Source organism: Micromonospora sp. NPDC005298, from assembly GCF_040607375.1.
In the GTDB taxonomy this organism is placed as follows: Bacteria; Actinomycetota; Actinomycetes; order Mycobacteriales; family Micromonosporaceae; genus Micromonospora.
Genome location: NZ_JBEXGP010000001.1, coordinates 1 through 453,879 on the forward strand (window position 1 = coordinate 1; position 453,879 = coordinate 453,879).

The 453,879-nt window shown below is 71.4% G+C and carries 430 protein-coding genes, 11 tRNA genes, 3 pseudogenes and 1 riboswitch (1 of these 445 only partly in view); of the genes and pseudogenes, 244 read left to right on the forward strand and 200 right to left on the reverse strand.

The window, feature by feature from the left end; translation table 11 throughout:
- Positions 1-373 precede the first annotated feature (373 nt).
- The 3 genes from ABZS77_RS00005 to ABZS77_RS00015 all read left to right on the forward strand — a co-directional run bounded on the left by ABZS77_RS00005 (position 374) and on the right by ABZS77_RS00015 (position 3,469).
- Positions 374-1,606 carry a GH25 family lysozyme gene (locus ABZS77_RS00005; protein ID WP_354814664.1) on the forward strand — a complete coding sequence of 411 codons (1,233 nt, stop codon included), beginning with the start codon at positions 374-376 and terminating at the stop codon, positions 1,604-1,606.
- A gap of 238 nt (positions 1,607-1,844) precedes the next feature.
- Positions 1,845-2,957 carry a ricin-type beta-trefoil lectin domain protein gene (locus tag ABZS77_RS00010; protein WP_354814667.1) on the forward strand — a complete coding sequence of 371 codons (1,113 nt, stop codon included), beginning with the start codon at positions 1,845-1,847 and terminating at the stop codon, positions 2,955-2,957.
- A gap of 146 nt (positions 2,958-3,103) precedes the next feature.
- Positions 3,104-3,469, forward strand: a complete 366-nt coding sequence (locus ABZS77_RS00015; RefSeq protein ID WP_354814669.1) for a nuclear transport factor 2 family protein — start codon at positions 3,104-3,106, stop codon at positions 3,467-3,469.
- Positions 3,470-3,687: 218 nt separating this feature from the next.
- On the opposite strand, the gene ABZS77_RS00020 is transcribed toward ABZS77_RS00015, so the two are convergent.
- Positions 3,688-4,137 (reverse strand): helix-turn-helix domain-containing protein, encoded by a 450-nt coding sequence (locus ABZS77_RS00020; protein WP_354814672.1) that lies wholly within the window; start codon positions 4,135-4,137, stop codon positions 3,688-3,690.
- Positions 4,138-4,231: 94 nt separating this feature from the next.
- Between ABZS77_RS00020 and ABZS77_RS00025 the strand changes: the two genes are divergently transcribed.
- Positions 4,232-4,897, forward strand: a complete 666-nt coding sequence (locus ABZS77_RS00025; RefSeq protein WP_354814675.1) for a DUF899 domain-containing protein — start codon at positions 4,232-4,234, stop codon at positions 4,895-4,897.
- Positions 4,894-5,415, forward strand: coding sequence for a pyridoxamine 5'-phosphate oxidase family protein (locus ABZS77_RS00030; RefSeq protein ID WP_354814678.1), 522 nt, complete (start codon positions 4,894-4,896; stop codon positions 5,413-5,415). Before ABZS77_RS00025 ends, ABZS77_RS00030 begins: the two co-directional genes overlap by 4 nt.
- A gap of 329 nt (positions 5,416-5,744) precedes the next feature.
- Here ABZS77_RS00030 and ABZS77_RS00035 read toward each other — a convergent pair whose 3' ends face one another.
- Complete coding sequence (locus ABZS77_RS00035) at positions 5,745-6,506, reverse strand: hypothetical protein (RefSeq protein ID WP_354814681.1); 762 nt, start codon at positions 6,504-6,506, stop codon at positions 5,745-5,747.
- A 1,185-nt stretch (positions 6,507-7,691) separates the two neighbouring features.
- Between ABZS77_RS00035 and ABZS77_RS00040 the strand changes: the two genes are divergently transcribed.
- Both ABZS77_RS00040 and ABZS77_RS00045 read left to right on the forward strand, forming a co-directional pair.
- Entirely contained in the window at positions 7,692-8,033 is a 342-nt protein-coding gene (locus tag ABZS77_RS00040) for a hypothetical protein (RefSeq protein ID WP_354814684.1), read from the forward strand.
- Between the two features lie 127 nt (positions 8,034-8,160).
- Complete coding sequence (locus tag ABZS77_RS00045; RefSeq protein WP_354814687.1) at positions 8,161-8,394, forward strand: hypothetical protein; 234 nt, start codon at positions 8,161-8,163, stop codon at positions 8,392-8,394.
- Positions 8,395-8,467: 73 nt separating this feature from the next.
- Here ABZS77_RS00045 and ABZS77_RS00050 read toward each other — a convergent pair.
- Together ABZS77_RS00050 and ABZS77_RS00055 are read right to left on the reverse strand one after the other, a co-directional pair.
- A tRNA-Arg gene (locus tag ABZS77_RS00050) sits at positions 8,468-8,540 on the reverse strand.
- Between the two features lie 35 nt (positions 8,541-8,575).
- Positions 8,576-8,666, reverse strand: a tRNA-Ser gene (locus ABZS77_RS00055).
- Between the two features lie 145 nt (positions 8,667-8,811).
- On the opposite strand from ABZS77_RS00055, the gene ABZS77_RS00060 reads away from it, so the two are divergent.
- Positions 8,812-10,203 (forward strand): hypothetical protein, encoded by a 1,392-nt coding sequence (locus ABZS77_RS00060; RefSeq protein WP_354814690.1) that lies wholly within the window; start codon positions 8,812-8,814, stop codon positions 10,201-10,203.
- Here ABZS77_RS00060 and ABZS77_RS00065 read toward each other — a convergent pair.
- Positions 10,164-10,934, reverse strand: coding sequence for a CPBP family intramembrane glutamic endopeptidase (locus tag ABZS77_RS00065; RefSeq protein ID WP_354814693.1), 771 nt, complete (start codon positions 10,932-10,934; stop codon positions 10,164-10,166). The genes ABZS77_RS00060 and ABZS77_RS00065 overlap by 40 nt on opposite strands.
- A 146-nt stretch (positions 10,935-11,080) precedes the next feature.
- Between ABZS77_RS00065 and ABZS77_RS00070 the strand changes: the two genes are divergently transcribed.
- Positions 11,081-12,196 (forward strand): globin domain-containing protein, encoded by a 1,116-nt coding sequence (locus ABZS77_RS00070; protein ID WP_354814696.1) that lies wholly within the window; start codon positions 11,081-11,083, stop codon positions 12,194-12,196.
- A 69-nt stretch (positions 12,197-12,265) separates the two neighbouring features.
- On the opposite strand, the gene ABZS77_RS00075 is transcribed toward ABZS77_RS00070, so the two are convergent.
- On the reverse strand, positions 12,266-13,795 hold the full coding sequence (locus ABZS77_RS00075) for a peptide deformylase (protein ID WP_354814699.1): 1,530 nt from the start codon (positions 13,793-13,795) through the stop codon (positions 12,266-12,268).
- A gap of 315 nt (positions 13,796-14,110) precedes the next feature.
- Between ABZS77_RS00075 and ABZS77_RS00080 the strand changes: the two genes are divergently transcribed.
- Complete coding sequence (locus tag ABZS77_RS00080; protein WP_354817023.1) at positions 14,111-14,893, forward strand: IucA/IucC family C-terminal-domain containing protein; 783 nt, start codon at positions 14,111-14,113, stop codon at positions 14,891-14,893.
- A gap of 9 nt (positions 14,894-14,902) precedes the next feature.
- Here ABZS77_RS00080 and ABZS77_RS00085 read toward each other — a convergent pair whose 3' ends face one another.
- Positions 14,903-16,738, reverse strand: a complete 1,836-nt coding sequence (locus tag ABZS77_RS00085) for a hypothetical protein (RefSeq protein WP_354814702.1) — start codon at positions 16,736-16,738, stop codon at positions 14,903-14,905.
- A gap of 212 nt (positions 16,739-16,950) precedes the next feature.
- On the opposite strand from ABZS77_RS00085, the gene ABZS77_RS00090 reads away from it, so the two are divergent.
- Positions 16,951-17,661, forward strand: a complete 711-nt coding sequence (locus ABZS77_RS00090; RefSeq protein WP_354814705.1) for a class I SAM-dependent methyltransferase — start codon at positions 16,951-16,953, stop codon at positions 17,659-17,661.
- A 92-nt stretch (positions 17,662-17,753) separates the two neighbouring features.
- On the opposite strand, the gene ABZS77_RS00095 is transcribed toward ABZS77_RS00090, so the two are convergent.
- On the reverse strand, positions 17,754-18,296 hold the full coding sequence (locus tag ABZS77_RS00095; protein WP_354814708.1) for a YbhB/YbcL family Raf kinase inhibitor-like protein: 543 nt from the start codon (positions 18,294-18,296) through the stop codon (positions 17,754-17,756).
- A 143-nt stretch (positions 18,297-18,439) separates the two neighbouring features.
- Here ABZS77_RS00095 and ABZS77_RS00100 point away from each other — a divergent pair, with 143 nt between their 5' ends.
- Positions 18,440-18,589: a hypothetical protein gene (locus ABZS77_RS00100; RefSeq protein ID WP_354814711.1), complete on the forward strand. Its 150-nt coding sequence runs from the start codon at positions 18,440-18,442 to the stop codon at positions 18,587-18,589.
- 1 nt (position 18,590) lies between these two features.
- Here the strand turns inward: ABZS77_RS00100 and ABZS77_RS00105 are convergent, their stop codons facing one another.
- Positions 18,591-19,247, reverse strand: coding sequence for an HAD family hydrolase (locus ABZS77_RS00105; protein ID WP_354814714.1), 657 nt, complete (start codon positions 19,245-19,247; stop codon positions 18,591-18,593).
- A gap of 19 nt (positions 19,248-19,266) precedes the next feature.
- Positions 19,267-19,343 (reverse strand) — tRNA-Ser (locus tag ABZS77_RS00110).
- Between the two features lie 281 nt (positions 19,344-19,624).
- Here ABZS77_RS00110 and ABZS77_RS00115 point away from each other — a divergent pair.
- On the forward strand, positions 19,625-22,408 hold the full coding sequence (locus ABZS77_RS00115; RefSeq protein ID WP_354817026.1) for a DNA methyltransferase: 2,784 nt from the start codon (positions 19,625-19,627) through the stop codon (positions 22,406-22,408).
- Positions 22,409-22,441: 33 nt separating this feature from the next.
- Here ABZS77_RS00115 and ABZS77_RS00120 read toward each other — a convergent pair whose 3' ends face one another.
- Positions 22,442-23,137 (reverse strand): HAD family phosphatase, encoded by a 696-nt coding sequence (locus ABZS77_RS00120; protein ID WP_354814717.1) that lies wholly within the window; start codon positions 23,135-23,137, stop codon positions 22,442-22,444.
- Positions 23,134-24,000: a GntR family transcriptional regulator gene (locus tag ABZS77_RS00125; RefSeq protein WP_354814720.1), complete on the reverse strand. Its 867-nt coding sequence runs from the start codon at positions 23,998-24,000 to the stop codon at positions 23,134-23,136. Before ABZS77_RS00125 ends, ABZS77_RS00120 begins: the two co-directional genes overlap by 4 nt.
- A gap of 398 nt (positions 24,001-24,398) precedes the next feature.
- On the opposite strand from ABZS77_RS00125, the gene ABZS77_RS00130 reads away from it, so the two are divergent.
- The 14 genes from ABZS77_RS00130 to ABZS77_RS00195 all read left to right on the forward strand — a co-directional run bounded on the left by ABZS77_RS00130 (position 24,399) and on the right by ABZS77_RS00195 (position 34,793).
- Positions 24,399-24,644 carry a DUF6284 family protein gene (locus ABZS77_RS00130; RefSeq protein ID WP_354814723.1) on the forward strand — a complete coding sequence of 82 codons (246 nt, stop codon included), beginning with the start codon at positions 24,399-24,401 and terminating at the stop codon, positions 24,642-24,644.
- Positions 24,644-25,018 carry an RRQRL motif-containing zinc-binding protein gene (locus ABZS77_RS00135; protein WP_354814726.1) on the forward strand — a complete coding sequence of 125 codons (375 nt, stop codon included), beginning with the start codon at positions 24,644-24,646 and terminating at the stop codon, positions 25,016-25,018. Before ABZS77_RS00130 ends, ABZS77_RS00135 begins: the two co-directional genes overlap by 1 nt.
- On the forward strand, positions 25,015-25,806 hold the full coding sequence (locus ABZS77_RS00140) for an ABC transporter permease (RefSeq protein ID WP_354814729.1): 792 nt from the start codon (positions 25,015-25,017) through the stop codon (positions 25,804-25,806). The genes ABZS77_RS00135 and ABZS77_RS00140 overlap by 4 nt, the downstream gene beginning before the upstream one ends.
- A 92-nt stretch (positions 25,807-25,898) precedes the next feature.
- Positions 25,899-26,228, forward strand: a complete 330-nt coding sequence (locus ABZS77_RS00145) for a hypothetical protein (RefSeq protein ID WP_354814732.1) — start codon at positions 25,899-25,901, stop codon at positions 26,226-26,228.
- The gene (locus ABZS77_RS00150) at positions 26,225-28,450 is read left to right on the forward strand and encodes a cell division protein FtsK (protein WP_354814735.1); all 2,226 of its coding nucleotides are present in this window, start codon (positions 26,225-26,227) and stop codon (positions 28,448-28,450) included. The genes ABZS77_RS00145 and ABZS77_RS00150 overlap by 4 nt, the downstream gene beginning before the upstream one ends.
- A 142-nt stretch (positions 28,451-28,592) precedes the next feature.
- Entirely contained in the window at positions 28,593-28,841 is a 249-nt protein-coding gene (locus tag ABZS77_RS00155) for a hypothetical protein (protein WP_354814738.1), read from the forward strand.
- Positions 28,838-29,134 (forward strand): hypothetical protein, encoded by a 297-nt coding sequence (locus ABZS77_RS00160; RefSeq protein WP_354814741.1) that lies wholly within the window; start codon positions 28,838-28,840, stop codon positions 29,132-29,134. Before ABZS77_RS00155 ends, ABZS77_RS00160 begins: the two co-directional genes overlap by 4 nt.
- Entirely contained in the window at positions 29,134-29,373 is a 240-nt protein-coding gene (locus ABZS77_RS00165; RefSeq protein ID WP_354814744.1) for a hypothetical protein, read from the forward strand. Before ABZS77_RS00160 ends, ABZS77_RS00165 begins: the two co-directional genes overlap by 1 nt.
- Before the next feature lie 14 nt (positions 29,374-29,387).
- Positions 29,388-30,290, forward strand: coding sequence for a bifunctional DNA primase/polymerase (locus tag ABZS77_RS00170; RefSeq protein WP_354814747.1), 903 nt, complete (start codon positions 29,388-29,390; stop codon positions 30,288-30,290).
- Positions 30,287-31,060 (forward strand): DUF6884 domain-containing protein, encoded by a 774-nt coding sequence (locus ABZS77_RS00175; protein ID WP_354814750.1) that lies wholly within the window; start codon positions 30,287-30,289, stop codon positions 31,058-31,060. Before ABZS77_RS00170 ends, ABZS77_RS00175 begins: the two co-directional genes overlap by 4 nt.
- Complete coding sequence (locus tag ABZS77_RS00180; protein ID WP_354814753.1) at positions 31,057-32,655, forward strand: YfjI family protein; 1,599 nt, start codon at positions 31,057-31,059, stop codon at positions 32,653-32,655. Before ABZS77_RS00175 ends, ABZS77_RS00180 begins: the two co-directional genes overlap by 4 nt.
- A gap of 367 nt (positions 32,656-33,022) precedes the next feature.
- Positions 33,023-33,190: a hypothetical protein gene (locus tag ABZS77_RS00185; protein ID WP_354814756.1), complete on the forward strand. Its 168-nt coding sequence runs from the start codon at positions 33,023-33,025 to the stop codon at positions 33,188-33,190.
- Positions 33,187-33,387 carry a helix-turn-helix domain-containing protein gene (locus ABZS77_RS00190; RefSeq protein ID WP_354814759.1) on the forward strand — a complete coding sequence of 67 codons (201 nt, stop codon included), beginning with the start codon at positions 33,187-33,189 and terminating at the stop codon, positions 33,385-33,387. Before ABZS77_RS00185 ends, ABZS77_RS00190 begins: the two co-directional genes overlap by 4 nt.
- Positions 33,384-34,793, forward strand: a complete 1,410-nt coding sequence (locus tag ABZS77_RS00195; protein ID WP_354814762.1) for a tyrosine-type recombinase/integrase — start codon at positions 33,384-33,386, stop codon at positions 34,791-34,793. Before ABZS77_RS00190 ends, ABZS77_RS00195 begins: the two co-directional genes overlap by 4 nt.
- Before the next feature lie 124 nt (positions 34,794-34,917).
- Here the strand turns inward: ABZS77_RS00195 and ABZS77_RS00200 are convergent.
- Positions 34,918-35,004: transfer RNA gene (locus ABZS77_RS00200), tRNA-Ser, on the reverse strand.
- Between the two features lie 161 nt (positions 35,005-35,165).
- On the opposite strand from ABZS77_RS00200, the gene ABZS77_RS00205 reads away from it, so the two are divergent.
- Positions 35,166-36,143: an NAD(P)H-quinone oxidoreductase gene (locus tag ABZS77_RS00205; protein ID WP_354814765.1), complete on the forward strand. Its 978-nt coding sequence runs from the start codon at positions 35,166-35,168 to the stop codon at positions 36,141-36,143.
- Here ABZS77_RS00205 and soxR read toward each other — a convergent pair.
- Complete coding sequence (gene soxR, locus ABZS77_RS00210; protein WP_354814769.1) at positions 36,126-36,584, reverse strand: redox-sensitive transcriptional activator SoxR; 459 nt, start codon at positions 36,582-36,584, stop codon at positions 36,126-36,128. The genes ABZS77_RS00205 and soxR overlap by 18 nt on opposite strands.
- A gap of 47 nt (positions 36,585-36,631) precedes the next feature.
- On the opposite strand from soxR, the gene ABZS77_RS00215 reads away from it, so the two are divergent.
- Positions 36,632-37,327: a transketolase gene (locus ABZS77_RS00215; protein ID WP_354814772.1), complete on the forward strand. Its 696-nt coding sequence runs from the start codon at positions 36,632-36,634 to the stop codon at positions 37,325-37,327.
- 5 nt (positions 37,328-37,332) lie between these two features.
- Positions 37,333-38,226 carry a transketolase gene (locus ABZS77_RS00220; RefSeq protein ID WP_354814775.1) on the forward strand — a complete coding sequence of 298 codons (894 nt, stop codon included), beginning with the start codon at positions 37,333-37,335 and terminating at the stop codon, positions 38,224-38,226.
- Here ABZS77_RS00220 and ABZS77_RS00225 read toward each other — a convergent pair.
- Positions 38,212-38,919 carry a glycosyltransferase family 2 protein gene (locus tag ABZS77_RS00225; protein ID WP_354814778.1) on the reverse strand — a complete coding sequence of 236 codons (708 nt, stop codon included), beginning with the start codon at positions 38,917-38,919 and terminating at the stop codon, positions 38,212-38,214. The two genes, ABZS77_RS00220 and ABZS77_RS00225, sit on opposite strands and share 15 nt — an antisense overlap.
- A gap of 124 nt (positions 38,920-39,043) precedes the next feature.
- On the opposite strand from ABZS77_RS00225, the gene ABZS77_RS00230 reads away from it, so the two are divergent.
- On the forward strand, positions 39,044-41,203 hold the full coding sequence (locus tag ABZS77_RS00230) for a glycosyltransferase family 39 protein (protein WP_354814781.1): 2,160 nt from the start codon (positions 39,044-39,046) through the stop codon (positions 41,201-41,203).
- 163 nt (positions 41,204-41,366) lie between these two features.
- The gene (locus tag ABZS77_RS00235; RefSeq protein ID WP_354814784.1) at positions 41,367-42,968 is read left to right on the forward strand and encodes a ricin-type beta-trefoil lectin domain protein; all 1,602 of its coding nucleotides are present in this window, start codon (positions 41,367-41,369) and stop codon (positions 42,966-42,968) included.
- Between the two features lie 44 nt (positions 42,969-43,012).
- Here the strand turns inward: ABZS77_RS00235 and ABZS77_RS00240 are convergent, their stop codons facing one another.
- From ABZS77_RS00240 to ABZS77_RS00265, 6 genes are all read right to left on the reverse strand, one after another.
- Positions 43,013-43,612 (reverse strand): hypothetical protein, encoded by a 600-nt coding sequence (locus ABZS77_RS00240; RefSeq protein ID WP_354814787.1) that lies wholly within the window; start codon positions 43,610-43,612, stop codon positions 43,013-43,015.
- 56 nt (positions 43,613-43,668) lie between these two features.
- On the reverse strand, positions 43,669-45,135 hold the full coding sequence (locus ABZS77_RS00245) for a HAMP domain-containing sensor histidine kinase (protein WP_354814790.1): 1,467 nt from the start codon (positions 45,133-45,135) through the stop codon (positions 43,669-43,671).
- Positions 45,128-45,820: a response regulator transcription factor gene (locus tag ABZS77_RS00250; RefSeq protein ID WP_354814793.1), complete on the reverse strand. Its 693-nt coding sequence runs from the start codon at positions 45,818-45,820 to the stop codon at positions 45,128-45,130. Before ABZS77_RS00250 ends, ABZS77_RS00245 begins: the two co-directional genes overlap by 8 nt.
- A gap of 78 nt (positions 45,821-45,898) precedes the next feature.
- A complete protein-coding gene (locus ABZS77_RS00255) occupies positions 45,899-46,411 on the reverse strand; it encodes a hypothetical protein (protein WP_354814796.1) in 513 nt (170 codons plus the stop codon).
- A 111-nt stretch (positions 46,412-46,522) separates the two neighbouring features.
- Positions 46,523-47,530 (reverse strand): aminoglycoside phosphotransferase family protein, encoded by a 1,008-nt coding sequence (locus ABZS77_RS00260; RefSeq protein WP_354814799.1) that lies wholly within the window; start codon positions 47,528-47,530, stop codon positions 46,523-46,525.
- A gap of 46 nt (positions 47,531-47,576) precedes the next feature.
- Positions 47,577-48,749, reverse strand: coding sequence for an acetyl-CoA C-acyltransferase (locus ABZS77_RS00265; protein WP_354814802.1), 1,173 nt, complete (start codon positions 48,747-48,749; stop codon positions 47,577-47,579).
- Positions 48,750-48,846: 97 nt separating this feature from the next.
- Between ABZS77_RS00265 and ABZS77_RS00270 the strand changes: the two genes are divergently transcribed.
- A complete protein-coding gene (locus ABZS77_RS00270; protein ID WP_354814805.1) occupies positions 48,847-49,281 on the forward strand; it encodes a PH domain-containing protein in 435 nt (144 codons plus the stop codon).
- Here ABZS77_RS00270 and ABZS77_RS00275 read toward each other — a convergent pair.
- Both ABZS77_RS00275 and ABZS77_RS00280 read right to left on the reverse strand, forming a co-directional pair.
- On the reverse strand, positions 49,278-50,189 hold the full coding sequence (locus tag ABZS77_RS00275; RefSeq protein ID WP_354814808.1) for a rhomboid family intramembrane serine protease: 912 nt from the start codon (positions 50,187-50,189) through the stop codon (positions 49,278-49,280). The genes ABZS77_RS00270 and ABZS77_RS00275 overlap by 4 nt on opposite strands.
- Positions 50,190-50,283: 94 nt before the next feature.
- Positions 50,284-50,814, reverse strand: coding sequence for a peptidylprolyl isomerase (locus tag ABZS77_RS00280; RefSeq protein WP_354814811.1), 531 nt, complete (start codon positions 50,812-50,814; stop codon positions 50,284-50,286).
- An 84-nt stretch (positions 50,815-50,898) separates the two neighbouring features.
- Here ABZS77_RS00280 and ABZS77_RS00285 point away from each other — a divergent pair, with 84 nt between their 5' ends.
- Positions 50,899-51,684 (forward strand): hypothetical protein, encoded by a 786-nt coding sequence (locus ABZS77_RS00285; protein ID WP_354814814.1) that lies wholly within the window; start codon positions 50,899-50,901, stop codon positions 51,682-51,684.
- A gap of 64 nt (positions 51,685-51,748) precedes the next feature.
- Here ABZS77_RS00285 and corA read toward each other — a convergent pair whose 3' ends face one another.
- The 4 genes from corA to ABZS77_RS00305 all read right to left on the reverse strand — a co-directional run bounded on the left by corA (position 51,749) and on the right by ABZS77_RS00305 (position 55,345).
- Positions 51,749-52,897: a magnesium/cobalt transporter CorA gene (gene corA / locus ABZS77_RS00290; RefSeq protein ID WP_354814817.1), complete on the reverse strand. Its 1,149-nt coding sequence runs from the start codon at positions 52,895-52,897 to the stop codon at positions 51,749-51,751.
- A 312-nt stretch (positions 52,898-53,209) separates the two neighbouring features.
- Positions 53,210-54,304 carry a PLP-dependent aminotransferase family protein gene (locus tag ABZS77_RS00295; protein ID WP_354814820.1) on the reverse strand — a complete coding sequence of 365 codons (1,095 nt, stop codon included), beginning with the start codon at positions 54,302-54,304 and terminating at the stop codon, positions 53,210-53,212.
- 106 nt (positions 54,305-54,410) lie between these two features.
- Complete coding sequence (locus ABZS77_RS00300) at positions 54,411-54,869, reverse strand: ester cyclase (protein WP_354814823.1); 459 nt, start codon at positions 54,867-54,869, stop codon at positions 54,411-54,413.
- Between the two features lie 83 nt (positions 54,870-54,952).
- Entirely contained in the window at positions 54,953-55,345 is a 393-nt protein-coding gene (locus tag ABZS77_RS00305) for a CBS domain-containing protein (protein WP_354814826.1), read from the reverse strand.
- Between the two features lie 112 nt (positions 55,346-55,457).
- Here ABZS77_RS00305 and ABZS77_RS00310 point away from each other — a divergent pair, with 112 nt between their 5' ends.
- The 5 genes from ABZS77_RS00310 (at position 55,458) to ABZS77_RS00330 (ending at position 59,236) form a co-directional block, all read left to right on the forward strand.
- The gene (locus tag ABZS77_RS00310) at positions 55,458-55,910 is read left to right on the forward strand and encodes an NUDIX domain-containing protein (protein ID WP_354814829.1); all 453 of its coding nucleotides are present in this window, start codon (positions 55,458-55,460) and stop codon (positions 55,908-55,910) included.
- A complete protein-coding gene (locus ABZS77_RS00315) occupies positions 55,907-56,674 on the forward strand; it encodes a hypothetical protein (protein WP_354814832.1) in 768 nt (255 codons plus the stop codon). Before ABZS77_RS00310 ends, ABZS77_RS00315 begins: the two co-directional genes overlap by 4 nt.
- 78 nt (positions 56,675-56,752) lie before the next feature.
- Positions 56,753-57,484 carry a phosphocholine cytidylyltransferase family protein gene (locus ABZS77_RS00320; RefSeq protein ID WP_354814835.1) on the forward strand — a complete coding sequence of 244 codons (732 nt, stop codon included), beginning with the start codon at positions 56,753-56,755 and terminating at the stop codon, positions 57,482-57,484.
- Positions 57,472-58,539, forward strand: coding sequence for an iron-containing alcohol dehydrogenase family protein (locus tag ABZS77_RS00325; RefSeq protein WP_354814838.1), 1,068 nt, complete (start codon positions 57,472-57,474; stop codon positions 58,537-58,539). The genes ABZS77_RS00320 and ABZS77_RS00325 overlap by 13 nt, the downstream gene beginning before the upstream one ends.
- Positions 58,514-59,236, forward strand: a complete 723-nt coding sequence (locus ABZS77_RS00330; protein WP_354814841.1) for a CDP-alcohol phosphatidyltransferase family protein — start codon at positions 58,514-58,516, stop codon at positions 59,234-59,236. Before ABZS77_RS00325 ends, ABZS77_RS00330 begins: the two co-directional genes overlap by 26 nt.
- Positions 59,237-59,404: 168 nt before the next feature.
- On the opposite strand, the gene ABZS77_RS00335 is transcribed toward ABZS77_RS00330, so the two are convergent.
- Complete coding sequence (locus ABZS77_RS00335; RefSeq protein ID WP_354814844.1) at positions 59,405-60,757, reverse strand: glycosyltransferase; 1,353 nt, start codon at positions 60,755-60,757, stop codon at positions 59,405-59,407.
- A gap of 101 nt (positions 60,758-60,858) precedes the next feature.
- Here ABZS77_RS00335 and ABZS77_RS00340 point away from each other — a divergent pair, with 101 nt between their 5' ends.
- The 6 genes from ABZS77_RS00340 to ABZS77_RS00365 all read left to right on the forward strand — a co-directional run bounded on the left by ABZS77_RS00340 (position 60,859) and on the right by ABZS77_RS00365 (position 68,614).
- Positions 60,859-61,719, forward strand: coding sequence for a DNA-formamidopyrimidine glycosylase family protein (locus tag ABZS77_RS00340; RefSeq protein ID WP_354814847.1), 861 nt, complete (start codon positions 60,859-60,861; stop codon positions 61,717-61,719).
- A gap of 264 nt (positions 61,720-61,983) precedes the next feature.
- Positions 61,984-63,555: a sugar transferase gene (locus tag ABZS77_RS00345; protein WP_354817029.1), complete on the forward strand. Its 1,572-nt coding sequence runs from the start codon at positions 61,984-61,986 to the stop codon at positions 63,553-63,555.
- A gap of 38 nt (positions 63,556-63,593) precedes the next feature.
- Positions 63,594-64,820 (forward strand): histidine kinase, encoded by a 1,227-nt coding sequence (locus ABZS77_RS00350; protein WP_354814850.1) that lies wholly within the window; start codon positions 63,594-63,596, stop codon positions 64,818-64,820.
- A complete protein-coding gene (locus tag ABZS77_RS00355; RefSeq protein WP_354814853.1) occupies positions 64,817-65,575 on the forward strand; it encodes a LytTR family DNA-binding domain-containing protein in 759 nt (252 codons plus the stop codon). The genes ABZS77_RS00350 and ABZS77_RS00355 overlap by 4 nt, the downstream gene beginning before the upstream one ends.
- Positions 65,576-65,640: 65 nt before the next feature.
- Positions 65,641-66,303: a DUF5701 family protein gene (locus ABZS77_RS00360; RefSeq protein WP_354814856.1), complete on the forward strand. Its 663-nt coding sequence runs from the start codon at positions 65,641-65,643 to the stop codon at positions 66,301-66,303.
- A gap of 238 nt (positions 66,304-66,541) precedes the next feature.
- Positions 66,542-68,614, forward strand: coding sequence for a carboxypeptidase-like regulatory domain-containing protein (locus tag ABZS77_RS00365; protein WP_354814859.1), 2,073 nt, complete (start codon positions 66,542-66,544; stop codon positions 68,612-68,614).
- A gap of 56 nt (positions 68,615-68,670) precedes the next feature.
- Here the strand turns inward: ABZS77_RS00365 and ABZS77_RS00370 are convergent, their stop codons facing one another.
- Both ABZS77_RS00370 and ABZS77_RS00375 read right to left on the reverse strand, forming a co-directional pair.
- Positions 68,671-69,927 (reverse strand): hypothetical protein, encoded by a 1,257-nt coding sequence (locus ABZS77_RS00370; RefSeq protein WP_354814862.1) that lies wholly within the window; start codon positions 69,925-69,927, stop codon positions 68,671-68,673.
- On the reverse strand, positions 69,914-70,435 hold the full coding sequence (locus tag ABZS77_RS00375; protein ID WP_354814865.1) for a SigE family RNA polymerase sigma factor: 522 nt from the start codon (positions 70,433-70,435) through the stop codon (positions 69,914-69,916). The genes ABZS77_RS00370 and ABZS77_RS00375 overlap by 14 nt, the downstream gene beginning before the upstream one ends.
- A 184-nt stretch (positions 70,436-70,619) precedes the next feature.
- On the opposite strand from ABZS77_RS00375, the gene ABZS77_RS00380 reads away from it, so the two are divergent.
- From ABZS77_RS00380 to ABZS77_RS00410, 7 genes are all read left to right on the forward strand, one after another.
- The gene (locus ABZS77_RS00380; protein WP_354814868.1) at positions 70,620-71,297 is read left to right on the forward strand and encodes a response regulator transcription factor; all 678 of its coding nucleotides are present in this window, start codon (positions 70,620-70,622) and stop codon (positions 71,295-71,297) included.
- A 68-nt stretch (positions 71,298-71,365) separates the two neighbouring features.
- Positions 71,366-72,367, forward strand: a complete 1,002-nt coding sequence (locus ABZS77_RS00385) for a HAMP domain-containing sensor histidine kinase (protein WP_354817032.1) — start codon at positions 71,366-71,368, stop codon at positions 72,365-72,367.
- A complete protein-coding gene (locus ABZS77_RS00390; RefSeq protein WP_354814871.1) occupies positions 72,364-74,043 on the forward strand; it encodes a DUF4173 domain-containing protein in 1,680 nt (559 codons plus the stop codon). The genes ABZS77_RS00385 and ABZS77_RS00390 overlap by 4 nt, the downstream gene beginning before the upstream one ends.
- Before the next feature lie 50 nt (positions 74,044-74,093).
- Entirely contained in the window at positions 74,094-74,501 is a 408-nt protein-coding gene (locus ABZS77_RS00395; protein ID WP_354817035.1) for a hypothetical protein, read from the forward strand.
- Position 74,502: 1 nt separating this feature from the next.
- On the forward strand, positions 74,503-76,146 hold the full coding sequence (locus tag ABZS77_RS00400; protein WP_354814874.1) for a cation acetate symporter: 1,644 nt from the start codon (positions 74,503-74,505) through the stop codon (positions 76,144-76,146).
- Positions 76,147-76,315: 169 nt separating this feature from the next.
- Positions 76,316-77,080 carry an ABC transporter ATP-binding protein gene (locus tag ABZS77_RS00405; protein ID WP_354814877.1) on the forward strand — a complete coding sequence of 255 codons (765 nt, stop codon included), beginning with the start codon at positions 76,316-76,318 and terminating at the stop codon, positions 77,078-77,080.
- Positions 77,065-78,747 carry an ABC transporter permease gene (locus ABZS77_RS00410; protein ID WP_354814880.1) on the forward strand — a complete coding sequence of 561 codons (1,683 nt, stop codon included), beginning with the start codon at positions 77,065-77,067 and terminating at the stop codon, positions 78,745-78,747. Before ABZS77_RS00405 ends, ABZS77_RS00410 begins: the two co-directional genes overlap by 16 nt.
- Here ABZS77_RS00410 and ABZS77_RS00415 read toward each other — a convergent pair.
- Positions 78,744-78,950, reverse strand: a complete 207-nt coding sequence (locus ABZS77_RS00415; RefSeq protein ID WP_354814883.1) for a DUF397 domain-containing protein — start codon at positions 78,948-78,950, stop codon at positions 78,744-78,746. The genes ABZS77_RS00410 and ABZS77_RS00415 overlap by 4 nt on opposite strands.
- The gene (locus ABZS77_RS00420) at positions 78,947-79,732 is read right to left on the reverse strand and encodes a helix-turn-helix transcriptional regulator (protein ID WP_354814886.1); all 786 of its coding nucleotides are present in this window, start codon (positions 79,730-79,732) and stop codon (positions 78,947-78,949) included. The genes ABZS77_RS00415 and ABZS77_RS00420 overlap by 4 nt, the downstream gene beginning before the upstream one ends.
- Positions 79,733-79,928: 196 nt before the next feature.
- On the opposite strand from ABZS77_RS00420, the gene ABZS77_RS00425 reads away from it, so the two are divergent.
- The 13 genes from ABZS77_RS00425 to ABZS77_RS00485 all read left to right on the forward strand — a co-directional run bounded on the left by ABZS77_RS00425 (position 79,929) and on the right by ABZS77_RS00485 (position 92,299).
- Positions 79,929-80,147 carry a hypothetical protein gene (locus ABZS77_RS00425; RefSeq protein ID WP_354814889.1) on the forward strand — a complete coding sequence of 73 codons (219 nt, stop codon included), beginning with the start codon at positions 79,929-79,931 and terminating at the stop codon, positions 80,145-80,147.
- A 154-nt stretch (positions 80,148-80,301) separates the two neighbouring features.
- Positions 80,302-81,054 (forward strand): flavin reductase family protein, encoded by a 753-nt coding sequence (locus ABZS77_RS00430; RefSeq protein ID WP_354817038.1) that lies wholly within the window; start codon positions 80,302-80,304, stop codon positions 81,052-81,054.
- 172 nt (positions 81,055-81,226) lie between these two features.
- Positions 81,227-81,592, forward strand: coding sequence for a DUF485 domain-containing protein (locus ABZS77_RS00435; RefSeq protein ID WP_354814891.1), 366 nt, complete (start codon positions 81,227-81,229; stop codon positions 81,590-81,592).
- Positions 81,570-83,258 (forward strand): cation acetate symporter, encoded by a 1,689-nt coding sequence (locus ABZS77_RS00440; RefSeq protein ID WP_354814894.1) that lies wholly within the window; start codon positions 81,570-81,572, stop codon positions 83,256-83,258. The genes ABZS77_RS00435 and ABZS77_RS00440 overlap by 23 nt, the downstream gene beginning before the upstream one ends.
- An 88-nt stretch (positions 83,259-83,346) precedes the next feature.
- Positions 83,347-84,324 carry an NAD-dependent epimerase/dehydratase family protein gene (locus tag ABZS77_RS00445; RefSeq protein WP_354814897.1) on the forward strand — a complete coding sequence of 326 codons (978 nt, stop codon included), beginning with the start codon at positions 83,347-83,349 and terminating at the stop codon, positions 84,322-84,324.
- A gap of 66 nt (positions 84,325-84,390) precedes the next feature.
- Entirely contained in the window at positions 84,391-85,617 is a 1,227-nt protein-coding gene (locus ABZS77_RS00450; protein ID WP_354814900.1) for an LCP family protein, read from the forward strand.
- 364 nt (positions 85,618-85,981) lie between these two features.
- Complete coding sequence (locus ABZS77_RS00455; RefSeq protein WP_354814903.1) at positions 85,982-87,034, forward strand: LCP family protein; 1,053 nt, start codon at positions 85,982-85,984, stop codon at positions 87,032-87,034.
- Positions 87,035-87,257: 223 nt separating this feature from the next.
- A complete protein-coding gene (locus ABZS77_RS00460) occupies positions 87,258-88,175 on the forward strand; it encodes an LCP family protein (protein WP_354814906.1) in 918 nt (305 codons plus the stop codon).
- Between the two features lie 58 nt (positions 88,176-88,233).
- Positions 88,234-88,569 (forward strand): rhodanese-like domain-containing protein, encoded by a 336-nt coding sequence (locus ABZS77_RS00465; RefSeq protein WP_354814909.1) that lies wholly within the window; start codon positions 88,234-88,236, stop codon positions 88,567-88,569.
- Positions 88,570-88,579: 10 nt separating this feature from the next.
- On the forward strand, positions 88,580-89,368 hold the full coding sequence (locus tag ABZS77_RS00470; RefSeq protein WP_354814912.1) for a glycerophosphodiester phosphodiesterase family protein: 789 nt from the start codon (positions 88,580-88,582) through the stop codon (positions 89,366-89,368).
- A 55-nt stretch (positions 89,369-89,423) separates the two neighbouring features.
- On the forward strand, positions 89,424-90,878 hold the full coding sequence (locus ABZS77_RS00475) for an ATP-binding protein (protein ID WP_354814915.1): 1,455 nt from the start codon (positions 89,424-89,426) through the stop codon (positions 90,876-90,878).
- Positions 90,879-90,939: 61 nt separating this feature from the next.
- A complete protein-coding gene (locus ABZS77_RS00480) occupies positions 90,940-91,356 on the forward strand; it encodes an ATP-binding protein (protein WP_354817041.1) in 417 nt (138 codons plus the stop codon).
- A 61-nt stretch (positions 91,357-91,417) separates the two neighbouring features.
- A complete protein-coding gene (locus tag ABZS77_RS00485; protein WP_354814918.1) occupies positions 91,418-92,299 on the forward strand; it encodes a DUF5926 family protein in 882 nt (293 codons plus the stop codon).
- A 15-nt stretch (positions 92,300-92,314) separates the two neighbouring features.
- On the opposite strand, the gene ABZS77_RS00490 is transcribed toward ABZS77_RS00485, so the two are convergent.
- On the reverse strand, positions 92,315-93,532 hold the full coding sequence (locus ABZS77_RS00490; protein WP_354814921.1) for an arginine deiminase: 1,218 nt from the start codon (positions 93,530-93,532) through the stop codon (positions 92,315-92,317).
- A gap of 167 nt (positions 93,533-93,699) precedes the next feature.
- Here ABZS77_RS00490 and ABZS77_RS00495 point away from each other — a divergent pair, with 167 nt between their 5' ends.
- From ABZS77_RS00495 to pheA, 5 genes are all read left to right on the forward strand, one after another.
- Positions 93,700-94,440: a hypothetical protein gene (locus ABZS77_RS00495; RefSeq protein WP_354814924.1), complete on the forward strand. Its 741-nt coding sequence runs from the start codon at positions 93,700-93,702 to the stop codon at positions 94,438-94,440.
- A gap of 166 nt (positions 94,441-94,606) precedes the next feature.
- Positions 94,607-95,065 carry a hypothetical protein gene (locus ABZS77_RS00500; RefSeq protein WP_354814927.1) on the forward strand — a complete coding sequence of 153 codons (459 nt, stop codon included), beginning with the start codon at positions 94,607-94,609 and terminating at the stop codon, positions 95,063-95,065.
- A 75-nt stretch (positions 95,066-95,140) separates the two neighbouring features.
- The gene (locus ABZS77_RS00505) at positions 95,141-95,530 is read left to right on the forward strand and encodes an ACT domain-containing protein (protein WP_354814930.1); all 390 of its coding nucleotides are present in this window, start codon (positions 95,141-95,143) and stop codon (positions 95,528-95,530) included.
- Positions 95,531-95,663: 133 nt separating this feature from the next.
- Positions 95,664-96,191, forward strand: coding sequence for a hypothetical protein (locus ABZS77_RS00510; RefSeq protein WP_354814933.1), 528 nt, complete (start codon positions 95,664-95,666; stop codon positions 96,189-96,191).
- A 10-nt stretch (positions 96,192-96,201) separates the two neighbouring features.
- Entirely contained in the window at positions 96,202-97,158 is a 957-nt protein-coding gene (pheA, locus tag ABZS77_RS00515) for a prephenate dehydratase (protein WP_354814936.1), read from the forward strand.
- A 55-nt stretch (positions 97,159-97,213) separates the two neighbouring features.
- On the opposite strand, the gene ABZS77_RS00520 is transcribed toward pheA, so the two are convergent.
- From ABZS77_RS00520 to ABZS77_RS00530, 3 genes are all read right to left on the reverse strand, one after another.
- Positions 97,214-97,936: an AIM24 family protein gene (locus ABZS77_RS00520; RefSeq protein WP_196920294.1), complete on the reverse strand. Its 723-nt coding sequence runs from the start codon at positions 97,934-97,936 to the stop codon at positions 97,214-97,216.
- Between the two features lie 96 nt (positions 97,937-98,032).
- Positions 98,033-98,380, reverse strand: a complete 348-nt coding sequence (locus ABZS77_RS00525) for a metallopeptidase family protein (protein WP_354817044.1) — start codon at positions 98,378-98,380, stop codon at positions 98,033-98,035.
- Positions 98,381-98,534: 154 nt separating this feature from the next.
- The gene (locus tag ABZS77_RS00530) at positions 98,535-98,966 is read right to left on the reverse strand and encodes an OsmC family protein (RefSeq protein ID WP_354814939.1); all 432 of its coding nucleotides are present in this window, start codon (positions 98,964-98,966) and stop codon (positions 98,535-98,537) included.
- 131 nt (positions 98,967-99,097) lie between these two features.
- Here ABZS77_RS00530 and ABZS77_RS00535 point away from each other — a divergent pair, with 131 nt between their 5' ends.
- The 3 genes from ABZS77_RS00535 to ABZS77_RS00545 all read left to right on the forward strand — a co-directional run bounded on the left by ABZS77_RS00535 (position 99,098) and on the right by ABZS77_RS00545 (position 101,589).
- The gene (locus ABZS77_RS00535) at positions 99,098-99,817 is read left to right on the forward strand and encodes a hypothetical protein (protein WP_354814942.1); all 720 of its coding nucleotides are present in this window, start codon (positions 99,098-99,100) and stop codon (positions 99,815-99,817) included.
- A 138-nt stretch (positions 99,818-99,955) separates the two neighbouring features.
- Positions 99,956-100,777, forward strand: a complete 822-nt coding sequence (locus tag ABZS77_RS00540; protein WP_354814945.1) for an HAD family hydrolase — start codon at positions 99,956-99,958, stop codon at positions 100,775-100,777.
- Positions 100,777-101,589, forward strand: a complete 813-nt coding sequence (locus ABZS77_RS00545) for an HAD family hydrolase (protein WP_354814948.1) — start codon at positions 100,777-100,779, stop codon at positions 101,587-101,589. The genes ABZS77_RS00540 and ABZS77_RS00545 overlap by 1 nt, the downstream gene beginning before the upstream one ends.
- Before the next feature lie 2 nt (positions 101,590-101,591).
- Here ABZS77_RS00545 and ABZS77_RS00550 read toward each other — a convergent pair whose 3' ends face one another.
- A complete protein-coding gene (locus ABZS77_RS00550; protein ID WP_354814951.1) occupies positions 101,592-102,194 on the reverse strand; it encodes a bacterial proteasome activator family protein in 603 nt (200 codons plus the stop codon).
- 83 nt (positions 102,195-102,277) lie between these two features.
- Here ABZS77_RS00550 and ABZS77_RS00555 point away from each other — a divergent pair, with 83 nt between their 5' ends.
- Both ABZS77_RS00555 and ABZS77_RS00560 read left to right on the forward strand, forming a co-directional pair.
- Positions 102,278-103,075, forward strand: coding sequence for an alpha/beta hydrolase (locus ABZS77_RS00555; RefSeq protein ID WP_354814954.1), 798 nt, complete (start codon positions 102,278-102,280; stop codon positions 103,073-103,075).
- An 82-nt stretch (positions 103,076-103,157) separates the two neighbouring features.
- Entirely contained in the window at positions 103,158-104,345 is a 1,188-nt protein-coding gene (locus ABZS77_RS00560) for an ABC transporter substrate-binding protein (RefSeq protein WP_354814957.1), read from the forward strand.
- A gap of 75 nt (positions 104,346-104,420) precedes the next feature.
- On the opposite strand, the gene ddaH is transcribed toward ABZS77_RS00560, so the two are convergent.
- Positions 104,421-105,293: a dimethylargininase gene (gene ddaH / locus ABZS77_RS00565; protein WP_354814960.1), complete on the reverse strand. Its 873-nt coding sequence runs from the start codon at positions 105,291-105,293 to the stop codon at positions 104,421-104,423.
- Between the two features lie 20 nt (positions 105,294-105,313).
- On the opposite strand from ddaH, the gene ABZS77_RS00570 reads away from it, so the two are divergent.
- Together ABZS77_RS00570 and ABZS77_RS00575 are read left to right on the forward strand one after the other, a co-directional pair.
- Complete coding sequence (locus ABZS77_RS00570) at positions 105,314-105,775, forward strand: Lrp/AsnC family transcriptional regulator (RefSeq protein ID WP_354814963.1); 462 nt, start codon at positions 105,314-105,316, stop codon at positions 105,773-105,775.
- A 60-nt stretch (positions 105,776-105,835) separates the two neighbouring features.
- Positions 105,836-106,792, forward strand: a complete 957-nt coding sequence (locus ABZS77_RS00575) for a zinc-binding dehydrogenase (RefSeq protein ID WP_354814966.1) — start codon at positions 105,836-105,838, stop codon at positions 106,790-106,792.
- Here ABZS77_RS00575 and ABZS77_RS00580 read toward each other — a convergent pair.
- From ABZS77_RS00580 to ABZS77_RS00590, 3 genes are read right to left on the reverse strand one after another with little or no spacing between them, the layout of a single operon-like run.
- Positions 106,789-107,886, reverse strand: a complete 1,098-nt coding sequence (locus tag ABZS77_RS00580) for a hypothetical protein (protein WP_354814969.1) — start codon at positions 107,884-107,886, stop codon at positions 106,789-106,791. The genes ABZS77_RS00575 and ABZS77_RS00580 overlap by 4 nt on opposite strands.
- 51 nt (positions 107,887-107,937) lie before the next feature.
- Positions 107,938-108,222 carry a DUF6457 domain-containing protein gene (locus ABZS77_RS00585; protein ID WP_354814972.1) on the reverse strand — a complete coding sequence of 95 codons (285 nt, stop codon included), beginning with the start codon at positions 108,220-108,222 and terminating at the stop codon, positions 107,938-107,940.
- Complete coding sequence (locus tag ABZS77_RS00590; protein WP_354814975.1) at positions 108,219-108,821, reverse strand: NTP transferase domain-containing protein; 603 nt, start codon at positions 108,819-108,821, stop codon at positions 108,219-108,221. The genes ABZS77_RS00585 and ABZS77_RS00590 overlap by 4 nt, the downstream gene beginning before the upstream one ends.
- An 86-nt stretch (positions 108,822-108,907) precedes the next feature.
- Here ABZS77_RS00590 and fdhD point away from each other — a divergent pair, with 86 nt between their 5' ends.
- Entirely contained in the window at positions 108,908-109,762 is an 855-nt protein-coding gene (gene fdhD / locus ABZS77_RS00595; protein ID WP_354814978.1) for a formate dehydrogenase accessory sulfurtransferase FdhD, read from the forward strand.
- Here fdhD and ABZS77_RS00600 read toward each other — a convergent pair.
- Complete coding sequence (locus ABZS77_RS00600; RefSeq protein WP_354814981.1) at positions 109,752-110,465, reverse strand: GAP family protein; 714 nt, start codon at positions 110,463-110,465, stop codon at positions 109,752-109,754. The two genes, fdhD and ABZS77_RS00600, sit on opposite strands and share 11 nt — an antisense overlap.
- A gap of 238 nt (positions 110,466-110,703) precedes the next feature.
- Positions 110,704-111,750, reverse strand: a complete 1,047-nt coding sequence (locus ABZS77_RS00605) for a DUF4192 domain-containing protein (protein WP_354814984.1) — start codon at positions 111,748-111,750, stop codon at positions 110,704-110,706.
- Between the two features lie 152 nt (positions 111,751-111,902).
- On the opposite strand from ABZS77_RS00605, the gene ABZS77_RS00610 reads away from it, so the two are divergent.
- The 5 genes from ABZS77_RS00610 to ABZS77_RS00630 all read left to right on the forward strand — a co-directional run bounded on the left by ABZS77_RS00610 (position 111,903) and on the right by ABZS77_RS00630 (position 118,584).
- Positions 111,903-112,817, forward strand: a complete 915-nt coding sequence (locus tag ABZS77_RS00610) for a fructosamine kinase family protein (protein WP_354814987.1) — start codon at positions 111,903-111,905, stop codon at positions 112,815-112,817.
- Positions 112,814-113,827, forward strand: a complete 1,014-nt coding sequence (moaA, locus tag ABZS77_RS00615; RefSeq protein ID WP_354814990.1) for a GTP 3',8-cyclase MoaA — start codon at positions 112,814-112,816, stop codon at positions 113,825-113,827. The genes ABZS77_RS00610 and moaA overlap by 4 nt, the downstream gene beginning before the upstream one ends.
- A 3-nt stretch (positions 113,828-113,830) precedes the next feature.
- A complete protein-coding gene (locus ABZS77_RS00620) occupies positions 113,831-114,085 on the forward strand; it encodes a MoaD/ThiS family protein (RefSeq protein WP_354814993.1) in 255 nt (84 codons plus the stop codon).
- A gap of 13 nt (positions 114,086-114,098) precedes the next feature.
- Positions 114,099-115,343, forward strand: coding sequence for a metallophosphoesterase (locus ABZS77_RS00625; RefSeq protein ID WP_354814996.1), 1,245 nt, complete (start codon positions 114,099-114,101; stop codon positions 115,341-115,343).
- Positions 115,344-115,404: 61 nt separating this feature from the next.
- Entirely contained in the window at positions 115,405-118,584 is a 3,180-nt protein-coding gene (locus ABZS77_RS00630; protein ID WP_354814999.1) for a UvrD-helicase domain-containing protein, read from the forward strand.
- 91 nt (positions 118,585-118,675) lie between these two features.
- On the opposite strand, the gene ABZS77_RS00635 is transcribed toward ABZS77_RS00630, so the two are convergent.
- Together ABZS77_RS00635 and ABZS77_RS00640 are read right to left on the reverse strand one after the other, a co-directional pair.
- The gene (locus ABZS77_RS00635) at positions 118,676-119,305 is read right to left on the reverse strand and encodes a prepilin peptidase (RefSeq protein WP_354815002.1); all 630 of its coding nucleotides are present in this window, start codon (positions 119,303-119,305) and stop codon (positions 118,676-118,678) included.
- 10 nt (positions 119,306-119,315) lie between these two features.
- Positions 119,316-120,308: an EamA family transporter gene (locus tag ABZS77_RS00640; RefSeq protein ID WP_354815005.1), complete on the reverse strand. Its 993-nt coding sequence runs from the start codon at positions 120,306-120,308 to the stop codon at positions 119,316-119,318.
- A 312-nt stretch (positions 120,309-120,620) separates the two neighbouring features.
- On the opposite strand from ABZS77_RS00640, the gene ABZS77_RS00645 reads away from it, so the two are divergent.
- The 3 genes from ABZS77_RS00645 to ABZS77_RS00655 all read left to right on the forward strand — a co-directional run bounded on the left by ABZS77_RS00645 (position 120,621) and on the right by ABZS77_RS00655 (position 123,405).
- Positions 120,621-121,148 carry a hypothetical protein gene (locus ABZS77_RS00645; protein ID WP_354817047.1) on the forward strand — a complete coding sequence of 176 codons (528 nt, stop codon included), beginning with the start codon at positions 120,621-120,623 and terminating at the stop codon, positions 121,146-121,148.
- 470 nt (positions 121,149-121,618) lie between these two features.
- On the forward strand, positions 121,619-122,029 hold the full coding sequence (locus ABZS77_RS00650; protein WP_354817050.1) for a hypothetical protein: 411 nt from the start codon (positions 121,619-121,621) through the stop codon (positions 122,027-122,029).
- A gap of 134 nt (positions 122,030-122,163) precedes the next feature.
- Positions 122,164-123,405, forward strand: coding sequence for an ATP-binding protein (locus tag ABZS77_RS00655; RefSeq protein WP_354815008.1), 1,242 nt, complete (start codon positions 122,164-122,166; stop codon positions 123,403-123,405).
- A 10-nt stretch (positions 123,406-123,415) separates the two neighbouring features.
- Here ABZS77_RS00655 and ABZS77_RS00660 read toward each other — a convergent pair whose 3' ends face one another.
- Positions 123,416-123,964 (reverse strand): N-acetyltransferase, encoded by a 549-nt coding sequence (locus ABZS77_RS00660; protein WP_354817053.1) that lies wholly within the window; start codon positions 123,962-123,964, stop codon positions 123,416-123,418.
- Between the two features lie 133 nt (positions 123,965-124,097).
- On the opposite strand from ABZS77_RS00660, the gene ABZS77_RS00665 reads away from it, so the two are divergent.
- Positions 124,098-124,646, forward strand: coding sequence for a DoxX family protein (locus ABZS77_RS00665; protein WP_354815011.1), 549 nt, complete (start codon positions 124,098-124,100; stop codon positions 124,644-124,646).
- A 215-nt stretch (positions 124,647-124,861) separates the two neighbouring features.
- Complete coding sequence (locus ABZS77_RS00670; protein ID WP_354815014.1) at positions 124,862-126,307, forward strand: glycosyltransferase 87 family protein; 1,446 nt, start codon at positions 124,862-124,864, stop codon at positions 126,305-126,307.
- Between the two features lie 4 nt (positions 126,308-126,311).
- Here ABZS77_RS00670 and ABZS77_RS00675 read toward each other — a convergent pair whose 3' ends face one another.
- The 5 genes from ABZS77_RS00675 to ABZS77_RS00695 form a co-directional block, all read right to left on the reverse strand.
- Positions 126,312-126,740, reverse strand: a complete 429-nt coding sequence (locus ABZS77_RS00675; protein ID WP_354815017.1) for a molybdenum cofactor biosynthesis protein MoaE — start codon at positions 126,738-126,740, stop codon at positions 126,312-126,314.
- Positions 126,737-127,993, reverse strand: a complete 1,257-nt coding sequence (locus ABZS77_RS00680; RefSeq protein ID WP_354815020.1) for a molybdopterin molybdotransferase MoeA — start codon at positions 127,991-127,993, stop codon at positions 126,737-126,739. Before ABZS77_RS00680 ends, ABZS77_RS00675 begins: the two co-directional genes overlap by 4 nt.
- Before the next feature lie 53 nt (positions 127,994-128,046).
- On the reverse strand, positions 128,047-128,517 hold the full coding sequence (locus ABZS77_RS00685) for a MogA/MoaB family molybdenum cofactor biosynthesis protein (protein WP_354815023.1): 471 nt from the start codon (positions 128,515-128,517) through the stop codon (positions 128,047-128,049).
- Positions 128,514-129,005, reverse strand: a complete 492-nt coding sequence (gene moaC / locus ABZS77_RS00690; RefSeq protein WP_354815026.1) for a cyclic pyranopterin monophosphate synthase MoaC — start codon at positions 129,003-129,005, stop codon at positions 128,514-128,516. Before moaC ends, ABZS77_RS00685 begins: the two co-directional genes overlap by 4 nt.
- Before the next feature lie 275 nt (positions 129,006-129,280).
- Positions 129,281-132,373: a BTAD domain-containing putative transcriptional regulator gene (locus ABZS77_RS00695; protein WP_354815029.1), complete on the reverse strand. Its 3,093-nt coding sequence runs from the start codon at positions 132,371-132,373 to the stop codon at positions 129,281-129,283.
- A 673-nt stretch (positions 132,374-133,046) separates the two neighbouring features.
- On the opposite strand from ABZS77_RS00695, the gene ABZS77_RS00700 reads away from it, so the two are divergent.
- The 5 genes from ABZS77_RS00700 to ABZS77_RS00720 all read left to right on the forward strand — a co-directional run bounded on the left by ABZS77_RS00700 (position 133,047) and on the right by ABZS77_RS00720 (position 138,739).
- Entirely contained in the window at positions 133,047-135,494 is a 2,448-nt protein-coding gene (locus ABZS77_RS00700; protein ID WP_354815032.1) for a bifunctional diguanylate cyclase/phosphodiesterase, read from the forward strand.
- 58 nt (positions 135,495-135,552) lie between these two features.
- Positions 135,553-136,890, forward strand: coding sequence for a glycosyltransferase family 87 protein (locus ABZS77_RS00705; RefSeq protein WP_354815035.1), 1,338 nt, complete (start codon positions 135,553-135,555; stop codon positions 136,888-136,890).
- Positions 136,891-136,931: 41 nt separating this feature from the next.
- Positions 136,932-137,564, forward strand: a complete 633-nt coding sequence (locus ABZS77_RS00710; RefSeq protein ID WP_354815038.1) for a phosphoribosyltransferase family protein — start codon at positions 136,932-136,934, stop codon at positions 137,562-137,564.
- A 19-nt stretch (positions 137,565-137,583) separates the two neighbouring features.
- Complete coding sequence (locus tag ABZS77_RS00715; protein WP_354815041.1) at positions 137,584-137,958, forward strand: zf-TFIIB domain-containing protein; 375 nt, start codon at positions 137,584-137,586, stop codon at positions 137,956-137,958.
- A 103-nt stretch (positions 137,959-138,061) separates the two neighbouring features.
- Positions 138,062-138,739, forward strand: coding sequence for a maleylpyruvate isomerase N-terminal domain-containing protein (locus ABZS77_RS00720; protein WP_354815044.1), 678 nt, complete (start codon positions 138,062-138,064; stop codon positions 138,737-138,739).
- Between the two features lie 18 nt (positions 138,740-138,757).
- Here the strand turns inward: ABZS77_RS00720 and dnaB are convergent, their stop codons facing one another.
- Positions 138,758-141,298, reverse strand: coding sequence for a replicative DNA helicase (dnaB, locus tag ABZS77_RS00725; protein ID WP_354815047.1), 2,541 nt, complete (start codon positions 141,296-141,298; stop codon positions 138,758-138,760).
- A gap of 381 nt (positions 141,299-141,679) precedes the next feature.
- Between dnaB and ABZS77_RS00730 the strand changes: the two genes are divergently transcribed.
- On the forward strand, positions 141,680-143,230 hold the full coding sequence (locus ABZS77_RS00730; protein WP_354815050.1) for a hypothetical protein: 1,551 nt from the start codon (positions 141,680-141,682) through the stop codon (positions 143,228-143,230).
- An 81-nt stretch (positions 143,231-143,311) separates the two neighbouring features.
- Here the strand turns inward: ABZS77_RS00730 and rplI are convergent, their stop codons facing one another.
- The 4 genes from rplI to rpsF form a co-directional block, all read right to left on the reverse strand.
- Positions 143,312-143,758, reverse strand: coding sequence for a 50S ribosomal protein L9 (gene rplI, locus ABZS77_RS00735; protein WP_151487665.1), 447 nt, complete (start codon positions 143,756-143,758; stop codon positions 143,312-143,314).
- Positions 143,759-143,772: 14 nt separating this feature from the next.
- On the reverse strand, positions 143,773-144,054 hold the full coding sequence (rpsR, locus tag ABZS77_RS00740) for a 30S ribosomal protein S18 (protein WP_051723758.1): 282 nt from the start codon (positions 144,052-144,054) through the stop codon (positions 143,773-143,775).
- Entirely contained in the window at positions 144,054-144,590 is a 537-nt protein-coding gene (locus ABZS77_RS00745) for a single-stranded DNA-binding protein (RefSeq protein WP_354815052.1), read from the reverse strand. The genes rpsR and ABZS77_RS00745 overlap by 1 nt, the downstream gene beginning before the upstream one ends.
- A gap of 80 nt (positions 144,591-144,670) precedes the next feature.
- Positions 144,671-144,961: a 30S ribosomal protein S6 gene (gene rpsF / locus ABZS77_RS00750; protein ID WP_074315517.1), complete on the reverse strand. Its 291-nt coding sequence runs from the start codon at positions 144,959-144,961 to the stop codon at positions 144,671-144,673.
- 643 nt (positions 144,962-145,604) lie between these two features.
- Here rpsF and ABZS77_RS00755 point away from each other — a divergent pair.
- Both ABZS77_RS00755 and ABZS77_RS00760 read left to right on the forward strand, forming a co-directional pair.
- Positions 145,605-146,396 (forward strand): deoxyribonuclease IV, encoded by a 792-nt coding sequence (locus ABZS77_RS00755; RefSeq protein ID WP_354815055.1) that lies wholly within the window; start codon positions 145,605-145,607, stop codon positions 146,394-146,396.
- Positions 146,393-148,594, forward strand: coding sequence for a hypothetical protein (locus ABZS77_RS00760; RefSeq protein WP_354815058.1), 2,202 nt, complete (start codon positions 146,393-146,395; stop codon positions 148,592-148,594). Before ABZS77_RS00755 ends, ABZS77_RS00760 begins: the two co-directional genes overlap by 4 nt.
- Before the next feature lie 87 nt (positions 148,595-148,681).
- Here ABZS77_RS00760 and ABZS77_RS00765 read toward each other — a convergent pair whose 3' ends face one another.
- Together ABZS77_RS00765 and ABZS77_RS00770 are read right to left on the reverse strand one after the other, a co-directional pair.
- A complete protein-coding gene (locus ABZS77_RS00765; RefSeq protein WP_354815062.1) occupies positions 148,682-150,184 on the reverse strand; it encodes a glycosyltransferase 87 family protein in 1,503 nt (500 codons plus the stop codon).
- 127 nt (positions 150,185-150,311) lie between these two features.
- On the reverse strand, positions 150,312-152,546 hold the full coding sequence (locus ABZS77_RS00770; RefSeq protein ID WP_354815065.1) for a transglycosylase domain-containing protein: 2,235 nt from the start codon (positions 152,544-152,546) through the stop codon (positions 150,312-150,314).
- Between the two features lie 220 nt (positions 152,547-152,766).
- On the opposite strand from ABZS77_RS00770, the gene ABZS77_RS00775 reads away from it, so the two are divergent.
- Complete coding sequence (locus tag ABZS77_RS00775) at positions 152,767-153,237, forward strand: hypothetical protein (protein WP_354815068.1); 471 nt, start codon at positions 152,767-152,769, stop codon at positions 153,235-153,237.
- A 139-nt stretch (positions 153,238-153,376) separates the two neighbouring features.
- On the opposite strand, the gene ABZS77_RS00780 is transcribed toward ABZS77_RS00775, so the two are convergent.
- Positions 153,377-153,826 (reverse strand): DUF5318 domain-containing protein, encoded by a 450-nt coding sequence (locus tag ABZS77_RS00780; RefSeq protein WP_354815071.1) that lies wholly within the window; start codon positions 153,824-153,826, stop codon positions 153,377-153,379.
- A gap of 175 nt (positions 153,827-154,001) precedes the next feature.
- Between ABZS77_RS00780 and ABZS77_RS00785 the strand changes: the two genes are divergently transcribed.
- Positions 154,002-154,640, forward strand: a complete 639-nt coding sequence (locus tag ABZS77_RS00785) for a PadR family transcriptional regulator (protein ID WP_139588080.1) — start codon at positions 154,002-154,004, stop codon at positions 154,638-154,640.
- A gap of 23 nt (positions 154,641-154,663) precedes the next feature.
- Positions 154,664-155,743: an inositol-3-phosphate synthase gene (locus tag ABZS77_RS00790; protein ID WP_007453851.1), complete on the forward strand. Its 1,080-nt coding sequence runs from the start codon at positions 154,664-154,666 to the stop codon at positions 155,741-155,743.
- A 60-nt stretch (positions 155,744-155,803) separates the two neighbouring features.
- On the opposite strand, the gene ABZS77_RS00795 is transcribed toward ABZS77_RS00790, so the two are convergent.
- Both ABZS77_RS00795 and ABZS77_RS00800 read right to left on the reverse strand, forming a co-directional pair.
- Positions 155,804-156,289 carry a methylated-DNA--[protein]-cysteine S-methyltransferase gene (locus ABZS77_RS00795; RefSeq protein ID WP_354815074.1) on the reverse strand — a complete coding sequence of 162 codons (486 nt, stop codon included), beginning with the start codon at positions 156,287-156,289 and terminating at the stop codon, positions 155,804-155,806.
- Positions 156,290-156,432: 143 nt separating this feature from the next.
- Positions 156,433-158,517 carry a S8 family serine peptidase gene (locus ABZS77_RS00800; protein ID WP_354815077.1) on the reverse strand — a complete coding sequence of 695 codons (2,085 nt, stop codon included), beginning with the start codon at positions 158,515-158,517 and terminating at the stop codon, positions 156,433-156,435.
- Positions 158,518-158,702: 185 nt separating this feature from the next.
- On the opposite strand from ABZS77_RS00800, the gene ABZS77_RS00805 reads away from it, so the two are divergent.
- Together ABZS77_RS00805 and ABZS77_RS00810 are read left to right on the forward strand one after the other, a co-directional pair.
- Positions 158,703-159,260: a hypothetical protein gene (locus tag ABZS77_RS00805; RefSeq protein ID WP_354815080.1), complete on the forward strand. Its 558-nt coding sequence runs from the start codon at positions 158,703-158,705 to the stop codon at positions 159,258-159,260.
- A gap of 28 nt (positions 159,261-159,288) precedes the next feature.
- On the forward strand, positions 159,289-160,806 hold the full coding sequence (locus ABZS77_RS00810) for an SPFH domain-containing protein (RefSeq protein ID WP_354815083.1): 1,518 nt from the start codon (positions 159,289-159,291) through the stop codon (positions 160,804-160,806).
- A 101-nt stretch (positions 160,807-160,907) separates the two neighbouring features.
- On the opposite strand, the gene ABZS77_RS00815 is transcribed toward ABZS77_RS00810, so the two are convergent.
- On the reverse strand, positions 160,908-162,368 hold the full coding sequence (locus tag ABZS77_RS00815; protein WP_354815086.1) for a CCA tRNA nucleotidyltransferase: 1,461 nt from the start codon (positions 162,366-162,368) through the stop codon (positions 160,908-160,910).
- A gap of 127 nt (positions 162,369-162,495) precedes the next feature.
- On the opposite strand from ABZS77_RS00815, the gene murJ reads away from it, so the two are divergent.
- The 7 genes from murJ (at position 162,496) to ABZS77_RS00850 (ending at position 170,830) form a co-directional block, all read left to right on the forward strand.
- Positions 162,496-164,253: a murein biosynthesis integral membrane protein MurJ gene (gene murJ / locus ABZS77_RS00820; protein WP_354817056.1), complete on the forward strand. Its 1,758-nt coding sequence runs from the start codon at positions 162,496-162,498 to the stop codon at positions 164,251-164,253.
- A gap of 445 nt (positions 164,254-164,698) precedes the next feature.
- A complete protein-coding gene (locus ABZS77_RS00825) occupies positions 164,699-166,309 on the forward strand; it encodes a protein kinase family protein (protein ID WP_354815089.1) in 1,611 nt (536 codons plus the stop codon).
- Positions 166,310-166,352: 43 nt separating this feature from the next.
- The gene (gene sigM / locus ABZS77_RS00830) at positions 166,353-167,048 is read left to right on the forward strand and encodes an RNA polymerase sigma factor SigM (protein WP_354815092.1); all 696 of its coding nucleotides are present in this window, start codon (positions 166,353-166,355) and stop codon (positions 167,046-167,048) included.
- Positions 167,045-168,004, forward strand: a complete 960-nt coding sequence (locus ABZS77_RS00835; RefSeq protein WP_354815095.1) for a hypothetical protein — start codon at positions 167,045-167,047, stop codon at positions 168,002-168,004. The genes sigM and ABZS77_RS00835 overlap by 4 nt, the downstream gene beginning before the upstream one ends.
- 180 nt (positions 168,005-168,184) lie before the next feature.
- Positions 168,185-169,135: a thioredoxin-disulfide reductase gene (trxB, locus tag ABZS77_RS00840; RefSeq protein ID WP_354815098.1), complete on the forward strand. Its 951-nt coding sequence runs from the start codon at positions 168,185-168,187 to the stop codon at positions 169,133-169,135.
- Between the two features lie 31 nt (positions 169,136-169,166).
- Positions 169,167-169,490 (forward strand): thioredoxin, encoded by a 324-nt coding sequence (trxA, locus tag ABZS77_RS00845; RefSeq protein WP_053651673.1) that lies wholly within the window; start codon positions 169,167-169,169, stop codon positions 169,488-169,490.
- A gap of 173 nt (positions 169,491-169,663) precedes the next feature.
- The gene (locus tag ABZS77_RS00850; protein WP_354815101.1) at positions 169,664-170,830 is read left to right on the forward strand and encodes an N-acetylmuramoyl-L-alanine amidase; all 1,167 of its coding nucleotides are present in this window, start codon (positions 169,664-169,666) and stop codon (positions 170,828-170,830) included.
- A 21-nt stretch (positions 170,831-170,851) separates the two neighbouring features.
- Here ABZS77_RS00850 and ABZS77_RS00855 read toward each other — a convergent pair whose 3' ends face one another.
- The gene (locus ABZS77_RS00855) at positions 170,852-171,517 is read right to left on the reverse strand and encodes a GNAT family N-acetyltransferase (RefSeq protein ID WP_074315552.1); all 666 of its coding nucleotides are present in this window, start codon (positions 171,515-171,517) and stop codon (positions 170,852-170,854) included.
- A gap of 284 nt (positions 171,518-171,801) precedes the next feature.
- Here ABZS77_RS00855 and ABZS77_RS00860 point away from each other — a divergent pair, with 284 nt between their 5' ends.
- Both ABZS77_RS00860 and ABZS77_RS00865 read left to right on the forward strand, forming a co-directional pair.
- On the forward strand, positions 171,802-173,118 hold the full coding sequence (locus ABZS77_RS00860; RefSeq protein ID WP_354815104.1) for a PLP-dependent aminotransferase family protein: 1,317 nt from the start codon (positions 171,802-171,804) through the stop codon (positions 173,116-173,118).
- A gap of 7 nt (positions 173,119-173,125) precedes the next feature.
- Positions 173,126-174,124, forward strand: a complete 999-nt coding sequence (locus ABZS77_RS00865; RefSeq protein WP_354815107.1) for a D-alanine--D-alanine ligase — start codon at positions 173,126-173,128, stop codon at positions 174,122-174,124.
- A 64-nt stretch (positions 174,125-174,188) separates the two neighbouring features.
- Here the strand turns inward: ABZS77_RS00865 and ABZS77_RS00870 are convergent, their stop codons facing one another.
- The 9 genes from ABZS77_RS00870 to rpmH form a co-directional block, all read right to left on the reverse strand.
- The gene (locus ABZS77_RS00870) at positions 174,189-175,166 is read right to left on the reverse strand and encodes a hypothetical protein (RefSeq protein WP_354815110.1); all 978 of its coding nucleotides are present in this window, start codon (positions 175,164-175,166) and stop codon (positions 174,189-174,191) included.
- Between the two features lie 1,431 nt (positions 175,167-176,597).
- Positions 176,598-177,611, reverse strand: coding sequence for a ParB/RepB/Spo0J family partition protein (locus ABZS77_RS00875; protein ID WP_354815113.1), 1,014 nt, complete (start codon positions 177,609-177,611; stop codon positions 176,598-176,600).
- Between the two features lie 27 nt (positions 177,612-177,638).
- Complete coding sequence (locus tag ABZS77_RS00880; protein WP_354815116.1) at positions 177,639-178,958, reverse strand: AAA family ATPase; 1,320 nt, start codon at positions 178,956-178,958, stop codon at positions 177,639-177,641.
- A 258-nt stretch (positions 178,959-179,216) separates the two neighbouring features.
- On the reverse strand, positions 179,217-180,044 hold the full coding sequence (rsmG, locus tag ABZS77_RS00885) for a 16S rRNA (guanine(527)-N(7))-methyltransferase RsmG (protein WP_354815119.1): 828 nt from the start codon (positions 180,042-180,044) through the stop codon (positions 179,217-179,219).
- A 4-nt stretch (positions 180,045-180,048) separates the two neighbouring features.
- Complete coding sequence (locus ABZS77_RS00890; protein ID WP_354815122.1) at positions 180,049-180,678, reverse strand: R3H domain-containing nucleic acid-binding protein; 630 nt, start codon at positions 180,676-180,678, stop codon at positions 180,049-180,051.
- A gap of 212 nt (positions 180,679-180,890) precedes the next feature.
- Positions 180,891-181,877: a membrane protein insertase YidC gene (gene yidC, locus ABZS77_RS00895; RefSeq protein ID WP_354817059.1), complete on the reverse strand. Its 987-nt coding sequence runs from the start codon at positions 181,875-181,877 to the stop codon at positions 180,891-180,893.
- Between the two features lie 2 nt (positions 181,878-181,879).
- Positions 181,880-182,167, reverse strand: a complete 288-nt coding sequence (gene yidD / locus ABZS77_RS00900; protein WP_354815125.1) for a membrane protein insertion efficiency factor YidD — start codon at positions 182,165-182,167, stop codon at positions 181,880-181,882.
- A complete protein-coding gene (gene rnpA / locus ABZS77_RS00905; protein WP_354815128.1) occupies positions 182,164-182,580 on the reverse strand; it encodes a ribonuclease P protein component in 417 nt (138 codons plus the stop codon). Before rnpA ends, yidD begins: the two co-directional genes overlap by 4 nt.
- Before the next feature lie 34 nt (positions 182,581-182,614).
- Complete coding sequence (gene rpmH, locus ABZS77_RS00910; protein ID WP_007453904.1) at positions 182,615-182,752, reverse strand: 50S ribosomal protein L34; 138 nt, start codon at positions 182,750-182,752, stop codon at positions 182,615-182,617.
- A gap of 640 nt (positions 182,753-183,392) precedes the next feature.
- Between rpmH and dnaA the strand changes: the two genes are divergently transcribed.
- The 6 genes from dnaA (at position 183,393) to ABZS77_RS00940 (ending at position 189,814) form a co-directional block, all read left to right on the forward strand.
- Complete coding sequence (dnaA, locus tag ABZS77_RS00915; RefSeq protein WP_354815131.1) at positions 183,393-185,213, forward strand: chromosomal replication initiator protein DnaA; 1,821 nt, start codon at positions 183,393-183,395, stop codon at positions 185,211-185,213.
- Between the two features lie 303 nt (positions 185,214-185,516).
- The gene (locus ABZS77_RS00920; protein WP_354815134.1) at positions 185,517-185,789 is read left to right on the forward strand and encodes a hypothetical protein; all 273 of its coding nucleotides are present in this window, start codon (positions 185,517-185,519) and stop codon (positions 185,787-185,789) included.
- A 212-nt stretch (positions 185,790-186,001) separates the two neighbouring features.
- On the forward strand, positions 186,002-187,135 hold the full coding sequence (dnaN, locus tag ABZS77_RS00925; protein WP_354815137.1) for a DNA polymerase III subunit beta: 1,134 nt from the start codon (positions 186,002-186,004) through the stop codon (positions 187,133-187,135).
- Between the two features lie 40 nt (positions 187,136-187,175).
- The gene (gnd, locus tag ABZS77_RS00930; protein ID WP_354815140.1) at positions 187,176-188,048 is read left to right on the forward strand and encodes a phosphogluconate dehydrogenase (NAD(+)-dependent, decarboxylating); all 873 of its coding nucleotides are present in this window, start codon (positions 187,176-187,178) and stop codon (positions 188,046-188,048) included.
- Between the two features lie 16 nt (positions 188,049-188,064).
- A complete protein-coding gene (gene recF, locus ABZS77_RS00935; protein ID WP_354815143.1) occupies positions 188,065-189,198 on the forward strand; it encodes a DNA replication/repair protein RecF in 1,134 nt (377 codons plus the stop codon).
- A complete protein-coding gene (locus ABZS77_RS00940; protein ID WP_354815145.1) occupies positions 189,188-189,814 on the forward strand; it encodes a DciA family protein in 627 nt (208 codons plus the stop codon). Before recF ends, ABZS77_RS00940 begins: the two co-directional genes overlap by 11 nt.
- 8 nt (positions 189,815-189,822) lie before the next feature.
- Here the strand turns inward: ABZS77_RS00940 and ABZS77_RS00945 are convergent, their stop codons facing one another.
- Positions 189,823-190,038, reverse strand: coding sequence for a hypothetical protein (locus ABZS77_RS00945; RefSeq protein WP_354815148.1), 216 nt, complete (start codon positions 190,036-190,038; stop codon positions 189,823-189,825).
- A gap of 96 nt (positions 190,039-190,134) precedes the next feature.
- Here ABZS77_RS00945 and ABZS77_RS00950 point away from each other — a divergent pair, with 96 nt between their 5' ends.
- A complete protein-coding gene (locus tag ABZS77_RS00950) occupies positions 190,135-190,626 on the forward strand; it encodes a MarR family transcriptional regulator (protein WP_354815151.1) in 492 nt (163 codons plus the stop codon).
- A 23-nt stretch (positions 190,627-190,649) separates the two neighbouring features.
- Here ABZS77_RS00950 and ABZS77_RS00955 read toward each other — a convergent pair whose 3' ends face one another.
- Positions 190,650-191,204, reverse strand: coding sequence for a hypothetical protein (locus tag ABZS77_RS00955; RefSeq protein WP_354815154.1), 555 nt, complete (start codon positions 191,202-191,204; stop codon positions 190,650-190,652).
- A 521-nt stretch (positions 191,205-191,725) separates the two neighbouring features.
- Between ABZS77_RS00955 and gyrB the strand changes: the two genes are divergently transcribed.
- The 6 genes from gyrB (at position 191,726) to ABZS77_RS00985 (ending at position 197,737) form a co-directional block, all read left to right on the forward strand.
- On the forward strand, positions 191,726-193,672 hold the full coding sequence (gene gyrB, locus ABZS77_RS00960; RefSeq protein WP_354815157.1) for a DNA topoisomerase (ATP-hydrolyzing) subunit B: 1,947 nt from the start codon (positions 191,726-191,728) through the stop codon (positions 193,670-193,672).
- A gap of 130 nt (positions 193,673-193,802) precedes the next feature.
- Positions 193,803-196,325 (forward strand): DNA gyrase subunit A, encoded by a 2,523-nt coding sequence (gyrA, locus tag ABZS77_RS00965; RefSeq protein ID WP_354815160.1) that lies wholly within the window; start codon positions 193,803-193,805, stop codon positions 196,323-196,325.
- 4 nt (positions 196,326-196,329) lie between these two features.
- A complete protein-coding gene (locus ABZS77_RS00970) occupies positions 196,330-197,226 on the forward strand; it encodes a DUF3566 domain-containing protein (protein WP_354815163.1) in 897 nt (298 codons plus the stop codon).
- A gap of 150 nt (positions 197,227-197,376) precedes the next feature.
- Positions 197,377-197,450: transfer RNA gene (locus ABZS77_RS00975), tRNA-Ile, on the forward strand.
- Between the two features lie 42 nt (positions 197,451-197,492).
- Entirely contained in the window at positions 197,493-197,621 is a 129-nt protein-coding gene (locus ABZS77_RS00980; RefSeq protein WP_354815166.1) for a DLW-39 family protein, read from the forward strand.
- A gap of 40 nt (positions 197,622-197,661) precedes the next feature.
- A tRNA-Ala gene (locus ABZS77_RS00985) sits at positions 197,662-197,737 on the forward strand.
- Positions 197,738-197,915: 178 nt separating this feature from the next.
- Here ABZS77_RS00985 and ABZS77_RS00990 read toward each other — a convergent pair.
- Positions 197,916-198,482, reverse strand: a pseudogene (locus ABZS77_RS00990) (site-specific integrase); the annotation flags it as partial.
- A gap of 470 nt (positions 198,483-198,952) precedes the next feature.
- Here ABZS77_RS00990 and ABZS77_RS00995 point away from each other — a divergent pair.
- The gene (locus ABZS77_RS00995) at positions 198,953-199,456 is read left to right on the forward strand and encodes a hypothetical protein (RefSeq protein ID WP_354815169.1); all 504 of its coding nucleotides are present in this window, start codon (positions 198,953-198,955) and stop codon (positions 199,454-199,456) included.
- 119 nt (positions 199,457-199,575) lie between these two features.
- Here the strand turns inward: ABZS77_RS00995 and ABZS77_RS01000 are convergent, their stop codons facing one another.
- On the reverse strand, positions 199,576-200,079 hold the full coding sequence (locus ABZS77_RS01000; protein WP_354815172.1) for a hypothetical protein: 504 nt from the start codon (positions 200,077-200,079) through the stop codon (positions 199,576-199,578).
- 1,267 nt (positions 200,080-201,346) lie between these two features.
- Between ABZS77_RS01000 and ABZS77_RS01005 the strand changes: the two genes are divergently transcribed.
- Positions 201,347-201,907 carry a peroxidase-related enzyme gene (locus ABZS77_RS01005; protein WP_354815175.1) on the forward strand — a complete coding sequence of 187 codons (561 nt, stop codon included), beginning with the start codon at positions 201,347-201,349 and terminating at the stop codon, positions 201,905-201,907.
- A 6-nt stretch (positions 201,908-201,913) separates the two neighbouring features.
- Here ABZS77_RS01005 and ABZS77_RS01010 read toward each other — a convergent pair whose 3' ends face one another.
- Positions 201,914-202,375, reverse strand: coding sequence for a hypothetical protein (locus ABZS77_RS01010; RefSeq protein ID WP_354815178.1), 462 nt, complete (start codon positions 202,373-202,375; stop codon positions 201,914-201,916).
- Positions 202,376-202,472: 97 nt separating this feature from the next.
- Here ABZS77_RS01010 and ABZS77_RS01015 point away from each other — a divergent pair, with 97 nt between their 5' ends.
- Positions 202,473-202,766 (forward strand): hypothetical protein, encoded by a 294-nt coding sequence (locus tag ABZS77_RS01015; protein ID WP_354815181.1) that lies wholly within the window; start codon positions 202,473-202,475, stop codon positions 202,764-202,766.
- Between the two features lie 79 nt (positions 202,767-202,845).
- Here the strand turns inward: ABZS77_RS01015 and ABZS77_RS01020 are convergent, their stop codons facing one another.
- Complete coding sequence (locus ABZS77_RS01020; protein WP_354815184.1) at positions 202,846-203,646, reverse strand: MBL fold metallo-hydrolase; 801 nt, start codon at positions 203,644-203,646, stop codon at positions 202,846-202,848.
- Positions 203,647-203,707: 61 nt separating this feature from the next.
- Entirely contained in the window at positions 203,708-208,141 is a 4,434-nt protein-coding gene (locus ABZS77_RS01025) for a cation-translocating P-type ATPase (RefSeq protein WP_354815187.1), read from the reverse strand.
- A 162-nt stretch (positions 208,142-208,303) separates the two neighbouring features.
- Here ABZS77_RS01025 and ABZS77_RS01030 point away from each other — a divergent pair.
- The 5 genes and pseudogenes from ABZS77_RS01030 to ABZS77_RS01050 all read left to right on the forward strand — a co-directional run bounded on the left by ABZS77_RS01030 (position 208,304) and on the right by ABZS77_RS01050 (position 211,673).
- Positions 208,304-208,620, forward strand: a pseudogene (locus ABZS77_RS01030) (hypothetical protein).
- 58 nt (positions 208,621-208,678) lie between these two features.
- Entirely contained in the window at positions 208,679-210,055 is a 1,377-nt protein-coding gene (locus ABZS77_RS01035) for an MFS transporter (RefSeq protein WP_354815190.1), read from the forward strand.
- A gap of 63 nt (positions 210,056-210,118) precedes the next feature.
- On the forward strand, positions 210,119-210,772 hold the full coding sequence (locus ABZS77_RS01040; protein ID WP_354815193.1) for a GAP family protein: 654 nt from the start codon (positions 210,119-210,121) through the stop codon (positions 210,770-210,772).
- Positions 210,773-210,846: 74 nt separating this feature from the next.
- Positions 210,847-211,041, forward strand: a complete 195-nt coding sequence (locus tag ABZS77_RS01045; RefSeq protein ID WP_354815195.1) for a hypothetical protein — start codon at positions 210,847-210,849, stop codon at positions 211,039-211,041.
- 83 nt (positions 211,042-211,124) lie between these two features.
- Positions 211,125-211,673 (forward strand): YbaK/EbsC family protein, encoded by a 549-nt coding sequence (locus ABZS77_RS01050; RefSeq protein WP_354817062.1) that lies wholly within the window; start codon positions 211,125-211,127, stop codon positions 211,671-211,673.
- 54 nt (positions 211,674-211,727) lie between these two features.
- Here the strand turns inward: ABZS77_RS01050 and ABZS77_RS01055 are convergent, their stop codons facing one another.
- The 4 genes from ABZS77_RS01055 to ABZS77_RS01070 are packed head-to-tail and all read right to left on the reverse strand — an operon-like array spanning position 211,728 to position 215,090.
- Complete coding sequence (locus tag ABZS77_RS01055; RefSeq protein ID WP_354815198.1) at positions 211,728-212,363, reverse strand: DsbA family oxidoreductase; 636 nt, start codon at positions 212,361-212,363, stop codon at positions 211,728-211,730.
- A 20-nt stretch (positions 212,364-212,383) separates the two neighbouring features.
- Complete coding sequence (locus ABZS77_RS01060; RefSeq protein ID WP_354815202.1) at positions 212,384-212,812, reverse strand: SufE family protein; 429 nt, start codon at positions 212,810-212,812, stop codon at positions 212,384-212,386.
- 26 nt (positions 212,813-212,838) lie between these two features.
- Positions 212,839-213,264, reverse strand: a complete 426-nt coding sequence (locus tag ABZS77_RS01065; RefSeq protein ID WP_354815205.1) for a CBS domain-containing protein — start codon at positions 213,262-213,264, stop codon at positions 212,839-212,841.
- 56 nt (positions 213,265-213,320) lie between these two features.
- Entirely contained in the window at positions 213,321-215,090 is a 1,770-nt protein-coding gene (locus ABZS77_RS01070; protein WP_354815208.1) for a proline--tRNA ligase, read from the reverse strand.
- 134 nt (positions 215,091-215,224) lie between these two features.
- Between ABZS77_RS01070 and ABZS77_RS01075 the strand changes: the two genes are divergently transcribed.
- From ABZS77_RS01075 to ABZS77_RS01085, 3 genes are all read left to right on the forward strand, one after another.
- Complete coding sequence (locus tag ABZS77_RS01075; RefSeq protein WP_354815211.1) at positions 215,225-215,755, forward strand: SigE family RNA polymerase sigma factor; 531 nt, start codon at positions 215,225-215,227, stop codon at positions 215,753-215,755.
- Complete coding sequence (locus ABZS77_RS01080) at positions 215,752-216,918, forward strand: hypothetical protein (RefSeq protein WP_354815214.1); 1,167 nt, start codon at positions 215,752-215,754, stop codon at positions 216,916-216,918. Before ABZS77_RS01075 ends, ABZS77_RS01080 begins: the two co-directional genes overlap by 4 nt.
- Before the next feature lie 229 nt (positions 216,919-217,147).
- Entirely contained in the window at positions 217,148-218,302 is a 1,155-nt protein-coding gene (locus ABZS77_RS01085; RefSeq protein WP_354815217.1) for a hypothetical protein, read from the forward strand.
- Positions 218,303-218,360: 58 nt separating this feature from the next.
- Here ABZS77_RS01085 and ABZS77_RS01090 read toward each other — a convergent pair whose 3' ends face one another.
- Positions 218,361-219,404, reverse strand: a complete 1,044-nt coding sequence (locus ABZS77_RS01090) for a hypothetical protein (RefSeq protein WP_354815220.1) — start codon at positions 219,402-219,404, stop codon at positions 218,361-218,363.
- A complete protein-coding gene (locus ABZS77_RS01095) occupies positions 219,368-220,414 on the reverse strand; it encodes a transporter substrate-binding domain-containing protein (RefSeq protein ID WP_354815223.1) in 1,047 nt (348 codons plus the stop codon). Before ABZS77_RS01095 ends, ABZS77_RS01090 begins: the two co-directional genes overlap by 37 nt.
- A 329-nt stretch (positions 220,415-220,743) precedes the next feature.
- Here ABZS77_RS01095 and ABZS77_RS01100 point away from each other — a divergent pair, with 329 nt between their 5' ends.
- From ABZS77_RS01100 to ABZS77_RS01110, 3 genes are all read left to right on the forward strand, one after another.
- Positions 220,744-221,511: an SGNH/GDSL hydrolase family protein gene (locus tag ABZS77_RS01100; protein WP_354815226.1), complete on the forward strand. Its 768-nt coding sequence runs from the start codon at positions 220,744-220,746 to the stop codon at positions 221,509-221,511.
- A gap of 2 nt (positions 221,512-221,513) precedes the next feature.
- Positions 221,514-221,960 carry a hypothetical protein gene (locus ABZS77_RS01105; protein ID WP_354815229.1) on the forward strand — a complete coding sequence of 149 codons (447 nt, stop codon included), beginning with the start codon at positions 221,514-221,516 and terminating at the stop codon, positions 221,958-221,960.
- A gap of 72 nt (positions 221,961-222,032) precedes the next feature.
- On the forward strand, positions 222,033-222,935 hold the full coding sequence (locus ABZS77_RS01110; protein ID WP_354815232.1) for a sulfurtransferase: 903 nt from the start codon (positions 222,033-222,035) through the stop codon (positions 222,933-222,935).
- Positions 222,936-222,985: 50 nt separating this feature from the next.
- Here the strand turns inward: ABZS77_RS01110 and ABZS77_RS01115 are convergent, their stop codons facing one another.
- From ABZS77_RS01115 to ABZS77_RS01125, 3 genes are all read right to left on the reverse strand, one after another.
- Entirely contained in the window at positions 222,986-224,173 is a 1,188-nt protein-coding gene (locus ABZS77_RS01115; protein WP_354815235.1) for a hypothetical protein, read from the reverse strand.
- A complete protein-coding gene (locus ABZS77_RS01120; protein ID WP_354815238.1) occupies positions 224,170-224,712 on the reverse strand; it encodes a SigE family RNA polymerase sigma factor in 543 nt (180 codons plus the stop codon). The genes ABZS77_RS01115 and ABZS77_RS01120 overlap by 4 nt, the downstream gene beginning before the upstream one ends.
- Positions 224,713-224,780: 68 nt before the next feature.
- Positions 224,781-225,353: a TetR family transcriptional regulator gene (locus ABZS77_RS01125; RefSeq protein WP_354815241.1), complete on the reverse strand. Its 573-nt coding sequence runs from the start codon at positions 225,351-225,353 to the stop codon at positions 224,781-224,783.
- A gap of 107 nt (positions 225,354-225,460) precedes the next feature.
- Here ABZS77_RS01125 and ABZS77_RS01130 point away from each other — a divergent pair, with 107 nt between their 5' ends.
- Complete coding sequence (locus ABZS77_RS01130) at positions 225,461-226,618, forward strand: FAD-dependent oxidoreductase (RefSeq protein WP_354815243.1); 1,158 nt, start codon at positions 225,461-225,463, stop codon at positions 226,616-226,618.
- Here ABZS77_RS01130 and ABZS77_RS01135 read toward each other — a convergent pair.
- Positions 226,615-227,823 carry an MFS transporter gene (locus ABZS77_RS01135; RefSeq protein ID WP_354815246.1) on the reverse strand — a complete coding sequence of 403 codons (1,209 nt, stop codon included), beginning with the start codon at positions 227,821-227,823 and terminating at the stop codon, positions 226,615-226,617. The two genes, ABZS77_RS01130 and ABZS77_RS01135, sit on opposite strands and share 4 nt — an antisense overlap.
- Before the next feature lie 123 nt (positions 227,824-227,946).
- Between ABZS77_RS01135 and ABZS77_RS01140 the strand changes: the two genes are divergently transcribed.
- From ABZS77_RS01140 to ABZS77_RS01160, 5 genes are all read left to right on the forward strand, one after another.
- Positions 227,947-229,734: an HSP90 family protein gene (locus tag ABZS77_RS01140; RefSeq protein ID WP_354817065.1), complete on the forward strand. Its 1,788-nt coding sequence runs from the start codon at positions 227,947-227,949 to the stop codon at positions 229,732-229,734.
- A gap of 2 nt (positions 229,735-229,736) precedes the next feature.
- Positions 229,737-232,610, forward strand: a complete 2,874-nt coding sequence (locus ABZS77_RS01145) for a hypothetical protein (protein ID WP_354815249.1) — start codon at positions 229,737-229,739, stop codon at positions 232,608-232,610.
- A gap of 73 nt (positions 232,611-232,683) precedes the next feature.
- The gene (locus ABZS77_RS01150) at positions 232,684-233,283 is read left to right on the forward strand and encodes a TetR/AcrR family transcriptional regulator (protein ID WP_203173488.1); all 600 of its coding nucleotides are present in this window, start codon (positions 232,684-232,686) and stop codon (positions 233,281-233,283) included.
- 72 nt (positions 233,284-233,355) lie between these two features.
- Positions 233,356-234,693 carry a biotin carboxylase N-terminal domain-containing protein gene (locus tag ABZS77_RS01155; protein ID WP_354815252.1) on the forward strand — a complete coding sequence of 446 codons (1,338 nt, stop codon included), beginning with the start codon at positions 233,356-233,358 and terminating at the stop codon, positions 234,691-234,693.
- Positions 234,694-234,838: 145 nt separating this feature from the next.
- A complete protein-coding gene (locus tag ABZS77_RS01160) occupies positions 234,839-235,759 on the forward strand; it encodes a hydroxymethylglutaryl-CoA lyase (protein WP_354815255.1) in 921 nt (306 codons plus the stop codon).
- A 61-nt stretch (positions 235,760-235,820) separates the two neighbouring features.
- On the opposite strand, the gene ABZS77_RS01165 is transcribed toward ABZS77_RS01160, so the two are convergent.
- Entirely contained in the window at positions 235,821-236,381 is a 561-nt protein-coding gene (locus ABZS77_RS01165) for a snapalysin family zinc-dependent metalloprotease (protein ID WP_354815258.1), read from the reverse strand.
- Positions 236,382-236,529: 148 nt separating this feature from the next.
- On the opposite strand from ABZS77_RS01165, the gene ABZS77_RS01170 reads away from it, so the two are divergent.
- From ABZS77_RS01170 to ABZS77_RS01180, 3 genes are all read left to right on the forward strand, one after another.
- Positions 236,530-238,062, forward strand: coding sequence for an acyl-CoA carboxylase subunit beta (locus ABZS77_RS01170; RefSeq protein ID WP_354815261.1), 1,533 nt, complete (start codon positions 236,530-236,532; stop codon positions 238,060-238,062).
- Positions 238,063-238,139: 77 nt separating this feature from the next.
- Complete coding sequence (locus ABZS77_RS01175; protein WP_354815264.1) at positions 238,140-239,288, forward strand: acyl-CoA dehydrogenase family protein; 1,149 nt, start codon at positions 238,140-238,142, stop codon at positions 239,286-239,288.
- Between the two features lie 167 nt (positions 239,289-239,455).
- Positions 239,456-242,110, forward strand: coding sequence for a helix-turn-helix domain-containing protein (locus ABZS77_RS01180; RefSeq protein ID WP_354815267.1), 2,655 nt, complete (start codon positions 239,456-239,458; stop codon positions 242,108-242,110).
- A 241-nt stretch (positions 242,111-242,351) separates the two neighbouring features.
- On the opposite strand, the gene ABZS77_RS01185 is transcribed toward ABZS77_RS01180, so the two are convergent.
- Positions 242,352-242,855, reverse strand: a complete 504-nt coding sequence (locus ABZS77_RS01185; RefSeq protein ID WP_354815270.1) for a MarR family transcriptional regulator — start codon at positions 242,853-242,855, stop codon at positions 242,352-242,354.
- 101 nt (positions 242,856-242,956) lie between these two features.
- Here ABZS77_RS01185 and ABZS77_RS01190 point away from each other — a divergent pair, with 101 nt between their 5' ends.
- On the forward strand, positions 242,957-243,538 hold the full coding sequence (locus tag ABZS77_RS01190; RefSeq protein WP_354815273.1) for a YceI family protein: 582 nt from the start codon (positions 242,957-242,959) through the stop codon (positions 243,536-243,538).
- A gap of 286 nt (positions 243,539-243,824) precedes the next feature.
- Positions 243,825-245,303, forward strand: a complete 1,479-nt coding sequence (locus ABZS77_RS01195; RefSeq protein WP_354815276.1) for a glutamate--cysteine ligase — start codon at positions 243,825-243,827, stop codon at positions 245,301-245,303.
- A gap of 116 nt (positions 245,304-245,419) precedes the next feature.
- On the opposite strand, the gene ABZS77_RS01200 is transcribed toward ABZS77_RS01195, so the two are convergent.
- A complete protein-coding gene (locus tag ABZS77_RS01200) occupies positions 245,420-246,913 on the reverse strand; it encodes a hypothetical protein (RefSeq protein ID WP_354815279.1) in 1,494 nt (497 codons plus the stop codon).
- 114 nt (positions 246,914-247,027) lie between these two features.
- Here ABZS77_RS01200 and ABZS77_RS01205 point away from each other — a divergent pair, with 114 nt between their 5' ends.
- Both ABZS77_RS01205 and ABZS77_RS01210 read left to right on the forward strand, forming a co-directional pair.
- Positions 247,028-247,723 carry a PASTA domain-containing protein gene (locus tag ABZS77_RS01205; RefSeq protein ID WP_354815282.1) on the forward strand — a complete coding sequence of 232 codons (696 nt, stop codon included), beginning with the start codon at positions 247,028-247,030 and terminating at the stop codon, positions 247,721-247,723.
- A 125-nt stretch (positions 247,724-247,848) separates the two neighbouring features.
- A complete protein-coding gene (locus ABZS77_RS01210; protein ID WP_354815285.1) occupies positions 247,849-248,778 on the forward strand; it encodes a PASTA domain-containing protein in 930 nt (309 codons plus the stop codon).
- Between the two features lie 7 nt (positions 248,779-248,785).
- Here ABZS77_RS01210 and ABZS77_RS01215 read toward each other — a convergent pair whose 3' ends face one another.
- Both ABZS77_RS01215 and ABZS77_RS01220 read right to left on the reverse strand, forming a co-directional pair.
- Positions 248,786-249,223: a hypothetical protein gene (locus tag ABZS77_RS01215; RefSeq protein WP_354815288.1), complete on the reverse strand. Its 438-nt coding sequence runs from the start codon at positions 249,221-249,223 to the stop codon at positions 248,786-248,788.
- 103 nt (positions 249,224-249,326) lie between these two features.
- Complete coding sequence (locus tag ABZS77_RS01220; protein ID WP_139586807.1) at positions 249,327-249,611, reverse strand: hypothetical protein; 285 nt, start codon at positions 249,609-249,611, stop codon at positions 249,327-249,329.
- Between the two features lie 632 nt (positions 249,612-250,243).
- Here ABZS77_RS01220 and ABZS77_RS01225 point away from each other — a divergent pair.
- The 3 genes from ABZS77_RS01225 (at position 250,244) to ABZS77_RS01235 (ending at position 251,919) form a co-directional block, all read left to right on the forward strand.
- Positions 250,244-251,125, forward strand: coding sequence for a helix-turn-helix transcriptional regulator (locus ABZS77_RS01225; protein ID WP_030487606.1), 882 nt, complete (start codon positions 250,244-250,246; stop codon positions 251,123-251,125).
- Positions 251,095-251,316, forward strand: a complete 222-nt coding sequence (locus ABZS77_RS01230) for a DUF397 domain-containing protein (RefSeq protein WP_121656330.1) — start codon at positions 251,095-251,097, stop codon at positions 251,314-251,316. The genes ABZS77_RS01225 and ABZS77_RS01230 overlap by 31 nt, the downstream gene beginning before the upstream one ends.
- A gap of 216 nt (positions 251,317-251,532) precedes the next feature.
- The gene (locus ABZS77_RS01235) at positions 251,533-251,919 is read left to right on the forward strand and encodes a hypothetical protein (RefSeq protein WP_354815291.1); all 387 of its coding nucleotides are present in this window, start codon (positions 251,533-251,535) and stop codon (positions 251,917-251,919) included.
- On the opposite strand, the gene ABZS77_RS01240 is transcribed toward ABZS77_RS01235, so the two are convergent.
- A complete protein-coding gene (locus ABZS77_RS01240) occupies positions 251,902-252,486 on the reverse strand; it encodes a hypothetical protein (protein WP_354815294.1) in 585 nt (194 codons plus the stop codon). The two genes, ABZS77_RS01235 and ABZS77_RS01240, sit on opposite strands and share 18 nt — an antisense overlap.
- Positions 252,487-252,704: 218 nt before the next feature.
- On the opposite strand from ABZS77_RS01240, the gene ABZS77_RS01245 reads away from it, so the two are divergent.
- Positions 252,705-254,264, forward strand: a complete 1,560-nt coding sequence (locus ABZS77_RS01245) for a S8 family serine peptidase (RefSeq protein WP_354815297.1) — start codon at positions 252,705-252,707, stop codon at positions 254,262-254,264.
- Positions 254,265-254,336: 72 nt separating this feature from the next.
- Here the strand turns inward: ABZS77_RS01245 and ABZS77_RS01250 are convergent, their stop codons facing one another.
- From ABZS77_RS01250 to ABZS77_RS01260, 3 genes are all read right to left on the reverse strand, one after another.
- A complete protein-coding gene (locus tag ABZS77_RS01250) occupies positions 254,337-255,143 on the reverse strand; it encodes a WecB/TagA/CpsF family glycosyltransferase (protein ID WP_354815300.1) in 807 nt (268 codons plus the stop codon).
- Complete coding sequence (locus ABZS77_RS01255; RefSeq protein ID WP_354815303.1) at positions 255,140-256,255, reverse strand: NAD-dependent epimerase/dehydratase family protein; 1,116 nt, start codon at positions 256,253-256,255, stop codon at positions 255,140-255,142. The genes ABZS77_RS01250 and ABZS77_RS01255 overlap by 4 nt, the downstream gene beginning before the upstream one ends.
- 64 nt (positions 256,256-256,319) lie before the next feature.
- Positions 256,320-256,405, reverse strand: a tRNA-Leu gene (locus tag ABZS77_RS01260).
- A gap of 207 nt (positions 256,406-256,612) precedes the next feature.
- On the opposite strand from ABZS77_RS01260, the gene ABZS77_RS01265 reads away from it, so the two are divergent.
- From ABZS77_RS01265 to ABZS77_RS01300, 8 genes are all read left to right on the forward strand, one after another.
- On the forward strand, positions 256,613-257,401 hold the full coding sequence (locus tag ABZS77_RS01265) for a DUF3662 and FHA domain-containing protein (protein ID WP_354815306.1): 789 nt from the start codon (positions 256,613-256,615) through the stop codon (positions 257,399-257,401).
- A gap of 6 nt (positions 257,402-257,407) precedes the next feature.
- Positions 257,408-257,893 (forward strand): FHA domain-containing protein, encoded by a 486-nt coding sequence (locus ABZS77_RS01270; RefSeq protein WP_074315675.1) that lies wholly within the window; start codon positions 257,408-257,410, stop codon positions 257,891-257,893.
- Positions 257,890-259,344 carry a protein phosphatase 2C domain-containing protein gene (locus ABZS77_RS01275; RefSeq protein ID WP_354815309.1) on the forward strand — a complete coding sequence of 485 codons (1,455 nt, stop codon included), beginning with the start codon at positions 257,890-257,892 and terminating at the stop codon, positions 259,342-259,344. Before ABZS77_RS01270 ends, ABZS77_RS01275 begins: the two co-directional genes overlap by 4 nt.
- A 30-nt stretch (positions 259,345-259,374) precedes the next feature.
- Complete coding sequence (locus tag ABZS77_RS01280; RefSeq protein WP_354815312.1) at positions 259,375-260,865, forward strand: FtsW/RodA/SpoVE family cell cycle protein; 1,491 nt, start codon at positions 259,375-259,377, stop codon at positions 260,863-260,865.
- Positions 260,862-262,367 carry a penicillin-binding protein 2 gene (locus tag ABZS77_RS01285; protein ID WP_354815315.1) on the forward strand — a complete coding sequence of 502 codons (1,506 nt, stop codon included), beginning with the start codon at positions 260,862-260,864 and terminating at the stop codon, positions 262,365-262,367. Before ABZS77_RS01280 ends, ABZS77_RS01285 begins: the two co-directional genes overlap by 4 nt.
- Before the next feature lies 1 nt (position 262,368).
- The gene (locus ABZS77_RS01290) at positions 262,369-263,784 is read left to right on the forward strand and encodes a protein kinase (RefSeq protein ID WP_354815318.1); all 1,416 of its coding nucleotides are present in this window, start codon (positions 262,369-262,371) and stop codon (positions 263,782-263,784) included.
- The gene (gene pknB / locus ABZS77_RS01295) at positions 263,781-265,598 is read left to right on the forward strand and encodes a Stk1 family PASTA domain-containing Ser/Thr kinase (RefSeq protein ID WP_354815321.1); all 1,818 of its coding nucleotides are present in this window, start codon (positions 263,781-263,783) and stop codon (positions 265,596-265,598) included. The genes ABZS77_RS01290 and pknB overlap by 4 nt, the downstream gene beginning before the upstream one ends.
- 99 nt (positions 265,599-265,697) lie before the next feature.
- Entirely contained in the window at positions 265,698-266,312 is a 615-nt protein-coding gene (locus ABZS77_RS01300; RefSeq protein WP_354815324.1) for an ElyC/SanA/YdcF family protein, read from the forward strand.
- A 3-nt stretch (positions 266,313-266,315) separates the two neighbouring features.
- Here ABZS77_RS01300 and ABZS77_RS01305 read toward each other — a convergent pair whose 3' ends face one another.
- The 4 genes from ABZS77_RS01305 to ABZS77_RS01320 are packed head-to-tail and all read right to left on the reverse strand — an operon-like array spanning position 266,316 to position 269,719.
- Complete coding sequence (locus ABZS77_RS01305; protein ID WP_354815327.1) at positions 266,316-266,966, reverse strand: aminodeoxychorismate/anthranilate synthase component II; 651 nt, start codon at positions 266,964-266,966, stop codon at positions 266,316-266,318.
- Positions 266,967-266,968: 2 nt separating this feature from the next.
- Positions 266,969-267,253: a hypothetical protein gene (locus ABZS77_RS01310; RefSeq protein WP_354815330.1), complete on the reverse strand. Its 285-nt coding sequence runs from the start codon at positions 267,251-267,253 to the stop codon at positions 266,969-266,971.
- A gap of 4 nt (positions 267,254-267,257) precedes the next feature.
- A complete protein-coding gene (locus ABZS77_RS01315; RefSeq protein WP_354815333.1) occupies positions 267,258-268,919 on the reverse strand; it encodes a class E sortase in 1,662 nt (553 codons plus the stop codon).
- On the reverse strand, positions 268,916-269,719 hold the full coding sequence (locus ABZS77_RS01320; protein ID WP_354815336.1) for a DUF881 domain-containing protein: 804 nt from the start codon (positions 269,717-269,719) through the stop codon (positions 268,916-268,918). The genes ABZS77_RS01315 and ABZS77_RS01320 overlap by 4 nt, the downstream gene beginning before the upstream one ends.
- A 222-nt stretch (positions 269,720-269,941) precedes the next feature.
- Here ABZS77_RS01320 and ABZS77_RS01325 point away from each other — a divergent pair, with 222 nt between their 5' ends.
- From ABZS77_RS01325 to ABZS77_RS01345, 5 genes are all read left to right on the forward strand, one after another.
- Entirely contained in the window at positions 269,942-270,205 is a 264-nt protein-coding gene (locus ABZS77_RS01325) for a cell division protein CrgA (protein ID WP_354815339.1), read from the forward strand.
- Between the two features lie 290 nt (positions 270,206-270,495).
- On the forward strand, positions 270,496-272,682 hold the full coding sequence (locus ABZS77_RS01330; protein ID WP_354815342.1) for a (Fe-S)-binding protein: 2,187 nt from the start codon (positions 270,496-270,498) through the stop codon (positions 272,680-272,682).
- 116 nt (positions 272,683-272,798) lie between these two features.
- A complete protein-coding gene (locus ABZS77_RS01335; RefSeq protein WP_354815345.1) occupies positions 272,799-274,112 on the forward strand; it encodes a hemolysin family protein in 1,314 nt (437 codons plus the stop codon).
- Positions 274,105-275,106, forward strand: coding sequence for a hemolysin family protein (locus tag ABZS77_RS01340; protein WP_354815348.1), 1,002 nt, complete (start codon positions 274,105-274,107; stop codon positions 275,104-275,106). The genes ABZS77_RS01335 and ABZS77_RS01340 overlap by 8 nt, the downstream gene beginning before the upstream one ends.
- A gap of 167 nt (positions 275,107-275,273) precedes the next feature.
- Complete coding sequence (locus ABZS77_RS01345; protein ID WP_354815351.1) at positions 275,274-276,287, forward strand: NlpC/P60 family protein; 1,014 nt, start codon at positions 275,274-275,276, stop codon at positions 276,285-276,287.
- A 68-nt stretch (positions 276,288-276,355) separates the two neighbouring features.
- Here ABZS77_RS01345 and ABZS77_RS01350 read toward each other — a convergent pair whose 3' ends face one another.
- Positions 276,356-278,335, reverse strand: coding sequence for a peptidoglycan recognition family protein (locus tag ABZS77_RS01350; RefSeq protein ID WP_354815354.1), 1,980 nt, complete (start codon positions 278,333-278,335; stop codon positions 276,356-276,358).
- A gap of 234 nt (positions 278,336-278,569) precedes the next feature.
- Positions 278,570-278,705, forward strand: a riboswitch (cyclic di-AMP (ydaO/yuaA leader).
- A 76-nt stretch (positions 278,706-278,781) separates the two neighbouring features.
- Here ABZS77_RS01350 and ABZS77_RS01355 point away from each other — a divergent pair.
- On the forward strand, positions 278,782-279,759 hold the full coding sequence (locus ABZS77_RS01355; RefSeq protein ID WP_354815357.1) for an NlpC/P60 family protein: 978 nt from the start codon (positions 278,782-278,784) through the stop codon (positions 279,757-279,759).
- 63 nt (positions 279,760-279,822) lie between these two features.
- Here ABZS77_RS01355 and dcd read toward each other — a convergent pair whose 3' ends face one another.
- Positions 279,823-280,401 carry a dCTP deaminase gene (dcd, locus tag ABZS77_RS01360; protein WP_354815360.1) on the reverse strand — a complete coding sequence of 193 codons (579 nt, stop codon included), beginning with the start codon at positions 280,399-280,401 and terminating at the stop codon, positions 279,823-279,825.
- A 99-nt stretch (positions 280,402-280,500) separates the two neighbouring features.
- Here dcd and ABZS77_RS01365 point away from each other — a divergent pair, with 99 nt between their 5' ends.
- On the forward strand, positions 280,501-281,058 hold the full coding sequence (locus ABZS77_RS01365) for a pyridoxamine 5'-phosphate oxidase family protein (protein ID WP_354815363.1): 558 nt from the start codon (positions 280,501-280,503) through the stop codon (positions 281,056-281,058).
- A 70-nt stretch (positions 281,059-281,128) separates the two neighbouring features.
- Here the strand turns inward: ABZS77_RS01365 and ABZS77_RS01370 are convergent, their stop codons facing one another.
- Positions 281,129-282,112, reverse strand: a complete 984-nt coding sequence (locus tag ABZS77_RS01370) for a zinc metalloprotease (RefSeq protein ID WP_354815366.1) — start codon at positions 282,110-282,112, stop codon at positions 281,129-281,131.
- 203 nt (positions 282,113-282,315) lie between these two features.
- Here ABZS77_RS01370 and ABZS77_RS01375 point away from each other — a divergent pair.
- A tRNA-Gly gene (locus ABZS77_RS01375) sits at positions 282,316-282,389 on the forward strand.
- 90 nt (positions 282,390-282,479) lie between these two features.
- Here the strand turns inward: ABZS77_RS01375 and ABZS77_RS01380 are convergent.
- The 11 genes from ABZS77_RS01380 to ABZS77_RS01430 all read right to left on the reverse strand — a co-directional run bounded on the left by ABZS77_RS01380 (position 282,480) and on the right by ABZS77_RS01430 (position 291,265).
- Positions 282,480-283,667 carry a tyrosine-type recombinase/integrase gene (locus tag ABZS77_RS01380; RefSeq protein WP_354815369.1) on the reverse strand — a complete coding sequence of 396 codons (1,188 nt, stop codon included), beginning with the start codon at positions 283,665-283,667 and terminating at the stop codon, positions 282,480-282,482.
- Between the two features lie 2 nt (positions 283,668-283,669).
- Positions 283,670-283,927, reverse strand: a complete 258-nt coding sequence (locus tag ABZS77_RS01385; protein ID WP_354815372.1) for an excisionase family DNA-binding protein — start codon at positions 283,925-283,927, stop codon at positions 283,670-283,672.
- 242 nt (positions 283,928-284,169) lie between these two features.
- Positions 284,170-285,279, reverse strand: coding sequence for an AAA family ATPase (locus tag ABZS77_RS01390; protein ID WP_354815375.1), 1,110 nt, complete (start codon positions 285,277-285,279; stop codon positions 284,170-284,172).
- Positions 285,276-286,451: a bifunctional DNA primase/polymerase gene (locus tag ABZS77_RS01395; protein ID WP_354815378.1), complete on the reverse strand. Its 1,176-nt coding sequence runs from the start codon at positions 286,449-286,451 to the stop codon at positions 285,276-285,278. Before ABZS77_RS01395 ends, ABZS77_RS01390 begins: the two co-directional genes overlap by 4 nt.
- On the reverse strand, positions 286,448-286,819 hold the full coding sequence (locus tag ABZS77_RS01400) for an RRQRL motif-containing zinc-binding protein (RefSeq protein WP_354815381.1): 372 nt from the start codon (positions 286,817-286,819) through the stop codon (positions 286,448-286,450). The genes ABZS77_RS01395 and ABZS77_RS01400 overlap by 4 nt, the downstream gene beginning before the upstream one ends.
- The gene (locus ABZS77_RS01405; RefSeq protein ID WP_354815384.1) at positions 286,819-287,163 is read right to left on the reverse strand and encodes a hypothetical protein; all 345 of its coding nucleotides are present in this window, start codon (positions 287,161-287,163) and stop codon (positions 286,819-286,821) included. Before ABZS77_RS01405 ends, ABZS77_RS01400 begins: the two co-directional genes overlap by 1 nt.
- A complete protein-coding gene (locus ABZS77_RS01410; RefSeq protein WP_354815387.1) occupies positions 287,163-287,435 on the reverse strand; it encodes a hypothetical protein in 273 nt (90 codons plus the stop codon). The genes ABZS77_RS01405 and ABZS77_RS01410 overlap by 1 nt, the downstream gene beginning before the upstream one ends.
- Before the next feature lie 135 nt (positions 287,436-287,570).
- On the reverse strand, positions 287,571-289,706 hold the full coding sequence (locus ABZS77_RS01415) for a cell division protein FtsK (RefSeq protein WP_354815390.1): 2,136 nt from the start codon (positions 289,704-289,706) through the stop codon (positions 287,571-287,573).
- Positions 289,707-289,723: 17 nt separating this feature from the next.
- On the reverse strand, positions 289,724-290,167 hold the full coding sequence (locus tag ABZS77_RS01420; protein WP_354815393.1) for a DUF3307 domain-containing protein: 444 nt from the start codon (positions 290,165-290,167) through the stop codon (positions 289,724-289,726).
- A gap of 91 nt (positions 290,168-290,258) precedes the next feature.
- Positions 290,259-291,020: a DUF2637 domain-containing protein gene (locus ABZS77_RS01425; RefSeq protein WP_354817068.1), complete on the reverse strand. Its 762-nt coding sequence runs from the start codon at positions 291,018-291,020 to the stop codon at positions 290,259-290,261.
- Entirely contained in the window at positions 291,020-291,265 is a 246-nt protein-coding gene (locus ABZS77_RS01430) for a DUF6284 family protein (protein WP_354815396.1), read from the reverse strand. Before ABZS77_RS01430 ends, ABZS77_RS01425 begins: the two co-directional genes overlap by 1 nt.
- 219 nt (positions 291,266-291,484) lie before the next feature.
- Here ABZS77_RS01430 and ABZS77_RS01435 point away from each other — a divergent pair, with 219 nt between their 5' ends.
- On the forward strand, positions 291,485-292,339 hold the full coding sequence (locus tag ABZS77_RS01435; protein ID WP_354815399.1) for a GntR family transcriptional regulator: 855 nt from the start codon (positions 291,485-291,487) through the stop codon (positions 292,337-292,339).
- Positions 292,336-292,914 (forward strand): kinase, encoded by a 579-nt coding sequence (locus tag ABZS77_RS01440; protein WP_354815402.1) that lies wholly within the window; start codon positions 292,336-292,338, stop codon positions 292,912-292,914. The genes ABZS77_RS01435 and ABZS77_RS01440 overlap by 4 nt, the downstream gene beginning before the upstream one ends.
- Before the next feature lie 69 nt (positions 292,915-292,983).
- Here the strand turns inward: ABZS77_RS01440 and ABZS77_RS01445 are convergent, their stop codons facing one another.
- From ABZS77_RS01445 to ABZS77_RS01460, 4 genes are all read right to left on the reverse strand, one after another.
- Positions 292,984-293,340, reverse strand: coding sequence for a hypothetical protein (locus tag ABZS77_RS01445; protein ID WP_354815405.1), 357 nt, complete (start codon positions 293,338-293,340; stop codon positions 292,984-292,986).
- A gap of 167 nt (positions 293,341-293,507) precedes the next feature.
- Entirely contained in the window at positions 293,508-294,164 is a 657-nt protein-coding gene (locus ABZS77_RS01450; RefSeq protein ID WP_354815408.1) for a hypothetical protein, read from the reverse strand.
- Between the two features lie 368 nt (positions 294,165-294,532).
- On the reverse strand, positions 294,533-295,345 hold the full coding sequence (locus ABZS77_RS01455) for a hypothetical protein (RefSeq protein WP_354815411.1): 813 nt from the start codon (positions 295,343-295,345) through the stop codon (positions 294,533-294,535).
- Positions 295,346-295,713: 368 nt separating this feature from the next.
- Positions 295,714-296,205, reverse strand: coding sequence for a hypothetical protein (locus tag ABZS77_RS01460; protein WP_354815413.1), 492 nt, complete (start codon positions 296,203-296,205; stop codon positions 295,714-295,716).
- A gap of 146 nt (positions 296,206-296,351) precedes the next feature.
- On the opposite strand from ABZS77_RS01460, the gene ABZS77_RS01465 reads away from it, so the two are divergent.
- Positions 296,352-297,023 (forward strand): HAD-IA family hydrolase, encoded by a 672-nt coding sequence (locus ABZS77_RS01465; RefSeq protein ID WP_354815415.1) that lies wholly within the window; start codon positions 296,352-296,354, stop codon positions 297,021-297,023.
- Between the two features lie 19 nt (positions 297,024-297,042).
- On the opposite strand, the gene ABZS77_RS01470 is transcribed toward ABZS77_RS01465, so the two are convergent.
- The 5 genes from ABZS77_RS01470 to ABZS77_RS01490 form a co-directional block, all read right to left on the reverse strand.
- Positions 297,043-297,624, reverse strand: a complete 582-nt coding sequence (locus ABZS77_RS01470; protein ID WP_354815418.1) for a dihydrofolate reductase family protein — start codon at positions 297,622-297,624, stop codon at positions 297,043-297,045.
- A gap of 65 nt (positions 297,625-297,689) precedes the next feature.
- The gene (locus tag ABZS77_RS01475) at positions 297,690-298,529 is read right to left on the reverse strand and encodes a helix-turn-helix domain-containing protein (protein ID WP_354815421.1); all 840 of its coding nucleotides are present in this window, start codon (positions 298,527-298,529) and stop codon (positions 297,690-297,692) included.
- Positions 298,530-298,556: 27 nt separating this feature from the next.
- Positions 298,557-299,108, reverse strand: a complete 552-nt coding sequence (locus ABZS77_RS01480; protein WP_354815424.1) for a DUF6886 family protein — start codon at positions 299,106-299,108, stop codon at positions 298,557-298,559.
- 344 nt (positions 299,109-299,452) lie between these two features.
- Positions 299,453-300,157, reverse strand: coding sequence for a dihydrofolate reductase family protein (locus tag ABZS77_RS01485; protein WP_354815427.1), 705 nt, complete (start codon positions 300,155-300,157; stop codon positions 299,453-299,455).
- Positions 300,158-300,259: 102 nt separating this feature from the next.
- Positions 300,260-300,463, reverse strand: a complete 204-nt coding sequence (locus ABZS77_RS01490) for a hypothetical protein (RefSeq protein WP_354817071.1) — start codon at positions 300,461-300,463, stop codon at positions 300,260-300,262.
- A gap of 101 nt (positions 300,464-300,564) precedes the next feature.
- On the opposite strand from ABZS77_RS01490, the gene ABZS77_RS01495 reads away from it, so the two are divergent.
- Entirely contained in the window at positions 300,565-301,443 is an 879-nt protein-coding gene (locus tag ABZS77_RS01495) for an LLM class flavin-dependent oxidoreductase (protein ID WP_354815430.1), read from the forward strand.
- A gap of 10 nt (positions 301,444-301,453) precedes the next feature.
- Here the strand turns inward: ABZS77_RS01495 and ABZS77_RS01500 are convergent, their stop codons facing one another.
- The 3 genes from ABZS77_RS01500 to ABZS77_RS01510 are packed head-to-tail and all read right to left on the reverse strand — an operon-like array spanning position 301,454 to position 303,560.
- The gene (locus tag ABZS77_RS01500) at positions 301,454-301,885 is read right to left on the reverse strand and encodes an ASCH domain-containing protein (RefSeq protein ID WP_354815434.1); all 432 of its coding nucleotides are present in this window, start codon (positions 301,883-301,885) and stop codon (positions 301,454-301,456) included.
- Between the two features lie 49 nt (positions 301,886-301,934).
- Positions 301,935-302,975, reverse strand: coding sequence for a hypothetical protein (locus tag ABZS77_RS01505; RefSeq protein WP_354815437.1), 1,041 nt, complete (start codon positions 302,973-302,975; stop codon positions 301,935-301,937).
- 33 nt (positions 302,976-303,008) lie between these two features.
- Positions 303,009-303,560 carry a phosphoribosyltransferase family protein gene (locus tag ABZS77_RS01510; RefSeq protein WP_354815440.1) on the reverse strand — a complete coding sequence of 184 codons (552 nt, stop codon included), beginning with the start codon at positions 303,558-303,560 and terminating at the stop codon, positions 303,009-303,011.
- A 185-nt stretch (positions 303,561-303,745) separates the two neighbouring features.
- On the opposite strand from ABZS77_RS01510, the gene ABZS77_RS01515 reads away from it, so the two are divergent.
- The 4 genes from ABZS77_RS01515 to ABZS77_RS01530 all read left to right on the forward strand — a co-directional run bounded on the left by ABZS77_RS01515 (position 303,746) and on the right by ABZS77_RS01530 (position 308,140).
- On the forward strand, positions 303,746-304,378 hold the full coding sequence (locus ABZS77_RS01515; RefSeq protein WP_354815443.1) for a septal ring lytic transglycosylase RlpA family protein: 633 nt from the start codon (positions 303,746-303,748) through the stop codon (positions 304,376-304,378).
- 101 nt (positions 304,379-304,479) lie between these two features.
- Positions 304,480-305,607, forward strand: coding sequence for a PP2C family protein-serine/threonine phosphatase (locus ABZS77_RS01520; RefSeq protein WP_354815446.1), 1,128 nt, complete (start codon positions 304,480-304,482; stop codon positions 305,605-305,607).
- Between the two features lie 127 nt (positions 305,608-305,734).
- On the forward strand, positions 305,735-307,591 hold the full coding sequence (locus tag ABZS77_RS01525) for an acyl-CoA dehydrogenase (RefSeq protein ID WP_354815449.1): 1,857 nt from the start codon (positions 305,735-305,737) through the stop codon (positions 307,589-307,591).
- A gap of 279 nt (positions 307,592-307,870) precedes the next feature.
- Positions 307,871-308,140: a DUF6458 family protein gene (locus ABZS77_RS01530; protein WP_030332052.1), complete on the forward strand. Its 270-nt coding sequence runs from the start codon at positions 307,871-307,873 to the stop codon at positions 308,138-308,140.
- A gap of 42 nt (positions 308,141-308,182) precedes the next feature.
- Here ABZS77_RS01530 and ABZS77_RS01535 read toward each other — a convergent pair whose 3' ends face one another.
- Positions 308,183-308,722, reverse strand: coding sequence for a histidine phosphatase family protein (locus tag ABZS77_RS01535; protein WP_354815452.1), 540 nt, complete (start codon positions 308,720-308,722; stop codon positions 308,183-308,185).
- A gap of 112 nt (positions 308,723-308,834) precedes the next feature.
- Here ABZS77_RS01535 and ABZS77_RS01540 point away from each other — a divergent pair, with 112 nt between their 5' ends.
- Positions 308,835-309,119 carry a DUF6458 family protein gene (locus ABZS77_RS01540; protein ID WP_354815455.1) on the forward strand — a complete coding sequence of 95 codons (285 nt, stop codon included), beginning with the start codon at positions 308,835-308,837 and terminating at the stop codon, positions 309,117-309,119.
- Positions 309,120-309,183: 64 nt separating this feature from the next.
- Here the strand turns inward: ABZS77_RS01540 and ABZS77_RS01545 are convergent, their stop codons facing one another.
- The gene (locus ABZS77_RS01545; RefSeq protein ID WP_354815458.1) at positions 309,184-309,861 is read right to left on the reverse strand and encodes a hemolysin III family protein; all 678 of its coding nucleotides are present in this window, start codon (positions 309,859-309,861) and stop codon (positions 309,184-309,186) included.
- 211 nt (positions 309,862-310,072) lie between these two features.
- Between ABZS77_RS01545 and ABZS77_RS01550 the strand changes: the two genes are divergently transcribed.
- Genes ABZS77_RS01550 through ABZS77_RS01560 form a run of 3 tightly spaced genes read left to right on the forward strand, consistent with a single transcriptional unit; the run spans position 310,073 to position 312,418 of the window.
- Positions 310,073-310,825: an allophanate hydrolase subunit 1 gene (locus tag ABZS77_RS01550; RefSeq protein WP_354815461.1), complete on the forward strand. Its 753-nt coding sequence runs from the start codon at positions 310,073-310,075 to the stop codon at positions 310,823-310,825.
- On the forward strand, positions 310,822-311,685 hold the full coding sequence (locus ABZS77_RS01555; RefSeq protein WP_354815464.1) for a biotin-dependent carboxyltransferase family protein: 864 nt from the start codon (positions 310,822-310,824) through the stop codon (positions 311,683-311,685). The genes ABZS77_RS01550 and ABZS77_RS01555 overlap by 4 nt, the downstream gene beginning before the upstream one ends.
- Complete coding sequence (locus ABZS77_RS01560) at positions 311,669-312,418, forward strand: 5-oxoprolinase subunit PxpA (protein ID WP_354815467.1); 750 nt, start codon at positions 311,669-311,671, stop codon at positions 312,416-312,418. The genes ABZS77_RS01555 and ABZS77_RS01560 overlap by 17 nt, the downstream gene beginning before the upstream one ends.
- A gap of 54 nt (positions 312,419-312,472) precedes the next feature.
- Here ABZS77_RS01560 and ABZS77_RS01565 read toward each other — a convergent pair whose 3' ends face one another.
- The 7 genes from ABZS77_RS01565 to ABZS77_RS01595 form a co-directional block, all read right to left on the reverse strand.
- Positions 312,473-314,311 (reverse strand): NHL domain-containing thioredoxin family protein, encoded by a 1,839-nt coding sequence (locus tag ABZS77_RS01565; protein ID WP_354815470.1) that lies wholly within the window; start codon positions 314,309-314,311, stop codon positions 312,473-312,475.
- 123 nt (positions 314,312-314,434) lie between these two features.
- Complete coding sequence (locus ABZS77_RS01570; protein WP_354815473.1) at positions 314,435-317,068, reverse strand: hypothetical protein; 2,634 nt, start codon at positions 317,066-317,068, stop codon at positions 314,435-314,437.
- A gap of 333 nt (positions 317,069-317,401) precedes the next feature.
- Positions 317,402-317,539 carry a hypothetical protein gene (locus ABZS77_RS01575; RefSeq protein ID WP_354815476.1) on the reverse strand — a complete coding sequence of 46 codons (138 nt, stop codon included), beginning with the start codon at positions 317,537-317,539 and terminating at the stop codon, positions 317,402-317,404.
- Positions 317,540-317,758: 219 nt separating this feature from the next.
- The gene (locus tag ABZS77_RS01580; RefSeq protein ID WP_354817074.1) at positions 317,759-319,231 is read right to left on the reverse strand and encodes a dihydrolipoamide acetyltransferase family protein; all 1,473 of its coding nucleotides are present in this window, start codon (positions 319,229-319,231) and stop codon (positions 317,759-317,761) included.
- 5 nt (positions 319,232-319,236) lie between these two features.
- The gene (locus tag ABZS77_RS01585) at positions 319,237-320,226 is read right to left on the reverse strand and encodes an alpha-ketoacid dehydrogenase subunit beta (protein ID WP_354815479.1); all 990 of its coding nucleotides are present in this window, start codon (positions 320,224-320,226) and stop codon (positions 319,237-319,239) included.
- Positions 320,226-321,401 (reverse strand): pyruvate dehydrogenase (acetyl-transferring) E1 component subunit alpha, encoded by a 1,176-nt coding sequence (gene pdhA / locus ABZS77_RS01590; protein ID WP_354815482.1) that lies wholly within the window; start codon positions 321,399-321,401, stop codon positions 320,226-320,228. Before pdhA ends, ABZS77_RS01585 begins: the two co-directional genes overlap by 1 nt.
- A gap of 646 nt (positions 321,402-322,047) precedes the next feature.
- Complete coding sequence (locus tag ABZS77_RS01595; RefSeq protein ID WP_354815485.1) at positions 322,048-322,716, reverse strand: hypothetical protein; 669 nt, start codon at positions 322,714-322,716, stop codon at positions 322,048-322,050.
- An 87-nt stretch (positions 322,717-322,803) separates the two neighbouring features.
- On the opposite strand from ABZS77_RS01595, the gene ABZS77_RS01600 reads away from it, so the two are divergent.
- Complete coding sequence (locus ABZS77_RS01600; protein ID WP_354815488.1) at positions 322,804-323,424, forward strand: phosphatase PAP2 family protein; 621 nt, start codon at positions 322,804-322,806, stop codon at positions 323,422-323,424.
- A gap of 57 nt (positions 323,425-323,481) precedes the next feature.
- On the opposite strand, the gene ABZS77_RS01605 is transcribed toward ABZS77_RS01600, so the two are convergent.
- The 3 genes from ABZS77_RS01605 to ABZS77_RS01615 are packed head-to-tail and all read right to left on the reverse strand — an operon-like array spanning position 323,482 to position 328,264.
- Positions 323,482-324,705, reverse strand: a complete 1,224-nt coding sequence (locus tag ABZS77_RS01605) for a hypothetical protein (protein ID WP_354815491.1) — start codon at positions 324,703-324,705, stop codon at positions 323,482-323,484.
- A 56-nt stretch (positions 324,706-324,761) separates the two neighbouring features.
- Positions 324,762-326,450, reverse strand: a complete 1,689-nt coding sequence (locus ABZS77_RS01610; RefSeq protein ID WP_354815494.1) for a GTPase — start codon at positions 326,448-326,450, stop codon at positions 324,762-324,764.
- Positions 326,447-328,264: an ABC transporter gene (locus ABZS77_RS01615; protein ID WP_354815497.1), complete on the reverse strand. Its 1,818-nt coding sequence runs from the start codon at positions 328,262-328,264 to the stop codon at positions 326,447-326,449. The genes ABZS77_RS01610 and ABZS77_RS01615 overlap by 4 nt, the downstream gene beginning before the upstream one ends.
- A gap of 219 nt (positions 328,265-328,483) precedes the next feature.
- Between ABZS77_RS01615 and dnaK the strand changes: the two genes are divergently transcribed.
- The 5 genes from dnaK to ABZS77_RS01640 all read left to right on the forward strand — a co-directional run bounded on the left by dnaK (position 328,484) and on the right by ABZS77_RS01640 (position 333,225).
- Positions 328,484-330,352: a molecular chaperone DnaK gene (dnaK, locus tag ABZS77_RS01620; protein WP_354815500.1), complete on the forward strand. Its 1,869-nt coding sequence runs from the start codon at positions 328,484-328,486 to the stop codon at positions 330,350-330,352.
- A gap of 47 nt (positions 330,353-330,399) precedes the next feature.
- Positions 330,400-331,158: a nucleotide exchange factor GrpE gene (gene grpE, locus ABZS77_RS01625; protein WP_354815503.1), complete on the forward strand. Its 759-nt coding sequence runs from the start codon at positions 330,400-330,402 to the stop codon at positions 331,156-331,158.
- A gap of 85 nt (positions 331,159-331,243) precedes the next feature.
- On the forward strand, positions 331,244-332,431 hold the full coding sequence (gene dnaJ, locus ABZS77_RS01630) for a molecular chaperone DnaJ (RefSeq protein ID WP_354815506.1): 1,188 nt from the start codon (positions 331,244-331,246) through the stop codon (positions 332,429-332,431).
- A 30-nt stretch (positions 332,432-332,461) separates the two neighbouring features.
- Positions 332,462-332,902: a helix-turn-helix transcriptional regulator gene (locus ABZS77_RS01635; protein WP_030332087.1), complete on the forward strand. Its 441-nt coding sequence runs from the start codon at positions 332,462-332,464 to the stop codon at positions 332,900-332,902.
- 128 nt (positions 332,903-333,030) lie between these two features.
- A complete protein-coding gene (locus ABZS77_RS01640) occupies positions 333,031-333,225 on the forward strand; it encodes a hypothetical protein (RefSeq protein ID WP_354815509.1) in 195 nt (64 codons plus the stop codon).
- 92 nt (positions 333,226-333,317) lie between these two features.
- On the opposite strand, the gene ABZS77_RS01645 is transcribed toward ABZS77_RS01640, so the two are convergent.
- The 4 genes from ABZS77_RS01645 to ABZS77_RS01660 form a co-directional block, all read right to left on the reverse strand.
- A complete protein-coding gene (locus ABZS77_RS01645) occupies positions 333,318-333,749 on the reverse strand; it encodes a hypothetical protein (RefSeq protein WP_354815512.1) in 432 nt (143 codons plus the stop codon).
- A 143-nt stretch (positions 333,750-333,892) separates the two neighbouring features.
- On the reverse strand, positions 333,893-335,104 hold the full coding sequence (locus ABZS77_RS01650) for a cation:proton antiporter (protein WP_354815515.1): 1,212 nt from the start codon (positions 335,102-335,104) through the stop codon (positions 333,893-333,895).
- A 5-nt stretch (positions 335,105-335,109) separates the two neighbouring features.
- Positions 335,110-335,610, reverse strand: a complete 501-nt coding sequence (locus ABZS77_RS01655) for a TrkA C-terminal domain-containing protein (protein WP_354815518.1) — start codon at positions 335,608-335,610, stop codon at positions 335,110-335,112.
- 53 nt (positions 335,611-335,663) lie between these two features.
- Entirely contained in the window at positions 335,664-336,800 is a 1,137-nt protein-coding gene (locus ABZS77_RS01660; protein WP_354815521.1) for an epoxide hydrolase family protein, read from the reverse strand.
- An 85-nt stretch (positions 336,801-336,885) separates the two neighbouring features.
- Between ABZS77_RS01660 and ABZS77_RS01665 the strand changes: the two genes are divergently transcribed.
- The 10 genes from ABZS77_RS01665 (at position 336,886) to ABZS77_RS01710 (ending at position 345,831) form a co-directional block, all read left to right on the forward strand.
- Complete coding sequence (locus ABZS77_RS01665; protein WP_354815524.1) at positions 336,886-337,530, forward strand: helix-turn-helix domain-containing protein; 645 nt, start codon at positions 336,886-336,888, stop codon at positions 337,528-337,530.
- Between the two features lie 85 nt (positions 337,531-337,615).
- A complete protein-coding gene (gene clpB / locus ABZS77_RS01670) occupies positions 337,616-340,207 on the forward strand; it encodes an ATP-dependent chaperone ClpB (protein ID WP_354815527.1) in 2,592 nt (863 codons plus the stop codon).
- A 107-nt stretch (positions 340,208-340,314) separates the two neighbouring features.
- Positions 340,315-340,695 (forward strand): hypothetical protein, encoded by a 381-nt coding sequence (locus tag ABZS77_RS01675; protein ID WP_354815530.1) that lies wholly within the window; start codon positions 340,315-340,317, stop codon positions 340,693-340,695.
- A gap of 69 nt (positions 340,696-340,764) precedes the next feature.
- Positions 340,765-341,613: a hypothetical protein gene (locus ABZS77_RS01680; RefSeq protein ID WP_354815533.1), complete on the forward strand. Its 849-nt coding sequence runs from the start codon at positions 340,765-340,767 to the stop codon at positions 341,611-341,613.
- Positions 341,614-341,755: 142 nt separating this feature from the next.
- Complete coding sequence (locus ABZS77_RS01685; protein WP_354817077.1) at positions 341,756-342,277, forward strand: DUF4178 domain-containing protein; 522 nt, start codon at positions 341,756-341,758, stop codon at positions 342,275-342,277.
- Positions 342,278-342,415: 138 nt separating this feature from the next.
- Positions 342,416-343,147 carry a hypothetical protein gene (locus ABZS77_RS01690; protein WP_354815536.1) on the forward strand — a complete coding sequence of 244 codons (732 nt, stop codon included), beginning with the start codon at positions 342,416-342,418 and terminating at the stop codon, positions 343,145-343,147.
- Between the two features lie 72 nt (positions 343,148-343,219).
- A complete protein-coding gene (locus tag ABZS77_RS01695) occupies positions 343,220-343,870 on the forward strand; it encodes a hypothetical protein (protein ID WP_354815539.1) in 651 nt (216 codons plus the stop codon).
- A 9-nt stretch (positions 343,871-343,879) separates the two neighbouring features.
- Entirely contained in the window at positions 343,880-344,689 is an 810-nt protein-coding gene (locus ABZS77_RS01700) for an SDR family oxidoreductase (RefSeq protein WP_354815541.1), read from the forward strand.
- 167 nt (positions 344,690-344,856) lie between these two features.
- Entirely contained in the window at positions 344,857-345,396 is a 540-nt protein-coding gene (gene pyrE, locus ABZS77_RS01705; protein ID WP_354815544.1) for an orotate phosphoribosyltransferase, read from the forward strand.
- A gap of 57 nt (positions 345,397-345,453) precedes the next feature.
- Positions 345,454-345,831 carry a metalloregulator ArsR/SmtB family transcription factor gene (locus ABZS77_RS01710; protein ID WP_030332125.1) on the forward strand — a complete coding sequence of 126 codons (378 nt, stop codon included), beginning with the start codon at positions 345,454-345,456 and terminating at the stop codon, positions 345,829-345,831.
- A gap of 168 nt (positions 345,832-345,999) precedes the next feature.
- On the opposite strand, the gene ABZS77_RS01715 is transcribed toward ABZS77_RS01710, so the two are convergent.
- Positions 346,000-346,779: a DedA family protein gene (locus tag ABZS77_RS01715; protein WP_354817080.1), complete on the reverse strand. Its 780-nt coding sequence runs from the start codon at positions 346,777-346,779 to the stop codon at positions 346,000-346,002.
- Between the two features lie 164 nt (positions 346,780-346,943).
- Positions 346,944-348,506, reverse strand: a complete 1,563-nt coding sequence (locus tag ABZS77_RS01720; protein ID WP_354815547.1) for an LPXTG cell wall anchor domain-containing protein — start codon at positions 348,504-348,506, stop codon at positions 346,944-346,946.
- Positions 348,507-348,686: 180 nt separating this feature from the next.
- On the opposite strand from ABZS77_RS01720, the gene ABZS77_RS01725 reads away from it, so the two are divergent.
- Positions 348,687-349,172, forward strand: a complete 486-nt coding sequence (locus tag ABZS77_RS01725) for a SigE family RNA polymerase sigma factor (protein ID WP_354815550.1) — start codon at positions 348,687-348,689, stop codon at positions 349,170-349,172.
- Complete coding sequence (locus ABZS77_RS01730; protein WP_354815553.1) at positions 349,169-350,230, forward strand: LCP family protein; 1,062 nt, start codon at positions 349,169-349,171, stop codon at positions 350,228-350,230. Before ABZS77_RS01725 ends, ABZS77_RS01730 begins: the two co-directional genes overlap by 4 nt.
- Before the next feature lie 112 nt (positions 350,231-350,342).
- On the opposite strand, the gene ABZS77_RS01735 is transcribed toward ABZS77_RS01730, so the two are convergent.
- A complete protein-coding gene (locus tag ABZS77_RS01735; protein ID WP_354815556.1) occupies positions 350,343-351,935 on the reverse strand; it encodes an LPXTG cell wall anchor domain-containing protein in 1,593 nt (530 codons plus the stop codon).
- Positions 351,936-352,077: 142 nt separating this feature from the next.
- A complete protein-coding gene (locus ABZS77_RS01740; RefSeq protein WP_354815559.1) occupies positions 352,078-352,290 on the reverse strand; it encodes a hypothetical protein in 213 nt (70 codons plus the stop codon).
- Positions 352,291-352,414: 124 nt separating this feature from the next.
- Between ABZS77_RS01740 and ABZS77_RS01745 the strand changes: the two genes are divergently transcribed.
- Both ABZS77_RS01745 and fbaA read left to right on the forward strand, forming a co-directional pair.
- A complete protein-coding gene (locus ABZS77_RS01745; protein WP_354815562.1) occupies positions 352,415-352,798 on the forward strand; it encodes a phage holin family protein in 384 nt (127 codons plus the stop codon).
- Positions 352,799-352,933: 135 nt separating this feature from the next.
- Complete coding sequence (fbaA, locus tag ABZS77_RS01750) at positions 352,934-353,959, forward strand: class II fructose-bisphosphate aldolase (protein ID WP_354815565.1); 1,026 nt, start codon at positions 352,934-352,936, stop codon at positions 353,957-353,959.
- A gap of 50 nt (positions 353,960-354,009) precedes the next feature.
- Here fbaA and ABZS77_RS01755 read toward each other — a convergent pair whose 3' ends face one another.
- Positions 354,010-355,203 carry a hypothetical protein gene (locus ABZS77_RS01755; RefSeq protein WP_354815568.1) on the reverse strand — a complete coding sequence of 398 codons (1,194 nt, stop codon included), beginning with the start codon at positions 355,201-355,203 and terminating at the stop codon, positions 354,010-354,012.
- 249 nt (positions 355,204-355,452) lie between these two features.
- Between ABZS77_RS01755 and ABZS77_RS01760 the strand changes: the two genes are divergently transcribed.
- The gene (locus tag ABZS77_RS01760) at positions 355,453-355,881 is read left to right on the forward strand and encodes a DUF3151 domain-containing protein (RefSeq protein ID WP_354815571.1); all 429 of its coding nucleotides are present in this window, start codon (positions 355,453-355,455) and stop codon (positions 355,879-355,881) included.
- A gap of 43 nt (positions 355,882-355,924) precedes the next feature.
- Here ABZS77_RS01760 and ABZS77_RS01765 read toward each other — a convergent pair whose 3' ends face one another.
- Both ABZS77_RS01765 and ABZS77_RS01770 read right to left on the reverse strand, forming a co-directional pair.
- On the reverse strand, positions 355,925-357,640 hold the full coding sequence (locus ABZS77_RS01765) for a chromosome partitioning protein (RefSeq protein ID WP_354817083.1): 1,716 nt from the start codon (positions 357,638-357,640) through the stop codon (positions 355,925-355,927).
- A 758-nt stretch (positions 357,641-358,398) separates the two neighbouring features.
- A complete protein-coding gene (locus ABZS77_RS01770; protein ID WP_354815574.1) occupies positions 358,399-359,409 on the reverse strand; it encodes a hypothetical protein in 1,011 nt (336 codons plus the stop codon).
- Between the two features lie 124 nt (positions 359,410-359,533).
- Between ABZS77_RS01770 and ABZS77_RS01775 the strand changes: the two genes are divergently transcribed.
- The 5 genes from ABZS77_RS01775 (at position 359,534) to ABZS77_RS01795 (ending at position 364,694) form a co-directional block, all read left to right on the forward strand.
- Positions 359,534-360,823: an adenylosuccinate synthase gene (locus tag ABZS77_RS01775; protein WP_354815577.1), complete on the forward strand. Its 1,290-nt coding sequence runs from the start codon at positions 359,534-359,536 to the stop codon at positions 360,821-360,823.
- 190 nt (positions 360,824-361,013) lie between these two features.
- Positions 361,014-361,949 (forward strand): type IV toxin-antitoxin system AbiEi family antitoxin domain-containing protein, encoded by a 936-nt coding sequence (locus tag ABZS77_RS01780; RefSeq protein WP_354815580.1) that lies wholly within the window; start codon positions 361,014-361,016, stop codon positions 361,947-361,949.
- A gap of 85 nt (positions 361,950-362,034) precedes the next feature.
- On the forward strand, positions 362,035-363,285 hold the full coding sequence (gene purD, locus ABZS77_RS01785) for a phosphoribosylamine--glycine ligase (RefSeq protein ID WP_354815583.1): 1,251 nt from the start codon (positions 362,035-362,037) through the stop codon (positions 363,283-363,285).
- Positions 363,286-363,346: 61 nt separating this feature from the next.
- On the forward strand, positions 363,347-363,868 hold the full coding sequence (locus tag ABZS77_RS01790) for a SigE family RNA polymerase sigma factor (protein WP_354815586.1): 522 nt from the start codon (positions 363,347-363,349) through the stop codon (positions 363,866-363,868).
- The gene (locus tag ABZS77_RS01795; protein ID WP_354815589.1) at positions 363,861-364,694 is read left to right on the forward strand and encodes a hypothetical protein; all 834 of its coding nucleotides are present in this window, start codon (positions 363,861-363,863) and stop codon (positions 364,692-364,694) included. Before ABZS77_RS01790 ends, ABZS77_RS01795 begins: the two co-directional genes overlap by 8 nt.
- A 7-nt stretch (positions 364,695-364,701) precedes the next feature.
- On the opposite strand, the gene ABZS77_RS01800 is transcribed toward ABZS77_RS01795, so the two are convergent.
- From ABZS77_RS01800 to ABZS77_RS01810, 3 genes are all read right to left on the reverse strand, one after another.
- Entirely contained in the window at positions 364,702-366,264 is a 1,563-nt protein-coding gene (locus tag ABZS77_RS01800) for an AMP-binding protein (protein WP_354815592.1), read from the reverse strand.
- A gap of 194 nt (positions 366,265-366,458) precedes the next feature.
- Positions 366,459-367,673, reverse strand: a complete 1,215-nt coding sequence (locus ABZS77_RS01805) for an acyl-CoA dehydrogenase family protein (RefSeq protein WP_354815595.1) — start codon at positions 367,671-367,673, stop codon at positions 366,459-366,461.
- 1 nt (position 367,674) lies between these two features.
- The gene (locus ABZS77_RS01810; RefSeq protein ID WP_354815598.1) at positions 367,675-368,127 is read right to left on the reverse strand and encodes an SCP2 sterol-binding domain-containing protein; all 453 of its coding nucleotides are present in this window, start codon (positions 368,125-368,127) and stop codon (positions 367,675-367,677) included.
- A gap of 68 nt (positions 368,128-368,195) precedes the next feature.
- On the opposite strand from ABZS77_RS01810, the gene ABZS77_RS01815 reads away from it, so the two are divergent.
- The gene (locus tag ABZS77_RS01815) at positions 368,196-368,834 is read left to right on the forward strand and encodes a TetR/AcrR family transcriptional regulator (RefSeq protein WP_354815601.1); all 639 of its coding nucleotides are present in this window, start codon (positions 368,196-368,198) and stop codon (positions 368,832-368,834) included.
- Here the strand turns inward: ABZS77_RS01815 and ABZS77_RS01820 are convergent.
- Positions 368,809-369,465, reverse strand: coding sequence for a DedA family protein (locus ABZS77_RS01820; RefSeq protein ID WP_354817086.1), 657 nt, complete (start codon positions 369,463-369,465; stop codon positions 368,809-368,811). The two genes, ABZS77_RS01815 and ABZS77_RS01820, sit on opposite strands and share 26 nt — an antisense overlap.
- A gap of 168 nt (positions 369,466-369,633) precedes the next feature.
- Here ABZS77_RS01820 and ABZS77_RS01825 point away from each other — a divergent pair, with 168 nt between their 5' ends.
- Both ABZS77_RS01825 and ABZS77_RS01830 read left to right on the forward strand, forming a co-directional pair.
- Positions 369,634-370,785, forward strand: a complete 1,152-nt coding sequence (locus tag ABZS77_RS01825) for a histidine kinase (RefSeq protein WP_354815604.1) — start codon at positions 369,634-369,636, stop codon at positions 370,783-370,785.
- Positions 370,782-371,423: a response regulator transcription factor gene (locus ABZS77_RS01830; protein ID WP_354815607.1), complete on the forward strand. Its 642-nt coding sequence runs from the start codon at positions 370,782-370,784 to the stop codon at positions 371,421-371,423. The genes ABZS77_RS01825 and ABZS77_RS01830 overlap by 4 nt, the downstream gene beginning before the upstream one ends.
- Positions 371,424-371,435: 12 nt before the next feature.
- On the opposite strand, the gene ABZS77_RS01835 is transcribed toward ABZS77_RS01830, so the two are convergent.
- The 3 genes from ABZS77_RS01835 to ABZS77_RS01845 form a co-directional block, all read right to left on the reverse strand.
- Complete coding sequence (locus ABZS77_RS01835; protein ID WP_354815610.1) at positions 371,436-372,056, reverse strand: DedA family protein; 621 nt, start codon at positions 372,054-372,056, stop codon at positions 371,436-371,438.
- A 77-nt stretch (positions 372,057-372,133) separates the two neighbouring features.
- Positions 372,134-373,018, reverse strand: coding sequence for an ammonia-dependent NAD(+) synthetase (nadE, locus tag ABZS77_RS01840; protein ID WP_354815613.1), 885 nt, complete (start codon positions 373,016-373,018; stop codon positions 372,134-372,136).
- Complete coding sequence (locus tag ABZS77_RS01845; RefSeq protein ID WP_354815616.1) at positions 373,015-373,944, reverse strand: SMP-30/gluconolactonase/LRE family protein; 930 nt, start codon at positions 373,942-373,944, stop codon at positions 373,015-373,017. The genes nadE and ABZS77_RS01845 overlap by 4 nt, the downstream gene beginning before the upstream one ends.
- Before the next feature lie 102 nt (positions 373,945-374,046).
- On the opposite strand from ABZS77_RS01845, the gene ABZS77_RS01850 reads away from it, so the two are divergent.
- Positions 374,047-374,541: an Lrp/AsnC family transcriptional regulator gene (locus ABZS77_RS01850; protein ID WP_354815619.1), complete on the forward strand. Its 495-nt coding sequence runs from the start codon at positions 374,047-374,049 to the stop codon at positions 374,539-374,541.
- A gap of 12 nt (positions 374,542-374,553) precedes the next feature.
- Here the strand turns inward: ABZS77_RS01850 and ABZS77_RS01855 are convergent, their stop codons facing one another.
- The 6 genes from ABZS77_RS01855 to ABZS77_RS01880 all read right to left on the reverse strand — a co-directional run bounded on the left by ABZS77_RS01855 (position 374,554) and on the right by ABZS77_RS01880 (position 380,816).
- A complete protein-coding gene (locus ABZS77_RS01855; RefSeq protein ID WP_354815622.1) occupies positions 374,554-375,819 on the reverse strand; it encodes an adenylosuccinate synthetase in 1,266 nt (421 codons plus the stop codon).
- On the reverse strand, positions 375,816-376,775 hold the full coding sequence (locus ABZS77_RS01860) for a hypothetical protein (RefSeq protein WP_354815625.1): 960 nt from the start codon (positions 376,773-376,775) through the stop codon (positions 375,816-375,818). The genes ABZS77_RS01855 and ABZS77_RS01860 overlap by 4 nt, the downstream gene beginning before the upstream one ends.
- Positions 376,776-376,784: 9 nt before the next feature.
- Positions 376,785-377,756: a serine/threonine protein kinase gene (locus tag ABZS77_RS01865; RefSeq protein ID WP_354815628.1), complete on the reverse strand. Its 972-nt coding sequence runs from the start codon at positions 377,754-377,756 to the stop codon at positions 376,785-376,787.
- Positions 377,753-378,508: an NUDIX domain-containing protein gene (locus ABZS77_RS01870; protein ID WP_354815630.1), complete on the reverse strand. Its 756-nt coding sequence runs from the start codon at positions 378,506-378,508 to the stop codon at positions 377,753-377,755. The genes ABZS77_RS01865 and ABZS77_RS01870 overlap by 4 nt, the downstream gene beginning before the upstream one ends.
- Positions 378,509-378,600: 92 nt before the next feature.
- Positions 378,601-379,449 carry a MaoC/PaaZ C-terminal domain-containing protein gene (locus tag ABZS77_RS01875; protein WP_354815633.1) on the reverse strand — a complete coding sequence of 283 codons (849 nt, stop codon included), beginning with the start codon at positions 379,447-379,449 and terminating at the stop codon, positions 378,601-378,603.
- Positions 379,449-380,816: a 3-oxoacyl-ACP reductase gene (locus tag ABZS77_RS01880; protein ID WP_354815636.1), complete on the reverse strand. Its 1,368-nt coding sequence runs from the start codon at positions 380,814-380,816 to the stop codon at positions 379,449-379,451. The genes ABZS77_RS01875 and ABZS77_RS01880 overlap by 1 nt, the downstream gene beginning before the upstream one ends.
- A 56-nt stretch (positions 380,817-380,872) precedes the next feature.
- Between ABZS77_RS01880 and ABZS77_RS01885 the strand changes: the two genes are divergently transcribed.
- Positions 380,873-382,165 carry an acetyl-CoA C-acetyltransferase gene (locus ABZS77_RS01885; RefSeq protein ID WP_354815639.1) on the forward strand — a complete coding sequence of 431 codons (1,293 nt, stop codon included), beginning with the start codon at positions 380,873-380,875 and terminating at the stop codon, positions 382,163-382,165.
- Between the two features lie 67 nt (positions 382,166-382,232).
- Here ABZS77_RS01885 and ABZS77_RS01890 read toward each other — a convergent pair whose 3' ends face one another.
- A complete protein-coding gene (locus ABZS77_RS01890) occupies positions 382,233-384,536 on the reverse strand; it encodes a PKD domain-containing protein (RefSeq protein WP_354815642.1) in 2,304 nt (767 codons plus the stop codon).
- A gap of 306 nt (positions 384,537-384,842) precedes the next feature.
- Between ABZS77_RS01890 and ABZS77_RS01895 the strand changes: the two genes are divergently transcribed.
- The gene (locus tag ABZS77_RS01895) at positions 384,843-385,814 is read left to right on the forward strand and encodes a glycosyltransferase family 2 protein (RefSeq protein WP_354817089.1); all 972 of its coding nucleotides are present in this window, start codon (positions 384,843-384,845) and stop codon (positions 385,812-385,814) included.
- A complete protein-coding gene (locus tag ABZS77_RS01900) occupies positions 385,807-388,152 on the forward strand; it encodes a hypothetical protein (RefSeq protein ID WP_354815645.1) in 2,346 nt (781 codons plus the stop codon). Before ABZS77_RS01895 ends, ABZS77_RS01900 begins: the two co-directional genes overlap by 8 nt.
- Before the next feature lie 63 nt (positions 388,153-388,215).
- On the opposite strand, the gene ABZS77_RS01905 is transcribed toward ABZS77_RS01900, so the two are convergent.
- Positions 388,216-390,525 carry a PKD domain-containing protein gene (locus ABZS77_RS01905; protein ID WP_354815648.1) on the reverse strand — a complete coding sequence of 770 codons (2,310 nt, stop codon included), beginning with the start codon at positions 390,523-390,525 and terminating at the stop codon, positions 388,216-388,218.
- A gap of 163 nt (positions 390,526-390,688) precedes the next feature.
- Here ABZS77_RS01905 and purB point away from each other — a divergent pair, with 163 nt between their 5' ends.
- Positions 390,689-392,113, forward strand: a complete 1,425-nt coding sequence (gene purB, locus ABZS77_RS01910; protein ID WP_354815651.1) for an adenylosuccinate lyase — start codon at positions 390,689-390,691, stop codon at positions 392,111-392,113.
- 14 nt (positions 392,114-392,127) lie between these two features.
- Here purB and ABZS77_RS01915 read toward each other — a convergent pair whose 3' ends face one another.
- Together ABZS77_RS01915 and ABZS77_RS01920 are read right to left on the reverse strand one after the other, a co-directional pair.
- Entirely contained in the window at positions 392,128-392,691 is a 564-nt protein-coding gene (locus ABZS77_RS01915; RefSeq protein ID WP_354815654.1) for a YbjQ family protein, read from the reverse strand.
- Positions 392,692-392,715: 24 nt separating this feature from the next.
- The gene (locus tag ABZS77_RS01920; protein WP_354815657.1) at positions 392,716-393,399 is read right to left on the reverse strand and encodes a trypsin-like serine protease; all 684 of its coding nucleotides are present in this window, start codon (positions 393,397-393,399) and stop codon (positions 392,716-392,718) included.
- A 356-nt stretch (positions 393,400-393,755) separates the two neighbouring features.
- Between ABZS77_RS01920 and purS the strand changes: the two genes are divergently transcribed.
- The 4 genes from purS (at position 393,756) to ABZS77_RS01940 (ending at position 398,187) form a co-directional block, all read left to right on the forward strand.
- Entirely contained in the window at positions 393,756-394,019 is a 264-nt protein-coding gene (gene purS / locus ABZS77_RS01925; protein ID WP_091315782.1) for a phosphoribosylformylglycinamidine synthase subunit PurS, read from the forward strand.
- Positions 394,016-394,699: a phosphoribosylformylglycinamidine synthase subunit PurQ gene (purQ, locus tag ABZS77_RS01930; protein ID WP_354815660.1), complete on the forward strand. Its 684-nt coding sequence runs from the start codon at positions 394,016-394,018 to the stop codon at positions 394,697-394,699. Before purS ends, purQ begins: the two co-directional genes overlap by 4 nt.
- A 70-nt stretch (positions 394,700-394,769) precedes the next feature.
- The gene (gene purL, locus ABZS77_RS01935; protein WP_354815663.1) at positions 394,770-397,427 is read left to right on the forward strand and encodes a phosphoribosylformylglycinamidine synthase subunit PurL; all 2,658 of its coding nucleotides are present in this window, start codon (positions 394,770-394,772) and stop codon (positions 397,425-397,427) included.
- Between the two features lie 4 nt (positions 397,428-397,431).
- Positions 397,432-398,187, forward strand: a complete 756-nt coding sequence (locus ABZS77_RS01940; protein WP_354817092.1) for a 2-phosphosulfolactate phosphatase — start codon at positions 397,432-397,434, stop codon at positions 398,185-398,187.
- A gap of 76 nt (positions 398,188-398,263) precedes the next feature.
- On the opposite strand, the gene ABZS77_RS01945 is transcribed toward ABZS77_RS01940, so the two are convergent.
- Positions 398,264-400,324, reverse strand: a complete 2,061-nt coding sequence (locus ABZS77_RS01945; RefSeq protein ID WP_354815666.1) for a hypothetical protein — start codon at positions 400,322-400,324, stop codon at positions 398,264-398,266.
- A 102-nt stretch (positions 400,325-400,426) separates the two neighbouring features.
- Between ABZS77_RS01945 and ABZS77_RS01950 the strand changes: the two genes are divergently transcribed.
- The 5 genes from ABZS77_RS01950 to amcA all read left to right on the forward strand — a co-directional run bounded on the left by ABZS77_RS01950 (position 400,427) and on the right by amcA (position 405,185).
- A complete protein-coding gene (locus ABZS77_RS01950; RefSeq protein ID WP_354815669.1) occupies positions 400,427-400,780 on the forward strand; it encodes a sterol carrier family protein in 354 nt (117 codons plus the stop codon).
- Positions 400,781-400,947: 167 nt separating this feature from the next.
- Complete coding sequence (gene purF, locus ABZS77_RS01955) at positions 400,948-402,486, forward strand: amidophosphoribosyltransferase (RefSeq protein ID WP_354815672.1); 1,539 nt, start codon at positions 400,948-400,950, stop codon at positions 402,484-402,486.
- A gap of 61 nt (positions 402,487-402,547) precedes the next feature.
- Positions 402,548-403,702, forward strand: coding sequence for a phosphoribosylformylglycinamidine cyclo-ligase (purM, locus tag ABZS77_RS01960; protein WP_139586136.1), 1,155 nt, complete (start codon positions 402,548-402,550; stop codon positions 403,700-403,702).
- 174 nt (positions 403,703-403,876) lie between these two features.
- Positions 403,877-404,980: a cyclophane-forming radical SAM peptide maturase AmcB gene (gene amcB, locus ABZS77_RS01965; protein ID WP_354817095.1), complete on the forward strand. Its 1,104-nt coding sequence runs from the start codon at positions 403,877-403,879 to the stop codon at positions 404,978-404,980.
- Complete coding sequence (amcA, locus tag ABZS77_RS01970; protein WP_354815675.1) at positions 404,949-405,185, forward strand: multiple cyclophane-containing RiPP AmcA; 237 nt, start codon at positions 404,949-404,951, stop codon at positions 405,183-405,185. The genes amcB and amcA overlap by 32 nt, the downstream gene beginning before the upstream one ends.
- A 144-nt stretch (positions 405,186-405,329) precedes the next feature.
- Here amcA and ABZS77_RS01975 read toward each other — a convergent pair whose 3' ends face one another.
- Entirely contained in the window at positions 405,330-405,545 is a 216-nt protein-coding gene (locus ABZS77_RS01975; RefSeq protein WP_007454329.1) for a DUF3073 domain-containing protein, read from the reverse strand.
- 301 nt (positions 405,546-405,846) lie between these two features.
- A complete protein-coding gene (locus ABZS77_RS01980; protein ID WP_354815678.1) occupies positions 405,847-406,929 on the reverse strand; it encodes a Glu/Leu/Phe/Val dehydrogenase dimerization domain-containing protein in 1,083 nt (360 codons plus the stop codon).
- Positions 406,930-407,122: 193 nt separating this feature from the next.
- Here ABZS77_RS01980 and ABZS77_RS01985 point away from each other — a divergent pair, with 193 nt between their 5' ends.
- Together ABZS77_RS01985 and ABZS77_RS01990 are read left to right on the forward strand one after the other, a co-directional pair.
- Entirely contained in the window at positions 407,123-407,962 is an 840-nt protein-coding gene (locus ABZS77_RS01985; protein WP_354815681.1) for a hypothetical protein, read from the forward strand.
- A gap of 250 nt (positions 407,963-408,212) precedes the next feature.
- Entirely contained in the window at positions 408,213-408,422 is a 210-nt protein-coding gene (locus tag ABZS77_RS01990; protein ID WP_007073996.1) for a BldC family transcriptional regulator, read from the forward strand.
- Positions 408,423-408,489: 67 nt separating this feature from the next.
- Here the strand turns inward: ABZS77_RS01990 and ABZS77_RS01995 are convergent, their stop codons facing one another.
- On the reverse strand, positions 408,490-408,876 hold the full coding sequence (locus ABZS77_RS01995; protein WP_354815684.1) for a PPOX class F420-dependent oxidoreductase: 387 nt from the start codon (positions 408,874-408,876) through the stop codon (positions 408,490-408,492).
- Positions 408,877-408,930: 54 nt separating this feature from the next.
- Here ABZS77_RS01995 and ABZS77_RS02000 point away from each other — a divergent pair, with 54 nt between their 5' ends.
- Positions 408,931-409,710, forward strand: a complete 780-nt coding sequence (locus ABZS77_RS02000; protein ID WP_354815687.1) for a class I SAM-dependent methyltransferase — start codon at positions 408,931-408,933, stop codon at positions 409,708-409,710.
- Positions 409,711-409,762: 52 nt separating this feature from the next.
- Here the strand turns inward: ABZS77_RS02000 and ABZS77_RS02005 are convergent, their stop codons facing one another.
- Positions 409,763-410,050: a hypothetical protein gene (locus ABZS77_RS02005; protein ID WP_354815690.1), complete on the reverse strand. Its 288-nt coding sequence runs from the start codon at positions 410,048-410,050 to the stop codon at positions 409,763-409,765.
- Between the two features lie 177 nt (positions 410,051-410,227).
- On the opposite strand from ABZS77_RS02005, the gene ABZS77_RS02010 reads away from it, so the two are divergent.
- Positions 410,228-411,085 (forward strand): 3-hydroxyacyl-CoA dehydrogenase family protein, encoded by an 858-nt coding sequence (locus ABZS77_RS02010; RefSeq protein WP_354815693.1) that lies wholly within the window; start codon positions 410,228-410,230, stop codon positions 411,083-411,085.
- A gap of 52 nt (positions 411,086-411,137) precedes the next feature.
- Positions 411,138-411,881 carry an enoyl-CoA hydratase/isomerase family protein gene (locus tag ABZS77_RS02015; RefSeq protein ID WP_354815695.1) on the forward strand — a complete coding sequence of 248 codons (744 nt, stop codon included), beginning with the start codon at positions 411,138-411,140 and terminating at the stop codon, positions 411,879-411,881.
- Between the two features lie 62 nt (positions 411,882-411,943).
- Here the strand turns inward: ABZS77_RS02015 and ABZS77_RS02020 are convergent, their stop codons facing one another.
- Entirely contained in the window at positions 411,944-413,287 is a 1,344-nt protein-coding gene (locus tag ABZS77_RS02020) for an ABC transporter substrate-binding protein (protein ID WP_354815697.1), read from the reverse strand.
- A gap of 155 nt (positions 413,288-413,442) precedes the next feature.
- Between ABZS77_RS02020 and ABZS77_RS02025 the strand changes: the two genes are divergently transcribed.
- Positions 413,443-413,832 (forward strand): hypothetical protein, encoded by a 390-nt coding sequence (locus ABZS77_RS02025; protein WP_354815700.1) that lies wholly within the window; start codon positions 413,443-413,445, stop codon positions 413,830-413,832.
- Positions 413,833-413,893: 61 nt separating this feature from the next.
- On the opposite strand, the gene ABZS77_RS02030 is transcribed toward ABZS77_RS02025, so the two are convergent.
- Complete coding sequence (locus ABZS77_RS02030) at positions 413,894-414,334, reverse strand: hypothetical protein (RefSeq protein ID WP_354815703.1); 441 nt, start codon at positions 414,332-414,334, stop codon at positions 413,894-413,896.
- Positions 414,335-414,460: 126 nt separating this feature from the next.
- Between ABZS77_RS02030 and ABZS77_RS02035 the strand changes: the two genes are divergently transcribed.
- Entirely contained in the window at positions 414,461-415,168 is a 708-nt protein-coding gene (locus ABZS77_RS02035) for a DUF2786 domain-containing protein (protein ID WP_354815706.1), read from the forward strand.
- 6 nt (positions 415,169-415,174) lie between these two features.
- Here the strand turns inward: ABZS77_RS02035 and ABZS77_RS02040 are convergent, their stop codons facing one another.
- Positions 415,175-415,702, reverse strand: coding sequence for an SRPBCC family protein (locus ABZS77_RS02040; protein WP_354815709.1), 528 nt, complete (start codon positions 415,700-415,702; stop codon positions 415,175-415,177).
- A gap of 164 nt (positions 415,703-415,866) precedes the next feature.
- Between ABZS77_RS02040 and ABZS77_RS02045 the strand changes: the two genes are divergently transcribed.
- Entirely contained in the window at positions 415,867-416,916 is a 1,050-nt protein-coding gene (locus tag ABZS77_RS02045; RefSeq protein WP_354815712.1) for a hypothetical protein, read from the forward strand.
- Positions 416,917-416,973: 57 nt separating this feature from the next.
- Here ABZS77_RS02045 and ABZS77_RS02050 read toward each other — a convergent pair whose 3' ends face one another.
- The 11 genes from ABZS77_RS02050 to ABZS77_RS02100 all read right to left on the reverse strand — a co-directional run bounded on the left by ABZS77_RS02050 (position 416,974) and on the right by ABZS77_RS02100 (position 425,165).
- On the reverse strand, positions 416,974-417,510 hold the full coding sequence (locus ABZS77_RS02050; protein ID WP_354815715.1) for a hypothetical protein: 537 nt from the start codon (positions 417,508-417,510) through the stop codon (positions 416,974-416,976).
- Positions 417,507-418,244: a hypothetical protein gene (locus ABZS77_RS02055; RefSeq protein ID WP_354815718.1), complete on the reverse strand. Its 738-nt coding sequence runs from the start codon at positions 418,242-418,244 to the stop codon at positions 417,507-417,509. Before ABZS77_RS02055 ends, ABZS77_RS02050 begins: the two co-directional genes overlap by 4 nt.
- A 92-nt stretch (positions 418,245-418,336) precedes the next feature.
- The gene (locus tag ABZS77_RS02060) at positions 418,337-419,041 is read right to left on the reverse strand and encodes a hypothetical protein (protein WP_354815721.1); all 705 of its coding nucleotides are present in this window, start codon (positions 419,039-419,041) and stop codon (positions 418,337-418,339) included.
- Positions 419,042-419,592: 551 nt separating this feature from the next.
- Positions 419,593-419,666: transfer RNA gene (locus tag ABZS77_RS02065), tRNA-Phe, on the reverse strand.
- Positions 419,667-419,765: 99 nt separating this feature from the next.
- Positions 419,766-419,839, reverse strand: a tRNA-Asp gene (locus ABZS77_RS02070).
- A 31-nt stretch (positions 419,840-419,870) separates the two neighbouring features.
- Positions 419,871-419,943: transfer RNA gene (locus tag ABZS77_RS02075), tRNA-Glu, on the reverse strand.
- A 153-nt stretch (positions 419,944-420,096) separates the two neighbouring features.
- Positions 420,097-420,885, reverse strand: a complete 789-nt coding sequence (locus ABZS77_RS02080) for a polysaccharide deacetylase family protein (RefSeq protein WP_354815724.1) — start codon at positions 420,883-420,885, stop codon at positions 420,097-420,099.
- 76 nt (positions 420,886-420,961) lie between these two features.
- Complete coding sequence (locus tag ABZS77_RS02085; RefSeq protein WP_354817098.1) at positions 420,962-421,906, reverse strand: MerR family transcriptional regulator; 945 nt, start codon at positions 421,904-421,906, stop codon at positions 420,962-420,964.
- Complete coding sequence (idi, locus tag ABZS77_RS02090) at positions 421,896-422,516, reverse strand: isopentenyl-diphosphate Delta-isomerase (protein ID WP_354815727.1); 621 nt, start codon at positions 422,514-422,516, stop codon at positions 421,896-421,898. Before idi ends, ABZS77_RS02085 begins: the two co-directional genes overlap by 11 nt.
- Positions 422,513-423,994, reverse strand: a complete 1,482-nt coding sequence (gene crtI, locus ABZS77_RS02095) for a phytoene desaturase family protein (protein WP_354815730.1) — start codon at positions 423,992-423,994, stop codon at positions 422,513-422,515. Before crtI ends, idi begins: the two co-directional genes overlap by 4 nt.
- Before the next feature lie 28 nt (positions 423,995-424,022).
- A complete protein-coding gene (locus ABZS77_RS02100; RefSeq protein ID WP_354815733.1) occupies positions 424,023-425,165 on the reverse strand; it encodes a polyprenyl synthetase family protein in 1,143 nt (380 codons plus the stop codon).
- Between the two features lie 65 nt (positions 425,166-425,230).
- On the opposite strand from ABZS77_RS02100, the gene ABZS77_RS02105 reads away from it, so the two are divergent.
- Together ABZS77_RS02105 and ABZS77_RS02110 are read left to right on the forward strand one after the other, a co-directional pair.
- Positions 425,231-426,154 (forward strand): phytoene/squalene synthase family protein, encoded by a 924-nt coding sequence (locus ABZS77_RS02105; protein WP_354815736.1) that lies wholly within the window; start codon positions 425,231-425,233, stop codon positions 426,152-426,154.
- Complete coding sequence (locus ABZS77_RS02110; RefSeq protein WP_354815740.1) at positions 426,151-427,476, forward strand: deoxyribodipyrimidine photo-lyase; 1,326 nt, start codon at positions 426,151-426,153, stop codon at positions 427,474-427,476. The genes ABZS77_RS02105 and ABZS77_RS02110 overlap by 4 nt, the downstream gene beginning before the upstream one ends.
- Here the strand turns inward: ABZS77_RS02110 and ABZS77_RS02115 are convergent, their stop codons facing one another.
- The gene (locus ABZS77_RS02115; RefSeq protein WP_354815743.1) at positions 427,477-428,547 is read right to left on the reverse strand and encodes a serine hydrolase domain-containing protein; all 1,071 of its coding nucleotides are present in this window, start codon (positions 428,545-428,547) and stop codon (positions 427,477-427,479) included.
- Positions 428,548-428,615: 68 nt separating this feature from the next.
- On the opposite strand from ABZS77_RS02115, the gene ABZS77_RS02120 reads away from it, so the two are divergent.
- The 8 genes from ABZS77_RS02120 (at position 428,616) to ABZS77_RS02155 (ending at position 443,425) form a co-directional block, all read left to right on the forward strand.
- A complete protein-coding gene (locus tag ABZS77_RS02120) occupies positions 428,616-430,115 on the forward strand; it encodes an NAD(P)/FAD-dependent oxidoreductase (protein WP_354815746.1) in 1,500 nt (499 codons plus the stop codon).
- 91 nt (positions 430,116-430,206) lie between these two features.
- A complete protein-coding gene (locus ABZS77_RS02125) occupies positions 430,207-431,211 on the forward strand; it encodes a LacI family DNA-binding transcriptional regulator (protein WP_354815749.1) in 1,005 nt (334 codons plus the stop codon).
- A 282-nt stretch (positions 431,212-431,493) separates the two neighbouring features.
- Entirely contained in the window at positions 431,494-432,873 is a 1,380-nt protein-coding gene (locus ABZS77_RS02130) for an extracellular solute-binding protein (RefSeq protein WP_354815752.1), read from the forward strand.
- Positions 432,874-432,959: 86 nt separating this feature from the next.
- The gene (locus ABZS77_RS02135; RefSeq protein ID WP_354815755.1) at positions 432,960-433,916 is read left to right on the forward strand and encodes a sugar ABC transporter permease; all 957 of its coding nucleotides are present in this window, start codon (positions 432,960-432,962) and stop codon (positions 433,914-433,916) included.
- 11 nt (positions 433,917-433,927) lie between these two features.
- Positions 433,928-434,815 carry a carbohydrate ABC transporter permease gene (locus ABZS77_RS02140; RefSeq protein WP_354815758.1) on the forward strand — a complete coding sequence of 296 codons (888 nt, stop codon included), beginning with the start codon at positions 433,928-433,930 and terminating at the stop codon, positions 434,813-434,815.
- Positions 434,816-434,913: 98 nt separating this feature from the next.
- Entirely contained in the window at positions 434,914-436,566 is a 1,653-nt protein-coding gene (locus tag ABZS77_RS02145; RefSeq protein ID WP_354815761.1) for an alpha-amylase family glycosyl hydrolase, read from the forward strand.
- A gap of 141 nt (positions 436,567-436,707) precedes the next feature.
- Positions 436,708-439,563, forward strand: a complete 2,856-nt coding sequence (locus ABZS77_RS02150) for a discoidin domain-containing protein (protein WP_354815764.1) — start codon at positions 436,708-436,710, stop codon at positions 439,561-439,563.
- 190 nt (positions 439,564-439,753) lie between these two features.
- Positions 439,754-443,425 carry a discoidin domain-containing protein gene (locus tag ABZS77_RS02155; protein WP_354815767.1) on the forward strand — a complete coding sequence of 1,224 codons (3,672 nt, stop codon included), beginning with the start codon at positions 439,754-439,756 and terminating at the stop codon, positions 443,423-443,425.
- 1 nt (position 443,426) lies between these two features.
- On the opposite strand, the gene ABZS77_RS02160 is transcribed toward ABZS77_RS02155, so the two are convergent.
- Positions 443,427-444,227: a crotonase/enoyl-CoA hydratase family protein gene (locus ABZS77_RS02160; protein WP_354815770.1), complete on the reverse strand. Its 801-nt coding sequence runs from the start codon at positions 444,225-444,227 to the stop codon at positions 443,427-443,429.
- A gap of 183 nt (positions 444,228-444,410) precedes the next feature.
- Here ABZS77_RS02160 and ABZS77_RS02165 point away from each other — a divergent pair, with 183 nt between their 5' ends.
- Positions 444,411-445,262, forward strand: coding sequence for a Rieske 2Fe-2S domain-containing protein (locus tag ABZS77_RS02165; protein WP_354815773.1), 852 nt, complete (start codon positions 444,411-444,413; stop codon positions 445,260-445,262).
- A 377-nt stretch (positions 445,263-445,639) separates the two neighbouring features.
- Here ABZS77_RS02165 and ABZS77_RS02170 read toward each other — a convergent pair.
- The 11 genes and pseudogenes from ABZS77_RS02170 to ABZS77_RS02220 all read right to left on the reverse strand — a co-directional run.
- A pseudogene (locus tag ABZS77_RS02170) lies at positions 445,640-446,590 on the reverse strand (LysM domain-containing protein); the annotation flags it as partial.
- A 16-nt stretch (positions 446,591-446,606) separates the two neighbouring features.
- Positions 446,607-446,978, reverse strand: a complete 372-nt coding sequence (locus ABZS77_RS02175; protein ID WP_354817101.1) for a hypothetical protein — start codon at positions 446,976-446,978, stop codon at positions 446,607-446,609.
- Between the two features lie 53 nt (positions 446,979-447,031).
- Complete coding sequence (locus ABZS77_RS02180; RefSeq protein WP_354815776.1) at positions 447,032-447,499, reverse strand: TadE/TadG family type IV pilus assembly protein; 468 nt, start codon at positions 447,497-447,499, stop codon at positions 447,032-447,034.
- Positions 447,496-447,945, reverse strand: a complete 450-nt coding sequence (locus tag ABZS77_RS02185; protein WP_354815779.1) for a TadE/TadG family type IV pilus assembly protein — start codon at positions 447,943-447,945, stop codon at positions 447,496-447,498. Before ABZS77_RS02185 ends, ABZS77_RS02180 begins: the two co-directional genes overlap by 4 nt.
- Before the next feature lie 10 nt (positions 447,946-447,955).
- A complete protein-coding gene (locus ABZS77_RS02190; RefSeq protein ID WP_354815782.1) occupies positions 447,956-448,165 on the reverse strand; it encodes a hypothetical protein in 210 nt (69 codons plus the stop codon).
- A gap of 26 nt (positions 448,166-448,191) precedes the next feature.
- Positions 448,192-449,061, reverse strand: a complete 870-nt coding sequence (locus ABZS77_RS02195) for a type II secretion system F family protein (protein WP_354815785.1) — start codon at positions 449,059-449,061, stop codon at positions 448,192-448,194.
- Positions 449,062-449,116: 55 nt separating this feature from the next.
- A complete protein-coding gene (locus ABZS77_RS02200) occupies positions 449,117-450,019 on the reverse strand; it encodes a type II secretion system F family protein (protein WP_354815788.1) in 903 nt (300 codons plus the stop codon).
- Between the two features lie 4 nt (positions 450,020-450,023).
- On the reverse strand, positions 450,024-451,571 hold the full coding sequence (locus tag ABZS77_RS02205) for an ATPase, T2SS/T4P/T4SS family (RefSeq protein ID WP_354815791.1): 1,548 nt from the start codon (positions 451,569-451,571) through the stop codon (positions 450,024-450,026).
- On the reverse strand, positions 451,561-452,361 hold the full coding sequence (locus ABZS77_RS02210; protein WP_354815794.1) for a ParA family protein: 801 nt from the start codon (positions 452,359-452,361) through the stop codon (positions 451,561-451,563). Before ABZS77_RS02210 ends, ABZS77_RS02205 begins: the two co-directional genes overlap by 11 nt.
- A gap of 2 nt (positions 452,362-452,363) precedes the next feature.
- Complete coding sequence (locus tag ABZS77_RS02215) at positions 452,364-453,023, reverse strand: SAF domain-containing protein (protein ID WP_354815797.1); 660 nt, start codon at positions 453,021-453,023, stop codon at positions 452,364-452,366.
- A protein-coding gene (locus ABZS77_RS02220; protein WP_354817104.1) for a hypothetical protein crosses the window boundary here: on the reverse strand, positions 453,020-453,879 show its 3' portion. It continues 16 nt past the right edge of the window; only the last 860 of its 876 coding nucleotides appear in the window; its start codon lies off the right edge, out of view — the gene reads right to left on this strand; its stop codon occupies positions 453,020-453,022. Before ABZS77_RS02220 ends, ABZS77_RS02215 begins: the two co-directional genes overlap by 4 nt.

Here is a 453,879-nt window from a genome sequence, read left to right on the forward strand (position 1 = left end):
AGACTACGGCCTCCTGCCCTACCGACCCGGCCTGCTCACCCTGCAACGCTGACCACACCACAAACGGCGGGCACGACCTTCGGGTCGTGCCCGCCGCCGCGTCCCCTCCGACAGTGGATCCCGGTCGAGAACAGACCCGCGCGGCGGCGACGGTCACCGGCTCGACGCGGAACGGCACGTCCCTGGACCTCCTCGGCTCTCCGCACTGCCATCGGACGGGGTAGCGCGCCTTTCCATCGACAAGGGATACTCCGCGAGCCCGCTTCGACGGAGCCGTCCCGCCGCGCCGCACCGGTGCCGGGCACAGGCGTCGCGGTCCCATAGCTGCGCCGACGGTCACCTCGCCTTCCGAGCAAGGAGAACTCACCTCACCATGCCAAGAAGATTGCTCTTTGCGCTGGCCTCCGCCGGGCTCGCGGTCGGTACGGCCCTCGGCGTGCCACAACCGGCGCATGCCGCGGATCCGGCCGTCGACGGTGGTGGCCGGGCCCACGCCGGCGTCGCCCCTGGCGCGCGCACCACCGCCGCCTCCCCGAACGCCGCCACCATCCCGGTTGGCTACACGGTCCGTGGCATCGACGTCTCCAGCCACGACCACAACCTCGGCCCGATCAACTGGCCGCAGGTGGCGGCCGACGGCGCGAAGTTCGCGTACGTCAAGGCGACCGAGGGCCGGACGTACCTCAACCCGTACTTCGCCGAGGACTACGCGGCGGCCAAGGCGGCCGGTCTGCTCGTCGGCGCCTACCACTTCGCCCGGCCGGACAAGCGAGACCCGATCACCGAGGCGGACTACTTCATCGACAACGCACAGTTCGCCACGGACAGCCAGACGCTCGTGCCGATGGTGGACATCGAGTGGCCCTACTGGGACGGGGCGCCGACCTGCTACGGGCTCACCCCGACCGAGATGTCGGGTTGGATCCGGGCCTTCGCCGACCAGGTCAAGGCACGCATCGGCCGACCCGTGATGATCTACACCAACACGAACTACTGGAACCCGTGCACCGGCAACGACGCGTCCTTCGGTGCCAACCCGCTGGACATCGCCGGCTACACGACCACCCGCCCGCCGCTGCCGTCCGGCTGGACGACGGAGACCATCTGGCAGTACGCCGCCGGTAACCCGAGCAACCCCGGCGACTACAGCCAGAACGTGTTCAACGGGACGTACGCGGACCTCACCCGACTCACCGGCGCCCCGGTCCCGTCGCCCGCACTCGCCCTCCGCTCGTGGACCAACAGCAAGTACGTCTCGGCGGACGGCCGGGGCACCCTGCCGCTGATCGCCAACGGGCCGACCATCGGTACGTGGGAGAAGTTCACCCTCGTCAGCAACGCGGACGGCAGCGTCAGCCTGCGCGCCGACATCAACGGCAAGTACGTCTCGGCGGACGGCCGTGGCACCCTGCCGCTGATCGCCAACGGGCCGGCGATCGGCACGTGGGAGAAGTTCACGCTCATCAACAACGCGGACGGCAGCGTGAGCCTCCGCGCGAACATCAACGGCAAGTACGTCACCGCGGCCGGCAAGGGCACCCTGCCCCTGATCGCCAGCGCGCCGACGATCAGCACCTGGGAGAAGTTCGACCGGTTCGCCGGCTGACATGGCGCTGCTGCCCGGCACACCCCCGCGCCGGGCAGCAGCGCACCGGGACGTGGGTCCGTCGATCACCCGCACCAGCACCGATCAGGGCTGGGTCGAGGTAGACCAGGACAGCGCGAGGAATCTACACTCATCTGTGTTAACGCTCACACTCGTCCCAGTGCTGAGGCAGTACCGCCGTGGCGGTCACCAAACGGCCCGTGCCCTCGGCCAGCTCGACCAACCCAGGGGAGAAAGCATGCGAACGAGGGCACGATGGCTCGCGACACTCGCCGCGCTCGGAGTCGTGGTTGCCGGGGTGGTGACACCGACCGGCCCGGCCAACGCGGAGTCCAACGGCGGGGTACGCGTGATGCCGCTCGGCGACTCCATCACCGAGGGCACCCAGGTGCCCGGTGGATACCGCATCGGGCTCTGGCAGCGCCTCGCCGCCGGCCGGTACACGGTTGACTTCGTCGGATCGCAGTTCAACGGGCCGGCGAGCCTCGGCGACCACGACCACCAGGGGCATCCCGGCTGGCGCATCGACCAGATCGACGCCAACATTGTGGGCTGGTTGAACACCCAACGACCGCAGACCGTCCTGCTGCACATCGGCACCAACGACATCCTGCAGAACTACAACGTGAGCAGCGCACCCAACCGGCTCTCCACGCTGATCGACCGCATCACCACCACCGCGCCCACCGCCGAGGTCTTCGTGGCGCAGCTCATCCCGCTCGCCAACAGCAACCAGGAGAACGCGGTCCGCACCTTCAACGCGGCCATCCCCGGCATCGTGCAGAGCAAAGTCAACGCCGGCAAGCGGGTACGCCTGGTCGACATGCACAGCGCACTCACCACCGCCGACCTGATCGACGGCGTCCATCCCACGGCCACCGGCTACGACAAGATGGCCGCCCGCTGGTACAGCGCCCTGCAGTCGGTCCCCGGCAGCATCGGCAACCCCGGCAGCGGCGGCGGACAGACCGCGGCCATCGTGGGCGCCCTGTCCAGCAGGTGCGTCGACGTCCCCGGCTACTCCACCACCAACGGCACCCAGGTCCAGCTGTGGGACTGCCACGGCGGCACGAACCAGCAGTGGACCTACACGTCCGGCAAGGCACTGACCGTGTACGGCAACAAGTGTCTCGACGCCGCCGGCTACGGCACCACACCGGGCACCCAGGTCACCATCTACGACTGCCACGGCGGCACCAACCAGCAGTGGAACGTCAACGCGAACGGCACCATCACCGGCGTTCAGTCCGGCCTCTGCCTGGACCCCGTCAACCAGGGCACCGGCAACGGCACGAAGCTCGTCCTCTGGACCTGCACCGGTCAGACGAACCAGCAGTGGAGCCGCCGGTAACCCACGGGACGGCACGCAGCGTACGGGCCTCGTCGATCGACGGAGAGGCGAGGCCCGCACGCGTACACCCCTTCCCGTGACGGGTGGCGTCGGAGCAATTCATCGATAAGATTGCATCTCGCGCTCAGGCCGACGGGGGGTCGACGATGATCGGACAACGCCGCGGGGTGGACGAGGTACTGCGGTACTACGCCCTGGTCGACGCGGGTGACATCGAGTCGCTCGTGTCGCTGTTCAGCCATGACGCCGAGTACGCGCGGCCCGGGCACAGGCTGCTCTGCGGCCGGGCGGCACTCGAGTCGTTCTACCGTGACACCCGGGTGATCGCCGACGGCGAGCACCAGATCGACACGATCCTGGCCGAGGGAAATCAGGTCGCCGTGCACGGATCGTTCCGGGGTCACCTGCGGTCCGGCGACGAGGTGGCCGTACGGTTCGCGGACTTCTTCGTCCTCACCCTGGACAACCTCTTCGCGCGCCGCGACACGTTCTTCTTCGAACCGTCGGTATGAGCGCGTGCCGCCCAAAGGTCCGCCCAACGGTGACCCAGACGAAAGCAGGGAATACAGCTGATCGGCTGTATTCCCTGCTCAAGTGGTGCGCCCGAAGGGACTCGAACCCCTAACCTTCTGATCCGTAGACGTCCTCTGTGGACAGCGGTCTTGACCTGGCGGACGTCGGGCTCCGCAATGTCCTGCCTGGGCAGGGGTCAGGCGGTGGCCGGCTCGCTCTATGCTCCCGGGCCGGGCAGCACGTCGATGTCGGTGGCGTGCATCGGCCGGCCGCACACCGAGCAGCGCAGTTCCACGTGGCTGATCTGGCCGCAGGCGTGGTGCCGGTAGAGCACTGGAGGACCGGATTCACCGGCGGTCCACCGGTCGCCCCAACGCACCATCACCAGCAGCAGATCACACAGCTCCTGACCCTTGGTAGTGAGGGTGTATTCGTGGCGCGGCGGCCGGTCGGAGTATTTCTGTCGTTGCAGTACGCCGTTGTGGGCCAGCCAGTTGAGCCGTTCGCTGAGGACTTTGCGGGAGATGCCCAGGCTCTGCTGGAGTTGCTCGAAGCGGGTGATGCCGACGTAGACGTTGCGCAGGATCAGCGGGGACCACGGCTCGCCGATGACGTCCAGTGTGCGGGCGATCGAGCAGGCCATGTCTGCGAACCGGGTTCGCTGCATGACTCGCAGTCTAGCCCGAGAGGGTTCCCTCAGGGAATGGACTCCGTTACCGTGAGGCGGGTCCATTCCCTTAAGGAACTATCTGGGGTAAATCATGAACCGACCCACGGTCGTATCAACGCAGCAGTGGCAGGCCGCACGGGACAAACTGCTGACGGCGGAGAAGGAACTCACTCACGCGTCGGACGCCTTGGCCGCCCAACGCCGCCGGATGCCCATGGTTCGCATCGACAAGGAATACACGTTCCAGAGCTCGGCCGGGCCGGCGAGCCTGCTCGACCTGTTCGACGGGCGCCGCCAGCTCATCGTCTACACCTTCATGTGGCATGGTGCCGACCACTTCTGCCCCGGATGCTCGATGTTCACCGACAATATCGGGCACCTGGCCCATCTGCACGCCCGCGACACCTCCATGGCGTTGGTCTCCCGCGGCCCACTGGCTGAGATCACCGCGTTCAAGCAGCGCATGGGCTGGACGGTTCCGTGGTTCTCATCCCTGGGCAACGACTTCAACGACGACATCGGAGCCGGTGACGGGTTCGCACTGAACGTATTCCTCCGTGACGGCGCCGAGGTCTATCGCACCTACTCCACCACCGCGCGCGGTGTCGACCGGCTCCTGAGCACCTGGACCCTCCTCGACCTGACTCCGTACGGCCGGCAGGAGACCTGGGAGGACTCGCCCGATGGCTGGCCGCAGACCCAGCCCTACAAGTGGTGGCGGCTGCACGACGAATACCGCGAAGAAGCTTCGAAGTGAGCGGTACGGTGCCCGTCGCCGAGCTGCTGTTCAGCGAGGCGGACGCAACGCCCATGAGCACCGAGGAGACGACGGTGAAATCGTGGGAGCACGCGCGGGCATGCCTACGGGCGGCGCCGAAGAGCTGGCTGTCGACGGTGCGACCGGATGGCCGCCCGCACGTCATGCCAGTGATGCCGGTCTGGGTGGACGACGCGCCCTGGTTCGCCACTCGCCCGACGTCCCGCAAGGGCCGCAACCTCGCCCACAGCACCCGGTGCGCCATCACCGTCGCCAGTGCGGAACTCGACCTCGTAGTCGAAGGCGACGCCATCCGAACATGCGACGGCGCCACGCTCCACCGCGTCGCCGCCGCGTTCGAGACGAAGTACGGGTGGCAGTTCACGGTCCGCGATGGGAGCGTCTATGACCACAGCCTTCCCGGCTCGCCCGAGTACGGCTTCTACCGAGTAGGGCCCACCCGCGCCTTCGGCTACGGCACCGACGGCCTGACCGCGACGCGCTGGCGGTTCGGATAACACGGACCGGTACGACCGCCCGCGTCGCCGTGCAAGATCCAGACCCAGTCGGGTGGGGATGAGCGATGGTCCCCCGCGGCGTCCGGCCGGCAGAGGTCTCCAGGGCAACCAGTCCGGCCCCTGATCCGGACGATACCCGCGAGGGTTGAATATAGGCGCTTGAATGCGACGGCTGCGTCACGGCGAGCAGGATAGATCAACCCCGCTACGCCAGTCGGGCTGGACCGCTGGGTCGCGAGGATTACCCAGCGCAGACCCGTGAGGCGCTCAGGTTTCTAACTGACACCAGGTGCTGCCGTTCGCGGCACGGTGGCCCTCCCTTCCTCTCGTCAGCCGCCCTCACCGCAGTCGCCTGCGGCCTCGCGTGTGCCGGGCACCTCGGTCGCGCGCAGCTCGACGCCTTCGGGCGGTATGCCGGCGCGGTACCTGAACCACTCCCGCCACTGTTCGGAGATCTCCGGGTACGATCCGTCCGTCTCCGAGAACTCCTCGTCCCGCTCCTGACGAGGCCTTCCGTCCAGCCGCACTGGCGCACGTACAGCGCCGAAGTCAGGAGCCTCCATCGCCTCCAAGTGCCACCAGCCAATCGTGTCGAGGAACTGCATGCCCGCCACCATCAGGTTCACCGGCGGAGGGTGGTGCACGCCCTTGGCGAACGTGGACAGACGCAGGGTGAGGACCGAGCATGGCGGAGCCGTAACGCTCCCGCCGTAGTAGAAGGGACCGATCGGCCTGCCGGCCAGGTCTCCTTTCATGAGGAACTGGATCCGCATGACTGGGACCGGGGACCGATTCTGAACCTTGAACGCCGGGAGCCTTCCAGAATCCTCCGTGGCCTCCCAGTAGGTGACGCGAGCCGCGTACCGGGCGTCGTACCGCTCACGGTCGATGCGGGTCGACTCCAGCTGCGCCTCCGTCGACCGCAGCTGCGCCTCGGTGACTCGGAGCTGGTCGCGGTAGGTGAACACGGCAACCACGAGCGCCGGCACCGCGAAGAGCACCGCGGCCAGCGCGGCCGCGGCCTGCAGCCAGTCGGTGAGCTTCGGGCGCTCCCTCCGCGGAGGCGCCGACGCCGACTCTCGCTCGCGCACCGGCTCAGCGTCTGGGCGCGGCGCGGGCCTTTCCTGAGGCACTGGCGTGGAGGGCGACTTCCGCCGACGCTGCGGCATCACCCGTTGACGCACAGCTCGTCGTGCCACGATTACCCTCCCTCGATCCCCGCCCGAGTTCTCCATCGTGGCTTGCGGTGTCCAGTGACTGCCTCCACCTCGGGACTGTGTCGCCGCCGTTGATCAGGCGGCAGAGCAGCTACGCGGGTGTGAGCCACCACCTGACGCCGCCATATGTCGGCCGGTTTGGCCTTACACCTTCTTCGATCGGGTTCATCGCATGACTTCCTCGCGCTAGGCGGCTGCGCTCGGCGCGTTGGCCGGAGCGGCGAGTGGACTGCCAGGTCCCGCCAAGCACACGTCTGCACCACGGTCGCCGGGTCGATCACCAGCTCATTGCTGATCCGGTGGCCGACCTCGTCGAACCGCGTCATGATCAGTCGATGTCGCCGGCATCGGGCTCGGCAGGCTGAAGAACGGCTGGCAGCTGTTGAGGAGTGGCAGGATCGCGGACTGATCTTTCCGAGCGAGGTCGGCACACCGCTGGATCGGGACAACTCCTCCCACGGGCTCTCCGCGCTATGCAAACGGCACCCGCACGACTTCCGCCATTCCGGGCCTCGTTGATGCTGGCTCAGGGCGCCTCGTTGCACGTGGCTTCGGAAGTTCTCGGGTACGCGTCAATTGGCGATCACGAAGACGTGTACGGGCACCTGATGGAGACGACCGCCGTTCGGCTGCGGAGGCCATGTCCCGTGCGCTGTTCGGGCAATGAGAAGGCCAGCGGCTCCCACAGCCGCATGGATTCCGCCGAGAACGGACACGAGAAGCCCTCGACCTCGCCGTTTCCGGCTGGTCGAGGGCTTCTCCCGCTATGTGCGCCCGAAGGGACTCGACCCCTAACCTTCTGATCCGTAGCCTCGGCTGGGCTGTCCGGCTCGGTCCAGATGGGTCGGCAACCACTGGTATTAGCGCTCTACTCGTCCGCTGCAGCGTCTGTCCGTCCAGCGCCGTTGCTGTCAGTCGTTGCTGTCACCCTGCTCGACGGCAGCCCCTCTCGGCAACCAACTACTCGTAGGGACTGCACCAGGGCGAGCGGTCCGGCACGCCTTGGGACTGCTGATGATTGGCCGTCTGCCGTTAGGTGCCGTTGCTAGCCTTCTCGGCGTGGGCGTAGACGTTGAGCTGATCAGGGTCGAGCAGCTGGGCACGAGCCCGCGCCGCCGGCGGGATTTTGAAGTAGCTGTAGTAGGTGACCCGCACTTCCGGTTCGCTGCCGTGTTGGAGCGCTCGCAGCACAACGGTAGGACTCCGATGTTGGCCCGCATCGATCCCTACGGGCTACTGGAACTCACGCCCGCCGAGATGGCTCAGTTCCTCGGCGAATTGGATGTTCTCGTTGGGAACGTCCAGAACGTCGGCGAGCGCCAGGTGCTCGACGCCATTCGTGGGCTTGCCGGGCGATGCCTCGTCGATTCAGACCTGCGTCTCCGGTTCGTCGGCGACTAGGCTGTTCAGCGCCGGACCCTGCTGGGACTGCGACACACGGTGTAGGAAGTGTGGATACGGGCGGAAGCCGTTCGGCAGTGACCTGGCTTGGCCTGCTACCCATGCCGGCAACCACGCCCAGGAGCTGGTGCAGTCCGAGTGCTCGGCGGCCGGGCTGCCGGCGATCCGGCTGCATGACCTGTGGCATGGCTGCGTCTCGGTGCTGCTCGCCCTGGGCGTGCCGCCCCGGACGGTGATGGACATCGTGCGACACAGCACGTTGGAAATGACCACGACGGTGTACGGGCATGTGAGTCTGGACGACAAGCGGGCGGCCCTGGATCAGCTGGGCGGCCTGCTGGATGAGGAGCCCGGGGAATGACGTTGCTGTCACCGGTTGCTGTCAGGGCCGGTCGCAAGCGACCGGCCCTGTGCATTCTTGCTGTTCAGCTGTGTGCGCCCGAAGGGACTCGAACCCCTAACCTTCTGATCCGTAGTCAGATGCTCTATCCATTGAGCTACGGGCGCTCGTGCTCAGCCAGTGTACACACCCGGCTTTCGCGCGGAGACTCCGGGATTCGAACCCGGGAGGGGCTTTAAGACCCCAACCGCATTAGCAGTGCGGCGCCATAGACCAGACTAGGCGAAGTCTCCCTGGTGGCCCGCAGACCACCGCGCCCGAGGATACAGGTCGTCACCCACCGGGGGCAAAACGACTTCCGGGGTACGCCGACCGAGGTGGCGGGCCGCTGGGTTTCACGGCTGTGCGGGGGCGTGATCGGGACTACGATCCATCGATATGCAGGAGCAGCCGCCCAGCGAGCCGACCCGTCGAGAGCCTGCTGAGCGGGCGCGTCGGCGCCCGGCGCGGGCCACCTTCACGCCGCCGGCGGCCGAGCAGCCCGCCGAGGAGGCGTCACCGCCGGCGGCTCCGGCGAGCCCGCGTCCGCGCCGGGCCAAGGCCGCTCCGGCGGTGCTGTTCCAGCCGCCGGAGCCGGACCGTCTCCTGCCCCGCCAGCCGGACAGCACTCCGACCGGCACGAACGGCACGATCGCCGGGCAGCCCGACCGCGCGAGGTCCGGCGGCAGCGGTACTGAGGCCGCGCCGTCCGGAGGCGGCGGCGCGGAGTTCGACCCGGCCGGTGAGGTACCGCCGGCAGCGGAGAGCGCGGCACCCGCCCGCGCGGAGACGGAACCGGCAGCCCGGCCACCGAGGGCGCGGGCTCCCCGGGTCCGCAGGACCACCGCCGGCGCGGCGGCCGACACGGCACCGCCACCGCCACCGCCACCGGATGCGACCCCGCTCACACCGGAGCCGGCCCAGAGCCCACCCGCCCCGCGCAAGCGCGCCGCAACCCCCCGCAAGGCCACCACACCCAAGGCCACCACACCCAAGACCACACCCAGGGCCACCACGCCGAGGACGCGCGCGCCCCAAACCGCGCCAGCACCGAGCCCGGAAGCGACGCCACCAACTGCTGCCGAGCCGGCTTCGGCGCGTACCCCCGGGGCGCTTGCACCGCGTACCCCGGATTCTGACCTGCGTGCGGTGATCGCGCGCGTGCTCGACCACCCGGGGTTCGCTCCGGAGCTGCTGGCGTTGTCGGCGGTGGAGTCGCTCGGCCCGGCGGCGGCCGACTGGGCCGGGTGGCTGCGGACCCGCTACCCGGACGCCTCGGCGGACGGCCTGGCCCGGCTGGCGACCCGCCGGTTCGTGCGGTCGGCGGGCGTGGGTGGGGCGGCGGCCGCGCTGGCCGGGTTGTTCGCTCCGTTGGCCGAGTTGGCCTCGGTGCTCTGGACCCACTCGAATCTGGTGCTGCACCTGGCGGCGGCGTACGGGAGGGATCCGGCGCACCCTGACCGGGCCGTGGACCTGCTGGTCCTCACCCAGGTGCACCCCGATCCGGAGACCGCGCGTGCCGCGTTGGCCACTGCCCGGGCGGCCGACGACCCGGTCGAGGGGGCGTGGCCGCGAGCCGCGGAGGCCGCGTGGCGACTGGCGGTGCCTCTCACCGCGCAGGCCGGCGGTTGGGTGGCGTTGCGGCTCGCGGCCCGGTTGGTGCCGGGTGCGGCGGTGGTGGCGGCGGCCCTGGGCGACGCGGCGGCGGCGGACCGTCTCGCCGCCCGGACGGTGGCCGCCTACCGGCCGCGTCAGAGCCAGTCGAACCATTCACGGGGCAGCAGCGCGTAGCCGACGAAGGCCACCACGTCGAGCAGGGTGTGGGCGATGACCAGCGGCATGACCCGCCGGGTGCGCAGGTAGAAGAGGCTGAAGACCACCCCCATCACCGCGTTGCCGACGAACGCGCCGAAGCCCTGGTACAGGTGGTACGAGCCGCGCAGCAGCGCGCTGGCGGCGATGATCGTGACCAGTCGCCAGTGCAGCTGACGCAGGCGGGTGACCAGGTAGCCGACCACGATCACCTCCTCCAGCACGGCGTTCTGCACGGCTGCGAGGATCAGCACGGGCACCGCCCACCAGACCTGCGGCAGCGCGGCCGGCACGAGCGTCGCGTTGAGGCCGAGCTGAGCCGCGACGAAGAACAGCGCCAGGCCGGGGAGGCCGATCAGCGCGGCGAGGCCGGCACCCCGGGCCAGGTCCTGGCCGGGTCGCCGGGCGTCCAGGCCGAGGGTCCGCGCCGGGTCGCCGGGGTCACGACTGAGCAGGTGTACGGCGAGCAGCACCGGCAGCAGCGCGAACACGATGCCGAGGAGCTGGTACGTCAGGTCCAGCCAGGGGCGGGCCGACGCCGACGTGTTCAGTGCGGCGGTCTGCCTGGAGAGCGGCCCCTCGGCGGTCAACTTGGCGATGATCGAGACGACCGCGTAGACGGCGGACTGGCCGAGGGACAGGCCGAGGACCAGCAGCGTCTCGGTCCCCAGGAGCCGGCGGGACACCGGGCGGGTCAGCTCAACGGTCACCGCACCACTCTGCCCGACGGGATGCCCCGCTGGCAGGACCGACCGGCCGGCGTGAACCGATCGCACATTCTGTGCGACCGGTCGGCACTCTCCGTGGACATTCTGTGGGCGCCCGATCCGCTGCCGTCTGGAGAAGGAGCACCCCCGTGGATGACGTCGCGCGGCTGCTGAAGGAGAGCTGGACCCTGGTCGAGGACGACCGGGACCGGCTGAGTGGGCACTTCTACGCCCGCCTGTTCCTGCTCGACCCCGCCCTGCGTCAGCTCTTTCCGGTGCAGATGTCCGGCCAGGGCGACCGCCTGCTGGAAGCGATCATCACGGCCATCCACACCGTGGACGACCCGGAGAGCTTCGACGAGTTCCTCCGGGCGCTGGGCCGTGACCACCGCAAGTACCACGTCGACGACCGGCACTACGCGACGATGGGCGTCGCGCTGCTGGACGCGCTGCGCAGCACCGCCGGCGACGGCTGGAACCTGGAGTACGACCAGGCGTGGCGGGACGCGTACGCGGCGATCTCGGCGAAGATGATGGCCGGCGCGGCGGCGGACGACAACCCGCCGTTCTGGCACGCCGAGGTGCTGACCCACGAGCGGTACGGCCCGGACACGGCCGTGCTGACCTGCCGGGCGTTGCAGCATCCGCTGCGTTGGCAGGCCGGCCAGTACGTCAGCGTCGAGGTGCCGCGGCACCACCCCCGGGTGTGGCGGACGTACTCGGTGGCGAACGCCCCGAACGACGACAACGTCCTGGAGTTCCACGTACGGACTCCGGGCGCGGGTTGGGTGTCCGGTGCGCTGGTCCGCCGGGTGCAGCCGGGTGACCTGCTGCGGCTGGCCGCGCCGATGGGGTCGATGACCCTGGACCGGTCGTCGGAACGGGACATTCTCTGCGTGGCCGGCGGGGTCGGGCTCGCGCCGATCAAGGCGCTGGTGGAGGAGCTGGCCACCTACAACCGGACCCGGTGGGTGCATGTCTTCTACGGCGCCCGGCAGGCGGCGGACCTGTACGGCCTGGCCGGGTTGCAGGAGTTGGTGGCCGTACACCCGTGGTTGTCGGTGACGGCGGCGTGCAGCGAGGACGCGGACTACGACGGCGAGGTGGGTGACATCCCGGACGTGGTGGCCCGGTACGGCCCGTGGACCACCCACGACTGTTATGTCTCCGGCTCGGCCCGGATGGTCCGCTCCACGCTGCGGGTGCTGGCCGCGGACGACGTGCCGCCGCCGCACATCCGCTACGACACGTTCGGCGACCTCTAGACGTTCCTCCCCCCACACCGGGGCGCGTGCCCCTGCCCCCTGGGGCGCGCGCCCCGGTCCCCTCGTCTGTCAGTACCGCCAGGGACGCCCGGTCTCCCGGTACTCCTCAACCGGCACGAGCGGTACGCCCGGTGCCATCCGGTCGACGTAGAGCCGGCCCTCCAGGTGGTCGATCTCGTGCGCGACGAGTCGGGCCATGCCGAACTCGAACGAGGTGATGATCCGGCTGCCGTCCCACTGGGCGTGTTCCACGTCGAGGCGCAGCGGGCGGGGCACCAGACCCCGGTGGTCGAAGAAGGAGAGGCAGCCCTCGTACTGCTCGTCGGTGTCCGGGTCGGCGTCGACCACCCGGGGGTTGAGCAGCACGACCGGTTCGGCCGACCGGTCCGGGGGCCGCACCACGGACACCGCCCGGTCGACGCCGAGCTGCGGGGCGGCGACACCCACACCCTTGCTGAACGGGTGCAGCTCGTCGAGTCGGACCAGCACCGCGGTGAGCCGGTCGACGACCTCCCGGGCCGCCTGCTCCTCGCTCGGCAGGTCGAACGGGCGGGCCCGGTGGCGGAGCAGGTCGGCGCCGCGCTGGACGATGCCGATGCCGCGCATCCGGTCGCTGGGCCGGACCCGTACGCCAGCGGTGTCGACGTCCGGGTCGGCGTCCGGTCGGGCGCGGAAACGCCACTGCATCCGGTAGCGGGCGTTCAGCGGAGGCTCGTCGGTCTGCCAGTCGAAGATCGCCCGGTCGCCGTCGTCGTGTCGCTGCGGGGCCGTCCGCAGCGGGCCCTCCTCCGCCGAGAGCGAGGTCTCCACGCCCCAGACCTGTGGGTCGAACGCCGCCGGCAGGTCCAGGCGTACGGCGAGGTGCCGGGTGGGCAGGCGGACGGCCCGCTGGAACCAGGGACCCCACTTCTCCTGCCCGACGCTGTACGCGTACTCGATGGTGGCCCGGTCGCCGGGGTAGAGCGGGAAGCGTCGCTCACCGTTCTCGAAGAGCAGCCAGATCTCCTTGAACGCGTCCCGGTCGTGTTTGGCCCGCCAGTGCATCGGCTCCGGGTCACCGCCGCCGTCGTCGCGCCTGGCCTGTAGTTGCAGCTCGGCGAAGGTGAGGGGGTGTTCCCGGTGGTGCCGGTTGGAGCGGCCCGGGTCGTTCGGGTAGCGGTCGACGGCAACGCGGACCAGGTAGCGGGTGACGGGTTCGGTGCCGGCGTTGTACAGCTCGCGGCGGATGACGCACCGGTAGCTGTCGTCGGTGTGGGTGAGGGTGGCCGTCTCCCGTTCCACGACGAGGCCGGTGCCGGGCGGCAGCCACTGGCCGGGGAGGTGCGACTCGCGCGGAGGCTGGCCGGTGCGGGCGTGCCGGACGTCGTCGTACTCCCGGAAGCGCTGCCAGATCGCGCCGCCGGCCTCCAGGACGGCCTCGGCGCGGCGGGCGAAGTCCTCGGTGGGGCGGTGCCGGCGCCCTTCGACGTGACTCACGTAGGACGGGTCGAACCCCATCAGGATCGCCAGTTGCTTCTTGGACAGCCCTCGCCCGGTCCGCTGTCGGGCGAGCTCGGCCGCGAAGGAGTCGGCAGCCCGATCGAGGGGGGAGATCGTCATCGGCGTCCTCGTGGCCGGGAGTATCAGTTTCACGTTCCGTGGCGAAACGCACACGCAAGTGGCACTTTGCCGACACACCGCTTGACAATCCACCGAGGCATGTCGATGCTCGCGGCGTTTTTCCGGGCCGGTGAGGGGTAGTACGCCGTGGCGGCAGGTCAGGAACGTGGCCTGCGCCTCCCGATCCGACCGAGGTGAGGCTTCCCTTAGACCGGCGGGCATGGTTAGGCTAGCCTTAGCTCAGGACGACGCTCTGGTCGTCCGCCGGGGCACTCCCTCGGCCACTCGGACGGGGGACGACTGGTGACAGCGGTGATGCCGAGGCGGGACGTGATCGCCACGCCCCTCGCCCCCGTCACCGCGGCGCTGCGCTCGATGTTCGGCACCGACGACCTTCCCGGGCTGGCCCGGGGCCTGCTGGTCGACGACGAGTTCGGCTGGACGCCCGCCACCACCCTGATCGACGGCACCCGACTGCCGGAGCTGCTGCGCGCCGCCGCCGTCCGCTGGGGTGGCACCCCGCACGCGTGCGCGGCGCTGGCCTGGAAGTCGTACAGCTACTGGACGGCGCTTCCGGTCGTGCTCGGCTGGGCCTCGGCCCGCCGGGTGCCGCTGCTCGACCCCTCCGACGTGCTGATCCACTTCGAGGACCACCGCCCGCTGCTCACCCTGGGTCTGCGCCGCAGCACCGTCGTGGCGGTCCTGCCGAACGACCCGTTGGCGCTCGCCGGCCTGCCCGAGGTCCACGTCGTCGCGGACGAGGCGGAGCTGCTGGCCGCGTTGCGGGCCTCCCTGCTCGACGCCCACCTGGCCCCGCTGATCACGGCGATCCAGGCAGAGGTGCGGGTGGGCACCCGGACACTGCTCGGATCGGTGGCCTCCGGCATCGCGCACGGCATCCTGCGTGCCGCGGACGGGCTGCCCGGCTCGACGGTGCAGAGCATCGACACCCTGCTCGGCGCGCTCGACCTGGCCGACCTGGTCGAGCTGGTGCCGGGGCCGGCCGGTGAGCCGAGCGTGCAGCGACGCACCTGCTGCCTCGCGTTCACGCTGCCCAGCCCCAAGGTGTGCCAGGGCTGCTGCGTCCGTCAGGGCTGACCCTCGCGGTCAGTCGGTCAACTGCCGCACGTCCCACACCCACACGCCGCCGGTGAAGACCGGCTGGATCCCGGTCAGCTCGGTCATCCCCCGACGCAGCGCCTCCTCGTGCTCGTGCGGCCCGAGGATGACCACCCCGGCCCGCCAGTAACGCAGGTCGTCGACGGCGTCGACCCGGCTCTGCGGAGTGATCGGCGGCACCGCCCCGGTGCGCCTGATGGTGGCGAAGAAGCTGCTCGTGGGGCGGGGCGGCGCCCCGAACAGCGCGACCTTCGGCGTCTCCGCGTTCGGTCGGGTGTCCGGGCCGAGGAAGTACCCCCGGGCCAACGGCATGTCCTGCCGGGTCACCGCCGACCAGCGCAGCGGCTCGGCGTAGTTGGTGTCCGGCAGTGGAAGCGTCACCACACTGCGCCCACCGGCCAGGTAGGGCCGCCACGCCCCACTGGTCACGAACCCGGGGACCGGGTCGAGGTCCACCACGGGCAGTGGGGTGGGCAGGATCGGCAGCAGGGCCATGGTGAGCACGGTGGCGGTGGCGAAGCGGATCTGCGGCCGGGCAGCCGGATGCGCGCGGGCCAGCTCACGGGCGCGCTCGGCGCCGTACGCGAGCAGCACCCCGACGATCGGGGTGATCGCCAACGCCCACCGGGTCGGCACCACCGAGTGCAGGATCGGCAGGTTCTCCAGCGCCGCCCAGGGAGCCGGCACGCCGGTGCCCCGACCGTCGAAGCGGACCTCCCGGCCCAGGGACAGCACCGTGAAGAGCAGCCCGAGCGCGCCCAGCGCGAGCACCACGATCGACCGGCGCATCCACCAGACCAGGGCGATCACCAGCACCACCAGCGACCAGCCGAAGAAGCTGTTCTCCTCGGTGGGGTTCTTGGCCAGCCCGGCCGCCGTACGCGGACTGCCGGCGAGGGACTCCCGGGAGTACGCGACGAACGAGGCGAGGTCGCTGGAGTAGCCGCGGATCAGGCGGGACAGCCCGGAGTACGCGCCCGGCCCGAAGAACTGCACGTACAGCGGGTACGCCAGCAGCGCACCCGCGACCACGGCGGCGACGGCCAGGCCGGCGAGGAACGGTCGGGTCCGGGACCGCAGGGCCGGGCGGCCGAGGGCGAGGACGCCGACGACCACGCCGATGCCGATCGCGGTCATCAGCAGGATCTCGAGGTTGAGGAACGCCTGCCAGACGACCACCAGGGCGAGCAGGACGCCGTTGCGGAGCCAGCGGCCCGGCTCACCGAGACGCAGCGTCCGCCAAATGATCAAGGGGACGACGAACTGGGACACGATGTTCGGATGCCCATTGGCGTGCGACACCATCGCCGGCGCGAACGCGCAGAAGCCGGCACCCAGCCAGGCCGGCCCGCGGGCACCGATCACGACCCGGGACAGCAGGAAGTACCAGGCAGTGGCGGTGGCAATCATTCCGAGGGTGAGAAAGGCCAGGAAACTCGCTCGCGGCCCGATCAGCAGGGTGACCGGCGTCATTGGCAATGAAATGGATAATACGGACGTATTAGCCATCAGGTTGACGCCGTCCGGCACGTTCATCCGGTCCGAATGGAACGGGTACGCGAAATGCGTAACGACCCGCGCACCGTGCGCCATCATCCATTCGAACTGCGACTGGTCGGAGCGGTTGTCCCGCACCCCGCTGCCCGGGTCCAGCCAGAGCCGCCCGGTCACCCAGAAGCCGAGCGCCACGAAGCTCAGCACCGCGAGCACGTCGGTCCGCTTCCCGTTGCGGCGCAACGAGGTGTCGCCGTCGCCGGGCGCGTCCGGACCCCCACCGGGCACGGCCGGGCCGTTGCCGGGCGCGTCCGGTTCAGGAGTAGTCATGACAATTCGTAGGGTAGTCAGCGTATGGCGCTGCCGTGACATGTTTCGAGGTACTGCCGTACTATGTGCCGGGTTCGCCGACCGCCGATCACGTGCCCACCCCCCGACCACAATTCGGCTACCCCGATGCCCCGATTCTTCTGCCGTCCCAGTGGATGATTCACTCTGTCGGTCCAGGCACGGGTCGAGTTCATATCGTGAGGAATCGACGCATGGCAGAAATCACTGGGGATCAGCGCGTCCAGTCCGAGGTGCTGGAGGGCCTGGCGACAGCTGTCAACCACCGTCGCTGGTTCGTCGAACTGGCGGTGCCGTACCTCGGCGACGACCCGATCGAGATCGGCAGCGGTCTCGGTGACTACGCGCTGGAATGGTCACAGCGGCTGCCCCGGTTCACCGCCACCGAGGCCGACCCGGACCGACTGGTGCAGCTCAAGGAACGCCTCGCCGACCAGCCGAGCATCGACGTCCGCCAGATGCTGCTGCCGCACGACGCCGGGGGCAACTACAGCGCCGCGGTCTCGTACAACGTGCTGGAGCACATCGAGGACCACGTGGGCGCGCTGCGCAGCATGCGCGACCTGGTCCGCCCCGGCGGCGCCGTGGTCATCATCGTGCCAGCGTTCGAGTTCGCGATGAGCCCGGCCGACATCGCCACCGGGCACGTCCGGCGGTACACCAAGAAGACCCTCCATGCCGCGATGACCGAGGCCGGCCTGACGGTGGAGAAGATCCACTACGCGAACGCCCTGGGCCTGATCGGCTACTTCATGGCCACCAAGGTCTTCCGGCTGATGCCGAAGGAGGGCCCGATGGTCAAGGTGTACGACACCCTCGTCCTGCCCGCCACCAAGGCCGCCGAACAGGTGGTCCGCCCCCCGTTCGGCCAGTCCGTCTTCGCCGTGGCCCGGGTCCCCGCCTGACCCCCACCCCGGGCGATCTTGCACTTTCTGCCTCGACGTCTCGTGACACACGAGACACAGGGGCGACCGAAAGTGCAAGATCGCCGGAGGGGTTACTCCTTGATCTGGTACGTGGGGCGGATCACCGCTCTGGCCAGGGTGTGGAAGGTCAGGTTGAAGCCGACGTAGGCGGGGCTCGCGTCGGGGGTCAGGTCCAGGCGGTCCACGTCCAGTGCGTGCACCGCGAAGACGTACCGGTGCGGGCGGTCACCGGGCGGCGGGGCCGCGCCACCGTAGCCCTGCTCGCCGTAGTCGTTGCGGACCGAGAAGGCCCCGCCGAGGTCGGTGCCCGCCGCGCCGCCCGCGCCGCTGGGCAGCTGGGTGACGCCCACCGGCACGTTCACCAGCACCCAGTGCCAGAAGCCGCTGCCGGTCGGCGCGTCGGGGTCGTAGCAGGTGATCGTGAAGCTCTTGGTCTCGGCCGGGAAGTCGGACCAGGTCAACTGCGGGGAGACGTTCTCACCACCGGTGCTGCCGTGCGCGTGCCGGGCGTCCATCGGCTCGCCGTTCTGCACGTCGTCACTTGTCAGTGTGAACGAGGGCACCGTCGGCAGCAGCTCGTACGGGTCCGGGGCAATGGGTCGTTCCAGGGTCATCGGTACGCGTCCTTCCGGTGTGCGGAGATACCAGCCCCTTCATACCCGCTTCGCGGGCGATGAGAGACCGGAAGCTCGGGGTGTCCGGAGTCACGCCAGGAGCGCTATCGTTGTCACCCTGCAACGTTCCACGGGGGGAATTCTTGGCACGGATCTGGCGGGATTTCCTGGTCGCCGTCTTCAGCGCGCTGCGAAAGCCCGACGAGCAGGCGCTCGCCGAGGAGCGCCGGCGCGCGGTCGAACGCCTGGCCGACAAGACGATCCGCGAGAACCGGCGGGACGAGACGGACTGAGCTAGCGGCCGGCCGCGTTGTGCTGCGCGACCAGGCCCGGCAGTTCGTCCAGCGAACCGACACGGAACAGGCACCGCTCCGACACGTCCGGCATGTCGAGGATGTGACCCCACGGACCACGCCGGATCAGGCACGCCTTCATGCCGGCCCCCATGGCCGGACGCGCGTCGTTGTCGGGCCGGTCGCCGACGTACAGGATCGACGACGCGTCGCCACCGCTCTCTCGGACGACCCGCTCGAAGAAGGCCGGTGCCGGCTTCGCCACGCCCCAGCCGTCCGACGTCCCGATCATGTCCACGGGGAGGTCGAGGTCGCGCAGGATGCCCTCGGCACGAGCGGGCTGGTTGCCGGCCAGGCCGACGAACAGGCCCTGGCCCTTCAGGGCGGTCAGGCACGCTCGCGCGTCCGGGTAGAGGTCCTCCTCGCCGAACAACTCGGGCTGGCCGGCGGCCGCCCGGCGCTCAAGCTCGGCCGGCAGGTCGAAATCGGGCCGGAAGGCCCGGAACGTCTCCCGATAGTCCAGACCCCGGGCGATCACGGCCCCGAAGACCGCCGAGAACGTGTGTCGTGGGACGCCGAGCCAGTCCGCCCAGGTCGCGAACTCGCGGGACTCGTCCAGGATCGTCCCGCCCACATCGAAGAGCACCGCTTTGATCATGTGCGGATCATAGGGGCGGAGGGTGTGGGATTCGAACCCACGAAGACATCGCTGCCTTACCGGTTTTCAAGACCACGAAGCTCACGGCGTTGAGCTGCTGATATGCGCGCCATCGCCCACCCGGCGACACGCCTGCGACACACGAACTGCTCAGGTCAGATCCTGACCACCCCAAGCCGGCTCCCCTCAGGCCGCCGGACCTTCCCGACGCTGGGCGACCTCCATCCGCTCCTCGGGTTACTGGCCCGTGGGTGGGCCCAACCCGCCGCCCACGGCCTGGGGCGGGGCGATGTCCCGGAGATTCACGGTCGGCCGCGAGTACACACAGGCGGTACGCTCCCCCCGCAACGGAGTGGCAAGGGGAGCTGACTGTGGCAATGACGTCCGGCGAGTTCGCCATAAAGTGGGCGGGAAGCACCCGAAACGAGCGGGCTGCGGCTCAAGAACATTTCATCGACCTCTGCCGGATGCTAGGCGTCCCGACGCCCAACGAGGCGGACCCTACGGGTCAGCACTACGCCTTTGAGAAGGGTGTTGAGAAGGTAGGCGGTGGTGATGGCTTCGCGGACGTATGGAAGCGCGGCCATTTTGCCTGGGAATATAAGGGCAAGCGCAAGAACATGAAAGCGGCCTACCAGCAGCTACTGCAATATCGGGAAGCTCTGGAAAACCCGCCGATCCTGATCGTCTGCGACTTGGACCGCTTCGAGATCCACACCAACTTTACGAACACGCCGGCTACGGTGCACACGTTTACGCTGAGGGATTTGCTCGACAAGCCGGAAGAGCCGTTACGTATTCTGCGGGCCGTAATGAAGGATCCGGAAGCGCTGCGGCCGGGAAAAACGCGAGAGGAGCTGACGGCAGAGGCGGCTAAAGAATTTGCTTCTCTGGCCTTCGCCCTACGCGACCGCGATCATGAGCCACACGAAGTCGCTCACTTTCTAAATAAGCTGTTGTTCTGCATGTTCGCACAAGATGCAGGACTTCTTCCGGCCGGCCTCCTTGAGCGCCTGATTGACGGCTCGCGCGATAACGTTCAAATCTTCACCTCCGGCCTTAGTGACCTGTTCTCGAAGATGTCGAACGGTGGCGGGCTGTTCGGTACCGAGCCAATCGACTGGTTCAACGGTGGCCTGTTCTCGGGAGGCGATGCACTGCCCTTAACCCGCCAAGAGGTGGCCATCGTGCGGCGTGCCTCCCTCTTGGACTGGTCACAGGTTGAACCGGCTATTTTCGGAACTCTCTTCGAGCGCGGATTGGACCCGGACAAGAGATCTCAGCTCGGCGCTCACTATACCGACCGGGACTCGATCATGCGTGTGATCGAGCCAGTATTGATAGAGCCACTGAGGCGTGACTTCGACTCACTGAAAGACAAGGTCGCGGCGCTCCTATCCGAAGGCCGTCGCGTAACCACCCGGACCCCGATCGAGCGCAACCCTACAGCGCTTTACAACGCATTCCTCATGAAGCTGCGGCGAGTGCGGGTTCTCGACCCCGCCTGCGGCTCGGGGAATTTCCTATACCTCGCGCTTCAAGCACTAAAGGACTTTGAGCGAGAAGTCACCCTCTGGGCGTCGCTCACCTTCCAAGTGCCTATCGAGATCCCTCAGGTGGGGCCTAGCGCAGTCCTCGGTATCGAGCTGAATAGCTACGCGGCCGAGCTAGCACGTGTGGTGATCTGGATTGGCGAAATCCAGTGGATGATTGCAAACGGCTTTTCCTATCAACGTGATCCCATCCTGCGCCCGTTGAACAACATCGAATGCCGAGACGCCGTAGTCGATCTTAGCGACCCGGCAAACCCGCAGGAGCCGACGTGGCCGACTGTTGATGTGATCGTTGGTAATCCGCCATTCGTCGGCGGAAAGCTCCTGCGAACCTACCTTGGCAACGACTACGTCGACACCTTGTTCAAAATGTACAAGGGCCGCGTTCCGGCAGAAGCCGATCTGGTGTGCTACTGGCATGAAAAGGCTCGGGCAATGATTGCGGACGGCGTCGTATCGCGCGCTGGCCTTCTGGCGACACAGGGAATCCGAGGCGGCGCTAACCGCCGCGTCCTCCAGAAGATTCGCGAGACGGGCGATATCTTCATGGCGTGGTCGGATGAGCCTTGGGTTGTTGAGGGCGCCCACGTACACGTGTCGATTGTTGGATTCGACAACGGGTCGGAAACCAAGCGATTTCTCGATGGCCGAGCTGTGCCCTTCATCAACGCGGACCTAACTGCTGACCTCGATGTGACGAAGCTTCCCGTCATTCGAAAGAATCTCGGCATTGCTTTCATGGGTGACACCAAGGGTGGCCCCTTCGACATTGCAGAAGACCTGGCGCTCGAAATGCTTGCCAGTCCGAACGCCGACGGTCGCAACAATGCGGACGTCGTGCGCCCTTGGGCTAATGGCTTTGATGTCACTCGACGGTCGAGACGGAAGTGGATTATCGACTTCGGCGAAGACATGTCGCTTGAGGAGGCGGCTCTCTACGAGAAGCCATTCGAATATGTCAAGGCTCATGTGTTCCCGAAGCGCGCTGACAACAGGCGAGAAGCTTACGCTCAGCGTTGGTGGATTCATGCAGAGTCTCGGCCGGCAATGAGGCGATCTTTTGGGTCGCTGGCTCGATACCTTGCCACCCCTCGGGTAGCGAAGTACCGCCTGTTCGCATGGCTGCCGACCACCACCCTCCCGGACAGTCAGTTGATTGTTTTCGCAAGAGACGACGACTACTTCTTTGGCGTGCTGCACTCTCGCCCTCATGAGGTATGGGGACTGCGCCTCGGCACGCAGCTCGAAACTCGTCCTAGGTACACGCCGACAACCACTTTCGAAAAGTTCCCCATGCCGCAACCCACGGCTGCTGTCGCCAAGGAGATCGCTGCCGCCGGCCAGGAGCTCAATCGGCTACGGGAAGGGTGGCTTAACCCCCCAGGGGCTGAGGACGCCATCCTTCGGCGGCGTACTCTGACCAACTTGTACAACGAGCGCCCGACGTGGCTCGATCAGGCACACGCCCGACTTGATGCCGCTGTATATGCCGCTTATGAGTGGCCGTATCCCCTGAGCGAGGATGAAATCTTGAGCAGGCTAGTCGATCTGAATCTCAGCGGACAGGTTGATTCGACTTCGACAAGCATAGGAGGCGACTCGGCCTAGCATTGTCGGACGCATAACCTGTCGGGCAGTCATTCAGCCCCCGATACGCTCTATCAGCACGCCGGCAAGCTGGCCCATGCTCGTGATCACCACATCCGCCCCGGCGGCCTGGAACGCCTCGACTTTGGCCGGCCGATTCGCGTAGCCGATCACCCTTGCTCCGCCCGCCCGCGCCCCAACGATGTCGGAAAGCGAGTCACCGACCAGAACGCATCGGCTCGGTAGCTCGCCGAGGGCACGTACGGCTTGCAGGATCGGTTCAGGGTTGGGCTTCATGCGGTCCGGGTCGGCGTATGCCCGGCCGATTACCGGCGAGACGTACCCGGCGAGCCGGTGCGCTGCCAGGTAGGCGGCCACTGCGCCGGCCGAGTTGTTGCTGACCGCCGCGACCGGCATCCCGGCTTGCTGGGCAGCCACGATGACCTCACGGCCGTACGGCGTCGGCTCGGCAGTCTCGACGGCCCTGCGCTCGGCCGCGCAGAGCGCATCCTCCACCGCCCGCGTGATGCCGTGGTCGCCGGCCGCGCCGGTGCGGCGTAGCACCTCAAGCGGGTCCGGCTCGCTGGCGAGGTCCGGCGGCACATCGACGCCATGTTGCCGCAGCACGTCGACCAGCTCGGCGGCAACCAGCGGCGCCGGGTAACCGGCGAAGATGCTGCACACCGGTCCGTCGAAGTCGAGCAACACCGCGCCGACCTCGCCGAGCAGCCGACCGAGGTCGGCGTTCATCCGTCGTACCTGTAGGCGATGGTCGACCACACGGAGTCGAACCACTGGCGGGACGCCTCCACGAACTGCGTTCCGTGCGAGGCATCGTCGTCGGTCACCGCGTAGTGGAACAGCGGCACGTCCTTGCCCATGAGGTCGTAGATCGCCATCGGCTCGCCCTTGATCGAGACGGTGCGCTCAACAACCGGATAGAAGCCATAGAAGACCTCTTCGCCGTTCAGGATGTAGAGCTTGAACAGCGGCGACGCCCGATGCATCCGCACATCAACGGTGGCCGACCGGATAAGCCCGAGGTCGCCCAGTTCGCCGACCTGATCGATGATTCCGTCTGCGGCCCGGCGCGTGATCCGTTCCGCGCGTTCGCGTACTGCTGGGTCGTCTGCCTGTGTCTCGGCCCGCGACGGCAGCGCCATGGGTACGGCCATGTCCGAGATCAGGACCCGCACCGCGATCGTCTCCGGCGCGAGCCGGCCGACACGCACCTTGTCGAGCGCTTCGGCGAGCGCATCGCGCAACGTCTCACCGGAGAACCCGGCGAAGTCGATGGTGACGTGAGGTCGGTCGAACGAGGCTTCGATGTGTGGCCGCAGCTCAACCGCTCGCTGTGTCTGTGCGCGGACGAATGCGCCGCTGCCCTGCCGGGACACGATCAGCCGCTCTGCCCGGAGCAGGTCCAAGGCCCGCTTGACGGTCTCTCGTGCGACGCCGTACCGGGTGGCTAGCTCGGGCTGCGACGGCAGCTTGTCACCGGGCGCGAGTCGACGCGTGAGGATGGCCGCCCGCAGCTTGTTCGCGATCTGCTGCGAGGCCTGTTTGGGGTCGTCGGGATCCAGTTCGCCGAGGAAGTCAAGGTTCTCGCTCACCCGCCTACGGTAGCGCTGACTAGCCAAGTCAGGAAAGTTCGCCGCGCCCTCTTGACCTGACTAGCCAAGCCGACCTACGTTCATCTCGTTGGACCTGGCTAGCCAGGCACGACAAGCCGAGCGGAAGCCGGGGAAGGTAGCGCTTTGCGCTGCACGCTCACGGGCCGGTCGTGCGGTCGTTCATTGAGAACTTCACAGCAGAAGCGCCGCGTAGATCCGTCTGCGGCATCCCCGCCTTGAGCCACACGGTGGCCGACCCCGGTAGATCCCGGGTGAGCGGGGCGAGCGGGCCGGATCTGGCGCGCGGTTGCTTCTGCCTCTCATGCCCGTCCGGGGTGCGGCCGATCTGGTCGCACCCGGGCTTTCCCCCACTTCATCGACTCACCGGAGGTTCCCCCGTGCGCACGCACCTTGCCCCCGTCACCACCGCACCGACTACCGCCGACCTGGCCGCGATCGACGCGGAGTGGCCGCTGATCGCGGCCGAACTGGACCTGCTGGACGCCGAGATCACGCTGCTCTACGCCGAGGACCACGGCGGACCGACCGAGCTGGACTGGCGTCGGTTGCGCCGGGCCGAGGCCCGCGTTACCCGCGCCGCCACCGACCTGACCGCCCGTACCGACCCGCGCCGCGCGGCCTGATGGCCCGCATCCGCGCTGCCTACTTCGATCCGGACGGGGCGCGGTACGGCATCCCTTCCTACTGGTGGAAGGGTGCCCCGCCCGGCTACGCCACCCGCCGCCAACTGACCGCCGCCGGCCTGCGCCCCGGCGGTCAGCCCGTCGCCGCTCAGGTGCTCTGGCGTGGCATTGGCGGCACCCGTACCGCCTACCTCTACCGGGTCGACCTGGCCGCGCCGAAGCGCACCGCGACCCCCGCGCAGCGCGCCGCCATCGGCAAGGCACTCACGGCCCGCCGCACCTGCCGCACCTGCCACCAGGTGCGGCCGTACTTCATCCCGCGCTCGCTGGGCGAATGCCTCGCGTGCGCCTTCCCCCAGGAGGACGCAGCATGACCGCCCCCACCATCAACGGCACCCGCTACCCCCAACCGATCGAAGACCTGCTGTCCGCCGCCCGGGACCTGGACCTGCCAGACGGGGAGGTGTTCCCGTCGCGGAACCGGCTCATGCGGGAGTTCCGCATCGGAGCGCCGAAGGCCGGCGAACTGCTGGCGCTGCTCAAGACCACGCCCGACGCGCCGCCGGTCGACACCATCGACCCGGCCACCACGGACCCGGCACCCGCCCCGGCCGCACCCGAGCCCGTGCTGCCGGTCGTACCGGACCCGACGCCCGCGCCGCAGATCACCCCGCCGGAGCCGGTCGAGCAGGTCGCGCCGGTCAGTCGCCCGGACACGCCCGCCCCGCCCGCGCCGGCCCGGTCGGCGGTGGTGTGGCCGGTGGTGCTGCTGGCCCTGCCCGCGTTCGTCGCCATCTGGTCCGGGTGGGTCGGGTTGGGCGGACTCACCGGGTTCGGCATCGTGCACCCGCTACCCGGGATCTGGGACAGCTTCTCCATCAACAGCGCGATCACCCTCCCCATCGGGGTGGAGACGTACGGCGCGTACGCGCTCTACGTATGGCTGTCCGGGCGGGTGCCCGAGCGGGCACGCCGGTTCGCCAAGTGGTCCGCCCTCGGTTCCCTCGCCATCGGCGCACTCGGCCAGGTCGCCTACCACCTGTTGGAGGCCGCCGGGGTCACCTCGGCCCCGTGGTGGATCACCACCGCCGTGGCCTGCCTCCCGGTCGCGGTGCTCGGCATGGGCGCCGCACTCGCGCACCTGGTTCGCACGCACGACTAGTTCCGCCCGGCGGCACGGCCATCCGGCTTCCCAACCTGCGCCGTGCCGCCGGCCCTCCCATCCGGCACCTAGACCTTCAGGAGAGAGCACTGATGTTGTCACCCCTGCGAGCGCTGCGGAAAGCAGCGACCCGCCTGCGGCCCCGCCGCCCGATCTGGCTCGGCACGCCGCTGCGCGCCACGATCACCGCCGCCGCGAGCGGCGGATACACCCTGCTCATCGACTACAACCAGGGCACCGAGTGGGTTGACCTGCCGATCCGCATGCAGGAGTACGACCGGCCCGATGAGCGGGAGTTCACCGCCGTGGCCGCCGCCCTCGCCGCGCGCGGTCTGATCCGCACCACCGCGTGGCAGATCGACGCCTACGGCCGTCTGTGCGCCCCGATCGCTGTTATCCGCACCGGGAAGGAGTCCCGATGAGCGCCCCGAACAACGAGTCCGGCGACCGTTTCGACTGGCAGGCCGCCGAGAACGACCTGACCGACCCGACCACCGGCCCGGATGCCGAGGTGGTCGACCTGGACGACGCCCGCGCCCGCCGGGTGCCGCGCCCCCGCCCGCCGGCCGACGACGCCGCCGAGGACGACGGCACCGCCGAGGACGCCGAGACGATCGACGACGGCCCGGAGCGCCTCGGTGGGCTGGTCGACGCGGCCGAGGACATCCCGGCGGAGGTGTTGGCCCGGCAGCGGGAGCGCCGGCCGATCCTGGCCGAGTGGGCGCGTTCGTGGCGCGGCCTGCGCGCGGCGGCCCGGCATCAGAGCAAGGATGCCGGCTACGTGACCGCCTACCACGCGGTGCGGCTGCCGAAGTACGCGGCGAAAACCGCTGTGTGGGCACCGGTTGGGCTGTTCCGCGGGCTCGGTCGGGCGTTGCACTGGGCCAGCGCGGAAGAGGGCAACTGGCACCTGCGGCAGGCCGCCGCGACCCGTGGTGAGGCGGACGTGTGGCTCAAGCTCGACGCCCGCCGGCAGCGCCAAAGCGTGTGGCGGTGGTGGGTGCTCGCGGCCGGAGCCGGCGCGACCGTCGCCGGGGCGATCGTCCTCACGGTCGGCCCGCCGTGGTGGCGCTACCTGGCGTTGGCGGTGGTGGTGCCGCTGCTGGCCACGCTCGGCCGACCGGCGGACAAGCCGCTCACCGACCGGGTCACCGAAAGCACCCGGTACCGCAAGCTGACCGCCGACCTCGTGCGGCGGGCGTTGACCTCGTTGCAGATGGCCGCGATCAACAGCGCGGTTGCCAAGGACCCGAAGGCGATCAGCTTCCCGGTGGACATCCACCGCGACGGCCCCGGACACCTGGCCGTGGTCGACCTCCCGTACGGGGTGGAGGCCGCCGAGGTGGTCGCCCGGCGCGGCCGGCTTGCCTCGGCGATGCGGCTGCCGCTGGATCAGGTTTGGCCCGAACCGGCACCCGGTCACACCGGGCGGCTGGCGTTGTGGGTCGGGTATGAGCCGGCGTCGCAGATGACCCAGCCGCCCTGGCCGCTGCTCTCGGCCGGCGCGAAGGTGGACCTGTTCAAGGCGTTCCCGTTCGCCACCACCCCGCGCCTGGACGTGCTCGACGCCGAGCTGATGTTCCGCAACTGGCTGTTCGGTGGTCAGCCTGGCTCGGGCAAGACGTTCGCGCTGCGCACGCTGCTGCTGGCCGCGTCGCTGGACCCGCGCGCCGAGATCCGGGGCTACGAGTTGAAGGGCGTCGGTGACTTCGCCGTCCTTGAGCAGGTCATGGCCGAGTACGGCAACGGCTTCGATGACGACACCCTCGCCCGTTGCTTCGCGTTCATCGAGTGGCTGTACGAGGAGTGCCGCCGCCGGTCCAAGCGCATCGAGCACTACGCGAGGTTGGGCAAGGCACCCGAGAACAAGGTCACCCCGGAACTGGCGTCGCTCAAGGGGTCCGGGCTTCACCCGCTGGTGGCTTGGTTCGATGAGCTGCAAGAGCTGATGACCAGCAAGTACGCCAAGGAATCCGGCGAAATCCTGGAAAAGGTCATCAAGCTCGGGCGGGCGCTGGGCGTGATCATCCTGATCGGTACGCAGATCCCCGACAAGGACAGCTTGCCGACCGGCATCACCCGCAACGTCAACAGCCGGTTCTGCCTCTCCGTGGCTGATCAGACGGCTAACGACATGATCCTCGGGACGTCGGCGTACAAGCAGGGCTACCGGGCGACGGTGTTCGTGCCGGTCGATGAGGCCGGGTGGGGCATCCTGCGCGGCTTCGGACCGAAGCCTTCGGCGGTGAAGTCCTACTACGTCAACACCACCGAGGCGGCTCGCATCGTGACCCGCGCCGTCGCGCTGCGCCAGGCCGCCGGCACCCTGCCCAAACCCGACGAGCAGACCCGCGAGATGGCCCCGGTCGCGGACGTGCTCGGCGACCTGGCGCGAATCTGGCCGGGCGACGACAAGGCCGTGTGGAACGAGACACTGTGCGCGCTGCTGACCGAGCTGCGGCCCGACGTGTACGGCGGGTGGGAAGCCGCGCAGCTCACCACCGCGCTCAAGCCGCACCCGCTGGTGAAGGTCGGCGACGTCGGGCGGCGCATCGACGGCAAGGCCACCACCCGACGTGGCATCAAGCACCCCGACCTGCTCGCCGCGATTGCGGAGCGTGACCGGAAGCGGTCCGCCGGCTAACCCGCCGCGAGGGTGCTAGCGCTAGCGGCCCGACCTGCTAGCGCTAGCACCCTCGCTAGCACCCCATCCGAATCATGAGCTGCGACCTAGCAGATAGCAGCTCACGGCCCCGTGCACCCAAAAAACGGCCCGGGAGGCACCTGTGAACCCCCACCTGACCGCCGCTATCGCCCTCGCCACGATCCCCGCCCTGATCACGCTCGGTTACGCCGGGCTGTGCTGGGTCAAGCCCGTCAAACCCTGCCAGCGGTGCGCCGGCACCGGCCGCATCACCACCCGCGTTCTCCACCGCCCGCGTGCCTGCCGCCGCTGCGACCGAGGCCACCGGCTGCGCACCGGCCGCCGCGTCTACAACCACTTCCACCGGCTGCGCGCCGAGGCCAACCGATGAACCGCCGGCCCCGCGACGGGCACACCGAGTGGTGCGGCAAGGACCACCGCTGCGGCCTCGGCGAACACCGCTCCGACGAAATCGTGGTCGACGTCGCCGGCCGCTCCCGCGCGGTGCTCGTGCGGGTGCGCACCGCCGCCGGCCGTGAACACGCCGAAGTGCGCGTCAGGGTCGCGCTCGCCCCGTCCGAGCTGGCCGCGCGCCGGCAGTTGGTCGGGTTGCTCGGCGACCTGCGGCACGCCGTCACCCGCGCCGCGATCACCGCCCGGCCGCGACCGAGGCGGGCCGGCTGATGGAGGTGTGGCTCAGCGGCACCCGCGCCGAGCTGGACGCCGCCACCACCGCCGTTGCTGCCCTCGGGCACGTCATCCAACAGGGCCAGCGGTGGCCGATGGGCGGAGTCGACGCCGGCCGCTACCGCCTCTACCTGCGACTCGCCGTCACCGTCGCCGGCCGGCACCGCCCGGCACCCGACGCCGGGGGCGAGCTGATCGACCTCACCGCCGCCCGCGCTCTGCGTCGCCCCGCCTGAACAGGAGCACCGTCATGTCTGACCTGCTTACCGCCGCGCTCGCGCACGCCGAACGTGGCTGGCACGTCTTCCCGCTACGCCCCGACGACAAGCGACCCGCGTTCCCCGACCACACCGCCGACGACTGCGCCGGAGGCGACCCGCGCTGCCGCGCCGCCGGTCACCACCTCGGGTGGGAGGCACGGGCCACCACCGATCCCGACCGCATCCGCCGAGCGTGGACGGCCCGCTCGTACGGGATCGGGTTGGCCTGCGGCCCATCGCGGCTGGTCGTGGTCGACCTCGACACCCCGAAGGACGACACCGCCGGCCCGACCGGGCTGGACACCCTCGCCGAGCTGGCCGCCGCGCACGCCGCCCTTGTCGACGCTACGTACACCGTGACCACCGGGCGGGGCGGCACGCACCTCTACTACCGCCACCCCGAAGACGGGCCGGACCTGCGAAACACCGCCGGCAGCCTCGGCCCGCTGGTCGACACCCGGGCGCACGGCGGCTACGTCGTCGCCGCCGGGTCGACGGTCAACGGACGGCCGTACCGGGTCGACCTCGACACCGACCCCGCCCCGCTGCCCGGGTGGCTGGCCGCGCGGTTGGCCCCGGCGCCGCTCCCGCCGCAACGGCCGGTGGTGGTGTCGCTGCCGACCGACCGCAGCAGCGCGTATGTGCGGGCCGCGATCACCCGCGAGGTCGAGCGGGTTACCACTGCCGCGAGCGGGGAGCGCAACCGGGCGCTCTACATCGCGGCGGTGGCGCTCGGGCAGCTCGTGGCGGGCGGAGCGCTCGCCGAGGACGACGCGCAGAGCGTGCTGGAACAGGCGGGTGTGACGGCCGGGCTGAGCTGCGCCGAGGCGTACCGCACGGTCCGATCCGGGCTGGCCGCTGGCAGCAAGCGACCTCGGCGGGTGGCCGCGTGACCCGGCCTGGCGACAACCGCAGTTGTCACCGCGCGCCCCAGCTCCACCCGGCAGCCGGCTATGTGGCCGACCACGCCGCCGAGCTGGCCGCCGCCCGGACGCCATCGGACATCCTCGCCGCGCTGGCCGCGATGGAGGCCGCCTGCCGGGAAGCCCGAGAGTGGGTCGCGGTGGACCTTGTGCTCAACGACGGGTGGTCGTATGCCGAGGTAGGCCGGGCTACGGGTACCACCCGGCAAGCGGCCAGCAAGGCATACGCCGACGCGGTGAACGCGCGGATGCGCCGCAGCGTGATGGGCCGTGATGACGCGGTGGTGATTGTGGGATGCGGTAGCGCGAAGCTCGACCGACCCGCGCCGGCTGGGCAGATGTACACCGGCAGCTACCACCGGGCATGTCGGAAAGCGGCTGACGGCCTCGGTGGGCGGCTGGTCATCCTGTCCGCCCGCCATGGGCTGCTCACTCCGGACACCGTGATCGAGCCGTACGAGCTGCGCATGGGCCAATCCGGTGCCGTCACCGTGCCGACCCTGTACGCGCAAGCACGCCGCCTCGGCATCGACGTGGCCGGCACCGTGACCGTGCTCGCCGGCCGCGACTACGCCGACCCCGTAACGGCGGTGTGGCCGCACGCCCGCCGGCCGCTCGACGGCACGCGCGGGATGCCCGAACAGATGGCCGTGCTCGCCGAGCTGGCGCACACGGCGACAACCCCGGTTGTCACCAATCCCGACTTCCCCGCATCCACACCGGAAGGACGTGCCGCATGACGCCCGCCCGCCTTCACCTCGTCACCGACGACCCACACGACACCGACCCGCCCCCGACCACCGGCCCGCTGTGGGATGTTCCAGTGCCCCTGACCGGGCCGAGCACCGCGCCGCCACCGTTCCCGGTCGACGTGTTCCCCCGCTGGCTCGGCGACATGGTGACCGGCGTCGCCCGCTTCACCCAGACCGACCCCGCGATGGCCGGCACCCTCGCCGTCGCCGTGCTCTCCGCCTGCGCGGGTGGCCGCTTGGAGGTCGAGCCGGTCGGCGGGTGGCGCGAGCCGGTGAACATCTTCGCCGCCGTCATCGCCGGCCCCGGCGAACGCAAGAGCCCCGTGCACCGGGCGATGACCGCGCCGCTGTTCGCCGCGCAATCGACCCTCGGGGAGGCGATGCGGCCGAGGATCGCGGAAGCGGCGGCGCTGCGGGACATCGCCGACCGGCACGCCGAACAGGCCAAGGCCCAAGCGGCGAAGGCCGCCGACCCCGGCAAGCGGGACGAGGCCGCCGCCGAGGCGGTGGCCGCCGCCATCGCGGCCGAGGCGATCACCATTCCCGGGCTGCCCCGCCTGATCGTGGACGACGCCACCCCCGAAGTCCTCATCAACCTGATGGCCGCCAACGGCGGACGGATGGCGATCATCTCGGATGAGGGCGGGATTTTCGACACCCTTGCCGGCCGGTACTCCGGAGCGCCCAACCTCGACCCGTATCTCAAGGGTCACGCGGGGCAGCCGATGAGCAACGAGCGGATCACCCGCGAGGGTGTCTCGGTCGACAAACCGGCGCTGACCGTGTGCGTGATGGCCCAACCGAGCGTGTTGCGCAAGTTCGGCGGTAACGCCGACCTCGCCGGGCGTGGCCTGCCGGCCCGGTTCCTGTTCGCGCTGCCCCGGTCGCTGGCCGGGTATCGGGCGGTGGACACGTCGCCGATCGCCGAGCAGGTCACCGCCGGCTACCGGCACCGGGTTCACGACCTGGCCGCCACGTTCGCCGAGTGGGAAGACCCCGCCGTCGTCGTGCTCACCGAGGACGCCGCCACGGTCCGCCGCGCCGCCGCCGAGGCCGTGGAGGCCGAGCTACGGCCCGGCGGGAGCCTGTACGACATGCGGGAGTGGGGCAACAAGCTCTCCGGCGCGACGCTGCGCCTGGCCGGGCTGTTGCACGTCGCCCACCACCCTGCCGACGCCTGGCGACGCCCCATCGACGCCGACCGCATGGCCGACGCTGTACGGCTGGCCGAGTTCTTCGCCGCGCACTACCGGGCCGCGCTGACCACCATCGGCAGTGACACCGCGATCGAGAACGCCCGGTACGTGCTCGGGGTGCTCACCACCAAGGGCATGAGCACCTTCACCCGCCGGGAGGCGCACCGCCGGGTAGCCCGCCGGCTACCGAAGTCCGAAGAGGTCACCGCCGTTCTGAACGAGTTGATCGCACTCGGGTGGGTCCGCAACGGGCCGGACGGCCGCTACGAGCTGCATCCCCGCGCCGCCGGGGAGGACCCCGGAAGCGCTGACACGCTGACAATCGCCACGACCGGCGACGTTTCCGCAGTTCAGAGCACCCGGGAAGGTGTCAGCGGCCCGTGCTGACAGGCGCTGACAGGTGCTGACAACCCCGCCGACGCCCGTGAGGTGTCAGCGCTGTCAGCGCCTGTCAGCGCACCCCGCTGACAGCTTCACACCCCCACTGAACTGCGGAAACGTCACTAGCGAGCCCTGCTGTCAGCGTGTCAGCGCTTCCCGACCTCCCGCCACGGCCGGCCGGCACCGACCGCCGGCCGACAACCCCCGGAAACGGCCCTCTGAGAGCGCCTGAGAGCGCCAGGCCCTACGCCTTACACCAGGACACCCCGGATCTTGCCTCTACGGCGCTCTCAGCGGGCCGCCCTACGCCCTTCTGCCGCATCGCCTAGCCGACCCTCCACACGCGACCCACGCCGACCGGAAGGCCCTCACCGTGCGAATCAGGCTGCACGGCACCCCCACTGAAACAGCCGCAGCGCTCGCCGCCATCGCCCAAGTGCTGCACATCCAGCAGGTCAGCCGGCCCTACCCCGACCGCCGATCCCCGCTGTTGCAGCGCATCTACCTCCACGCCACCCCGAGGGAGGACACCCGCCCATGACCAGCCGCCGAACCCCCACCGGGAACCTGCTCACCCTCGCCGAAGTCCTGGACGAACTGCGCGTACCCCGGTCGACCTTCTTCCGCTGGAAGGCCACCGGCCGCGCCCCCCGAACGATCAAGTACCCAAACGGCAGCCTGTACGTCCGCCGCCGCGACCTGGACAACTGGCTCAACGACCACGAAGAGGCAGCATGAGTAGCTACGACGTACGCATTCACGCGATCTTGACCAACGAACTATCGGGCAAGAAGAAGTCGTACACGGTCCGATGGAAGGTCGCCGGCAAGCCGTTCCGGAATACGTACGTTACTCGGGCGCTCGCCGAAGGCTTCCGATCGAAGCTGGTTGTAGCACAGCGCGAGGGAACGGCCTTCGAGGAGAAATCCGGCCTGCCGGAACCGATGGCCCGGGAGTTGAACAGCCGAAATTGGTACGACCTCGCCGTTGCGTTCGTAGACATGAAGTGGCCGCGTGCCGCAGCAACGCAGCGCAAGAGCATTGCAGACGCGCTCACCACGGTCACACTTGCCCTGCTGGCCACGTCGCGCGGCGCGCCGGACGATGCCGAGATTCGGCACGCCCTCTATACGTGGACCTTCAATAAGTTGCAGCGTGATCGGGACAACGGTCTACCGCCAGAGAACCTTGCGCCGGCTGTCAGATGGCTCACCGCGAACACGCTGCCGTTGTCGGGCGTAAAGAACCCGGCCACCATCCGGAAGGCGCTCGACGCGCTCACGGTCCGGATTGACGGCATCCCCGCCGCAGCGAACACCGTCGCAAGGAAACGGGCCGTCTTCTACAGCGCCTTGAAGTACGCCGTTGAACTTTGCTATCTCGACGCCCACCCGATGGACTCCATCCAGTGGCGGGCGCCGAAGAACACCGATCAGATTGACCGGAAAGTGGTCGTGAATCCTGAACAGGCCCGCGCCCTACTCTCGGCAGTGCAGAAGCGCGATCCACGTTTAGAAGGCTTCTTCGCCTGCATGTACTTCGCCGCGCTCCGCCCGTCCGAGGTGATCCATCTACGCGCCGACGAATGCGAGCTACCCGAAACCGGGTGGGGATGGCTTCACCTCAGCGGCTCAACGCAACAGGTTGGCGAGGATTGGAGCGACAGCGGCAAATCGCTGGAAGACCGGGAGTTGAAGCACCGGGCGAAAAAGGCGACCCGCGACGTGCCGGCCTGCCCGGAACTGGTCCGCATCCTGCGGCATCACGTCCGGGAGCACTGCCGAGACGCCAACGGGCGGATGTTCAATGCGGCCGGCGCTCGAACGGCCCCGGTGTCCAAGAGCACCTATCTCCGAGCCTGGCGGCAGGCACGCGCAGCAGCGCTGACACCCGCTCAGCAGCGCTCACCGCTGGCACACCGGCCATACGACCTGCGGCACGCTGCCGTGTCGCTCTGGCTCAACGCCGGAGTGCCGGCTACCCAGGTCGCCCAATGGGCCGGACACAGCGTGCACGTGCTGCTCAAGGTCTACGCCTCGTGCATCGACGGACAGGACGAAGTCGCTCGAAAGCGGATTGAGGGAGCGCTAGGCACCGAGGACGGCACCAAGCCGGCCGAAGGGCCGGAGAGCGCCGACACGTAGACGACACGACCAGTGAGACGCGGCGGCATCGAGCGAGACAAAGTGAGACTGATTCACCAACAATGAACACGCCCCCTGACTGGCGTTCGCGCTGGTCAGGGGGCATTTTTGCTGTCCAAGTGGGCGGAGGGTGTGGGATTCGAACCCACGAAGACATCGCTGCCTTACCGGTTTTCAAGACCAGCGCCATCGGCCACTAGGCGAACCCTCCTGGGCCGTCACCCGTAGGTGTACGACCACGCATAGTCTGCCACGGCTCACTCCGGACGGCCCGGCGTCCCTCCCCGCTGCGCAGACCAGGCGGTCCGTCCCGTCCACAGTGGGCTCGACGGCGCGCCTGCGACAGCCCACCGGATCGGGGAGACTGGGCCCATGCGAGCCATCACGATTCCCGAGGCCGGTGGTCCCGACGCGCTGGTCTGGGCGGAGGTGCCCGATCCGGAGCCCGGCCCCGGCGAGGTGGTCGTGGACGTACGGGCGGCCGGGGTCAACCGCGCGGACCTGCTGCAACGGCAGGGTCACTATCCGCCGCCCCCCGGCGCGTCGGAATATCCCGGGATGGAGTGCTCCGGGGTGATCGGCGCGGTCGGGCCGGAGGTGTCCGGGTGGTCCGTCGGGCAGGAGGTGTGCGCGCTGCTGGCCGGCGGCGGGTACGCCGAGAGGGTCGCCGTGCCGGCCGGGCAGTTGCTGCCGGTGCCGGCGGGCGTCGACCTGGTCGACGCGGCGGCGCTACCGGAGGTGGCCTGCACGGTCTGGTCGAACGTGGTGGGCGTGGGCCGGCTCAGCTCTGGTGAACGGCTGCTGGTGCACGGTGGGGGCAGTGGGATCGGCACGTTCGCGATCCAGTTCGGGGCGGCGCTCGGCGCGACGGTCCTGGCGACCGCGCGGGCGGCGAAGCACCCGCGGCTGCGTGAGCTGGGTGCGACGGTGACGATCGACTACCGAAAGCAGGACTTCGTCGAGGAGGTCCGGCAGGCCACCAACGGCCACGGCGCGGACGTGATCCTCGACATCATGGGCGCCTCCTACCTGGGTCGCAACGTCGCCGCGCTCGCCACCGGGGGTCGGCTCGTGGTGATCGGGATGCAGGGTGGGCGCAAGGCCGAGCTGGATCTCAGCGCGCTGCTGGCCAAGCGGGCCTGTGTCGCGGCGACCGCGTTGCGGTCCCGTCCGCTTGCCGAGAAGGCGGAGATCGTCCGGGGCGTACGCGATGAGGTGTGGCCGTTGGTGGAGGCCGGCGCGGTCCGCCCGGTGGTGGACCGGCGGCTGGCGATGGCCGACGCGGCGCAGGCCCACCGGCTGGTCGAGTCGAACGATCACGTGGGCAAGGTGCTACTCACCGTCGGGTGATGCCGGCCGGGGCAGCAGCAGGCGGGCGCCCGGCCCCTCGCCGGCCAGGGTGTCCCCGGGGTTGTTGAGCGTGCAGCGTTGCAGGGACAGGCAGCCGCAGCCGATGCAGCCGTCCAGGTCGTCGCGGAGTTTGGTGAGCAGCCGGATCCGCTCGTCCAGCCGGCCCCGCCAGCTGGCGGAGAGCCGTTCCCAGTCCTGCGGGCTGGGCGTGCGGCTCCCGGGCAGGGAGTCGAGCGCGGCGCGGATCTCGTCGAGCGAGACGCCGACCTGCTGGGAGATGCGGATGAAGGCGACCCTCCGCAGCTCGGCGCGGGCGTACCGGCGCTGGTTGCCGCCGGTACGGTCGGCGCGGATCAGCCCGAGCCGTTCGTAGTAGCGCAGCGCGGACGGCGCCACGCCCGAACGGACGGACAGCTCGCCGATGGTCAACAGATCCATCATCACCTGGCCCTTGAGTTAAAGCGCACTTCAAGTCACAGGGTAGTGGCATGACCACCACGGTGACCAACGACAGCAGCGCCGCGCTCCCCGGGCTGATCCGCCGGTTGACCGGCGACGAGAAGCACGCGCCGAGCGCCCACTCCACCATCGACGTCCTCCAGGTGCTCTACGACCGGGTCCTGCGGATCACCCCGGACACCGCCGACGATCCGGAGCGGGACCGGTTCCTGCTCTCCAAGGGGCACGGACCGGCCGCCTACTACGCGGTGCTCGCCGCGCGCGGTTTCATCCCGCACTCCTGGCTCGACGACCTCGCCGGCCCGCAGAGCCGACTCGGTCACCACCCGGACCGGCTGCTCGTGCCGGGCGTCGAGATCGGCTCCGGGTCCCTCGGCCACGGGCTCGGCCTGGGCGTCGGCACCGCACTCGGGCTGCGGGCCCAGGGCCTGCTCACACCCCGGGTGTACGTGCTGCTCGGCGACGCCGAACTGGACGAGGGCTCCAACCACGAGGCAATCGCGTACGCCGGCGCGACCGGCCTGGGAAACCTCACCGCGATCGTGGTCGACAACTCGTCGGCCAGCCACGGCTGGGCGGGCGGGATCGCCAGCCGGTTCACCGTGAACGGCTGGACGGCCGACACGCTCGACGGCCGGAACCACACCGACCTGTACGTGGCACTGACCGGACACCGACCGGGCCGGCCGCACGTCGTCGTCGCCCGCGTCGAGAGCAGGGGATGACAGCCATGCGTGACGCCTTCATCGACACCACCACCGCCCTGCTCGACGAGGATCCCCGTACCGCCCTCGTGCTGGCCGACATCTCGGCCAGCCAGTTCGCGCCGGCCGGCGCCCGACACCCGGACCGGGTGCTCAACGTCGGCATCCGGGAACAACTCATGATCGGCGTGGCCGGTGGGCTCGCCCTGACCGGGATGCGCCCGATCGCGCACTCGTACGCGACGTTCCTGGTCGACCGGGCGTACGAGCAGATCAAGCTGGACCTGGACCACCAGGGCGTCGGCGCGGTGCTGGTCAGCATCGGCGCGTCGTACGACGGGTCGCGGGAGGGCCGGACCCACCAGTCGCCCGGGGACGTGGCGCTCTTCGACTCCCTCGGCGGTGCCTGGACGGTACGCGTGCCCGGCCACCCGGACGAGGTTCCGCCCCTGCTGCGGGCCGCCGCGACCACCGACGACCCGGTCTACCTACGGCTCGGCGAGCAGCGCAACGCCAGGGCGTACCCGGACGCCGACCGGTTGCGGGTGCTGCGGAGGGGCGGGGTGGGCGCACCGCTCGTGGTGGCCGTCGGGCCGATGCTCGATCCCACACTGGCGGCGACCGAGGGGCTGGACGTGACTGTCGCGTACACGCACACGCCCCGCCCGTTCGACACGGACGGGCTCCGCGCGCTCGCCGGGACGGATGTGGTGCTGGTCGAGCCATACCTCGCCGGGACGTCGAGCGCGGCAGTGGGCCGGGCGCTCGCGGACGTGCCACACCGGCTGCTCACCCTCGGGGTGGGACGGGCCGACCTGCGACGGTACGGCGATCCGGCCGACCACGCCCGGTGGCACGGCCTGGACGCCGAGGGTCTGCGACGGTCGCTCGACGCGTTCCTGGGGTCAGTTGGGCGATGACACGGCGGGACGGCGGCGGGCGCGTTCGCGACCGAGGATCCAGATCGCCTCGACGCCGTCCTTCCAGGTGATCTTCTTGCCCTCTTCCCGGCCACGGGCGCGGTAGCTGATCGGCACCTCGTACGGGCGGATGCGCTGGCGCAGCAGCTTGCCGGTCACCTCGGCCTCCATGCCGAAACCGCGCGAGCGCACCCCCAGCGACCGGTAGAGCGCCACCGGCATCAGCTTGAAACAGGTCTCCAGATCACCGATGTACGAGTTGAACAGCACATTGGCCGCCATCGTGACGCCCTTGTTGCCCATCACGTACCAGAAGCTGTAGGCGCTGTGGCTGCCGAAGGTGCGATTTCCGTAGACGACGGTGGCCCGCCCGTCGAGCACCGGGTCGAGCAGTTTGGGGATGTCCTGCGGGTCGTACTCCAGATCGGCGTCGAGAATGACCATGTAGTCGCCCTCGGCGCTGTCCACCGCGGTCTTGATTGCCGCGCCCTTGCCGGCGTTGCGCTGGTGGGTGATGACCCGCAGACGAGCGTCGTCGGCGCGACCGAGGATTTCGCCGGTGCCGTCCCGGCTGCCGTCGTCGACCACGACCAGCTCGATCTCGCAGGGATAGTCCACCGCCAATGCCTGCTTGAGGGCATCCGCGATGCGTTCTTCCTCGTTGTAGACCGGCATGAGGATCGAGAGCTTCACGGGAATCTCCACGGTGGCGACAACACGTCGGGCATAGCCTAGCCTGGCTGGTCAGCTCGACGCTGGCCGCCGTCGTCGGGCAGTCGGCGTGGCGGACTCAGGCCGATGGTGTTTACTTCCGGCCATGTCGGCTGCCGGCTCCCTGCTCGCGGCGGTTCCCGCCGCCTCGGTGCTCCTGCTCACCGTCGCGACGAGGCCGCGCGGGGTCGGCGCGGTGGCCCCGCTGCGACTGGCCGTGGTACGCGCCGCCCTGCTCACCGGAGCGTACGCGGTGCTCGTCGTCGAGGTGCTCGGCGCACTGCACGCGGTGAACCGGGCGGCGTTCACCATCGCCTGGCTGCTCTTCCTGGCCGTGGCCGCGACCGCCGCCGCGCTGCGGTGGCGCCGGACGGACGACGTCGCGCCGCCGCCCGCTGCCGCGCCCCGGCCGGTGCCGGTCGGTGCCGTGGCGTCCGGCGGTGGACCCGACGCGCCGGCCCCGCTCGCCGTCGGGAGCGGCCCCGCCCCGGCCCGCGCCGACCGGGCGTCCGCCGGTCCGCTCGCCGTGGCTGTCGACACCTGGCGTACGGCCGGCCGGGGCGAACGGCTGCTCGCCGGCGCGGTCGCCGGGCTGGTCCTGGTGGAGTTGCTGATCGCGCTGCTGGCCGAGCCGAACAACTTCGACTCGCAGACGTACCACCTGCCGAAGGTGGAGCACTGGGTCGCCCAGGGTGACCTGGACTTCTGGCCCACCGCCATCCACCGGCAGGTGACCATCCCGCCCGGCGCCGAGTACCTGCTGCTGCACCTGCGCCTGCTCACCGGTGGGGACGCGCTGCACAACCTGGCGCAGTGGGCCGCCGGGGTGCTCTGCCTGCTGGTGGTCGCGCGGATCACCGCGCAGCTCGGCGGTGGCCGGCGCGCCCAACTGCTCACCGCGTTCGTGCTGGCGAGCACGCCGATGGTGGCGCTCCAGGCGACGAGTACGCAGACCGACCTGGTGTGCGCGGCGTGGGTGGCCTGCGCGGCGACCCTCGTGCTCGACGGGCTGCGCCGCCGGACCGGCTGGGGCACGCTGCTCGGGCTGGGCGCCGCCACCGGCCTGACCGCGGTGACGAAGACCAGCGGGCTGATCGCGGTGGGTCCGCTGCTGGTGCTCTGGGGGCTGGCCCAGCTCCGCCTGGCCCTGGCCGGCCGAGCACCGGCCGATGGGAGGCGGGCCGGCGGGTTGGCCCGTACGGTCGGCGGCTCGGTGCTGATCCTGGTGGTCGCGGCCGTGGTCGTCGGTCCGTTCCTGGCCCGGGTGACCGCCGAGTTCGGGCACCCGCTGGGACCGCCCCGGCTGCGCGAGTCCATCCCGATGGAACGGCACGACCCGGCGTCGGTGCTGGTCAACGCGCTGCGGATCGGGCACACCGCGTTCGACACCCCGTTGGCGCCGCTGCGTCACGCCGGCGCGGAGGCGATCATCGGTGGCGCGGACGCGATCGGCGTCGACCCCCAGGACCGGGCGATCACCTTCGGTCGGGAAGTCTTCCCGGAGCCCGCCTGGTATCCGGACGAGGACCGGGTGGCCTTCCCGATCGCCGGGGCGCTGGCGTTGATCGGCGTGGCCGTCGCCCTGGCCCGGCCGCGCCGGATCGACTCCGGGCAGGCCGGGCCGCTGCGCGCGTACGCAGTGGTGGTGCTGACCACCGTCCTGCTGCACACCGCGATGATCAAGTGGCAGCCGTGGGGCAACCGGCTGATCCTCTACGCCCTCGTGCTCGCCGTACCGCTGGGTGGGCTCTGGGTCGACGCGCTCCTGCGTCGGCACGCGCGGCCGGCGGCCGGCACGGCACGGCGCTCCATCGCCACGGTCGCGGCGGTCACCGTGCTGGCCACCTCGGCGCTCGCCGGCGTGCTCGCCCTGTCGTACGGCTTCCCGCGTCGGCTCGTCGGGGCCGGCTCGGTCTTCACCACCTCGGACTGGGACACCCGGTTCCTGCGCCGGCCACAGTGGGCCGACGAGTTCCGCTGGGCCGCGGCGGCGGTGCGGGACAGCGGCGCCCGCCGGATCGGGCTGGTGCAGCAGAACGACAACTGGGAGTACCCGTGGTGGCTGCTGCTGCGGCAGCCCGACGGGGGTTCGCCGGAGTTGGTGGCGTTGCAGTCGGTGCTGCCGGAGCGGCCGCCTGCCGACCCGGCCTCGGTGGACGCCATCGTCTGCACCGGCAGCAGGCCAGCTTGCGTGAAGCTGGTGCCGGCCGGCTGGAGGCTGGAGTTCCGCGACTACGTCGGTTACGCGCTGCCACCCGGCCGCTGACCGCACGTCGGAAGGACCACCGCCGCGCCGCCCGGATCGTCTGATCCGGGCGGTTCCGCATTCCCCGCGCAAGGACCCGAAGCGTATTCACATCCATTGATCGGCACGTTACCGTCTGGTAACTCGATCGACGTCCCGCGATCGAGCCGAAAGGAGCGCGTCGATGCCTCCCACCCCTGCCAGGCCCGAACGCGCGACGCGACGACGAGCGATCACCATCGCCGTCGCCGTCGCCGCACTCGTCCTGCCGATGCTCGCCGGACCGGCCGCCCCCGCTGCCGCCGCCGACCGACCAGCCGTCCAGCCACTCCCCGCCAACCTCGAAGCGGTCCGGGCCGCCGAGGCCACCGCCCTCTACGGCAGCCCGGCGATCCGCCCCATCGAGCAGCGCCGCACCGCGCTGATCACCATGGGCGACAGCCAGATCTCGGGTGAGGGGGTCGGCAACTACGTGCCCGGCACCCACCAGGACGGCAACTGGTGCGACCGCTCGTACGACCAGGCCGTGTTCCGCACCGGCATCCCGTCGGACGCGCGGTACAACATCGCCTGCTCCGGCGCCACCCCGTGGAACCTCATCGCCGGCGGCCCCACCCAGCACAACGAACTGAACCAGGGCGACTACCTGGGCATCAAGGCCCGCAACACGCACGTGAAGCTGATCTGGGTCGTCGTCGGCGCGAACGGCGAGGGCACCATCCAGTTCGGCCCGGTCGCCACCGACTGCGCGGTCGGTCGGGTCTTCCTCCAGGGCACCTGCTACGCCGACTACACCGACCAGTGGACGATCCGCACCGACGGCAGCCGCCGGGCGGTGGCGGACGCCCTCACCGACATCCGGCAGACCATGACCAGAGCCGGCTACCTGCGCTCGGACTACGAGCTGGTGCTCATGTCGTACCCGAGCCCGGCCAGCCCGGACGTCGAGGACAACCCCAACTTCCCCGGCTGGTACGCCGGCGGCTGCCTGCTCTACCTGGCCGACGCCGCGTTCGCCAGGAACAAGGCGGTGCCGCTGTTCGAGTCGGCGCTGCGCGCCGCAGCCGCCCAGACCGGCACCCGCTACCTGGACGCCAGCCGGCTCTTCCACGGCCACGAGGTGTGCACCGACAACACCTCGGTCCGTGGCCTCAACATCGAGGTCGGGATCTGGAACGAGAACGCCGCACGGCAGTCGTTCCACCCCAACGCCCGGGGCCACGGCATGTTCGCCCAGTGCATCACCCAGTTCTGGAACTCCGGACAGCAGCAGGCCACCTGCGTCGATCCGGCCAGCACCGGCGCCGGCGTGCTCTACTCCGGCCTGATGCAGTTCAAGCAGTTGCGCAACTCGGCCACCAATGCGTGCGTCGACGGCAGAGGGTACGACTCACGTAACAACACCCCGCAGGAGTCGTACGCCTGCCACGGCGGGCGCAACCAGGGCTTCTGGTACGACGCGACCAAGCGGTCACTGCACTCGGAGCTGTCCCACGACCGTTGCCTCGACGTCGCCGGCGGATCGATGACGGCCGGCACGGCGGTCAACATCTACGACTGCAACGGCACCCCCGCCCAGCAGTTCGCCTTCGCCGGCAACCAGCTCAAGCCGGTCAGCGCCAGCACCCTCTGCGTGGCGTTCGACAGCCCGTCGTCGGGCCTGCCCCGGCTGCGGTTGGCCGCCTGCTCCAGCAGCACCCGGCAGCAGTGGTCGTTCGAGGCCCGTACCGCCGCCAACCCGGTCGGCTACGGTCACGACGACTTCATCGGCTCCCGCGTCTACTGACAGTAGGAAGGAGGGCCCCGGCGTCGGCCGGGGCCCTCCTTCGCTCACTTGGCGCGGGGGATGAGGATGAGCCGGGCCGCGCCCTTGTCGCCGTCCTTGGCCCCGGCGACACCGAGCGTCGTACCGACCTTGACGTCGCTGGCCCGCACGGTGGCCCGGTGCTCGACGACCCGCAGGTCGTCGCCGAAGGTCCAGGTCATGGTGAAGCCGTCGGTGGACTTCACGGTCATCGAGTCGCCGTCGATCGCGGTCACCTCGCCACGCTGCACGGCGACGGTCTGCGTACCGCCGTCCTTCGTCTTCACCACGGCCTCACCGTGCAGGGTGTTCCTGCGCAGCAGCACGCGGGCCTGGCGGCGCTTGCGCCACTCCTCACCCCGCTTCTGCTTGGCCTTGTCCTGCGCGGTGGGTGAGGCGCCGGGCGTCGGGGTGGCCGGCGCGGCGACGGTCCGCACGTCGAGTTCGTCGGCGTCGAACCCCATCGCCGCCAACGCCTGACCCTCCACTCCCATCGCCGCGGCGACGTCGACGGCGGCGTCCCGGGCGGGCTGGCTGGCCACCTCGGCCGCACCGCAGCCGCTGACGCCGAGCGCGACCGCCGCGAGCAGGGCGGTGGTGCCGGTGGCGAAACCCCAACGTGGCATGACTGTTCCTCTCGTCCGTGGAGTCCTCAGCCTTCCCCGGGTCCGCGAGCGGAGCGTCAGGCCGATGTTCGAGCCAGGTAAGGATCACCGGGCAGCCGGACCGTGAAGGCCGCGCCGCCCTCCGGGGCGTGGCCGGCGACGATCTCCCCGCCGAGTCGACGGACCAGCCCGGCGGCCAGCGCCAACCCGAGCCCGCTGCCCACCTTGCGCACTCCCCGGTAGCGCTCGTGCAGCGCGCCCCGCTCGAACGCCACCGCCAGGTCGTCGTCGGTGAAGCCGGGTCCGCCGTCGCGGACCTCCAGCACACCGCCGGCCGCCGGGTCCGCGCCGGCCGGCCGGACCGCGAGCACCACGGGCGCACCCGGGGGTACGACCCGCAGCGCGTTCTCCAGCAGCCCGTCCACCACCTGCCGGATCCGACCCGGATCGGTGTACGCGGGCACCGGCTGGCCGGGCGTCTCCACCCGGAACGGCACACCCACCGCCGCGCACCGGCCGGCCCAGGTCGGCTCGGCGTCCACGGCCAGCCGGGTCAGGTCCACCGACACCGGTTCGAGGGGGAAGTCGGCGGCCTCCAGCCGGGCCAGCGCCAGCAGGTCCCCGATCAGCCGGTCCAGGTGTTGCGCCTCGGCCAGCATCGTCCGGCCGGTGTCGACGGTGTCGTCCGCGCCGAGCACCCCGTCGGCGAGCGCCTCGGCGTACCCCCGGATCGCGGTCAGCGGGGTCCGTAGCTCGTGCGAGACGGAGAGCAGGAACTCCCGCTGCCGGCCTTCGCTGGTGGCCAGCGCGGCGGCCAGCCCGTTGAGCGCCTCGGCCAGGTCGGCGACCTCGTCCGGCGGCTCGACCGGCACCCGCACCGCGCGGTCACCGGCGCGCAGCCGGGCGGCGGCGGTCGCCGCGACCCGGATCGGGCGGGCCAGGCGGCGGGCCAGCAGCAGTCCGGCAGCCACGCCGGCGGCCAGCCCCGCCAGCAGCGGCAGCCAGAGGCTGCGCAGCACCTGAGCCCACAGTCCGTTCGCCGACGGGCGGGAGAGCACCACGCCGTTGCCGCCGGGCAGCGCCCGCCCCTCGACCAGGGCACGCTCGCCGTTGACGACGCGGCGGGCCGACACGTTGCGGCCCTGCTCGATCCGCTGCACCACCCGGGGCGGCAGACCCGGCCGGTCGACCGCCCCGCGCCGGACCAGGTACGCGTCGATGCCCTGGTTGCGGAGTTGCTGGATGAGTCGCTCCTCGTCGGCGTTGCGACCACGGTCCAGCCTGGTCCGCAGCACCTCGGCGGCGAGCCGGGCCTGGGCGGCGAGCGCCTCCTGGTCGCGGCGCTCGGCCCCGCGGATCGCCAACGGCACCGCCACGATCGCGGTGACCAGCACCGACACCAGCGCCACCGCGCAGGTGACCAGCACCGCTCGGGCGGTGAGCGTCCGGCCGAGCCGGTGGCGCCGGGGCGCGGGCGGCGGGCCGGCACCGACCACGGGCAGGGTCATGGTCGGGGACTGGGCACGGCCGGGTTGCTCAGGCATCGACGGCGTACCCCACGCCGCGATGGGTCCGGATGACGCTGGCCGGGCCGAGCTTCGCGCGTACCTGGGCGACGTGCACGTCGACGGTGCGGGTGCCGGCGTGCGCGGCGTAGCCCCACACCCCGGCCAGCAGCTCCTCGCGGGTGAAGACCCGCCCGGGCCGGGCCATCAGATGCGCCAGGAGATCGAACTCGGTGGAGGTGAGCTGCACGGGCGCGCCCGCCACGGTGACCGTCCGTCGGCCCGGGTCGAGGGTCACCGGGCCGACGACGCGCGGACGGTCGGCACCCTCCGGGCCGCCGGCCGAGCGGCGCAGCACCGCACGCACCCGGGCGACCAGCTCGCGAGGGCTGAACGGCTTGGTCACGTAGTCGTCGGCGCCCAGCTCCAGGCCGACGATCCGGTCGACCTCGTCGTCGCGGGCGGTGAGGAAGATGACGGGCGTCCAGTCGCCGGCCTCCCGCAGCCGCCGGCAGATCTCGGTGCCGGGCAGCCCGGGCAGGGCGATGTCCAGGACGCAGGCCACCGGACGCAGCCGGCGGGCGGCGGACAGGCCGGCCTCCCCGTCACGCTCCAGGTGTACGCCGAACCCGTCGCGGCCGAGGTACAGCCGGACCAGGTCGGCGATGGCCGGCTCGTCCTCGACCACGAGGACGAGGCCACGGTGCGGCGGGTCGACGGTCACCGGCCCATGATTGCCGACCCGTCGCGTCGACGCGATCGGTACGTGTTCGGGTTCGGTAAAGGCCCGCGCGGCGTGGTGTCAGCGCGCCACGGCGGGACGGAACACACTGGGCCGGGCTGTCGCCGGTGTGTCGCTGATGGTCGCGACGATCCGCTCGCGGGGCGTCCGCAGGCGGGTGCGGAACGCGTGGTTCAGCAGTGCGTCGAGCTGCCACACCCGCTTCGGGTGGGTCGTGCGGATCAGGAACCGTTCCCGGATCCCGTCGATCGCGGTGGCGGCCAGCTCGACCGAGTGCAGCCGCGGGTCCGGGCTCCAGGTGACGTTGCTCAGCTCGCGCAGCTCGGTGTTGAGGTGCAGGCGCAGCCGGTGCAGCAGGCGGGTCTGCTGGGTCACCACCAGTCGCCGGTGGGTGAGCAGCAGCAGGTAGTCGCCGGTCACCGGGCGGTCCGGACGGCTGCACCGGGTCACCAGGATGGTGGCGTCACCGGGACCGACGCAGCGGCGGAAGACCGGCATGTGCCGGCTGAGGGTCTGCACGGCCAGGCCGGCCTCGGCGGCGGCCGGGAGGAACGTTCGGGAGAAGACGTCCATGACCTGCCCAACGACGTCCCCGACGGGGTGACGTGGGTCACGCCGACTTTTTGGAAGTTCCACGCCGCCTGTCGCACTGGCTGTCCGACTTCCGACTGCGACGGATCCTGGTCAGGCGTCGGACCGGAGCGGATCGTCCGCGAACAACTCCTCGAGCCATCCCGGCACCGCGTCGGCGTAGTCGGTGCGGGACTCGTCCACGGTGTCCAACGCCCGCCGCCAGGAGAGCGACCGGCTGACCGGGGCCAGGCCGACCGCCAGATCGGCGGCCTCGACCAGGGTACGGCGGTCGTACCTGTCGGTCCACGCCTCCAGGTACGCGTCGCGCAACCGCGTCAACTGGGCGTCCTCGGCCGACAGGCTGCGGGCGTACCGGATGGAACGCAGGGTCACCAGCAGCGTGCCGAACGGGTGCGCCACCGAGGCGTCACCCCAGTCGAAGTAGCGGTAGCCGGCGTCGCCGGCGAAGACGTTCCCGTCGTGCAGGTCGTCGTGCTGCACGGTGGCCGGAATGCCGATGTCGGCGAGCCGCCGGCACCGCTCGGCGTACGACGGCACCTCGGCGCGCAGCCGCTCGTACTGGTCGGGGGTGAGCCCGCCCTCGGCTCCGATCAGCAGCGACCCGTGGTCGTCGAGCAGTTCGACGAACAGCCCGGCCATCACCTCGGGTCGGTGGTCCGGCACGCCGCCGGCGACCAACTCGTCGGCGCGCGGCGCGCTGGCCAGTTGCAGTGCCGCGTACCCCGGCAGCGCCCGCTCCCAGTGCGCCGGGTCGGGGTCGCGGGCCAGCACGTCACGCAACGACTCGCCGCCGTCGGGCAGCAGCGACCAGCCCTGCTCCGGGTCCACCGCGATCGGGGTCAGCACCCGTTCGGGCGTCAGCTCGGCGAGCGCCGCGATCAGGAACGCCTCGTGCACCGTCCCCGGGTTGTTCGCCTTGAACCAGACCGGGCCGTCGTCGGTGGGCACCCGCCACACCAGCGACCAGGGGCGTACCCGGGGTTCGACCGGGCCGGTCACCCGCCGGCCGACCCGGGTCAGCTGCTCGTCGACCCAGAGCCGGGCCCGCGTCCGCCACTCCTCGCAGGAACTGTCGGCGGCGCGCTCGATCGTCGTCACGAAGGGGACCCTAGGCGGCCCGGCCGGGCGCGGCGAGACGTTTTCCTCAGACCAGCTCGACGATCGTGGCGTTGGCCATGCCGCCGCCCTCGCACATGGTCTGTAGCCCGTAGCGGATCTCGTTGTCGCGCATGTGCTGGAGCATCGTCGTCATGATCCGGGCGCCGGAGCCGCCGAGGGGGTGCCCGAGGGCGATCGCACCGCCGCGCGGGTTGAGCCGCTCCGGGTCCGCCTCGGTCTCCGCCAGCCAGGCCAGCGGCACCGGGGCGAACGCCTCGTTCACCTCGTACACCCCGATCTCCTCGATGCCCAGCCCCGCGCGGCGCAGCGCCTTCGCGGTGGCCGGGATGGGCGCGGTGAGCATGGCGACCGGGTCGTCGGCGGCGACCACGGCGGTGTGGATGCGGGCCAGTGGGCGCAGGCCGTGCCGGCTGGCCCAGTCGGAGGTGGTCACCGCAAGCGCGGCGGCGCCGTCGGAGATCTGGGACGCGGAACCGGCCGTCACCACACCGTCGGCGCGGAACGGGGTGGCCAGCTCGCCGAGCTTCTCCAGCGAGGTGTCGCGGCGGATGCCCTCGTCGGCGGCGAACTTGCCACCGTCGCCGAGGGGCACCGGCGCCAACTCCGGGTCGAACGCCCCGGCGTCCTGCGCGGCGGCGGCCTTCTCGTGGCTGGCAAGCGCGTACTCGTCGAGTTGGGTACGCGAGAAGCGCCAGCGTCGGGCGATCAGCTCGGCGCCGACGCCCTGGTTGAACGGCAGCGGCGCGTCGTCGGCGAAGCCCTCCACGCCCCGGTACCGGTCGCGGAGCTGGTCGCTGAACGGCATCCCGCCGGCCACGCTCGAACCCATCGGCACCCGGGTCATCGACTCCACCCCGCCGGCGACCACGAGGTCGGCCTGGCCGGAGAGGACCGTGGCGGCGGCGAAGTGCAGGGCCTGCTGGCTGGAACCGCACTGCCGGTCCAGGGTGGTGCCGGGGACGGTCTCCGGCCAGCCGGCGGCGAGCACCGCGTTGCGGGCGATGTTCCAGGACTGCTCGCCGACCTGGGACACGCAGCCCCAGAAGACGTCGTCGACCTGCGCCGGGTCGAGGCCGGTCCGCTCGGCGAGGGCGCGCAGCACGTGCGCCGAGAGGTCGACCGGGTGGACACCGGCGAGGCTGCCCTTGCGCCGCCCGACCGGGGTGCGTACCGCGCCGACGATGACCGCGTCACTCATGTTTACCCCTCGGTAACTTGGGTGCACCGATCCTACGTCGTCCATCGACCGGTCGTCCGCCCAGGCGACACGCGACGGCCGCTGGCATGCTGGGCGGGTGGATGAGATCACCCCGGCCCGGCAGTGGCGGGTGCCGGCGAGCCTGCCGGCGGCGAAGCTGGCCGGCGCGGTCCTGCTCGTCGCGCTCGGTCTGCTCTTCGCCGACGGCGACCCCGTGCGGGTGGCGGTGGCCGCCCTGGCCGCCGCCGCGGTGGCCGGCTGGGCGGTACGCGACCTGGTCGCGCCGGTCCGGTTGGCCGTGGGCCCCGACGGGCTCACCGTCATCCGGGGATTCGCCGGCCGGCGGCTGCTGCCCTGGTCGGCGGTCGAGGCGATCGCCGTGGACCGCCGACCCCGGTTCGGCCTCACCAGCGAGACCCTGGAGATCGACGCCGGCGACTCGCTGCACCTGTTCGGCAGGTACGACCTGGGTGCCAACCCGGAGGAGGTCGCCGCCGAGCTGCGCGCCGCCCGCCCGACCTCGACCGGTTAGGCCAACAGCTGCGCGGTACGGAACAGGACCAGGGCGAGCAGGATCAGCAGGATGATCGCACCGCCCGCGGCCTGCACCAACGTGCGCCGGCCACGCGGCGCGTACGCGAGCACGAGCGCCATCAGCGCGCCGACCGCCAGACCGCCCAGGTGCCCGGGAATGGAGATGCCCGGCACGGTCAGCGTGAACACCAGGTTGATCACCAGGATCGGGATCACCTGGGAGATGTCCCGACCCATCTTGCGTTCGATGATGATCAGCGCGGCGAAGAGGCCGAAGACCGCCGTCGACGCGCCGGCCGTGGCCGAGTTCTGCGCGCTGAACAGGTAGGCGGCGACGTTACCGCCCAGGCCCGCGATCAGGTAGAGCGCGCCGAAGCGCAGCGGCCCGAGGTTGGCCTCCAACGACCGGCCGAGCACCCACAGCGCCCACATGTTCAGCAGCAGGTGGATCACGCCGTAGTGCAGGAACATCGCGGTGACCAGCCGGTACCACTCGCCGTCCGCGATGCCACCGAGCGTGCCGTCCGGGAAGACCGCGAGCCCGAGCACCGAACCCCAGTTGGTCAGCGGGGTGCTGCCGCCCATCAGCCCGCCGAAACCGGAACCGCCCACCGCCGCGTCCCCACCCCGGTCCGAGGCGATGGACAGCAGCATGAGCAGCACGTTCAGCGCGATGATCGCCTTGGTGACGTAGCCGTGCCGGCCGGCGGTACCGCCACCGAAGGCGGTACGCGCCGGCCGCACACTGCGACGACCCTCGTTGACGCACTCCGGGCACTGGTGCCCGACGGACGCGTCCCGCATGCAGTCCGGACAGATCGGCCGGTCGCAGCGGGTACACCGGACGTAGGTCTCCCGACCGGGGTGCCGGTAGCAGACCGGGGTGGTCGGCGGGGACTCACTCACCGGGCCGACCCTCCGTCCGCCACCGCGCGGTCCACCGGCACCGGCCGTGCTCCGGAGCGCTCAATCATGCGAGCAAAGGTACCTCGCCGGTCGGTCAGGAGGCGGACCGCTCGATCTCGACCCGCTCGATGACGACGTCCTGCAACGGACGGTCGCTCGGGCCGGTCGGGGTGTTCGCGATCGAGTCGACGACCTTCACCGACTGCTCGTCGGCGACCTGCCCGAAGATCGTGTGCCGGTTGTTCAGGTGTGGCGTCGGCGACACGGTGATGAAGAACTGCGAACCGTTGGTGCCCGGTCCGGCGTTCGCCATCGCCAGCAGGTACGGCCGGTCGAAACGCAGCTCCGGGTGGAACTCGTCGGCGAACTTGTAGCCCGGTCCGCCCCGGCCGGTGCCGGTCGGGTCGCCCATCTGAACCATGAAACCGCTGATCACACGGTGCGAGATGGTGCCGTCGTAGTACGGCCCACTGCCCGGCTGACCGGTGCGCGGGTCGGTGTACTCCCGGTTGCCCTCGGCCAGGTCGATGAAGTTGCGGACCGTCTTCGGCGCGTGGTTTTCGAAGAGCTCCAGCCGGATCGGGCCAGCGTTGGTGTGCAGGGTGGCGTAGACAGCCTCGGCCACGGGTACTCCTCACTCGTTGGTCAGTTCCATGCGGATCCTCCCATGTGCCCGATCTGGCATCGCGGAGGCATCCGAAGGTGGAGGATGACGAAGGAACAACTCCCAGGAGGTAGGACCGTGTTTGGATTCGGGCGGCGTAAGTCCCAGGGGCAGCTGGCCAAGGCCGAGCTGAACCAGAGCATCAGCCACCTGGTGCAGGCAGCCAACCACGCCGCGAAGGGCGCCGGCGCGACCGTCGGCCCGCGGGTCCAGGTGGCCCGGGGCTACGTCGCACCGGCCGCGACGAAGGTACGTGACCGCGCGTCGACCGGCTGGGGGACGACACTCACCACGTTGGCACCGCTGGCCGCGGCGGCCCGTGACGGCGCCGCGCAGGCAGGGCCGCTGACCAGGAAGGCCAAGTCGAAGACCATGCGGATCACCGGTAAGAAGAAGCAGCCGCGCCGTCGCGGTTCGATGATGACCGGCCTGCTGGCCGCGGGTGCCATCGCCGGCGTGGCCGGCGTGGCCGGCGCGGTCGCCCTGCGTCGCCGCCGGGAGCAGCAGGAGTGGGCCGAGTACGACCCGACCCGCACCCTGGAGCCGATGCGCGACGAGGTGGACTCGATCGAGGTCCGTACCCCGTCCGTCGCCAAGGGCAGCGACGGCTCCGCCATGACCGGCGCGGCCGGGATGACCGGCGCTGGCAGCTCGGCGGTCGCCGGCGGCGACAGCGCCAGCACCACCGCCACGACCAAGCCGGCGGGTGTCCGTCCCACCGACAAGGTGCCGGCCGTCGCCGAAGGTGCCACGGACGTCTCCGGCCGTCCGGCCGACGACCTGACCAAGGCGCTGGGCAAGGACACGGCCCGCACCAACGGTCGCCGCTGACCTCAGCGGCAGCGCATCGAGCGCCGGCGACGCGGTCTCCCCGCCTCGCCGGCGCTTTCGCGCGTCAGAGCCAGCCGTTGCGGCGGAACCAGCGGTACAGCGCGAGCGAGACACCGAGCATCAGGGCGAGTACCACCGGATAGCCGTACGTCATCTTCAGCTCCGGCATGTTCTCGAAGTTCATGCCGTAGATGCCTGCGACGCCGGTCCAGAAAGCGGCGATGGCCGCCCAGGCGGCGATCTTGCGCATGTCGTTGTTCTGGTCGACGGTGACCTGGGCCAGCCGCGCCTGGAGGATCGAGTTCAGGAGATCGTCGTACGAGTTGACCTGCTCGACGGTGCGGCTCAGGTGGTCCTGCACGTCCCGGAAGTACCGCCGGATCTCCTTGGGCACCTCCCGGTTCATCTGCGAGGTCAAGGTCATCAACGGCCGCTGCAACGGCACCACCGCCCGCTTGAACTCCACCAGCTCCCGCTTCATCTGGTAGATCCGCTGGATACGCCCGTGGCTGTTGCGGTCGAAGACCTCGGCCTCCAGCTGGTCCAGGTCGTCCTCGAGCTGTTCGGCCACCTCCAGGTAGAGGTCGACCACCCGGTCGGTCACCCCGTACGCCACCGCCCACGGGCCCTGGAGCAGCAGCTCCTGCTTGGTCTCCAGGTCGGCGCGCACCGGGGAGAGCCGGCAGGCGTCCCCGTGCCGGACGCTGATCAGGAAGTTCGGGCCGATGAAGAGCATCACCTGGCCGGTCTCCACGACATCCGAGGTCTCGGTCAACTCGGTGTGCTCGCAGTACCGGGCGGTACGCAGCACCAGGAAGCTCACCTCGCCGAAGCGCTCCAGCTTGGGGCGCTGCTCGGCCTTCACCGCGTCCTCGACGGCCAGCTCGTGCAGGCCGTAGGTCTCCGCGATGGCGGTCATCTCGGCAAGCTCCGGCTGGTGCAGGCCGATCCAGACGAAGCCGTGCTCCTCGCGGCGGGCCACCTCGAGCGCGTCCGCGTACCCCCAGTCACCGGGCTGTCGCTTGCCGTCGACGTAGAGCGCGCAGTCGACTACGCCGCTGCGGCCGCTGCCGGTGGGGGCCGGCACGGGTGGGGAGCCGTCGGCGTTGAGGATGCGGGTCATCGCGCGGACCGGCGACGGCCACGCCCTGGGTCGCAGCACCCGACTGGTGTGCGACGGTGATGTCCGGTTCTGCCCGGTCTCATCCGTCATCGTGTCACCTCCCCGCGCTCGACTGCGGCTTGCAGGCTACGCCGCTCGCGGCCGGAGGCCCGTGTGACCGACGTCGCGTGGGGCGGCGCCGGGCGGGCCGGGCCGCATCGGGGGGTGCGGGGACGACACGGCCCACCCGGCGCCCGTGGGGGCGGGGGTTGTGCTGCGCGCGTCCACCCTGGCGCGGGATGGCCTGGAGGGCTTCCGCTGCGCGTGACGGGTGACGCTCGCAGCATTGTGGGCCGCCGGCCGCCCGGGCGGGAGTCCCGGGACGGCCGGCATCGTCGTTCTGTCGGAAACCCGACAGAAGTTTCAGCTGCCGACGGCTTCGACGGCCTCCGCGAGGCGACGGACACCCTCGTCGATCCGGTCGGCGGTCACCGCCGAGAAGGCCAGCCGCAGGGCGTGCCGCCCACCGTCCAGGACGAAGTCGCTGCCCTTCACCACCGCGACGCCACGCTCGGCCGCCGCCGGGGCGAGCCGGTCGACCAGGACGTCCTCCGGGAACTCCACCCAGAGGAAGTAGCCGCCGTCCGGCTCCACGAACCGGGCCTGCGGCAGGTGCCGGCGCAACGACTCGGCGAGCACCCGGGCCCGCTCACCAAGCGCCGCCCGGACGGTCTCGATCGACCGGTCGATGTCGCCGGAGACGCAGAACTGGTGCACGATCGCCTGCGACACCATGCCCGGCGAGATGTAGAGACTCGTCGCGTTCCGCGCGATGTCGGCGATCAGATCCGCCGGCCCCACCAGGTAACCGACCCGCACACCCGGGCAGACCGTCTTGGTGAAACTCGACGCGTGCACCACCACACCGCGGGTGTCCAGCGAGAGCATCGACGGCAGCGCCTCGCCACGGAACCGGATGTCCGCGTACGGGTCGTCCTCGAAGATCGTGAACTCGTACTCGGCGGCCAGATCCAGCAACTCCCGCCGCTTCTCCAGCGACAGAGTCATGCCGGCCGGGTTCTGGTAGTTCGGGATGACGTGCGCGAGCCGGGGACGGACCCCCGACTCCAACAGCTTGCGCAGCTCGGCCGTGTCCAGACCGTCCGGCTGGACCGAGATGCCGTGCAGCTCACTGCCCATCCGCTGGAGGTTGAGCAGCGTCCGGTCGTACGTCGGGCGTTCCACCACCACCGCGTCACCCGGCCGGACCAGGTGGTCGAAGAGGAACGCGTCGGCCTGGAGCGACCCGTTGGTCACCAGCACCTGGTTGGCGTCGACTCCGTGCTTCTCGGCGATCCACTTGCGCAGCGGAACGTAGCCGACGGAGGTGCCGTACGCCGTGACCCCGGCGGGGTCGGCGTCGAAGGCGCGGACGGCGGCGGCCTTGAGCCCCTCGACATCGACGATGTCCAGCGAGGGAGCCCCACGGGCGAAGGAGATCAGCTGCTCGGCGGTCATGGATGTTGAGCGTACGGGCGGCGGCGGGGGGCGCGCCGACGGCACGGCGATGTCCGCATCCTGAGCCACCGGGTCGGGTGACCCGCCCTGGCCGGACGACGACAGATCAGACCGGAAGGGCGAGCGAGTCGTGCTGCGCGGCACGGGACAACCCGTCCAACCGCACGCCGAGCGTGTCCAGGAGCTGGCTCCAGTCGAAGTAGGACCGCCAGGACACGATCCGCCCCCGACGGGCCCGCACCACGTCGGCCACCTCCCAGCTCACCTGGCGACCGGTGGGCGCGACGGTGCCGAACGGCGAGTGCAGCGTGCCGGTGTGGGTGCCGCTCCACCGCAACTCCACAGCCGCACCGCCGCCCGTCCGCACCGCACCCCGCGGATCGATCCGCAGGTCCGGAAAGGCGCCGGTCCAGGTACGCAGGAGCGCGGGCAACTCGATCGGCCGGACCGTCACGCCCGGCATCGAGTAGAACGCCTCCGGGGCGTACAGATCCGGCAACCGGGCCACGTCCCGGTGCAGGAGCATGGCGTACTGCTGCTCGACCAGGCGCTCCGCGTCACGCATCGGGCCCTCCCCAACGGGCGACGGCATCTCCACGCCCGTACCGGATACCTACCCGTCGATCCGCTCCCGCACACCCCGCCCGGTCAACTGGTGGCGACGGCCTGGTCCTCCGCCCACACCCGCATGATGTCCCGGACCGAGATCACCCCGGCGACCTCACGGCCGTCCAGGACCACCAGGTGCCGGAACCCGCCCCGGGCCATCGCGGCGGCGGCCTCGGCCACCGTCCAGTCCGGGCCGGCGTAGACCACGTCCCAGGTCAGGTGGGCGCCGGTGCGTTCCACGTCGCAGTCCAGGCCGGCGCCGATGGCCTTCAACACGTCACGTTCGGTCATGATGCCGACGCCCTCGGAGTCCGGGTCGATCACGACCGCCGACCCGACACCGCGGGCCGACATCATCCGGGCCGCCTGGCGGAGCGTGTGCTCCGGACCGACGACGAGGACCTGGCTGGACATAGCTTCCCGTACCTGCATCACACATCACCCCTTTGGGACGGTGGGCATTCGGTACCGACATCGTGGACGGTGGATGTTTCCAGGACAAGACCGGGCATCGTCGCGACGCCGGACCGCTCGCTACTGTCAAATGGTGTCCACCGAGCCCCTGCGCTGTGCCGGCGCGCTGATCGTCGACGACGACGGCCGCATCTTCTTCCAGCGCCGCTCGGCGCACCGACGCCTCTTTCCCAACTGCTGGGACATCGTCGGTGGGCACCTGGAGCCGAGCGAGGAGATCGACGACGCGCTGGCCCGGGAGATCACCGAGGAGACCGGCTGGGCCCTCTCCCACGTCCTCGGTCAGGTGGGCGAGTACCACTACGTCGGCGACGACGGGCTGGCCCGGACCGAACACGACTTCCTCGTACGCGTCGACGGCGACCTCGGCCACCCGAGACTGGAGGCCGGCAAGCACACCGAGTACCGCTGGCTCGCCGAACACGAGGTGACCATGCTCGACGAGAACCGTGACGTCAACGACGGCCTGATCAGGCGTATCGCGGAGGAGGGCTTCGCCGTCCTGCGGTCGATCGGTCCGTGAACACCGTCGAGCTGACGCCGCACCGGTTCGCCGGGCTGCTCACACCGGCCGTGGACCGGACGTTCCGCGCCGGCATGCTGGCCGGCCGCGACGGCGGCGGCGCCGAACTGAGCCAGCGGTACGGCGGTCCCACCGCGACCGGCTTCCTGGTGGACCTGCGTACCCGCCTCGCCGCGCCCGGCGGAACGGTCGACGGCCCGGGCTTCGCGGCGATCACCAGGTACGGCGACCCGGTCACCGCCCGGCGGGCCGTGGACAAACACGTGGCCCACGGCATGATCCACCGACGGCCGGACGGCGCGCTCTCCGCCACCGAACGGGGTGCCGCCTTCCTCACCGAGCTGTACCAGGTGCACGCCGAGGTCACCGAGGAACTGTGGGCGGGGCACGACGAGCGGGTGGCCCGGGTCGTCGCGTCGCTCGGCCGGGTGCTGGCGTACGCCCTGGTGCTGGCCGACGAGTCGGGCGACCCGGACGGTTCGGCGTTCACCGCGCTGGCACCCCCGTACGAGCCGGACGGCACGCCACCTGGCGTACTGCTGCTCAACCGGCTCGGCACGCTGCGCCACCACCGGGCCGACGCGCACGCCGCCGCGTGGACCGCCGCCGGGCACACCGCGTCGAGCGTCGCCGCGCTGCCGGCCGGCCCGGAACGGCTCGCCATCGAGTTGGAGACCGACCGTCGGGCGGCCGGCCCGTACACCGTGCTCAGCGCGGACGAGCGGCTGACGATGCTCGCCGACCTGGCCGCGCTGCCCGGCTGACCGGTTGGCCAGAGCCGCCCGGGCACCCGGGGCTATCCTCCAGCGGTGACAGGGAGTCGGACCAAGGAGGATGTCGCGATGATCGGAATGGTCCTTGCGGCCGGGGCGGGGCGCCGGCTGCGCCCGTACACCGACACCCTGCCCAAGGCCCTGGTGCCGGTGGACGGCGAGACGACGATCCTGGACATCGCGCTCGGCAACCTCGCCGAGGTCGGGCTCACCGACATCGTGATCGTCGTCGGCTACGCGGCGGACGCGGTCGTCTCCCGCCAGGCGGACCTGGAGAAGAAGTACGGGGTCACGCTCACCCTGGTGCACAACGACAAGGCCGAGGAGTGGAACAACGCCTACTCCCTCTGGCTGGCCCGGGAGCACTTCGCACGCGGGGTGCTGCTGGTCAACGGGGACACCGTGCACCCGGTGAGCATCGAGAAGACCCTGCTCGCCGAACGCGGCCCGGGCATCCTGCTCGCCGTGGACACGCTCAAGCCGCTGGCCGAGGAGGAGATGAAGACCACCTTCGACGCCGCCGGCCAGCTCACCCGCATCACCAAGATCATGGACCCGGGGGAGGCGTACGGGGAGTACATCGGCGCCACGCTGATCGAGCCGCAGGTCGCCGACGCGCTCGCCGACGCCCTGGAGGCCACCTGGCGACGCGACCCCAACCTGTACTACGAGGACGGCTACCAGGAGTTCGCCGACCGGGGCGGCGAGGTGCGGGCAGCGCCGATCGGCGACGTCCCCTGGGTGGAGGTCGACAACCACGCCGACCTGGCCCGCGCCCGGGAGATCGCGTGCCGCTACTAGCGCGGAGCATCCTCACCCCGCTGCACATCGACGTACGGCGGGGGGCGGTCGCCGACCTGGCCGCGATCCTGGCCGACGGGCGGATCTCCGCCGGCGGTGACGTGGCGGTGGTGGTCGGCCCCGGGCAGGGCGGCCAGATCGCCGAGTTGATCCGGCCGTCGCTGCGCTCGGCCGACGTCTTCACCGTCGCCGGTGCGACCCTGGACGCCGCCGACGACCTGGGCGGCAAACTCCGCGCCCGCTCGTACGACGCCGTCGTCGGAATCGGTGGCGGCAAGACCATCGACGTGGCCAAGTACGCGGCGACCCGCCGAGGGCTGCCGATGGTGTCGGTGGCGACCAGCCTCGCCAACGACGGGATCGGCTCACCGGTCGCCAGCCTCATCACCGACGGGATCAAGGGCTCCTACGGGGTGCACATCCCCATCGCGGTGATCGTCGACCTGGACTTCGTGGAGAGCGGCCCGGACCGGCACAACCGCGCCGGCATCGGCGACGTGATCAGCAACATCAGCGCGCTCGCCGACTGGGAGCTGTCCCGACAGGTACGCGGCGAACCGATCGACGGACTGGCGGCCTCGCTGGCCCGCGCCGGCGCCGAGGCGGTGCTCAACCACCCCGGCGACATGACCGACGACGCCTTCGTCACCGTGCTCGCCGAGGCGCTGATCTCCAGCGGCCTCGCCATGGCGGTCTGCGGCACCAGCCGACCGTCCAGCGGCGGCTGCCACGAGATCATGCACGCCGTCGACTCGCTCTTCCCCGGCACCGCCTCACACGGCGAGCTGGCCGGACTGGGCGCGCTGTTCTGCACCTGGCTACGCGGCGACGTGCGCCGCTTCGGGGAGATGTCGGCCTGCCTCGCCCGGCACGGACTGCCCCGACTCCCCTCCGAGGTGGGGCTCACCGACGACCAGTTCATCGAGGCGGTGCAGTTCGCACCGCGTACCCGGCCGGACCGGTACACCATCCTCGAACACCTCGACCTGTCGCCTACCGAGACGCGGGAGCGGCTGGCAGACTACGCCGGTGCAATCCGCGACCAGCTTGGCTGACCCCCGTCCCACCGTCGCCGACTTCCACCGCGTGAACCGGGGCGGAGGCCTGTTCAGCGAGTCCATCAGCCAGTGGCTCGGCGCCGTCTTCGCGCTCGTCGCCCAGCGACTCGGGTTGCGCCCCACCGCGCTGACCCTCACCAACCTGGTGCTCGGCCTCGCCACCTCGGTCACCGTGGTGGCGCTCGCCGGGCCGGTCGCCGCCGGTGACGTACCGGCCTGGGTCGTCGGCCTGCTCGCCCTGGTCGGCTGGCAGATCGCGTACTCCCTGGACTGCGCCGACGGGCAGCTCGCCCGGGTGACAGGCCAGGGCAGCGCGGCCGGCGCCCGGATCGACATCCTCTGCGACGTGGCCGCGCAGATCGCCCTGGTGGCCGCGCTCGCCGCCACCGCCGTGGCGCAGGAACCGTCCACCCCGACCTGGCTGGTGGCGACCTTCGCCGGCACCTGGATGGTCAACCTGGTCACCTCCGTGATGCAGGCCGGCCCGAACGCTGCCAGCATGGTCACCTCGACCTCACTGCCGGTCCGCCTGGTGAAACTGGTCCGCGACTACGGCGCCGTGGTCTTCGTGGCCGCCCTGGTGCTGGCCGTGGCCCCCGCGCTGGTCCTCTGGGTGCTTGTCGCGTTCACCATCGTCAACGGCGGTTTCCTGCTGGCGAGCATCGCCTTCTCCGCCCGCGCCTCCCTGCGCTGACCCGGTTCGCCGGTCAAGATCGCGCTCGACCCAGGAAATAGGGGCTTCCCGCTGCCCCGAGGCCACTAGTTCCTGGATCGTGCGCGATCTTCGCCGTCCGCGCGAGGCGGCCCGGCCGTGGGCGGCCCTGGCCGTGACGCGGGGGGTGGGCGGGGTTCGCGCGGCTGGTCAGGCGGGGTCGGGGGTGCGGGACATCCCGGCGTAGATGTCGATGAGCTGCTTGGTGACCACGTCGGGGTGGAAGGTCCGCTCGTAGCGGGCGCGGGCGGCCGGTGCCAGCCCGGACGCGCCGGCCCGGGCCACCGGCAGGGCGGCGGCCAGCGCGGCCGGCTCCGGGGCGACCACCCAGCCGGCCTCACCGACGCCGAGACCGAAACCGGAACCAGGACCGGGACCGGGACCGGGGCCAACGCCGGGACCAGGGCCAACGCCGGAACCGACGCCGGGGCCGGGGGCGGCGGGCATGGCCGGCCCGTCACGTCCGGCGACCGCCGAGGCGGTCTCGGCGGGGCCGGTGCCGGCGGGTTCGTGTGGGGCGTCCGCTCCGACCAGGTACGGGATCCCGCCGAGGGCGGTGCCGAGGACCGGCCGGCCGCTGGCCAGCGCTTCGATGATCACGGTTGGTAGCACGTCGTGCCACATGGAGGCGGCGATCACGACGGCGCTGGCCTCGACGGCGGCGCGTACTCCGGCGCGGTCGAGCTGGCCGAGGTAGACCACGTCGGGTCGTTCGGCGGCCGCGGCCTCGACAAGCGGGCGCAGCTCCCCGTCCCCGGCGATCCGCAGCGTGCCCAGTGTGCCCACCGGGTGCCGCCGCCAGGCGTCCAGCAGCAGGTCGGCGCCCTTCTCGGGGGAGAGCCGGGCCATGTAGAGGAAGCCGTCGCCGAGGGGCGCGGGCCGGCCCGGGTCGGGCACGGCGTTGGGCTTGACGACGATCCGGTCGTCGGGGATGCCGTACTCGCGGAGGTGGTCGGCGATCGCCGTGGTGAGCGCGACGTACCGGTCCACCGACCGCCAGGTCCCCCGGTGTACGGCGAGGGTGGTCGCCATCAGCGCGCTCTGCGCGGCGGAGTCGCGGTAGCAGCGGTGCCTGATCGCCGGCACGCCGAGCGCCCGGCCCTTGCAGTCCTGACAGATCACGCCGTCCCGGAAGTAGATCCCCGAGGAGCAGACCTGCCGGTAGTTGTGCACCGTCTGCACCACCGGCACGCCGTGGCGGTGCGCGGTCCGCACCACCCAGGGGGACAGCAGGGGGTACGGGTTGTGCAGGTGCAGGACGTCGGGGCGGTGCTCGGTGAGCAGCCGGCTCAGGTCGTGCTGAGCGCGGGGCGCCCAGATCGGCGAGATCGGCAGCAGGGCCTTCGCCGCCTTCGACATCGAGGGGATCTCGTCCGAGCTGCGGATGAACGGCAGCACCTCGACGCCGGCCGCGGTGAGCTGGGCGATCTCCGAGTCGACGATCGTGTTCTCGCCGGAGGGCTGGGCTTCCCGGTACCGGTTGTGCGCCACCACGATCTTCACAGAGCTTGCCTTTCGTTTCGCGGTCGTGCCGGTTCCTGCTCGCGGCAGGAACTCGCAAGCTCATTCCTCGCGCTCACCGGAAAGAAGGCTACCGTTGTGTCGTGCCCGAACTACCGGAGGTTGAGGCGCTCGCGGGTTACCTGCGCCAGCGCGCGGTGGGCCGGCGTGTCGACCGGCTGGAGGTCGCCGCGATCAGCGCCCTGAAGACGTACGACCCGGCGCCGACCGAGGTCGCCGGTCGGGCGGTGGTGGACGCCCGCCGGCACGGCAAGTTCCTCGACGTGGTCGTCGAGGGCGATCTGCACCTGGTGGTCCATCTGGCTCGGGCGGGCTGGCTGCACTACCGGGAGGCGTTCTCGTCCGGCACCCCACTTCGTCCCGGTAAGGGGCCGATTGCGCTGCGGGTACGCCTCGACGACGGGTCCGGCTTCGACCTGACCGAGGCCGGTACGCAGAAGAAGCTGGCCGCGTACCTGGTCACCGACCTCGCGGCGGTGCCCGGCGTGGCCAAGCTGGGGCCGGACGCGCTCACCGCGGACCTACCCACGTTCGCGGAGCGGCTGCGCAGCCGGCGGGGGCAGGTCAAGGGGGTGTTGACCGACCAGTCGGTGCTGTCCGGGGTGGGCAACGCGTACTCGGACGAGATCCTGCACGCCGCGAAGCTGTCCCCGTTCGCGATCACCGATCGGCTCACCGACGAGCAGCTCGCCACCCTGCACGCGGCCGTCCGGCAGATCCTCGGCGACGCGGTCGAGCGGTCCGTCGGCCAGCGGGCCGCGGAGCTGAAGGGTGAGAAGCGCTCGGGGCTGAAGGTGCACGCCCGTACCGGGCTGCCCTGCCCGGTGTGCGGGGACACGGTGCGGGAGGTGTCGTTCGCCGACTCCAGCCTCCAGTACTGCCCGACGTGTCAGACCGGTGGCAAACCGCTCGCTGACCGACGGTTGTCCAAACTCGTACGGTGAGTGACACCACGTGTCGACTACAGAGCGGAATCGACCTGACTGAGCCGAAGCTCCGGTCCACTGTTCTCGCCACGGGCGTATCCATCGGTATAGTGGCCCGGTCCCCGGCTTCTGAAATGGTGCGGAGCCGGCCAGATCCCGCCGGCACCATCAGTCGCCAATCTCCTTCGGGGCGGCGACCGGTCGGAGCCCGCGTGGGAGACTGGGACGGTGGGCGACCCGGGCCCTCACTGCGAGTGAGCGGCACGTGTCATGCGGGAGGACATGGGTGAGGTGACGGCAAGCCTCCAGCGCCCGGTATCCAACGAAGGCCGGAGCAGACTCGTGCGGCACGTCGACAGCTTCGAGATCCAGCCGCCGACGCCACCGACGCACAATGGCGTCCCCCGGTCGGCATGGGCCAGGGCGCGTCGCCGTGTCTCCCGCTGGCACCGCCCCTACATCGCCATCCTGCTCGTGCTCGACTTCGGCGCGGCGGCGTTCGCCAGCTGGATCGCGATCCAGCTCTTCGACCAGGCCGCCTCCGGCTTCTCCGGCACCAAGCAGGATCCGACGTGGTTCCACACGATCTCCTACCTGCTGCTCCCGCTGGGCTGGGTGGTCATCCTCTGGAGCAACCGGGCGTACGACAGGCGCTACCTGGGGCTCGGCCCGGACGAGTTCAAGCGGGTGATCCGGGCGTCGGTGACGGTCGCGGCGAGCGTCTCCTTCCTCGCGTTCGCCACCGTGACCCAGCTTTCCCGGTACACGGTCGGCACGGCGCTGGTCGGCGCCACGGTGCTGATCCTGTGGGGCCGGTTCGTGGCCCGCTGGGCGTTGCACTACATCCGCCGCCGGGCCGGTCAGGCCGCCCACCGGATGGTGCTGGTCGGCACCCTGCCGGAGTGCCTGGAGGTGTACGCGGCGGTCACCCGCAGCCCGGCCGCCGGGCTGGTGCCGGTGGCCATCCACATCACCGACGGGTACGCGGCGGCGCGGGGCATGCCGACGCCGGTGCCGGTGTACGCGGGCCGCGACGTCCTGGCCCTGGTCCGTGAGGTCGGCGGGGACACCATCGCGGTCTGCGGTTCGGCCAGCGCGGAGCCGGGTGAGCTGCGTCGGCTGGCGTGGCAGTTGGAGGGCTCCGGCGTCGACCTGGTGGTCGCCCCGCAGCTCACCGACATCGCCGGCCCCCGGGTGCACATCCGGCCGATCGAGGGTCTGCCGCTGCTGCACGTGGAGGAGCCGACCCTCTCCGGGCCGGCGCTGCTGGCCAAGAACCTGATGGACCGGGTCGCGGCCGGCCTGGGCCTGTTGGTGCTGATCCCGCTCTTTTTGGCGATCGGCCTGGCGATCCGGATCTCCGACCCCGGGCCGGTCTTCTTCCGCCAGCCCCGGGTGGGTCACGAGGGGCGCACGTTCCGGGTGTGGAAGTTCCGGACCATGTACGTCGACGCCGAGGACCGGCTGGCCAGTCTGGTCGACCGGAACGAGACCGACGGCATGTTGTTCAAGATGAAGGAGGACCCGCGGGTCTTCCCGGTGGGTCGTTTCCTGCGGGCCTCGTCGCTCGACGAGCTGCCCCAGTTGATCAACGTGTTGTGGGGCGAGATGTCGCTGGTCGGGCCGCGTCCGCTGCCAGCCGACGACGGTGACTTCCTGGGCGACGTACGCCGGCGGCTGCTGGTCCGCCCCGGCATGACCGGCCTGTGGCAGGTCTCCGGCCGCTCCGACCTGTCGTGGGACGAGTCGGTGCGACTGGACCTCTACTACGTCGACAACTGGTCGCTGGCGTACGACCTGAGCATCCTGTGGCGCACGGTCGGGGTGGTGCTCGCCCGCAAGGGCGCCTACTAGGGGTTGGCGCGCCGGCCCGGAGCGGCGAGGATCGCTGCGTGGGTGGCAACCTTTCCGCCGTGGTCGGCGTCGTCTCACTGGTCACCGCGTTGGCCGCGGCCCTGTGGGCGGTGCTGCGGCTGCGCGCCCGCCGGGGCATCGCCACGGCCACCCAGCGGGCCACGTACGAGGTGCTGCACACCGCAGGCCTGGCCGCCGAGCCGCTGCGCGCGGGGTTGAGCGAGGCGGGCGCGGCGAAGGCGGTACGCCATCTGCGGGCCCTGGTTGGCGCGGTCGGGCTGGCGCTCACGGACGCCGACCGGCTGCTCGCCCTCGACGGGCGCGGCACGCACCACGGGGAGCAACTGGTCGCGGCGGCCGGGCGGACGGTGGCGACCGGGCGTTCGACGGTCCTCGGTGAGCACGAGCTGCGCTGCGACCGGGTCGACTGTCCGATCCGGGGGGCGGTGGTCGCCCCGTTGCAGGGCGCGGACGGTCGGGTGGTCGGCGCGTTGGTGGCGATCGCCGACAGTGCGCCAGCGCCGGGGCTGGTGCAGGCCACCCTGGAGACGGCGCACTGGGCCGGCAACCAGCTCGCCCTCGCCGAGCTGGACTCGTCGCGGGAGCGGCTGGCCCGGGCGGAGATCCGGGCGTTGCGGGCACAGATCAGTCCGCACTTCATCTACAACGCGCTGACCGCGATCGGCTCGTTCGTCCGCACCGATCCGGAGCGGGCCCGGGAGCTGATCCTGGAGTTCGCGGAGTTCACGCGGTACTCGTTCCGGGCGCACGGGGAGTTCACCACGCTCGCCGAGGAGCTGCGGTCGATCGACAGGTACCTGACCATCGAACGCGCGCGTTTCGGTGACCGGTTGCAGGTGCGGTTGCAGATCGCCCCGGAGGTGCTGCCTGTGACGCTGCCGTTCCTCTGCCTCCAGCCGCTCGTGGAGAACGCCGTCCGGCACGGGTTGTCCCGTAAGCCGGGCACGGGCATGGTGAGCATCGAGGCCCGGGACGCGGGCGCGGAATGCCACATCACCGTGGAGGACGACGGAGTGGGAATGGACCCGACCACGTTGACCGCCGGCATCGCCGAGCTGGCGCGCGGCGCCGGTGACCCGGGCGACGACACGGGCCAGCACGTCGGCCTCTCCAACGTCGACGAGCGGCTGCGCTCGGTGTTCGGTGACCGGTTCGGTCTGGTCGTCGAGACGGGGCTGGGTTCGGGTACGAGGGTGAGCCTGCGGGTGCCGAAGTTCCACCCCGGCGTGCGGGCGGGCTCGTGACCACCGGGTTTCTCCGGGTGCTGGCGGTGGACGACGAGCCGCCCGCGCTCGACGAGTTGGCGTACCACCTGCGGGCCGACCCCCGGGTGGCCCGGCTGCACACGGCCGGGGACGCCACCGAGGCGCTGCGGCTGCTGCGCGACGGCGACGTGGACGTGGTCTTCCTGGACATCCGGATGCCGGGCCTGGACGGTATGGAGCTGGCCCGGGTGCTGCGCCGTTTCGCCCGGCCACCGGCGATCGTGTTCGTCACCGCGTACGACGACGGGGCGGTGGACGCGTTCGACCTGGGCGCCACTGACTACGTGCGCAAGCCGGTGCGCGCGGACCGGCTGGCCGAGTCGTTGCGCCGGGTGATCGGCTCGCGGGTGGTGCCGTCGCATCCGGCGGCGCTGGCTCGGGCCGAGGAGGACCCGACCATCCCCATCGAGTTGGCCGGCACGACGCGGATGCTGCCCCGTTCGGCGGTGCGGTGGGTGGAGGCGCAGGGCGACTACGCCCGGTTGCACACCGCCGAGGGGTCGCACCTGGTGCGGGTGTCGCTGGCCACGCTCGCCGAGCGGTGGGCCGACGCCGGGTTCGTCCGGGTGCACCGGTCGTACCTGGTGCAGTTGAAGTTGATCGCGGAGCTGCGGCTGGTGAACTCCGGTTACGTGGTGGTGATCGATTCGACGGAGCTGCCGGTGAGTCGCCGGCACACCCGGGAGTTGAAGGACAAGCTGGTCAGGGCAGCGAAGCAGGACTGGAACCGTTGAGCCGGGAATGAGACGGTCTCTGTCGTACGTTGTACGCTAGTCCGTACGACAACCGGGAGGCATCCATGCCCGATACCCCGTTCGACGCCGGGACCGAGTTCGACCGCCAACTGGACCGGCTGGTGCAGTTGGGCTACCCGGCCCTCGCCGGGCTGACCGAGACCGCCCTGCGCGACCTGGTCGCGCCGCTGCGTGCCAGTGCGGTCGAGGGCGCCGCCGGCCTGCCCGCCCCCACCGACGCGCGGGTGCCGTTCCTGCTGGTGATCACCCGCGACCTGGTCGGCGTGCGGGAACGACTGGAGCTGACCACGCTGGCCGGCAAGCGCAAGCCGGGCGTCCTCGACCGGAACTACCCGGCGGACGACCTGCCACGCTTCGACCCCATCAAGGAACTGGAGGTGCCGGCCGGGCCGGCGTACCTGCTGTTCGACGTCGACCGGGGCGAGGAGTTCCGCAACCTGGCACCCGCCACGGCCATGGAGAACATGACCGCACAGGACCGGCTGCCACTCACCATCGACGAGGGGATCGCGTTCATCACGCTGCACCCGGCCGCGCTGGCCAGCAACAGGTGCTTCTCGCTGGTCGGCTCCCGGTGCGGCGACAGGCGGGTGCCGGCACTCTGGATCAGCCAGGGGGCGCCGAAGCTCGGCTGGTGCTGGTACGGCAACCCGCACACCTGGCTGGGCTCCGCCTCGGCCCGGCCGGAACGCGTCGGCCTGGACTGACCGCGTCAGCCTGGACTGAGCGCGTCAGCCTGGCCTGAGCGCGTCAGCCTGGACTGAGCGCGTCAGCCTGGACTGAGCGCGTCAGCCTGGCCTGAACGTCAGTCCACAACGGATGGTCAGCCGGTTCCACACCCATCGCCGGTGACCTATCCTCCGTGTGCCGATCCCGTACGGGGCGCAGGGTCGGTGCGGGCGGAGCCTGCTCAGGCCGCCCCACCACCCTCACATTGGGACATCAATGCAGCTATCCCCAGCCCGCCGCGCCCTGCTGGCCGGTGGCGTCGTGGCGGCACTCGTGCTGCCCGGCGCCACTCCGGCCCAGGCCGCCGAAACGGGCGCGGTCAGCGGACGACTGACCACCAACGCCGGCACCGCCGCCGCCGAGGTTCTCGTACAGGTCTACCCGGCCGACGGGTACGAGAGCGTCGGTCAGACCCACACCGACGCCGACGGCAACTACACCGTCGCGGGGCTGCCCGGCGGCGCGTACACGGTGGGTTACTTCCCCTGGACGCAGCCCGAGCAGTACCACCACCGCAGGGCGATGATGTGGGACGCCGACCCGGTGACCGTCACCGCCGGCGGCACCACCACCGTCGACGAGCAACTCTTCGGCACCGGCACCATCAGCGGCCGGATCGTCGACAGCGCCGGGCGACCGGTGCCCAACCTGCTCATCAACGCCAACGAGGTCGACACGTACAACTGGGCGGGTTGGAGTACCGACGAGGACGGCCGGTTCACCATCACCGCGCTGCCCGGCCGCTACCGGGTGAGCTTCAGCCCGATCGAGGACTCCTACCAGACCCAGTACGTGCCGGGCAGCCTCGACGAGGAGGCCGCCACCATCTTCCAGGTCGCGGCGGACACGGCGGTAGAGGTCAACGAGACGGTGCTGCCCGCCGGAGGTCTCTCCGGACGGTTCACCACCGCGACCGGCGCGCCGCTCGTCAACGCCCAGGTCGGCATCAACACGGCCAACTCGTACGGCGGAGCGTCGGCGGAGACGGACGCCAACGGTGAGTTCAGCGTCCAGGTGCTCCAGGGCACGTACAAGGTCGGTGTGATCGTCGGTGAGCGCCAGCAGTTCTACCGGGGCAAGCTGACCGCCGAGGAGGCCAACCTGGTCAACGTCCTCGGCGGGCGGCAGACGACGATCGCGGACAGCCTGCTCGGCACCGGCTCGGTCACCATCACCGCCGTCGACTCGGTCACCGGGGCGCCGGTCGCCAACTTCTGCGTCGACTCGCGGTGCAGCAGCGGCGGCACGGTGACGGTCACCGGCCTGCCCCAGGGCCGCCACGACCTCTACGTGTACGCGCCGGACAAGCGGTACTTCTCCCGCGAGCTGACCCGGGTACGCGTGGAGGCGAACGGCACCACCAAGCTCACCGTGAAGATGCGGCCGGGCGCGGTCATCACCTCCACCATCGTCGACAGCCGGACCGGCGCGCCGGTGCGGGACGTGTGCCTCGACGCGTACCTGGCCAAGCAGGCGTCGCTGCGGGACGGCTACGGCGAGTGCAGCGACGGCAACGGCCGGATCGAGGTGGGTCCGCTGGTCGGCGGCACCTACAAGCTCTTCGCGCTGCCCCAGGAGGACGTCTACGGTCGGCAGTGGGTGGGTGCCGAGGGCGGCACCGGTGACGAGCGGCAGGCCGCCCCCGTGGTCGCCACCGTCGGCCAGTCGACGACCGGCCCGACGGTCCGGTTGGACCGGGCCGGCACGGTCACCGGCACCGTCACCGACTCGACCGGCAAGCCGTTGACCAGCGTCGACATCTCGGTGCTGACCGGTCACCCCGGGCTCGGTGTGCAGGACGCCAGCACCGACGCGCGCGGCGTCTACACCATCGACCGGCTCGGCCCGTACGCCTGGCCGTTGATCTTCAGTGGTTACCCGTGGGCCAGCGAGTGGTCCGGCGACGCGACGAGTCGCTTCACCGCCACCCCGGTCACCGTCACCGCCGGAGCGAGCGCCACCCAGGACGCCCAGCTCGACCAGGGTGTCGCCCTGACCGGCACCTTCCGTACGCCCGACGGCACGCCCTTCACCGACGGGTACGTGATCGCGCGCAGCGTCGACACCGGCGACATCGCGGGCAGCGGCTGGATCACGGCCGGGCGGTTCGACATCCGGCTCAAGGGCCCGCAGCGGATCTTCTTCACCTACAACGCGTACCTCAATGAGGATCAGCAGGTCGACGGTCGCTACCTGGTGACCCAACCGGACGGCACCCGCAAGCTGGAGCGGTTCACCGTCCCGGCAAGCGGCAGCATGTCCGTGGACCTGGTCGTACCGATCAGCTGACGGTCGTGTCACAGCGGGGCCGGTGGCGTTGCCACCGGCCCCGCTCCGCGCCGGGGTCAGCCCGGCAACGCGAAGCGTGTCCAGGTCTTCCCGTCGCTGGTGAGCAGTACGTGATCGGCTCCGCCCACCGTCCTGTCGTCCCTGCCGTAGAGCCAGGCGAGACCGGGGGCCGCGCCCACCGCACCGTCTTCGCGCCGGTACGTCCGCACGGTCGTGAAGTGCCGTCCGTCGTCTCCGCTTCGCCACAGCCGGGAGGTGAACGTCGGAGGCGGATCGGTGTCGAGGGCGAAGTTGTCCGACTCGGCCACCAGCAGGGCGCCGTCCGCCCCCACCGCCATCCGCAACGTCTCCTGCGTGTCGGGCAGGTCGGTGTCGACGTCCGCCCAGCTCCGGCCGCCGTCGGTGGTGCGGAGCAGTTGCACCGGACCCTCCACGGTCATCGGCGGCGCTCCGGGCGGAGGCGGAGGATCGATCAACAGGTACGCCTCGTCCCGGTCGACCCCGACCACGGCCAGGACGTTCGACTCCTCGGCGGTCCGCCAGGTGTTCCAGGTGGAGCCCCGGTCCACGCTGCGGGCGACGACCTGGGTGCCGGAGTTCTCCGGTTGGTACGTCACCCAGATCGCGCCGTCCGCGCTCGGGTAGATGCTCCGCAGCCGGGAGGGCGACGTCGGTTCAGCGGGAAGCTGGTACACGGTCCCCGTCGACGGGTCCACCGCGGCCGGCCGCTGCATGGCGCCGCAGCCGTCCTGGCAGGGCACGACACGGGCCGCCTTCGGGAAGGCGGCGACCTCCACAATCGCCGGTGCCGCCTCCTGCCAGGTCCTGCCGTAGTCCACGGACAGCCGGGTGAGCGCACCGTCGCGGATCAGGTAGGAGCGGTCCCCGAGAACGGAGAACTCCAGGTCTGCGGTCTCCCCGCCGTAGCCGTCGGCACGGCACGAGGTCGCCCGGTAGCGAGCCGCGTCGTAGTCGGTCCAGCTGCGACCGCCGTCCCCGGTGTGCGCGAAGCGGATCGTGCAGACGCCGTCCTCCACGCCGACCGCGGAGTCCGGACCGGTCATGAACAGTTGGGTCGCACGGTCCCGACCCTGCGGCAGTGGGGTCGGTTCGGTCCATCCGTCGCCACCACTGCGGGCGGCCAGGGGCAGTGCCGCCGTGCCGGCGAAGACGACCACCAGGGCGAGGGCGACCCCTCCGGTCCGTCGACGCCGGCGAGCCATGGCGATCGACCGCAGGTCGTCCAGGGGCGGTTGGCGAACGGCGTCGGCGATTTCGTCGACGTCGAAGCCGGGGAACTCACGATCGGACATCGACCCTCCCGGTGTTCGAGTTGACGGTGACGTCAGAGTCGGTGAGCAGCGCCGCGAGGGCCTTCCGGCCCCGGGACAGTCGGGATTTGACCGTGCCGGCAGACACGCCGAGCGTCGCCGCCACCTCGTCGATTGGTAGATCGGCCAGGTAGTGCAGAGCCAGCGCGTGCCGCTGGCCCGCTGGGATTCCGCGCAGCGCCGCGAGAAGCGCAAGGTGTTCGGGCGAACGGTCGGCCACGGCGGGAGGCGGACCGATCCGGCGCAGCAACCCGTCGAGTACGCGCCGCCGCCGGTGGCGACTCCGGGCCACGTTGACCGCGACCCGACGCAGCCATGCCTCGGGATTGTCGAGGCCGGTGAACCGGCGGGGCGCCGCGAGTGCCCGTGTGAACGCCTCCTGGACGACCTCCTGCGCCTCGTTCATGTCTCCGGTCACCGCGTAGAGCTGGACCACCAGACGCCGGAAACAGCTGGCATAGAGCTCGGAGATCACATCGCCGTCTGACATTCGTCACCTCCCTTCCACACCGGTTCCACTCCTGGGCGGAACGAAAGGTTCCCGGGGTGACGCCGGATGTTCGCGGAGGCCGGCCGGGCATCCACCGAGTTATCCACAGGCGTGAGCCGTTCTCCACAGGTTGTTCACAACGCCACCCACTGATCTCCACGGCGGCTCAATACAGTCAGGCCCCATGAAGGAACGCCGGGTCCTGGTCGTCGAGGACGAACGCACCATCGCCGAGTCGGTCGCCGCCCGACTCCGCGCCGAGGGTTTCGCCGTGGAGATCGCCACGGACGGCCCCGGTGCGGTCGAACGGTTCCGGACCGGGCAGCCGGACCTCGTCGTCCTCGACGTGATGCTGCCCGGCTTCGACGGCCTGGAGGTGTGCCGGCGGATCCAGGCGGTCCGGCCGGTGCCGGTGCTGATGCTCACGGCCCGCGACGACGAGACCGACCTGCTGGTCGGGCTCGCCGTGGGCGCGGACGACTACCTCACCAAACCGTTCTCGATGCGCGAGCTGGCCGCCCGCGTACACGTGCTGCTGCGCCGCATGGAACGTGCCGCGGCCCCCGCCCCACCCGCCATCCGCCTCGGCGACATCGAGATCAACGAAGCCGAGCGGCGGGTCCGCCGGGCCGGCGCGGACGTGCACCTCACCCCGACGGAGTTCGACCTCCTGCTGCACCTCGCCGCGCGGCCCCGCACGGTCCTGCCCCGGGAGCGGCTGCTCGCCGACGTGTGGGGCTGGGCCGAGGGCACCGGCACCCGCACGGTGGACAGCCACGTCAAGGCGCTGCGCCGCAAGCTCGGCGCCGACCTGATCCGGACCGTCCACGGCGTCGGGTACGCGCTTGAGGTGCCCGCGTGACCGAACGGCTGGTGGACTGGCTGGATCGGGTGCTCCCCCGCCCGCTCGACCCGGTTCGCTCGATCAAGATGAAGCTCGGCGTCCTGCTGGTCGCCTCCTGGGCCGTGGCCATCGGCTACTTCTGGTACGGCATCGGTTGGCTCCCGCCGGGCACCTCGATCACGGTCATCTGCATCGCGCTCGTCACCTCGCAGGTGCTCGCCCACGGGATGACCTCGCCGCTGCGGGAGATGACGGCCGCCGCCGGGGCGATGGCCCGGGGCGACTACACCCGCCGGGTCCGCGCCACGTCCCGGGACGAGGTCGGCGAGCTGGCCCAGGCGTTCAACAAGATGGCCGAGGACCTGCACGCCGCCGACCAGCGCCGCCGGGAGCTGATCGCCAACGTGTCGCACGAGCTGCGCACACCCATCACGGCCCTCCAGGGCGTCCTGGAGAACATGGTCGACGGGGTGGCCGACCCCGAACCGGCGGCGCTGCGTTCGGCGCTCGCCCAGACCGAACGGCTCGGGCACCTCGTCGCCGACCTGCTCGACCTGTCCCGCCTCGACGCCGGGGTGGTGCCGCTGCGCCGCGTACGCATCGACGTGGGGGACTTCCTCGACGAGGCGGTGGAGCACGCGACCGCCAGCGCGTCCGGCGCCGGCCTGGACGTGCGCTTCGAACTCCGTGAGCTGCCGGCGCCCCTGACGGTGAGCGCGGACCCGTGGCGGCTGCACCAGGTCTTCGCGAACCTGCTCGACAACGCGGCACGGCACAGCCCACCGGGCGGCACCGTACGGGTCAGCGCCGAGGAACACGGCGACCAGTTCCGCTTCGAGGTGAGCGACGAGGGCCAGGGCATCCCGCCAGCCGAGCGTTCCCGCGTGTTCGAGCGGTTCACCCGTGGTGACCGGTCGGCCGGCGGCGGGACCGGGCTCGGCCTGGCCATCGCCCGCTGGGTCGTCGAGTTGCACGGCGGTCGGATCGCTGTGCTGGATCCCGCCGCGACGGACCGGGGCGACCAGCCCGGCTGCCGCATCCAGGTCACCATCCCCAGCGACGGGCCACACCGAAGAGAGGCCGCATGACCAGCCCTGGCAGCACTCCACTCCCGGCCTCCGGGCCGACCGGCCCGCAGGTCACCCCGACCGTGCGGCCGGGTCCGGCCGCCGCCCGGCCGCAACCGGGGCCGCCCGCGCCCGCCCTGCCGAGGCCACCGTCGCTGATCGCGCGGCGCTGGCCGGGACCGCCCGGGGCCGCGCATCCGCTGGTCCTGGTGGCGCTGGCGGCGGCGACCGTGGTCGGTGCGTCGACGCTCACGACGGTCCGTCCCGGCCTCGGCTGGCTGGTGGCCGCGCTGGCCGCCGTCGCCGCCCTCGTCACCGCGGGTGTCGTCCGCTCCGCGCCGGCCTCCCCGACCGCCACCGCCCGTCCCGATGCCACGGGGGCACCGGGGCCGGCAACCACCGCCCGTCCCGATGCCACGGGGGCACCGGGGCGGGCGGTGCAGGTGGCCTGGGCTGCCGCGACTGTCGTGTTGGTCGGCGTCGGCACGGTGCGGGCCGCCGGCTGGCTCTTCGCCCTCTGCCTGCTCGCCGCAGCGGTGACCGGGACGCTCGCGGTGACCGGCGGGCGGAGCCCGCTCGGGATCCTGCTCGCCTCGACGATGCCGCCGGCGGCGACGGTACGAGGGCTCCCGTGGGCGGCGAGCGGGCTGCGCACCGCCCGAGCGGCCGGGCCGGGGATCCAGTTCGGGCGGATCGTCAACAGCCTGGCGATCTCCGCTGGCCTGCTGGTGCTGTTCGGGGTGCTCTTCTCCTCCGCCGACGCGGTCTTCGCGGACCTGGTCACCGGTCTGCTGCCGAACATCTCGATACCCGGGATCATCGGTTGGGGTTTCCGCGTGCTGCTGATCGGCGGTCCGCTGCTCGGTGCCGCGTACCTGGTCAGCCGCCCGCCCGACCTGGAGGGTCTGCGACCGGAACCGGGCCGACCCGCTCACCGGCTGGAGTGGACGATTCCGCTGGTGCTGCTCGACGCCCTGTTCGCCGCGTTCGTGCTGGTCCAGTTGACCGTTCTGTTCGGCGGGTCGGGGCACGTGCTGCGTACCGCCGGGCTCACCTACGCGGAGTACGCCCGCGGGGGGTTCTGGCAACTGCTCGCCGTCACCGCACTCACGCTGCTGGTGATCGCCGTCGCCGCCCGGCGGGCACCGAAGGCCACCCGGGCGGACCGCCTGCTGGTCCGGGTGCTGCTCGGCACGCTCACCGCGCTCAGCCTGGTGGTCGTCGCCTCGGCGCTCTACCGGATGCAGGTCTACGCCGACGCGTACGGAGCCACCCGGCTGCGACTCGTCGTGGCGACCACCGAGTTGTGGCTCGGCCTGCTCTTCGTCCTGGTGGGGGTGGCCGTGGTGCGGCTGCGGGCCGAGTGGCTGCCCCGGTTGGTGATCGGCACGGCGGTGCTGGCGCTGCTCGGGTTGGCGCTGGTCAACCCGGACCGGCTGATCGCCGAGCGGAATGTGGACCGCTACCGCGACACGGGCAGCCTGGACGTCAGCTACCTTTCGGGGCTCTCGGCGGACGCCGTACCGGCTCTGGAGCGGCTGCCCGAGCCGATGCGGACCTGCGCGCTGCGGGAGATCGCCTACGGGCTGCCTCGGGACGGCTTCTGGGCGACGAACGTCGGCCGGGAACGAGCCCGACCGGTTCTCGACCGGGTCCAGATGAACGGTGTCACGACGAGCTGCGGCCTGAGCTGGTGAGCGCGAACGCTTGACAATCGCGCGGGGCGGGCAAGACTGCCGGGGTGGCCATGCAACTCCCTGACGTGGGGTCGGGCGGCGCGGTACCGCCACCCCGGCGGGCCCGGATCGTGCTGGCCGAGATCAGCAGGCAGGACACCCGCGCCGAGCGGACCCGCGCCGAGTTGGCGCAGCAGACGCAGGTCGGCGAGGCCCTGGTCCGGGGCCTGGTCCGGGCGCAGCTCGCGTTGGCGCTGCGGCTCTCGCTGGTGGTCGTCATCGGGCTGGGCGGGTTGCCGTGGTTGTTCGCCATCGCGCCGGCGCTCGGCCGGACCACAGTCGCCGGCGTCAACCTGCCGTGGCTGCTGCTCGGCGTGGCGTCGTTCCCGTTCCTGATCGGGGTGGGCTGGGCGTACGTGCGGCTGGCCGAGCGCAACGAGCAGGACTTCACCGACCTGGTACAGCGGCCGGAGCGCTGAGGTGGCAGACGACTTCGTGGTCGCGGCCATCGTCGCGGTCACCCTGGTCACCGTCGGGATCGGCTTCTACGGGCTGCGGCTGGCCCGGACCACCTCCGACTTCCTGGTGGCGTCGCGGGCGATCAGCCCGACGTGGAACGCCGCCGCGATCGGCGGGGAGTACCTGTCGGCGGCGAGCTTCCTCGGCATCGCCGGCCTGGTCCTCAAGTACGGCGTGGACGTGCTCTGGTATCCGGTCGGGTTCGCCGCCGGCTACCTGGCCCTGCTGCTGTTCGTGGCGGCGCCGCTGCGCCGCTCCGGCGCGTTCACCCTCCCGGACTTCTGCGAGCTGCGGCTGGGGTCCCGTCGGCTGCGCATCCTCGCCACCGCCTTCGTGATCTTCATCGGTTGGTTGTACCTGGTGCCGCAACTCCAGGGCGCCGGGCTCACGCTGGCCACGGTGGCCGGCTCCCCGTACCCCGTCGGCGCCCTGCTGGTGGCCGCCGTGGTCACCGCGAACGTGGCGCTCGGCGGCATGCGGGCGATCACCTTCGTGCAGGCGTTCCAGTACTGGCTGAAGCTGACCGCTCTCGCCGTACCCGTGATCTTCCTGGCGTTGCAGTGGCAGGCCGACGGCCGCCCGGCGGTGACCCCGCCCGACGGGCCGACGTTCCGGACCGCGACCACCGTCGTGGTCGAGCACCGCGCGACCCTCACGCTTCCCGACGGTGACATTCGGGAGGTACGCCCCGGCGACGAACTGTCCTTCGCCGCCGGTGATCCGGTGCCGGCGGTCTCGGGGGTGGCCACCGAGGCCGGCGACTGGCTGCTGCCGAGCGCCGCCGGTGACGACGACCGGGGCCTGTTCGGCACGTACTCGCTGATCCTGGCCACCTTCCTGGGCACCATGGGGTTGCCGCACGTGCTGGTGCGCTTCTACACCAACCCGGACGGTGCGGCGGCCCGCCGGACCACGCTGGTCGTGCTGGCCCTGGTCGGCGTCTTCTACCTGCTGCCCACCCTGTACGGCGTGCTGGGCCGGATCTACACGCCGCAACTGCTGCTCAGCGGGCAGACCGACGCGGTGGTGGTGCTGCTGCCCGGCGCGGTCCTCGGCGACGGGCTGATCGGTCAACTGCTCGCCGCGCTGGTCGCGGCGGGCGCGTTCGCCGCCTTCCTGTCCACCTCGTCGGGGCTGTTGACCAGTGTCGCCGGGGTGATCTCCACGGATGTGCTGGGTCGCGGCTCGGTACGCGGCTTCCGGCTGGCCACGGTGATCGCCGGCGCCGTGCCGACGGTGCTGGCGCTGCACGTCTCCGGGCTGGACGTGTCGCAGGTGGTCGGGCTGGCCTTCGCGGTCGCCGCGTCGAGTTTCTGCCCGCTGCTGGTGCTCGGCATCTGGTGGCGCGGCCTGACCGACGTGGGCGCCGCCGCCGGCGTGGTGGTCGGCGGCGGCGCGGCCATCGGCGCGGTGCTGGTCACCGTGCTCGGCCCGCCGCTGTCCGGCTGGCCGGCCACGCTCATCGCGCAGCCGGCCGCCTGGACGGTGCCGTTGGCCTTCACCGTGATGGTCGCCGTGTCGATGATGACCCGCAGACGGGCCCCCGCCGACGTAGCCGCCACCATGCTTCGCCTACACACCCCCGAAGCCCTCCGCATGCAGTAACCCCCAACCCCACCCCGTCGATCTTGCAGTTTCGGTTGTCGATATGGGGGAGATGCCCTGTATGTCGGGACAGAGAGTGCGAGATCGCGGAGGGGTCCGCCTCGGGGAGGATTGCGGGTCCGTCCGGCGCGGGAGGGCGGGACTGGCGATCGGCGGATAACGTCGGCGCATGACTGTTGAGCACCCCGCGCTCGCACTGCGTGGCCTGGCCAAACGGTTCGACGGCACGATCGCGGTGGCGGGCGTCGACCTGGACGTCCCCGCCGGCTCCTTCTACGGCCTGCTGGGCCCGAACGGCGCCGGCAAGACGACCACCCTGTCGATGGCTGTCGGGTTGCTGCGGCCGGACGCGGGCTCGGCCTGGGTGCTCGGGCACGACGTGTGGCAGGACCCGCTGACCGCCAAGCGGCTGCTCGGCGTGATGCCCGACGGCGTACGACTGTTCGACCGGCTGACCGGTGCGGAGCTGCTTGCGTACCACGGGTTGTTGCGGGGGATGGACCCGGCGGTGGTCGACCAGCGTGCCGCCGAGCTGCTGGACGTGCTGGCGCTCGGCGACGCCGGCCGGACGCTCGTGGTGGACTACTCGGCGGGTATGAAGAAGAAGATCGGCCTCGCCTGCGCGCTGCTGCACGGTCCCCGGCTGCTGGTGCTGGACGAGCCGTTCGAGGCGGTCGACCCGGTCTCGGCCGCGCTGATCCGCGACATCCTCACCCGGTACGCGGCCGGCGGCGGCACGGTGGTCTTCTCCAGTCACGTGATGGAGGTCGTGGAGCGGCTCTGCTCGCACGTGGCGATCCTCGCCGGAGGCACCATCAAACGGGTCGGCACCCTCTCCGAGGTACGGGGGGAGCGTTCGCTGGAGCAGGTCTTCGTCGAGGTGGTCGGCGGGCGCACCGCGACGGGTGATGAGTTGTCATGGCTCTCCCGGTGACCAGCGCGCCGGAGCGGCGGGTCTCCGCCCGGCACTTCGTACGGCTCAAGTTGCGGGTGATGGGCAACAGCTTCCGGGGTCAGGGCTGGCGCATCGCCCTGTTCATCGGCGGCGCGCTGGTGGGCCTCTGGTTCGCCGTCAGCGGCTTCTTCCTCTTCGCCGCCCCCGGCATCGCGGGCAATGGCCGGTACGCGGTGCTGGTCGCGGCGGCCGGCGGCGGTCTGCTGGTGCTCGGTTGGCTGCTGCTGCCGTTGGTCTTCTTCGGGGTCGACGAGACGCTCGACCCGGCCCGGTTCGCGCTGCTGCCGTTGAGTCGGCGCACGCTGGTCACCGGCCTGTTCGCCGCGGCCCTGGTCAGCGTCCCGGTGCTGGCGGTGCTCGTGGCGTCGCTCGGGCTGGTGCTCACCGCGTGGGCGTTGGGCGGCTGGTCCGCGGGCCTGGTCGCCGTGGTCGGGGTGGCCGGTGGGCTGCTGCTCTGCGTGGCCGCGAGCCGGGCGGTGACCAGCGCGTTCGCCACCATGCTGCGCTCGCGTCGGGTGCGCGACCTCGCGGCCGTGCTGCTGGCGGTCGCCGCCGCGCTGCTCGGGCCGTTGCAGGTGTTCGGCCTCGCGGCGCTCCGCGAGGCGGACTGGACCCGGCTGACCGGGTTGGCGACGGTCATCGGCTGGACGCCGTTCGGGGCGCCGTGGACTGCCGGCATCGACGTGGCGCAGGGTCGGGTCTGGGCCGCACCGGTCAAGCTGCTGATCACCGTGGTGGCGATCGGTGCCCTGCTGCTCTGGTGGTCGCGGTCGCTGGAGTCGGCGATGGTGGGCGCGGCGAGTGCCGGCAAGGCGCCAGTCCGGCGCGGGGCTACCGGTGCCGCGGTCGGCCAACTGTTCCCGCGAATCGCCGGCTGGGTGCGCCGGGACCGGTTCGGTGCGCTCGTCGCCCGGGAGGCCCGCTACTGGTGGCGGGACGCCCGCCGTCGGGCGAACCTGATCACGATCGCCGTGGTCGGCATCTTCATACCCGTGATGATCAATCTTGGTGGCGGCGGGTTGGCGAGCGGGGAGGGTCTGACGACGAGCGCCAGCGACACCTCACCGGTGCTGGTCACCCTCTCGATGCTCTTCGTCGGTGTGCTCGCCTCGGTCACCCTGGCCAACCAGTTCGGTTTCGACGGCAGCGCGTACGCCGCGAACGTGGTGGCCGGCGTACCGGGCCGGGTGGAACTGCGCGCCCGCATGACGGCCTTCTCGCTGTACGTGCTGCCGATGCTGGCGATCGTCGCGGTGGTCCTGTCGGTGGTGCTCGGCCGGCCGGGATGGATCGGGCTCACGATCGGCAGCCTGATCGCGACCTACGGCGCGGGGCTGGCGGTGAACAGCTTCGTCTCGGTGCTCGGGGCGTACTCGCTGCCGGAGACGAGCAACCCGTTCGCGATGAACAGCGGCGCCGGTGTGGCGAAGGGGATGCTCACCCTGGTCGCCATGTTCACGTCCGCGGTCGTGGCGGTGCCGATGGTGGTGGCTGCGGCGCTGCTCGGCGACGCCTGGCTCTGGCTGGCCCTGCCGGTCGGCATCGCGTACGGACTGGGTACGGCGCTGCTCGGCGCGTACCTGGCCGGCGACGTGCTGGACCGCCGCCAGCCGGAACTGCTGGCCACCGTCACCCCGCGCCGCTAGCCCGCGCGCTGGCCGAGGGCACGGGCAGCGTCGGCGAGGAATCCGCGCCACGCGGCCGGAGCGAAGGTGAGGACCGGACCGGAGCGGTCCTTGCTGTCCCGGACCAGCACCACACCGGGCAGGTTGTCCGCCACCTCGACGCAGGCGCCGCCTGTGTCGCCGGACCTGGTCGACGTCCGCCAGCGTGGTTGAGGATCAGTCATGGCGTCACCTTCAGCTTCCGGATCAGATCCAGCGAGGCGCCCGTGGACAGCGCCTCGCCGAGCAGGCTATCCCATTTCCGACCAATCAGACGCACGACGTCCGGGTCGTCGATGACGTGTCCCCGAGCAACATCCTCGACATAGGTGACCCGTTCACCATCCGGCAGTTCGGCGAGCAGAAAGCCGCCGGTCAACCCGACATGGGCTCCGGCGTCGAGCGGCACGACGTGCAGTCTGACGCTCGGCAGCGCGGCGAGTTCCATCAGCCGACCGAGCTGGGCGTCCAACACCGCCGGCCCGCCGACCGGGCGGCGCAGAGCCGTCTCGTCCAGGACGAAGACGCATTGTGTCGATTCTGCCCGCTGCCACAACTGCTGCCGGTCCATCCGAACCGCGACCAACTCGTCGACCACAGTGGTGGGATTCAGGCCACCGGCGGAAATGACCGCTCGGGCATAGTCCTCGGTTTGCAGGAGCCCCGGAATAAGGCACGGTTCGAATTCGCAGAGCCGGATCGCCTGCTCCTCATGGGCGCGCCACGGCACGAACCAGGTCGGCAACCGCTGGCGATCGGCGGCCCTCAACAGTTCGGCGAGGAGGCCGCCGGTCGACAGGGCTTCGTCGGCGGCGACCGCGAACTCCATGGTCGGCCGGCGTCGGCCGGTTTCGATGGCCGCCACCGTGGAGGGACTCCACCGGGTGGCCGTCGCCAACGCCTCCTGGGACATCTCGGCACCGGCCCGAGCGGCCTTCAACGCCCGTACCCACATTTCGACGTTCATCCTTACCTCTCCGGTAAGTACGCGACTGCGCTGCGTAGTAAGCCCTGTAATCCTCCCCTGTCCGGCCCCTTCCGTCCAGGGTGGAGGACGCGCGGCCCGGCCGGTGGAGGCGACGTCCCGGCGACCGGGTCCTGCGTCGGGCCGCCCCGGTCATCCCCCGATCGGGGCGGCCCTCGTCGACGGGAGGAGATCAGCCATGTTCGGGTTCGTCCGGGGCGGGAACGGGGCGCGGTGGTCGTACCGGAGAGGGAAGCCGGCGGTGCAGGCGGCCGTGCCGGGCGCGGAGAGGCCGCCGGGCGTGCCCACCGGGCCGCTCTGGCCGACTGACGGGCCGACGGCGGCCCTGCCGCAACCGGGCCGGGCCGGCCGGCTCACCCCGGCGCGGACGTGGCGCGCGAACGGCGACCGTTGGTGACGCGCGGCACCGCGAGCGACATGACACACAGGTATAAATATGACTCACGGTCATATCGAGCACCGGGCCATCGCCCTCCGACCGCCGGCCCGGGTACGCCGGTCCCGCCACTCCGGCCCGACGGACGCCGCTGGTGAGCCGGCCGCACCTGCCGATGCGACCGCTCTGGCGGTGTCGGGGTTGCGGCGCGCCCTGGCCGTGCCAGCCGGCGCGGCTGGCGTTGCTCGCCGAGTACCGGCACGACCGCGTGGGGCTGCTTGTCTACCTGGGCGCTCTGATGGCCGAGGCCGGCGACCAGCTCGCCCGGCTCAACGGGCGACCCGCCGACCTGCACGAGCGCTTCCTGGGTTGGGCACGTGGTCGGGGCGGCACAATGTTTCACGTGAATCATGAGCCGGGTGCCGAGATCCACCACACCGACCCGTTCGCGGTACCGACCGGGCAGCGGTCACCGGCACGGCGGCTGCGCGGTCGTCTCGCCGCACCGGTAACGCTCTGGACCGCGCCGGGTCCGGCAGGGCTGACCGTGTCGTCCACCCTGGTCGCCGAGGGCGAACCGGACCGACTGCTCGGCCTCATCGACGCGGAGTCCGACCTGTGGGCCGCCGCCGAGGACGCGGGACGGTTCGCGGTCGCGCCGCTCGGCCCGCCGCACCGGCAGCTCGCCGACAGGTTCGCCGGGCTGTTCCCCTCCCCGGGTGGCCTCTTCGCCACCGGGACGTGGACCGACACGCCGTACGGGCCGGTGCCGGGGGACGCCGGCGGCTGGGTGGGTTGCCGGCTGGACAGCGCGCGGGAGTACGGCTGGGCCCTGCTTGTGGAGGCCACCATCGAGGCGGTCGACCTGGCCGAGGACACGTCGCCGTTGCTGCACTACCGGGGTCGCTACCACGAGCTGCCGGGCTGAGCGGGCTCGACCGGATCGACCGGTCACCGGGGTGATCTGGGTCACTTGGCGCAGCGAGTCAACCGTTCGGCGCACTCGGCGACCGGTGTCGATCTCAGCCTTCCCGGGCGAGGAGTGCGCTCTCTACCGTGCGCGAAACTCCTCTGACGCCTGTGAAGGTGGTGATCCACAGATGTCCACGGACACACCCGCTCCGACCGCTTCCCAGTCGGACAAGTACCTGGCCGTACAACGGTCGGACGAGTTCGCCGGGCTGCGGCGTGCGCTGCGCGGCTTCGTCTTCCCGATGACCGTCGCGTTCTTCCTGTGGTATGCGCTCTACGTCATTCTCTCCGCGTACGCCCGGGACTTCATGGGCACGAAGCTGTTCGGCAGCAACATCAACGTCGCGCTCATCTTCGGCCTGCTCCAGTTCGTCTCCACGTTCCTGATCGCCTGGCTGTACTCCCGGTTCGCCGACCGGAAGATCGACCCGGTCGCCGACCGGATCCGCGCCGAGATCGGGGAGGTGACCCATGACAACGGTCCACGCGGCTGATCTGCTCGCTGCCGAGGCGGGCAACCACACCGCCCGCAACCTGACCATCACGCTGTTCCTGGTGTTCGTGGCGGTGACCCTGGCCATCACCATCTGGGCCAGCCGGCAGACGAAGACGGCGACCGACTTCTACGCCGGTGGCCGGTCGTTCTCCGCCTTCCAGAACGGCATGGCGATCGGCGGCGACTACATGTCGGCCGCCTCCTTCCTCGGCATCGCCGGCATCATCGCGCTCTACGGCTACGACGGCTTCCTCTACTCGATCGGCTTCCTGGTCGCCTGGCTGGTTGCCCTGCTGCTGGTGGCGGAGCTGCTGCGCAACTCGGGCCGGTACACGATGGCCGACGTGCTCGCCTTCCGGATGCGTCAGCGTCCGGTGCGTACGGCGGCGGCGGTCTCCACCATCACGGTGTCGATCTTCTACCTGCTGGCCCAGATGGTGGGCGCTGGCGCGCTTGTCGCGCTGCTGCTCGGCATCAAGCCGGGGACGACGTTCCTCGGGATGGACGCGGCGACCGCGAAGGTGGCCACCATCATCATGGTCGGCGCCCTGATGATCGTCTACGTGACCGTGGGTGGCATGAAGGGCACCACCTACGTGCAGATCGTCAAGGCGTTCCTGCTGATGAGCGGCGCGCTGCTGATGACCCTGCTGGTGCTGGCGAAGTACAAGTTCAACCTGTCGTCGCTGCTCGGTGACGCCGCCGCCTCCTCCGGCAAGGGCAGCGCCTTCCTCGAACCAGGTCTGCGGTACGGCGTCGAAGTGGCCGGCAACGCGACACAGACCTTCTACAACAAGGTCGACCTGCTGTCGCTGGGCATCGCCCTGGTGCTCGGCACCGCCGGCCTGCCGCACATCCTGATCCGCTTCTACACCGTGCCGACCGCCAGGGCGGCCCGCAAGAGCGTGCTCTGGGCGATCGGCATCATCGGCACCTTCTACCTGCTCACCCTGGCCCTCGGCTTCGGCGCGGCGGCACTGGTGGGCAGCAAGGCGATCACCGAGCAGGACAAGGCCGGCAACACGGCGGCGCCGCAGCTGGCCGAGGCGCTCGGCATCGACTTCCTCGGCGGCGACCTGGGTGGTGCCGCCCTGCTGGCGATCATCGCGGCGGTCGCCTTCGCCACCATCCTGGCGGTGGTCGCCGGGTTGACCCTGGCCTCCTCGTCCAGCCTGGCGCACGACTTCTACGCGAACGTCATGAAGAGGGGCGAGGCGTCCGAACGTCAGGAGGTACGGGTCGCCCGGATCTCCGCCCTGGTGATCGGCGCGATCTCCATCCTGTTGTCGATCTACGCGCAGAACCTGAACGTGGCGTTCCTGGTGGCGTTGGCGTTCGCCGTCGCCGCCTCGGGCAACCTGCCGGCGATCCTCTACAGCCTGTTCTGGCGACGGTTCAACACCTCCGGCGCGGTGTGGGCGATCTACGGTGGCCTGCTCTCGTCCGTACTGCTGGTGTTCTTCTCGCCGGTGGTCTCGGGCGCGGCGACCTCGATGTTCCCGGACCACGACTGGCAGTGGTTCCCGCTGTCCAACCCGGGCATCCTCTCCATCCCGTTCGGTTTCCTGTGCGGATGGATCGGCACGTTGATCTCGAAGGAGAACGACGAGGCGAAGTACGCGGAGCTGGAGGTGCGCGCCCTCACCGGTTCGGGCGCCCACTGATCCGCCGCGGTAAGGAAGGGCCCCCTATTAACGCCAGGCGTTAATAGGGGGCCCTTCCTTGCAAATTGGGATCGGTAGGCTGACCCGCATGAAGGTTGCTGAGCGCTTCGGTCCCGGTCACCGCGTCCTCGTCACCGGCGGCGCCGGTTTCGTCCCGTCGCACCTGGTGGACGCCCTGATCGCCCGCGGTTGCACGGTGGTGGCCCTGGACAACTTCGTCACCGGCTCCAAGGAGAACGTCGCCCACCTGCTCGACCGCCCCACCTTCACCCTGGTCGAGGCGGACATCTCCGACGGACTGCCGACCCACCACCCGGCGCTCGCCGAGCGGTTCGACGCGATCCTGCACATGGCCTCGCCGGCCAGCCCCACCGACTTCGCCCAACTGCCGGTGGAGATCCTGCGGGTCGGCTCGGTGGGCACCCTGCACCTGCTGGACCGCGCGGTCGCCGACGGCGCCCGATTCCTGATGGCCTCCACCTCCGAGGCGTACGGGGACCCGAAGGAGCACCCGCAGCGCGAGACCTACTGGGGCAACGTCAACCCCATCGGGGTACGCAGCGTCTACGACGAGGCGAAGCGGTTCTCCGAGGCGGCCACCATGGCGTACCACCGCTACCGCGGGCTCGACGCGGCCATCGTCCGGATCTTCAACACGTACGGCCCGCGGATGCGCCCGGACGACGGCCGGGCCATCCCCACCTTCATCTCCCAGGCGCTGCGCGGCGAGCCGATCACCGTGCACGGCACCGGCAACCAGACCCGGTCCATCTGCTTCGTCGAGGATCTGGTGCGCGGCATCCTGCTGCTGCTCGACTCGACCGAGACCGGCCCGGTCAACTGCGGCACCGAACACGAGTTGACCATGCGGCAACTCGCCGAGTTGATCGTGTCGCTCTCCGGCAGCAGCTCACAGGTGACCTACATCACCCGCAGCGCGGACGACCCGGAGATGCGCCGCCCGGACCTGACTCTCGCCCGGGAACTGCTCGGATACGAGCCGACCGTGGCGCCCGAAGACGGCCTGCGACGCACGATCGAGTACTTCCGGGCGCGGCTGGGGTAGCCACTCGGCCGATCGCTGAGTGTCGCCTGAAGGCGGCAGTGGCTCCCACTCCGTACCCTGAGTTACATGTCAGCGACATCGTCTGCCGGCGTTCCGCACCCGTACCTGCGCCGCAGCGCCGGGCGCGCCTCGGTGCCCGGCCCCGACCGGGGCGCCTCCGGGCGTGCCCGTCCCACCGAGGCACGCTGGTACCCGTCGCCCGAGGACGAGCAGCCTCGTCCGGGCGGGCCGGGTGGGCCGAAGGGCCCCGGCGGGCCCGCCGGCACCGGCGGTTCGGGTCGGCGCGGCCCTCGGCCACGCTGGGGCCGGATCGGCCTGGTCGCCGGCGTGACGGTGCTGGTGCTCGCCCTGCTGGGCGGTCTCGGGGCGTGGCTGTACGCCCGCAACCTCGACTCCGACCTGGCCCGCACCGACCCGTTCGCGGAGATCACCGGAGGTCGTCCGGTCAAGCCCGTCGAGGGCGCGCTGAACATCCTGCTGGTGGGTAGCGACTCGCGGGACCCGGACGCCCCGGTCGACAGCAAGAGCCAGTGGCGGGCCGACACGGTCATCGTGATGCACATTCCGGCCGACCACCAGGAGGCGTACCTGGTCTCCATCCCGCGTGACCTGTACGTGCCGATCCCGGAGAGCGCCGGCGCGGACTGCGGCTCCGGCCAGCGCGCGAAGATCAACGCCGCGTTCGCGTTCGGTGGGCTGCCGCTTGCGGTACGCACCGTGGAGTGCTTCACCGACGTCCGGATCGACCACGTGATGGCGATCGACTTCGGTGGCTTCAAGGAGGTCACCGACGCCCTCGGCGGCGTGGACCTGAAGGTGGAGCGGACCATCACCTCGATCCACAAGCCGTACCGGACGTTCACCATGGGCACCAACCACATGGACGGCGCGGAGGCGCTGGACTGGATCCGGCAGCGCAAGCAGTTCCCGGACGGCGACTTCGCCCGCATGCGGCACCAGCAGGAGTTTCTCCGCGCGTTGATGGACAAGGCGGCCAGCACCGGCACGCTGGCGAACCCGAAGAAGCTCAACGACTTCCTCCAGTCGGTGACCAAGGCCGTAACCGTGGACCAGGGTTTCTCGGTTACAGACATGGCGCTGCAGTTCCGCAATCTGCGCGGCCAGAACCTCACCTTCGTGACCAGCCCGAACTCGGGCAGCGACACGATCAACGGCGAGTCGGTGGTGGTCTCCGACCGCGAGAAGGCGTTGGCGATGTACCGGGCCATGGCGGCGGACACCATGGCGGAGTGGGTCAAGGCAAACCCACCGAAGGGCAGCGACGGCGGGTAATCGGACGCCCACCGGCCGGTCCATCGAATAGCGACGATAGACCGAAACGCGAGAAATGCCGTCCGGATGGACCAGTGATGAACTCGCCAAGTCGAATCGATGTACGTACAGTGGTGCCGCCCCCTCCTGATCACGAGCTGGAGCACGAATGCCGGTTCAGGCCAGTCGTCGCCCTTCGTCCACCGGGTCCGCCGCCCCCAGCGGCCGGATCGCCGCGTCCATACCCGTGCAGCCGGGCCGCTCGGCCGGCGGGACGGGGGGGCGGCCGCCCGGCGACGGTGGCGGTGGCGGTGGCCGGTCCGGCGGTGGCGGGCCGGCGAAGAAGCGGAGTCGACGCAAGGACCCCCTCTGGGCCCGTTTGACCGTGATCTTCGGTGCCGTGCTGATGCTCAGCAGCGGGGTGGCGATCGTCGGCGGCAAGGTGCTGATCGGGCAGGCGACGGGTGACATCGCCCAGCGCAACCTGCTGGGCGAGGCCGGCAAGTCCGACGCCGAGGGCGGGGCGAGCCTGGACGGCCCGATCGACATGCTGCTGCTCGGCGTGGACGCGCGCGAGCGCTGGGCCGCGGACGACGTCCGCTCGGACAGCATCATCATCCTGCACATCCCGGCCTCGCACGACCAGGCGTACCTGATCTCCATCCCGCGGGACACGCAGGCGCAGATCCCTCCGTTCAAGGCGAGCGGCTTCACCGGCGGCACCGACAAGATCAACGCAGCGTTCCAGGCCGGCGCCCGCAACGGCGGCGGCTGGGAGGGCGGCGCCCAGCTGATGGCGCAGACCATCAAGCGGCTCACCGGCGTCAGCTTCGACGGCGCGGCGATCATCAACTTCGGCGGCTTCAAGAACGTCATCGACACCCTCGGCACCGTGAAGATCTGCGTGAGCCACGAGGTCAAGTCGAAGCACATGTCGTTCGTCGACGGCAAGCCGATGTGGAACGCCGACGCCAAGAAGACCGGCAAGCGGATGACCCCGGTGGTGCACAAGAAGGGCTGCCAGGAGATGGAGGGCTGGGCGGCGCTCGACTACGCCCGGCAGCGCTACGGGTTGCCCGGTGGCGACTACGACCGCCAGCAGAACCAGCAGCAGCTGATCAAGGCGATGGCCCGCAAGGCCACCGACGGCGGCACGCTGACCAATCCGGCGAAGCTGAACCAGCTGATCAAGGCGGCCGGCAAGGCGTTCGTGCTGGACACCGGCGGCGCCAAGATCGAGGACCTGATCTTCACCATGCGCGGCGTGACCGCCAACGAGCTGACGATGTTGAAGACCAACAACGGCACCTTCAACAGCAACGGCGCGGGTGCCGAGGCGTTGAGCCCGGAGACCATGGCGATGTTCCAGGCGATCAAGCAGGACAAGCTGGCCGAGTTCATCTTCAACCACCCCGAGGTGATCTCCACCCGCAAGTGACGGCCACGGTGGCGGCCGAAGTCGCGGAAACGCCGCCCCCGGTACGTCACCGTCCGTAGTCTGACGTGAGCAGGTTTCACGTATCGGCTGCGGGGAGGCGGTCACGTCCAGGTCCGGACGCACCACGGCGGGTCCGGCCGGACCCGCCCGGTCCCGTCGCGCCCGCGGGCCACGGATCCTGCTCGGCATCGGCCTGGCCCTCGTCCTGCTGGCCGGGCTCGCCGTGGTCGGCCTCAGGACACTCAGCAACCGGTACGACCGCACGGTCACCAAGGAGCAACTGCTCGACGCCGGTGCGCGCGCCAGCCGGACCGACCTGGACGGGCCGCTCAACTACCTGCTGGTGGGCTCCGACCGCCGTCCCGGCGACAGTGGGAACGACCAGCGCTCCGACACCATCCTCATCGTGCACGTCCCCGCCGGACAGCGGGAGGCGTACCTGGTCTCCATCCCGCGTGACCTGCTGGTCGCCATCCCACCCGGGAACGGGTTTGCCGGCGGACCGGACAAGATCAATGCCGCGTACGAGCACGGTGGCGGTGGAGAGGGCGGCACGAGACTGCTCTCCACCACCCTGACCCGGCTCACCGGCATCCGGTTCGACGGCGCCGCCCTGATCGACTTCTCCGGCTTCCGGAAGGTCATCGACCTGCTCGGCGGGGTGCGGATGTGCGTGGACACCGAGGTCCGCTCGATCCACACCAACCGGGTCTTCCCCACCGGCTGCCAGCAGATGGACGGCGCGCAGGCGCTGGACTACGTACGGCAGCGCTACGACCTGCCCGGGGGCGACTACGACCGGCAGCACCACCAGCAGCAGCTCCTGCGGGCGATGCTGGACAGCGCCGGCAGGGCGGACCTGCGCAGCAACCCGATCAAACTGGACCAGGTGCTGCGGGCCGTTGGCGGTTCGTTGACCGTCGACACCAACGGCGTACCCCTGGAGGACCTGCTCCTCGCGCTGCGCGCGCTGCCGCCCGACGGGATGCACGGCGTCCAGGTGCCGTCGTCGCCGCAGACCATCGACGAGGTGTCGTACGTGGTGCTGGACAACGGCGGCAACGGGCTCTTCGAGGCCGTACGCGGGACTCGGGTGCCCGCCTGGGCGCAGGCCAACCCACGCTGGGTGTCCCGGTTGTGACGGTGTCGACGGCCCGGTCGGTGCCGATCCGGCCGACGAGGATCTAGTGTTGCTTCCTGTGTTCGGACCCCAGGTTCCCACCGTGCCCGTGACCGAGATCGCCGACGACACCTACCTGCTGGACGTGCGGGAGGAGGACGAGTGGGCGGCCGGCCACGCCCCCACCGCCCACCACCTGCCGATGATGGAGCTGCCGGCGCGCCTGGCCGAGGTGCCCACCGACCGGGACGTGGCGGTCATCTGCCGCTCCGGCGGACGTTCCGCCCAGGTCGTCGCCTACCTGGTGAACAACGGCTGGGAGCAGGTGCGGAACGCCGACGGCGGGATGCGCCAGTGGGCCGCCGTCGGCCGCCCGGTGGTCGACGCGAACGGGCAGCCCGGCCAGGTCATCTGAGGCGGCCGGAATGGGCGGGCCACTGGTCTTCGCGCATCGCGGCGCCTCGTACGACCTTCCGGAGCACACCCTCGCCGCGTACCTGCGCGCCCTGGACGAGGGCGCGGACGGCCTGGAGTGCGACGTCCGGCTGACCCGGGACGGGCACCTGGTCTGCGTCCACGACCGGCGGCTGGACCGCACCAGCAACGGTCGCGGTCTGGTCAGCGCGCGTACCCTCGCCGAGCTGGAGGCGCTGGACTTTGGTTCCTGGCATCCGGGCAGCGCGGCGGGCGGCGACCTGCCACCTGACGATTCGCACACCAGGCTGCTGACCCTGGAGCGGCTGCTCGACGCGGTGCTCGACGCCGGCCGGCCGGTCCGGCTGCTGGTGGAGACGAAGCACCCGTCCCGGTACGGCTCGGCGGTCGAGCGCCGCCTGGTGGATCTGCTGCGGCGGTACGGGCTGGCCGAACCGGCGCCGGACGACCCGGTTCAGGTGACCGTGATGTCGTTCTCCCCGCTGGCGGTCCGTCGGGTCCGCGAGCTGGCTCCGGCGCTGCCCACGGTGCTGCTGTTGGAGGTGCTGCCGCGGGTGCTGCGGCCCGGTCGGCTGCCGTTCGGCGCCCGCATCGCCGGGCCGGGCATCGGCCTGGTCCGGGCCCGTCCGCAGCTGCTGCCGGCGCTGCGCGCGGCCGGCAACCAGGTGTACGTCTGGACGGTCAACGAGCCGGACGACCTGGAGCTGGTGCTGGCGGCCGGGGTGGACGGGATCATCACGGACCGGCCGGCGCACGCCCTGGCCCGGTTGGACCGGTGACCGGCACCGACCGGCGGGGGTGCCCAAACGCGCGCCGACGGGGCAGACTCGGCCCATGCCGGAGCGAATCGACTTCCCCGCTCTCATCGCCGGCCACACCGTCGTCATCGAAATGATCAACTCTGGTGACGCGGGCCTGCCGGTCCTCACCCAGCTGCTCCGGGTGGCCCAGCCGGCACTCGAGGCGAGCGGGATGGCCTTCGTCGAGTTCGGCCCGACCGGCGGCCGGGTGATCGCCGCGACCGGCGCGGCGGAGTGGGCCCTCGGCCGCCCGCTGACGGTCGACGACCCGGACACCGTCTGCCTGCTCTCCGGCCCCCGGGTACGCCAGGTCCGGGTGGCGGACCTCAGCGGCAAACTGAGCGGCGAGCTAGCCGGCAGCGGCCTGCGCCGGATGGTGGTGTCCCGGGCCGAGATCGGCGGGCACACCGTCGGCAGCCTGCACGCGTTCTACCCGGACGACGACGAGCAGGGAGCCGAGCGGCAGGGCGTGGTCGCCTACCTCGCCTCCTGCGTCGGGCACATGTACGGCGATCAGACCGGCCTTCCGGTGCACGGCGACGGTCCGGTCGTGGCGGCGCTCGCCGACGGGCTGGCCGTGGTCGACCGGGACGGCCACGTACGCCTCTGGAACCCGGCCGCCGCGCAGGTCACCGGCCGTTCCGCCGAGCAGGCGCTGAGCCGTCCGCTGCCGCTCCCGCTGCCACCGTCCGGCCAGGTCCGGGACCACCGGCTGCCGGACGGGCGCTGGCTGCGGATCACCTCCGGCGAGCTGCCCGGCCCGGGCGCCCTGCGGGTGGTCACCTTCCGCGACATCACCGACCAGCAGCGCCGGGACCACGACCGCGACCTGTTCGTCGCGGTGACCAGCCACGAGCTGCGCACGCCGGTCACCGTGATCAAGGGGTACGCGGACACGCTCACCGACCACTGGGAGTCGCTGACCGAGGCGGACCGACGACAGGCCGCCCGGGTGATCGGGCAGCGGGCCAACGAGCTGGCCCGGCTCGTCGACCGGCTGCTCTCCTCGGCTGCCGAGGCGGGGCCGGGCGACGACCCGCCCACCCCGTTCGACCTCGGTGAGGCGCTTCGCGCCGCCGTCGACGACCTGCCGGCCGAGCTGCGCCACCGCCTGGTGCTGCGTCTCCCGTCCGGCCTGCCCAAGGCGCTGGGTCACCGCCCCAGCCTCACCACCGTGCTGACCGAGCTGGCCACGAACGCCGGCAAGTACTCGCCCCCGGACTCCCCCATCGAGATCACCGCGGGCGTCGACGGTCAGCTTGTGGCGTTCCGGGTCAGTGACCGGGGTATCGGCATCCGCCCCGACCACGTGGAGCGGGCGTTCGACCGGTTCTGGCAGGGGGAGTCCGGCGACCGGCGCGGATACCCCGGCGCCGGTCTCGGGCTCTATCTCGTCCGCCGGATCGTTGAACAACAGAATGGATGGGTATCCCTACGTCCGAGGACCGGCGGCGGTACGGTCGCAGAGGTGCGGCTACCGCGCGGTTGACCAGCGGTGGCCCGACGTGGAGGCGACGGTGGCAGCGGCAGTGAGCGAACGGGCCTGGTGCGTGGTGGTTCCGCACCACCCCGCCGGGGCGCGGTTGGCCCGGCACCGGCTCGCCGACGAGCTGGGTGCCGTCGTACCCCCGGCTCTCCTCGCGGATCTGATCGCGGTCCTCGCCGAACTGGTGGGCAACGCGGTGCGCCACGCCCGGCCGCTGCCCGGCGGCGTGGTCCGGGTGGCCTGGCGGTTGCGGTCGTCGCTGGAGGGTCCGCGGATCCAGTTGCGGGTGACCGACGGCGGCGCAGTCGGCGGTCCACGGCTGCGCACGGCCAGCCCGGACGCGGCGGACGGGCGCGGCCTGCACATCGTCGCCGGCCTGGCCACCCGCTGGGGCGTCGAGCGCGACGGCATGGGCCAGCGCGTCTGGGCGGAGTTCGACCCGACCCCCACGACCCGATCGGACCTGGTGGCGGCGGGCTGAACGTCGCGGCGAGGCGGGTCCGGCCCACGACGAGCCGGCCGGGCCTCTAGGCTGTGACGCCGTGAGCAAGCGTCGAAAGAGCCAGCGCGCCGACACCGCCCCCCGCCGGGACAAGGTGCGGGACGTCTTCGTCCCGCGACCGTTCGAGGGGCTGGTCGACGAGCCCGAGTGGATCGCGCTGCGCGAGCTGGTGCCCGCCGCGTCGGCGCCGCTGCGCCTGACGCCCGCCCTGATCGAGGAGTTCGGCGACCGGCCCGCCACGCTGGCCACCGTGCTGCCGATGGCCGCCCCGGCGATGACCAAGCCGGACGGCCGGGTGTTGATCGGTCTGCAACGCCACCAGCAGTCCGGCGACGTCTCGCGGGACCTGGCCGAGGCGCTGCTGTGCGCGTTGCGGACCGAGCCGGGCGACCAGGTGGCCGTTCCGCCGCTGCCCGGCCCCGGCCCCCGACTTCAGGACATCCTGGTGGACGGCCCACTGGAGATCAGCATGCACGATGGGTTCGAGTTCTGGCTCGACCCCGGCGCGGCGGACGACCCGACCGTCCAGGCGTCCCTGGAGCGGGCGAACGCGGCCATCTACCCGACGGTGCGGCTCAGCGCGGCGAAGGCCGCCTACTGGTGCCAGGTCCCGGAGAAGGCCCACGTGCGCTGGGTGCTGCCGGAGGACGAGGACGCCGCCCTGGACGCGCTGGCCCGCCTCGGCGCGGCCGGCGCGCTGACGCTCGGCGAGCAGACCAAGTTCGCCGGCATGTTCCGCGCGCACGGTCGCCTGGTGCCGGTCTGGGATCTGCCGGAGGAGACCCCGGCGACCGACTGGGAGGACCCGGTCGCGCAGTTCGCCAAGCGGTACGCCGAGGCCCTCGCCGCCACCGACCCGCTGGACGCCGCCGGCCGGCGCGCCCGGCAGGGGCTGCTCGGCCGCCAGCTCACCCTGCGCTGAGCGCGGCCGTCCCGCTCACCCGGCCACCGGCAACGGATCACGGGAGATCGGGCAGGACATGCAGCGGGGGCCACCCCGCCCCGAGCCCAGCTCCGATCCGGCGATCGGGATCACCTCGATGCCGGCCCGCTCCAGTTGGGCGTTCGTCTCGGTGTTGCGCTCGTACCCGACGCAGAGCCGGGGCGCCAGGGCGAGGGTGTTGTTGCCGTCGTCCCACTGCTCCCGTTCGGCGGTGACCGGGTCCAGTCCGGTGTCGATGACCCGGAGCTGGTCCAGGTCCATCGCGTCGGCGGCGGCCCGCAGGAACGGCGCCGGGCCGTCCACCCGCGGGTCCTCGCCGTCCGCGCCGGCGATCACCGTGTACGCGGAGAGCGTGCTGGCGATGTTGGGGTACATCAGCACGGCGTCGGAGTCGACCATCGTGCACACGGTGTCCAGGTGCATGGTGGCGCGTTCCTGGGCGATCGGCACCACCAGGATGGTGTGGGCCAGCCCGGCGGCGAATACCTGCCGACCGAGGCGTTCCGCTCCGGCCGGGGTGGTCCGCTCGCCGACGCCGACGGCCAGCACCCCGGGTGCGAGGAGCAGGACGTCCCCGCCCTCCAGGTGCTCCAGCTGCGGCCGGTAGACGAACTCGGTGCCGGCGAAGCGCGGGTGGTGGCGGTAGATGGCGTCGGTGAGGGTGGTCTCGCGGCGGCGGGCCGGCATGGCGAGGCTGGTGACGCCCACCCGGTCGCCGATCCACAGCGACGAGTCCCGGGTGAACAGCAGGTTGGGCAGTGGGTCGATGACGAAGTCGTGCCGGTCCATCAGGGTGTAGACCAGCCCGCCCGGTCGCTCCGAGCTGATCCGCAGCTCCTCGTGGGCAAGGCCGGCGGTGAACACGTCGGCCAGGGCGGCCGGGTCCAGATAGGAGAGGTGGTCGGCGACGCGGGCGCGCAGGGTGTCACCGAGCCGCCGCGAGCGCAGCACCTGCTCGGTGAGTTCGGCACGGGCGTCCGCCACGGCCAGCGTCTCGGTCAGCAGGGTCGCCAGGTAGAGCACCTCGACGCCGCGTTCGCGCAGCGCGGCGGCGAACGCGTCGTGCTCCTCCTGGGCGCGTCCCACCCAGGGGATCGCGTCGAACAGGAGCGAGTCGTTGTTTCGGGGGGTGAGCCGGGCCAGTTCCGGTCCGGGCCGGTGCAGCAGTACGGTGCCGAGCCGGCCGACTTCGCTGTCGACGTAGTGGGTCACTCCCGCAGCGTAGGGCAGGGTTTGGCGGCATCCGAGAAAAGAACTGTGGATGAATATGGCATTCATCCGTACTCACTCCGGCGCTCCGGCTTGCCGAACACCGGGAGTGACAACGTAGGGTAGTGAGGACATAACTTCGAGGGACCTTTTGCCGGAGGTCGACGACGATGACTGTCTTTCCCGCACGACGAGCCGTACCGTCCGCTCGGGCACTGCCGCCCGTGGCGGTGCCCCACCCTCGGGTCGAGTCGACCGGGGCTCTCGCGCCGATCCGTCCGACACCGCTCGAATGGGCCCGTCGTCGTCGGGCCGAGCGGGGTGCCCGGCGGCTGGAGGCGGCCGGTGCACGGGCGCTCGGCCAACTCGACCACCTCGGGCCAGCCTGGCACGTGATCGAGTGGCCCCGCACCGATGTGGCGGACGCCCTACTCGACCGCACCCAGGACGACCGGGCCGGGTTCCTCGCCATCGGGCCGAGCGGCCTGTTCGCGGTGACCATCGCCGACCACGGCCGGGCCCGCGTGCTCGTCGCCGGGGACGTGGTGCAGATCAACGGCAAGCGGCCGCCGTACGTGGCCGAGGCCCGCCGGGACGCCAAGCGCGCCAGCAAGGCCCTGTCGGACGCCGTGGGGCTGCCCGTCCCGGTCACGCCGGTGCTGACGTTCGTCGGCTCCGGCGTGATCAGCGTCTACGGCCTGCCGAAGGACTGTCTGATGGCCACCCACCGGGAGCTGGACCGGCTCCTCGTGGCCGGCGGCAGCCGGATCAGCCCGGCCACCGCCGAAAAGCTGTCCCGGGTGGCACAACACCCCGGGACCTGGCTGAACGGCACGTACCGTCCAACGGCCGACTACCGGTGGTACGAGGAGGGCCGAACGGCCGCTGACAAGCCGGCCCACCACCGGTAACGTCACCGGCGACGCCACGCGGCTCCGGTCCCCCCGTTCACCCACCGGCTCCCGCGCCGTCACCGGCCGTCTCGGCTCAGTCGAGTGGTCGGCGACCCGGTGCGCTCGGTGGTTCTGTCGGTGACCCGCTAGCGTGGACAGTCCGTCGGTGTACATAGGAGGCTCGGTGGCCCACGTCGAACTTTCGCTCTCGGAAGTGTTCGTGCCAGCGGCGCGGGCCTCGACAGAGCCGGAGTTCGACAACTTCGGCCAGTGGTCCTCCACGGTGTGCCGCGCCGACGAGCCCTGCCTGCTGATCGATGCCGACACCCGGGTCGTGGCGATCTCCACGGCCGGCTGCGAGCTGCTCTGCCTGGGCGAACCGGACGGCCTGATCGGGCGGCCGCTGCTCGACGGCGGGCTGCGCCTACTCGACTTCACCGCCAACCGGGGCGAGCTGACCGAGGCCGAGATCGACAAGATCCCGCCCCTGCTGGCGCTCTCCTCCGGTCGACTCGCCCGCGGGCTGCTCCGGGTGCAGGCCGCCTCGGCGGGCAGCTCCGACGCGACAGTCGACGCGATCTCCACGCCGGTGCACGCGCACGGCGGCGTGGCCGGCTCCCTCACCTTCTTCTCCGAGGTCTGACCTGCGGCGGAGTGTGTCCTTCGCCGCACGCGACAATGCTGGGGCGCGTCCGCACCGAGACCGTAGGGTGCCCTCATGCTCGATATCGCTCTCCTGCCGGGGGAGTACGCCGTGTGCCGCCTGGCCGCCGACGCCGCCCTGCCAGCAGAGCTGTCGAACGGGCTGGGCCGCGCCGACGTGGTCACCGTGAGCTGGACCGCCGACGGGATCTCGGTGATCTGCCCGGCCGACCGGGTGCCCGAGCGGGCCGTGGTGGAGACGGCGTGGCGCTGCCTACGGGTCGCCGGCCCGGCGGACCTGCCCAGCACCGGCACACTTGCCGCGCTCGTCGACCCGCTCGCCGAGGCCCGGGTCAGCGTGGTCACCTTCTCCACGTTCGACACCGACTACGTGCTGGTGCCGGCCGTCCGGCTGGGCGAGGGCAGGGCCGCGCTGGAGCGAGCCGGGCACCGCGTCCTCGGCTGAGCTTCACCCGGCCGGCCGCTCCCCCTACGATGGGCTCGGCCACCCCCGGCCGCGAAGAATTCTCCGATGTCCCGAGGATCGGCCCGTGCCGTTCACCCCGTACCCCCGCGCGTCGCCCACCCGGTCGCGGACGATGACGCACGCTGTACTGCCGGCGCTCACTCTGCTCGTCATCGCCGCGTCGGCCGGCTGCGGCGCCCCACCCGAGCTACGGGCCCCGGACACGCCGCCCACCACCACCGGATCCCCCACTCCGGCCCCGACGCGTACCCCCGGCGCCACGCCCAGCACCGCGCCGTCCGTCCCGGCCTTCCGCACCCCGTCGGCCACCCCGGACGCCGGACTGGTCGCGGCGCCCTGCCGGAACGGGCCGACCGGGCAGCGGGTCGTGCAACTGCTGCGCGGCCGGGCCGGCGTGCTCCCACCCGACGTGCGGGTCCAGGTCCGCACCGGGCCGCTCTGCGCCGCCGACTGGCAGTACACGGTGGTGGAGGTGACCGGCCACGAGGAGCTCCAGGTCGTCACCCGGGGCCGGCCGGCCGCGCCGGAACTGGTCACCGCCGGCACCGACGTGTGCACCATCGAGGTACGCGCCACCGGGCCGGCCGGCATCCGGACACTCGCCTGCGACGCCGGCCCGGCCATCGGGCCAGGTGCGTAGGCTGGTCGACATGCCGGGAACACCACCGACGCGCTTCGTCTACCTCGGTCCGGAGGGCACCTTCGCCGAGCAGGCCCTGCGCACCGTCCCCGCCGCCGAACGCGGCACCCGTACGCCCGCCCGCAGCGTCGGGGAGGCGTTGGACCACGTCCGGGCGGGGGACGCCGACGCCGCTCTGGTGCCACTGGAGAACTCGATCGGCGGTGCGGTGGGCGTCACCCTCGACGAGATGGCCGAGGGCGAGCCTCTGGTGATCACCCGGGAGGTGGTCCTGCCTGTGGAGTTCGTGCTCGGTGCCCGGCCGGGCACCTCGCTCACATCGGTCCGCGTCGTCGCGGCCCATCCGCAGGCGTCCAACCAGTGCCGTGGCTGGCTGCGCGACCACCTGCCCGACGCGGTGGTGGTGGACGTGCTCTCCAACGGCGCGGCGGCCGCCGGCGCCGGGTCCGGCGAGTACGACGCGGCGATCTGCGCGCCGATCGGGGCGACCCGGCACCGGCTCACCGTGCTCGCCGACAAGATCGCCGACCATCCGGACGCGGTCACCCGGTTCGCCCTGGTGGCGCGTCCCGGGCCACCCCCGCCGCCGACCGGCGACGATCTCACCTCGCTGGCCGTCTACATCGCCCACGACCGGGTCGGCGCGCTGCTGTCGGTGCTGATGGAGCTGGCCGTACGGGGGGTCAACCTGACCCGGATCGAGTCCCGGCCCACCGGTGAGGCGCTCGGCCGGTACGTCTTCTTCCTGGACTGCACCGGCCACGTGGCCGACGTACGGCTCGGCGAGGCGTTGCAGGGGCTGCGCCGGGTCTGCGCCGACGTCCGCTTCCTGGGCTCGTACCCCCGGCACCGCTGGACGCAGACGGCGGCCGAGCGGCCGGTGCCGGCCCCGGCGGGCCTGTCCGACACCGACTACGCCGACGCGGCGGCCTGGCTGGCCCGGCTGCGCACCGGCGAGTTGACCTGACCGCACAGACGCGGGCGTCCCCGGTGACGACCCGGGAACGCCCGCACCGGCGTGCTCAGCTCAGCAGACCGCCGAGCAGACCGCCCTCCTGCTGCTGCTGACCGCTGCCCAGGACCGGCGGCTCCTCGGACGGCTGGACCACCACGAAGCCCTGGCCGGCGAAGCTCATCGTGAACGACTCGCCGGTACGACGGCCCAGCAGCGTGCCGAGGCCGAGCTGCTCGGCCCGGTGGTAGCCGGTCTGGAGGTTCGCCGACCAGCAGACGGCGGCCTGCGGGTCGACGTACGTGGGCGCGTCCACGTTGAGCACCACGGGCGTGCCCTTGGTGGTGATGGCGATCCGGCCGTAGCCGCTGAACACGCAGTTGAACAGACCGGACGAGGACGCCATCCCGGCCCCACCGACCATCCTGATGTCGTACTGGAGGGTGGAGTCGAAGGCGAGCACGCTGGAACCGTTGATGGAGAGCGCGTCGCCGGGCTCCAGGTCGATGATGTGCACGTCCTTGGCCAGCTCGGCGAGGAAGACGTCACCCTGACCGGAGACCTTCATCAGCGGGACGCCCTCGCCGGTGAGCTTCTGCTTGAGGAACTTGCCGAGCCCGCCCGAGCCCAGCGCCTGGAACTGGACGTTGCCCTGGTAGGCGACCATCGACCCGACCCGGGCCATCGCCTCGCCGTTGAGCTCGATCTTCAACATCTTGGAGTTCTGCAGCCGCATGCCGGGCTGCGCGGACTCCTTCTCCAGATTCTCCGCGGAGAACAGCTCGCTGCGCATGAAAGGGCCTCCTGATCGGTGTCTCGTTGCTGCACCGACGGTAGGCGACCACGGCAACCACGGACCATCAGCCGAGCGGTGCGGTGCGGGCGGGGTTCAGCCCCAGCCCAGCGCGTGCAGGCGCGCGTCGTCGATGCCGAAGTGGTGGGCGATCTCGTGCACCACAGTCACCGCCACCTCGTCGACGACGTCCTCGTCGTTGTCGCAGATCCGCAGGATCGGACGGCGGTAGATGAAGATCCGGTCCGGCAGTACGCCGGCATAGTCCCAGCCGCGATCGGTGAGCGCGTGCCCCTCGTAGAGACCGAGCAGGTCGGACTCGCCCGGCGGCGGGTCGTCCTCGACAAGGATGACCACGTTGTCCATCAGGCCGAGCAGCTCTTCGGGCACCTCGTCGAGGGCTTCGGCGACCAGCTCCTCGAAGCGCTCACGGCTCATCTCCACCGGCACCTCGCCCATTGTGCCCGACGTGGCGGCACCCGGCCGGGGACTGGGGGACGACCGGGACGGGACCGCGCGTCCACGCAGAGGAGAGCGGCCGCCCGTGACCGGGCGGAGGCTCCCTCTTCGTGAACGCGCGGTGTGCGGGTCGTCCGGCTCAGGAAGCCAGGCGCGCGGTGAGGGTGATCTCGGCGCCCGGCGAGAGCAGGCGGGAGATCGGGCAGTTGGCCTTGGCGGCCTCGGCGAGCTTCTGGAACTCCGCGTCGTCGATCCCCGGCACCTGGCCGACGGTCTCCAACTCGATCCGGGTCACGGTCATCCCGGCGTCGGTCTTGTCCAGGTGGACCTTGGCGGTGGTCTCGACCGAGGTGGGGGTCGCGCCGGCGTCGGCGAGAGCCTTGGAGAACGCCATCGAGAAGCAGCCGGAGTGCGCGGCGGCGATCAGCTCCTCCGGGTTGGTGCCCTCGCCCTCCTCGAAGCGCGACTTGAAGGAGTAGTTGCCCGACAGGCCGCCCTTGCCGGTGCGGACGGTGCCGGAGCCCTCGGTGAGGTTGCCCTGCCATTGTGCTGAAGCGGTACGGATTGGCATGAGCAGAACGCTAGCGGAAAGGTGACCGTCGGGCGACCGACCGGCACCGACGCCCGCCCTGCGATTCAGGTCACCGACGGCCGACTGTGCCATGATTCGACGCAGGCCCGTGACCGGCGGAGGGATGGCCGATGTCCGAGGAGCTGCCCATCCCCCGGCAGGGCGACCCGCCCGACGGCCCGGCCGTGATCGAGTGGGGCGCCGACGATCCGGCGCCGACCCGGCGGTTCGGCCGGTCCCTGGCCGGTCTCACCCGGGATCCCCGGCTTCCGCTGCTGGTCGCCGGGCTGGGGGCGGTCGCGGGTGTCGCGTCGATGGTCGGCGAGTGGCTGGTCATGACCCTGCCCAACGGCGGCCCGGAGGGGAACAGCTCGATCGAGGTGCCCGCTGGCGTGTCCGAGATCGGCGGTTTCGGAATCGGCTATCTGGTCGGGCTGCTCCTGCTGGTCTGCACCGTGGCGCTGGCGCTGCGGGGCACGGCGGCCGTCCGGCAGAACGCCCGACTGGCGGGGCTCACCCTGACCGGCGCTCTGCTGGCGTTGCTGATCGCGGCCACGGCGACACTCAACGATCCCGGCCAGCGGAACTTCTTCTACTCGCCGCAGGACGGCTTCCGGGCCGAGTACGGCCGGGGCCTGGTGATGGCGTTCGTCGCCTGCGTCCTGTTCGGGGTGGCCCTGCGGCTGACGCCAGGCACGCCCGTGCCGGACGACCCGTCCACGGACGAGACGGCGCGGCTCTGGCCCCGCCGCCGCCACCGCGACGAGGTCGAGGACGAGGCCGGCCTCACCGGCCCCGCCGACCTGACCGTGACCCCTGCGGCCCCCTTCGCCCGCCCGGAGAACACCTGACCCCGCACCGGGTCCGATTCGCCGGGAAGCCATGGTTGGCGACCGTTTCGCGAGGTACGGTTGCTGCCCGCCGTCACGCCGGGTCTCTGCACCAGGACCGCACGGCTGGCTGCGACGGCGGCGGGCGAAGGAGGAACGATGACCCGCCCGGGACTACCCAAGCTGATCGCCACCGACCTCGACGGGACGCTCGTCCGCAGCGATGACACCGTCTCCGCGTACACCCACGGGGTGCTCGACCGGGTGCGGGCCGCCGGAATTCCGGTGGTCGGCGCGACCGGCCGCGGCCCGCGGTTGACCGAACTGACCCGCAACGACATCCGGGCCGCCGACTTCCTGGTGATGGCCGGCGGTGGTCGGGTCGTCGACCAGAGCGACCCGACCGGCCCGGTGGTGCTGCGCGACGAGCGGCTGCCCGCCGAGGTGCTGGCCCGGCTGCTCACCGACCTGGAGGCCGAGGTCGGCCCGCTCACCGTCATGGTCGAGGCGTCCGACGAGCACGACGCGCCTCTCTGGGGCGACTACCACGAGAGCTGGCCCTACCAGGACCGGTTCGAGGCACGCACCCGCGACGAGTGCCTCTCCTGCGACGTGATCAAGGCGTTCGCCCGGACCGCCGACCACCACGTGGACGAGTTGCTGGCGGTGGCCCGGCGGATCATCCCGCCGCAGGTCGCCACGCTCACCCAGGCAGGGCTCGGCTTCGTGGAGATCTGCCCGCCCGGCGTGGACAAGGCGACCGGGCTGACCGTGGTGGCGCAGAGCCTCGGGGTGGACCCGGCCGACGTCCTGGTCTTCGGTGACATGCCCAACGACCTGCCGATGTTCGAGTGGGCCGGCTGGTCCCGGGTGGCGGTCGCCAACGCGCACCCTGCCCTGCGCACCGCCGCCGACGAGGTGACCCTGCGAAACGACGACGACGGAGTGGCCGTCTACCTGGACCGGCTACTGTCCCGGTGATGGGAGAGACGCCCCGCCTGATCGCCACCGACATCGACGGCACCCTGATCCGCGACGACCACACGGTGAGCCCGCGCACCGCCGACCTGATCGCGCGGATCTCCGCGCGCGGCACGCCGGTCGTGCTGGTCACCGGCCGCCCGGTCCGCTGGCTCAAGATGGTGTACGACCAGCTCGCCGAGCCACTGCCGGCGGTCTGCGCCAACGGCGCCGTGGTCTACGACCCGTTCGCCGACGAGGTGGTGCGGGCCGATCCGCTCGCACCGCAGCACCTGGCGGAGGTGGCCCGGCGGCTGCGCGCCGAGGTGCCCGGCATCAGCTTCGCCGTGGAGATCCTGGACAGCCGGGAGATGCGGCACGAGGCGCACTACCCGCTGCGCTGGGACGCCGACGCCGACGGCATCCGGCCGGTCGAGACGCCCGAGGAGCTGCTCTCGGCGCCGGCGGTGAAGCTGCTGGCCCGAGCCGGCGAACAGGACCCGGATGCCTTCGCCGAGCTGATCGCCGCGGCGGTGGCGGGGCTGGCCGAGGCGACGCACTCGTCGTCGTCCGGGCTCGTGGAGATCTCCGCCGCCGGGGTCACCAAGGCCGCCGGTCTGGCGTGGTACTGCGAACGGCTCGGGATCGCCGCCGAGGACGTGCTGGCCTTCGGCGACATGCCCAACGACGTACCGATGCTGACCTGGGCCGGGCGGGGTGTGGCGGTGGCCAACGCGCACCGCGCCGTCCTGGCGGTCGCCGACGAGGTGACGACGGCGAACACCGAGGACGGCGTGGCGGCGTACCTGGAGAAGGTCTTCGGGGTGGGCTGAGCTCAGAGGTACTGGCCGGTGTTGTGACCCTCGCCACCGCCGGGCTGGCCGATGCCCGGCATCCCCGGCACGACACCGCCGGGGCCGCTGGGCAGTGCCTGCCGGCCGCCGCGCATCTGCTCCAACTGGACCCGGGCGGCCATCTGCTGGGCGACCAGGGCCGCCTGGATGCCGTGGAACAGGCCCTCCAGCCAGCCGACGAGCTGCGCGTGCGCGATCCGCAGCTCACCCTCGCTCGGGGCCTGGTCCTCGGTGAAGGGCAGCGAGATGCGTTCCAGCTCGTCGCGCAGTTCGGGCGCGAGGCCCTCCTTGAGCTCGACTATCGACCGCTCGTGGATCTCCCGCATCCGGTTGCGGCTGGCGTCGTCGAGGGGGGCGGCCTTGACCTCCTCCAGGAGCTGCTTGATCATGCTGCCGATCCGCATCACCTTGGCCGGCTGCTCGACCAGGCGGGTCGGGTCCTCGCCCTGCCCCTCGTCGGTCTGCATGGTGCCGATGGGTCGGCCGTCCGGCCCGACCACCACCACGGTGCCGGAGTGGCCGGAGTCGTCGGGGCCGGGCTCGTCGTTGTGTCCAGCGGAGCGCGCTTCGGTCATGTGGTCCATCTTTACCCAGCGGGCGTGAGCCATGCCTGCCGGGACCGACTCCGGGGCCGAACCACCCGGGCGGGGCGCGCTACCGTCGCGCCATGCCTGCCGACCCTCGTGCCGTGCTGACCCGGCCCGCCCCGGAGCCCGACCGCACCGTGGCATACGGCGACCACCCGGACCAGGTGGCCGACCTGCGGTTTCCGGCGGGTACCGGACCGGCGCGGCCGCTTGTCGTCGTGGTGCACGGGGGTTTCTGGCGGGTCGGGTACGACAGGCGGCACACCGGTCCGCTCGCCGCCGCGCTCGCCGCGCTCGGGTATCCGGTGGCGCAGCTGGAGTACCGGCGCACCGGGCAGCCCGGCGGTGGCTGGCCGGGCACGCTCACCGACGCGTCGACAGGCATCGCCGCGCTGCCGGAGCTGGCCGCCGAGGCGATGCCCCACCGGGTCGACGGGGCCGCCCCGATCCTGGTGGGGCACTCCGCCGGCGGCCACCTGGCGTTGTACGTGGCGGCCACCGCGCCGGCGACCGTGGGCGGGGTGCTGGCCCTGGCCCCGGTGGCCGACCTGGGCGAGGCGTACCGGCGGGATCTGGACTCGGGCGCGGTGGCGGCGCTGCTCGGGGGCGGCCCGGCCGACGTTCCGGACCGCTACGCGACGGCCGATCCACGGATGTTGGTGCCCATCCGAACACGGACAGTAGTGGTTCATGGTTCGGAGGATCAACAGGTTCCGGTGACGATGAGCCGGGATTTCGTGGCGGCGACCCGTGCCTCTGGATCCGATATTTCCCTTCTTGAACTGCCTGGACAGGAGCATTTCGGGCTGATTGACCCGGAGTCCTCGGCCTGGCCCCGCGTCCTCGATGTGTTGCGGTCCCTGCACGATGATCACTAGCCATTGACGCAGCGTCGCCGAGCAGGTAGAACGCCGGAGGGGCTGTGTGTTCTGCCCTGCAACGCTCCTGGGAAGGAACTCGGTGTCGCAGATGAATCGCAGGCGGGCGCTCCAACTCTTGGCCGCGCTCGGTACCACCGGATTCGCCGCCGGTTGCGGCTCCGACACCGACGCCCAGCCCGCCGCCGACGGGAGCCCGATCAAGATCGGTCTGATCACGCCCCAGGCCGGCGGGTTCAAGAGCATCGGTGACGACATCACCAACGGCTTCCAGCTCTTCCTGGACATGCACAACCAGCGGTTGGGCGGGCACCCGGTCACCCTGCTGACCGCCGACGAGGGTGACAGCGCCAAGACCGGCAAGGCCGCCGTCGACGACCTGCTCAAGCAGGGCGTGCTCGCGCTCACCGGAATCGTCAACTCGGCCGTGATGGTCGGCATCCGGGACACCGTCGAGCAGGCCCGGGTCCCCCTCATCGGCTCCAACGCCTCGCCGAGCAGCCTCCAGAGCGTCTTCTACATCTGGCGGACGTCCTACGTGCTGGACGAGGCCGGCCGGGCGCTGGGCCGCTACCTGCGCGACCACCTGCCCGCCAACGGCCGCGTCGCGATCATCATGCCGGAGAACGTCGGCAGCCCGGACGTGGTGCGAGGCTTCCGCCAGGAGTTCGGCGCCACCGACCCGCGGATCGCCGACCCGGTGACCTACACCACCGCCAACCCCAACCCGGGGAAGACCGCGTTCACGGTCGACATCGACAAGGCGCTGGCCAAGAACCCCACGGCGGTCTTCTGCTTCTACGCCGGAGCCGCCGCGGTGGAGTTCATCAAGCAGCTGCGCGAGGAGTTCTCCGGCCCCGTCTACGCACCCGGCTTCCTCACCGAGGGCACCGTGCTGGAGAACCTGAAGGACAACGCGCTCGGCATCCAGACCGCGCTCAACTACTCGGCCGACCTGAACAACACGTCCAACCGGGTGTTCGCGTCGGCGTACCGCAAGAAGTACCAGATCACCCCGACCACCTACGCCATGGCGTCGTACGACGCGGCGCAGGTGCTCGACCAGGCCATCCAGCTGACCGGCGGCACGCCGACTCCGCAGCAGGTCAACCTGGCGCTCGGCAAGATCGGCCAGATCGACAGCCCGCGCGGGATCTGGCAGTTCAACCAGCCGCGTACCCCGCAGCAGAAGTGGTACCTGCGGGAGGTGCAGCGCGACGGCCAGGTCATGTCGAACGTGCTGATCAACGAGCTGGCCACGCTGGGCTGACCGCCCACACCCACGGCAGCAGGGGCCGGCCTCCCATCGGGAGACCGGCCCCTGGCGTACGCGACGGTCCGTGGATCAGTGCCGTAGTTCGGCGATGCAGCACTTCACGCTGCCGCCGCCCTTCTTCAGCTCACCCAACTCGACCGGGACGGGGTGGTAGCCGGCGGCCTTGAGCTTGCCCGCCAGCCGGGTGGCCTCGCTGTTGAGCACGACGTTCGCACCGTCGCTGACCAGGTTGAGCCCGAACGCCATGGCATCCTCGTCATCCGCGAGCACGGCGTCCGGGAAGAGCTGGGTCAGCACCCGCTGGCTGGCCGCCGAGAACGCTCCGGGGAAGTAGACGACGTTCGAGTCGTCGATGGCGGCGAGCGCCACGTCCAGGTGGTAGAACCGGGGGTCGATCAGGCGCAGCGACACCACCGGCCGACCCAGCGCCTCCTGCGCCTCGGCGTGCGCCGGGACCTCGGTGCGGAAGCCGTGCCCGGCCAGGATCAGGCCGCCGTGCGCCTCCGGCACGTACGCGAAGTCGCCCTCACCCTCGTTGGTCTCGCTCGGGGCGATGAACCGCAGGCCCTGCGCCTCGTAGAAGGCGTGGTGCGCGGCGGCCTCGGCGGCCCGCTGCTCGTGCTTGAAACGGGCGCCGTAGACGCTGCCGTCCACCATGAACGCGCCGTTGGCGGCGTAGACCATGTCCGGCAGGCCCGGCTCGGGGGTGAGCAGGTGCACGTCGTGCCCGAGGCCGACGAGCGTCTCGCGCAGCCGGTCCCACTGCTTGACGGCCAGGTCCCGGTCCACCGGGGTGGTCACGTCCATCCACGGATTGATCGCGTACTCGACCGCGAAGCGCTCGGGCGAGCACATGAGATATGTCCGCTTTCGCGAGACTCGCTGCTGGTTCACGGTCACTAACAGTAGGTACCGTAGAACTTTGGTAACAGCCACAACCATTGCTTCCCAGAGGCGGAACGTTGCAGATTGACGCGGTAGACCAGCGGATCATTGCGTTACTCGTCGCCGACGCCCGTGCGTCGTACGCCGACATCGGCACGCGGGTGTCACTCTCCGCCCCGGCGGTCAAGCGCCGCGTCGACCGACTGCGCGCCACAGGCGTGATCAGGGGATTCACCGCCGTCGTAGATCCGGCCGCCGTCGGTTGGACCACCGAGGCGTTCGTCGAGCTGTTCTGCGCGGGTCGGACCACTCCGGCGCAGATCGGCGTGGCCGCCCGCCGGCACCCGGAGGTGGTCGGCGCGTACACCGTCTCCGGCGAGGCGGACGCGCTGGTGCACCTGCGGGCCGCCGACATCGCCCACCTGGAGGCGGCCCTGGAGCGGCTGCGCGCGGAATCCTTCGTGACCTCCACCCGCAGCACCATCGTCCTGTCCCGGCTGGTCGAGTCCCCGGGCGTCGGCCCGTCCACCGGGGCTTGACCTCAAGCCGCGTTGAGGTGCTGGACTCCTGGCGGCCTGGAACGACGCGAGGGGGACTTCATGCGAGCGATCTGGTTACGTGAGTTCGGTGGGCCGGAGGCGCTGGTGCCCGGCACGGCACCCGACCCGACGCCCGGCCCCGGCCAGGTGTCGATCGACGTCGCCCACGCCAACATCACCTTCATCGAGACCCAGCAGCGCTCCGGCTGGCCCGGCCCGTTCCGGGTCACACCCCCGCTGATCCCCGGCAACGGCGTCGGCGGCGTGATCACGTCCGTCGGGGCGGACGTCGACCCGACGCTGATCGGCCGACAGGTGATCAGCTCCACCGGCGGTTCCGGCGGGTACGCCGAACGCGCGGTCGTGGATGCGTCCGCGCCGTTCGAGGTGCCCACCGGCCTGGCCCTCGACGAGGCGGTGGCCCTGCTGGCCGACGGGCGAACGGCCACCATGCTCGTCGACGGCGTCGGCGTACGCCCCGGCGACCGCGTGCTGGTGGAGGCCGCCGCGGGTGGCGTGGGAAGCCTGCTGGTGCAGTTGGCAACCCGGGCCGGCGCGCGGGTGATCGGCGTCGCCGGCGGAGCACGCAAGGTGGACCTGCTGCCCGGGTTCGGCGCCGAACTGGCCGTCGACTACCGCCGGCCAGGCTGGGCCGAGCGCGTCCGGAACGAGATGGGCGGTGTCGACGTGGTGTTCGACGGCGTCGGCGGGGACGTCGCCGCGACGGCGTTCGACCTGCTGGAACCCGGTGGGCGCATGGCCAGCTACGGGCTGGCCAGCGGCACCTGGTCCCCCGTCACGCCCGAGGCCGCCGCAGCACGACAGGTCACGCTGGTCCGCCCGGACGTGTCACCCGAGCGCCTGCGGGCGTACACCCGGCAGGCCCTCGCCGACGCGGCGGCCGGCCGGCTACGCCCGCTGATCGGCCAACGCTTCCCGCTGGAACGCGCCGCCGACGCGCACGCCGCCATCGAGGCGCGCGCGACGGTCGGCAAGACGCTGTTGGACGTCTCCTAGAGGTACATGCCGGTGCGGTGGTCCGACTCGTCACGGCGGACCGGCTTGTCGCCCTCGCCGAAGAACCGCTTGCCGCCGAACTCGCCGTGCAGCCGGTCGTCCAACTCGTCGGCGAGGCCCGTCATCACCTGCACGGCCAGCATCAGATGCGTCGCCTGGAAGTTGCGGCCGAACACCGGGATCGACGCCCAGACCGTGTCGTCGGCGCAGTACAGCCGCCCGATCGGCATCCGGTTCGTCAGCTCGGAGAGCTTGACGTAGAGCCGCTCGGTCGGCTCCACCTCGGTCAGGACCGGGGAGAAGACGTCCACCAGCGGCGGGTTGTCGCGCACCCGGACGAAGACCATCGCCGAGCCGGCGCGGATGGTGATGTCGCCGTCCGAGTCGATCTGCAACCGGTCGGTGTCCGACTTGAGCATGGTGGACACGACCGTCCGCACCCGCTCGGCCAGGTCGAGCACGTCGTCCCGCTCCACCTGCGCTGCGGCGGCCTCGGCCAGCGCCTCCTCCAGGTCGGCCTCGACGTCGGCGTCCGGGCCGAACTCGCTGCGCGCGGTGCCCAACGCCTCCACGGCCAGCGGCTCGCCCTCGGCGTCGTGCACCAGGTAGACGAGGAACGCCGGGTGCGGGGCACCGTAGACGTCCCGCAACGTCCGGGCGAGCAGCGCGGCGATCCGGGGTGCCTCCGCCGCAGTACCGTCCAGCCCGAACGCGTTGCCCGAACCGGTCACCACACCCGGCGGCGACCAGCCGAGCGCGATCATGTCCGCCACCGCGGCGCGGTCCAGCCGGTAGCCCGCCGGCAGTGCGGCATTTCCGACCGCCCGCGCGGAGAGGCCGCCGGCATCGTCCACGTCCACGCTTATCGAGTAGACGGCGTCCCCCGTACCGGAGGCGGTCGGATCCAGGGTCAGCTCGAGGTGCGCGCCCGCGGGCAGCCCCGGCAGACGTACGGCCAGGGCGCGGGCGAACTCCTGCCACGCCTCGGTCACCTTGGCCCGCAGGTCGGTGCTGCTGGGTTCGTCGAGCAGAATCGATTCCGCCGCTCCGCCAGGCAGCTCACCGTCCGGCGCCGAGGGGTGGTCAGCCGTCATGATCGCCTCCGTCCGTCACGGCCACCCTACCCACGCCGTGCGGCTGTCGAATCAGGCCGGACCGGGATCGGACATCGAGCCGGGGTCGGCGCGGTCGGCACCCAGCTCGACCGGCCAGCCGGCCGCGAGGGCGCTGAGGCGGGCCGCGGCGTCCGCCGGGTCGGCGCCCCGACCCACCGCCAGACCGAGCAGGTACGCGCTGACCGGCGCACCCGGCCGCAGCACCTGGTGGGCGACGTCGCGGGCGACGTCCAGCACCGCCGACACGGGCACCCGGGTCGCGTCCAGGTCCAACTCGGCGCAGGCCGCCGTGACCCAGTCGTCCATGACCGTCATCGCACCCACTCCTCCGCCCGGCGTACGTCCTCGTCAGTGTCGCAGTCGAACCACGGCGGCGGGCCGGTGCCGGCCCAGGGCACCTCCCCGACGAGGAGGCCGCCCAGCAGCGCCCGTACCGACGCCCCGGCCAGGTCGCCGCCACGTTCCGCCGCCAGCCGGTCCAGCCCGGCGCGCAGCGCGGCGACCCGCCACACCCCACACAGCGACTGCCGACGACCGTCGGCGTCGACGAAGCACACCCCGTCGAGCTGCCGCTGTTCGTCGAGGTGGGTCAGCAGCTCGCCGACCGCCGCTCGGGTGAGCAGCGGCAGGTCGGCGGCGAGCAACGCGACCACCGTCGTGTCGGGACCGAGCAGCGCCAGCCCCGCCGCCGCCGCGGCGACCGGTCCCCCACCGGGCGGCGCCTCCCGGGTGACCCGCACACCGGGCGGGACCGACTCGGCCGGCCCGACCAGCACGCGCGGCACCGCGTCGACGACGGCGGCCAGCACCCGGTCACGCATCGACCGGCCGCCGACCGGAAGCGCGGGCTTGTCCACCCCACCCATCCGTCGGGCGGCCCCACCCGCGAGCACCACGACGGCGTACGACCCCATCCGGCCACGGTAGCCGTGCCAGCCTCGGCCGGCGGCCGATGCCGGTGCGTGTGCGGACGTACCGCTGCGGGGTGCAGGATGGCGGGATGGGACGGGCGACTGACCGACGGGGCGTACTCCGGATCGACCTCGACGCGGAGGCCGACGGACGTGGAGCCGTCCGACGGCCGGACACCCTCGCGGTGGAGGAGCCGCTGGAGATCCGGGTCGGTGCCGCCGGCCCCGGCCGACGCCGCCCCCTCGCCGTCACCATGCGTACGCCCGGCGACGACCTGGACCTGGCCATCGGGTTCCTGCTCACCGAGGGGCTGATCCGGTCGACCGACGACGTGCTGACCGCCCAGCTCTGTGCCGGCGCGGAGACGCCGAACACGTACAACGTGGTGGACGTGGTGCTCGCCCCCGGCGTACCGGAACCGACCACCGACCCCTCCCGGAACTTCTACACGACCAGTTCCTGCGGGGTCTGCGGCAAGGCCAGCATCGACGCGGTCCGCACCCGTTCGCTGTACCCGGTCGCGGCGGATCCGCTCACCGTGCCGGCCGCCCTCCTCACCGAACTGCCCGACCGGCTGCGGGCCGCCCAGCGTGGCTTCGACCGCACCGGCGGACTGCACGCGGCGGGGCTGTTCACCCCGGCCGGCGACCTCGTGGTGCTCCGCGAGGACGTCGGCCGGCACAACGCGGTGGACAAGGTGATCGGCTGGGCGGTGCGGGAACGCCGGCTGCCGCTGGCCGGGCACCTGCTGCTGGTCTCCGGCCGGGCCAGCTTCGAACTGACCCAGAAGGCGTGGATGGCCGGCCTGCCGCTGCTGGCCGCCGTGTCCGCGCCGAGCACCCTCGCCGCCGAGCTGGCCGAGGAGGCGGGCATGACGCTCGTCGGCTTCCTGCGCGGCAACACGATGAACGTCTACGCCCGCCCCGAGCGGATCACAGTCTGATCACCAGCTCGTCCATCAGCCCCAGCCGGAGCACGGCGTCGCGGGCCAGCAGGAACCCGGCGATGCCGAGGATCCAGCCGAGCACGCCGCCGGAGTGCCGCGCGATCCAGGCGTTGAGCCGGCCCAGCACCGGCTCGACAAGCTTCGGCCACGCCAGCCGCGCCCCCAGCAGCAGCACCGCCGGCACCACCATGACCAGGCAGTAGCCGGCGAGCAACCCGACGATCTGCGCCGCGCCGAGCCCGGAGGTGGTCAGCAGGCCGACCGCGCCGAGGTACGGCAGCATCGTCGCCACCTCCGCGAGCGCGGCGAGCAGCGCCAGCCCCACCAGCCAGCGCGTCGAGGAGTCTCCGGAGGTCGCCCGGTCCCGCCACCGCAGCACGCCGCCGCCGCGCGGACGTCGTTTGCCGTCGTAGCGGAAGCTCAACGCGAACAGCCCGACCCCGAGAGCGAGCTGCGCCCAGAGCACCGGCCGGTTGTCCAGCGCCCCGCCGAGCACGTCGGCCAGCCGGCTGCCGCCCACGACGAGCAGCAGCCCGACCCCGAAGTAGAAGACGACGATCGTGCCGAGGTAGACGAGGATCCGCCGTGCGTTGATCGTCCCGGGCGTGAGCAGCAGCCAGACCGGGATGAAGAGGGTGCCGATGCTGGTGCTGTCGACAAGTGCCAGGCCGGCGAGTGACAGCAGCAGTCCGACACTCATGCGCGACGTTCACGTGGTGGGGTCATCTGCTGATTCTGCGGCGACGTCACGCCTGTTGACTCGCCCCGTGGAACGAACGTCCGCTACATCCTTCGACGGACCACACCGGGCGTACGGGCCGTCGGCGCGTGCCGGGGCCGCCGCCTAGCGTGGTCGAGCGCCGTCGAGGAAGAGCGCGACGAGGTCGGGAGGCCCGACGGAGTGACGCGACAGACACACGAGGGCCGCGCGACACCGGTCAGCCTCGGCCACGTCGACGCCTCCTGCGCGGGCGGACCACCCCGGGCATGCCGACCGACGGCCAACCGTCCAGCTCCGACGGGGGCACACCGCGCCGCAGCAGGTCGTCCAGGAGCAGGGCGAGCGAGTAGTCCGGAGTCAGACTCAGCGTGCGCTCCAGCGCCACCGCCGCCAGCGCACCCTGCCCGGCTCGCCACGCGGCGAACGCCAGCAACGCACCCGGCGCTGCGGTCAACTCCGGTTCGGCCCGGCGCAGCACGTCGGTCCAGAGCGCGATGTCCCGATCCCGACCATCGGTGCGCTCCCAGGCGTGGTCACGGATCGGCAGGTGGGTCAGCAGCACGCTCAACCAGGCCACCTCCTCGTCGTCGAGCCGTACGCCCCGCCCCTGCGCGCGCTGCGCCGCGCGGACCGCCGCCACCCCGGCGGAGCGCAGGGCCCGACCGCCGAGCAGGTCACTCGCGGGCGCCTGCCCGACCAGCTCGGTCAGCCTCAGCCGGGCGCGGACCGTGGCGGCGCGGGCCGCCAGCCGGGCGTCGCCGGACACCGGTGCCACCTGCGCCGCGAGGGCGGCCCGGTCAGGAAGGGCGACCTGGCCGGCGAACACCGCCGAGGCGGTCACCTGGTTGGCCGAGGCGTCGTGGCGCCGGCCTTCGGGAGGGCAGCAGTCGGCCTCGACGCAGAGATAGGACCACCAGCGGTCGCCGGTGACCCGCAGCGCGTCGAGCACCTCCAGCCCGACACCGGCGAGGGCGAGACGCACCGCGTCCACGCTCGGTGTCACCCGTTCGGGAGGCCCGTAGCCGACCACCGTGGCCGCCTCCGCGCCCTGGCGCAGGATCACCCCGGCCAGGTGCCGGGCCGGCTCGGCCGGATCGGTGGACGGGTCCGGCAGGTCGGCACGGGCGGCGAAGATGATCTGCCGGCCGCGCAGCGCCACCGCGACGACACTGTCGGCGGGATGGAAACCGAGCAGGTACGGCACGGCGGCGATCAGGTCGGCGGGTGAGCGGACGGCGAGCTGGGCACGGTCGGTCGAGGTCATGCCGGGAGCCTGCGACCCGCGCAGCCGTCCCCGCCGCCCCTGTGGACGACACGCGGCTTATCCACAGTTACTGAGCGTATTGACGCAGGTAGGCGCGTTTCGATGTGCTCACACGACACCGATGTGTCACGGGGAGCGGTTACCGTGCGCTGATGGACCTGGCGTACCTGCGCGCGCACCCGGCACACCTGCCGACGTTCCGGACCCACCAACGGATCCGGGAGACCCCGGTCGCCGGTGGGAGCATCTGCGCGGCGGCCCGGCTCACCCTCGACGACGGGCACTCCGTCTTCGCCAAGTCGTGGCCCGAACAGGCCGACCGGCCGGTGCCGGAAAGCTTCTTCGAGGTCGAGGCGGCCGGGTTGCGCTGGCTGCGGGAGGCGGGCGCGGTCGGCGTACCCGAGGTGCTCGTGGCGCTGCCCGACCTGCTGGCGCTCGACTGGGTGGAGCCCGGCGAGCCGACGAGGGAGGCGGCGGAGCGTTTCGGCCGCGAGCTGGCCGACCTGCACCGGGCCGGCGCCGCCGCCTTCGGCGCACCCTGGCCCGGCTTCATCGGGGCGCTCCCGCAGGACAACACCGCCGACGACGGCCCCTGGTCGACGTGGTTCGCCGAACGGCGACTCGCCCCCCACCTGCGGCGCTCGGTCGACCGTGGCGCGCTGACCCCCGAGGACGCCGCGCTCGTCGAGCAGGTGCTGGGCCGACTGGGAGAGTTCGGCGGCGACGAGCCGCCGGCGCGCATCCACGGCGATCTGTGGCCGGGCAACGTGCTGTGGGGGACGGACGACCGGGTGTGGCTGGTCGACCCGGCGGCGCACGGCGGGCACCGCGAGACGGATCTCGCCCAGTTGGCGCTCTTCGGCGGCGTCCCGCATCTGGACCGGGTGCTGGCCGCCTACCGGGAGGCCTGGCCGCTGCCCGACGGCTGGCGTGAACGGGTGCCCCTGCACCAGCTGCATCTGCTGCTCGTGCACACCGCGCTGTTCGGCGGCGGCTGGCGCGATCCGGTCGTCGAGAACGCCCGCGCCGCCCTGGGCCGAGTCGGGCGCGCTACGGTCGACAGGTGAGCGTCGCCCCGCGGACCGACGGCGTCCTCGTCGACCGGTACGGCCGCGTCGCCCGGGACCTGCGCGTGTCCCTGACCGACAAGTGCAACCTGCGCTGTACGTACTGCATGCCGGCCGAGGGGCTGCCCTGGCTGGCCGGCCCCGAGCTGCTCACCGACACGGAGGTCGTCCGGCTGGTCCGGCTGGCAGTCGAGCGGCTCGGCGTGACCGAGGTGCGGTTCACCGGCGGTGAGCCGCTGATCCGGGCGGGCCTGGTCGACATCGTGGCGTCGGTCGCCGCCGTCGAGCCCCGCCCACGGATCTCCCTCACCACCAACGGCATCGGCCTGGACCGGCTCGCCCCGGCTCTGCGTACGGCCGGCCTGGACCGGGTGAACGTCTCACTCGACACGCTCGATCCGGCCCGGTTCACCAAGCTCACCCGTCGTCCGAGGCTGGACGCGGTGCTCGCCGGCCTCGCCGGGGCCGCCGCCGCCGGCCTCGACCCCGTGAAGATCAACTCGGTGCTGATGCGCGGCGTCAACGACGACGAGGCGCCGGCCCTGCTCCGCTTCGCCCTGGACCACGGCTACCACCTACGGATCATCGAGCAGATGCCGCTCGACGCCCAGCACGGCTGGGACCGCGACACGATGGTCACGGCCGAGGAGATCCTGGCGTCCCTGCGTACCCGATTCGACCTCAGCCCCGATCCCGCCGAACGCGGCGCGGCCCCGGCGGAGACCTGGCTGGTCGACGGCGGCCCGGCCCGGGTGGGCGTGATCGCCAGCGTCACCCGCCCCTTCTGCGGCGACTGCGACCGCACCCGGCTGACCGCCGACGGCCAGGTCCGCGCGTGCCTCTTCGCCACCGAGGAGTCCGACCTGCGGGCCGCACTGCGTGGTGGCGCGGACGACGAGGAGCTGGCCCGACGCTGGCGCACCGCCATGTGGGGCAAGCGCGCCGGGCACGGCATCGACGACCCCACCTTCCTCCAGCCGACCCGTCCGATGTCCGCGATCGGAGGCTGACCCGTGGACCCGACGCCGCTCACCGTTCGCTACTTCGCTGGTGCCCGCGCCGCCGTCGGGCGCTCCGAGGAGGTCGTACCGGCCGGCCGGTCCCTCGACGATCTCACCGTCGACCTGGCCCAGCGGCACGGCGACCGTCTCGCCGCCGTGCTGCGCGTCGCGAGTTTCCTCGTGGACGGCGTCACCTGTCATGATCGTGCGACACCCCTGCCGGGCGGGGCCACGATCGACGTCCTGCCCCCGTTCGCGGGCGGCTGAGGGAGGCGCACAGATGTTGGCGGTTCTGGGGTTCGTGGCCGTCCTGGCGCTGGTCACCGGCCTCATCCACCTGTACCTGTGGAAGCGGCTCGTCCGGGACACCACCACGCCGGGTCGCTGGCGGCGGGCCGGCGGCATCGCGGCACTGGTGCTGGCGTTCCTCGTGCCGGTCACCCTGACCGGCACGCAGGCCGGCCTCTACTGGCTCGCCTGGCCCGGCTACCTGTGGCTCGCGCTGATGTTCTACCTGCTCGTCGTGCTCATCGTGCTGGAAGTGCCGATGCTCGTCGCCCGGCTCGTGCTGCGTCGCAGGGTGGTTGCCGCCGAACCCACCACCGCCGCGCCCGAACCGGTGCTGGTCGGCGCCGCCGGGCCGGCCGAGCCGCCGGCCGCCGCCGCCACCGCGACGCCCGACCACGACCCGGCCCGCCGGCTGCTGCTCGCCCGTGGGGCGGCCATCTTCGCCGGCCTCACCGCCGCCGGCATCACGGGGTACGGCGTCCGCACCGCCCTCGGCCCGCCGCGACTGGACCGGGTGCAGATCCCGCTCGCCAAGCTCCCGCGATCCATGGACGGCCTGCGCATCGCCACCGTCTCCGACATCCACCTCGGCCCGCTGCGCGGCCGCGCGCACACCGAGCGGATCGTCGCCGCCATCAACCGGCTCGACGCCGACCTGGTGGCTGTCGTCGGTGACCTGGTCGACGGGTCGGTGGCCGAGCTGGGTTCGGCCGCCGCGCCGCTTCGTGACCTGCGCTCCCGGTACGGCAGCTTCTTCGTCACCGGCAACCACGAGTACTACTCCGGCGTCGAGGAGTGGGTCCAGGAGGTCGACCGGCTCGGCCTGCGGGTCCTGCAGAACCGGCGGCAGGAGATCCGGACGCCCGGCGGAGTGCTCGACCTGGCCGGGGTCAACGACGTGTCCGCCGCCGGCACCGGGCTGGCCGCCCCGCCCGACTTCACCGCCGCCCTCGGCGACCGCGACCCGAGCCGCCCCGTGGTCCTGCTGGCGCACCAACCGGTCGCCGCGGTCGACGCGGCGAAGTTCGGCGTCGACCTGCAACTGTCCGGGCACACCCACGGCGGGCAGATGGTGCCGTTCAACCTCGCCGTGCGGCTGGAGCAGCCGGTGGTCAGCGGGCTCGGCGAGGTCGACGGCACGAAGGTCTACGTGACCAACGGCGCCGGATTCTGGGGCCCCCCGGTGCGGGTCGGCGCGGAGCCGCAGATCAGTCTGGTCGAGTTGCGCTCGGCATAGCGGACGTCACGTCCGCGCGTGGCGGCGGGCGACCCTCGCGGCGGGCGTGACAGGATGCGGCGTGCCCCCGTTCAGCGCCGTACCCTCCGGTGGCCTTCCGCCATTCGTCGCGGACCTGCACATCCACTCGAAGTACTCGCGCGCGTGCAGCCGGGACCTCACCCTGCCGAACCTCGCCTGGTGGGCGCGGCGCAAGGGCATCGCCCTGCTCGGCACTGGGGACTTCACCCACCCCGCCTGGTACGACCACCTGGTGGAGACGCTGCGCCCGGCGGAGCCGGGGCTCTACCGGCTCGACCCGGAGGCGGAGCGGGACATCGCCCGCCGGCTGCCGCCGCGGCTCGCCGGTACGACCGACACGGACGCGGTCCGGTTCATGCTGAGCGTGGAGATCTCCACCATTTACAAGCGGGACGACCGGACCCGCAAGGTGCACCACCTGATCTACCTGCCCGATCTGGAGGCGGTGGCCCGGTTCAACACCGCGCTGGGGCGGATCGGCAACCTCGGCTCCGACGGGCGGCCGATCCTCGGCCTCGACTCGCGGGACCTGCTGGAGATCACTCTGGAGGCGAGCCCGGACGGCTATCTGGTGCCGGCGCACATCTGGACGCCGTGGTTCTCCGCGCTGGGCTCGAAGTCGGGCTTCGACGCGATCGCGGACTGCTACGCCGACCTGGCCGGGCACATCTTCGCGGTGGAGACGGGCCTGTCCTCCGACCCGGAGATGAACTGGCGGGTCGGCAGCCTGGACGGCTACCAGCTGGTCTCCAACTCGGACGCGCACTCGCCGCCGGCGCTCGGCCGGGAGGCGACCGTGCTGAACGCCGAACGGAACTACTTCGCCGTCCGGGAGGCGCTGCGTACCGGGAACGGACTGGCCGGCACCATCGAGTTCTTCCCGGAGGAGGGCAAGTACCACGCGGACGGGCACCGGCTGTGTGGGATCAATTGGTCTCCGGAACGGACCCGGGCCGCCGGTGGGCGCTGCCCCGAGTGCGGCAAGCCACTCACGGTTGGTGTGCTCAGCCGGATCGAGGAACTGGCCGACCGCCCGCGGGGGCACCGTCCGGCGCACGCCCGTGACGTCACCCACCTGGTGCCGCTGGCCGAGATCCTCGGCGAGATCAACAAGGTGGGTGCCCGGTCGAAGAAGGTCGAGGGGCGGTTCAACGAACTGCTGGCCGCACTCGGTCCGGAGCTGGAGATCCTGACCACGACGCCACTGAGCGACATCGCGCAGGCCGGCGGTGAACTGCTCGCGGAGGGCATCGGCCGGCTGCGGCGCGGCGACGTCCGCCGGGTTCCCGGCTACGACGGCGAGTACGGCGTGATCACGCTGTTCGACCCGGCCGAGCTGGGCGCGCAGGAGACGCTGTTCGACGTACCCGTGCCGGCTCAGCGGCGGCCCACGGAGCCGGCGCCCCGGCCCGCGGCCAAGCGCCCGGCGGCGGCGAAGGCGGAGCCGAAGCGGAAGCCGGTCCCGGCGCCCGCACCGCCGATCGCGCCACCGCCGTCTCCGCACGAGCCGTTCGAGCCGATGCTCTCCGGCATGGAGGAGGTCGGCACGGGTCTGCTGGACCGGCTGGACGCGATGCAGCGGGTGGCCGCGTCCGCGCCCGGCGGGCCGCTGCTCATCGTCGCCGGCCCGGGCACCGGCAAGACGCGGACGCTCACCCACCGGATCGCGTACCTCTGCGCCGAGCTGAACGTCTTTCCCGAACACTGCCTGGCCATCACGTTCACCCGCCGCGCGGCCGAGGAGCTGCGGCACCGCCTGGACAGTCTGCTCGGGCCGGTCGCCGAGGACGTCACGGTGGGCACGTTCCACGCGCTGGGGTTGACCATCCTGCGGGAGAACGCCGACGCGGCGGGCCTGCCGGCCGGTTTCCGGATCGCCGACGACGCCGAACGGTCCGCGGCCCGGTCGGAGGCCGGCGACGACCTCGGCGCCTACACGGCGTTGCTGCGCAAGCAGGACCTCGTCGACCTGGACGAGCTGGTCAGCCTACCGGTGGAGCTGCTGCGGGCCGACCGGAAGCTCACCCAGCGGTACCGGGACCGCTGGCGCTGGATCTTCGTCGACGAGTACCAGGACGTCGACGCGGTGCAGTACGAGTTGCTGCGGCTGCTCAGCCCCGCCGACGGCAACCTGTGCGCGATCGGCGACCCGGACCAGGCGATCTACTCGTTCCGGGGTGCCGACGTCGGCTACTTCCTGCGCTTCTCGGAGGACTTCACCGACGCCCGGCTGGTCCGGCTCAACCGCAACTACCGCTCGTCGGCCCCGATCCTGGCCGCCGCCGTGCAGGCCATCGCCCCGTCCTCGCTGGTCCGGGGCCGACGGTTGGACCCGGCCCGACTCGACCCCGAGGCGCCGCTCGTCGGGCGTTATCCGGCCGGTTCGGTCGCCGAGGAGGCCGACTTCGTGGTGCGTACGGTCGACGACCTGGTCGGCGGGCTGTCCCACCGGTCGCTGGACTCGGGTCGGATCGACGGCCGGGCCACCTCGCTGTCGTTCTCCGACATCGCCGTGCTGTACCGCACCGACGCGCAGGCCGCGCCGATCGTGGACGCCCTGGCCCGGGCCAACATCCCGGTCCAGAAGCGTTCCCACGACCGGCTGCGGGACCGGCCGGGGGTGGCCGCCATCGCACGCGAGCTGCGGCACGCCGACGGCTTGGCCGGTCCGCTGGCCGCCCGGGTGCGCCTGGCCGGCCAGCTCGTCGCCGACCGGTTCGCGGTGCCCACCCTGGACGGCGCCGGCGGGACGGTCCGCCCCGAGGACGTCCGCTCGGCGGTGGACCTGCTGACCCCGCTGGCCCGACGCTGCGGCGACGACCTGGAGGCGTTCCTGTCGCAGTTGTCCACCGGTGCGGAGGTGGACGCCCTCGACCCACGCGCGGAGGCGGTCACCCTGCTCACCCTGCACGCAGCGAAGGGCCTGGAGTTCCCGGTGGTCTTCCTGGTCGGGGTGGAGGACGGGCTGCTGCCGCTGCGCTGGCCGGGCTCGACGCCGGACGAGGACGCGGTCGCCGAGGAGCGGCGGCTCTTCTTCGTCGGCCTGACCCGCGCCCAGGACCGCCTGTACGTCAGTCACGCCGCCCGCCGTACCCGCCACGGCGTGGAGCGCGAGTGCACGCCGTCGCCGTTCCTGAAAACGATCGACCCAGGCCTGTTCGAACGGTTCGGCGAGACCGAACCCCGCCGCCCCAAAGACCGCCAGCTCCGCCTGATCTGACCCGCCCCATCTCGGCGATCTTGTGCTTTCGGTTGCCGTGATGCCCTGGTCTGCACCTTTCGCCCCCCGGCAAAAAGTGCAAGATCGGCGGTTACGTCACGAGCGCTGCCAGCCAGGCGCCGGTCAGCAGGGCTGGGCCCAGGGGGAGCAGGGTTTTCCTGTTTGCGTGGCGGGTGGCCAGCAGGGCGAGCACCAGGGCGCCGTGCAGCAGGTGGGGCAGGAGCAGGCCGGTGAGCAGGGCGTCGCGGCCCAGCCAACCGAGCGGCAGGCCCAGGACGGCTGCGAGTTTCACGTCCCCGAAGCCCAGCCGTGACCCGGGCAGCAGCGCCAGCAGCACGTGGGCCGCCCCGGCGACAGTCGCGCCGGCCAGCGCGCCGAGCAGCCGCGCCGGGTCGTCGACCAGCACCGCGGCGCTCGTCAGGCCGACGACGGCCAGCGCTCCTGCGGTGAGGACGAGCGGGTCGGGCAGCCGCAGGCAGGCCAGGTCGACCCCGGCCAGCACCAGCCCCACCGCCGCCACCGCGAGAAACACCGGCAGCGCCGGGTCGTCACCCCGCGCGGCGGCGAGACCCCCGAAGACCACGGCCGCCACCACCGGACTGAGCCGGACCCACGCACCGCGCCGGACCGACGGCTCGACGAAACGCCAGGTCAGCGGGGGTACGACGAGACCGACCAACCCGCCGAGCACCACCACCCCGACCAGCGCAGCCGCCGACATCGGCCGGACGTTACCGGCGGTCCCCCACCGGCGCGGCCCCCGAACGCGTCTCGGCGGCAACCCGGCGCGGACGTTCGGTGCTCACCACCACGGCCACCCCGATGACGATGACCGCGCCGCCGAGCAGGGTCTGCGCGGTGACCGGCTCGGCGACCAGCAGCGCCCCGAGCGCCACGGCCACCGCCGGGTTGACGTAGGCGTACGTCGAGACGAGCGAGATGGGCGCGTTGTGCAGCAGCCAGACGTACGCGGTGAAGGCCACCAGCGAGCCGGCCACCATGAGGTACACCAACGCCAGCCAGGATCGGGTGCTGACCTCCGCCGGGTGGAAGTCGCGCAGTTCGCCCCGGCCGGCCGCGACGACGGCGAGCACCAGCGCGCCGGCCAGCATCTCGTACACCGTCGCGACGAACGGGTCGGCGGGCATCCGCAGCCGTCCGGACAGGAACGATCCGAGCGACCAGGAGGCGGCCGCCCCGACCACTGTCAACGCCCCGACCAGCGGCACCACGTTCGAGCTGCCGGCGGGCAGCACGAGCAGGACCAGACCGACGAAGCCCACGGTCACCCCGACGAACGTCCACGCCGGTGGCCGGTCCCCGGTGCCGGAGCGCAGCAGCACCACGAGCAGCGGGACGGTCGCCACCAGCAGAGCGGCGATGCCGGAGGGGACCGCCACTCCGGACGGCCCGGATTCGGCGAGCACCACCAGGCCGTTGCCCCCGGCGAGCAGGAGTATCCCGACGAACGCGGCGGAGGCGAGCTGCTGGCGGTCCACCCGCAGTGCGCCCGGCCCGCGGCGCAGCCGTAGCACCACCGCGAGTACCAGACCGGCGGCGGCGAACCGCATGGCCGCCGACATCAACGGAGGCAGCGTCTCCACCGCGATCCGGATGGCCAGATAGGTGGAGCCCCAGAGGACGTAGACCACGGTCAACGCGGTCCAGATCAGGGTCGGTGCGGCGCCGGGACGGCTGGCGGCACTCGTCGGAGATGAGCTCATCGGTGGACCACGCTACGGTGACGTCGGAGCCCGCGTCCCGCTTTGGTGGCCGGCCTCTCACCACTCGTGCAGGAGGGCGGCATGACGAACTACGGACCACCGGGTGGCGGCGCGCCCGGATCGTGGCGTGGGCAACGGCCCGACGAGGCGCCCGGTCGACCGGCCCAGCAGCCCTATCCGCCGGCCCCGCAGACCTACCCGCCGGCCCCGCAGACCTATCCGCCGGCGCAGCAGCCGTACCCGCCGACGCGACAGGGGTCCTACGGCGGGTCACCCGCCTATGGAGGCGAGTCGTACCGGCCCGCCGAACCCGTGCCCCCGTACGGCGGGCAGCCGTACCGACCCGACGACCGCCCGTACGGCGGGGACCCGGAACCGCCCCCGCGTCGCTCGGGCCGGGGGCCGCTGATCCCGGTACTGGTCGTCGTCCTCCTCCTGCTCGTGGCCGGCGGCGGCGCGTACTGGTTCCTCAGGGGGCGGGACGAGCCCACGCCGGTGGCCGCGCCGACCGCCTCGGCGCCGGCCGCGAACGTCGAGCCGAGCGTGGACGCGGCCGAGCCGACGCCCAGCGCGGCGGCACCGGAGTCGTCGGCCGACCCGAGGTTCGCCAAGGTCGGCCAGTGCGTCCGCAACGACGGCGCGGCCGGTGGCAAGCCCAAGCTGCTGATCAGCGAGTGCGCGCCGAAGTCGTACCAGGTGTTGAGCCGGATCGACGGAGCGACGAGTGGTGAGCGGGACGCCGAGGCCAAGTGCGCCAAGGTCGAGGGCTACACGAACTGGTACTTCTTCGACAGTGAGCTCGACACGCTCGACTTCGTCCTCTGCCTCAAGCAGCGCTGAGCCCATCCACCCCTGGGGATGACATGACGACCTACGGCCCATCGGGTCCCGGGCAGCCGGACGACCCGTACCAGCGTCCGCCGGGCGGCTCCGACGGCCCGCCGCCGGTCGACCCGACCCTGCCGCAGTGGGACCAGTCGCCGCAGTGGGGTCCGCCGCCGCCCGACGACGATCCGACCCGCCAGCAGTGGGGTCCGCCGCCGCCCGGCGCGGAGCCGCCGACCGCGCCCATGTGGGGGCCGCCGGCCGGCGCGGAGCCGCCGACCGCGCCCGTGTGGGGTCCGTCGCCGGCATCGGGGCCGGGACAGCCGCCGCCCACGTCGGGGGCGGGTTACCCGCCGCCGCCCGGCCCGTTTCCGCCGGCCGGGCCGACGCCTGGCGCGGCGCCGGGCCCGTGGGGTCCGCCGGTTCCCGCCGGGTACGGAATGCCGCCGGGTCCACCGGCGAAGCGGTCGGGCGGCAGGATTGCCCTGATCGTCGGCCTGGTGGTGGTGCTCCTGCTGTGCCCGTGTCTCGGTCTGGCGGGGTGGGCGATCTGGAAGGCCGCCGACGCGGGCGGTGACGCGACGTCCGCTCCGACGGTGAGGGCTACCGCTCCGGTTGTCCCGCCGGCCCTGCCGAGCGCGGCGCCGAGTCCGAGCGAGGACGAGGACAAGGACGAGTTCGCCAAGGGTGACTGCGTGGTGAACGACGGCACGGAGGATGACGCGGAGCTGCGCAAGGTGTCCTGCGCTCCGGGCACGTACCAGGTTCTGCTGCGGATTCCGGCGACCACCGACGGGGACCGGTGCGAGACGCTCGCGCCGCAGGCCACCGCGAACTACGTGCACGACAACTCGATCGACCTGTTCGACTACGTGCTCTGTCTGAAGAAGCGATAGCCCGTAGGCAAAACTAGGGCTGTCTAGCGTGGATGCTAGACAGTCCTAGTTTGTTGTCGACGTTCCCGACACGCCGGTAGCCCCATCTATCCATGTCTAGCCCCCCAGCTAGATGGCCCGATACTGTGCGATGCGTGGATCCGGTCCGCAACCCGTACGCACCGGGCGCCGGTCAGCGCCCGCCCGAACTCGCCGGGCGGGGGCGGGAGCTGGACGTCTTCGACATCGTGCTGGAACGCATCGCCCGGGGCCGACCCGAGCGCAGTCTGATGCTCACCGGGCTGCGCGGCGTCGGCAAGACCGTCCTGCTGAACACCCTCCGGTCGCAGGCGATCAACCGACTCTGGGGCAGCGGCAAGATCGAGGCCCGACCGGACCAGTCGCTGCGCCGCCCGGTCGCCGCCGCGCTGCACATGGCGGTCCGCGAACTGGCCCCCCGCCACCGGGCACCGGACCGGATCGACGCCTTCCTCGGCGTCCTCAAGGCGTTCGCCCAACGCTCCACCCCGACCGGTCGGGCCGGCGCGTCCACCAAACTGCGGGACCGGTGGCAGCCCGGCATCGACGTGCCCGCCGCCAGCGGCCGGGCCGACTCCGGCGACATCGAGATCGACCTGGTCGAGCTGCTCAGCGACGCCGCCGCCGTGGCCAGCGACGTCGGCACCGGCATCGCCATCTTCATCGACGAGATGCAGGACCTCGGGCCGGAGGACGTGTCGGCGCTCTGCGCCGCCTGCCACGAGCTCTCCCAACTCGGCGCGCCACTCATCGTGGTCGGTGCCGGCCTGCCGCACCTGCCGGCCGTGCTCAGCGCCGCCAAGTCGTACTCCGAACGGCTGTTCCGCTACCAGCGCATCGACCGCCTCGACCGGATCGCCGCCGACCAGGCACTCTGCGCGCCAGCGGACCGGGAGGACGTCGAGTACGAGCAGAAGGCACTCGACCTGCTCTACGAGAAGTCCGGCGGCTACCCGTACTTCGTCCAGGCGTACGGCAAGGCGACCTGGGACCACGCGCCCCGGTCACCGATCACCGCCGCCGACGTACGGGTCGCCGCACCTGAGGCGGAGGCCGAACTGGCGGTCGGTTTCTTCGGCTCCCGTTTCGAGCGGGCCACCCCCGCCGAACGCGAGTACATGCGGGCGATGGCCACGCTGTCCCTGGTGGAGGCGGAGTCCGGCGGCGTGGTCCGTGACGACATGGACGCGGCGGTGCCGACGGCGGAGATCGCCCGGGCCCTCGGGCGCAAGCCCGCCAGCCTCTCCCCGGCCCGGGACGCGCTGATCAAGAAGGGGCTGATCTACTCCGGTGAACGCGGCACTGTCGCGTTCACCGTCCCGCACTTCGGCCGGTACCTGCGCACCCAGCCGGCCTGAACCCGGCCGATCAGACCCGGGACCAGGGCGCCGGGAAGAGCACCTCACCCCGGGGCGGGGCGCCCTCCTCGCTGGTGGACGGCGGCAGCACCAGCGCCTGCCAGGGCTCACCGAGGCCGGCCCACGGGCTGGTCAGGCCCAGTTCGCCGGCCGGGGCGAAGCCGAACCGGCGGTAGAAGGCCGGGTCGCCGAGGACCACCACGAGACGCTCACCCAGCTCGGTGGCGGCGTCCAGGGCGGCCTGCACGACTGCCGTCCCGTGCCCGACGCGCTGCCGATGCGGGGCCACCGCCACCGGGCCGAACGCCAACGCCGGCGCGGGAACTCCCCGGTCCGGTCGGACCCGGACGCGGCTGAGCAGGGCGTACCCGACAACCTCGCCGCCGTACTCGGCGACCATGGCCAGCTCGGGCAGCCACGCGTCGGTGCCGCGCAGCTCGTCGACCAGGACCACCTCCGGTGGCGTGGTCACGTCGGGGCGGGCGAAGGCGGCGGCCAGAACCCGGCGTACCGGCCCGGCGTCGGCCGGGTCCTCGGGTCGTAGCCGCAGCGTGGTCACCCGCGCGACGTTACCCGCCACGGCCCGTCCATCAGCGATTGTCGCTCGAATCGGCGTGGCGACGTGCACGGTCACCGATTCGGATCCGACGGTTGCCGGGGTAGGAAACGTCGCGACGGGGTATGACTGATCCATGACGCCTGTACGCTCCCTCGCTCGCGCCATGCTGAGCGGCATCTTCGTGGTCAGCGGATACCGCAATCTCCGCGCGCCGCAGCGGCTGGCCGAGAAGGCCGCGCCGGTGACCGACCGTGCGGCGCCGCTGCTGCGCAGGGTGCACCCCAACTTCCCCACCGAGACCGAGCAGCTGATCCGGCTCAACGCGGCGGTGCAGCTCGGTGCCGGGCTGATGCTCGCCACCGGAAAGCTCACCCGGCCGGCCGCCCTGGTCCTCGCCGGCACGATCGTGCCGACGACAGTCGCCGGGCATCCCTTCTGGAACCAGGAGGACGACGCCGCCACCCGCGACACCAACAAGGTCCACTTCCTGAAGAACCTGGGGCTTCTCGGCGGGCTGCTGCTCGCCGCCGCCGACACGGAGGGCAAGCCGGGTCTGCGCTGGCGCACCGGCCACCGCATCGGCCACTCTCGACGTTCCGTGGAGCGCGCCGTCCGGACGGCCAGGCGGGAGGCTCGGATCGCCGTCCGATCCGCCGCCACCGCCCGACGGATCCCGGGCTGACCTGCGTCGATCCTCCCCCTCGCCGCCACCACCCCCCGCTAAGGCCGCGAATTACCTGAACCACCCGGTAGGCGTTAACGCGGTGGAAATGTCAAAAACATGTGTGGGATCGGACACGGTCGCATAACGCGGGAGGCACTGACGTGAGGCGCCGTTCTAGGCTCCGTGCAGGACCTGGACGGGTAGGACGACCTTGGTACGGGGGTGGCCACGCCATGCCGACGGCTGTCGGTAGACGGGCGGACCGCCTCGCCCCAATCCAACGCGTGACGCGCAGGATCGATCGCAGGAAAGTCATACGTGGCGCCATCGTGGCCGCCGTCGCCTATGCCGCATGGCTCGCGATCGGCGCCTTCGGGCGTCCGTACAACTTCTTCGATATGAAGATCTACCACGGCGCGGTGGTGTGGTGGGCGAGCGGTCACGAGCTCTACGAGTTCATCGCGCCCGGCACCACACTCGGTTTCACCTACCCGCCGTTCGCCGGGCTGGTGATGCTGCCGATGGCGCAACTGCCCATCGAGGCCGCCGGGATGGTCAACGCCCTCGCGAGCATCGCCGCGCTGGCCCTGGTGCTGGCCGGGCTCCTGCGGCCCATCGTGGACCGGCTGGCCTGGCCGCTGTGGTTCACCGTGGCCCTGGCGGTGCCGCTCGCGGTCGCCATCGAACCGGGCCGGGAGACCCTCGGCTACGGCCAGGTCAACATCCTGCTGTTCGCGCTGATCATGGCCGATCTGATCGGGCTGCGCTGGCGTTCCCGCCGGGGCACCCACTACGCCTCGACGGACGGCCCGCTGCTGCGCTTCGTGTACGGCGGCGCCTGGGCGGGCGCCGGCATCGGTCTCGCCACCGCCGTCAAGCTCACCCCGGCGCTGTTCATCGCGTACCTGCTGATCACCCGCCAGTGGCGGGTGGCGGCCACCGCCATCGGCACCACGATCGGTGTGACCCTGGGGACGTTCGCGATCGTCGGCGACGAGTCGCGGACGTACTTCGGCAGCGTGCTCTGGCAGACCGAGCGGGTCGGCGCGGCGGACATGACACCGAACCAGTCGCTCGCCGGTCTGCTGGCCCGGCTGTACGACTCGATCGAGACCCCGGGCCTGCTCTGGTTCTCGTTCTCGGTGCTGATCCTGGCGCTGGGCCTGTCCCGGGCTGCGAGTTCCCGCGCCGACGGTGACGAGCTGACCGCGTTCACGCTTGTCGGTCTGACCGCGAACGTGATCAGCCCGATCTCCTGGACGCACCACCTGGTCTGGGTCATCCCCGCGATCATCGTCCTGGCCGACGCCGCCGTGCGTCGCCGCGAGGCGAGCCGGGGGGTGACGCAGCGCGCCGGTCAGGGCCCCACCTTCGGTGGGTTCCCCGGGCTCAACGGGCTGCGCCCGCCGATCTGGTATCCCACCCTGACCGGGCTCCGGCACGGCGTCGCTGCGATCGGGCTCTACCTGCTCTTCCTGATCTCACCGATCTGGCCGTACGAGCACCAGCTACCCGAGATGTCGCACTACCAGGACGGTCTGTTCGGCGCGCTGATGGAGAACTCGCTCGCGCTGGCGCTGATCGTGCTGGTCGCCGCGCTGCCCTGGCGGCCGGGTGCCGAGCCGGCGTTCTACGGCGACCGGCTCGCCCGTGCGGTGGCGGTCAACGGCCGCCGCTGAACGGTCAGGGGCAGTTGACCCATTCCTCGGTGCCGTCGGCGAAGACCTGCCGCTTCCAGATCGGCAGCCGGGCCTTGGCCTCGTCGACGAGGCGGGCGCACGCGGCGAAGGCCGCCGCGCGGTGCGCGGTGCTCACCGCCGCGACGAGCGCCACGTCACCGATTGCCAGCGGCCCGACGCGGTGCGACACGGCCACCGCGTAGACGTCGGGGCCGGCGGCGATCTCGGCGGCCACCTCGCGCAGCACCTGCACGGCGCTCGGGTGGCTCTCGTACTCCAGACTCACCACGGGACGGCCGTGGTCGTGGTCGCGGACCACGCCCTGGAAGGAGACCACCGCGCCGGCCCTGCGGTCGGCGACGGCCGCCTCGTGCGCGGCGAGGTCGAGCGGCTGGTCGGTGACCTCGCCGAAGGTGATCGCGGGCGCGGTCACGACGCACGCTCCCCGGGCAGCAGCGGCAACGGCACGATCGGCACCCGGTCGCCCGCGGCACCGCTGGTGCCGGGCCGGATCACGGCGAACCCGTCCGCGCCGGACAGGCCACGGAGCATCGCCGACCCGACGTGCCGCACCGGGAACGCGGTGCCGGCCGCCCGGTCCACCCGGACCAGCGCCAGGTGGGTGTGGTCACCGCGACCGGGCACCGCCTCGGCCAGGGTGACCTGCGGAAGCACCGGCATCGGGCGGCCCTGGAGGCCGGCGAGCAGCGGAGCGACGAGCGACACCAACGCGACGATCGCGGACTGCGGATTGCCCGGCAGCCCGGCCACGAACCGGACCCGCCCGTCGTCACCGACCAGCCGGGCCAACAGCATCGGGAAGCCCGGACGGACGGCCACCGTGTTGACCACGTAGTCGGCGCCGAGCGCCTGCAACGTCGGGTGCAGGTGATCGACCGGCCCGTTCATCGTGCCGCCGGTGGTGCAGACCAGGTCGGCGCCAGTCAGGGCGGCGCGCAGGGCCGCCACGTGCGCGGGCAGCGTGTCCGCCACCGGGCCGACCACATCCGAGGGCCGCACCTGGCAGCCGTACCGGCGCAGCCAGGCCGGCACCGCCGGACCCAGCGCGTCGCGGACCCGACCCGCCGCGGGCGGCCCCGCCGTGAGCAGCTCGTCGCCGAACACCAGCAGCGCGGCGCGCGGCGCCCGCCGGACCCGTAGCGTGTCGTGCCCGCAGGACGCCGCCAGGCCGATCACCGCCGGGTCGACAGGCGTGCCGACCGGCAACAGCTCCTCATCGGCGTACGCCTCCTCGCCCGGCTGCCGCCACTCCGGCGTCGAGCGGGGAGTGCCGCGCACCAGGCCGTCGGCAATCGTCGACTCCTCCACCCGCAGCACGGCCGTGGCGCCCTCGGGCACCATGGCGCCGGTGGCGATCTCGACGGTCGTGTCGTCCTCGGTGAGCGGCGCCGGGGTGTTGCCGGCCAGCACCCGCCCGACGACGCGCCACGGGCCGGCGCCACGAACCGCCCAACCGTCCACGCTCGACGTGGGGAAGGCTGGCAGGTCGGTGCGGGTGGTCAACGGCTCCGCCAGGGTCGACCCGTCGGTGTCGGCCAGCGGTCGGGCGACGACGGGGAGCGCGGCGGCCAGGCCGACGGCGTACACCCGGGATCGCGCCTCCTCCCAGCCGGCTGGCGGGGGAGCGGCGACCCGGTCCGTGGTTGGTGCCGTTTCCGTACTCACCGGCCGAGCCTATCGGGACGTGCCGACACCCGTCGGTGCCTGGCACGGACCGGTCAGTGGTCGCCGCCGCGGAGCTGGTCGACGGTGTGCCCGAGGATCGGGCCGAGCACCGCCAGGCCGTCACGCGCGCCACCTGTGGAGCCCGGCAGGTTGACCACGAGCGTCCGACCGGCCACCCCGGCCAGCCCTCGGGACAGCACGGAGGTGGGCACCCGGTCCCGGCTGTGGGCGCGGATGGCCTCGGCGATGCCCGGGATCTCGTAGTCGAGCAGACCCCGGGTCACGTCGGGCGTCCGGTCCGACGGGGTGACCCCGGTGCCGCCGCTGGTCAGCACCACGTCGACGCCGTCGGCCACGGCCGCCCGCAGGGCCACGCCCACCGGCTCACCGTCGGGCACCACCACCGGCTCGTCGACCTCGCAGCCCAGCTCCCGCAGGCCGGCCACGAGCAGCGGCCCGCTGGTGTCGGCGTAGACGCCCGCCGACGCCCGGTTGGACGCGACGACGACCCGGGCCCGGATCACAACCGGTCCTCCGGTCGGACCCACTCGCCGGTCTTGCCGCCCTCCTTGCGCAGCACCCGGACCGCCTCCACGGAGGCCGCGGGATCGACCGCCTTCACCATGTCGATCAGGGCGAGACCGGCGACGGCGACCGCGGTCAACGCCTCCATCTCGACGCCCGTCCGGTCGGCCGTGCGCGCGGTGGCCGTGATCTCGACGGTGTCGGCGGTCAGCAGCAGGTCGACGGTGACACCGTGCAGGGCGATCGGGTGGCAGAGCGGAATCAGATCGGGGGTGCGCTTGGCACCCATGATCCCGGCCAGCCGGCCGACCGCCAGCGCGTCACCCTTGGGCAACCCGTCGCGGTGCAGGAGGTCGATGACCTCGGGCGTGGTGCGCAGGCGGCCGGCCGCGACGGCCAGCCGGCCACTCACCGGCTTGGCGGAGACGTCGACCATGCGGGCCGCGCCGGCCCGGTCGACGTGGCTGAGCTGGGCGGGTTCGGTCACGGCCGTGAGCCTATCGGGACGGTACGACGTCCACCCGGCCGGAAGGAGCGGCGCCTGACCGCCGACCACGCCGGGTGCTGCGGCGCGGGGAATCAGGCGCCACTCCTCCTCACCACCCGCCGCCGAGGTCGCTGGGGGGACCTGGCTGCGGGCGTGGTTCGACGACCCGGTTCTGCCCACGAGCAGAACCTCCCCCGTTCGCCGTAACGGCGCAGAAGCTACCGGGGGCGGCGATAAGAAATCGATAAGCGCGGTACGGGCAGGTCGGTGGACGTTCACTGCGGGTGCGCCGGCTCGGCGAGGTGGCGCTCCACCTCGAGGCGCTCCGGCACGCCCATCCGCCGGAAGATAGCAAGCGCCCGCTCCCAGTGCCGGCGCGCCTCGGCCCGGTCGGTACGGGCGAAGTGTTCGGCCAGGCCGGCGAGCGCACGGCCCTGCTCGTACGGGTGGGAAATCCGGGTCGCCAGCCGCAGTGCCGCCCGGTGCATCTCGACCGCCTCCCCCTCGAGCCCCTGCGCGTCGAGCGTGCGCCCGAGTTCGTTCAGCGCCGCCGCCTCGACGTGCCGCTCTCCCGAAGTGATCGACATACTCCGGGCCACCTCGTGCTGCTGTCGGGCCTCCACGAGTCTCCCGAGTCCGCGATAGGCGATGCCGAGGTCGTTGCGTACCTCGGCCTCGGCGTACCGGTGACCGGTGCGGTCGCGCAGGGCCAACGAGGCCAGGAGGAGCCGGACCGCCTGCGGCAGATCGCCCATGCGCAGACGCACCGCACCGATGTGGCTGAGGGCGTTGAGGACATGGAATTCGTCGGACGTCGTCCGGGCCCAGGCCAGGTGGAGCCGGTGCATCCGCAGTGCCTCCGCGTAACGGCCGAGAGCCGTCAGGGCGATCCCCAGGTTGGGCAGGACCCCCGGCACCCCGAGGTTGCCGTACCCCTTGTAGTCGCGCAGGCTCTCCATCCCGAGGGCCACCGCCTCCGTCAGGTTGCCGTTCCACCAGTGGACCGGAGCCAGGTTGGCGCGGTAGCGCGCCCGGGCCAGCAGGTTCTGCGACTGCCTGGAGAGCGCGACCGCGCGGGTCAGATGGGTGAGCGCCACCGGGTTGTCACCGGTCCGGACGTACGCGGAGGCGAGGTAGTTGTTCATCAGGGCCATCGCGTCGGCGTCCCCGACGGCTGTCGCCGCACGCAGCCCATCACCATGGGTGAGGATGATGTCCTCGAAGTGGCCGCGGATGTAGCAGAAGCGCCAGAGTGCACGGGCCAATCGCCAGGCGTACTGGTGGAAACCCGACTCGAACGCTGAGGACACGATGGCCACCAGGTCCGTCCGCTCCGCCTCCAGCCAGTCGGCGTCCAGTTTCCCGACCGCGTCGACCAGCTCGGGACGGTCGAACGGGAGATCGGTCACCTGAGAGGTGATGACGGTGGGCTCCAGCGCCCTGGCGACCCGCATGGCCGCCTCCAGCGTGAAGCCGAACAGGTGTCCCAGCCCGAGTTGCCGTTGACCCGCGGAGTCGGTGCGCGAGCACAGCTCGACGGAGTACTGGCGCATCAGGTCATGCAACCGGTACCGCGTCGGGTCCACGTCCTCCACCATGTTCCGGTCGACGAGTTCGTCGAGCGCCGCGCGCGTCTCCGTCACCGTCAGGCCGGTCAGGGCGGCGACGGCCATCGGGCTGAACCGGCTGCCGGGATACAGGCCCAGGAACCGGAAGACGAGCTTCGTCACCTCGGAGAGAGGGCCGTACGACGCGGCGAACGCGCTGGTGATCGTGCTCTCCTCGCGGGCGAGGTGACGCAGCGTCGGTGCCGGGCCGGCCATCTGCTCGGCGAGATCGGTCAGCCGCCAACCCGGTCGATGAGCCAGTCGGGCGCCAGCGAGCCGGATCGCCAACGGGAGGTGCCCGCAGCTCCGGACGACCTGCGCAGCGGCATCCGGCTCGGCCTCGACGCGCTCCCGGCCGACGGTGAAGGCAAGGAGGTCCACGCCCTCCTCCGTCGTCATCACCGGCAGGGTCCGCGACGATCCCACCTCGGGGTGGGACAGCCGCCGCCGCGACGTCACCAGTACGACGGTGCCCGGCTCTGTCGGCAGGAGGGGCCGGAACTGTTCGCTGCCGGCGGCGTTGTCGAGCACGACGACGGCTCTCCTGCCGGCCAACTCTCGCCGCCACATCTCGACCCTGGCGTCGAACTCGGCCGGGACATCCGCGGCGGGTACGTCGAGTTGGCGGAGCAGGATGCCCAGTGCGCGCGCCGGCTCCATCCGGCTCGTCTCATCGTGCCCGGACAGGTCGATGAACAGCTTCGCGTCCGGGTACCGCTCGGACAGCCGACGTGCCAGGTGCACGGCGAGGGTCGTCTTGCCGCTGCCCGCCATGCCGTCGAGCAGGTGCACAGCCGACACGCGATCCTCGATTCGCCGGGTCTCCGTCAGCAGTCGCGTCAACACGTCGTCCCGCCCGACGAAGTCGGTGACCGCCCGAGGCAGATGATCCACCGGGTGGGTCCGCGTCCCCCACGCGGGCGCTGAACCGCGCTCCCGCGTCATGTCCACCACGGACCGCCGGGGGTGCGGAACGTCGCGGAACGCGACGGCGTGGCTGAGACCTGAACGTGCCGACGCGGTGACGATCGTCTGGCGCAACTCGTCGATCGCGGGACCGGGATTGACGCCGAGTTCGGTGCGGATGGTGGACCGTAGCTCGTTGTACGCGGCCAGTGCCTCGGCATTGTCGCCGCGTTGGTACAGGGCCCGCATGAGAAGGACGTAGGCCGGCTCCCGGAGGGGATGACGGGCCACCACCTCCCGCAACAGCGGAATCGCCACGTCGTCCTGGCCCGATCTGACCTGGACATCCGCGAGGAGTTCCGTGGCCAGGAGCCGCTCCTCCTCGGCGGCTGTGGCGCGGGCTGTCAGGACGGGCCCGAGGGGTACGCCGGCGAGCATCGGGCCCCGCCACCGCGCCACGGCCTGACCGAGCAGGTCCCGCGCACGAGTCAGGTCACCACCCGAGAGAGCGTCCCGCCCACGGTAATACTCCCCCTCAAAGAGGCAGATATCGAGCAGGTCCTGTCGCAGGGTCAGCTTGTAGCCGTTCCGTTCGCGCGTGATGATTCCCGGACCGGCCCCTAAAGCCTCGAAGGATCGGCGCAAATTCGCGGCATAGGTCCGCACATTCGGCACAGCCGATCGCGGAGGGCAATCGGGCCACAACTCGTCGACGAGATCCTCCACCGTCACCAGCTGTCCAAGGTGAACTGCCAACATCGCGAAGATTGCCTGCTGCTTTGGTGTTCCCAACTGCAAAGTGCGTGCGGGCAGTTGCACTGCGAGGTCGCCGAGTACCCGAATCTCCACTCGCACACCCCCGCTTCAACGATGACGGCGTATCCAGTCGATCACACAACGAAGCCTAGGCTCACCCGCCCACCTCGGCACCGTCGCTGGCCTTAGGCTCAGCGCGAAAGGCCTCCCGTGACCCACCGCCCACGAACGACCCGAGTCACCGCAGCACAGGAACCGAAGCGCGGATGAAGACGCTTCCATGCTTAGCGACACTGACTGCAGCCTGCAAGACGCGGCATCAATGGTCGTGTTCAACCGGCGTTTGGCGGGGAAAGGTGAGCGCTCCGCTCAGGAGCGTGGACACAAAGTGACAAATCCGCTTCATCTTGGCTAATGTTGCGCATACCGACATTAATTGTTCCTTCTTGCGCATCACCTCTCCTACGCTCTCCCCAACGAACGAATGGCGCCCAGCGGGCGCCGCCGTAGCGGCGAGGGGGTCGAACGATGCGCAACAGCACCGAGTGGGACTAGTACCAGCTTCAGCCGATGCAGATCCTCGACGCTGAAGGGGTGTCAGATGCGTAGTACCGAATGGGACTGAATCCTTATCACCGTGGCAACGCCGGAGTACGCTGCCCGTCAGCGGACATCCACGTTGGGTCACGGGTGAGGTCGAGTGAGCCGGACGACGAGTCGTCAGAGGGACACCGATCCACGCCTGCTGACCCTCGTCGGAGCGCTTGCGGCGATGGCTACGGCGGTCGTCGTGGCCGCGGCACTCGCGACGGCGCGAAACGTGCCGGACAGCGCGGGGGAAGCCTCGACGATCTTCGCCCTCATTTTGATGATCGCTTTGGGCGCAGTCGTCAAGACACGGCTGCGCATCAGGTCGACGACCTTCTCGTTCGCCTGGGTGGAGGCGGCCATCGTCCTCGGGCTCGCCCTAGCTCCTCCACCCTGGGTGATCCTGTCGACCGGGACCGGTATCGCCTGCGTCTCGCTGCTCAACCGGTTGACCGCCATCAAGGCTGCGTTCGGAATCGCGAAGCACAGCCTCGTGGCCGGCGGCGCGACAGTGGTGGTCATGCTCCTCGGCGACCGCTGGCCGCCAGAGGGCCTGTGGGACCTGTTCATCCTGCTCGCAGCGGTGTACCTCACCGCCGCGGTGCTCGATGACCTACTGGCCATTCCGGTCATCGCGCTGGCGTCGGGCACCCGCATCGACCGCCAGTTCCGTAACCACTTCGATCTCCGGCTCGCCGGTTTCGCCGTCCGGTTCGTCGTGGCACTCTTCACCCTGCTCATCCTTCGCGCAGATCAACGCCTGCTGCTCGCCGTCCCGCCCCTGGTCCTGAGCCTGCACCTGGCCTACTCCGCGCGCATCCGGGGCCGCACCGAGCAGCAGGCGTGGCAACGACTCGCCCGCGCCACCGACGCGCTCAACGTGGTCGACCTGGACGAGGTCCTCACCACCGCCGTCACCCAGGCCGCCGAGCTGTTCTCCGCCGACGAGGTCGAGATCGAGCTGCGCGACGGTGGCCGCACCGTCCGTGGCGGCCCGGGCGGGATCTCCTTCGACGGTTCGACCGGCACACCCACCGAGGTGAACGCCACAGTCGTCCCGGCGCCTCTGGAGGGCCACGACCGCTCCGTCGACGTCGGCGTGCTGCGGCTGCGCTTCCGTGGGCCGGTGCAGCTCTCCGAACGGGAGCAGTACACGCTGCGGACCTTTGCGTCCGCGCTCTGCACCGCCGTCCGCAACGCCCAGGCGTACGCCGAACTGGCCCGGGTGGCCGACGAGCACGCGTACGCGGCCACGCATGACGCGCTCACCGACCTGGCCAACCGCCGACATCTGCTCGACCAGGGCACCGAGCAGTTGAGCGCCCGGCACGCCGACGGGGTCACCGCGCTGGTGTTGATCGACCTCAACCACTTCAAGGAGGTCAACGACACGCTCGGGCACGCCGCCGGTGACCAGGTGCTGGTGCAGGTCGCCGACCGGTTGAGCACCGCCGCCCAGTCCGGTGATCTGGTGGCGCGCCTCGGTGGCGACGAGTTCGCCGTACTCCTGCGTGGGCTGCCGGCCCCGGCGGTGGCCGCGCACCGCGCGGAGACGCTGCTCGCCGCGCTGCACGAGCCGTTCGAGCTGGACGGCATGCGGATCAGCGTGGAGGCCAGCGGGGGCATCTCCGTCGCCCCGACCAGCGGCGGCATGGCCGAGTTGCTGCGCCGCGCCGACGTGGCGATGTACCAGGCGAAACGGGCCGGCCTGCGGATCTCCACGTACGCCCCGGCGCGGGACACCGCCGACCTGGGCCGCCTCACCCTCGGCGGTGACCTGCCGCGGGCGGTCGAGGACCACGAGTTCGTCGTCAACTTCCAGCCGATCGTCGACCTGGGCACCGGCGAGGTGACGAGCGCGGAGGCCCTGGCCCGCTGGCACCACCCCACCCACGGCATGATCGACCCGCTGCGTTTCCTGGAGGCGGTGGAACGCTCCGGGCTGCTGCCGGCGTTCGCCGAGGCGATCCTCGACCAGGCGCTGACCGCTGCGGGCAGTTGGCGCGACGCCGGCTTCGACGTACCGGTCGCGGTGAACGTCTCTCCGCGCAGTCTCCTCGACGCCCGTTTCCCCGGTTCGGTGCTGGCCCGCCTGCGCGCCCACGACCTTCCTCCGGACCGGCTGGTGCTGGAGTTGACCGAGACGCTGACCCTCAGCCAGCTCGACGTGGTCGACCAGGTGTTGAGCCGGCTCCGCGAGGAGGGCGTACGGCTGGCCCTGGACGACTTCGGCACCGGTTACTCCTCCCTCTCGCTGCTCTCCCGGATCCCCGTGCACGAACTCAAGATCGACCGCAGTTTCGTCACGACGATGGAGAGTTCGGCCGAGGCCGCCGCCGTCATCCGTTCCACCCTCGACCTGGGCCGCAGCCTCGACCTGGACGTCGTCGCCGAGGGCGTGGAGAGCGAGCCGCAGCGCCGCGCCCTCTGGGAGTTGGGTTGCGTCGCCGGTCAGGGGCACCTGTTCGCCCGGCCGATGCCGTCCGGCACCCTCCTGGCCGCGCTGCAACGCGGCTCGGGCGGCCGTCCGGGTGCCCTGGCCGCGCCGCTGCACGACGCCGGGGCGGTGATCCGGCTCAATCAGAACCGCCGCCAGGCCGGACGCAACCGGCTCCCGCACCTGCCGGCCTGACCGGGCACCAGCCTGCGGGAGTGAGGTGGGCGCAGCCTGGTCTGCCAAACTGTCGCCCGTGACCGCCGACGACCCGACCGCCCGCCGCTGGCACTGGCGGACACTCGACACCGCCGCCGGCGGGCTCGCCCTCGACCTCGGCCTCTACGCCGTCTCGGCCGTCTTCGCCGCGATCACCGCCGTCACGTCGACGCTGCTGCCGCACCGCGCCTGGGGTGCGGTCGCCGCCGTCGGTTACCTGGTCGCGGCGCTGGCGGTGGTCGTCCAACTCCTGCTGCGTCGCCGCACCCCCACCTCCCGGCTCGCCGGTCTCCCCGCCCGGTGGACGGTCACCGCACTCACCTGGGTGAGCACCGCACTGCTGCCGCTCATCTGGCAGAGCGTCGAGCGCACCGCCGGACGCACCGACCGCGCCCAGGAGGAGGTGCTGGTCGTGGAGCACGCGGGCGCCCGACTGGTGGAGCACGGCACCCCCTACCTCGGCCCCGACGCCATCGCCGCCCTCCCGCCCGGCGAACAACTGCTCGGCTACACCCCGTACCAGCCGGGCATGGCCCTGTTCGGCCTGCCCAGAGCCCTGATCGACACCTGGTGGACCGACTCCCGCGTCTGGTTCGCGGTGGGCACCGCGCTGGCGCTCGCCGTGGCGGTCCTCGCCCTGCGCGGAAAACCGGCAGCCAACCAGAAGACCGGCACGGGAAACCGCCGGGACTCCGCGCTGCTGCGCGGCGTGCAGGCCGCCACCGTCCTGCCGATCTGCGCCCTCACCCTCGCCACCGGCGGGGACGACCTCCCCGTACTCGCGCTCTGCCTGCTGGCCCTCGCGCTCGCCGCCGCCGAACGGCCCGGCGCGGCCGGCATCGCGGTCGGCCTGGCCGGCGCTCTCAAGCTCTTCGCCTGGCCGGTCGCCCTCGTCCTGATCGTCTGGGGCCTGACCCGGCGGGCCGGCACGCGGGTCGCCGCCGGCGCGATCGGACTGCCGGTCGCCGCGCTGGTCCCGGCCCTGCTTGTCGATCGCGACGCACTTGTCGAGAACGTCCTGCGCTTCCCCCTCGGCCACGGCCTGGTGACCAGTCCGGCGCAGTCCCCGTTCCCCGGCTACCTGATCGCCTCGGCGCTGCCCGCCGGCCGGATCATCGCCGCCGCCCTGCTGGTCGCGGTCGGCCTGGCCATCGCCGTCCGGCTCGCCCTCCGACCGCCCCGCACGGCCGTCACCACGGCGCTGATCTGCGGGTACGGGCTGCTCGCCGCCATCGCCCTGATGCCCACGACCCGGTTCGGCTATCTGCTGTACCCGCTGGCCCTGCTCACCTGGGCACCCGCCCTGCACCGCCCGACCGACGAGTCGGCAGTCCCGGCGCTCGGCGAGCTGTCCGGTCGGGCCACTTCGGCGTAACTGCCCGGCGCGATCCCACCCCAGGGCGTACACCTGAAGACATGACCACGTACCGCGACCGCGCCGACGCGGGCCAGGTGCTCGCCGAACGACTCACCGCACTCGTCGGCGACCCCGACGTCGTCGTCCTCGGCCTCGTCCGCGGCGGCGTACCTGTCGCCCGCGTCGTCGCCGAACGACTCGGTGCCCCGCTCGACGTGCTCGTGGTCCGCAAGCTCGGCATGCCGTGGGCCCGCGAGGTCGCCTTCGGCGCACTCGGGCCGGGTGGCGTGCAGGTCCTCAACGACGCGGTGGCCAGCCGACTCAGCGGCGACGACATCGCCGAGGTGCGGCACCGCGAACAGACCGAGCTGGAACGCCGGGAACGCCTCTACCGCGCCGGACGCCCCCCGCTGGCCCTCGCCGGACGGATCGCGGTCGTCGTCGACGACGGCCTGGCCACCGGGGCGACCGCCCGCGCCGCCGTCGAGGTCGTCCGGCAACTCGGCGCCCGCCGCGTGGTGGTCGCGGTCCCGGTCGGCGCCCAGGAGGCGTACGAGCTGCTGGCCGCCGAGGCCGACCAGGTCGTCTGCGCCCAACGTCCCACCGACTTCGGCGCGGTGAGCGTCTACTACGAGGACTTCCACGAGGTGTCCGACGAGGAAGTCACCGAGGCGCTCACAGCAACCGCATAGGTGGACCAGGTACCGTCAGGTGATGAGTCTCACCTGTCCCAAGTGCCACGGAGAAATGCGTCAGTACGAGCGCAGCGGAGTCGTCATCGACCAGTGCGGGGAGTGCCGGGGCATCTTCCTGGACCGCGGCGAGTTGGAGAAGCTGTTCGAGGCGGAGGCCAACTGGAGCCGCCAGCAGGCCGGCGGACCGCCCCCGGCACCGGTCCAGCAGCCCGGTGGCTACCCGCCGGGGCAGCACCAGCCCGGCTACGGCGCCGTCCCGCCGCCGCCCCCGCCGCCCGCCCACGGCTACCCGCCGGCGCCCGCGTACGGCCACCAGCAGCAGCACCACGGCTACCACGGCCACTACCGGCAGAAGAAGCGCAAGGGATTCCTCGACGAGATGTTCGGCTGAGCCGAACCGGCAATCCCGCCCGGGCCGAACCACGCGTCGGCCCGGGCGCTTCGTTCCCCGACATCGGTTGGCGCCCGCCACCACCCGTGCGAGGCTGCACCGCATGACCCCGATCCGGGCAGAGCAGGCGCTGGCCCAGGCGTACGACGGAATCACCGCCACTGTCGACGGCCTGGACGACGCCGCTCTGCAACGCGCCACCCGGTGTCGCGGGTGGCTCGTCGCGGACCTGCTCCTGCACGTCCTCGGCGACGCCCAGCGCGCCCTGGTGGCCCTGGCCGGTCCCGTCGACGGCCCCGCCGACACCGACGACGTGAGCTATTGGCGAGGCTTCCCCGGCAACGGCGACGAGGACACCCGGCACGCCTGGTGGGTCCGCAGGTCGGCCGCCGCGTTCGACAGCCCGACCGGGATCGTCCGACTATGGACGGAGACGGCCCCGGCGGCGGTACGCGCAGCCGCAGCAGCCGACCCCGCCGGCCACGTGACCACGCAGGGCCACGTGCTGCGGGTACCTGACTTTCTCGCCACCCTGACCACCGAAGCCGTCGTCCACCACCTGGACCTCACGCCGGAACTGCCCGACGCGCCGCCGCCCGGCCCACTGGCGGTACGCGTCGCGGTGGCCACCATGGACGGCCTGCTGAGCGACGACACCGTCCGGCCGGCCGCCTGGGACGACCGCGAGTTCCTGCTGAAGGCCACCGGGCGGGTGCCGCTCACCGACCGCGATCGGCTGGAGTTGGGCGAGTCGGCGGGTTGGTTTCCCCTGCTGGGCTGACCCGGCGTGCGGGAACCCTCAGCCGATGGCCATGTCGACGAAGCGGGACAGGTGCAGCTGGGCCGCCACGGTCACCGTGTCGGTCGGGCCATTCCGATGCTTAGCAATAATGAAATCCGCTTCCCCCGCCCGCGGCGACTCCTTGTCGTAGTAGTCGTCGCGGTGCAGGAGGATGACAACGTCGGCGTCTTGCTCAATTGATCCCGATTCACGCAGATCGGACAACTGAGGCCGCTTGTCGGTGCGCTGCTCGGGGCCACGGTTCAGCTGACTGACCGCGATCACCGGACACTCGACCTCCTTGGCCAGCAGCTTCAGGCCACGGGAGAGGTCCGCGACCTCCTGCTGCCGGCTCTCGGTGCGCTTCGGCGAGGTCATCAGCTGGAGATAGTCGACAACGATCATCTTGAGGTCGTGACGCTGCTTGAGCCGACGGGCCTTGGCCCGGATCTCCATGAGGTTCATGCTCGGCGTGTCGTCGACGAACAGCGGCGCCTCGCTGATCTCGCCCATGCACCGGGCCAGCTTCGTCCAGTCGTCGTCGGAGAGCTGGCCGCTGCGCAGCACGTGCAGCGGTACCCGCGCCTCGGCCGAGAGCAGTCGCATGACGATCTCGACCTTGCTCATTTCGAGCGAGAAGATGGCAGCCGCCTGGTTGGCCCGGATGGCCGCGTTCCGGGCGAAGTCCATGCTCGCGGTGCTGTTGTGGGTAGGAATCATCGCCCGGCTGGCCAGATACAGATGCTCGGGATTGTCCACCGTGACGCATCGAACCGGCACGCTCGGCACCGGGCGGACGTCGACGATGTACCGCGAGGTCGTCCGGACGTCCGAGGAGGTCCGGCGGCGTTCGACGTGCGCATCCCGCTTGCTCTCAAGCCGGAAGATGACATCCGGCGTGGAGAAGGTCACCGTGTACGCGACGGACGACTCAGAGGCGCGATCGCGTACCGGCTCCGCGTCGACGGTGCAGCGGTAACCCAGGCTGACGATGAGCTCGCGTACGTCCTCCGCCAACCGCTTCGAGGTCGACGTGTACTCCAGGTTGCCCCTTGGGGCGACCGCGCCGTCGGCGTCCATGAGCCCGGCCAGCAGAGCCCGGCGTTGGGCCTCGGAGGCGCGCAGGTAGACACCCGGGATGTGCCTGTCCTCAGCCACCCCGACCTGACGCGCGAAGCCCTCCGCCTCGCCCTGCGTGACCATCTCCTGCCCGGCGGTGGTGAAGCGACTGGCACCGGAGCGACCGTCACCGAGCCGCGCCCCCAACGTGTAGGGCGGGACCACCAGGTCCCGATCCGGAAGCTGCAAGGGGGCGGTGTTGCGTACGGCGTGGTTGAGCCGCCGCGCGGCAGTGTCCGTACGCAGCGTGGCTGCGATCTCTGCAGTGGTGACGACACCGTCGTGGTCGACCCGGCTGTGGGCGTCGACCTCCCGCTCGGTTCGTTCGAGAAGCGCGGTCAGTATTGGACCGCCGGGATACCCGGGCGCGATCCGGTCTCCCGTCCTACCGTCGCGGACATCGAGCCTCTTCTGTCCCGAACGCACATTGGCCGTCGACGACTCGGACGGGTGGCGCCGTCGCCGCGCCGGCCCCTGCCGTCGACCCGCCCGGCTGGTCGTCTTCCACAGGTGCTCCGCGTCCGCCACGATCACGGTGCCGTCGGAGAACTCCACCTCGTAACAGGGACGGTCGTGCATCACGTCGAAGGCGTGCGTGACAGTGGTGGGCCTGCCGTCCGCAGCCAGCAGTTGATCGCCCACCCGGATCGCGCCCATTGTGGTCCAGCCATCCGGCGTCGGCAGGGGGGTGTCGAGCGACAGCGCCTTGCCCAGACCAGGCCTGCCGGCCACGATGATGAGCTGCCCGGCGTGCAGGCCGTTGAGCAGTCGGTCCAGGTCGCTGAAGCCGGTGGGCACGCCGGTCATGACGCCGCCCTGCGCGCCCACCGCCTCGATCTCGTCGAGCGTCGGCTGCAACATGTCGGCCAGGACCGCGAAGTCCTCGCTGACGCGACGTTCGGTGACGTCGTAGACGGCCTGCTGGGCCAGGTCGACGATGTCGTCGACGTCGCGGCTGCCGCCGTTGGCGGTGCCGTAGCCCAGCTGCACGATCTTGGTGCCGGCCTCGACGAGGCGGCGCAGCACCGCCCGCTCGCTGACGATTCTCGCGTAGTAGGCGGCGTTCGCCGCCGTGGGAACGCTGGCGATGAGGGTGTGCAGGTAGGGCGCGCCGCCGATGCGCGCCAGATCGCCCGAGTCGGTCAGGGCGGCGGCCACGGTGATCGGGTCGGCCGGCTCGCCCCGGCCGTAGATGTCCAGGATGGTGTCGAAGATGGTGGCGTGCACCGGCCGGTAGAAGTCGTTGGTCTTGAGGATCTCGACGACGTCGGCGATGGCGTCCTTGGACAGCAGCATGCCGCCGAGGACGCACTGCTCGGCGGCGACATCCTGGGGTGGGGTCTTGTCGAACTGGCCGTCGCGTTGCACGGGCGGCTGGCCGCCACCGGAGCGTGACTCCGCCCGCATGTCGTCGGTGACCGACACGGGTCCCCCCTCCACTGCGCCGGATCAGCCCCAGCTTCACGCCGGGGTACGACACTTCCGTCCGACCGGGCCGGTCGATCGGGGGCCATCGCGCCGGCGGTCGAGGGCCAACCATACGGACACCGAGGTCAGCGACTCAACAAGGCCGGTGGACGAGCCTCGGGACAACCTGTGGACGCCGGTGGACGAGCATGTGCGCAGCGTGTGCACAGGGTGTGGATAACCGTTGGGGAATTCCCGGGCGCAAGCCTCTGACCTGGCGTTTTGTGGTCCCCAGCCTGTGGAGGGGAATATTTCGGTCGGGACTGGGACACGATCGTCCCGTACTATCTCCAGCGAACGGCTACACCTGGACAGCGGATCACGCTTTCGGTTCAGAAGGGTCACAATCCGGCCGTGAGTTACCGGGACTGGGGACGCGGGGAGGGCAGCCCGCGCGAGGGCCAGCCGACAGCCTCGTGGGGTGAGCGCACGCCGTCCTCTCCGGTCGACCCGTACGACGAGGACGGGCGCTACCGCACCTCCAGCCGCCGGCGCGCGTTGGACCGTGGGCAGGACGAGCCGGTCGACGCGTACCTGCCCCGGTGGGCGCTCGAGTCGGGTGTTCGGCACGCCGACGGCGGTGGCCGGCACGCCGCTCCCGATGACGACGACGAGGCCGACCCGCAGCCCGAGCGGCCGAGCTCCGGGGCCGGCTGGCCGCGCACCGAGACGACTGGCACCCGGCGGCAGGTCAGCGAGGCCACCTGGCGGGAGCGACCGGCGATCGGTGCCGCACCCGAGTCGGACCACACCGGTGAGTGGACGCTCGACCGTCCTCAGGAGCAGGGGTACGCGGGCCGTCGGCGCGCCAACGCGGCGGAGGAGGATCCGATCTCGGGCGCGGCCCCGGACCGTCGTCCCCGTCGGGCGCCCGCCGGTCGCCCCCAGGTGATCTGGTCCGGTGGCGATCTGGATGCCGCGCCGGCCGAACCGACGCCGCGCCGGGAGGCGGGACGGCCCACCCGACGCAGCCGTCGCGCGGCGGAGGAGTCGTGGTCCCGGCCGGCGGTCGATCCGTGGGAGCGCGGGCCGGGGCGGGCGGCTGCGACCGAGCCCGAGCCGTCGTACGCGCCGGCGGTGGACCCGTGGGACGCCTCGGGCGTGCACGCGTGGCCGCCGATCGCGGACGCGGACGGCACGGACCTGAGCACGCAGTGGGCGCAGGCGGAGGGTGTCGGGGGTTGGGAGCGGTCCGACCGCACCGGCCAGTGGGAGCGTGCGGCGGTCGAGGACGACCAGTGGGACCGGACGCTGCCACCTCGCTCGGACCGGCCGGTGGCGGAGGGTTGGCCGAGTCGCGACGACGGGTTCTGGTCGGGTACCCGGCTGGCCGGTGACGACCCGCGCTGGATGGATCCGGCGACCTCGGCGCCGAGGTCGCCGGTGGTGGGTTACACCGCACCGCGTCCGCGTAGCGCGCCGGTGCAGCGGGACGGGGGCACTCGGCGTCGGGCGGTGCAGCCTCCGGTCGGTACGGCGTCGGTCCGCCGTCGGGTGGAGGCGGTGGCCACCGGCGGTTGGGCTAGGCGCCTGGAGGACGACCTGCTCGACCCGGATCCGGGTGGGTCCTTCCGGCCGATGTTGTACACGGCTGCCTGTTACCTGGTGCCGGCGGTGCTGATTTTCGTATGGCTGTTGACCCTGGACGGTCTGCCGCCCGCCGGGTGTGTCACCGACATCAGCGGGGGCGGCTGTGATTCGCCCCGGTCGCGGGCATTGGAGTCGATGCTTGCCGGCTCGCCGCGCTTCGGGCTGGCGTTGGTCAGCAGTCTGGTGGTGGCGGCGTTGCTGCGTCGGGTCGGTACGACGTGGCGTTCGGCGACCATCGCTCTCGCCGCCGCGGTGGTGGGCGGTGGTCTCTCCACGGTGCTGATCAGCGCGGTGACGGGGCAGCCGATCGGTTGACCGGTTCGCGGCCGGCACACGGCATGCGCGAAGGCCCGTACCGAAAGATCGGTACGGGCCTTCGTGGTGCTGTGGCCGACGTCAGCCCTGAACGACGTTCAGGTTGAACGACGCGGTCACCTCGGGGTGCAGCTTGATCTTCACCGGGTAGCTGCCGGTCGACTTGATGTGACCGGGCACCTCCAGCCGGCGGCGGTCGAGGACCGGACCGCCGGCGCCCTTGACGGCGTCGACGATCTCGGCCGGGGTGACCGAGCCGAAGAGCCGACCGCCGTCGCCGGCGCGGGCCTTCAGGCTGACCTTGAGCCCTTCGAGCTGACCCTTGACCTCGTTCGCGTGGTCGAGGTCGCGGATCTCACGGGCCGAACGGGCCCGCTTGATGACCGTGACCTGCTTTTCCGCGCCCTTGGTCCAGGCGATCGCGAAGCCCTGCGGCAGCAGGTAGTTACGGCCGTAGCCGTCCTTGACCTCGACGATGTCGCCCGGGGCACCGAGGCCGGACACTTCCTGAGTCAGGATGATCTTCATATCGGTGCCTCCTCTCAGCGGGTGGTGGCCGTGTACGGCAGGAGCGCCATCTCACGGGCGTTCTTGACCGCACGGGCGATCTGCCGCTGCTGCTGCGAGGTAACGCCGGTCACCCGACGAGCGCGGATCTTGCCGCGGTCGGAGATGAACTTGCGCAGCAGCGCGGTGTCCTTGTAATCGATGTAGGCGATCCCGTCCTTGTCGAGCGGGTTCACCTTCTTCTTCGGCTTGCGCAGTGCCGCAGCCTTGGCCGTTGCACGTGCTCCTGGTTTGCGATCGCGAGCGCTAGGCGCCATTAGAACGGTGGCTCCTCGTCAAAATTGGCGCCCGAACCGGCACGCGCGGGAGAGGGTGCGGCCGAAGCCCAGGGGTCGTCGAAGTTGCCTCCGCCGCCACCCTGGTTGCCACCACCACCGCCGCCACCGAAGCCGCCGCCACCGCCGCCGGAGCGGGACATCTTCTGCACCTTCGCCGTGGCGTAGCGCAGCGACGGGCCGATCTCGTCGACCTCGAGCTCGATGACTGTGCGCTTCTCACCCTCGCGGGTCTCGTAGGACCGCTGACGCAGCCGACCCGACACGATCACCCGGGCACCGCGCTGCAGCGACTCGGCGACGTGCTCGGCGGCCTGCCGCCAGACGGTGCAAGCGAGGAACAGCGGCTCGCCGTCCTTCCACTCGCCCGACGCCTTGTCCATGAAGCGGGGCGTCGAGGCGACTCGGAACTTGGCGACCGCAGCCCCGGAGGGGGTGAACCGCAACTCGGGGTCATCGGTCAGATTGCCGATGACCGTGATGGTGGTGTCTCCTGCCATGACCATCTCCTCGCGCACTCAGCGTCTCGTCGTACAGGCTCTCAGAGCCCTCCGACAGAGTCGCGGAGGCTGATCCGGACGAACCGGGGTTTGAAGGCTTAGCGCATTTCCGGTCGGATGACCTTGGTGCGCAGCACGGACTCGTTGAGTCGCAGCTGACGGTCCAGCTCGGCGACAGCGGCAGGCGTGGCCTGCAGGTCGACGACGGCGTAGATGCCCTCTGCCTTTTTGTTGATCTCGTACGCGAGGCGCCTACGGCCCCACACGTCCGTCTTCTCAACCGAGCCACCCGCGGTCCGGATCACGTTCAGGTACGTGTCGAGAGACGGGGCGACGGTGCGTTCCTCGAGGCTGGGATCGAGGATCACCATGACTTCGTAATGACGCAAGACGTGCTCACCTCCTGTGGGCTAAGCGGCCACGGTCCTTCCGTGGCAGGAGGTCGTGCGTCGCTGCCCGCACGTGCCGGGGGAACCCGGCCGGACGCAGACAACCTGACCAGGATACCCGGTCCGGACGATCATGCCCGGGGTGGTCGGCCCGGAACCCGGGCGTGCCGACGGGGGCCCACCGCCTGACCGCCATTGGTCAGTGGTGGGCCCCCGTCGACGAGGCCGCGGGGCGTCCCGTCCGCATTCCTTGGGTGGGACCTGGGGAGGAACGACCACACCGATGAGGTTGGACCGAAGACGCCCCGCGGAGCTTTATCGTGTTGTTACCTGACGATACAACGGCTCTCGTACCTTCTCGGGGGAAAAAGCACAAATTTCCGAGATTGTTCATCGGCTGAACTCGGATCCGCCAGGTGGGTCGCCCCCGCCTCGCCGGGCCGCGCGGCGGGGGTGACCTCGTTGTCGGTCCGTCGGCCACCGGCTGCCGAGGCGGCGCTCACGCCGTCCGGCGGTACCGGGCGCTGGCCGCCGGCTCCCAAATCCATCAACGATCGTCGGTCCGTCCGGTGACGCGCGGGGCCGTCCCGACACCACCCCGGCCGTCACCCACCTGTCGGGCTCGGGACGTAGGCTCGCTCGCATGCGTATCGGAGCTCACGTCGACTCGACCGACCCGCTGGCGGAGGCGGCCGCCCGGTCCGCCGACACCGTGCAGTTCTTCCTGTCCGACCCGCAGGGGTGGAAGGCGCCCAAGCCTCGGGAGGACGCCGAGCGGCTGCGCACGGCCGAGGTGGATCTGTACGTGCACGCGCCCTACGTCATCAACGTGGCGACACTCAACAACCGGATCCGGATCCCGAGCCGCAAACTCCTGCTCGGGCACGCCACCGCCGCCGCCGCGATCGGCGCCAAGGGCCTGATCGTCCACGGTGGGCACGTCAACGCCGGGGACGACCCGGCCGTCGGCTTCGACAACTGGCGCAAGACCTTCGCGTACGCCGCCGACTCCGGTGGCTTCGGCGTCCCCGTGCTCATCGAGAACACGGCCGGCGGCGACAACGCGTGCGCCCGCCGACTGGACGCGCTCGCCCGATTGTGGGACGCGGTCGGCGACCACGAGGTCGGCTTCTGCCTGGACACCTGCCACGCGTACGCGGGTGGCGAGGAACTGCTCGGCCTGGTCGACCGGGTCAAGGCGATCACCGGACGGATCGACCTGGTACACGCCAACAACTCCAAGGGCGCGTTCAACTCCGGCCAGGACCGGCACGACAACCTCGGCGGCGGGACGATCGACCCCGAGCTGGTGGTAGCGGTGATCCGGGCGGCCGGCGCACCCGTGGTCGTCGAGACCCCGGGCGGCGTCACCGGCCAGGCCGCCGACATCGACTTCCTGCGCCAGCAGCTCGGCACCGAGAGCCCGGCGGCATGACGACCGGACAGCCCGGGACCGGGAACGCGCGCCCCACCCCGGACGACGCGGCGGCGCGACCGGCCGGCACCACGGGTACGACGACGGACCCCGCGACGGAGGCCACTCCGGTCGACGGACCCGAGCCGACCCCCGCGACCACGCCCCCCGCGAAGGACGATCCGACCACCGGCGACACCACCAAGGGCGACGCCGGCACGGACGCCACCGCCAAGGGCGACGCCAACACCGACGCCACCGCCAAGGGCGACGCCGGCACGGACTCCGCCGCCAAGGAAGACGCCACCGCCGCTACCGCGGATGCCGTCGAGGGCGACCCGGCGCAGGGCGACAGCGCCGCCGGGGACAGCGCGGCCCTCACCACGAGCGAAGCGGCCAAGGACGGCGACCCGGCCGACGGGAAGTCCGAGGGTCAGGCGAAGGGGGCCGACCGCTGGGAGGAGTGGGCGTCCACACCCGAGCCGGTGCCCTCGCGGCTCACCCGGGCGGCACGGGCCGTCGGCCGGTTCCTGATCCACGAGTGGACGCTGGCGAGCCTCGGCGCGCTGGCGTTCGCCGTGTTGATGACCTGGCCGACGTTGCGATATCCGCGCTACACGCTTCCGCAGGACTACTGGGACCCGAGCCTGCAGAGCTGGCAGATGGCCTGGTCCGGGCACATCCTGCTGGCCGACCCGGCCCGCCTGTGGCAGTCCAACACGTTCTTCCCCGAGCTGTGGAGCTTCGCGTTCTCCGACACGCTGCTCGGCTACGCCCCGGCGGGCATGCTCGGCAGCGGCCCCGAGGACGCGGTGCTGCGCTACAACATCATGTTCGTGCTGGCGCACGCGCTCGCGACGCTCGGGGCGTACGCGCTGGCACGGCAGCTCGGCTCTGGTCGGATCGGCGCGGCGGTGGCGGGTGTCGCGTACACGTACGCGCCGTGGCTGCTGGCCCAGGCCGGTCACCTGCACGTGCTCTCCAACGGCGGGATCCCGCTGGCACTGGCCATGCTGGCGCGCGGGCACGGCTGGTCGCTGCGGTACGGCTACCGGCCCGAGCGCCGGCACGACGGCTGGGTGTACGCCGGCTGGCTGGTCGCCGCCTGGCAGCTCAGTCTCGGCTTCGGCATCGGTCTGCCGTTCGCGTACTTCCTCGCCGGTGCGGTGCTCGTCACTGCGGTCCTGTACCTCGTTCGCCGGCTCCGGACCGGTCAGGCGCTGCCGTTCGGTCGCCGGCTGCTCGTGGCCGACGTGCTCGGCGGGGTGTTCTTCGCCGGGGTGGGCCTGCTCCTGGCGTACCCCTATTTCAAGGTGACCGAGCTGCACCCGTACGCCGAGCGGACGATCGGCGACATCAGCATCTTCTCGCCGCCGGCCTCCGGTTTCGTGACCGCCCCCGCCGAGTCACGGATCTGGGGTGGGCTGCACGAGGGCGCGCGTGCGGCGCTGCCGTGGCACCCGGAGATGACCCTGCTGCCGGGCTTCGTGCTGTACGCGTTGGCCGCCGGCGGGCTGTTCTTCTCGGTGTGGCGGCTGCGGCACCGGCTGCTGCTGCTCGCCGGGGTGCTGGTCACCATGATCCTGGCGATGGGCACCCGCTTCTTCGACGGCACGTTCACCTACCTGCCGCTGTTCGAGCACGCGCCGGGTTGGAACGCGCTGCGTACCCCCGGGCGGTTGATGTTGTGGGCCACGCTGTTGCTGGCCCTGCTCGCGGCCGGTGCGGTCACCGCGCTCACCGACCGGGTCCGTGAGCTGGCCGCGCAGCGGATCCCGTCCTGGCCGGGGCCGTGGCTGCGGCTGGCGACCCTGCTTCCGTTGCTGCTGGTGGCCGTCGAGGGCCTGAACACCACCCCGCACCCGGTGGTGCCGACCCAACCGGCGGCGCTGCGTACGGCGCAGGGGCCGCTGCTGGTGCTGCCGAGCAACCAGAGTTTCGACCAGCACGTGATGCTCTGGTCGACGAGCGGCTTCCCGGACGTGGTGAACGGCGGCAGCGGCTTCACACCGCGTCAGCTCGACGACGTCCGCCGGGTGAGCCAGTCGTTCCCCGACCAGACCAGCGTGGACTACCTGCGGACGCTCGGCGTCCGCACGGTGGTGCTGCTGCGCGGTCAGGTGCCCGGCACGCCGTGGGAGATCACCATCGACGCGCCTGTCGAGTCGCTCGGCATCACCCGCCAGGACGTCGGTGACGCGGTCGTGTACCGGCTCTGAAGCCATCGTTTCGGGGGGAGCCCACCCGGCTCCGGGCGGGCTCCCCCCGCAAACCTGACGTGGTCAGGCCGCGTCCGTGGCTCGGTGTCAGCTTGTGCTGACGGCGGGCTCCGGTTCGGGGTTGTCCACTCGGCGGCGCCAGCGGTCGAGCCAGGGGGCGTCGGGTGCGCCGTCGAGGACGCCGCCGTCCGGGTCGTCCGGGTAGTTGGCCCGTACCGCGTCCCGCTCCGGGTGCAGGATCTCCCGGACCACCAGCACGCAGAGCACCACCACCGTGGTCAGGCGCAGCGCCGAGGCCAGCACGAACACGCCCTCCGGGAAGACCGGACGGCTGGTGGCCGCGCCGAGCAGCTCGCCGTAGAAGGCGACGAAGTAGCAGACCTCGGCGATCTGCCAGGCCAGGAACGCACCCCACTTCGGCCGGGCCAGCACCACCAGCGGCAGCAGCCACAGCACGAACTGCTGGGACCACACCTTGCTGAAGATGAGGAACGCGGCCACCACCAGGAACGCGAGCTGCGCCAGCCGCGGCCGGCGCGGCGCCCGCAGCGCCAGCACGGCCACGCCGAGGCAGGCCAGCGCGAACAGGGCGTACGAGATGGTGTTGAGGGTTCCGATGTTGACGTTCAGCCATTCGAACGGGCCGAGCCGGGCGGGGTCGCCGACCTTGCCGTCCAGGTAGCGCCCGATGTACCAGAGCGTCCCCCAGTCGATGGGTCGCGTCGTGTTCAGCTCGAAGAAGCGGCCCCAGTTCTCCGGGTACGCCCGCGCGGCCGGCAGGTTGACGAACAACACCGCCGCGATCGCCGTGCCGATGGCGACGAGTGCGGCGCGGATCCGTGCGGCGCGCAGCGCCAGGATGAGGATCGGACCGAGCAGGAACAGCGGCCAGAGCTTCGCCGCGCCCGCGAGGCCGAGCAGCGCACCGGCCAACGCCGGTAGTCGGCGCGCCCACGCCAGCAGGCCGAACGCGGCCAACCCGATGGCGAGCAGGTCCCAGTTGACGGTGGCGGTGAGCAGTAGCGCCGGGGCGAGCGCGAAGAGCGCCGCGTCCCAGGGTCGTCGTCGGCGCAGGGCCAGGATCACCGCCACCGTGGCCACCGCGAGCGCACCCAGCACCAGCGCGTTGAGGTTGTAGAACCACTGGCCCTGGTTGATGCTCGGGTCGCCGTCGCCCAGGGCGTGCACGGGCAGACCCAGCGCCCCCATGAAGTAGCCGGTGAGCACCGGGTACTCCACCGGGTGGTCGCGGTAGGGCACCTTGCCCTCGTTGAGCCCTTCGGCGTAGTAGAGGGCGAGCACGTCGGTGTAGCAGAACCGGGTGTACTGGACGTTGTTCTGCCAGGCGCCGTCCTGGCAGGGAGACTTCTGCACCCAGTGCAGGGCGAGCGTGAGGCAGGCCAGCGCCAGCACGATCCGTACGGCCGTCCAGAATCGGCGTTCCCCGCCGGCCGGCCGGTTCAGGGCTGTCGCGTGGTCGCCCAGCGGCCCGCCGATCATCCCGGAGATGCCGCGGACGAACCCGTCGGAGCGGGACGGGTGGTCGGTGGTTCCGGCGTCGTCGATGCCGGGCGTCGACTGGGTGCTCATGGAAAGGCATCCTGCCGTACGGCGGGGGTGCGCGTCCCGTCCTGGCACCCAGATCCGGGGTACGGAAACGCCGCAGCCGGTCGGACCTGTCGTCCGGCCGGCTGCGGCGTTGCGGTTGTGCGGGTTGTCAGTCCCGCGTGTTCGGTGGCAGGCCGGGCAGCAGTCCGCCGCCGGCCCCGCCGTTTCCACCGTTGCCGGGGCCACCAGGCCCGCCGGGACCGTTGCCGCCGTTGTTGCCGTCGGTACGCGGGCAGAACGGGTTGGTCAGCGGGTCACAGGGCTGCCCGCCGCCCGGCCCACCCGGACCACCGGGCAGGCCCGGGATGGTCGGCGACACGACCGGCTCCTTGCCGTTGCCCTTCGTGGTGTCGCCCTCGCCGGTGACGCTGGGCAGGGAGATCTCGTCCTGACCCTTGAGGGCGGTGTTCATGTACTTCTCCCAGATCGGGCCGGGCAGTGTGGAACCGCCGATCGGCTTACCGCCGGTGAGGCGGATCTGGGGCTTCTTCGGATCGCGGCTGCCCACCCAGACCGCTGTGGCGATCTGCGGGGTGTAGCCGACCGTCCACGCGTGGGCGTTGTCCTTGCTGTCGTACTCCCAGGTGCCGGTCTTGGCGGCGGCCTGACGGCCGCCCTCGAGCGTCAGGTTGTTGGGCTTGGGGATCTGCTTCAGGACACCGGTGACCTCATCGGTGATCTTCTTGTCGATCCGCTGCTCCGGCTTGATGCGCTCGCTGCCGACGACCTTCCACTTGCCGGTGTCCTTGTCCTGCTGCTCGACCTTGATGACGAAGTGCGCCTTGATGTACTTGCCGTCGTTGGCGAACGTGGCCATGGCGTTGGCGTGGTCGAACACCGTGATCGGGTACTTGCCGAAACCGGTGTAGTTGTCGAACGGGTTCGGCCCCTTCTTCGACAGGTCGAAGGCCTTCGGCGGGTCGACGCCCCACATGGTGGTCACGCCGGCCTTGCGGGCCATGTCGACCACCTTCTCGGCGCCGATCTCCTTGGTGACCCAGTAGAAGGGCACGTTGTACGACTGGACCGTCGACTCTTCGAGGGTGCAGTACTTGCCGCACTTGAGGTTGGTACGGCCGGCGTTACCGATCGCGACCTTGGAGCCCTCGGGCTTGTACGGCGTGGGATCCCAATGCGACTTCACCGAGATGCCCGCCTCGATGGCGGCGGCCAGGGTGTACACCTTCATCGACGAGCCCGGCTGGTGACCGCCGGTGAGGTCGCCGTTCTTGTCGGTGTTCTTGCCGGCGTAGTCGAAGTCGGCGCCGCTGTCACCGCCGTAGTAGGCGAGCACGCGACCCTTCTTGGGGTCGATCGAGACCACCGCCGCCATCAGGTTCTTCGGCTGGTCGTTGAGCTCGGAGCCCTTCTTCGACTGCATCGCGGTGTTCTCGGCGGCCGCCTGGAGCTTCGAGTCGATGGTGGTGGTGATCCGGTAGCCGCCGTCCCGCAGGGCGTCGACGCAACTGACCTTGCCCTCCGCGCCGCTGTCGGAGCACAGACCCATCTGGTCCATCTCCTGGCGGACGTAGTTGATGACGTTGCCTCGCGGGCTGTCGACGCCGAAGCCGTTGCCGTCCTTCTTCGGCGGCTGGACCTTGGGGTACTCGGTGGGCGCCGGCGGGTGGTTGGGGGAATCCAACCAACCCTCCTTCTTCATGCCGTCGATCACGTAGTCCCACCGGGTCTTCGCGTCGGTCGGGTTGACCGCCGGGTCGTACCCCTTGTGGGTGTTGGTCGCCTGCGGCTGCTTGATCAACGCGGCCAGGACCGCGCCCTCGGCGGGGGTGAGCTTGATCGCCGGCTTGGCGAAGTAGGTCTGCGCCGCCGCCTCGATGCCGTACGCGCCGCGCCCGAAGTAGATCACGTTCAGGTAGTGCTGCATGATCTCTGGCTTGCTGTACGTGTCGTTCAGCTTGGAGGCGAGGATCGCCTCCTTGACCTTCCGGCCGTACGTGTCGTCCTTGAGGTTCTCGAACGCGTTGCGGGCGTACTGCTGGGTGATCGTCGAGGCGCCCTGCTTGTCACCGTTGGTGACGTTGTTCCACGCGGCGCGGACGATGCCCTTGTAGTCGACGCCGGAGTGCCGGTAGAAGTTCCGGTCCTCGGCCGCCGCCACCGCGTCCTGCACGTGCTGCGGGATCTGGTTGATGGTGACGAAGGTGCGGTTCTCGCTGCCCAACCGCGCCAGCGGGGTCTTGCCGTCCTTCGCGTACACGGTGGTGGACAGCGGCAGCGGCAGCTCGTTGGGCATGACCACGTTCGTCGAGTAGTAGGTGAACCCGACCACGCCGATGCCGGCGAGCATGATGAAGACGGCGAAACCGGCGATCAGCAGGTTCATCCGTTTACGCTTCTTGGCGCGGGCCGCTCCGGCCGGGTCACCGGCGCCGCGACCACCGCGACCGCCGCGCCCCGGACCGTTCGGGCCGCCGGGCCCACCCGGGCCGCCGCCGGAGACCGGGGAGACACTCGCCCTGGCGACCGCGGCACGCCCGCCCACCGACGCGGAGCCCACACTGGCCCGACCGGCTGAGGCGGCACCGACGGCGGCAGCGCCGACCGTGGCTCGGCCCGCTGGCGCGCCGGGTGCCGGGGACACCGGCACCGAGGCCCGGCCCGCTCCGGCACGACCCGCGGCCACACCCGGTGCCGGCGACACCGGCACCGAGGCCCGGCCGCTGCGGCCCGGCGTGGCCGACCCTGCGGCTGCCGATCCCACCGAGGCCGATCCGGCCGCACCGCCGCGCGGCGGCACCGAGGCGGAGCCGCCCACCGACGCGCGGCCGCCAGCGGCCCGCGGTGTCACCGAGGCACGGCCCGGAGGCGCCGCGCCGTCGGAGGCCGACCAGCCGTTTCCGCCGGAGTCACCGCCCGGTCGGCGGTACGCGTCGTTCGCGCCCGGCCCGGGGTCACCGTCGGAGCCCGGGTACTGGGCCCGTCCGCGCGCAGAACTGGGATCGCCGTACGAGTTCATTCCTCACACCCTGCCGGTCGCGGTGGGGCGCGACTGCGCCGCCACCGGGTTGCCGTGAGTTGCTTCACCCGGAACGCCGGCACGGGGGTGCCGGTCCACCAGGGTCATTGCTGTATCAATCGGGCTATTCAGACCAACGAGCGGTCCGCCGTCCCGGGTCATGTCAGCGGCCCCGGGGCCGGTCGAACCAACTGTGATCACCGTTGCGCCTCTCGCCTCCGCCGACCCGTGCCCTCGGCGCCCGCCACGTCCTGCTCGCCAGCACCGTCGCCGTCGCCAGTGAGACCATCACGGCCGAGCAGGTACTGCTCGACGAGATGGTTCCAGTCACAGCCGAGGCACACCTCCACCACGAAGACCTGAAACTCACGCAGCGTCATCGCCAGCACGGGCAGCTCGGCAAGTGTCCGGGCCTGGCCGGCGGACTGCTTGAGTTCGTCACCGTAAATGTAGTGGACCAGCGTCAGATTCTCGCTGCGACAGATGGGGCAGCGCCGCTCGGTCGGCTCGCCGTGGAACCGGGCCGCGTTCTTCAGGTACGGGGACGCGTCGCAGACGTCGTACGTGCCGACCCGGCCGGCCAGGAGTTCACGCAGCACTGCTCGCTTCTGAAGCGAGTAGTCGACGACCTGGCGCTGCGTACGCATGCGGAGAAGGGTACGCGGTCCGGCCCAGGCAGGCGACCACGGTCACGATCCGTGACGGCAACATCTCGGAGCGGGGGTTTGCTCTGACCCCCGCGACCCGCTAACGTGCGATGTATCGGTCCGATACATCGCGGCGGTTGACGCTCCTGCCAAGAGGGTACAGAGAGGGTGGCCAGTGCTCGAATTCGCCATCCTCGGCCTCCTTCAGGAGTCTCCGATGCACGGCTATGAGCTGCGCAAGGAGCTGACCGCCAAACTCGGCGCGATCCGGGCGGCGATCAGCTACGGCTCGCTCTACCCGACCCTGCGCAGGTTGCAGGCGGCGGGTTGGATCACCGAAGCCGCCGAGACACCCGCCACCGCCGAGGAGGTTCCCGCGCTGACCAGCCGACGAGGTCGGGTGGTCTACAAAATCACCGCGGAGGGCAAGGAACGCTTCGCCCAGCTGATCGCACAGGCCGGGCCCGAGACGTACGACGACACGGGCTTCGGGGTGCACTTCGCGTTCTTCGCCCGGACCGACCAGGCGACCCGACTGCGCATCCTGGAGGGTCGCCGCCGCAAGATCGAGGAGCGTCGCGAAGGGCTTCGCGACGTGCTGGGCCGGGCGGCCGAGCGCCTCGACGCTTACACCTTGGAACTGCAGCGCCACGGCCTTGACGCCTGTGAGCGTGAGGTCCGCTGGCTGGAGGAGCTCATCGCCAACGAGCGCTCCGGCCGAGCCCCGACGGTCCCCCAGGTGGGGACGGCCGGTGGCCGACGAGAAGACAACAGCCCGCCTCCGCCTGGAGAGACCAGGAAAGAGCGGCCGTGACAGAAAAGAAGGAGGCAGACGCTATGGGCTCCGTCCGCGTCGCCATCGTCGGTGTGGGTAACTGCGCCTCGTCCCTGGTTCAGGGCGTCGAGTACTACCGGAACGCCAACCCGAACGACCGCGTCCCGGGTCTCATGCACGTCGCCTTCGGCGACTACCACGTCAACGCCGTGGAGTTCGTCGCGGCATTCGACGTGGACGCCAAGAAGGTGGGCATGGACCTCGCGGAGGCGATCGTCGCCAGCGAGAACAACACCATCAAGCTCTGCGACGTGCCGCCGACCGGCGTGTCCGTGCAGCGCGGTCCGACCTTCGACGGTCTGGGCCAGTACTACCGCGAGATCGTCGAGGAGTCCGACGCCACCCCCGTCGACGTGGCGCAGGCGCTGCGTGACGCGCAGGTCGACGTCGTCGTCTGCTACCTCCCGGTCGGCTCCGAGCAGGCCGCCAAGTTCTACGCCCAGGCCGCGATCGACGCCGGCTGCGCGTTCGTCAACGCCCTGCCGGTCTTCATCGCCTCCGACCCCGAGTGGGCGCAGAAGTTCACCGACGCCGGCCTGCCGATCGTCGGTGACGACATCAAGAGCCAGGTCGGCGCCACCATCGTGCACCGCGCCCTCGCGAAGCTCTTCGAGGACCGCGGCGTCGAGCTGCTGCGCACGTACCAGCTCAACTTCGGCGGCAACATGGACTTCATGAACATGCTCGAGCGCAAGCGGCTCGTCTCGAAGAAGATCTCGAAGACCCAGTCGGTCACCTCGCAGATCCCGCACGAAATGAGCAAGAGCGACGTGCACATCGGCCCGTCGGACCACGTGCCGTGGCTGGACGACCGCAAGTGGGCGTACATCCGCCTCGAGGGCCGCTCGTTCGGTGACACCCCGCTCAACGCCGAGCTCAAGCTCGAGGTGTGGGACTCGCCGAACTCGGCCGGCGTCATCATCGACGCGGTCCGGGCCGCGAAGATCGCGCTGGACCGGAAGATCGGCGGACCGATCCTGTCGGCCTCGTCGTACTTCATGAAGTCCCCGCCGGTGCAGTACGCCGACCACGACGCCCACCAGGCCGTGGAGGAGTTCATCGCCGGTGAGGTCGAGCGCTGACCCGCTGAACACCGAACGCGGCTGAGGGCCGGGTCCTTTCGGACCCGGCCCTCAGCCATGTCAACTCCCGTACCAGGCGGTGCGGAGGGCCACCCGGGTCTCCAACTCCAGCAGGTGCACCTTGCGGGGCAGCCCACCGCCGAAGCCGACCAGTTTGCCGCCCGCCCCGACGATCCGGTGGCAGGGGACGATCACCGGAACCGGGTTGCGGTTGCAGGCCACACCCACCGCCCGCGCCGCACCGGGATCGCCGAGCCGGCGTGCCACCTCGCCGTAGGTCAGCGTCTCGCCGTACGGAATGAGGGTCATTTCCCGCCAGACGGCCCGCTCGAAATCCGAGCCGCGCGGAACCGACACCGGAACCGTGAACGCGGTCAGCTCGCCGGCGAAGTACGCCCGCAGCTCGTCGACGGCCTGCCGGGACAACGTGTCGACGGCTTCGTCGACGGCCGACTCGACCCGACCGAAGTGCGCGCCGCAGACGGTCTCGCCGTCGCTGGCCACGGAGAACTGACCGATCGGCGAGTCGAGCACGGTCCAACGCATCAACCCATTGTCCCCGACGTGTCGCCGGCCGGAGAGCCTCCGGTCCGGCGCTTGTGACCTGCTCGAACGGGCGGTGCCCGCCGGAGCCGCCCGGTGAGGGGCGACGCCGACGGGCACCGGTGTGCGAACTGGTACGAGGCCGGTCAGGCCGGGTTGATGAAGAACCGCTCGCCGGCCGAGAGACCGAAGTCGTCAAGGTCGCCGTCGAGGTTCTTGTTCGGGATGAGCTGGCTGGTGCCGGCGCTGCCCGCGCTGACGGCCTGCTGGTCGATGTCCGCCCGCAACCAGATCGATCCGTCACCCCGGTACCAGGGCAGGTCGAACAGCTCCCAGTCGCCCACGGTCGGGCCCGAGGCGACCAGCGGCTTGCTGCCCGCACCTTCGGCGCTGACGTACTTGCCGTTGGCCAGCGACCGCAGTGCGAAGAAACCGAAGCCGACGTCGACCATCTCGAACTTCTCCCACGTACTGACCGTGGCGGCCACCGGGATCAGCGGCTTGCTGCCCGCACCCTCGGCGGAGACGTACATGCCGCTGGCGGCCGACCTGATGCTGACGATCGGGTTCGGTGCCTCGACGAAGAACTTCTCCCAGGTGCTCGCCGTGGGCGCATTGGCGATCAGCGTGCCACCGGTGTTCGGCGCGCTCACGAACTTGTTGTTGACGAGCGCCTTGAGGCTCACCGTTCCGTCCGGGTTGTTGACCAGCTGGAACTTCTCCCAGGTGCTGACCGCCGGACCGTTGGCGATCAAGGGCTTGCTGCCCGCGCCGTCGGCCGAGACGAACTTCCCGTTGACCTTCGCCCGCAACGCGACCAGACCGCTGCCGGCGTCGACGATGTCGAACCGCTCCCAGGCGCCGAACGCCGGACCGTTGTTGACGAGCGGCTTGCTGCCGGCCCCGTCGGCCGAGACGAACTTGCCGTTCGAGCGGGCGCGCAGCCCGTGTGCGTCACGTGCCGGAGACACCGCGGCCGCCACGTTCAACAGCCGGTCCGTGCCGTCCCACGGGTTGTGCACCGCACCGGCGATGCCCTTGGTGACGATGGTGTCCCGGACCTGCGCCGGGCTCCAGGTCGGGTTGGCCTCCAGCAGCAGCGCGGCAGCACCCGCCACGTGCGGGCTCGCCATCGACGTGCCGTTGAAGGACACCGAGCCGTTGCCGGTGCCGGCCGCGGCGGAGACGATGCTCATGCCCGGCGCGTAGATGTCGATGCAGCTGCCGTAGTTGGTCCACCAGGCCCGGTAGTCGACCATGTCGGTGGCGCCCACGGTGATCGCGGCTGACGCGTTCGCCGGAGGGTAGTAGCAGGCGTCGTCGTACTCGTTGCCAGCGGCGATGGTGTACGTCAGACCACTCGCGACGGAGTTGTTGACCGCATTGGTCACCGCCATCGAGTCGCTTCTCTCGGGTACTCCGAGGCTCATGTTGACCACGGAGGGCCCGGTCTTGTGCGTGGTGGCCCAGTCGATCGCGGCGATGACGTTGTCGGTGGTGGCTGGGCCTTCGCACGGGAAGACCCGGAGGCCGACGAGCTTGACGTCCTTGGCCACCCCGAACCGGGTGCCGCCGATGGTGCCCGCCACGTGGGTGCCGTGCCCGTTGCAGTCCTGGGCCACGTCGTCCTTGTCGACGAAGTCGTACCCGGAGACCGCCCGGCCACCGAAGTCCTCGTGGGCGACGTCGATACCGGTGTCGATCACGAACGCGGTGACGCCGGCGCCGGTGTTCGGGTAGGAGTACGAGCCGTCCAACTTCGGGGAGGCCTGGTCGACGCGGTCAAGGCCCCAGGAGGGAGGCGAGGCCTGCGTCCCGCTAGTCGTCACCGTCCGTACCGGCTCCACGTAGGCGACGTCCGAGTTGGCGGCCAACCGGTCCGCCTCCTGGCGGGTCATGGTGGCGGAGTAGCCGTTGAGCGCCTTCTCGAAGACCCGGCTGACGGTGCCGCCGTTCCCCTTGGCCAACGCCGAGGCGGCGGCCTTGCGCTGACTCGGAGTGGCCTTCCCGTCCTTCAGGACGACGATGTAGCTGTCCGGCACCACGGCACTGGGCTTGGTCGTGGGGGCCTTGGAGTGCGAACTCACGACCTCGGGTACGCGGTCCCCCGGCGACGGAGCGGAGGGCTGTGCCAGCGCGGCGCCACCGGTGCCGGCACTGACCATGAGGGTTGCGGAGGCGATGGCGATGCCTGCCACCGCCGAGCGGCGAATGACGCCACGATCTATCACAGATTGATCTCCCCGTGTCTTCGGTGACCGCCCCCTGCGGACGGTCGACCGCCCCGGCCGATCCGACTGGCGCATCGATGCACGCCACAGCCGCCGGGCGTCCCGTCATGATGGACGATCGCCGTCCGTCGGCGCCTCGGCTTTTCGGTCGGTACGCACCCGTGTCGTCGTGTTCCTGTCGTCCGATGGACCGGCGCGAAACCTTGCGGACTGTCGATACCTTGCAGGTCGTGGCCACGGGGACGCTCATCTTTCTGATCATCGGCGGCGCGGGCGTCGTGGTGCTGGCACTCGCGCTGCTCGGCACCGAGTTGCTCCACTTAGGACATGTCGACGTGGACGGGCCGATCTCGGTCGAGACGGTCGCCGGCTTCGCCGGGGCGTTCGGGTTCGGCGGTGCCATCGTCAACGAACTGCTCGGTGCCCGTACACCGGGCATGATCGCGGGTGCGGCGGCCGGCGGCCTGCTCGCGGCCGTCCCCACCGGCTGGCTGGCCTCACGGTTCAGCCGGGCGGCCCGGAACATGCGCACCGACCCCACCCCCACCCGCGACGACCTGGTCGGTGCGCTCGGCCTGGTCGTCACGCCGGTGCCGGTCAACGGCTACGGCGAGGTCCGGGTACGGGTCGCCGGCCAACCGGTCAAGCTCAACGCCCGCGCCGACCAGCCGATCCCGATCGGCGCCCAGATCTTCGTCGTGCAGGCGCTCAGCGAGACCAGCGTGCACGTCGAGACCTACTGACTCCACCTCTACAGACGGGACTTCATCCATGCCCCTGCTGATCGCCATCGGCGGCGCGGTCCTCCTCGTACTCATCCTGGTGTTGTTCGTGCTCTCCCGGATCAAGGTGGCCGGGCCGAACGAGGCGTTCATCGTCACCGGTCGCAAGGGCCGCACCACCCAGACCGCCGACGGCGCCCGGTCGACCGACAACTCCGGGCAGAAGGTCGTGCTGGGCGCCTCGGTGTTCGTCCTGCCGGTGGTGCAGAAGCTCCAGTCGCTCGACCTGTCCAGCCGTCGGATCGACGTCGGCATCCGGGGTGCGGTGAGCAAGCAGGGCATCCGCGCCGACCTGCACGGCGTGGCCATCGTCAAGGTCGGTGGCACCGAGGACGCGATCCGTGCCGCCGCCCAGCGGTTCCTGCACCAGCAGGACGAGATCGACAACTTCACCCGTGAGGTGCTGGCCGGTGCGCTGCGCTCGATCGTCGGCCGGCTCACCGTCGAGGAGGTCATCCGGGACCGGGCGGCGTTCGCCAGCGCGGTCGCCGAGGAGGCCGAACACTCGATGACCAACCAGGGCCTGGTGCTGGACACCTTCCAGCTCCAGGACATCCTCGCCGAGGGCTCCTACCTCCAGGACCTGGGCCGGCCCGAGGCGGCCCGCGTGCTCAAGGACGCAGCCATCGCCGAGGCGCGGGCCCGGCAGCAGGCCGAACAGGAGCGACTGCTCGCCGAGGAGGCCATCGCCGAAGCGAACCGGAACCTGGCCCTCAAGCAGGCCGGCATCCAGGCCGAGATCGACGCGGCGAAGGCGAAGTCCGCCGCGGCCGGGCCGCTCGCCCAGGCGGAGCGGGACCAGGCGATCCTCTCCGAGCAGCAGAAGGTCGCCGAGCGCAACGCCGAACTCAAGCAGCGCCAACTCGACACCGAGGTCCGCAAGCCGGCCGACGCGGCCCGGTACAAGGTCGAGCAGGAGGCCGAGGCGTCCCGCAACGCGGCGGTTCTGCACGCCGACGCGCAGCGGCAGTCCGTCATCGCCGCCGCGCAGGCCTCCGCCGAGCAGGCACGCCTCACCGGTGAGGGTGAGCGGGCCCGACGAGCGGCGCTCGCCGAGGCGAACGCCATCGAGGGCGCCAAGGAGGGCGAGGCCGAGCAGCGGCGGCGCTCCGCCATCGCCGAGGCCGTGGAGCGGGAAGGTCAGGCCGAGGCTGCGGCCATCCTCGCCAGGGGTGAGGCCGAGGCCGACGCGATGGCGCGCAAGGCCGAGGCGTTCGCCGCGTACGGGGAGGCGGCAGTCCTCGATCTGCTGGTCAAGGTGCTGCCGCAGGTCGTCGAAGCGGCAAGCGCCCCGATCGGCGCGATCGACAAGATGACAGTGATCTCCACCGACGGCGCGTCGTCCCTGACGAAGTCCGTGGCCGGCAACGTGGCCCAGGGCCTCCAGCTCGGCAGCGACCTGACCGGGATCGACCTGCCCGGCCTCCTGGCACGGCTCGGCTCGGCGTCCGCTCCGGCCGGCAATGGCGCCGCGTCCGTTGACGGAAAGGCCGTCGAAACCCGCTGACCCCGCCCCACCGCGTCGATCTTGCAGTTTCGGTTGTCGATACGGGCAGCCTTGCCCCTTGTGTCACAGCAGAAACTGCAAGATCGCGCGAGGCGAGAGGGCTAGGTGATCAGGCCTTCGGCGCGGGCCCAGCGCAGGAGTTCGGCCTCGGCGGCGTCGCGGTCCAGCGGGCCGTGTTCCAGGCGCTGTTCCTTGAGGTGCTTCCAGGCCCGACCCACGACCGGCCCCGGCGGTACGCCGAGCAGTTCCATGATCGCGTTGCCGTCGAGGTCGGGACGGACCCGTGCCAGGTCCTCCTCGGCGGCGATCCGGGCGATCCGGTCCTCCAACGCGTCGTAGTCGCCGGCGAGCTGGGCCGCCTTGCGACGGTTGCGGGTGGTGCAGTCCGAGCGGGTCAGCTTGTGCAGCCGGGGCAGCAGATCACCCGCGTCGGCGACGTAGCGGCGCACCGCCGAGTCGGTCCACTCGCCCCGCCCGTACCCGTAGAAGCGGAGGTGCAGCGCGACAAGCGCGGTCACCTTCGCGGTGATCTCCTTGGGGTAGCGCATCGCCTTCATCCGGGCCTTGGTCAGCCGGGCGCCCACCACCTCGTGGTGGTGGAAGCTGACCCGGCCGTCGGACCCGACCGCCTTGGTCGCCGGCTTGCCCACGTCGTGCATGAGGGCGGCCATCCGCAGGACGAAGTCGCAGCCCTCCTCCTCGAAGGAGACCGCGTTCTCGACGACCGTCAGCGTGTGCTCGTAGACGTCCTTGTGCTGGGCGTGCTCGTCGATCTCCAGCTTCAGCCCGGTCAGCTCCGGCAGGAACCGCTCGGCCAGTCCCGTGTCGACGAGCAGCCGCAGCCCGGTGATCGGATCCGCGCCGCAGAGCAGCTTGGTGAACTCGTCGCGGATCCGCTCGGCGGTGATCCGGTCCAGGTCGGCGGACATGTCGGCCATCGCCCGGTGCGCGTCCGGGTGGACGGCGAAGCCCAGTTGGGCGGCGAACCGGGCCGCCCGCAGCATCCGCAGCGGGTCGTCGCCGAACGACTCGCGGGGGGTGCTGGGGGTACGGATCACCTTGGCCGAGAGGTCGTCCAACCCGCCGTGCGGATCGGTGAACCGGTGCTCGGGCAGGCTCACCGCCATCGCGTTGATGGTGAAGTCGCGCCGCTTCAGGTCCTCGTCGAGGCTGGTGCCGTACACCACCACCGGGTTGCGGCTGACCTGGTCGTACGACTCGGCCCGGAAGGTGGTGATCTCCAGTCGGAGCCCGGCGCGCTGGGCGCCGATCGTGCCGAACTCCCGGCCCGTCTCCCAGATCGACTCGGCCCAGCCCTTGAGGATCCGCAGCGTCTCGTCGGGGTGCGCGTCGGTGCAGAAGTCCAGGTCGTCGCCGAGCCGGCCGAGCAGCGCGTCCCGGACCGAACCGCCCACCAGGTGCAACTCGTGACCGGCGCGCACGAACCGGCGGCCCAACTCGTCGGCGACCGGGGAGACCCGGAGCAGTTCGGCGACGGCGTTGCGCTGCGCGGCGGTGAGTTCGCGGCGGTCGGCGGCAGGGGTAGCGGAGACTTCGGACATGGGATCGCCAGCCTATCGGGCCGAGGTGTGATCGGATCCGCCGGGCGCGGGTAACGCGTACGGGTTGACTATGGTCTGTGACGTGCGGGTCGGTGTCCGACTCGACGTACCCCCTGGGAGGCTGGAGATGAGCGGCGGGCTCTACCGCAGCGCGAACGCCGCGCAGGACGGCGGTGCGGGAGCCGGCATCCGGCCCGGGGACGGCGCCACGTTCATCTCCGCCGAGCCGCTGAACCAGCCGGCCATGGAGTCGACGGCGCCGCCGCAGGAGCAGGTGGGCGAGGCGAGCGCCGCGGCGAACAGCGCGGTCATGGCGATCGGCAGCCTGGTCAGCCGGGGTACGGGCTTCCTGCGCACGTTGGCGTTGACCGCCGCGCTCGGTGGCGCGCTTGTCGGAGACGCGTACACGACGGCGCAGATCCTGCCGGGGATGGTGTACGAGTTCCTGCTCGGCGGCATCCTCACCAGCGTCCTGATCCCGGTGCTGGTGCGCCGCCGCAAGGTCGACTCCGACGGCGGTCAGGCGTACGCCCAGCGGCTCCTGACCCTCGCGGTGCTGACCCTCGCCGGCGCCGCGCTGCTCGCGGTGGCCTTCGCCTCGGTGCTGACCAAGCTCTACGCGGGCGACAACAGCGCGGCGGGCTTCCAGGGGCTGGTCACGGCACTGTCCTACCTGATGCTGCCGATGATCTTCTTCACCGGCCTCAGCGCGTTGATCAGCGCGGTACTCAACACGCGTGGGCACTTCGCGGCCCCGATGTGGGCGCCGATCCTCAACAACATCGTGGTGATCGCGACCGCCGGCCTGTACATCGCGATCTTCGGCGCGAAGATCGTCCGGCCGGACGAGATGACCACCGGTCGGATCCTGCTGATCGGCGGCGGCACCCTGCTCGGTGTCGCCATCCAGGCCGCCGGGTTGCTGCCGGCGCTGCGCAAGGTCGGGTTCCGTTGGAAGCTCCGGTTCGACTTCCGCACCCTCGGACTGCGCGAGCTGGGCCGCCTCGGCGGCTGGATGTTCTGCTACGTGGCGGTCAGCCAGGTCGGGCTGATCGTGCTGTTCAACCTGCTGAACAGGGCCGGCAAGGAGAACGCCGCCGGCCCGCTGATCTACAACAACGTGTTCCTGCTGCTGATGATGGCGCACGGCATCATCGCCGTCTCGATCATCACGGCGCTGATGCCCCGGATGAGCGCCGCGGCGGCCGACGGCCGGTACGCGGACGTCGCCGCCGACCTGTCCCGGGGCACCCGTACGGTCTCGGCGGTGCTCGCCCCGATCGCGGTCTGCTACGCGGTACTGGCGACCCCGCTGGCGGTGACGCTGTTCCGCTACGGCGCGTTCACCGACGAGAACGCCGCCGACACGTCACTGGTGCTGCTGCTGGCGGCGCTGGCGCTCGTGCCGTTCGCCATCAGCCAGCTCTTCACGTTCGCCTTCTACGCCCTGCCGGACACCCGCACCCCGGCGCTGATCAACATTCCGGTGGTGGCGCTGCGGATCGGCGTACAGGTGGTGCTCTACGTCGCCTTCGCCGCGCACTTCGCGGCGGCCGGGATGATGATCGGCAACGCCGTGTCCTATCTGGCCGCGGCGTTCGCCTCCGCCTGGCTGCTGCGGCCCCGCGTCGGTCGGATCGGGATGGGCGCCATCCTGCGCACCCTCGGTCGGGTGGCGGTCGCCGCGTTGGGCTCGGCCCTGGTCGGCCTGCTCGTGGTGAGTCTGCTGCCCGGCGGCGACACGCCGAGCTGGATGCAGGCCGTGGTCCAGCTCGTGATCGGCGGCGCGGTGATCGGCGGGACCTATCTCGGTCTCGCGACGGTGCTGCGGATCGGCGAGATCACCGAGGTGGTCGGCATGGTCCGCCGTCGCCTCGGCCGCTGAGCGCACGGGTCCGGACACGAAGAGTCGCAACGGCACGTAACGTGACCACGGATCACCAGGCTGGGGATGCACCTGTGGATAACTCCGCGATTCGCCGGTCAGCCACCGGATCGGCCTGTGGATAACCAGCCGTACGGATGAGCGTGGCCGCCCGATCGGCGGGAACATGCCGGTTGGCGAGGGTGCCACACCAGGGTCGGCCCCGACGTCGGTCACTTGCGGTGAAGCCGTAGATTGGCTAGTACATGTGCCAGCAACGTGGCTGAGAACGGTCGTAACCGGGCGACTGCACCGACTCACGGCACCCCGCCGGGTACGGCGGGAAGATGACATGTCGAGGAGACGGGCAACCCGGGTAAGGTCCTTCTCGACGGGTACGGCAGGCGCCGACGCTGGGCGTCGACACCGGTCGGCCGGTTCCTTCGACGGCAGAGCGGGAAGCCACATGCCCAGCAGTTCGGGTCCATCGATCGACACGATCACCGAGGGAGGACGGGTGACCCAGGTCGGCGAGGGTCAGGAGGCGGACGAGAGCGCTCCGCCGGTCATGACCTTCGGTGCTCCCACGGCCGGTGAAATCCTCGCCGAGCGGTACGAGCTGGTCGAGCACATCAACAACGACAGCGCGGGTCGGCTGGTCTGGCGCGGGGTCGACGTCATCCTGCGCCGTCCCGTCGCGGTGGTGCTGCGCTACCCGGGTGGCGACTCCGCCACCGAGATGCTCCAGGCCGCCGTCGCGGCCAGCCGTGTCATCCACCCCAACCTGGTCGGCGTCTACGACGCGATCGACGAGGCCGAGCGGGCGTACGTCGTCCGTGAGTGGGTCGACGGGCAGTCACTGCGCGACCTGGCGAGCGAGGGCCCTCTCGACCCGGCCCGTGCCACCGCGATCGGCAACGCCGTAGCGAGTGCGCTCGCCGCGGTGCACGCCACCGGCATGGTGCACGGCAACGTCCACCCCGGCACCGTCATGATCAGTGACGAGGGCCGCGTGGTGCTGGCCGACGCGCGCACCGACGGCGCCGACAGCCAGGAGAACGACATCCGGGCGGTCGGCGGCATCCTCTACTTCGCTCTGACCGGCCACTGGCCGCACACCGAGGCGCCACTGCACGGCGCCACCGCCGGCCACGGTCGCGCCGCCATTCCGGACGGTGTCCGGGACGCCACCGGCGCCATCGCGGCTCCCCGCCAGGTCCGGGCCGGTGTTCCGGCGTACCTGGACGACCTGACCATGGACCTGCTCGACGCCGAGATCGCCCCGCCCTCGTCGGACGTACTCGCCGCCGAGCTGGCGCGACTGGACGTGCCGGCCGAGGAGGAGCACTACCTCGACAACAGCGGCCCGCTGCGGTTCGCGGCCGACACCGAGGAGGAGCCGTCCCCGCTGGCGGCCGCCGGTGGTCGCAAGGTCGCCATCGGCATCGCCGGCCTGTTGGCGGTCGCCCTGGTCGGCCTGCTCATCGGGATCAGCGCGCTCGGCGGCGACGGCGACAAGGACCAGCAGACCAACCCGGTCGCCGCACCCACCTCCAGTGCCCCTGCCGGTGACGCCACCCCCGCTGCCGCTGCGGCACGCAAGCTGACCGTGAAGAGCGTCCGGATCATCGACCCGGACAGCTCGAACCGCAGCGAGGTCGACGGCGCCGACAAGGTCATCGACGGTGACGAGGACAAGGGCTGGGAGACCGAGACGTACCGCGACCGGCCCAACTTCGGCAACCTGAAGAAGGGCATGGGGGTCTGGATCGACCTCGGCGAGCCGCACACAGTCAAGTCGGTCCAGGCGGTGCTGTCGGCCACCGGGGCGTCAGCCCAGCTCCTCGCCGGTAAGACCACCCATCCGTCCAGCTCCAGCGGTGACAAGCAGCTGGTCGCGAGCTACAAGACGCCGATCGGCCAGCCGTTCGAGGATCACGACGGCACGACCATGACGTTCAACGGCTTCGATGCCGACACGAAATACCAGTACCTGCTGTTCTGGATCACCGAGCTGCCTCCGTCCGAGGGCGGGTACAAGCTCGGGGTGCAGGAGATTACGGTCCAGGGGTCGTGAGCCGGGCACCACGATCCGGGCACCGCATCCGCCGGACGCGGTGATGGACGGGCGCGACGCGGCGACGGACCTGGAGCTGCTGCGCGCCCACGTCGCCGGGGACCGGGACGCCTTCGCCGAGTTGTTCCGCCGGCACCGCGACCGGTTGTGGGCGGTGGCTCTGCGGACGCTCGGTGACCGCGAGGAGGCGGCGGACGCGCTCCAGGACGCGCTGCTGTCCGCGCACCGGGCTGCTGGCCGTTTCCGCGGCGACTCGGCGGTCACCACCTGGCTGCACCGGATCGTGGTGAACGCCTGCCTGGACCGCGTACGCCGCCGCCGGGCGCATCCCACGGTGCCGCTGCCGGACGGCGACCCGGCCGGGGACGGCTCCGGCACCCGGGGCGTGGAGCCGGCCGCTCCGGTGCAGGACCACGACACGGCGCTCGTGGTCCGGCAGGCACTCGCCACCCTGCCCGTCGAACAGCGCGCCGCCCTGGTGCTGGTGGACGTGCAGGGCTACCCGGTCGCCGAGGTGGCTCGCATCCTCGGTGTCGCCGAGGGCACGGTGAAGAGCCGCTGCGCCCGGGGCAGAGCGCGACTCGCGGTGGCGCTCGGGCACCTCCGCCCCGACCGACCACAGCCGTCGGACCCGGTCGCCGACGTGCCCGACGTCACGCGGGGGAACCCCCGCCCGGTGGAGGGCGTCGGATCGGGGCCGGGCCGTTACCGGCGGGACGCCAATCAGGAGGACACGTGACGACCGAGGGGTTCAGGGAGGTCGACGACGACCTGCTCGCTGACTACCTCGGCGGGGCGCTGGACGGCACGCCGCAGCAGGCGGAGATCGCCCGATTGGTGGACTCGGATCCGGCGTGGGCCGAGGCGCACGCACGGCTGGAATCCGCGCTGACGCAGGTCCACGCCGACCTGGCCGGCTGGGCCGAGCCGTCCCCGGAGATGCCGCCGGAGGTCGCCGACCGCCTCGTCGCGGCGCTGGCCGCCGCCGCTGACGCCACCGCCACCGCCCCGGGCGTCGTACCGGCCCAGGGCGGAGCCGGCCGACGGCCCGCCGAGCAGGATCGCACCGCCACGACCGGCCCGGGCCGCCGCCGGCGCCGCTGGGCGCGCCGTGGGGCACCGGTGGCCGTCGCCGCGGTCGCCGTCGTCGGGGTCGCGTTGGGCCTCAACCAGCTGTCGATGGACGCTTCGGACACCCCCACCAGCGCGCTGAACCACCCGGCCAGCGCGCCCGAGGACACCGCGGCGGCAGGCGCGGTCCGCACCACCGGACCGGTGGTGCGCAGCGGTACGGACTACGACCCGCAGACCCTCGGGGACGCGGGACGGCCCGCGCCGTACCAGGCCACCGGTGTCCCCACCCGCATCCCCTCCGGTGCCCCCGGGGACGCCCCCGCCGACCAGCCCGGGGTGGACGCCGAAGGGGGCCGACGGCCCGCGCCGGACGGCCTGGACCAGTTGGCCCGCCTCACCGACCAGGGGGCGCTGACCGCCTGCCTGGCCGACGTGGCGACGGAGCACGGCGCCGCCCCGCTGGTGGTCGAGGTGGTCGACTTCGCCCAGTTCCGGGGCGAGCAGGCGGTGGTCATCCGGTTCACCGACTCCACCGGGGCCCGCTGGGCATGGGTGAGCGGCCCGGAGTGTGGTGTGCCCGGGTCCGGCTCGGACACGCGGTATTCGACGCGGGTAGGGTGAATCAACGGTCACCGGTGCGATGACCCTCTACGTGACCTGACCCACCGGATGCCCGGCTCGGGAATCCCCGGTTCGTACGATGACGTTCTGGAAGTCAGCTGCCGGCACCCCCCAGGCGTCGGCACTCGGATCGGCGTCGGTGCGCACCGACGCCGAACACACACAACGCGGGAGACGGCAGTGGACGAGGTCCGCAACCTGATCATCATCGGCTCCGGGCCGGCCGGTTACACGGCGGCGGTCTATGCCGCACGCGCCAACCTGAAGCCGCTGATCATCGAGGGCGTCCAGTCCGGTGGCGCGCTGATGACCACCACCGAGGTGGAGAACTTCCCCGGCTTCGCCGACGGCATCCTCGGCCCCGAGCTGATGGACAACATGCGTAAGCAGGCCGAGCGGTTCGGCGCCGAGTTCCTCACCGACGACGTGACCCGGGTCGAGCTGGTGGACACCGGCGACGCCGGTTCCGGCGCGGTCAGCACCGTCTGGGTCGGCGAGACCCCGTACCGGGCCCGCTCGATCATCCTCTCCACCGGGTCGGCCTGGCGTCCGCTGGGCGTGCCCGGCGAGCAGGAGTACCTGGGCCACGGCGTGTCCGCGTGTGCCACCTGCGACGGGTTCTTCTTCCGCAACCAGCACATCGTGGTCGTCGGCGGCGGTGACTCGGCGATGGAGGAGGCCACCTTCCTCACCCGCTTCGCCGACACGGTCACCATCATCCACCGGCGTGACTCGTTCCGGGCCAGCAAGATCATGGCCGACCGGGCGCTGAGCAACGAGAAGATCAAGGTCGAGTGGAACAGCACCGTCGAGGAGATCCTGGGCGACGACGGCAAGGTCACCGGCGTACGGGTCCGCAACGTGCACACCGGCGACACCAAGGTGATGGACGTGACGGGCGTGTTCGTGGCCATCGGTCACGACCCGCGCAGTGAGCTGTTCCGGGGCCAGGTCGAGCTGGACGACGAAGGCTACGTGAAGGTCCAGGCCCCGGGCACCCGCACCAACGTGCCGGGTGTCTTCGCCGCTGGCGACGTGGTCGACCACACCTACCGTCAGGCGATCACCGCGGCCGGCACCGGCTGTGCCGCCGCGCTCGACGCCGAACGGTTCATCGCGACGCTCAGCTGAAACAGGAAACACATCCCGGAGGAGGGGCACAGTGGGAAATACCAAGGCGGTCACGGACAAGAGCTTCGTCGCTGACGTGCTGCAGGCGGACAAGCCGGTTCTGGTGGACTTCTGGGCCGAGTGGTGCGGCCCCTGCCGCAAGGTGTCGCCACTGCTCGAGGAGATCGCCGGCGAGATGGGCGACCGGGTCAGCATCGTCAAGCTCAACATCGACGAGAACCCGGAGACCGCCCGCGCCTACCGGGTGATGTCCGTGCCGACGCTCACCGTGTTCAAGAACGGCCAGCCGGTGCAGTCGATCGCGGGTGCCAAGCCGAAGGGCGAGCTGGTCCGGCTCATCGAATCGGCTCTCTGACCAGCAGAAACATCTGCGAACCCCGTACCCCCTCAAGGGGTGCGGGGTTCGCTGTTTCCGCCCTGCGAACCGCAGGCGTTTTTCTCGGCCCCAGCCCCCACGCCGCCCCGGAACGCATAGCCTCAAGCCGAGGCCGCGCCCGGCCAGCCAGCGTCGTGCAGAGGGGGTCGAGCGTGCGTCCGATCCGACCCGGAGACCGGGGACCAGCGGTCACGGAGATCCGAACCATCCTCACCGGCCTCGACCTTCTCGCGTCCACCGCCGGCCCGAACGCCGACGAGTTCGACCTCGACACCGAACGGGCCGTCCGGGCGTTCCAGCAGTCCCGGGGGCTCAGCGTCGACGGCCGCGTCGGGTCGGAGACCTGGGGCGCCCTGGACGCCGCCCGCTGGCGGCTCGGCGCCCGCACCCTCTACCACGCGATCCCCGACCCACTCACCGGCGAGGACGTCCGGTCGCTCCAGGAGCGACTGCTGGAGATGGGGTACGACGTGGGTCGCGCGGACGCCATCTACGGCATCCGCACCTCCCGCGCCGTCGCCCAGTTCCAGCGCGAGGTGGGGCTCACCCCCGACGGCTCCTGCGGGCCGCACACCATGAACGCGCTGCGCCGGATCGGCCGCAAGGTCGTCGGCGGCCGCCCCCAGTGGCTGCGCGAATCCGACGCCATCCGGCAGTCCGGGCCGGCGCTGGTCGGCAAGACCGTCGTCATCGACCCCGGGCACGGCGGCACCGACCCGGGCATGGTGGTGCCCGACGGTCCGCTGCGGTGGACGGAGGCGGACCTGGTCCACGACCTGGCCAGCCGGCTGGAGGGGCGGCTCGCCGCGTCCGGGGTGCGGGTGCAACTGACCAGGGGTCCAGCGCCCGACAGCTGCCTGCCGGACACCGACCGGGCGCTGCTGGCCAACTCGCTCGGCGCCGACGTGTTCATCTCGCTGCACCTCGACGGGCACGCCAACCCGGACGCGGAAGGGGTGGCGACGTACCACTACGGCACCGACAACGGCGTGACCTCGGCGACCGGCGAACGGCTGGCCGGGCTGGTCCAGCGGGAGATCGTCGCGCGGACCGGGCTACGGGACTGCCGTACCCACGCCAAGGCCTGGGACCTGCTGCGGCTCACGCGGATGCCTGCCGTCCGGGTGGAGGTCGGCTACCTCACCTCGCCGACGGACCGCGCCCGGCTGGTCGACCCCCGGTTCCGCGACCGGGTGGTGGAGGCGATCGTGGCAGCGGTGCAGAGGATGTACTACCCGATCGAACGGGACGTGCCGACCGGCTCGCTGGACGTCAGCGAACTGCGGGCGGTGGTGACCGCCGCCACGGTGGTCACCTGACCGGCGGTGCCGCGGCGCTGCTCAGCCGCCGGTGGAGCGGGTCGCCGGGGCCGGTCGCACCGGACGGAGCAGAGTCTCCGGGCTCATCGAGCCGAGCAGCTTCTCCAAGGCGTACTCGACGTCGGACTTCCAGCTCAGGGCGGTCCGCAGCTCAAGGCGCAGCCGCGGGAACCGGGGATGCGGCCGGACGGTCTTGAAGCCAACCGAGAGGAAGAAGTCGGCCGGCGCGACGCACCCGCCCGCCGGGTCGTCGGCGTCTCCGAACTTCGCGTCACCGAACGCCTCGATCGCCTTGATCCCCCGCTTGGTCAGGTCCCTGGCGACGCCCTGCACCAGCATCCGGCCCAACCCGCCCCCGGCGAACGCGGCCACCACGTTGGCGGTCATCAACAGCGCCGCGTCGGCGGAGACCGGCGACGTGGGGAAGGCCATCGAGCGGGGCACGTAGGCGGGCGGGGCGTACATCACGAAGCCCGCAGGCATGCCGTCGACGTACGCGAGCTTGCCGCAGGAACCCCACTCCAGCAGGGTCTGGGAGACCCACGCCTCCTTCTCCAGGCCCGGGTCGCCGGCGGCACAGGCCCGGTCGGCGGACACCGGATCGAGCTCCCAGTAGACGCACTGCCGGCAGGGGCGAGGAAGGTCCTCCAGCGTGTCGAGGGTCAGACTGACCAGACGTCGCGACATATGGCGCATCCCCACAATAGGCTCGGCGGTGAGACCGGCACGCAACGACAGCGCCGTCCTGTCCCCGACGAGCGATCGTACGCCGCCGATCGACGGTACGGGAGGGGACGCGCAGATCATCACCGCACCGGGGGACGGGTCCGGGATGTGGACGATCCGTCTCGGCGGGCCGGTGCGCTGGCCAGAGGCGGCTAGGATCGACATTCGGTGTCCCGGCCGCCATGGTCGCCTGCGTGCGGGGTACCCGGGGCGGGAGCCACCCGAGCAGCGATCGAGGTGAGGTCATGACCGGCACGACACTCGACGACTACACCGACCGGTACGCCCGGCGGGTACGCGGCATGACGGCCTCGGAGATCCGAGCACTCTTCGCGGTGGCCAGCAGGCCGGAGGTCGTGTCGCTCGCCGGTGGAGCACCGTACATCGCCGCCCTGCCACTCGACGCGGTCGGTGAAATGCTCGGCCGGCTCGGCTCCGAGCACGGCGTCACCACCCTTCAGTACGGCATCGGCCAGGGCACCCTGGAGCTGCGCGAGCGGATCTGCGAGGTGATGGCGCTCTCTGGGATCGACGCCGGCTGCGGCGCCTCCCCGGAGGACGTGGTCGTCACCGTCGGCGGGCAGCAGGCTCTGGACCTGGTGGCCCGACTCTTCCTCGACCCGGGCGACGTGGTGCTCGCCGAGGGGCCGACCTACGTCGGCGCGCTCGGGGTGTTCCAGGCTGCCCAGGCTCAGGTCGCACACGTACCGATGGATGCCGACGGGCTGATCCCGGAGGCCCTGGAGACGGCAATCGCCGACCTCGCCCGCGCCGGCCGGCGGGTCAAGTTCCTCTACACGATCCCCACCTACCAGAACCCGACAGGTGTGACGCTCAGCGAGGAACGCCGGGAACGCGTCCTGGACATCTGTGAGCGCGCCGGCCTGCTCGTCGTCGAGGACGACCCGTACGGCCAGTTGGGGTTCGAGGGTGAGGCCCCCGCGCCGCTGCGGGCCCGCCGCCGTGAGGGGGTGTTCTACCTCAGCACGTTCTCCAAGACCTTCGCGCCTGGTCTGCGGGTCGGCTGGATCCTGGCGCCGCACGCGGTCCGCGACAAGCTGGTCATCGCCAGCGAGGCGCAGATCCTCTGCCCCAGCGGCTACGCCCAGGCCGCGGTGGCGACCTACCTCGCCACGATGCCGTGGCGGCAGCAGCTCAAGGTCTACCGGGAGGTCTACCGGGAGCGGCGGGACGCCCTGCTCGACGCGATGGCCGACCTGATGCCCGAGGGCACCAGCTGGACCACACCGGCCGGCGGCCTGTTCGTCTGGGCCACCCTGCCCGAAGGGCTCGACTCGAAGGCGATGATGCCGCGCGCGGTCGCCGCCCGGGTCGCCTACGTGCCCGGCACCGGCTTCTACGCCGATGGCACCGGCACCGGCACCATGCGGTTGAACTTCAGCTTCCCGCCCCCGGAGCGGATCCGTGAGGGCGTGCGCCGGCTGGCCGGCGTGATGGAGCAGGAGATCGCGATGCGCCGGGTCTTCGGGGCCGTGGGCGGCACCGGCGCGGGTCGGCGCGGGCAGGCCGGCTCCGACGTGCCAGGTCCCGACTTGGCATGATGCCGGCATGGGTACGACAGCCGAGCGCCTCCTCGTGACCGATCCCGCCGTCTCGGCCGACCTGCGGGTGCTGGTGCTCGCCGGCGGGCTCTCCTACGAGCGGGATGTCTCGCTGCGCTCCGGCCGGCGGGTCCTCGACGCGCTGCGTGCCGTCGGCGTGGAGGCGGAACTGCGCGACGCCGACGTGGCGTTGCTGCCTGCCCTCGAAGCCGACCCGCCGGACGCCGTGGTGATCGCGCTGCACGGCGCCACCGGCGAGGACGGCTCGCTGCGCGGGGTGCTCGACCTGTGCGACATCCCGTACGTCGGCTGTGACGCCCGTGCCTCGCGGCTCGCCTGGGACAAGCCGTCAGCCAAGGCGGTGCTCCGCGAGGCCGGCATCCCCACCCCGGACTGGGTGGCCCTGCCGCACGACCGGTTCTCCGAACTCGGCGCGGTCGCCGTCCTCGATCGGATCGCCGACCGTCTGGGCCTGCCCTTGATGGTCAAGCCGGCGCAGGGCGGATCCGGGCTGGGTGGCGCGGTGGTCCGGGACGCCGCAGCGCTGCCGGCCGCGATGGTGGGCTGCTTCGCGTACGACTCCACCGCGCTGGTCGAGCGGTACGTGCAGGGGATGGACGTCGCGGTCTCCGTGGTCGATCTCGGCGACGGCCCGCAGGCCCTGCCGCCCGTGGAGATCGTGCCCCGCAACGGCGTGTACGACTACGCGGCCCGCTACACCGCCGGGCGCACGACGTGGCACGCCCCGGCCCGGTTGGACCCGGAGGTCGCCGCCACGGTGGCGGACGTGGCGCTCGCCGCGCACACCGCGCTCGGGCTGCGCGACCTGTCCCGGGTCGACGTGATCGTGGACGCCGCGGGTCAGCCGCACGTCCTGGAGGTCAACGTCTCACCCGGTATGACGGAGACGTCGCTGCTGCCCCTCGCCGTGCAGGCGGCGGGCCTGGACTTCGGGCGGCTCATCGGGTCGCTTGTCACCCGGGCCGCCGCCCGCATCACTGCCTGATTGCCCCGACGTCTGTCGACGTCGAGGTTGGCGGCCGTCCGGTACGACCACCAACCCCACCCTGTCAGCGACCGCCCCGTGGCCCGCCCTGACCGTGCTCGGTGACCGCGGCTGCCGTTGTACTGGCGTCGTCCTCGGGAACCGTCGAGGACGCGGCCTCGTCCGGCGCGGGATCGGATCTGGCGCCGTCGTCGGTTCCGTCGGTGGACTCGTCGTTTCCGGCGATCCCGACCGGCTCGGCGGTCTCCTTGTCGGTTGGCGAGTCGGTACCCGTCCCGGCGCGGCCGTCGCTGTCCCCGTCGTCGACCCCGTCCCCGTCGTCGACCCCGTCACTGCTGTCGGCCGCGCCTGCCGAATCCGGCGTGGGCTCCGGGATCTCCTCCGCCGCCTCGATCACCGAGACGGCCTCCGCCTCGGCGGCGGCGTGCGCCGCGGCCGACTGCGCCAGCAGACTCGACGGCGCCTGCCACTGGATGCGGGGCGGCTCCGCCAACGGCCGGCCACCGAACTCCGCCAGCCAAGCGGCGACGAGCGCCAGATTTTCCCGCCACTGCGCCTCGGAGATCGGCGGCAGGATCGAGTCCCACAGCGACAGGAACGTGCCCCGCAGTTGAAGCCGGCCGTACGGTCGAGCCAGGAACCACATGTGCAGATGCGCCGAGCCGTCGCCCCACCGGTTCACATGCACCCGGGCGACGCCGTCCAGCGACCGGATGGCCCGTTCCAGACGTACGGTCATCACGCCCAGTTCGGCGGCGAGCAGGTTCGGCAGGTCGCCCAGGTCGAGGTGAGTCCGCGATTCGAGGATGAGCACCATGGGCAGACCGGTGGGCCGGTCCATGGCACGGACCCGCCACCGCTCGCCGACCCAGATGTAGGCGTCGTCCGGGGCGTTGCAGGCAGTGCATTCCCGGAGACCCTCGCCCTTGCGTGGCGGTTCGACCGGGACCGGGTCGTCGAGCTGCTTCACGCGCAGGTCACCCTCGAAGGGAAACGAGGGCCACTGGGTGAAGTCCGGGACTGAGGGAGGGGTGTCGTGCACGACGCTGACCCTAACCGAGTCCGGCGCACCTGTCCCTACCCGATCGGCCGGTGGCGACGGGCCACATCAACGCTCGACGTCGATCGGTACAGCGATATCCACAGGCTGCCAAGGCTCCCGATACGGGCCGTCATCCACAGGCTGGCACCCGCTTTCACGCGGGGTTTCACGTGAAACAGGGGGTGCCTGTGGACAACCGGTGTGGATAACTTTTCGAGCCCTCGTTCGTTGCGCGCCGCCAGTCGATCAAGCGAGTGGTGAGGGGGACCTCTCGGCCGTTTCGAAGCCGATGAGCGATGCCGACTTTCGCGCCGCCGGGACCCGGAGGCCCACGGCGTGCTCAGTCCGTCGGCGGCCATGAGTTGGCGGCTCCTCGCGCAGCTGGCTGTCGACGTGCCGGGGTCGACGCCATCGAGCAACTCCCTGGGTGCGCTCCACCACCATCGGACCAAGCTTGCCTGTCCATGGTCGGCTGGGCCGGCGCGGCCCGGCGCGGGTCGACTCTGGCGGGCACCGGGCCCGGCGCGGGTCGACAGCGACTGAGCGCGGAGATACCCCGCACGCGATCTCGCCGGCCGGGAGGGACGGCGCCGGTCGGGTCCGACCTTGATCGGCCTGTGGCTCCGCCGGTTGGAGTGAGCTGGCGTGGCGGTCCGGGACAGCCGCTTCCCTCGCGGTCGGCGATCGCGGTCGGGCGGTCCCAGTCGGACGGTCCGGTCCCCGTCGGCGGTCCGTCGGGTCCGGTCCCGGTCGGCGGTCCCGTCGGGTGGTCCCGGTCTGCGGTCCCCGTCGGGTGGTCCCGGTCTACGGTCCCCGTCGGGTGGTCCCGGTCTGCGGTCCCCGTCGGGTGGTCCCGGTCTGCGGTCCCGTCGGGTGTCTCGGTCGGGCCGTCCCAGTCGGGCGGTCTCGGTCCAGCGGTCCCGGTTAGGGAGTCCTGGTCTGGTGAACTCGGCCTGGCGCTCTCGACCTAGGGGATACGACCCCCCGGACCCGGTCCGGCCAGCTGTCTCGGAGCAGCCGGCGCGGACCAGCGGCGCAGCCAACGGCCACGGCGAGTCCAGTCCTGGCCGTCTCCGTCCGTCAAGCGGCCGGTCCACCGTCATCCGTCCCCGACACGAGGCGATGAGGAGACCGCGACTCGCTCACCCCGTCCGCACTTACGTCGCCGGCCTCGACGGCCCGCAGGAGCCCGCTCAGCGGGCGCACGCCCCACCCCTGTTGATCCGGAGAAGGTCGCCCGCCCGACCGCGCCGCAAGCGGTCCCCGTTTCACGTGAAACGGCGCTCGGGGCCACCTACCCGCCGAGGAGGCCCGATCGGCAGAAGCCGCGTAGCCGGACGCCGTTTCACGTGAAACCGCAATCGTGATCCTGAGAGACGGTGACGGCCGCGCTCCCGAGGGAGACGCGGCCGTGAGAGAGGCGGGGAGCGGTCAGCCCTCGCTCTCCTCCTGCTGGACACCGATGATGCCGACGATCCGCTCCAGATCGTCCACCGTGGCGAACTCGATCGTGATCTTGCCTTTGCTGCGGCCGATGTCGACCTTCACCCGGGTGTCGAACCGGTCGGACAGCCGGTCGGCGAGGTCGGAGAGGGCGGGCGCATGCGGCTTGGGCCGACGCTTGGCGGCCGCCTTCGTCGGGCCGTCGTTCAGGGCGAGGGCCACGATCTCCTCGGTCGCCCGGACCGAGAGGCCCTCGGCCACGATGCGCGTCGCCAGTTGTTCCTGGGCGGCCGACTCGTCGAGGCTCAGCAGAGCGCGGGCGTGACCCGCCGAGAGGACCCCGGCGGCGACCCTGCGCTGCACCTGCGCCGGCAGGTTGAGGAGTCGAATCGTGTTGGAGATCTGCGGACGGCTCCGGCCGATCCGGCGGGCGAGTTCCTCGTGGGTGGCACCGAACTCCTCCAGCAGTTGCTGATAGGCGGCGGCCTCTTCCAACGGGTTCAGGTTGGCCCGGTGGATGTTCTCCAACAGGGCGTCGCGGAGCATGGCGTCGTCACGGGTGTCGCGGACGATCGCCGGGATGTTCTCCCGGCCCACCGCCTGGGCGGCACGCCAGCGCCGCTCGCCCATCACCAGTTCGTACTTCTCGTCGTCGAGCTGCCGGACGACGATCGGCTGGAGGAAGCCGACCTCCTGGATCGAGACCTTCAGCTCCTCCAGCGCATCCTCGTCGAAGACCTGGCGGGGCTGCTTGGGGTTCGGCATGATCGCGTCGACCGGAATCTCGGCGAACCGCGCACCGGGCACCGGGCTGAGCCCCAGCTCGTTCTCCACGGGCGGGGCGGCGGAGACGACCACCGGTGGTGTGGGCGTACCAGTGCCCTCGTCGTCGACGGCCTCGTTGTCCGGCTCAGCCGTCGCGGTGCCCACACCGTTGACCGGCCCGGTCGGGATGAGCGCCCCCAGGCCCCGACCCAGACCGCCCCGAGGACGGTTCTTCATGCCACGCCTCCCAGCGACTCTTCCGCACTACGCATTCCGGCCCACCGGCTCCTTGACGCCCCGCTCGGCGATTTCCTGGGCGGCCTCGAAGTAACTCGTGGCTCCCCGCGAACCGGGATCGTAGGTCATCACCGACTGGCCGTAGCTGGGCGCCTCGGAGACCCGGACGTTGCGGGGGATGACCGCCTGGAGGACCTTGTCGCCGAAGTGGTTCCGGACGTCCTGCTCGACCGCGTCGGCCAACCGGGTACGACGGTCGTACATGGTCAGCAGGATCGTCGAGACGTCGAGCTGCGGGTTGAGGTGTTGCCGCACCAGGTTGATGTTGTTGATCAGCTGGTTGAGCCCCTCCAGGGCGTAGTACTCGCACTGGATCGGGATCAGCACCTCCTGCGCGGCGACCAGGGCGTTGACCGTGAGCAGGCCAAGTGAGGGCGGGCAGTCGATGAAGACGTAGTCGAACTGCCCGGGGTAGGCGGTGATGGCCCGGTCGAGGCGGGACTCCCGTGCCACCACCGACACCAGCTCGATCTCCGCGCCGGCGAGGTCGATCGTCGCCGGTACGCACCACAGGTTGGGGATGCCCTCGACCGCCTGCGCGACCTCGGAGAGCGGCACGCTGTTGATCAGGCAGTCGTACACGTCCGGGATGCCGGTGTGGTGCGGGACGTTGAGGCCGGTGGAGGCGTTGCCCTGCGGGTCGAGGTCGACCACGAGCACCCGGTTGCCGTGCAGGGCGAGCGCCACCGCAAGGTTGACCGTGGTCGTGGTCTTGCCCACGCCGCCCTTCTGGTTGGCGACGCACATGACCCGGGTCCGGTCCGGTCGAGGCATGGTCACCTCGCCACTGGGATTCAGGATCTGCACGGCGCGCATCGCCTCCATAGCCAACGGTGGGTCATCCTCTTCGCGCGTCGGGGTTTCACGTGAAACGTACGTGGGATCTGCCACCACGGCCGCCAGCGACTCGGCGGACGCGACGGGCGCGTTACCGGGAACCGGCGCGGCGTCCCGAGCGGCCGCCGCCGTGGGTTGATGCGGTACCGCTGGCTCGAAGCGGACGGCAGCGGCCGTGTTCCGTCGGCCCGACGTCGGCCGTACGTCGGCCACGTTCACGGGTCGGCTGAGCCCTTCGGAGGGCCGTCGACCCGTCGTCGGGCCCGGGATCTCCGGTCCGGCCGGTTGGCCCGTCGGGTCGTCGCGCGACTCCAGCGGATCGCTGTCCGCCGGTTGGGGCGACGGCCCGGACGCGCCGGGCGACCAGCTCGGGTAGTCGGTTTCACGTGAAACAGGGTCGCTGGTTGGCCCGGTCACGCGTGGATCGTCGTACCTGCTGTCGTCATGCACCTGTCATCCCTGCCCGCTTCGGATGGTCGGTCCGCGCCCGGTCAACTTGGCCGCACCCGTGCTCGCACCCCGGAGCGTACGGCTCCTCGGGAGCGGTCGGGAGACCCGCGACGTCCGCCGCCCGCTCCACACTATCGACGCGCGGTCAGCCTACGGCGGACGGGCGTGGCCGGTCCACGTCGGGTTCTCATACCCTCGTTCCATCCGTACCGGTACAACGAGGCAACCCACCGGCCGGACGCCCGATGGCGCGAAGCGTCAGCGCCGGCGGGCGCGTCCGCCTCGGGACCGCTTGCTGGCGGCCGGTCGGGCCGGGCCGACCATCCGCTCGCGCACGATCTCCACGACGGTGGTGGGCGGGTCGATGACCCCGACTCCGCAGAGGTGCACGGTGGGCTCCCCACCGCCGACGCGTGAGACGGCATCGGCGTGCTCCTCGATCTCGGCGGCAGCCGAGGATCCCTTGAGGGCCAGGAGTCGACCGCCGCGAACCGTGAGTGGCAGGCTCCAGGTCGCCAGACGGTCCAGGGGTGCGACCGCGCGGGAGGTCACCACGTCCCCGCTGATCGGCTCCCGACCGTTCGACCCGGTGGCCGCCTCGTCGGCCCGACCGCGGAACACCCGCACCGATCTGGCCAGGCCCAGCCGTTCGACGACCTCGATGAGGAACGACGTCCGCCGGGCGAGCGGTTCGATGAGGGTGACCGTCAGGTCGGGGCGCGCGATGGCCAGGGCCAGGCCGGGCAGGCCGGCGCCGGATCCGACGTCGAGCACGGTCGCGCCGGTCTGGATCCGTTCGGCGACCGCCGCGCAGTTGAGCAGGTGCCGGTCCCAGATCCGGGGTGCCTCCCGGGGGCCGATCAGACCGCGGACCACGCCGTCGGTGGCCAGCAGTTCGGCGTACGCGGCGGCCAGGTCGAGTCGGTCGCCGAAGAGGGTCAGCGCCGCCGGCGCGAGGGCGGTCGGCAGCGCGGCGTCGGCCGGCGAGGGTGCGGTGTCGGTGGTGTCGGGCCGGACAGCGGACGGCCCGGGCGGCGTGCCGCCCGGGCCGGTCACGGCGTCGGCCGTGGGGTCGTCGTGTGTCACCCGGTCAGTCCGCCGGCCGTACGACGATGCGCCGGTTCGGCTCGACGCCCTCGGACTCGCTCTCCACGCCGGACATGGCGTTGACGACGTCGTGCACGCACTTGCGCTCGAACGCGGACATCGGCTCCAGCCGTACCGCCTCGCCGTGCTCCTTGACCTTCTCGACGGCGTTCTTGGCGACCGCGGCGAGTTCCTTACGCCGGTTCGCCCGGTAGCCGCCGACGTCGAGCAGCAGGCGGCTCGGGGTGCCGGTCTGCCGGAAGACGGCGAGCCGGGTCAGCTCCTGGAGCGCCTCCAGGGTGGCGCCGCGCTGGCCAACCAGGTTCTGCAGGCGCGCGCCGACGACCTCGACCACCGGGCGGCCGCCGGCCACCAGCTCGTCGATGTCGCCGTCGTAGTCGAGGATGTCGAGAAGCCCTTCGACGTAGTCGGCGGCGATCTCGCTCTGCCGGAACAGGTCGCCCTCGCCCGTGGCCTTCTTCGCGCGGCCGCCGGCGCTGGCAGTGGTGTCGTCCGACTCGACGTCGGTGTCGTCCTCGGACTCGTCGTCGGTGTCGTCGTCGTTCACCGCGAGCGGTGCGGTCTCCTCCTCGTCCAGGGACTGCTCGGCGCGGGGGATGCTGGTCTCGGTCACGGTCTCATCTCCGTACTCGCTCGGCCGGACCGTCGGGTCCGACTGGTTTCCCGGGGCCGGCTGGAGGTCGCCGGTGCCCACGGGCACGTCTGTACGGGCAGTGTCGCCCGTGGCCGCGCGGTGCGCGGTCGGTTCCGTCCGGCGCCTGCCGTACGGCGGCTGCGCGGTGCGGAACGGGCCGCCGTCGGTTGCCCGACGGCGGCCCGGACGAGTCAGCCCTGCCGCTTGGCGGGACGGCTCTTCTTCGGGTTGGTGGGCTTGGCGCCCGGCTTGGGCCCTGCCACCTTGGGCGCGGTCGCCTTGACCGGCGCCGGCGGGGCGGCCTTGCCACGTCCGAACAGACCGGCGGACTTGGCGGGCTGCACCGGGTTGCGGCTGGCGGCCGGAGCGGTGGTCTTCTTGGCGGTCACCGGCGGCGGGAACTTGCGCAGCACCCACTGCTGCTGGCCGAGGGTGAAGAGGTTGTTGGTGACCCAGTAGATGATCACGCCGATCGGGAAGATCGCGCCGGAGATCAGCAGCGACGCGGGGATGCCGTAGAGCATCAGTCGCTGGATCATCCGCTGCTGCGGGTCCTCCGCCCAGCCGGTCTTGAGGATCATCTGGCGGCTGGTCAGGTAGGTGGTACCGATCATGATGAGGACCAGGACACCGGCAATGATCTTGACGGTGGTGCCGTTGGCGCCGAGGCTGGCCAACTCGTCGGCCGTGGAGCCGAACTTGCCGGCGATCGGGGCGGTGAAGAGCTTCGCCTGCGAGGCGCTCTGGAACTGGTCGACGGTCCAGCCGTACAGCGTCTTGTTCTGCTTGTCCGGGTCGAGCCGGCGCAGCACGTGGAAGAGACCGAGGAAGACCGGGATCTGGAGGAACATCGGAAGGCAGCCCATCAACGGGTTGGCCTTTTCCTTCCGGTAGAGCTCCATCATCTCTTTCTGGAGCGTCTCCCGGTCACCCTTGTGCTTCTCCTGGAGCTCCTTGACCTTGGGCTGGAGCGCCTGCATCGCCCGCTGCGACTTGATCTGCTTGACGAAGACCGGGAACAGGATCACCCGGACGGTGACCACCAGGAACACGATGGACAGGATCCAGGCGAAGTTGGTGCCGATCACCGCGCCGACCGGCACCCCGATGGCGTCCCACGCCGAGTGCCAGGTCAGCAGGATCCACGAAATCGCGTAGTAGATCCAGTCGAGACTCAGACTCAATTCGGGGCTCCAGTCACATCAGCACGGCGGCGGCCGCCCGGCTCCGGCACCGGGTCATGTCCACCAGGGTGAAAGGGGTGGCAGCGCAGCAACCGCCGCACCGCCAGGGCGGCTCCCCGGAGCGCGCCGTGACGGGCGACGGCCTCCTGGGCGTACGCACTGCACGACGGGTAGAACCGACAGCGGGCCGGCAGTGCCGGACTTATCCACCGACGGTACGCGATGATGGGCGCGATCAGCACCCTGGCCGCACCGGTTGTCGCCGTGCCCGGATCACCGCTCATCGCGACCGTCGCTCTCGGGGTGAGCGCGCGACCGTGATCGCGGCGTCCAGGTCGGCGGCGAGCCGGGGGTACGACGCCTCGGCCGCCGCGGGCAACGCCCGTACGACGAGGGTGCTGCCGCCGGGAAGTGCGGCCAGCCGCTCCCTGACCAACGCCCGTAGCCGGCGTCGTACCCGGTTGCGGACCACGGCGTTGCCGACGGCCTTGGACACGACGAAGCCGGCGCGGGTCGGCGCGGAGGGCTGCTCCGCGCCGGTGTCCCGCGCCGGCTCCGGCGAGGTCACTGCGTGGGGGTCGGTGGTCACGGGCACGGTCAGATGGACCACGACGGCACCTCGTCCGGCGCGTCGGCCACCGCGAACCGCTGCGGCGAAGTCAGTGCTGCGCCGCAGTCGCTGTGCGGCGGCCAGCACGACTGCCCACGTTCCCCGGACCGGCCCGGTCGGCTCAGGCCGACAGGGTGGTGCGACCCTTGGCCCGGCGGCTCGAGAGGATGGCACGGCCGGCACGGGTGCGCATGCGCAGCCGGAAGCCGTGGGTCTTCGCGCGCCGGCGGTTGTTCGGCTGGTAGGTGCGCTTGCTCACGTCAGGCTCTCCGTTTTCGTACGCGCCCCGCGCGACGGGATCGCCGGGGTCGTGGGGTGGTCCAGGCCACCTCGACGGTGGCCACCGATCGGTGCTGCCCGGTGGAGCGGGACCTCGGCGATGCGGGGACGCGACCGCGGACAGCAAGCACCCATCACCCTAGCAGAGGGCGAGAGAGCAGCCGCTCCAGCCTACGCAGGGGTGCAATGACCGTCAAACACCTCGCGGCGCTGGCCGGCGGGGCACGGACGACGGGACTCGCCCGGGGACGAAGGGGCGCTTTTCGCTGATGCCGACAGGCGGCCTCCGCGCCGCCGGTTGATGGCGCAGGGACAACGCTGTTACCGTGCCCGATTGCGGTGAGCGTCTTCAAGCTCCGGTCGCTCAGGCAAGACCGGACACGGTAGTGAATCGTTCGGCACGGTGAACCCGCTTCAGCGCCCGTTCAGGCAGGGGGCAGGTCCCACCCACGTCCGACGGGCGGCCGCCATCGGTCTGCACACAGGTTGTGGATAACCTGTGGACGACCACCGGTCGACCGTCCGGGTGGGTGATGTTCCACCCGCGAACGCGGCGGGCCCGGGACGGCCGGCTGGCAGACAGCGGCGGTCGGGAGCAGAGGCGAGGGGGTGGCACGACGGTGGCCGGTACGACCGACCTTGCCGCGGTGTGGTTGGCGGCGACCGACGAGCTCGCCGACGAGATCATCTCAGCCCAGCAGCGCGCGTACCTCCGGCTGACCCGGCTACGGGCGATCGTCGAGGACACCGCGCTGCTCTCCGTCCCGGACGCGTTCACACGGGACGTGATCGAGTCGCGGCTGCGTCCGGCCATCACCGAGGCCCTCACCCGGCGGCTGGGCCGACCGATCCAGGTGGCGGTCACCGTTCGGGTGGCCGAGGACGCCTCGGGCCGGCCGGCCGGCACCGTCTACCGCAGCACCCCGGAGTCGGGGGACGGCGAGGGGCAGCCCGCCGGGCCGCTCGACTACGAGCACCCGGGTCGACCGTCGGACCCGGTCATCCCGGACCAGCAGCGCGCCGCGTACGCCCCGGACTCCGGTCCGCCGCCGGCGCCCGCCGGTCCGCCTCCCGCGCCGGCGGTCGACGGACACCGGTCGGGGCTGATCCCGGCCAGCCGGGACGGCCAGGAGGCGCTGTTCAGCGCGTCGTTCGTGGAGCCGATGCGGTCACCGCGGGCCGGTCCGGAGCGGCGCGGCTACGACGAGCAGGCCGCCCGACTGGACCCGCCCGGCCCGGAGACCCGGCCGTACGAGCCCCGCTACCGCGAGGAGGCGGCGTCGCCACGGGATCAGCACGTGATCCGCGCGCTGCCCCGGGACAGCGGTACGGACAGCGGCCCGGGGCGCAGCGGCGTCGACCATCGGGCGGGCGGCCGCGACGACCGTCGGCTGCCGGGCGCCGACACCGGCGGCAACCGCCTCAACCCGAAGTACATGTTCGAGACGTTCGTCATCGGCTCGTCCAACCGGTTCGCGCACGCGGCGAGCGTCGCGGTGGCCGAGTCGCCGGCGAAGGCGTACAACCCGCTGTTCATCTACGGCAGCTCGGGGCTGGGAAAGACGCACCTGCTGCACGCGATCGGGCACTACGCCACGACGCTCGGCAACGCCCGGTCGGTGCGGTACGTCTCGACCGAGGAGTTCACCAACGACTTCATCAACTCGCTGCGGGACGACAAGACCAGCGCGTTCCAGCGGCGCTACCGCGACGTCGACATCCTCCTGATCGACGACATCCAGTTCCTGGAGAACCGCGAGCGCACGCAGGAGGAGTTCTTCCACACCTTCAACACCCTGCACAACGCCAACAAGCAGATCGTGATCACCTCGGACCGGTCGCCGAAGCAGTTGGCGACGCTGGAGGACCGGCTGCGGACCCGCTTCGAGTGGGGTCTGCTCGCCGACATCCAGCCGCCGGACCTGGAGACGCGGATCGCGATCCTGCAGAAGAAGGCGGCGCAGGAGCGGCTCTACGCCCCGCCGGACGTGCTGGAGTTCATCGCGTCGCGGGTGTCGAACTCGATCCGGGAGCTGGAGGGCGCGCTGATCCGGGTGACCGCGTTCGCCAGCCTGACCCGGTCGACGGTCGAGCTGTCGCTGGCCGAGGAGGTCCTTCGGGACTTCATCCCGGACGGCGCCGGCCCGGAGATCACGGCGGACCAGATCATGGTCTCCACGGCGGACTACTTCGGGGTGAGCCTGGAGGACCTGCGGGGTCAGTCGCGTTCCCGGGTGCTGGTCAACGCCCGCCAGGTGGCCATGTACCTGTGTCGGGAGCTGACCGAGCTGTCGCTGCCACGGATCGGCCAGGCGTTCGGCGGCCGGGACCACACGACGGTCATGCACGCGGACCGAAAGATCCGGCAGCAGATGGCGGAGCGGCGCTCGCTCTACAACCAGATCGCCGAGCTGACCAACCGGATCAAACAGAACACCTGAGGGGTACGCCCGCCGCCTCGGCGGCTTCATCGCTTCGGGACACGCCCGGCCGGATCTCCGGCCGGGCGTTCTTTTTCGTCCGTTCGGCGGTCGTTCGCTTGACCCTCGACATGGTGCAGACCACAGCATCGAGGCCGTGACCGCTTCGACTGCCACTCGTTGTCCACAACTCGTTGTCCACCGGCGGTGGATAACTACGGTCCGCACTTCGCCGGTTACCCACAGGCTGTGGAGAAACCCTGTGTACGACGCTGTGGACGCCTGGGGACAACCACCGCGTTGTCCACCGATGATCATGGGCCTGTGTACGAGCTGTTGAAGGTTCTGGGGATGACGGTCATGGTGATCTTCTCGGCGATCCACAGGCTTGGGGAGAAAGTCGGTGGATTACCGGTGGACAACCGGTGGACAACGGTGGACAACCGGCCGTCCACGCCGGGCTGTGGACACAGAAGCGGGTTGTGCCCCCGGTTCTCCACAGCTAAATCACCTGTAGATAACCTGTCTGAGCTGCGCGAACGCGGGTTCTCCACAGTTTGCACAGGTGCGATGAAGACGATGGGTTATCTCTTCTAAGAGAACAAAAACCAATCATCACCGTTGGGCTTTCTGTGGATCGTGCCGAACGCTGCTCGAAGCAGACGTCAGCACCGACACGATCCACGGGGTCGGGCGCACAGCCGATGCCCCCGCGCCCTAAGGTGCGATGGGTACCCGCACGGTCGGGCGGGACGGTAGGCAGCGGTCGGCATGAGAGAGTTGTCGCTGACGTCGACGCGGAGGCATTGATGAAGTTCCGAGTGGAGCGCGACGCGCTCGCCGAGGCCGTGGCGTGGACCGCGAAGAGCCTGCCGAACCGGCCATCCGTACCGGTGCTCGCCGGGGTGATGCTCCGCGTCACCGACGGCAACCTGCGGGTCTCCGGGTTCGACTACGAGGTCTCCAGCCAGGTCACCGTCGAGGTGCAGGGTGACGCCGACGGCGCCGCGCTGGTCTCCGGTCGCCTGCTCGCCGAGATCACCAAGGCGCTGCCCGCCAAGCCGGTGGACATCGCCGCGGTCGGCGCGCACCTGGAGCTGGTCTGCGGCAGCGCCCGGTTCACCCTGCCCACCATGCCTGTGGAGGACTACCCGGCGCTGCCCGAGATGCCGCAGAGCGCCGGCACGGTGGACGCCGCCGCGTTCGCCACGGCGGTCGCCCAGGTGGCAATCGCCGCCGGGCGTGACGAGACGCTGCCGATGATGACCGGCGTCCGCGTCGAGCTGTCCGGCGACACGCTGTCGATGCTGGCGACCGACCGCTACCGACTGGCGCTGCGCGAGATCCAGTGGCGGCCGGACGACCCCGAGGTGAGCATCAACGCCCTGGTGCCGGCCCGCACCCTGAACGACACCGCCAAGGCGCTCGGGCCGCTTGGCGGCGAGGTCACCCTCGCGCTCGCACAGGGTGCCGCAGGCGAGGGCATGGTCGGCCTGGCTGGTGGCACCCGGCGTACCACCAGCCGGCTGCTCGACGGCGCGAACTACCCGCCGGTGCGCTCGCTCTTCCCGGCGACCCACAACGCCGAGGCCCGGGTGCCGGTCAGCACCCTGATCGAGGTGGTCAAGCGGGTCGCGCTGGTCGCCGAGCGGGCCACGCCGGTGCTGCTGAGCTTCAGCGCCGACGGCCTGGTCGTCGAGGCCGGCGGTTCCGAGGAGGCGCGGGCCAGCGAGGCGATGGAGGCGACCTTCACTGGTGACCCGCTGACCATCGGCTTCAACCCGCAGTACCTCATCGACGGCCTGGCCAACCTCGGCGCGCAGACCGCCATGCTCTCGTTCGTCGACGCCTTCAAGCCCGCCGTGATCTCACCCGCCGGCGAGGATGGCGAGGTCATTCCCGGGTACCGGTACCTCATCATGCCGATCCGCGTGTCCCGCTGATCGCGCCCAGCAACACCCAGATCCACGGAGGTAGAAACACATGCAGCTCGGCCTGGTAGGGCTCGGCCGGATGGGCGGCAACATGCGTGAGCGGTTGCGGGCGGCCGGTCACGAGGTGGTCGGCTTCGACCACAACGCGCAGCTGAGCGACGCGGCGAGCCTCGCGGACCTGGCGACCAAGCTCGAGTCCCCGCGCGCGGTGTGGGTCATGGTGCCGGCCGGCGTCACCGACTCCACCATCGACGAGCTCGCCGCGGTGCTCGGCGAGGGCGACATCATCATCGACGGCGGCAACTCGCGGTTCAGCGACGACGCTCCCCGCGCCGAGCGGCTCCACGAGCGCGGCATCGGCTACCTCGACGTCGGCGTCTCCGGCGGGGTCTGGGGGCGGCAGAACGGCTACGGGCTGATGGTCGGCGGTGCCCAGGAGCACGTCGACCGGCTCATGCCGATCTTCAACGCGCTCAAGCCGGAGGGCGAGTTCGGTTTCGTGCACGCCGGGCCGGTCGGCGCCGGGCACTACTCGAAGATGGTGCACAACGGCATCGAGTACGGCCTGATGCACGCGTACGCCGAGGGCTACGAGCTGCTCACCGCCTCCGAGCTGGTGACGAACGTGCCGGGCGTCTTCAAGTCCTGGCGCGAGGGCACCGTCGTGCGCTCCTGGCTGCTCGACCTGCTGGACCGTGCCCTCGACGAGGACCCGGAGCTGGCCGAGCTGAGCGGCTACACCGAGGACACCGGCGAGGGCCGGTGGACGGTCGACGAGGCGGTCCGGCTGGCCGTGCCGCTGAACGTCATCACCGCCTCGCTGTTCGCCCGGTTCGCCTCCCGGCAGGACGACTCGCCCGCCATGAAGGCCGTCGCCGCGCTGCGTCAGCAGTTCGGTGGCCACGCCGTCCACAAGCGCTGAGCGGTATCCACACCCTGTGTACGTCCACCGGCTGGAACTTGTCGACTTCCGCTCGTACGAGCGGGTGGCCGTCGACCTCCAGCCGGGGGCGAACGTCCTGATCGGCGCGAACGGCGTCGGCAAGACGAACCTCGTCGAGGCGCTCGGGTACGTGGCGACCCTGGACTCGCACCGGGTCGCCACGGACGCGCCGCTGGTCCGGATGGGCGCCACCTCGGCGGTGATCCGGTGCGCGGTGGTGCACGACGGCCGGGAGCTGCTGGTCGAGCTGGAGATCGTGCCCGGCAAGGCCAACCGGGCCCGGCTGGGCCGCTCTCCGGCACGACGGGCCCGGGACGTGCTCGGGGCGCTGCGGCTGGTGCTCTTCGCCCCGGAGGACCTGGAGCTGGTCCGGGGAGACCCGGCGGAGCGTCGCCGCTACCTCGACGACCTCCTGGTCAACCGCCAGCCCCGGTACGCGGGTGTGCGGGCGGACTACGAGCGGGTGGTCAAGCAGCGCAACGCTCTGCTGCGCACCGCGTACCTGGCCCGCAAGACGGGTGGCTCGCGCGGTGGCGACCTCGGGACGCTCGCCGTCTGGGACACCCACCTGGCCCAGCACGGTGCGGAGCTGCTCGCCGGCCGGTTGGAGCTGGTCGCCGCGCTCACTCCGCACGTCGCCAAGGCGTACGACGCGGTGGCCGCCGGGCGGGGCGCGGCGGGTATCGCCTACCGCCCCTCGATCGAGCTGGCCGAGCCGACCACCGACCGGGCGGCGCTGGCCGAGGCGCTGACGGCGGCGCTGGCCGCGTCCCGTTCGGCCGAGATCGAACGGGGCACCACCCTGGTCGGCCCGCACCGCGACGAGTTGGCGCTGACCCTCGGTCCGCTGCCCGCCAAGGGGTACGCCAGCCACGGTGAGTCCTGGTCGTTCGCGCTCGCGCTGCGGCTGGCCGGGTACGACCTGCTGCGCGCCGACGGGATCGAGCCGGTGCTGGTGCTCGACGACGTCTTCGCCGAACTGGACACCGGGCGGCGGGAGCGGCTGGCGGAGCTGGTCGGTGGGGCGAGTCAGCTGCTCGTGACGTGCGCGGTGGACGACGACGTGCCGGCGGCCCTGCGCGGCACGCGCTACCAGGTCGGCGAGGGGACGGTCCGCCGTGTCGAATGAACCACGTGCCAACCGGGGCGACGCCGGGCGGACCGGCGACGCCCCCACGACGGGTGCGCCGGGAGCGGCCGGTGCCGACGGCGGGGCGCAGCCGGGGGCCGCGAACGGGCCGGAGCTGGCCAGGGCGGTCCTCGACGCGGCGCTGTCCCGCCGGCAGGCGGCGGCCCGCGCGCGGCGTACCCCGGGCGGTAGTGCCGGTGGCGACGGGGCCGGTGGCTCCGGGCGGCGGCTGCGTGGCTATTCCGGTCCGGGCCCCGACCCGCGCGACCCGCAGCCGCTCGGCGCGGTGTTGAACCGGCTGGTGAAGGCGCGCGGCTGGCAGCAGCCGGCGGCCGAGGCCACGGTGTTCGGGGCGTGGGAGCGGGTGGTGGGCGCGGAGGTGGCCCAGCACAGCCGGCCGGTGAAGTTGGAGAACGGCGAGCTGACCGTGGAGGCCCGCTCGACCGCCTGGGCGACGCAGCTGCGGTTGCTGGCCGGGTCGCTGCTCAAGCAGATCGCCAGCGAGGTCGGCCACAACGTGGTGCGCAAACTGCACATTCACGGCCCGGCCGCGCCGTCGTGGCAGAAGGGGCCGCGTCGGGTGCGGGGCCGTGGGCCGCGGGACACCTACGGCTGAGCGGCCGGTCAGCTCCGGCGCTCGGCGCGCCGGCGTTCGCGCTGTTCCCGGCTGTAGCGCTTGCGCTCGGCCAGGTCGCGCTTCCATGCCTCGCGGGCCTCGGCCGAGCCGCCCTGGACCGCGCCCTGTACGCCTTCGGCCGGGCCGGCGAGGTACCGGTACGCCCACCGCAGGAACCGGCCGCCCTCGCCAGCCGACTTCTTCGCCGCGCCGCCCTCGCTCATCTGCCCTCCACGCCGCCACCACCGGTTGGTTGGTACCCCAACAGTTGGTGTACCAATGATCGGTACGATAGCGATCATGCGGCAGGAGGGCAACAGATGAGCGAGGCACCGGCCGGCGCCGACCCGCTGGCACTGGAACAGCAGGTCTGCTTCGCCCTCTCGGTGGCGGCGCGCAGCGTCGTGGCCGTCTACCGGCCGCTGCTGGAGCCGATGGGCCTGACCCACCCGCAGTACCTGGTCATGCTGGCGCTCTGGCAGCACGCGCCGCTGTCCGGACGCGACCTCAGCCGCCTCCTGCAACTCGACCCGGGCACCCTGTCACCGCTGCTCAAGCGCCTCGAAGCGGCCGGCTACCTACGGCGCGAGCGCGACGCCGCCGACGAGCGCAGCCTGGCGGTGACCCTCACCGCCAGCGGCACGGCACTGCGGAAGCAGGCCGAACGCATCCCTGCCGCGATCGTCGAACGGCTCGGGCTGCCGATCGAGGACCTGCACCAGCTGCACGCCGTCCTCACCCAGGTGATCGCCGCGGCCAACCGTCCCGCCGGTGACCACGCCACCCCGCAGGCCGGTCCGGCGTCCGCCTGACCGGTCTGTGGCCGCCTGACCGGTCAGGCGTCCGCGTAGATCGCGAAGCCGCGCTCGGCGCAGCGCCGGTAGAAGGCGGCCAGCACACCCAACTCGGCGCAGGTGAAGTTCCACTGCGGCGGGTCGCCGCTCTCGTCGCGCAACGCGTCGAGTCGACTCTCCAGCCACCGCAGCTGCTGTTCGGCCAACCGGCCGTCGCCGAGCAGTGCGCGCAGCACGACGCTCACCGACTCGAAGGTGACGGCATCGCCGTACGTGCGGTGGCTGGTCACGAAACGCTCGATCCCGCCGGCGATCCAGGCGCAGCCGTCCGGGTCGATGACCGGGTCCTCGTCCTCAGCGGCGGCATCTGTGGCGTACAACACACCTTCGAGGCCGAGTAGGAGATCCACCAACTCGGTGTAGGCGGTCGCGCGGACCGTCCCGGTCTTCGCGATCAGCTCGGCCAGCGCCGCCGTCGGCGCCGAGATTCGGGGTACGTCGACGATCTCGCCGAAGTCGACGAACTCGGCCGGCGCGACCGGATCGTAGAAGCGGCCGGTCCGCGGCCAGTGCACCGCGACGTTGTCCAGCCCCATCTGTCACCTCTTAAAGAGCACGTGTCGGGTCGATCGGGTCGATCGTCCCGGTTCCGGCCGGTAAAGATCAAGGGCGGTTCCGGGGCGCCGCAAACGTACGGCACGGGCGGGCCGGCCGCGACCCCCGACCCGCCCGGCGCGGGTCAACGCGTCCGGGGGCGGCGCGTGCGATCGGAGCCTGGCGTGTGGGGGGAGTCGCGGGCAGCGGGGTTCTGCCGGCTATGGACATCTCAGCCGCCTCGTTGAGGGTGCCGAGTGGCGGTTCTGTCCTCCGCGCACAGTAGGATTGACGGTGAGACGAAGACCCGGTGCGGAGCGAGCGACGGGGCCGGTGGCCCCAGGTTCATTCTCCACCTCGGGTCGAGCCGATCGCGATCCGCGGGCAACCGCGGCGACCGGCGCGTTCGACCCGCTGTCCGGAGGTCTCCGGCACCGGTCCGCGCGCCGACGTCGCGTCCTGTCCGCCGAACCCGCGCCCGACGCGCCCTACCGGCGTGGACGACGCGAGAAAGTGGCCGAGGGTGGCAGCGCAGGACAAGCAGGAGTACGGCGCAGAGTCGATCACCGTTCTCGAGGGGCTGGAGGCGGTCCGCAAGCGGCCCGGTATGTACATCGGGTCCACCGGTGAGCGTGGTCTGCACCACCTCGTCTGGGAGGTCGTCGACAACGCGGTGGACGAGGCGCTGGCCGGTTACTGCGACACCATCGACGTGGTGCTGCTCGCCGACGGCGGCGTCCGGGTCACCGACAACGGCCGTGGTTTCCCCGTCGACCTGCACCCGAAGCTCAAGAAGCCGGGTGTCGAGGTCGCGCTGACCATCCTGCACGCGGGTGGCAAGTTCGACGGCAAGGCGTACGCGGTCTCCGGCGGTCTGCACGGCGTCGGCGTCTCCGTGGTGAACGCGCTCTCCACCAAGATGTTCGTCGAGATCCACAAGTCCGGCGCCGTGTGGCGGCAGCACTACACCAACTCCAAGCCGAGCCCGCTGGAGAAGGGCGAGGCCACCGACCGCACCGGCTCGGCGGTCTCCTTCTGGCCCGACCCCGACGTGTTCGAGACCGTCGACTTCGACTTCCAGACCATCTACCGGCGCCTCCAGGAGATGGCCTTCCTCAACCGCGCCCTGCGCATCCACCTGCTCGACGAGCGGGTGGCCGAGGAGGAGGACGGCCGGCAGCGCGAGGTCACCTTCTACTACGAGGGTGGCATCGCCGACTTCGTCCGGCACCTCAACGCCTCGAAGAGCCCGATCCACAAGACGGTGGTCGAGTTCGAGGCCGAGGAGGAGGGCATGTCGCTCGAGATCGCCATGCAGTGGAACGAGTCGTACGGCGAGTCGGTCTACACCTTCGCCAACACGATCAACACCCACGAGGGCGGCACCCACGAGGAGGGCTTCCGGTCCGCGCTGACGAGCGTGGTCAACCGGTACGGCACCGACAAGAAGCTGCTCAAGGGCGACGAGAAGCTCTCCGGCGAGGACATCCGCGAAGGGCTCGCGGCGATCATCTCGGTCAAGCTGGCCAACCCGCAGTTCGAGGGCCAGACCAAGACCAAGCTGGGTAACACCCCGGTGAAGAGCTTCGTGCAGCGGGTCTGCAACGACCGGCTGGTCGACTGGTTCGACCGTAACCCGGCCGAGGCCAAGATGATCATCACGAAGGCGTCCCAGGCGGCCCGCGCCCGGATCGCCGCGCAGCAGGCGCGCAAGCTGGCCCGGCGCAAGTCGCTGCTGGAGTCCGGCTCGATGCCGGGCAAGCTGGCCGACTGCCAGTCGACCGACCCCCGCGAGTCCGAGGTGTTCATCGTCGAGGGTGACTCGGCGGGTGGCTCGGCCAAGCAGGGCCGCGACCCACGGACCCAGGCGATCCTGCCGATCCGCGGCAAGATCCTCAACGTGGAGAAGGCCCGGATCGACCGGGTGCTGAAGAACAACGAGGTCCAGGCGCTGATCACGGCGCTGGGCACCGGCATCCACGACGACTTCGACATGGAGAAGCTGCGGTACCACAAGGTGGTGCTGATGGCCGACGCGGACGTCGACGGCCAGCACATCCAGACGCTGCTGCTCACCCTGCTGTTCCGCTTCATGCGTCCGCTTGTCGAGATGGGGCACGTCTACCTGGCCGCCCCGCCGCTCTACAAGATCAAGTGGAACAAGAAGGGCGACGACGCGCAGTACGCCTACTCCGACCGCGAGCGGGACGGGCTCATCGCGCTGCGCCAGCAGAAGAAGCCGAACGCCAAGCCGGACGACATCCAGCGCTTCAAGGGCCTCGGCGAGATGAACTATCCCGAGTTGTGGGAGACCACGATGAACCCGGCGACGCGTACCCTGCGTCAGGTCACGCTCGACGACGCGGCGACCGCCGACGAGTTGTTCAGTGTGCTGATGGGTGAGGACGTCGAGGCGCGCCGTTCGTTCATCCAGCGCAATGCCAAGGACGTCCGGTTCCTGGACATCTGACGGACTGCGCCGGATCGGCCGGGCAGTGCCCGGCCGATCCGGCGGTCCACAGAGTTATCCACAGCTTGGCCGGTATCCACAGCAGTTATCCACAGCACGAAAACGACTCTGAGTCTGATAAGGGTATACAGTGACCGATTCTCCCGAGTCCACACCGAACGAGCCCGAGGTCCCCGCCGAGGCCATCGCCGCGGTGGTCGCGCACGACCGGATCGAACCGGTCGGGCTCGAGGTGGAGATGCAGCGCTCCTACCTCGACTACGCGATGAGCGTCATCGTCGGTCGCGCGCTGCCGGACGTCCGGGACGGCCTCAAGCCGGTCCACCGCAAGATCCTCTACGCGATGTTCGACTCGGGCTACCGTCCGGACCGCGGCTACGTGAAGTGCTCCCGCGTCGTCGGCGACGTGATGGGTCAGTTCCACCCGCACGGCGACTCGGCGATCTACGACGCGCTGGTCCGGATGGCGCAGCCCTGGTCGCTGCGCTACCCGCTGGTCGACGGCAACGGCAACTTCGGCTCACCGGGTAACGACCCGGCCGCCGCCATGCGATACACCGAGTGCAAGCTCGACCCCCTCGCCATGGAGATGCTGCGGGACATCGACGAGGACACCGTCGACCTGCAGGACAACTACGACGGCCGGGCCAAGGAGCCCACCATCCTGCCGTCGCGGATCCCCAACCTGCTGGTGAACGGCTCCGAGGGCATCGCGGTCGGCATGGCCACCAAGATCCCGCCGCACAACCTGCGGGAGATCGGCGCGGCGGTGCAGTGGTGCCTGGAGCACCCGGAGGAGGACGAGGAGACCACCCTCGAAGCCCTGCTCGGCATCGTCAAGGGCCCGGACTTCCCGACCCACGGCCTGATCGTCGGCACAACCGCGATCCAGGACGCGTACCGCACGGGTCGTGGCTCGATCCGCATGCGCGCCGTGGTGGAGGTCGAGGAGGACAAGCGGGGCCGTCCCTGCCTGGTCGTCAGCGAGCTGCCCTACCAGGTCAACCCGGACAACCTCGCCGAGCGGATCGCCGAGCTGATCAAGGAGGGCAAGCTCGCCGGTATCGCCGACATCCGCGACGAGTCCTCCGGCCGTACCGGCATGCGGATCGTGCTGGTGCTCAAGCGCGACGCGGTCGCCAAGGTCGTGCTGAACAACCTCTACAAGCACACCCAGCTCCAGGAGACCTTCGGCGCCAACATGCTGGCCCTGGTCGACGGCGTGCCGCGCACGCTCAACCTGGCGCAGTTCATCCGCTACTACGTCGAGCACCAGATCGACGTGATCCGCCGGCGGACCGCGTTCCGGCTGCGCAAGGCCGAGGAGCGGGCGCACATCCTGCGCGGCCTCGCCAAGGCGTTGGACGCCCTCGACGAGGTGATCGCCCTGATCCGGCGCTCGCCCACCGTCGACGAAGCGCGGCAGGGCCTGATCCGGCTGCTGGAGATCGACGAGATCCAGGCGACCGCGATCCTGGACATGCAGCTGCGCCGGCTCGCCGCGTTGGAGCGGCAGCGGATCGTCGACGACCTGGCCAAGCTGGAAATCGAGATCGCCGACCTCAAGGACATCCTCGCCAAGCCGGAGCGGCAGCGCCGGATCGTCTCGGAGGAGCTGGGCGAGATCGTCACCAAGTGGGGCGACGAGCGGCGTACGCAGATCATCCCGTTCGACGGCGAGGTCTCGATGGAGGACCTCATCGCCCGCGAGGACGTGGTCGTCACGATCACCCGAACGGGGTACGCCAAGCGGACCAAGGTCGATCTCTACCGCTCGCAGCGTCGCGGCGGTAAGGGTGTCAGCGGCGCCACGCTGCGGCAGGACGACATCGTCAGCCACTTCTTCGTCTGCTCGACCCACGACTGGATCCTGTTCTTCACGAACAAGGGCCGTGTCTACCGGGCCAAGGCGTACGAGCTGCCGGAGGCCAGTAGGGTAGCCAAGGGCCAACATGTGGCCAATCTGCTCGCCTTCCTACCCGACGAGCAGATCGCGCAGATCATCGAAATTCCGAACTACCAGGTAGCCCCCTATCTGGTACTGGCCACGAAGAACGGCCTGGTGAAGAAGACGCGGCTCGAGGAGTTCGACTCCAACCGTTCCGGCGGCATCATCGCGATCAACCTTCGCGATGAGGACGAGCTGGTCGGTGCTGCGCTGGTTGCGCCGGAGAACGACCTGCTGCTGGTCTCCAAGAAGGCGCAGGCGATCCGGTTCAACGCCTCCGACGAGGCGTTGCGGCCGATGGGCCGGGCCACCTCGGGCGTGATCGGTATGCGTTTCACGGACGACGACGTCCTGCTCGCCATGGAGGTCGTGCGGGACGGTCTGGACGTTCTGGTGGCCACGAACGGGGGATACGCGAAGCGGACCCCGATCGAGGAATACCCGGTGCAGGGCCGGGGAGGTAAGGGCGTGTTGACTGCGAAGATCACCGAACGGCGCGGTGGTCTGGTCGGCGCGGTGGTGATCGACCCGGACGACGAGCTGTTCGCGATCACCAGCAACGGTGGTGTCATCCGGACTCCGGTGAAGCCTGTACGCCGTACGCGTGACCGGAACACAATGGGGGTCAAGCTGATGGACCTCCCGGACGGCGTGACTATCGTGGCGATTGCTCGCAATGCCGACGAGCCTGACGAACAGGACTAGTTGAATGACGGAGACACAGGCGAAGTCGGGGAACACGGGGACCTCGGCCAACCCGGTCGACGAGGAGGCCGCCAAGGGCGGCACACCAGCGACCGGCCGCGCGGCCGTGGGCCGGGCAACGGTCCCCGCCGACGCGCCTGCCCCGAAATTCACCCGGGCTCCCGGTATGACACCTCCGCCGGAGCCCGGCGAGGACAGCGGGTCCGGCGACAACGGCGAGACGGCTGGTGCCGAGGCGCCGACGTCCGCCGCCACGCCCCCGGCAGCGGCGACGCCGCCGGCCCGCCCGACGACCACACAGCCGATCCCCACCAGGCCGGGGCAGGCGACATCCGCCGGGTCCACCGGCACCCAGCCGCGAATCACCCCGGGCATGACCCAGCCGGATCCGGGTCGTACCGGCGGCGGTGGCCGGCCGGCCAGCGGCGGTGGGCTGCCCCCGGGCATCGGTAACCCGTCGGCCGTCGGGGCGGCCCGGGTCGGCGACGCGGTACGCGCCGCGCGTACCTCGGTCAGTTCCGCCGCGTCCCGCGGGCCGCGCCGGGCCCGGCTGAACCTCAAGCGGATCGACCCCTGGTCCGTGATGAAGTTCGCGTTCGCCGTGTCGGTGGTGCTGTTCATCGTCGTGGTGGTGGCCACGTCGGTGCTCTACCTGGCGCTGGACGCCATGGGCGTGTTCCAGAGCGTCAACGACAGCCTGAGTGACCTGGTCAACGCCGGCGGTGGGCAGAGCACCAGCGGCTTCCAGATCACCGCCAAGGGCGTGATCCTCAGCTCGGCGCTGATCGGCCTGGTCAACGTGGTGCTGTTCACCGCGCTGGCCACGCTGGGAGCGTTCGTCTACAACGTCTGCGCCGACCTGGTCGGCGGGATCGAGCTGACGCTCGCCGAGCGGGACTGAGTGACCGGGACGCCGGGGCACCGCGTAAAGCGGTCGCTCCGGCGTCCCGTACTCGGGTAGGTTTTGCAGGCGACGACGACCCGGCTCGCGGGCGCGGACCCCGATTTGGGTCCGACCGAGCGGATGGGTTAATCTTGCTCGTCGCAACGCGGGGCTATAGCTCAGTCGGTTAGAGCGCAGAGCTGATAACTCTGAGGTCGATGGTTCGATTCCATCTAGCCCCACCGCACGTCGTCCGACGGTAGTCGAGCGCGAGGGGTCGCCCCATGTTCAAGAAGCTGCTGATTCTGGCCGGCGTCGTCGGCGTGGCTGCCGTCGTCTACAACAAGGTCAAGGCGTCGAACGACGAGCGCGCCCTGTGGCACGAGGCGACCACCTCCCCCGACCTTCGCTGAGGTTCAGCGCGAACGGTTGGCGGCATCGCAGCCGCCCCACGGGGCCCTAGCTCAACTGGCAGAGCACTGCCTTTGCAAGGCAGGGGTTAGGGGTTCGAGTCCCCTGGGCTCCACCAGCACTTTCCCCGGTTGATCTCGGTCCGAGTACAGCCATCCGTACAGCCAAGCCGGTCGCGCCGTCCCCTCCTGGCCCAGAATCCGGTCAATGGCCGAGGCAGCCTGACGAGCCCGCGCCGGCAGAACGTGGCCGTAGGTGTCGGCCGTCATCCGGATCGTGGAGTGCCCGAGCAGCTCCATAACGGTCCGCAGCTCCTCCCCCTGGTCGAGCAGGAACGTGGCGAATGCGTGCCGCAGGTCGTGCAGGTGCAGCCAGTCCAGCCCGGCCGCCGCGCGGAGCTGCTCGAAGCGCCGGTTAACGTTCCGCGGTTCCATCGCCGTGCCGGTCGTGCTGGCGAAGACCAGGCCCAGATCCGACCACACCTCCCCGGCCGCAAGCCGTTCCTTAGCCTGGCGCACCCGCTGTGCCTCCAACGCCCGGACGGCCAGAGCCGACAGCGGCAGCGGACGGGCCGACCGGTGCGTCTTCGGTGGCACGAACACCAACCCGTGATCCGTTCGCTGGAGCGTCTGCCGAACGAACAGCGCCCTTCCCGGCAGGTCGACATCCGACCACCGCAGGCCCAGCAGTTCAGCCCGCCGCAGCCCGGTCGCCAGCGCTAGGACGAACAGCGACTCCAACCGGTCCCCGGTCAACACCGACAGCAGCGTTTTGGCTTCCTCGGGGGTCAGAGCGCGCCGCTCGGTTCTGCCGAGGGCCGGAGGCTTGGCTGCCTTGGCGACGTTACGCGGGACCAAGTCCATCCGCTCTGCGTCGGCCAGGGCGACGCGCAGCACCGCGTGCACCTTGATGATGCTGGCTGGCGCGAGCTTGCCCCGCAGCCCGGTAAGGAACCGCTGCACATCGCGAGGCGTCAGCCGATCAAGGCGGCCCGCAAGCGGGCCGCGCCGGCCCGGCCCCGGCCTGCTGGCGACCTCCGGCCGGCATCGGCCGGGCCGGCCGGCCACGCTGACGGACGACCAGAACCTAGAAGACCTCGGGGCTCCGCCCGGAACCCCGACCCTCCTCAGAGATGCCGGGGCGGATCACCTCGCCGGGCACCACAAGGGCTACCAGCCTCCCCGGACGGGGCCAAGGTCGTTCGTCCGGTAGGGCGCTCCACCTTGTCCCCGTCCGGGGAGGCTGGACGGTCTGGCGACTGCCCGACGAGGAGATCCGCGAAGCGTGAGCCCCAGCGTGTGACACCCCCGGCGCTGACCAAGACAATGGCCGGATGCGCGATCTCCGGTGGGACGACGTCAGAGAGTGGTTCGACCCGTACGAAAACGGCAGCCTGCCCGACGTCATCGTGCCTGGCATGACTCTGCCCGACTGGGAGATCCTGCTCCGGCTGATTCGGTCCCAGGGTTGGCGGTGTGAATACGACTTCCCGGAGCAGAGGCTTCCGCCGCCTGCGTCAGCAGCCGATCTGTTCACCGCCGACCCCGAAGGTTGGCTGCGGACCCTGCATGTCTGGCCCGCCCCTGACATGGAGTGGGTCGTTCGGCCCTCAAGCCCGGATGAGATTGACAGCGACGTCAGCCTGCACGAGATCCAGGGGCAGGAACGTCTGGACCTCTTCTGCGGATTCCTGCGGACACTTGGCAAGACCCTCGACAAGCGTGTCCTCGTATACGCCGAAGGCGATCACAACTACCCGCCCATGATGGCGTACGAGTTGGCCGACGACCGAGTGGTGTTCCTCGCCCACCACTCCGGGCCATCGACGGGCCAGTAACCGTGGCGGGTAGCGGTCACGAGCGGGCACGAGCGGTCAGTAGCTCCACCGCTGGCCGCAGGCGTTTCGGGCATCTCAGCCCGTTGATCGCGCTCTTCCAAACCGAGGGTGCAACCTCGCTATGCCTCGTGCCATGGTGGCTCGCGCCAAGGCTCGACTGCTGAGCCAGTTGCGAGGGTGAGGACGAAGTCCGGCACAGCGCGCTGCTCGTCGTCCGGGTCTTCAAGCTGGACGATCTCACATCGGTACATCCCGTTGCGCAGTTCGAAGACTAGGTCCTGGAGGTGGGGCTCAGGCAGGTGCACATCGTTGAACTGCGCGGCCATCGTCAACGACTCGTAATTCGTCAGGTGGAGCTGCCCGGCCGTCACCTGAATCGACCCGATCGTTTGCCGAAACCCCGCTGGTGGCGCGAGTCCGTCGACTACCACGTCCACAGTCCAAAGGTCTTCCCGTCCCGTGCCCCACAGCAGCAGGGAGCGCTCCGCCATTGCGGCACGGAAGTGAGCCAACAGCGTGTCGTACGTCCAGTCGGCACCGACGAACCCCTGGTACGCGTGGTGGTCGACCAGAGCAAGAAAGCCTGAGTCGTCGGTCGCCTCGAACCTGCGGCGTACGTGCATGTGATCCCCCGGTCGCCTAATCCCGGGCATGGTCCCGAAGTGCCGGGCTCTGGGTCAAGCAGGGGGTCTTGGCTGTACAGCCATCCGTACAGCCAAGCCGGCCGACGGAGACGGCCCGCGGTCGACGCGAGACGACACGGCGAGCAGGTCAACGGCGGTCACTGACGCCGGCCGACAGCAGTCTTGATCTTTGCAAGGCAGGGGTTAGGGGTTCGAGTCCCCTGGGCTCCACCAGCACTTTCCTTGGTTGATTGTCGGTCCGGAGTACGGCCAGGGATCACGCCGTTCCCTGCCGATCGCCATATCGAAGATTGGCGATCGTGCCACCACGCTGAGCGCGGTCGTCGCGGCTGGCACTGAACAAGAGGCCCACGAGATCGGACTGGTCGGCCTCGGACGTTGGGCGCAGCGGATCGGCCTCAGCACGCACAATCCGACAGTGGTGGCGCTGTTTGCCAGAGGCCACGGATAACCGGCCGGCCGCACTTGCTACGTCTCGTGAGGACCTTCGAGGTGCGACCTGTCATCGAGGTCGACCACCATGTCCCCCAGAAAGCGGGCCCCGCAGCTGTCGCAGAAGGCTCGCTCCGCTGCGCCGTCAACCACCAGTTGGCCGTCCGTACCCGGGGAGCCGAGGTACCACTGGCCGCGCAGCTTGACCATCAGCTTCGGCCACCGTGGCTCGCAGGAACACACGGTGTTCTCAGGCTCGTGCGCCCATTCGAACGGAGGCGGCGTGCCTGGTTCGATGATGAAGTTGCCCGGGTAGGTCGCGGAGCACTCGGCGCACCTGGCTGACAGCTCCAAGATCCTGGTCATTGGACTGCCGTGCTCGGATGGTTGGCACGGCATGACGTGACCGTTCATCTCCGTAACGAGAGCCGGCCACTGGGGCCGACAGCGGCACGCGGACTTCTTCGCCCTGAACAGCTTGATCACGCACGCTCCCGGACACTGACGTTGAGGCGAGGAGCCTAGCGGGCGGTCAGAGGTTCGGGGCTCCGCCCCGAACCCGGCCTTTCCTCGGAGGTCGGCAAGACGGGCCAGCGGGATCTTTTCGGTCAGGCAGCACAAGGGGCTATGCGAGAACCCCCTGCCGCGCTGGTGCGTGGCGGGCCGCGTCGGTCGTGAATGGCACGAAAGGACGTGCAGGTCAGCCGTGTGGGGGCAATCCGGAGTGTTGACGAGATCGATGGACGTGGCTCAGGGTGAACGGCAGTCCATCTCACGAGGCCCGACTTGTCGGCGGGTCGACGAAGGAGTGCGTATGCCACACATCGCCCTCAACACCAACGAACCTGGGATTCGCGGTCTGTTCCGGTTCCGGCCGGAGACGGCGTTGCCGCTCAACGGGCTGGTCGAGGCGCTGCTCTGTGGTCCGGGTACGTTGACCCGGGGTGAGCGTGAACTCATCGCCGCCTATGTGTCGGGCCTCAACGAATGCCGGTACTGCTACTCCGCCCACGCGGCGTACGCGGCGGCGCAGCTTCCTGAGGGCATGACCCTGGTCGAGCAGGTGCACGACGATGTCGACGGCGCGCCCCTGTCGGCGAAGATGCGTGCGTTGCTCGACGTAGCCGGCGCGGTTCAGCGCGGTGGCAGGGAGGTCACCGAGGAACTGGTGGCCGCCGCCCGGGCCGAGGGTGCCACCGATGTCGAGATCCACGACACGGTGCTGATCGCGGCGGCGTTCTGCATGTTCAACAGGTATGTCGACGGGTTGGCCACGGCGCTGCCGGACGACCCGGACTTCTACACCGACCGCGCGAAGCGGATCGCCGCACACGGCTATCTGGGCGTACTGGAGCAGGAGGTCATTCGCCGGTAACGGCTGTCAGCGGCGGCGGCGGCGTCGCCAGCGGTCCAGTCGTCCGAGGCGCGGACCGGCCCAGAGCCAGAAGATCGACATGGCGAACCCTCCGGCGCCCATCGCGATGATCGCCCACCTGGGTATCTCGCCGTTGACCGGTGCTGGCGCGCACCCGGTCGCGGTGTAGTCGACGGTCAGCTCGTGGCTCAGCGGTGGGAGGCGTCGGTCGTGGAAGGCGCGCGAGCCGATGGCGCAGATGGTGGGGCCGTCGGCCGTGTCGACGCGTACCAGCACGTAGGCGTCCTGGGCGCGGTGGGCCGGCTCCGTGGCGATCACCGTCGCCGTCGTCAGCAGGCCGGCCGGCGGGGGTGGCTCGCGGTCGTCGGTGGCCCCCGCCAGCACCATCAGGGCGGACGGCAGCAGCAACGACAGTGGAAGGGCCGGCGAGGTCTTCGGACGGGCTCCGCCGGCCGATCGGGGCGACATGCCGCAAGGTTAGATGTCGAGATCAAATGACCGGTACATCCGCTGCCGTCGCCCCCCTCGGTCGCTGCCGGCGGTGGCGGTTCGTCATGCTCATCCGGTGGATGAGACCCGCGCACCGGTCACGCTGCACGTCTACTGCCGGATCGACCTCGTGGTCACCGATCCGGCGGCCGTCACCGCCCACGCAGTGGGCGAGCTGCGCTCGGCCGACATCGACTGGTCCACCGAGGACGACGACGTCGAGACGGCGACCGCCGAGTTGCGCACCGACCTCCACCTGTCGTTGGCGAGCGTGCTGGACCTCAGCCGGATCGCCGACGGCGTGCCGGGCGTGGAGTTTCGCGGCGGTCGCTGCCGGGCGGAGTCGGGTCCACCCCGTGACGACGTGTGAGGAGTTCCAGCCTTGTCGCATGGTCGCCGCAGGGTGGGAGGGACGGCGTCACACCCCTCGGAGGTGAGGTGCCTGTCGGTCAGTCGGGCGGCGTGAGGGGAAGGGTCTCGCCGCGGGCGATGGTGCGCACCTGCCTCACCCAACCGCGCCGGCGGGCCTCGTCGACGAAGTGGGCCAGCGGGGAGCGGAACACCGGGTAGTCGTCGTAGTGGATCGGCACGGTCAGCTTCGGTCGGATCAGCTCCACCAGGTCGGCGCCCTGCCGGGCGTCCATGGTGAGCAGGATCCCGGCGACCTTCGTGCCGCCGAGGTGGATCAGCATCGCGTCGATGCCCGGGTAACGCTCGGGGATGGCGGTGAGCAGCGGCCGGTTCAACGTGTCACCGGTGACGTAGAGACGGAACTCGCGCTGGCCGGCGCGTTCCACGTCGATCATCGTGCCCATCACGTCGGGCAGCAGCCGGTCCACGGCACCCGGGCCGTGTTTCCCGGGCATGGAGGTCAGTCGTACCGTCGTACCGTCGCGGTGCAGCTCTCGCGACGACCAGGTCGGCAGGCCCTCCGCGGCCCGGAAGCCCCAGCGGCGCAGCTTGCGCCCGGCGGCGGGCGTGGTGACGATGGGCAGCCCGCGGTCCAGTTCCCGGCGGGCGACCCGGTCGAAGTGGTCGCCGTGCAGGTGCGAGAGGACCACCGCGTCCAGCTCGGGAAGTTGGGCGATGCGCAGCGCCGGGTCCGTGCGCCGGCGCGACCACAGACCCTTGCCCAGGTACGCCCGCTGGCCCCGGTGCAGGAAGTTCGGGTCGGTCAGCAGGGTGAACCCGCCGATCCGCAGCACTGTCGTCGCGGTGCCGACGAACGTCACCTCTGGTTGCTCGACCATCGTTGCTACCTCCTCCGGCTGCGGTACCCCGGCTGCCGGCGGCCAAGCGGAGGAACGGCGGTCAGTTCCCGGAGTGCCCGGCGGCGGGCCGCGCCTGCGGCAGGTGTTCCACCAGTCTGGTGAGCGCGCCGTTGGCGAAGGTGGCGCCGAGCGCCGACCCCGCCCCGATGCTCCAGCCGACCGGCCCGAGGGGGGTGCAGCCGAAGAACTGACTGACCCCGGGGGTCTGCACCACGACGACGAGCACGCCGAGCGACGCCGCCGTGGACGCCAGTACCGCCGGGCTGGTTCCGCCGGCCAGGATGGTCTGGCCGAGTTGGGTGCCGACCAGGGAGACCAGGGCCACGGTGCCGGCCCGCCGTCGCCGGCCGGTGTAGCGGGCCAGCGTCCAGCCCGTGGTCGCCCCGAGCGTGGTCGCTGCCGCCCGCAGGCTGATCTCCCGGGTGAGGGTCTCGCCGAGGGACACGTCCGGGCCCTCCAGCAGCAGACGATCGGTGCGGTCCGCGGCCGGTGGCCGGACGGCGATGGCCAGCGCCGGCGCCAGGTCGGTGAGCAGGTTGACCAGCAGCAGCTGCCGTCCGGTGAGCGCGGAACGACCGGTCGCCGCCGCCGTGAGCACACTGAACGCGATCTCGCCGAGGTTGCCGCCGACCAGGATGCTGAGCGCGTGCCGCACCGACGACCACATCGCCCGCCCCTCGACGAGCGTGGCGATGATGGTCTCCAACCGGTCGTCGGTGACCACCAGGTCGGCGGCGGCACGCGCCGCCGGGGTGCCCCGTTGGCCGAGGGCGATGCCGACGTCGGCCAGCCGGATCGCCGGTGCGTCGTTGGCGCCGTCACCGGTCATCGCCACGGTCCGCCCGCACTTCTGCAACGCCTGGATGATCCGTACCTTGTGGGCCGGGGTGCAGCGGGCCACCACGTCGGTGTCGGCCAGCCGCTCGGCGAGCGTCTCGTCGTCCAGTTGGTCCAACTCGCCGGCGGTCACCACCCGCTGTTCGTCGTGTTCGCTGATGGTGGCCGCGATCGCCTCGGCCGTCGCCGGATGATCCCCGGTGATCATGATGGTGTGCACGCCGGCCCGCCGGATCCGCCGTACCGCGGGCGCGGCGCTCTCCCGCACCCCGTCCGCGAGGGCCAGGAAACCCACGAAGGTCAGACCCCGCACGTCCCCGTCGGCCACCTTCGGATCGTTGACCTGGCACTCGGCGACGGCAAGGATCCGGTGCCCCGCCCCGGCCCGTTCGGCGAGTGTCCGTTGCAGTTCCGCGCGGCCCGCGTCGTCGAGCGGCTCCTGGCGGCCGTCGGTGCGCCGGGTCGTGCACCGCGGCAACACCGTCTCCGGGGCGCCCTTGACGCTCAACAGCAGATGACCGTCGGTCTCGCCGATGCTCGCGTGGTAGCCGCGGGACGGCTCGAACGGCAGCCCTCCGGCGGCCCGCCAGCCAGCGGCGCCGGTCTGCTCTACCACCCCGGCCGTGGCCGCGCCCCGCCGAACGGCCCGGTCGGTCTGCAACGCCAACTGCTCCGGGTCCGCCGCCTCGGGTGTGGCCCGCAGCGCGGCGGCCAACGTCAACCGCAGCCGGTCGTCCAGGCGGTCCACCGGGGCGTACCGGTCACCGACGCCGTCGCCCACCCCGGCGAGCAGCAACGTGCCCTCGGTGAGGGTGCCGGTCTTGTCGAAACAGAGCACGTCCACCCGGCCCAGCGCCTCGATCGTGCGCGGATTGCGGACCAACGCGCCGTGCTCGGCGAGCCGCCGGGCCGCCGCCAGTTGCGCCGCGCTCACCAGGAACGGCAGCCCCTCCGGCACCGACGCCACGGCGAGGTTCGCGGCGGTCGCCGCCGTTTCGGCCAGGGGTACGCCCCGAAGCAGGCCCGCGCCCGCCACCGCCACCGCCGAGCCTGCGGCCAGAGGGATGGCGGCGCTCGTCAACGAGCCGAGCCGGGCCTCCACGCCACTGGTCGGTGGCGCCTGCCGTACCAGGGCCAGACTGCGCCCTGCCTCGGTGTCCGCGCCGGTCGCCACGACCACCGCGCTGCCGTGACCGGCGGCGACGGTGGTGCCCTCGTACAGCATGGAGTGCCTGTCGGCGACTGCGGCGGCGACCACCGGTCGGTCGTTCTTGGCGACCGGAAGCGACTCGCCGGTCAGCGATGACTCGTCCGCCTCCAACCCCACCGATTCGATCACCCGGCAGTCGGCGGGCACCGAGTCGCCCGGCTCCAGGACGATGACGTCCCCCGGGACCAGGTCCTCGGCGGCGACCACCCGTTCGGCACCGTCCCGGCGGACCCGGGCGGTCACCGCCGAACGGGACAGCAGTTCCGCCAGGGACCGTTCCGTGTTGCGTTCGTGCACCGCCCCGATCAGAGCTGACCCGCCGACCACGCCGCCCACCAGCGCGGCGTCGACAAGCGAGCCGAACGAGGCGGAGAGCACCGCCCCGGCGGCCAGCACCGGCGTCAGCGGGTTGGACAGCTCGTCCACGAAGGCGCGCAGCAGGCCACCACCGCCGGGCGCGGCGTCGCCGTTCGCACCCGAGTCGTGGTGCCGGCGCTGCGCCTCCGCGTTGGACAGACCGTCAGGCGTGGTACGCAGGTGGTCGAGCACGGTGCTGACGGGCATCAGATGCCAGGCGGTCGCCACCGGCGCCGGGGCCTGCGACCGGTCGTGCAGCCGACGGGCCTGCCAGACCCCGTTCGCGAAGGCCACCCCGGCGGAGCCGCTGCTCGCGACGAGTGACCGTTGGGGCAGTTGGGCCGGCGGTGCGGTGAGCGCGCCGAGCGCACCCAGGCCGGCGCCGGCCATGGCCAGCCGGACGTTCTGCTGGGCGGTACGCCGGGCCACCCCGGTCGCCTCGATCACCAGGGCGACAAGCCGCAGGTCCGCGCCGACCAGCAGGTGCGCACCCCACGGCGGCAGGTCCTCCGGTGGGGCGAACCCGAGGCCGCAGTCGGACGCGCCGAGCGCCCTACGGTCCGCGGACAGCAGCATGACCACCGCGCCGTCGCGCTGCAACGCGCGTACCGACTCGCACAGCCGGTCACCTCCGGGCAGGATCGCGTCGGCGAAGCCGTACCGCTGCTCGTCGCCCCCGGCGACCACCAGCCGCAGGCCGGCGTGGCGGGCGGCGGACGGGAGCCCGTCGACGCCCGGGGCGGGCTCCGGCTCGACCCGCAGCAGCGCGGCGAGCCGGTCGTCGTGGGACAGGCCGAGCAGCTGCCCACCGGCGGCGCGTAGCCGCTCCCCGTCGGGGATGTCGCCGGTCGGAGGGTGATCCAGCGGTTCGAGTCGCCAGCCGTCGGCCGACCGGGAACCCGCCGGGTCTTCCGGGTCGAACAGCGCGAAGGCCCGCTCCGCCACCTGGTCGACGTCCGCACCCGTCGCCGGGGCCAGATCGGCAAGCACGCCCCGGTCCGAGCCGAGCACCGAGGCGTCCAGCACGAGGGTGTCGATCCGGTCCAGTTCCCGCAGCACCCCACGGTCCATCGCGATGACCCCGCGCCGGGCGAGGATCCGGCCGAGCTGCGCGCCGTACCCCTCGCGTCCGCTGCCCGGGGCCTTGGGCAGCGTCGACAGGCCCAGCGCGGCTGCCCGCTTGGGCCCGGCGAACGGTATCGCCGCCGCGCCGGCCGCCGCGCCCACGGCGAGCGCCCGGTCGATGTACCGCTCGACCAGGCCCTTCGGCTTCGGCCTGGGCCGGTCGGACACCGGCCACCGGGCGACAGCCCGCTCCGGGTCGCCGGTCAACCGTGGTTCGGCCTTCTCCCAGGCGGCGAGCTGGGCCCGATCCTCGCCCCACTGCACGAGCCGTTGGGCGCTGTCGAGGACGAGGCCGGGCCACCGGCCGGCCAGGCCCTGCACCACCGCCTCGGCCAGCGGGAAGAGGACATCCGCGCGGGGGTCGGAACGCAGCGGCTTGCCGAGCAGCGCGTGCAGCTTGGGTTGCAGGTCCACCGCCGCCAGCAGGCCGGCCACCTCACCGGGCAGCGGTGCGAACGGCAGGATCCGGGTGGCCGCCCAGAGACTCAGGCCCAGCGCGTCCGAGGCGAGCGCGCCGAGGGTGCGGGGCGTGTGCGGCCCCTCCTCCGGCGGGTGCGGTGGCGGGATCTCCGGGTCCGGCTCGTGGTCGCAGGTGCGTTCGACCCGGCTGATCGTGGCGATCAGGTCCCGCAGCTTCGGCTGCGGGGACTCCACGGCGACCACGACCCGGCCCGACGGGGCGTTCACCCGGGCCCAGGCGACCCCGGGCATCCGCTCCAGCGCGCCCTCCACCTGACGGGCGAGCTGGTCACCGCCCTCCTGGCAGACACCGTGCACCTCGATGTGGTGGCGACCCGGCCGCGACCAGACCCGCCGCCGGGTGAACCCGACCTGCCGGGCCACCCGGGTCGCCGCCTCCCCGACCGTCCGGGACGCCTCACCGACCAGATGCGGCACACCGAAGGACGGCAGGATGCGTCCCGCGGCGCGACCCGCCGCCGTCATCGAGGCGTACGGCTGGACGGACGCCGGCCCGGCTCCCTGTTGCTGCTGGTGCTGACCTCGGCCATCTCGTCCTCCCACCGCCCTCACGTCCGGCGGCCTGGCTTCCCGACCTGCCATCCGTTATGCCCCCCGGGTAGCGGAAGTTTCCGGCGTCGTCGGCGCATGGACGAGGTGGCCGGTGGAATTCGGCGACCGTCACCGGACACGGGGAGGCCGGAATGAGCGCACTCAGCCGACACCTGAACGGGCCGCGCGAGAACGTCAGGATGTACAGCCGACGGATGGACCTGCCGATGCTCGGCGAGGTGGCGGTGCCACCGCCGGACCGGATCGCCTACTACGCCGGTATGGGGTTGCTCGTCGCACTCCAGGTCATCGAGTGGCCGCTCGCCCTGGCGATCACCGCCGGGCACGTCCTCACCGACCAGCACTTCTCCGGCCTCGTCGGCGGCATCGGTGAGGCGTTCAAGGAGGCCTGACGAGAGCCGGGTCACCGCTGGTTGACATGAATCCGGGTTGAGGTCGCAGGCTCGGTGCATGCCGAGTCCCGCCACTGTCGTCGTACCGGCCACAGCCGGTCTGTTCGCGCCCCGGTTGCGGGCGATGACCGTGGGCAGCGTCGCGTTGATCTCGCTGCTCGCGTTCGAGGCGCTGGCGGTGGGCACGGCCATGCCGACGGTCGCCCGCAGCCTGGACGGGCTGGCGCTGTACGGGATCGCGTTCGGTGGACCGTTCGCCACGAACGTGCTGGCCATGGTGGTGTCCGGCATCTGGTGTGACGCGCGCGGCCCACGGGGACCGATGTGGCACGGCGTCGCCTGGTTCGTGGTGGGGCTCCTGATCGCCGGGACCGCGCCGACGATGGGCGCACTGGTCGTCGGCCGGGTGGTGCAGGGCTTCGGCTCCGGGCTCCTCGCGGTGGCGCTCTACGTGATCGTCGGGCACGCGTACCCGCAGGATCTGCACCGGCGGATCTTCGCCGCGTTCGCGGCGGCGTGGGTCGTACCGTCGCTGGTCGGTCCGGCGGTGGCCGGCCTGATCGTGGAGCACCTGGGTTGGCGGTGGGTCTTCCTGGCGGTGCCGGCGGTTGCGGTGCCGGCGGTCCTGCTGATCCATCCCGGCCTGCGGTCGCTCGGCGAGTCGGTGCGGACCGGGTTGCCGGCGGGCGCGACGGCCCGGATCGGTTGGGCGTGCGGGGCGGCGGTGAGCGCCGCACTGCTGCACGTCGGGGGGCAGCAGCGCGGCGCCGCCGCCCTGGTGCTGGTCGCGGTGGCGGTGGTCGGCCTGCTGCTCTGCGCCCCGCGTCTGCTGCCGGCCGGATTCCTGCGGGCAGCCCGTGGCCTGCCCACCGTGATCGGGCTCCGCGGACTGGCCTCGGCGGCGTTCGTCGGCGCCGAGGTGGTCATTCCGTTGATGCTCTCGCGGGAGAGGGGCCTGTCGCCGACCGCAGCCGGGCTGGTCCTCACGGTCGGGGCGCTGGCCTGGTCGGTGGGTTCGTGGATCCAGGGCCGGATTCCGGTGCCGGCGTCCCGGGCGAGCCTGCCGCGCGCGGGGTTGGGCTGCATCACCGTCGGCACCGCCACGGTGGCGCTCGCCGTACGGCCCGAGCTGCCGGTGGCCGTCGCCGTGCTGGGCTGGGCGGTCGCCGGTCTCGGTATGGGACTGCTCTACCCGTCGTTGTCGGTGCTCACCCTGGAGTTGTCCGCCCCCGGCGAGCAGGGCCGCAACAGTTCGTCGTTGCAACTGGGCGACTCGCTCTTCGCGGCGACCGTGCTGGCGCTCACCGGGGCGGTGCTCGCGGCCGGTAGCGCGCCGGGGCCGGCCAGCTACGCGTCGACGCTTGCGGTCGCCGCCGGCCTGGCGCTGCTCGGCACGCTGCTGGCCGGCCGGGTCGTGGTGCGCGCGAGCGCGTAGCCGGGTTGGTGATCCGCAGATTCGGCACCGTCCGACGCCTGTCGGCCGGGAGGATGGCGGGCGATGAGTTTCCTGACCGTGCTGCCGCTGGCCGTGGTGATGGTCGCCGGGACCAAGGTGGTCGTGGCCGTCTTTCTCGCCTCGTCGGATCGGCCCCGGGCCGCGTCGCTGGGCTTCCTCCTCGGTGGCGGGCTCGTGGTGACCGCCGGGGTGACCGGGAGTTGGCTGCTCACCCGACTGGTGGGCGGTGTGGCCAGCGACGCCGGTGCCTTCGCCGGCCGCGTCGACCGGGGTCCCGCCATCGACCTGGTGGTGCTCGTCCTGCTGGTCGTCCTCGCCGCGGTGGTGTGGCTGCGGCGGCACCAGGCCGGGCCGCCGCGGTGGCTGGGGGACCTCGGGCATGCCGGGCCGGCCCGGGCGGCGCGACTCTGCGCGCTGCTCTTCGTGGTGACGCCCAGCGACGACCTGACCATGGCGGCGGTGGGCGCGAGCGTCGCCCGGCACGACCTCCCGTGGTGGGACCTGCTGCCGTTCGTGCTGGTCACGGTCGTGCTCCTCGCCCTGCCGCTGCTGGCGCTGCTGCTCCTCGGGCCGCGCGCCGTGCGGTTGCTGACCCGCCTGCGGGAGTGGGCCGAGGGGCACTCCTGGGTGGTCAACGAGGTGCTGATCGGTTTCTTCGCACTGCTGACCGTGGTGGATCTGGTGCGCTCGGGGTGAGCCGTCGGACACGTACGGGGGAACCGGGCGGAGATGAGAGCTGCGACCGTTCACGTTCGCCTTACCGTGACGGCATGTTCGCTGTCGTCACCACCGTGATCCTCTACGTCTTCGGCTTCGTCTTCCTCTACGGCGTGATCCGGTTGGGTGTCCGGCACGCGCTTGAGGATCTGGAGCTACAGCGGGCCAGGGCCCGACGCGAGGAGGAACTGGCGGCCGCCCGCGACCGGTCCTTCATGAGCGACAACGCGTTCCTGGCGGGCAGTTGAGTCGCGCCACGGAGGTGGCTTCCGGGGGTGGCGCGGGAGTCGCCGGGCGGTTCGGCGGGACGGATGCGAGGATCGCACCCGTGATGGGAACGCTGAAGACCGAACCGGCCCGCGCCCGCCTCGACCTGCTTGCCCCTCCGGTCGCGGAGGCCGTGGCGCAGTGGCCCGCCGAAGCGCCGGTGGACGTCGACGACGTACTGGTCGCGCCGATCGACGCCGAGCTCGCCGACACGGCCGCGTTCTGTGCCGCGTACGAGGTGGGGCTGGACGTGTCGGCCAACTGTGTCGTGGTGGCCGGCAAGCGTGAGGGTGTGGTCCGCTACGCGGCCTGCATCGTCCTGGCCACCACCCGGGCCGACGTGAACGGGGTGGCCCGGCGCGCGCTGGACGTCCGCAAGGCCAGCTTCGCCCCGATGGACGACGCGGTTCAGCTGACCGGCATGGAGTACGGCGGCATCACGCCGATCGGGCTGCCGGCGCAGTGGCCGATCCTGGTGGACTCGCGGGTGATCGCCACGCCGCACGTCATCATCGGATCCGGCGTACGCCACAGCAAGATCGCCCTACCGGGGCCGGCGCTGGGCGCGTTGCCGGGTGCGCAGGTGGTGGAGGGCCTGGCCCGACCCGTCTGACCAGGCATCGGCATCGATACCGTTGCACGTGAAACATCACAACTGTCGATGGGTTCAGTCGGTGGCGGCCTCACGCTGCTCGACCTCGGCGAGGGCGGCGAGCAGCGTCTGCGCCTCCTGGGCGCCGGACACCGCGTACTTCCCGGCCAGCACGAACATCGGGACGCCGGTGATGCCCAGCTCCCGGGCGGTGGTCAGGTCCGCGGTGACGTCGTCGGCCCGCTCGTCCGAGTCGAGGAACCGGCGCGCGTCGGCGGCGTCCAGGCCGACCTCGCCGGCGACGGCGGCCAGCGCCTCCCGCGAGCCGAGGTCGACGCCCTGGGTGAAGTGCGCCCGGTACAGCGCCTCCACCATCTCACCGGCCCGACCGTGGTCGGTGGCGTACGCGACCAGGCGGTGCGCGTCGAAGGTGTTGGCGATCACCGCCCGGTCGAAGTCCAGCCGCAGCCCGTCACCCGCCGCGACGGCGGTCACGTGGTCGAACATCTGCCGGGCGCGCTCCGGCCCGCCGAACTTGGCGGCCATCGCCCGCACCAGCGGCAGGGGCTCCGCGACCGGCGACGGGTCGAGCTGGAACGGTCGGTAGCGAACCGTCACGTCGCCGTCGTAGCTGGCGAGGGCCTGCTCCAGCCGATGCTTGCCGATGTAGCACCAGGGGCAGACGAGGTCCGCGTAGATCTCGATCTCCATGCCCGGTGCCAACTGCCCGGTCAGCCCAGTTGTTCCCGGACCTGCCGCTTGAGCCGGCCCAGGATCGCGGTGCCGCCGCGTACCCGCAGCGGACTGATCGCCTGCGCCAACCCCATCCGCTGGTAGAGGTCGTCCGGCACGGCCAGTACCTGCTCGGCGCTCGCGCCGGCCAGGCCTTCGGCGAGGATGCCGGCGAACGCCCGGGTGGTGGGTGCCTCGGGCGGACAGTCGAAGAGAGTCTCCACGGTGCCCTCGGCCGTCACCCGGGCGCGCAGGAAGAACGCCGTCTGGCACTCCGGCACCTGCTCCATGCCCTCGCGGTCGGCAGCGCCGTCGGGCAGCGGGGGGATGGCGTCGGAGTATTCCAGCAGCATCTCCAGCACCAGGTCCCGCGGCGCGGCGGCGAACTCGTCCACGATCTCGGCCAGTCGGGCCGGCATGTCAGCCATGCGTCGAGGCTACCGCCGGCCCGTTCCTAGACCGTCGGTGACTGCTCGCTGATCTCGCTCAGCGCGCTCGTCGGGTCGAGCTGCATGGCCAGGTCGCCGAGCGAGACGATCCCCACGAGCTTGCGCTCGCTGTCGCAGACCAGCACCCGCCGGATCCCCCGGTCGCGCATCAGGGTCGCCGCCTCACCCGCCGTGCAGTGCTGTTCGATCATCACGACCTCACGGGTGACGATCGAGCCGATCGTGGTGGCCGCCGGGGAGCTGTTCTCCGCAACGGCCCGCACCACGATGTCCCGGTCGGTGAGCATGCCGGCGAGACTGGCGCCGTCGGTGACCACCACGTCGCCGATGTCCGCCTCCTTCATCACCCTGGCCGCCTCGTCCAGGGTCGTCTCCACCGGCAGGTAGACCACCTGCTTGGTCATCACGTCGCTGACCCGGTAACCGGTCATGAGAGCCTCCGAAGCGTTTTCACCCGATCGAACTGCACTACCCCGTGACGCGCCCGCTACACCAGGTTCGCACGCTCCCGACGCGCCTCGTCGACGATCCGCTCGACCAGACCGTCCACCGTCAACTCCGCGCGCCCGTCACCTGTCCGCTCGCGCAGCTCCACGTACCCCTCGGCGAGACGGCGGCCGACCACGACGGTGCGCGGGATGCCGATCAGCTCGGCGTCGGTGAACTTGACCCCGGCCGAGACGTGCGTCCGATCGTCGACGAGCACCCGCAGACCGACCGCCGCGAGGCGTCCGCCGAGCTCCAGCGCCGCGTCGAGTTGCGGTCCCTTGCCCGCCACCACCAGGTGTACGTCGCACGGCGCGACCGCCGCCGGCCATCTGAGTCCCCGGTCGTCGTGGTGCTGCTCGGCGATGGCCGCGACCGCCCGCGAGATACCGATGCCGTAGCAACCCATGGTGGGCCGGACCGGTTTGCCGGCCGGACCGAGCACGTCGACCGCGAACGCGTCGGTGTACCGGCGTCCGAGTTGGAAGATGTGCCCGATCTCGATGCCCCGCCGGATGGTCAGCTCGCCGTCGCCGCAGTCGGGGCAGGGATCACCGGCGCGCACCTCGGCCGCCTCGATCGTCCCGTCGGGCGTGAAGTCCCGTCCGCAGACCACGTCCGTCGCGTGCCGGTCCGGCTCGTTGGCCCCGGTCAACCACGCGGACCCGGGCACCACCCGGGGATCGACGAGGTAGCGGATGCCCAGCTTGTCGAGCACCTGCGGGCCGATGTACCCGCGGACCAGCTCCGGATGCTCGGCCCACCCGTCGAAGACGGCCACCTGGGCCGGCTCCAGCGCGGCGCCGAGCCGCTTCAGGTCGATCTCCCGGTCACCGGGCAACCCGATCACCAGCAGCTCGGCCCGCTCGGCCCCCGGTTGACGGACGGTCAACACGACGTTCTTCAACGTGTCGGCGGCGGTCCAGCCGTCCCGACCGCCGAGCCGGCGGTCGTTCGCCAGCTCCACCAGGCTGGCGATCGTCGGGGTCTCCGGGGTGTCGTGCACCTCGACGGCCGGCTGCGCGGCCGGATCACCAGCGGCGGGCGCCCGGGTGACCACCGCCTCGGTGTTGGCCGCGTAGTCGCAGGCGGTGCAGCCGACGAAGGTGTCCTCACCGACCGGGGTCGCGGCCAGGAACTCCTCCGACGCCGAACCGCCCATCGCACCGGACATGGCGTGCACGACCGTGTGCTCAAGGCCCAATCGCTCGAAGATCCGCTGGTACGCCACCCGATGCCGCGCGTACGCGTCCCGCAACCCCGCCTCGTCCAGGTCGAACGAGTACGCGTCCTTCATCAGGAACTCCCGGCCGCGCAGCAGACCGGCCCGGGGCCGCGCCTCGTCGCGGAACTTCGTCTGCACCTGGAACAGCGTCACCGGGAAATCCCGGTACGAGGTGAACACGTCCTTGACCAGCAGCGCCGCCATCTCCTCGTGAGTGGGCGCCAGTAGGTGCTCGGCACCGCGCCGGTCGGCGAGGGTGAAGATGTCGTCGCCGTACTCCGTCCACCGGCCGCTCGTCCGGTACGGCTCGGCGGGCAGCAGCGCCGGGAAGTGCACCTCCTGGTCGCCGATCGCGGTCAGTTCGGCGCGGACGATCTCGGTGATCCGGTCCAGCACCAGTTTGCCCAGCGGCAGCCACGTGTAGCCGCCCGGCGCGGCGCGACGGACGTAACCGGCGCGCAGCAGCAGCCGGTGACTCGGCACCTCCGCGTCGGCCGGATCCTCACGAAGGGTCCGCAGCAGAAGGGTCGACATGCGCAGCAGCATGGGCGCAGCGTAGGACCCCTCGGCGGGATGAGCGACCCGTTTCGGACCTGCCGGCACGGCAACCATCGCCGCCCCGGGCCGCGTCTGGGGAGGCAGCACACCACCCCGCACCACTACCTGAAGGATCGGCCCGTGTGGACCCTCTGCTGAGTGAGTTCGACTCGTTCGTCCGTACCCGCACACCGGCGCTGCTGCGCTCGGCCTACCTGCTCACCGGCGACCAGCACCTGGCCGAGGACCTCGTCCAGTCGGCGCTGGCCCGGACCCACCGCTCCTGGAACCGTCTGCACCACAGCGGCAACGCCGAGGCGTACACCCGCAAGACCATGTACCACCTACAGGTGTCCTGGTGGCGACGCCGTCGGGTACCCGAGTCGATGCCGGGCGACCTGCCCGAGCCACGCGGAGGCGACTCGGCCCCCGACCACGCCCACCAGACCAGCCTGCGGCTCACCCTGCGGGCGGCACTGGCGAAGCTCTCGCCGAAGCAACGTGCCGTACTGGTGCTGCGCTTCTTCGAGGACCGCACCGAGGCGGAGGCCGCCGAACTGCTCGGAGTCACGGTCGGCACCGTGAAGAGCCAAACGGCCAAATCGCTGGCCAGACTGCGTGCCGTAGCACCCGAGCTCGCCGAGCTGTACGTCCTGGAAGGAAGCACCCGATGAACGACCAGCGCCTCCGGCTCGACCTGGCCGCACTGGCCGACGAGGTCACCGCGGTCGACCTGCGGGACCGTACGCTGCGCACGTCCCGCCGGCTCGGCATCCAGCGGACGGTCGCCACCTCCGCCGCCGCGCTGGTACTGATCGCGGCGGCGACCGGCACCGCGTTCGCCATCCGACCGAACGAGTCTCCGCCGCCGCTGCCCGCCGACACGCCGTCGGTGACGGCCTCGCCGTCGCAGTCGCCCACCCCGACGCCGTCCACCAGCGCCGACACGCCTGGCGCCCCGCCCAGCAGCGGGTCCAGCACGAACACGCCCTCGGTGAAGGTCGGAAAGCTCTTCTACGGTCCTTCCGACGTGAACGGCGTGACGACGTGGAACCTGCGGTCCTGGCGCCCCGGCGGTAGCGTTGCCCGGCTGCTGACGCTGCCCGAGATCGCGATGAGGGGCAACATGGGCGTCTCCCCGGACGGTGACCGGGTGGCCTGGGTGGACCCCAACAACGACCTCTTCGTCTCCGACACCGACGGGTCCGACAAGCAGAAGGTGCGCCCGGGTGTCGATCCGTACTGCGTCGGCGCGGCCTGGTCGCCGGACGGGCGGCGGGTGCTGTTCAGGGAGTTGAAGGAGGCGGGTGGCCCCGGCCGATACGGCGTGGTGGACACGCGCTCGACGGGAAAGACCGTGCGCTGGTGGGCCACCGAACCCGAGGCCTGCAACGCCCTCTTCTCGGCTGACGGTCAGACCATGGCAATGACCGTCAGCGACGGGATCACGCTCTACGGCGTGGACGGCACGAAGAAGCGGGTCGTCCCCGGCTTCTCCCCGAATGGCTGGCAAACCGATGACGTCGTCAGTCTCGCCCCGGACGGCTCCCGGGTCGCCCTGCGGCGGCACAAGTTGCGTGGGGATCCCGGTGACGGCGCTCGCGACCTGCGGGTCAACGTGGTGCTGGACACCCGCACGGGTAAGGAGTTTTCGTTGCCACTGGGTGGGCGCACCCTGCGGCAGGTGTATTTCCAGTCCGACGGTTCGATGGTTGTCCGGGTCGAGGCCGGCAGCGGGCACGCGGTGCTGCTTGTGGACGAGGACGGCAGGAAGGTCTCCGAGACCGCCGAGCCGGCGAGCTTGAAGAACATGCAGATCCTGGCCGTCGTCGACTGACGACAGGCACGCGCGAAAGGGCGGTTCACCCTCGGGTGGGCCGCCCTTTCGCCGTCCGCACGTCGTCCGTCGAGCCTGTTTGATCACCTTCCGTGAACTGCGGAAATGGTTGCCGCCGCGAACGGATCGGACTGTCGTATAGCAGCGCGCGGCGGCGGCAACTCGCCATGGCCAGGGGCTCGTCTTGGGTGGTGTCAAGCTCGACCGCCTTCCACAAAGGACTGAAACGATGAACCTCGGCCCGTTCGCCCGCACCACCGTCCGTCGCCCGCACGCGCTCGCCGGTACGGCTGCCCTGTTGTTCCTGACCTTCGGCGCCGCGGCCTGCGGTGCCAGCTCGGACGTCGCGGCCGCCCCGGCTGGAAGCGGCACGACCGCCCCCGCCGTCGGCACCTCGGCCGCCGCCGAGACCGCGTCGGCCGCCGCCGAGACCGCGTCGGCCGGAGAGGCCTCGACCGGCGGCGCCGGCGGTTCCCTGCCGGACGCCACTCCCGCCCGCCCGGCCACCAGCTCCGTGCAGTGGCCGCAGCTGACCTGGTACACCGCTCAGGAGTCCGGCCAGAAGCAGAACGATCCGGCCAGGGTGTGGCGGCGCACCGCCGGCGGGACGTGGCAGCTGGTACGCGAGGGACGCGCCGGCAGCGGCAGCGGCAAGATCGACGGTTCACTCGCCGTGTCGCCGGACGGCAGGCGTGCGGCCCGGGTGGAAGGATCCGCCGGCCAGCTGGTGATCAGCGCGTTCGACGGCACGGCGGCGCACGTCATCCCGACACAGGGCCAGCAGACCTGCACGCCGGACTGGCTCGACTCGGGGCGGGTGCTCTACGGCGTGGGTCGCGACAGGGACTGGACGATCGTCGCCGTCAACGCCGACGGGACCGGCCGGAAGGTGCTCGCCAGCCACCAGGCGACGTGCCCGGCCGTGTCGAACGGCTGGATCGCCCAGGTCACCAGCCGGGCGGTGAGCATGCGCAACGAGGGCGGCACCACGCGCTCGGTCACCCCACGCGTACCGGCCGGCCTGGTGGTCGGCAAGGTGGCGGCGATCTCCGGCGACGGCCGCACCCTGGTGATCAGCACGCACACGTCCTCCCCGGGTGGTTGTGCCTGCACATGGCAGTTCCGCAACTACCGGGTCGACGTGGCCACCGGCAAGGCCACCGAGCTGGCGCACCTCGACCGGGCCTGGACGAAGCCCACCGGGCACGGGCAGGCCGTGGACGCGATGATCCTGGCCGACGGTGGTCTGGTGGTCCAGGTCGACGCGGCGACGCCGGCCGACAGCGCGCCGGCTTACCGACTGGTCCGGTACGCCGCCGACGGTCGGGTGCTGGCCAGCGCCAAGGTGCCCGCCGGCCAGCCGTGGGGCGGCCTGCTGGGCTGAGCCGAGCGGACGACGAGGGACCGGCCACGCACGGGGATGGCCGGTCCCTCCGGGTCGTTCACCCCGCGCCGGGAAGGCGGCCGTCGCAGCGTACGTCCGGATCGGCAACCGGACGCCGGGGCATCATCCAGTCCAGGGCGGTCTCCTCGACCGGCCAGCCGCGTACCGACACCAGGCTGTACGGCACCTGCGCCGCCTGTGGGCAGAGGACCTGCGACTGGACCTGACCGTTCGGCAGGAACCGCACACGGCCGGTCTGGTCCAGCACGATCGTCGACGTGTCGGTGACCGCGATGAGCGCGCCGAGCACCACCTCGAGGCCGGTCCTGTCGGGAGGCGGTTGCGGGGTCGCGTCGCCCGCGGGGGTCACGGTCGTCTTCGTCGGGTCGATTTCGATCGCGGCGGTGGGCAGCAGCGGTACCCGGAGGAAGACCGCTCCCATCACCACCGGGAGCACGGCGGCGACAGTGAACGCCAGCCCGTGGGTCAACGCCGGGGCGATCCAGCCGGGGACCGGGCCGGTGAGCAGCATGGTGGCGGCGGGTGGCACCGCCAGCAGCGCTGCCGTGGACAACTCGCCCTCCTGGAGCGCCGTCCAGATCGCCGGCGCGAGGACGCTGTACGCGAGTACCGCCGCAGCCGCCGGCAGCGCCACGGTGACCACCAGGATCCGGGTCGGCTGGTCCGGGTGCAGGTAGCGGGTCCGCAGCGCGAGCAGCCACAGGCCGAGCATCAGCAGCGACGGCAGGAACCGCAGCTGCCACGTGAGCGCCCCCAGCGCGACCGCCGCACTGATCACCCAGCCGGGGGTACGCGCGGTCCCCGAGGCCAGCAGCGAGCGTTCCGGGTCGAAGCGGTCAGGGGCGCTGAGCCGCAGCAGCCGCCCGAGCACGCCGAACGCGAGCACGACGACGGGGAACGCCCACACCAGGGCGATCAGCAGGGCGCTCAGCAGGCCGAGAGGGCTGACGTACTGCACCAGCAGCAGCATCGTCGACATGTCCTGGCGGCTGAGTTGCCACAGCCGCAGCACCAGGAGCAGGACGGGGAACGCGGGCAGGAGGGTCAGCAGCCACTGCTGCGCCTGCCGCGCCCCCGCCATGCGGCGCGGTTTGACGTCACCGGGGGTGGTGGCGATCCGGGGTGCGCCGGCGCCGGCAGCGCGATCCTCTCCCACGGCCACTGCCGCACCTCCACCTTCCGAGCCTCGGGTTGCTCCTGCTCCGCGACCGGCTGCCCGGGGTTGTACTGCTGCTGCCAGCGGAGGTTGGCGTTGTACGCGTTCTCCCAGGTCGCGTTCTCCTCGTCGTTCGCCGACGTGTACAGCGCGAGGTCGACCAGGTCGCGGAGTGCCCGGTTGGGGCCGGTGTTGACGCCCCACCTCTCCTGGGGGGAGGAGCCGATGTCCCAGTGCCGCAGCGGCTTGGTGTTCTTCAGGACGACCGGGAAGCGTTGACCGTCGTCGCCCGGCCGGTCGGCGGTGACGAAGCCGGCGAGGATCGCCGCGTCGGTGGTCACGGCCTCCACCTCGCCGTCGTACAGCTCCTGGATGCACTCGCTGATCCGGTTCCGGCCCCTGGGCCTCGCGCCGGCCTCGGTCAGGCGCTCGATCGAGGTCGAGGTGGTGAGCGAGCAGACCGACCGTCCGGTGAGATCCTGGAGGCTGCTCACCGGCCCCTTGAAGCTCTCCAGGGTCACCACCGACTGCTCGGTGTGCAGATAGGCGGAGGAGAAGACCGCGCCCTCCTCCTCACGCTTCTTGTTGATGCTGTACGAGGCGATGACGAGGTCGACGGTGACGAACCCGTCCCCGTCGCTGGCCTGTCGCCGGGCGCGGTCCTCGCTCTCGATGGGCAAGAAGCGCACCTGGGAGCGGTCGAAGCCGAGGAAGCTGGCGATCATGTAGGCGATGTCGACGTCGAAGCCCTTCCAGACGTTGTTCGAGAACCGCTGGGAGATGCCGGGCTGGTCGTCCTTCACCCCGATGACGAGCTGCTGCTTGCCCTTCATGTCGGCCTGCTCGAGCAGCTCGTCGCGGGTCGGGGGACCCACGGCGAGCACGATCGGGACCAGGGCCGCCGCCAGGACGGCCAGCGCGACGACCAGCCCCACGACTCGAATCTGGCGGGTGCGTGTGCTGCGCGTGGGTGTGGCCGGCCCGGCAGGGCTCGGCTCGCTTGCCTGACTCAACTCGGCCTCCCCGCTCGCTGGCCCCGGTGACCGGCCCTCCATTGTGGGACGTGCGGGCGACCCGTGGCGACCCGCCACGCGTTCCCGGTTCAGCACCTTGATCAACTTTGGCTCCGGTGCGCGTCCGAGGTTCGACCAGGTGCGGCCCGGGTGGATGACCTCCGACACGTCGTCGCCTCGGGGCACCGCACGCCGCGTCCCCGGTGACAGACTGGTCGCCGCAGGCAACGGGTGTCGTGAGGGGGGCGCGAGTGCGCTGGCGCAGTTTTGTCGCGGTCGGGGACAGCTTCACCGAGGGCATGGACGACGCGTACCCGGACGGCTCGTACCGGGGCTGGGCGGATCTGGTCGCGACCCGGCTCGCCGCCGAGGCGGGCCCCGACTTCCGGTACGCGAACCTCGCCATCCGGGGTCGGCTCTTCCCCAGCGTGGTGGCTGAGCAGGTGCCCTCCGCCGTGGCCATGAAGCCGGATCTGATCAGTTTCGCGGCCGGCGGCAACGACGTGCTGCGTCGCACCTTCAACCCGGACACGCTTGTCGCCCGCTTCGACGAGGTGGTCCGGCAGTTGCGCTCGGGCGGCGCGGACGTGCTGCTCTTCCGTTTTGCCGACGTGATGGCCCGGTTGCCCGGTCAGCGCTTCGTCGCTCCCCGGGTGCAGTTGCTCAACCAGGCGGTCGGCGAGACCGCCGAGCGGCATGGCGCGATCATGGTCGACCTGTACGCCGACGACACCTTCCTCAACCCGATGCTCTGGAGCACCGATCGGCTGCACCTCTCCGCGGCCGGGCACCGGCGGGTCGCCGCGCAGGTGCTGAACGCCCTCGGGGTGGGCTGCGACGAGGAGTGGCTGATGGTCCCGCCGCATCCGGCGCCGTCGCCGTGGCTGGCCGCCCGCGCCGCCGACCTGCGCTGGGCCGGCCAGCACCTCGCCCCGTGGATCAAGCGGAGGCTCACCGGCCGGTCGTCAGGCGACACGGTGACCGCCAAGCGTCCGCTGCTCGGGCCGATCGTCGACTGACGGTGCGTACCCTGCACACCGCGCCGCTGCTGCGGCACACGGCCGACGGCGAGCCGTTGCCGGAGCACGCCGTGCTCGTCGACGGCGACCGCGTCCGGGCCGTCGGCCCGGTGGCGGAGCTGAGCGAGGCGTACGGGGGTGTGCGCCTCCGCCGCTGGCCCGGCACGTTGGGGCCGGGTCGGCTGCACGACGGTCCGCTGCCGGCGGCCCCCTCACCACGCGAGCGGGTGCACGCGCTGCTGCGGCACGGGGTGACGGCGGTGCTGGCGGAACACCTCGCCGACCCGGCGCTGCGGGCCGCCGTCGACCGGAGCGAGCTGCTGGTACTGCCCGCGCCCGTGGCACCGACCCTGCGTCCGGGCGGCCGGGCCGACCTCGCCGTCCACGGCGCCGACGACGCCTGCCTGGTGACGGTGGTCGCCGGTCGGATCGCCCACCGCCGCGCGTGACCGGACGGCACGTGGTCCACGTCCCATCCGATGGCCGCTCGGCGGGCGTGTCGGCGGCGTAGTTTGGGGATCATGTCTGTGCCCAACGATCCTGATCCCCGCCTCCAGTCGTACGCGGACCCGCAGCGGCTGGTCACCACCGAGTGGCTGGCCGAGCACCTGGGCGACGAGGGCCTCGTGGTGGTCGAGTCCGACGAGGACGTGCTGCTCTACGAATCCGGTCACATCCCGGGTGCCGTCAAGGTCGACTGGCACCTGGAGTTGAACGACCAGGTGACCCGGGACTACCTGGACGCGGAGAGCTTCGCCGAGCTGTGTGCCGCGAAGGGCATCGGCCGGGGCGACACCGTCGTCTTCTACGGCGACAACTTCAACTGGTGGGCCTCGTACGCCCTCTGGGTGTTCTCGCTCTTCGGCCACGCCGACGTGCGGCTGCTCGACGGCGGCCGGCAGAAGTGGATCGCCGAGGGCCGCGAGTTGACCCGCGACAAGCCGTCCCGCCCACGCGCCGACTATCCGGTGCCGCTGCGCGACGACACGCCGCTGCGGGCGTACCGCGAGCAGGTCATGGCCCACGTCGCCGCCGGGCGGCCGCTCGTCGACGTCCGGTCGCCGGGTGAGTACACCGGCGAGATGCTGCACATGCCGGACTATCCGCAGGAGGGCGCGCTGCGCGGCGGGCACATCCCGGGTGCGGTCAGCAAGCCGTGGAAGTCCGCCGCCAACGAGGACGGCACGTTCAAGTCCGCCGACGAGCTGAAGGCGATCTACGCCGACCAGCTCGGGTTGAGCCCGGACGACGACGTTATCGCGTACTGCCGGATCGGTGAGCGGTCCAGCCACACCTGGTTCGTGCTGCGGCACCTGCTGGGCTATCCGCAGGTGCGCAACTACGACGGTTCGTGGACCGAGTGGGGCAACCTGGTCCGGGCGCCGGTGGTCAAGGGCGACCAGCCCGGCGGCCTCGCCAACTGAGTGACCGCATTGTCCCCGCGCGTCCGTGACGGCCGCGCGGGGACCGGTGGTCAGCCGGCGAGGGCGACCACGCCGCGCAGGTCGCGGACGATGCCGGTGATCTCGCCGGTCTCCGGGTTCCAGCGGGCCAGTCCGACCGGTGCCAGCCGGAGCAGCACCGCGCCCTTGTTGTCCCAGCCGAGCACCGGGCAGCAGCCCTTGGTGCGGTCCCGGCCCAGATCGAGCAGGTGGGTCACGGCACCGGTGCGGGCGTCCAGCACGGCCGTCCCCTCCGCGCCGTCGATCTCGCCGCTGACGATCCACGCCCCGGTGGCGATCCGTCCGCCGTGCAGCCAGCCCCGACCGTAGAACTCGTTGACCTGGTACGGCGCGGGCATCGCGTCGGCGGTGATCCGCCGTTCGGAGCGGATCGTGGCGTCGTCGGCGGTCCGGCTGCGCAGCGCCAGACCACCCCGCTCACCGGTCATCTCGATCAGCGGCGCCTCGCGGCCGGCCGACGGGTCGGGTGCGACCACGTTCCAGGCGGACACGTCGATGGTGCCGGCCGCCTCGGCGTCCCGCTCCACCGCGTACGTCCGGCCGTCGCCGCCGACCAGCACCCGGTCGCCCGCCCAGACCACCAGCTCCAGGTAGCCGTCGAGCGGGACGCGGCGTACGCCGGCCCTCGTGAGGTCGACCATGATCACTTCGTTGGTCTGGGCGAAGGCGGCCCAGCGGCCGTCCGGTGACAGCACCCCGGGTTTCACGGCGGCGGCCTCGTTTCCGCTCGCGTCCCGGGTGGGTGCCAACGTCACCACGTCGAGACCGCGTACGACGCCGTCGTCGCCGAGGACCCGGACCGGTCCGACGGCGCGTCCCTCCTCGTCGAGGGGCTGGTACAGCGCCAGCGCCTGCCGGACCGGCCGCTGGGACAGCGGGACGGCCGGCGGGTCGGCGAGCCGGGCCAGCGGGTCGGGTGGGTAGGTCAGCTCGGCGGGGGGCCGTTGCACGGGGCCGGCGTGGGTGGGTTCGACGGTCGGGGTCGGTGCCACCGGGTGGTCCGGTGGAGGATCGGCCGCTGGTCGGAGCGCGGCAACCGTGCCGCCGCCGATCAGTGCCACGGCCAGGGCGACCGCGCCGACCGCCCGCCGGGTGCGACGGGTGCGCCGCGCCCGGTCCCAGCCGGCCGTCGCGGGTTGGCTGGGCAGCACGTCCTCGACGCTGACGGTCAGGAGTCGCCGCAGATCCTGCTCGTTCACGGGTTCACCTCCAGGCCGGTGGTGGCCGTGCCCCGGCCCGACCGGGTGTCCACTGTGAGGTCCGGGGCCACCTCGCGGAGCCGGCGCAGGGCGGCGTGGCACTGACTCTTCACGGTGCCGACGGTCACCCCCAGCGCGTCCGCCGTGGCGACCTCGGTGAGGTCCTCGTAGTAGCGCAGGACCAGCACGGCGCGCTGCCGGGGCGGCAGCTGCCCCAGCGCGTCGTGCAGCGTCAGCCGCAACGCGCCGTCCCGGTCGGGGGCCACCTGTTCCGGCGGTGCGGCGCTGAGTCGTTCGCGGCGTCGGCGGCGCCACCAGGACACCGCGTCGCGGTAGAGGATCGTCCGCACGTACGCGGCGGGGTCACCGTCGCGGACCGACGACCACCGCAGCGCCAGCTTCAGCAGGGCGTCCTGGAGGAGGTCCTCGGCCTGGTGCCGGTTGCCGCAGATGAGGTAGGCCGCGCGTAGCAGCCGGTGCTGGTGGGTCTCCACGAAGGCGAGGTAGCCGTCGCGGCCGTCGTCCGCCGTCGATCCCATCCGCCCCCCTTCCGGCCGTCGCGTCGCGCGTCACCTGGCAGACGCACGGGGAGGGGGAAAAGGTTGGGTCAGTTCTCCGGCCGACCGGTCAGGTAACGCTGGAGGGTCGGCGCGATCCAGGAGACCAGCTCCTCCGGCGCGGCGTCCACCATGGGCGGTAGGCGGACGATGTAGCGGGTGAAGGCGAGGCCGAGGATCTGGCTGGCCACCAGGCCGGCGCGTCGGCCGGTCGTCCTCTCCCCGGTGCCGAACGTGCCGACGGCGGCGGCGAGCTGGTCGGTGAAGATGCCACGCATCCGTTCGGCGGCACCGGGGTTGGTGCTGGCGGCGCGCAGCAGCGCGACGAGTGTCTCGTCGCCCTCCCATCGGGCGAGGAAGTGCCGGATCAGCGTCTCACCGAGCTGTGCGGGCGGGACGGCGGTCAGGTCGGGCAGGCGCAGGTCGAATTCGGCCGCCGCCGCGAAGAGCCCCTCCTTGCTGCCGTAGTAGCGCATGACCATCGACGGGTCGATGCGGGCGTCGGCGGCGATGGCCCGGATGGTGGCGCGTTCGTAGCCGTCCGCGGCGAACCGTTCCCGGGCGGCGCGCAGGATCGCCGCACGGGTGGCGTCCGAGCGGCGGGGCCGGGCGGGAGCTGTCATGTCAACGACCGTATGCCAACACCTGTTGACACGCAATCGACGCCCTTCTACTGTTGCCAACAAGTGTTTGCCAACATTTGTTGGCAACGGTCGTTCCGGAGGTGGCCATGCTGCCCACGAGTACCGACGTCCTGGTCGTGGGGGCCGGCCCCACCGGCCTCGCCACCGCCCTGACACTCGCCCGGCGCAGGGCCGAGGTGACACTCCTCGACCAGGTCGCCGAACCACCGGTGACCTCCCGCGCGGCGGTCGTGCACGCGTACACCCTGGAGGTGCTGGACCGGATCGGCGTCGCGGCGCCGCTCGTCGCCCGGGGGGTGCGGGCGCCGCGCTTCACGGTCCGCGACCGGGACCGGGTGCTGCTGGCGGTCCCGTTCCACGAGTTGCCGTCCCGCTTCCCCTACGCGCTGCTGGTCTCCCAGGCCGTCACCGAGCAGGTGCTCACCGACCAGCTGGCCGACCTGGGCGTCCGGGTGCGGCGGCCCTGCCGGCTGACCGGCCTGAGCCACACCGCCGACGGGGTACGCGCGCAGGTCGACGGCACCGAGTTACGCGCCCGGTACGTGGTCGGCGCGGACGGCCTGCACAGCACGGTCCGGCAGGCGGCCGGCATCGGCTTCACCGGCCCGAGCGAGGAGGAGTCCTTCGTGCTCGCCGACGTACGCGTGCACAGCGTGCTGCCCCGCGACGAGGCGGCGCTGTTCCTCGCCCGCCCCGGGCCGCTGGTCTGGGCGCCGCTGCCGGACGGCGTGGTCCGCGTCGTCGCCGCGGTGGAGACGGCACCCGCCGAACCGGATGCGGCGTACCTCCAGGCGCTGCTCGACGAACGCGGCCCGCGACGGCGGCCGGACCGGGTGACCGAGGTCCTGTGGGGTTCCCGGTTCCGTGTGCGGCACCGCATCGCCGACACCTTCCGCGCCGGTCGTGTGCTGCTCGCCGGGGACGCGGGACACGTGCACAGCCCGGCCGGCGGCCAGGGCATGAACCTGGGGATCTGCGACGCGGTGGCCCTCGGTACGGCCCTCGCCGACGTGCTGGACGGCGGCCCGGAGACGGCGCTGGACGGGTACGACGCCCGGCAGCGCCCGATGGCCGAGGACGTGCTGAGCTTCGCCGCCGGGCTGACCCGCCTGGCCACCACCTCCCCGGCCCGCCGTCCGGCCCGCGACGTGCTGCTGCGGCTGCTTGGCGGTGTGCCACCGGTCCGGCGGCGGATCGCGCTGCGCCTGTCCGGGTTGTCCCACCGGGAACGGGCCACGCACTAGACGGCACCCCGTCGAAGGGTCCACCACGCCACCACGCTGACCAGCGCGAACGTGGCCGCAGCGGCGCACATCACCGGCACCGTCCCGGATGCGGCGGCGACCAGCCCGGCGGACGTCGCGCCGACCGGAGCGGTGAGCAGGCCGACCATCCGTTGGGCCGCGCCCACCCGACCGAGCAGCCCGGCCGGCACGTGCCGCTGCCCGTACGACGCCCACAGGCTGTTCCACACCACGGTCCCGGCGGCGAAGACGGCAAGCGCGAACCCGCCCGGCACCGGATGCCGGGCCAGCGCGAACCCGGTCAGCGCCACGGTCTGCGCGGCGAGCACGACGCACAGCGCGGGCACCGTGCCGAGCGCGGCGGCGAGCCGACCCGCGCCGAGAGCACCCGCCAGGCCGCCGACGATCGCCGACGCGGCGAACAGCCCGTACCCGGCCGGCGGCACCCGCAGCACGTCCAGCGCGTACAGCACCAGCACCGCCATGAGGCCACTGATCGCCAGGTTGCACCCGGCGGCGAGCAGGGTGACCCGCCACAGTGTCCGGTGGCCGCGCAGCCACCGCACCCCCTCGACGATCTCGCCCCACACCGACCCGCGACGCGCGCCCGCTCCGACGGCGTGGCCGGCGACGGGTGCCGGGGCGAGGGCCAGCACCAGCACGGCCGCCACCGCGAAGGTGACCGCGTCCAGGGCGAACGGCAGCGCCGGTGCGACGGCGAAGAGGACACCGGCGGCCGGCGCGCCGAGGAAACCGCCCACCACCGCCGTACCCGCCTGGAGGCGGCCGTTCGCCCGGGGCAGCGCCGCCGGCGGCACCAGCGCGGGAAGCAACGCGAACGAGGCCGAGTCGAAGAGCGTGCCCAGCGCCGCCAGGAGGAACGCCGCCACCAGCAGCGCCGCGATTCCGGCCCGGTCGACCGCGACAACCACCGCCAACGCCGCCACCACCCCGGCGCGGACCCCGTCCACCAGAGCCATCGTCCGCCGCCGGTCCCACCGGTCGGCATACACACCCCCGAGCAGGCCGAAGAGCAGCGGCGGCACCTGCGCGACCACGGTGACCGCGGCGATGACCCGGGCATCGCGGGTCACCGCCGCCGCCAGCAGGGCCAACGCCGGGGTACGCAGCGCGTCTCCGAACCGTGACGAGACGGCGGCACACCACAGCAGCCGGAAGTCCCGACCCAGAACGGAAGCAGTCATGCCGGAGACCGTGCGGGTTCGACCGGGTCGAGGGTCAAGCCGCCGGGCGAAAGGGGGACGCGCCTGTCGGTGATCATCGGTACGGTGAGCGCCGGCATGACGGGACCGGGGGAGCAGACAGGCGTGGACCACACCTTCCAGGTCGACCTCCGAGGCGTGGTCGACCTGCTCAGCCACCACCTCTACGGCAGCCCGCGGGTCTACGTCCGCGAACTGTTGCAGAACGCGGTGGACGCGATCACCGCGCGACGCTCGACCGAGCCGGACGCGCCCGCCCTGATCCGCATCGAGACCCCGGACCGCACCGGCGACGGCACGCTACGGGTGCACGACACCGGCATCGGCCTGACCGAGGCGCAGGTGCACGAGCTGCTGGCCACCATCGGCCGCAGCTCCAAGCGGGACGAGCTGGGCTTCTCCCGGCACGAGTTCCTCGGCCAGTTCGGCATCGGACTGCTCTCCTGCTTCCTGGTCGCCGACGAGATCCAGGTGCTCACCCGCAACGGCGAGCACCCCACGGTCCGCTGGACCGGGTACGCCGACGGCAGGTACGCGGTGAGCGTCGCACCGCCGGAGGTCGCCCGCGCCGAACCGGGCACCACAGTCACCCTGGTGCCCCGCCGCGACGCCGACCAGTGGTTCACCACGCCGACGGTCACCGACCTGGCGCGACTCTTCGGTTCGCTGCTGCCGGTCACCGTCCGGGTCGGCGACGTGGTCACCACCACCGGCGAGCCGCCGTGGCCGACCACACCGGGGGCGCCGGTCGACCGGGCGGCGCTGATCGCGTACGCCCGGGAGACGCTCGGCGTCGACCCGTTCGACGTGCTGCCGCTGAGCGTTCCCGAGGCCGGGCTGACCGGTGTCGCCGTCATCCTCCCCGCCCCGGTGAACCCGGCGGCCCGTGCGGGGCACCGCGTCCACCTCAAGCGGATGCTGCTCACCGAGCACGCCGACGGGCTGCTGCCGGACTGGGCGTTCTTCGCGCACTGCGTGGTGGACGCCACCGAGCTGCGCCCCACCGCCAGCCGGGAGGCCCTCTACGAGGACACCCTGCTGGCCGCGACCCGGGAGGCGCTCGGCGACCAGGTACGCGGCTGGCTGGTCCGGCTGGCCCGGCACGACCCGCACCGGCTGGCCGAGTTCCTCCAGGTGCACCACCTCGGCGTGAAGGCGCTGGCGCTGCACGACGACGAGATGCTGCGGCTCGTGGACCAGTGGTGGCCGATGGACACCAACGTCGGCACGCTCACCCTCGCCGAGTTCCGGGAACGCAACGGTGTGCTCCGCTACGCGGCGAGCCTGGACGAGTTCCGCCAGCTCGCCGCCGTCGCCGCCGCGCAGGACCTGGCGGTGGTCAACGCTGGCTACACGTACGACACCGAGCTGATCGAGCGGCTGCCGGCGGTGGACCGCTCGGTGCTGATCGAACGGCTGGAGCCCAGCGACCTCACGACCCGCTTCGAGGGCCTCGACCCGCAGGTGGAGCTTGCGCTGCGACCGTTCCTCACCGCGGCGCAACGGGCCGTCGAACGGTCCGGCTGCGAGGTGGTGATCCGCGCGTACGACCCGGTGTCGCTGCCCGCCCTCTACCTGGTGAGCAGGTCGGCGGCGTTCAACGACCAGCTCGCCGCCAGTCGGGACCGGGCCGACGAGCTGTGGGGTGGGGTTCTCGACGCGCTCGCCGCCACCGCCCCACCGGACCGCCCGCAGCTCGTGCTGAACCACCGCAACCCGCTGGTCCGCCGGGTCACCATGCTGGCCGACCCGGAGCTGGTGGGGCTCGCCGTCGAGGCGCTGTACGGCCAGGCGCTGCTGCTCGGTCACCATCCGATCCGCGCCGCCGACGCGGCGCTGCTGAACGATTCCTTCCTCGGCCTGCTCGGCCGGGCCGTGCCGGGACGGGAGTGAGCATGAGCGACGAGGATCTGTGGCGGATGCTGCGCGGCGTCACCGACATGCCGTACGGGGCGGGGCAGATCGCCGCACTGGAACAGCTGCTGCGCCGGGTGGACGCCGCCGACGACAGGCACCTGGCCTTCATCACCCGGATGCAGGCCACCACCAGCTACATCTACGGCGGCGAACCGGCGAAGTCGTTTGTGACCTTCTCCTGGTGTCTGTCCGAGTTCGACAGTGACCCGCAGCCGTACCACCAGCGTCACCTGCACAACCTGCTCTGGCACTTCAAGTACATGGTCTCCGGCCTGCTGAACTTCCCCGAGGTGCCGCTGGACCGCACCTACGCCGTGCTCGACGACATGGAACGCCGTTACCGGGCCGGTGGGCACAGCCTGCAGACCGTCCACAAGCACCGGTTCCGGGTCGCCGACCACGTGGGTGACGCCGACGCCGCCGCGCACTGGTACCGGCTCTGGCAGACCACCCCACGCGACGATCTCTCCGACTGCGCCGGCTGTGATCCGACCAGCCAGGTGGGCTACCTCGCCGACAGCGGGCGGGACGCGGAGGCGGTGGCGCTGGCCGAGCCGGTGCTCGCCGGCCGGCTCACCTGCAACGAGCAGCCGCAGGCGATCCTCACCGCGCTGCTCCTGCCGTACCTGCGCACCGGGCGCGGTGAGTCGGCGCGGGACGCGCACCGGGAGGCGTACCGCCGGCTGCGTGGCAACCTCGCCGACCTGTGGGACATCGGCGACCACATCGAGTTCTGCACGTTGACCGGTAACGAGGCGCGGGCGGTGGAGCTGGTCGAACGGCACCTGGACTGGCTGGACCGCCCGCCGTCACCGGCCGCCGCGATGCACTTCGCGGCGTCGGCCGCCGCCGCGCTGCGCCAGGCGGGCCGGAGCGGTGAGGCGACCGTCTACCGCCGGGCCGCCGAGGGTCGGCCCGCCGGTGGGGTGGCGGCACTCGTGCTCGCCGACGAGCTGACGCGGACCGCGACCGGGCTGGCCGAACGCTTCGACGCCCGCAACGGCACCACCCACCAGTCGGAGTGGATCGCCAGGCGCCTCGCCGTGCGGCCGAACGGCGAGCACCTGCCGCTGTCCGCGAGTGTCCGCCGGCGCGCACCGCGTCCGACCGGGGACGAGCCGACCACGGTGCCGGCCGGTACGCGGCGGCAGGCGGGCACCACCGAGGCGCCCGTGGTGACCGTCCCCGTCGACGCCGGCCCGGACGAGCTGCTGGACCTCGCCGAGCGGAGCTGGGGTCGACACGACCCGGCCACGTTGCGGGCGGCGCTCGCCACCTTCGACGAGCGGTTCGACTCCACCGCCCTGCCTGCGCGTACGGTCGCCCATCGGCTGGCGTTGCGGGCGGCCGAACGTGGCGACGAGGACGACATCCCGGGTGCGATCGAGATGAACCGGGCGGCGCTGGAGCTGTACCGCGAGGCCGGTGAGACGGTGACCGCCCAGGTGGTGGCCGGGCGGCTCGGTGTGCTGCTGACCCGGTCCGACGACGACGCCGACGAAGGGCTGGCGTTGGTCCGGGAGGCCGCCGAGGCGCTGGACCGGGACGGCGACGCCCGTCAGCGGGCCGCCGCCCACGACCGCGTGGCGTTGGCGCTCCTGCACCGGGAACGCTGGTCGGAGGCGCTCGCGGCGCTCGACCGGGTGCCCGCCGACGCCGGTGGCGATCCGCACCTGGCGGCCCGGATCGCGTTGCACCGCGCGCACCTGCTGGAGCAGGTGGAGCGGCCCGACGAGGCCCGCGCCGCCGCCGACGAGTCCCGGCGGATCGGCCGTGAGCTGGGCGTCGGCGAGCTGGTCACGGCGGCCTGCCTGACGTACGCCCGGACGGTGGACGACCCGGCCGAGGCGGTGACCGCCTGCGACGAGGCACTGCGGGTGGCACCGGCGGACGCGGAGTTGCCGGTGCGCGTGTCCCGTGCCCGCGCGCTGCTCTCCGCCGGTCGGGCCACCGAGGCGGTGGACGAGTTCGTCGAGGCGGTGACGCTCTGCGTGGAGCGGGGTGCCGAGGGTGACTCCTTCCTGCGCTGGGAGTTGGCGAACGCGTACCGGATGGTGGGTCGGCTCGCCGAGGCCGCCGAGGTCGCCGAGGAGGCCGTGCTCGGTCTCGACCGGATGGGCGCCCAGGCCGAGGCGGACCGGTGCCGGCACCTGCTGGCCGGCGTCTACGCGGGCCTCGGCGAGATCGACCCGGCGCTGGCCCTGCTGGAGCAGTTGGCCGGCAACCTGGACGGCCCGGACAACCTCCCGTACCGGGCGCAGGTGCTGGAGGAGGCCGGCGGGATCCTGTACGACGCCGACCGGGACGCCGCCGGGGCCGAGCGGTTCGCGGAGGCGGCCACGGCGTACCGGCTCGGTGGTCTGCCGCTCGACGAGCTGCGCGCGCGCCGGCGGGAGGCGTACGCCTGGTTCTGGGCCGACGACCGACCGGCGGCGATCCGTGCCGTCGAGCAGGTGGACGGGTTGGCGGCGACACTTGCCGGGCAGCCGGAGCCGCCGGTGACGTACGAGCTGGCGATGGCCGCCGAGGCGGGCGCGCGGGTGCTGACGGCCGAGGGCCGGCCGGACGAGGCGCTGGCCCGGCTCGTCGGTGTGCCGGACCGGTTACGGTCGATCGAGGCGTTCGGGGAGGCGGCCCAGGTGGAGGTGCTCACCGGTGAGCTGCTGCTGCGACTGGACCGACCTGCCGACGCGGAACCGCTCCTGCGGCGTGTCCTCGCCGGGCTCCCGGCCGACTCGCGGCCGGTCCGCCAGACGGCCTGGCTGCTGGCCCGTGCCCTGGATCTGCTGGACCGGTCCGACGAGGCGGCCGCCCTGCGGACGGAGCACGACATCGACCCGGACGACGACTGAACGGGCCGGAGTGTGCGCGAACCCTCGGTAACCGGCGCCCCATTGTGACCAGCGCGCGGTCTACGCTTGCCCCGTGACGGTGGAGCAGCAGGCACGGGGGGCGGCGGGCGCGGGCCGGCGCCGGTCCCGCAAGGACGAGATCCTGGAGATCGCGGTCGGTCTGTTCGCCGCCCGTGGCTACCACGGTGTGTCGATGGACGACATCGGCGCGGCCGCCGGGGTCACCGGTCCGGCGCTCTACCACCACTTCGCCGGCAAGGAGGCGATGCTGGCCGCCGCGCTGATCCCGGTCAGCGAGGGTTTGCTGGCCGGTGGGCGGGAGCGTTCCGCCGGGCATCCGGACGACCCGCGCGGTGTGCTGGAGTCGCTGATCGACTTCCACGTCGAGTTCGCGCTCGCCAACCCGGCGGTGATCGCCCTGCACCTGCACGAGTTGGACCGCCTGCCGGACGAGCCGCGGCGGCGGATCCGCCGTCTGCAACGGATGTACGTCGAGGAGTGGGTGACTGTGCTCACCGCGCTGCATCCGGGTATGCCCGACGGTGAGGCGCGGGTGCTGGCCCATGCCGCGTTCGGCCTGATGAACTCGACGCCGTTCCTCGGTGGCGAGGTGGACCGGCGACGCCGGGCCGAGTTGCTGCGCGGCGCGACCCTGGCCGCGTTGCTCGCCTGAGTCGACTCGTCACCGGCGTACCGGTCATGGTTTCCTGACTCCGTCCCACCATCCGGACGCCGGGAGGAAAACATGATCGAGTCACTGCTGGTCGCCAATCGGGGCGAGATCGCCCGCCGGATCATCCGTACCGCCAGGCGACTCGGCATCCGCGCGATCGCGGTGTACTCGGAGGCCGACGCCGACCTGCCGTTCGTCGCCGAGGCGGACGAGGCGGTCCTCATCGGCCCACCGAACCCGGCGTTGAGCTACCGCAACACCGAGGCGATCCTCGCCGCCGCGAAGTCGACGGGCGCGCAGGCCATCCACCCCGGGTACGGCTTCCTGTCGGAGAACGCCGAGTTCGCCCGTACCGTCGAGGCGAGCGGCCTGATCTGGGTCGGTCCCGGCGCGGACGCGATCACCGCGATGGGCGACAAGATCAACGCCCGGAACCTGATGGCGGCGGCCGGCGTTCCGGTCGCGCCCGGCACCACCGACCCGGCCGCGGATCTGGACACGGCGGTGACGGCCGCCGCCGGGATCGGCTACCCGGTGATGGTCAAGGCCGCCGCCGGTGGTGGCGGCATGGGCATGGGTGTCGCCGTCGACGAGGCGGCGCTGCGCACCGAGTACGACAAGGTGCGTGCGTTCGCCGAGCGGATGTTCGGCGACGGGTCGGTGCTGATCGAGCGGTACTTCCCCCGGGTGCGCCACGTCGAGGTGCAGATCCTCGGCCTGGCCGACGGCCGGGTGGTGGCGCTCGGCGAGCGGGAGTGCTCGGTGCAGCGGCGCAACCAGAAGCTGGTCGAGGAGTCCCCGTCCCCGGCCGTGTCGCCGGAGCTGCGGGAGCGTTTCCTGGCTGCGGCGGTGCGTGCGGGTGAGGCGGTCGGCTACCGGAACGCGGGCACGGTGGAGTGCCTGCTCGATCCGTCGACGAACGACTTCTTCTTCCTGGAGATGAACACGCGGTTGCAGGTGGAGCACCCGGTGACCGAGTACGTCTACGGCATCGACCTGGTCGAGGAGCAGTTGCGGGTGGCGGCCGGGTTGGCGCCGACGTTCGACCCGGACGCGTTGACCCCGCGTGGGCACGCCCTCGAGATGCGGATCAACGCCGAGGACCCGAAGCGTTTCCTGCCCGGCCCCGGTGTGGTGAAGACCTGGGTGGAGCCGACGGGTGAGGGCGTCCGGGTGGACTCCGGCTACACCGAGGGCAACACGGTCACGCCGTTCTACGACAGCCTGCTGGCCAAGCTGATCATCAGTGGCGCGACCCGCGACGAGGTGCTGGAACGGGCGAAGGCCGCGGTCGCCGCCTTCCAGATCGAGGGCCCGAAGAACAACGTCCCCTTCTTCACCGAGCTGCTGGAGAACGAGGAGTTCCGCTCCGGCGCCTACGACACCGGAATCGTCTCCCGCATGCGCTGACCCCCAACCCCACCCTTGTTGATCAAGAGGTTCGCGTCAGGATCTCGGCCCTGGGTGACGCGAACCTCTTGATCAACCTGGCGGTTGGTGGGGTGGCATGCTGGGAGGACCGCCACAGCACTACGTCACAGTGAGGTGACCCCTTATGACGGACCTGCCGGACTTCGTCTCGATTCGCGAGGTTGGGCCGCGCGACGGGTTGCAGAACGAGGACCCGATCTCGACCGACGCCAAGGTGCGACTGCTCGACGCGCTCTCCGCCACCGGCGTGCGCCGGATCGAGGCGGTGTCGTTCGTGCACCCCAGGGCGATCCCGCAGATGGCCGACGCCGACGAGGTGTGGCAGCGGGCACAGAAGGCCGACGGGGTGCGGTATTCGGCGTTGGTGCCGAACACCCGGGGCGCCCAGCGGGCCCTCGCAGCCGGGTTCACCGAGATCGAGGTGGTGGTGTCGGCCAGTGACACGCACAACCGGCGCAACGTCAACCGCTCGACCGACGAGTCGCTCGACGACATCGCCGAGCTGATCGACCTGCTGCACGGCGCCTCCGCGCGGGTCGAGGTGATCGTGGCGACCAGCTTCGGCTGCCCGTACGAGGGGGACGTCGACCCCGCCCGGGTGGCCGGCATCGTGGACCGGGTGGTCCGCGACGGCGCGGACCGGGTGGCGTTCGGTGACACCACCGGCATGGCGACGCCGCGCCGGGTCCGCGAGCTGGTGGGCGCGGTACGCGACCGCAACGCGCACGTGCCGGTGCTGCTGCACTTCCACAACACCCGGGGCACCGCGCTGGCCAACCTGTTGACCGCCCTGGAGCTGGGGGTGACCGAGTTCGACGCCAGCGTTGGCGGTCTCGGTGGCTGCCCGTACGCGCCAGGCGCGAGCGGCAACCTGGCCACCGAGGAGGCCGTGCACATGCTGCACGACATGGGCATCGACACCGGTGTCGACCTGGCGGCCCTCATCGGGGCGGCGGAGCTGGCCGAGGAGCTGCTCGGCAAGAAGCTGCCGTCGGGTGTGCTGCGGGCCGGTCCGCGTACCCGGCTGACGCCGATGCCGAGCTGAGCGGTTCGGACGCGACGAAGGGGCCGGCGCACGCGCCGGCCCCTTCCACGTGCCAGGTCGATCAGCTCACGGAGGTGAGCATGCTCGGCCAGCTGTCGCGGAAGATGTCCGCGCTGCGGTCGGTGGCGCTGAACGTGCCGGCGAAGAGGCTGCTCACCCGGCTCGCCTCGGCGGAGCTGGGGTACGGGTTGGTGCAGCTGGTGCCGGCGCTGCCGCCGGACATCAGCAGCGAGCAGTTGCCGTTGTAGTTGTCCGGCAGGCCGAGGATGTGCCCGATCTCGTGGGTCATGATCCGCAGCACGCTGTACTGGGCGGCCTGCTGGGTGTCGATGTAGACCCGGCCGTTGCCGAGGCTGGTCCGCTGGGCGTACGAGCCGCCGCCGGTGATCCGGTAGATCCGGAGGTTGGAGCCGCAGTTCGCCGAGAGGGTCAGGTTCACCGTGGCGTTGTTCCAGATCGTGGCGGCCTGGTTGGCGACGCTGGCGTAGCTTCCCGCCTGGCTGGTGTTGTAGCAGATGGTCATGGCGGCGGACGCGGGCGACGGGTTGGCGACCGTGATGCCGAGGGTGGCGAGCGCCGTCGCGAGGAACGCGACCGCGAGCCGCTTGAGTCGTGAGGTCATCGCTGACTCCGATCTGGGAGGGGTGTCAGGAGCCTAACGGTGAGCATCAATACATTTCAATGTTTGAGTGGGGAGCGATCGGGTCGCCGAGTGCCGCGCGGATGCGCTAACCTAACGATCGTTTAGGTCGTACGGCGAGGGGGTCGGCGTGACGCTCGACGGTGAGGCGCTGGAGCAGCTGCGCAAGCGGGCCCGGTCCGGCGGCGCGGACAAGTACCACGCGGCCAACGCGGCCAAGGGCAAGCTGTTCGCCCGCGAGCGGGTCGCGCTCCTGGTCGACGAGGGTTCGTTCGTCGAGGACGGCCTCTACGCGAACGCACTCGCCGACGGACTGCCCGCCGACGGCGTGGTCACCGGCACCGCCACCATCGACGGGCGGCAGGTCTGCCTGATGGCCAACGACTCCACCGTGAAGGCCGGCAGCTGGGGCGCCCGCACCGTCGAGAAGATCATCCGGATCATCGAGCGGGCGTACGGCGCCGGCGTCCCGATGGTCTACCTGGTCGACTCGGCCGGCGCCCGGATCACCGACCAGGTCGACCTCTTTCCCGGCCGACGCGGCGCCGGCAAGATCTTCTGGAACCAGGTCCGCGCGTCCGGCTCCATCCCGCAGGTGTGCGCGCTGTTCGGCCCGAGCGCCGCCGGTGGGGCGTACATCCCGGCGTTCTGCGACGTGGTGGCCCTGGTCGACGGCAACGCCAGCATGTACCTCGGCTCCGACCGCATGGTCGAGATGGTCACCGGCGAGAAGACCACCCTGGAGGCGATGGGCGGCGCGAAGGTCCACACCACCGAATCCGGCGTGGGGCACTTCCTCTGCAAGACCGAGGCCGACGCGCTCGACGTGGTGAGGACCTACCTGTCGTACCTGCCGGCGAACTGGACGCAGCAGCCACCGACCGCCGAGCCCGTCGCCGCGCCCGCGAAGGCCGACCTGGCCGCGCTGGTGCCGGCCAGCGAGCGGCAGGCGTTCGACATGCGGCGGTACGTCAAGGGTCTGCTCGACGAGGGTTCGTTCTTCGAGATCCAGGCGCTGTGGGCCAAGGAGCTGACCATCGGCTTCGGCCGTCTCGACGGTCAGGTCGTCGGCGTGGTCGGCAACAACTCGATGTTCAAGGGCGGTGTGCTCTTCGTCGACTCCGCCGACAAGGCGACCCGGTTCGTGCAGCTCTGCGACGCGTTCAACGTGCCGCTGCTGTTTCTCAGCGACGTACCCGGCTTCATGGTCGGCAGCGCGGTGGAGAAGCAGGGCATCATCCGGCACGGTGCCAAGATGATCACCGCGATCTCCGAGGCGACCGTGCCGAAGATCTGCGTGGTGGTCCGCAAGGCGTACGGGGCGGGCCTCTACGCGATGGCCGGCCCCGGGTTCGAGCCGGACGCCACGATCGCGCTGCCCAGCGCCAAGATCGCGGTGATGGGCGCCGAGGCTGCCGTGAACGCGGTCTACGCCAACAAGATCGCCGCCATCGCGGACGAGGACGAGCGGGCCGCCTTCGTGGCCGCCAAGCGCGCCGAGTACGAGCAGGACATCGACGTCGTCCGGCTCGCCAGCGAGCTGGTGGTGGACGCCATCGTCGAACCACACGACCTGCGCGGCGAGCTGGTCCGTCGGTTCGCCGCCGCGCGTACCAAGGATCGGCACTTCTCCCGGCGCCGGCACGGCGTCACCCCGGTCTGACCCGACCACCAGTCCCGCACCGCCACCGTCGCGGCGCCACAAGCGCCCGACGGCCCCGTCCCTAACAGGAGGATGAGATGGACTTCCGGCTCACCGACGACCAAGCGGCGCTGCGGGAGAGCGTGCGGGACTTCGCGCGTGAGGTGATCGCGCCGGTCATCGCCGAGCACTACGAGCAGCACACCTTCCCGTACGAGGTGATCCGGCAGATGGGCAAGATGGGCCTGTTCGGCCTGCCCTTCGACGAGGAGCACGGCGGCATGGGTGGCGACTACTTCGCGCTCTGCCTGGCCCTGGAGGAGATCGCCCGGGTCGACTCCAGCGTGGCGATCACCCTCGAGGCGGCGGTCTCCCTGGGCGCGATGCCGATCTACCGGTTCGGCACCGAGGAGCAGAAGGCCACCTGGCTGCCGAAGCTGCTCAGCGGCGAGGCGCTCGCCGGTTTCGGGCTCACCGAGCCGGGCACCGGCTCGGACGCGGCCGGCACCCAGACGCGGGCGGTGCTGGACGGCGACGAGTGGGTGATCAACGGATCGAAGGCGTTCATCACCAACTCGGGCACCGACATCACGGCCATGGTCACCGTCACCGCGGTCACCGGTACGAACCCGGACGGCTCGAAGGAGCTGTCGACCATCATCGTGCCCACCGGCACGCCCGGCTTCACCGTGGCGCCCGGCTACTCGAAGGTCGGCTGGACCGCCTCGGACACCCACGAGCTGACGTTCGACGACTGCCGGGTGCCGGCGGCCAACCTGCTCGGAAAGCGGGGTCGGGGGTTCGCCCAGTTCCTGCGGATCCTCGACGAGGGCCGGATCGCCATCGCCGCGCTGGCCGTCGGCCTCGCCCAGGGCTGCGTCGACGAGTCGATCAAGTACGCGAAGGAGCGGCAGGCCTTCGGTCGGCCGATCGGCGCCAACCAGGCGATCCAGTTCAAGATCGCGGACATGGAGCTGAAGGCGCACACCGCACGGCTGGCCTACTACGACGCCGCCGCGCGGATGCTGGCCGGTGAGCCGTTCAAGCGGCAGGCCGCGATCGCCAAGCTGCACGCCAGCACCATCGCCGTGGACAACGCCCGGGAGGCCACCCAGATCCACGGCGGCTACGGCTTCATGAACGAGTACCCGGTCGCCCGCTTCTGGCGGGACTCCAAGATCCTGGAGATCGGTGAGGGCACCAGCGAGGTGCAGCGCATGATCATCGCGCGCGACCTGGGCCTCTGAGCGGACCGAACGGACCGGACCCCGGTCCCGCACCGCGTCGCCCGGGACGGCTCCACCAGCCGACCCGGGCCGGGCTACCCGTTCGGCTGTCGGGTTTCGGCGAGTGGACGTCGGCAGCCCGACGTTCGACTGCCGATGGTCGGAGTCGATCCGTACTCTTCCTGCCCATGACTCCGGATCATGACGGGTCACGGGGCCCGACCGGTCGTGCCGGGCTGCCGGAGCTGCTCCGCGCCCACCGTCGGGCCGCCGGCCTGACCCAGGCCGAACTCGCGACCCTGGCCGGCGTGGGCGTACGGACGGTGCGTGACCTGGAGCGCGGTCGGTCCGTCCGACCGCAGCGCACCACAGTCGGCCTGCTCGCCGAGGCGCTGGAGCTGACCGGCGCGACCCGGGCGGCGTTCATGGCCGCCGCCCGCGGCCCCGCCAGGGGTGAGTCGTCCCCGCCGGTCGAATCTCCGACGTCGCCGCCGGTCGCCCCGTCGTCCGCCCGGCCCCCCGGCCCGGATCCACCCGTCGCCCTCCCGCCGCCGGTCGCGCTGATCGGTCGGGACCGGGACGTCACCGAGCTGGCCGGCATGCTGACCACCGAACCGGGTGACCGGCTGGTGAGCCTGGTCGGGTTGACCGGTGTCGGCAAGACGGCGTTGGCGCTGTCCGTGGCGCACGCGGCCGCCGGGGCGTACCCGGGTGGCGTGGCCGGGGTGCTGATCGGTGAGGGCTCGGACGGCCCGGACGTGCTCGCCGCCTCGATGGCGGTCCTCGGTGCCGCCCGGCTGCCGGAACTCGCCGCGCGGCTCGCCGGACGACCGACGCTGCTGGTGATGGACGCGGTCGAGCGCGCTCCCGGCCCGGTGGCCGAGACGCTGCACCGGCTGATCGGCGTGCTGCCCTCCCTGCGGGTGCTGGTGACCGGTCGGCACCCCGTCGGGCTGCCCGGCGAGCGGGTCTGGCCGGTCGCGCCGCTCGACGTGCCGCCGCCCGACGCCGATGTGGCCGGGTCGGCCGCGCTCGGGGCGTGGCCGGCGGTCGTCCTGTTCACCGCCCGACTCGCCCAGGTACGGCGGGAGCCGCCCACGGCCGACGAGTTGCCGGCGCTCGCGGCCCTGGTCCGCCGGTTGGGCGGACTGCCGCTGGCCATCGAGTTGATGGCCGCCCGGGGTCGGGTCCTCAACCTCACCGAACTCCTCGACCGGTACGGCGACCGGGTGCTCGACCTGGCCACCGCGGACGCGCCGGCCCATCCCGGCTGGGACGGACCGGAAGCGGCAGGTGGTCGGCCGGCCGGCGCCGAGGTCACCCGTACGGCGGTTGCGGGCACTCTGCGGGACGCGGTGGCGACGAGCTACCGCCTGCTCGCTCCGGACGAACGGGCGGCGCTACGGCGGCTCGCCATGTTCGGCAACCGGTGGTCGGTCGAGCAGGCCGAGGAGATGCTCGCCGACGAGGCCGACCGGGACGGCACGGTGGCGGTCGATCCCCTGCCGGTGTTGCACCGGCTCGTCGAGTTGGGCCTGTTGAGCGTGCGGGGCACCGGGTCGTTCCGGTTCCGGCTGCTGGACGCGGTCCGCGACTTCGCCGTCGAGCGGGCGGCCGGGGCCGGTGAGTTGAGCTGTCTGCGTCGCCGGCACGCCGAGGTGGTCGCCCGACTGGTGGCGCGGACGGCCACGGACCTGGCCGGCCCCCGGCTGCCCGAGGCGATACACCGGTTGGACGAGGTGAGCAGCGACATCAGTTCGGCGTTGTCCCACGCGGCGGCGGACGATCCGTTGACCGCGCTCGGCATGGCGGCCTGCCTGACCCGGTGGTGGCGTTTTCGCGGGCGGGACGTCACCGGTCGGCAGTGGCTGCGGCGGCTGCTGGCGGACCCGAGGACCGCCCACGCCGATCCCGTCCTGCGGGCCTGGGCGACCCTGGGCGTGGCCCGGCTCGCCGCCGAGCACGGCGCCGGCGCCGACGAGTTGCCGACCGCGCGGACCGCCTTGGACATGTTCCGGCAGGCGGGCGACGTGACCGGGGAGTTGGAGGCGCGCACGGTGCTCGGCGCGCTGCTGGTCACCGTCGGGAGTCACGACGAGGCCCGGGAGCAGGCCGAGGCGACGCTGCGGCTGGCGGCCCGCCACGGGCGTACCCGGGACCTGGCGGTAGCCCAGAACAGTCTCGCCTGGCACGAGATCCGGGTGGGTGACCTGCCAGCGGCGCGCCGCCGGCTGGCAGCCGTGGACCGGCTCGCCGCCGAGGGTGGTGAGCAGCGGCTGCGGGTGCTGGCCCGGGCGAACCGCGCTGAGGTCGCCCGCCTGGAGGGCCGGTACGCCGATGCCGTGGACCAGGGGCGGCGCGCGGCGATCGCGTTGTCCGAGCTGGGTGACCCGAGGCATCGCCGGCGGGTGCTCGGCACGGTCGGCCTGGCGCTGGCGCAGGACGGTCGTGCGGAGGCGACCGAGGTGCTCGCCGAGTTGCGTGCGGGGGCGGGGGTGCCGGCGGGCCGGCCGCCAGGTCCGCCGCGGCCACGTTCGGACGACGCGGTGCTCTCCGACAGTGGCCCGGAGGTGGGGATGTGCGCGTTGATCGAGGGAAATCTGGCGCTGCACCGGGGTGAGCGCGAGCTGGCCGCGGAGTGGTTCGCGGCCGCCGCCGAGGCCGGTCGTGACCGGCGGGACGTGGTGGAGGCGTTGGTGGGGTTGGCGGCGAGCACCGGGGACCCGGCGGTCCTGGATCGGCTCGACCGGGCCTGCCGGGAGACCGGCGTCCACCTGTTGCCGCAGGAGTCGGGGTTGCTCTACGCCTTGACCGCCAGTCGGGGCGGGCCGGCAGGGCGGTAGGCGCGGCACCCGACGAGCCGGGCCGGTGGTGGAGTGGCGCGGGCGAAAAGCCCCCTTGTGCTACCCCTCGCTGTTCGCCCGCGCCGTCACCCCCCGGTGGATCCCCGGTGTTCGAAGCCTGCCACCGCACCCCGTACGGAAGGCGCGTTTCGTGTCCTTTGCCCGGTTGGCAAGGTCAGTTCTGCCGGTCTTTCTGCCGGTGGGTGTCGGCGTTTCCCGACCGGTGTGCCGGCCGTGCCCATCAGGACCCGGTGGCGGCCTCGTGCTCCGGGACGGCGTCGGTGCTGCCGGCGGTGGCGCACGGATGCACGGCGTCACGGACCCGACGCAGGCCGTCGAGGAGGCCGGCCAGCGCCTTCGGATCGAGCTGACCGGTGAACCACTGCTCGATCATCTGCAGGTGCCCCGGTAGCGTCTCGTCCAGTTGCTGCATGCCCTTCGGGGTCACCACCGCGTACGAGCTGCGGCGGTCGTTCGGGCAGGCCCTGCGGGTGAGCAGCCCGTCGCGTTCCATCCGGTCCACCACCCTGGTCACCCCACTGGTGGACAGCGACGTCTGCGCGGCGAGATCGGTCATCCTGAGCTGGTTGCCCGGCGAGCGGGCCAGTCGGGTGATGACCTCGAACTCGACCGCGGAGAAGCCGTGCTCCTCCAGTTGTGCGGTGAACCGGGCCGACAGCCCGGCGTGCACCTCGAAGAGGAGGCCGACGGCGGTGATCCGGGGATCGTCGAAGACGTTGTTCACTCGTTCATCCTACCAGTGCTTGACACGGGGAATGTTGTTGCCGCTATAGTTGCTGAGGCAGTCGTTGGGCTACTAAACAATTCTCCCTGGAGGACAGCAGCATGACCAGCAGCACCGATGCGGTTACCCGCGACTGGGACGGCCTCACCATCCCGGCGGCCGGCACCTACGTGCTCGACGCTGCCCACAAGCGGGTCGGCTTCGTCGCCCGCCACATGATGGTGAGCAAGGTCCGCGGTGAGTTCAACGAGGCCACCGCCACCATCACGATCGCCGAGGACCCGCTGCAGTCGTCCGTCGTCGCGACCATCCAGGCCGCCAGCATCGACACCACCCAGGGCGACCGGGACGCGCACCTGCGCAGCCCCGAGTTCCTGGACGCCGACAAGTACCCGACGCTGGAGTACCGCAGCACCGGGGTCAAGTCCCGCAACGGCAACGAGTTCGTGCTCACCGGTGAGCTGACCATCAAGGACGTCACCCGTCCGGTCGAGCTCCAGGTCGAGTTCGAGGGCGTCGGCCGCAGCCCGTTCGGCCAGGACATCTTCGGCTTCTCCGCGACGACCGAGATCGACCGCGAGGAGTTCGGCCTGACCTGGAACGTCACCCTGGAGACCGGTGGCGTCCTGGTCGGCAAGAAGATCAAGATTGAGATCGAGGGCGAGGCCGTCCGCCAGGCCTGATCCTCGGATCACCGGCACGCTCCGGGCCCGCGTCGTACGTCGGCGCGGGCCCGCCGTCGTCCTCACCGCCTGGGTGTGAATTGTCACGAGTTGTTCGCGCCGCCACCGGATCGGTCCCACCGTTGACGGGGTACAGGTGGCAGCACGAACGCGCTCGCTCCGGACGGCGTCGGATCATCGCCGCCGTCCTCTGGCCCCGGCCAGGCGAGCGCTCTTACCGTGGATGGTTCACAATGCGCTTTCCGGGACGGCAGAATCCCGACCGCGCCGGCCGTCGGGAGGACACATGGGCAGGGACGTCTCGCAGGGCGCCTTCACCCGGGAGGATCGCGTCCGCTACCGGCACAAGGTCCGGCGGTGCCTGGACGTCTTCGCCCTGATGCTCGACGACTTCGGGTTCGACGCCGACCGGCCGATGACCGGCCTGGAGATCGAACTCAACCTCGTCGACTCGGCCGCCGAGCCGGCGATGCGCAACGAGGAGATCCTCGCCGACATCGCCGACCCGCTCTTCCAGACCGAGCTGGGGCAGTTCAACCTGGAACTCAACGCGGAGCCCCGACTGATCGAGGGCACCGGGTTCGCCGACTACGAACACGACCTGAGCAGCAGCCTCGCCCGCGCCGACGAACGCGCCGCCAGGTCCGACGCGAAGATCGTCCTGGTCGGCATCCTGCCCACCCTCACCGAGGGGCACCTGGTCGAGGACAACCTGTCCACCAACGAGCGCTACCGGGTGCTCAACGACCAGATCGTCGGCGCCCGCGGCGAGGACATCGAGCTGGACATCCGAGGCGTCGAACAACTGCGGACGCACACCGACTCGATCGCCCCCGAGGCCGCCTGCACCAGCCTCCAGTTTCACCTCCAGGTCGCGCCGGACAGCTTCGCCGACTACTGGAACGCCTCCCAGGCCATCGCCGGGGTGCAGGTGGCGGTCGGGGCGAACTCTCCCTTCCTGTACGGCCGCCAGCTCTGGGCCGAGACCCGGATCGCCCTGTTCGAGCAGGCCACCGACACCCGGCCGGACGAGCTCAAGGCCCAGGGGGTACGCCCCCGGGTGTGGTTCGGTGAACGATGGATCACCTCGATATTCGACCTCTTCGAGGAGAACGTCCGTTACTTCCCGCCGCTCCTGCCGATCTGCGAGGACGAGGACCCGGTGGAGGTCCTGCACGCCGGCGGTGTGCCCCAGCTCGGTGAACTGCGACTGCACAACGGCACGGTCTACCGGTGGAACCGCCCGGTCTACGACATCATGAACGGCCGCCCGCACCTGCGGGTGGAGAACCGCGTGCTGCCGGCCGGCCCGACTGTGGTGGACATGCTGGCGAACGCGGCCTTCTACTTCGGCCTGGCCCGTGGCCTCGCCGAGGCGGACCGGCCGATCTGGAGCCAGCTCACCTTCAGCTCCGCCGAGGAGAACTTCCATGCCGCCGCCCGGCGTGGCCTGGACGCCGTCCTGCACTGGCCCCACCTCGGCGACGTGCCGGTCACCAAGCTCGTGCTTGACGAGTTGCTGCCCACCGCCGCCACCGGACTGGACGGATTCGGGGTCACCGCGGCGCAGCGGGACCGGCTGCTCGGCATCATCGAGCAGCGCTGCCGTACCGGCCGCAACGGCGCGGTCTGGCAGACCGAGGCGGTCTGGGCGGCCGAGCGGCACCTGGGCATGGACCGGCCCGCCGCGCTGCACCACATGGTCCAGCGCTACGCCGAACTCCAACGCACGAACGAACCAGTCCACACCTGGCCCGTCTCCTGACCCCACCCCTGCCCGCCCTCGCGCGGTCCATGGAGTTGCGGCGCCCATGAGTCCGATATGACCCCACAACCTGCTCACCATCACTTCATGATCGACTGCGGTGGCGAGGGCGCGGTTCAGCTTGTCGGGGGGTTGGTGGGTCTGCGGGAGCGGCGGTTGCCCGGGGCTGGTTCCTGGGATGCCGTGTCGGACCGGGCCGGGAGGTCCGGCTCCGTTCGTGGTGCCGGCACCCGGGGCGCGGCGGTCTCGTCGCCGGGCCGGGGGCGTGCCGCTGTCCGGTCGGTTCGGCTGCGCCGCGGCGCAGCATCGGTCGACGTGCCGGAGGTCGACGAACCGGTTCCGCCTGCGGAGGTCGAGGTCCGGCCGGCGGCGGCCAACGCCGGGCCGGGCTGAGCGGCCGGGCCGGGCTCGGCGGCGGAGCCGGATCGAGCGGCCGAGCCAGGCTGAGCGACGGAGCCGGGCTCGGCGGCGGAGCCGGATCGAGCGGCCGGGTCGGGCTGAGCCGCCGGGTCGGGTTCCGTGCTCGGGACGGGCTGGGCTGTCGGTTCGGGCGGTGTGCCGGTGTCTCGCGTACCCGGGCTGGCGGCTCGGTGTCGCTCGGCGCGTTCGCCGAGGACAGCGGCGAGCACCGAGCCACCGATGCCGGCGATCACGGCGTACGGGGCGACGAGCTGAGTGGACAGCTGCTCCGGGCCCAGGGTCGACCAGCGCGGCACGGTGCTCAGGTACGCGAGGGCGACGAGCAGCGGACCGGCCGCCCCCGACGCCGTCGCGCTGACCCGATGCCCCGGCGAGCGGGTGGCTCGCCGCGCGGCCAGCGCCCCGATCACGAGTGCGGGGACGAGAGCAAGCAGCGCACCGGGCCAGTAGAGCTGGTCTCCGATCCAGTACCGGCTGTGATCCGGGTCGAGTTGCCAGGTGCCGAGTTGCGCGCCGACCAGGCCGCGTCCGACGCGTACCCCGTCGATCACCGACACCACGGCGAGCAGCCACAGCCAGGCGGCCGTCGCGGTCACGTTCACCGCGGCGGCACGGGAGCGCAGAGCCCAGAGTGCGACGAGTACGCCGATGACGATTCCCAGCGCCGTGTGTACGGCGGCGACGCGTTGCGGCGCTGCCGTGTCGGCGCCCACCGCCACCCGCGCGGGTACGGCGACGAGGAGCACGGTGACCAGCCCACCGAGCCCGGCGCCCAGGGCGATGGCCACCCGTCCCAGCAGACCACCGTGTTCACCGGGTGCGGCTCCGGTGCGTACCGGTCGACGGTCCACGGTGGTCGGGGCCGTCGCTGCGGCCGGAGTTCCGGTGTCGGATGCCGCGGGCTCCGGACCGTGGGGTCCGTCCGTTGCCGCCGGAGTGTGGACGGCGGGCGTCGGGGCCGGCCGCTGGTGCAGCCGCTGCGCGCAGACCGCGCCGAGGACCGTCGAGCTGGCGGCCAGCCAGGTCGCCCAGGCGAGGCCGTCCGCCCAGGCTGTGTCGGCGGCGCCGGCGTCGGTGGGCGTCCAGGTGATGACGCCGAGGCCGTAGCCGAAGCCCAGTTGTGCGGCACCCGCTCCGGCAGCGACCCCGATCGCCGTCGCGATCGATACTCCCCAGCCCCGTCTGGCCATGCCGGGCAGCGTAACGTCCCGTCGACGACGCGGCGAGTCGCGATGACGCGCCGGCAGGCGCGAACGGGCTTGGCGGTGACCGGTACGGTCGCCGGTGATGAGGCGGTGTGCGGTATGACGGACACGAACACGGGTCGGCAGGATCCCGCCGACGGTCGGGCCGGGGGCGGCGGGAGCCGGGCCACCGTCCTGCTCGGGGGCGGGCTGGTGGCGGTGCTGCTCGCCGCGGTGGGCGCGACCGGTGGCTGGCTGTTGGCCGGCGACGACGACGCCCCCGACGAGCCGCTCGCGGTGGCGAGTGTGACCGCCTCGCCGACCATCCGGACGGCCACGCCCCGACCGAGTACGGCCCGGACCACACCCTCGGCTCCCCGGACGTCCGCCAGCACGACCAAGGGGTCCGGGTTGACCGTCCCGCCGGTCGTCGGCGCCGACTTCGAGGAGGCCCGGGACATGCTGCGCAAGCAGCGGCTGGGCTGGCGGCTGGTCTTCGGCGGTGGCAGCGGTCGTACGGTCGCGAGCGCCTCACCTCCCGTGGGTACCGAGGTCACCCGGGGCACCACCGTGCAACTCCAGGTGGCCGGGCCGCCGCCGCCCGCGGAGGTGCCGGACGTGGTCGGCGACGACTGTGCCAGGGCCGCCGACGAGTTGGTCGAGGAGGGGCTCTACCCGAGCTACCGCAGTGGGCGCACCGGAAAGGTCGTCCGGCAGGAACCGACCGAGGACGGCCCGGCCCGCTGGAACGACCAGGTGGGTATCTGGTGCGGTACGGGCGCTGCCGATCAGCCGAGCGTGCGGCCCACCTCCTGAGTCGCCGTCTCCGGCGGACGTTTCCGGCTCGCCGGGGGCCGCTGATCCCGGCCGATGCCGGTGCGGGCCGCTAGGTTGACGGTCGAGGGCCGTGCCGCCCGCCCCGGTTCGGGAAAGGACGTGCGATGAGCGACGACCGCCAGGAGCCGCCCGCCGGGGAGCACGACGACGACCGGACCCGCCCCCTCCCGCCCGCCGACCGGCCGGAGCCGCAACCCGCCGGACCCGACGAGACGGCGCCGATGGACCGGCCCGCGTCGCCTGATGAAACAGCGCCGATGAACCGGGCGGCGTCGCCGGACCAGACGGCGCCCATGAACCGGCCCGTGTCGCCTGATGAGACCGCGCCGATCGACCGGGCCGCGTCGCAGGGCCGGCCCGGTGCTAACGCGTCCTCCGACCAGACCATGCCGATCGATCGTTCCGCGCCGCCGCCGCCGGCCGACCGGACGGCGCGGATGCCCGTCGAGCGGCCCAACCCCGCTCCGTGGTCCGGGCGTGCGGAGGTGCGGCCGCCGCGACCGGCCGAGCCGGCCGGCGACTGGTACGCCGAGGAGCAGGGTGGGCGGCGGTGGTGGCTACCGATCCTCTGGGGTGTGCTGGCGCTGCTGCTCGCCGGCCTGCTCGGGACCGCGCTCTGGGTGGTGCTCAACGCCCGGGACAACGACCGGGACGACCCGGAGTCGACCCCGTCGCCGCCGCCGGGCAGCGCCACGAGTGCCGCGCCGACCAGCGCGGCCCCGACCTCCGCGTCGCCGACCTCCGCGTCGCCCAGCAGTTCGCCGTCGCCGAGTGAGCCCGCCGAGGTGCCGGTGCCGCCGGTCGCCGGCCTGCCGCAGGCCACCGCCGAAGGGCTGCTGGAACGCCTCGGCCTGTCCTACCGGGTGGTGTACCGCCCGTCCGAGTTGCCGCCCGGGACGGTGGTGGGTACCGAACCGGAGGCCGGGGCGACGGTGTCGGACGGCGAGGACGTCCTGCTGATCGTCTCGCAGGCCCGGCCCTCGACCGGGAGTGGTCCGACCACGCCGGGCGGGACGGCGACGAACACGCCGTGACGGGTGCTCACCACATCCGGCGGCGGGTGCCGACCAGGCCGAGGCCGGCAAGCGAGATGGTGAGACCGAAGACGCCGGACCAGAACAGGGACCGGCGGACGTCCGTGGCGGTGTGCCCGCTGGAGGCCTGCCCGGCGAGGTCCTGTCGTCCGTCGGACTGACCGCCGGCGCCGCCACCGGCCACCGACCCCGTCGGGTCGGCCGCTTCGGCGTGCTGGGTGGGCGCGGCGGCACCGATCCAGCCGGGGTCTTCCTCTGCTGGTGGGTCGGCGTCTACCACGGTGATCTCCGGTGCGGGTACCGGAGTGGCCAGCCGGGTCGCGGACGATGCCGGGTCGCGGACCAGGACCAGGAGTGTGGTCACGGCCCCGAGCAGAGCGAGCAGTGCGAGGGCATAGGCGATACGGGAGCGGTGGTGCCGCCGCAGGGCGGGCTGATTGACCATGAACCATCCCAGGCTCAGGGCCCTGGACGTGCGGTGGAACGGTGCCGGGGTGGGCGTACCAATTCTATGGCGACGGCACGCCCACCGCGGCGGATCGCGGTGGTCAGCCCACCCGGACTGGGGTACGGGAGACGGGTCGCCGCGTCCGTACGGTGTGCGGACGGGGTTCCGGTGCGGCCTGCACCTGTTGCAACCCTTCCCGCTGAACGAAGATCGACCGTCGGTTGACCGCGTCGCCCGCGGCGTTGAGCTCGTAGCCGTCGAGCCAGAGCCAACCGTCGTACGTCGGCCAGTCGAGCACTCGGATCACCCGGAACATGATCGGCCTGAGGAACTGGACACTCGCCGCGCGAGTCACGTGCAGAACGTCACCGGAGCGGGGAAGCACATGGGCTCCTGGGGAGGGTTGGCCGGCGGTTGTGCCGGCGGTGACTAACTGATCGGGGAAGAGTCTCGGCCGGTGTCGGGGTCGTGCCTCGTGGACCGGTGGTGCGGATGGTGGTGGTCGGGCCGTACTCCGCTGGTGGCGTGCCGCCACCCGACCATCACCCGGCTGCTCTCCGGGAACCGCGCCCGCCGCCGCAGCTTGCCGGCTTGCAGCGGCGGGGTCATCACCCGGGAGCAGGTCTCGGTGTCGCCGGCCGGGCCCGCGTCGTGTCCGACATCCCCGGATCGGTGGGGTCACCACTCCGGGGGAGCGGACGGAAACGCTGAGTGATCCGTGCCATACGGACAGACTGCATCAGGGAGGTGCTTCATGCAAGTTGCACGTCGACTTTTGCCGATACGTGAGCGCGTCGCGCAAAGCGGCGCTTGAAGCCTTCCGTGTCCGGACGGCACACTGGGGGCCGGATTCGCCCGTCGCGGCCGGCCGATGACCGGCACCACCCCCTCGCCGCGAGCGTTCGCCGGTCGACGGTCGCGCCCCCGGCGGGCGACAGCCAGTGGCGCGTCGACCGGAGGTAGCCCGAGTGGGGTCGAGCAGCCAGCGGTGGGGACCGATGACTCATGGACCACGCGATGAGTGAACGGCGCAGCCCGACCATCAGGCGACGGAGGCTCGGTGCCGAGTTACGTCGCCAGAGGGAGTCCGCCGGGATCACCATCGAGGTCGTCGCCGAGCAGTTGGAGTGCTCGGCGTCGAAGGTGTCCCGGATCGAGACCGGCCACACCACGGCCACGCCCCGCGACGTGCGGGACATGCTGCGGATCTACGGGGTGGTGGGAGCCGAGAGCGACGAGCTGGTGCAGATCGCCCGGGAGGCCCGGCAGAAGGGCTGGTGGCACCCGTACAGCACGGTGCTCGTCGGCGCGTACGTCGGGCTGGAGGCTGCGGCGAGTTCGATCCGGGCGTACGAACAGCAGGTCGTGCCGGGTCTTCTGGAGACCGAGGAGTACGCCGGGGCGATGATCCGCGCCGCCCGACCGGACTTCACGGCCGATCAGGTACACCAGAGGGTGCGTGTCCGTCTGGGTCGTCAGTCGTTGTTGACCCAGGACGATCCGGTCGATCTGTGGGTGGTGCTCGATGAGGCGGTGGTAAGTCGGCCGGTGGGCGGGGACGAGGTGATGCGCGGCCAGCTCAAGCGGCTGGTCGAGGTGGCCGAGTTGCCGAACGTGACGCTCCAGATCCTCCCCTTCGAGGTGGGTGCGCACGCCGGCATGGACGGGACCTTCACGATCCTCAGCTTCCCTGAGCCCGGTGATCCGGATGTTGTGTACGCGGAGAACGCCACGGGTGGGCTCTTCCTTGAGAAGAGCGACGAACTACAGAAGTACAGCTTCATCTTCGATCACATCCGCGCCGCGGCCATCCGTCCGGAGGAGTCCGTCGCACACATCGCAAAACTGGCAGAGGAGCCGTTGTGGAAATGGCGACCAAGGGGTTCCCCGTGGACCTGACGCAGGCAACGTGGTTCAAGAGCTCGAAGAGCGGGCCGAACTGTGACAACTGCGTGGAGGTGGCGTACGTGACCGGGGCGGTCGGAGTGCGGGACTCGAAGGACAAGGCCGGCCCGGCCCTGGTCTTCGCCCCGGGTGACTGGCACGCCTTCGTCGCCGGCACCAGAGGTGGTGTGTTCGGCTCGGCCTGACCGAGCGTGACGTGAGGTCCCCGTCCGGTTCCGACCGGGCGGGGACCTTCCCGTGCCCGGAGATCGTGGTGCCGTGGGTGTCGGGGGGCGGGACGCCGCGAGGTTCCGCCGGGATTCCCGTCGCTACAGCGGGCCCGTCTCGTTGAACCGGGCGGTAGCGGCGCTGGTCGATGATCCGCCGCACCGACACGCAACCGAGCGAGGTAGGCGAGACGGATGACGACGATCGGGTCAGACAATCTCACCAACGGTCCGGGTAAGCCGGAGCGGTTCGGTGGCAAGTACCGCGGGGCGCGTCGGGACACCGTACTGACCGAGGTGGTGTCGAGCGAGCAGGAGCCGTCCGCCGCCGAGTCGGCCGACCCGCCCCTCTCGCTGCCCTCCCTCGACCCCAATCCGTTGGTCGAGCCGTCGTTCCCGCCGAACGGCTGGCCGATGGAGGGCACCGGGTCGCTGGCCGACCATCCGCTGCTGCGCGGCCTGCTGCTGGAGTTGCCGCCGAAGGGCAGTGTCCCCCCGCCCGGCTGGCTGGACCGCTGGTTCGAGGCGACCCGGGCGATCCTGGAGCTGCTGTACCTACCGGGGTCAGGCCGCTCGCGCTGACGGTGACGCCGTCGGCCGGGTCCGCTCGGCGAGCCGGCTGTGCCGGAGCGCGTGCCGGACGCCGATGACGGCCACCGCGAGCGCACCCACCGTGATCGCCGGACCTGCGACGCCGGGCTCGGCACCGAGGTCGGCGCCGGTGGCCGCGATCACCGCCGGCAGCGTGACCAGGGCGCTCACCTGCAACGGCAGCCCGATGAGGGGATGCGCCGCGGCGGCGCGCAGGCCGTGCGGCGCGGGGGTGCCGGGCGCGCTCACGAACGCCCCGGCTCCGGCCCACAGCCGGCGGATCCGCCGTACCGAGCAGACCGCCACCACGAGCGACGGGCCGGCGGTCAGGGTCAGTCCGGCGGCGGCCCGGTCGATCGGTGCGTCGCCGGCGCTGAGCAGACCGCCTGTGAGTACGGCCGCGGTGAGCGCCACGCCGGTCAGGGCGAGGGCCAGCAACCATCCGGTACGCCTGCGCAGCGTGCGGGTGTTGCGCAGCCGGGGCAGGCCGTCGGCGACGATGCCGGCGGCCAGCCAGACGGCGGCGATCGGCAGCAGGATGGTGAGCTGACTCTCCATGTCGGAGAGTCTTTCCCGGATCCGGGCGGCGCGAATCCGGGCCGGTCCCCCGTTCACCCCGGACCCGGGTCCCGTAGGGGGTCATCCCCCGGAAGTTATGGACGTTTCGACATGTCCGACCGGGCGACCGCTGAACTACCCTCAGCTCGATCGGCAGCAGTCGATTGATGTCGGGGCCGGTGGTCGCGATCCGCCGCCGGTCGGAGGGAGGTAGGGAGATGGGTCTTCCACGCAGGTCCGTACTGGTCGGGGTGGCCACGGCGACCGCACTGGCCTTCGGTACCCCGGCCCTGGCCGCCGAACCGGTCGGCGTGGTCCGGGCCGCCGGCGGCGCAACCGCCGTACCGGACAGCTACATCGTCGTGCTCAAGGACAGCGCGGTGGCCCGCGACCGGGTCGGTGACACCGCGAAGCGGCTGTCCGGCCGTCACGGCGGCGCGGTGGCCCGCACCTACGGCGCGGCGCTGCGCGGCTTCGAGGTCACCGTGGACGCGAAGGCGGCGGCACGGATCGCCGCCGATCCGGCGGTGGCGTACGTCGAGCAGAACCACACCGTCTCGATCTCCGGAACGCAGGCCAACCCGCCCTCCTGGGGCCTGGACCGGATCGACCAGCGCAACCTGCCGTTGGACAGCTCCTACACCTACCCGAACACGGCGAGCAACGTGCACGCCTACATCATCGACACCGGCATCCGCTTCTCCCACAGCGACTTCGGCGGGCGGGCCACCTCCGGCTACGACGCGGTGGACGGCGGGTCGGCGGACGACTGCAACGGCCACGGAACCCACGTCGCCGGCACCGTCGGCGGCTCGGCGTACGGGGTCGCCAAGGGCGTCCAACTGGTCGGCGTACGGGTGCTGAACTGCTCCGGCAGCGGCACGACCGCCGGCGTGATCGGCGGCGTCGACTGGGTCACCCAGAACGCGATCAAGCCGGCCGTGGCGAACATGAGCCTGGGCGGCGGCGCGAACACCTCGCTTGACACCGCCGTACGCAACTCGGTCGCCTCCGGCGTCACGTACGGCCTGGCGGCCGGCAACGACAACGGCGCGAACGCCTGCAACACCTCCCCGGCGCGGGTCACCGAGGCCATCACGGTGGGCTCGACGACCAGCTCGGACGCTCGCTCGTCGTTCTCGAACATCGGCACCTGCCTGGACATCTTCGCCCCGGGCTCGTCGATCACCTCGGCCTGGTACACGAGCGACACCGCGAGCAACACGATCAGCGGCACCTCGATGGCCACGCCGCACGTGGTCGGTGCGGCGGCCCTGCTGGCCAGCGTCAACCCGGGCTGGACCCCGCAGCAGGTCCGCGACCAGATGGTGGCCAACGCGACGGCCAACGTGGTCGGCAACGCCGGCTCCGGGTCGCCGAACCGGCTGCTCTACGTGGGCTCGGGCGGCACCACCCCGCCGCCGCCGACCGGCTGCACCGGCACCAACGGCACCGACGTGTCGATCCCGGACGCCGGCGCGGCGGTGACCAGCTCGATCACCATCTCCGGCTGTGGCCGGAACGCCTCCTCGGCCTCCACCGTGGCGGTGAACATCGTGCACACCTACCGCGGTGACCTCGTCATCGACCTGCTCGCCCCGGACGGCAGCGCGTACCGGCTGAAGAACAGCAGCACCTCGGACAGCGCCGACAACGTGAACACCACCTACACGGCGAACGTGTCGAGTGAGGCCGCCGACGGCACCTGGCGGCTCCAGGTGCGCGACACGTACGCGGCCGACACCGGCTACATCAACACCTGGACCCTGACCGTCTGACCGCTCCCGCCCTCACGGCCGAGGCCCCACCCGCCTGCGCGGATGGGGCCTCGTGTCGTACCGGATGGGGGGTCAGACCGCGAAGCTGGCCGGACGCTCGGTGGCCGGGGCCGGCGGACGTGCCTTCCACAGGCCGGTCTTCTGCCCGGCCAGTCGGGCCAGGTAGGCCGGGTTGAGGATCACGTAACGCTTCCAGAGCCGCTTCGGCTCCAGACCGAGCCGCCAGAACCATTCGAGCCCGGCGCGCTGCATCCACGGCGGCGGCTGGCGCAGCAGCCCGGCGTGGTAGTCGAAGGCCGCGCCGACAGCCATCATCGGCATGTCCAGCAGGGGCCGCATGGCGTACGTGAAGACCTCCTGGCGCGGGCAGCCGAGCCCGACCAGGACGAGTCGGGCACCGCTGGACCGGATCCGGTCGGCGATCTCGGCGTCCTCGCCCGGCTGGACGGCCCGGAACTTGGACGGCTCCACCCCGGCGATCTTCAGCGCGGGGAACATCCGCTCCAGGGCCGGGATCAGCCTGGCGAGGGTCTCCTCGGTCGAGCCGTACAGGTAGACCGGCAGGCCCTCGTCGGCGAAGCGGGAGAGCACGTGCAGGGTCAGCGTCGGCCCGTAGACCCGGTCGGTGAGCCCGGCGCGGTGCAGCAGGTTGAGCGCCCAGCGCACCGGCTGCCCGTCCGGCGTGACCATGTCGAACGAGTTGAGCCGGGCGTTGTGCGCCGGGTCCAGGACGCCGGTCATCACCCCGTGCACGGCAAGCGCGGTCAGCGCGAAGGGACGCCGCTCGTGCGCGGCGGTCACCACAGCGTCCGTCGCCGTGGCGTAGTCGGTGGCGTCGACCAGGACGCCGAGCACGTTGCGCTTGGTCCGGGCGGTCATGACTGGGGCACCCACTTGTCGACGTTGGCCTCGTAGATCTCCCGAAGGATCATGGGTACGTCGTAGGTGATCTTCCAGTCCGGGTACTGCTCCTCGAACCGGGCCATGCTGCTGACGTACCACTGGTGGTCGCCCGTGCGGTTCTGCTCGACGTAGTTGATCCGCGCCTCGCGGCCGGTGATCTCCTCGGCGATCCGGAACGCCTCGATGTGCGAGGTGTTGGAGTGCCGTCCGCCGCCCAGGTTGTAGACCTCCGCCGAGCGCGGCGCCCGGAAGAACGCCTCGAACGCGGTCAGCACGTCCCGCGAGTGGATCGCGTCGCGGACCATCTTGCCCTTGTAGCCGAACAGGTTGTACGTCCGGCCCTCCATCACGCAGCGCATCAGGTACGCCAGGAAGCCGTGCAGCTCGGCCGCCGAGTGCGCCGGACCGGTCAGCGTGCCGCCCCGGAAGCAGGCGGTCTTCATGTCGAAGTAGCGGCCGTACTCCTGGACCATCACGTCCGCGGCGACCTTGGAGGCGCCGAAGATCGAGTGCAGGGAGCTGTCGATCGACATGTCCTCGGTGATGCCGTCGTACCACGGGTGGTCCTCGGGCAGCTCGTACCGCGTCTCCAGCTCGATCAGCGGCAGGCTGTTGGGCCGGTCGCCGTACACCTTGTTCGTCGAGCAGTGGATGAACGGTGCGTCGATCGCGTGCAGCCGGGTGTTCTCCAACATGTTGAGAGTGCCGCCGGCGTTGACGTCGAAGTCGGTGTACGGCTCCTTCGCCGCCCAGTCGTGGCTCGGCTGCGCGGCGCTGTGGATCACCACGGCAATGTCCGAGCCGTACTTCTTGAACACCTGCTCCAGGCCCTCGCGGTCCCGGATGTCCACCGCGAAGTGGGTGTACGCGCTGCCCAGGTCACGGCCGAGCCGCTCCAGGCTCCACGATGTGGAGCCGTCCTCACCGAAGAAGTACCGGCGCATGTCGTTGTCGATGCCGACGACGTCCAGGCCGAGCCCGGCGAAGTGCCGGACCGCCTCGGAGCCGATCAGACCACCAGACCCGGTCACCAACGCGACACTCACACGCCACTCCTGGTCCATCGGAGGCAGAATCCATCGGAGCATAGCGTGACGCCCGGCACGCCCCGATATGACGGAAGGGCCCCGCAGTATGCGGAGCCCTCGTCGTTGGTGGGGATGGGGGGAGTTGAACCCCCACGCCCTTTCGGGCACACGGACCTGAACCGTGCGCGTCTGCCATTCCGCCACATCCCCGTGGCACAACCCGCAACACTCTAGCCGTCCCGATCCCGCTGTCTCCAGCGGGCCTCGGGAATACTACGCTGTCCCAGGCGCTCGCCACGAGCGGTTACCGTTCGTGGCGGACGAAAGATTAGCACGGCAGTCCCGGTCCTTCCGAGCGGGCCGGGAGCAGGCGGCCGAGCGGCGTGTGAGCTGCACGCGCGCCGGCCGGATACCATCATGTCCTCGGGACCCGAGGAGGAGCCGGTGAGCGTGCTGCAACGCTTCGAGAAGCGTCTGGAAGGCCTGGTCGAAGGGGCTTTCGCCAAGGTCTTCAAAGGGGTGGTCCACCCCGTGGAGATCCTCAACGCCATGCAGCGGGAGGCCGAGGCGCACAAGGCGATCCTGGCCGGTGGGCGCACGTTGGTGCCCAACCGCTACGTGATCGATCTCTCGCCGTTCGACCACAGTCGTCTGGCGCCGTACGCCGCCGCGCTGGCCCAGGAGCTGGCCCAGTCGCAGGCGGAGTTCATCGGCGAGCAGGCCTGGACGGTCTACGGCGACGTGATCGTCGAGATCGAGCGGGGTGACGGCCTGGACACGGGCATGTTCCGGGTCACCGCCGAGGTCTACACCGGTGGCGAGGTCGCCCCGGTGTCGGCGCCCGGCTACGACGCCGGCCCGCCCGCCTATTCCGCCTACGACCAGGGCGGTGGCTACGGCCCGCCACCCGGGCACGGCGGTGGCCGCAACGTGCGGCTCGTCTCCGGAGACGGGCGCACCTACCCCCTCCAGATGGGGTCGACGGTGATCGGTCGCGGCGACCAGGCGAACCTGCGCCTGCCCGACGTCGGCATCTCCCGGCGACACGCCCGGCTGGATTTCGACGGCGGCCAGGTCGTGCTGACGGATCTGGGGTCGACGAACGGCACGATGGTCAACGGCCAGCGGGTCTCCGCCGTCGCCCTCAACCCGGGTGACATGGTCCAGCTCGGCACCACGACGCTGACCTTCCGCGTGGACGGCTGACCCGCCTTGCCGGAACTGGTCATCACCGTTGCCCGGTTCGGATTCCTGATCCTGCTGTGGATCTTCGTGTTCACGGTGGTCGGCGTGATCCGGCGGGACCTGTTCGCGGGGGCCCGGTCCGGTCGCCTGGTGGCGGCGCCACGAGCTGTGGGCGCCTCGACGGGGCAGGCGGCGAAGCCGGCGAAGGTGAAACGGGGCAGGGCGGCCCACCAACTGGTGGTGACCGCCGGCCAGCTGGCCGGCACCCGGATCACTCTCGGTGAAGCGCAGATCACCATCGGTCGGGCCGAGGATTCCACCCTGGTCATCACCGACGACTACGCCTCCGCGCGGCACGCCCGGCTCGTGCCCCGCGACGGGCAGTGGTTCGTCGAGGACCTCGGCTCGACTAACGGCACGTACCTCGATCGCGCTAAGGTCACCGGACCAACCCCCGTCCCCCTCGGCGTGCCGATCCGGATCGGCCGCACTTCCCTCGAATTACGGCCATGACTCTGACCCTGCGCTATGCGGCCCACAGCGACCGCGGTCTGATCCGAGACGGCAATCAAGACTCCGTCTACGCCGGGCCGCGGCTACTCGCCGTTGCCGACGGCATGGGCGGCATGGCCGCCGGTGACGTCGCCAGCAACATCGTCATCGGTGCCATGGCGCCGCTCGACGAGGACGTCCCAGGGGACGCTCTCGTCGATGCGTTGCGTTCGGCCGTGGGTACCGCCAACCAACACCTCCGCGACACGGTGGACGCCAACCCGCAGCTGGAGGGGATGGGCACCACGCTGACGGCGACCCTCTTCACCGGCAGCAAGCTGGGGATGGTCCACATCGGCGACTCGCGGGCCTACCTGCTGCGCAACGGTGAGTTCGCGCAGATCACCAAGGACGACACGTACGTCCAGATGCTCGTCGACGAGGGGCGGATCAGCGCCGAGGAGGCGAGCAGTCACCCGCAGCGGTCACTGCTGACCCGTGCCCTGGACGGCCGGGACATCGACCCGGAGTACTCGGTGCGCCAGGTCCTGCCCGGCGACCGGTACCTGATCTGCAGCGACGGCCTCTCGGGCGTGGTCAGCTCCGAGACCATCGGTGAGACCCTTCGGGAGTACACCGACCCGCAGCAGTGCGTCGAGCGGCTGGTGCAGCTGGCGCTGCGCGGCGGTGGCCCGGACAACATCACGGTGATCATCGCCGACGCGACCGACCAGGACATCGTCGAGGCCACCCCGATCGTCGGTGGCGCCGCCGCCCGTGACCGGGGCATGGCCACCTCCGCCGACAACTCCACCCCGGCCGCCCGGGCCTCCGCGCTCTCCGCGCCACGCCCGGCCGCGCCGGAGGAGCCCGCCGCGTCGGACGACGAGCCGGACCGGCCGAAGCGCCGACCGGTGCGGACCGCCGCCATGGCGCTGGCCCTGCTGGTGATCGTCGGTGGCGCGGCCTTCGCCGGCTGGACGTACACCCAGCGGCAGTACTACGTGGGCGCCACCGAGGAGGGGCAGGTCGCCGTCTTCCGGGGCATCCAGGGTCAGATCGCCGGGATGGACCTCTCCAGCGTGCACCGCACCAGCGGGACCCGGCTGGACGACCTCACCGTCGCCGCACAGGACACCGTCAAGGTGGGCATCCGGGCCAAGAACGAGCCGGACGCCGAGCGCCAGCTCGCCGAGCTGACCAGCGACACGCCGACCAATCCCAACCTGAAGCCGCTCTGCCCGTCCGACCCGACAGTCGTGGCGGGGTCACCGACCCCGGACGGGACGCCCGTGCCGCCGAACGGCACCCCGACCGCCGGCACGCTGCCTCCCGCGAACGGGTCGGCGACCGCCAGCCCCGCCGTCACCCCCACCGCCGGCGTGACCGGCCCGACGACCGCACCCGACGCCACGCCCTCCGACTCGACACCGCCGACGCTCGATCCGGCCGGTTGCCGGTCTCCTGAGTGAGCATCGACTGAGATCCCGAGGATTCCACCCGTGACCGTAGCGGCCACACCGGCGCCCTCGCCCGCCACCACGGGCGGGCAGTCCGGCGTACGCCTGGCCCGGTCCCGACGCAACGCCGAGCTGTCCCTGCTGCTGCTCGCGATGGTGCTGGTGGCCGCGTACGGGGCGACCGTCGAGGCGAACCTGCTGGACACGGTCACCCCGGACTTCTGGATGCCCGCCGCCGCGCTCGGCGCGGTGTTCCTCGGTCTGCACCTGGTCATCCGGTTCCTCGCCCCGTTCGCCGACCCGGCCCTGCTGCCAGCGGTGGCCCTGCTCAACGGCCTCGGGGTGGGCTTCCTGCGCCGCATCGACCTGGGCGAGGCGCCGGTCGCCGACCGGGAGAGCCTGGCCGTCTTCGCCGGCATCGGCGGGCGGCAGTTGGCGTGGACGCTGGCCTCGGTGATCCTCGCCGCCGGCCTGCTCGCCATCATGCGCGACCACCGTTCGGTGTCCCGGTACGCGTACACCCTGGGCCTGGCCGGCATCGTGCTGGTGATGCTGCCGGCGGTGCTGCCGTCGAGCATCTCAGAGATCAACGGCGCCAAGCTGTGGATCCGGGTGGGCGGTTTTTCCATCCAGCCGGGTGAGTTCGCCAAGTTGGCGCTGCTGGTCTTCTTCGCCTACTACCTGGTGCGCAAGCGTGAGGTGCTGTCGCTGGCCAGTCGGCGTCTGCTCGGCATCGACTTCCCGCGCGGGCGCGACCTCGGCCCGGTGGTCGTGGTCTGGTTGATCAGCCTTCTGGTGCTCGTCTTCGAGAAGGACCTGGGCACCTCGCTGCTCTACTTCGGCATGTTCGTGGTGACCCTGTACATCGCCACCGAACGGGTCAGTTGGCTGCTGATCGGTCTGGTCCTGTTCTTCGGCGGCGCATACCTGGCGTACGTCCTCGGTTCGACCGTCGGCGGCCCGTTCGCCAACTTCTACGTACGGGCGGAGATCTGGCTGGATCCGTTCGCCGACCCCACCGACAAGGGCTACCAGCTCGTGCAGGGGCTGCTCGCCCTGGGCACGGGTGGGCTCTTCGGTGCGGGGCCGGGCGGCGGCCAGCCGGAGATCCTGCCGGAGGTGCAGAACGACTTCATCTTCGCCGGCATCGGTGAGGAGATCGGCCTGTTCGGGCTCTCCGCGCTGCTGGTGGTCTACCTCCTGATCGTGGAGCGCGGACTGCGTGCCGCGCTCGCGGTGCGGGACTCGTTCGGCAAGCTGCTCGCCGGTGGTCTGGCGTTCACCCTGGGCCTGCAGGTCTTCGTGATCGTCGGCGGGATCAGCAAGCTCATTCCGCTGACCGGTCAGACCACCCCGTTCCTGTCCGCCGGTGGCTCGTCGCTGATGGCCAACTGGTTGCTCATCGCGGTGCTGCTGCGGGTCTCCGACGGAGCCCGCCGGCCGGTCACCGGGAGTGGCGGCAAGGCCGCCCGGCCCGCCGGTGGTCCGCCCGAGCAACTGCACGGTGCCCCCACGGAGGTGATCAAGCCGTGAACGCACCCCTGCGCCGCGTCGGCGTCGTCGTCATTGTCCTGTTCGGTCTGCTCTTCGCCAATCTCAACTGGATCCAGGCCTACAAGGCCGACGAGTACCGCACCAGCGACTACAACGGCCGGGTCCAGGTTGCCGACTACAAGATCAAGCGCGGCAACATCGAGGCCGGTGGCACCGCGCTGGCCACCAGCAAGGAGACCACCGGCAAGCTGAAGTTCCTGCGCACCTACCCCGGTGGCGCCAAGTACGCCCACGTGCTCGGCTACAAGCCGGTCAACCTGGCGGACCGGGGCATCGAGCAGGTGGAGAACGACTTCCTGGCCGGCACCAGCGACCAGCTCATCGGCGACCGGTTCAAGGACATGTTCACCGGTGACCAGACCGGTGGCGGCAACGTGCTGCTGACGCTCTCCAAGCGGGCTCAGGACGTGGCGTACGACCAGATGCGCAACAACCAGGTGGGGGCGAAGCGGGGCGCGGCCATCGCCATCGACCCGAACACCGGTGCGGTGCAGGCGCTCGTCTCCATGCCGAGCTTCGACCCGAACCCGCTGGCCAGCCACGACACAGACCAGGCGGCGGCCGCGTTCAACAAGCTGGAGCAGGACCCGGAACGGCCCCTGAGCAACCGGGCGCTCGGCGAGACGCTGCCGCCGGGCTCCACCTTCAAGATCGTGGTGGCCGCGGCGGCGCTGGAGAACGGCGTCACGAAGACCACCCCCATCCCGGCCAGGTCCAGCTACACCCCTCCCACGTCCGGCGAGCCGATCCGGAACGCCGCCCCCTCGATCTGCCCGGAATCGCAGGTCACCCTGATGGAGGCGGTCACCGAATCCTGTAACACGGGCTTCGCCCAGCTCGGCGTACGCCTCGGTGCCAACACCATCAAGGAGAAGGCCCGCCAGTTCGGCTTCGAGCAGGAGGACCTGACTGTCGGGCAGCTCGGTGAGGGTGGCCTGCCCACGGCGGCCAGCCGTACCGGCAGCATCCAGAACGCCGACGGCGGGGACGACCCGGCCGCGCTGGCCCAGTCCTCGATCGGTCAGCGGGACGTCCGGATGACTCCGCTGGAAGGCGCCATGATCGCCGGCTCGGTCGCCAACCGGGGCCGGCAGATGCGGCCGTACCTGGTGCGGCAGCTGCTCGCTCCGGACCGCACCACCAGCTACTACACGGCCGACGCGCGGGAGCTGCGGCAGCCGGTCAGCCCACAGGTCGCCAGCGACCTGCGGGACATGATGGTCAGCGTGGTCCAGAACGGGACCGGCAAGAAGGCCGCGATCAGCGGCTACAAGGTCGGCGGCAAGACCGGCACCGCGCAGTCCGCACCGGACCGGCCCGACCACGGCTGGTTCATCGGCTTCGCGCTCGACAAGAACGACAACCCCGTCTCCGCCGTCTGCGTGGTGCTGGAGCAGGCCGGCAGCGGTGGCAGCGCCGAGGCGGCCCGGATCGGCGGCCAGATCATGCGCGCCGCCATCGCCGACCCCGGGGGCCGCTGACATGCTCAGCCCCGGTGTCCAGCTCGGCAACCGCTACCGTCTCGACGAGCGGATCGCCAGCGGCGGCATGGGCGACGTGTGGCGCGGCACCGACCAGGTCCTCGGACGGACGGTGGCGGTGAAGAGTCTGCTCCCCGCCCTGCTCGACGATCCGGACTTCGCCGAACGGTTCCGCGGCGAGGCCCGGACCATGGCCACCATCAACCACCCCGGCGTGGTGGACGTCTACGACTTCGGCAACGACCAGCAGATCGCCTTCCTGGTCATGGAGTACGTCGAGGGCGACGCCCTGTCGTCGACGCTGAGTCGGGTCGGTCGGCTCACCCCGGCCCGGACGATGGCCCTCGTCGCGCAGGCCGCGGACGCGCTGCACGCCGCGCACGAGAAGGGCATCGTGCACCGGGACGTGAAGCCGGGCAACCTGCTGGTCCGCCCGAACGGCACGCTCGTGCTGACCGATTTCGGCATCGCCCGCTCCGACATGGTCGGGCAGCTCACCGCCGCCGGTTCGGTGCTGGGCACCGCCTCCTACATCTCGCCCGAGCAGGCCACCGGCGGTGTCGCCACCCCGGCGTCCGACGTGTACGCGCTCGGCGTGGTCGCGTACCAGTGCCTGGCCGGGCGCCGCCCGTTCGAGGGCGACAACCCGCTCGACATCGCCATGCGGCACGTCCGGGAGACACCCCGCCCCCTGCCCTCGGACATCCCGCCGCAGGTCCGGGCAGTGGTGGAACGGGCGTTGGCGAAGGATCCGGCCGCGCGCTGGCCCAGCGCCGCGGCCCTCGCGCAGGTCGCCCGCCAGCTCAAGGCCGCGCTCTCCCAGCAGGCCCGGGGCGGCGGTCATCCCGGCCCGGTCTCCGGGGCGCCGGCCTCACCGGCGGCACCCGGTCGTGCGCAGGTGCCCCAGTCGCAGCACCACCGCGCGCCGGGCGTCGGGCACCGTCCGGCACCCGCCGGGCAGCGCCCGACCGTGATCGCCCCAGCCCAGCAGCCCCGCCCCACCACCGTCGCGCCGGCCGTCCCGTACGCCCGGCCGCCGGCCGGTGCCGCCGGCTACCCGCGCGGTGCCGCGTCGGTGCCGCCGGCGCAGACCCGCCAGGAACACCCCCCGGCGTACGTCCGCCAGGCCGGCCCGACGCCATCCACTCCCGAACCTCACCGGTCCCGGCCCGGGATGGTGCTTCTCGCCATCCTGCTCGCCGTACTGGTCCTGCTCTGCTCGGGCGTGATTTCCTACAACCTGCGGAAGCAGTCGCAGTCCGGCGAAACCGGTGCGCTGGCTCCGCACGCGGCGACGTCCGGCGCGCTGCGGCCCGACGGACGCGACGATCCGACCCGGACGTCGTACCGTCGTGGGGTACGGCTCCAGCCGGTCGACGGCGGGACGACGACGAGCGAAGGACGACAGACGCGATGACAGCGCAGGCCCGCCTGCTCGGTGGCAGGTACCAGGTCGGCGAGCTGCTCGGCTATGGCGGCATGGCCGAGGTGCACCGCGGTCGCGACCTCCGGCTCGGTCGGGACGTCGCGATCAAGATGCTCCGCACCGACCTCGCCCGGGATGCGACGTTCCAGATGCGGTTCCGGCGGGAGGCGCAGAACGCGGCGTCGCTCAACCACCCGGCGATCGTGGCGGTCTACGACACCGGCGAGGAGACCGCGCCGACCGGTGAGACGTTGCCGTTCATCGTCATGGAGTTCGTCAACGGACGGACCCTCAAGGAGGTGCTCGGCGCGGAGGGCCGGTTGCAGCCCCGCCGGGCGTTGGAAATCTGCGCCGACATGTGTGCGGCGCTGGAGTTCAGCCACCGGCACGGCATCATCCACCGGGACATCAAGCCCGGCAACGTGATGCTCACCCAGACCGGTCAGGTCAAGGTGATGGACTTCGGCATCGCGCGGGCTCTGGCCAGCGGCGCGACCACCATGACGCAGACCAGCGCGGTGATCGGCACGGCCCAGTACCTGTCCCCGGAGCAGGCGCGCGGCGAGGCCGTGGACGCCCGTTCCGACGTGTACGCCGCCGGCTGCGTGCTCTTCGAGCTGGTCTGCGGGCACCCGCCGTTCGTCGGCGACAGCCCGGTCAGCGTCGCCTACCAACACGTACGGGAGACGCCGCCGACGCCGAGCGACATCAACCCGGACGTCACCCCGGCCGTCGACGCGATCGTGCTCAAGGCGCTGTCGAAGAACCCGCTCAACCGCTACCAGAGCGCCGGCGAGATGCGTGCGGACCTGCTCCGCGCCGCAGCCGGGCGGCCCGTGCTGGCCACGCCGGTGATGCGCGAGGCGGAGACGGTGGCGATGGCCCCGGCCGGCGGCGGGGCTGGCTACCCGGCCGCCGCCGCTGGGCAACAGACCCGGCAGATCCCGGCCCGGGTGGGCGACCCGCGCCAGCGCAAGGCGTCCTCCTGGCTGATCGCGATGTTCAGCGCGGTAGGCGTGCTGGCGGTGATCGCCCTGGTCGCCGCCCTGCTCTGGAACCAACAGGGCAAGGACCTGAAGTCGGTGCCCACCCTCACGGGTAAGAGTCAGGAAGCCGCGATCACCGAGATCCGCAATGCCGGCTTCCAGGCGGTGGTGGGCGAGCCGGTGCGGGAGAGCAACTGCCAGAAGGACACGGTGGTCCGGCAGACTCCGCAGCCGGGCGCGCGGCTGGAGGAGACGCGTCAGGTCACTATCCAGATCTGTGGCGGCGCGCCCGAGGTGACCGTCCCGGTAGGCCTCAAGGGCAGCAAGCGGGAGAGCGCCATCGCCCGTCTCGAGGAAGCGAATCTCGTCCCCGACGTCAAGACCATCGACAGCGAGGCCAGCCAGGACGAGGTACTCAGTGTCGACCCTCCGTCGGGGCAGCGCGTCCCCGAGGGCACGAAGGTGACACTCACCGTCTCGAACGGCAAGGTCCGCGAGGTGCCGGACGTCGTCGGGCTCAGCCAGGAGGAAGCCACCCGCGTCCTCCGCAACGCCGGCTTCACGGTCGTTCCGCAGGAGGGTCCGGAGGTGCCTGCCGCCAACGCGGGGAAGGTCACCGATCAGAGCCCGAACGCCAAGGACAAGAAGCCGACGGGTACGAAGGTGACCATCAAGGTCAGTCAGCCCGAGCCGGAGACCGACCCGACTCCCTCTGTGACGCCCTCGGTCACTCCGACGACCACGCCGACCACGCCGGGCAACGGAGGTGGCATCGGTGTGCCGTTCCCGCCCCCGCCGTCCCGGCTTCCGCAGGATTGATTCCGGGCACGGCGTGCGGGCATCGGTGTGAGTGACGATGTCCGGCCGGTGCGACGGTGGCGGCGGCGATTGCGACGCCTGGCCGTTCTGGGTGCCGTCGTGCTGCTGCTCGTCAGTCTGCCGTGGCTGTGGACGACGATCTCCGCAAGAGGCCACGTGTACGACGCGGCCGACGCGCCCACGGCCGACGTGGTGATCGTGCTCGGCACCGCCGTGGCGGCCGATCGGCAGCGGCCGGGCGAACGGCTGGCCGGCCGCCTGGAGACCGCCGCGGCCCTGGTGACCAGCGGGCGAGCGAGGGTCGTCCTGGTGTCGGGTGACGGTGGGGGCGCGTCGGGTGACGAGACGGCGGCGATGACGTCGCACCTCGCCGAGCTGGGTGTCGACCCGAAACGGGTGGTGGCCGACCCGTTCGGCCTGGACACCTACGACAGTTGCGCCCGGGCCCGCGAGGTGTACGGCGTCGAGCGGGCGCTGATCGTCACGCAGTCCTACCACCTGTCCCGGGCGGTGACGCTGTGCCGGCATCTCGGTCTCGACGCGGACGGGGTGCGGGCCGCCTGCCCCGGGTGCGGGCGCGCCCTGCTCGTCGAGAAGTCGACCCGGGACTATTTCGCCAGCGGCAAGGCGGCGTGGGACGCGGTCCGTGACCGGTCACCGGCGGTCCGCTCGCCGGCCGATCCGGCGGTCCAGGACGCGCTGCGGGGAAGCTGACCCTCAGGCGGCGGCGAAGGCGGCCCGGCGGCGGGCGTCGACCTCGGCGGCCAACGAGGGGGCGCGTTCCAGCGCCTCGGGGTGGCCGCAGCCGGCCAGCCAGTTGGCGAGCATCAGGTGCCCGCCCTCGGTGAGCACCGACTCCGGGTGGAACTGCACGCCCTCGATGGGCAGCGTCCGGTGCCGCATCGCCATCACCACGCCGGAGCTGGTCCAGCCGGTGACCTCCAGGTCGTCGGGGAGCGTCTCGGGCAGCACCGCGAGTGAGTGGTACCGGGTGGCGGTGAACGGATCCGGCAGACCGGCGAGGACGCCGACCGAGCGGTGTCGTACCTCGGAGGTCTTGCCGTGCAGCAGTTCGGGTGCGCGGTCGACGGTCGCGCCGAACGCCTCACCGATCGCCTGGTGCCCGAGGCACACGCCGAAGATCGGCAGCTTGCCCGCGTACTCCCGGATGACGTCGAGGCAGATGCCGGCGCGGTCGGGGCTGCCCGGCCCGGGTGAGAGCAGGACACCCGCCGCGCCCACCCGGCCCACCTCGGCGACGTCCATCTCGTCGTTGCGGCGGACCTCGCACTCCACGCCGAGCTGGCCGAGGTACTGGACGAGGTTGTAGACGAACGAGTCGTAGTTGTCGATCACCAGGACGCGCATGGTCACCTGCTCGGGGAGGGCGGCGCGGGGTTGTTCTGGTCGGTGTCGTACGGCAGGTCGTGTTCGTCGCCGGCCGGGGTCTCACCGGTCACGGCGTCACCGCCGCCGGGGTCACCGGGAACGTTGGAATCCTGGGTGACCTGCACGTCGTCGAAGGGCAGCAGTGGTTCGGCCCACGGGAAGGCCACGTACCAGAGCAGAGCCACCGTGGCGGCGGCGAGCAGCACCGAACCGGCGAGCTTGCCGGGCAGGCCGAAGGGCAGCTTGCGCCAGATGAACGCGTACATCGGGTCAGCCTCCCAGCTCGGCCGGGCGGCCCGCCGACTTGGGTTGGGTCCGGTCCAGCTCGGCGTGGATGATCAGCCGCTGGTAGTTGTCGAACTTGGGGTTGCAGGTGGTGAGGGTCAGCATCCGCTTGGTCGGCTTCTTGTCCGGCTCGCCGGGCACCGGCGCAACGACCTCGACCTGCGTCGGCCGGACGATCCGGGTCTGGGCCACCCGGTAGACGTACCAGTCGGTCTTGCCCTCGACGACGATCGCGTCGCCGTCGTCGAGCTCGTCGAGCCGCCAGAAGGTGGCCCGGTTGCGGTGGCCGGCGACGGAGAAGTTGCCGATCTGGCCGGGCATCGCGCTGGTCGGGTAGTGGCCGGGGGCGTACCGGATGTCGGCCTGGGTGACGCCCTCGACGACCACCCAGTTCTTGTCGAGCTTGGGGATGTAGAGGCCCGCGATCGGCTTGCCGCGCACCGGCGGGGACGGCTTGGCGCTCGGCGCGGCGGCCGACGGGGCGACCGTCGGCGAGTCGGTCGGCGCCCACGCCTCGGCGAGCTGGCTGCTGAGGTCGTTCTGGTGGGCGTCGACGATCGCCGACTTGCCCCACACCTCGTAGCCGGCGAAGAGCAGCACCACGAGGCCGAAGGTGATCAGGACTTCGCCGGAGATCCGGATGCCGGTACGCAGTCGGGAGGCGAACGACGGGCGGGTGAGCTCCGAGTAGACGCTCTTGTAGCCCTCACCGGTCTGGTGCGGCCGGAGTTGGACCACCCGCTCACCGCGGCGGGGCCGGGGAGGCTCGGCGGGGTTGTCGCTGGCGCCGGTCGGGTCGCCGGTCGTCGGCGTACGGGGCACGGCGCCCATCAGGGCCGTCGAGTCCATGGCCGGCGGCCGGACGGACGAGCCGCCGGGAACGGTGGGGATCAGGGCGGTGGCGGACGGGTCGGCGGCGCGCTTGGGCGCGGCCGGGGGGATCGCGCCGGCCGGTGAGGTCGGAGCGGTGGTGGGCCGTGCCGGCCCGGTGCCGACCTTGGGGATGAACGCGGTGGGCGCGTCGCCACCCGCCGGGATCGGAGCTTCCGTGGCCGCCGGTCGGATCGCGGGGCCGGGAGTGGCGGGCCGGGGCGGCGGCCCCGCGGGCGTACCTGGGCGGGTCGGTGTGGCCTCCGGTCGGCCTGCTGCGCCACCGGTGGCCGGTGGGCGGCTCGACGCCCCTGGTGCGGGGGTACGGGTGGGCAGGTCGCCGCGGCGGCCCGCGCGTCCCGGGCCCTGGTTGGGCGCGGTCGGTCGACCGGGGTTGGTCGCGGGGGGACGGCCGGATCCGGCTGTCGGGGTGCCCGGCCAGGGCGGCGGCGCGGCAACCGACGGCGGCACGGCAGCGGGCGGCGGCACGGCAGCGGGCGGCGGCACGGCAGCGGGCGGCGGCACGGCGGCCGGTGGGGGCACGGCGGCAGGTGGCGGAACGGCGGCCGGTGGCGGAACGGCGGCGGGCGGCGGCGCGGCTACCGGCGGCTCGGGACTGGCGGGTGGGCGCGTGGCCCGGGGGCGGGACGGCAGCTCGGGTGTGGGCCAGTTGCTCGCCGGGCCGGGCCGGGCCGGCGGCTCGGGCCGGTCGACCTTCGGCAGGAACGCGGTGGGTTCGTCCGCCTGGTCCCGGTGTCGCCCGTCCGCGCCGCTCACCTGGGCACCGTAGCCGAGCGCAGGGCGGTCGAGTCCTCGAACGCCGGCACCGTCACCCTGGCGACGGCCTCCTCCTTGTAACCGAGCTGGTAGTCGTCGACTGCGTCCTTGAACAACCGGACTCCCTCGGAACCGGCGAGGGCCTGCTGAAGGGCAGCGGGATCGCCGATTGCTACGATCTTGAACGGTGGGGAGTACACCCGCCCGTGGAGCAGCAGGGTGTTACCGACGCAGCGTACCGCGCTGGTCGCGAGCACGCGGACGTTCATGATTGACATGGCCTCCGCCCCGCCGGCCCACAGCGCGTTGACCACCGCCTGGACGTCGCCCTGGTGCACCACCAGGTCGTCGTTGCTGGCATCGGGGTGGGCCTTGTCCGACTGCGGCGCGTCGTTCAGCTCGACGGTCACCCCGGGGCCGGCGAGCGCGGTGAAGCCGGCCGCCTGGAGGTTGCCGGTGGCGCGGTCCCGCTGGGCCTTGATCGGGCCGTCCGAGTCGGCGAGCGCGTCGGTCCGTTGCTCGACCTCGCCGCGCAGCTCGGCGGCCCGGCGTTCGCTTCCGGCGACCTGCTCGCGGCGGTCCTCGATGAACTGGTTGAGCTGTGGTCGGCGGTCCTCGCGCAGCGCGGTGCCGTCGGCGGTGGTGGCGGAGGTGGTGAAGAGCAGGCCGGCCGCGGCGGCGATCAGGGGTACACCGATCGACCAGCCCGGTCGACGTTGACGCGGTCGTCCGGGCAGCAGCCCGGCGCCGGCCCGTCGGAGGGCCTTCTGCCAGGAGGCAGCGCCGGATGTGTACTCCACCGAGCGTTCCTTCCGCGTGTCGGGGGTCGGTCCGCTCCGGGCCGGCCGGTGATGCGAACAGTCCCGCCTTTTTCGGTCACTCCGTGCACCGGCCTGACCCCATTCGTGGTCCGGGCGGGCGTTCCGGACTACGCTAGCTCTCGAACATTATTGGCCATGGACCGTCGCCCCCGCGCCCGGTTGTCAGGCCGGACGAGGTCGTCACCCCCTCTGGAGAGCGTCGTGCCCAAGTCACAGGTCCGCAAGAAGAAGGTGTACACCCCGCCGACGGACGTGCGTCCGACGACGGCGTCGACGTCGCGCAAGCCTAGCCCGGTGTGGTTGCCGGTCACCGCGGTCGCCCTGATCGTCGCCGGCATCGGCTGGCTTGTCGTCTACTACCTCTCCGAGCAGCAGTACCCGGTCATGTCGTGGGGTTACTGGAACCTCGCGGTGGGCTTCGGCGCGATGGTCGCCTCGCTGGTGCTGCTCTCCCGCTGGCGCTGAGGTCGACTCCGGCACCGAGTTGCCGGGACGATCCACGTCACCCCGCGTGCCCCTGCCCGGCGGGACCGGGCGGGGCACCCTATGGTGTCCGCAGGGCAGCGTTGCCGGATGCGAGATGACTCACGTTACTGCTGGGTAACCTTGCGCGTAGGCTGCACTGCATGACCGAGCGGAGCGAGGTCATCGACCGGTCCGGCGTGGGTGCGGCAACGGCGTGACGCCGTCTCCGCCCTGATCCGGCCCCGGTCGCCGAGCCGCTCGACAGCCAGCAGACCGGGGAGGCCAACTCGATGGGCAGCGTCCAGATCGTCACCACGATCCTCGCGGCCGGCATCACCGCCGTGGCGGTGTGGCTGGCGGTGCGTGCGGTCCTGAAGATGACGGCCGTCATCCGGCTCGGCCAGCCCGCGCCGGAGCGGTTCGCCGACAAGGGTGCCCGGACGAAGACCATGCTCGTGGAGACCGCCGGCCACACCCGGATGCTCAAGTGGAGCGTGGTGGGTGCGGCGCACTGGTTCGTGATGGTCGGGTTCGTCGTCCTGTCGCTGCTGGTGCTCGAGGCGTACTTCGAGGTGGCCACCACCGACGGCGGGTTGCCGATCATCGGGCACTGGACGATCTTCGGTCTGGTCACCGAGATCATCGGCGTGCTGGGTCTGGTCGGCATCCTGGTGCTGATGGCGATCCGGCTGCGCAATCGCCCGAACCGGCCGGGTGGTCGCTCCCGGTTCACCGGCTCGACCATGTGGCAGGGCTACTTCGTCGAGTGGATCGTGCTGCTGGTCCTGATCTTCGGCTTCGTGATCCGGGGCTTCAAGGTCGCCACCGACCACTTCGAGTTCCCGTTCTGGGCCACCCCGGTCAGCCACGCCGTCGGCGCGGTCCTGCCCGACTGGGAGGACGGCGTCAGCGTCGCCGCCGCCATCAAGATCATCATTTCGATGACCTGGCTGATCGTCATCTCCCTGAACGTCACCATGGGCGTCGCCTGGCACCGGTTCCTGGCGTTCCCCAACATCTTCTTCAAGCGCGAGCCGGCCAAGCCGGCCGGCTCCGGCCTCGGCGCGCTGCGCCCGATGACGAGCCAGGGCAAGCCGCTCGACTTCGAGGAGGCGGACCCGGAGAAGGACCAGTTCGGCGTCGCCCACGTCGAGCAGTTCAGCTGGAAGGGCCTGCTCGACTTCAGCACCTGCACCGAGTGCGGTCGTTGCCAGTCGCAGTGCCCGGCCTGGAACACCGGCAAGCCGCTGTCGCCCAAGCTGCTCGTGCTGAGCCTGCGCGACCACGCGTACGCCAAGGCGCCGTACCTGCTGGCCGGCGGCGGCAAGGACCTCACCGGCGAGGAGAAGGCCGCCCAGGCGCAGCTCGCCCACCTGGACGTCCTGTCGCTGGCCGAGGGCGACAAGCCGTTGATCGGCACCGCCGAGGAGGGCGGCGTCATCGACCCGGACGTGCTCTGGTCCTGCACCACCTGCGGCGCCTGCGTCGAGCAGTGCCCGGTGGACATCGAGCACGTCGACCACATCGTCGACATGCGCCGCTACCAGGTGCTGATCGAGTCGAGCTTCCCCTCCGAGGCCGGCGTGATGCTGCGCAACCTGGAGAACAAGGGCAACCCGTGGGGTGCTCCGCAGAACACCCGCGAGGACTGGACCAAGGGCCTGGACTTCGAGGTGCCCCGGGTCGGCGAGGTCGACGACTTCGAGTACCTGTTCTGGGTCGGCTGCGCCGGCGCGTTCGAGGACCGGGCCAAGAAGACCACCCGGGCGGTGGCCACACTGCTCAACGAGGCGGGCGTGAAGTTCGCGATCCTCGGCGAGGGCGAAACCTGCTCCGGTGACCCGGCGCGGCGGATCGGCAACGAGTTCGTCTTCCAGATGCTCGCCCAGCAGAACGTCGAGACGCTGAACGAGGCGTTCGAGGGTCGGGAGAAGGCCAAGCGCAAGATCGTCGCGACCTGTCCGCACTGCTTCAACACCCTGGGCAACGAGTACGGCCAGCTCGGCGGCGAGTTCGAGGTGGTCCACCACACCCAGCTGCTGGCCCACCTGGTCTCCACCGGCAAGCTCACGCCGGTGCAGCCGGTCGACGGCGGGGTCACCTACCACGACCCCTGCTACCTGGGCCGGCACAACCGGGTGTTCGCCGCGCCGCGCGAGGTGCTCGGCGACGCGATCGCCGGCGAGATCGCCGAGATGCCGCGCAACAGCGAGCGTTCCTTCTGCTGCGGCGCCGGCGGCGCCCGGATGTGGATGGAAGAGAAGATCGGTAAGCGGATCAACGTGGACCGCGTCGAGGAGGCCATGGCCACCGGCGCGAAGACGGTCGCGGTGGGCTGCCCGTTCTGCTCGACGATGCTCAGCGACGGCGTCAACGGCAAGGGCGCCGGCGAGGACGTCGAGGTGATCGACGTGGCCACGGTGCTGCTCCGGTCGGTCAAGCCGGAACAGCCGCAGGGGGACAAGGTCGCCGGCTGAGGCCGCGTACACCTGAGATCCGACCATCGACGACGGCGGCCCCTACGGGCCGCCGTCGTCGTGCAAGAATCTCGCCGAGGTGAGGCGACATCGACGGCCTACTCTGGACGACGCTGTTGCCCCTGGTCGGCTTCGTCGCGCTGACCGCGGGCAACGCGTTCTTCGTCGCGGCCGAGTTCGCCCTGGTCACGGTCGACCGCGCGGAGATCGACCGGCGGGCCGCCGCCGGCGACCAGGCCGCTCTGACGGTACGCACCGCACTGCGTGAGCTGTCCTTCCAGCTCTCCGGGGCGCAGCTCGGCATCACCATCACGGCGCTGCTCACCGGTTACCTGGCCGAGCCGGCCCTGGCGCGGATCTTCACCCCGGTGCTGCGTCCGGTCGCGGGGGACGACACGGAGCGGTTCACGCCGTTCCTGGCGCTGGCGCTGGCCACCCTGCTCTCCATGCTCTTCGGTGAGCTGGTGCCCAAGAACGCGGCGCTGGCCCGGCCGATGCCCGCCGCGCTGGCCACCGCCGGCCCGATGCACGCCTTCTCCCGCACGTTCGGCTGGCTGATCCGGGGGCTGAACGGCTCGGCGAACCGGCTGGTGCGGGCGCTCGGCGTGGAGCCGCAGGAGGAGCTGGCCAGCGCCCGTTCACCGGAGGAGCTGGGCCTGCTGGCGGCCATCTCGGCCCGGGCGGGCGCGCTGCCCACCGACACGGCGATGCTGCTGCGCCGCACCATCCGCTTCGGTGACAAGCGGGCGGCCGAGGCGATGACCCCCCGCGTCGACGTGGTGGCGCTGCGGGCCACGGCCACCGTGGCCGAGCTGCTGGAGGAGTCCCGGCGGACGGGCCGGACGCGCTTCCCGGTGTACGAGGAGACCCTCGACCTGGTCACGGGTGTGGCCGGCGTGCCCGACGCGCTGGGTGTGCCCCTGGCGGCGCGGGGGTCGACGATGGTTGGCTCGGTGGCCCGTGAGCCGGTGTACGTGCCGGAGAGCCTCAACCTGGACGGCGTCCTGGCCGCGTTGAAGTCGGCCGGCGCTGACCTGGCGATCGTGGTCGACGAGTACGGCGGCACCGACGGCGTGGTGACGGTCGAGGACCTGGTCGAGGAGCTGGTCGGTGAGATCGCCGACGAGTTCGATCCGGCCACAGTGGACGACGTCGACCCGGTCGGGTTGACGGTGCCCGGCGGGGAACGCACCGTGCTGGTGGACGGGGTGCTGCGGTCCGACGAGCTGGCCGAGCAGACCGGGTTCCGGTTGCCCGACGGCCCGTACGAGACGTTGGCCGGGTTCCTCATGGCCCGGCTCGGGCACATCCCGCTGGCCGGCGAGACGGTCGAGGAGCAGGGTTGGGAGTTCACCGTGGTGGAGGTGGAGCGGCACCGGATCGAGCAGGTCCGGGTGCTGCGCCCGGCGGATCCGGACGGCGATGACTGAGCTGCTGGTGACCGTCGTGCTGCTGCTGGGCAACGGGTTCTTCGTCGGCAGCGAGTTCGCGTTGATCGCGTCCCGCCGTACGGTGATCGAGCCGTTGGCGGCCGGCTCGAAGCGGGCCCGGTGGGCGCTGTCGGCGATGAACCAGATCCCGCTGATGATCGCCGGTGCGCAACTCGGCATCACGGTCTGTTCGCTGGGTCTCGGTGCGATCGCCGAACCGGCGCTGGCGCATCTGCTGGAGCCGCCGTTCCACGCGGCCGGTCTGCCGGAGCGGGCGGTGCACCCGGTGGCGTTCGTGCTGGCGCTGGGCGTGGTGGTCTTCCTGCACACGGTCGTCGGTGAGATGGTGCCGAAGAACATCACGCTCGCGGGCCCGGAGGTCTCCGCGTTGTGGCTCGGCCCGGCGATGCTGGCGTTCTGCGTGGCCACCAAGCCGCTGCTGCTGGCGATGAAGTGGGCGGCCCGCCGGGTGCTCGCGTTCTGGCGGGTCGAGGCGTCCGAGGCGGTGAAGACGGTGTTCACCGCCGAGGAGTTGGCGGGTCTGGTCTCCCAGGCGCGTACCGAGGGGCTGTTGGACGCGGAGCAGCACGCCCGGATCACGGGGGCGTTGGCCCTGCACGATCGGACGGCGGCGGATGCTTTGCAGCCGTGGTCGACTGTGGTGACGGTGGCCGAGGACGTCTCGCCGGCGTCGCTCGAGGTGTTGGCGACCCGGACGGGTCGGTCCCGTTTTCCGGTGGTGCAGCGGTCGACCCGGCGGGTGCTCGGTTTCGTGCACGTCAAGGATGTGCTCGGCTACGCCGGTCACGGTCGTCGGGCGCCGGTGCCGGCGCAGGTGTACCGGCCGTTGGCGGTGGTACCGCCGGAGCGTACGTTGGCGGATCTGCTGCTCGCGATGCGCCGCGAACGGCGGCACATGGTGCTGGTCAGTGATGGCCGGATTCCACTCGGTGTGGTGACCCTCGATGACGTATTGACGGCAATCGTTGGCTGATCGACCAATACCCTTGGTGTGCAAGCGGTTGCACGACAGTCACCGTGACGAGGTTCGCCTTGATTCCGGTCCGACGCTTCCCTAATGTGGGGCACCGACCGCTGTGGGTCGTCTGCCTCGGCCCTTCCCTCACGCGAGGCGCCCGGCGGTCGGTTGCAAAGGAGTCGATGCCGGTGGCAACCATGCCCCCTCATCGTCACGCCCCGGGACTGTCCGCGCGACCGGGCAGGCTGCGCCGGGTCGCCCACCGTCTGCTCGTCCTGGTCGCCGCGGCGGCCGTCGGTGCCGGTGTGCTCGCCGCGCCGGCGCAGGCCGAGCCCACGGTCGACGAGATCGAGGCCCAGATCGACAAGAAGTGGGAGCAGTTGGAGCCCACGATCGAGCAGTACAACAAGGTGCGCTCGCAGCTGAAGGTCAACCGGCAGAAGTCGGCGGACCTCCAGAAGAAGATCGAGCCGTTGGCGCTGCAGAGCGAGCTGGCCCTCAACCGGGTCGGTGACCTCGCCTCCCGCTACTACATCTCCGGCCCGTCGCACGACATCGGCGCCCTGCTGGTCAGCGCCAAGCCGGACACGCTCACCGAGCAGCTCACCGTTCTCGACCGGCTCGCCGCGCAGGAGCGCAAGCAGGTCGAGGGCGTGCTGGCCGTGCGGGCCAAGTACGACGGCGAGAAGCAGAAGCTCGACACGCTGATCACCACGCAGACCCGGCAGCAGAACGAGCTGGCCGCGAAGAAGAAGCAGATCGACACCGACATCAAGCAGCTCGAGGCGTCCCTGCCGAAGACCACGATCAAGACCGAGGGCTGCCCGACCATCAACGGTGTGGCCAGCTCCGCCGCGCAGAAGGCGATCAAGACCGCCTGCCAGCAGGTCGGCGACCCGTACGTCTGGGGTGCCACCGGTCCGAACTCGTTCGACTGCTCGGGGCTGACCCAGTACGCGTACAAGTCGGCCGGGATCTACCTGACCCACCACACCGGTGACCAGTGGAACGAGGGCAAGGCGATCTCGCGGAGCAACGCCCGCGCCGGTGACCTGGTCTTCTTCTTCAGCGACCTGCACCACGTCGGCCTGTACCTCGGCAACGACCTGATGGTGCACGCGCCACGCGCCGGCAAGCCGGTGCAGGTGACCAGCATCAACAACATGCCGGTCGCGGGGTTCCGCAGACCCGGCTGATCCACCAGGCACGACGACGGCCCCCGGTCACTGACCGGGGGCCGTCGCGGTTTCTCAGGGGTTGCCGGTCAGCGGGGTGCGCCCACCGGGGACGGCAGCAACTGCACGTCGTCCAGGTTGACGTACATGATGCGGTGGCCGAACTGGATCTGCGCGTACCGGTTCTTGCCGCGGATCACCGTCCAGTCGCCGGGTGAGGAGCCGTCGAACGTACTGGCCCGGTAGTACTCGCCGGCCAGCACCGCGCCGACGGAGTACCGCTGCCCGGCGGCCAGGGTGTACTGCAACGGCGAGATGGTCTGGTAGGGCACACCCTCGGGGTAGGCGGCCTCCTCCGGGTACGCCCGCCCGTACACCGGGATGGTGGCTCGGCCCGGCTTCGGGACGGCAACCACGCCGACGGTCCAGCTCGCGGTCGGCGCGGACGCCGGGTTGTGGAACCAGGCCTTCTGCCCGAGGTACCAGATGGCCGTCCAGTCGCCCTGCCGGCCGGCGAGGGCGTACGTCTGCCCGGCGGAGGCGCGGGCGCCGTGGTCGGACACCTCCATGGTGTTCGGGGTGCCGTCGGGGCGCAGCGCGATGTCGTTCACCAGCGGTGCGTCGGCGGACGGCGCGCTGCGCAGCACCACCGACGAGGAGCCGCGCGGTGTGCACGGCACGCCGGGGGTGACGCATCCGATGAACGCCGGCTGGTTGGTGGCGTAGTCCGGGTCGATCCGGACGAGGCCGGTGGCCGGGGTGCCGGTGTCCAGCCGCGGGGCGTGCAGCAGGTCGAAGTAGTGCGTCCAGTCCCAGTACGGTCCCGGGTCCCAGTGCATGCCGCGTACGGTCGACGCGACGGTGCCGGGCACGTTGTCGTGGCCGATGATGTGCTGGCGGTCCAGCGGGATGCCCAGTCGCAGCGCGAGGTGCCGGACCAGCTTCGACGAGGTCCGGTACATCGCCTCGGTGTACCAGGTGCCCTGCGCGGCGAAGCCCTCGTGCTCGAGGCCGATCGACTTGGCGTTGACGTACCAGTTGCCGGCGTGCCAGCCGACGTCCTTGGTCTTGACGTGCTGGGCGATGTGCCCGTCCACCGAGCGCAGCGAGTAGTGCCAGCTCACGTAGGTCGGGTCCTGGACGAGTTTCAGCGTGGTCGCCCAGCTCGCCTCGGTGTCGTGGATGACGATGTACTCGATCTTCTGCCGGGCGGGCCGGTCGGACAGGTCGTGGTTGCCGTAGTCGCCGTCGCCGAACGCCTGGTACGGCGCGGGAATCCACTCGCACGAGATGGTGCGGGGGCACTCCAGCCCGTCCGGGCGGGCGAGGCGGCGCAGGCCCAGCCGGTCCAGCCAGGAGCGCTCCGGTCGTACCGCGCTGGCCGGCAGCGTGACCCGCTGGCCGTCGTCGGTCACTCGGGACTCGCCGGCGCTGATCGTGGTGAAGACCTCGTCGGCGAAGGCCGCCGCGGCGTCGGCGCTGTCCGCGCCGGCGTAGCGGGCCACCGCGCCGTACCAGGTGGCCGGGTCGGTGCCGGCTCCGACCGGAGCGCCCAACTCCCGCTGGTACGACGCGAGCAGCGCCGCCCCGCCCCGGATGTTGGCGTTCGTGTCGGTGCGCAGCGACTCGGGTGCCACGCCGGTCAGCGCGGCTGCGGCGTCCACGGTCTGCAAGGCGGCCGGGGGCGGCGCGGGATCCTCGGCGGGTGCGGTCGCGGGTGCCAGCGCGGGTCGGGAGTCGTCGCCGCGCGGGTCCTCGGTGCCGGTGTCGTGGTGGCCGCGTGCGGGCAGGGCGGCCACGTGTCGGGCGTCGGTCAGGTGCATCGGGCCGTAGCCGCCGCTGGTGCTCGGTGTGCCGGCGTTGCTGTCCCAGCGGGACTCCAGGTAGGAGACACCGAGCAGCACGGTGGTCGGCACGCCGTACTCCGTGGCCGCCGCGGCGTACTGCTGCTGGCGGTCGGGGGCGGGTGCGGCGGCGGCGCCGGCGGGTGACGGTACCGCGGTCGAGGCGGCGACCACGGCGGCGGCGAGCAGGGCGCGCCGGCCGACGGACAGGGTTGGACGGTGCATCGAACCCCCTAGATTTCACGGTTGAAGGTGAGGTCACCTTCGCGCCGCGCGGGAGTCCGCGTCAATACCTTTCCATCTGTCGAAGCGTTCGGAAAGAAATCTTCGCGTACAGCCTGTGACTCTCTCCAATCGGTACGGAGTGTCACGGCCGCACGGGTTGCGGATCGGTAACGGGCGTCTCTACTCTGGTCATTTGTCGGCCCGACAGCAGGTCCGCCCAGCCCGGGCGGTAACGGACCGACACCGCCGAGTCGCTTCCGAGCGAACCGGGGACCCACGTCCCCCGGGGTGAATCCGCAGCCACTGCGGTAGGGCGCCAACTTCCCGCCCGAACCCGTCAGCTAACCCGGTAGGCGGTCAGGAAGAAGGAGAACGGAACCCCGGTGGCACTCCATGCCCCGCGGCCGTCGTCCGAGCGGTCGGCGCCAGCCGGTCCGACGTCGATCGTGCCGCGTCCACGCTGGTCCCGCTTCACCACCGCTCTCGCCGCACTGGCCGGCGTCGCCGTCGTCCTGACCGGCAGCGCCACCGCGGCCCACGCCGACCCGTCCGTCGCCGAGATCGAACGCCAGATCGACGCCGACTGGAACAAACTCGAACCGATCATCGAACGGCACAACGCCACCCGGATCGACCTCGCCGCCAAGCGCAAGCAGGCCGACGCGTTGGCCGCCCAGATCGCCCCGCTGGAGCGTCAGGTCGACGCCGCGATGAACAAGGTCAGCGCCCTGGCCGTGCGCGCGTACAAGGGCGAGAACGTCTCCACCGTCAACGCCGTGCTCGGCAGCCGGTCGCCGAGCGAGGTGGTCGGGCAGCTCGAAATGCTGGACCGCTTCGCGCACAACCAGCAGCAGGACGTCCGCGAGGTGGCCGACCTGCGCGACGAGCTGGCCGCGAAGAAGGCCCCGCTGGACGAGATGGTGTCGCAGCTGACCCGTACCGAGGCCCAGCTGGCGGCGAAGAAGAAGCAGATCAACGAGGAGATCGACCGCCTCCAGAAGCTGCGCCTCAAGGTGTACGGCAACGGGGGCGGCGGGTCGCTGCGTCCCGCGCCCTGCCCGGCGAGCTACCCCGGCGGTGGCGCCGGCACGGCCGTGAAGTTCGCCTGCGCGCAGATCGGCAAGCCCTACGTGTGGGGTGCCGAGGGTCCGAACTCGTACGACTGCTCCGGGCTGATGCTTGCCGCGTGGGCCAAGGCGGGCGTGAGCCTGCCGCACAACGCCGCCGCGCAGAGCCGCGTCACGAAGGACGTCAGCCGCTCCGAACTGCGAGCCGGTGACCTGGTCTTCTATTACAGCGACATCCACCACGTCGGCATGTACGTCGGCAACGGCTGGGTGGTGCACGCCTCCCAGGCCGGTCAGCCGGTCAAGATGAAGAAGGTCGACGACGGCCCGATCCACAGCTACGGCCGCCCCGGCTGATCAGGGGTGAACGCACAGGGCCCGTCGCGATCCGTTTCGCGGCGGGCCCTCGTCGTGCGGAATTCAGCGTGTCGGCCAGGTGCGCCAGTGCTGCCAGGCCCGGCTGGGCGTCGGCCCCCGCTGACCCTGGTAGCGCGAGCCGTACACCGCCGAGCCGTACGGGTGCTCGGCCGGCGAGGAGAGCCGGAAGATGCACAGCTGACCGATCTTCATGCCGGGCCAGAGTGTGATCGGCAGGTTCGCCACGTTCGACAGCTCCAGCGTCACGTGCCCGGAGAAGCCCGGGTCGATGAAGCCGGCGGTTGAGTGGGTGAGCAGGCCGAGGCGGCCCAGGCTCGACTTGCCCTCCAGCCGGCCGGCGAGCTGGTCGCCCAGCGAGATCACCTCGAGCGTCGAGGCGAGCACGAACTCCCCCGGGTGCAGCACGAACGGCTCGCCGTCGGGCACCTCGACGACCGAGGTCAGGTCGTCCTGCTGCATCGCCGGGTCGATGTGGGTGTAGAGGTGGTTGTTGAAGACCCGGAACAGCCGGTCGAGTCGCACGTCGATGCTTGACGGTTGGACCAGCATGGGCTCGAAGGGCTCCAGGCCCAGCGTGCCGGCCTTGATCTCGGAGACCAGGTCGCGGTCGGAGAGCAGCATCGGACCACCATAGCCGCGCCGCGCACGACGCCCGGATTCGGTGCTGGTGACCAGCGCGTCGAGGTCGCTGGTCGTACATTTGTTCGATAGAATGCCCACATGGCTTCCTGGTCCGAATTCGCCGCCGACGAGCCCCGACTCGCCGACGGGATCCGCGTTCTCCTCCAGCAGTACGGGCCGGGCTTCGGCTACCTGGCCACGGTCCGCGCCGACGGCGGGCCCCGGGTCCATCCGGTCTCCCCGGTCATCACCGACGAGGGCTTGTTCTGCTTCGTCATCGACTCCCCGAAGCGCCGTGACCTCGAACGGGACGGCCGTTACGCGCTGCACTCGTTCCCGCCGGAGGAGAGCGACGACGAGGCGTACGTGGCGGGTCACGCCCGGCCGGTGACCGACCCGGCCCAGTTGGCCCGGTTGGCGCAGGGCGCCCGGGCCGAGCCGCACGTCGACTGGCGGCTGTTCGAGTTCACCGTCGACGTGGCGATGCTGACCCGCCGCGAGCAGCCCGTCGCGGGCATTCCGGGCTTCACGCCGGGCCGGCCGGCCGTGCAGGTCTGGCTGGACCCGCACGCTCCGCCGGTGGCTTCCGCGCCTGTCGCCGTACCGCCGGCGCGGCCGACCCGTCGAAGCCGTGACGTCCAGTGCACGGCAGCCTGACCACGGGCCGGAAAAGACGCCGGTGCCGGCTCCGTCGTGACGGAGCCGGCACCGGGTGTACGCGCGAGAGTTACGCCGCGCGGTAGGCGTTCCAGGCGGTGATCATGCGGCTCGCCTGTCCCGGGGTGAACTGGTACATGCACGAGTCGTAGGTGTAGTCCATGAAGTTGGTGATCGGGTCCAGCCCGGTCGCCGAGCAGGTGTTGCGCCCGGTCGGGCACTCGTACGCGGGCGACGCCTCGGCCGGGGTGTCGCTGACGCTGTCACCCGAGCCGCCGCAACCGCCCTGGAAGGTGTGGTAGAGGTTCAGCCAGTGGCCGATCTCGTGGGTGCCGGTGTCGCCCTGGTTGTAGTTGGTGGCGGTGCCGCCCGGCAGCGACTCGTTCAGCGCGACCACGCCGTCCATGCTGCTCAGGTTGCGCTGCGGGAAGGTCGCCCAGCCCAGCAGGTTGTTGCTCAGCTCGCCGAGGTAGATGTTGAGGGTGTTCTTGCCGCCCACCCGCAGCGAGGACTTCATCGACCGCTCCGCCGACGAGCCCTGCACGATCGGGTACCACGACGGGTTCGTCACCCGGTTGATCTTGTCGAGCCGGAAGGCGAACGCGGTGACCGCACCGCCGGTCGAACCGGCGTAGGCCTGGTTGAGCACGGTGATCTGCGAGGTGATCATCGAGTCGGGGATGTTGCCGCCGGCCCGCGTGCTGTTCTCCTGGATCACGTGCACCACCACCGGGATGGTGACCGTGGCCAGCGCCGTCGCGCCCGCGCCGGTGCGGAAGTTGGCGCGCTCGCGCAGCGCCGCCGCAAGGTCCGCGTCCCGCTCGCGGACCTGCTTCGCGGTCAGCTCGTTCGGGTCGTGCTTGGCCGCCGCACCGGGCTTCATCCGGGCGTTGGAGTGGCTGTCGGCCGGCTCGGCGCAGGCGCCACCGGGCGCCGCGGAGAAGGCCGAAGCAGCCGGAACGACGCCCACCGCAGCGGTGCTGAGCAGCAGCGCGAGGGTCGTCGACGCGACACCGGCGACACGCCGGGTCAGCAGGTTGGGACGGGGTCCCATGGGCCCACCTCTTTCTGGCGGCGCGGCAGGGGGTGTGTCACGCCAGGGCTGGCAACGTGTGGCAGACGTTACAACCCATCGACGCATTTGAGAACGACCATATGTTGCCGTCCGGAAACTTCTTCCCAGGCGGGTGGGCGTGGCGGGTTCACGGGGGTACCTGGATGCACCGGCCCGACCACTCGGGTACAGTGGGGCCGCCTGCGGGTGTAGTTCAATGGCAGAACATCAGCTTCCCAAGCTGACAGTGCGGGTTCGATTCCCGTCACCCGCTCCACGCACGGAAGCCCTGATCAGGACCGATGTCCCGTCAGGGCTTCCGTGGTTCTAGGTCATGCTGAAACAGGGATGGGCCATTAGTGGGCCATTAGCTCGCCTCGGCGGTCGGTTCGTCGCCCTCGGCAACCCGCTTGACCTTGCGCTTGCTCGGCTTGCGCCGGGCCGCCTTGACCGCCTTGTCGATCGCGTCGGCGATGCCCTGGTCGGCCTCCCGGTTGGCGTGCTGGTAGATCAGCGCGGCGCGCGGGCTGTCGTGCCCCATCCGGGCCATGATGTCGCGCAGGCTCGCCCCTGGTGCCCGCGACGCGAGCGTGTTTCCCGTGTGCCGCAGGTCGTGGAAGTGCAGCCCGGCCGCGCCGATCGCGGCTACCGCCTCGGGCCACTTGACGAGCTTGTTGAAGTTGCCGCGCCAGAGGTTCCGGCCGCTCTCGCCGGTGAACACGAACGCCTCGGGTGCCTCGCCGACGTGACTGCCCATGTGCTGTTTCAGCACAGGTAGTGCCGCCTTGGGCAGGGCGACGGTCCGCACACCCGCCCGCGACTTTGGCGGGCCGAGGATCAGGCCGGTTCCCCGGTGCTCGACGAACGCCTGTCGCACCCGTACCGTGCCGGCCGACAGGTCGACGTCGCACCGTTGCAGGGCGACTGCCTCGCCCCACCGCAGGCATCCGAACGTCGTAACCAGGATCAGCGCCCGGAAGCGCTCCGGCATCCGCTCGGCCAGCTCGAAAATCTGCGGGACGGTGAGGACGGGCCGCTCTGCCGCCTTCTCCTGGTCGGCACCGACGATCCGGCACGGGTTGACCCTGATCAGTTCGTCTTCCTTGACGGCGGTCATCAGGACCGCGCGCAGCAGCCGGTACGCCTTGGCGGCCATGGTCACCGACACGCCGTCGGCCAGCAGCCGTGCCCGCCACTCGCGGACCATGGGCGTGTCGATCCGGTTGAGCGGCATGTCGCCGAGGTGCGGCGTGATGTGCCTGCCGAGGGTCCAGCGGTACAGGTGCACGGTCCGGGGCCGCAGGTTCGGCCGCTCGGCGATCCACCGCTCGGCGTAGTCGCGTAGCCGGATCTTGCCGCGCTCAGGGTCGATCCACTCGCCCCGCATCATCTGGGCCTCGACCAGCGACAGGTACTTCTCGGCCTCGGGCTTGCGGGCGAACGTCTGCGGAGCAGAGCGCATCCGCCCGTCCGGGCCGGGGTAGCGAGCCTGGTAGCGGCCCGACTCCCGCTTGCGGATGTTGCCGAATCGGCGGTGTCCCTCTTGGTTTGCCATGATCAGGCGACACTCCTCAATCCGCGCCAAACGGTCTCTGCGGTCATGGGCTCGACTCGTCCGGCGTGGACGAACGCGGCCAGGTCGGCGGGGTCGATCCGGATCGAGCGGCCGAGCCGGTGAAATGCGATCTGTCGCTCGGCAACGGCGCGGCGTACGTAGCGAACGCTCATGCCGATGCGGCTTGCGGCTTCTTCGATGGTCAGCAACTCGGCGGGCAGCTTCAGAACCGGCGCGATCTGGGTGATCCGCTTAGCCATCGGGCGTCCTTTCCGGGCAGTGCGGGCCTATCAGGGGTGGTTCGGCAAGGCGTTGAGAGCGCCGGTAGCGGCCTCTCTGGCGGCGGGGGCGGTTCGGTGAGGGTGGTGGGCCGCGCTGACAGGGAGCCGTACGGCGGCCCGCTGAGAGCCACGCTGAGCCAAGATCTCGGGAGTCCTGGTGTCTTGTACGGCTCTGTGCTGAAACAGCCCTCTACGCCCCTGTTTCAGCATGTTCGGCAGAGTCACGGCCAGAGTCCGGCTGTCCCCGAGGTGTCCCCCTTGTTTTCGCTGCTCAGGGCGGGTTGGGGGACACCGGGGACAGGGGAGACACCGGGGACTCGGTACCGGCCGCCGGTGTCGGCGGCGAGTTGCCCGTCGGCGAGCATCCGCTGACAGGTGCGCTTGACGTTGTCGTAGGCGAGTCCGACCCCCTCGGCGATGACCTTGGGCGTGCTGCCGGGTGTGGCTCGGAGGAAGCGCAGGATCGTGGCGCGGGTTTCGCCGACCTGGTGATCTTCGGCCGGGCCGTCGAGCATTTGCCAGGCACCGGCGGCGGGGTCGAAGGTGAGGGCGTACTCGTTCTCGTCGACGTCGCGGCCGGTCACGTGCAGCACGCCGTCACCCTGGTTTCGTGCCCGTTTGAGTACGAGGGTGGCGTCGGCGGCTCCGGCGAGTCCGTTGGTCCCCGAGACCTCGGTGAGGAAGTCGTCGGATCCGGCCTTGCGGACGTGGTGGACCAGGACGAACGCGACGCCGTAGTCGTCGGCGACCTTCTTTGCCCGGCCGACGGCGGCGTAGTCGGCATCGTAGGCGGACGCGCCGGGTGCGGAGTGGCCGCGTAGCTTGGCGAATACGTCGATGATGACCATGCGGGCGTTCGGGTTGCGGTCGAGCCACGCGGCGATGGCCTGGTCGCCGCCTTGTGGCAGCGGCGGGCACTCGGTGGCGAGGGTGAGTCCTGCCGGGGCTTTGCGCTGGCCGAGAACCTTGCCGAGCCGGTTTTGCAGGCGTCGGGCGGTGTCTTCTAGGGCGAGGTACAGCACGGGGCCGGGCTCGACCGGGATCGCGCCGAACGCCTTGCCGCCGAGGGCGACGTCGAGGCCGAGGCCGAGCGCCATCCACGACTTGCCGACCTTGGGCGGGCCGCAGAGCAGGTTCACGCCCTCGGACAGCACACCGGGCACGGCCCACTTCGGCGGGGCGAACTCCATCGCCATGATGTCGGCGGCGGTCCACGACGTGCGGATCCGGGCGGGCCGCTTCGCCTCGGGCGACAGAACCTCGGCGGCGTCGTCCGGCCCGGCAACGTGCAGGTTCGGGCGGTCGGGCCGGTTGGCCGGCACGGCGCTCATGCGGCGACCGTCCGGGGGCGGCGGGCACCGGCGGCGAGGCCGGAGCGGATCGTGCGCAGCGTTTCGAACCGGGTGAGGCCGATCGACAGTGCGGCCTGTTCCAGCAGTGCGGCGGCCTGGTCGGCGGGCAGCGCTCCCCCGGCGGCAAGCTGGCCGAGGGCGACCGCGGAGACGTAGAGCGTGTGGTTGCGTTCGCCTTCGGCGGCGCGTCGGAGGTGGTCGAGTTGTCCGTTGATTGCGGCGTCCAGGTAGGCGCCGGCCCGGCCGGTCGGCAGGTCGACGGCGACCGGGCGTTGGGGCGGCAGTGGTGCGGGGGCGAGGCGTTCGGCGAGCCAGTCGGGAAGGTCGGCGACCGGCAGGTCACGGGCGACGGCGTAGGGGTTGCCCGCGACGGTGCTTCGGGCTGCGACGACGTAGCCGCCGTGGGCGCGGGTGTCGACCAGCCAGCCGAGACCGTTGCCGCGCTCTCCGGCCGTGTTGCGCATCGCCGGACCGTCGGCCGGGTGTCGGAAGTACAGGTGGGTGCCGCCCCGCCCGGTGGTCACGGTGTAGGTGTCGTGGGGCACCGGCTGTCCGGCGGCCTTGCACAGCGCGGCGAACACGTCGACGCCGTTCGTCGCGGCCGGGTACGGGCAACCGGGCGGCGGGACCTGGTCGGGCTTGCGGACGTCCAGGTCGACGACGACCAGCCCGGACGGGCCGCAGGCGACGCCGACGCCGTACGGGGTCCCGGCCCAGCCGCGCCGGATCCGATCGGGGTCGACGGTGGCGCGAGCTTCCCAGCCGGTGTGCCCGGTGCGGCAGCGCGGGTCTCGGCCGGTGCAGTCGGCGGCCTGGTGGTCGGGGAAGGCGGGCCGCTTGTCGTTGGGCCGCAGGGGGAAGACGTGCCAGCCATGCGCGGCGGCGGCGAGAGCCACGTCGCGCAGGGATTCGTTGTCGGGCATGGGGTTTGGCCTCCTGATGTCGGGTGCGGACGGGTGTTCGCGCTGGTAGTTCTCGCTGGCGCAGGCGGCGCAGTAGCGGGCCTTCTCCCACCGGGCGACCTGCAACGGCTGACCGGACACGGTGTCTTCGGCCGCGACGGCGCGGTCGCAGATGTGCGGGTAGGGCAGGTCGGTCGGCACGAGGCGGCCGAGGGCTTTGCTTGCGCCGATCCAGTGCCCGCCGGTCATCGGCCCGGCCGCTCGTCGTGGCAGTCGAGGCATTCGCCGAGCGAGCGGGGGATGTAGTAGTCGCGCAGCTCGCCGCAGGTCGGGCAGATGCGGCGGGCACGCAGCGCGGCCGAGATCGCGCGCCGCTGTGCGGGACTGGCGGTGCGCTTGGGCCGGGCGAGGTCGAGCCGGTACAGGTACGCGGTCCGCGTGCCGCCGACGCCCCGCCAGAGGATCTGCGCGGCGACCGGCTGACCGCCCGGCCGCAGGCCGCGCGCCCTGAGCTGCCTACGGGTGGCGTAACCGTCCGGCGCACCCTGCCACCAGAACGTCGGGACGTCGTACCGCTCGGCGTCGGGATCCCAGTAGCCGGCCCGGATCCGCGACATCAGCCGGCCCTCCTGTCGAGCGCCGGCCGGTCGGCGGCCCGGCCGCGCAGGGCGGCGGCCCGGATCGCAGCGACAGCGGTCAGCAGTTCGCGGCACAGGTGCAGCACGAGGCCGAGTTGCCGCCGGGCGGTGTCCTCGGTCCGGGCGAGCGGGACGCGGATGCGGATCTCGGCGTAGTCGACGTCGGCGGCGCGTACCCGGGTGATGACGGCCCGGCCGCCGAGCGGCCCGTCGGCGATGATGTCGGGGGCCTGGTGCAGGGTCACGCCGCAGCGGTGATCGCGGGTGCACCAGGTGGTGTGCGGCGTCTCGGTCCGGGTGAACCGGGCCATGGTCCGGGCCATCAGCGGGTGCCCTTGCCGTGCATCTCGCGCAGGCTGTTGATGATCCGGCGGCCGATGCGCAGGCGACGTCCGTCGCCGTGGCAGCGGCGGCAGAGGCCGAACGCGCGGCCGAACGGGCTACGGCGGGTGCCGGTGCCAGAGCACTTGCGGCAGGCTCCGAACGGCCAGAGCCAGCACCCGAGGGCGTAACACAGCGTTGCGATCACGGCGGCGAGGATCAGCACGCCGATCATGGTGGTTTCGGCGGTCGCGGTCGCGGCGAGGGCAGGCACAGTGAGCCTCCAGAGGCGGTTTTTGGGCGTGAAGGGCTGGCGACGCAACCCGCGACCGGTCAATGTCTGCGCTGACCAGGCCGGTCGCGGGTTGGGTCGCGGTGACGCGACCGGTCGCGGGTGGGCCGCGACCGGTCAGGCGGCCTTGCGGCGGGTGATCGCGGCGTCGATGTCGTCGGCCTTGGCTCCCTTGAGGGCCTTGCCGGACCGTTTGACGTCAACGCTGCGTACACCGAACGACCGGACCTGAGCCGAAACCGACTCGGCGGTCACGTCCGCGTACGCCTCGGGAAGCCGGTCGGCGAGGCGGGCCGCGATCTCTTCCCACTGCGCGCCGGTCTCGCCGCGCTCGATCACGCTGCGGACGTCGGCGAGCACGTCGCGGACCTGCCGGGCGACGTCCTCGCCGGCCGCCATGCCGGACAGCGTGCCCGCCGCCTCGCGCAGCTTCCGGGCGGCGATCAGGATCTTCTCGGCGTCGTCGGCGTCGGCGAGGTACGTGCGCACGGTCGGGGTGGCGTCGGACGCGCCGCGCAGGATGCCGACGCCCTTGTAGCTGGGCAGCAGCGTCGACGAGTCGTAGCCCTCGGAGTTCGCCCCGGCCCCAAGGACCAGGTCGGAGACGTTCCACGAGCCGGTGCGCAGGGAGAACCGGACCTGGTGGTTGTCGCGGAAGCTAATGAACTGCGTGGCGACCTGCCCGCCGCCGACGCCCGAGGGGCGTTGGGTGGCGTCGACGAACCCGACACCGGCCGCCGGGGCGACCTTGACCAGGTAGACCAGCAGCGACGCGATCTCCTTGCTGATGTCGCCGAGGTCGAAGTACTCCTGAAACTCGTCCAGCACGACCAGCCGCACCGGCATCCGGTACTTCGGGTCACGGGCGATCTCGCGGGTCAGCTTGCCCTCGGGGCAGATGTCGACCGGCAGCTTGGACAGCCGCTCGTACCGGTCCTGCACGTCGGCCTTGATCTCGCGCAGCGATTCGAGCGCGATCTCGGCGGGGTCACCGTCACGGGTCATCGCCAGACCGAACGCATACCGGTCGGCGACCAACGCGAACTTGCGCCAGTCCGGCTTGCCGCCACCGTCCAGAACAGTCAGCTTCACGTACGGGTCCAGCGCCGCGTACAGGGCCAGCGCGCGGGCGGCGAACGTCTTGCCCTGCCGAGGCTGCGCGCCGATCAGGATGCTGTTCCACATCAGGTCGACGCTCACCTTGTTGCCGCGCTCGTCCAGCCCGAACGGAGCGGGCTGCCAGATGTCGGTGGGCTTGCAGCGCAGCAGCGGCGTGCGGCCTGCCCCTTGGGCGAGCGGGTCGCGGTCGGCGACCCACAGCGTGTGCCGCCGGTGCGACGACGGGTCGCGGGTGATGAACACCTGCGAGACCGCGACGTCCAGGCCCGAGGCGATCGCGCCGCGTGCCTTGACCGCGTCGTCGAACGTCTTGCCGTAGGGCAGGTCGATCGACACCTGGGAACCGGTGCCCGAGGCGTCACGGGCCATGGTCGAGCCGAACCCGATCTGCTGGTGCGCCTTGTCCGGGTGTCCGAGACCAGCGGCGTAGTAGGCCCGCAGGATGATGTCCGGGTTCACCCGGCGGAAGCGGCCCGAGACGGTGGCCGGGGTGATGATGCGCCGGTCCTCCGGGCGGCCGATGTGTGCCAGGAACGCGACCAGCAGGCAAGCGGTCAGGACCAGCGCCCACACCGGGGCGACGGCGTAGAGCACCGGGCCGCCGACGCACACGGCAACGGCCTCGGCGGCGAGCACGATGCCGCGCCACATGCGGGTGGCCTTGACCTCGCGGTGCAGCTTGAGCCACATGGCGGGGTCGTTGGCGTCGGCGGCGGCCTGCCGTAGCCCGTACTGCTCCGACACCCACCACCACTTGAGCTGGCGGCCGATCAGCCGGAACGTGCCGACCCCGGCCCAGAAGGTGGCGAGGGTGGCGTACTGAGGTGCGCGGACCGCGTGGAAGCCGGCACGGTAGCCGGTCAGGGCGGCTGCCTGCGCGAGGCTGTGCCGGATGTTCGGCCACGTCGACCAGTTGGCCGGCACGATCGGTCGCTTGCCCGAGGCGTCGACCGGCGGCGGCTCGACCGGCATCCCGCCGCGCTGCGGGGTCTCGTCAAGGTTCACCTCGAAGTGCGTGCCCGCCTCGGCGGCGGCCCGGCGTGCCCGCTTGGCGTCCAGGTCGACCACCTCGGCGACGTCGGCCTCGGCGGCGGTCCAGTCGAAGTTCTCGGGGTTGGGGTTGGGCGTGTTCACGGCGTTGTCCTCCGGTCTCAGGCGGCGATCACGAGGGCGGCGACGAACAGGAACAGGTAGTGAAAGGACTGATCGAGGGCGTACGAGCCGGTGCCGAGCGACGGGTTGTCGTCGAGGCCGGGGCGCGGGATGCCGAGGGCGTAGAACTTCGTGGAGCCGCACAGGTCGGCGAGGCGCTTGAGCGGGGTGCGCCGGTCGGCGATGTAGTGCGTGACGGCGGAAATCGTGAGTCCGGCGGCGACCTTGCCGGGGCTGACGTCCAGGTCGGTCGACAGCACCAGGGCGGCGAGGGCGACCAGCGCGGTCAGCGTGTAGGTGGTGACGTGCGCGGCGCAGGCGATGCGGCCGGGCCAGCCGGGGCGGCCCTTGCAGTCGGCCTGGTGCTGGGTCTGAATCCAGTGGTCAGCGACCTGGTGAGCGACGAACAGGGCGACGAACACAGCAGCGAACGCGGCAGTCATGATGGAGGTCTCTCCTGATGTCTGGTGACTGATGGGAGGGCCGGTGACGCGGCGCTTGCTTGGCGGCGGGTGGCCGCGTCACCGGGCGAAGTCAGGCAGCGGCGAGGGCGGGCTTTACGGCAGGTACCGGGGCAGATGGTGACGCATCGGTGACGCGCAGGGCGGCGAGGTGACGCCGCGCGGTCGAGACCGAGACACCGGCCTTGGCGGCGATCTCCGAGACCGGCGCGTCGGGCATCTTGGCGGCGGCCTTGGCGACCTTCTCGGCCGACACCGGGCGCGGCGTGACGCGCTTCGCAGGCGTCTTCTTGACGACCGCAACCGGTGCAGGCTCGGTGGCGGGCAGCTCCGGTCCCCAGATGTCCTCATTGGTGTAGACCGGCTTTGGCTCGACCAGGTCGGCGGGGGCCGGGGCCGGCTCGTCGACCGCTTCGGCCTCGGTCGCGGTCTCGGTGAGGGTGCGGATCCGGCCGCCGATCTCGACCAGGCTGATCGACGCGACCACGATCAAACCGTCGACGCTGAACGGCAGCAGGTAGGCCGACGAGTCGGCCTCGCCGTACCGGGTGGCTACGCCGACCATGTGCCAGTACGACACCCACGCCGCGATGCCCGCGATGACGGCGGTTGCGCCGAGGCGCACGGCGGACAGCGCGCCGCGCCGGGCCGGGATCCGGGAGATCAGCTCGACCGCCAGCAGCAGCGCCACCGGCGACCAGGCGGAAATGGCCTGACTGATGACGTTGTCGGCGGCGTGAAGCACGTTGCCCGCAAGCGACGCCGCGATGCCGAGGGTGAACACCGAACGGACACCCCACCCGATGCGCTTGAGGCGCTTAAGGTCCTGAGTCATCACGCGACCGCCTTCCGAGCGGCGGGACGTGCGGCCAGCTCGGCGGCGACGCGGGTCACGCGGGCCTCGGCCCGGCGCAGTCGACGCCAGTCCAGCGGCGACGGGCCGCCCTCAGCGGTCAACACTCGGATCTCGGCGTCAACCAGGTCGATCTCGGCCTCGATTAGCGGCATCTCGGCCTCGATCGCGGCAAGGTCGGCGGCAGTAGGACCTTGGAGATCGGACGGCAAGTGCTTCCTGTGCATCGGTGGATTCCTCTGCTGCTAGGTGCGCGGCCCAGAAGGCCGGTCCGCCCCGCTGGGCTGTGACCTACGCAACCTAACAACTGATATGCAACCAGGTCAACTGTTAGGCTCAAACTCGGCCGTGACCAGGCAGAACACAAGACAGCGGCCTACCATCTGGTAGGCCGCTGGTAGGCTTTTCAGGTTCCCTGGCTGCCGTGAGATGCGAGGTCCCGAGACATGACGTCCCCCGAACCCCGGCTGTCTAGGTCGGAAGCGCTGCATCTGCAAGTAGCCCGCAAGCTGCGGAACGACATTGAGGCCGGGATACTCCGGGACGGGGAAACGCTGCCGTCTACCCGAGAGCTAGCCAAGCAATGGGACGTAAGCGTCTTCACCATTACCGAGGCAATGCGACTCCTGGCCGATGAAGGATTGGTGGTCAGCAAGTCCAGGTCTAAGCGTGTAGTGCACGCACCGGACCAAGGTCGCCGTAACGAGATACGGCTGCCGCAGCCGCAGGTAATCTTCGTGGGCGGCTATGCCGGGAGTGGCAAGACGGAGCTAGGCAGAATTCTCGCCAAGGAAACTGGCTGGCCGATGCTCGACAAGGACACGCTTACCCGACCAGTCGTCGAGGCTGCGCTAGAAATTCTCGGAATGTCGCCGAATGACCGTGAATCCGAGAGGTATCTAACGCTGATTCGGCCCCGAGAGTACGAATCTCTGATGGCTGCCGCGCTGGAGAACGTTGGGTGCGGAAATAGCGCCATCGTAACCGCCCCGTTCATTCGTGAGTTCAACGACGCATCTTGGATCTCCCGCACCGGAGCGATGTTTACCGGCCTCAAGGCTGTCACTACGCTGGTGTGGGTCTACTGCGATGCCGACTCGATGAATGGCTATATCAGGCAGCGAGGCGCAGCGAGAGACGGAGCAAAGCTTGCCGACTGGCCGGGTTACGTCGCCAGCATCAACCTTGACTTCCGGCCCTCGGCCTCTCACGTAGTCGTGAATAACTGCACGTCAGGCGAACCGCTGCAAAGTCAGGCCGTAGCGTTGCTTAAGACCGTCCTCGACGGGAAGCAACCATGACTCCGGGCGTGATTCTCTACGGTCCGCCAGCCGCAGGAAAAGACACCGTTACGCAAGAACTGGTCAAGCTGCGAAACGACTACGCGCCCTTCCGTCGTATCAAGATAGGGCATGGTCGGACGGACGGCTATCGGATGGCAACAGATGCCGCCGTCGAGCACCTACGCGCGAGTGGTGACATCCTCTGGGAAAACAAGCGCTACGGATCAACGTACATAGTTGACTACACCGCGTTGGCCGATGAGCTTTCACGGCACATTCCTGTACTACATTTAGGGCAGCCGGACGGAATCAACGCCGTACGGAACGCTTTTCCGTCCGGCTCTTGGATCGTTGTCTACATCTGGTCATCTCGAAGCATCGCAGCAACACGGATCGAGGCGCGGCAAACTGGTGATATAGCGGAGCGGCTCGCAGCGTGGGACGCCACCCCGTTAGTTGACGCAGACGTTGAAATCAACACCGGTGAACTGTCCGCCAAGCAAGCTGCTCAACGCATCGATGACGCTGTCCGGCTAGACGGCCCACTGCCCCCCATGTCCCCCGTGTCCCCGGTGTCCCCCGAGGGGTCTTGAGCTGTGGACATGACAGGGACAGCTAGGTGGGTAGCTGTCCCCCGGCGGGCGGTGGCGGGACGCGCACCGTTACTCGTTTCTGGGATTCGGGAAACTCCGGAAGAGGGCACGGAGGGCATCTGCCGCCTCGAAGTTAAGTTTCTCGAATTCCGTTAACGCATCGTCGATTCTGCAATTGGCAGACTCGTACGACTCGGAGAGCAAGTCCTGCAAATGCTTTTCAGCCGCCTCTCGCAAACCGTCCGATGGTTCCGGCTCCAAAATCCGTTCAGGAGGCGTCCAATTAAGAGGCGCTTCGCGCTCCTTCTTCCAGGAGCGCAGCAAATCTGCTGAGTAGCGGTCACCAGCAAGGCGGTCGACGACTGCGTGGTGAGCAAGGCATAGTAAAATTAGATTAGAGAAGGAATTTGCCTCCTTCGCTGTCATCGAAACAGAGAAGCGCGGAGATCTTGGTGTGACCCCTGATATGTGGGCAATATTCGCGTTGAGTGCCGGCACCCCATCGACAAGCCGGACGATGGGCTCATCGCAGTCGGGGTAATAGCACTTCCCCTTGGAAAGGGCAATAAGTCCGAGCTGATCCGACCGATTGATTACCATGGTTCACCGTCCGCTTGTCGAGCGCTAGCGTCGTTCGCCTCGTCGTTCCTGGCCGGGCCGGCAGGGCGGGGGCGTTGCTCCGGCATGTGAACTTCGATCATATGAAACCTCATAGCCGAAAGAAGGCGAGCCTTTGATTTCTCTGATTCCCCTCGTTGACTCTGTCCATCAAGTGCAGCTTTTGAAGAAGAGATCAAGCACACGTTAAGCTCGCGAGCTAGCTTGACTACAGTCTCGTGACCAAATAACTCAAGATCACGCAGGCCGGTTCTGAATCTTCGACTTGCAGACATGTATGCGGCAACGTGCGGAGAGGCGGCGGACGCTTCGCTAGCACTTCCGACTTGGATCTTCGGCAGTTTAGTGCCGGCGAGATCCCGATTCGCGTCCATCCACTCGTCGGCAGCCTCGATCAGTCGCGTATACGCGCTCCTGCGTTCGGACCACAGCACCTTGTTTCGGTCTTCCAGAGCGACATGCGCCCACTTCTCCAGCTCGGTCAAGCGTTTCAACTCAGCTTCTCTCGCCAGCCAACGCAGTTGCCTCTTGCTTGTGAGGTACTGAATTCCTCCAGCAACCAGCGCGCCAAACAACGTACCGCCAACAGCTATTAAGCTGATCAGGTACGGGTTTACAGCTTGAGCTGCCATACCGGGCGTGGCTCCTTGTTGAACTCGACGGGGGGTTCCTCTAGTGGCCCCAGTATGGGCGCTCGTGTCACGCAACGAGCTCTCAGGTGCGCATACCGCCGTGTCCGGGCCATTGCCGGGCCATTAGGGCCGGCCATACAAGGCCACGCCAGGCCACTCGGTACCGCTGCCACCTGGGATACCAGCAGGCCACGAAGGGATCTTGTACGGTTCCCAAGCTGACAGTGCGGGTTCGATTCCCGTCACCCGCTCCACGCACGGAAGCCCTGGTCACGACCGACGGTCCGACCAGGGCTTTCGCGTCCACTGAGCTGGGATGGCCTGCCGGCGCCGCAACCGCTCCGCCGGTGGCTGCTACCCCGCCGGGCCTAGTACCACTGGGTGCAGTGGGCGCCGCCGATCGTGCTCTGGACGCACGCGCGGACAACGTACGGGACCGTGTCGTTGAAGACGCCCGTGTAGGTCGTGGAGTTTCCGAACTGCACGGACCTGCGGCCCAGTGGCCCGTCCCAGGAGGCGCCGCCGTTGGCCGAGCGGTCGATCCAGACCTGGGTGCCGGCGCCACCCGAGCCGAGAGCCCACGCGCAGCGGGCGGGAGCATTGAATCGCAGTTCGATGGTGCCGACGGTCTCCAGTCTTCCGTTCTGGTCTCTGTACGATTCCTTGCGCACCGGGTTGAACCACTCACCCCGGCCGGCCCAGGTCTCGGCGAGTCCGAGGTCATTGTCACCGCAGCCGGGATTCCGATTCACGCCGGTCTGCCAGATGGCGACATGTCCAGGCGCGTACAGGACGAGATTCGCATCGTTCTGCATTTCCAGAACGGTGTTCGGTCGCCCGCCCGTACCGGACGACCACACCGGTACGTTGCCCGGCGCGCGAACAACCAGGTTGCCGTCGCCCTGCATCCGGAGCACGGAGTTCGGTGTACCGGTGTTGGTGGCCCAGAGCGGTTTGTAGTTGGGCATCGAGTAGACGACAGCATTGCCGTCGCCCTGCATGATGAGGCGGTACAGACCGTTCGGTGACAGCAGGGCCTCGTTGGGGCCGAGAACGACGTCCGGCCCCAGGGTGAGCGTCAGGTCGCGGGCCTGCGCCGGTGCCGACGTCAGCAGCAGCCCGACAAGGCAAATGCAGAACGCTGACATTCCCGCGACGATTCGGAATAGCGTGTTTCGCATCTTGACCTCTCCGTGTCATCGACAATCATGAATACGGAGACATGTTTCAACACGGCAGAGAGGTATGTCAATGTCCGACTGGCGCTTCGTGCCTGTTTTTCATTCAGTGTGAATTCATCTTCATGCTCGCGAACGTGGTCCTCTCCGGAGACGTCCTGGTCGGCGCGGCGCGCGCTGTGGGGCGAGGTGTGCCCAGACGGGCCGGAGGTCGTCCAGCACCCGAAGGTGGATGCCCGCGTCGGCGTGGCACTGCGGCAGGTCACCCACCGGCTCGGCAGGGCCGAGGGGTGTCACCGGTTCGACACCCGTCGGTCCCCGAGCGCCGCCGATCGGGACGACAGCGACGCCGGACGATGTGGTGAGAGCGGCTAGGTCAGGAGTTGGATGCGGGGCGGCTCATGGCTGTGGGCGACGGGCTCCGAACAGTGCTCGCACCTGTGCGCCTCCGGGCGGACGGTGTTGGACTGCGTCGAGAAGGTGCCCGACTGGACCGGTTCCGGGCAGAGGTAGCCGAGGTGCAGCCGGACCCACGGGACGCGGGTCAGGGCGAGTGATGGCTGGTCCCGTTTGGCGTCGTGGAAGGGCGACCACCAGTAGTCGACCACGACCCGCAGGAGCGTCCGTTTCTCTTCGGAGGTGCGGTCGAAGGCGGAGATCCGGGCAGCCGCCGGGTGCTGGCCGGTCCGGCTGTCGCCGGAGCATGTGCCGTGTTCCGCGCCGTGTCGCAACCTTGTCGTACGGCCGGTCCTTCGACAGATGAAGCAGTCGAGGCTGAGTTCGACGTCCCCTGTCCAGTGCAGGTTGTGGAAGGGCGAGTCGCTGACAGTCAGCACAGCCGTGACTTCGACGGATCGCAGCATGGCTCGATCCTGTCAGTGTGGCGCTCGGCTGTGCCGCCAGCCGGGGTCGAGCGGCCGGGACCCGGCCGTCCACGCGTCCGACCGCAGCCCGGGAGCGGATCGTCGGCGGGCACGTGACGGCGTGGTGATCTCAGTAGCATGCGCGGATGCGCCAACCAGTGATCTTCGACCTGTTCCACACCCTCGTTCACGGCGCCGATGACGAGCGTGACCGGGTGGTCGGCGAGATGGCGCTCATAGTCGGGGTGGCTCCGGCCGCCCTGGTCGCGGCGTACCACGCCACCTGGCGTGACCGGCTGGTCCGGTGGGACGTGGAGGAGACAGTCCGCATCCTCGTCGGACGTCTCGGCGGCACGCCGACCGACGAACAGGTGACGCGGGCCGGTGCACATCGGCGGGACCTCGCGCGCCGGGTACTGGGCGGCGTCTCGACCGCCACCCTCGACGTGCTCGACGCGCTCCGCGCCGACGGGCATCCGCTGGCCCTCATCAGCAACGCCACCTCGGAGACCGCCGAGGCGTGGCCGCGGAGCCCACTCGCCAGCCGCTTCGACGTCGCGGTCTTCTCCTGTGCGGTCGGGTTGGCCAAGCCCGATCCGGCGATCTACCACACCGCCGCTGAGCGGCTGGGCGTCGCGCCGGCAGCGTGCGTCTACGTGGGCGACGGCGCAGACGGCGAGCTGGCCGGCGCGGCAGCGGTCGGCATGACGGTGCTGAGGACCACGGAGCACAACGACACCGACCCGAGCTGGGGCGGGCCGGCGTTCGCGGCCCTCGGCGACCTGCCCACCCTGCTGCACGAGCCGTCTCGGGGGTGAGATCGACTGCCCGGGATCGTCAACGGCGCACCCGATAGCGCAGGTGGAGCACCCGATTGCCCGGAATCACCACGTCGGGATCCTCCAACAGGTGCTGCGCGTGCACCGACCCGAAGTAGCGCTTGCCGGACCCGAGCACGACCGGTACGACGTCCATGCGTACCTCGTTGACCAGGCCTGCGGCGAGAACCTGGCCACCGACGTCACCAGCGGCGACCTCGACCATGCGGTCACCCGCGAGCTCCTGCGCCTTGGCCACGGCCGCCTCGACGCCGCCGACGAAGTGGAACGGCGCCTCGGGGTCCCAGCCGTCGGGCGCCGGCCGGTGCGTCACGACGACCACGTGGTCGATCCCGCCCGGAGGCTTCCCGTCCCAGCCGTCCGTCATGTCGAAGACGTGCCGGCCGACGATCGTCGCCCCGATCTGGTCCCAGTACGGCCGGATGTAGTCGTAGGACGTCTGCGACACCTTCAGCTGGCCGCTGGAGTCCAACGGGAGGTCACCGCTGGACAACCAGTCGAACAGCGGGCCGGGCTGGTCGTTCTCGTCCGCGACGAACCCGTCCACCGACACCGAGCTGTACATGACCACCTTGCCCACGGGGCTCTCCTCTGCGTTGGGATGCCCCAAGTTAGCGTGGCGCGAGCTGTCGCTCTTGTAAGAAATCAATCCACCGGCAGCGGCCAGCCGTCCATCGCGTGGCCGGGATGTTCGCGCAGGAAGCGCCGCCGGACGTCGAGGTACCGGGTCGGTGTGAGGCCGGTGAACGCCCGGAACTCGTGGCCGAAGTGGGCCTGGTCGAAGTAGCCCGCGCCACAGGCGAGGTCGCCCCAGTCGATCGGTCCGGCCGGGTCGATCGCGAACACGGTGGCGGCGAAGCGCCAGGTGCGGGCCAGCCGCTTCGGCGTGACGCCGACGAGTTCCTTGAACCGCTGTGCCAGATGGGTGTTGCTGACACCGGCTGCCACGCTCAGGTCCCCGATCGCCACCGCCCCGCTGGTCACCGCGATGACGCTGCTCGTGTGGCGGACCAGCCCCAGGCCGGCGGTCCCACGCAGCCGTCGCAGCAGCTCCTCCTCAAGCAGCGTCAGCATCTCGTGGGGTCCGTCCGCCGTGGCCAGTCGGTCCCGCAGCTCGGCAACGGCGGGTCGGCCCCAGACCTGCTCGATCGTCACCGGCCGGTCACACAGCTCGGCGGCGGGCATCGGCAGGAACGGCGCGAGCCCCCACGGCTTGACGTGCACGCCGACGGACCGGGTCCAGGGCGGGTAGCCGAACTCCAACGCGCGGGTGGGTGTGGTGATCACGCAGCCGTCGGCGTACCCGGTCGTCTCGATCTCGGTGCCGGCGCGGATGCGGAACGGCGCCCCGAGGTTGACGATGAGCAGCGCCCCCGGCATCGGTGGCAGCATCAGCCGGGCGTACGGCGGTGCGCCCTCCAGGTAGTAGAGGTCGTCGATCAGTCCGTCCAGCGGCGGTCGCGGCACTCTGGACACGTACTCCACGCCCACAGCATCGCAGGCCGCACCCTGTTACCCGTCGCTGCGGCACGGGCGAGGGTTGGCGTTGCGCAGCCGGATGCCACTGAAGCCGACCGAACTGTCGGTCACGACGTCCCAGAAGGGCCAGAGGTTGTCCAGCACCCGAAGCTGGATTCCCGCTTCCGCGTGGCACCCCAGAAGATCACCCACCGGTTCGGGTGGGCCGAGGGGTGTCACGGGCTCGACGGCCACGAACGCGTGCGGTTCGGGCGCGCCGAAGGGTCGGAAGCGATCGGCTGGCAGCCGGTACGCGAACAGTCGCGCCTGCCGCAGCGCCTCCAGCCAGCCGTACTCGATCGCATGGACCCGCTCGCCGCAGCCCGCTCCGATGACACGGTCACGGTCCGCTCGGGAGGTGGTGGGCAGCACCCACGCCATTGCCCGTGGGCATTGGCGCGGGAACCAGTAGTCGGGAGCCCGGTCGTGGTCGACGGCCCACACGTAGGCGTCCGGCTGCTGAGCGGTCGCGGCGACGTGCGGGATGAACCGCGTGATCGTCGGGTCCTCCGAGAAGTGCAGCACCTGCCCGGGCTCCGGTCGCATGCCGTTGTCTCTACCTGGCGAGGGTCACCGGCTCAACGGGATTCTCACGATCCGCGCCGCGGGTGTGATGAGCTGGGCCGATACTCAGCGTGTCTGTGGATTACCGGCGTGTTTTCCACAGGGCTGTGTGAGTCCGCCAACCGAGCGGCATGCTGCGTTCCCGTCTGGTGCGGGGCGATGGGAGGCAGCAGTGTCGGAGAGGCAGAACAGCGCTGACGGCGAAGGGCGGGGTCGGTCGGCGCGGGAGTGGGTCCGCGACATCACCGCCCTTGTCGCTGCCCTCGCTGGACTGGTGGCAGCCGCAACGACGCTGTTCGTCACGGTGACGGGTCGGTGAGTCCCCGTCAGTTCGTGGTGACCGTCGGGCCGCCGCCGCTGCCCCGGTCGTCGAGCACGAGCGGGGCGCGGCCGTTCACCTCGTACCGGATGTGGGTGACCTGCGGGGTGTGGATGACCCGGGTCGGGGTCAGTTCGATCGCCTCCCTGTCGCCGAGGTCGAGGTCCGCGTCGAACAGCCGCAGGCCGGTGCCGAGCACGACAGGTACGACGTGCAGCTCCAACTCGTCGAGCAGGCCCGCCTTGAGGACCTGCCGCACGAGGCTGCCGCCTCCGGCAACGGCGACGTTCTTACCGCCGGCCGCGGCGCGCGCCTGCTCGACGGCGCTGGCCACGCCGTCGGTGACGTAGGTGAAGCTGGTGCCGCCCTCGCGCAGCAGGGTCTGGCGGGGGCGGTGCGTGACCACGAAGACCGGCGCCCGGAACGGCGGGTCCGCGCCCCACGGCACCTCGCCGCCGTCGGCCATCCGGCGGCCCATCACGTACGCGCCGGCCGCCTCGAACGTCTCGGCGACCACCGCGGAGTTGGTGTCCTGTTCCCCACCGGCGAAGCCCTGCCGTTCGCGCCACGACATCGCCTCCGTCACCCAGCGGGTGACCCGGAAGAATCCCGCGCTCTCGGCCGAGTCCATCCAGTTGCCGTCGCCGGTGAACTGCGGGCCGGCGTAGAACCCGTCGGCCGACACCGAGAGCTGTGCGGTCACCTTCGTCATCGCGTTCGTTCCTCTCCTCGGGCGGCACCCGCGCCGGGTGCCCGCTCGGGTATGGGTCGGAGCCGTCGGGGGTGATCCGACAGGGCGCGCCTGTGGCGCCCGTCACATGCCGGGCGGCTGCCCCCCACGGTCGAGGATCGCCGCCTCGACCCGTAGTCCGATACCGGTCAGGACGAGGAGAACGGCCAGAATGTGTGGTTCGAGCCCGTTGTAGTCGGATGTCAGCGTGACCAGTGCGGTCATGAAGCCGGCCACCACTGACACGGTGCCGAGTGCTCGAATCGTGCCGACCCGCTGCGACCGCATATCCACGCCGAGACGCTAGCGACAACCGGGCATCGGCGGTGTCCCGCCCGCGGGTTGCCGACGCGCGGGCGTGCGTCTCCGGCGCGGCTAGGCTGGCGATCATGCGGATTGGCATCGTGATCCTGCCGGACCAGCGCTGGGCCGAGTCGAAGGGTCGTTGGCGGCAGGCCGACGAGTGGGGCTTCGACCACGCGTGGACGTACGACCACCTGGGTTGGCGGGACCTCGTCGACGGCCCGTGGTTCGACTCGATGGGCACGCTCACCGCGGCCGCGACGGTGACCGAGCGGATCCGGCTGGGCACTCTCGTGGCGTCGCCGAACTTCCGGCATCCAGCGGCGTTCACCCGCCAGATCACGACGCTCGACGACGTGTCCGATGGCCGGCTGCTGCTGGGCCTGGGCGCGGGCGGGATCGGCTTCGACTCGGCGGTGCTGGGCGGCGAGACGTTGCCGCCGCGTCAGCGGGTCGACAGGTTCGCCGAGTTCACCGAGCTGCTGGATCTGATCCTGCGGGAGGACGGCACCACCTGGCGGGGTGAGTGGTTCGCGGCGGTGGACGCCCGCAACAATCCCGGCTGCGTGCAGCGGCCCCGGGTGCCGTTCGTGGTGGCCGCCAACGGGCCGCGGTCGATGCGGCTGGCGGCCCGGTTCGGTCAGGGGTGGGTGACCACCGGCACCGACGCCGAGGACGTGCAGGGTTGGTGGGACACCGTCTCGGCGCTGTCCGCGCGTATGGACCGCACGCTGGCCGAGGCCGGCCGCGATCCGGCCACCCTGGACCGTTATCTCTCGCTGGACGCGGCGCCGCTGTTCTCGCTCAGCAGCGCGCAGTTCTTCGCCGACCAGGTCGGCCGTGCCGCCGACCTGGGCTTCACCGACGTGGTGACGCACTGGCCGAGGGCCAGCAGCTGGTACGCCGGCGACGAGGCCGTGCTTGAGGACGTGGCGACGCGGCTGCTGCCCGAGCTGCGGGGCTGAGACCGGGCCGTCAGGTGCCGCCCTCGCCGCTGGCCACGCCGCCCTCGCCACCGGACACCAGCCGCAGCCGCAGGCACACGATCGGCGTGTCGTCGTCGACGGGGGTGCCGAGCCGCGCCCAGTAGGCCGCGTGCCCGGCCCGCCACTCCTCGATCGAGCGGTCGCCTTCCCCCTCGGCGCGGGCGAAGTCCCAGGGCACGTCGCCGAAGCGGACCACCTGGACGCCGGTGATCTCGACGACGCCGGCCAGCGCGTCGTCGTCGTCGACGAGGGCCAGCCGCTCGCCGACCCGCTCCAACTCCTCGCCCTCCTGCGCGTACTCGGCGAGCCGACCTGCGGTCGCGGTCTTCACGCCGTCCAGGACGAGGGTGTTCAGGGTCGTCCGCAGCGCGCCGGGGGTGCCGAGGGCGAGGGTGCGCAGGTCACCGATCCGAGGCCACATCCTGCCGAGGCTAGGCCAGCGCGGGCCGCCCCGCCGCCGCAATCCTTGCTCAGATCAGCTGCCCGGCGTACCCGGCGGCGGTGAGCAGCCGCTCGTCGCCCGTCGCCGTGTGCGCGTCGAGGACCGCGTCGGCCAGTTTGACCACGTGCTCGTCGCCGTGCCGGGCCGCGCGGGCGAACACCTCCGCCGGGGTCGCGGCGGTCACCGTCGGCGGCGCGGTCCCGTCGGTCGGGGCGTACACCGAGGTCATGGCCGCCGTCGCGGCCCAGGCCGCGGCGAGGCTCGGCGCCCACAGCGCCCGGTCCAGTGCCGGCAGGGTACGCAGCACCGCCGTCGGCGCGGTCACCGCGTGCACCAGCATCACCGGCGACGCGTGTCCGAAGCGCAGGTAGTCGAGGCCGGCGCGGTGCACAAGCGTGGTGAGTCCCCGCCGCGCCTCGGCCGGGGTCCGCGCGGGGCGCAGCGCCGCCAGCGCCGGCTCCCACCGGGGTACGCGGGCAAGCCGACCCAGCCGGTCCCGGACGCCCCCGCTCTGGTCGTCGATCCGGGGCACCGCGGTCAGCGCGGCGTCGACGTCCACCTGTTCCGGCCGGGCGGAGGGATCGGCGAAGAGCCGGTCGGTGCCGGGGACGGGCTGCCACCGGGCCGCCCAGTAGCCGAGGGCCTGCGCCAACTCGGCGATCCGGCGGGGGTTGGTGTCGTCCGCGTCGAGTGCGCGTACGGCGTGCCCGACGCGGATCACGCCGTGGGTGGCGCCGGCGGCGATGCCGGGCAGCAGGCGGGGCCACCAGGTGCCGAGCACCTCGCGCCAGGGGTGTTCGCGCAGTTCCCGGTCGAAGTGGGCGAGCCAGTCGCCGGCCCGCTTCGGATCGCCGAGCGCCGCCCGCCAGTCGTCGATGGGGTGCAGCCCACGGGGCGGTTCGTCGAGCCGACCGAGGTACCCGTCGAGCCAGCGGTGCACCCGCTGCTGGTGCCCGTGTCGGGCCAGTGCCTCGACGGCCATCGGTCCGTGGTTGGAGAGCCAGCCCTCGTATTCGGGGCCGGTGCGGTGCAGCCGTTCGTACGCCTCGTCGAGGATTCCGTCGCTCATGTTCCGATCGTCGGAGTTGAAGTTGGCTTCACGTCAACCCGGCAGATCCGTTCCGCTGAGCAGGCCGGTGATCCGTAGCGTCGCCGCGACCTCGGGTGGGCAGTCGACGGCCACCACCGCGGTGCCCAGCACCTCGGCGCCGCGCGCCGCGCAGATGTCGTACAGCGCGTGGATCTGCGCTCCGGTGCGGACCCAGTCGTCCACCACCAGCACCCGGTCGTCGGGGCCGAGGTGCCGGTCCCGTACGGCCAGGTCGACCCGCCGTCCCCGGTAGTCCGGCGGGCTCTGTGCCCAGGTGAGCGGCCCTGCCGGCAGGCGTCCGTCGCCGGGCTTGTGCGCGGCCACGAAGCCGACGCCGAGGGCGGTGGCGGCCAGTGGGCCGAGCAGCAGGCCGGTGACCGCCGGGGCGAGCACCACCGTCGGCCGGGCGGCCCGGTACGGCGCCACCAGGGCCGGCCCCAGGTCGGCCAGGACGTCGGGGTCGCGCCACCAGCCGGAGATGTCGCTGACCAGGTGGCTGGTGGCGGGGCCGGGGTCGATCCAGCGGAACAGGGCGGCCAGGCGCTCGGTCAGCTCAGCGGGCATCCGTCCATCGTGCGGCACCGGGCCGGACGTGTCCGTGGCGGGCCGGTCGACCCATGCCGGCTCGGATGATCGGCTACACGTACTAGGGTAAATACGGGCATACCACCATGATCACGTTGACGTCGGAAGTGCTTCTCTCGTTACGGTCCGAGCCGGTTTGTTCAGTCGACGAAAGGAACCGGCCGGTGGCAGGCAGGCACTCCCGTACCCGCATCTTCTCCTCTCCGGCGGGCATCGCGGCCACCGCGGCGGTCGGCGTCGCCCTCGCCGTCGGAGGCACCGTCGGTGCCGTCCAGCTCACCTCGGGTTCCGAGAAGTCGGGCCAGGCGGCTCTGGAGTTCACCCCCACGACCGCCCCCAGCAGCCTCGACGCGACGCCCCCCGCCGCCTCCCCGAGTGCCAGCACCTCGCCGAGCGTGACGGCCAGCCCGTCGCCCAGCCGGTCGAAGCAGGCCGCCTCGCGGGCCAAGGCCCGCACCGCGTCGCCGAAGCCGAGCCCCACCGCGAAGAAGACCACGGCGGCGGCGAAGGTGCTCCAGAGCGGTTCGTGCGGCGCCTCGTTCTACTCCGACGGGCAGCTCACCGCCAACGGCGAGTCGTTCAACCCGAACGAGCTGACGGCGGCGCACAAGACGCTGCCGTTCAACACCAAGGTCCGGGTGACCAACCCGAACAGCGGCAAGTCGGTCGTGGTGCGGATCAACGACCGGGGTCCGTTCATCGACGGCCGCTGTCTGGATCTCTCCCGGGCCGCCTTCGCCACCATCGCGTCGGTGGACGTCGGCGCGCTCACCGTCCGCTACGAGGTGCTCGGCTGAGTGGTGCGGTTCCCGCCGATCCGGCCGGACACCCGCGCCGGCCGGTCAGAACATCCTCGGACGACGGGCCAGGTTCATTCACCCGCTCACGTGGATCAGGCATGCTGTCCCTCGTACCCACGCGACTCCTCCAGTCGGGCCACCGCCCGCTGAGCCCCGGATCCCGCGCCGGCCTCGGCGCGGCCCTCGCCCTGCTCGTGATCGTCTCGGCGGTGGAGGCGGCGGACGGCCGGCTCGCGCACTACATCGCACTGCTGGTGGCAGCGCCGTTCCTGGCCGCCGCCCTGGCGTCCTGGCGGGTGGTGCTCGGCGTGGGTGCGGCGGCCACCGCCCTCGGGGTCGGGTTCGCCGTCATCGACCCGACGATGGAGCTGGTCACCTCGGTCAACGTGGTCGCCGTCGCGCTCGGCACCGGCCTGGCCGTGGCGGTGGCGGCGGTACGGCAGCGGCAGGACGTCCAGATCGCCGAGCTGTCCAAGCTCGCCTCGGTGGCCCAGCAGGCGGTGCTGCGTCCACTCGGTCCGCAGGTGGGCACGCTCTCGGTGGCCGGTCGCTACATCTCCTCGACGGCGACGGCCCAGATCGGCGGCGACCTGTACGAGGCGATCGACACGCCCTACGGCGTACGCATGATCATCGGTGACGTACGCGGCAAGGGGCTGGACGCGGTGCGGCTGGCGAGCATCGTCCTCGGCTCGTACCGGCACGTGGCCTACGAGCGGGCTGACCTGCGGGCCGTCGTCGCCGACCTGGACCGGGCGGTCGCCCGCAACGTCGGCGACGAGGACTTCGTGACGGCGGCTCTGGTCGAGGAGCGCGGTGGCACGCTGACCATCGTCAACTGCGGTCATCCGCCACCGCTGCTGCTCCGCCGGGGTGCGGTGATCCCGCTGGAACCGCCCGCACCGGCGCCCCCGCTCGGCTTCATGCCGGTGGTCCGGCCCCGGGTGGAGCGTCTGGAGCCGGGCGACCGGCTGCTGCTGTTCACCGACGGCCTCGGTGAGGCCCGGCGGGACGGCGAGTTCTTCCCCACCGCCGACCGGGCCTGGCGGCTGCTCGGGCACGGCACCGTCGCCGACGGGCTGGCCTCCCTGGAGACGGCCCTGGTCGAGTGGGTGCACGGCCGGCTCGACGACGACATCGCCCTGGTGCTGATGGAGTACGTGGGTGCCCGTACCGGCGCCGCGGCGGCGGTACCGAGCTGGGAGGTCGGCGCCGCCGAGAGCTGAGCGCGTTTGTTACAAGCGTGTGTGTAATCGCTGTCACTCGGTTGATCCGCTTGTCGCTGCCTACCCGCGAGTAATACAGTGTCGGTTACTGATCGGTAACACCTGTCCGGAAGCGGGGCCAGCGAGCATGACCCACTACAAGAGCAACCTGCGGGACCTTGAGTTCAACCTGTTCGAGGTCTTCGGGGCGGACCAGGCGTTCGGCCAGGGGCCGTACTCGGAACTCGACGCCGACACCGCCCGCACCTTCCTCGCCGAGCTCGACCGCCTCGCCCGCGAGGACCTGGCCGCCAGCTACACGGACAGCGACCGCAACCCGCCGGTGTTCGACCCGGCCACGCACACCGCGCCGCTGCCGGCGTCGTTCAAGAAGTCCTACCAGACGTTCATGGACTCCGAGTTCTGGCGCCTGGACCTGCCGCCGCACCTGGGCGGCACCACCGCGCCGCGCGCCCTCTGGTGGGCCCTCGCCGAGCTGGTGCTCGGCTCGAACGCCCCCATCTGGATGTACGCCTCCGGCCCGTCCTTCGCGCACGTGCTGGAGGTCGAGGGCACCGAGCGGCAGAAGCGGTGGGCCAAGCTCTTCATCGACAAGCAGTGGGGCTCCACGATGGTGCTCACCGAGCCGGACGCCGGCTCGGACGTCGGCGCCGGCCGCGCCCGTGCCATCCAGCAGCCTGACGGTTCCTGGCACATCGAGGGCGTGAAGCGCTTCATCACCTCGGGCGAGCACGACCTCAGCGACAACATCGTGCACTACGTCCTCGCCCGCCCGGTGGGCGTGGAGGGCCACGGCGGCCCCGGCACCAAGGGCCTGTCGCTCTTCGTGGTGCCGAAGTTCCACTTCGACGAGACCACCGGCGAGCTGGGCGAGCGCAACGGCGTCTACGCCACGAACGTCGAGCACAAGATGGGCCTGAAGGTCTCCAACACCTGCGAGCTGACCTTCGGCGAGCACGGCGTACCGGCCAAGGGTTGGCTGCTGGGCGACAAGCACGACGGCATCCGCCAGATGTTCATGATCATCGAGTACGCCCGGATGCTGGTCGGCACGAAGGCCATCGCGACCCTCTCCACCGGCTACCTCAACGCCCTGGAGTACGCGAAGAACCGCGTGCAGGGCGCCGACCTGATCCAGCAGGCCGACAAGACCGCCCCGCGGGTCACCATCACCCACCACCCGGACGTGCGCCGCTCGCTGCTGCTGCAGAAGTCGTACGCCGAGGGTCTGCGCGCCCTGGTCCTCTACACCGCCACCTGGCAGGACAAGGTGGCGCTCGCCGAGGCGGCCGGTGACGAGAAGGCCACCAAGCTGGCCAAGCGGGTCAACGACCTGCTGCTGCCGCTGGTCAAGGGCGTCGGTTCGGAGCGGGCGTACGAGCTGCTCGGGCACGAGGCCCTGCAGACCTTCGGCGGTTCCGGCTTCCTCCAGGACTACCCGCTGGAGCAGTACGTCCGGGATGCCAAGATCGACACCCTGTACGAGGGCACCACGGCCATCCAGAGCCTCGACCTGATCTTCCGCAAGATCGTTCGGGACAACGGCAAGGCGCTGATGGCGGTCGCCGGCGAGATCCAGGAGTTCATCTCCTCCGAGGCGGGCAACGGCCAGCTCAAGGAGGAGCGGCAGGCGCTCGGCAAGGCGCTGGGCGAGATCCAGAACATCCTCGGCGTGATGACCGGCTGGCTGGGCGAGGCGCAGGGCGGCGACACCCGCGCGCTCTACAAGGTCGGGCTGAGCAGCCGCCGTTTCCTGCTGGCGACCGGCGACCTGGTGGTCGGCTGGCTGCTGCAGAAGCAGGCCGACGTGGCGCTCAAGGCGCTGGCCGGCGAGGTCTCCGCCAGCGACAAGTCGTTCTACACCGGCAAGGTGGCCGCCGCGCGCTTCTTCGCCCGCGAGGTGCTGCCGCGCATCGGCGCCGACCGGCGGATCATCGAGGGCACCGACCTCGACATCATGGACCTCCCGGAAGAGGCGTTCTGACCGTTCCACTGCACACCTGAGGTTCCGGGTTCGCACCACCCGGTACCTACGGCCGGCGGCCGGCGGGGGCAATTCGCCCCGCCGGCCGTCGCCGTCTGCGCACCCGGGCTGTCGCGGCGGTTTCGTCCGCCCCGCGCCGACTGTCGGGGTGGCGGGACACGGAACCGTCGGCCGAGCATTCGCCGCGCCGCGCCGGGTATGCCGCTGTCGTGGCGGGTAACCGTCGCGTGACCACGAAAGAGAACGCCCAGAGCCACCGCACGGGGGAGTGCAGCGCACATGGGTGTAGGTAGCGGAATCTTTCTCATCGCGATCGGCGCGATCCTGACCTTCGCGCTGAGAGCCAACGTCTGGTGGATCGACGTGCGGGCGGTCGGCTGGGTGTTCATCCTGGCCGGGCTGGCCGTCCTGCTGACCACCCTCTGGTTCTGGCAGGACCGGCGCAAGCGGGCCCGGACCCTCATCGTCGAGGAGAACCGGCTCTCTCATCCGACGGCGATGATGCCGCCGCCACCCGACCCGCCGCCGCCGACCGCGCCACCCTCCTGAGCGGCCCACCACCGAGCCACCCGTCGTCCGTCGGCGGGTGGCTCAGCCTCGTGCGGTGTGCCGTGCGGTGAGCGGCGCTCCGGCCCGGTCCAGCTCCATCCAGTCGACGGTGCTGGCGTGCACGGCCACCTCGGCGGTCCGCAGACCCTCCTCGTCCGTACCCTCCGGATCCAGGTACGCGGACAGCAGCGAGATGCCCGGATTGTGGGCGATCAGCAGTGCTGTCCGGGCCGCCGGGTCGACGGTCCGGACCAACGCCAGCAGTTCCTCGGGATGGGCGTCGTACGCGCCCGGCTCGTAGCGGACCGTCGGGCTCGCCCCGGTCGGCCCGCCCTCCGGCGGCGCGCCGCTCATGCCCATCGCCACGCCGTGCCAGGTCTGTCGGGTGCGCCGCGCCGTCGAGCAGATCACGACGTCGGGCAGCAGCCCGTGGTGGGCGAGCCACGCTCCGGCGGCCGCCGCGTCGGCGTCCCCCCGCGCGCTCAGTGGCCGGGCGGCGTCGTCCGCGGCGTCGCTGCCCTGCTCGGCTTTGGCATGCCGGAGCAGCACAAGTGTCCGTGTCTCGGCGTGGGCGTCCGTCATGTCCCCAGCTTGCCCGATTGGCGATCTCCGTGCCGGGGTAAGTCGATGGATGCCGCACCCCTACCGACGGCCGCGGCGGGCAGTACGCCAGGTTCGAGCCGAGGAGCGAAACATGGGCATTGGTGGCAGCATCTTCCTGATCGCGCTGGGCGCGATCCTCGCATTCGCCGTGGAAGCCGACATGGGTTGGCTGAACCTGGCCGTGGTCGGCTGGGTGCTGATGCTGGCCGGTGTGGCCGGCCTGATCGCCACCCTCTACTTCTGGAACAGCCGCCGCCGGGTGGTCGCCGCGCCGGTCCGCGAGGAGCGCGTCGTCGCCGACCGGGTGGTGCCGGTCCAGGACGACCGGGTCGTACAGGAGTACCGCGAGGTGCGTCGGCCGGGTCCGCCGGCCTGATCCTCGCTCGCGCACTCCGGGGTCCCGCAGCGTCGCGGGGCCCCGGCTCGCGTTTGCCGGCGGGTCAGGCGAACAGCGCGAAGTAGATCGCGATGTGGTGGCAGAGCGCGGCCAGCAGGGTGCAGGCGTGGAAGAACTCGTGGTGCCCGAAGACGGTCGGCCACGGGTTGGGCCGGCGCAGCGCGTAGAAGACCGCGCCGATGCTGTAGATCGCGCCGCCGACGATGAGCAGGACCAGCGCCGTGACGCCGCCGCCGCGCAGGATGTCCGGCAGCATGGCCACCGCCACCCAGCCGAGAGCCAGGTAGAGCGGCGCGGACACCCAGCGCGGCGCGTGCGGCCAGACGAGCTTGAGCGCCACGCCGGCCAGCGCGCCACCCCAGACCAGGGCGAGCATGATGGTCGCCTGCCGGGTCGTGAGCAGCATGGCGCAGAGCGGGGTGTACGTGCCGGCGATGAACACGAAGATCATCGAATGGTCCATCCGGCGCATCACCTGGTAGCCGCGCTCCGACCACACGCGACGGTGGTACAGGGCGCTGGTGCCGAAGAGCCCGCAGACCGTCAGGCTGTAGATGACGCAGCTCACCAGCGGCGCCCAGCCCGGCCGGGTGGCGGCGATCGAGCAGAGCACGATGCCGGAGACCAGGGCGACGAAGAAGGCGTACGTGTGCAGCCAGCCGCGCATCCGGGGCTTACCGATGTCGACCGGCTTCAGGCGAAGCGGGGCGGAGGTGGTCACCACATCAGGTTACGGCACCGTAGGTTACCTGCAAGTAGTTGCTGCGGTGACCCGTGGCACCGTCCCGGTGAACGCCCCGCGAAAGTCGCGCCAGGCCCTCCAGGACCCCCAGTGCCGATCTTGCACTCTCTCTCCTCCAGATGAGGATACTGCCCATTCTTGTCGCCGCAGGAAGTGCAAGATCGCGTGGGGTGGGGGTGAAGATGGGTCGATGCGGATTCGGCCTGTCGGGGTGGACGCCCTGTTGATTGACTGCGCCGGTCTTGGCGACGGGTTAACGGCTGAGCTGGTTGAGGCTTGGCGGGCCGAGTTGTGGCAGCGCCGGGAGCGCGGAGACCTGGCCGCCGTGGAGATCGTGCCGGCCGCCAGCACCGTGCTGCTCGACGGACTGCCGGATCCCACCACGACCGCCACCCTGCTGACCCGCTGGGCGCCAACGGTCATCACCACCGCGCGGCAGACCGCAAGAGCCGCTAACGGTCCCGCCTCAGCCCCCCACCCTGGCGATCTTGCACTTTCGGCCCCGACGGAACGGGATGGTCGAGCCATATCGGCGGCCGAAAGCGCAAGATCGACGGATGGGGTGGGGGTGGTTCATGTTCCGGTGGCGTTTGACGGGGCGGATCTGCCAACGGTCGCCGAGCACTGGGGTGTCGACGTTCCGGCCGTGGTGCGGCGTCTGACCGGCACCCGGTTCCGGGTCGCGTTCTGTGGCTTCGCCCCCGGGTTCCCCTACCTCACCGGCCTCCCCGCCGAGCTGGCGTTGCCCCGACTGCCCACCCCCCGGCCCCGCGTACCGGCCGGTTCGGTGGCTCTGGCCGGGCCGTACGCGGGCATCTACCCGAGCGCGTCCCCAGGCGGCTGGCTGCTGGTCGGTCGGACCGAGATGGTCCTCTTCGACGTGCACGCCGACCCACCGGCCCGGCTCACCCCGGGCACCGAGGTGCGGATGGTGGCGACGTGAACGGGCACACCGAGATCGAAGTGCTGCGCGCCGGCGCGCTCACCACCGTGCAGGACCTGGGCCGCCCCGGCTGGGCGCACCTCGGCGTACCCCGGTCCGGCGCACTCGACCCGGCCGCCCTGCGACTGGCCAACCGGCTCGTCGGCAACCCCGAGCAGACCGCCGGACTGGAGATCACCCTGACCGGCTGCGAGCTGCGGCTCACCCGGGCCACAACTGTCGCCGTCACCGGCGCCGACGTGCCGGTGCGCGTCGGGGAGCGGCCCGGCGACACCGGACGCCCCCTCAGCGTGCCCGCCGGGACGGTGCTGCGGATCGGTCCGGCCCGCCGGGGCGTACGGAGTTGGCTGGCCGTCGCGGGCGGGATCGACGTACCGGCGGTGCTCGGCAGCCGCTCCACCGACACCCTCTCCGGGCTTGGCCCGCAGCCGTTGCGCGCCGGCGAGAGGCTGCCGCTCGGCCGGCCGCTCGGCGACCCCGCGCCCGTCGACCTGACCCTCGGCACCGCACCACCCCCGGAGGTGCACCTGACGCTGCGCCTCGGCCCTCGGCACGACTGGTTCACCGCGACCGCGCTCGACCTGCTGTTCGACACCCCGTACACCGTGAGCCCGGTGAGCAACCGGGTCGGCGCACGGCTCGCCGGCGCGCCGCTGCCCCGCGCGGTCGCCGGCGAACTGCCGAGCGAGGGCATCGTGCTCGGCGCGGTGCAGGTGCCCGCCGACGGCCAACCCCTGATCTTCCTCGCCGACCATCCGACCACCGGCGGATACCCAGTCGTCGGGGTAGTCACCGACGTGACCCCACTCGCGCAGGCCCGGCCAGGTACTACCGTCAGATTTCATGGACCTCAACGCTGACCTGGGCGAGGGATTCGGCATCTGGCGACTCGGCGACGACGACGCGCTGCTGGACCTGGTCACCTCCGCGAACGTCGCCTGCGGCTTCCACGGCGGCGACCCGTCCACCATGCGACGGGTCTGCGAGGGCGCCGCGCAGCGCGGGGTCGCGGTAGGCGCGCAGGTCGGCTACCGGGACCTGGCCGGCTTCGGCCGGCGGCGCATCGCGTACGACTTCGCCGAGCTGCGCGACGAGGTGACCTACCAACTGGGGGCGCTCGACGCGTTCTGCCGGCTCTTCCGCACCCGGGTCCGCTACCTCAAGCCGCACGGGGCGCTCTACAACGCGGCCGCCACCGACGAGTCCCAGGCCGCGGCGGTCGTCGCCGCGGTCTGCGGCTACGACCCCGAACTGCCCGTCCTCTGCCTGCCCGGCTCGGTGCTCGCCCAACTCGCCGTCGGCGCGGGCCTACCGGTGGTCGCCGAGGCGTTCGCCGACCGCGGCTACCTGGCCAACGGGACGCTTGTGCCGCGCGGGACCGCCGGCGCGCTGGTCACCGACCCGGAGGAGGTGGCCAGCCGTGCGGTACGGATGGCCACCGAACGGACAGTCGTGGCGGTCGATGGCACCGTCGTCCCCTGCCCGGTGGAGTCGATCTGCGTTCACGGGGACACGCCGGGGGCGGTCTCGGCCACCGAACTCGTCCGCGCCAGCCTGATCGACGCAGGAGTCCCACTCACCCCGTTCGCATGAAAGGAAGGGCACCTTGTTATCGGATTTTGTATAACAAGGTGCCCTTCCTTTCAGTTAGGCGTCTAGGCCGCGTAGCACCAGCGGGAGCCGCTCAGCCGCACCGTCGACGACCCGCACCGGTACGCCCCAGTCCTGCCGGGTCAGGTGGCAGGCCGCGTGCTCCACGTCCGCGTCGCAGGTCGCCGCCTGCGCGGTCACCTGGAGCACCCCACCGGTGACGTCCCCGTTGAGCACCAGCCGGCGGGACAGTTCGGTGCCCGTGCCGGCACCCTCCACCAGCAGCTCCGGCGGGGACGCGGAAACCACAAGCCGGGTCGACGGCCCGTACGTCTCGTCGAGCTTCTGCCCCGGCGCGGGCGTGAAGACGATGTCCAGCGTGACCTCGCCCGACGCGATGTCGGTGGGCTTGCGCTCGGTACGGTGCCGGGGCCCGTCCACGGTGCTGGCGCCCGCGGCGGACAGCGCACCCGGGGCGAGTCGGGTCAGCCGGTGCGCGGCGGACTCCACCACCAGCACCTCACCGGCCGGCGTCAGCACCAGATCGCTCGGCTCGGCCAGCCCGTCGGCGACCGTCGACACCTGGTTCGTGGTCGGGTCGAAGCGACGCACCGCGCCGTTGTACGTGTCGGCGATCAGCACCGAACCGTCGGGCAGCGCGCACACCCCGAGCGGATGCTGGAGCAACGCCGACTCCGCCGGCCCGTCCACGTGCCCGAAGTCGAACAGGCCCTGCCCGACGGCGGTGCCCAAGACCCCGTTCTCGACGTACCGCACGGCGCTGGTCTCGCTGTCGGCGATCCAGAGCCGGACGCCGTCGGCGGACACGGAGAGCCCTGACGGCTGCGCCATCCACGCCTCGGCCAGCGGGCCGTCGCGCAGCGCCTCGACGGTCGTGCCCGCGTACATGCCGGCGGTCCGCTTGATCGGATCGAACCACCAGAGCTGGTGGATACCCGCCATCGCGATGATCAGTTTGTCGTCGTACCAGGCCAGGTCCCACGGGGAGGAGAGGTCCACGGCCAGCGCGTCGTGGGCGTGGTCGTCGACCGACGCGCGCCACTGACGCCCGCTGCCGGCGACCGTCACCACCTCGCCGGACTCCAGGCGTACGCCGCGCAGCAGGTGGTTGACCGTGTCGGCGACGACCAGGTCGTAGCCGGCCACCTCGGCCACGTGCCTGGGCAGCACGCAGAGGCCCTGCGGCTCGGAGAAGGACGCCGCGCCGGCCGGCCCGTCGGCCCGACCCCGCTCGCCCGAGCCGATCCGGCGCACCAGCGACTCACCGTCCGGGGCCACCTCGACGAGGGAGTGCCGCGCCGAGTCCGAGACCAGCAGGTTGCCGTCGGGCAGCACCACCGCCTTGCCCGGGAACCGCAGCGTGGTGTCCGGCGCCGGCGGCGGCACGTACGGGCCGTCCCCCCGGTGCAGGGTGCCCTTCGCCTCGTGGGTGGCGATCAACTCGTCGATCAGCCGGGCCAGGCCCTCGGCGTGTCCCTCGCCGGCCATCGTGGCCACCACGTATCCCTCGGGGTCGATCACCGACAGCGTCGGCCAGGCCCGGGCCGCGTACTGCTGCCACATGTCCATCTCAGGATCGTCGAGTACGGGGTGGTGCACCCCGTACCGTTCGACGGCGGCGGCCAACGCGTCGGCGTCCTTCTCGTGCTCGAACTTCGGCGAGTGCACACCGATCACGACGAGCACGTCGCCGTACTTCTCCTCGAGCGGGCGCAGCTCGTCGAGCACGTGCAGGCAGTTGATGCAGCAGAAGGTCCAGAAGTCCGCCAGGACGATCTTGCCGCGAAGGTCCTGCAGGCTCAGGTCCTGGCCGCCTGTGTTGAGCCATCCCCGGCCGCGCAGCTCGGGGGCACGTACACGCGCTGTCGTTCCCATACCTGTCAGCCTGCCACGCCCCACCGGCCCGGCCGCCGTGACCCGGCACCTGATCACCGCCACCCGTTCGGCGTACGACGAAGGCGGGGCCACGGACGTCCGTGGCCCCGCCTTCGCGCTGTTCTACGGGGTTGCCGGCTTGAGGCAGAGCACCCGGTTGGCGCCGTCGCCGGGCAGCACCACGTACGGCTGCGTCGTGTCGGTGCACTTCTCCTTCGCGTCCACCTTCGAGACGATGGTGAACGCGCCCGCCTCGCCGCACTGCGCCGCCGAGGCGCCGTCACCCGACTTCTTCACGCAGGTGCCGACCGCCGGGTCGAACGCCGGTGCCTCGTCGCCGCCACCGAACTTGCCGAGCAGCATCAGCAGGCCGAGCGGCACCGCGAGGATGAGTACCGCGGCGATCAGCACGGCGGCCAGCACCCGGCCGTTGCGGACCTTCGGGGTCGGCGCTTCGGCCTTCGGCTCCTCGGCGTCCGGCTTGAACGCGTCGAAGCGGCCGTGCGCCTGCTCCTGACCCCAGGACGACGGCGCGGTCGGTTGGGCGGCCGGCGGGAACGCCGGCGGGAAACCGCCACCCGGTGCCGGGTCGGCGCCCGGCCCGCCGAACGGTGGAGCGCCGAAGGTCGGCGCTCCGTTGACCGTGGCGGCGCCGGCGGCTGGTGCTCCGGCGCTGCCGAACCGGTCGGCCGGTCGCTCGGCACCGGGCTGCGGGCGGACGCCGTTCATCGGTCGGTTGTTGCCCGGCGCGTCCACGAAGGACGGCACCCCGGGCGGGAACGCCGGTGGCGCGGACGGGGCCTCGCCGAACCCGTTCGGCGTCGACGGCCGGTCGTCGAAGCGCGGCTCCGGCGTGGACTCGCCACCCCAACCCGGGGCAGCCTGCCGCTCCGGGCTCTGGTGCCAGTCCGGCGCGCCCTGCCGGTCCGGGCCGTTCTGCCAGTCCGGTGCGGCCGGCGGGTTCTGCCAGTCCGGTGCACCCGGACGCTCGGCGGCCTGCTCGGCCGGGAACGCGTCCTGCTCCGGCTCGTCCGCCGGCTCGGGCGCGGCGGGGCGGCCGTACACCCGTGGTTGGGGTGCGGCCGTGCCGGAGGGTCGCATCGCCTGGTCGGTCGGGGGCATCACCCGGCTGGCCAGCGGCACCGAGGCGCTCGCCGAGGCCCGGCCGACCGCGCCGGCCGCCGACTCGGCCTCCGGCGTCGGTACGACCGCACGACCGGCGCCGGACTCGGGGGAGGTACGCGGGGCGGGCACCACGGCACCGCTCGCGGGGGCCTCCTCGGCGCGACCCCAACCGGCCGGCTCCGCCTCGTACGGTGCGGCCGCCTCCGGCGTCTCCCGTTCGGGGATCGGGGCGTACTGGGTCTGCGGCATGAAGTCGGCCGGCGGGGCGGCGGCCAGGCTGGCACCCGGAACGCGCTGCTCCTGCGGCGGCAGCGGCACAGCGTTGGCGGGCGAGATGCCCGGCCCGGGAGCGGGCTGGTAGATCGGCGGGTCGTCGCGCTGCTCCGCCTCCCAGCCGCCACGGGACTGGGCGGCTTCCGCCTCGGCGCGACCCCACACCTCGCCGGGCGCCCACGGCTGGATCTCCGCCGCACCGGCGCCGCTCTGCGGGGCCGGGTTGTCCGGGGTGGTGGCCCACCCGGGTGGGCCGTCGTTGCCGGGCACGCTGGCGCTGGCCCGGGCCGGAAGCCCGGACTGCTCCTGCGGGGTCCACCCCGAGCCGGGCTGCTCCTGCGGGGTCCACCCCGAGCCGGGCTGGTCCGCCTGCGGGTGTCCGGCCGGCTGGTCCTGCTGTGCGAGGACCCAGTCGGGCTGCTGCGGACGGGCCTCGGCCTGGCCACCCCAGGCGGCCGGCTGTGAGCCCTCGTCCTGCTGCGCGTCGGCGTTGTCGCCCCAGGCGGCGGGCTGGGCCTGCTGCTGGGCGGCCCAACCGCCGGAGCGGGCCGGGTCGTCCTGGCCGGGCCAGTTCGTCGCCGGTGCCGGCACCTGGGCCGCGCCACGCGCGGCGGCCGGCTCGGCCTGCCCCCACGCGGGGGCCGGCTGCTCGGCCGGCTGGGCGGGCTGGCCCCACGCCGGGGGCGACTGCTCCGCCGGAGTCCACGATGGCTGGTCCTGCTGACCGGTCCCGGCCGGCCATCCGCCGGACTGCGCCGCGTCGGGCTGCTGCGGCTCGTCACCGCGCCAGTCGCCGGCGGGCGCGCTGGCCTGCGCGGGGGTGCCCCAGCCGCCGGAGCGCGACGGATCGTCCTGGGCGGGCCAGGCGGTGGTGGCCGGTGGAACCTGCGCGGCACCCCTGGTGGCCGGCTGCGCCTGCGCCCAGTCGGGCTGCTCGGCGGCGCTGGTGGCCCAGGTGGGCGCGGCCTGCTCGGGCGGCGTCCAGCCCTGCTGCGGCGGGGCCCACTGGGCGGGCTGCTGGCTGTCGGGGGTGGCGTTGTTGCCGGCCCAGGCGGCGGGCTGCTGCGGCTCGCTCGCGCCACCGCCGGTGGCCCACGCGGGCTGTGCCGGCTCGGCGGGCTGCGGCGCGGCTGCGGCGCCCCAGGCGGGGTTCGGCTGCTGCTCGGGCTGGTTGGCCCAGGCCGGGTTGCCCTGGCTCGGCTGCGCCGGCGGCGGTGGTGCCCAACCCAGGTCGGGGCCGGCGGCGTTGTAGCCGTTGTCCGGCTGCGCCGGGCGGTCGCCGTACGGCGCCGGTCCGCCGGCGCCCGGTGACACCTCGTCCGGCTCCTGGCCGGAACGGTGCGGGCCCTCGGACGTCATGGGTGCGCCTCCTCCATCACATGTCGGCCGCCGGTGCCGATCGGTTTCCTCGGCATGGCTGCCGGCGTCACCGGCGAGCCGGCTCCCCGCACCGTATCGGGTGGCCGCACGGGGTGTCCAAGGAGCACCGCCCGTCACTCCGTGTCGCCGAACGGTGTCGAGCAGCTTCTATCGGCTCGGCTGGCGCGGGTCGGCGGGCGGCGACCGAAGCCCACCGTACCGGGCGCTGCGGCAGGGCGGAATCCCGGTGCCACGTGGTGGCGAAACGCCGATGGCCCACCCGTTAGCCGGGTGGGCCATCGATCTGGAGGAGGTGAGGAATGTCGTGGAGCGTCAGCTCATGTGACGCTGGGCGATGACGAGGAGTTCCTCGCGAACGGCCGGCGTGTTCGCCGAGCGCAGCGCGTGCTGGATGGCACGGGCGCGGCGGTTGGCGTCGCGGTGGTTGCGGATTCGCTCGATCATGCTCATTGGTGGGTCCCCCTGGCTTATTCGGTTGTCGGCCCCTGATGCCTCTATTCAACAGCAGAACGCCGGCAACCGCCATCGATTATTAGGTGAGCTGAGACACCCGCCTAACAATCGAAGGTCAACAAGCCTCCAGACCGACGGTTCCGTCGCCCAACGGACACGGCCGGTGTGCCGGGCGTTAACCCGTGGCACACCGGCCGTGGCTGGCGATCCGGACGGTCAGGTCCAGGCGAGCAACGCCGCCTCGGGGTCGGCGAGGAAGTCGCCGATGTCGCGCAGGAACTTCGACCCCAGCTCACCGTCGATGATCCGGTGATCGAAGCTCAGCCCCAGCGTGGTGACCTGGCGTGCCTTGACCTTGCCCTTGTGCACCCAGGGCATCTCCCGCACGGCACCGAAGGCCAGGATCGCCGACTCACCCGGCGGGAGGATCGGCGTACCGGTGTCCACCCCGAACACACCGACGTTGGTGATGGTCAGGGTGCCGCCGGACATGTCCGCCGGCGACGTACGGCCGGACTTGGCCGTCTGCACCAGGTCGTTCAACGCGTCCGCCAGCTCCCGCAGCGAGAGTCGCCCGGCGTCCTTGACGTTCGGCACGATCAGGCCACGCTCGGTGGCCGCCGCGATGCCGAGGTTGACGTACTCCTTGACCACGATCTCGTCGCCCGCCCAGGTCGAGTTGACCATCGGGTGTCGCTTGACCGCCAGGAGCACGGCCTTCGCCACCAGCAACAGCGGTGAAACCCGGACGTCGCGCCACTCCCGCCGGCCGCGCAGCCGGTCCAGCGCCTTCATCGCCCGGGTCACGTCGACGGTCAGGAACTCCGTCACGTGCGGGGCGGTGAACGCCGAGCGGGACATGTTCTCCGCGGTGAGCTTGCGGACCCCCTTGACCGGGATGCGCTGCTCACGATCCGCGCCGAAGCTCGCGGCGCCCGCCGTCGCCACCGCCGTAACGGCAACCGGCTCGGCCACGGCACCGCTCGCCGCCTGCTGCACGTCCTCCCGGGTGATCGAACCCAACGGGCCCGACCCGGTCACCGTGCCGAGGTCGACTCCGAGGTCCTTGGCGAGCTTGCGCACCGGAGGCTTGGCCAGCACCAGTCCGCCCGGGCGTGCCCCACCCTCCCCGTTGCGTCGATCGTGGACCTGCGGCGCCGGAACCGTGGGGGTTGCGGCTGGTTTGTCAACCACCACAACTCCATGATCGGCCCCAGCGGGGGCGCCACCCTTGCGCGGGCGACGCTTCGCGGCGGTCGTACGCGGGCCGTAGCCGACCAGGACGGCAGTGCGTCCGCCCGGGGCCACTCCACCGATCAGGCCGGGCTCCACCATGCCCTCGGCCGGTGCCACCTCCACCGCGGCCAGCGAGGCCGCCGACGGGATGGGCAGGTCACTGCTGGGCGTGGCCGTGGTCGACGGCTCGTCGAGCGGGCCGGCGCCCGGGTCGGTGTCGATGGCGATGATCGGCGCGCCGACCTCGACCGTCGTGCCCTCCGGGTGGTGGATCGCCCGCACCTGACCGGCCCACTTCGCCGGGATCTCCACCGCCGCCTTGGCGGTCTCGACCTCGACGATCGGCTGGTTCAGCTCGATGGTGTCGCCGACCTTGACCAGCCAGGTCAGGATCTCGCCCTCGGTCAGCCCTTCGCCCAGGTCGGGCAGGTTGAACGTCTTGATCCGGGACATGCCGCTCACCAGCCGAAGGTGCGGTCGACAGCGTCGAGCACCCGGTCGAGGTCCGGCAGGAACTCCTCCTCCACCCGGGCGGCCGGGTAGGGGATGTCGAAACCGGTCACCCGCAGCACCGGCGACTCCAGGGAGTAGAAGCACTCCTCGGTGATCCGGGCGGCCAGTTCGGCGCCGAGACCGATGTTCGACGGCGCCTCGTGCACCACGATGGCGCGTCCGGTGCGCTTCACCGACTCGTACGCGGCCGTCAGGTCCAGCGGGGAGAGCGAACGGAGGTCGATGACCTCCAACTCCCGGCCGTCCTCGGCGGCGGCGGTCGCCGCCTCCAGGCACGTCCGCACCATCGGCCCGTAGGCGAGCACGGTCACGTCCGTGCCGGGCCGCACCACCCGGGCCGAGTGCAGGGGGTACGCCTCGGACAGCGGCGCGTCCAGGTCGACCTGGCCCTTCTCCCAGTAGCGCCGCTTGGGCTCCAGGAAGACGATCGGGTCGTCCGACGCGATGGCCTGCTGGATCATCACGTACGCGTCCTGCGGGTTGGCGCAGGTCACCACCTTCAGGCCGGCGGTGTGCGCGAAGTACGCCTCGGGCGACTCGGAGTGGTGCTCGACCGCGCCGATGCCGCCGCCGAACGGAATCCGGATGACCATGGGGATGTTGAGCTTGCCGCGCGAGCGGTAGTGCATCTTCGCCACCTGCGACACGATCTGGTCGTACGCGGGGTAGACGAAGCCGTCGAACTGGATCTCGCAGACCGGCCGGTAGCCACGGATGGCGAGGCCGACGGCGGTGCCGATGATGCCGGACTCGGCCAGCGGGGTGTCGATCACCCGCTGGTCACCGAAGTCCTTCTGGAGCCCGTCGGTGATCCGGAAGACGCCGCCGAGCTTGCCGACGTCCTCGCCCATGATGACGACCTTGGGGTCGTTCTCCAGGGCGCGGCGCAGGCCGGTGTTGAGGGCCTTGCCGAGGGTGAGCGTCTCCGTGGCCATCAGTGAGCGCTCCCCTCGAACGACTCCATGTAGCTGCTGAACTGCGCGCGCTGCTCGTCGAGCAGCGGAGACCCGTGGGGGTAGACGTGGTCGAACATCGTCACCGGTTCCGGGTTGGGCATGTCGAGCACCCGCTCGCGCAGGTGCACCGACTCGCGGCGGGCCTGCTCGTCGACCTCGGCGAAGAAGGCCGCGTCGGCGATCTGCTGCTTCTCCAGGAAGGCCTTGACCCGGGTGATCGGGTCCTTGGCCTGCCACGACTCGACCTCGCTGGCGATCCGGTAGCGAGTGGGGTCGTCGGAGGTGGTGTGCGCGCCCATCCGGTAGGTGTACGCCTCGATGAGGCTCGGGCCCTGCCCGTGCCGGGCGTTGTCCAGGGCGGTGCGGGTGACCGCGTACGAGGCCAGCACGTCGTTGCCGTCGACCCGTACGCCGGGGAAGCCGAAACCGGCGGCCCGCTGGTAGAGCGGAACCCGGGTCTGCCGCTCCAGCGGCTGCGAGATCGCGTACTGGTTGTTCTGGCAGAAGAAGACCAGCGGGGCGTTGAAGACGCTGGCCCAGACGAACGCCTCGTTCACGTCGCCCTGGCTGGTGGCACCGTCGCCGAAGTAGGCGATCGTGGCCTCGCCGTCGTCGGTGCCGATCTTGCCGTCCATGGTGATGCCCATGGCGTAACCGGTGGCGTGCAGGGTCTGCGCACCGATGACGATCGTGTACATGTTGAACTTGAACTCGTTCGGGTCCCAGCCGCCCTGGTCGACGCCGCGGAACAGGCCCAGCGGCATGATCGGGTCGATGCCCCGGCAGTAGAGGACGCCGTGCTCCCGGTAGGTCGGGAAGGCCATGTCCTGCGGCCGCAGCGCCCGCCCGGAGCCGACCTGGGCGGCCTCCTGGCCGAGCAGGCTGGCCCAGAGGCCCAGCTCACCCTGCCGCTGGAGGGCGGTCGCCTCGGCGTCCAGCTTGCGGACCAGCACCAGATCGCGGTAGAGGCCGCGGTACTCCTCGTCGGTGAAGTCGACGCGGTACTCGGTGCCGTCCGGCCCGGTGGCGCTGTCGATGCGTTCACCGTCGGGGGTGAGTAGCTGCACCAGTTCCGGATTGCCGGCCGCGCCCTTCTTGGAGCGGGGTGCAGGCCGCCTGCTGCGGGTGGTGCCCCCGGGGTCGCCCTTTGCCATCGGTGTCTCCCTGTCGTGTCTGCGTCGGCACCGGGGGGTCACCCGGCCGCGCAACTCGTGCGCCTGCCCGGCTGCTGCCGGGCCGGTTCCTGGCGGCCGCGCCTAGCCCCGGTGGGGGTTGCCGCACGGCATGAACCGGGTTCTGGCCGAACCCGGATCGGGGAGTGCCGGCGCCCAACCGCGCCTGCCGCGAGGGTGCGCGGAGGTCACGGCTGCGTTGCCGTCGTGCTCCATATTCGCAGAGCAGGTGAGCGCGCCCACAGTACGCCCGCCCCGCATTCCGACCGTCCACAGTTTGTCGCTCTTTGTCGCCATCCTGCCCTCGCGCGTCCACCGGGTGTTCCGGCGATGATTCGTCACCGTTCGGTCAGCATCGCGTGTCGACACGCGGTGGAGGTTGGCTGACGGAGGGTAACTGAACGAGGCTGATTACCGCCAGATCACGTCGATCGGGTCAATTGCCGGGTTATGCCGCCCGGCGACGTCCATCCGCGTCCTGCGACGGCCGGCGACAAGGGGTGTGTGCGGTGTACGAGCCAGGTGACGGTCCCGGCACACCCGCGCTCGGCCGGCACCGGTCGACCGGCGGCTACCGGCGGGTGGTCGGTGCGCACCGGGCCTCCGGCGTCGGAGGCCCCTCCCGGGGCTACCTGCTCACCGTCGCACTGCTGGCGGGCACGGCGTCGATGCCCATCCTCGCCGCGATCAGCGCCGGATCGGCCACCCCGGGCAGCACCGCGCTGCCGGACAGCAGCACCCCGTTCATCCCGACCCCGTCGGTCGGGCCGGTGCTGCTCCCGCCGCCGCCGGCGACCGGCCGGCCGGTGCCCCCTGGCCTCGGTACGCCGAGCGCCGGCCCGACCGCGACGCCCGGCTGGCTGCCCGCCGCGCCCCGGCGGACGTCGGGCCCGCCGGCAGTCGTCGACCCGCGGCACGTCGACCGTGGGCTGCCCCCGGTGCCGGGGCCGACCCGGAGCACCAGACCGGTCGTACCCTCACCGCCCGCCAGCCCGACGCCCACCCCGGTGCCGTCGCGGACCGACCCGCCGGACCCGACGCCGACGCCGACTGCCGGTCCGACGCCCACCGAGACCATCTCGTCGACCGCGACGGCCGTTCCGAGCGCCACCCTGTCCACACCGGCCACGACACCGGCGCCGAGCGCCACCGTTTCCGATCCGGCCACGACACCCGAGACGTCGCCGACGCCCGACCCACCGGCCAGCCGACCCGCCCCGCCCGCCGTGACGTCCCCCGGCTGCCCGCCGACGCGCCCGGTGACCCCCTCGCCGCTCGCCGGACCGACGTACCCCACGGTGTCCCCGGCGGTACGGTGACGTGCAGGCGCGGCCCGTCCGGTGCCGGCGCTGTTCGGGGGTAGGCGCGTACCGGAGGGGGTGGCGTGGGCGGCGGTGCGGAACTCCGCCCGGTCACCCGGCCCGGCCCGGGGCTGCGGGTCGCCCGGCTCGTCACCGAGCTGACCGCGCCTGCCGTGCTGGTGTCGCTGCTGATCTTCACGGTGAGCTGGCACAGCGCCCGGCGTACCGGTCACGGCCTGGTGTGGGGTCTGCTCGCCACGCTCTTCGTCACCGGCATCCCGTTCGCCTACATCGTCGGCGGTGTACGACGGGGCCGGCTCACCGACCACCACCTCGGCCGTCGGGAGCAGCGCAGGGTGCCCCTGCTGATCGGCCTCGGCTCGGTGACGGCGGGGCTCGCGCTGCTCACCGTGCTCGACGCTCCACGCCCGGTGGTGGCGCTGGCGGTCGCCGGGCTGATCGGCCTCGTCGTGACCGTGACGGTCAGCCACTGGTGGAAGATGTCGATCCACTCGGCGGTCGCCGCCGGCACGCTCGTCATCCTGGCGCTGATCTTCGGCGGTCGACTGCTCCTCGCGGCGCCGTTGCTGGCCGTGGTCGGCTGGTCCCGGGTGCGGTTGCGGGACCACACCGTGCCGCAGGTGCTGGCCGGCGGGACGCTCGGCGCGCTGATCGCCGGCGTGGTCTTCGGCCTGCTGCGCTGAGCGGCCTCGACCCGACCCCGGGTGGGCGGCGAGGTCGCCGGCCACCCGGGCAGCAGGTCAGGCGCCGTCGTCGGCGAGGCGGTGCCGGTTCGCCTCGATCCAGGCGTCCAACGCGGCCGGATCGTCCGGGTCCACCCCGTCGGCCATCAACTGCGCCACCGCCGCCGTGGCCGGGCTGCGCCGCTCACCTGTCGAGTAGAGCCGCGCGAACTCCGGCACCATCTCCTCGATCGCCTCGTCGGTCCGTGTCGCGGCCGCCTCGGGCAGGCCGCGCTGGCGCGACGCGTACCGGGCCCAGGCGCGCAGCACCCGGGGCAGCATCGCCGCGTCGTCCATGTCCAGCACCGCGCGGCGGTGCACCCAGTCGAGCAGGAAGAGCCCGGACACCGCAGGGCTCCACCGCATCGGGTCGGCGTCCGGGAAGCTCGCCGAGTGGTCCAGCAGCAGGCTCAGGCAGAAGTGCAGCGAGGCCAGCTCTGGGCCGTCGACGGCGTCCAACCCGAACCGGGCGGCCTCCGGCGCGGCCAGGAACCGCCGTACCAGGTCGGTGCGTTCGGCGGCGGACAGCGGCTCGACCTCGGCCGGGCCGGTCGGGTCGGCCGAGGTGGGCAGCAACGCCAACCGGGCGCCGACAAGCGCCCGATCGGTGGCCAGCGAGCCCTCGCCGGGCAGCTCGCTCAACTCGTCGGTGACCGCCAGGTGCCGGGCCACCTCGCCGCGCAGGCGGGCGGGATCCTCGGTACGGAACCAGGTCAACTCGTCGTCCGCGCACATCTGCCGGACCTGGTCCAGGATCCGCTCCGCCGGCCCGCCGACGAAGATGTCCTTGGTGATGCCGATGTTGTGGTCCACGAGAGCCACGAGCGCGTGCTCCGCACCGCCGGACGCGTCGTCGTAGGCGAAGGTGGCGAGGTATGAGGTCTGGTCGCCGTACACGTCGCCGTACGCCCAACTGCCAGTCAGGTGCACCCGGCCGAGCTGACCGGTCCAGGTGGGCGCCTGGCTGCCCGGGCGTACCCGCTCGGTGCCCTCGGCGGTGGGGACGAGCGCGGCGAAGACCTGCCGGATGGTGGTCGCCGACGCCACCCGACGGCGGGCGGTCGCGGCGAGGAACCCGGTGACGAACTCCCGTACGGCCGTGTCCCGGTCGGTTTCCGCGATCGAGTAGACGCTGCCCAGCAGGGCGCTGCCGAGCATCTCGGCGTCCAGCGCGGACTCCAGCTTGGTCACGTCGCGTGCGGCGTGCAGCACCGCGTCGTAGGGGGTCTGAGGCGTGGCCATACTCCGACCCTACGCCGCCGCGCCGGTACGCAGAGCGGTAGCGAGCCGTGGGTCGGTCAGCGGCGGGCGGCGTCGCGCAGGGCGTCCCGGGCCTGCGCGTACGAGGCGAGCACGATCCGCACCGGGGTCAGCACGTACTCCTCGCCCACCTCGGACACCCGGACCGTCAGACGCTGCCGGGCGCGTGCCCGTGCCCGGCGGGCGGCCCAGCGCACCACCGGCCGGGTCAGCGCCGCCACCAGCAGCCCGGCCAGCAGGCCGCCGAGCAGCAGAACGGTGGGCAGTGGCACCTCGCCGACCATCGGGTTGTCCAGCGCGGGCAGGCCGAGCACCCGCAGCGCGTACCCGAGCGCCAGCCAGACCAGGCCGACCACGGCGGCGAGGGTGACCGCCCACTGCACGCCCCCGACGATCCGCCACCAGACCGGGCGGCGGTCCAGGCCGAGGTCGGTGCCGGCGATCGCACGGTCCAACGCGTCCGGCAGGTCGTCGTGGCGGGACCGGGCCGCGGCGGTGACCGCAGTCGGCCAGGCGGCGGGCAGGTCGGCGGCGGCCCGATCGGCCACCGCGCGGATCGCCAGGCCCAGCGCGGAACGCTGCGCGACCGTCGGATCAGGCACCGAGGTCGCCGCGACCAGGCTCTCCGCCGCCGGATCGGTCGCCTCGCCGGTCGGGCCGGGCAGGTGCAGCCGGCGCAGCGGGTCGGGGCGCAGCCGCCGCCAGCCCCGCACCAGCGGCCAGCCGGTGGCCGCGCTGGCCCGATGCCGGTACGCCCGTTCCACCGCCTCGCTCACCGCCGGCACGCCGGCCGCGCCGGCCAGTGCCCGGTTCAACCCGGCGACCGTCGCGTCGTCCGGTCCGCCCGCCGGGCGTGCCGACCCGACCAGTTCGTCCAGGCCGGCGACCACCGAGTCGACGTCGCCGGCGAGCCGGCGCAGGGCCGCCTGCCGCTCGGCGACCGTTCGCTCCAGCGCTCTGCGCAGACCGGCCATGCCGGCCGGGTCGATGGCGGTGGTGGCGAGCAGCGGTACGCCGGTCAGACCGTCGGAGTCGAGCAGCCGGCGCAGGTCGTCCAGGACCCGGGGCAGCTCGGCCGGGGGCAGCCGGTCCGCCTGGTTGAGCACGACCAGCGTGACGTCGCGGTGCCTGTGGAACTCGCGCAGGTAGCTGTCGTGGATCACCCGGTCGGCGTACTTCTGCGGGTCGACCACCCAGACCACCTGGTCGACCAGGCCGAGCAGCCGGTCCACCTCGAGCCGGTGGGACCGCTGCACCGAGTCGAAGTCGGGCAGGTCGAGCAGGATCAGCCCGTGCAGGGCACTCTCGTCGTCCGCGTCGAGCGCGCTCTCCCGGACGAAACGGTGCCGGGGCAGCACGCCGGTCCAGTCGAGCAGCCGGTTGGCGCCCTCCAGCGGCCCCCACACGCACGCGTGGGCGACACCTGTGGTCGGCCGGCGGACACCGACCGGTGAGAGTTCCAGTTGGGCCAGCGCGTTGAACAGACTGGACTTGCCGCTGCCGGTGGCACCGGCGAGGGCGACCACCGTGTGGTCGCGGGACAGCGCCAGGCGGGTGCCGGCACGCTCGACCACGGTGTGCGCGGGCACCAGCTCGGCGTCCGGCAGCAGGCCGTCGACCGCGGTCAGGAACCGGCGTACGGCGTCCAGTCGGGCGATCAGAGCGTCCGGGTCGACCCGCTGGTCACCCCGGAACGCCTCCCTGATCCGGCCGGTGAGGTTGGTCACCGGGAGTCCTCCTCGTCGGCGGCCAGGCCGCTGCGGTGCCGGGCCAGCTCGACCCGGCCGGCGGCGCGCCGCAATCCGTCGCCGACCTCCGCGTCGGGCCGGGCGTCGGCGGTGCGGCTCAGGAAACGCTCGGCCTCCGCGTCGAGCAGCGTTCGTACCCGTTCCAGCAGGTCGCCGCGCGCCTTGGCGGCGAGGGTACGCACCGCCTGGTCACCGAAGATCGCCTGGAGTACGGCCTGCGCGGCGACCGTGGTGCCGGCGCCGGTGGCCAGCTCCAGCCCGGTCGGGATGAACGCGGTGGACGCGAACACGGCGATCATCACGGCCAGCCCGGTGGCGTTGACGGCGTACGCGGCAGTGCGGGCCACGAACCGCTTGTCGCCGCCCTCGACCCGGACCAGCTCCAGCACACCGCGCTGCCAGTCGCGGACCATCCGTTCGGCCCGCTCGGGCAGGTCCCCGCTCGGGTGGGCGAGCGCCGGATCGAGCAGTCCGGCCCCGGCCGGGTGTGCCTTCCACGACGTGTACGCGGACTCGGCGGCCTCGGACGCCACCCCACGCAGCAGGGTGACCAGTTGGGACTCGATGGCGTTGCGCAGCTCGGCGGAGGGCGCCGGTCGGCCGGTGACGGCGGCCACCACCCGATCCCGGAGACGACCGATGCGTGCCTCCAGGGTGCGGAACAGCTCCCCGGTGCCGACGAACTCCTGCCAGCGGGCGAGCACCTCGCCGCGGAGCAGCCGGCCGTCCTGAAGGCCCTGCGCCACGGTCCGTTCGGCACCCCGGTACGCGGCCCGGACCCGCTCGTCCAGCCCGTCGGCGGCGTCGACCTGCTCGTCGGCGGCGTCGGCCAGCTCCTCGACGGTCGGGTGCAGGGCGGCCAGCGCGCCGTCGAGCGTCTGCCGGACGACCGCGGCCCGGGCGTCGGCGTCGGCGGCCAGCCGGGCGAACCAGTCGGCCAGCGGCGCGGTGACACCCTCGGGCAGCAGCCCCTGGCCGTCGACCCAGGTCTCGGGCAGGACGAACAGCGGTGCCCGGCCGAGGTCCTGCGCCTCGAGCATCTCGGCCAGGTGCGCGGCGATCTCGTCGGTGGCCTCGGCGGGCACCCGGTCCAGCACCATGGCGATCACCGCGCCCCGCGCGCGGGCGCTGCGCAGCAGCTCCCAGGGGACCGCGTCGGCGTACCGGGCGGCGGTGGTGACGAAGAGCCAGAGGTCGGCGGCGGCCAGCAACTGGCTGGCGAGCGCCCGGTTGGCGTCGACCACGGAGTCGATGTCCGGTGCGTCGAGGAACGCCAACCCGGGTGGCAGGGCGGGGGCGGTGACCAGGTGCAGCGCGCGCGGATCCTCGCTCGGCTCGGTGGTACGGGTCAGCCCCGGCAGCAGGTCGCCCTGCCGGAACCAGGCCGCGTCGGCCGGGTTGCAGACCAGCACCGGTGAGCGGGTGGTGGGCCGGAGCACACCGGCGGCGCTGACCCGGGCCTTGACCAGGCTGTTGACCAGGGTCGACTTGCCGGCGCCGGTGGAGCCGCCGACCACCACGAGCAGGGGGGCGTCGAGCCGGGCGAGTCGGGGCAGCAGGTAGTCGTCGAGCTGGTCGGTGAGGGCGGCGGCGGTGTGCCGGGCGGACCCGGCGGAGGGCAGCGCGAGGGGAAACCGGGTGGCACCGATCGCGGCCCGGAGACCCGTCAGCGCGCCGGGGAGGCTGTCGTCCCCGGTGGTGGCGGGCGGCTCCTCCGCGGCGTCCGGCGGGCCGGTGCGGGCTGCGACGGCGGGCGCGCCGGAACGGGTGGCGGAATCGCCGTGCGTCGTCACCGCTAAAGCGTGCCCGACCGATGCAAGAGAAGACAACCGGACGGTAATAACGGCTGGGTTGCGTCAGGTCGGCTCAAGTCGACTTGACGATTCGCCGGGGCGTGGCACTATTGAGTCAAGTTCACTCAACTTGTGGTGGGGCCCGCTGCGGGCGGTGCCCGCCAGGCAGCGCGGGCGGTGCCCGTCACCTGCACAACCTTACGAAGCGAGGAAGCGAAGATGGCACGTGCGGTCGGTATCGACCTCGGCACGACGAACTCCTGCGTCAGCGTTCTCGAGGGCGGTGAGCCCACCGTCATCGCCAACGCTGAGGGCTCGCGGACGACCCCGTCGATCGTCGCGTTCGCCCGTAACGGCGAGGTGCTCGTTGGTGAGGTCGCCAAGCGCCAGGCGGTGACCAACCCGGACCGGACGATCCGCTCGGTCAAGCGCGAGGTCGGCACGAACTGGTCCGTCGACATCGACGGCAAGAAGTACACCCCGCAGGAGATCTCGGCCCGGACCCTGATGAAGCTCAAGCGGGACGCCGAGGCGTACCTGGGCGAGCAGATCACCGATGCGGTGATCACCGTTCCGGCCTACTTCAACGACAGCCAGCGCCAGGCCACCAAGGAGGCCGGTGAGATCGCCGGCTTCAACGTGCTGCGGATCGTCAACGAGCCGACCGCCGCCGCCCTGGCGTACGGGCTGGACAAGGGCTCCAAGGAGCAGACCGTCCTGGTCTTCGACCTCGGCGGCGGCACCTTCGACGTGTCGCTGCTGGAGCTGGCCGAGGGCGTCATCGAGGTCAAGTCGACGAGCGGTGACAACCACCTCGGTGGCGACGACTGGGACCAGCGGATCATCGACCACCTGGTCAAGACGTTCCGCGGTGAGCACGGCATCGACCTCGGTCAGGACAAGATGGCCCTGCAGCGGCTTCGTGAGGCCGCCGAGAAGGCCAAGATCGAGCTGTCCGCCGCCACCACCACCAACATCAACCTGCCGTACATCACGGCCGGCTCGGCCGGCCCGCTGCACCTCGACGTGACGCTGAGCCGCGCCGAGTTCCAGCGCATGACGCAGGACCTGCTGGACCGCTGCAAGGGCCCGTTCGAGCAGGCCGTGAAGGACGCCGGGATCAAGATCTCCGACGTCGAGCACGTCATCCTCGTCGGTGGCTCGACCCGGATGCCCGCCGTGACCGACCTGGTCAAGCAGCTCACCGGACGCGACCCCAACAAGGGCGTCAACCCGGACGAGGTCGTCGCCGTCGGCGCCGCCCTCCAGGCCGGTGTGCTCAAGGGTGAGGTCAAGGACGTCCTGCTGCTCGACGTGACCCCGCTGAGCCTGGGCATCGAGACCAAGGGCGGCATCTTCACCAAGCTGATCGAGCGCAACACCACGATCCCGACCAAGCGCTCCGAGGTCTTCACCACGGCTGACGACAACCAGCCGTCGGTGCTGATCCAGGTGTTCCAGGGTGAGCGGGAGATCGCGGCCTACAACAAGAAGCTCGGCACCTTCGAGCTGACCGGCCTCCCGCCGGCGCCGCGTGGCGTGCCGCAGATCGAGGTCGCGTTCGACATCGACGCCAACGGCATCGTCAACGTGCACGCCAAGGACCTGGGCACCGGCAAGGAACAGAAGATGACGATCACCGGCGGCTCCTCGCTGCCGAAGGACGACATCGAGCGGATGCGCCGGGACGCCGAGGAGCACGCGGAGGAGGATAAGCGCCGCCGCGACGACGCCGAGACCCGCAACGTGGCCGAGGCGCTCCAGTGGCAGACCGAGAAGTTCCTCGCCGAGAGCGGCGACAAGCTGCCCACCGAGAACCGGGAGCAGCTCAACGAGGCGCTCGGCGAGCTGCGCGGCGCCCTCGGCGGTCAGGACATCGAGAAGATCAAGTCGGCGCACGAGCGGCTGGCTCAGGTCTCCCAGCAGGCCGGTTCTCTGCTCTACGCCCAGCAGGCCGAGCAGGGCCAGCAGCCGGGCGGCGAGACCGGCCCGGGTGCGACCGGTGCGACCGGTCCGCAGGCCGGGGCTGCCGGTGGCGGCGACGACGTGGTCGACGCGGAGATCGTGGACGAGGACGGCAAGAAGTGACTTTCGGCCTCCGACACGTATCCACGGCGAAGGGATGAGGTAGCCGCATGACGCAGAAGCCACGAGCCGCCGACCCGGACGGCACCGGGTCGACGCCGGGTGGCTCCGCGCCCACGGAGTCGAGCACCGGCGCCGAGGAGCGGGTCGTCATCCGCAACAACCGCAAGATCAGCGACGCGACGGAGCCGGAGGGCGCGGCCGCCGACGCGGGGAGTGACGTACCCGCCGAGGGCCTGGTCGAGGACGCCGAGATCGTCGTCGACGAGATCGAGGTCGAGGTGAACTCCACCGACGGTCCGGAGCCGTCCGGCCCGCCGGTGGTGGACGCCCCGGCGAAGCCGGCGGACGGCGGTGCCCCCGGCACCTCGCTCGGCGCCGAGCTGGAGGCGCTCCGGGCCGAGCTGGACGAGCGGACCCGGGACCTGCAGCGGGTGTCGGCGGAGTACGCCAACTACCGCAAGCGGGTCGACCGGGACCGCAGCCTGGTGCAGGAGCAGGCGACCGGCTCGGTGCTGGCCGCGTTGCTGCCGATCCTGGACGACCTGGACCGGGCACGGGAACACGGCGACCTGGTCGGACCGTTCGGCACGGTGGCGGAACAGCTCACCACCGCGCTCGGCAAGTTCGGTCTGAACGCCTTCGGCGAGCAGGGCGACCCGTTCGACCCGACCCGGCACGAGGCGGTCGCGCACCAGACCTCGGCCGAGGTCAGCGAGCCGACCTGCGTGCAGGTCATGCGACGCGGCTACCAGCTCGGTGAGCGGCTGCTGCGCCCCGCGCTGGTCGCGGTCGCGGATCCGGAATAGTGCCAGACGGTGACCGGGCCGTCCCGCCCGCCGCGCGACGGTGGGCGGGACGGCCGGGCCACGACTGTTGGAAGGGGGTGGACCGGTGAGTTCGAAGGACTGGCTCGAGAAGGACTTCTACGCCGTGCTCGGCGTGGACAAGGCCGCCTCCGCGGATGACATCAAGAAGGCGTACCGCAAGGTGGCGCGGGAGTCGCACCCGGACCACAACCCGGGCGACGCCAAGGCCGAGGAGCGGTTCAAGGCCGCGTCCGAGGCGTACAACGTGCTCTCGGACGCCGGCCGCCGCCGGGAGTACGACGAGATGCGTTCGCTGTTCGGGTCGGGCGCCTTCCGGCGCAACGCCCGGGGCGGCGGCCAGCCGGGCGGCGTGCCGTTCGACGTCTCCGACCTCTTCGGCGGTGCTGCCGCCGGAGGTGGTGACCGTCGCTTCGGCGGTGCCGGCTTCCAGGACCTGTTCAGTTCGATCTTCTCCGGTGGGCAGGGCGCCGGGCAGGCCGCGCCCCGCGGCCCGGCCCGCGGTCGGGACGTCGAGACGGAGGTGGCGCTCGACTTCGACGACGCGGTACGCGGCGTGACCCTGCCCCTGACGTTGCGCGCCCCGGGTGTCTGCGACACCTGCCACGGCAACGGCGCCAAGCCCGGCACCCAGCCGCGTACCTGCCCGGTCTGCCACGGCGCCGGGGTGACGAACCGCAACCAGGGGTCGTTCAGCTTCTCCGAGCCGTGCCGCAACTGCCAGGGCGTCGGCACGGTGGTCGAGGAGAAGTGCCCCGAGTGCCAGGGCAGCGGCGGGGTCACCAAGACCCGCACGATGAACGTGCGCTTCCCGGCCGGGGTGGCCGACGGTCAACGCATCCGGCTGGCCGGGCGGGGTGAGCCGGGCGAGCGCGGCGGTCCGGCCGGAGACCTGTTCGTGCACGTCAAGGTCAGGCCGGACGAGCTGTTCGGGCGTACCGGTGACGATCTGACGCTGACCGTGCCGGTGACCTTCGTGGAGGCCGTGCTCGGCACGGATCTGCGGGTGCCCACGCTCGACGGCGCGGTGACCCTGCGGGTGCCGCCGGGTACGCCGAGCGGCCGGGTGCTGCGGGCCCGGGGCAAGGGTGTGGTGCGCCGCGACGGGCAGGCCGGTGACCTGCTGGTCACGTTGGACGTGGTGGTCCCGTCCCGGTTGTCCGACGAGGCGCGGGCGGCGCTGGAGGCGTTCGCCGAGCAGAGCCCGCCGGCTGCGCGGGAGCATCTCGACGCGCGGGTGCGTCGGGTCGGTTAGTCCGGTGGGATGGACGCGGAGGTGAGTGGCATGTCGGGCGAGTTCCTCGGTTCGGGTGACCCTGCCTACGAGGCCAAGGTGCTGATGATCTCGGTCGCGGCACGGATGGCGGGGATGCATCCGCAGACCCTGCGCCAGTACGACCGGCTGGGGCTGGTGCAGCCCGGTCGGGCGGCCGGCGGCGGGCGTCGGTACAGCGTGCGTGACGTGGTGCTGCTGCGCGAGGTGCAGCGGCTCAGTCAGGACGACGGGATCAACCTGGCCGGTGTCAAACGGATCATCGGGCTGGAACGGCTGCTGGAGCAGGCGCAGCAGCGGGTGGCCCGGCTGGAGGCGGAGCTGGACGCCGCGTACCGCCGGGTGGCCGAGCTGGAGTCGCTGGCCCGTTTCCCGGGCCGGGATCTGGTGCCCACCAACCGCACTTCCACCGCTCTGGTGGTCTGGAGACCCCGCCGCACGCCCGACCGCTGATCTTCTCTTCGCCTTCCCGGCCCGGCCCGCGCCCCGATTTCCCGGCGCGGGCCGGGCCGCTTCCGTTAGCCTGTCGATACAGGTTCAACCGGCTTAATTCGGACCTACCGGCATGGCGAGGGGGAGCAGTGGCGGAGCCGGCCAAGAAGGTCGCCCAACAGGCCGAGGAACGGTTGGAGCACCTGGCCGACACCGTCCGCGAGAAGTTCGACAAGGTCACCGAGGGAAGCTTCCGGGACCGGATCAAAGAGGGACGGTTCGCCGACCAGACCGACCACGGCGTCGACCAGGCCCGAGCCGAGACCGAACGGAAGCGGGACTGACCGGTGACCGACGTGCGGGCCGGGACCCACGGGGGGTCCCGGCCCGTTCGCGTCGGCGGCGTCGCCCGCGCGGAGCGCAGGCGGCGACCAGGTCAGCCGAGGCGGCGGTTCTCGCGGACCAGGCCGCCCTCACACCAGTCCCGGTAGACGAAGAGATCCGGGCGGGCCAGCAGCACACGACCGTTGTGCGCCCAGATCCTCATCAGCTCGTCGCCGTCCCGTTCGGCCTGCTCCACGAGCTTGCGGAAGCGACGCTTGGGGTGGGCGCGGAAGTTCGTCCGGATGCCGTCGGCCGCGTAGATGTAGAGGCAGTGCAGCGCGAAGCGCCGGGCCGGGCAGGTCGGGTCCATCGCCAATTCGAAGAGCGTCAGTACCAGCCGGTCACCGGAGACCAGGAGGTCCCAGTCCGGTGGCATGGAAGCCAACGGCACCGAATCGGGCTGGTACGCCCAAGCTCGCAACTCCGCCGGAGTCGGATCGACGGGGTTGGCGAAGCCGTGGAACGTCGACTCCTGCACGCTCACCGGCCAACCTTCCGCTCTCGCCCGCGGGTGGGCACACCTGCCCACCCGCGAACGCTGGCTGCTGGGGCGAAACGGTAACCCGCCGCAGGGTGCTGCGGTAGTCCCCGTGCGGCGCAATTCAGCAACCGTTGGCCGGAACGGTGTCAGTCGGGGATCGGAACCGGCAGCGACCGTTGGGCCGCCGCCGCCGCGCGGGTGCGCAGCCACCGCTTGAACCACGGGAAGTCGGGCAGTCGGGCCAGCATCGGCCCGGTCACCACGGTGATGAGGACGTACGCCGTGGCCAGCGCCGCCAGCCGCGGCTCGACGCTGCCGGCGGCGACCGCCAGCCCGGCGATGACGATGGAGAACTCACCACGGGGTACGAGGGCCAGGCCGGCGCGCCACCGACCGGGTTCGGCGATGCCGACCCGCCGGGCCGCCAGGTAACCGGTGAGCGTCTTCGTCGCCATGGTGACGATGGCCAGGGCGAGCGCCGGCAGCAGCACCGGCGGGATGTCCCGTGGGTCGGTGACCAGGCCGAAGAAGACGAAGAACACCGCGGCGAACAGGTCCCGCAGGGGGGACAGCAGTTCGGTGGCGTGGTGCGCCACCGGGCCGGAGAGCGCGATGCCGACCAGGAACGCGCCGACCGCCGCGGACACCTGGAGCTTCGCCGCGATGCCGGCGATCAGCAGGGTCAGCCCGAGGACGCCGAGCAGCAGCGCCTCCGGATCCTTCGCCGACAGCGCGGACGAGATCAGGTGGCCGTACCGGATGGCGACCACCAGCACGATCAGCACCGTGCCCACCGCGACGGTGAGTGCGATGCCACCGCCGAGCAGACCGGTCCCGGCCAGCACGGCGGTGACCAGCGGCAGGTAGAGCGCCATCGCCAGGTCCTCGATCACCAGGACCGAGAGGATGACCGGGGTTTCCCGGTTACCGAGTCGACCCAGGTCGGCGAGGACCTTCGCGATCACCCCGGAGGAGGAGACCCAGGTGATGCCGCCGAGTACCAGGGCGGCCACCCAGTCCCAGCCGAGCAGCAGTGCGAACGCCGCGCCGGGCAACGCGTTGAACACGCCGTCGATCAGCCCCGCCGGGGCCGCCGACCGGAGGTTGCCGACAAGTTCGTTCGCCGAGTACTCCAGGCCGAGCATCACCAGCAGGAGGATGACGCCGATCTCGGCGCCGACCGCGAAGAACTCCTCGCTCGCGGCAAGCGGGAGCAGCCCACCGTGCCCGAACGCGAGCCCGGCCAGGAGATAGAGCGGGATGGGCGAGAGGCCGACGCGACGGCTGAGCCGACCGAGGACACCGAGCAGGAGGAGCAGCGCGCCGACTTCGACGAGCAGTGTGGTGGAATCGTGCATCCGCCTCAGCCGTCCGGGTCACTGTCGGCGAGGATGGCGGAGACGCCGTCGAGACCCCTGCGGGTCCCCACGACGACCACCACGTCGCCGGCCGCGAAGCGGAACGAGGGAAGCGGCGAGACGATGACCTCGCCGTCGCGCAGCACCGCCACGATGGAGGCGCTGGTGCGGGTACGCGCCTTGGTCTCGCTGAGCTGCCGGTTGACGTACCGCGACCCTGCCGTGATGGCGATCTGCTCGGTGAGCAGACCTGCGGCCTGCTCGCGGAGCCCGGAGAGCTGACCGAGCATCAGCGACGCGCCGAGGATGTCGGCCAGCGCCTCCGCCTCGTCGTCGGTCAGCGGGATGTCCGCCTGGCAGGAGTCGGGGTCGTCGGGATCGTAGAAGACGAGATCACGGCGCCCATTGCGGTGGGAGACGACGCCCAGGCGACGTCCGGACTCCGTCACCAGATCGTGACGTACCCCGATCCCGGGTAAGGCGGTCTGCTCGACACGTACTCGCACCCACCAAGGCTACCGCTAAGTGAGAAGACTGCAGATCTTGGTGGGAGCAGGCGTCAGCGGAGGCTGGCGAAGAACTCGCGGATGTCGTCAACCAGGACGTCGGTGGCCTGGTGCGCGGCGTAGTGGCCGCCGACGTCGCCGCGTCCGTCGACGTCGGCCGTGTACGCCGTCCAGCGGACGATGTTGGCGTGGTCCCGCTCGGCGAAGCGGCGGATCGACTGGAAGTCGCCGGGGAACATGGCCACCGCCGTCGGGACCGTGGTGGGTTCGGTCGGCGGCTCCTCGGCGTGGGCGTCCTCCCAGTAGAACCGGATCGCCGAGGCGGCCGTGCCGGTGAACCAGTAGACCGCCACGTTGGCGAGGACGAAGTCGGCGTCCAAACTCTCGTCGAAGAGTTGGGCGTTCCAGGCCAGCAGCCCGACGGGCGAGTCCGCCAACCCGAACGCGAGGGTCTGGGGCTGCTGGCTGTGCACCTGGTTGAAGGAGAACTTGTTCTCGTAGAACCACTGGAGGTGCCCGAGCGCCGCCTGGTCCGCCTCGGACAGCCCGGCGAACTCGGCCGGATCGCCGGAGGGGAACGAGAAGAGCTGGGTGACGTGTACGCCGAGGACGTGTGCCCGGTCGATCCGGCCCACCTCGGGCGCGATCATCGAGCCCGCGTCGTTGCCGACCGCACCGTAGCTGTCGTACCCCAGCCGGTTCATCAGCTCGGCCCAGGCGCGGGCCGTGCGGTGCCGGTTCCAGCCGGCGCTGCGGGTCGGGCCGGAGAACCCGAAGCCGGGCAGCGACGGGACGACCAGGTGGAAGGCCGGTGCGGCCGGGTCGGTCGGCTCGGTGAGCGGGGCGATCACGTCGAGGTACTCCAGCACCGAGCCGGGCCAGCCGTGGGTGAGCACCAGCGGGGTGGCGTCCGGGCGGGACGACCGGACGTGCAGGAAGTGGATCTGCTCGCCGTCGATCTCGGTGACGAACTGCGGGTGGTCGTTCAGCCGGGCTTCGACGGCGCGCCAGTCGAACCCGTCCCGCCACCGGTCGGCGAGGGCGCGGACGCGGTCGTTGCGCATCCCGTACGCGTCGCCGGCCGCCGGCAGGTCGGCGGGCCAGATGGTGCGGGCCAGTCGGGTGGCCAGGTCGTCGAGGGCGGTCTGCGGGATCTCGACGCGGAACGGGCGGATCGCGGTGCCGGTCATGCGAGGGCTCCTTCGGAACGGAATGTTTCGTTCTGATATCACGCTAGCAGACCGGAACGATCCGTTCCACTGTTACTGTGGAGCCATGCCGACGACCCCCCGCAACGCGCTGGCCGGCCGCCGCGCGCAGGCCGCCCGCAACGACGAGGTGATCCTCGAAGCCGCGCGCGCCGTCTTCCTCGACGATCCGAAGGCCCCGATCGCCGCCGTCGCCGAACGCGCGGGCGTCGGCATCAGCGCCCTCTATCGGCGGTACGCGGGCAAGGAGGACCTGCTGCGCCAGCTCTGCCACGACGGACTGCGCCGCTACCTGGCCGAGGCCGAGGAGGCGCTGGTCGAGCCGGACGACTGGGCGGCGTTCACCGGATTCCTCGCCCGGATCGTCGACGCCGACGTGCACTCGCTCACCGTCCACCTGGCCGGCACCTTCGCGCCGACCGAGGAGATGGGTCGGGATGCGGTACGCGCCGGCGAGTTGGCCACCGCGCTCGTCGAACGGGCACGTGCCAGCGGCCGGCTGCGCCCCGACGTGGTGCCGCAGGACCTGGGGCTCCTGCTGGAGGCGTGTGCGGCGGTACGCGTACCCGATGTGCGGCGGACCCGTGAGCTGCGCCGCCGGCAGCTCGCGGTGTTGCTGGCCGGCCTGTCGACGATGCCGGACACCGACCCGCTGCCCGGCCCGCCCCCGGCGGCCGGGGAGTTCGACTGGCGGTGGCGACAGCGGACGTGACGGCGGTCACACGCTAAGGTTGAGTGGAATACGCTCAACTCTGGTTGCGTCCAACCGAGTGGACAACGCCGATCCGGGGGAGCCCATGAACACGGAAAGACTCACCACCAAGAGCCGCGAGACCATCACCGGTGCCGTAGCACTGGCCAACCAGCGTGGCCACGCCACAGTGGAGCCCTGGCACCTGCTGCTGTCCCTGCTCGACACCGACGGCTCGACCGCCGCCGGCCTGCTGCGCGCCGTCGGGGCCGACCCCGCCGAGCTGCGCCGCGCCGCCCAGCGCGCGGTCGACGCCCTGCCGGCGGCCCGCGGCTCCAGCATCGCCGAGCCCACACTGGCCCGCGAGTTCGTCAACGCCATCGGCGCCGCCGAGCAGATCGCCCGCCCGCTGGGCGACGAGTACACGTCCACCGAGCACCTGCTCGCCGGCCTGGCCCGGGTGGGTGGCGCGGTGTCCGGCGCGCTGAAGACCGCAGGCGCCACCGAGGAGGCCCTGGTCGCCGCCTTCCCGACCGTTCGGGGCGGGGACCGGCGGGTCACCACCGCCGACCCGGAGCAGACCTACCAGGCCCTCACCAAGTACGGCGTCGACCTCACCGCCAGTGCCCGCGACGGCAAGATCGACCCGGTCATCGGCCGGGATTCGGAGATCCGCCGGGTCATCCAGGTGCTCTCCCGCCGTACCAAGAACAACCCCGTGCTGATCGGCGAACCCGGCGTCGGGAAGACCGCGATCGTCGAGGGTCTCGCCCAGCGGATCGTCGCCGGCGACGTCCCCGAGTCGCTGCGCGACAAGAAGCTGGTCTCACTGGACCTCGGCGCGATGGTCGCCGGCGCCCAGTACCGGGGCCAGTTCGAGGAGCGGCTCAAGTCCGTCCTAGAGGAGATCAAGAACTCCGACGGGCAGGTCATCACGTTCCTCGACGAGCTGCACACGGTCGTCGGCGCCGGCAAGGGCGAGGGCTCGATGGACGCCGGCAACATGCTCAAGCCGATGCTCGCCCGCGGTGAGCTGCGGATGGTCGGCGCCACCACGCTCGACGAGTACCGCGAGCACATCGAGAAGGACCCGGCGCTGGAGCGGCGCTTCCAGCCGGTGCTGGTCGGCGAGCCGACCATCGAGGACACCATCGGCATCCTGCGAGGGCTCAAGGAGCGCTACGAGGTGCACCACGGCGTACGGATCACCGACGCCGCACTGGTCGCCGCCGCCACCCTCTCCGACCGGTACATCACCGACCGGTTCCTGCCGGACAAGGCGATCGACCTCGTCGACGAGTCCGCGTCCCGGCTCCGGATGGAAATCGACTCCCGGCCGGTGGAGGTCGACGAGATCGAGCGGGCGGTCCGCCGGCTGGAGATCGAGGAGATGGCGCTGGCCAAGGAGCCGGACGCGGCCTCCGCCGAGCGGCTCCAGCGGCTGCGCAAGGAGCTGGCCGACAAGCGCGAACAGCTCACCGTGCTCTCCGAGCGCTGGCAGACCGAGAAGAGCCACATCACCAAGCTCTCCACCGCCAAGGAGGAGTTGGAGCGCCTCGGCGGCGAGGCCGAGCGGGCCGAGCGCGACGGCGAGCTGGAGCGCGCCGCCGAGCTGCGCTACGGCCGCATCCCCGCCCTGAAGGTGGAGCTGACGCAGGCCGCCGAGGAGCTGGCCCGACTCCAGGCCGACGGCGCGATGCTCAAGGAGGAGGTCGGCGCGGACGACATCGCCGCAGTCGTCGCCTCCTGGACGGGCATCCCGGCGGGACGGCTGCTGGAGGGCGAGACGGCCAAGCTGCTGCGGATGGAGGAGTCGCTCGGCAGCCGGGTGGTCGGCCAGGCCGAGGCGGTGGGCGCGGTCTCCGACGCCGTACGCCGGGCGCGGGCGGGTGTCGCCGACCCGGACCGGCCGACGGGCAGCTTCCTCTTCCTCGGTCCGACCGGTGTGGGCAAGACCGAGCTGGCGAAGGCGCTCGCCGAGTTCCTCTTCGACGACGAGCGGGCGATGGTCCGTATCGACATGAGCGAGTACGGCGAGAAGCACTCGGTGGCCCGCCTGGTGGGCGCCCCGCCCGGCTACGTCGGCTACGAGGAGGGTGGTCAGCTCACCGAGGCGGTGCGCCGCCGCCCGTACTCGGTGATCCTGCTGGACGAGGTGGAGAAGGCGCACCCGGATGTGTTCGACGTGCTGCTCCAGGTGCTCGACGACGGTCGGCTCACCGACGGTCAGGGCCGCACGGTGGACTTCCGCAACGCGATCCTGATCCTCACGTCCAACCTCGGGTCGTCGGTGATCAGCGACCTGACGCTCGCCGACGAGCAGCGCCGGGAGGGTGTGCTGGCCGTGGTCCGGTCGCACTTCAAGCCCGAGTTCCTCAACCGGCTGGACGACATCGTGGTCTTCGCCTCGCTGCGGGGGGACGACCTACGGTCCATCGTCGACATCCAGCTGGACCGGATGCGCAGGCGTCTGGCGGATCGCCGACTGGCGTTGGACATCACCGAGTCCGCGCGTCAGTGGCTGGCCGAGCACGGCTACGACCCGATCTACGGTGCCCGCCCGCTGCGTCGCCTGGTCCAGACCGCGATCGGAGACCAGTTGGCGAAGGCCCTCCTGTCCGGCCAGGTCCGCGACGGCGACACGGTGAAGACCGACCTGGACCCGGCCACCAACACCCTGACGGTGACCCCGGCCTGATCGGGGTCGCGTTGATCAAGAGGTTTGCGTCGCCGGGACGTCATCCCCTGACGCAAACCTCTTGATCAACAGGGTGAGAAGTGGGCGGACGGGGAAAGGATGAGGGCATGTTCGGGATGCGGAAAGCGTGGGAGCGGGACCTCGGTGCGGACGTCGACAAGTTGGTGTCGGCTGACACGCTCGCCTTCGGCGGCGTCGGCATCGCCAACACGCTGCTGCCGGTGACCGAGGCGTACCACCGGGTCGAGGCCGCGCTCGCCGACCACCCCGATGAGGTACGCCGGCAGCTCGACCGGGTGCTGGCCGACGGCACACCCGCAGGCCGGGCGTACGCGGCCACGCTGCTGGAACAGCTCGACCCGGCGGCGGCCCGAGCGGCGTGGGAGTCGCTGCGGGACGACCCGACCGAGTTCACCACGTTCGTCGGCTGCGTGATGGGCCGCGACACCCTCGGGAACTACGCCACCCAGCGCCTCGCCGCAGCATGATCCATTCGCCGGTCGGCGCTGTCCGATCGGTCCTGCCGGCGGCTGACGACCCGCCGTACGTTGCGAGCCATGAGTCCGCCCGCCACCCCGACCCGTCCGCCGCGCCCCGCCACCGTGACCATCGCCTTCTGGCTGCAACTCGCCGTGGTGCTGACCCTGCTCGGCCTGGCCGCGCTGACGGCTGTCGAGGCGGTGCACTTCGACGGGCAGATCGACCGCGCGGTGCGGCTGGTGCCGGACGCCGACCCGGCCGAGGTGGCCGGGGAACGGCAGGGCAACGTCGCCATGGCGCTGATCTTCGGCGTACCGGCGGTGCTGCTCGCGGTGTGGCTGGCGGTGACCGCCGCGCCGGTCCGACGGGGCGGCAACGTCGCGCGCATCCTGGTCTTCGTCGCCGGTGGCACGCAACTGCTGGTCTGCTTCGCGCAGTGCTGCTCCGGCGGGTTCCTGGTGCCCCTGCTGACCACCGCCGAGACGCAGGGGGAGCCACCGGCGGAGTGGGACGGGGAGTGGGAGACCTCCACGTTCTACGACACGCTCTACGCCGGCACCGACCCCTGGGACGATCTGTTCTTCCCGGCGGCGGGGCTGGGCGTGCTCACCGTCCTGACGCTCACCGCGGCCGTGGTCCTGCTGCTGGCGCTGCCGCCCGCGAACCGCTGGTTCGTGCCGGCGACCGCGCCCCCCGACGGGCCCTCCGCCAAGACGGCCTGGCCGGTGCCCGTTCCCAGCTACGCCTACGGGTATCCGGCCGTTCCGTTGGTGGCGCCCGGTCCGGGCGTGCCGCTCCTCCTGCCGGGTCAGCCCGTCCCGCCCGGCTACCTCATCTGCCCCGACCCGGCCGCACACCTCACCCCGGGCTCGACCGCCGGACCATCGACCGTGGCGCCGGACGACGCCCCCGACGAGACCCGCTAGCTGAGCTGTCGGCCACAGCACGGGCCGCGCGGGTGCCGAAGGTTGTTACCGTCTGCGCCGACGTACCTGGGGAGGTGGTCGGGTGGACGCGCTGGTGACGTCCCTGGTGGCGGGCGGTGTGCTCGCGGCGGTCCTGGTCGTCGTGCGTGCCCGCCGGGCGGCCACGGCCCGGTCCGGCGGACCGCCGGCCGAGGCGCCGAGCGGCGGCCCGCACCGTCTGACCATTGGCGACCGCGTGCGGATCCGCCAACGGGAGTACGTCGTCAGCGGCACCATCCGCCTCGTCGAGGGGGACTGGAGCTGGGTGCAGCACCTGCTCGACGACGGGTCCGGCGGTCGACGCCGGCTCTCCGTGGAGGACGGCCCCGAACTGGAGCTGGTGCTCTGGACCGCCGAGCCCGGCGCGACAGTCACCCCGGGCGCGCCGACGATCGACCTCGACGGTCGGCGCTACACCTGGTCCGAGACCGGGCAGGCCCGCTACACCGCGATCGGGGAGACCGACCTGCCGTCGGCCGGAACGATGCGCTACCACGACTACCAGGCCGGCGGTGCCGCGCGGCTCTCCTTCGAGGCGTACGGCGAGGAGGGCTGGCGGGTGGCCCGGGGCGACCTGCTCGACCCCGCCGAGCTGGCGATCCGACCCGGCGCCGAGGGGCGCTGAGCCCGCTCGGGCGGGGACGCGCCGACCCGCGACGGCATGCCTGACTGGCCGGTTGTCGATACGGTGTGGGCGCGATCTTAGGGAAGGAGAATCGTGGTCGATACCCAGAGCACGCCGGGCCGTCAGCGGCCATCCGTCGTGACGATTTCCAGTTACCTGCTTTTCCTGTTCCTCGCGTGCCAGGTGATCAGTCTGATCATCACGCTCGCCACCATCGGTAAGACGCGGGACGCGATCCGCGACGCGTACGAGGGCAGTTCCATCCAGAATCCCGACCAGGTGGCGGACGTCTTCTTCGCCATCGGTATCGGGAGCGGCATTCTGCTGCTGTTGCTCGCGATCGTGTTGGGTGTGCTGGCCCTGTTCAACAACCAGGGCCGTAACGGTTCCCGGATCACCACCTGGATCGTCGGCGGCATCATGATCTGCTGCACGGGTGGCGGCCTCATCAGTGGCGCGGCCGGCAGCTTCACCAGCGGTGGGGACACCGCCGGTGGCCCGAGCGGCGAGGAGGTGCAGCGCCGCATCGAGGAGGCCGTGCCGGGCTGGGTCACCCCGGTCAGCCTGCTGCTCGGCGTGGTCAGCCTGCTCGCACTGCTCGCGGCGCTGATCCTGCTGGCGCTGCCGAAGGCCAACGAGTTCTTCCGCAAGCCCGCCGCCGGCTGGGAGCCGCCGACCCCGGGTGCCAGCTACCCGGGTTACCCGCAGGCTCCCGGGCAGTCCGGTCAGCCGGGCTACCCGTCGACCGGCGAGCCGGGCTACCCGTCGACGTCGGGACCGGCGCAGCCGGGCAACCCGCCGTCCGGCGCGGACCGGCCGGACGACACTCCGCCGACCGACCGCCCCGGCACGACCCCGCCGTCGAGTTGACGGCTCGATAAGCACGACGCCGACGATCCCTCCGAGTAGGTTGCAACCCGATGCCTACCGGAGGGATTCGTCGTGTCGTACCCCGAATCGGCACCGGCCCGACGGCCCGCCGTCGTCCTGCTGGCCACTGCGGTGCTGCTGGTGATGGCGGTGGCGGCGCTCGCGTACGCCGTCGTCGACCTGGCGGTGCTGGGGCGGACGGTCGACGCGTTCCGCTCGGCCGCCCGGGACACGTCGGCGAGTCCGCAGCAGATCGACGAGGTCGTGACGCTGCTGCGGTTGTCCGTGGTGCTGACGGCGGTGGTGGCGGCGTTCTCCGCGATCCTGCTCGCCGGTCTGGCGTTCGGGCTGCTGGCCGGTCGGCGCGGCGTCCGGACGGCCACCTGGGTCGTCTGCGGGCTCGGCCTGCTCGCCGGTTGTTGCAGCGTGGCCGTGCTCGTCGGTGAGCGCGCCGCGCCGCTGCGGCTGGGTGACGGCGAACGGGCCACCGCCGAGTTGCTGGGCCTGACCGCGGACGCGTACCCGTCGTGGTGGATTCCCGTCAACGCCGGGCTTTCCGTGGGGCAGGGCCTCGGTTACCTTGTGGTAGCTACGTTGCTGGCACTGCCGGCGGCGAACGCCTGGTTCGGTCGCCGCCGCCCGTCGACGCCGCCCGTGCCGTCCGCTCCGCCCGGGTTTCCGCCCACCCCGCACCAGCCGCCGCCTTCCTATCCGCCCAGGTGAGGACCGCCCGTGACGCTCGACCCCGCGACCGCCGAGCGACGGGCCCTGGTCACCGGCGCGACCGCAGGCATCGGTGCGGCGTTCGCTCGACGGCTCGCCTCCGACGGTTGGCACCTGGTGCTGGTCGCCCGGGACGCGGGCCGGCTGGCCGAGCTGGCGGCCGAGTTGGGTTCCCGGCACGGCCGCGAGGTGGAGACGCTGTCCGCCGACCTGTCCACCGACGACGGCTGCGCCACAGTCGAACAGCGACTGAGCGGTGGCAGCCCGGTGCACCTGCTGGTCAACAACGCCGGCATCAGCCTGAACAAGCCGTTCCTGCGCTCCACGGCGGAGGATGAGGCACGCCTGCTGCGACTCAACGTGCACGCTGTGATGCGGTTGACCCTCGCGGCGCTGAAACCGATGACCGAACGGCGCGATGGGGCAGTGATAAATGTCTCTTCGGTTGCAGGATTCGGCGCGGTGATGCCCGGATCGACCTACTCGGCCAGCAAGGCGTGGGTCACCAACTTCAGTGAGTCCGTAGGCCAGTCGGCACGGCCGTTCGACGTGCGGGTGATGGCACTCTGCCCCGGTTACACCCGCACCGAATTCCACGAGCGGGCCGGCATCAACATGTCGAAGACACCCGAGTGGATGTGGCTGAAGGCCGAGGATGTGGTCGCCGAAGCCCTGCGTGACCTGGGCAAAGGCAAGTTGGTAAGCGTTCCCGCCTGGAAGTACAAGGTGGCCGTCGCCGGTCTGCGCCACGCGCCGCGGCGGCTGCTCCAGGTGGTCTCACGGGACACCCGCGGCCGGATCGGTCGCGACGAACGCTGAGCCGCCGCGGTCGTCCACCCCCCGGCGTCGCCCAGACAACGTTGGCGCGCCGCAACCGGGCCGGTCGCTCAGCGTAGTTGTACATCGCCAACCATCGGTGCCTCGCCGGCCTGACCGGGGTGGGCCGTTCACACGGCGTCCAGACTTGCGCAGTAACCTCTATCGCCATGGGGGACCACGACGACCTGCGTAAATTCATTACCGACCTGGCTGTGGTGCACGGACGGGTCGTGCTGTCCTCGGGGCGCGAGGCAGACTGGTACGTCGATCTGCGACGTGTCACGCTCCATCACCAGGCCGCTCCGTTGGTCGGTCGGGTGCTGCTCGACCTCACCGCCGATTGGGAGTACGACGCCGTCGGCGGGCTCACCCTGGGCGCGGACCCTGTCGCGCTCTCGATGCTGCACGCCGCCGCTCCGGCCGGTCGCGCCCTGGACGCCTTTGTGGTGCGCAAGGCGGGCAAGGCGCACGGTCTGCAGCGGCGGATCGAGGGACCGGAGGTGGCCGGCCGCCGCGTGTTGGCGGTGGAGGACACGTCCACGACGGGCGGAAGTGTGTTGACCGCGGTCGAGGCGCTTCGTGAGGCCGGAGCGGAAGTCGTGGGCGTGGCGGTTATTGTTGATCGAGGCGCCGGCGACGCGGTGCGAGCCGCCGGATTGCCGTACCGGGCGGCCTTTACGTTGGCTGACCTCGGCCTTGTGGCGTAAAAGTTTGCCGATTCGGATCTGCTGATATGCAGGCGGATCGATGCTGCTGGTGGAAGGATGGAATACGTGGGAACTGCGTTGGCCGAAATGACTATGCCTCAGATCTCGCCGCTTAACGGCGAGCCGATCGAACGTGCCGATGCCGAGCGTCTCGCGGGGGTCCTCAAGGCCCTTGCCGACCCTGCTCGGCTGCGGCTGCTCAGCCTGATCCAGTCGGCCCCCGAGGGCGAGGCGTGCGTCTGTGACCTGACCGCACCTCTCGGCCTCTCCCAGCCGACGGTCAGTCACCACCTGCGCATCCTCACCGAGGCTGGCTTGTTGCAGCGGGAGAAGCGCGGTGTCTGGGCGTACTACAGCCTGGTCCCGAGTGCGATCGCCACGATCGCGGACCTGCTGACCCCGCCGCGCAAGCGGGCCACCAAGAAGGCCCGCTGACGTCGGCGCTGCGCACCGTCCCACTCCGGGACGGTGTCCGGTGGCGAGCCAGGGGTGGCGCCACCGGTCGCTGACACCTGCTCGACCCCGGCCGCACCGCCGGAGCCGGGTCCGACATGCCGACGGCCGACCCCCGCACCAGGGGCCGGCCGTCGTCGTACCCGATGCTCAGCGGTCCTGGCCGTGCTCCGGACGCCGCCGGTCGTGCTCGTCGTGGTCGAACGCCTCGCGGACCGCGTCCACCGCACCGGCGGCGCTCGCCGCCGCGACCACGGCGACCGCCTCGCCGCGCTTACGTGCCCGCCGGTCGCGCAGGAACTCGAAGAAGATCGGCAGCACCGAGATCACGATGATCAGGGCGACCACCGGCAGGATGTAGCGGTCGATCTTGTCCCCGATCGCCTGGTAGATCTGCTCGGCCAGCAGGTAGCCGATCAGCAGGATGCCGTCCACCCAGAGCACCGCGCCGACGATGTTCCAGATCAGGAACTGCCGGGCCGGCATGCCCAGCGCACCGGCGACCGGGTTGAGGAACGTGCGGACGATCGGGATGAAGCGCGCCAGCACCACGGCCTTCGCCGGGCCGAACTTCTGGAAGTAGTACTCGGCCTTCTCCACGTACTCCTTCTTGAAGAGCCGCGAGTTCGGCCGCTCGAACATCGGCCGCCCGTACCGCGACCCGAGCCAGTGCCCCAGTTGCGCACCGGCGATCGCGCAGATCGGCCCACCTATCAGCAGGCCGACCAGGGAGAGCCGGGTGCCGTCGCCGAAGATGGCGTCCGCCACCGGCGAGGCGGCCACGCCGGCGAGGAACAGCAGCGAGTCCCCCGGGAAGAAGAAGCCCACCAGGAGGCCGGTCTCGGCGAAGAGGATCACCCAGACGCCGATCAGCCCGAAGGTCTGCAACAGCTCCTTGGGGTCGAGCGGGTTCAGGGCGACGCTCTCCATGAGAGCGCGGGTCGTCTCAGCTGTGTCCACGGCCACAAAGGGTACCGAAGGCGCAGCCTCGGGCCACGCCGGACCGGGCCTTCCCACCCGCCCGCGCCGTCGCCGCAGACGACGGTGCCCCGCCGACCGGCTGGTCGGCGGGGCACCGGTTGGCGCGGTAGGGATCAGGCGACGAAGCGCGTCCGGCGGCGCTTGGCCACCAGGTAGCCGCCGACACCCGCGGCGAGCAGCAGCGCGCCGATGCCGGCGATCAGGCCGGTCGACTCACCGGTGATCGGCAGCGCGCCGCCGTCACCCTCGCCGCCGCCCTGGCCGCTTCCCGCGTTCACCAGGATCTTTGCGGTGTCGTTGGCCGGCTTCAGGTCGGCGTAGAAGCCGCCCTCGCACTCGCACGGCACGTTGACCTTGACGGTGCCGCTGGCGTTGGCGACGACCTTGTCGATCCGGAACGAGAACTCACCGGTCAGCTCCTCGCCAGCGGGCGCGAACGGCCCCGGGTAGCAGCGGTACGAGGCGGCGCCGGGCGTGCCGGCCTCGCCCCACTCGGCGTCGTCGCCGGTACGCGGTGCGCACTCGATCGGAACCTCGACGGCGGTGGTGCCGGTCGGGACCGTCACGTCGACATAGGTCACCTGCGAATCGCTGCGGATGTAGTCGAGCGTCGCCGGGCCGTTGTTGCGGAAACCGAGCGCGGCGGTCAGCACCGCACCCTTCTTGCCGGTGAGCGTGGCGCCGACGGCCTCCAGGTCGGCCCCGTTCTTGCCGGTCACATCGACCCGCAGCCCACTGATGTTGTTGTCGGGGTCGGTGTCGGTCTGTGCGGCGCGAGCCATGCGGGCGGAGGAAACCGTCTTCAGCGACAGCGTCTTGCCGGTGCCGCGGCGGGCCTGCTCGGCGCCCGCCTCCTCGCGGACTCCGAGGAGGTCCTCGAAATCAGCGGGAGTCATGAACCAGGCGCCGCCGTACTCGCGGCCCGGCGCGTACGTGTCCTTGGCCAGCTCGTAGTTGAGAGTCGTCGCCAGACCGGTGGAGGTCGGGATCTTCTGGTCGAACTCGCAGGCGAACAGGAAGTCCTCGGAGTAGAGGCAGTTGTCGAACCGTTCGGTGGTCCGGATGCCGTAGTCGTTGTCGAACAGCACCACGAAACCATCGATCTCGGTCGTGCCGGCGTTGAACACCGCGAGCGGGGCCTGGAACTTGCCGCCGGGCGCTGCCGTCGCCGTGGCGTCGGGACCGGCCTGCAGGTCGACGCCCTCGCCCACCCGGACGCGGGAGGTGTAGCTGGCGACCTCCCTGTCCGCGGTCTTGACGCTGATCTTCAGCTGGCCGGAGTCGCCGGTGGCCGCCTTGTCGGTGGGAGCGATGACGATCTGGTTGAAGAAACCGCCGTAGAGCTCGTCGACGGTGAGCGGGAGGGACTCGCGGCAGAGCAGTACGCCCTCCCCGTCGGCGGCGCAGTCGTCGCTGCGTTCGCCGGCCAGGGTGATCTTGCCGGCGAGGCTGCGGTAGTCGTAGCGGACCGAGACGTCGTTGAGCACCGTGGACTCGTTGCTGTACAGCGTCGGAGACCGCACGACGCCTGCCGAGTCGGCGGCAACCGTGACGTCCTGGAAGTACAGATCGAACTCCGGGGCGGGATCGGCGACGGCGGGGCTGGCGGAGGCGGCGACGAACGCGCCTACGACGCCGAGCCCGGCGAGCCAACGCCGGGTGGAATGGGTGAGCATGAGGGGGTTCCTCCAGTGAGGGAGATCCAGGTGCAGCCCGTGGATCTTAAGGAGTCCCTAAGGTTGTCCACCGGCCCGAGCGACCTCGGGAAGCCAACACGAGCCGAACGGTTGATCAGTGTCACCGCAACGTTCCGGCCACCCGGTCCCGTCATCTGAGGCAGGAGCCCGGGAGGTGCAGTGACGTACGAGGAGTTCGCGGACACGCGACTGGCACCGTTGCTGCGGTACGCGGTGATGCTCACCGGCGATCCGCACCAGGCGCAGGATCTGGTGCAGGAGACGATGGTCCGGGTCCAGTTGAACTGGCGGCGGGTCGTCCGGGCGGACTCGCCCGAGCGGTACGTGCGCCGGATGCTCACCAACCAGTACGTCGACTGGAAGCGCGGCTCGTGGATGCGCCGGGTGCTGCTGCGCGGAGAGCCCGACGAGTCCGTGCCGGCGTCCGCCGACCACGCCCAGTCGGCCGTGGACCGGGACCAGATCTGGTCCTGGCTGTCCCGGCTGCCGCGCCGCCAACGCGCGACCCTCGTGCTGCGGTACTACGAGGACCTGCCCGACGCCGAGATCGCCGAGATCCTCGGCTGTGCCGTCGGGACCGTACGTTCGTCCATCTCCCGGGCACTGGCCACGCTCCGGGCCGAGTACGTGGAGGTTCGCTCATGATCGAGGATGACCTGCGTGCCGCCTTCGCTCGGCACGAGCCGCTGACCCCGCCGACCGGCCCGCTGCGGGCCACGATCGAACGCCTGGTGGCGCGTCGGCGTCGCCGTCGGCGGCGGTTCCGGGCCGCAGGCGTCACGCTCTGCCTCGTCGCCGCGCTCGGGGCCGGCGTACCCCAGTTGCGTCCCGAGCGGGCCGTCGAGGTGCCGTCGCTGTCCGGCCTACCGGCTGACTCGCCGAACGGGTCGCTGAATGTCCTGCTGCTCGGCGTCGACGGACTCGGCGGGGCACCGCCGTACCGGTTGGCGGACTCGATTCTGCTGGTGCACATTCCGGCCGACCGGAGCCGGCCGTACCTCATCTCGTTGCCGCGCGACCTGGAGGTGTCGATCCCCGGCCGTGGGACCGACAAGCTCAACGCCGCGTTCTTCACGGGTGCCGGTGAGCCCCGGCCGGACCTGGACGCCGGGTACGACCTGACCCGCCGGGTGGTCGCGGACCTGATCGGGGTACCTGTCGACGCTGGCGCGGTGCTCACCTTCGCGGGGCTGCGCCGGATCACCGAGGCCGTCGACGGGGTGGATGTCTGCCTGCCGGACGAGGTCCGGTCCTGGCACACCCGCCGGGTCTTCCCGGCCGGCTGTCAGCGGCTCGACGGTGCCGCCTCGGTCGACCTGCTGCGTCAGCGGCGGGACCTGCCGGCCGGTGCGCTCGATCGCGACCGGAACGCCCAGCGCTATGTCGCGGGGTTGATCCGGCGGGCCGCCGAGCGGGACGTGTTGACCAATCCGGTCACGTTGGCCGCGCTGCTGTCGGCCGCCGGTCGGGAACTGACGGTCGATGACGAAGGTCTGTCACTGGGCAGGCTGGTGGCGGTGCTGCCGACGCTCAGGAGCGTCGACCCGGTGGGGCTCAGTCTCCCGGTCGGCGCGCCTGCGGAAGGCCCGTCACGGCTGCCGCTGGACCCGAAGGATGGCCCGGCGTTCCTCGCCGCGCTGCGGGAGGATCGGTTGGCGCAGTGGGCGGCGCAGCACCCGGAGCAGGTCAACCGCATCCGATGACCGACGAGGTAGCCCCGCATGGGGGCCCACCGCTGCCGGGCCACCCGATCCGCCCGGGCCGTGCGCCCCGCCGGCCAGGTACGGACGGCGGGGCGGGAGCCGGGCGGCCGGGTCAGGCGAGGAAGCGCGCGGGTCGGCGTCGGGCGAGCAGGTAGCTGGCAACACCGGCGACGAGCAGCAGGGCACCGATCCCGGCGAGCAGGCCGGTGGGGGCACCGGTGATGGGTAGCGTGCCACCGCCACCGCCACCGCCACCGCTGCCGTCACCCTGGCCACCGCCGGCGGCCCGCGCGTTGACCAGGATCGTGGCCCTGTCGTTGGCCGGTTTGATGTCGTCCCCGAAGCTGCCGCCGGCGGGGCATTCGCACGGCGCGTTGACCCGCACCGCACCCCGGGCGTTGGGGATGACCCTGTCGATGCGTACCTGGAACTCCATGGTGTAGCTCTTGCCTGCCACCAGGAGCATGTCCGAGGCGCACAGGTAGGTCCGGGTGCCCTGGCGCAGGTGGCAACCGAGGGGGATCCGGACAGCGGTGGTGCCCGGCGGCAGTTCGACGTCCGTGTGGGTGGCGGCCTCGTAGTCCGCGTTCACCTTGTCGAGCGTCGCCGGGCCGTTGTTCCGGAAGCCGACGGTTGCCGTGACGACCGCGCCGACGCCGCCCTTGAGGGTGTCGCCGATGGCCGCGAGGTCGGTGCCGTTCCTGCCGGTGACCTTGACGTTCCAACCGGTGTAGTCGAAGCCGGGGCCGACGTCGGTCTGGTCGGCCTGCCGCATCCTGCTGGGAGCGTCGGCCAGGGTCAGCTTCGCGCCGCCGCCGCGGGTGGCCGCCCGGGCGCCGACGGCGTCGCGTACCCGGCCCAGGTCCTCGAAGTCGGCCTTGGTCATGAACTGGGCGTAGCCGGACTGGTTGCTCGGGGCGTAGGTGTCCCTGGCGAGTTGGAAGTCCAACGTGGTGCCGACCGCCTCGCCGGCCGGGATCTCCTCGTCGAACTGGCAGGAGAGCAGGTGGTCGCCGGAGTAGAGGCAGTTGCTGAACCGGTCCGTGGCCCGGAACGAGTAGCGCAGGTCGAAGACCGCGACGAAACCCCGGACGGTCGTGGCGCCGGCGTTGGCCACGACCAGCGGCAGCGTGACCGTCGCGCCCGGTGTGGCGGAGTGGTCGGTGAACGGACCGCCGGCCAGGTCGACCCCCTCGCCGATGCGGACCTGTGAGGTGTAACTGCCGCGCTGCCCGCCGGCCGCCTCGAAGCTGACCGCGATGTCGCCGGAGTCGCCGAGCTGCGCGTCGTCGGTGGCGGCGATGCGCACCCGATCGGCCACGCCGCGGTGGATACCGCTGCCCAGCGGCGGCAGTTCGCTGAGTTCGATGCCGTAGGGATCATCGCAGACCAGGACACCCGGCTCCGGCGCTGTGCACGTCTGACCGTCGGCCGGGGCAACAGTGATCTTGTTGGCCAGGGAGCGGTAGTCGTACCGCAGGGAGACGTCGGTGAGGACCGTCGGCCCGTCGGCGAACAGGAACAACCGGCGGGTGACCGGCGCCGAGCCGACGGCCAGGGTGGAGTTCTGGAAGTAGGGCTCCACCGTGGGCGCGGCGGCGGCCAGGGCGGGGGTGGCGGCGACGGCGACGAACGCGCCTGCGGCGGCGACGAACACGCCTGCGGCGCCGAGGCCTGCCAGCCAGCGGATCGGGTGTCTGAACATGGAGGGTCCTCCCGTGGGATACGGTGGCGCCCGTCCAACCTAGGGAGACGGCGGCATCTCTGGTGGCTCTGACGGATAGATGTCCGTCAAAAAACCCGAACGGCTGACCAGCTCTGCCGCAAAAGGCGGTCGGCCCCGGTGGCTAGCGGTAGTCGTCCTCGTCCCCGGTGACCACCCGGGCCTGCTCCATCGCGTCCCAGTCGTCGACCTCCAAGCCGCGGTGCGGCTCGCTGTCGACGTCGGCGGGGCCGACCACCGTGGCCTGCTCGACCGCGTCGGCCGGCTCCGCCTCGGGGTCACGCTCGTCCGCGGCGAGGTGGTCGCCGGGTGTGAAGTCCTCGTCAGGCTGACCCATCGTCCCTCCCGGGGGTCTCGGTGCACGGTCCCCACCCACCGTACGGGCTGGGCAGGCGGCACGCCCGGAAGCCGAGTCGGCGGAATCACCCCTCGGGGGTGCGCGCCGATGCCAGGATGGAGGCGTGGGCTTCCTCATTCGACTGGCGATCACCGCGGTCGCGCTGTGGATAACCACGCTGATCGTGCCCGGGGTCGATGTGCACGGCCGCTCGGGTGGCAACACCGCCCTCACGCTGATCGTGGTCGCTCTGATCTTCGGGGTGATCAACGCGGTGCTCAAGCCCGTGATCAGGGTCGTCGGCTGCGTGTTCTACCTGCTGACCCTCGGCCTGTTCGCGCTGGTCGTCAACGCGCTGCTCTTCCTGCTCACCGACCGGATCGCCCGCGGGCTCGACCTGCCGTTCCAGGTGGACGGTTTCTGGCCGGCCTTCTGGGGAGCGATCGTGATGACCGTGGTCACCTGGTTGATCAGCGTCATCGTGCCGGACCACCTGGACCGGCGGTGAACGGCCGTACCCGGGTCGGTTGTTCCGACGCACCCCACCTACGGGATACTTCCGGGTGGAGGACAGCGCGGTCCGGCGCACACGTGAACAACAGCGGCCAGCACGGCCGAGAGTGGTAAGTAAGGAGCGCATCACATGCCCATCGCTTCCCCCGAGGCTTACGCGGAGATGCTGGACCGCGCCAAGGCCGGCCGGTACGCGTACCCCGCGATCAACGTGACCTCCTCCCAGACGCTGAACGCGGCGCTCAAGGGCTTCGCCGACGCGGAGAGCGACGGCATCATCCAGGTATCCACGGGTGGCGCCGAGTACCTGTCCGGCCCCTCGATCAAGGACATGGTCACCGGCGCGGTGGCGTTCGCCGCGTACGCGCACGAGGTGGCCAAGAAGTACCCGGTCAACATCGCGCTGCACACCGACCACTGCCCGAAGGACAAGCTGGACGGGTTCGTGCGTCCGCTGATGGGCATCTCGCAGGAGCGCGTGAAGCGCGGCGAGCAGCCGCTGTACCAGTCGCACATGTGGGACGGGTCGGCCGTGCCGGTCGCCGAGAACCTCCAGATCGCGTCGCAGCTCCTCGACGAGGCCGCCAAGGGCAAGATCGTCCTCGAGATCGAGGTCGGCGTCGTCGGTGGCGAGGAGGACGGCGTCGAGAACGCCATCAACGACAAGCTCTACACCACGGTCGAGGACGGCCTGGCCATGGTCGAGGCGCTCGGCCTCGGCGAGAAGGGCCGCTACATGGCGGCGCTGACCTTCGGCAACGTGCACGGCGTCTACAAGCCGGGCAACGTCAAGCTCCGCCCCGAGATCCTCAACCAGATCCAGGAGGCGGTCGGCGCCAAGTACGGCAAGGACAAGCCGCTCAGCCTGGTCTTCCACGGCGGCTCCGGCTCGCTGCTGAGCGAGATCCGTGAGGCACTGGACTACGGCGTCGTGAAGATGAACATCGACACCGACACCCAGTACGCTTTCACCCGGCCCGTCGCGGACCACATGCTCCGCAACTACGACGGCGTGCTGAAGATCGACGGCGAGGTCGGCAACAAGAAGCAGTACGACCCGCGTACCTGGGGCAAGGCCGCCGAGGCCGGCCTGGCCGCCCGGGTCGTCGAGGCGTGCGAGCACCTGCGCTCCACCGGCACCACGATGGCCAAGTAACGACGCTCGACCGACGGCCGGCTCTCCTAGCGGGGAGCCGGCCGTCGCCGTCAGGTCGTCAACAGGCGGACGGCCTCGCGGACGTCGTCGGTGAGGTGGATCGTCGCCGACAGGTCACCGAACGGTGAGGCCGCCAACAGCGGGCGCAGCAACGCCTCCACCGGCAGCTCAGTGGTCCAGTAGCCACGGTCCAGGAAGATGTACGCGCCGCTCGCCCCGTCGGTGCCGTAGTAGGTCTTCGTGGCCGCCTGGAACACCTCCTGCACGGTGCCCGCCCGCCCCGGGGCGAAGACGATGCCGCCCCGGGCGAGCCGCAGGATGGTGTCCTCCCGGATCGCGTTGGAGAAGTACTTGGCGATCCGACCGGCGAACAGGTTCGCCGGCTCGTGCCCGTACAGCCAGGTCGGGATGGCCAACCCGCCGGCCCGCGCCCACCCCGCGTCGGTGCCGCGCTGCCGGGGCACCGCCGCGTACCGCTGCCGGACCGCCAGCGCCGCCGCCGTGTACCGGTGGTGGTCGGTGAAGTCGGGCGCCGCCGCCAGCAGGTCGATCGCCGCTGTCAGCTCCGCCGCCGGCTGGTCCGCCAGGTACGCGCCGAGGTTCGCCGCCTCCATCACGCCGGGCCCGCCGCCCGTCACCACGAGCCGGTCGGCCCGCGCCAGCTCCCACCCCAGCACGGCCGCCATCCGGTACGCCGCGCTGCCGCGCCGCACCGCGTGCCCGCCCATGATGCCCACCACCGACTGCGGCCCGTACGCGGACAGCCAGGCCCGGGTGGCGTCGCCGAGCGCGTTGTCCACGCCGTGGTCGTGCAGCCGCTGGCCGAGCGCCTCCTTGACGTCCGGCAGCGCCCCACCGTGCGCCCGGTAGTGCTCGTACACCCGGGTGTCGTACATCCCGGCGAACCCGCCCTCGGCGAACCCGGCGGCCAACTCCTCGGGGGTGTAGAGGTGCGTCGGCTGGGTCGGGTACGGCAGCCCGGAGAACGGCGGCACCACGTTCGCGCCGCGCCGGACCAGGTCCGCGCCCACGTCCCGGGAGGCGAAGCGGCAACCCACGAAGAGGGTGCCGGCGACGTCGACGCCGGTCAGGTCGGGCGCCGGGTCGAGGTCGAGGCGTAGCCCCTGCACGGTCAGGCCGGTCAGTCGACCGGTGGTCAACTGCCTGTCGAACTCGTCGCGGGTCTGGATCTCGTTCGCGTGCAGGTGCGGCTCGATGACGTCCGCGGGAGGTGGGGTCGGCACGCGGCAATCCTGCCCGCCCGCCACCACCGGCCAAACCCGGGGGCCGGGGCTGACGCGACAGGAGCCCGGTGGTCGTGGCCGCCGGGCTCCTGCGTAACCGGTTCCTGGGGAGGCTCCGGACTATTAGTTGTAGTGGAAAACACCTGCCGGCGGCATAGGCCGCAGGCGTGAGCAAACCCTCAGCCGTTCAGCGGAACGCGCCGGCCGACCCGCTCGCGTGTCGCCCTGTCCAGCGGGTTGAATGGGGCGATGCAGAACCTTTTGCCAGAGCCACCGGCCACCCTCCTGCCCGCGCACGACGAGGCTGACGCCGTCCTGGCCGCCGCCGAGGAGGCCGGCACCGACGAGGCGTTCACCCAGGTGGCGGCTCGGTTCCCGACCTACAGCGCGGCCTGGGCCGCGCTCGCCGCCCGCGCGTTCGCCCAGGGCCAGGTGGTGACGGGGTACGCGTACGCGCGCACCGGTTACCACCGCGGCCTGGACCAGCTGCGCCGCAGCGGGTGGAAGGGGCACGGCCCGGTGCCGTGGTCGCACGAGCCGAACCGTGGCTTCCTGCGCTGCCTGTACGTGCTCTCCCGGGCCGCCGACGAGATCGGCGAGGCCGACGAGGCGGCCCGCTGCGCCCAGTTCCTGCGTGACTGCGACCCCTCGGCGGCGGACGCGCTGGCCAGCAACTGACCCGTCCGAAGGCCGGCCCGGTACCGGGCCGGCCTTCGGTGGGCTACAACCCCTCGGCGACCGCCGCGGCGATCTTCAGCCAGGCGTCCCGGGTGGCCGAGGAGAGCCCGCCGTACCGGATCGGCTCCCCACTGTCGATGAGTCGCTCGTACGGGGCCAGCAGCACCGCCCGCGTACGGGCCGCGAAGTGTTCCTGGATCGCCGGCAGGTCGATCTCCTTGCGCGACGGCGGCATCGACACCACTGTCACCGCCTGCCGGACCAGCCGTTGCCGGCCGCTCTGCTCCAGGTGGTCGAGCATCCGGGCGGCGGTCTCCGCCGAGTCGTTACGGGCCGACATGGTGACCACCAACTGGTCGGTGGCGTCCATCGAGGCCTGCCAGTTCTGCGCCCGTACATTGTTGCCGGTGTCCACGAAGATCAACTTGTAGAACCGGCTGACCACCTCGCGGATCTCGGCGAACGCGGCAGCCGTCAGCATCTCGCCGCCGGTGGCCGACTCGTCCGAGGCGAGCACGTCGAACATCCCCTCGCCCTGCGAGCGGACGTACTGCGACAGGTCACCGACCCGCCCGTGCGCACCCTGGAACTGGCCGAGGTCACGCAGCATGTCCCGCACCGTGCGCGAGTGGAAGTCCTGCTGGGCGCGCATCCCCAGGGTGCCCTGGGTCTCGTTGTTGTCCCAGGCCAGCACGTAACCGCCGCGCTTCTGCCCGAACGTCATGGCGAGCAGCAGGATGGCCACCGTCTTGCCAGCGCCACCCTTCGGGTTGACCACGGTCACCTGCCGCAGGCCGCCGAAGTTGCGGCGCACCATCTCGATGTCCCGCTTGAGCTCCTGCTCGTGCCTTCCGGGCGACAGCCGCAGCAGGCCCATCTTGTTGACCACCGCCCGTACGCCCATGGTCGCCACCGGCTCGGGCGGGCGGACCTGTCGACGCCTGGCGAAGTCCTCGGCGGTCGGCGCGGCGGCGCTCTCCGGTGCCCAGGCGGCGTCCGGGTAGCCGGCGGCCGGCCCCCGGCTCGCCCCGTCAGCCTCCTGGAAGTGCTGGGGAGGCGGTGGCGGCACTCCCGGCGTGCCCTGCTGCCACGGCGGGGGATACCAGGCCGGCGACGGCGGGAACGGCCCCGGCGGTGCCGCGGCGCCACCCTGCTGGGGTACGGCCCCACCGGACGCCGGGTCACCGAACTGCGACGGGTCCGGTGGCGGCGGCAGCGGAACCTGGCCCGGGATCCCCGGGGAGTAGGACTGACCGGTGTACGTCTGCCCACCGCCGGCCTGCGGAACGGTCGAACCGCCTGGCGGCACGGTGGGCGGGGCGGGAATCGGGGGCGTCTGGGTGGCCGCCTCCTCGGAGGCGGGTCCGGCCGCGCCGGCCGGCCGCTGCGGCGGGTACGCCCAGGGTGAATCGGTGGTCGGTCGCGCCGTTCCGACAGCCGGCCCGTCCTGCGCGGCACCACCACCCTGCGGTGCGGCCGGCGTCGGCCCGGACGTCGCCGCACCGGAGGTCTCCGGTCCCGTCGCCACCGGCCCGGCGGTCACGGCCGGCCCGTCTGTCACCGCCGGCCGGTCGGCTGCCGCCGGCAGGTCTGTCGTGCTCGTCGGCCGGCCCGCTGCCGCCGGCCGCTCCGTCGTGCTCGTCGGCGTGGCTGTCACGTCGTCTGCGCCGCGGGCGTTCGGGCCGTCCGGGGCCGAGCCGCCGCCGGGACCACCGGTCGGCGTGGCCGACGCCACCGGACGGTCCAGAGAGAACGGCATGTCCAGATCCACCCCGCCCGGAGTCGGGGAAGCGGCGGCCGCCGGAGTCGCCGTGCCGGTGGTGGTGCCCGCCCGCCCGGACGCCGCGGCCGTGCCGGGTGCGGGGGTGCCAGGTGCTGGCGTGCCGGGTGCCGTGGTGTCGTGTGCGGGGACGCCGGGTGCCGTGGTGCCGGGTGCGGGAAAGCCCGGTGCCGGCGTGCCGGGTGCGGGAACGCCGGGCGTGCCCGGCGCGTCGCTGCCCGCCGGCCCGCCCGGGGTCGCCGCCGGATGGACCGTGCCGGTCGCCGCGCCGTTCGGCGGGGCGGAGGGCGCGGCCGGGTCGGCCGGCGGAGGCCAGCTCGGCTGCGCCGGCGCCCAACCCGAGGCGGGGCCGTTTGCTCCCCAGCCGCCGGGTGCCGGCACCGCACCGGTGAGCGACGGGTAGTCCGACGGCGACGGTGGAGGCAGCGCCGGCGCGCCGGGCTGCCCGGGAACCGGTGGGCGGCCGATCGGCGGCGCCGCCACCGGTGGAGTCACCGGCGACTGCGCGGTCGACGGCGGCGTACCCCGCTGCTCGACGACCGACGCCCACGGCGGCACCACACCAGCCGCGCCCGGATCTGCCGGATCCGGCGGCCACAGCGGCTCGATGTCCCGCTCCGGCACCGGCTGCTGGCCGGGCTTCCGCGCCCGGTCGGCGTTTTCGTCCATTACGGCCCTCCCCAGTCCTCCTGCGAGGATAGGCGCACCCGCCGACCGGGGCCGGTCGACGCAGCCGGTCAGACCAACCAGACCGCCCAGGCACCCGGTTCGATCCACCAGGACCGCTTCCGGGTCAGCTCGGCCTCGACGCCGTCGTCGAGGTAGGGCACCTTCCCCTCCCGGGGCAGCACCGACACGGCCCGCCCGCGAGCCCGGCGTACCTCCAGGCGTACCCGCTTGCGGCCCAACGCCGAGCGGACGACCACCGGAACGGCCACCGCGACCTCGACCTGGCCGTCGGCCGGATCCGGCGCGGCCAGCAACGTCACGTCGTCGAGCGACGCGTACCCGCCGGCGTTGCCCACCGCGCACGCCAGCAGCGGTTCGTCACCGTTGGTGAGGACGGTGTCGTCCACCTCCACCCGGGCCCGCCAGTGCAGCGGCCGGCCCGCGTCGTCGGCGGCGCCGAGCAGAGCGCCGTCCAGAGTCACCGAGCCGCCGTCGTTGCGCAGCAGGTCCAGCCGACGCGGCGTGCCGTCGAGCACCGCGGCGGCCACCGCCGCCGGGTCGCGCGGCAGGCCGAGCTGCGCGGCCAGATCCCGCTGGTTGCCGCTGCGCGCCGGGTCGAGCGGCAGTACGGCCACCGGCGGCAGGTCGGGCACGGTCCGGCCGTCGGGCAGGTCGACGGGGCGGCGACTCGGCGCCGGCGCGTACCGCCGGACCAGCCGGCGCAGCACGGCCCGCAACTGCCCGTCGCTGGCCGTCGCGACGACCAGCCGGGTCTTGCTGTCCGGGTCGGGCCAGGTCAGGCCGTCGGGACGGGCCGGCCCGTCGAACAGCGCCAACACCTCGTCGATCTCCGCGTTCGAGCGGGCGGTGACCGTCTGTACGCGGGCACCGCGCGCGTTCAGCGCGTCCGCGCAGGCCAACACGGGAACACGGGGCCGATCGGTGGCGCAGTGCTCCGCGTCGCCGGCCCCCGGGGTCTTGTCGGACTCGGTCGCGCCGCCGCAGCAGGCCCCGCCGCTGCCGCAGCCCCCGGAAGCGTCCCGCTCCGAATCGAGGGTGAGCAGCACCACGTCGTACACGGAAGGAGCCTCCTGCCTCTCGCCGCGACCCCTGCCGGCCGCGCCGTCACTACTTGTTAACCTGACACCCCGGGCTCGCCAACCGGTCGCCACCTGGCACCCGAGCCTTCTGGAGGCGGAAAAGATGCCAGCGATCGTGCTCCTCGGCGCCCAGTGGGGCGACGAGGGCAAGGGCAAGGTTACCGACCTGCTGGGTGAGCGGGTCGACTACGTCGTGCGCTACTCCGGCGGCAACAACGCCGGACACACCGTGATCACCCCGGACGGCCAGAAGTACGCGCTGCACCTGATGCCGTCCGGCGCGCTCTCGCCGAGTGCGATGATCATCATCGGCAACGGTGTGGTGGTCGACCCGAAGGTGCTGCTCGCCGAGATCGACGGCCTCGCCGAACGGGGCGTCGACGTGTCCCGGCTACGGATCTCGGGTGACGCGCACCTGATCATGCCGCACCACCGGGCGCTGGACCGGGTCATCGAGCGCTACCTCGGCTCGTCCCGGATCGGCACCACCGGCCGCGGCATCGGCCCGGCGTACGGCGACAAGGTCGCCCGGATCGGCATCCGCCTCCAGGACCTGCTCGACCCGGGCATCCTGCGCAAGAAGCTGGAACTCGCGCTGCGCGAGAAGAACCAGATCCTGTTCAAGGTCTACAACCGCAAGGCGATCGACCTTGAGGCGACAGTCGAGGAGTACCTGGAGTACGCGGAGCGGCTCAAGCCGTACATCGCGGAGACCCGGGCGATGCTCTGGGACGCCCTGGACCGGGGCGAGACGGTGCTGCTGGAGGGCGCCCAGGCCACCATGCTCGACATGGACCACGGCACCTATCCCTTCGTGACCTCGTCGAATCCGACCGCCGGTGGCGCCTGCGTGGGCGCGGGCATCCCGCCGACCGCGATCAACAAGGTCATCGCGGTGAGCAAGGCGTACACCACCCGGGTCGGTGCCGGGCCGTTCCCCACCGAGCTGTTCGACGAGAACGGCGCGCACCTGCGCAAGGTCGGTGCGGAGTACGGCACCACCACGGGCCGTGAGCGCCGCTGCGGATGGTTCGACGCCGTGGTCGCCCGGTACGCGTGCCGCCTCAACGGTGTCACCGACCTGGTCATCACCAAACTGGACGTGCTCACCGGGCTGGCCAAGGTGCCGATCTGCGTCGGCTACGAGATCAACGGCGTACGGGTCGACGACATGCCGATGAGCCAGACGGACTTCCACCACGCCACGCCCATCTACGAGGAGCTCGACGGCTGGTGGGAGGACATCACCAAGGCCCGCACCGTCGATGAGCTGCCGGAGAACGCCCGCCGCTACATCGCCCGCATCGAGGAACTCTGCCGAACCCGCGTCAGCGTCATCGGCGTAGGCCCCGGCCGCGAAGAAAACGTAGTCCAACACCCCCTCCTCCCCTAACCCCCGGGCTGCTGCCCCCGGGCTGCTGCCCCCTCGGGCTGCTGCCCCCCCGGTGATCATGAGGTTGACGGGCTGTTCGATCGACAAACGGCCCGTCAACCTCATGATCACGCGTCGGTGGGACGTCGCTGTCCACAGGTCTGTCCACAGGGGTGGTGGGGGTGGTCGGTGGGCGGCCAGCGTGGGCTTCGTGGACCGCGCAGACATCGTTCGCTCGATTACCTCCGCTCAGGATGGCCTGATAACCCGAGCGCAGGCGCTTCGGAGCGGCTTCAGCCGGTACGAGATCGACCACCTGGTCGCCATCGGTCGATGGCGGGCTCTCGCTCGAGCGGTCTATCTGACGGACAGCCGATGTGGGGATGCGCCTGATCGTCGTAGCCGTATTCGAGCGGCCCTACTCTCGCTGGGCACGGGCGCTCACGCGGTGTTCGGCACCGCGGCCGAGTTGTATGGCATTGCCGGGCTGCCACGTCGTGACGAGATTCATGTGGGGTTGCCGGGCAGGGCGGCGAAGCTGGCGCGGGTGTCGGACCCCGCGATCGTGCTGCACCAGCTCGAGCATCCTCCGGGCGCGGTGGTGCGGGTGAACGGGGTCGCGGTCACGGAGCCTCGGCTGACCGTCTCCGAAATCATCCTGCGGGAGCACCGGTACGCGGCGGTGTCGGTGCTCGACTCGGCGCTGAACCGAGGTCTCCTCTCGCCCGAATCGCTGGCGGCGATTCCAGCGATGATCCGAGGTCGGCGCGGCGCGGTCGCGGCACGTGGCTACCTCGCCGAGGCGGATGGCCGGGCCCAGTCTCCGCTGGAGACCCGTACCCGTCTGCGATGCGTCGATGGGCGGGTTCCGCCAGACACGCTCCAGTTGGAAGTTCGTGACGCCGACGGGTATCTGCTCGGCGTCGGTGACCTGGGTTGGCGCGGTCCGAAGGTGATCGCCGAGGCGGACGGCCGGGACGCGCACGGCTCGGCGGAGGCCATCTTCGCCGACCGCCGCAGGCAGAACCGCCTGGTCAACGCAGGCTGGACGATCCTCCGTTTCACCTGGCAGGACACGCTCCACCCGAACTACATCCCGCACACCGTCCACCGTGCGATCGCCGCCGCTCACCTTCGCCGATCATGAGGTTGACGGACCAGGGGTTCACTGAACAGCCCGTCAACCTCATGATCAACGGGGGTGGGCGGTGGGGACAGTAGGATTCCGGGTTGTGCGCGTTCTCTTGGTGGGTGGTGGCGGGCGGGAGCATGCTCTCGCGCTCGGGTTGGCTGCGGATCCGGCTGTTTCGGCGGTAGTCGCCGCGCCCGGTAACCCGGGGATCGCCCCGGTGGCCGAGCTGCGACCGGTGGCCGTGACCGATCCTGGCGCGGTGGCGGCGCTGGCCGTGGAGACCGCCGCCGACCTGGTGGTGATCGGGCCGGAGGCGCCCCTGGTCGCCGGGGTCGCCGACGCGGTACGCGCCAAGGGCATCGCCGTGTTCGGCCCGTCGGCCGAGGCCGCCCGGCTGGAGGGGTCCAAGGCGTTCGCCAAGGACGTGATGACTGCCGCGAACGTGCCGACGGCCCGCGCGTACGTCTGCGCGGACGAGGCGAGCACCGCTCGGGCGCTCGACGAGTTCGGTGCGCCGTACGTGGTGAAGGACGACGGGCTCGCCGCCGGTAAGGGCGTGGTGGTGACCGACGACCGGTCGGCCGCGTTGGCGCACGCCGCGGAGTGTGGCCGGGTGGTGGTCGAGGAGTTCCTCGACGGCCCGGAGGTCAGCCTGTTCGTGGTCACCGACGGCGAGGCGGCGTTGCCGCTGCTGCCGGCGCAGGACTTCAAGCGGATCGGCGACGGCGACACCGGCCCGAACACCGGCGGCATGGGTGCGTACGCGCCGCTGCCCTGGGCGCCGCCCGGTCTGGTCGACGAGGTGATGCGCGACGTCGTGCACCCCACCCTGGCCGAGCTGCGCCGTCGGGGTACCCCGTTCGCCGGTCTGCTCTACGTCGGCCTGGCGATGACCGCCGCCGGCCCTCGGGTGATCGAGTTCAACGCGCGCTTCGGTGACCCGGAGACCCAGGTGGTGCTCGCGCTGCTGGAGACGCCGCTCGGCGGGTTGCTGCACGCGGCGGCCACCGGCACGTTGGCCGAGCATCCGCCGCTGCGCTGGCGGGACGGGGCCGCGGTCACCGTGGTGCTTGCCGCGCAGGGTTATCCGGCGGCGCCGCGTACCGGTGATGTGATCACCGGCGCGGACCGTGTGGGCATCATCCACGCCGGCACCGCGCGGCGGGCCGGCGACGGGGCGTTGGTGTCCGCCGGTGGCCGGGTCCTCTGCGGTACGGCCACCGGCGCCGACCTGGCCGCCGCGCGGGATGCCGCGTACGCGCTTGTGGACGGGGTGGAGTTGGCGGGCTCGCAGCACCGCACCGACATCGCCGCCGCCGCGGTCGACGGCCGGATCACAATCCCCGGCTGAACCTGGGCAACCCCCGCCTGTATCGCCGCCGTTTGACAGGTGAGATGAGGGGGTGGCGGGGTTGCCGCTTGATGTCGAGGGCTACCGCGACTTTGTCGGTGCGCGGCTGGAGGCGCTGCGGCGCACGGCGTACCTGCTCTGCGGTGACTGGCACACTGCCGACGACCTCGTGTCGGCGGCGCTGGTCAAGCTTCTCCGTCACTGGCGGCGGGTGTCCGCCATGGAGAACCCGGACGCGTACGTCCGCCGGACGCTCCTGCGGGTCTGGTTGGACGAGCGGCGACGGCCGTGGCGTCGCGAGGCCGCCTGGGCTGAGGTGCCGGATCGCGCGGCCCCCGCCGCAGGCGTGGATCAGGTAGCTGACCGGCTGACCATCCTGGCGCTGTTGGCCGAGTTGCCGCCACGTCGCCGGGCGGTCCTCGTGTTGCGGTACTTCTGCGACCTGTCGGTGGAGGAGACCGCACGCGAGATGGGTTGCACCCCGGGAACAGTCAAGAGCCAGTCGGCGCGGGCGATCGAGACCCTCCGGGGCCGGCTGGTCGGTGTGCCGTCGCTCACCCAGGAGGTACGGACCAATGGATGAGATCGCCCGTCAGTTGCGCACGGCGGCCGCTGTGACACCGCCGACCCGGATCGACGTGGACCTGTTGATTGCGGCTGACCGACGGCGTCGTCAGCACCGGGCCTGGACGCTCACCGGCACCGGGGTCGCTGCCGTCGTCGCGGCGGTCGCGGTCACGCCTTCGTTGTTCGGCGGCGCTCAGGCGGGCCGAGGCGAGATGGTGTTACCGCCTGTCGCCTCGGGAGGTGGCTCGGCCGTCGCCCTCTGTCAGATGGTCGCGCCCTCGGCCAGCGGACCGGAGCCGCCGTTCCAGACGTATGACACGGTGCGGTCCCGTCCGGTCGAGAGTCCGCAGCAGGCAGAGGGTCGGTTGACCGGCGCGTTGCACGCGGCGGTGGACGCTGTCGTGCCCACCGACGTGAGGGTCGTCGGCATGGTGCCGGAGTGTGACAGGCCGCAGTTCGCGTACCACGCCAGGTATCGGGAGTACACGTCGATCGCCGTGCTCAGCCGCGCCGGGCTGCGCGGCCACCTCACCGTGGTGGTACGCCCCACTCCGGCTGACGCGCGGGGCGACTGCTCGGAGGCGCCGGACAGCGCCGAGTGCGAGCTGCGGCCGCTGCCGGGTGACGGCGTGGTGCTGCTCAGCACCAGCACGGACCCGGGTGGTGGAGTGCAGCGGTGGGTGCAGCTCCAGCGCCCCGACGGGACGTCGGTGACGGTGACGGCCGACAACATGATCTCCGCGGAGGACGGTACGCCGGAGTTGACCGCACCGGAGCCGCTGTTGACCTCGCAGGAACTTGTCGAACTGGCGCGGGCGCCGGGTCTGACCCTCTATCCGTGAGGGCGATTCAGCTGTAGTAGCGGCGCAACTCGCGGCTCAGCACCTTGCCTGTGGCGTTGCGGGGCAGGTATTTCACGAAGACCACGTCCCGGGGGACGGAGAACCGGGCCAGGTAGTGGCGGACGTACTCGCGGACCGCGTCGGGGTCGAGGGTTTCGCCGGGGTGCAGGGCGAGGAACGCGGCGAGTCGCTGGCCGTACTCGGGGTCGGGTACGCCGATCACGGCGGCCTCGCGGACCTGCGGCAGGCGGGCGATCAGGTCCTCCACCTCGGAGGGGAAGACGTTCTCGCCGCCGGAGACGATCATGTCGTCGGCGCGGCCGTCGACGAAGAGCAGCCCGTCGGTGTTGAGTCGGCCGAGGTCGCCGGTGTCGAGCAGGCCGTCGCGGATTTCCCGGCTGGCGCCGGAGGTGTAGCCCTCGAAGAGCATCTCGTTGCCGACGAAGATCCGTCCGACGTCTCCCGCGGGCACCGGCTGGCCGTCGTCGTCGAGGATGGCCAGGCGGGTGCCGTGTGGCGGCCGGCCGGCGGTGGTCGGTGCCGTGCGCAGCTCCGGCGGCCCGGCGATGGAGGCCCAGGAGACCTCGGTGGAGCCGTAGAGGTTGTACAGCACGTCTCCGTAGATGTCCATGAATCTGGGCGCCAGCCCGCCGGGCAGGGCCGAGCCGCTGACGGCGACGACCTTGAGTTTGGGGCGCGGGTCCGGCGGGGGGACCTCGAGCAGCCGCTGCATCATCACCGGTACGGCGAACAGCGCGTCACAGCGGTGGGTGACCAGGGCGGCGAGCGTGGCGGCGGGGTCGAAGCGGCGTTGCAGCACGATTGTGGCCCGGAGCGCGAAGCAGACCTGGAGTGCGGCGAATCCCCAGGTGTGGAAGATCGGTGCGGCGATCATCACGCGGTCGCGGGTGTGCAGGGGTATGCGGTCGATGATGGACACGAGTGGGCCGAAGCCGCTGGGCGTGGGCCGGCGGGCACCTTTGGGCGCACCCGTGGTGCCGGAGGTGAGCACGATGATCCGGCCGTCGCGTTCCGGCGGGCGCAGCTCGCCGGGCAGTGCTCCGGCGACGAGTTCGGTGCGGGCGCGTTCGTCGAGGCGGGGCAGGTCGGCGGGGAGGCCGCGGACCCGGTCGGCGAACTCGTCGTCGTGCACCAGCAGGCGGAGTTGCTGCTCCTCGGCGACGGTGGCCAGTTGGGCCGCGGACAGGCCGGTGTTGACCAGGACCGCGTCCACGCCGAGCAGGGTGGCCGCGACGATCGTCTCGATCAGGCCGTGGTGGTTGCGGCAGAGCACACCGATCCGGTCGCCGGCCTGTACGCCGAGCCCGGCCCGCATCGACCGGGCCATCCGTTCGGCCCGGTCCAGGAGGTCGTGGTAGGTCAGTTCGGCGCCGTCGTCGTCGATGACGGCCGGGCGGCCGGGGTCGCGTGCGGCTGCCTGGCGGAGTTCGCCGGCGAGGCTCCACCCCCAGGTGCGCAGTGCGTTGAGCTGCGAGGCGATCCGGACCGGGCGGCCGGGGGTGAGCAGGCCGCGTCGGGTCAGCGTGGCAACGATGAACGGCAGGTCCATGCCGCAGACCTCCTTGGGGGGCGGTACGCGGACAGCCCCGTCCGGCGGGGCGTCTTACCTTGATCATGCACCGGGCTCGGTGGGAGGCCCGGACTGCGTCGGCGTGGGGTGACGAAGACGGCACGGATAGGTAGGAGTTTGCCGCCCGGGCCGGATCGGAAGGTGTCCGACCCGAGCGGCAGCCGACCGGAGGGTCAGCGGATCTGCATTCCGGAGATCGCCCGCGAGATGACAAGTCGCTGGATCTCCGAGGTGCCCTCGAAGATGGTGTAGATCTTGGCGTCGCGGTACCAGCGTTCGACCGGGTGGTCGCGCAGGAAGCCGGCTCCGCCGAGCAGCTGCACCGCCTTCTCGGTGACCGACACCGCCACCTCACCGGCCTTGAGCTTGGACATCGAGCCCTCGCCGGCGGTGAACGGTCGGTTGTTGCGGCCCATCCAGGAAGCCCGCCAGACGAGCAGCCGCGCGGCGTCGATCTCCATGCGCATGTCGGCGAGCGCGAACGCGACGGCCTGGTTCTCGATGATGGGTCGTCCGAACTGGACCCGCTCCCGTGCGTAGTCCAGGGCGTACTCGTAGGCGGCCCGGGCCACACCGAGCGCCTGCGCGCCCACGGTGGGTCGGGACAGTTCGAAGGTGCGCATCGCGGCCTGGCCGCTGGCCCGTTGCCCGGAGCGGGCACGGGCCAACCGCTCGTCGAGGGCGTCCTTGCCGCCGAGCAGGCAGCGGCCGGGTACGCGTACCCCGTCGAGGAAGACGTCGGCGGTGTGCGACGCGCGCAGGCCGAGTTTGCGCAGCTTGCGGGTGGCGGCGAGGCCCGGGGTTCCGGGCGGTACGACGAACGCGGCCTGGCCCCGGGAGCCGAGCGTGGGGTCGACGGAGGCGGTGACCACGTGCACGCCGGCGATGCCGCCGTTCGTGGCGTACGCCTTCTGGCCGTTCAGCACCCATTCGTCGGTGGCCTCGTCGTAGACGGCCCGGGTGCGCATCGCGCCGACGTCGGAGCCGGCTTCGGGTTCGCTCGTGCAGAACGCGGCGACGGCTGGCGAGTCGACGTCGCCGAAGCACTGTGGCACCCACTCGACCATCTGGTCGGGGGTGCCGGCGCCGTAGATGGCGGCGACGGCGAGCGAGGTGCCGAAGATGGACAGGCCGATGCCGGCGTCACCCCAGAAGAGTTCCTCGCTGGCGATGGGCAGGGAGAGTCCGGTCGGGTCGGCCCAGCAGGTGGCGAGGAACTCGAAGCCGTAGAGGCCGACCTTCGCGGCCTCCTGGATCACCGGCCACGGGGTGTCCTCGCGCTCGTCCCACTCGGCGGCGGCCGGGCGCACGACCTCGGCGGCGAAGCCGTGCACCCAGTCGCGTAGATCCCGCTGTTCCTCGTTCAGGTCAAGCGAGAACTCGCCCATGTCAGGCCTTGGGGATGTCGAACAGGTTGGCGATGTTGGCGGCGAGGCCGAGGTCGCCCTTCGCCTTCAGCTTGCCGGTCATGAACATCATCACCGGGTTGGCGCCACCGGAGACGATCTTCAGGAACTCGACCGGGCCCATGGTGAGGCTCAGCTTCGGGTCGTGCTGCGGGGTCTCGTTCACGTCGCACTTGCCGTCGGCGATGACGACCTCGTAGGTGTCGCTGCCGCCGTCCGGACGCCCGGTGATGATCCAGTGGATGACCGCGTTGGTGGAGCCGGCCCGGTCCGCGCGGAACAGCGACGGCATCCGGCCGAACACCTCGCCCAGGATCTTGCCGCGCAGGTCACCGGACATCGCCTGGGCGATCTTGTCGTCCGGGGTGGACTTGACCAGCTGGGCGAACTCCTTGGGGCCGACGTTGGCGAAGGTGGCCGGGTCGAAGTCAGTCATCAGGTGTGCCTTCCGGAAGATTTGGCTACTCGTGCGTAACCCTACGCACGAGTAGGTATGCTCGCAAGGTGTCCACCGTCCCCGCCTTCAAGCGCCTGCCACGAGCCGTCCGGGAGCAGCAGATGCTCGACGCGGCCGTGAAGGTCTTCTCCCGGCGCGGCTTCCACGCCGCCAGCATGGACGAGATCGCGGAGGACGCCGGCATCTCCAAGCCCATGGTGTACGCGTACCTCGGCACGAAGGAGGAACTCTTCGTCGCCTGCCTGCACCGTGAGGGCACCCGGATGATGCAGGCCATCGCCGGCGCCGCCGCCCCCGACCTGCCGGCCGACGAACGGCTCTGGCGCGGGCTGCGGGCCTTCTTCGGCTTCGTCGGGGCACACCGCGACGGCTGGGCGGTGCTCTACCGGCAGGCCCGAGGCGAACAGCCGTTCGCCGGCGAGTTGGCCGCCATGCGCACCCGACTGGTCGAGGTGGTCGCCGGGATGCTCGACCACGCGCTGCGCGCCGAGGGCCGCGAGATCGCCGCGATCGACCTGGAGGTCGTCGCGTACGCCCTGGTCGGTGCCTCCGAGTCGCTTGCCGACTGGCTCGCGGACCACCCGGAGGCCGACCCGGAGAAGACCGCCACCCGGATGATGAACGTGGCCTGGCTCGGCGCCGCCCAACTCCTGCACGGCGTCACCTGGCGTCCACCGGCCGACTGACGGTTCCGGTGGGGAAGGCGTCGGTGCCCGGCCTGGCGGACCGGTGGTTGCGCAACCAACGGGCCACCTCGACGACCAGCGTCACCGTCAGCGCGAGGCCCAGACCGAGTAGCAGCCCACGCAGCGGGTCCTGTTCGAAGGCCAGCCCACCCACGTAGCCGACCAGCGCCGAGTAGAGCCCCCACGAGCCGGCGGCGAGCGCGTCGAAGGCCAGGAAGCGTCGGCGGGGATAGTGCACCGCGCCCATGGTGAGGGTGACTGCGGTCCGGCCGCCCGGCACGTAACGGGCCACGGTGAGGATCAGCCCACCGCGCGTCGCGATCCCCCGCCGGGCCCACTCGACGGCGTCACGACGCCGACCGTCGGGCGGCAGTCGGTCGAGCAGTCGCGCACCGCCGCCCCGCCCGATGGCGTACGAGACGTGGTCGCCCACCAGCGCGCCGGCGGCGGCCACCAGGATCACCGCCGGCAGGTACGGCGCGCCGGAGGCGGCGAACACCCCTGCGGTGATCACCGCCGTCTCGCTCGGCACCACCGGGAAGAAACCGTCGAGCACCGCGATCGCGAAGATCGCCAGGTACACCCAGGGCGAGGACATCGTCTCGTGCAGCAGGTCGAGCAGATCCATGATCCTGATGCTGGTGTGGACGGCGGCTCCCGCCATCGGCCAGTGGTCAGACGGGGCACCGCTACTTAGGTCGCATCCAGCCCCGACGGCGGCTAGGGGTCATCCCTCACCGCACCCGGGTTCGGCTGCGCGGGACGGTCCGATCCGTCCCCGGGGCCCTACGCTCGCTACGTGGCCTCCAGCGCCGTCGCCGTCCGGCGGGCCGTCCAGCGGTACGCCTCCGTACTGCTCGCCGTCACCGTCGCGGCAGCCGTCTGGGCCAGCTCGACCGGTGACATGGGCGTCCGTTCACCGCTGCCGGGCTTCGTCGCGCTGTTCCTCGCGGTGGCCTCGGGTTGGGCCGCCGGCACGATCCGGAGGCGCCGCTGGCCGTTGTACCTGGCCGCGGCGGTGGGCTGGCTGGTGCTCGCCGCCGCGGCGGCAGGGGTGGTCGCCTCGTACCAGGCGGGTCTGCGGCTGCGCGGTAGGCGACTCGTCGGCTTCCTCGCCGCCGCGGCCCTGGTGCTCGCCTGTGGGGTGCTGGTGGGGCTGGCAGTGGGCGGCACGCGCCGGATCACCACCGCCACCACAGGCAACGTGCTGTTACTCGCCGCCGGCCTGGTCGGACTTCCGTTGGTCTTCGGCCTCTGGGTGCGGGCGCGCCGGGACACCCTCGCCGCACTGCGGGACCGCGCCGAGCGGCTGGAACGCGAACAGGAGGCCCGCGCCGACCGGGTCCGCGCCGAGGAGCGGACCCGGATCGCCCGGGAGATGCACGACGTGGTGGCGCACCGGGTCTCGCTGATGGTGGTGCATGCCGGTGCGTTGGAGGTGACCGCCGCAGACCCGGCGACAGTCGAAGCCGCCGCGCTGATCCGGACGACCGGCCGGCAGGCGCTCATCGACCTGCGTGAGGTGCTGGGCGTGCTGCGACAGGCCGGCCCGGCCGTGGTGCCGGAGCGCGGGCTGGACGCGCTGGACGAGTTGATCGGGGAGTCCCGGGCCGCCGGGCTGCGGGTGTCCCGACATGACGAAGGCGCGCCGACGGCGCTACCGGCGACCCTGGGGCGTACCGCGTACCGGGTGGTCCGGGAGGCGTTGACGAACGTGCGCAAGCACGCCGCCGATGCCGAGACGATCGTCGGCCTGCACTACCTGCCCGACGGGCTGGAGGTGCTGGTCCGTAACGGTCCGTCCGAGGTTGGGGCGGCGCTGCCCGGTGCCGGCCAGGGGTTGCTCGGGCTGCGCGAGCGGGTGGAGTTGCTCGGCGGCCGGCTGGAGGCCAGGCCGGCGGACGGCGGATTCCTGGTCCGGGCCCTGCTCCCGCTGGCGGGTGCGGGGTGATCCGCGTGGTGATCGTCGATGACGAGCACCTCGTGCGGGCCGGCCTGCGGCTGATCCTGGAGGCGGCGGAGGACATCACCGTCGTCGGTGAGGCGGCCGACGGTGCCAGCGCGCTGGAGCAGGCACACCGGTTACGGCCCGACGTGGTGCTGCTCGACGTGCGGATGCCGGGCCTCGACGGGCTGACCGTCGCGCGCGAGGTGGTAGCCGCCGGCCCGAAGGTGATCATGTTGACCACCTTCGACCTCGACGAGTACGTGCACCGGGCGCTACGGGCCGGGGCGGTGGGATTCCTGCTCAAGGACACTCCGCCCCGCGAACTGGCCGCCGCCGTCCGTACGGTGGCCGCCGGGAACGCGATGCTCGCCCCGACGGTGACCCGCCGCCTGATCAGCTCGTTCGCCGAGCGTGGTCCGGCCCGGCGGGACGCGGCGCGACAGCGGCTCGCCCCGCTCACCGCACGTGAGCTGGAAATCGTCCGGGAGGTGGCGCGCGGGCTCGGCAACGCGGAGATCGCCCGGCGGTTGACGATGAGCGAGGCCACCGTGAAGGCACACGTCAGTCGGGCACTGGCGAAGCTTCAGGCGGGTAACCGGGTGCAGCTGGCCATCCTGGTGCACGACGCTGACCTGCTGTGACAGGTGTGGCCGTCATCGTCGGGCGGCGGCGCGGCGGTGTGCCCTGCGGCGTAGCCACCGGATCCCCTCCAGGCCGAACGTGACGACCAGCGACAGCCCCACGCCGGCCAGCACGCCTTTCACCGGGTTGCGTTCGAAGGCCAGCCCTCCGAAGTAGCCGAGCAGCCCGCAGTACAGCGCCCAGGTGGCGGCCCCGATGCTGTCGTACAGCAGGAACGCGCGGCGCGGATAGCGCACCGCGCCCATGGTGAGGGTGACCGCCGTCCGGCCGCCTGGCACGTACCGGCTGGTGGTCAGGATCATGCCGCCTCGGCGGTCCACCGCGCGCCGGGCCCACTCGGAGCTGGTCCGCCGGCGGCTGCCGTCGGGCAGCCGGGCCAGCCGGCTCGCGCCGCCGCCCCGACCGATGGCGTAGGAGATGTGGTCGCCGACCAGCGCTCCGATGGCGGCGGTCACGATCACCAGGGTCAGGCTGGGGTGCCCGTCGCTCGCGGAGAGCACCCCGGCGGTGATCACCGCCGCCTCGCCCGGTACCGCGGGGAAGAACGCGTCGACCGCAGTGAGTCCGAAGATCAGCAGGTACACCCATGGCGAGGTGATCGTTCCTCGGAGGAGGTCGAGCAGGGCGTCCATGCCCCCATGTTTGATGGCTCGGCGGCGGTCGGTGGCGCTTCGCCGACATTGCGCCGAATGGTCAGCCGAGCACCACCTCAGCTCGTTGCGTCAAACGCCACTGCCGGAGCTGCTGGAAGTCGACGCTTGTGGGCCGTGGTGCGGTAACGGTGGTGGATGGCCTGGGCGATGGCGGGCCGCACGGGCTGGCCCTCCAGGAAGTCGTCGATGTCGTCGTAGCCGTATCCGAAAACCTCTTCGTCGGGCTTGCTCGGCTGCAGGGACTCCAGATCAGCCGTGGGCGTCTTGCGGATCAGCACGGGTGGCACGCCCAGCGTGTGCGCGATCGCACGTACGCGCCGTTTGGTCAGGCCGGCCAGCGGGACGAGGTCGGCAGCTCCGTCACCATGCTTGGTGAAGAAGCCCATGACGGCCTCCGCAGCGTGGTCGGTGCCGACCACAAGCCCACCCAGTGCTCCGGCCACGGCGTACTGGGCGATCATCCGTTGTCTGGCTTTGATGTTGCCGAGGATGAAGTCCTGCTGGTGTGCGTCGGCCAGGGCCAGGCCGCTGGCGAGCAGGGCACGCAGGCTGGCGTTGCTGGCCGGCCGGATGTCGGTGGCCAGCACTTGGTCGGGTTGGATGAACGCCAATGCGGCCTGGGCGTCGGGCTCGTCATGCTGATCGCCGTAGGGCAGACGCATCGCGACGAAAATGGCGTGGTGTCCGCCGTGACGTGCCCGCTCGACGGCGAGCTGACACAACCGCCCGGCAGTGGTTGAGTCGATGCCTCCGCTGATGCCGAGCACCAAGGCAGCCTGGCCGGTGTCGGCCAATGCGTCGCTGAGGAAGGCGACCCTCTGCTCGATCTCGCGGCCAGGATCGAACGCGACTTCCACCCGCAGCTCGCGGGCGATGCTCTGTTGGACCGCCGCCGTCACCGTGATCTGGTTGGGCGTGTTGAGAGGCATCGCTTCACTCACTGCTTCTCGCTGCTGGCCGGAGGGTAGTGGGCGCCGTTGAAGGTGACTCGCAGCGCGTACACCGAGGTGCCGGCGGTGATGAAGAGGTGGTTGCGTTTCGGGCCACCGAACGTGAGGTTGGCTGCCGGTTCGGGCAGCAGTAGCTTGCCGATGAGGGTGCCGTCCGGGTCGAAGCAGTGCACACCGTCCCAGGCCGCTGCCCACACGCGCCCGACGTCGTCGAGACGGATGCCGTCGAAGCGGCCGTAGTCACACTCAGCGAAGATCTTCGCGTTCTGGAGGGTGCCGTCGGCCATGACGTCGAAGACGCGGATGTGGCTGGGGTCCTGTCGAGTGTCCACGATGTAGAGCTGCTGCTCGTCGGCGGAGAACGCCAGGCCATTGGGGCGGCAGAAGTCGGCCGCCACGACGCGCATCTCGGCCGTGGCGGGGTCCAGGCGGAACACGTAACAGGCGCCGTCGAACTCGCTGTCGGCCTTGTTTCCCTCGTAGTCACCCTGGATGCCGTAGGTCGGGTCGGTGAACCAGATCGTCCCATCGGCGCGGACGACCACGTCGTTGGGACTGTTGAGCCGTTTGCCGTCGAATCGGTCGGCGAGCACGGTGATCGTGCCGTCGTGCTCGGTACGGGTGACCCGCCGGTTGCCCTGCTCGCACGTGACAAGCCGACCCTGGCGGTCAACGGTGTTGCCGTTGGCGTAGCCCGAGCCATGGCGGTAGACGCCGACGGCGCCGGTGGACTCGTCCCAGCGCAGCAGCCGGTCGTTGGGGATGTCGCTCCACACCAGGTAGCGGCCAGCCGGAAAGTACGCCGGCCCTTCGGTCTTACGTGCGCCGGTGTGCAGCCGTTCGACCACGAAGTCGCCGTCGCAGCCACGGAACCGTTCATCCAACAGGCGGAACTCAGCGGGAACAGTGTCGCCCATCCGTGCCTCCCGGTGTCGGATCATCGTTCGGCAAAAGCATAAGCGAGCCGAACCTGATATGGTCAAACCGCAACTGGCTAAATCACATTCGAGGATGCACGAGTGGTAGACGACATCGACCGGGCGCTGTTGGCGCACCTGCAGCACGACGCAACGCAGTCCTATGCGGCACTGGCCAAGGCGGTGGGCCTGTCCGCCGGCTCGGCCCATGAGCGGGTACGCAAGCTGCGCGAACGCGGCGTGATCCGCCGGACCACCGTCGACGTCTCGCCGGCGCTCGTTGACCGCGGCGTGTCGGCGTTCGTGATGGTCAGCGCCGACTCCTGGATGGGCGACGCCCCGACGCGCGACGCGCTTGCGGCCATCCCCGAGATTCAGGAAGCGCACATCATCGCCGGCGCGGCATCCCTGTTGGTGAAGATCCGCACCGCGACGACCGAAGACCTGCAAGCGGCGCTGCGCCGCATCTTCGGCATCGACGGTGTCACCGGCACCCAGGCCATGGTCGTGCTGGAGACGTTCTTCGAGCGTTCGGTGAGCGTGCTCGACCAGCCCAGCGGACCGCACCCGGCGGATCCCGACGTGCCACCACGTTAAGCACCGTAGGAGTCAGCCGGCGTGCACCAGGGCCGGCGGGGCGAGCAGTGGACCGCACGGGGTCTTGTCGTCGGCGGTGGGCCCGTGCGAGGTCAGCACCACCGGCGCGCCCAGCTCCGCGCCGACCGCCTCGGCCCAGTCCGCCGGCGGGCAGTCGTCGTACACCGGGCGGGAGCGCAGGAGGCGGGCGGTGAGCGCCGCCTGCCGGTCCAGGTCACCGGGTGGGCCCGGGGTGAGCCGGTCGGTGGTGTCGTAGCGGCGGCAGATCCGCAGCCCGGGGCCGGCCAGGTCGAGGTGGGTCAGCGCCAGGCCGTCGACCCCGCCGGCCGCGTCGAGGGCGTACCGGTGGGCGACCGCGTCGAAGTGGCCGAACCGGAACCGGCCCTGCCACGGGTTCGTCGGGTTGTGCGGGTCGGCGAACGGCAGGGCCGGGTCCTCGGTCACCAGCGGGCCGGGGCCGTGCCGGGTGGTGACCACGCGGAGCACCCCGATCCGGGTCACGTCGCCGGGGCGGCCCGCCTCGGCGAGCAGACTGTCGGCGTTCGCGAACGTCGTGGTGCTCCACGTCGTGTACGGGTGGAAGCCGTGCCACTCGTCCAGCAGTACGCCCTGCGCGCCCTCGAACACGCACGTCCCGGCGCGCAGTGCCCCGGCGAGCCACGTCCCGTCGACGATCTCGACCCGCCCGGCGAAGCCGGTGAACGCGGGCAGGCAGTCCTCGACCGGCGGGGCGTCCAGCCGGCCCAGCTCGGCGGTCAGCCGGTCCCGCAGGGCTGTCAACCTGCGGCGCAGCAGCGTCGGGCGGTGGCAGTCGGCGACCCGTGGCGCCTCGTCGGGGTGGGCGAGACCGTACGCGACGGCCTCGCCCACCCCCAGCCCGCAGGAGCCGTGCCGGTCGGCTCCCCGGGCGATCTCGCGGGCCCGGTTGGCGGCCCGGTGGTACGGGGTGGCGAGCAGCGCGTCCCCGTCGACGGTCAGTCGATCCAGCGCGTCGGGCACTCCGACCGTGGCGAGATGGTCGGCCTCGGCGGCCAGCGCCAGCGGGTCCACCACCACGTGCCGCGACAGGTGCGTACGCACACCGGGGTGGAAGGTCCCGGCGCCGAACTGCGCGAACGTGTGGTGCCGCCCGTCGCGCAGCACGACGTTGTGTGCCGCCTGCGCGCCCCCGTTGAAGCGGACCACGGTGTGCACTCCTCGGGTGGCGCAGAGCCAGTCCACGACCGTGCCCTTGCCCGCGTCGCCGTAGCCGAGGTCGACCACCGCCACGTGCCTCACAGCCTGGTCACCCCGCCGGTGGTGTCGGCGAACGCGGGCAGCGTCGACACCTCGGTCCGCCGCCCCCGGTCGAGGCGGGCCAGCGCCTTCGACACGGTCCCGGTGGCGGTGGAACCGGCGCGGTCCAGGTGACGCAGGCCCTCGTCCAGGTCGATGGCCTGCTCGCCGAGGCCGATGGTGAGCGCGATGGTCTCGCAGACCGCGTCGAGGTCGTCGAGCACGAGGGTGTTCTGCCCGAGCAGGTCCCGCCAGAAGTCCAGCACCTTGGCGTTGCCGGCGTAGTGGCTGCCGGCGGGGAGCAGGTAGTAGGTGTCCCAGCGGCGGGTCACCTCGTCGACGATGTGTCGCAGCGGCACGTCCTCGGTCAGGTCGTCACCGATCAGGCCGGTCACCTCCCGAGCCTTCACCTGCGGGTACGCCAGCTCGTCGCCGATGATGAACAGGTAGCCGCGCCGGCCGCGCTTGTCCCAGTTGTCGGTGGCGGTGTGCCGGGCCATGAAGTACATGGCCAGCTCGTACGACTCGGTCATCTGACCGCCACCACCACCTTCGAGCACGATGCGGCCGAGGTCGTCGTCCATCCGGTTGTCCGACTCGAACTGGCCGACCTGCAACGGCACCCGGTCGCAGGTGGCGTCGCCGATGGCACCGAACATGATCTGCGGGTCGCTGGCGTAGCCCTGCCGTTGCAGCAGCCCGAGCAGCTGCGGCAGCTTGGTCTGCAGGACGCGCGGCACCTTGCGCATCGAGCCGGTCACGTCGAAGAGCACCGCGACGGGCGTCGACCGGGGGTGTTCGTCGGAGTCGCGGCTCTCCCGCGTGGCCTCCCGGGGGTCGAGTGCGGGGTGCACGGTGCGCGCCCCGCTGTCGCTGTAGGAGAAGGCGCTCCTGCCGGTGGACCGGCGGTAGCGGTCGGCGGCGTCGTACACGTCGGTGGACCAGGTTCCACTGCCCATGACAGCTCCTCAGGGGGTAAGGGTGAAGGGTCGGAAGGTGCGTGGCCCGTAGAGCCGGTCCAGCACCTGGTCGAGTTCGCGCAGCAGCCGCCAGGCGTCGTCGGGGCGGGCGCGCGGGGTCCGCTGCCGGCAGCCCCGGGCGAAGTCGAGCAGCTCGCGCGGCGCGTGCCGATTCAGCAGTGAGGTCATGCAGCGGGCGGCCATCCAGATGTCGGTGCCCGGCCCGCAGGGCCGCTTCTGGAGGACCTCGGGCGGATACCACTCCTCGTGTCCGGGCACCAGCGCCGGGATCGTGCCGCCGACGGGTGCCGAGAAGCACCAGTCGACGAGCACCACGCCGTGGGCGTCCGGCTCGATCAGCACGTGTCGCGGCAGGACCGCGCCGTGCGTGATGCCCGCGCGGTGGGCCAGGCCGAGCGCCACCAGCAGCCGCCGCCACATCCAGGCCACGTCCCGGGCGTCCAACCCGTCGGGGTACGCGCGCCCCACCTCGTCGAGGTCGTGCAGGCCGGGCGCGGTGGCGAGCACGTTGATCCGCCGTTCGGCGCCGGTTGCGGCATCGGAGTGCGGGAACTCGTCGACGAGCCGGGGCACGTACGGCAGGTAGCGCGGGTCGCCGCGCTCGGCGATGGTGCGCAGGGCGTGTGCCTCGCGGGCCATCAGGTCGTTGTCGCCGGGTCGGCGCGGAAGCTTGAGTAGCCGGTCGTCGCCGACGTCGTAGAGGTCGGCCAGGTCGCCCGAGTGGGCCGGCGCGCCGAGGCGGTGGTCACCGAGGACTGTGACCTGTCGGGCCCGCCACCGGGTGGTGACCTGGACGAACGCGTCGGTGGCCTCGGCGCGTACCGCCGGGTCGGCCGGCAGGCGGTCGGGGTGCAGGGCCGCGACCAGCTCGCGGTAGCGGCGGGCCGGCTGGTCCGTGCCGAACAGGTCGGTGTCGGTGCGGGCGGCCGTGACCAGGCGGACGGCCTCGGCGGTTCTCATCGCACCGTCTCCTCGCGGGCGGGGCGTAGCAGCGCCGGGTGCAGCAGCCGGGCGTCGCCGGCCCGGTAGAGCCGGGCGCGGGGGCCGCCCCGCGCACCGCCGCGTTCGGTGCTGGCGCCGGTGCTCTCCACGAAGCCCGGGACGGAGAGCACCTTGCGGTGGAAGTTGCCGGCGTGCAGCGGGTGACCCCAGACCGTCTCGTAGACGGCGCGCAGCTCGCTGATCGTGAATTCGGCGGCGAGGAACCGGGTGGCGAGTGGGGTGTACTCCAGCTTGGACCGGGCGCGCTCCAGCGCGTCGTCGATGATCCGGCCGTGGTCGAAGGCGAGTTGCCGGCTGGTCAGCGCGGTCACCGGCAGCCAGATCGCGGCGTCGGCGTCGCTGCCGGCGGCGGGATCCGGCAGGTCGGGGGCGAACGCGAGATGGGCGATCGAGACGACCCGCATCCGCGGGTCACGGTCGGGAGCGCCATAGCTGCCCAACTGCTCCAGGTGTACGCGCCGCAACCCCTCGCCGCCGAGCCCGGTCTCCTCGGCCAGCTCCCGTCGGGCGCCGGCGCTCAGGTCCTCGTCGGGCTGGACGAAGCCGCCGGGCAGCGCCCAGTGCCCCTCGAAGGGCGGCTGGCCGCGACGGATCAGCAGCAGGTGCAGCGCGTCGTCGCGGATGGTCAGCGCCACCACGTCGACGGTGACGGCGACCGACGGGTAGGCGCCGGGGTCGTACGCGGCCAGGAAGTCCTGCTCGTTCACCATGTCACTCTCAATCTGAGAACGTCTCGTTCTGAGAAGAACCTAGCGCAGAAAAGCGCCCCTGCCAAGCCCGGATTCGGTTCGGCAGGGGCGTGTCAGCGCACGGAACCCGCCAGGTGCGGTCGACCCCGGGAGTCGTGCAGGGTGAACCCGCCGTCCGGCAGGAGGGCGAAACTCACAGTGCTCGGCAGCGGGACGGGCAGCTTGAAGGCCACCTCGACCGTGTACGCGTCCGGCAGCCGACTCTCCATCGCGGCCAGGCAGCGCGCCTTGCTCCACATGCCGTGCGCGATCGGCCGGCGGAAGCCGAACAGCCGCGCCCCCAGCCGGGACGTGTGGATCGGGTTGTGGTCCCCGGACACCCGCGCGTACGCGGTGCCGACACCGGGGTCCACCCGCCAGCGTGCCGTGGCGGCCGGTGGCTCGGGGCGCTCACCCCGCGTACCGCCGCCGGACGTGTCCTCCCGACCCAGGTACGTCGAGACGCCCCGCCAGACCTCCTCCCCGTCGACCGAGCCGACAAGCACCACGTCCACCTGCCGCCCCCGGTCGTGCGGGCGCAGGTCCTGCGCGTACGTGGTGAAGTCGACTGTCTCGTCCGCGCTGATCGGGCGCTGCACGGTGATCCGGTTGCCGATGTGCACCAGGCCGATCAGCGGGAAGGGGAACTCCGGCGAGGTCATCAGACGCAGCGCCAATGGAAAGCCCATGACGTGCGGATACGTGGCGGGCAGCCGATCGGTGAGACGGAATCCGCAGACCCGGTCGTAGTCGGCCAGGTGCGCCCGGTCCACTGTCACCCCGCCGGTGGTCAACTCGACCGCCGGCAGGTCCGTCCCGCGCCGGCCGCCACCGAGGCCCGGCAGCGCACCGAGCACGGCCCGCCGGTACAGCGGGCCGGCCGCAGGCATCCGCGGCAGCTCCACCAGGGTGCGGTCGCCCATCACGCCCCCAGCAGGCTCTGGCCGCAGACCCGGACCACGTTGCCGCTGACCGCCCCGGACGCCGGCCAGGCCAGCCAGCCGATCGTCTCGGCCACGTCCACCGGCAGCCCGCCCTGCGACAGGCTGTTCATCCGCCGACCCGCCTCGCGGACCACCAACGGGATGCGCGCGGTCAACCGGGTCTCGATGAAGCCGGGTGCCACCGCGTTGACGCTGATGCCCCGCTCGCGCAGGGCCGGGGCGAGCGAGTCGACAAGCCCGATGACGCCGGCCTTGCTCGTGGCGTAGTTGGTCTGCCCCCGGTTGCCGGCGATCCCGGCGATCGAGGAGACCGCCACGATCCGCCCGCCGGTCGGGATCAGCCCCCGCTCCAGCAGGACATCGTTGATCCGCTCCTGGCTGGAGAGGTTGACGTCGATCACCTGGTCCCACCGGTCGGCGTCCATCCGGCCGAGCGTCTTGTCCCTGGTGATCCCGGCGTTGTGCACCACCACGTCGACCCGGCCGTGCCGGCTGGCCAGGTGGTCGGCGAGCCGGGTCGGCGCGTCCGGCGTGGTCAGGTCGAGCTGCACGGCGGTCCCGCCGATCTCGTTCGCCACCGCCGCGAGGGCGTCACCGGCGGCCGGGATGTCCAGCGCCACCACCTGCGCGCCGTCGCGGGCGAGCACCTTCGCCAGGGCCGCGCCGATGCCCCGGGCCGCACCTGTGACCAGCACGACCTGCCCGTCCAACGGGCGGTTCCAGTCCGCCGGGGCGCTCGCCTCGCCCGCACCGACCCGCACGACCTGCCCGGAGACGTACGCGGACCGGCCGGACAGGAGGAACCGCACTGTCGATTCGAGGCTCGTCCGGGTGCCGGCGGCACCCGTGTCCCGGGTCACGTAGACGAGCTGCGCCGTGGTGCCCCGGCCGAACTCCTTGCCGATGCTGCGCACCAACCCCTCCAGGGCGCGCTGCGCGGTCGCCTCGCGAGGCGTCGGGCACTCGTCCGGCGGGGTACCCAGCACGATCACCCGGCCGCTGGGCAGCACGGCGCGCGCCTGCGGGTGGAAGAAGTCGTAGAGCTGACGAAGGCCGGCCGAATCGGTGATCCCGGTGGCGTCGAAGAGCAGCGCACCGTACCGCTGCGGGGTGTCGGCCTGCGGCGCGGCGGCCGGGTCGGCCAGCTCGACCCCGGCGGCGGTCAGGATCTCCGCGACCGGCTCGGCGAGCCAGCCGCCGGTGGCCGCGCCGAGCAGGGCCGGGCCGGTCAGCAGCGGGTCGCCGGGGTGGTGGCGGCGCAGTCGGGGCGGGTCGGGCAGCCCGAGGCGCTTGACCAGCGTGCGGCCGGCGGCCGATTGGACGAAGCTCGCGTACCTGTCGGTCATGGGCGTAGCCTACTGGCGAGTAGGGTTGGTGCAACACATCTCGGAGGAGGCGGATCGTGCAAAGCATCCGGCGGGTCGCGGTCATCGGGGGCAACCGCATCCCCTTCGCCCGTTCGAACTCCCGCTACGCGGACGCGTCAAACGCCGACCTGCTCGGCGCCGCGCTGGACGGCCTCGTCGCCAGGTACGGGCTGGCCGGGCAGCGGGTCGGCGAGGTGGTCACCGGCGCCGTGCTCAAGCACTCCCGTGACTTCAACCTCACCCGTGAGGTCGTCCTCGGGTCGCGGCTCGACCCGCACACCCCCGCGTACGACATCCAGCAGGCCTGCGGCACCGGCCTGGAGGCGACGATCCTGGTCGCCAACAAGATCGCCCTCGGGCAGCTCGACGTGGGCATCGCCGGCGGTGTCGACACCACCTCCGACGCGCCCCTCGCCGTCAACGAGGACATGCGCCGTACGCTGCTCAAACTCAACTCGGCCCGCACACTCGGCGAACGGCTGAAGATCGCCGCGAAGCTGCGCCCGCTCCAGCCGTTCAAGCCGGACATCCCGCGCAACGCCGAACCCCGCACCGGCCTGTCCATGGGGGACCACGCCGCCCAGACCGCCCTGCGCTGGCAGATCGACAGGCGCTCCCAGGACGAGCTGGCGCTGCGCTCACACCAGCGGCTCGCCGCCGCGTACGACAGGGGTTTCTTCGACGACCTCATGACGCCGTACCTGGGGCTCACCCGCGACCAGAACCTCCGCCCGGACACCAGCGTCGAGAAGCTCGGCTCGCTCAAGCCGGTCTTCGGCACCCGTGGCCCGGACGCCGAGCACGCCACCATGACCGCCGGCAACTCGTCGCCGCTCACCGACGGCGCGTCCACCGTGCTGCTGGCCAGCGAGGAGTGGGCGGCCGCGCACAACCTGCCGGTGCTGGCCTGGTTCAGCTGGTCGGAGACGGCAGCCGTGGACTTCGTGCACGGCGACGAGGGGCTGCTCATGGCTCCCGCGTACGCGGTGCCCCGCATGCTGGCCCGGGCCGGGCTCACGTTGCAGGACTTCGACTACTACGAGATCCACGAGGCGTTCGCGTCGCAGGTGCTGGCCACCCTCGCGGCCTGGGAGTCGCCGGAGTTCTGCAAGGACCGCCTCGGCCTGGACGCCCCGCTCGGCGCGATCGACACCGACCGACTCAACGTCAACGGCTCGTCGCTGGCCGCCGGACACCCGTTCGCCGCCACCGGTGGCCGGATCGTGGCCACCCTCGCGAAGCTGCTGGCCCAGAAGGGCAGCGGACGAGGCCTGATCTCCATCTGCGCTGCAGGGGGCCAGGGCGTGACGGCGATCCTGGAGCGCTGAGCAGCTGGCTGTGAACGACGACGCCCGCCGGACCTGGAGGTCCGGCGGGCGTCGATCGTTGAGCGGCTCAGCCGAGGGTGAACTTCTCCCAGGTGCTGACGGCGGGGCCGTTGGCGATCAGGGGCTTGGAGCCGGCGCCGTCGGCGCTGACGAACTTGGCGTTGATCGCGGCTCTGAGGCTGATCGTGCCGTCGCTGCTGCGGACGATGTCGAAACGTTCCCAGGTGCTGACCGTCGGGGCGTTCGCGATGAGCGGCTTGGAGCCGGCGCCGTCGGCGGAGACGAAGCGGTTGTTGACAAAGGCGAGGAGGCCGACCTGACCGTTGCCGAGCTCCACCACGTCGAACCGCTCCCACAGGCTCGCCGTCGGGGCGGAGGCGATCAGCGGCTTGGTGCCGGCGCCGTCGGCGCTGACGTACTTGCCGTTGACCTTGGCCTTCAGGGCCGTGTTCGCCTCCGTCGGGATCACCTGGAGGAACTTCTCCCAGGTGCTGATGGTGGAGCTGCTGGCGCTCATCGCGACGGTGCCGCTGGGGTCAGCGGTGACGTACTTCGCCGTGATGGGGGCTTGGAGGCTGAAGGTGCTGTCGCTGTTGCGGATCATCGTGAACGCCTCCCGCGTGTCCACGAGAATGCTCGTCGCGGTCAGCGTGGAGTTGTCGAATTCCGAGATGGCGACGTAGCGGCCAACCGCCCGGGAGAAGAGGGCGACCTTGCCGTTGCCCGCGTCCGCCAGGTCGAACTGCGCGGTCGCACCCGGTTCGGTCTGGTTCGGCTGGAGGCCGGAGCCCGTCTCGTAGCTGACGTAGCGGCGGTTGGACTGGGCGCGCAGAGCCAACGTGCCCGTCTGTTGCAACACGCTGACCTGCTCGGTACGAGTCGTCGACCGGCCGTCGGTGCCGGTGACTTTGATGCTGAGGGTGTAACGGCCGGGACGCGTGTACGTGTGCGAGGCGACCGGGCCCGCCTGGGTGACCACGCTGTCGTCGCCGAACCCGAACTCGTACGAGGCGATCGGTGCCAGGCCGGGGGTGGAGGCGGACGCGTCCACGGTCACCGACCGCGCCTCCAGGTTGAGGCCGACGGTGAACAGCACGACGGGGGTGCGGATGGTCTCCACGGCACCGCGGTCGGCGTACGTGACCGGGCCGGCGCCGGAGTTCGGCACCGTCGGGTCGTCGATTCGCTGCTGGCCGTTGCGGTCGAGGTTCTGGTAGCCGGGAGCTGCGGAGTTCGCCGAGTCGTAGGTGTCCGGGGTCTGTGCGGTCTCCCGATCGTGGGCGGCCTGGCCGGACGCCGCCCGGAACGCGGCGAGGCTCATCCGGGTGTTCCAGGCGTAGATCTGCGGGGAGTCGTTGTTGTAGTGGTGGGCGTTGTTGTAGTCGACGACCGTCTTGCCGACGGCACCGTCGTAGACGCCGATCTCGACTCCGTCCAGCACCTTCGTGTCGCAGTAGGCCTGACCGAAGTAGCCGTTCAGAGCGAGCACGTTGTTCTGTACGGAGACACCGGACGAGGCTCCGTCGACGCGGATGCCGTCGCGGCAGCGGTCCTTGATGGTGTTGTTGGCGATGGCCGTGCCGGTGGCGCCGTTGTTGTGCACGCCGTGCCCGGCGCCGCTGGTGATCAGGTTGTTGGCCACCACGGTGCCGGTCGCGCCCGGCCCGAGGGTGATGGCCGCGTCGGTGAAGCCGTCGACGCGGCCATCCAGGTACGAGTTGCCCGGCCCGTCGATCCGTACGCCGACGGTGTGGTCGGCGAGGGAGTAGTTCGCAATGCCCTGCACGGTCGTGCCCACGATGTCGACGTCTCTGCTCGCCGCGTCCACGGTGACGCCATTGGTGGAGGTCAACCCGCTGACGTTCGTCTTCGACACGCTCGCGCCGGTGACACCGGCGAACCGGATCACCGGTGCGGTCGCGGGCCTGTTCAGGGCGTAGACGCCACCCTGGATGGACACGCCCGACGAGTTGCGGACGTCCACGGCCGGCACGTCGCCCGACCCGACGACGCGGAGGTTCTGCAACACCACGTCGTGCTGGCCGTCGACGACGAAGCCGGCCGACGCGCCGGACAGGGTGGCTGAGCCGCCGTTGGGGTTGGTGGTGAACACGATCGGCTGTTGCGGGGTGCCGGACGCGGGGACGTTGACCCGCTCCATGTAGACACCGCCACCGATGTCGACCGTCTGCCCGGCGGTGACGATCGCGGCGGCGGCCCCGATCGAGCAGAACGGCTGCGCCAGGGTGCCCGGGTACGCGTCGGAGCAGTTGGCGGCGGGATTCTGCCGGACGTACAGGGTCGTCGGTGCGTCGGCGTGGGCGGGCATTGTCGTGCCCACCAGGGCGCCGCCGGTCAACACGACAGTCACGAGACCGGAGGTCAGAGATTTATGCATATGGGCCTCGGAGAAAAGGAGGATCCGGCGACGCCGGAATCAGATGGTCCGATCCTGCACCACTGCCAGTTCCGGGCGCTGACCGCACCGACAAAACGGCCACCAGGGCAGTTCCGGCCAGCGGCGCGACCGGACGCGTACGTCGGCACGTCGACGTTCACGTCCTGTTCAACGGGCGGCTGACCGCCCGTGAGGTTGCCGGGTAACGGTGACCGTCCGCACCCCCGAACGAGGTGCGTTCGATGCCACAGGCGTCCGGAACGGGGCCGGTAAGTGTTGGTGCTGTCTGTCGTCATTCCCATGTACAACGAGGCCGCTGTCGTCCCGGCCCTGATCGCCCGGCTGCGGCCGGTGCTCGACGCGCTCGGCGTCGACTACGAGGTGGTGGCCGTCGACGACGGCAGCCGGGACGACACCGTCGCGGTGCTCTTCACCCATGCGCGGAGCTGGCCGCAACTGCGCCTGATCCAGTTGCGCCGCAACAGTGGACACCAGGCCGCGTTGACCGCCGGCCTGTACCGCGCCCGTGGCCAGTGGGTGGTCAGCCTCGACGCCGACCTCCAGGATCCGCCGGAGACGGTCGCCGAGATGCTGCGGGTGGCCCGTTCGCAGGGCGTCGACGTGGTGTACGGCGTACGCGCGGACCGCAGTTCCGACACCCTGTTCAAACGGCGTACGGCGCAGCTCTACTACCGGTTGATGCGCCGGCTCGTCGGCGCCGAGGTGCCCGCCCAGGCCGGCGACTTCCGGCTGGTCAGCCGGGAGGTGATCGAGACACTGCGCCAGCTTCCCGAACGCACTCCGGTCTACCGGCTGCTCGTGCCAGCGCTCGGCTTCGCCAGCGCCGAGGTGCGCTACGTCCGGGAGACGCGGGCGGCGGGCGAGACCAAGTACCCGCTGCCCCGGATGATCGCGCTCGCCTGGGACAGCGTCGCCAACTTCTCCGCCGCGCCGCTGCGCCTCGCCACCTGGCTCGGTGCGGTCAGCTTCCTGGCCTGCCTCGGCCTCATCGGGTTCGGCATCGTGGCGTACCTGCGCGGTCTGACCATCCCGGGTTGGACGTCGACGTTCGTCGCGGTCCTGCTCCTCGGTGGCGTGCAGTTGGTCTGCCTCGGCCTGCTCGGCGAGTACGTCGGGCGGATCTACGCGACCGTGCAGGGCCGGCCGACGTACCACGTCGGCGCCGACACGGCGGACACCGAGCTGGCCTCCCCGATCGTCGGCACGCCCGTGGGCAGCGCCCGTGGCTGACTCCCTCGCGCTGGTGGAGCGGGATGCGCCCGCTCCCGCGTCGCAGCCCGACCGGCGGCCCGCCCGCTCCGTCGGCTCCACTGTGGTCGCCGTCCTGCCGTGGGCTGTCGTGCTGGCGGCGCTGCCGGCCGCCTGGTGGCACACCGACGTACCCGCCGGTGACGTGCTGCGCTACGCGGCGTACTGGTCGTTGGCAGTGCTGCTGCCCGGCACGTTGGTGCACCGGGCGGTACGCGGTGGCCGGGGCAACCTGCCGGAGGACCTGGGCTACGGCGCGGCGACCGGTCTGCTCCTCGAACTCGGTGCCTGGCTCGTCGCCGCCGCCACCGGGCAACAGGACCTGCTGCGATGGTGGCCGGTACCCGTGGTGCTGGCCTTCGCCGCCGTTGCGCGGCTGCGCAGGCACTGGCGGGTCGGACCCCGCCGGCCGCTCCCGCTCGCCTGGCACTGGTCGGTCGCCGCGATGCTGCTGCTGGTGCTGCTCTGGTCCGTCGCGCAGTGGCGGTTGGTGCCGCTGCCGCCGGTGAACCACACCTACTACCAGGATCTGCTGTACCACCTGTCCCTGGTCCAGGAACTGACCCGGGATCTGCCGTTCCAACTGCCGCAGATGGCCGGTGAACCGCTGCGCTACCACTACCTGTCCGACGCGCACATGGCCGCCGGCAGCATGATCACCGGCATTCCGCCCGCGACGGTCCTGCTCCGGCTGTGGCTGGCGCCGGTCGCCATCGTCACCGTGCTGGTCACCGCCGGGCTGGCCCGGGACCTCTCCGGCCGCTGGTGGGCAGGGCCGCTGGCGGGCGCGGTGGCGGGCCTCGGTATGCCGGTGGCCGTCAACTCGGCCATCGCGGACGGCGCGTTCGCCTTCTCCTTCTCCAGCCCGTCCCAGACGTACGTCCTGCCGCTGCTCGTGCTGCTGGGCGGCATCTGCGTCGACGCCGTACGCGGACGACCGCTGGGTGTCGCGTGGTCGCTGCTGCCCGCTCTCGGGCTGGCCTGCGCCGGCTCCAAGTCCAGCGCGCTGCCACCGCTGATCGCCGGGGTCGGCGTCGCTCTCCTCGCCACCTGGTGGCAGCGGCGGCGGGTGCCCTGGCCGGCGCTCGCCACGCTGCTGTGTCTCGTGGCGGCGATGGGCGTCGGCTACCTGCTCTTCGCCGGCGGCGGGGCGGGCACCCTGAGCCCGCAGGCGTTCGCGTTCCTGCACGCCATGCCGCAGTACCGGGAGACCATCGGCGCGGGTGCCGGGGTACGCGACGGGGGGCTGCTGCCGTTCGGCCTCGCCGAGGCGGGGGCGGCCGGATGGTTGCTGACGTTCGCCCTGCTCGGCTGGTGGCTGCTGGTGCAGCTGCCCCGGCTGATCGGCATGCTGATCCTCACCGGGCCGCGTCGCGCCGACCCGGCGCCCTGGCTGCTCTCCGGCGCGATCCTGGCCGGTGCGGGCGGCATCTGGACGCTGCACCATCCGTCGCTGAGCCAGGTCTACTTCTGGCTGGACGTGCTCCCGTTCGGCGCCGTGCTGACCGTGTGGCTGTTCACCCTGGTCCGGCCGCCCTGGCTGGTGGCGCTGTGCGGCGCGGTGCTCGGCGTGGCGTCGTACCTTGTCGTACCCCTGATGGCCCGACCGGCCGCGACCATGACCGGCTGGGCCGGCATCCTCGGGCGGTCGTACCTGCGGCTCGGGGTCCTTCTCCTGCTGGCCGCGCTGATCGCGGTCGGCGTGCACGCGCTGCTGGGTCGCCATCGTCGGGACGGCGGCGGGCGACGACGGGTCGTGGCCGTGGCGCTGGCCGGCATCACGGCGGCGCTGCTGGGCGCGAGCGTCGCGCGAGGGGTGGACGGCGCCGTCCGGTACGTCCAGGTCGCGCCGGGTCGACACGCGTCGGTCGCGCTGCCGTCCACGGTGACGGCGGCGGAGATGCGGGCCGCGCTCTGGCTCGACGAGCACGCCGCGGACGACGACGTGGTGGCCACGAACGTGCACTGCCGGCCGGTACCGACCACCGCGCACTGCGATGCCCGCGCCTACTGGGTGACCGGGCTGGGCGGGCACCGGACGGTGATCGAGAGCTGGGCCTACACGGACGCCGCACTCGCCGCGAACGGTCGGCGGGGCCTCGGCTACGTACGGCAGGACCCGCCCGACCCGGACCGGTTCGCGGTGAACGAGCGGGTCTTCCGCACGCCCACTGTCGCCGACCTGGACCGGTTGCGCGCCGAGTACGGGGTCCGCTGGCTGTTCGCCGACACGCGGGCCAGCGCGGTGTCACCCGCGCTGGCCGGGCTGGCGCAGGTGCGTCTCGTCTCCGGCAGCGTCACCGTGTACGAGCTGCGCTGACCCTCCGCACGGCGACGCCCGCCGGACCCGAAGGTCCGGCGGGCGTCGAACGGCGGGGACGGCTCAGCCGAGGGTGAACTTCTCCCAGGTGCTGACCGCTGGGCCGTTGGCGATCAACGGCTTGCTGCCGGCGCCGTCGGCGCTGACGTACTTGTTGTTGACTGTGGCCTTGAAACTCACCGTGCCGTCACTGTTGCGGACCATGGTGAACTGCTCCCACAGGCTGACCGTGGGACGGGTCGCGATCAGCGGCTTGGTGCCGCCGCCGTCGGCGGTGACGAAGCGCCGGTTGGCGCGGGCGAGCAGGGCGACCTGTCCGTTGCCTAGGTCGACGATGTCGAACTGCTCCCACGTGCTGGCGGTCGTCGAACTCGCGATCAGCGGCTTCGTCCCGGTGTTGTCGGACATCACGAACCGGCCGTTCACGCTGGCCTTCAGCGACCTGTTCGCGTCGGCGACCGGGACCTGGTGGAACTTCTCCCAGGTGCTGATCGCCGGACTGCTCGCCGACACGGTGAAGGAGCCGCTGGGGTCGGCGGTGGCGTAGAGGCCGTTGTTCGCCCGGAGGCTGATCGTGCCGTCACTGTTGCGGACGACAGTGAACTTCTCCGGTGCGCCGACGACCTGGCTCTCGGCGTCCAGGTTCTCGTTTGCCGACTGCGTGACGTAGTGGCCGTTGGCCCGTGCGACGAGGGCGACCTGGCCGTTGCCGGCGTCCGCCAGGTCGTACTGCGCGGCGGCGGTCAAGCTGACCTGGTCCGGTCGCATGGGCACGGCACCGACGTAGCGGAGGTTGGACAACGCCAGCAGACCCACGCTTGCGGTCCGCCGCAGCACGCCCACCTGCTCGGTGCTGCTGCCCTGCATGTCGTCCTCGCCGCGGGCGAGCACCGTGACGTCGTACGTGCCCGGGTTGGCGTACCGGTGCGTGGCGGTGGGGGCGGCCTGGGTGACGACGTCGGTGCCGTCGCCGAAGTTGAACACGTACTCCTTGATCGGGACGAAGCCCGGCGTGGAGGCGGAGGCGTCCACGGTGACCGAACTCGCGCCGAGGTCGAGGCTGACGTCGAAGGACACCCTCGGCGACTTGACGCTCTCGATGATGCCCCGGTCGGCGTACGTGACCGGGCCCGCGCCGGTGTTCGCCACGGCCGGGTCGTCGCGGCGCGGCTGCCCCTGGCTGTCGTGGGTCGGGAAACCGGGTGCCGCCGAGTTCGCCGAGTCGATCCGGTCCTTGCCGTTCGCCGTGTCCCGGTCGTGCGCGGCCTGGCCGGACGCGGTGCGGAACTGGGCCAGGCCCATGACGGTCCCGTTCCAGGAGTAGTTCGTCGAGGACGGGGACATGCTGTGGTACGTGTTGTTGTAGTCGACGACCGTGCTGCTCAGAGCTTCGTCGTGGACGCCAATCTCAACGCCGCCGACGGCCTGCGGGTCGCAGAACGCCTGGCTGTAGTGACCGTTGTTGCTGAACGTGTTGTTCTGCACGGAGACACCGGAGGACGCCCCGTCGACCCGAACGCCGTCGACGCAGCGGTCCATGATGGAGTTGTTGGTGATGGCCGTGTTGGCGGCCCCACGGTTGTGGATGCCGTGGCCGGCCCCGCCCCTGATGTCGTTGTTGGCCAGCACTGTGCCGGAGGCGCCCGGCGCGATCTCGATGGCGGCACCGGTGAAGCCGCCGACCATGCTGTCGAGGACGCTGTTGCGAGTTCCCTCGACCCGGATGCCCGAGCTGTGATCGGCGGTGTCGTACTTCGAGCCGCTGCCCAGCGTCGCGCGCTCCACGGTCACGTCGGTGGAGGTGGCGTCCACAGTGATTCCGTTGGTGAGCGCCGTCCCGCTGCCAAAGATGTCCCGCAGGCTGGCCATCGTCACCCCGGTGACCCGCACGACGGGGCCCGTTGCGGCGCTGGCCATCGTGTAGGCGCCTCCCGCGACCTCGATGTTCGAGGAGTTGCGGATGTCCAGGGCGGGCAGGTCGAGCGTCCCATTGACCTTGAAGCTCTGGAGGCCGATGTCGTGCTGACCGTCGATGACCAGGCCCGCGGTCGGCCCGACGAGCCGGACCGCGTTGCCGTTGGCGATGAAACCGATCGGGGCGTCGGGGGTCCCGGAGCGGGTGAAGGTGACACGCTCGGCATAGTCCCCGTCATATACCCGGACGTCCTGGCCGCTGGTGACCACGGCAGTGGCGGCACCGATCGTGCAGAACGGCGCGGTCGCGGAGCCGGGCCCCTGGTCGGAGCAGTTGGCGTCGGCTTTCTTGACGTAGAGGGTCGTGGGTTCGGCCGCCTGGGCGGGTGCGCCCGTTGCCAGCAGGGTGCCGCCTGTCACCGCGATCGCGGTGAGGCCGGCAAGGGATCTTCTACGCATGCATGCCCTCTGTCGAGAAGGTGGATACGGCTTTGCCGGAGATCAGATGGAGACCATGATCCGATACCTGCTGTCAGCGCGACGTCCCGGGCGACAAAACGCCCGACGAGCGCCGCCTGGCCTCCCGGCCGGGCGGACAGCCGGGTAGGAGAGAATGAGGTACGTGACGACGATCCCCAACGTGCTCGCCAACCGGTACGCCTCGCCCGAGTTGGTCGCCCTCTGGTCGCCGGAGGAGAAGGTCCGGATGGAGCGGCGGCTCTGGCTCGCCGTGCTGCGCGCTCAGCGTGATCTGGGTGTGCCGGTGCCGGACGGCGTGGTCGAGGCGTACGAGCGGGTGCTCGACCAGGTCGACCTCGCCTCGATCGCCCAGCGGGAGCGGGTCACCCGGCACGACGTGAAGGCCCGGATCGAGGAGTTCAGCGCGCTCGCCGGCTTCGAGCACGTGCACAAGGGGATGACGTCGCGGGATCTCACCGAGAACGTCGAGCAGCTCCAGGTGCGCGCCTCGCTGGAGCTGATCCGGGATCGGGTGGTGGCCACCCTGGCCCGGCTGGCCTGGCTGGCCCACGAGCACTCCGAGCTGGTGATGACGGGCCGTTCGCACAACGTGGCGGCGCAGGCCACCACGCTGGGCAAGCGCTTCGCGTCGGCGGCGGAGGAGCTGCTGATCGCGTACGAGCGGCTGGAGGAGCTGATCGCCCGCTACCCGCTGCGCGGGATCAAGGGCCCGGTCGGCACGTCCGCCGACCAGCTCGACCTCTTCGACGGCGACGCCGACAGGGTGGCCGACCTGGAGCGCCGGGTTGCCGAGCACCTGGGCTTCTCGCGGGTGCTGGACAGCGTCGGGCAGGTCTACCCGCGCTCGTTGGACTTCGACGTGCTCGCCGCGTTGGCGCAGGTCGCCGCCGCGCCGTCGTCGCTGGCCACCACGATCCGGCTGATGGTCGGGCAGGAGTTGGTGACCGAGGGCTTCAAGCCGGGGCAGGTGGGCTCCAGCGCGATGCCGCACAAGATGAACACCCGCTCCTCGGAGCGGGTGAACGGCTTCGCGGTGATCATCCGGGGTTACCTGTCGATGGTCGGTGAGCTGGCCGGTGACCAGTGGAACGAGGGGGACGTGTCCTGCTCGGTGGTCCGCCGGGTGGCCCTGCCGGACGCGTTCTTCGCCGCCGACGGGCTGTTCCAGACGTTCCTCACGGTGCTCGACGAGTTCGGCGCGTACCCGGCGGTGATCAACCGGGAGCTGGAGCGGTTCCTGCCGTTCCTGGCCACCACCAAGATCCTGGTGGCGGCGGTCCGGCGGGGCGTCGGCCGGGAGGTCGCGCACGAGGTGATCAAGGAGCACGCGGTCGCCGTGGCGCTGGCCATGCGCGAGAAGGGCGCCCCGGAGAACGACCTGTTCGACCGGCTGGCGACGGACGGTCGCCTCGGCCTGTCCCGCGCCGACATCGACACCCTGGTCGCCGACCGCACCGCCTTCGTCGGCACCGCGACGGCCCAGGTCCAGGCGGTGACCAGGCGCATCACCGCGGTGGTGCAGGCGCACCCCGACGCCGCCACCTACTCCCCACCCCCCATCCTGTAACCCGCGCCGGGGGGTTACTCGCCGGTGGGGGTTTCGGCGGCGGTGCCGAGGTTGGGGGCGCTCGCCGGTTCGGCGATGCCCCCGAGAGACTCGGCGAAGGCCGGTTCGGTGGCGGTCTCCGCCGCCACCACCGGCTGGTCGGCGGGCATGACCTCGGGCATCTTGGGTACGGCGATCACCGCCGTGCCGTACGCGCAGATCTCCATCCACATCTCGCCGCAGTCCCGGCTGTCGAACCGCATCCCGATCACGGCGTTCGCTCCGAGCCGCAGGGCCTCCTCGCCGAGGCGGGACACCGAGTCGGTACGCCACCGGGTCAGGTTGTCCGGTGCCATCGGGTCGTACGCGCCACCGCGCAGGTTCTTGACACCCTCGCGGTACGGGTTGCGCGTCCTGGCCATCGATGACACCACCTCACCGAGGATCTGGCGGATCTCGTAGCCGGGCAGTTGATCCGTCGTCACGACCAGCACGGTTCCGATGCTGTCAGGAGCGGGGCGACCCGATCGTGTGCATTGTTCACCTGATCGGATGCTGCAAAACAGCGCGGCGCGGACGGTCGGCACTCGGTCGACCATCCACGCCGCGCCGGGCGTTAACTGTCAGACACCGGCCGTCGAGGTGATCCAGGCCCGGTTGTACGCAACGCTGCCGTAGTTCTGGATGCTCGACCCGTCGGCGGTGGAGGCGACGCCGACCTGCTGGCCGTTGTAGAACTGCGGTCCGCCTGAGTCGCCGCGCCAGGCGTTGCCGTTGATCCGGGTGCTGCGGATCGCCTGCCCGCCGTACGCGTCGGTGGCGCTGTTGCTGGTGACCCGCACGGTCGCGGTCTTCAGCGTGGTGGACGCGGAGCAGCCGCTGTAGCAGGTCATGCCCCAGCCGTAGATCGAGTTGGTCGAGTTGACCGGCGGGTTGCTGCTGGCCAGGCTCACGGCGGAGGTGCTGACGGTGCTGGAGAGTCGCATGAGGGCCAGGTCGTTGCGGGTGTAGGTGGCGCTGACGGTGCGGGTGACCCCGCCGGAGGTGCGGTTCACGCTTCCGACGCGTACCGACATGGTGCCGCTGATGCAGTGCCGGGCGGTGAGCACCCACTGCGGGGCGATCACGCTGCCGGAGCAGGTGAAGGAGCCGTTGCTGAGCACCGCGGCGGCCCAGGGGGCGGAGGAGACGGTGCCGCCGCCGATGATGGGTTGCGGGCCGGCCGGGGCGGCGACCGCTCCGGACGTGGCGCCGAGGACGCCGACCAGCGCGGTGCCGAGTACGGCGAGCAGGGGACGGATGCGCATCGGGTGGACTCCTTGGACGGGGCGGCCCGGGGTCGCCGGGTGCCGGACGGCGACGACGGGAGGTCCCCGCCACCGCTCTGCATCGAGGTACGTCGATGTACAGTAGGGCCGACGGCCGGCGTTTTCAAGAATTCGATCGAGTTTGACCAATGTAACGATTCGGCCACCCCGAACGCCGTATATGCCCTGGTGGGACCGCGTGTCCTTGCTGGCGGACCGCCCCGGGGGTCCGATATGTTGATCACCGTCTGGACTGCACCCGGCCGGTGCGCCCGCGACGGAATCTGCCAGGTACGCTGGCTGCGCTCGCCCGTTGTGGGTCGGCACCCAACTGCGTACACAGTCAGGAGTGCCCAGTGCCTCGCGTCGTCGTCGACGTCATGCTCAAGCCCGAGATCCTCGATCCGCAGGGCCAGGCCGTCGCAAACGCGCTGCCCCGGCTCGGCGTCAGCGACGTCGCCTCGGTTCGGATCGGCAGGCGGATCGAGATCGAATTCACAGGTGAACCGGACCTGGACCGGGCCCGGGAGATCGCCGACAAGCTGCTCGCCAACCCGGTCATCGAGGACTTCACCGTCCACCTGGTCGAGGCCGACGAGACCGCGGACGCCCGCTCGTGACCGCCCGGGTCGGTGTGGTCACCTTCCCTGGCTCGCTCGACGACGGGGACGCGGCCCGGGCCGTGCGGATCGCCGGCGCCGAGCCGGTCCGGCTCTGGCACGGTGACCCGGATCTGCACCGGGTCGACGCGGTCGTGCTGCCCGGCGGCTTCTCCTACGGCGACTACCTGCGCTGCGGCGCCATCGCCCGGTTCGCGCCGGTGATGGAGACGATCGTGGACGCCGCACGGGGTGGTCTGCCGGTGCTCGGCATCTGCAACGGCTTCCAGATCCTCTGCGAGGCGCACCTGCTGCCCGGCGCGCTCACCCGCAACCAGCACCTGCACTTCCGCAACCGGGACCAGGTCCTGCGCATCGAGTCGGCAGGCACGGCGTGGACCAACACGTTCCAGCCCGGCCAGGAGGTGCTCGTCCCGGTCAAGAACGGCGAGGGTTGCTACGTCGCCGACGCCGCGACGTTGGACCAGCTCGAAGCCGAGGGCCGGGTGGTCGCCCGCTACGTCGGCGGCAACCCCAACGGGTCGCTGCGGGACATCGCCGCGATCACCAACTCCGCCGGCAACGTCGTCGGCATCATGCCGCACCCCGAGCACGCGGTGGAGGCGCTCACCGGCCCCTCGCTGGACGGCCTCGGCTTCTTCACCTCGGTCCTCAAGCACCTGGTGGGGACGCCGGCATGACCGCCGGCACGATCATCATCGGTCTGCTCGACCGCCGGCCTGGCGGGCACGAGCGCAGCGAGGAGAGGTCATGACCACCCATCCGGATCCGGTACGGGACACACCGGAGGCGTACTCCGCCCCGGCGCAGTCGGCCGAACCGCTCCCGGCGCAGCCCGCCGCCCCGGCAGTCGCTCCGGCCCAGCCGGCGATCGCCGACTGGACCGACGGCGTGGACACCGTGCCGCGCGCGAACGGCACCCCGGGCGAGCTTCAGCCGTACACCGAGCTGGGGCTCCGCGACGACGAGTACGACCGGATCCGGCAGATCCTCGGCCGCCGGCCCACCCAGTCCGAGCTGGCCATGTACTCGATCATGTGGAGCGAGCACTGCTCCTACAAGTCGAGCAAGGTGCACCTGCGCCAGTTCGGCGAGAAGGCCCCGCACAGCGACCGAATGCTCGCCGGAATCGGTGAGAACGCCGGCGTCGTGCAGATCTCCGACGAGCTGGCGGTGACCTTCAAGGTCGAGTCGCACAACCACCCGAGCTTCGTCGAGCCGTACCAGGGCGCGGCGACCGGCGTCGGTGGCATCGTCCGGGACATCCTCGCCATGGGTGCCCGCCCGGTCGCGGTGATGGACCCGCTGCGCTTCGGTGCCGCGGACCACCCGGACACCGCCCGGGTGCTCACCGGCGTGGTCGCCGGCGTCGGCGGCTACGGCAACTGCCTGGGCCTGCCCAACATCGGCGGTGAGCTGGTCTTCGACCCCTCCTACCAGGGCAACCCGCTGCTCAACGCGCTCTGCCTGGGCGTGCTCCCGGTCAGCCGGCTGCAGAACAAGGCCGCCGCCGGCCCCGGCAACGTCGTGGTCCTGATGGGCGCCAAGACCGGCCGGGACGGCATCGGCGGTGTGTCGGTGCTGGCCAGCGCGACCTTCGACGAGGGCAGCGAGGCGCGTCGACCCGCCGTGCAGGTCGGCGACCCGTTCACCGAGAAGCTGCTGATCGAGGCGTGTCTCGAGCTGTACGACGGCCAGCTCGTCGTCGGCATCCAGGACCTCGGCGGCGCCGGCCTGACCTGCGCGCTCACCGAGACGGCCGCCGCTGCCGGCACCGGCATGCGGGTCTGGCTGGAGCGGGTTCCGCTGCGCGAGCCCTCGATGGACCCGCACGAGATCCTGGCCAGCGAGTCGCAGGAGCGGATGCTGCTGGTCGTCGAGCCGGACAAGCTCGACGCGGTGCTCAAGACCTGCGAGAAGTGGGGCGTGCTCGCCACCGCGATCGGTGAGGTCACCGCACCGGAGCCGGACGGCCGCCCGGGTCGACTGCTGATCACCTGGCAGGACCACCTGGTCGTCGACGTGCCGCCGGGCTCGCTTGTGGACGACGGCCCGGTGTACGCCCGCCCGATGCGGGAGCCGGCCGACCTGATCCTGCTCCAGGCCGACCGGGCCGAGACGCTGCCCCGCCCGGCCGACCCGGAGGCGCTGCGGGAGACCGTGCTGCGCATGATCGCGTCGCCGAACCTCGCCGACAAGACCTGGGTCACCGAGCAGTACGACCGTTACGTGCTGGGCAACACCGTGCTCGCGCAGCCGGAGGACGGCGGCGTGATCCGGATCGACGAGCGGACCGGGCTCGGAGTGGCGCTGTCGGTGGACGGTAACGGCCGGTACGCCCGGCTCGACCCGTACAACGGCACCAAGCTGGCCCTCGCCGAGGCGTACCGGAACGTGGCGGTGACCGGCGCGAAGCCGATCGCCGTGACCGACTGCCTCAACTTCGGCTCCCCGGAGGACCCGGGCGTCATGTGGCAGTTCGCCGAGGCCGTGCGCGGTCTCGCGGACGGCTGCCTGGAGCTGGGTATCCCGGTCACCGGCGGCAACGTCAGCTTCTACAACCAGACAGGCGCGGCGGCCATCCACCCGACCCCGGTGGTGGGCGTGCTGGGCGTGCTGGACAACGTCGCCGACCGGGTGCCGATGGGCTTCGTGCCGCGCGCCGGTGGCGACCACGACCAGCTCTACCTGCTCGGCGAGACGAACGTGGAGCTGTCCGGCTCGGAGTGGGCCTGGGTGACGCACGAGCACCTCGGTGGCATCCCGCCGCAGGTCGACCTTCTCCGCGAGAAGGCCCTGGCCGAGCTGCTGGCCGAGGCGGCCCGGGTGGGTCACCTGGCCTCCGCGCACGACCTGTCCGACGGCGGCCTGGCCCAGAGCCTTGTCGAATCCTGCCTGCGGCGTGGCGTCGGTGCGCGGGTCGCGGTGCCGGAGCGGTTCACCGAGGGCTCGATGCCGTTCGTCTACCTGTTCAGCGAGTCCGCCACGCGGGCGCTGGTGTCGGTGCCGCGCGGCCACGACAAGGCGTTCGCGGCGCTCTGCGCCGAGCGGGGCGTGCCGTTCGAGCTGATCGGCGTCACCGACCCGACCGGCGGTGCGCTCGAGGTGCACGGCCAGTTCCGGATCGGCCTGGACGAGCTGCGCGCCGCGCACACCGAGACGCTGCCGCGCCTCTTCGGGGGTACGGCGGCCGTCGAGGTCCCCGCGCCGGCCGCCGGTGTGGCGGGTGCCGTCGAGGCCGTGCCGCTGCCGACCGCTCCGGCCGAGCCGGTCGACCCGGCCGAGGTGCTCTCCGAGCCCATCGCCTCCTCGGGACCTTCCCCGGAGACCGGTGCCGTCGAGCCGATCGGGTCGGAGCAGTCCGAGTCGGACACCGGTGACACCGAGCCGTCGCCTGACGAGCGCTGAGGCGTTGGCCGCTGCCGTCTACGGCCAACCCGGATCGGGCGCCCGGTTCGACTGGGGGTTGACCGGGGCGGCCGAACTCGGCCGGGTCTGCGCGGCGCTGGTGGTGGTGGACGTCCTGTCGTTCACCACCGCCGTCGAGGTGGCGGTGGCCCGGGGCATGCGGGTGCACCCGTTTCCGTGGGGTGAGCAGGCCGCCGAATACGCGGTGCGGGTCGGCGCGGTGGCCGCGGTGGGCCGGCGACAGACGACAGCGGACCATCCGTGGTCGCTGTCGCCCGCCGCGTTGAGCGCCGCGCCGGTCGTGGCGGACCTGGTGCTGCCGTCGCCGAACGGCTCGGCCATCAGCGCCGCCGCGAGCGCCACAGGCCTGCCGGTGGTCGCGGGGTGCCTGCGTAACGCACCCGCCGTCGGGCGTTGGCTGAGCCGCCAGGGATACGGGACGCTTGACGCCCCGATCGGCGTGATCGCCTCCGGCGAGCGGTGGCCGGACGGTTCGCTGCGCCCGTCGGTGGAGGATCTGCTCGGCGCGGCGAGTGTGCTCGACGCCCTCTCCGGCGTACCGGACGGGCTCTCCGTGGAGGCGGCGATGGCGCTCGCCGCGCTGGCCAGCACCCCGGACGTGCCCGCCGCGGTCCGGGGCAGCGTCTCCGGCCGGGAGCTGACCGAGAGCGGCTTCGCCGAGGACGTCGAGGTCGCCGTCCGGGTGGGCGTGTCGAATGTCGTGCCGGTGCTCCGCCAGGGTGTCTTCTCCGCCGCCTGACAGACGCGCCGCGCTTCAGCACAGCGAAACGGCCACCCGGACTTCCGGGTGGCCGTTCTCCGCGCTGTGGTGGGGGTCAGTCGTCCAGCCAGTCGAGGCGTCGGCCGCCGCCCCGCTCGGTCGGCGGCGGGCCGTCCGGCCGGGCGCGACCGGCCTGCTGGCCGTAGCCGCCCTGGTCGTAGCCCGGCTCGTCGTAGCCGCCGCGTTGCGCCGGAGGCTCCTGGCCGTAGCCGCCGCGCTGGGCCGGGGGCTCCTGGCCGTAGCCGCCCTGGTCGTACCCGCCGGCCTGCTGACCGTAGCCGCCCTGGTCGTAGCCTCGGTCGTCGTAGCCGCCGCGTTGGGCCGGGGGCTCCTGGCCGTAGCCGCCCTGGTCGTACCCGCCGGCCTGCTGACCGTAGCCGCCCTGGTCGTAGCCGCCGGCCGGCTGGCCGTAGCCGCCGGTGGGCTCGGCCGGTCGGCCGCTGTACGGGGCCGTCGGCTCGGGCTGACCGTAGCCCTGGCCCTGCTCCGGCTGGTAGACGCCCGTGGCGTACGGGTCGGCCGGCGCCGGGTACTGCGTGCTGTCGCCGGTGTACCGGCCGGTCGGCTCGTCGAAGCGCTCGCCGTACGGCGCACCACCGGCGGGAGCCGGCGGGTAACCTGCCGCCCCGGCCGGAGCCGTGTAGTCGCGGCTGCCGTAGCCACCACCCGAGGAGGGCGCGGCGCCGTAGCCCGCACCGGAACCGGGTGCGGCACCGTAGCCGTCACCAGCCGCACCGGCGCCGTAGCCGCCCGCCGGGGCGGCGCCCGTGCCGTAGCCGCCGCCCGAGGCGGGAGCGTTGCCGTAGCCGCCCGCGCCGTAGCCACCGGACGCCGGTTCGTCGCCGTAGCCCGCGCCACCCCAGCTCTGCCCACCCGCCGCGCCGTAGGGCTGCGCGGGCGCGGCGTACGGGTCCGGGGGAACGTCGTCGACCACGGGGCGGTGCATCATCGTCGGCGCCTCGCTCAGCGCAGCGCCGCCCACCATTGTCGGGTCCGGTACGCCGCCGGCCCGGTTGACCACCCGGGTCTGGTCGTCGCCGCCCCGGAACGCGCCACGGGCCGCCGGCACCGCGCCGGCCGCGCCAGCACCGTCCGGAGCGTCCTCGTCGTCGCCGTTCTCCTTGCGCCGCATCCAGAGCAGCACGATCGTGCCGACGCCGGCGGCGACAAGCAGACCGCCGAGCAGGATGATCAGGTACGAGCCGAAGCCGCCGCCGTCGTCCTCGTTCGAGGCGTTCGCCGCCGCGCCCGGGCTGGCCGCCTCGGACGGCTGATCCTCGGCACCCTCCTCGGTCGCCTCCTCGGTGGGAAGCGCCTCGGCGGTGGCGGACGGGGTGGCGCTCGGCGTCGTCTCGACCTTGATTTCCAGGCTGATCCGCTGTCCGGTGACGGACTGCCCCGCGTTCGCGTTGAAGCTCTTGGTGGCGGTGATGTTGTCGAAGCTGGCACCGAGATCGATACGGCCCGGAGCGATCGGCTTCTCCGTGGTGCCGGTGAAGCGGAAGTCGCCGCTGCCGTTGCTGATGGTGTCGATCCGCTTACCGGTGCTGTCCTGCAGGATGACTATCGCGTTTGGGACTGCTTTGCCGTCGGCCTTCTTGACCACCTTGCCGGAGACCGACCGTACGGTCTGGTTCTGCGGCGGCGGTGGAGCGGCAGCCGCCTTGACGGTGACCCGGAGCGTGCGGCCGTTGTCGTCGCCGGTGACGGTGATCTTCGCCTGGGTCCCGTTGGCCGCCGGTGCGTTCGACGAGGCGGACAGGGTCAGGGTGACCTGCTTCGGCGCTATCCCCTCGAAGTTGATCGGACCGCATCCACCGCAGGTGACGCCGTCGGGCAGGCCGGTCACGTCGATGTCCGCGGACGTCTCGCCGACGTCGGGCCGGACCAGCACGCTGACGGTGCCGTTCTTGCCAGCGTCGATCGTGACCGAGTTGTCAGCGGTGCTGATCCTCGCGGCCATTGCCGGTGTGGCGGGGACGGCGAGCAGAGCGCCGGCAACCAGCGCTACGACCACACCGGCCCGCTGCTTCCAGGCACGTCGGTGTGTTGACACGTCCACCGCCTTCCGGGCTGACTTCCCTGGTGACCGGCGGGGCGCCGGGCCGGGGATCATCACGGTACGAATACGCCGTCGGCAACTATGCCTTGTCTCACTGGATCGGCGCGACCCAGGGCCAGCGTCGAGTGCTCGGCCTCCGGGTCGTATCGTCCCGTCGTGTCCTCTCCGTACAGTAAGTCCGTCGCCGTTGCGGCGACGTTGTCGGCGCTCGACGAGGGGCGTACGCCCGAACGGTCGGTGTTCCGGGAAGCGGTCCGGACGTTGTTGGCCGTCCTCGCGGAGCGTGCCCCGGGCCGATCGGTGGAGGTACGGGTCCCACCATACGGGGCGATCCAGTGCGTCCCGGGTCCTCGACACACCAGGGGAAACCCACCAAACGTGGTCGAGATGTCGCCCGAAACCTGGCTCGCGTTGGCGCTCGGCCGAGTCGGCTGGGCGGAGGCGGTCACGGACGGTCGTGTTCAGGTGAGTGGTTCCCGAGCGGACCTGTCGGCGTTTCTGCCCCTCTGACTGAGCCGATGACCGAATCCGGTGACTCTCAGCACGGGAATCGTGACTATCTGTATCGACAGCTGTTCGCGTACACTGTCAGGCGACGACAGTGGTCCCGGCCGAGGAGTGTGGATCCACCCCGTGATCCCGCCAGGCCGGTCCAGACCAGCGTGAGGGAGCAGTAGGTGCCCCGAGGCGACGGCCGGTTGAGCCACGACCTTGATCCCCAACGACCCGGTCCGCAGGACGCCTGTGGCGTCTTCGGCGTCTGGGCCCCCGGCGAAGAAGTCGCCAACCTGACCTACTTCGGCCTCTACGCCCTTCAGCACCGTGGCCAGGAGGCGGCCGGCATCGCGGTGAGCGACGGCTCCGGCGTCGTGGTCTACAAGGACCTCGGCCTGGTGGCCCAGGTCTTCGACGAGCCCACCCTGGCGAGCCTGCGTGGCCACCTGGCCATCGGGCACGCCCGCTACTCCACGACCGGCGCGTCGAACTGGGAGAACGCCCAGCCGACCATCCGGTCGACCAGCTCCGGCACGACAATCGCGCTGGCGCACAACGGCAACCTGGTCAACACCGCCGAGCTGGAGAAGGAGGTCGCCGAGCGCGGCCTCGTCGCGGACGGTTCGACCAACGACACCTCCCTGGTGACGATGCTGCTGGCCAGCCGACCGGACCTGTCGGTCGAGGCGGCCGCCATGGAGGTGCTGCCGCAGTTGCGCGGCGCGTTCAGCTTCGTCTTCATGGACGAGTCGACGCTCTACGCGGCCCGTGACCCGCACGGCGTACGCCCGCTGGTGCTCGGTCGACTGGAGCGCGGCTGGGTGGTGGCCAGCGAGACCGCCGCGCTGGACATCGTCGGCGCGAGCGTGGTGCGCGAGGTCGAGCCGGGTGAGCTGATCGCGATCGACGAGGACGGGCTGCGGTCCACCCGGTTCGCCGCGCCGGAGCCGAAGGGCTGCCTCTTCGAGTACGTGTACATCGCGCGTCCGGACGCCACGATCGCCGGACGCAACGTGCACGCGGCGCGGGTGCAGATCGGTCGGCAGTTGGCCAAGGAGCACCCGGTCGAGGCCGACCTGGTGATCCCGGTGCCCGAGTCGGGCACCCCGGCCGCGATCGGTTACGCGGAGGCGTCGGGCATCACGTACGGCGCCGGCCTCATGAAGAACCCGTACGTGGGGCGCACCTTCATCCAGCCGTCGCAGACCCTGCGTCAGCTCGGCATCCGGCTCAAGCTCAACCCACTGCGCGAGAACGTCCGCGGCAAGCGGCTGGTGGTGGTGGACGACTCGATCGTCCGTGGCAACACGCAGCGGGCCATCGTGCGGATGCTGCGCGAGGCGGGCGCGTTGGAGGTGCACGTCCGGATCTCGTCCCCGCCGGTCAGTTGGCCCTGTTTCTACGGTATCGACTTCGCCACCCGGGCGGAGCTGCTGGCCAACGGGTTGGACAACGACGGCATCCGGCGCTCGATCGGCGCCGACACGCTGGGTTACGTTTCGCTTCCTGGCCTGATCGCCGCGACCGAGCAGCCGAAGACCCGGCTGTGTCGGGCGTGCTTCGATGGGGAGTACCCGATCGAGCTGCCAGCCGGCAACCTGATCGGCAAGCACGTGCTCGAAGGGGTGGGCCGACGGGTCGCCGACTCGGCGCCGCAGGCCCCGCACACCAACGGCTCGTTCGTCGCCACTCCTGGTGGCGTGACCGCAAACCGCCCGTAGCACCAACCGGCGCGGCCCGGCCACCGCCGGCGCGGCACCGAGAACCACAAAGGGGAGAACCGTGACGCACGTGTCCGAGCGCAGCGGCGCAGGAAGTAGCCCTACCGGCGCCGGCGGCGACCGCCAGCCCTGGACGGGCGGCGCCGGCCGCCAGGCGCGCAAACGCTCGGTCTCGTACGCCGACGCCGGCGTCTCCATCGACGCGGGCGACCGCGCGGTGGAGCTGCTCAAGTCGAAGGTGCGCCAGACCCGCCGTCCCGAGGTGCTGGGTGACCTCGGCGGCTTCGCCGGCCTGTTCCGGCTGGACACGACGAAGTACAAGAACCCGATCCTGGCGTCGTCCACCGACGGTGTGGGCACCAAACTGGTGATCGCCCAGCAGATGGACATCCACGACACGGTCGGCATCGACCTGGTCGCGATGGTCGTCGACGACCTGGTGGCCTGCGGCGCGGAGCCGCTGTTCCTGCTCGACTACATCGCCACCGGCGAGGTCGTCCCGGACAAGGTCGCCGAGATCGGCGCGGGCATCGCCGACGGCTGCCGGTACGCGGGCTGCGCCCTGCTGGGCGGGGAGACCGCCGAGCACCCGGGCGTCCTGCGCCCCGACGAGTACGACATCTCCGCGACCGGCGTCGGCGTGGTCGAGGAGGCCGACATCCTCAGCCCCGACCGGGTCGAGGTTGGTGACGCGGTGATCGCCATGCGCTCGTCCGGCCTGCACTCGAACGGGTACTCGCTGGTCCGGCACGTGCTGCTCGGTGCCGCGCGGATGCGACTGGACATCGTGATCGACGACTTCGGTCGGCAGCGGACCCTCGGTGAGGAGCTGCTCACCCCGACCAAGATCTACGCCAAGGACTGCCTCAAGCTGATCGCCGAGGCCGACGTGCGTGCCCTCTCCCACATCACCGGTGGCGGCATCCCCGGCAACCTGGTCCGGGTCCTGCCGGAGCACGTCGACGCGGTGGTCAACCGGTCCACCTGGAAGCCGCAGCCGGTCTTCGACCTGATCCAGTCGAAGGGTCGGATCGACGACCACGACATGGAGTCGACCTTCAACATGGGCGTCGGCATGTTCGCGATCGTCTCGGCCGAGGACGCCGACCGGGCGCTGGCCACGCTGACCGGCCGTGGGGTCGAGGCGTGGCAGGCCGGCGAGATCATCGAGGGCACCGGCAACGTGCAGATGGTCGGCCAGCACACCCGCGGATGATCACAGTCTGGTGATCGTACGGGCACCTGATCAGGGCTTCACCCGAGTGGCCATTGCCGCCTAGCCTGAAGGGCACCCTTCGGAGACGTTCGGGAGTCACCTCGTGGCTTCCCGACCGCCTCTCAGGTCAGGCGGAGGAGGGCGATGGCTGCTCGGGGACAGTCGTTCAGCGGGATGCGCGGCCTCGCCGCGGTTCCGTCGTACGTCGTCATGCAGCCCACGACCCTCTGCAACCTGGACTGCGCCTACTGCTATCTGCCGTTCCGGGCCGACGACCGGCGGATGTCGGTGCCGGTGGCCGAGGCGGTGGCGGCTGCGGTCAACCCGTGGTCGGCGGCGGGTCGGTTCTCGGTGGTGTGGCACGGCGGGGAGCCGTTGGCCACCGGGCGGGAGCATCTGGCGGCGCTGATCGCCCCGTTCGGCCCCGAGGTCGAACACCACGTGCAGACCAACGCCACGTTGATCGACGACGAGTGGTGTGACTTCTTCGCCCGGCACGAGGTGCGGGTGAGCGTCAGCGTGGACGGGCCGCGGGAGCGCAACGGCGACCGGGTCAACCGGGGCGGACAGCCTGCGTACGACCGGATCCTGCGCGGTGTCGCCGCGCTGCGCCGGCATGGGCTGCCCTTCTCCGCGCTGGCCGTGGTGTCCCGGCCGGAGCCGGGGCTCGCCGGCGAGCTGTACGACTACTTCCTCGAGCTGGGCTGTGACGTGCTGGGCATCAACATCGAGGAGACCGAGGGAGTCAACACCCGCGACAACCGCCACGATGCGGCCGCGGTGACGGCGTTCTGGGCCGAGCTGGTGTCGGCGTGGCGGCGGGAACCCCGGATCCACCTGCGCGAGGTCGAGTGGTCGTTGCGGTACGCCGCGGCGGTGCTCGACGGCTCGGCGGACGGCGTACTGCCCCGCCGGTTGGATCCGATCCCGACGATCGGGCACGACGGTTCGGTGACGGTGCTCTCCCCGGAGCTGGCCGGCTTCACGGATGCCCGTTACGGCGACTTCAGCAGCGGCAACGTGCTGGCCACCCCGCTGGCGGAGATCCTCGCCGGCGCGGCGGCCACGCCCTGGGTGGGCGAGTTCCTGACCGGTGTGGAGGCGTGCCGTGCGACCTGCCCGTACTTCGGCTTCTGTGGCGGTGGCCATGCGGCCAACCGTTACTTCGAGCTGGGGCGTTTTGACGGTACGGAGACCGAGCACTGCCGCAACAGCAAGATCCGCCTATTGGAGGGAGTGTTGGAGCATGCCCGAGACCACCAGTCACCGGCGGCCTGAGCGCGAGACGGACGAAGCCGCGGACGGAGTCACCGAGCGGGTACGGGATGCGGCCCCGGGGCTCGTCGCGCTCCTTCAGGAGGCCGAGGACGCCCGGCGGCTTCGGGCAGAGGTGTCCGGTTCCGACGGCGCCAGCGCGGTGTGCGCCTGGAACCACTTCGAGAACATCCCGACCTTCTACAACTGGAACAACCGGCCGCGCTGAGGGTGGCCACGATCAGGGGCCTGTCGTGCGGCCGGGCGAGATCCCGGCCAGGGCAGGCCCCTGAGCGTCGGCACCGGTGCCACTCGCGACGGGCACATGCGTGAGCACGCGGGGCTCACCGCGTGCTCAGCTCACGTCGAGAGGTCAGCGGGTCGGGCGGACCCACGGATCCGGGTCGTCGTCCGCATGATTCTCATCATCGTCGTCGACGAACTCTTTTGAGTCGTCGTCGAAGTGGTGCTCAGACTTACCAGCACCCGCCAGTTCGCGCTGCAAGGCGGTGAGGTCGGTGTTCGGGGAGTGGTACTTCAACTCCCGCGCCACCTTCGTCTGCTTGGCCTTAGCACGGCCGCGCCCCATGGCTCGACCCCCTCGCACAGAATGCGGGGCAGCCCGAAGGCGGGCCCCGATGACGTCAGGCATCTCTCGTGGCTCTTACGGTACATGGGGATGCCACCGTTCGGCACCTCGGGTTACCGTCGGCCGGCTCTGCGCGTCGCGTCGATCCGGCCGTCACCCAGTGTACCCGGTAAGGAGCGGAACGGAGAGCGCCCGTGACACGGGACAAACACGCCAAACTTGACCTGGCCCCAGCCTACCCAGAGCGGTCGGCGAAGGGGCCCGGAGGCGGATACCGATCGATCCGCCTCCGGGGAAAAGCTCAGCGCAGGTGGATCGTGCGCAGCCGGCCGACCTCGGCCATCCGCCGCTCCGCCAGTCGGTCCGCGGCAACCGCCGGCGGTACGCCCTCGGTGTCGGCGAGGTGCAGGATCTCCCGGGTGGTGTCGAAGATGCGCGTCGCCCGCAGCTTGGCCCGGTCGAAGTTGAAGCCCTCGATCTCGTCCGCCACCTGGATCACACCACCGGCGTTGACCACGTAGTCCGGGGTGTACAGGACGCCCCGGTCGGCGAGCAGCTTCTCGATGCCGGGGTGGGCGAGCTGGTTGTTCGCCGCGCCGGTCACCACCTTGGCCCGCAGGACCGACACGGTCTCGTCGTTCAGAGCGCCGCCCAGCGCGCACGGGGCGTACACGTCGATGTCGGCGGCGACCAACGCGGCGGCGTCGTCGACCAGGGTGACCTGCGGGTGGTTGGCGCGGACCCAGGCCAGCGCCTTCGGGTTGACGTCGGTGGCGACCACCTCGGCGCCGTCCTCGATCAGGTGCGCGGTCAGGTACTTGCCGACCTTGCCCAGGCCCGCCACGCCGACCCGCCGACCCCGCAGACTGGGCGTGCCCCAGACGTGCTCGGCGGCGGCCCGCATGCCCTGGAAGACACCCCAGGCGGTCAGGATCGACGAGTCGCCGGCGCCACCGTGCTCGACGCTGCGGCCGGTCACGTACCGGGTCTCCCGGGCGATCACGTCCATGTCCGCCACGTACGTGCCGACGTCGCAGGCGGTGTAGTAGCGGCCGGCCAGCGACTCCACGAAGCGGCCGTACGCGCGCAGCAGCGCCTCGCTCTTGATCTGCTCCGGGTCACCCCAGATGACCGCCTTGCCGCCGCCCAGGTCGAGCCCGGCCAGCGCGTTCTTGTACGCCATTCCCCGGGACAGGTCGAGCACGTCGGCGAGCGCGTCGTCCTCGCTGGCGTACGGGTAGAAGCGAGTGCCGCCCAGCGCCGGCCCCAGCGCGGTGGAGTAGATCCCGATGATCGCCTTGAGGCCGCTCTGCTTGTCCTGGCAGAACACGACCTGTTCGTGTCCGGTCGATACCGGGTCGTCTGTGCTCGCGAATACGCCCATGGCTGGCTCCTGGAGTGGTGTGCGTCCTTGTGGGACGCGGACCTGGTGGATCCCGGCGGGGATGCTGCCGGTGTGACCGAGCCTAGTATCGGCCGCTCGAAGGGTGCTCGACGCGCTGTCGCCGTCCCACGTCGCGGCGCGCGTGGTCCGGCCGCTGACCGCGCCCGTGTGCGGTTCGTGGGAGGATCGCGCCGTGCCGTCGCTCTTCGCTTCTTACCTGCGCGTGTACGAGCCGCTGACCGCCTTCGACCGGGAGCGGCAGGGTTACTGGCGTCGCTACGTCTCCGAGGGGCGGGCCGTGGCACCGGTGGAGGGGCCGGTCCGGCAGCGGACGGCGGTGATCGAGGCGTTGGGCGCGGGCTGGACCAGGCTGCCCGACCTGCCCGAGGAGGCGTACGTCCTGGAGACGGACGACAGCCTGCTGGTGTGCCCCTGGAACCTGCGCATCCGGGTCGCCGAGGCGGCGCTCAGCGCCCGGGACGGGGTGCCCTCGGTGCTCGCCGACGCGTTCGTGCCGCCGGTGCTCGCCGGGCAGGCCAGGGCGGTGGTGGACGACTGGCGCAGCGGCGCGCGGGTGTTGGAGCACGGGGTGCCGCGTGTGCACGAGCAGATCGCGACGTGGGGCGTACCGCTGCGGTGGTTCGTGCTCTTCGACGCGGCGGAGCGGGACCTGGTCACCGAGCCGGGGCGGCGGGCGTTGCGCTACCGCACCGAGATCTCCAAGGCGCGGCGGCGCTCGTCACGGGCGCTGTCGGTGCTGCGCAAGTCGGTGGGCGAGGCCCCGATCACCGACGCGGTGGAGGAGGCGGCCCGCTGGCTGGAGGAGTTCCATCCCCGTTCGGTGGTGGAGCTGGACTACGGCGGCCTGGTCGACCTGCTCTCCGACGAGACTCTGGTCGCGGACGACTCGCCGGAGCTGGTCGCCAGCGGCCTCGCGGGGCTGTCCCGGGGTGAGGCCGAGGAGGCGTCGGCCGCGTACGACACGTTGGTGGCCCGGTGGCGTGCGGTGCAGCTGCTGGAGCGGTGCAACTAGGGCAAATAGCCCGTGAAGCGCTCCCAAGGCGAGATGCCCTCGTAGTTGATGCATCACGAACCGTGATCATGAGTCCGAATAAGGTAGTTTCTGCCGTGTAAAAGTCGTAAAAATCGGGCATGGTTCATCCGTCCGTCTAGGGACCTTCATCCGTTCGGCCCATGTCGGACATCGGGGACTAGCCGGACCATGGGAGACGCGTCGGCCGGCGGGACCCCGGCCGATGTCTATACATGTGGAGGAGTGACCGATGGCATCGCGAACGCACGAACCAGAGCCGCTACTCACACCGGCCGAGGTGGCGTCGATGTTCCGTGTCGACCCGAAGACGGTGACCCGGTGGGCCAAGGCCGGCAAGCTCAGCGCCATCCGCACCCTGGGTGGCCACCGTCGGTACCGCGAGTCGGAGGTCAGGGCGCTCTTGCAGGGCCAGATCCCGCAGCAGCGACAGGGCGACTGACCCGGGTAGGGGTTTCTTCGGAAAGGGGCGGTGGATCTCGATCCGCCGCCCCTTTCCGTGCCCGGACTCAGCGCCGCTCGGTCAACGTGACCCGGATGCCGACCGTGCCGCCCTCGCCGCGACGCAGCCGACTGCCGAGCAGGCTCAGGCGGCCGATCAGCCGGTACTTGTGCTTGAGCAGATCGCGGATGCGGCCCGTGTCGCCGCCGCTGTAGATCGTCGCGTGGGCCGGCACCTCCGCCCCGTGCGGGCGGCCCCGCACGTCGCACGGGGCCACCGTCACGTCGCCGTTGCGGCGGATCCTCTTCACCTTGCCCGAGTCCGCCCTGGTCCAGACCGCCAACGCGTCGCCGTCGCGGACCGCCCAGACCGGCGTCGGCACCGCCCGGCCGTCCTTACGGAAGGTCGTGAGCAGGATGTACTTCTCGGCCGACAGCCGGTCCAACGTGGTCACGCCGCCAGGATACGGCTGCCCCGGGCCACTGAGTGGCCGGATAGCGTGAACGTCGTGACGGGCGAGCCTCAAATCGGTGACGTGATCGGTGAACTGCTGCGGGACACCCTCGCCGTGGCCACCGGGGTGGGTCCTCGACCGCTGGTCGGCGGCCGACTGCCCCGACCGGTCATCGAGATCATCGAACGCGACGACGGTCTGATCAACGGCGCCCCGGCCGCGCACTACCTGGACGGGCCTGCCGACTGGCAGCCGTACGACCACCGGGCAGTGGACCGCGTCCGGGGCGAGACCCTGGACATCGGTACCGGCGCCGGCCGGATCGCCCTGCTGCTCCAGGAGCGCGGCGTACCGGTCACCGGGCTGGACACCTCGGCCGGCGCGCTTGAGGTGTGCCGGCGGCGCGGCGTGCGGCGGCTGGTGCACGGCACGGTGGACACCCACGTCGCCGACGGCCAGCGGTACGACACGTTCCTGCTGCTCGGGAACAACCTGGGTCTCTTCGAGGGTCGGCAGCGGGCTCCCGGGTTCCTGGCCGCGCTCGCCGCGCTGGCCCGGCCGGGGGCACAGATCATCGCGCACGGCACCGACCCGTACGGCACCCGCGACCCTCTGCACACCGGCTACCACGAGCGCAACAGGCGGCTCGGCCGGCTCGGCGGCCAGCTCCGGCTGCGGCTGCGCTACCGCGAGCTGGGCACCGATTGGTTCGACTACCTGGTCTGCTCCGCCGACGAGTTCGCGGGCCTGGTGCACGGCAGCGGCTGGCGGCTCACCGATGTGGACGACCGCGACGCCCCCTACTACCTCGCCACCCTGCGCCTCGCCGACTGAGACGACGGCCCCCGCGCTCCGGCGGGGCGGAGGCGGGGGCCGTCGTACGTCTTCAGACCTGGACGGTCGGGGGGAGCTGCTCGGGCGGGAGGCCGCCGTCGCCGTCGACCACCTCGTCCGGCTGGCCGTCCTCGTCGATGTCGACCATGGTGATGTCCACCTTGCCGTCACCGTCGGTGTCGAACTGGAACAGATCGGCCTTGCCGTCGCCGTCGGTGTCCACCACCCACACGTCGGTCTTGCCGTCGTTGTTGGTGTCGGCGCGCAGCAACTCCACCCGCTCGTCGCCCCGGGTCTCCACGATCTCGGAGCCGGTGACGCTCTCCGGTGCCTGGCTCATGTCGGTGCGGTCCTTCCCTCGGTTGACGGATGGCCAGTACCCGATCCCACGCTCCCCCACGCATGGGCCGGGTCCTCGCGCTGAATAGGGTCGCACCATGAGCGAGCGGATCGGGCGGATCACCCGGGTCGGCGTGGCGGGGACCCCGCGCGCCGCCGGGCGGGACAGGGAGGCGTGATGAGCGATCGTTTCGTGGTCGTCGGTGCCGGCACGATGGGGCTGGGCATCGCGTACGTGGCAGCCGGCTCGGGGCACGCCGTGGAACTGGTCGAGGTCGACGCCGAGCGGGGCGCCACCGCGCTGAACCGGCTCGCCGACCTGTGGGAGCGGGCCGTGCAGCGCGGACGGCTGAGCGCCGACGAGGCCGCCGCGAACCGGCAGCGCGTCACGCTGCGGCAGAGCATCACCGACGTCGCGCCCGCCCCCGGGGTGATCGTCGAGGCCGTACCGGAGCGGCTCGACCTGAAGCGCACGGTGCTGCGCGCCGCCGCCGCGCTGGACCCGGCGCTGCTGGGCAGCAACACCTCAAGCATCCCCATCGGCGAGCTGGCCGCCGGCCTGGACGCGCCCGAGCGCTTCGTCGGCCTGCACTTCTTCAACCCGGTGTGGGCCATGGCCCTGCTGGAGATCGTGGTTGGCCCGGCCACCGCCGAGGAGACCACCGCCGCGGCCGTCGCGCTCGCCGGCCGGCTGGGCAAGGATCCCGTCGTGGTACGCGACCTGCCCGGATTCGCCACGTCCCGGCTGGGTGTCACCCTCGGGCTGGAGGCGATCCGGATGGTCGCCGACGAGGTGGCCAGCCCGGCCGACATCGACAAGGCCATGGTGCTGGGCTACCGGCACCCGATCGGTCCGCTGGAACTCACCGACCTGGTCGGCCTGGACGTGCGGCTGGACATCGCCCGCACCCTCCAGGCCGCGTACGGGGACCGGTTCGCGCCGCCGCCCCTGCTGGAGGAGATGGTGGCCGCCGGACGCCTGGGCAAGAAGTCCGGGCACGGCTTCTACCGCTGGCTGGACGGGGTCAAACAGTGAGTGCGAGGAGTGAGCTTGCGAGCCCCGCAGTCGCGAACGGAAGGTCGGCACAGTGAGCGGTCTGCGGATCGAGGAACGACCCGACCGGCTTGTGGTCACCCTGGACCGGCCGGAGAAGCGCAACGCCATCGACGCCGACCTGATCTCCGAGCTGCACCAGGTCTGCGCGGAGTTGGAGGCCCGCCCTCGGCTGCTGCTGCTCACCGGGGGCACGGCGGGCATCTTCGCCGGAGGCGCGGACATCGGTCAGCTCCGGGAACGGGGTCGTACCGACGCCCTCGCCGCGATCAACTCGGCGGCGTTCGCCCGGATCCGGGCACTGCCGATGCCGACCGTGGCCGCCGTGGACGGCCCGGCGTTGGGCGGCGGCGCGGAGTTGGCGTACGCCTGCGATCTGCGGGTGTGCACCGCGCGTGCGGTCTTCGGCCAGCCGGAGGTGCGGTTGGGCATCCTGGCCGGCGCCGGCGCGACCCACCGGCTGCCCGCCCTCGTGGGCGAGGGCCGCGCCAAGGAGCTGCTCTTCACCGGCCGCCGGGTGGACGCCGCCGAGGCGCTGCGGATCGGCCTGGTGAACCGGGTGGTGGACGAGCCCGGTGAGCTGCTGGAGGTGGCGCACGGGCTGCTGGACGAGATGGCCCTGGGCTCACCGCTGGCGCTGCGCCTGACCAAGCTGGCGGTGGACGCGCCGGCCGCCGCCCACCCGCAACTCGACCTGGTCAGCCAGGCGGTGCTCTTCGAGGACGACGAGAAGCACCGCCGGATGACCGAGTTCCTGGAGCGCCGCCGTACGCGCTGACGCGTGGACGACGAAACGGCCGCACCGGGATGCCGGTGCGGCCGTTCGAGTCTGCGGTCGTGCTAGCTGCGGAACTGGACTCCGCTGTCGGCCAACCCGCGAATCACCTGCGCCGACTCGCCGAAGCCGATGATCAGCACGGCGTCCGCGCCGAATTCCTTGATCTCCTTCGCGCCACCGCTGAAGTCGACCGGGGGCGCCTTCGCGTCGGCCGGTGGGTCGTAGGTCATCAGCTTGAGCCGGTCGTCGGGGATGCCGGCCTTCTCCAGCTCGTCACGGACGGTGCCCTGGAGGCCCTCACCGTACGAGTCCTTGCGGGCGACGATGACGATCTTCTGCGATCCGTCGCGGAGGATCACGTCTGCAAGCGCGCGACCCTGGAGGCTGTCCGGCGGGGCGGTACGGAAGTAGAGGCCGTTGTCCTCGACGTCGGTGAGGCTGCTGTCGGTGTTGGACGGCGAGAAGAGGATCTTCCCGGCCTCGACCACGTCCGGCAGCACCTCCCGGGAGATGCCCGAGGCGCCCGCGCCGATGATCAGACTGACCCCGGCCCCCACGTGCTTGGCCACGGTCGCCTTGGCCACCGTGAGGCTCGTGCCGTCGTCGCCGTCGATCCAGGTGACCGGCTTGCCGAGCGCGCCGCCAGCGGCGTTGATCTCCTTGATCGCCAGTGCCGCGCCGGCGGCCATCGGCGGGTAGGCGATCGCCAGGTCACCGGTCTTGGGCAGCAGCCCACCGAGGATCAGCGGCTCCTGGTCGGGGTTGGCGCCCGGGCGCTGCTTCTTCGGCTTCGGTGGAGTCTTGGTGCTCGCGGCCGACTCGATGCCCGCCCCGACGAACTCGGTCTTGCCGTCGCTGATCTGCTGCCCGTCGAAGGTCAGCGTGGCGTAGCTCGCGGTGGCCGGCTCACCCTTGTCGGTGAAACCCGCCCGGGTCAGCGACACGCTGCGGTACTCGATGTCCTGCCCGTTGCGGGCCAGCGCGAGACAGCTGGCCGGGTCCTCGCAGCGCTGACCGTTGTTCGTCACACCGACGATCTGCTTGGCGATGGCCGCCGGATCGGTGCTGCCAGCCAACTGGGCGGCGAGCACCCCGATCACCACGGCGTCGTACGTCTCGGCCGAGTACAGGTAGTCCGTCAGAGCCGGATTGACGGACCGTAGCCGGCTCTTGAAGTCCTCGGGCAGAGGAGTGAGGGGCGTGGTTCCCTTCATCCCGTCGACGAGGTTGGCACGTTCCTTCAACTCCGCTGGATAGGAGTTGAGCATGTTGCCGTCCGTGCCGTAGAGGCGCACCTGTTGGGCGCTTCCCTCGTCGGCCTTGTCATCCCCGCAAGCGCTTGTGGCGAGCAGGATCGTCGCGCAGGCAGCCAGTGTGGCAACCCGCGAGCGGCGTGATACGAGCATGGTCGTCCTTCCTCCGGCGAAGGTCCGCTGCGCACATTAGCGTGCTCGGGCCGGCGGCGGGACCGTGGAGGTGGCGTAAAGCGCAGGTCGCCCGCCTTGAACACGGAGAGTGACGATAGGTGGTGGCCTTGACCGGCCCTCGTACTGTGCGCTGCGTGACCGACCTACCACAGCAGACGTTCGACGATGCGGCCGCCGTCCTCAGTTCGGCGCTGGACGGAGACCAGGACGCGGTGGTGGGAGCGTTCGACGCGGTCGTCGACCGGGCCGGCCTGAGCGGCGCGTACGGGGTCGCCTGGTGCCTCGCCGCGACGATGGTCGGTGACGCGCCACCGGACAGCGGCGCTGCCCTGGAGTTCCCGGGCATCGAGCAGGCGGAGTACGACACCCGTTGGGTGGCCCGCTTCGTCAGCGCGTACGCCAACCGGGACGTACCGACCGGGGAGGCCCTGTTCGGTGCGGCCGTCGCGGACGGGCTGCTGCCCGACTGTCTGCTCACGCTCGCCGGTTCGACGATCGCGACCCTGCGCAGCCGGGCCGGGTGAGGTGCCGCCGGGTGCGGCGTCCGTCGGGGGGGGGGTGGACGCCGCGCCCGGTCCGGACGGCTCAGAACGCGTGGTACGCCACCAGCGGCTCGTACTCGTAGCGCAGGTTCTCGAAGCGGACCCGGAAGTTGACCCCGTCGCGGACGTTCGTCGCGACGGTTATCCAGCCCGAGTTGGCCGGCAGGTACGTCCAGTAGTTGCAGGCGCCTGTCTTGTCCACGAATATCACGCACGCGTCGGTGCCGTACGCGCTGGCGTTGCGCACGTTGATGTCCTTGCAGCGGGTGGTGGTGCGGTAGGTGCCGGCCTGGCCGCCGTAGCCGCCGGTCTGGAAGAACGACCGGACGGCGCCGCCGTAGCAGGTGGCCTGGGTGGCGAAGAGGTTCGTGCCGGGGGCGGTGGGCGTGACCGGGGTGGTTTGCGCGGCCCGCGCCGGCGTGCCGGCGGCGAGCAGTGCGGTGGCCGTGGCGACGGCGAGCAGGCGAGCGGTCGGGGATGACATGCATGCCTCCGAAACAGGGGGAACTGACCGTCCGTATTGGAGGGTCGAGCGGACCGTGACGATGATACTGATCGATCGATAGCCGCGCGGTCCCGTCCTGTCCGGCCCGTGTGATAGCTCTGGAGCATGTCCGAGGCCATGCTCAGCAAGGTGCGCAAGCTGCTCGCCCAGGCGGAGGACCCGGCCTGCACGCCCGCCGAGTCGGCCGCGTTCACCGCCAAGGCCACCGAGCTCATCGCCCGCTACGGGGTCGACCGGGCGCTGCTCGCCGCCCGCGACCCGGCCACCGACCCGGTCGGCGACCGGGTGCTGGACATCATCGCCCCGTACGCCCGCGACAAGGTCGGGCTGCTCGCGGCCGTCGCCGAGCCGCTGCGCTGCCGGTGCGTACGCCGCCGGCAGGGCAACGGGTTCGCGCTGCACCTGTTCGGTTTCGCCAGCGACCTGGAACGTGTCGACCTGCTCTTCACCTCACTGCTCGTGCAGGCGGCGCACGGCCTGGCCGCCGCGCCGGTGCCCGCGCACGACCACCCCGCCGCCTTCCGCCGCTCCTGGCTGGCCGGCTTCGCTGAGGTCATCGGAGGCCGGCTCCGGGCTGCGGAGACGGCGGCGGTCAGCGGATCGGGTGTCCCGTCGGTGGCGCTGGTGCTCGCCGACCGGTCGGACCGGGTGCAACGACGGCTCGCCGAACAGTACCCGCGGCTGCGCACCGCACCGCCGCGCCGGCTGGCCGGCACCGGGTTCGACTCCGGCGCCGAGGCCGGGAGTCGCGCCGACCTGGGCGGTCGGAACCTCAGCGGCAGCTCCGCAGCCGACCGGCGGCTCGGCCGCTGACAGCGGTCAGGAGGACGTTTCGGGGTGACGGCGCGACACCGAGGCGAGGTAGCGGCTCAGCAACTCGTGCCAGCCCGCGGTGAGCGCCTTGCGGTACCCCTCGGCGGCCTCGCCGTGCCGGTCGAAGTGCCGGTGCTCCAGCTCGACCCGGGTCTGCCCAGCCCCCTCCGGAAGGAACAGCACCTCCACCTCACTCGCCCGAGCCGGATCCGGTACGGGTACCCGGTCCGGGCCGATCTGCCACGCGAAGACCAGCCGGCGAGGGGGATCCCAGGTGAGCACCCGGCCCCAGTCGGCCCGGAAGCCGTACGGGCCGATCTCGTAGAGCATCCCGCCGGCCCGCGGCTCCATACCCAGCTCGGCGAGGGACTCCGGCCCCGACCAGGTGTACTCGGTGACCCACCAGTCAGTCAGCTCGTCGGTGAACACGGCGAACGCGTGCTCGGCGGAGCCGGGGACGAGGAGGCTGCACCGTAAGGAGAACCGCTCCGCGTCCTGCCGGATGTCGGCCGGATCAGTCATCTCCTGTCCCATAGGCCCGGACCATACCGGCTGGTGCCCGGCTGTGCAGCTTTCGAGCCGCCCGGATCTCGACAGTCGGTCGCCGGGCCGTCACCGACGGGATGTACCGCCGGAAAGCGGGTAACCGCGCCGGACGACCCGGACGACCGGGTGGGTGTGCGGCGGGGCGGGAGAGCATGAGCGAGAACGCGCAGCAGCGGAAACCGGACCGGGACGTCAGCGAAAGGGAACCGGACGTCCTGCTGGACATTCCCAGGGTGTCGGTCGACTCGATCAGGCTGGCGGTCGACGGGCTGGACGCCGACCTCTCCCTGCGGGCCCGGCTGGCCAACCTCCTCCAGCTCGACGCGGGCGTACGGGTGCACCTGCGTGGAGTCGAGCTGGACATCAACGGCGTACACGCGGAGGCGCAACTGCGGGTGCGGTTGGAGGAACTGGCGGCGGTCCTGGGCCGGGCGCTCGACACGATCGACAACAACCCGCAGATCATCGAGACACTGGCCCGGTCGGCCGGCATGGCCATCGACGATGTGAGCCGCAGCGAACAACAGTGGGCCAGGGCCGCCGACGTGGCCGCGTCCGCCCGGCGCTCCGCTCCCGTACTCGACCAGCCCGCCCAGCGGGTGGGTACCGTCGCCGACCAGGCCGCTCCCCCGTCCGGGCGACCGACCCCGGCGACCGGTGGTCCCGGTCCGCGCGTGGGTGGTCCGGGTCCGGCCGAACAGGTACGACCGGAGGCCGGCGCCGCCAGGCCCGGTGCTGCGGCGACCGGTGCTGCGGCCAGGCCCGCCGGTCCGGAGGGGCCGCGACCGGGATCCAACGGTCCGGAAGATCGCGGCCAAGCCCCGGGCGGGGCGCAGGGTCGTGGCTCCGGGTCCGGCGGTACGGAGGAATCGCGGTCGGGGTCCGGCGGTGCGGAGGGGCGACAGCCAGAGGGGCAGGGTGGGGGACGACAGCCGACCGGTACGGATGCGAGCGCTCGGCGGCCCGGGGAGCCGCCGTCCGGCGAATCCCGCGACCGACCCGGCGCAACGCCCGCTGCCGGGACGGGACAGTCCGGCAATGGTGACGATGGTCAGGGCGGCGGCCTGACCGGCGGGGCACACACGGCGGCGCAGCTCGCCGAGCAGGCGGGGGAGACCCTGTGGCAGGCCGGGCGCAGCGTGTGGGAGGCGATCCAGGGCGGCGTGGCGCAGCGCCGCCAGCAGGGACGCCGAGATCAGTGATCGATTGGACTTCGGTGCTGGCGCGGCATGGGGTGGCCCGAGTGGGCTCCCGGACAGCTATTCGGTCTCGGCGGAACCCCGCACCGTCGAGACGCCGCGCTTCTTGCTCCAGGCCGTACTGGGCGTGTCCTTGCCCTGGTGGAGCAGGCCCAGGGTGATGGGCTCCAGGCCGATGCGCATCGACAGCGAGTGCAGCCCTTCACGAATGAACGGCATGACAACGAAGAAGGCGACCTGATCCATGAACTTCCGCATGAGCAGCCGGTCTGGCCTGCCGCCCTCCGCCAGCGAGAAGGTGGCGACGATCTGAATCTGTATCGAGGCGACCCCCTCATCGTCGGTCGGTGACGACAGCGGCGCATCGACGGTGAATCGGGTGTCGAATCCGTCGCCTCGATAGCGGAAGGCGCTGATGACCTTGAGATTGAGCTCGCCCACCTCGACGGGACTCTCCGTCAACAGTTCGGCATGCCATTTGGTCACCCGTACGTCCAGCAGGTCCGTGCGGGCGACAAGGTCCCGGAGGGCATCCTCAGAGTCGGCAGCTGGCGAGGACTCGACGAGAGGGGCCTCAACCTCAGGCGCATTGCTCACGTTAATTCCTCAACCTGTTCCTGCCCGGGGGAAACCTCGATGTAGGACGCCGCATCCTGGTGCGGATACCTGGCTACCCAGGACGACCAGTCGTCGCCCATCTTGATCGCCCAATGCATGTGACCCTTTGCGCGGGAGGCGAGGATCTCCTCGTCGAGCTGCTCCAGGAGCACGTGAAAGTGGTCGCCCCGTTCGGCGGGCGGTCGTACGCTGCGCTCGTACGACGCGGCGGCCTCCCACTCGTCGTCGATGGGCTGCTTCACCTTCAGGAGATGGGCGTTCAGCTCCGCGATCTGCTGAGCCGAGAGGTGCTGCTCATCTTCGCCGATGCGGTAGTGCTCCTGCACCCAGGAGTTGACCGCGAACCACTGCCACACCTTCGACTTGCCGTTTCCGATCGTCCCGAGCGGACGCGGGAAACCGCCCGGACCGCGCAGCCCTTCGGCCCACAGCCGCACAGCCTCCCGCGATACGCCGAGTCGATGAGCGATGTCAGATGTGGAAACCAACTCCTGATCGGCGTCCAATACCTCCGCGCCGGGCAGCGCGTGAGTTATCCGGCGGGCCGCCGCCAGGGCGGTGGCGACCGGATTGGTGGCCGATGTGTGCAAGGTAGCCACCACACCACCGTCGCGCTCCGACCATGCCAGATCGGAAAGATGCTCGCCCAGCAGCTCAAGGGTGCCGTCGTCGTCCAGATTCACGCCGCTGACACGAAGGGGGATACGGATCATGAGCCTCTCCCACCTGCTCGTCATCTGAGCTCTAGCATAGGGCCGGTGTTGCCATCTGCCAACACCCTACGTCAACCAATCGCTTCGGTGCGTCACCTATCGGGTAAACGTGCGCGAAGGGACCGAATGGTAGTACGGATCTCCCGTACCCGCCTCTTCAGACCGCGCACCTCGACCGACTCGGTCTCCTGCTTGAGGGAATCCTTGACCTGCAGGGCCGACTCATCGGCCAGCTCCAATAGCTGCCCGGGCTCCCGCAGTGGTGTGGCCGCCTCGCCCAGAGACTCCTCCGCGGCCACACCCGCCGCCTGGGCGGCCTCCTCCATGTCGAAGGCTGCCGTCAGTAGTTCGTCCACTTCCGACGCCGCGTCGCCGGCCTCGGTCAACAACTGCTCCGCCCTGTCGAACAGGGCCGCGGCATCCTGCTCGTACCTCGATAGTTCGAGGAGCGCAGCCGCCCCTCGGCAGAGGGCCTCGACCTTGTCGAGCTGGGCGGCGGCCTCGGCCACCACGCCGACGACCACTCCGGTGTTGTGGGGACACCTGCGGACCAGGCGTTCGAATTCGCGCGCTGCCGACTCGCCGCCGCCCCCGGTGGAGAACACGACGTACTTGCAGGCGTTGGCCCGGTCGTCGGGCGGTTGGCAGAAGGCGGTGCCGTGGATGTGCCCGGAGCCTCCGGCCTTGCGGTACCACCAGCCGGCGGCGCGCGCGTAGGTCAGAGCCCGGTCGAACCAGGGCTTCGGGTGGTGCCAGGGGTCGGATGGGCTCAGCCACTTTGGTCCGCTCCCCGACATGCATCCCCCTTGCAGGCGACGAGTCCACCATCGTCACGGGCACCGACACTCTAGGTGATTTTGCCATAGCTGACCGTCAAGCCATAGGGCGCGGGAGGGGTGCGGCATGGCCCTTCTGCGCGGAGAAGGGCGCGGTTCGGCGGCGGACCGCTCGCGAAGGACGCGTCCCGTCCGGACTGACCGGGCACCGTGCGGCTTCAGTCGGTATGACGCAGGGCCGCGCTGTCGCTCATGACCCCGTGGCTTCCGCCCGCTGTCCACCCCCGGGGCACTCCTCGGGAGGGGCGTAGGCGCGAATGGTGCCGTTGTGCCGCGCAGCTCGTCCGTCGGCGGTGAGGGCTACGACGCGTTTGCAGACGGGGCACCGGCCCCGCTCGTGCTGCGAGCGCTGATTCACCCTGCCTCCCCGGGTGGATAAGTGCACGACTTCAGTGCCATCCGCCCATCGTCGCCGATCGAGGCTCGGAAGCGGGACCACAGAGGGGCGAAAAGCAAGATCCCCACCTGCGTTTCCGCTGGTGGGGACCTCTGTAGCCCGGCGAAAGGCTATGTGGCCAGGGGCGGGGTCGAACCGCCGACCTTCCGATTTTCAGTCGGACGCTCGTACCAACTGAGCTACCTGGCCGTACCGCTCGGCTCATGCTACCCGCCGACCGGACGAACCGCTGGCAGGGTCACACGCTCCGATACGCAGAACGCCGCGCGAGGCGCGGCGTCAGCGCTGCGGTCCTGACGGGACTTGAACCCGCGACCTCCGCCTTGACAGGGCGGCGAGCACTCCAACTGCTCCACAGGACCTAGCTTGTGTTGCTCCGGCTTGCGCCGGTCGTGCCCCCAACGGGATTCGAACCCGTGCTACCGCCTTGAAAGGGCGGCGTCCTGGGCCGCTAGACGATGAGGGCGGCCCCGCCATCATTGCACACTCGCAACTTCAAGCGGACTTGCTCCCATCCGGCCCCGCCGGAGGCTTGGAAAGCATACGTGATGCCCGGTCGGTCGACAAAATCGGTATCGGTGCACCCCTGCGATGGCGCATTTGCGCAGGTCAGAGGCGGTCAGCGCAGTCGGGCGATGCCGAAGCGGTGCTTCAGGTCGGCGATCAGGTGCGGGCAGGCGGCCAACGTCTCGGCCCGGTCGCCGCCGCCGTCGTGCAGCAGCACGATGGAACCGGGACGTGCGGCGTTGTGGACCCGCTTGGCGATGGTGGCGGCGGTCGGCTTGTCCCAGTCCTGCGGGTCGACGGCCCAGTGCAGCGGGCGCATGCCCAGTTCCTTCGCCACGCCCAGCACCTCCGCCGTCCACCGGCCGCCCGGCTGCCGGTAGAAGGGCACCGGAGCGCCCGGAGCCGCCGCCTGGATGGCCCTGTTGGTACGAGCCAGGTCGGCGCGGATCTCGGCGACCGGACGCCGGGCCAGGTCCAGGTCGTGCCGCCAACTGTGGTTGCAGAGCTGGTGACCCTCGCGGACGATCCGCCGGACCAGCTCCGGGTGCCGTTGCACCTCGCGGCCGACCACGCAGAAGGTGGCCGTGACCCGGGCGGCACGCAGTTGGTCGAGGACCTTCGGCGTCCAGGCGGGGTTCGGGCCGTCGTCGAAGGTCAGGGCGACCGGGCGTACGCCGGTGTTGCGCCGGAGTCCGGTGGGCAGCTTGGCCGGCAGCGGACGCAGTTGGGGCTTCGGCGGCTTGGCGCGGGTCGGGCTCGGCTTCGGTGTGGGGGTGGGCGGCATGGTCGATTCCACCGGGTGTGGTGCGCCGGCGGGTGCGATGGTGCCGTCCGGCTGGGCGCAGCCGGACAAGACCAACGCCATGGCGAGCACGGACGCCAGGACAGCGCGGGCTTGCATCTGCTCGCTCCCGGAGGGGTTCGGGGTAGGCGGACTCCCCGACGCTAGTGGACGCTCCGCGATGCGGACAGGGTGGTCAGGCCTCGGTCGACTGGTCCAACGAGTCCCGGACCGCCACGGAGAGTGACACCGCCTCGGCCAGGTCGACCGGCCGGACCACCCCGGCGGGCAGGGTGTCGGCACGCCAGCCGGGGCCTGCGGCGAGGACGAGCAGGGGGCGGCGAGGGGCGGCGAGCACCGCGCTGAGCTGGGTCGGGTCGGCGGTGGCCCGGGTGTGCGACCAGAGCACCACGGCGGCGGGGCCGGTCCGGGTGACCGCCTCGACGAGGGCGGCGACCGGCACGCGGGCGCCGAGCATGCGGTAACTCACCCCGGTCTCGGCGAGCGCGGCGGCCAGCGCCTCGAGGGGAAGGGTGTGCTGCTCCTCGTCCGCGCAGGAGAGCAGGATGCGGGCCGGCCCGGTGGGCACCTTGGCCCGGCTGGCCGCCGCGAGCGCCTCCGACACGCAGCGGGAGACGAGGTGTTCCACCTCGATCAGCGCCCCTGTGGCGGCGTGCCGTTCGCCGATGCCGGCGAGCACGGGACGCAGCAGGCCCTCCCAGGCGGCGACGACGCCGCTGGCGGCCACGGTGTGCGCGATCGTCTCACTGATCGCCGCCGCGTCCAGCCGCATGGCGGCGCGGGCCAGCCCGCGGGCGGCCGGGCCGGCGCGACCCACCGGGATGCTTCCGCCGCCGTCCCGCGCGGACGGGCGGATGCGGGTGTGCACGATCACGTCGGGGGTCACCGGGTCGGGTGCCTGCCGGGCCCAGCGGGCCGCCTCGGCGGGGCTGACCCCCTCGGCGGTGAGCCGACGCATGATCTCCAGGCGGGCCAGGTCGGCCGGTGTGTACCGGCGGTGGTGGCCCGGGATGTGTTCGCTCGGCCCGAGCCCGTAGCGCTGATGCCAGGTGCGCAGCGTGGTGACCGCGACCCCCAGCCGGCGTGCGACGGCGCCCGCGCTCAGCGCCTCATCGGCCACCCGACCGCTCCGCCGCGTCATCCGCCGACGATCCGGACGGGGTCACGGCCGGGCCGGATGCGCCGGACGCCGGCCCGGAGGGGCGCAGCAGGCGGCTCACCACCCCGCCCAGCCAGGGCGCGTACGACCGGGGGTCCCGGTCGAGATCGGCCTCCAGGGCGACGGGATCGGCCCAGCGCAGCTCGGCGACCTCGTCCGGGTCGGGTCGCAGCGGCGCCGCCGGGCGGAACTCGCCGCGCAGCACGTGGTCGTACTCGAACTCGACCCGACCGGTGGCCGGGTCCTCGGCGTAGTAGACGTAGACACCGACCTCGGTCAGCTCGACCGGGCCCGTGCCCAGCTCCTCGCTCAGCCGCCGGTTGGCGGCCTCGGCGAGGGATTCGCCCGGGCGGGGGTGGCCGCAGCAGGAGTTGGCCCAGCGCAGCGGGAACCGCGTCTTGACGGCGGCCCGCCGCTGGAGCAGCACCTGGCCGTCGGGGTCGACGAGCACCACGGAGAAGGCGCGGTGCAGTTGGCCGGGTGGCTGGTGGGCGTTGGCGACGCTCGTCTCGCCGTGGGCCGTACCGGTGTCGTCGACCAACTCGACGAGGTGTTCTTCGCGGATGCTCATCGGCCCTCTCCGGTGATTCGGCCGGCCGCCAGCTTGCCGGAGATCAGCACCATCGGCACGCCGACCCCGGGCTGGGTGCCGGAGCCGACGAACACCACGTTCGACAGGTCGCGGTGCAGGTTCGACGGGCGGAACGGGCCGGTCTGGAAGAGGGTGTGCGCGGCGGCGAACGGGGTGCCCGCGGCCATCCCCTGCTCGGCCCACTCGGCGGGCGTGATCGCCCGCAACACCTCGACGCCGTCGCCGAAGCCGACGTAGCCGCGCTCCTCGAGGGTGCCGATCAGCTGGTCGCCGTAGCGCCGGGTCAGGTCACCGCGCCACTCGAAGGGCGCCCGGTCGAGGTTGGGCACCGGGGCGAGCACGTAGTAGGTGTGCCGGTCCGGCGGTGCCACCGACGGGTCGGTGCGGCTGGGGTTGGTGACCAGCAGCGACGGGTCGGTCATCAGCTCGCCCCGACGGATGACCTCATCGAAGGTGCCCTTCCACGCGCGTCCGAAGTGGATGTTGTGGTGGGCGATCTTCGCATACCCCTGCCGGGAGCCGACGTGCAGGACGACGCAGGACGGCGAGTAGGTGAGGCGGCGCGCCGGCGCGTCGGGGAGCAGGTCCCGGTAGGCGACCGGCAGGTCGGGGTTGAGCACCACCACGTCCGCCGGCACCAGTTCGCCGTCGGCGGTGAGCACGCCGGTGGCCCGGCCGTTCGCGGTCTCCACCCGGGTCACCGTGGTGTCGTAGCGGATCTGCACGCCGTGCTTCTCGGCGGCGCCGGCCATCGCCCGGGAGACGGCGTGGATGCCACCGCGCGGGAAGTAGACGCCGGCGACCGAGTCGAGGTACGCGATGACGGCGTAGATGGCGAGCGCGTCGTGCGGTGCCAGGCCGGCGTACATGGCCTGGAAGGAGAAGATCCGCTGCGTACGCGGGTCACGGAAGAACTGGTTGATCTTCGTTTGCAGGCGGCGGAAGGCCCCGCCGGTGAGCAACTTGAGCAGGTTGCCGGTGATCAGGTCGGTCGGCGCGTCCAGGTTGCGCTCGATGAAGTCGGCCCGCTCCAGGCGCCACAGCTCCCGCGAGTAGTCGACGAAGCGCAGGTAGCCGTCGGCCTCGCGGGGACCGCAGACCCGGGAGATCTCGGCCGCCATCCGGGTGGTGTCGGTGAGGACGTCGAGGGTCGAGCCGTCCGGGTAGTACGCCCGGTAGGCCGGGTCGAGGGGGGTCAGGTCGAGCCAGTCGTGCAGCTCCTCGCCGACCGCGCCGAGCGCCTCGGCGATGAGGTCGGGCATGGTGAGCACCGTGGGGCCGGTGTCGAACTCGTAGCCGTCCACCGCGAGCCGTCCGGCCCGCCCGCCGGGCACCGGCTCACGTTCCAGCACGGTCACCTGCCGTCCGCTGCCCGCCAGGTGCAGCGCGCAGGCGAGCCCGCCCAGCCCTGCACCGACGACCACGACCCGGTCCGTCCGTCCTGTCACCGTGCGCACGTGACCCCTCCTTGGGAAAAATCGCTCATCAGGCCCGCCGGTTGGTGGCGGCGGTGGCCAGACCGGTCAGCGCGGTCCGCGCCGTCCGGTCAATCGGAGCGGCGTCGAGCGCGGCGAGCGCGTCACCGACCCGCTCGGCGATCATCCGCTCGACCCGCGCCGCCGCGCCGGTCTCGGCGACCAGTTCGGCGAGCCGCTCGACCGGCCCCGACTCGGCCTGCTCCAACGCGGCGAGCTGCGCCGGCGTGGCCAACTGCCGGGCCAGCATGAGCAGTGTCGTCGGTTTGCCGGTGCGCAGGTCGTCACCGGCCGGCTTGCCGGTGGCGGCCGGATCGCCGTAGACGCCGAGCAGGTCGTCGCGGAGCTGGAACGCCTCGCCGACGGCCAGGCCGTAACGGGTGTACGCGTCGGCGAGCGCCGCGTCGGCGGGCACCCCGGCCAGGCAGGCGCCGAAGAGCAGCGGTCGTTGGACCGTGTAGCTGGCGGTCTTGTAGCGGGCCACCCGCAGGGCCCGCTCGACCGACCAGTTGGCCGGGTCGTTCTCGCCGAGCACGTCGAGGTACTGCCCGGCGACGGTGTCGACGCGCATCTGGTCGTAGCAGCGGCGGACCTCGAACAGCCTGGCCGGCGCGATGGTGGCCTGCGCCAGCAGACGGTCCGCCCAGACCATGCAGAGGTCGCCGATGAGCACGGCGACGGCCTCGCCGAACCGGCCGGGATCGCCCCGGTGGCCGGCGGCGATGTGCTGCTGGGCGAGCGCCACGTGTGCGGTGGGCCGGCCGCGGCGGGTGCTGGAGGCGTCCATCACGTCGTCGTGCACCAGCGCGAAGGTGTGCAGCAGTTCGAGGGCGGCCAGCGCGGGCAGCACCGGTGGCAGCGGCTCGCCGCCGCCGACCGCGCCGCGCCAGCCCCAGTAGGCGAAGGTGGGCCGGATCCGCTTGCCGCCGGCCAGCACGGCGTCGCGGGCGGTGGCGGCGAAACCGCCCATCCCTGCGTCGATCTCACCGAGGGTGTCGACCTCGGCGGTGAGGAACGTCGCGAGGGTGTCGTCCACCGCCGTGATCAGGTCATGGGTGTACGCGGCCAGTACGGCACGGACCGGATCGTCCCCGTCGCCCGGCCGTGTTGGCGCCACGCGGAGCGCGTTGTCCGCAACTGCGTCGTTGGCCATGTGGGCGAGCGTACCCTAGGGTGATGAGTTGCGTCGATTGGTGCGTCGATATTTGAGGAGGGCCGGTGGACACAGACCTCACCGCTGCCTATGACCGGTGCCGTGAGCTGCACAAACGCCATGGCCGCACCTACTATCTCGCCACCAGGCTGCTCCCCGCGTGGAAACGACGACATGTGCACGCCCTCTACGGCTTCACGCGCTACGCCGACGAGATCGTGGACCGGACCGAGGACCTGCCGCCGGCCGAGCGGGCCGCCCTGCTCGACGACTGGGCCAGCCGTTTCGTGGCCGGCCTGCACGGCGCGCCGGTCGACGACCCGCTGCTGCCCGCGGTGCTGCACACCATCGCCATCTTCGATCTGGACCGGGACGACTTTGCGTCGTTTCTGAAGAGCATGGCGATGGACCTGACCGTCACCGCGTACCCGACCTACGACCACCTGCTCGACTACATGGAGGGCTCGGCGGCGGTCATCGGCACCATGATGCTGCCCATCCTGGGCAGCTCCGACCCGGCGGCGGCCCGCGAGCCGGCCCGCCAACTCGGCTTCGCCTTCCAGCTCACCAACTTCATCCGGGACGTCGCCGAGGATCTCGACCGGGGCCGCACCTACCTGCCCGACGAGGACCTGGCGAAGTTCGGTGTCACCCGGGACGACCTGCTCGAGGCCCGCGACCAGGGGCGGGGCACGCCGCGCATCCGCGAGCTGATCGAGTACGAGGTGACCCGCGCGCAGGCGCACTACGCCGCCGCCGCGCCCGGCATCACCATGCTCGCGCCCGCCTCGCAGGCCTGCATGCGCACCGCGTACGCGCTCTACGGCGGCATCCTCGACGAGGTGGCCGCGCAGGACTACGACGTCTTCACCCGGCGGGCCCTGGTGCCGCAGCGGCGTCGCATGGCGGTGGCCGCCCGCGCCCTGCTCACGTCGACCGGTACACCGGTCTCCATCCCCGGACCGACGATCCACCCGGCGGCCCGGTGACCGCAGGCACGGCGATCGTGCTCCTCACCCGCGACCTGCGGGTGCACGACCACCCGGCGCTGGCCACCACCTGCGCGGCCTTCGACCGGGTGGTCCCGCTGTACGTGCTCGACCCCGGGCTGGCCGGCCTGTCGGCCAACCGCACCCGGTTCCTGCACCAGGCGCTCGCCGAGCTGCGCACCGAGCTGCGTGAGCGTGGCGGTGACCTGGTGGTGCGGCACGGCGACCCGGTGGCCGAGACGATCCGGCTGGCGGGCGAGGTCGGCGCCACCGCCGTCGCGCTCTCGGCCGACGTCAGCCACCACGCCCGGCGGCGGGAACGGCTGCTGCGCGCCGAGTGCGAGCGGCACCGTCTGCACCTGCGGCTGTTCCCCGGCCTGACGGTGGTCGAGCCGGGCGCCCTGCGTCCGGGCGGCGGCGCGAGCCACTACCGGGTGTTCAGTCCGTACCACCGGGCCTGGTCGGCCTCCCGGTGGCGGGAGGAGCTGGCCGCGCCGCGCCGGATCGACCTGCCCGACGGGGTACGCGTGGGTCGCCTGCCGGCTCTGCCGCCCGGCGGCTCACCCGACGCGGCCGCCGGTGGCGAACGGGTCGCCCGGCAGCGGCTCACCGACTGGCTGCCCGACCTCGACCGGTACGGCGACCAGCACGACGACATGGCCGGCGACGACACCTCCCGACTCAGCCCGTACCTGCGTTTCGGCTGCGTGTCGCCGCTGACGGTGGCGAACCGCGCCGGTGACCGGTCCGGCCCGTTCGTCCGGCAGGTCTGCTGGCGGGACTTCTACTACCAGGTCACCGCCGCCTTCCCGGCGATCTCGACCAGGGCGTACCGCTCCGGCGCCACCGAGCGGTGGCGCTACGACGACGACGCGTTGGCGGCGTGGACCGAGGGACGTACCGGCATGCCGATCGTCGACGCCGGGATGCGGCAGCTGCGGGCTCAGGGCTGGATGCACAACCGGGCGCGGCTGATCACGGCCGGCTACCTGACCAAGCACCTCGGGCAGGACTGGCGGGCCGGGGTGGCGGTCTTCTTCGCGTGGTTGCTGGACGGCGACGTGGCGAACAACTCCGGCAACTGGCAGTGGGTCGCCGGCACCGGCAACGACACCAAGCCGTACCGGGGGTTCAACCCGGTCCGGCAGGCCGAACGGTACGACCCGGCCGGCGACTACGTACGCCGCTGGGTGCCGGAGCTGGCGGGGGTGTCGGGCAGGGCCGTGCACCAGCCGTGGCGGCTGCCCGACGAGCTACGGCGCACCCTGGACTACCCGCCGCCGCTCGCGGTGCCCGGCACCGACCCGGTGTGGCTGCGCTGATCAGAGGCAGGAGTGCAGCACCTCGACCAGCTCGTCCACCCGGTCGTGCTCGGCGAGCACCGCAGTGGTGTACGCGAAGGCGTACCCCCGCTCCGGGTCGGCCCACGCGCTGCTCCCGCCGATGCCGCCCATGCCCCAGCTGCCGTCCGGCTCCCACTGCATACCGAGGGTCCAGCGGACCTGCCGGTCCAGCACCAGGTCCGGTCCGTCGTACTGGACCCGGGTCGCCTCGCCGACCAGTTCGGGGCTGATCAGCCGTACGCCGTCCAGGACACCTCCGGCGAGCAGGCCGGCGTAGAGCCGGGCCAGGCCGGACGCGGTGGCGTGCAGGTTGACGGCGGGCATCTCGGCTCCCCGCCAGAGCGGACTGTTCAGGACCGCCAGGTCCAGCCCGCCGGCCGGGTTGCCGATCGCCCGCGCCCGCAGGGAACCCGGCTCGCCGAGCTTGCGGGTCGGCCAGCGCGGGTCGCCGTAGCGCAGGTCCGCGCAGCGCCGCTGGTCCGCCTCGGCCAGTCCGAGACCGAAATCGAGCCGCCACCGGTCGGCGATCTCCTCGGCCAGGAACCGGCTCAGCGGCCGGCCGTCGATCCGCCGGACCAGCTCGCCCACCAGGTGCCCGTACGTCCAGGCGTGCTCGCCGGCCGTCGAACCCGGCGTCCACTCCGGATCGGCGGCGGCCAGGTCCCCGGCGAGCAGCGCCCAGTCGGCGATCGCGGCAGCCGGTCGGGGCACCGGGAAGGCCGGTAGCCCAGCGGTGTGCGACAGCACCTGTCGGACGGTGGCCGGGGTGCGGAACTCCGGCCAGTGCTCCGCGACGGCCGAGTCGAGATCGACCTGTCCCCGGTCGACGAGCAGCAGCAGGCAGAGGGCGGCGACCGGCTTGCCGGCCGAGTAGACGTTGACAAGCGTGTCCGGCCGCCACGGCGTACCGCCCGGCCCGTCGCGGTGGCCACCGACGAGGTCGACCACCTGCTGACCGTCGTACCAGACGGCCAGGCTCGCGCCGCTCTCGCGCCCGGACGCGAGCAGGTCGTGGAAGCGGTCCCGGACCGGGGTGAAGCGTGCGTGCATGCGGTAACCGTAGGCCGCGCGGTCCGGTGTGGGGGTCGACTTTTCGCCCCACCCCGGTGGTTGGGGTGATGCCGCTGGGGGATGCTGTCAGGGTGGCGGAACCGGAGCTGGTGGATGTGGTCGTGGTCGGGCTCGGCGTCGGCGGCGAGGAGGTGGCCGGGCGTCTCGCCGAGGCCGGCCTGAGCGTCGTCGGAGTCGAACGGGACCTGGTCGGTGGCGAGTGCCCGTACTGGGGCTGCATCCCGAGCAAGATGATGATCAGGGCCGCCAACGCGCTCGCCGAGGCCCGTCGGGTCGACGGGTTGGCCGGGACGGCGCAGGTCCAGCCGGACTGGGCGCCGGTGGCGAGGCGCATCCGTGAGGAGGCCACCGACACCTGGGACGACACGGTGGCGGTGCGCCGGTTCACCGACCGGGGCGGCCGGTTCGTCCGGGGCAGCGGCCGGATCGACGGTCCGGGCCGCGTCCGCGTCGGTGACCAGGTGTTCCAGGCCCGCCACGGCATCGTGCTGGGCACCGGCACCCGTCCGTCGGTGCCGCCGATCGACGGGTTGGCCGACACCCCGTACTGGACCAACCACCAGGCGATCGAGGTCGAGCGGTTGCCGGCGTCGCTGCTGGTGCTCGGCGGTGGGGCCATCGGGTTGGAACTGGCCCAGGTCTTCGCCCGCTTCGGTGTGCGGGTCACGGTGGTGGAGGCGCTGGACCGGGTGCTGGCCGTCGAGGAACCGGAGGCGTCCGAGGTCGCCGCCGCGGCGCTGCGCGCCGACGGTGTGGAGATCCACACCGGGGTACGGGCCGAGCGGGTCGAGCACGACGGGAGCCGGTTCACGCTGCGGGGCGACGGTGGGGCGGAGTTCACCGCCGACCAGCTGCTGGTGGTGACCGGCCGCCGCGCCCACCTGGAGGAGTTGGGGCTGGACACGGTCGGGTTGGACGCGGAGCAGCGGTTCCTGTCGGTGGACGACCGGCTCCAGGTCACCGACGGCATCTGGGCGGTCGGTGACGTGACCGGTGAGGGCGCCTTCACCCACATCGCCATGTACCAGGCGGCGATCGTGATCGCCGACGTGCTGGCGCGCGCCCGGCTGGCGGCGGCCGGCCCGGACGCCAGCGGGACCGCGAGCGTGGTGGGCGGCGCGATGGGCGCGTCCAGTTCACTCGCCGCGAGCGGATCGAGCGGATCGGCGGGCAGTGTGCCGCGCGCCGACTACCGTGCGCTGCCCCGCGTGACGTTCACCGATCCCGAGGTCGGCGCGGTGGGGCTGACCGAGCGGCAGGCCCGTGACCGTGGCATCAACGTGCAGATCGGGTACACGAAGCTGGGCAGCTCGACCCGGGGCTGGATCCACCAGGTCGGTGACGAGGGTTTCATCAAGCTGATCGCGGACGCCGACCAGGGCGTGCTGATCGGTGCGACCTCGGTCGGCCCGTCCGGCGGTGAGGTGCTGTCCGCGCTGGTGGTGGCGGTGCACGCGGCGGTGCCGATCAGTCAGTTGCGGCACATGATCTACGCGTACCCGACGTTCCACCGGGCCATCGAGGACGCGCTGCGCAATCTGCGGTGACGGCGTTCCGCGTTCGGCACAGCAAATTCGCAGCAAATTCTGACCGGTCCGCTGTTCATTTCTTTCATCAGGCCGACGTACCATTGCGCCCGTGACCAAGCGGTTGACTGAAGTTGCCAAGAAGGCGGGCGTCAGCGAGGCCACCGTCAGCCGGGTCCTCAACGGCCGCGACGGAGTCTCCGAGTCGACCCGGACGGCCGTGCTGACCGCGCTCGACGTGCTCGGCTACGAGCGACCGACCAAGCTGCGCGGCGAACGCGCCCGGCTGGTCGGGCTGGTGCTGCCCGAGTTGCAGAACCCGATCTTCCCGGCGCTGGCCGAGGTCGTCACCGGGACTCTCGCCCAGCGCGGCTACACCCCGGCTCTCTGCGCCCGGACCATCGGCGGCGTCTCCGAGATGGACTACGTGGAGATGCTGCTCGACCACCAGGTCTCCGGAGTGATCTTCGCCGGCGGTTCGTACGCGCTCGCCGACGCCCGGCACGACCACTACCGACGGCTGACCGACCGGGGTCTGCCGGTGGTGTTGGTCAACGCGGGTGTGGACGAACTGGGCTTCCCCCGGGTCTCCACCGACGACGCGGTGGCCGTGGAGCAGGCGTACGGGCACCTGCGCTCGCTCGGGCACGAGCGGATCGGGATGGTGCTCGGCCCGGAGGGGCATGTGCCGTCCCGCCGCAAACTCGACGCGATGGTCCGGGCCGCGGGCTGGAGCGAGGCCGACGCGGAGTGTGTCGAGCGCTCCAGCTTCTCCATGGAGGGGGCGCGGGTCGCCGCGACGAAGTTGGTGGAGCGGGGCGTCACCGGGATCATCTGCGCCAGCGACGTCCTGGCGTTGGGCACGATCCGCGCGGCCCGCCGGCTGGGTCGTACGGTGCCCACCGACGTGTCGGTGGTGGGCTTCGACGACTCGGCGTTCATGACCTGCACCGACCCGCCGTTGACCACGGTGCGGCAGCCGATCGAGACGATGGGGCAGGCCGCCGTGGATCTGCTGGTCACCCAGATCGAGGGCGTGGGCGTGCTGCACGACGAGCTGTTGTTCGAGCCGGAGCTGGTGGTACGCGGCTCCACCGCTCCCGCGCCCGGCCGCTAGGCCGCACCCGCCCGACGCGCTTCGGCCGTCGACCGCTTCCCGCGGTCGGCGGCCTTTTTGTTGTCCAAAGCGGACCAAACCAGGTGCAAACGCAGCTCCTGTCGACATCTGTCGTAATGAAGTCGCGTCCTTTCACAACGAGATCGATACCTTGCTGAAATGAGTCGGCCTCGTTACAGTGACTCCACTCACGCCTGGCTCCGGCGCAGCTACAGGGCGTCAGGTCGCATCACCGCAGATCAGCGAAACCCTGGAGACACCCGTTCCCGAAGGGATGGACAGATGTCCGTACCGCAATACCGAAAGGCTGCGGCGCTGGCGCTCGTGGCCGGCCTGGGGTTCAGCCTCACGGCGTGCTCCACGAAGAGCGACGACAAGGGCGCGACCGCCGGCGGCAAGGTCACCATCACCGTCGACTGCCAGCCCGTCGGTGCCCAGAAAGAGCTGCTGAAGAACTGGAACGACGACGTCGCCGAGTTCCAGAAGCAGAACCCGGACATCGTCATCAAGAGCGTCAGCGTCGGCGAGCAGTGCAACAACCCGCCGGACTTCACCGCCCGCCTCGCCGGCGGCACCGTGACCGACGTCTTCTACGGGTACATGACCGACGTCCAGCAGGTGCTCGACTCCGGCCAGGCGATGGACATCACCCAGTACGCCAACAAGGACAACATCCCCACCTGGGACAGCGTCGACCCGGCGCTCAAGGAGGTCTTCACCGACGATGGCAAGCTCTACGCCGTCCCGGTGAAGAACTACTCGATGGGCCTGGTCTACAACAAGGTCCTGTTCCAGCAGGCCGGGCTCGACGTGAACAACCCGCCGAAGACCTGGGCCGACGTCCGGGCCGCAGCCAAGAAGATCTCCGCCCTCGGCAACGGCATCGCCGGCTACTCGGAGTACAGCGCCGGCAACACCGGCGGCTGGCACTTCACCTCACTGCTCTACTCGCAGGGCGGCCGGGTGCTGACCGAGGACGGCAAGAAGGCCGACTTCAACAACGCGATGGGCAAGCAGGTCCTGCAGAACCTCAAGGACATGCGGTACGGCGACAACAGCATGGGCTCCCGTCAGCTCCTCCAGTGGGGTGACCTGCTGACCAACGCCGGCGGCGGCAAGGTCGGCATGTTCATCGGCGCACCGGACGCCACCCAGGCGATCGTCAGCCAGTTCCAGGGCAAGTTCCAGGACTGGGCGATGAGCCCGCTGCCCGGCCAGGACGGCCCCGCGAAGGGGACGCTCGGCGGCGGCGAGGGCTACTTCTTCAAGAAGGACCTCACCCCCGAGCAGGTCAAGGCCGGCATGAAGTGGATCGCGTACCAGAAGCTGACCCCGGGCAAGGGCCAGTTCGACTACGTCCGGGCCAAGCCGCAGAACTACCCGGTGGGTCTGCCCCAGCCGCTGCTCTTCGCCAACGGCAGCGAGGCCCAGAAGCAGGAAGTGGAGCTGCGCAAGGCGAACGCGAACGTCGACACCGCCAACTTCGCGCTCTTCGAGGCGACCCCGGTGCCGATCAAGGGTGAGCCGCGCAACGCGCAGGCGATCTACGCGGTGCTCGACGCCGCGATGTCCGGGGTGCTGACGAACCCGAACGCGAACATCGACGCGCTGCTCAAGACCGCCGAGGAGAAGGTCAACCAGCTCCTCGCCGCCGAGAGCTGACCGAGCGTGTGGGGGCCGGAACGCCGACCCGGCCCCCACACCGTCCACACCGGACCCAGACGTCACCGACTCACCCAGGAGTTGCCTTGGCGATCACCACCGTCCCGCAGGTCCCCCGGGAAGCGGGTCGTCCGCCGTCGCCGTACCCGGCGGGGCCGCAGCGTACGAGCCTCGGTCGCAAGGTACGGGACAACCTCACCGGTCACGCGTTCCTGATCGGCGCGGTGCTCTGCTTCGTCGTCTTCTCCTGGTACCCGATGGTGCGCGGAATCGTGATGAGCTTCCAGCGCACCCGGCGCGGCGAGACCACCTGGGTGGGCTGGGACAACTACACCCGCATCATCGCCGACCCCAGCTTCTGGCCCGCCTGGAAGAACACCCTGTACTTCACGGTGCTCGCGCTCGTGCTCGGGTACGCGGTGCCGTTCTTCGTGGCGGTCGTGCTCAACGAGTTCCGGCACGCCAAGGGGTACCTGCGGATCCTGGTGTACCTGCCGGTGATGCTGCCGCCGGCCTCGGCTCTCTACCTCTTCAAGTTCTACGCGTACGACCCCAGCGACGCGGGGCTGTTCAACGCGATCCTCAAGGCGCTGCACCTGCCCACGTCCCAGTGGATGCAGTCGCCGGAGATGACGATGCCGGCCATGGTGATCGCGTCCACCTGGATGAACATGGGCGGCGCCGTCCTGATCTACCTGGCGTCGCTCCAGAACATCCCCGGCGAGCTGTACGAGGCCGCCGAACTCGACGGTGCCGGGATCTGGAAGCGGATCCGTCACGTCACGATCCCGCAGACCCGGCTCATCCTCGCGCTCCTGGCGATGATCCAGATCGTCGCCACGATGCAGCTCTTCATCGAACCGCTGATCCTCGCCAACGGTGCGGGCGCGGAGGATTCCGCGACCACCGTGGCGTACCTCATCTACCAGCACGGGTTCTTTCAGAACGACCTCAACGGCGCTGCCGCACTGGGCGTGCTCATGCTCGTGGTGCTGGCCGGCTTCTCCGCCGTCTACGTGCGGCTGACTGCGAAACAGGACTAGGACGGCGCGGAATGGCACAGGATTCCGGAACCCGGACCCTCATCTCCCAGGCCCAGCTCCGCCGAGGACGCGGGCGGGTCATCTACTGGACGCTGCTCACCGTCGTCGTCGTGGGCTTCACGCTCGTCTTCCTCGGGCCGCTCTACTGGATGGTCACCGGCGCGCTCAAGTCCGGCCAGGAGATCGCGCAGACCCCACCCACGCTGTTTCCGAAGGACCCGCAGCCGCAGAACTACATCGACGCCTGGAACAACCTGGAACTCGCCAAGCTGCTGTTCAACACGTTCTACTACGCCATCGGCGCGGTGCTGTTCCAACTGGTTCTCGACGCGGCCGCCGCGTACTCGTTGTCGAAACTGCGGCCGGTCTTCGGAAACGTGATCCTCGGGCTGATGCTCGCCACGCTGATGATCCCGGCCATGGTGCTCATCGTCCCGCAGTACGTGACCGTGATCGACCTGCCGATCCTGCACATCAATCTGCTCGATTCGCCGTTCGCCATCTGGCTGCCGCTTGTCGCCAACGCATTCAACATCTTCCTGCTGAAACGATTCTTCGACTCGATTCCGGAGGAACTGATGGCGGCGGCGCTGGTGGACGGGGCGACGCCGCTGCGTACCCTCTGGTCGATCATCCTGCCGATGTCACGCCCGATCCTCGGCGTCGTCGCGATTCTGGCCATGACGGCGGTCTGGAAGGACTTCCTCTGGCCGAAGCTGGTCATGCCCTCACCGGAGACCCGCACGGTCAGTGTCGGCATCTACTCCTTCGCGGGCGGTACACCGATGAACGTTGTGATCGCCGCGTCGGTCATCGCCGCGATCCCGACCGTTATCGTCTTCCTGATCTTCCAGCGGAACATCATGTCCGGCCTGACCGCAGGCAGCATCAAGGGATAGCCACCACCGCAGACAGCGGAGCGAACAACGGCCGTTCGTCCGACACACAATCGCCACCGGCGTACCCGGCGACGTACTGACGCAGAAAGCAGGTGCTCGTGTCCACAGCAGACAGCAGTCCGTGGTGGCGTGGAGCGGTTATCTACCAGGTGTACCCACGCAGCTTCGCCGACGGCAACGGTGACGGCATCGGTGACATCGCAGGTATCCGGTCACGCCTGAACCACCTGTCCGCGCTTGGTGTCGACGCGATCTGGTTCAGTCCCTGGTACCCGTCGCCGATGGCGGACGCCGGCTACGACGTGTCCGACTACCGCGACATCGACCCGGTCTTCGGCACGCTCGGCGAGGCGGAGGCCCTGATCGCGGAGGCACACGCGCTCGGCATCCGGACCATCGTCGACGTCGTACCCAACCACTGCTCCGACGCGCACCCGTGGTTCCAGGCGGCGCTCGCCGGCGGCCCCGGGGCACCCGAACGGGACCTGTTCTGGTTCCGGCCCGGGCGCGGACCGAACGGCGACCAGCGGCCCACCGACTGGATCGGCGAGTTCGGTGGCGAGACCTGGACCCGGACCACCAACCCGGACGGCACCCCCGGCGACTGGTACCTGCACCTGTTCGCACCCCAGCAGCCGGACTTCAACTGGGACCACCCCCGGGTCCGCGCAGAGTTCGAGGACATCCTGCGGTTCTGGTTCGACCGGGGAGTCGACGGCATCCGGATCGACTCGGCCGGCCTGCTGGTCAAGGACGGGACGCTGCCCGAGGTCCTTCCCGGGCAGCCGCACCCGTTCCACGACCTCGACGGGGTGCACGACATCTACCGGGGCTGGCGGCGCGTCGCCGACGAGTACGCGGACCGGGCCCTGATCGGCGAGGTGTGGCTCCCGGACCGGCAGCGGTTCGCCAACTACCTGCGGTCGGACGAGCTGCACGCGGCCTTCAACTTCGACTTCCTCGGCTGCGCCTGGGACGCCTCGGCGCTGCGCGAGAGCATCGACGGGACGCTGAGCGCGCACGCCCCGGTCGGCGCGCCGGCCACCTGGGTGCTCTCCAACCACGACGTCACCCGCCACGTCACCCGCTACGGCCGTGCCGACACGACGTTCAGTTTCGCCGCGAAGCGCGAAGGGATCCCCACCAACCTGGAACTGGGCACCCGTCGTGCTCGCGCCGCCGCGTTGCTCTCCCTGTCGTTGCCCGGCGCCGCCTACGTCTACCAGGGCGAGGAGCTGGGCCTCTACGAGGTCGAGGACATCCCGTACGCGCTGCGCCAGGACCCGATGTGGGAACGGTCCGGTCGGGTCGACCCCGGCCGGGACGGCTGCCGCGTACCGCTGCCGTGGACCGGCGACGAGCCTCCGTTCGGGTTCAGCCCCGAGGGTTCGGCCGCGCCGTGGCTGCCCCAGCCGGCCGACTGGAAGGACCGGACGGCTCGGGCGCAGACCGGTGACGCGGCCTCGATGCTCGAGCTGTACCGGGCGGCCATCGCGATCCGCCGGGCCGAGGCGGCACTCGGGGACGGCGAGCTGAACTGGCTGCCCGCCCCGGACGGGGTGCTCGCGTTCAACCGGGGCGGTGGCTTCCGCTGCCTGGTCAACCTCTCCGACACGCCGGTGGCGATGCCCGCCGACGCGGAGGTGCTGCTGGCCAGCGGGCCACTCGACGACGGGCTGCTGCCGTCGGACACGGCCGTCTGGCTGCGTACCGCGGAGCTGCCCGCGGCGGACGGCGCCACCCGGACCTGACCCACAGCCGTGGTGCCGGCGGTCCCGTCCCGACCGCCGGCACCACACCACCCCGAAAGAGAGGAGGAACGGGAGAAGACGCGACGCGCCGCACCGCAACGGGGGGACCTGGCCTGCCTGACGAAAGGGAGAGCGCAGCTCATGGCCAACCACACCACCGGCACCCCGCACCACCTTCGACACCCGACCCGGGCAGGGTTGGCCGCCATCGCCGCCACCCTGCTCGCCGCGACATCGGTGACCGTCCTCGCGGTCACCGGCACCGCCACCCCGGCCTCGGCGGCCGGGTTGTCCCCCTTCGACATCGCCGGCCGCGGCGCGACAGTCCCGTTCGTCGAGCAGGAGGCGGAGAAGGCCGCCCACAACGGTACGAAGATCGGCCCGGACCGCCGCTACGGCACGCTGCCGTCGGAGGCGTCCGGTCGGGAGGCGGTCACCCTCGACGCCGTCGGCGAGTACGTCGAGTTCACGCTCACCGCCCCGGCGAACGCGGTCACGTTCCGGCTCAGCATTCCGGACAGCCCGTCCGGCACCGGGCGGGACGCCGCCATCGACCTGCGGGCCAACGGGACCGTGCTCAAGTCGGTGCCGGTGACATCGAGGTACGGCTGGTACTACGGCGGTTACCCGTTCAACAACAACCCGGGTGACACCAACCCGCACCACTTCTACGACGAGACCCGGGCCCTGTTCGGCAGCACCTATCCGGCCGGCACCAAGATCCGCCTCCAGGTCTCCTCGACCGCCCAGTCGCCCAGCTTCACCGTCGACCTGGCCGACTTCGAGCTCGTCGCGCCGATCGCCAAGCCCGCCGGCGTACTCGACGTGGTCACCGACTTCAACGCCGACCCGACCGGCGCGACCGACTCGACCGCGAGGTTCCAGGCGGCGGTCGACGCGGGAAAGGCCCAGGGCAGAGCGGTCTGGATCCCGACCGGCACCTTCACCCTCTGGGACCACGTGGTGGTCGACGGGGTGACCCTGCGCGGCGCGGGGCCGTGGTATTCGGTGCTCGGCGGCCGGCACCCCACCGACCGCAAGCGCGCGGCCGGCGTCTACGGCAAGTACGTCCCTGGCGGCGGCTACACCGGCGAGATCCGGCAGCACGAGGCCGGCGGTCCGAGCCGCAACGTCACGCTGCGGGACTTCGCCATCATCGGTGACATCCGGGAACGGATGGACGACGACCAGGTCAACGCCCTCGGTGGGGCGATGTCCAACTCGGTGGTGGACAACCTGTGGTTGGAGAACACCAAGGTCGGGGCGTGGATGGACGGCCCGATGGACAACTTCACCATCCGCAACAGCCGGATCCTGGACCAGACCGCGGACGGGGTGAACCTCCACACCGGGGTGACCAACTCGACGGTGACGAACACGTTCGTCCGCAACACCGGCGACGACGCGTTGGCGATGTGGGCGCAGAACGTGCCGAACGTCAACAACTCCTTCACCCACAACACCATCGGCGTGACGCTGCTGGCCAACCACCTGGTCAGCTACGGCGGTCGGGACATCAAGATCACCGACAACGTGACAGCCGACTCGCTGACCAACGGCGGCGGCATCCACGTCGCCAACCGATACCCCGGCGTGCAGGGCGCCACCGGAGTCCAGGGCACCTGGACGATCGCCCGGAACACCCTGATCCGCAACGGCAACTCTGACTACAACTGGAACTTCGGTGTCGGCGCGATCTGGTTCTCCGCCCTCAACGAGGAGTTCCAGAACCCCACCATCAACATCACCGACACCGACATCCTGGACAGCTCGTACGCGGCACTGCACTGGATCGAGGGCCAGACCAGCGGGATCAACCTCACGAACGTACGGATCGACGGCGCCGGCACGTACGCCCTCCAGGTGCAGGCGCCCAGCCAGGTGTCCTTCACCAACGTACGGGCCAGCAACATCGCGCAGAGCAACCCGATCCACAACTGCGTGGGCGGTGGCTTTCAGATCACCCAGGGCGCCGGCAACTCCGGCTGGTACACCCCGACCCCGTACTGCGGCCCGTGGCCGGCCCCGCAGTGGGGTGGCGGCCCGACCAGCCCGCCGCCGACCACCACACCCCCGCCCACCACCACGCCACCCCCGACCACCCCGCCGCCCACCGGCGGAAACCTGGCGCTGAACCGGCCGGCGACCGCCACCAGCACCAACCAGAGCTACACGGCGGGCAACGCGGTGGACGGCAACCCGGCCACCTACTGGGAGAGCGCCAACAACGCGTTCCCGCAGACGATCACCGTCGACCTGGGCGCGGCCCGGTCGGTCGACCGGGTGGTGCTCAAGCTGCCCGCCGGATGGGAGAACCGCACCGAGACGCTGTCGGTGCTCGGCTCCACCGACGGCTCGTCGTACACCACCCTGGCGTCGTCCGCCGGTCGGGTCTTCGACCCCGGCGCGGGCAACACGGTGTCGATCGGGCTGCCCGCCGGTGACCGCCGCTACGTCCGGGTCACCGTCACCGGCAACACCGGCTGGCCGGCCGCGCAACTCTCCGAGGTCGAGGTGTACGGAAGCACGTCCACCACCCCGCCGCCGACCACCCCACCGTCAACCACCCCGCCCCCCAGCGGAAACCTGGCGGCCGGACGACCGGTCACCGAGACCAGCCACTCCGACGTGTACGCCGCGACCAACGCGGTGGACGGCAACCCGAACACCTACTGGGAGAGCGCCAACAACGCGTTCCCGCAGTCGGTGACTGTGGACCTGGGCACCGGCCGAACGGTGTCCCGGGTCGTGCTGAAGCTGCCACCGTCCTCGGCCTGGCAGACGCGTACACAGACGCTGTCGGTGCTCGGCTCCACGAACGGCTCGTCGTTCAGCACCCTGAAGGCGTCCGCCGGCTACACCTTCAACCCGGCCAGCGGCAACACCGTCACGGTGACCTTCACGGCGAGCAGCCAGCGGTACCTGCGACTGACCGTCACCGGCAACAGCGGCTGGCCGGCCGGCCAGCTCAGCGAGTTCGAGGTCTATTCCAGCTAGACCGGCGGCCCCCGCCCGGCCAGGGCGGGGGCCACCCGGTCTGGGCCATCCGGGTGCAGCGCGGCCCCGGGTCGGCCACCGTCCCGTCCCCCAACCCGTCCCCCACCTGTCGCGGCACGACGGGCGTACCCCTGCACCCGTCACCGGGCAACGCACCACACCCCACCCCCGAAAGAGGTGTAGCGACCCCATGTCCAGAACCTTCACCAGACGAGGGACTCCGCCGAGCGGAGCGCCCCACACCACCAGCAGGATGCTCGCCGGCGCGCTCGCCGGCCTGCTCCTCGCCGCCGCCCCGGTCGTCACCCCCACGGCCAGCGCCGCACCGGCGGTCGACGCGTCCGCGTCCGCTGCCCGGATGGCTCTGCTCGCCGGGCTCTCGGCCACGATGACCGCCAGCAGCTACAACCAGAACTACGTGGCGGGCAACGCCAACGACGGCAACGCGTCGACCTACTGGGAGAGCGCCAACAACGCGTTCCCGCAGTGGATCCAGGCCGACCTAGGCGCCACGGTCAGCGTGGACCGGGTCGTGCTCAAGCTGCCGCCCGCGTCGGACTGGCAGACCCGCACCCAGACGCTGTCGGTGCTCGGCTCCACGAACGGCTCGACCTTCACCACCCTGAAGGCGTCCGCCGGCTACACGTTCAACCCGGCCAGCGGCAACACCGCCACCGTCAGCTTCACCGCTGCCAGCACCCGCTACGTACGGGTGCAGGTCACCGGCAACACCGGCTGGCCGGCCGCCCAGCTCGCCGAGGTCGAGGTGTACGGCGCCAGCGGCAGCACCGACACCCAGGCGCCGAGCGTGCCCGGCAACCTCGCCTACACCCAGCCCGCCAGCGGGCAGGTCCGGCTCACCTGGTCGGCGTCCACCGACAACGTCGGGGTGACCGGCTACGACGTGTACGCCAACGGCGCACTGCGCGGCAGCGTCAGCGGCTCGACGCTCACCTACACCGACAGCCAGCCCGACAGCGCCACGGTCTCGTACTACGTCCGGGCCAAGGACGCGGCCGGCAACCAGTCGGCGAACAGCAACACCGTGACCCGGACCGGCACCGGCAACCCGCCGACCGGCTCCAACCTGGCGGTCGGCAAGCCCATCACCGCCTCCGGGTACGTGCACACGTTCGTGGCGACCAACGCCAACGACAACAACGTGGCCACCTACTGGGAGGGCAACGGCAACCCGAGCACGCTGACCGTGCAGCTGGGCGCGAACGCCAGCCTCAGCCAGGTCGTGCTGAAGCTCAACCCGGACTCGGCGTGGGGCACGCGTACCCAGAACATCACGGTGCTCGGCCGGGACCAGGGCTCGTCGAGCTTCACCACGCTGGTCGGCGCGGCGAACTACACCTTCAACCCGGGCAGCGGCAACACGGTGACCATCCCGGTCTCCGGCGCGGCGGCCGACGTACGGCTCTCGATCGCCTCGAACACCGGCGCCCCGGCCGGGCAGGTGGCCGAGTTCCAGGTCTTCGGCACCCCGGCGCCGAACCCGGACCTGACCGTGACCGGCATGTCGTTCAGCCCGTCCGCACCCGTGGAGACCAGCGCCGTCACGCTCTCCGCGACCGTCCGCAACGCGGGCTCGGCGGCCTCCGGCGCGACGAACGTCAACTTCTACCTCGGCTCCACCCGGGTCGGCACCGCGTCCGTCGGTGCCCTCGCGGCCGGCGCCTCGACGACCGTCACCGCCAGCATCGGCACCCGGGACGCGGGCAGCTACCCGCTCAGCGCCAAGGTCGACGAGTCGAACACCGTCGTCGAGCAGGACGACACCAACAACAGCTACACCAACCCGAGCCCGCTGGTCGTCGCCGCGGTCGCCAGCTCCGACCTGGTCGCCTCGGCGGCCGGCTGGTCACCGGGCAACCCGTCGGCCGGCAACACGGTCACCTTCTCCGTGTCGATCCGCAACGCCGGCAACCAGGCGTCCGCGTCCGGCGCGCACGGCATCACCCTGACCGTGCTCAACGAGTCCGGCATCGTGGTCCGTACCCTGACCGGCTCGTACTCCGGTGTGATCAACGCCGGTGCGACAGTCGGCCCGATCAACCTGGGCACCTGGACCGCCGCGAACGGCAAGTACACCGTCCGGGTGGTCCTCGCCACCGACGCCAACGAGTTGCCGGTCAAGCAGGCGAACAACACCAGTGACCGCCCGCTCTTCGTCGGTCGCGGCGCCAACATGCCGTACGACATGTACGAGGCCGAGGACGGCGTGGTCGGCGGCGGCGCCAGCGTCGTCGGGCCGAACCGGGAGGTCGGCGACCTGGCCGGCGAGGCGTCGGGCCGGCGGGCGGTGACCCTCAACTCGACCGGCAGCTACGTCGAGTTCACCACCCGGGCCAGCACCAACACGCTCGTCACCCGCTTCTCCATCCCGGACGCCCCGGGCGGCGGCGGGATCAACTCGACGCTCAACGTCTACGTCAACGGAACGTTCCACAAGGCCATCGACCTGACGTCCCGCTACGCCTGGCTCTACGGCAACGAGACCAGCCCGGGCAACTCGCCGAGCGCGGGCGGGCCCCGGCACATCTACGACGAAGCGAACGTCATGCTCAACTCGACGGTCCCGGCCGGCAGCAAGATCCGCCTCCAGAAGGACCCGGCCAACACCACCACGTACGCGATCGACTTCATCAACACCGAGCAGGTGGCACCGATCGCCAACCCGGACCCGGCCCGCTACACCACGCCGACCGGCTTCACCCACCAGGACGTGCAGAACGCCCTGGACCGGGTGCGGATGGACACCACCGGCAACCTCATCGGGGTGTACCTGCCGGCCGGCAACTACTCCACCTCGTCGAAGTTCCAGGTGTACGGCAAGGCGGTCCAGGTGACCGGCGCCGGCCCCTGGTACACCCGGTTCAACGCCCCGGCGGGCCAGGACAACACCGACATCGGCTTCCGGGCCGAGAACTCGGCGGCCAACTCGTCGTTCAAGAACTTCGCCTACTTCGGCAACTACACGTCGAGGATCGACGGCCCGGGCAAGGTGTTCGACTTCGCCAACGTGTCGAACATCGTGATCGACAACATCTGGAACGAGCACATGGTGTGCCTGTACTGGGGCGCGAACACCGACTACATGACGATCAAGAACTCCCGGATCCGGAACATGTTCGCCGACGGCATCAACATGACGAACGGGAGCACCAACAACCTGGTCAGCAACAACGACGCCCGGGCCACCGGCGACGACAGCTTCGCGCTGTTCTCGGCGATCGACGCGGGCGGCGCCGACATGCGGGACAACGTCTACGAGAACCTGACGTCGACGCTGACCTGGCGGGCCGCCGGTGTGGCCGTGTACGGCGGCTACGGCAACACGTTCCGCAACATCTACATCGCGGACACGCTCGTCTACTCCGGCATCACCATCAGCTCGCTCGACTTCGGCTACCCGATGAACGGCTTCGGTGCCAGCCCGCCCACCCGGTTCGAGAACATCTCGATAGTGCGGGCCGGTGGACACTTCTGGGGCGGGCAGACCTTCCCGGCGATCTGGGTCTTCTCCGCCTCGAAGGTGTTCCAGGGCATCCGGGTCAGCGACGTCGACATCGTCGACCCGACGTACAGCGGCATCATGTTCCAGACCAACTACGTCGGTGGGCAGCCGCAGAACCCGATCACCGACACGGTCTTCACCAACATCTCCATCAGCGGGGCGCGCAAGAGCGGTGACGCCTACGACGCGAAGTCCGGCTTCGCGATCTGGGCCAACCCGATGCCGGAGGCCGGGCAGGGGCCGGCCGTCGGGTCGGTCACCTTCAACAACCTCCGCCTGAGCAACAACGCCGTGGACATCCAGAACCCCACGTCGACGTTCACCATCAACCGCAACTGATTCACCCGGTAGCCGACGCCGTCGGGAGGCCCGACCCTCCCGGCGGCGTCGTGCCGTGCCGGCCCTCGCCCGCGACGAACCGGGCCGCGCCGGCCGCCGCGTCGCTGGCCAGCGAGTCCATCCCGTACGCCAGCTCGGCTGCCATGGCCTCCGGCTCGGGCCGACCCGCGCCGGCCAGCACCGCCGCCCGGTCGTTGCGCAGGCAGGTCTGGGGATGCCGGGCGATCGTCGCCGCCAGCTCCTCGGCCGCGGCTCGCGCCTGGCCGGGCGGCACCAACCGGTTGACCAACCCCATCGAGTACGCCTCGTCCGCCGGCACCGCACGGCCGGTGAGGATCAGGTCCATCGCGCGGCTCTCGCCGATCAGCCGGGGCAGCCGGACCGTGCCACCGTCGATCAGGGGTACGCCCCACCGCCGGCAGAACACCCCGAGCGTCGCGTCGGACTCGGCGACCCGCAGGTCACACCAGAGCGCCAGCTCCAACCCGCCGGCCACCGCGTACCCGGAGATCGCCGCGATCACGGGTTTGCCGAGCGTCATCCGGGTCGGACCCATCGGCCCGTCCCCCTCGGGTTCGACGCGGTTGCCGCTCGGCGTGCCGATCGCCTTGAGGTCGGCGCCGGCGCAGAACGTGCCGCCCGCGCCCCAGAGCACGGCGACCGCCGCGTCCGGGTCGGCGTCGAAGGCCCGGAACGCGTCCGCCAGCGCCCGCGCCGTCGGCCCGTCAACGGCGTTCCGCACGTCAGCTCGGTCGAGAACGATGGTGCTGACCGCCCCGACCCGCTCCACCCGAACACTCACGCGCTCCAGCATGCCCGCCCCACCCCACCCCCACAATCCCCGTCGATCTTGCACTTTCGGGCGGTGTTTCGCGGCTTGTGCCGCCGATTCGTCGGAGCAGAAACCGCAAGATCGGCGGCGTGGGTGGGGAGGTTTGTCGTTGGGGACCGGTTTGCTACGGCGATCGCCGGGAAGTCGGTACTCGTGCGAGCACTTTTGACGAAAGTTGAGCAGGACTCCCGGCTGGACAGCGCTGGCGACCGGTTGCAGAAGATCGTCCTGGGGACGCTGCGGCCCCGCCGGCTGCGCGACCTGCTGCACGGGGTGACCCTCGGGCATCCGCTGCACCCGGCGATGGTGCAGGTGCCGGTCGGCGCGTGGATCAGCGCCGCGGTGCTGGACCTCATGCCCGGCCAGCGCCGACCCGCCACCGTGCTGGTCGGTCTCGGCACCGTGAGCGCGGTGCCGGCCGCCGTCGCCGGGCTCAACGACTGGGCAGCCCTGTCCCGCGACCAGCGGCGGGTCGGCCTGGTGCACGCCGCCGCGAACACGGTCGGCGTCGGCCTCTACGCGGGCTCGCTGGCCGCGCGGCTGTCCGGGCGGCACGGCGTTGGCCGCGCCCTCGGCTTCCTCGGCCTCTCCGCGGTGAGCCTCGGTGCCTACATCGGTGGCCACCTGGCGTACAAGCAGGGCGCGCAGGTCAACCAGAGCGTGTCCGAGTTGCACCGGATCAGCGACGGCTGGCACTCGCTGGCGGACATGGCCAGCCTGCCGCAGCGCACACTGATCACCCGTGAGGTGGACGACGTCTCGGTGATCCTCTACCGCCACGGCGACGAGGTCACCGTGATGCTGGAGCGTTGCCCGCACCAGAGTGGGCCGCTCGGCGAGGGCGAGGTGCAGGAGATCGACGGCCACGCCTGCGTGGTCTGCCCGTGGCACGGCAGCGCGTTCCGCCTGAACGGCGGCGAGGTCGTGCAGGGTCCGTCCGGCAACGACCAGCAGATCCTGCCCACCCGGATCGAGAACGGCATGCTCCAGACCCGCCTGCCCTGAGCGGCCGGGCGCACCAGACCCTCCGGTGACCGGTGGTGTCGCCGACGGCCGATATGCCTCCAGGTCATATTTATGACTCAGAGGTATGTCGCTCTCCGGGCAACTCGCCGGCGGACCGATCGTCCGTGGGGTCAGCTCCGCCGGTGGCGGCCGACCTCCGGACCGTCCGGCACGTCTTCGAGACCGTGCCCATCGGTGAACAACCCGCCGGGGCTGTCGTCGCCGACGCGGCCTTCGTCGCGTATCCGGGCCGGCACGCCGGTGGGCCCCGTCCCGCCGCTGTCACGAGCCGCCCCGGCGTTGGTCCGGGCCGTCCGGCCACTGCTGCGGCCCCCGGCGGTCCGGGACGTGGCCGCCAGGCGCGGTGCCGCACCGGCGGTTGCCGGGCGGCGGCGCAACCCGAGCACCGCGCCGATCTGGGCGCCGACGATGCTCGCCACGGCCAGCACCGCGGAGACCGCGAGCGGTCGGTTCACCCGGTCGGTGGCTCCGGCCCGTGCCGCGCCGACGGTCATCGTCGGCGGTTGACCGGCCGACTCCGTACCGCTGGATGGCGCCGGATCCGCCGGCCGCGGTGCCGTCCGCTCGGGCGCCGGGCGGGGCGCCGGCGGCTTCGGCGGGGTGGGTCGGCTCACCACCCGGCCGGTGGCGTGGAGCCGTCTGCCCTGGTCGGCGGCCTCGGCCGGCAGGCGGAGCAGCTGACCGGGGCGGATCTTGTCCGGATCGTCCAGCCGGTTCAGCTCGGCCAGTCTCCGGTAGTCGCCGAACTCGTCCAGGTACCGCTCGGCCACCTCGCCCAGGTAGTCACCCCGCGCCACCCGGTACACCGGTGCCGACGTGTCGGGTGGCGCGGCCGCGCGGGTCGGCGCTGCCAGGGTGCTGACCGCAGCCGGGGCGGGTTGGGTGTACGCCGGACCGGCGTGTACCGCGGCGGCGCTGGCGGCGGCCGGGCTGGCGGCGAGGATCAGCGCGACCGAGCCGACCAGGGCGGCTGCGGCCTTCTGCTGACGGCTCATCCCGGGCAGCTTCGGAGCTGGCCGGCGCAGGGTCTGCGCGCCCAGTTCGACGAGGACGGAGAAGGCGAACGTGGCCCACCCGAACCAGCCCGCGAGTGCCAGTCCCCGCAGGAAGAGTTGACCGTCGTCGCGGCTGGTCAGCGCGGTGCCCACCTCGCCGATGGTGGGCAGGTGGTCGGGCAGTGGGTTGCCGGCGAAGGCGATCAGCGCGATCGGCGCGCCGCCCAGCAACGCGCAGAGCACGACCAGCGCACCGACGCCGGTGAGGATGCGTCCGGTCCGCCGTACGACGGAACCACCCGATGCGGGCATGGCTGCCTCTCCCTTCCTATGGTCCTGCGGTGACGGCCCGCGCGGTCGCCTCGCCGGTGACGGTGACCGTCTGGGGGAAGCCGAACAGCCCGAGCATCGAGCGCTGGTAGGTGATCGTGACGGTCACCCGGATCAGGGTTTCCCCGCCGACCTGCGGGAAGCTCACGGTGTGGCCGGTCGTGCCGGCGGAGCCGAGGTAGTTGGCGACAGCCACGGTCGCCTCCGGCTGGTCGATCCGTTTCGGGCCGCCCTCGATCGCGGTGGCCCGGTCAATGGCCTGGCCGCCGGCCCGTGCCGCCTCCGCGGCCAGGTTGTCGGCGCGTTGCAGGGTGCGCAGCTGCCCCGCGCCGTCGAAGGAGAGGCCGACGATTGCCAGTACGCCGAGCATCGCCACCGCCAGGAAGATGCTCACCCGGCCGTGGTCCCCGGTCGGTGGCCTGGTCACTGCCGGCTCCGGTACCGGTCCAGCGGCGACGTGAAACTCGCCGTGATCTGGTTGCCGGTCGGCATCCCGGGCAGGACGTCGAGCGACACGTCCTTGAAGGACACCAGGCAACTGATCCGCACGGTCACCGTGGCGTTCACGCCGACCGGGCTGCTGAACGCGTCCTCGAAGCTGGACGCCGTGCCGGCCACCGAGCCGGAGAACGTCGGGTTCAGGGTGTTGGCGCAGGCCAGGCCGTGCCAGTCCAGCTGCTTCTGGGCAGCCTCCACGGCGGCCGTCCGGGCGGTACCGGCGTCCCGGGAGATCGAGGCGGCGCGCGCCGCGTCGTGCGCGGCGGCCTCGAGCGACTCCGCCGCCACCGCGCTGCGGCCGACCACACCGGCCAGCACCATCAGCGCGATGAACGCGGGCGCGAGCACGGCCACCTCGATGGAGACCGAACCCCGTTCGGCGGTACGGGTCACGGCTGGGTCACCCTCTCCACGGTTCCGTGGGCGGTCTGCTGCACCGCGAAGTCCACACCCGGTATGACCGACAGGGATCGGCCGGTCACCGTGCAGGTCACCTCGGTGTCGGCGTCGGTGGTCACGCAGGTCGGTCCGGGGGTGTCCCAGCCGACGAGCCAGCCGCCCGCGTTCACGAGGAACTGGGTCGCGCGGGCCACCCCGGCGCCGTCCTCCGCCTGCTGCACCCGCTGGGCGTTGACGCCGCTCTGCGCGGCGTTCAGGGCGGTGGAGCGGGCCAGGAAGACGGTCGCGACCTGGATCGAGCCGAAGAGCAGCACCAGGATGACCGGCATCATCACGGCCAGCTCCACCGGGTTGGCACCCCGCTCCCGGTCGCCGGGCGCGAAGCGACGCCGGACGGTGATGACCGCCCGGCGCCACCTCGGGAACGCGGCGTGACTCATTCGGTGGCTGCTACGGGGCCGTCGGGTTCGAGAAGGTCGGGATGTTCGTCATCCAGTTGTTGGCCCTGGCGAGGGCCAGGCCGGTGACGACCGTGGCGACGAAGACCAGACCGAAGATGATCACAGCGGTCGGTACGGGGCTGTCGCCCCGCTCGCCGTCGCGGCTCAGCTCGGCCAGGCGCGCCGTCACCGCGACGTGCAGATAGCTGAGGATGGACATGACGTACTCCTTCGCAGGGGGGTGGGTCAGATACGGGCGATGAACGGATAGACGACGAAGCCGAGCAGCACGAAGACGAGCAGTGCCCCCGGAATGTCCAGTCGACTGGTCACCCCCTCGGCCCGGGCCAGGTTGTCGGTGCGGATCTGGTCCCGTAGGGAGTCGGCCCGGCTGCGCAGGGTCTCGTGCACCTGCGCGCCCTCGCTGCCGGAGGAACGCATGATCGCGCCGACGTCGCCCAACTCCGGGATGCCGATCTTGTCGGCGAGGTCGCGTAGCTCGTCCCAGGGCGCGTGCATCTGCATCTGGGCGATCCGCAACGACTCCTGGAGCCGGTCGAAGACCCAGCCGTCACAGACCGCCGCCGCCCGCTCCAGCGACTGCACCGGACCGTGCGCGGCGGAGAGCTGCAACGCCACCAGATCCAGGTACGTGCACACGGCCTGGCGGAACTCGTCGCGGGCGGCGTCGGCCTTGGCGAGCACCGACCGGTGGGCCAGCAGGCCGGCCATCAGCGCCAGGCCGAGACTGCCCAGCACCGGTACGGCGAACGGGAACGAGACGCCGAACGCCAGCAGGGCCACCCCGAGCAGGGTCGGTGTGGCCAGCCCGACCAGCGCCGACAACAGCACCGACAGCGCGTACTGCTCGGGGGTCTGGCCGATCAGGGCGAGCTGCCGGTGCGGCGGCCGCAGCCAGCGGGACAGCCCGCTCAACCAGTCCAGCCGGCGGGACGCGGGGGTGGCGATTCCGACGCCCGGCGGCTGGTGCAGTCGCCGCAGCGCCGGCCCGAGCGCGGGCGTCGCCGGCACCAGCTCACGGACCACCAGGAACAGGCCGAGGCCGATCGCCGACCCGCCGCACACCGCGATGGCCAACTGCCAGTTGACGATCATTGGTGCCGCCCTCCGTCCGCGACCGCGGGACTCCGCCGCGCCGCACTCCTCGCGCTCACGCGATCACCTCGGCGGGGTCGGGCTTCGGCAGGAAACGGGCCGGCCGCTGCGGCTGGCTCATCGACCGCACCCAGGCCAGCAGGGCGATGAACGCGGCACCGAGGGCGGCCATCACCACCTGGCCGACAGGCGTCCCGTACGGCTTGATGTACTCGGTGTTGACCAGCCCGTACGCCAGGGTGGCCAGCGTCATGCCGGTGAGGAAGCGGACCGCGAACCGTGGCTGGGTCCGCTTGGCCTCGATCTCCCGACGGGTCGCGACCTCGGCGGCAGCCGCGCCGGCGATCGAGCCGAGCACGTCGCCCAGCCGCTCGCCCCGGTCGCTGAGGTGCAGGATCAGCGCCGCGACCACCTGGTCGCAGACCGGATCGCCGATCTCGTCGGCGAACGCGAGCAGCGCGGAACGCGCCGTCCAGCCGGCCTGGAGCCGGGCGGCGAGCAACCGGACCTCGTCCTCGATGCCCGGTGGGACGCTGCCGATCGTTCCGATGATCGACTGTTGGAGGCCCTGCCCGGTGCTGGAGACGTCCTTGAGTCGGCGGGTCCACTCGCCGACCGCCTCGATCCGGGCGATCGCCCGCTGCTCGGCCTTGCCGACGCCGAACAGCCACGGCGTGCCGGGCACCGCCACCGCCACCAGCAGGCCCACCACCGGTAGCCCGGTCAGCAGGAAGGCGAACGCCCCGGCGATCACCGCGGCGACCAGGAGGGCCTGGTGGCTGCGCTGCTCGGCGGGAGTGCTGCCGGGGCCACGCCACAGCCGGCTCAGGCCCGGCCCGGCGCCAGGTGCCCGGCCGGCGGGCCGTCGGGTACCGACCAACGCGGCCACAGCCAGCAGCAGCCCGGCCACACACGCGGCACCGGACACCACCGCGATCAACTCCAGGCTGTTTCCCATCACGTCACCGCCGGGCCAGTCGGGTCTGCCGGGCGCGACGCCAGGCGCCCGCACCGGCCTCGATCCACCGGGTCAGCAGCCGGACGTCGTAACCCACCCGCAGCAACTGGTCGCGGACGCGCTCGGGCAGGTGCCGGGGGACCGCGCGACCGTCCGGGCCGGGACCGAAGACGGTGGTGGTGGTGATCCGGCCACCCTCGCCGGCGCCGATCACCTCCTCCACGTGCGACACGAACCGGTGCTTGCGTCCGCCGATCGCCGTCTCGTCCTCGACGGTGACGTAGACGATCAGGTCGAGGGCGTTGCCGGCCATCCGGCGGGCCTGGTCGACTGTCATCTCGCGGCCGTGCGCCAACGCCAGCTCCACGATCCGCTCACCCACACCGGCTGCCGTACGGGCGTGGATGGTGCACATCGAACCCCGGCTCGTCGTCATCGCCTGGAGCATCGGCACGATCTCCCGGGACCGCACCTCACCAACGATGATCCGCAGCACGCCCATCCGCAGCGAGAGCGGAATCAGGTCGGCGATCGTCACCTCACCAGCCGGGCGACCGTCGAAGCCGCGCTCGCCGTGCCCCTCGCGCGCCTCGAAGCTCATCACCGCCCGGTGCCGTTCGCGGCGGCGGGCGGGCAGCAGTTCCCGGCTCTCCTCCAACAGCACGTACGGCTCGTCGGGCGGGATCTCGTTCATCAACGCCCGGATGATCGTGGTCTTACCGGCTCCGGCCAGCCCGGCGACCATGATGTTCAGCCCGGCGCGCATCGCCGCGCGCAGGAAGTCACGCAGCAGCGGGTCGATCATCTCGTCCAGGTCGCCCCGGGCGCCGGCCAGATCGTCGAGGCTGACGTCCAGGGTGTTGTGCTTGCGGATGACCGCGTACGGGCGGTGGCTCACCAGGAACACGGCGGCCAGCCGGCTGCCGTCGGGCAGTTGCAGGTCGAGGGTGGGCTTCACGGTGGACAGGGACCGTTCGGTCGCGCCGGCCCGGCGGGCCGCCGCCTGGAGGATCTCCACCAGTTCGGCGTCGCTGTCGGCGATCGGCTCGGCCCAGTCCACCCCGCCTCCGTGCCGGGTGATGCGTACCTGGTCGCAGCCGAGGATGTGCACCTCCTCGATCGTGTCGTCGACCAGCAGGGTCTGTAGTCGTCCGAGGCCGACCAGCTCGGCGGTCACCTGGTCGAGCAGCAGGCGTTCCTCGTCGGCGGCCATCGGGGTGCCGGCGCGACGGACCGCGTCGGCGTACTCGGAGACGACCGTGACGGCCAGCCGCGCCCGCTCGGTGTCCTCCTCGTCGACTGTGAACTCCCGGCCGCGCTGCCAGAGGGTGAGCCGTTCGGTGAGTTCCCGGCGCAGCTCCCGGACGACCTGGAAGTCCATCCGGGGGCGCAACGGCTGCTCCGGCGGTCGCGGGCCGACCGTCGGCGCCTGCGGTGGCGTCGACACGGGCTGGTGCTGGTGGCGGCCGTTCGGTGCGGGCAGCGGCGGCGCGGTGGAGGTGGCGCCCGGCGGCTGCTGGCGGGGGTCGGCGGAGACCGGCTCAAACCGCATCCGGCACCCCCTGCTGCACGGGCCAGGCAAGCCGTGCCTGCCGGCGTTCGAGCAGGGCGCCGATCGGTACCTCCAACGCGGCCGCCGCGCGCAGCAGCGGCCGTCCGGACCGCACGGTCCCACCGAGGCGGAGCACCCCGGCGGTACGCGGGTCATGCGGCAGCCGGGCGATCACCGGCAGTTTCAACGTACGGCTGATCTCCGCTCGACCGTGCCCGTCACCGACCAGCAGCAGACGCAGGGTGCCCGGCGGCACCCGGTGCTCGGCGAAGTCCCGTTCGATCGCGGTGACTGCCGCCCGCGTCCCGGAGAGGTCGGGCAGGTGGGCGCGGGTCACGAGCAGCACCACCGAGGCGGCGCGCAGCAGCGGCCACGGCGGACCGGCGACGTGCAGCCGGCCGCAGTCGACGAGGACGTCGTAGCCGGGGGTGCCCCGGTCCAGGGCGTTGAAGTAGTCGGCGAAGCGCTGCCAGAGCGGTGTGACGCTGCCGGCCTGCGTCGGGTCGACGAGACCGGGCAGCAGCAGCCGTTCGCGGCGCGGCGCGTCCAGGTCGACCAGCTGGGACCAGAACGCGGTCTCCAGGTTGCCGTCGCGCAGCTCACCGACGGCCAGCTCACCGATGCCGCGCGGCCCGTCCAACTGGCCACCCAGGTAGCCGGCGAGGATCGAACCGCCGGACGGGTCGCACTCGGCGAGCACCAGCCGCCGGTGCCAGGCCAGCGCGCAGGCCAGCGCCGAGGTCGTGACGCCCGGCGAACCCTTCGCGGACACCAGCGCGACGATCGCCATGCTCAGGCCGCCTCGGTCAACACGACGGCGAGCCGCTTCTGCGCGGCGAGCGCCACCACCGCCGGCACGTCCCGCGTGGTGAGCGCCAGATAGACGACCTGGTCGTCGTTGGCCTGGTTGACCACGTCGATCACGGTGGCGGAGAACCGGGTGCCGGCGGCGGCCGACTCTCCGTTGGCGTTGCTGTCCGGGGTGCTGACCAGCAGGACCTTGTCCCCGGGGTGCAGTCTGCGGGCCGGCACCTGCGCGGTCTTCAGACCCAGCGCGATCTGCTGCTGGCCAGGGCCGAGCAGCGGATCGTCGGTGATCTGCGCCAGCGTGAGCAGGGTGCCCGGCACCAGCGCCACGGCGGCGCGCCTGCCGACCACCTCGTCGAGCCGGTTGGCGGGTACCGGCCGCAGCCCCTGCCCCCCGGCGACCTGCACGGTGATCAGGTCGGCGGTGCCGATCTCCCGACCGACCTCCACCGGCCGGGCCACCGCCAGGTAGCTGCCGGTGGCCCGGACCGAGGTGACCGCGAAGGCCGCGCCCAACCCGCCCAGGGCGATCAGGAGTACGGCCAGACCCAGCAGCCCGGGGCGTACCCGGCGCTGCCGGACCACCTTGGGCGGGGTGACCGGCGCGTCGACCGACCCGGTCCCGTTGCGCGTCGCGAGGCTCATCTGGTGACCACCTGGAGTTCGTTGATCTGGATCGGAACGGTGCCGCTGGTCCGGGTCACCTGAATCTCGTCGTTCGCGCTTCCGTCGTCGGTCCACCAGCGCACCGTCCAGTGCGTGGTGGCGCCGACGCGGTACGTGGCGGCCTTCTGGTAGCCCTTGTCGAAGCCGCAGTCCGGGGAGGGTTTACCGGCGTAGCTGCCCTTCGCGTCGTACGGGGTGCCGGGACCGGTGCAGGTGACGGTGTCCTTCTTGTTGCCCATGTCCCAGACGATCCGGTCGACCTTCGCCTCGATGGAGACGGTCAGGCCACGGTCGCTCGCCGACGCGCGCAACGGGCCGAAGTAGTTGGCGCTCGGGGTCGCCCACATCCACACCGGCAGCCCGACCAGTCCGGGGCCGATGTCCTTGCGGGGTGCGACGCGCAGCCGCGCCGGCAACAGCTTGATCGACGCCAGGGCGCGGCGGGCCAGCTCCTCCGGGTCGGGCGGCGCGCCGTACCCGGCCGGCGGACCGTCCCGCAGTTCCTCGCGCTGACTGCCCTGGTCACCGCCGTTGCAGGTGAGCAGGTACCACTGCTTGCCCTCGGGAGTGTTGGCCGGCTGCGGCTCCTCCAGCTTGTAGTAGCAGCCGTCGCCGTTGTTGAACCAGCCCAGCACCGGGTGGTAGCAGGGGATGGTCCGCCCGTCCCACTGGCAGACGCCGCCGCCTCCACCACCGCCGTCGTTCCCGCCACCGCCACCGTTGTCTCCACCGCCGCCGGGGGTGCCGGGTTCGTCGTCCCAGACGCTGCAGTCGGGCTGGTCGGGTGGGCAGCTGGCGCCCGGGTCGGCGCGTCGGGACGCGGCGGCCGGCAGGG

Excerpts from the sequence above, each read along its gene's own strand:
- ABZS77_RS00945 (WP_354815148.1), bottom strand. The coding sequence starts at position 190,038 with ATGAGCGAGGGCGGCGCGGCGAAGAAGTCGGCTGGCGAGGGCGGCCGG.
- ABZS77_RS02060 (WP_354815721.1), bottom strand. The coding sequence starts at position 419,041 with ATGTCGGGGAGCGGACCAAAGTGGCTGAGCCCATCCGACCCCTGGCAC.
- ABZS77_RS01440 (WP_354815402.1), top strand. The coding sequence starts at position 292,336 with ATGACTCCGGGCGTGATTCTCTACGGTCCGCCAGCCGCAGGAAAAGAC.
- ABZS77_RS00190 (WP_354814759.1), top strand. The coding sequence starts at position 33,187 with ATGACCAGCCGCCGAACCCCCACCGGGAACCTGCTCACCCTCGCCGAA.
- ABZS77_RS00550 (WP_354814951.1), bottom strand. The coding sequence starts at position 102,194 with ATGGACCACATGACCGAAGCGCGCTCCGCTGGACACAACGACGAGCCC.
- ABZS77_RS01445 (WP_354815405.1), bottom strand. The coding sequence starts at position 293,340 with ATGACAGCGAAGGAGGCAAATTCCTTCTCTAATCTAATTTTACTATGC.
- ABZS77_RS01175 (WP_354815264.1), top strand. The coding sequence starts at position 238,140 with ATGGACTTCCGGCTCACCGACGACCAAGCGGCGCTGCGGGAGAGCGTG.
- pknB (WP_354815321.1), top strand. The coding sequence starts at position 263,781 with ATGACAGCGCAGGCCCGCCTGCTCGGTGGCAGGTACCAGGTCGGCGAG.
- dnaN (WP_354815137.1), top strand. The coding sequence starts at position 186,002 with ATGAAGTTCCGAGTGGAGCGCGACGCGCTCGCCGAGGCCGTGGCGTGG.
- ABZS77_RS01045 (WP_354815195.1), top strand. The coding sequence starts at position 210,847 with ATGTTCGCTGTCGTCACCACCGTGATCCTCTACGTCTTCGGCTTCGTC.
- ABZS77_RS00160 (WP_354814741.1), top strand. The coding sequence starts at position 28,838 with ATGAACCGCCGGCCCCGCGACGGGCACACCGAGTGGTGCGGCAAGGAC.
- ABZS77_RS00165 (WP_354814744.1), top strand. The coding sequence starts at position 29,134 with ATGGAGGTGTGGCTCAGCGGCACCCGCGCCGAGCTGGACGCCGCCACC.
- ABZS77_RS01055 (WP_354815198.1), bottom strand. The coding sequence starts at position 212,363 with ATGGAGATCGAGATCTACGCGGACCTCGTCTGCCCCTGGTGCTACATC.
- ABZS77_RS00495 (WP_354814924.1), top strand. The coding sequence starts at position 93,700 with ATGACTGTCTTTCCCGCACGACGAGCCGTACCGTCCGCTCGGGCACTG.
- ABZS77_RS00230 (WP_354814781.1), top strand. The coding sequence starts at position 39,044 with ATGTCGGCTGCCGGCTCCCTGCTCGCGGCGGTTCCCGCCGCCTCGGTG.
- ABZS77_RS01190 (WP_354815273.1), top strand. The coding sequence starts at position 242,957 with ATGACCAGCAGCACCGATGCGGTTACCCGCGACTGGGACGGCCTCACC.
- ABZS77_RS00815 (WP_354815086.1), bottom strand. The coding sequence starts at position 162,368 with ATGTCCGAAGTCTCCGCTACCCCTGCCGCCGACCGCCGCGAACTCACC.
- ABZS77_RS00205 (WP_354814765.1), top strand. The coding sequence starts at position 35,166 with ATGCGAGCCATCACGATTCCCGAGGCCGGTGGTCCCGACGCGCTGGTC.
- ABZS77_RS00415 (WP_354814883.1), bottom strand. The coding sequence starts at position 78,950 with ATGACTGATCCTCAACCACGCTGGCGGACGTCGACCAGGTCCGGCGAC.
- ABZS77_RS01145 (WP_354815249.1), top strand. The coding sequence starts at position 229,737 with ATGAGCGACGAGGATCTGTGGCGGATGCTGCGCGGCGTCACCGACATG.
- ABZS77_RS01660 (WP_354815521.1), bottom strand. The coding sequence starts at position 336,800 with ATGACCGGCACCGCGATCCGCCCGTTCCGCGTCGAGATCCCGCAGACC.
- ABZS77_RS01740 (WP_354815559.1), bottom strand. The coding sequence starts at position 352,290 with ATGGGTCAGCCTGACGAGGACTTCACACCCGGCGACCACCTCGCCGCG.
- ABZS77_RS01080 (WP_354815214.1), top strand. The coding sequence starts at position 215,752 with ATGAACGACCAGCGCCTCCGGCTCGACCTGGCCGCACTGGCCGACGAG.
- ABZS77_RS01340 (WP_354815348.1), top strand. The coding sequence starts at position 274,105 with ATGACTGAGCTGCTGGTGACCGTCGTGCTGCTGCTGGGCAACGGGTTC.
- ABZS77_RS00505 (WP_354814930.1), top strand. The coding sequence starts at position 95,141 with ATGCTCGATATCGCTCTCCTGCCGGGGGAGTACGCCGTGTGCCGCCTG.
- fbaA (WP_354815565.1), top strand. The coding sequence starts at position 352,934 with ATGCCCATCGCTTCCCCCGAGGCTTACGCGGAGATGCTGGACCGCGCC.
- ABZS77_RS00470 (WP_354814912.1), top strand. The coding sequence starts at position 88,580 with ATGGGCGGGCCACTGGTCTTCGCGCATCGCGGCGCCTCGTACGACCTT.
- ABZS77_RS01860 (WP_354815625.1), bottom strand. The coding sequence starts at position 376,775 with ATGGGCAGTGGAACCTGGTCCACCGACGTGTACGACGCCGCCGACCGC.
- ABZS77_RS00720 (WP_354815044.1), top strand. The coding sequence starts at position 138,062 with ATGACCCCGATCCGGGCAGAGCAGGCGCTGGCCCAGGCGTACGACGGA.
- ABZS77_RS00085 (WP_354814702.1), bottom strand. The coding sequence starts at position 16,738 with ATGACTACTCCTGAACCGGACGCGCCCGGCAACGGCCCGGCCGTGCCC.
- ABZS77_RS00600 (WP_354814981.1), bottom strand. The coding sequence starts at position 110,465 with ATGAGTGTCGGACTGCTGCTGTCACTCGCCGGCCTGGCACTTGTCGAC.
- ABZS77_RS00145 (WP_354814732.1), top strand. The coding sequence starts at position 25,899 with ATGTTGTCACCCCTGCGAGCGCTGCGGAAAGCAGCGACCCGCCTGCGG.
- ABZS77_RS00215 (WP_354814772.1), top strand. The coding sequence starts at position 36,632 with ATGACCACCACGGTGACCAACGACAGCAGCGCCGCGCTCCCCGGGCTG.
- purL (WP_354815663.1), top strand. The coding sequence starts at position 394,770 with ATGACCACCCATCCGGATCCGGTACGGGACACACCGGAGGCGTACTCC.
- ABZS77_RS00170 (WP_354814747.1), top strand. The coding sequence starts at position 29,388 with ATGTCTGACCTGCTTACCGCCGCGCTCGCGCACGCCGAACGTGGCTGG.
- ABZS77_RS01875 (WP_354815633.1), bottom strand. The coding sequence starts at position 379,449 with ATGGGCGACCGCACCCTGGTGGAGCTGCCGCGGATGCCTGCGGCCGGC.
- ABZS77_RS02100 (WP_354815733.1), bottom strand. The coding sequence starts at position 425,165 with ATGGCCAACGACGCAGTTGCGGACAACGCGCTCCGCGTGGCGCCAACA.
- ABZS77_RS02155 (WP_354815767.1), top strand. The coding sequence starts at position 439,754 with ATGTCCAGAACCTTCACCAGACGAGGGACTCCGCCGAGCGGAGCGCCC.
- ABZS77_RS00285 (WP_354814814.1), top strand. The coding sequence starts at position 50,899 with ATGACGAAGGAACAACTCCCAGGAGGTAGGACCGTGTTTGGATTCGGG.
- ABZS77_RS02185 (WP_354815779.1), bottom strand. The coding sequence starts at position 447,945 with ATGAGTCACGCCGCGTTCCCGAGGTGGCGCCGGGCGGTCATCACCGTC.
- ABZS77_RS00425 (WP_354814889.1), top strand. The coding sequence starts at position 79,929 with ATGTTCGGGTTCGTCCGGGGCGGGAACGGGGCGCGGTGGTCGTACCGG.
- ABZS77_RS00865 (WP_354815107.1), top strand. The coding sequence starts at position 173,126 with ATGGGTACGACAGCCGAGCGCCTCCTCGTGACCGATCCCGCCGTCTCG.
- ABZS77_RS01230 (WP_121656330.1), top strand. The coding sequence starts at position 251,095 with ATGGCGACCAAGGGGTTCCCCGTGGACCTGACGCAGGCAACGTGGTTC.
- ABZS77_RS00970 (WP_354815163.1), top strand. The coding sequence starts at position 196,330 with ATGACGGAGACACAGGCGAAGTCGGGGAACACGGGGACCTCGGCCAAC.
- ABZS77_RS01085 (WP_354815217.1), top strand. The coding sequence starts at position 217,148 with ATGAACCTCGGCCCGTTCGCCCGCACCACCGTCCGTCGCCCGCACGCG.
- ABZS77_RS02080 (WP_354815724.1), bottom strand. The coding sequence starts at position 420,885 with ATGCAAGCCCGCGCTGTCCTGGCGTCCGTGCTCGCCATGGCGTTGGTC.
- ABZS77_RS01880 (WP_354815636.1), bottom strand. The coding sequence starts at position 380,816 with ATGACCGACAGGTACGCGAGCTTCGTCCAATCGGCCGCCGGCCGCACG.
- ABZS77_RS01005 (WP_354815175.1), top strand. The coding sequence starts at position 201,347 with ATGCCACACATCGCCCTCAACACCAACGAACCTGGGATTCGCGGTCTG.
- ABZS77_RS01570 (WP_354815473.1), bottom strand. The coding sequence starts at position 317,068 with ATGACGTCCGAGGGCCCGCACCGTTCCGGCCAGGAGCCGGACGAGGTG.
- ABZS77_RS00710 (WP_354815038.1), top strand. The coding sequence starts at position 136,932 with ATGACCACGTACCGCGACCGCGCCGACGCGGGCCAGGTGCTCGCCGAA.
- ABZS77_RS01035 (WP_354815190.1), top strand. The coding sequence starts at position 208,679 with ATGCCGAGTCCCGCCACTGTCGTCGTACCGGCCACAGCCGGTCTGTTC.
- ABZS77_RS01710 (WP_030332125.1), top strand. The coding sequence starts at position 345,454 with ATGGAATACGTGGGAACTGCGTTGGCCGAAATGACTATGCCTCAGATC.
- fdhD (WP_354814978.1), top strand. The coding sequence starts at position 108,908 with ATGGGACGGGCGACTGACCGACGGGGCGTACTCCGGATCGACCTCGAC.
- ABZS77_RS00635 (WP_354815002.1), bottom strand. The coding sequence starts at position 119,305 with ATGTCGGCGGCTGCGCTGGTCGGGGTGGTGGTGCTCGGCGGGTTGGTC.
- ABZS77_RS00855 (WP_074315552.1), bottom strand. The coding sequence starts at position 171,517 with ATGTCGCGACGTCTGGTCAGTCTGACCCTCGACACGCTGGAGGACCTT.
- ABZS77_RS01000 (WP_354815172.1), bottom strand. The coding sequence starts at position 200,079 with ATGCACGTACGCCGCAGGTTCGAGGCGACCGACGACTCAGGCTTTCTT.
- amcB (WP_354817095.1), top strand. The coding sequence starts at position 403,877 with ATGCGCGGCCTCGCCGCGGTTCCGTCGTACGTCGTCATGCAGCCCACG.
- ABZS77_RS01540 (WP_354815455.1), top strand. The coding sequence starts at position 308,835 with ATGGGCATTGGTGGCAGCATCTTCCTGATCGCGCTGGGCGCGATCCTC.
- ABZS77_RS01945 (WP_354815666.1), bottom strand. The coding sequence starts at position 400,324 with ATGATCCCCGGCCCGGCGCCCCGCCGGTCACCAGGGAAGTCAGCCCGG.
- ABZS77_RS00670 (WP_354815014.1), top strand. The coding sequence starts at position 124,862 with ATGCCGACGGCTGTCGGTAGACGGGCGGACCGCCTCGCCCCAATCCAA.
- ABZS77_RS02030 (WP_354815703.1), bottom strand. The coding sequence starts at position 414,334 with ATGTCATCCCCGACCGCTCGCCTGCTCGCCGTCGCCACGGCCACCGCA.
- amcA (WP_354815675.1), top strand. The coding sequence starts at position 404,949 with ATGCCCGAGACCACCAGTCACCGGCGGCCTGAGCGCGAGACGGACGAA.
- ABZS77_RS02140 (WP_354815758.1), top strand. The coding sequence starts at position 433,928 with ATGGCACAGGATTCCGGAACCCGGACCCTCATCTCCCAGGCCCAGCTC.
- ABZS77_RS01385 (WP_354815372.1), bottom strand. The coding sequence starts at position 283,927 with ATGGCTAAGCGGATCACCCAGATCGCGCCGGTTCTGAAGCTGCCCGCC.
- ABZS77_RS01795 (WP_354815589.1), top strand. The coding sequence starts at position 363,861 with ATGGATGAGATCGCCCGTCAGTTGCGCACGGCGGCCGCTGTGACACCG.
- ABZS77_RS01040 (WP_354815193.1), top strand. The coding sequence starts at position 210,119 with ATGAGTTTCCTGACCGTGCTGCCGCTGGCCGTGGTGATGGTCGCCGGG.
- ABZS77_RS00700 (WP_354815032.1), top strand. The coding sequence starts at position 133,047 with ATGGCTACGGCGGTCGTCGTGGCCGCGGCACTCGCGACGGCGCGAAAC.
- pheA (WP_354814936.1), top strand. The coding sequence starts at position 96,202 with ATGCCGGGAACACCACCGACGCGCTTCGTCTACCTCGGTCCGGAGGGC.
- ABZS77_RS00265 (WP_354814802.1), bottom strand. The coding sequence starts at position 48,749 with ATGAGTGACGCGGTCATCGTCGGCGCGGTACGCACCCCGGTCGGGCGG.
- ABZS77_RS01730 (WP_354815553.1), top strand. The coding sequence starts at position 349,169 with ATGATCGAGGATGACCTGCGTGCCGCCTTCGCTCGGCACGAGCCGCTG.
- ABZS77_RS00020 (WP_354814672.1), bottom strand. The coding sequence starts at position 4,137 with ATGCAGCGAACCCGGTTCGCAGACATGGCCTGCTCGATCGCCCGCACA.
- ABZS77_RS01520 (WP_354815446.1), top strand. The coding sequence starts at position 304,480 with ATGCTGTCCCTCGTACCCACGCGACTCCTCCAGTCGGGCCACCGCCCG.
- pyrE (WP_354815544.1), top strand. The coding sequence starts at position 344,857 with ATGGGGGACCACGACGACCTGCGTAAATTCATTACCGACCTGGCTGTG.
- ABZS77_RS00105 (WP_354814714.1), bottom strand. The coding sequence starts at position 19,247 with ATGATCAAAGCGGTGCTCTTCGATGTGGGCGGGACGATCCTGGACGAG.
- ABZS77_RS01290 (WP_354815318.1), top strand. The coding sequence starts at position 262,369 with ATGCTCAGCCCCGGTGTCCAGCTCGGCAACCGCTACCGTCTCGACGAG.
- ABZS77_RS01180 (WP_354815267.1), top strand. The coding sequence starts at position 239,456 with ATGACTCCGGATCATGACGGGTCACGGGGCCCGACCGGTCGTGCCGGG.
- ABZS77_RS01130 (WP_354815243.1), top strand. The coding sequence starts at position 225,461 with ATGCTGCCCACGAGTACCGACGTCCTGGTCGTGGGGGCCGGCCCCACC.
- ABZS77_RS01760 (WP_354815571.1), top strand. The coding sequence starts at position 355,453 with ATGCAGAACCTTTTGCCAGAGCCACCGGCCACCCTCCTGCCCGCGCAC.
- ABZS77_RS01510 (WP_354815440.1), bottom strand. The coding sequence starts at position 303,560 with ATGCCCGCTGAGCTGACCGAGCGCCTGGCCGCCCTGTTCCGCTGGATC.
- ABZS77_RS01585 (WP_354815479.1), bottom strand. The coding sequence starts at position 320,226 with ATGGCCACGGAGACGCTCACCCTCGGCAAGGCCCTCAACACCGGCCTG.
- ABZS77_RS01090 (WP_354815220.1), bottom strand. The coding sequence starts at position 219,404 with ATGGCGGGGGCGCGGCAGGCGCAGCAGTGGCTGCTGACCCTCCTGCCC.
- ABZS77_RS00135 (WP_354814726.1), top strand. The coding sequence starts at position 24,644 with ATGGCCCGCATCCGCGCTGCCTACTTCGATCCGGACGGGGCGCGGTAC.
- ABZS77_RS01025 (WP_354815187.1), bottom strand. The coding sequence starts at position 208,141 with ATGACGGCGGCGGGTCGCGCCGCGGGACGCATCCTGCCGTCCTTCGGT.
- ABZS77_RS00120 (WP_354814717.1), bottom strand. The coding sequence starts at position 23,137 with ATGAACGCCGACCTCGGTCGGCTGCTCGGCGAGGTCGGCGCGGTGTTG.
- ABZS77_RS00220 (WP_354814775.1), top strand. The coding sequence starts at position 37,333 with ATGCGTGACGCCTTCATCGACACCACCACCGCCCTGCTCGACGAGGAT.
- ABZS77_RS00360 (WP_354814856.1), top strand. The coding sequence starts at position 65,641 with ATGCCCGATACCCCGTTCGACGCCGGGACCGAGTTCGACCGCCAACTG.
- ABZS77_RS00755 (WP_354815055.1), top strand. The coding sequence starts at position 145,605 with ATGCGTATCGGAGCTCACGTCGACTCGACCGACCCGCTGGCGGAGGCG.
- ABZS77_RS00580 (WP_354814969.1), bottom strand. The coding sequence starts at position 107,886 with ATGACGGCTGACCACCCCTCGGCGCCGGACGGTGAGCTGCCTGGCGGA.
- ABZS77_RS00790 (WP_007453851.1), top strand. The coding sequence starts at position 154,664 with ATGGGCTCCGTCCGCGTCGCCATCGTCGGTGTGGGTAACTGCGCCTCG.
- ABZS77_RS01675 (WP_354815530.1), top strand. The coding sequence starts at position 340,315 with ATGTTCGGGATGCGGAAAGCGTGGGAGCGGGACCTCGGTGCGGACGTC.
- ABZS77_RS02020 (WP_354815697.1), bottom strand. The coding sequence starts at position 413,287 with ATGCTCGTATCACGCCGCTCGCGGGTTGCCACACTGGCTGCCTGCGCG.
- soxR (WP_354814769.1), bottom strand. The coding sequence starts at position 36,584 with ATGATGGATCTGTTGACCATCGGCGAGCTGTCCGTCCGTTCGGGCGTG.
- ABZS77_RS00405 (WP_354814877.1), top strand. The coding sequence starts at position 76,316 with ATGACTGTTGAGCACCCCGCGCTCGCACTGCGTGGCCTGGCCAAACGG.
- ABZS77_RS00810 (WP_354815083.1), top strand. The coding sequence starts at position 159,289 with ATGCCCCTGCTGATCGCCATCGGCGGCGCGGTCCTCCTCGTACTCATC.
- ABZS77_RS01125 (WP_354815241.1), bottom strand. The coding sequence starts at position 225,353 with ATGACAGCTCCCGCCCGGCCCCGCCGCTCGGACGCCACCCGTGCGGCG.
- ABZS77_RS00385 (WP_354817032.1), top strand. The coding sequence starts at position 71,366 with ATGAAGCTCGGCGTCCTGCTGGTCGCCTCCTGGGCCGTGGCCATCGGC.
- yidD (WP_354815125.1), bottom strand. The coding sequence starts at position 182,167 with ATGAGCGGTGATCCGGGCACGGCGACAACCGGTGCGGCCAGGGTGCTG.
- ABZS77_RS00795 (WP_354815074.1), bottom strand. The coding sequence starts at position 156,289 with ATGCGTTGGACCGTGCTCGACTCGCCGATCGGTCAGTTCTCCGTGGCC.
- ABZS77_RS01345 (WP_354815351.1), top strand. The coding sequence starts at position 275,274 with ATGCCGGTGGCAACCATGCCCCCTCATCGTCACGCCCCGGGACTGTCC.
- ABZS77_RS02115 (WP_354815743.1), bottom strand. The coding sequence starts at position 428,547 with ATGCACGCACGCTTCACCCCGGTCCGGGACCGCTTCCACGACCTGCTC.
- ABZS77_RS02130 (WP_354815752.1), top strand. The coding sequence starts at position 431,494 with ATGTCCGTACCGCAATACCGAAAGGCTGCGGCGCTGGCGCTCGTGGCC.
- ABZS77_RS00365 (WP_354814859.1), top strand. The coding sequence starts at position 66,542 with ATGCAGCTATCCCCAGCCCGCCGCGCCCTGCTGGCCGGTGGCGTCGTG.
- ABZS77_RS00370 (WP_354814862.1), bottom strand. The coding sequence starts at position 69,927 with ATGTCCGATCGTGAGTTCCCCGGCTTCGACGTCGACGAAATCGCCGAC.
- ABZS77_RS01480 (WP_354815424.1), bottom strand. The coding sequence starts at position 299,108 with ATGCGACCGGAGCCCGGGCAGGTGCTGCACTTCTCGGAGGACCCGACG.
- ABZS77_RS02005 (WP_354815690.1), bottom strand. The coding sequence starts at position 410,050 with ATGAGCCAGGCACCGGAGAGCGTCACCGGCTCCGAGATCGTGGAGACC.
- ABZS77_RS01775 (WP_354815577.1), top strand. The coding sequence starts at position 359,534 with ATGCCAGCGATCGTGCTCCTCGGCGCCCAGTGGGGCGACGAGGGCAAG.
- ABZS77_RS00140 (WP_354814729.1), top strand. The coding sequence starts at position 25,015 with ATGACCGCCCCCACCATCAACGGCACCCGCTACCCCCAACCGATCGAA.
- ABZS77_RS00320 (WP_354814835.1), top strand. The coding sequence starts at position 56,753 with ATGATCGGAATGGTCCTTGCGGCCGGGGCGGGGCGCCGGCTGCGCCCG.
- ABZS77_RS01160 (WP_354815255.1), top strand. The coding sequence starts at position 234,839 with ATGACGGACCTGCCGGACTTCGTCTCGATTCGCGAGGTTGGGCCGCGC.
- ABZS77_RS00245 (WP_354814790.1), bottom strand. The coding sequence starts at position 45,135 with ATGCCTGAGCAACCCGGCCGTGCCCAGTCCCCGACCATGACCCTGCCC.
- ABZS77_RS02195 (WP_354815785.1), bottom strand. The coding sequence starts at position 449,061 with ATGATCGTCAACTGGCAGTTGGCCATCGCGGTGTGCGGCGGGTCGGCG.
- ABZS77_RS00150 (WP_354814735.1), top strand. The coding sequence starts at position 26,225 with ATGAGCGCCCCGAACAACGAGTCCGGCGACCGTTTCGACTGGCAGGCC.
- ABZS77_RS01635 (WP_030332087.1), top strand. The coding sequence starts at position 332,462 with ATGTCGGGCGAGTTCCTCGGTTCGGGTGACCCTGCCTACGAGGCCAAG.
- ABZS77_RS00115 (WP_354817026.1), top strand. The coding sequence starts at position 19,625 with ATGACGTCCGGCGAGTTCGCCATAAAGTGGGCGGGAAGCACCCGAAAC.
- ABZS77_RS00195 (WP_354814762.1), top strand. The coding sequence starts at position 33,384 with ATGAGTAGCTACGACGTACGCATTCACGCGATCTTGACCAACGAACTA.
- ABZS77_RS00665 (WP_354815011.1), top strand. The coding sequence starts at position 124,098 with ATGACGCCTGTACGCTCCCTCGCTCGCGCCATGCTGAGCGGCATCTTC.
- ABZS77_RS00950 (WP_354815151.1), top strand. The coding sequence starts at position 190,135 with ATGAGCGAGGCACCGGCCGGCGCCGACCCGCTGGCACTGGAACAGCAG.
- ABZS77_RS00955 (WP_354815154.1), bottom strand. The coding sequence starts at position 191,204 with ATGGGGCTGGACAACGTCGCGGTGCACTGGCCGCGGACCGGCCGCTTC.
- ABZS77_RS01865 (WP_354815628.1), bottom strand. The coding sequence starts at position 377,756 with ATGAGAACCGCCGAGGCCGTCCGCCTGGTCACGGCCGCCCGCACCGAC.
- ABZS77_RS01460 (WP_354815413.1), bottom strand. The coding sequence starts at position 296,205 with ATGCTGCGATCCGTCGAAGTCACGGCTGTGCTGACTGTCAGCGACTCG.
- ABZS77_RS00605 (WP_354814984.1), bottom strand. The coding sequence starts at position 111,750 with ATGACCTCGACCGACCGTGCCCAGCTCGCCGTCCGCTCACCCGCCGAC.
- ABZS77_RS01650 (WP_354815515.1), bottom strand. The coding sequence starts at position 335,104 with ATGCACGATTCCACCACACTGCTCGTCGAAGTCGGCGCGCTGCTCCTC.
- ABZS77_RS01350 (WP_354815354.1), bottom strand. The coding sequence starts at position 278,335 with ATGCACCGTCCAACCCTGTCCGTCGGCCGGCGCGCCCTGCTCGCCGCC.
- dnaK (WP_354815500.1), top strand. The coding sequence starts at position 328,484 with ATGGCACGTGCGGTCGGTATCGACCTCGGCACGACGAACTCCTGCGTC.
- ABZS77_RS00095 (WP_354814708.1), bottom strand. The coding sequence starts at position 18,296 with ATGACCCTGGAACGACCCATTGCCCCGGACCCGTACGAGCTGCTGCCG.
- ABZS77_RS01505 (WP_354815437.1), bottom strand. The coding sequence starts at position 302,975 with ATGAGCGACGGAATCCTCGACGAGGCGTACGAACGGCTGCACCGCACC.
- ABZS77_RS01845 (WP_354815616.1), bottom strand. The coding sequence starts at position 373,944 with ATGGGCGACACTGTTCCCGCTGAGTTCCGCCTGTTGGATGAACGGTTC.
- ABZS77_RS01395 (WP_354815378.1), bottom strand. The coding sequence starts at position 286,451 with ATGACCGGCGGGCACTGGATCGGCGCAAGCAAAGCCCTCGGCCGCCTC.
- ABZS77_RS02045 (WP_354815712.1), top strand. The coding sequence starts at position 415,867 with ATGAGCGAGAACGCGCAGCAGCGGAAACCGGACCGGGACGTCAGCGAA.
- ABZS77_RS01565 (WP_354815470.1), bottom strand. The coding sequence starts at position 314,311 with ATGGGAACGACAGCGCGTGTACGTGCCCCCGAGCTGCGCGGCCGGGGA.
- ABZS77_RS02190 (WP_354815782.1), bottom strand. The coding sequence starts at position 448,165 with ATGTCCATCCTCAGCTATCTGCACGTCGCGGTGACGGCGCGCCTGGCC.
- ABZS77_RS00075 (WP_354814699.1), bottom strand. The coding sequence starts at position 13,795 with ATGACGATCTCCCCCCTCGATCGGGCTGCCGACTCCTTCGCGGCCGAG.
- ABZS77_RS01605 (WP_354815491.1), bottom strand. The coding sequence starts at position 324,705 with ATGGCCACGCCTCAGACCCCCTACGACGCGGTGCTGCACGCCGCACGC.
- ABZS77_RS01235 (WP_354815291.1), top strand. The coding sequence starts at position 251,533 with ATGACGACGATCGGGTCAGACAATCTCACCAACGGTCCGGGTAAGCCG.
- ABZS77_RS02150 (WP_354815764.1), top strand. The coding sequence starts at position 436,708 with ATGGCCAACCACACCACCGGCACCCCGCACCACCTTCGACACCCGACC.
- ABZS77_RS00770 (WP_354815065.1), bottom strand. The coding sequence starts at position 152,546 with ATGAACCTGCTGATCGCCGGTTTCGCCGTCTTCATCATGCTCGCCGGC.
- ABZS77_RS01430 (WP_354815396.1), bottom strand. The coding sequence starts at position 291,265 with ATGCACAGGAAGCACTTGCCGTCCGATCTCCAAGGTCCTACTGCCGCC.
- ABZS77_RS01255 (WP_354815303.1), bottom strand. The coding sequence starts at position 256,255 with ATGCTCCGATGGATTCTGCCTCCGATGGACCAGGAGTGGCGTGTGAGT.
- ABZS77_RS00585 (WP_354814972.1), bottom strand. The coding sequence starts at position 108,222 with ATGACGGTCATGGACGACTGGGTCACGGCGGCCTGCGCCGAGTTGGAC.
- ABZS77_RS01980 (WP_354815678.1), bottom strand. The coding sequence starts at position 406,929 with ATGGGCGTATTCGCGAGCACAGACGACCCGGTATCGACCGGACACGAA.
- ABZS77_RS02010 (WP_354815693.1), top strand. The coding sequence starts at position 410,228 with ATGAGCGATCGTTTCGTGGTCGTCGGTGCCGGCACGATGGGGCTGGGC.
- ABZS77_RS01310 (WP_354815330.1), bottom strand. The coding sequence starts at position 267,253 with ATGTACGCGTTCATCTGGCGCAAGCTGCCCTTCGGCCTGCCCGGCAAG.
- ABZS77_RS02205 (WP_354815791.1), bottom strand. The coding sequence starts at position 451,571 with ATGCGGTTTGAGCCGGTCTCCGCCGACCCCCGCCAGCAGCCGCCGGGC.
- ABZS77_RS00375 (WP_354814865.1), bottom strand. The coding sequence starts at position 70,435 with ATGTCAGACGGCGATGTGATCTCCGAGCTCTATGCCAGCTGTTTCCGG.
- grpE (WP_354815503.1), top strand. The coding sequence starts at position 330,400 with ATGACGCAGAAGCCACGAGCCGCCGACCCGGACGGCACCGGGTCGACG.
- ABZS77_RS00555 (WP_354814954.1), top strand. The coding sequence starts at position 102,278 with ATGCCTGCCGACCCTCGTGCCGTGCTGACCCGGCCCGCCCCGGAGCCC.
- ABZS77_RS02035 (WP_354815706.1), top strand. The coding sequence starts at position 414,461 with ATGTCCGAGGCCATGCTCAGCAAGGTGCGCAAGCTGCTCGCCCAGGCG.
- ABZS77_RS01420 (WP_354815393.1), bottom strand. The coding sequence starts at position 290,167 with ATGACTGCCGCGTTCGCTGCTGTGTTCGTCGCCCTGTTCGTCGCTCAC.
- ABZS77_RS01915 (WP_354815654.1), bottom strand. The coding sequence starts at position 392,691 with ATGGTCGACCGAGTGCCGACCGTCCGCGCCGCGCTGTTTTGCAGCATC.
- ABZS77_RS00805 (WP_354815080.1), top strand. The coding sequence starts at position 158,703 with ATGGACCGGCGCGAAACCTTGCGGACTGTCGATACCTTGCAGGTCGTG.
- ABZS77_RS01575 (WP_354815476.1), bottom strand. The coding sequence starts at position 317,539 with ATGAGCATGATCGAGCGAATCCGCAACCACCGCGACGCCAACCGCCGC.
- rpsR (WP_051723758.1), bottom strand. The coding sequence starts at position 144,054 with ATGGCGCCTAGCGCTCGCGATCGCAAACCAGGAGCACGTGCAACGGCC.
- ABZS77_RS00450 (WP_354814900.1), top strand. The coding sequence starts at position 84,391 with ATGTCAGCGACATCGTCTGCCGGCGTTCCGCACCCGTACCTGCGCCGC.
- ABZS77_RS01455 (WP_354815411.1), bottom strand. The coding sequence starts at position 295,345 with ATGCGAAACACGCTATTCCGAATCGTCGCGGGAATGTCAGCGTTCTGC.
- ABZS77_RS00590 (WP_354814975.1), bottom strand. The coding sequence starts at position 108,821 with ATGGGGTCGTACGCCGTCGTGGTGCTCGCGGGTGGGGCCGCCCGACGG.
- ABZS77_RS01835 (WP_354815610.1), bottom strand. The coding sequence starts at position 372,056 with ATGGACGCCCTGCTCGACCTCCTCCGAGGAACGATCACCTCGCCATGG.
- pdhA (WP_354815482.1), bottom strand. The coding sequence starts at position 321,401 with ATGGCAAAGGGCGACCCCGGGGGCACCACCCGCAGCAGGCGGCCTGCA.
- ABZS77_RS00625 (WP_354814996.1), top strand. The coding sequence starts at position 114,099 with ATGTTGGCGGTTCTGGGGTTCGTGGCCGTCCTGGCGCTGGTCACCGGC.
- ABZS77_RS00410 (WP_354814880.1), top strand. The coding sequence starts at position 77,065 with ATGGCTCTCCCGGTGACCAGCGCGCCGGAGCGGCGGGTCTCCGCCCGG.
- ABZS77_RS01120 (WP_354815238.1), bottom strand. The coding sequence starts at position 224,712 with ATGGGATCGACGGCGGACGACGGCCGCGACGGCTACCTCGCCTTCGTG.
- ABZS77_RS01810 (WP_354815598.1), bottom strand. The coding sequence starts at position 368,127 with ATGACTGACTTCGACCCGGCCACCTTCGCCAACGTCGGCCCCAAGGAG.
- ABZS77_RS00390 (WP_354814871.1), top strand. The coding sequence starts at position 72,364 with ATGACCAGCCCTGGCAGCACTCCACTCCCGGCCTCCGGGCCGACCGGC.
- ABZS77_RS00420 (WP_354814886.1), bottom strand. The coding sequence starts at position 79,732 with ATGAACGTCGAAATGTGGGTACGGGCGTTGAAGGCCGCTCGGGCCGGT.
- ABZS77_RS01425 (WP_354817068.1), bottom strand. The coding sequence starts at position 291,020 with ATGACTCAGGACCTTAAGCGCCTCAAGCGCATCGGGTGGGGTGTCCGT.
- ABZS77_RS02040 (WP_354815709.1), bottom strand. The coding sequence starts at position 415,702 with ATGGGACAGGAGATGACTGATCCGGCCGACATCCGGCAGGACGCGGAG.
- corA (WP_354814817.1), bottom strand. The coding sequence starts at position 52,897 with ATGACGGATGAGACCGGGCAGAACCGGACATCACCGTCGCACACCAGT.
- ABZS77_RS00980 (WP_354815166.1), top strand. The coding sequence starts at position 197,493 with ATGTTCAAGAAGCTGCTGATTCTGGCCGGCGTCGTCGGCGTGGCTGCC.
- ABZS77_RS01735 (WP_354815556.1), bottom strand. The coding sequence starts at position 351,935 with ATGTTCAGACACCCGATCCGCTGGCTGGCAGGCCTCGGCGCCGCAGGC.
- ABZS77_RS00825 (WP_354815089.1), top strand. The coding sequence starts at position 164,699 with ATGCCCAGCAGTTCGGGTCCATCGATCGACACGATCACCGAGGGAGGA.
- ABZS77_RS02055 (WP_354815718.1), bottom strand. The coding sequence starts at position 418,244 with ATGATCCGTATCCCCCTTCGTGTCAGCGGCGTGAATCTGGACGACGAC.
- ABZS77_RS00295 (WP_354814820.1), bottom strand. The coding sequence starts at position 54,304 with ATGACCGCCGAGCAGCTGATCTCCTTCGCCCGTGGGGCTCCCTCGCTG.
- ABZS77_RS01365 (WP_354815363.1), top strand. The coding sequence starts at position 280,501 with ATGGCTTCCTGGTCCGAATTCGCCGCCGACGAGCCCCGACTCGCCGAC.
- ABZS77_RS01525 (WP_354815449.1), top strand. The coding sequence starts at position 305,735 with ATGACCCACTACAAGAGCAACCTGCGGGACCTTGAGTTCAACCTGTTC.
- idi (WP_354815727.1), bottom strand. The coding sequence starts at position 422,516 with ATGAGCATCCGCGAAGAACACCTCGTCGAGTTGGTCGACGACACCGGT.
- ABZS77_RS01070 (WP_354815208.1), bottom strand. The coding sequence starts at position 215,090 with ATGCTGCTGCGCATGTCGACCCTTCTGCTGCGGACCCTTCGTGAGGAT.
- ABZS77_RS01265 (WP_354815306.1), top strand. The coding sequence starts at position 256,613 with ATGTCCTCGGGACCCGAGGAGGAGCCGGTGAGCGTGCTGCAACGCTTC.
- ABZS77_RS01195 (WP_354815276.1), top strand. The coding sequence starts at position 243,825 with ATGGGCAGGGACGTCTCGCAGGGCGCCTTCACCCGGGAGGATCGCGTC.
- ABZS77_RS01240 (WP_354815294.1), bottom strand. The coding sequence starts at position 252,486 with ATGGAGAGTCAGCTCACCATCCTGCTGCCGATCGCCGCCGTCTGGCTG.
- ABZS77_RS01450 (WP_354815408.1), bottom strand. The coding sequence starts at position 294,164 with ATGGCAGCTCAAGCTGTAAACCCGTACCTGATCAGCTTAATAGCTGTT.
- ABZS77_RS01715 (WP_354817080.1), bottom strand. The coding sequence starts at position 346,779 with ATGGAGAGCGTCGCCCTGAACCCGCTCGACCCCAAGGAGCTGTTGCAG.
- ABZS77_RS00765 (WP_354815062.1), bottom strand. The coding sequence starts at position 150,184 with ATGAGCACCCAGTCGACGCCCGGCATCGACGACGCCGGAACCACCGAC.
- ABZS77_RS00025 (WP_354814675.1), top strand. The coding sequence starts at position 4,232 with ATGAACCGACCCACGGTCGTATCAACGCAGCAGTGGCAGGCCGCACGG.
- ABZS77_RS01155 (WP_354815252.1), top strand. The coding sequence starts at position 233,356 with ATGATCGAGTCACTGCTGGTCGCCAATCGGGGCGAGATCGCCCGCCGG.
- ABZS77_RS01205 (WP_354815282.1), top strand. The coding sequence starts at position 247,028 with ATGACGGACACGAACACGGGTCGGCAGGATCCCGCCGACGGTCGGGCC.
- ABZS77_RS01275 (WP_354815309.1), top strand. The coding sequence starts at position 257,890 with ATGACTCTGACCCTGCGCTATGCGGCCCACAGCGACCGCGGTCTGATC.
- ABZS77_RS01305 (WP_354815327.1), bottom strand. The coding sequence starts at position 266,966 with ATGCGCGTCCTGGTGATCGACAACTACGACTCGTTCGTCTACAACCTC.
- ABZS77_RS01680 (WP_354815533.1), top strand. The coding sequence starts at position 340,765 with ATGAGTCCGCCCGCCACCCCGACCCGTCCGCCGCGCCCCGCCACCGTG.
- ABZS77_RS00535 (WP_354814942.1), top strand. The coding sequence starts at position 99,098 with ATGTCCGAGGAGCTGCCCATCCCCCGGCAGGGCGACCCGCCCGACGGC.
- ABZS77_RS01405 (WP_354815384.1), bottom strand. The coding sequence starts at position 287,163 with ATGGCCCGGACCATGGCCCGGTTCACCCGGACCGAGACGCCGCACACC.
- ABZS77_RS01560 (WP_354815467.1), top strand. The coding sequence starts at position 311,669 with ATGGACCTCAACGCTGACCTGGGCGAGGGATTCGGCATCTGGCGACTC.
- ABZS77_RS02210 (WP_354815794.1), bottom strand. The coding sequence starts at position 452,361 with ATGGCGATCGTCGCGCTGGTGTCCGCGAAGGGTTCGCCGGGCGTCACG.
- ABZS77_RS01495 (WP_354815430.1), top strand. The coding sequence starts at position 300,565 with ATGCGGATTGGCATCGTGATCCTGCCGGACCAGCGCTGGGCCGAGTCG.
- ABZS77_RS01765 (WP_354817083.1), bottom strand. The coding sequence starts at position 357,640 with ATGCCGTTCTCTCTGGACCGTCCGGTGGCGTCGGCCACGCCGACCGGT.
- ABZS77_RS01485 (WP_354815427.1), bottom strand. The coding sequence starts at position 300,157 with ATGACGAAGGTGACCGCACAGCTCTCGGTGTCGGCCGACGGGTTCTAC.
- ABZS77_RS00545 (WP_354814948.1), top strand. The coding sequence starts at position 100,777 with ATGGGAGAGACGCCCCGCCTGATCGCCACCGACATCGACGGCACCCTG.
- ABZS77_RS00760 (WP_354815058.1), top strand. The coding sequence starts at position 146,393 with ATGACGACCGGACAGCCCGGGACCGGGAACGCGCGCCCCACCCCGGAC.
- ABZS77_RS01060 (WP_354815202.1), bottom strand. The coding sequence starts at position 212,812 with ATGGCTGACATGCCGGCCCGACTGGCCGAGATCGTGGACGAGTTCGCC.
- gnd (WP_354815140.1), top strand. The coding sequence starts at position 187,176 with ATGCAGCTCGGCCTGGTAGGGCTCGGCCGGATGGGCGGCAACATGCGT.
- ABZS77_RS01805 (WP_354815595.1), bottom strand. The coding sequence starts at position 367,673 with ATGGGCGAGTTCTCGCTTGACCTGAACGAGGAACAGCGGGATCTACGC.
- ABZS77_RS01165 (WP_354815258.1), bottom strand. The coding sequence starts at position 236,381 with ATGACCTCACGACTCAAGCGGCTCGCGGTCGCGTTCCTCGCGACGGCG.
- ABZS77_RS00435 (WP_354814891.1), top strand. The coding sequence starts at position 81,227 with ATGTCCACGGACACACCCGCTCCGACCGCTTCCCAGTCGGACAAGTAC.
- ABZS77_RS00240 (WP_354814787.1), bottom strand. The coding sequence starts at position 43,612 with ATGCCACGTTGGGGTTTCGCCACCGGCACCACCGCCCTGCTCGCGGCG.
- ABZS77_RS01550 (WP_354815461.1), top strand. The coding sequence starts at position 310,073 with ATGCGGATTCGGCCTGTCGGGGTGGACGCCCTGTTGATTGACTGCGCC.
- murJ (WP_354817056.1), top strand. The coding sequence starts at position 162,496 with ATGAGCGGCGGGCTCTACCGCAGCGCGAACGCCGCGCAGGACGGCGGT.
- ABZS77_RS02175 (WP_354817101.1), bottom strand. The coding sequence starts at position 446,978 with ATGCTCGGCGTACTGGCAATCGTCGGCCTCTCCTTCGACGGCGCGGGG.
- rplI (WP_151487665.1), bottom strand. The coding sequence starts at position 143,758 with ATGAAGATCATCCTGACTCAGGAAGTGTCCGGCCTCGGTGCCCCGGGC.
- ABZS77_RS00475 (WP_354814915.1), top strand. The coding sequence starts at position 89,424 with ATGCCGGAGCGAATCGACTTCCCCGCTCTCATCGCCGGCCACACCGTC.
- clpB (WP_354815527.1), top strand. The coding sequence starts at position 337,616 with ATGAACACGGAAAGACTCACCACCAAGAGCCGCGAGACCATCACCGGT.
- ABZS77_RS00345 (WP_354817029.1), top strand. The coding sequence starts at position 61,984 with ATGGGTGAGGTGACGGCAAGCCTCCAGCGCCCGGTATCCAACGAAGGC.
- ABZS77_RS01435 (WP_354815399.1), top strand. The coding sequence starts at position 291,485 with ATGACGTCCCCCGAACCCCGGCTGTCTAGGTCGGAAGCGCTGCATCTG.
- ABZS77_RS01535 (WP_354815452.1), bottom strand. The coding sequence starts at position 308,722 with ATGACGGACGCCCACGCCGAGACACGGACACTTGTGCTGCTCCGGCAT.
- ABZS77_RS00090 (WP_354814705.1), top strand. The coding sequence starts at position 16,951 with ATGGCAGAAATCACTGGGGATCAGCGCGTCCAGTCCGAGGTGCTGGAG.
- ABZS77_RS02120 (WP_354815746.1), top strand. The coding sequence starts at position 428,616 with ATGCCGCTGGGGGATGCTGTCAGGGTGGCGGAACCGGAGCTGGTGGAT.
- ABZS77_RS00305 (WP_354814826.1), bottom strand. The coding sequence starts at position 55,345 with ATGCAGGTACGGGAAGCTATGTCCAGCCAGGTCCTCGTCGTCGGTCCG.
- ABZS77_RS02215 (WP_354815797.1), bottom strand. The coding sequence starts at position 453,023 with ATGAGCCTCGCGACGCGCAACGGGACCGGGTCGGTCGACGCGCCGGTC.
- ABZS77_RS00610 (WP_354814987.1), top strand. The coding sequence starts at position 111,903 with ATGGACCTGGCGTACCTGCGCGCGCACCCGGCACACCTGCCGACGTTC.
- ABZS77_RS01400 (WP_354815381.1), bottom strand. The coding sequence starts at position 286,819 with ATGTCGCGGATCCGGGCCGGCTACTGGGATCCCGACGCCGAGCGGTAC.
- ABZS77_RS01870 (WP_354815630.1), bottom strand. The coding sequence starts at position 378,508 with ATGGTGAACGAGCAGGACTTCCTGGCCGCGTACGACCCCGGCGCCTAC.
- ABZS77_RS00300 (WP_354814823.1), bottom strand. The coding sequence starts at position 54,869 with ATGCGTGACGCGGAGCGCCTGGTCGAGCAGCAGTACGCCATGCTCCTG.
- ABZS77_RS00180 (WP_354814753.1), top strand. The coding sequence starts at position 31,057 with ATGACGCCCGCCCGCCTTCACCTCGTCACCGACGACCCACACGACACC.
- ABZS77_RS01200 (WP_354815279.1), bottom strand. The coding sequence starts at position 246,913 with ATGGCCAGACGGGGCTGGGGAGTATCGATCGCGACGGCGATCGGGGTC.
- ABZS77_RS01135 (WP_354815246.1), bottom strand. The coding sequence starts at position 227,823 with ATGACTGCTTCCGTTCTGGGTCGGGACTTCCGGCTGCTGTGGTGTGCC.
- ABZS77_RS00235 (WP_354814784.1), top strand. The coding sequence starts at position 41,367 with ATGCCTCCCACCCCTGCCAGGCCCGAACGCGCGACGCGACGACGAGCG.
- dcd (WP_354815360.1), bottom strand. The coding sequence starts at position 280,401 with ATGCTGCTCTCCGACCGCGACCTGGTCTCCGAGATCAAGGCCGGCACG.
- ABZS77_RS00540 (WP_354814945.1), top strand. The coding sequence starts at position 99,956 with ATGACCCGCCCGGGACTACCCAAGCTGATCGCCACCGACCTCGACGGG.
- ABZS77_RS01245 (WP_354815297.1), top strand. The coding sequence starts at position 252,705 with ATGGGTCTTCCACGCAGGTCCGTACTGGTCGGGGTGGCCACGGCGACC.
- ABZS77_RS00445 (WP_354814897.1), top strand. The coding sequence starts at position 83,347 with ATGAAGGTTGCTGAGCGCTTCGGTCCCGGTCACCGCGTCCTCGTCACC.
- ABZS77_RS01210 (WP_354815285.1), top strand. The coding sequence starts at position 247,849 with ATGAGCGACGACCGCCAGGAGCCGCCCGCCGGGGAGCACGACGACGAC.
- ABZS77_RS00080 (WP_354817023.1), top strand. The coding sequence starts at position 14,111 with ATGCCGAGGCGGGACGTGATCGCCACGCCCCTCGCCCCCGTCACCGCG.
- ABZS77_RS00380 (WP_354814868.1), top strand. The coding sequence starts at position 70,620 with ATGAAGGAACGCCGGGTCCTGGTCGTCGAGGACGAACGCACCATCGCC.
- ABZS77_RS00875 (WP_354815113.1), bottom strand. The coding sequence starts at position 177,611 with ATGAAGAACCGTCCTCGGGGCGGTCTGGGTCGGGGCCTGGGGGCGCTC.
- ABZS77_RS01380 (WP_354815369.1), bottom strand. The coding sequence starts at position 283,667 with ATGGCAAACCAAGAGGGACACCGCCGATTCGGCAACATCCGCAAGCGG.
- ABZS77_RS00430 (WP_354817038.1), top strand. The coding sequence starts at position 80,302 with ATGCGACCGCTCTGGCGGTGTCGGGGTTGCGGCGCGCCCTGGCCGTGC.
- ABZS77_RS01530 (WP_030332052.1), top strand. The coding sequence starts at position 307,871 with ATGGGTGTAGGTAGCGGAATCTTTCTCATCGCGATCGGCGCGATCCTG.
- sigM (WP_354815092.1), top strand. The coding sequence starts at position 166,353 with ATGGACGGGCGCGACGCGGCGACGGACCTGGAGCTGCTGCGCGCCCAC.
- ABZS77_RS00005 (WP_354814664.1), top strand. The coding sequence starts at position 374 with ATGCCAAGAAGATTGCTCTTTGCGCTGGCCTCCGCCGGGCTCGCGGTC.
- ABZS77_RS00995 (WP_354815169.1), top strand. The coding sequence starts at position 198,953 with ATGCGCGATCTCCGGTGGGACGACGTCAGAGAGTGGTTCGACCCGTAC.
- ABZS77_RS01010 (WP_354815178.1), bottom strand. The coding sequence starts at position 202,375 with ATGTCGCCCCGATCGGCCGGCGGAGCCCGTCCGAAGACCTCGCCGGCC.
- ABZS77_RS01720 (WP_354815547.1), bottom strand. The coding sequence starts at position 348,506 with ATGCTCACCCATTCCACCCGGCGTTGGCTCGCCGGGCTCGGCGTCGTA.
- ABZS77_RS01500 (WP_354815434.1), bottom strand. The coding sequence starts at position 301,885 with ATGTGGCCTCGGATCGGTGACCTGCGCACCCTCGCCCTCGGCACCCCC.
- ABZS77_RS00510 (WP_354814933.1), top strand. The coding sequence starts at position 95,664 with ATGACGCACGCTGTACTGCCGGCGCTCACTCTGCTCGTCATCGCCGCG.
- ABZS77_RS00310 (WP_354814829.1), top strand. The coding sequence starts at position 55,458 with ATGGTGTCCACCGAGCCCCTGCGCTGTGCCGGCGCGCTGATCGTCGAC.
- ABZS77_RS00520 (WP_196920294.1), bottom strand. The coding sequence starts at position 97,936 with ATGCGCAGCGAGCTGTTCTCCGCGGAGAATCTGGAGAAGGAGTCCGCG.
- ABZS77_RS01800 (WP_354815592.1), bottom strand. The coding sequence starts at position 366,264 with ATGGACCTGCCGTTCATCGTTGCCACGCTGACCCGACGCGGCCTGCTC.
- ABZS77_RS00395 (WP_354817035.1), top strand. The coding sequence starts at position 74,094 with ATGCAACTCCCTGACGTGGGGTCGGGCGGCGCGGTACCGCCACCCCGG.
- ABZS77_RS01370 (WP_354815366.1), bottom strand. The coding sequence starts at position 282,112 with ATGGGACCCCGTCCCAACCTGCTGACCCGGCGTGTCGCCGGTGTCGCG.
- ABZS77_RS01050 (WP_354817062.1), top strand. The coding sequence starts at position 211,125 with ATGGGAACGCTGAAGACCGAACCGGCCCGCGCCCGCCTCGACCTGCTT.
- ABZS77_RS01330 (WP_354815342.1), top strand. The coding sequence starts at position 270,496 with ATGGGCAGCGTCCAGATCGTCACCACGATCCTCGCGGCCGGCATCACC.
- ABZS77_RS00060 (WP_354814690.1), top strand. The coding sequence starts at position 8,812 with ATGCAGGAGCAGCCGCCCAGCGAGCCGACCCGTCGAGAGCCTGCTGAG.
- ABZS77_RS01020 (WP_354815184.1), bottom strand. The coding sequence starts at position 203,646 with ATGGTCGAGCAACCAGAGGTGACGTTCGTCGGCACCGCGACGACAGTG.
- ABZS77_RS00010 (WP_354814667.1), top strand. The coding sequence starts at position 1,845 with ATGCGAACGAGGGCACGATGGCTCGCGACACTCGCCGCGCTCGGAGTC.
- ddaH (WP_354814960.1), bottom strand. The coding sequence starts at position 105,293 with ATGGTTGTGGCTGTTACCAAAGTTCTACGGTACCTACTGTTAGTGACC.
- ABZS77_RS01665 (WP_354815524.1), top strand. The coding sequence starts at position 336,886 with ATGCCGACGACCCCCCGCAACGCGCTGGCCGGCCGCCGCGCGCAGGCC.
- ABZS77_RS00860 (WP_354815104.1), top strand. The coding sequence starts at position 171,802 with ATGACCGGCACGACACTCGACGACTACACCGACCGGTACGCCCGGCGG.
- ABZS77_RS00640 (WP_354815005.1), bottom strand. The coding sequence starts at position 120,308 with ATGAGCTCATCTCCGACGAGTGCCGCCAGCCGTCCCGGCGCCGCACCG.
- ABZS77_RS01110 (WP_354815232.1), top strand. The coding sequence starts at position 222,033 with ATGTCTGTGCCCAACGATCCTGATCCCCGCCTCCAGTCGTACGCGGAC.
- ABZS77_RS00255 (WP_354814796.1), bottom strand. The coding sequence starts at position 46,411 with ATGGACGTCTTCTCCCGAACGTTCCTCCCGGCCGCCGCCGAGGCCGGC.
- ABZS77_RS01905 (WP_354815648.1), bottom strand. The coding sequence starts at position 390,525 with ATGCGTAGAAGATCCCTTGCCGGCCTCACCGCGATCGCGGTGACAGGC.
- ABZS77_RS01390 (WP_354815375.1), bottom strand. The coding sequence starts at position 285,279 with ATGAGCGCCGTGCCGGCCAACCGGCCCGACCGCCCGAACCTGCACGTT.
- ABZS77_RS01250 (WP_354815300.1), bottom strand. The coding sequence starts at position 255,143 with ATGACCGCCCGGACCAAGCGCAACGTGCTCGGCGTCCTGGTCGACGCC.
- ABZS77_RS01065 (WP_354815205.1), bottom strand. The coding sequence starts at position 213,264 with ATGACCGGTTACCGGGTCAGCGACGTGATGACCAAGCAGGTGGTCTAC.
- ABZS77_RS02200 (WP_354815788.1), bottom strand. The coding sequence starts at position 450,019 with ATGGGAAACAGCCTGGAGTTGATCGCGGTGGTGTCCGGTGCCGCGTGT.
- ABZS77_RS01490 (WP_354817071.1), bottom strand. The coding sequence starts at position 300,463 with ATGCGGTCGCAGCGGGTCGGCACGATTCGAGCACTCGGCACCGTGTCA.
- ABZS77_RS00530 (WP_354814939.1), bottom strand. The coding sequence starts at position 98,966 with ATGCCAATCCGTACCGCTTCAGCACAATGGCAGGGCAACCTCACCGAG.
- ABZS77_RS01975 (WP_007454329.1), bottom strand. The coding sequence starts at position 405,545 with ATGGGGCGCGGCCGTGCTAAGGCCAAGCAGACGAAGGTGGCGCGGGAG.
- ABZS77_RS01225 (WP_030487606.1), top strand. The coding sequence starts at position 250,244 with ATGAGTGAACGGCGCAGCCCGACCATCAGGCGACGGAGGCTCGGTGCC.
- ABZS77_RS01215 (WP_354815288.1), bottom strand. The coding sequence starts at position 249,223 with ATGGTCAATCAGCCCGCCCTGCGGCGGCACCACCGCTCCCGTATCGCC.
- ABZS77_RS01465 (WP_354815415.1), top strand. The coding sequence starts at position 296,352 with ATGCGCCAACCAGTGATCTTCGACCTGTTCCACACCCTCGTTCACGGC.
- ABZS77_RS00440 (WP_354814894.1), top strand. The coding sequence starts at position 81,570 with ATGACAACGGTCCACGCGGCTGATCTGCTCGCTGCCGAGGCGGGCAAC.
- ABZS77_RS00780 (WP_354815071.1), bottom strand. The coding sequence starts at position 153,826 with ATGCGTACGCAGCGCCAGGTCGTCGACTACTCGCTTCAGAAGCGAGCA.
- ABZS77_RS01920 (WP_354815657.1), bottom strand. The coding sequence starts at position 393,399 with ATGCGCATCCGTCCCCTGCTCGCCGTACTCGGCACCGCGCTGGTCGGC.
- ABZS77_RS00575 (WP_354814966.1), top strand. The coding sequence starts at position 105,836 with ATGCGAGCGATCTGGTTACGTGAGTTCGGTGGGCCGGAGGCGCTGGTG.
- ABZS77_RS00015 (WP_354814669.1), top strand. The coding sequence starts at position 3,104 with ATGATCGGACAACGCCGCGGGGTGGACGAGGTACTGCGGTACTACGCC.
- ABZS77_RS01580 (WP_354817074.1), bottom strand. The coding sequence starts at position 319,231 with ATGTCCCGGATCAAGACGTTCAACCTGCCCGACCTGGGCGAAGGGCTG.
- ABZS77_RS01990 (WP_007073996.1), top strand. The coding sequence starts at position 408,213 with ATGGCATCGCGAACGCACGAACCAGAGCCGCTACTCACACCGGCCGAG.